The sequence below is a fragment of the Nguyenibacter vanlangensis genome, from assembly GCF_038719015.1.
Taxonomy (GTDB): domain Bacteria; phylum Pseudomonadota; class Alphaproteobacteria; order Acetobacterales; family Acetobacteraceae; genus Gluconacetobacter; species Gluconacetobacter vanlangensis.
Window position 1 is genome coordinate 1,059,391 of the sequence record NZ_CP152276.1, and the last position, 461,373, is coordinate 1,520,763.

The window sequence follows — 461,373 nt, forward strand, 5'->3', positions numbered from 1 at the left end:
TCGATATTTTCCGTAGCTGGTCAATGAAGTTCGCGCGACCGGAGGAAACGCAGTCGTTTGATGCACTCGCCAGGACCGCACAAAACTCGATCGACACCAACGGCAGCGACTTCGAGACCCATCTGGCCGAGCTCCGCTCGCGTAATCTCTCCATACTCTGGAGGTCTGACGATTTCATCGTTGACCGCTTCCACTGGATCTCGCAAAGCCCGGAGCAATTCGTCGACCAGGACCGCTATGCGTCGCTCGTCATCCAAGGTCGAAGTGCCCTCGCAAAGCCCGATCTACCCAAGCTCCGCGATATCCTCACCACGCTTGACCAACTCCGCTTTGCCCGGACCGGCGAGGAGGAGATCTTCGCGATGACGAACATCGTGGGGGCCTGATGGCCGCGTCGCCCTTCCCTCGCGGGCTGGCCTTGTCCGGCGGGGACGTTCGTCGGGTCGGGCGGACATTGACCGCGCAGCACAATGCCTACTGGCTTCACGCCCTCACGCCGGAAGGGCGGGTCCTTATCATGACGCCCGACTTCCATTCAGCACTCATCCACGCCGGCGTTGGCCTCGACGTCGCCGCGCTCCCGACCCTCTCCTTCGGCGGCACCGATTACCGCTATCTCGCCGTCTATGGCGAGATGGATGAGATTTCCCGCCTCGCCCGCCCGATGTCGAAAGAGGACGCGCTACCGTTCGCACGGGCACTCGCGGCGATGCCCGAGGGATATTCGGGTGCCGTATTCTGCCGCGATTATGCATGCATGCTATCCGTCGACGTCGATGGCGCGCCGCGACTGGACAAGGCGCTCGTCCTTGGCCGCTATCTCAGCGGCGGCATCGAGGTGTCCGCCGAGGACATCGTCGCCCTTGACCGAATTGTCACGCGCCTCGACGTGGACGACCTGGAAGAGATCACTGCCGTCGCCGGAGTCAAGATCAGGCAGGCGCTCGGCCGATCCGCCAGATGCGAGATCTCGCCCGCGCGCAAATCCGAAAGTTCACCTCCCCCCTTCGGCACATTTCGTCTACCAGGCAGGAATCAACTCGAAGCATTCTTCAACGATTACGTCATCGACGTCATCGCAAACGAGGCCCGCTATGCGGCGCTGGGGATCGGCTTCCCCGGCGGTATCATTCTCGAAGGCCCGACGGGCTGCGGCAAGACTTATGCCGTCGAGAAGCTCGTCGACCATCTCGGCTGGAAAAATTTCTCTATCGATGCCACAAGCATCGCCAGTCCCTACATTCACGAGACCTCGCGAAAGATCGCCGACATATTCGCCGAAGCGACGAAGGCGGCACCGGCCGTGATCGTGATCGACGAAATGGACGCCTTCCTCACGGACCGCGATGTGGGCAACGGCCATCACCGCATCGAGGAAGTCGCCGAATTCCTGCGGCGCATCCCCGGGGCCAGCGCCGCGCGCGTACTGGTTATCGGCATGACCAACAAAATCGATTTGATCGATCCCGCCATCCTTCGCCGCGGCCGTTTCGACCACGTGATCCGGGTCGATCACGCGACGCCGGAAGAGATTGAGGAGATGCTGGCCTCGCTTCTTAGAGACATACCACACGGTCTCGATGATTTCGCGCCTCTGTCACGAACGCTTGCCAGGCGCCCGCTTTCCGATGTCGCCCATATCATTCGCGAGGCCGGTCGCCTGGCGGCGCGTAAGCGTAAGGACAAGATCGGCGCCGACGACTTCGATGCCGCCCTGGCCCGAAGTCCCTCCCGCAGCCCTGACGACCAGCGAAAGATTGGTTTCAGATGAACGATTTCTGCAAGACGGCTGTCGGCTTTACCGGCCTCAGCACCTATCGGACGGACGTGGATGCCGCAATCGCCGAAGCCGACCGTGTGGTGACCGCCGACGGACCGATCCGTTATTCCGGCCCCGCTCTTGCGCCTGATCCGATCGAACCGGTTCATCACGATCGTGACGCCTTTTCTGGTGGCATCAGGAAGGCAGGAGGTTGGGTAATCGGCATAGGCATCATGGTTGCCATCAGGATCGGCCTCTCCGGAGGCTTGCACAGTTCGGGCACCAACACCCCCGACACCCACACCCCGCCACCTGCGGCTTCGACGTCGGACATAACAAGACCGGCCATCTACAGCAGTTCCACTCTCTCGATCGGCGAACTGCGCTACTGTCTCGCCGAGGGTATCCGTCTCGGGGGAGAACAATCGGAACTCAATGATATGCGCTCGACGGACGTGGCGCGTTACAACAGGAACGTCGACAGTTACAATGCGTTGGTCAGGGACTTCCAAAGCCGCTGCGCACATCGCTCTTTCTTCGTGAACGACAAGGAGATCACCGGGCCGCAAATCGAAGAGCAACGGTCGGCGCTGGTTAAGGAAGGCCGTGATCGTGTCCTCTGACATGACAAGGCAGGTCGTGCTCGACATGAACCCCTTTGCCGTGCTCGACGTCACCACACGTGATACCCGCGAACGCATATATGATGCGGTCGAAGATCGTTCCCTCATCGTCGATCTGGACTCTTGCAACGAAGCCCGTGCCATTCTTACCGCGCCACGGCGCCGGTTCGAAGCAGAGCTCGGCTGGTTTCCGGGAATCGCCCCCACGACCGCGAAACGCGCCCTGGGCGCACGTAACCTCGAAGACATAGAGGCCCTGTCGATCGGTGGTCTCGCTCTGGCGAATGCGCTAACCACATGCGCCGTACGGCGCCCGCCAGCGTCGCTCGACCAACTTGTGGCATTCCTGACCACCATATCCGCCGCAATCGACTCGGTCTCGCTGGAAACGACCCTCCGCGACGTGAACGAGGATCGCGAGATCGCGGGCTTCCCGCCGTTCACCTCGGCAGATACCGCTGAAGAGATGCTCCGCGACCGACGCCAGATCTGGCGGAGCGACGTCGTGTCGGTCCTTGCGCGAATGCCCACTCATCTCATGATCGAAGGACTTTATTTGGCTTCGGAAAGAATGGCGCAGGGGGGCAGCTTTCCTCAGTTCATGCACAGCCTCGTCGAAGATTACGGCCTTCGTGCCCAGCCGTTCCTTCAGAATGAGATGGCGGGCGCGATCCGGCTCATCGAGAAGGCGCAGATTATCGCTGGCAGCCACCCACGCGCTTTGTCCCCGCTCATCGACGCCCTCGCCGAATTGCTCACGACCTGGGAGAAGGTAACGAAGCCGATCCAGCTCACCATGACCCATCTGGGACGCATCGATCCGGATAGCGAACGCCTCGGCTACCTGATTCGTGATCTATCGATCGACCTATACAACCAGCACTGCCTCACTGACGAGGCACGCCGGCTATCCGTACTCCTCTCAAAGCGCTTTTCGTCCCTACCTGAACTGGCAGGCAGAATCGGTGAGGATCAGGATGCTCTTGACCGTCTCGCAAGAGAGGCAACAGAGCGCGAGGCGGAAATCGCCTACGCTGCCGACATTGGTATTTTCAGGAAATCGCGCCTTTCCATCAATTCACGCAGGCTGGAATGGAAGGGACAACATTATGACGTCAAACAGATCCGCAGCGCCAGATGGGGAGCAATCAAGAAATCGGTGAACGGCATTCCTGCAGGCACCGACTATCTCATTGCCTGGAGCGACGAAAACCGCACCGCGATCGTTAAATTCCGAAAGGGCATCATCTACGAAGCCTTCATCGAGCGCCTTCTGCGCGTTCTCGCCGAGCCGATGCTCTCCGCGATGACCCTCGGCTTGCAGAACGGCCGTGAGTTCCACTTCGGCGGAGCCGCGATCCGGGACAACAGCGTTACCCTGCCATGCACGAAGATATTTGGCAAAAAACGGACTGAATTCGGCTGGGGCGAGGTAACCGTCCGCAACGCTGATGGCTTCTTCATCATCGAAGGACCGCCCAGGTCGAAGGCCTCGGTGAGACTATCCTTCCGCAACGTGGCCAACGTCCATTTCCTCGAGATTCTCGTGCGCACGGCCTTCCAGAACGGCCGGACGCAACTGAGCACAGCGTTCGCCTAGTGTCCCGATTCCGAAATTCGCAGGCAAGCCTCTGTCCTGCTCACCCTTTCCGCTACTGCGCGGACGCGCTCCGCGTCATGGTCTGGCGGATCAACCCGTCCACCTCCCGCCCGGCCAGGCTCAGCGCCACCGCCTCGGCGATGCGGATCCCGTCGATCCCGGCCGACAGGATGCCGCCGGCATAGCCCGCCCCCTCGCCGGCCGGAAACAGTCCGGCGGTATTCACGCTCTGCCCGTCCGGCCCGCGCGGAATGCGCAACGGCGAGGATGTCCGCGTCTCCACGCCGGTCATCACCGCGTCCTCCATGGCGAACCCGTCCAGTTCCCGGCCGAACGCCGCCAGCGCCTCGCGCATCGCATCGACGGCGAACGCGGGCAGGCACAGCGCCAGGTCGGTCGGCGTCACGCCCGGGCGATAGGACGGCTCTACCGCGCCCAAGCGGGTCGACGGCCGGCCGGCCAGGAAATCGCCCACGCGCTGGGCCGGCGCGCGATAATCGCCGCCTCCGGCCAGATAGGCCTGCCGTTCCCAATGACGCTGGAAGGCAATGCCGGCCAGCGGTCCGTCCGGATAGTCGGCCTGCGGGGTCACTCCGACCACGATCCCGGCATTGGCATTGCGCTCGGCGCGGGAATACTGGCTCATGCCGTTGGTGACCACGCGCCCTTCCTCGGACGTCGCGGCGACCACCGTGCCGCCCGGACACATGCAGAAGGAATAGACCGCCCGCCCGTTCGACGCGTGATGCACCAGCCGGTAATCCGCCGCCCCCAGCAGCGTGTGCCCCGCCTGGGCGCCGAACCGCGCGGCGTCGATCACCGATTGCGGATGCTCGATGCGCACGCCGATCGAAAACGGCTTGGCCTCCATCGCCACGCCGCCGGCATGCAGCATCGCGAACGTATCGCGCGCGCTGTGGCCGATCGCCAGCACGACATGGCCGGTCTCCACCACGCCGCCATCCGCCAGCCGCACGCCCACGACCCGCCGCCCGTCCGGCCCGGCCTCCACCAGCACCTCCTCGACCCGCGTGCCGAAGCGGTATTCACCGCCCAGCGCCTCGATCTCGGCCCGGATATGCTCGACCATCGACACCAGGCGGAACGTGCCGATATGCGGCTTGGACAGGTACAGAATCTCCTCCGGCGCGCCGGCCCGGACGAATTCCGCCAGCACCTTGCGACCGTAATGGCGCGGATCGCTGACCTGGCTGTACAGCTTGCCGTCCGAAAACGTGCCCGCCCCGCCTTCGCCGAACTGGACATTGCTCTCGGGCGTCAGCACCGACCTGCGCCACAGCGCGAACGTGTCGACCGTACGCTCGCGCACGATCTTGCCGCGCTCCAGGATCAGCGGCCGCAGCCCCATCTGCGCCAGCACCAGCCCGGCCAGCAGCCCGCACGGCCCCGCGCCGATCACCACCGGGCGGCGATAACCGGCACCCGCCGCCAGCCGCGCCCCGTCATCCAGCACGAAGCGATAGGTCATGTCCGGCGCCGGCGCGACATGCCGCGCGCCGGCCAGCCGCGCCAGGACCGCCGCCTCGTCGCGCACCGCGCAATCCACGGTATAGACCAGGACGACCGCTCCCCGCCGCCGCGCGTCATAGCCGCGGCGGAACACCGCATGTTCCAGCAGGTCGCCCGGCACGACGCCCAGCCGCCGGACGATTTCCGCCTCCAGCGCCTCGGGCGGGTGGTCGAGCGGAAGCCTGATTTCGGTCAGTCGGATCATGAAACGGGGTCCTATCACGCACGCCGCCCCCGATGAAAGCACGGCGACGCAACACGGGACTCGCCCCGCGCTCGGCGCGTCTGATACAGAGACCGCCAAACCCGCCCTCGGAGTCGGACCTGGAATCGGGTCCGATGATTCAGGATTTCCATGGCCGAGCCGCACGACCACGCGCACCCGCATCACCATGGCCCCAGCCACGACCATGACCACGGGCATCACCATGGGCATCACGGCCATCACCACGGACATGCCCACGCTCCCGCCTCGTTCGGCACGGCCTTCGCCATCGGCATCGCGCTGAACCTGGCCTATGTCGCGGCCGAGGCCGGCTGGGGCGTCGCGTCCCACGCCCTGGCCCTGCTGGCCGATGCGGGGCATAATTTGTCCGACGTGCTGGCCCTGGCCGCCGCATGGCTGGCGCAGCGCCTGTCGCGCCAGGCCCCCAGCGCCGACTATACCTACGGCCTCCGCCGCTCCTCGATCCTGGCGGCGCTGGGCAACGCGGCGGCGCTGCTGCTGGTGACCGGCGGCATCGCGTGGGAATCGATCCTGCGCCTGGTCACGCCCGCGGCGGTGCCGGGCGGCACCATCATGGCGGTGGCCGGCGCCGGAATCCTGGTCAACGGCATCACCGCCCTGCTGTTCCTGCGCGGCGGCGACGACCTGAATATCCGCGGCGCATTCCTGCACATGGCCGCCGACGCGCTGATGTCGCTGGCCGTGGTGATCGCCGGGGCGATCATTCTCTATACCGGCTGGCTCCGGGTCGATCCGGTCATCAGCCTGGTGGTGTCGGCCACCATCGTCGCCGGCACCTGGTCCCTGCTGCGCGATTCGCTGGACATGGCGCTGGACCGCGTGCCGCGCGCCATCGACCGCGCGGGGGTCGAGGCCTATCTGCGCGCCCTGCCCGGCGTGACCGACCTGCACGACCTGCATATCTGGCCGATCAGCACCACGGACACGGCGCTCACCGTCCATCTGGTGCGCACGACCTGCCTCACCCATGCTCCGCCCGCCGACGACACGCTGCTCAGCGACGCGGCCGAGACGCTGCGCCTGCGCTTTCGCATCGGCCATACGACCTTCCAGATCGAAACCCAGTCCGACGCCGCCCGCTGCGTCCTGGCCGACCCGGCGACGATCTGATCCATGCCGCATATCAGCAAGAACGCCCTGGCCTGGACCAGCCTGGGCGTCAGCATCGCCGCCCTGGGGCTGAAATACGCCGCCTGGCGGGCCACCGGCTCGATCGCGCTCTATTCCGACGCGCTGGAGACGATCATCAACGTCGTCGCGGCCGTCGCCGGCCTGTGGGCCCTGCGCATCGCCAGCCGCCCGCCGGACGAAAACCACACCTACGGCCATTACAAGGCCGAATATCTCTCGGCGGTAGCCGAGGGCGTGCTGGTGCTGCTGACGGCGCTGGCCATCGGGCGCGAGGCCTGGATCGACTGGCTGCACCCCGCCCTGCCCCGCGCCCCCCTTGCCGGCATCGCGCTGAACGGCTCGGCGGGCCTGCTGAACCTGGCCTGGGCGCTGGTCCTGCTCCGCTCGGGCCGGGCCCGGCGCTCGCCCACCCTCGTCGCCGCCGGCCAGCACGTGATGTCCGACGTCTGGACCACGGTCGGACTGGTCTGCGGCTTCACCCTGATCCCGCTCACCGGCCTGACATGGCTGGACCCGGCGCTGGCCGCGCTGATCGCGCTGAACGTGCTGCGCGTCGGATGGATCATGATGCGCCGCTCGATCGCCGGCCTGATGGACGAAGCCCCCGACCCGGACACGCTGACGGTGATCCGCAACGTCATCGCCGCCAGCGGCCACGGCGCGATCGAAGCACACGATTTGCGCGCCAGGATCGTCGGCGCGATGGCCTTCGTCGAATTCCACCTGGTCGTCCCCGGCACCATGAGCGTCAACGCCGCGCATGAGATCTGCGACCGGATCGAGGCCGCGCTGCGCGCCCGGATCGGCCAGGCGCTGATCCACATTCACGTCGAACCGGACCGCAAGGCCAAGCGTTGCGGCATAACCATTCCGTAACCCACGTGCCCGGCACAACCCAGCATCCGGCAGGAAGCGGGCATGCCCCGCTCGTTCCAGTGGAATCGGCGGGGCAATCCGCGTAAAGGGGGCACATGTTGCCAAATCGTTTCCCCGTCCCGCCCCGGGCCGGGTCCTACCGCCCCAGGCAAGAGCGATGAAGACCGACCTGACCGAGCTGCGCATCCGCCACATGCGCCATCTGCGCCGCTCCGCGCGGGTCACCACGGCCCAGTGGCGGCGCAAGATCGTCTATTGGGCGGCCGCGATCCTGGTCGGCCTGGTGGCGGTGGGTTTCGCCGCCGCGGCGGATCAGGCCGCCGCCCTGCGGACCCGCATGATCGCCTGGGACCCGTGGATCATGCTGGCGATCACCCCGGCCGGCCTCGCGCTGTCCAGTTGGCTGACCCGCACCTGGTTCCGCGGCGCGCAGGGCTCGGGCATCCCCCAGACCATCGCGACCCTGCATCTCGATGATTTCGCCGTCGTCGACCGGCTGCTGTCGCTGCGCATCGCCTTCGGCAAGATTCTGCTGACCACGCTGGGCCTGCTGGCCGGCGCCTCGATCGGGCGCGAGGGCCCGACCGTGCAGGTCGGCGCCGCGATCATGCACGCGTTCGGACGCTGGCTGAACCTGTCGGCGGTGGGGATGCGGCGCGGGCTGATCCTGGCCGGCGGCGCCTCGGGCGTCTCGGCCGCCTTCAACACGCCGCTGGGCGGGATCGTCTTCGCGATCGAGGAACTCAGTCACTCCTTCGAACAGCGCACCAGCGGCACGATGCTCACCGGCGTCATCCTGTCCGGCGTCACCGCCATCGCGCTCATCGGCAACTACACCTATTTCGGCCATACCGACGTCGTGGTGCCGATCGGCATCAGTTGGATCGCCGTGCTCGCCTGCGGCATCCTGGGCGGCCTCAGCGGCGGCGCCTTCTCCGCCATCCTGATCCGCAGCGCCTCCGGCCTGCCCGGCCTGCTGGGCCGCTTCGTCACCCGCCAGCCCGTGGCCTTCGCGGCACTCTGCGGCCTGATCCTGGCGATCATGGGCCTGGCATCGGGCGGCATCACCTACGGCACCGGCTACGCCCAGGCGCGCGAGATCATCGCCGGCCAGACCCACTACCCGGCCTCGTTCTTCATCCTGAAATTCATCGCCACCATCGTGTCCTACTGCTCGGGCATCCCCGGCGGACTGTTCGCGCCGTCGCTGGCCATCGGGGCGGGGATCGGCGGCTGGGTGGCGCAATACCTGCCCCACACCACGCCGGGCGCGGTCGTGCTGCTGGGCACGGTGGCCTATTTCTCCGCCGTCGTGCAGGCTCCCCTGACCGCGACCGTCATCGTGATGGAGATGTGCGACAACCAGCAGGTCACCCTCGCCCTGCTGGCGACGTCGTTCCTGGCCTACGCGGTCTCGCGCATGGTCTGCGGCCACTCGCTCTACAGCGCCCTGGCCGAGAAATTCCTCGTGGTGGTGGAAAGCACCGCCGAACCGATCGCCGAGGCCACGACGCCGCCGCGCGTCCCCGCCGTCACCGGCCCGTAAGGGGGACAGGCTCCCTCACGGGCCCGCCCTTCACTTCGACGCCAGGTCCACGATCCCGATCTGCCCGTCTTCGGTGCCGAACCCCAGCGCGCTGCCGTCGGGGCTGAAGGCCAGGGCCGAGACCGCACCGCCCCCGCCGCCACGCACCGGCAGCACGCGCTGCGCCGCCGCATCCTCCAGCAGGATCGTGCCGTCGGCGAACCCGGCCGCCACGATCTCATGCACCGGATGGCATGCGACCCGCCGGCAGATCACCCCCGGCAGCCCCGCCAGTTCCGAGGGCGGCTTGCCCATCGGGCCACCCCCGAAGAACGGCCACATCACCACGCTGTCGGCCCCCCCGGTCACCAGCCACTTGCCAGTGCGCGAGAACGCCATGGACTGCACCTTCGCCGGATAGCCGCTCATGCGCATATTGTGCCCGTCCGACAGGCGCCAGCCATGCAGGTCGTTTTCCTGCATGGCCGTCACCAGCGCCTCGCCGCCCGGGTGGATGGCGATTCCGGTATGGCTTCCCTTCCAGTCCAGCCGCCGGGGCGTGTCGACCTTGGCATGCACGAACCACAGCGACGCGCCGTTGTAGTGCGACGCCGCGATCCGCTTGCCCTTGGCGTCGAAGACGATGCCGCTGACGGTCGAAGGATGCTCCAGCACCTTCAGCGTCCGCGTACCCGCCGCGTCGCGCAGTTCCACCTGCTTGCCCGCGGCAAAGGCGATCACCCCCGATTTGCCGTCCGACCAGCTTGCCACATGCTCGATCCAGCGCCGGCCGCGCGCCAGGTCCGTGACCGCCCCGTCCGCGCCGACCCGGCGCAACGCGCAATCGTCCCCGCCGGTCAGGAACCCGCCCGGTGCTGCATCGGGCGCCAGGGACAGGATCGCGCCGTCATGCACCGTCCGCACCTGCCAGGCCGCGGCATCGCCGAAATCCTCCCGCGCGGCCAGGACGACGTCGCCCTCGCCGGTCGCGAACGCGAAACGCCGGCTGTCACGCGACGCCGCGCAGGCCGTCACATGCCCGTCCACGCCGCGCACCGCCCCGCGCGTCTCCAGCAGCCCCGCCGGCACGCCCCGATCGGCCACCTTGCCGCTCATCGTATCGCTCATTGCGCGCGGCAGCTTTCAAAACCCCGGCGCAGGCGCGGGCGATTGAGGTTCCGGCCGATGAAGACCAGCCGCGATTCCCGCGCCTCCCCCTCCTTCCACGGCCCGATGAACCCGCCATCGGCCATCATGTGCACCGCCTGGAAGGCAAAGCGCCGGTCTTCGCCCGCATAATTCAGGATTCCCTTGGCCCGCAGGATATCCGCCCCCTGCTCCTGCAGCAGCGCCCCGATCCAGGCCTGGAACTTCGCCGCATCCAGCGGCTCCTCCACCGCATACGAGACCGAGGTCACGTTCTCCTCATGCGCATGGCTGGTATCCTCCAGGAAGCGCGGCGCATGCTCCAGCGCCCGCTGCAGGTCGAACCCGCCCTGGTCCAGCACGTCGGTCAGCGCCACGCCGCCCCGCTGCGCCCGATGCAGCCGCGCCACCGCGTTGATCGTGCGGATGCGCGCCTCGATCGCCGCCAGCCCCGCCTCGTCCACCAGATCGACCTTGTTGAGGATGATCACGTCGGCGAACGCGATCTGGTTCACCGCCTCGGGGCTCTCGTCGAGCGTCTGCAGAACGTTCGCGGCATCGACGACGGTGACCACCGCATCCAGCCGCGTCCTGCCCCGCACATCCTCGTCGACGAAGAATGTCTGCGCGACCGGCGCGGGATCGGCCAGCCCGGTGGTCTCGACGATGATGCCGTCGAACTTCACCCGCCGCTTCATCAGGCTGCCCAGGATGCGGATCAGGTCGCCCCGCACCGTGCAGCAGATGCAGCCGTTATTCATCTCGAACACTTCCTCGTCGGCATCCACCACAAGGTCGTTATCGACGCCCAGCTCCCCGAACTCGTTGATCACGACGGCATATTTCCGCCCATGCTCCGCGGTCAGGATATGGTTGAGCAACGTGGTCTTCCCGGCCCCCAGAAAGCCGGTCAGCACCGTCACGGGCACCAGGGCGTCGCGATTCGCCTGCTGGGTTTCAGACATGTCGTCTCCTGTCCATGCATCCATCGATGCCTGCATATAGGCCCGCCGGCGCGCCCGTCCCATCCCCCCGGCCCCGGAAAGTCGTATTTCAAAGTCGCCCCGACCCCACCCAGAAGGCGACCTCACCCCGACGGCACCGCCTCCTCCAGCACCCGCCGCCGCAACGCCTCCAGCCGCATCCGCGCCGCCGGCCGGTCGAATGCCTGCACCCGCGCCAGCCCGCGCGCCGAGAATTCCGCCCGTTCCTCCGGCGATCGCGCCAGCCTGCGGATCGCCGCCGCCAGCATCGCCGGCGGGTCCGGCTCCGCCTGCAGGGCCGCCTCGCCGACCACGTCCGGCAACCCGCCGCGCGGCGCGACGATCAGCGCCGCCCCGCCCGCCATCCCGTCCAGCGCCACCACCCCGAACGGCTCCGGCCACCGGCTGGGCACCACGAGGATGGCGGCCCGCGCCATCGCCTCGGCCACCCGGCGATGCGGCAGATAGCCCGCCAGTTCCACCCCGGCCGCCCGCGCGGCCGGCCGCAACGCCGCCAGGAACGGGGTCTCGGGCGAATCCGCCCCGAACCGGTCCGCCCCGATCATCACCGCCCGCCAGCCCGGCAGCTCCGGCAGCACCATCCCGCACGCGGCGACGAAGGAATCCGCCCCCTTGTCCGCCACCACCCGCCCGGCGAACAGGATCACCCGCTCGCGCGCCTCGGGCGGCAACGGCGCCGGCAGCGATGCCAGGTCGATGCAGTTGGCCGCCACCTCCACACGACCGGCCAGATCCGCCCCCCCGGGCACGTCCTCGGACACGCCATCCAGGAACCGCCCCCGCACCCAGTCGGACACCGCCACCACCCGCATGCGCCGCGCGATCGCCGCGCGCTGCCCCGGCGTGCGCGCGCCGCGCATCGCCGGCGGATCGTTATGCAGGAACAGGACCATCCTCATCCGGGGAAAGCACCGCGCCAGCGCCCAGGCGATATCCGGCCGGTTGTGGATTTCCAGCACCTCCGGCCGGATCTCGCGCACCAGCCGCGCCACCCCGGCGGCATAGCGCCCCGCGCCGCCCAGCGCCCCTCCACGCAACGCCCCGCCGATCGGCAGCCAGACGCGCGGCACCGCCCGGAACGCCACGTCCGCGAACGGATCGTCCACCGCCGCCCCGACCACCAGGTCCCCGGCACCGGCCAGGCGATGCACCAGCAGGCCGATCACCCCGCTGCACCCGGGCGCGAAACGCTCGCGCGGCGGCAGCACGGTCATCACCCTCGGCACGGCCATCAGGTCATCATACCACGGATTCGTAACGATCCAGCCGCCAGGCGTCCGGCTCGCGCGCCGCCTCGTCATACCAGCGCACCATCAGCGGATGGGTCCGCACCGACGCCGCATACCCCGCCACCACCGGCGACAGGATGACGTCATAGGACAGGAACCGCGCAATCACCGGCGCATACATCGCATCGGCGACCGTCAGTTCGTCCCCGAACAGGTACGCCCCCCCGGCGCTGAACGCCGCCCGGGTCTCCGACAGGATGGCCTCGATCCGCGCGACGTCGTCGCGCACCGCGTCGGACAGGCCGTCGGCCAGCCCCTGCGCCACCCGCCCCAGATTCATCGGCAGCGCCGCGCGCAGCGCCCCGAAACCGGCATGCATCTCGGCCGCGATGCTCCGCGCATGCGCCCGCGCCGCCCGCTCCCGGGGCCACAGGGACGGCGCGATCTCCGCGCAATATTCGCCGATCGCCAGGCTTTCCCAGACCCGCGCACCACAATGCTCCAGATAGGGCACCAGCCCGTTCGGCGACACCGCCCTGATCCCCGCCGTGCCCCCGCCGCCGGCGATCGGGATCAGCACCTCTTCCACGTCCAGCCCGGCCAGATGCACGACCAGCCAGCCGCGCAGCGACCAGGACGAATATCGCTTGGTGCCGATGACCAGCCTGCCATCCGCCATGCCCGTCTCCTCCCCGCTCCGGCGCCGCCGCCGGAGGTAAACGTAAACGCCGAATGAACGCTGCCGAACGAACGCTCAGGCCGCGCCGGGCGCGCGCCGGCGGATGAACCCGCCGCCCAGCACGCGGGTCCCGTCATACAGCACGCAGGCCTGGCCCGGCGCCGGCATCGCCGGCTCGTCCAGGACCACCGCGGCACCGTCCTCCGTCCGCCGCACGACCGCCGGCCGCGCCGCCTCGCGCGCGCGGATCTGCACCAGGCAGCGCAGATCGCCCGCAGGCGGGTCGATCAGCCAGTTCACGTCGCGCAGCGCCAGGTCGCGCACCGCGCTGCCCGCGCGCGGGCCGACCACCACCCGGCGCGAGGCGGGCTCGATGCCCACCACCATCTGGCGCGCCCCGTCGCGCATCGCGGCCTGGCCCAGCCGCCGGCTCTGCCCGACCGTAAAGCGGGTCACCCCCTCATGCCGGCCGACCACCTGCCCCGCCGCGTCCACGATCTCGCCCCCGCCCGCCATCTCGGGGCGCAGCGCCTCGACCAGGTCGGCATAGGACCCGTCGGGAACGAAGCACAGGTCCTGGCTGTCGGGCTTGGCCGCGACCGACAGGCCGAACCGCGCGGCCTCGGCGCGCACCGCATCCTTGTCCGGCATGTCGCCCAGCGGAAAGCGCAGGAACTCCAGTTGCCGCCGGGTGGTCGCGAACAGGAACCAGGACTGGTCGCGCCCGGCATCGACCGGGCGGTGCAGTTCCGGCCCGTCCGGCCCCTCGACGCGGCGGACATAATGCCCCGTCGCCATCGCCTCGGCCCCCAGGTCGCGCGCCATGCCCAGCAGGTCGGTAAACTTCACCCCCTGGTTGCAGGCCACGCACGGCACCGGCGTCTCGCCGCCGGCATAGGCATCGGCGAAGGTCTCGATCACGCTCTCGCGGAACCGGCTCTCGGCATCGATGACATAGTGGGGGATGCCCAACCGGTCGGCCACCCGGCGCGCATCGTGGATGTCGCGCCCGGCGCAGCACGCGCCCTTGCGCGCGCTCTGCCGCGAATCATAGAGCTGCAGCGTCGCGCCCACGACCTCGTGCCCTTCGGCGACCAGCCGTGCCGCAACCACGCTGCTGTCCACGCCGCCCGACATGGCGACCATGATCCGCATGGGCCGTCCCCCTTCCTTTCTTCCGTCAGGCCGTGCGCGGCAGGCGCACGACCAGCCCGTCCAGGGCCTCGGTCATCACGATCTGGCAGCCCAGGCGCGACGTCTTCTCCAGGCCGAAGGCCAGGTCCAGCATGTCTTCCTCGTCCTCGGTCGGCGCGGCCAGCTTCGCCGCCCAGTCCGGATCGACGACGACATGGCAGGTGGCGCAGGCCAGCGACCCCTCGCACGCGCCTTCCAGGTCCACGCCGTGCTTGTGGGCGATCTCGAGGACCGAAAGCCCGATCGGCGCGTCCACCTCCCGGCGCGTCCCGTCGCTGTCGATGAAAATCATATGCGGCATGTCTCTGTCCTGGCCGTGTCGTCGTGGGTGGCATGCGCGGCCGCTCCCGATCCCGCCGCGCGCGCATCCGCCACCGCCCGGCACAGGATCGCGGCCGCGCGATCCATATCGGCGGGTGAGGTATAGCGTCCCACCGCCAGACGCAAGCTCCGCGCCGCCTGCGCCGCGTCCAGCCCCATCGCCGTCAGCACATAGGACGGCGCCAGCTCGGCCGAGGAACAGGCCGACCCGGTCGACAGGCACAATTCCGGCGCATGGGCGATCACGTCCAGCGCCCGCACGTCCGCGAAGCGCAGGTTCAGGTTGGACGGCAGCCGGTGCGCCATCGACCCGTTGACCGTCACGCCCGGCTCCGCCGCCACCAGGCGGGCCAGGAACCGGTCGCGCAGCGCCGCCAGGCGCCGCCCCTCCTCCAGGCGCAGAGCGCGCGCCAGCCGGCAGGCTTCGCCGAACCCCACCAGCAGCGGCGCCGGCAGGGTGCCCGACCGCAGCCCGCGCTCCTGCCCGCCGCCGGAAAACAGCGGCGCCAGCCGCACCCGCGGCCGCCGGCGCACATACAGCGCCCCCACCCCCTTGGGTCCGTACAGCTTGTGCGCCGACACCGACGCCAGGTCCAGGTCCATCGCCCGGACATCCAGCGCGATCTTGCCCGCCGCCTGCGCCACGTCGCTGTGCAGCAGCGCCCCCGCCGCCCGCACGATCGGCGCCAGCGCCGCCAGGTCGTGCAGCACCCCGGTCTCGTTGTTCGCGGCCATGATGCTGACCAGCAGGGTCGGCACCGCCAGCGCGTCCCGCAGCGTCCCGGGGTCCAGCCGCCCGTCCGCCCCGACCGGCAGGATCACCGGCTCGAACCCCTCGTCCGCCAGGTCACGCACCGATTCCAGCACGCATTTATGCTCGGTCGCCACCGTGACGACCCGCCGCCGCGCATCCCCCCGCGCCGCCAGGAACCGCACCGCCCCCTTGATGGCGATGTTGTTGGCCTCGGTGGCGCCCGAGGTGAACACGACCTCCCGGCTGTCCGCGCCCAGCAGCGCCGCGACCGCGTCCCGCGCCGCCTCGACCGCGTCATGGGCACGGCGCCCCAGCACATGGTCGGCGCTGTGCGGATTGCCAAACGATTCGGCGAACCACGGCATCATCGCCGCCATCACCGCCGGATCGCAGGGCGTGGTGGCCTGGTAATCCAGATAGAGGGGCCCCATCGCCGCACCGCCGCTCATGCCCGCTTCATTCAGGCCCGCTTCATTCAGGCCCGCTTCATTCATGCCCGCGTCGCTCATCCCTGCTTCCTCTCCGCCACGATCCCCGCCGCCGCGCGCGGCGCCAGCCGCCCCGCCATCGCGGCATAGGCGGCGATGAACGCCGCGACATCCGCCTCCCGCACGTTCCAGGGCAGCGACACGCGGATGGCCTCCCCCGCCAGCGCGCCCAGCCCCATCGCCTCCAGCACGTGCGAGCGCGCCACCTTGCCCGACGAACAGGCCGACCCCGCCGACACCCCGAACCCGGCCAGGTCCAGCGCGATCAGTTGGGTCTGCGCCGCCCGCCCGGGCAGCGCCAGCGCCGTGGTGTTGGGCAGGCGCGGCGCCCCCGCCCCGCAGATTACCGCGCCCGCCTCCCGCGCCGCCGCGTCGATCGCATCGCGCAGCCCGGCCTGGCGCGCGGCTTCGTCCGCCAGCCCGGCCACCGCCTCGCCGGCCGCGACCGCCATCGCGGCGATCGCCGGCAGGGCCTGCGTGCCGCCGCGCCGCCCCAGCTCCTGGCCGCCGCCCGCGATCAGCGGCGGCAGCACCCGGGTCGCCTCCCCCGCCAGCAGCAGCGCGCCCGCCCCCTTCACCCCGCCGAATTTATGGCCGGACACCGCCAGGCTGTCGGCCCCCAGCGCGGCCAGGTCCACGGCGATCCGCCCCGCCGCCTGCACCGCGTCGACATGCAGCAGCGCCCCATGGGCCCGGCACAGGCGCGCCGCCTCGGCCACCGGCTGGATCGTGCCCACCTCGTTGTTCGCCAGCATCAGGCACACCAGCGGCGGCGCCCCGGCCCGCGCACGCGCGGCCAGCATCCGCTCCAGCACGTCCAGCCGCGCCACGCCCCGTTCATCGACCGGAATGACGGTCCCGGACCCCGGACTCGCCGAATCGTCCCCCCTCCCGTCGCTTCCCGTCCTGTCGCCTCCCGCCGCCGCCCGCACCGCGTCATGCTCGACGGCCGAGGCCAGGACCGGCCGGCCGGCACCCAACCCCGCGATCGCCAGGGCGTTCGCCTCGGTCCCGCCCGCGGTGAAGACGCAATTGTCGGCCCGCGCGCCGAACAGCCCGGCCAGACGCTCCCGCGCCGATTCGAGGACCGCCCGCGCCTCCCGCCCCGCCCGATGGACCGATGACGGGTTGCCCGCCAGGGCGGCCACGCGATTCAACTCGGCCAGCGCCGCCGGGCGCACCGGTTCCGACGCATTCGCATCGAAGTAGAAAAAATCACGCTCCATGGCCGACATCCTGCCCGCGACATTCTCCGAAACGGCCGCCCCGCCCTGCGTGCCGGGCCGCCATGTCGAATGTTAAAGACGATTTATCTGGTAATTGGCGATTCCGGATCGCTATATACAGTCCGAAACCGAACGGTCAGCCTACGGCGCAGCGTGCGGCCGGGCCGGGTGTTCGAGACATGTTTTCAGGGCCGGAGCGTCTCGCGCCCGACGGGCTTTCGTCGGACCGGGCTCAGGAAGGTCTGAAAAAGGGATACTGGACTATGACCATGCCGCGCAGGAAGTCAACCGGCCCTCTCGCCGATGTTCCGTCCGGCTTCCAATGACAACCCCCTGACGGAAACCGAGACGACGGAAACCGTGACGGACGACGTCGCGTCCCACGCCTGACGCCGCCGCCGCGCGGCGCGTCCTCCACCCCCAGCCACGATGCCGGTCCGGCCGCGACGGTTCCGGATCGCATGGTCCACGCGCCCTTCCGGCCCGGCGCGGACCACGCATGTTTTTCTTCGCCGTGCGGATGACGGGGCATCGCCATCCGCACGGCACTCACAGTAACGGTCCCGCCGCCATGCCCTGCGGCGCGGGACTCACATTGCGGGATTTGTATGCCAGAGGTCATGTTCGCCGGCCCCGACGGCCGCCTGGAAGGACGCTACCATCATTCGAGCGCGCCGAACGCGCCGCTCGCCCTCGTCCTCCATCCCCACCCGCTGCATGGCGGCACCATGAACAACCGCATCACCTATGCGATGTATCGTTCGTTCGAGAAGATGGGTTTCTCGGTCATGCGGTACAATTCGCGCGGGGTGGGCCGGTCACAAGGCCGCTATGACGGCGGCATCGGCGAGATTTCCGACGCCGCGGCGGCGCTCGACTGGATGCAGATGGTCAACCCGAACGCCGGCGGGCTGTGGATCGCCGGCTATTCCTTCGGCGCGTTCGTCGGCATGCAGCTCCTGATGCGCCGGCCGGAAATCACCGGCTGGATCAGCGTCGCCCCGCCCACCAACTATTACGATTTCGGCTTCCTGGCCCCCTGCCCCTGCGGCGGGCTCATGATCGCCGGCGATTCCGACGACATGGTGCCCGAGCCCGCGGTGCGCAAACTGGTCGACAAGCTGAACACCCAGAAGGGCGTTTCGGTCGATTACCGCATCTTCGCCGGGGCCGACCACATCTACGCCAACCACGCCGACCAGGTGGCCGAGGCGCTGGAAGACCACGTGACCACCATCATGTCGCGCACCAGCCTGGCGCTGGCCGCCGACTGACCCGCCGCGCCGGGGCGGCATCCCCGCTCCGGCGCATCTCCTGGTTCGTCCCCACTGGTTCATGCCCCCACTGGTTCGTGGCCTGCCGGTTCATGTCCCGCATCGGGCGTGCTACAGGGGCACCGGGCCCTCGCGGCCCGCAATTCCCCCGGCCCCGCCGGGTGCCCCCCGCCGGGCGCCCCCCACCGGGTGCCACGAACCAGAGTGACCCGATTATGCCCAACAGCGATTTCCTCCGGGAAGCCGAAGCGCGCGGCTTCATCTTCCAGTGCACGGACATGGAGGCCCTGGACGCCGCCATGCGCGCGGGACCGGTAACGGGCTATATCGGCTTCGACCCCACCGCCGACAGCCTGCATGTCGGCAGCCTGATCCAGATCATGATGCTGCGCCTGATGCAGAAGCACGGCCACCGGCCGGTGGCGCTGCTGGGCGGCGGCACGGCGCGGATCGGCGACCCCTCGTTCCGCGAGGAAGCGCGCCAGCTCATGACCGAACAGACGATCGCCGCCAACCTGCTGGGCATCGAGGGCTGCCTGCGCCAGTTCCTGCGCTTCGACGGCCCGGACGGCGCCATCCTGGCCAACAACGCCGACTGGCTGGACCGCCTGTCCTATATCGAGCTGCTGCGCGACGTGGGCGTGCATTTCTCGGTCAACCGCATGCTGTCCTTCGATTCCGTCCGCTCGCGCCTCGACCGCGAACAGGGGCTGACCTTCCTGGAATTCAACTATTCCATCCTGCAATCCTACGATTTCCGCCAACTGAACCGCACGTACGGCGTGACCCTGCAGATGGGCGGCTCGGACCAGTGGGGCAACATCGTCTCGGGCATCGACCTGGTGCGCCGCACCGAACAGAAGCAGGTCTTCGGCCTGACCACCCCGCTGCTGACCACCGCCTCGGGCGCCAAGATGGGCAAATCCGCCCGCGGCGCCGTCTGGCTGTCGGCGGCGCGCCTGCCGGTCTTCGAATATTGGCAGTTCTGGCGCAATGTCGAAGACGCCGATACCGGCCGCTTCCTGCGCCTGTTCACCGACCTGCCGCTCGACGAATGCGACCGCCTGGCCGCCCTGGGCGGCGCCGAGATCAACGAGGCGAAGAAGATCCTGGCGACCGAGGCCACCGCGCTGTGCCACGGCCGCGCCGCCGCCGAGGAAGCCGCCGAGACCGCCCGCCGCACCTTCGAGCAAGGCCAGGCCGCCGCCGCCCTGCCCGGCACGACGATCCCCGCCGCCCAGCTCGCGGCAGGCATCCCGGCCTTCCGCCTGTTCGCCGAGGCCGGCCTGGCCGCCAGCAACGGCGAGGCCAGGCGCCTGATCCGCGGCGGCGGCGCGCGCATCAACGACGCGACCGTGCAGGACGAAGGCCAGGTGGTCGGCACCGCCGACCTGACGGACGGCGCCATCAAACTGTCCTCCGGGCGCAAGCACCACATCCTGGTACGCCCCGCCTGAAAGCCTGCCCGGGACTGCACGCTGGCGGTGGTCCGACGCGCGTTTTCTGCGCTCCGATGCTCATGGCCATCAAGGCCACTCCGCTTCGGTGCTCGAAAACACACGCCGGGCGCGGCCCTGCGGGCCGCTCCCACGCACCAGCGCACAGTCCCGGACAGACTTTCGCCCGAACCTGCCAAACGGCGCCCGCCCGCCTCGCGGCGGCCGCCGTTCAGGACATCACCGCATCCATCTCCACCCATACCGCCCCGTCCCGCACCCGGCAGGCGAATCGCGGCACGCGGCAATCCGGGTTCGCCACCCCGTCCGGGCCGACATGGCGACCGGCCGCGTCGAACGCCCACAGATGGAACGGACAGACCAGGCGCCCGGCCTCGACATGCCCGGCCGACAGGCGCGCGTCGCGATGCGGGCACCGGTCGGCGAAGACGCGCGGCGCCCCGTCGGCCGCGATCCACACCACCAGCCCGCGATCGCCGGCCACCACCCGGCGCGGCCCATCCTGCACGTCCGCCACCGCGCACAGCCGGACGTCCTCCACGGTTCGGCCGCAATTCTCCGTCATATCCTCCGGCCCGACACGCCCCATCACCACTCCCCCACCATATCTCCACCCGACATGGTTCCCCCTGGCATAGTTCCCGTTGGCATGATTCCTCGGCGCCCATCGCCTGTTGCCTATCGCTCGCCAAGCCGCCACGCTAGTGTCCTGCCCGAGAAATTCTTATGAGAATTTCTCGGATCAGCAGGCCACTAAAATATTGATTCTAGTGTCCTTTCGATTCCAAAATTCGCTTGCGAATTTCGGAATCAGGACACTAGCGTCCCGATTCCTTCCCGGCGGCCGCGGCGGGCAAGATTGCGCCGTGCCGGGGTGATAACAGAACAGACAGGATGGCCGGCGTCATGACTTTCACATCCCCCCACGACAGGCTGCTCGACCGGCTGGGCGAGGTCGCCGTCCGGATCGGCCTGAACGTCGCCCCGGGCCAGCAGGTGGTGATCACCGCGCCGCTCGACGCCGTGCCCCTGGTGCGCCGGATCACCGAGCACGCCTATCGCGCCGGCGCCTCGCTGGTCACCCCGCTCTTCTCCGACGACGCGATGACGCTGGCGCGCTTCCATTACGCCCCCGACGCGGCGTTCGACGTCGCGGCGGGCTGGCTGCATGAGGGCATGGCCCGCGCCTATCGCGAAGGCGCCGCGCGGATGGCGATCACCGGCGCCAATCCCGTGCTGCTCAGCCAGGAAGACCCCGACCGCGTCGCCCGCGCGAACAAGGCCACCTCCCTGGCCGGCCGCCCGGCGATGGAACTGATCACCAGCTTCGCCACCAACTGGAACATCGTCGCCTGCGCCACCCCGGCCTGGGCCGCCCAGGTCTTCCCCGACGACGCGCCGGACCGCGCCCTGGCCCGGCTGTGGGATGCCATCTTCCTGGCCTCGCGCGTCACGGTGGACGATCCGGTGGCGGCCTGGGCCGAGCATAACGCGGCGCTGCACCGGCGCGCGGACTGGCTCAATGCGCGGCGCTTCGCGGGGCTGCATTTCACCGGCCCCGGCACCGACCTCACGGTCGGGCTGGCCGATGGCCATCTCTGGGCCGGCGGCTCCGAACCGGCGCAGAACGGCATCGTCTGCAACCCCAACATCCCGACCGAGGAAGTCTTCACCACCCCGCACGCGCTGCGGGTCGACGGCCATGTCCGCGCCACCAAGCCGCTCTTCCACCAGGGCACGCTGATCGACGGCATCGCCGTGCGGTTCGAAGGCGGCCGGATCGTCCAGGCCCAGGCCACCCAGGGCCTGGCGGTGCTGGAACGCATCCTGGCCACCGACGACGGCGCCCGCCGCCTCGGCGAGGTCGCGCTGGTGCCCCATTCCTCACCGATTTCGCAAAGCGGCGTGCTGTTCCGCAACACGCTGTTCGACGAAAACGCATCCAGCCACATCGCGCTCGGACAGGCTTATACCAAGTGCATGCTGGATACTGACGGCCAGACGCCGGAACAGCTCGCGGCCCGCGGCGCCAACAGCAGCTTCATCCATATCGACTGGATGATCGGCTCGGCCGAAATCGATGTGACCGCCATCACCCGCGATGGCGGACGCGAACCCCTGATGAAACACGGCGAATGGGTCAACACGCCATGAATAGACACGTACCGTTCCTCGCGGCCGCCCTGGCCGCCGCGATCCCCGCCGCCGCGATGGCCCAGATGGGAGGCCAGCAGATGGGGGGCCAGCAGACGGCTCCCCAGCAAATGCCGCCCCAGCCGACCGCCGCCCAGCAGGCCGCCTTCCAGCGCGACATGCAGGCGGCCGCGCGATACCCCCTGCCCGCCGACTTCCTGCCGCGCATGACCGACACGATCCGCGCGATCCAGGCCGCCGGCATCAACCCGCCGAACGCCCCCAACCTGTCGCTGGACGAGACGATCGCGCGCACCGCCGCCATCCCGGGCCTGCAGCCCATCCTGTCCGCGCACGGCTTCACCCCGCGCGACTTCGTGCTGGGCATCACCGCCTTCGGCCTGACCCAGGCCCTGATCCAGCAGCCCCCGCCACCCGAAGCCCACGCCCCCACCCCCAACCCGGCCAACGTCGCGCTGATCCGCAACAACCCCCAGCAGGCCCAGGCCCTGATGCAGGCCATGGGCGGCCCCGGCCAGCAGGGCGGCCAATAGAACCCGCGCGCCGGCCGGGTGCCCCCCAAGGATGGCACAACCCGGCCGGCACCATCCGGGCGCTGCCCGAACCCGGCAGGGACCGCGGGTCCCTGCACCCTGATTCGTTGAAATTTAAGCGGCGAAAATTTCAGCGGCCCGAATCAGCGGCCCAAGAAGCTCGGACGGGATGAGGCAATCAAAGGATCAGGACAGGCGCAGCAGACTCGCAACCAGGATGTCCTCATCCACATCCGGCCAATGGATCCCCTTGCCGCGCCCGATGAACCGCCAGCGAGACCTTTGCTCCGACGACGCATCGCGCAGACGCGGGAACCATTCGAGAGGGACGGAAAGCTCACGCCCATCCGCCATCACGACATGAAGAAGATCGCTGTCCGTCCAAACGTCCGTGGCGGTCGGATCAAACCTGGCTGCCGAAATGGGCATCCCATGCCTCCCTGAACATGTCCTTATGCGTGGCAACGAGCCCGCGCAGCTTGGTGAGTTCGTGTGACCTGAACCCATCATTCATTGCCAGGGCGACAGGTCCGAGCCAGTATTTCGCAACGTTTTCCCCCGCTTCGACATGGATATGCGGCGGTTCGTTGCCTTCCATGCTGTAGAAGAAGAACCGATAGCCATCAATCCGCAGGACCGTAGGCATTCAGGCTCGGCCTCCGTCCGACGAAATCCGCTCCGGCACCGATTCCTTTGCGGCAAGCAGGCCGCCTTCAACCAGCCACCGGATTGCTCGACTGCCATGTTTGACGCGATGGTCAAATTGGGAGTTCTCACTGCACTTCCAGGTTCCGGTCGGCAAGGAGACGATCTTTCAGACAATGAAATCAGATTAATCCAATAGATTTATATATAGCGCTTACGCCCCCCGGCGTCACGCATCCCGCGCCACGCCGTCCGAAGCCCGCTCCGCCGCCGGCGCCGTGTCCGCTCCCGTCGCCGTTCCAGCCAGCAGCGCCTCGACCGCCCCGGCGATCACCACCCGCTCGTCATAGCGCGCCAGCGCGCGCTGCCGCCCGGCCGCGCCCATCTGGCGGCGCAGCGCCGCGTCGCGGACCAGCCGGTTGAGCGACCGTCCCAGCGGCGCCGCCTCGCCCGGCGGCACCAGCAGGCCGGTACGCCCGTTCACCACCTGCTCGCGCGGGCCGCGAATATCGGTCGCCACCACCGGCAGGCCGCTCAGCATGGCCTCGATCACCGACATCGGCAGGCCCTCGAAATGGCTGGGCAGGGTAAAGATGTCCGCCGCCGCCAGCAGCGCCGGCACATCCCCCCGATAGCCCACGCAAAGCAGCCGGTCGCCCAGCACCTGCCGCGCCCGCGCGAACGCCGCGTCCAGCGCCGCCCCATGGTCCGACGCCAGGCGCTCGCCCACCACCCACAGCATGGCGCCCGGCACCTGCTCCATCGCCTCCAGCAATTCCGGATAGCCCTTGTGCCGCACCAGCCGCGACACGGCGATGATCACGACGGCATCCTCGGGCACGCCCAAGTCGGCACGGATCCGCGCCCGCGCCTCGGGATCGGGGCGGAAGCGGGCCGGATCGCGCCCGTTACCCACGGCCTCCGCCGCCGGATGGATATGCAGCCGCCGCGCGTCCTCGGCCTCCTGCCGCGACACGGTGAAATACCGGTGGGTGATCCGCCCGGCCAGCCATTCCAGCACCAGCGCCAGCCCGCGCCGCGCGACCGGCCCCGGCTGGTTGAACAGAAAGCCGTGGCAGGTATAGGCAATGCACGGCACGCCGCACAGCCGCGCGGCCAGCCGCGCCAGCAGGCCGCTGATCGGCATATGGGCATGGACGATGTCCGGCCGCTCGCGCCGGATCAGCCCGATCAGCGCCCCCAGCGCCCGCGCCTGCGCAACGGGCGAGAAGGACCGCGCCATCGGCACCATCTCGACGCGAAACCCCTCCCCGCGCACATCGGCCAGCAGCGGCCCATCCGCACAGACGCCCACCACCTCATGCCCCGCCGCACGCAACCCGCGCATCAGGGGCAGAAGGAAATGCCGCAACGAGAAATCGACGTTCGTGACTTCCAGAACCTTCATGCCACGGGGTCTTCATCACCCCCGGCCCAACGGCGCGCGCCTCCAGGCCCCGAAAACGCGCACCGGACCACCGCCGGCACACAACCCCGAACAGCAAGTCTCAGATCCCGCCCAGACACGCGGGCAGGCAAGCCAGAGTGCCGAGCAGCTTCACGGAAGGCGCATGTTTCCGGGAGCCGAGCGGCCCTGCCGGCCGTGGGCACCGAAGCGCAGGATACGCGTGCAGGACGATGCGCCGCCGGTTCGCAACCTCGGCTGGAGCCTCTCAGATCCTGTCCGGAAATGTGGGCTGGTGAGCGAGAGTGCCGCAGAGCGGCACGGAAGGCGTGCGTTTCCAAGCATCGGAGCGGAGCGGTCCCGCCGGCCGTGGGCACCGAAGCGCAGGATACGCGTGCAGGACGATGCGCCGCCAGTTCGCAACCTCGGCTGGAATCTCTCAGATCCTGTCCGAAAATGTGGGCTGGTGAGCGAGAGTGCCGCAGAGCGGCACGGCCGGCGTGCGTTTCCGAGCATCGGAGCGGAGCGGCCCTGCCGGCCGTGAGCACCGAAGCGCAGGATACGCGTGCAGGGCGATGCGTCGCCAGTTCGTAACCTCGGCTGGAACCTCTCAGATCCTGTCCGGAAATGTGGGCTGGTGAGCGAGAGTGCCGCAGAGCGGCACGGCCGGCGTGCGTTTCCGAGCATCGGAGCGGAGCGGCCTTGGGGCCGTGAGCACCGAAGCGCAGGAAACGCGCGTCGGATCGCCGCCAGCCCGCATTTCCGGACAGGATCTCAGGCATCGGCCCGCCCTAGCGCCCATCGCACGACCTGGCGGGTCCGCTCGCCGGATGCCGGCGCAGGGGGCAGCGCGGTCCGCGCGCCCTGCGTCGCCAGCCCCGCATCCCCGGACGCACCGCCCGCCGCCGCCGAGGCGGGGGCGGCATCCTTGCCTGCCCCGTCACCCATGGCGCCTCCGGGGGCACCTTCGGGCCCCGCGCCACCTTGCACGGCAGCACCCTGCCCGGCATCTCCCCGCCCGGCATCCGCCCGCCCGCTCTCTCCCGACACGCCGTCCTCGGCCGCACCGTCGCCGGGCCGAACCCGGACGACGATCTGCCGCGTCCACTCGGGCGTCCCCTCGGGGCAGTAGACGCTCTCCTCCACCCCCACCTCGCCGCCATCGGCGCGAAACCGCCAGGGCTGGCCGCCCACGTCCAGCACGACCATCTGGCCGTCCGCGTCCCATTCCACGCCGACCTGCGGATGCAGGTGGAAACGCAGCACGAAGGATTGCAGCCGCTCGCCCTCGACGATCTCCTCGCCGCGCAGGTCGGCGCCGCCATCGCCCAGATACAGCCGCCGCCGCCAGGACGCGCCGAAGGGCGCATGGTACCCGTCATGCGACAGGTCCAGCCAGTGGGCGCCGTCCTGGGCCATCTGCTCGGCCGTCACATGGGCCGGTCGGCGCCGGATGCCGCTCGGGCTGTCCGCAGTGCCCGGCCCGATGTCCGACGACGAACTCTCCTCCAGCACCAGCAGCGAATGCGCGGCGCTCTCGCGCAGCGCGCGGCGCCATTCGGGCGTCTCGCCCGTCCCGCAATTCACGATCACCCGCTGCCGCGCCACCGAGAATTCGAAGGACAGCGTGCCGGCATGCGCCTCGCCGTCGAATCCCGGCGCCGGCGGCAACCCCGCATCGACCAGCAGCAGCGACCGCCCGACCTGCAGGCGGATGAACCCGCCATCCGGCATCGCGCCGGCCACCACCCGGGTCCGCGTCGATTGCGACAGCACCATCTCGATCATCGCCACGCTGCCGGCATGGCTGCCGTTGAACAGCGCCAGCCTGCCGTCGCCATGACGCAACGCCCGCAGCACAGGGCTCATCCGGTCCAGCGCCAGGGCCAGCGAATCGGGCACGCCGATCTGCGCTGCCTGCAGCATCGCGCGCATTTCCGCCAGTTCGCGCAGCGCCAGAAGCTGGATCTCCGGGCTGCGCTGCACATGGCAGCCGTCCTGCGCCACCTGCCGCGACAATTCGCCGTCGATATAGCGCAGGAAACGCGCCAGGAAGCCGCTATGCTCCGGCATCGCGATCGCCGCCGCCAGCAGCCCCTTGAAGGCGGCCAGCGCGCGCCAGTCATGGCTCTCGGGCGGCACCAGAGCGGCCAGGGTCCGCCCCTCGGCCAGCAGCCGCTGCATCAGGCGCTGGCGGAAGGCGTCGTCGGCCGACGCGGCGAAGAAATCGTAATGGCCCAGCCACGACGCCAGCCGCGTGCCCGTCACCGCGCAATCACGCACCATCGGGTCGGTCGGCGGATGCGCCAGCCAGTCATTGACCAGCGTGCGGGCCTGCAGGCGCGCCGCATCGGTCCCGACCGCGCGCAGGTCGCGCAGCCAGGCAAACCCGTGCAGATAGCTGCGGAAGCGCTCGGGATAGGACCCGTCCTCCCACCGTCCGGGGCCGATCCGCCGCGTGACCCCGGCAAAGGACAGCATCCCCTTGACCAGTTGGCTGCCCGCCAGCGGATCGCCCGGCCACAGATCGCGGACGGCATGAACCGGCGCCGGGGGAACCCGTCCCAGCCCGGCGAGGGAAGGCAGGCGCGCCAGCGATAGACGCGCGTCCTGGCTCCAGCGACGCAGGACCATCAGGCCCCTTTCATCCCGCGATGTCCGGCCGCACCCATCGCGGCCGGCCGTCCGTCATCATTCATCCGGCGATCTTCACATCCGGCATTCTTCATCCGGCACCCGTCTCATCCGGCACCCGTCAGGGCACTCATTCGGCGCGGCGGCCCGCCGCGCGCAGGGCCGCGATCGCCCGCCCGTAATCCGGCTGGCCATAGACCGACGTCCCGGCCACCAGCATGTCCGCGCCCGCCGCGGTCGCCAGCGCGGCGGTCTCGACATCCACCCCCCCGTCAACGCCGATCCGGATATCCCGCCCCGTTTCGTCCGCCATCCGGCGCAGGGTGCGGATCTTGGGCAACTGGCTGGCCAGGAATTTCTGGCCGCCGAATCCGGGGTTGACCGTCATGACCAGGATGACGTCCACCAGGTCCAGCACCTCGGCCACCGCCTCGGGCGGCGTGGCCGGGCACAGCGCGATGCCGGGCTTCACCCCCAGCGCACGGATCTGCTGCAAGGTCCGGTGAGTATGCGGCCCGGCCTCGATATGGACATGGATATGGTCCGCCCCCGCCTTGGCGAACATCTCCAGATACGGATCGACCGGCGCCATCATCAGGTGCACGTCGAACACCAGGCTGGTCTGCGGGCGCAGCGCCTGGACCAGTTGCGCGCCGAAGGACAGGTTCGGCACGAAATGGCCGTCCATCACGTCCAGATGCAGCCAGTCCGCCCCGCCTCGTTCGACGGCGATGACCTCCTCGGCCATGCGGGAAAAATCAGCCGACAGGACGCTGGGCGCGACCAGGGGGGGGAATTGAGCAGCCATGGCGCAATGTAACAGGAAATCACCGGGCGCGCGCAAGCCGTCGCATGCGTCCGCGCCCCCTTCGCGGATCACGATCCGTCACGGACCACGACCGCCCCGCCCATGGCCGCCCAGGCCGGCACGGCTCGGCCCGCGTCTGCGGTCTCGCCGCGCGGCCTAAGCCCGGCGGAACCGCGCGGCGAAGAACCCGTCCATACCGCCCTGCTCCGCCCACATCCCCGGATGGGTGCGCAGCCAGCCCTCCGGCGTCAGCGCCTCGGGCAGGAAGGCCAGCTCCTCCGGGGTAAACGGATCGGGCCGCAATCCCATCGCCTCGGCCGCCCGCGCGCGCTGCGGCCCTTCCTCGGGCTGCAGCGAACAGACGGCATAGACCAGCCGCCCGCCCGGACGCAGCATGTCGCGCGCCGCCGCCAGCAGCCGGTCCTGCCCCTCGGTCAGAGCGGCCAGGTCGCGCGGCCGCTTGATCCACAGCACGTCGGGGTGGCGCCGCGCCGTCCCGGTGGCCGAACAGGGCGCGTCCAGCAACACGGCGTCCAGCGGCGATTCGGGCCGCCAGGCCGCCGCGTCCCCCAGCACGGTCGCGACCCGCCCCATTTCTCCTGCTCCCTGCTCTCCTACCCCCTGCCCGGCCAGCCCCAGCCGCTCCAGGTTCTCGCGCAGCCGCGCCATCCGCCCCGGTTCGCGCTCGATCGCCGTCACCGCCGCGCCGGCCAGCGCCAGTTGCGCGGTCTTGCCGCCCGGCGCCGCGCACAGATCGGCGATTCGCTCCCCCGGCCGCGCCGCCAGCAGCCGCGCGGGCAGCGCCGCCGCCGCGTCCTGTACCCAGAACGCCCCCTCGGCATAGCCGGGCAATTCGGCCACCCGCGTGCCGGCCGGCAGCCGCACGGTCCCACCGGGCAGCCCGACTCCGCCGGGCGGGGGTTCGGCGCCCGGCCGCAGGGTCAGGTCCAGCGGCGCCTCGCGCCCCAGCGCCTCGGCCACCGGGCGGGCCAGGTCGCCCCAAGCGCTCCACAGCCAGGGCGGCACGTCCAGCCGCGCCTGGTCCAGCCCGTCCAGGGCGGCCGGGCCGGCCTGCGACACCCGGCGCAGCACGGCATTGACCAGCCCGGCGAACGGCGCCAGCCCGCGCCGCCGCGCCAGCGACACCGACGTGCCCACCGCGGCATGGGCCGGCGTGTCCAGGAACAGGATCTGCGCCACCCCGATCAGCAGCACCACCCGCACCGGCAGGGGCGGCTCCTTCTTCAGGAAGGGCTCCAGCACCATGCCGGCCGTGCCCATGCGGCGCAGCACCGTCGCGGCCAGCCGGTGCGCGGCGGCGCGGTCGCGCGCATCCGCCCCCCGCGCCGCCGGCGACTGCTCCAGGCCGGTCTCCAGCATGCGCCGGTGCTCCAGCACCCCCAGGACGATGTCGAAGGCGATGTCCCGCGTGGGATCGGCTCCAGCCCCAGCGCCAGTCCCAGTTCCGGCACCAGCTCCGGACCCGGCACGGGCGCCCCGCCCTGCCCGCGCCCCCGCGTCCGCCCCGGCCGCTGCCCCTGCCACCGCCTTGCCGTTCCCGCGCGCTGCACCCTGCTTCATGATCCGTCCGGCCTGCCTGTCCCTGGTCCATCCCGCGACGCGCGGACCCGGCCGGCGCCATTCGCCGGTGCTGATCGCACGCCCGCCGCCGCGCCGCCAGCCCCCGCGCGGCATCCCCCGGGGCATGGCGGCGCATGGCCGGCCACGAATCCCGCCCCCGCACCCTTGACCGGCGGCCGCCCCGGCCCAACCGTAGCACCCATGACGCCATCGCCCCCTTCCGCCCCGCCGCCGCCCGCAGCCGATACCGGCAGCGGCATCCCCATCGATGCCGGCGCCATTGCGTCCAACCTGGCCGAAATCCGGGCGCGGATCGTCCGGGCCGCCCTCGGGGCCGGGCGCGATCCCGCCGCCGTCACCCTTGTCGCGGTCTCGAAATTCCATCCGCAGGCCGCCGTCCTGGCCGCCCTGCACGCGGGACAGATGGCGTTCGGCGAGAACCGCGTGCAGGAAGCCGCGGCGAAATTCCCGCCCCTGCGCGCCGGCTGGCCCGCCATGCGGCTCCACCTCATCGGCGGGCTGCAGACCAACAAGGCGCCGGATGCCGTGCGGATCGCCGACATGATCGAAAGCCTCGACCGGCCGGCCCTGGCCGACGCGCTGGCCCGCGCGGCCGACCGCGCCGGCCGGCTGCCCGACCTGCTGGTCCAGGTCAATACAGGGGACGAGGCCCAGAAATCCGGCGTGCCCCGCGCCCGGGCCGACCAGTTCATCGCCGATTGCCGCCGCCGGTTCGGCGACGCGGTGCGCGGCCTGATGTGCATCCCGCCCGCCGGCCACGACCCGGCCCCGCATTTCGCCTATCTCGCGGCGCTGGCGCGGGCCCACGGCCTCGCAACCCTGTCGATGGGCATGTCGGCGGATTTCGAGGCCGCGATCCGGGCCGGCGCCACGCATGTCCGGGTGGGCAGCGCGATCTTCGGCGCACGGCCGCCCGCGCCCGTCGCGCCAAATGGCGCGCCTGCTGACATGACCACGCCGAACGGCGCGCTCGTCGACATAACCGCGCCGAACGGCGCGCCCGCCGGCATGACCTCCCAGCTTGCCGCCCCCCAAGCATGACGCTATGCGATGAGCAGGCCCCACGATGCACCGCCCTTCATATCCGGCCCTGACCGCCCTCCAGACCGCCTTTCTTATCGCGGAGACGTCTCGACATGACGCCAGACCCGGGCGATAGCGCCGCCGGTTCCCAGCCACCCGCCGCGACGGTGGCCTTCGCCCCGGCGGTGGACGGCGCGGCCATGGCGGCTCCCGACGCGCCGCCGCGCATCACCGAATTCGGCGCCGACCAGCACGAGCACGTGGCCGGTCCGGTGGGGTTCGCGGCGCTGCTGGGCGTGCTGGGCGTGGTGTTCGGCGATATCGGCACCAGCCCGCTCTACGCCCTGCGCTCGACCATCCTGATCGTCTCGCGGCACCATATGATCGAACCGTGGGAAGTACTGGGCGTCGAAAGCCTGATCATCTGGTCGCTGTTCCTGATCGTCACCGTCAAATACGTGCTGCTGATCATGCGCGCCGACCATAATGGCGAGGGCGGCATCATCGCGCTGATGTCCCTGGCCCAGCGCGTCTCGGACAATACGCGGCTGAAACTGTTCCTTGGCATGGCCGGCATCGCCGGCGCCTGCCTGTTCTTCGGCGACGGGCTGATCACCCCCGCCATCTCGGTGCTCTCCGCCGTCGAGGGGCTCGAAGTCAGCTTCCCCGCCGCCAGCCGGCTGGTCATCCCGCTGGCCATCGTCGTGCTGATCGGCCTGTTCAGCGTGCAATCCTACGGCACCGGCCGGGTGGGGGCGATCTTCGGCCCGGTCATGCTGGTGTGGTTCAGCATGCTGGGCATCCTCGGCACGCTGGAAATCCTGCGCCATCCGGGCATCCTGTGGGCCATCTCGCCGGTCTATGCCGTGCGCTTCGTCGCCTTCCACGGCTGGCTGTCCTTCATCGCCCTGGGCGCGGTCGTGCTGTCCGTCACGGGGGCCGAGGCGCTCTATGCCGACATGGGCCATTTCGGCCGCGCGCCCATCCGCTATGCGTGGCTGTTCTGCGTGCTGCCCTGCCTGGCGCTCAACTATCTCGGCCAGGGCGCGCTGATCATCGCCAGCCCGGCGACGCTCAGCAATCCGTTCTTCCTGCTCGGCCCCGCCTGGGCGCAGATCCCGATGATCGTCCTGTCCACCCTGGCGACGGTGATCGCCAGCCAGGCCGGGATCTCGGGCGGCTTCTCCCTGTGCCGGCAGCTCATCCAGCTCGGCTACCTGCCGCGCATGCGCATCACCCACACCAACAAGATGGAAGAGGGGCAGATCTACCTGCCCGAATTCAACCGCTTCCTGATGGTCGGCGCGCTCACGCTGGTGGTGGCGTTCCGCAGTTCCGACGCCCTGGCCTCGGCCTACGGCATCGCGGTGACCGGCACCTTCATGTGTACCTGCGTGCTGGCCCTGGTGGCGTTCCGCCGCCTTTATCACTGGTCGCGCCTGGCCGCCACCTTCACCTTCGGCGGCTTCTTCGTCATGGACAGCGTGTTCTTCGCGTCCAACGCGCTCAAGATCCCGCAGGGCGGCTGGGTGCCGGTGCTGCTGGGCATCGTGCTGACCCTGATGATGACGACCTGGAAACGCGGCCGCAGCCTGATCATGAACCGGCAGAAGCTGGACAGCCTGCCGGTCAATTCCTTCCTGGCCCGCCTGCCCCAGTCGCGTACCATCCGCGTGCCCGGCACGGCGGTGTTCATGACCGCGACGCCCGAATTCGTGCCCACCTGCCTGCTGCACAACCTCAAGCACAACAAGGTGCTGCACGAGCACGTGCTGTTCGTCACCGTCCAGACGCTCGACCAGCCCGAGGCCGCGCGCGGCCACCGCGTGGCGCTGCAGCAGCTCGCGCCCGACATCTACCGGGTGATCCTGCGCTACGGCTTCATGGAAACCCCCAACCTCCCCCGCGCGCTCGAAGACCTCAAGACGAACGGCGTCGATTTCGACGCCATGCAGGCGTCCTATTTCACCAGCCGGGAATTGCTGGTCCGCTCCTCGGTGCCCAAGATGTCGCGCTGGCGGATGTCGCTGTTCCTGCTCATGGCGCGCAACGCCACCCCCGCCACCGAATTCTTCCGCATCCCGCCCGACCGGGTGGTGGAACTGGGCGTGCGGCTTGCCATCTGACGCCCCTGCCCCCGTCCCATCCGGGGGCGCCGAACCCCTGGCGCTCTACATCCACTGGCCGTTCTGCCTGGCCAAGTGCCCCTATTGCGACTTCAACAGCCATGTCCGCGACACCATCCCGCAGGCCCGCTTCGCCGCCGCCCTGCGCCGCGAACTGGCGCACGAGGCCGCGCGGCTGAACGCCGACGGGCCGCGCCGCCTGGGCTCGATCTTCTTCGGCGGTGGCACCCCCTCGCTGATGGACCCCGACACGGTGGCCGCCCTGATCGCCGACGCGCGCGCCCTCTTCCCGCCCCAGCCCGGCACCGATCCGGAAATCACGCTCGAAGCCAATCCCACCAGCGTCGAGGCCGGCCGCCTGCGCGCCTTCCGCGACGCCGGGGTCAACCGCGCCTCGCTGGGGGTGCAAAGCCTCGACGATACCGCCCTGCACCTGCTCGGGCGGCAGCATTCCTCGTCCCAGGCCGTCGCCGCGCTGGAACTGGCGCGCGGCCTGTTCGGACGCATCTCCTTCGACCTGATCTACGCGCGCCCCGGCCAGGCGCCGGCCGACTGGCGCGCCGAACTGGACCGCGCGCTCGGCCTGGCCGCCGACCATCTGTCGCTCTACCAGCTCACCATCGAACCCGGCACGCGCTTCGAGGCCCTGCACCGCCAGGGCCTGCTCGCCCTGCCGGACGAGGACACCGCCGCCGCCCTCTATCAGGACACCGCCCTCGTCGCCGCCCGGCACGGATTGCTGGCGTACGAAGTCTCCAACTATGCGCGCCCGGGTGCGGAAAGCCGCCATAACCTCACCTACTGGCGCTATGGCGACTATCTGGGCATCGGCCCCGGCGCCCATGGCCGCGTGACCCTGGACGGCGCGCTCCACGCCACAAGGCGCCACCGCGCCCCCGAACCCTGGGCCGAACGGGTCGAACGCAACGGCACCGGCCAGATGCAGGACGACGTCCTTTCTCCCCGCGACCGCGCCCGGGAAATGCTGCTGATGGGGCTGCGCCTGACCGAAGGCATCGCCCAGGACCGCTTCGCCCGCCGCACCGGCATGGCGCTGGCCCAGGCGCTCGACCCCGCGATCCTGGCCGCCGCGCGGGAAGAAGGCTATCTTTGCCTGGACGAAACGACGGACGGAACGGTGCTGCGCGCCACCGAATCGGGGCGCCTGCGACTCGAAGCCCTGCTGGGCGCGCTGGTGCTCTGATCTCCGCCCCACATAAGCAGGCCGGCCCGACAGGGCCACTCAAACAGGACCGCCAACAGGACCGCCGATGACCATCCCTTCCCTTCTCCGCAAGCGATTCTCCACCCTGGCCGGGGCCGGTCTCCTCGCCGGCGCTCTCCTCGCGGGCGCCGTTCCGGCCACCGCCGCCGCGCCCCAACTGGTCATCGAGGACAATGACTTCCTCGGCCCGGGCGGCTCCGACCAGCAATCGGTCATCCCCCTGCTGTTCAACCCGTCCGTCAGGGTGCTGGGCTTCACCGTCGTCACCGGCGACGGCTGGGAAAACCAGGAATCCGCCCATCTGCGCCGGTTCCTCGAAATCATCGGCCGGACCGACGTGCCGGTGGCCGACGGGGCGGTCTATCCGCTGATCAACAGCGTGCCGATGATGAAGCTGCGCGAACAGCAATTCGGCCTCATCCCCTGGAAGGGCGCCTGGGGCGGAATCGGCACGATCGACCACACCCCCGACACCCAGCCGCCCCTGCCGCCGCTCAAGGAAGGCGCGCCCGCCCTGCGCCCCAGCGACGAAAGCGCGGCCCTGTTCCTGATCCGCCAGGTCCATGCCCACCCGCACCAGGTGACCATCGTCGCCGCCGGGCCGCTGACCAACCTGGCGCTGGCCATCCGGATCGACCCCAGCTTCGCCGCCACGGCCAAGCAGTTGGTGTTCATGGGCGGCCTGCTCGATACCAGCATGAAATCGCTGACCGGCAACGTCGATTTCGCCTCGGACTTCAACATGATCTTCGACCCCGAGGCCGCGCACATCACCCTCACCGCGCCCTGGCCCGCCATCACCGTGGTCGGCAACGTGTCGAACGACCTGATGATGACCCGCGACTATCTCGCGCGCATCCGGCAGAAGAAGACGCCGATGACCGACTATATCGGCACCTATTACGACCCGCTGCCGATGTGGGACGAAATGGCCGCCGCGATCGCCGTCGATCCCAGCCTGGTCACCGGCGCGATCGACGCCTACATGGATATCGACATCGCCAAGGGGCCGCATTACGGCCACGCCTATGTGTGGCCCGACGCGACCGCGCCCAAGGAAATGGGCATCCGCAAGGTGCGAATCGTGCAATCGATCGATTCGAAACGCTTCCTGGACAATTTCCTCCACCAGGCCCAAAGCGACGTGCATCCGGCCCCGGCCCCGGCCCCGGCCCCGGCCCGGCACTAGGCCCGAAACGGCACGCGGCAATGCTCCACCTGGTCAAGCTGGCGGTCGGAATCGCCTCCATCGACGATCTGTCCCACCGCCAGCGCACGATGATGGACGACGCGGGCGACGGGCTGGACGGCACCCATGCCGACGGCAACCCGTGGCTGCGCACCCGCATGTTCCCCCGCCGCGCCGAGGAAATCCTCGGCGGCGGATCGCTCTATCGGGTGATCGGCGGCATGATCCTCTGCCGCCAGCGCATCGTCGCCATCCGCCCCGACCAGCGCGAGGACGGCGCCGCCTGCGCCCTGGTCGTCCTGGACCCGCTCATCGTGCCGGTCGCCCCCCGCCCGATGCGCCCGTTCCAGGGCTGGCGCTATCTCCGCCCGGCCGACGCCCCGCCCGACCTGGGCCATGGCGGCGGCGACACCGCCGCCCTGCCCGACACGCTGCGCCGCGACCTGGCCGGCCTCTGCCTCATATAGGAATATAAGACGGGCATAAGGCGGCATTCAGGGCAGCTTTTGCGCCACACACGGCAAGATTCGTCACAGTAAGCCGTAAAATCAACGCCCTGCCGCCCTCTCCGCGATTGCATCCCCGCGCACCGGCGCGCAGCATCCAGCCATGGTCCGCCCCGTGACGCCATCCGGTCCGCCCGCCCGGCCTGCCGCGCCCTCCGCGCGCGGGGGATCGCAATGGCTCGGATCATGGCGCGGATCGACGGGCCTCGTCCGGCTCTCGCTGTTCTGCGCCGTCGCCGCGCTCGCCGCCTGCGCCACCGCGCCCGGCTCGCGCTATTCCCGCTATTACGCCCGCAACGGCGCCTATCGCGCCCCCGGCCCGCCCCAGGACCCGTGGGGCCCCTATATCACCGAGGCCGCGACCCGCTTCGCGGTGCCGCAGGAGTGGGTCCGCGCGGTCATCCAGCAGGAATCGGGCGGCCACGAATATCTGGACGGCCAGCCGATCACCTCATCGGCCGGGGCGATGGGGCTGATGCAGTTGATGCCCCAGACCTATGCCGACATGCAGGACCAGAACGGACTGGGCCCCGACCCGTACGAACCGCATGACAATATCCTGGCCGGCACCGCCTATATCCGCCAGATGTACGACCGCTACGGCGCGCCCGGCTTCCTCGCCGCCTACAATGCCGGGCCGCAGCGGCTCGACGATTATCTGCAGACCGGCCGGCAGCTTCCCAACGAGACGGTGAACTACCTGGCCTCGGTCACGCCCAACCTGGGCAGCAGCGTCGCCCTCAGCGGCCCGCTGGCGGCCTACGGCGCCGACACCCAGCTCGTGTCGGCCACACCGACCCCGCTCCCCGTCGCCATGGCCGCCGCCAAGCAGCCGGCCGGGCCGCCCCTGCCGGTGGTCGTAACCCCCACGATCGCCAACCCCTCGGGCGGACAGCCGATCCAGTACGCGGCCTACGTGCCCCCCTCCCGCCCTGCATCCCGCCCCGCCGACTGCGCGCAGGATCCGAACGCCGCCTACGACCCCGACGCCCCCTGCCTGCCCACGGTCAACGGCCCACCCCAACCCCAATATCAATCCCAATATCAGCCCGGGCCCCTGCCCCCGCCCAGCCCGACACCCCAGCCGGCCGTCGCCGCTGCGCCGCCGGCGCGCACGGCGGCGCCCATCGTCCCGGCGGTCATCCGCATGCCCTCCTATCGCGGCGCCGGCCTGTCCGACGGCGTGAATTACGGCCAATGGGCGATCCAGGTCGGCGCCTTCGGGTCCGAGGGCCAGGCCCGCTTCGCCAACACCATGGCGCGCCAGGCCGCCTTCAACGCGCTGAACGGCGCGCGCAGCGTGGTGCAGCCGATTCCCTCCTTCAACGGCCATCCCGTCTACCGCGCCCGCCTCGCCGGCCTGGCGCGCGCCAGCGCCGCCTCGGCCTGCGCCACCCTGCGCACCCAGGGCCTGGACTGCATGATCGTCCGCCCCGGAAGCTGATCTATTCCGAAGCTGATCTATTCCGCCGCCTCGGCCCCGTCGCCCAACGCCGCAGGCACACGCAGCTCCGGCAGATGGATCGTCGCCTGGCGCACCAGGTTGGCGGAATGCCCGCCCAGCGACACCGCGTAATCGCCGGCCGGCACCACCCATTCCAGCCCGCCGGGATTCCATTGGCCCAGCAGATGCGCGTCGATCCCCAGCGACAGGTGCGCCTGCTGCCCCGGCGCCAGTTGCACGCTCCGCCAGCCGATCAGCCGCTTCGGCGCGTCCCCCACCCCCGCCGGCAGGTCCAGATAGATCTGCGGCACGTCGCGCCCCGCGCCGCTGCCGTCATTGGCGACGTCGAACGACACCACCAGCCGCGTGCCGTCCCGCGTCACCCGCAACCCGCCATAGGAAAACTGCGCCCGCAGCGACAGGCCGTAGCCGAAGGGGAACAACGGCGCGACATGCGCCCGGTCGAACGCCTTGTAGCACGATATCGTGAGCTGCGCCGGGGTCTGCCCCCCGGTGAAGGTCGCCGGCAGGCGACCGGCGAAATCGCGCGCGCCGGTCAGCAGCGCGGCCAGCGCGTCCTGCCCGCCGCCGCGCCAGGCCCAGGCCTGCACCACCCCGTCCACCAGGTCCAGCCACGGCATCGGCCGGTCCGGATCGTCGGACAGCAGCACCACCACCACATGGCCGCCCGCCTCCGCGATCGCCGAGATCAGCCGGTCATCCCCCGCCGCGCCCCCCGCTCCATCGGACAGGATCACCACCCGCTCGGCCTGCGCCACATCCTTCGGCAGATGCGCCGCATCCGGCGAATCGGCCGCCAGCCGCACCCCGATTCCCGCCTGGCCGATCGCGGCCGCCAGCGCCCGGGCCGCATCATGCGTGTTCCCGGCCCCCACGATCACCAGCGGATGCGCCGCGGTGCCGCCCAGCGGCAGCACGCCGTTCTCGTTCTGCAACAGCACGGCGCCCTCTCCCACCTCCTCGTCCAGCAACGGATCGCGCGGCGTCCGCGCGCCCCGTCCGGACGCAATGAAGGGCGGCGGCCGCTCGATCACCCCGGCCTGGTCCAGCGGCAGCAGGATATGGTCGGCCATCCGGTCCAGGCGCGCCGCCTGCACCGCGCCCGCGCCCACCGCCCGGCGCAACGGACCGCCATAGGGATTGGCGGCGCCCTCCGGCGCACCCACCAGATCGATCCCCTCGGCCAGCACCGCCCGCGCCGCCAGATCCTGCCCCGCCTGACCAGGCACCGCCGGCCCCGCACCCCGCCCGCCGGTCAGCGCGGCGACCAGGCCGCCGAATCGCCACCCATCGCGAATCGCATGGAAATCCAGCCCACCGCACCCCGGCTCGCCGACGCCGGGCGACCGGCAGAGGATTCCCGCCCCCCGGGCCCGGGCCACCGCCAGATACAGGCCCAGCATCCGGTCCGCCGACATCCGGCCAACCTGGCCCCCTCCAGGGGCCGCCCCCGCCGCCACGTCCTGCCCGCCGAACAGCGGCACGACATGCCCGGCCAGCAGCCCGCTCGCGACCGCCCCCATCATCCATCCGCTCAGCAGCGGGTCCTCGCCGTCCCGCGCCAGCCCGGCCGAAACCGGCCCCACGCCCTCCAGCGGCACCAGCGCATGGCCCGCCGCGCGGGCCGCGCGGGCATGGGCCAGCCCCACCCGCCGCGCCAGGCCGGTATCCCAGCCGGCCATCAGCGCCAGCGGCGACGGCAGGTCCCGCCCGTCCGGCACCGCCATCCGCAGGGCCGGCAGGCCGACGCGCGGCACGCCCGGCAGGGTGACGATGTCCGTCTCCCCATCCGGCGCCCGCCCGACCACGGCCTGCACCAGCGCCAGCTTCTCCGCCGGGGTCAGCCGCGCGGCCAGCGCCGCGACGCGCGACGGGCGATCGATCTCCCGGGCAGTCTCCTGGCCACTCCCCTGGGCACCCTCCTGGGCAACATCGCGGCCCGCACCCCAGGCCGCCGTGACCGCCAGCCCCGTCACCAATCCCGCCGCCGTCGCCCACCGCCCGATCCAACCCATCCTCGCTCCCCCGGCCGCACCGCCCCGGCCGCACACCCCGTCCGCTGTGGCGGAAACGTCGCGAAACGCCGCCGTTCGATCGGGCATCCGATAATCGCTCTTTTCAAGCCATGCGGAACCGGGAAGAAGCAATGGCGCATCGCCGTCGCGCGATTGCGATCAAACCCGGACCACACGCCGTGCCCCTGCCCCTGCTCGCCCTCGCGCTCGCCTCCTTCGGAATCGGCACGACCGAATTCGTCATCATGGGCCTGCTGCCCCAGTTGGCCACCACGCTGGACGTGTCGATTCCCGCCGCCGGCCAGCTTGTATCGGGCTATGCGCTGGGGGTGACGGTCGGCGCGCCGATCGTCGCCATCGCCACCGCGCCGCTGCGCCGCAAGACCGCCCTGCTGGTCCTGATGGCCTTGTTCATCGCCGGCAATTTCTGCTGCGCGATCGCGCCCAACTACGCGCTGCTGATGGCCGCGCGGGTGCTCACCGCCTTCTGCCACGGCGCCTTCTTCGGCACCGCCGCCGTCGTCGCGGCCGACCTGGTCCCGCGTGAGCGACGCGCCCAGGCCCTGTCGCTGGTCTTCGCCGGGCTGACCCTGGCCAACGTGTTCGGCGTCCCTTTCGGCACCGCGCTGGGCCAATGGGCGGGCTGGCGCGCCACCTTCTGGGCCGTCTGCGCGATCGGCGTCGTCGCGCTCGCGGCCATCGCCGCCCTGGTGCATGACGGCCGCGACTACGTGCCGCCGCGCATCCTGACCGAATTGCGGGTGCTCCGCCGCTTCCAGGTCCAGCTCACCATGCTGGTCTCGACCGTCTGCTCGGCCAGCCTGTTCAGCGTGTTCACCTACATCGCCCCGCTGCTGCAAACCCGCGCCGGATTGTCGCCGCACATGGTCACCGTGGCGCTGCTGCTGTTCGGGGCGGGCATCACCATCGGCAACCTGGCCGGCGGCCGCCTGGCGGACTGGAAATTGCTGCCGTCGGTCATCATGACCCTGGTCGCGTCGATCGCGGTGCTCCTGGCCTTCATCCCGGCCAGCCGGTTCCCCGCCGCGTCCATGATGACCCTCTTCCTGTGGGGGATCATCGTCTTCGCGCTGGTGCCCCCCCTGCAATACCGCGTGGTGCAGCAGGCCGCCGAGGCCCCGAACATGGCCTCCACCCTCAATCAGGGCGCGTTCAACCTGGGGAATGCGGCCGGCGCGTGGATCGGCGGCCTGGTCGTGCCCACCGCCTGGTCCTATGGCGGCCTGCCGGTCGTCGGCGCGGTCCTGGCGCTGGCCGCCCTGCTACTGACGGTCTGGGCGCATCTCGGCGAACGGCGCGCCGCCTGAAGCGGGGAAATCAAACAGAAAAAATCCCTGAATTGCGCGAAAATCAACGGGCGGCTTGGCGGGGCTGGCGGGCCGGGATATGAAGACGGCATCGAAAAACGGGACCAGGGCCATCATGACCGTCCGACTGCCATCCGCCGCCGCCTTCCATCTCGTCGCGACGCGGGGCCGCCCGCTGCTGGCGTTGGCGCTGGCTCCGCTCCTGGCCCTCGCCGCCTGCTCCTCGTCGCATCGTGACACCGGCGGCCTGGCCGCGCCGCGCAACCACCTGCTCAGCGAAGACCGCTCGGCCGGCGGCGGCGACGACCAGATCGGCAGCAGCGGCGTCAACGCCTATCTGTGGCGCGGCGCGATCGACACGCTGTCCTTCATGCCCTTCTCCTCGGCCGACGCCGTGGGCGGCGTGATCCTGACCGACTGGTACACCCCGCCGGCCACCCAGAACGAACGCTTCAAGATCACCGCCTATATCCTGTCGCGCAACCTGCGCTCGGACGCGATCCGCATCTCGGTGTTCCGCCAGGTCTTCGCCGACGGCCAATGGACCGACACGCCCGTCGCGCCCAACGTCGTCTCCGACATCACCTCCAGGATCCTGACGCGCGCGCGCCAGCTCCGCGCCGACGGCGGCAAGTAAGCCGCCCGTCCCGTTCGACCATAAGCCTCGACTATAAGATAAGGGGCCGCTCCGCCCCCGGACCACAGACATGACCGAGAATACGCCCGCCTCCTACGATTTCCGCACGGCCGAGCCGCGATGGCAAGCGGAATGGGACCGAGCGGGCGCCTTCGACGTCCCCGACGTCCCCCCCGCCGACCGCCCGAAATATTACGTGCTCGAGATGTTCCCCTACCCGTCGGGGCAGCTCCACATGGGCCATGTCCGCAACTACACGCTGGGCGACGTCGTGGCGCGCTACAAGCGCGCCCGCGGCTATTCCGTGCTCCATCCCATGGGGTGGGACGCGTTCGGCCTGCCGGCGGAAAACGCGGCGCGCGAACGCGGCGTCCATCCCCAGACCTGGACGCTGGACAATATCGCCGCGATGCGCGGCACGCTGAAGCGGCTCGGCTTCTCCTTCAACTGGGACCGCGAGATCGCCACCTGCCTGCCCGACTATTACGGCAAGCAGCAGAAGCTGTTCCTGGACATGCTGCGCGCCGGCCTGGTCGAACGCCGCGAAAGCTGGGTCAACTGGGACCCGGTGGACCATACCGTGCTGGCGAACGAACAGGTGGTCGACGGCCGCGGCTGGCGCTCGGGCGCGCTGATCGAAAAGAAGCAATTGTCGCAGTGGTTCCTGCGCATCACCAAATTCGCGCCCGAACTGCTCGACGGCCTGTCTCACCTGCCCCGCTGGCCCGAGCGCGTGCGCGCCATGCAGGAACGCTGGATCGGCCGCTCGGTCGGCGCACGGGTCCGATTCGCGCTGCACGCCCCCCCGCCGGGCTTCGATACCGACCTGGATTCGGTCGAAATCTTCACCACCCGTCCCGACACGCTGTTCGGCATGTCCTTCCTGGCGGTCGCGGCCGACCATCCCCTGGCCGCCAAGGTGGCGCAGACCAATCCCGACGCCGCCGCCTTCATCGCCGAATGCCGCCGCCTGGGCACGTCCGAGGAAGCGATCGAAACCGCCGAGAAGCGCGGCTTCGACACCGGGCTGCGCGTCGCGCACCCCTTCATGCCCGATCGCAGCTTCCCGGTCTGGATCGCCAATTTCGTGCTGATGGAATACGGCACCGGCGCAATCTTCGGCTGCCCCTCCGGCGACCAGCGCGATCTCGATTTCGCCAATAAATACAATTTGTTAGTTACACCGGTCATCCTTCCGCCGGGCGCTGAAAACACAACTTTCTCCATAACGGACAAAGCCTGGGACGGCGACGGCACCCTCATCAATTCCGGCTTCCTCGACGGCCTCGACAGCACCACCGCCAAAGCCGAAGCCATCGCCCGCCTCGAAGCCATGGGCATCGGCCGCGGCGTGGTCAATTGGCGCCTGCGCGACTGGGGCATCTCCCGCCAGCGCTACTGGGGCTGCCCGATTCCCGTCATCCACTGCCCCGCCTGCGGCGCGGTCCCGGTCCCCGACGCGCACCTGCCCGTCGTCCTGCCGGAAGACGTCACGTTCGACCGCCCCGGCAACCCGCTGGACCATCACCCGACCTGGAAACACGTCGCCTGCCCGAACTGCGGCGCCGACGCGACGCGCGAGACGGACACGTTCGATACGTTCGTCGACAGTTCGTGGTATTTCGCGCGCTTCACCGCCCCGCACGCCGCAACCCCCACGGTGCGTGGCGCCGCCGATGGCTGGCTGCCGGTCGATCAATATATCGGCGGCATCGAGCACGCGATCCTGCACCTGCTCTACGCCCGCTTCTTCACCCGCGCGATGCATGAAACCGGCCATGTCGGCCTGAACGAGCCGTTCAACGGACTGTTCACCCAGGGCATGGTGAACCACGAAAGCTATCGCGACGCCGACGGCCAATGGCTGTATCCGGACGAGGTCGAACGCACCGCCGACGGCGCAAAACGCCGCGACACCGGCGCACCCGTCACGATCGGCCGCGTCGAGAAAATGTCCAAATCCAAGCGCAACACGGTGGCGCCGGTCGCCATCATCGAACGCTTCGGCGCCGACACCGCGCGCTGGTTCGTCCTGTCCGACAGCCCGCCGGACCGCGACATGGAATGGACCGAGGCCGGCGTGTCAGGGGCCGCACGCTTCCTGCAGCGTCTGTACCGCACCGTCCGCCAGGTTGCCGAAACGGTCCCGGCGGCGAACGCCGTCATTCCCCCCTCGGCGGCAGCCGACGCATTGCGCCGCACCACCCACCGCACCATCGCCGCGGTAACCGAGGCGCTGGAAGGCTTTGCGATCAATGTCGCGGTGGCGCGCCTGCACGAGCTGACATCGGCTCTGGCCGATTCCGAACGCGCCGCGCAAGACGAAGGCATGGACCATGCCCGCCGGGAAGCCGCATGCGCGCTCTGCCTATTGACCGCGCCTATGGTCCCCCATCAGGCGGAAGAGATGCTGGCCCTGCTGGAACCCGGACTAGCACCCGCGGTCAACCGCGCCTGGCCGATCGCCGAGCCTGAATTGCTGGTGGCACGCCAGGTCACGATCGCGGTACAGATCATGGGCAAGTTACGCGGAACCGTGGACGCCGCGCCGGACGCCCCAGCCGATGACGTCATCGCGCTGGCCGAGAGCGAACCCAACGTCGCACGGCTTCTGGAAGGCAAGCGTATCGTCAAGCGTATCCATGTGCCGAACCGGATCATCAATTTCGTAGTCGCGGGCTGACCGAATGAATGGCTCCTTCCGCCTCCGCCCATCCTCCCCTTGCCGTGCAGCCCGCACGGGGGTTGTGGCTGCGGCCCTTCTCGGACTGGGCGGATGCGGGTTCCAGCCGCTTTACGGATCATCCGACACCCATCCGATGGCCGGAGGCACCATTCCTCAGAAGCTGCAGCAAGTTTATGTCGCCAGTATCCCCGAACGGTACGGGCAGGAATTACGGCTGTTCCTGCAGCAGGACATGGCCGGTGCGGAGGCAGAGAATCCCAGTCTCTACACGCTTCGCGTCAGTTCCTACGTGATGAACGAGGCCATCGACATCCACCAGGACAATACGTCCGGCCGTACGCGGGCTACCGCCCATGCACACTGGGCACTCTACACGGTCGCCCCCAGCCCAGTGCTGCTGACGCAAGGCGATGCCCAGACGGTAGACGGCGAGAACGAGACGTTCGAACAATATTTCGCCCAAAACCTGAACCAGGCGACCCTGGGGCGGCGTGTTGCCAATACGATCGCCGATCGCATTACCCAACAGGTGGCGATCTGGTTCCGCACCCACGCCCAGCCGGCGCAGCGCGTAGCGGCGCCACGCCCGGTCTATATCGATCCGACGGTCATGCCGAATTCGAACAATGACTTCCCCGCGCAATCGGTAGGCGAGGACGGCATGCCCGCAGTCGCTATCGGCCGTTCTCAGCCCAACCCATCCGGCGCATCAGACGCCGAACCGCAAAACGGGACGATCAACAGCCAGTGAAGATCGACGCCCGCTCGGTCGCACGTATCCTGCGTGAACCTGGTGCATTGCGTGCTATCCTGCTGCACGGCGACGACACCGGCCTGATCCGCGAACGCGCCCGCCAAGCAGCGACGGCTATTGCGCCACAGTTGGACGACCCGTTCCGTGTCGTTATTCTAGACCGCGATGCGCCAGAAAGGCTTGAAGAGGAAGTCTTCGCCCTGTCTCTGACCGGCGGCCGCCGCGTCATCTGGATTCGCGAAGGCGGCGATTCCCTAGCCAACCCACTGAAAACCAGCCTGTCCCAGTCGTCGGAGACGCTAGTCGTCATAGAAGCCCCCGGCCTGGCTGCACGCTCACGTCTGCGCAGCCTGATCGAAGCCCATGCGCAATGTGCCGCGATCGGCTGCTATCCCGAGGAAGGACGCGCACTGGAAGCGTCAATCCGCCAGATGCTGGTCGAGGAAGATATCCGCATCAATCCCGACGCGCTTGCATGGTTTGCCAGTCAATTGGGCCCCGACCGCGCCGCCACACGGGGAGAGGTCGAGAAGTTGGTGCTCTATGCCGGCCGAGGCGGTCAGCTTTCACTGGACGATGTTCGGGCCTGCATCGGTGACGCAGCGGGAGTCTCACTTGAGGACGCAGCCTTCGCCGCCACTGTGGGCGATCGGGCCGGCGCCGATCTAGCGATCGAGCGTGCATTGGCCGAGGGAACGAGTCCGATTGCGATTGCACGTGCTTTACTATCGCACCTGCACCGGCTGCGCCGCGCCCGCATTGCCATGGATGGCGGTCAAAGCCGCGCGGACGCCATGCGCGCTCTGCGTCCTCCCGTCTTTTTCAAGCGCACCGACGCGTTTGGCCAGGCCCTATCATTGTGGACTACCGACCGGCTGATGGAGGCCGCCATGCAAACCCAGGCCCTTGAGCGAGACTGCAAGCAAACCGGCGCACCGGATCTGACTCTCTGTCGCCGCCATATCGCCCGTCTGGCGTCGACCGCCAGGCTGCCGCGCCGCGGACGCTAATGCTTCCTACGGTCGCACGACGCTTGCCCTCACCTCATCGATCGGCTACAAAAAACCAAGTGTGTCCGCGTAGCTCAGCAGGATAGAGCACAGGATTCCTGGTTCAAATTGGGCGTCATGACGGGAAACCCCATGACGGATCCGCTCAAATTCGGGGAACGCTCTGACCGTGCGTCGTGCCAATCCCGAGCCAAGCCCGGCTTTGCCGGGACGGTGTAGAGACTGGACGGGCGGCGCCTGTCGGCCTTTGGGCCTATGGCGAAGGGACAGTCCAGACCACGAACGCCATCACCGATGGCGGCGGTGAAAGCCGAAGTGGGATGAATCCTGGGGCCGTGGGTTCGAATCCCGCCGCGGACACCACACTTTCTTCAAAGTGTTCTGCTGTTATTTGCTTTTTGATGCCGGCATCGCGCCTTAGTGTTACCGTTTCTCGGCGCAAAAAAGCCGGTGATCGAGGCGTTTCTCCGTGGACACACAGGACGGAAGCTGTTTTGGTCAAATCAAGTGTGACGACGGCAACGCCTCTGAGGTATTTATGGCGGTGAGTTGGAGAGTTGGCTGACGCCATGAACATTCAAAAAAAAAACAACGTCTGCTCGCCGGTCCGACTGTTTGACAATCCCTGGCTCGAACGACTGACTTTCATTTCGTTTACGACTTTCCTGGCCGTATGGTTGCCGATCGTGTTGACGGTCTGCATCGGCGCAATATGGCATGCACGCTCCATGTCGTCGTTTATCGCGCTCGGCCTTCTCGGGCTGATGACATGGTTTTTGTTCGAATATTGCGTGCATCGTTTTCTTTTTCATTTCAAAGCCAGAACTCCAAAAGGAAAAACGTTCATATTCCTAGTGCATGGCAACCACCACGCCCAACCGAACCACCCATTGCGAAGCCTGATGCCCTTCGGCGCCTCGCTTCCCCTGGCCGTGGTCCTTGGAGCGCTGGTCGTCGGAGTTGCCGGTCTGGAACACGGGCTCGATTTCCTGTCAGGTTTCCTGGCGGGCTATGTCTGTTATGACGTAACGCACTACGCGTGCCATCATTTCAAGGCTCAGAACAAGATCTTCATGATGATCAAGCGTCATCATTTGCTTCATCATTATCAAGACCCAGACATGAATCACGCGATTTCTCTGCCCATTCTGGATAAGATATTCCTCACGCTTCATAAAAATAAATAGAAACTACGACGCAACGCCATAAGCCCACACATTGATGACCACGCACGTCGACCCCGATTGTCTCATATGGCTCGACGGACGCAATTATGGCCGAAAAGGCGGAACCGGTGTTGCGACATACGCCACGGCGCTTGCCGACGCTCTTGTCGCGATGAACATGCCCCCGTCCATCCTGCTGGAACAGGAAGAACCTGCCCGCTCTTCCGGGCGTACGACGCCCCTGCCCCTTCTGCGGGCACTCCACGCACGACCGACCGTGCGGCGCCTCGGTCCCACGTCGCTGCTCAGCCGTGATCTATATCGAAGCGCCCATGTCCATTTCGGATTGCGCCGCCGTTTCATGCCACTGCGCACGCCACATCCACCGCGAATGATCCATTGGACCTATCCCCTTCCTCTGCATTTGGAGGGGACCCTGAACATAACCACCATCCACGACCTGATCCCTCTCACTCATCCGCACCTGACCGGCATCGACTCCAAGCGCTTCCGGCGGCTGATCAACGAAGCCGTCATACGGGCGGATGCGATCATTACGGTTTCGGAAACCGTCAGGCGGCAAATCATCGAACGGCTGGGCACCCCTCCCGACAAGATCACAAATCTGTCCCAGCCCGTGGAATTTTCGACAGATCAATTGACCGAAATCGCCGGGGTCCCCCCGATCGCCGCGGACGGGGCGTTCATCTTTGTCGGACGCATTGAGGCGCGCAAGAATATCGACCGCCTGCTGAAGGCACATGCTCGGTCGAGAACACGCACGCCACTCATCCTGATCGGGCCCGATGGGGATGACGCTCCGGACCTGTCATCCCGTGCTCCGACAAGCACCGTCATTCGTATTCCATGGATCGACCGGATCGGTCTGCTGCGCACGCTCATGGGGGCCAAGGCTCTTCTGTTCCCGTCCCTTGCGGAGGGCTTCGGCCTTCCTATCCTCGAAGCGATGGCGCTTGGCACGCCCGTCATGACGTCGCGGGGCGGAGCAACGGAGGAAATCGGAGGCGATGCCGCGCTGCTGGTCGATCCGTATGATATCGATGCCATGGCGGACGCAATCGCGCGGCTGGATACGCCCACGAAAGACGGCGACCTGCCGCGGTCCCTGATCGTCAAGGGACATGCACGCCGCAGAGCGTTCTCTCGAGAGAATTTCCGCAACGCGCTCGGCACATTTTATCGGCAAATCGGCTTCGATCGCGATGCAGGCCAATGAATTATTGATCAAACATGAGCCGTTTCGTCAGGCCATTCTACCCATCACCAAATCCAAGATCAGACGATGCAGTTCCGCCGGGGTCAGCGCCTGTTCGCAAGGCTGCGCGCGGCGGCAATCCCCTCCGGAGCGCAGGACGACATACGGGGTGCCGCGCTCTTCGCCCGGAGAGAGCATTCCCCGGATAGACGGCCGGTGATCCCCAAAGAAAACCAGCAGATAGCTGCGCCCCGTCTTGTCCAATGCCGTCCGCAGTTCGTCCAGCATCCGGTCGCTGTTCGCAAGATGGCCAAGATAGGACGCCAGCGATTCACGCGCGCTGCGTCCCGGCCACGGTCCATGATTTTCCATCGTGACGGCATAGAAGAAAGACGGTTCCGTGGCCGTCTCAACAAGATGGCTGAGGTAAGCCGCCACCGCCCGATCCTCGGGATAGGGCATGGCCGGGGACGCCACGTGGGGAAACGCCTCTCGGCCGGCGACCTGAGAAAAGCCGATCCACGGCATGAGCCGGTCGCGGCGATAGAACGAGAGCGCGTGAGGGTGCACGAAAAACGTCCGATAGCCCGCTCTGCCCAATCTATAAGGGAGAGCATATGTACGATCCCGCACTGCCGTCAGAAACGGATCATAACGGCGGAAACCCAATTCTTCTTCCGACCGCCCGAACAGCAATCCATATTCGGTTCGCATCGTATAGGCGCCGAAGCCGCTGACCAGGAGGTCCCCCTGGAAATCCGCATCGCGCCGTGCCCGCTCAAGCCCCGGTAACCGCATCGCCCGATCGACCGCCGGGATCGGCAACCTGGTTGGATCCGCAAAGGATTCACACTGGACGACCACCACGATCTCTGTCGATGGTCGCTGCCCATGGTCCGCATCGCCGTGTTTCCGGTCACCGAGCGGCGGCATGTCGGCCTGCCCCAGCCAGCGTCGCCAATAAAGAAACAGTGTCGCCGGCAATCCCATGCGCACGATATCGGCCCTGAGATCAGGGATCGGCGCAAGCTTCTCCTCGGGGATCAGGGCCAGCGCGACCACGGAGAGCAGGAAGACCGCCAGCCCCTCCAGATGCGGCCGAAGCGCAAGGTTGACGGCACGGACCAACAGTGCCGCGCCGACCGGCAGGGCCAGCAGAAAACCCAGCTTTAAATAGCCGGGCAGAGCGAAGACGTAGAATTGGGGCGCCTTCAGCAGGTTCAATCCCGCGACGATATCGGAGAAGACCACGGGCTCGCCCAACAGCGCAACCTTGATCCTTGAACCGACCCGAACCGCGACGAGCAGCAGAATGCTGACGGCGCTTCCGACCGAGGATGCCCCCGTTACCGCAAGTCCGGCCGACCAGAATACCGCGCAGATCAGGCAATCGATGATCAGCCGCCAAACCAAGAAGCGTCCCGCCCTCATGCGGGTCCCGAACAGCTCCACGAAACAGAATACGACGGCGGTACAAAAAAAAGCCAATGCCATCAGATCATATCCACGAAGTCGACGTAACGAAATTCTTGCATTTTTATTTTTCTGCGATGACTGCCATACATAAAATTGTCCTATAATAATTCCGGTCGCAGGTCGACTGACGGGCCGGGGCTTGCATTCGTGGCGGCTTGGGCCGATCCTGATTCGAATATGACCCGCACGGCGCAAAGCGAAAAACGATGATCCCCCTTCCGTCCGGGGCGAACATGGCGTTGTCAGTCCTCTATCCGCGCGAAGGCTTTCTCCGTGCGCCGCCTTTCACGGCGAACGTGCCTCCGCTCTCAGTGCCCTGTCACACGGGCCCCGAAGCCGATTCGGTCGGCGTCGTGCCGCCGGAGCTTGCCACGACGATCTGCCAGGCCCGGATCGGCGGCAGTTTCTGGGCCCCTCGCCCTTCATTCGGCCGCCCGATCATCCTGGCACTGTGTTCCCACGTCTCAGCGCAAGCCGCAGAACCGTTCGTAAGCGGCCTTATGCGCCGCTTCCCGGCGCAGGCACTCCTGCTGGTGACCGCGGCGGCCAACTATGGCGCGCGCCGTCTTGCGCGACGGACCGGCATCGCCGAAATCCTGCTACCCGCCGACCCGCACGGCCTTCTGGATCACGCGGAAGAAATCCATCAACTGGGTCCGGGGGATATCGCCCTCCTCGGCGCGCTGCGCGGGCTGCCCACCCGCTGGTATGCACGCCCCCAGGATACGGACGGGCATGTCCTGACCGGCCAAGACATCCGAACGGGCCTTGCCCAAGCCTATCGCTATGTCGACCCCTTCACCGGCACGCCGGCAACTCTGGCGGCGACGATCGATCTTCTGCTGCTTTGGAAAGATATTCTGACCCAGAATCGGAAGATCGCCCTGTGCGGCGGCATGTCGCTATGGAAACGCCGGCGGATGGCCCGCTTCTTTTCGTCCGCGCCCGGGCATCCGCCATTCGGCAACCATGTTTCCTCCGCCGTCAGGGCGTCTCTCGCCCATGGTAGCACGCAAGCGATCGCGGCCTGGGCCACGCGTATTCCACATCGGCTGGAAACCACGATCCGCCGCGAGAAAGTGCCCCTTTGGCGCGTCGAGGACGGGTTTATCCGTTCGGTGGGGTTGGGCAGCGATCTCAGAACGCCCGCTTCAATCATCCTGGATAAGAGCGGCATCTATTACGACCCGCGTCAGCCCAGCGATCTCGAGCATATCCTGGCCACCACACGGTTCGACGATCGGATCCGGCAGCGCGCGCGAACGATCATCGACCGCCTGGTTCGGGACGGAATATCGAAATACGAGCGTAGCGCGGGTGACGATTCTCGCCCCGATTGGCCGGCGCAAACTGGCCGCACGGTGATTCTGGTGCCGGGCCAGGTCGCCGACGATCTGTCGGTCCGCTGCGGCGGCGGCGAGATCCAGGGGAACCTAGCGCTGCTTCAAGCCGTTCGGGAACGCAGTCCCGCCGCATTCGTCATTTACCGACCGCATCCGGATGTCGATGCCGGACATAGGGAGGGACGACTGGACGACTCCGTCATTCGCCGATATGCCGACTATGTCAGCCGCGGGGGAGCGATCACCGCGACCATGAGTCATGTCGATGAAGTCCATACGCTGACGTCGCTTGCCGGTTTCGAAGCCCTGCTGCGCGGGATCAGGGTTGTCACCTATGGCGTTCCCTTCTATTCCGGCTGGGGGCTGACGATCGACGAGGGGATGATTCCCACCCGGCGGGATAGGACGCTGACAATCGAGGAACTCGCTGCGGGCACCCTGTTGATCTACCCGCGCTATCTGGACCCGGTGACGGAACTGCCGTGCCCCTTGGAGACGTTGCTTTCTCGTCTCGGTGACGAAAAATTGTGGAGGCCGACCCTGCTGATGCGCGTACGCCGGTTGCAGGGACGCATGAAAACGCTGATTGCCGCGGGCCGACGGCACCAAGCATATAAAAATCAAGGATCGGAACGGCCGGCATGATGATATCGCGATCGACATCCGGCAAAGGCACGCCACGCCGCTTTCTGCTGCTTCAGGGCCTGATGGGGCCGCTGTTCCGCCGGATCGGCATTGCTCTGCGGGCAGCGGGACACGAAGTCTATAAAATAAATTTCAATGGCGGGGACAAGCTGTTCTGGCGCCTCGGCGGCGATATCGATTATCGCGGCGACCTCAGCCGCTGGCCAGATTTCGTGGCGCAGGCCATCCACCGCCACAACATTACCGACGTGCTGTTGTTCGGCGATTGCCGTCCCCTGCACCGCGCGGCCATCGCCGTCTGCAGCAGGCTGCATATTCCCGCCCATGTCTTTGAAGAAGGATATATCCGCCCGGACTGGGTTACCCTGGAACTCGGGGGAGTGAACGGGCATTCCACCCTGCCGCGCGACCCCGACTGGTATCGCACGCAGGCAGCCTTCCTGCCGCCGGCCCCCGTCAACAATCCGGTGCCGTCATCCTTCCGCCGCCGCGCATCCGAGGCGGTTGCCTATAACGCGGCCGATATTCTGTCCCGCTGGTATTTCCGTCACTGGAACGACTATCGTCCCTGGCATCCCTGGCGCGAGGGAATCAGTTGGCTGCGCCGCCTGTGCCGGCGTGACGCCGCCCAGGCCCGCACGGCCGAAACGATCGCGGAAATCGATCGTTCGGGACGGCCCCATATGTTGTTTCCGCTTCAGTTGGACGCGGATGCGCAGGTGCGCCTGCATTCGCCGTTTCGCAACATGGAAGAGGCTATCCGAGAGGTCATCGGCAGCTTCGCGGCGCATGCGCCGGCGGGTCTGTGGCTGCTGGTCAAGGAGCATCCGCTGGATAACGGGATGCGCGACTGGCGTGCGCTGGTAACCGACCTCGCGGCCCGTGCCGAGGTTGGCGACCGGGTGCGCTATCTCGAAACGGGCGACATCGCGCTGCTGGTCCGGCCGGCCAAGGGCGTGGTCACGATCAACAGCACGACCGGCACCCTGGCTCTGGCGTCGAACGTTCCCGTCATCACCCTTGGCGAAGCGGTCTATGACATACGCGGCGTGACCCATCAGGGCAGTCTGGCAGAATTCTGGAACAATCCTGAACAGCCGGACGCGGCGACCTTCGCCGCGTTCTGCCGCGTTCTGATCGATCGATGCCTGATAGCCGGCGGATTCTTCTCGGAAAAGGCGTTGTCCACCGTGGTCGCGGGCGCCGTCGAGCGGATCGAGCGGGCCGCATACCGCACGCGCGCCGAAGGCCTCCCCAGCGCCGTCCCGCTGGAATCGGAAACGGCCCGCATCGAACGCGTCGTCATTCGCGGCGCCGGCTGAGCGCGTACCGGATCGTTGCACGCCATGCTTCCCATCTTTCTGGATGTCTCGCGCCTCCTGTCCCGCGCCGGGGCGTCCGTTCCTACGGGCATCGACCGGGTCGAAATCGAGTACGCCACCTTTCTGCTGTACGCCTATCCGCAGCAGACGCATTTCGTCGCCTATCACCCCATCGCCGGCCTCTCCCATCTTCCATTCCAGCGTACCGCTTCATTCGTGCGGGACCTGGCGAATATCTGGCAGCATGGCGCGTCCCAGGCCGCTTCCATGATCTGGCGGGCCCGCCGCCTGCTGCATCGCGCGCCGCTGGAGCGGCGGCCGGGGCCGGCCGGCGGGGTCTATCTTTTACTGTCTCACCATCATTTGATACAGACCGGCGCCATCGAACGGTTCATCGCCCGGTCCGGACTGCGTTTCGTGCCGATGGTCCACGACCTGATCCCGATAGAATTTCCCGAATACGCGCGGCCCCGCGAACCGGCGCGCCACACAAGGCGCATCCGCACGGTCGCGCGCCTGGCCGACGGCGTCATCGTTCCGTCGGCCTATGTCCGGGACGGGCTGCGGCCCTTCATGACGGAACAAGGCAACGACCGGCCGATCGAGATCATCCCTCATGGCTTGCATATCCATGTCGCCGCACAACCGGCCGCCGCCACGGCGTCTCGAGACGATCCGCCTTATTTCGTCTGTCTCGGGACCATCGAGCCCAGGAAAAACCATCTTCTGCTGCTCAATATCTGGCGCCGCCTTGCCGAGACGCATGGAACGCGCGCGCCGAAACTGATCCTGATCGGCAAGCGCGGCTGGGAAAACGAAAATATCATCGACATGCTGGAACGCTGCCCCGCCCTGCAGAATCTGGTTGAAGAGCACGGTTCGGCGTCGGACCGCGACGTCGCAACATATCTTTCGCGCGCGCGCGCGCTCCTTCTCCCGTCCTTTACCGAGGGGTACGGTCTTCCGCTCGTCGAGGCCCTGGCACTGGGCGTGCCGTGCATCTGCTCGGACGTCCCCGTGTTCCGTGAAGTCGCCGGCGACAGCGCGACCTATATCGATCCTATCGACGGACCAGGCTGGCAGGCCGAGATCGAACGCAGGAGTTTCGAACGTCCTGCCCTCGGATCGTCCCCTCCTCCGCCCGAACGCATCAGCCGCAACTGGCATGATCAAGCGGCCCGGGGCGTCGCCTTCGCCCTCGACATCGCCGCGGGGCAGAGCGATCACCACGCCCGCGTCGCACTATCTCCTACGCGATTTCCCCCGCTTGTACGGGTTGCTGACCCGGTTTAACTTTGCGAAATTGATATGTGATGGTTAGCACCCCTATTCGCGTCGGTATCGACGGCTTCAACCTGGCCCTGCCGCGCGGCACGGGTGTCGCGACCTATGCCCGCACGCTCAGCCGCTGCCTCACGGGTATGGGGCATAAGGTCGATGTTCTGTACGGCATGAACATCACGCACCGTATGTCGACCGACTTGCGAGAGGTCATCTTCTTCGACTCGCTGGGCCAGGAGGTCCCGACCAGGCGCACCAAGCTTTTCTCGTCCCGGTGGTGGCGGGAACGCCGGGGCGATCTGGCCGGCTATGACGCCGTGCCGATTCCGCTTTCCGGTCGGGTCGACGCGCGCGGCTTTACTGCGCGCATGCCGGCCCATGACCGCCTGCTTAACGTTCCCGAATTGTTCCACAGGGCTGCGCTACATTACCGGTACGCGCGCCGCTTCACGACGGTACGAATACCGGATCCACCGGCCATCATGCATTGGACCTATCCGCTGCCCATTCGCGTCACGGGCGCGCTCAATATCTACACGATGCATGATCTAGTTCCCTTGCGCCTGCCCCATACGACTCTCGACAACAAGAGCTATTACTTCCGGCTCATTAAAGATCTCTGTATCCAGGCGGACGGCATCTGCACCGTATCGGAGGCATCCAAATCCGATATTATCGATTTCTTCCCGCAGGCCGCGCCGAAAATTCACAATACCTACCAATCGATCGCCCCGGGCCATGAGATCCTCGAAAAGGCCGAAACCGAGATCGCCCGGGAAATTCACGGTGCGTTCGGCCTGGAGATGGACTCCTATTTCCTCTTCTTCGGTTCGTTCGAGCCGAAGAAAAATATCGGCCGTGTCATCGAAGGCTTCCTTGAATCCAAAAGCAGCCGCCGCCTGGTTCTGGTCGGGGCCATGGCATGGAAATCCGAGCAGGAACTGCGCTTTCTGGAACGCGGCATCCAGTTGGGCCGTATCGTCAAGATCGACTATCTGCCCGAAAGCCTGCTGGGCGCGCTGATCCGCGGCGCGCGGGCCGTCCTGTTTCCCTCCCTCAGCGAGGGATTCGGCCTGCCCGTCCTGGAAGCGATGGCTTTCGGCACGGCGGTCCTGACCTCGCGCGAAGGGGCGCCGCGCGAAGTCGCAGGCGAGGACGCGCTTCTGGTCGATCCGTACGATACGGCTGCCATAACCGACGGAATCGACCGGCTGGATCGCAACGATGCGCTGTGCACCAGGCTGGCGGCAGCCGGACCAAGCCGCGCAGCCCTATACGATATGGACCACTATGCGCGCCGGCTGGGAACGATGTATGACACCGTCCTGAAGGCGGCCAAGCGGTGACTTTCCTCCCTGGAACCGAGCGGTTAGAAACAAACGCGATGAAACCCGATCGCCCCCCCGCCAAGGCCGTACGGCTGGCCACGTTGACCTGCGCCCTTGCCCTGCTGACCGGCTGCAGCGCCATGCCGTCCAGCGGCCCGGTCGAATCCGACATCCTGAGCGATGCGAAATCGCCGGCGACCAATACGCTGGGCTATCGCATCGTCAACGTGACGCCATCGGTGATCGACGCGCTGGCCACGGACCAGCCCCCGCCGCTGAACACGCTGATCGAAACCGCCACGGCGGCGGACGCGGCCGAACGTATCGGTCCTGGGGATACGTTGCAGGTCTCGATCTTCGAACTGGGTAGCAGCCTGTTCGGCGGCGTAGGCGGAGGCACCGGTTCGGGGGCCGCCACGCAGAGCACCGGCAGCCAGTCCATGGGCAGCGTCGGGCCCCTGCCCGCCGTCAGCGCCGACAATCTGCCGCCGATCGTCGTTGACGCCACCGGTACCGTCGACATTCCATATGTCGGCCGTCTGCAAGCCGCGGGCCGCACGCCCGCGCAACTGGCCACAGCGATCCGGGGCGGGTTGCATGGCCTGTCGCAGAACCCGCAGGTCCTGGTCCGCATCGCGAATGATATCGCAAACCAAGTAGTCGTGGGTGGGGAAGTCCGCAAACCCGGTCGCCAGGAATTGACCCTGGCCCACGAACATCTGCTGGACATGATCGCCATCGCGGGCGGCGAAGCCCGCCTGCCGCAGGATCTGCAGGTTTACCTGACCCGCCACGAACGGACAGGCTCTGTCGCCCTGACGGCGCTGGAAAACGACCCGCAACAGAATGTGGCCCTGGTGCCCGGCGATCGCATTCAGGTCACGTATCAGCCGAAGACCTATTCGGTATTCGGTGCGACATCGAAGGTTTCGGTCGTCCCCTTCCCAATTTCGCAGCTTAGCCTGGCCGAAGCGGTCGCGGGAACGGGCGGTCCATCGGACGATCGCGCGGACCCGAACGCCGTGTTCCTGTTCCGGTATGAAAAGCCGGAAGTCGCCACACGCCTGGGCCTGCCCGTGCGCCCGGGCGCGGCGGTCGCCCCTGTGCTCTACCAACTGGATATGATGAGGCCGACAAGCTATTTCATCGCCCAGCATTTCGCGATGCACGACAAGGACCTGATCTTTATCGCCAACGCGAAACTCAATAAGTTCTACAAATTCTTCAATCTTTTAAGCACACTGATCAGCCCCACAATGGCAGCAGCGTATCTTGCAAAATGAGAGGGGCAAACGCCTAAGCTCAAGTCTCATTACAGCAACTACAGATAGCGACTGCGACGAGACCAATAGTCGAGACGAAGATAGAGGTATATCATCGGGGCAGGAAAACCGTTGCCGGGTTAACCCCGGCAACGGTGTCGGAGCGGATCCATGATACGCGTCATCGGGCGTGCGTCCAGTGAGCGCCGAGTGTGGGCGCTGGGCATTATAGAGCGCTACTCTGCAAGACCCATAATACCGATGAGCGGGAGGTTCTCTACCCCTGGCACCCTTGGTTTGGGCGTCGGGTGTGCGTCGAGGAGATGATTGCGCGGGGCGGCCAAGTCCTTTCCCGCTGTCGCCTGTCTGACACGAGAGGGGTCAGGCTCCTTGAATTGCCGGCGTGGATGCTTGATCGCGCGGCTTGCGCTGGGATGCGGCCGGCCCCGGATCCGACCGTGTCCCTGGGGGCGCTTTATGATCTGCGATCGTTCTGACGGGCTTTTTGTCGTCGTACCCATCTGAAACCGTCGCAGGCTTCTCTTCTGACCGGAATCGGAGAGAGGACCATGCGACATGACGGACGACAGCGCTCCCGTGTGGGGACCATATCGGCGCAGCCGGATCTGTTCGGCGGCAAGGAGGTCGAACCGCCCTGTCCGAACCTGATCTGGAAGGACCTTCCCCAGCAGGCGCGGAACGATCTGCAGTCGATGATGGCCCGTCTGATCCTCGATCACGTGCGCGGTCGCGGACCCAGCGCCGTGCAGGAGGCCCGCGATGACTCGTGACAAGATCAGCCCACGTCATCTGGAACGCAGGGCAATCCTGTATGTGCGGCAATCATCTGTCAGGCGAAGTGAGAAAGTGATACCAACGGTTATAGACACAGACTTGTGTGAGCCCATTTTCTGAGTCCGATGGATCGGATGGTTTCCGGGAGGGCGGCGAGATTGTTCCAGGCGGAACAGGCGGCGTCGATGATGTGCTCGACGCCGTCGAAGACGGTGTTGGACAGCCAGTTGGCGCGAAGGAACTGCCAGATATTCTCGACCGGGTTCAGTTCGGGAGCGCGGGACGGCAGGAAGATCAGGCTGATATTGCGGGGCAGCTTCAGCTTGTCGATGGTATGCCATCCTGCGCGATCGAGCAGCACGACAGCGTGGGCACCGCGGGCGACGCAGCGTGAGATTTCCTCGATATGCAGTTGCATGCCGGCCGTGCCGATGAACGGTAGCGCCAAGCCGGCGGCTTTGCCGCGCGCCGGGCAGATCGCCCCGAACAACCAGGCATTCTCGTAGCGCTGGTCGGCCGGCTGGCGTGGCCGCGTGCCGCGCCGGGCCCATTGTCGGACGATCCCGTTCTTCTGGCCGATCCGGGCCTCGTCCTGGAACCAGATCTCGATCGGCTTGCCCTTAGGCAGATGGCCGATATGGGCGTTCAGGATGCGGGGGAAGTTTTTTTAAACGCCTCCATGACGCCAGCGTCCTGACCCGGATGGCGTGGCCGGGCGCTGACATGGGAAAAACCAAGCCGTTTCAGCAGAGTGGACACGTGCCGCTCGTGGTAGACGACGCCGAAGCGCTCCTCGATCACGCGTTGCAGATCGACCCGGCGCCAGCGCACCACGCCATCGCGCTGCCGATCCGGGCCCGCCTCGACCAGGGCCTTCAATTCGGCCTGCTGTGCCCCGTTCAATCGGCAGGCTGGCCCCGCGTGCTGATGATCGCGCAGGCCATCGGGTCCTTCGGCATTGAAGCGATGAACCCAGTCTCGCAATGTCTGGCGATCCATGCCGCCTACGCGGGCCGCATCCGTCCGGCTGGACCCGTCACGGATCGCCGCCAGGGCCAGAAGCCGGCGCGCAGCGTTCGCCTGCTGGCTGCGCGCCGCAAGTCGCCTCAGATCAGAGGCCGAATAGTCATCTCGTAGCTTTACCGCCGCCGTCATCAGCCAGATCCTCCCGCATCAAGAGAATCAGAGCCGGCGCCGTTCGTCACTTCACACACGAGTCAGTGGCTACGTCCTTTGGTATTACTGCTTCGGCAAAACCCCGATGCAGACCTTCCTTGACGCAGCACACAACGCCCGCGAAAAAGACATCGGACGCCACGACAAAAATCACATGATCGCGTAGCATCCAGACCGGCCATTCCAAGCCGTACGTCAGATCAAGTGCAAACTTCTACAACTACAGCGTGCAGTTCGTCACCGCCGCGACATTGGTCGCCATGCTGGCCAAGGCGCATGCGGACGGCGCGCTGGACAAGCAACTGGCGCTCCTGTCGCGACCGAAGCTGCTGATCATCGACGAACTGGGCTATCTGCCGTTCGAAGCCAACGCCGCGCATCTGTTTTTCCAGCTCGTCTCAAGGCGCTACGAGCGCGGCTCGATCCTGCTGACCTCCAATCGCTCGGTCGGAGAATGGGGCGAGGTCTTCGGCGACCCGGTGGTGGCCACCGCCATCCTGGACCGCCTGCTGCACCATTCCACCGTGATCACCATCCGCGGCGACAGCTACCAGAGGTGGCCCCATTCGTTCGGACAGATTGTGAGGTAAAATAAGCTATTGCCCGTTGTTGCTATGCTGCCAATTTCTCGCTGTTGCTGACCGACACCGTTGCCGGGGTTAACCCCGGCAACGGTGTCGGAGCGGATCCATGATACGCCTCATCGGGCGTGCATCCAGTGAGCGCCGAGTGTGGGCGCTGGGCATTATAATGACCAATCCATTTCGCCAGGCCGGCCCGGAGTTCCGAGCCGGTCTCGAAAGCGTGGAGATACACGCATTCATATTTCAATGACCGCCAGAGCCGTTCGATGAAGACGTTGTCCATCCAGCGGCCGCGCCCGTCCATGCTGATGCGGATCTGCCGCTCCTGCAGCACTTCAGTGAAGCGCGGCGTGGTGAATTGGCTGCCCTGATCCGTGTTGAAAATCTCCGGCTTTCCGTAGCGGGCCAACGCCTCCTTCAGGGCCTCAACGCAGAAGTCCGCATCCATGGTATTGGACAGGCGCCAGGCCAGAACCTTGCGCGTCGTCCAGTCCATGATCGCCGTCAGATACAGAAAACCCCGGCGCATCGGAATGTAGGTGATATCCGAACACCAGACCTGATTGGGTCGGTCGATCGTCAGGTCCCGTAGGAGATAGGGATACGTGCGATGCTCCGGGTGGGGCACCGTCGTGCGCGGTTTCTGGTAGATCGCAACCAGCCCCATCCGGGCCATCAGCCGTCCGATCCGCTTGCGACCCACCTCATGGCCCAAACGACGAACGTGCCGCGCCATCTGCCGGGTGCCATAATACGGCGTTTCCATGAACTGCTCGTCGATCAGCCGCATCAGCATCAGGTTGAACGCGCTTTCTGGCGCAGACTGATAATACACGCCCGATCGATTGAGCCTCAGAAGGGCACATTGCCGGACGACCGACAGGCGAGGAAGCTGCGGGTCGATCATTTCCCGCCTCTGGTCACGCCCAAGCGAACAGAGGCATCCCGCAAAAATCCCGTTCCACCAAAAGCTGGCCGATCTTCGCATGAAGCTTTTCGACCTCGGCTGCACTCGTCGCAGGCTCCGCAACGGCCTTGCCCGAAAAGGTCGCGGCCATGCCCTCGATCGCCTGGCGCTTCCACTGGGCGATCATCGTCTGATGCACACCGTGCTTCGACGCCAGTTCCCCCAGCGTCTGCTCGCCACGGATCGCCTCAAGAGCCACCCGCGACTTGAACTCGCCCGAATACCGTTTCCTCGTAACCTTGCCCATCAGTCCCTGTCCCTATCCAGGTCCGGGATAGCCTATCATCCTGTCCGATTTTCCGGGGCCACCTCTACCGTCTGCGGGAGAAACGACGCTCCGGCCTTCTGCAGAAGGCCGGAGCGTCCATCAGAGAAGCCGAGACAACCACTTCATGACGGGGTCAGTTCCTCGCTTCGCCAAAGGGGTCAGTTCTTCAATTCGTTTGACACTTATCAAGCGACAGGTCCGCCACGATCCGCTTCAGCTTGGCGTTTTCCTCTTCAAGCACCCGCAGCCGCTTCATCTCGGACGGCATCAGACCCGCATATTTCTTCCGCCAATTGTAGAACGTCGCATCCGAAATACCCGCCTTGCGGCAGACCTCGGCGACCGACGCTCCCCCTTCGGCCTGCTTCAGAACAAACGCGATCTGCGCCTCGGTGAACTTCGATGCCTTCATGGAACTCTCCTCATCCCGAGCACGGGATCATAAGTGGAAAATTCCAACTCGAGCTGGTCCAATTTTCGGGGAGCACGTCACTGAGGCTGCGCCGCAGCGAGAGCATTCCCTGCGCGAGTTGTTCAATGCCCTGCGCTACGTGATCCGTTATGGCATTGCCTGGCGTGCCATGCCGAACGACTTCCCGCCGTGGTCGGCGGTGTATCAACAATCGCAGCGCTGGCTGGCGTCGGGCTGTTTCGAGACCCTGGCACAGGATCTGCGAGCCTTGCTGCGCCTCGCGTCCGGACGGGCGGAAGAACCCACGGCCGCGATCATTGATAGCCGCACGCTGCGCTTCACGCCGGAAAGCGGCACCCGTGCCGGTTATGACGGCGCCAAGCGCAAGCGTGGCTCGAAGGTGCATATGGCGGTGGACACGCTCGGGCACCTGCTCGCTCTTCATGTCACGCCGGCCGATGTTGGCGATCGCGCCGCCGTGGCACGTCTCGCCGCCGACATCCAGGACGCGACCGGCGACAACGTCACACTCGCCTATGTCGATCAGGGCTATACCGGCGAAGTCACGGCCGACGCCGCTGCCGCCGCCGCCGAAGGCATTGCCCTGCATGTGGTCAAACTGCCAGAAGCCAAGCGCGGCTTTGACCTGCTGCCGCGGCGCTGGGTCGTGGAGCGATCCTTTGCCTGGGCGGAACTGGCCAAGGTTCCGTCGGCGCAGCCGATGGAATGCCAGTGGAGGGCACGCGCTGTCGCAGGCTGGTCAAGGACTACGAAAGATACGCGACCACTCTCGCAGGCTTCCACGTCATCGCATTCGTCGGATACATGTTCAAACATGCCGCACAGATGATCCAATGTGCATAACACCCTCTAGGGTCTGTGGGGATTTGGGATTCCTATTTTAGCGGAGATGTGATTCACCCTCTGGATGGATCGCTTAGTACTGACCGATGCCCAATGGGCGAAGATAGAACCGCATTGCCTGGGTAAGCTGTCTGATCCCGGACGCAGTGGCCGCGACAACCGGCTATTCATTGAGGCGGTTCTTTGGATTGTCCGAACAGGCAGCCCATGGCGGGACCTTCCTGCCACATTCGGCAACTGGAATACGGCATTCCGCCGGTTTCGTGATTGGCGCGAAGCCGATGTTTTCAAGCGGATTTTTGATGCCTTGTCGGGAGACCCCGACATGGAATACGCCATGGTTGATGCCACTATCGTCAAGGTCCACCGGCACGGCCAAGGCGCAAAAGGGGGACTCAGAGCCAGGCCATTGGTCGTTCCAAAGGCGGGATAACGACCAAGATCCTGGCCCTGACCGATGCCTTGGGCAACCTTGTTCGCTTCAAACTGCTACCGGGGAACCGCTACGACACGATCGGCGTCGCCCCTTTGATCGATGGCATCAACTTCGAAGCCCTGCTGGGCGACAAGGCCTTTGATGCCAACTGGATCATCGAAGAACTCGACCAGCGAGGCGCGAAAGTCGTCATCTCACAACGGTCACAGCGCAAGAACCCGCGCGCCATTGACGAAGAGATATACAAATGGCGTCACCTGATCGAGAACTTCTTCTGCAAACTCAAGGAGTTCAAGCGCATCGCCATGCGAGCCTGCAAAACCGACCGGAGCTTCGAGGCGATGATATATCTCGCCGCAGGTGTCATCAACTCACGCTAAATCCCCACAGACCCTAGCTTCCAAAACAGTACGGAAATACTAATCATACTTGTATTGAGAGGTTTTTCGAACCGCTCAATTGCCGAATCGCACTTGTGTCATCGACTGGACGCAGAAGGCGGAACGGAAGAGTAGCATCATACCATATGGGATTCACCGTCGGATCATGGTGAAAAATTTCCCTACCCCAGCGCTCATACATGACCTCCCGCTCTGACAAATCCCGCGCTGCCTTTTCGGGTTCCAAATAGTCAAACCCGCGAGATTTCGATTCGTAATGCATCAGGACGAGTTCGGGATCCCACCGTATAATCAAGCCCGCACGACGCAGCTTAAGACAGAGATCCACATCGCTGTAGCTGATGGCGAGGCCAGAGGCGTCGAAGCCACCGACCTCCGAGAAGGATGCTTTGCGTATGGCAAAAAAAGCCCCGGTTACGGCGCCAACCTGTCGCTGCATTTGCCAGCGGCCCATTTGCGCACCGCTTGCCGCTGGTAAGAAAAGCCCGTCATGTATGACGGACTCATTCCATCCGAAAAGAATACCGCCGTGCTGGATGGTTTCGTCCGGATAAAGCAGCTTCGCACCGACAGCACCAATCTCTGGCGCAGCGAGATGAGCACGAAGTTTATCATCCCACGCCGCCGACAACATTTCCATATCGTCATTGGCGAAGACGATGAGGCCATCTCGGCATTCCTCCGCCGCGCTGTTGTTGAGATGCGACCAATTAAACGGTGCAGGCTGCGGGCGGACTGTCACGTGGCTTTCCATGGCGAGATCAGCAAGAATCGCTTTATCTTCTTCTCTATCGGTTCCGTTATCGACGACAAAGCAATGCAGTAGATCGGGTGCGGCGGCGTGTGCGACAAGACTGTGCACCATACGTTTACAATCGCCAGCATTGTTACGGGTACAGAGAATGACGGTGAGCGGCACACGTGTGGGCGGCAAAGGCCAGGCAAGCCGCAGATGCATTTCCGCGCTCAAAGAAAAAGTCTTCCGAGCTTTCGCAGGAGTGAACTCGGCAGCAGCCTCTGCTGGATGGATCACGCGGCAGATCAACCCTTCGCGGCTAACTGCCCGTTCCACTGCTGCGTAGTGCGCATCTAGCCTGTCGACACGATCCTCGTCTTCCATCAGGTCGACAAGCGCAAAAGGAAGATGCGCGACATCGCCGACAGCCAAAAGCAGGGCCGAACGACGGCCGGCCAGCGTGGCCTGTTCATCTACTTGGGAAGAGAGAGAAGTGTTGAGGGTAGATGCCACTAGCAGTGTATCGCCCCAAATGTTACGCTGCAAAAGAACGTCGGAATCAAACGCCCAGCGCGCTATGAGTGTAGGATCGGAAGCAAGCTGCCCCCGTGAGTTCAGGCTTGTGGCCCGGATGCTGGCATCGCAGCTTATGAGCGCCGACGGCGTCAGGCGAGCCGCATGGATAAACCATTCAGTCGCACGCTTGTGCGGTACTGCGCCCCTAGCAAGCAGAGCCAGCCAGCCGCCCGCGCTCTCGCTCGCACGTCGTTCTGCCGAGGTTTCCGTTTCACCTTCCTGGATCTGCATCCAGCGCACGCGCGAATCGGCTACAGTAATCCGTTTAATCGCGGCGCTGCCTGCGTCCGACCGCCCGAAAAATACAGCCCGCCACCGGCCATCGCTCTGACAGCGTAGCGCGTTAAGCTGACCATGCAACCGTTCGAGCGGTACATCATCCACCGAGAAGACAAACGTCACGCCATGCGCAGAAATAGCAGGGTGACAAACGGGTGGAACGTCGAATAGCTTTCTGAATAGGCTGTATTTCCCTTCGGGTACAGCAACCCATGTTGCTATATTAGGCAGCCTGTGTTCCAGCGCGTCCAGTTTTGTCCGCAGCGACGCGAGATCGGTCGTTAGGGCAAAAACCGCTTCCACGCCACCATGCCGCACAAAGGCATCATTCTGCTCTCTCTGTACTGAGCCTATGCCCGTGTGCACCAGCTCGTTAAGAGCCCCTTCACATCCGGGGTCAAGCGCCAACGCCTTGCGATAGCAAACAAGCGCCGCCGGCCTTCGCCCCATCAACTTGAGCGCATGGCCGAGTTGCAGGTGAATGTCCGCATCATCCGGACTGGTGCACAAGGCCTTGCGGTAGGCGTCTTCCGCGTCGGCAAGCAAACCGCCATCCTTGTACATATTGCCCGATTGGACAATAAGATCGATTCGCCAGGGAGCCAGTGCGGCCGCTTGCTCATAGGCTTCGGCAGCCAAAAGAAAATCATGGGCGTCACGCAGCCGGTTCGCCTCTCCCGTCAGGCGGAGAACTTCTTTCGCAACGGTCTTGTTTTTTTTTGCAGCGGAAAGACGGACGGACTGGTGCACCTTCACAATCTTCCCGCCTTTTCCGAAAAACCACCCCATCGATTGCCCGCGCCTTTTCTCTTATCTCGTCGTCCGTTCAAGCGTTGGAAATGATCCTGTCCACCGTGGGCACCAACGTCTGGCGCCAGTTGGGCAGCCGGACACCAAAAACACAAGCGAGCTTGGCGCAATCCAGCCGCGAATCCCGTGGACGCTTGGCAGGGGTAGGCCAATCTTCCGTGCGGATCGATTCGATTTCCGACATTGGCTGGCCAGTAGCGCCGCCACCTTCAACGCCGCCACGGCCAGTCCATGCCAAGTCGTCTCGCCCTGGGCCGTCGCGTGATAAATCCCCGCATAGTCAGGCTGCCAGCCTGTTTGCTCGATTCGCACAAGAATGGCGAGAATGGCCTTGGCTAGGTCGTCGGAACTGGTGGGGTTGCCGATCTGGTCGCCCACCACACGCAGACAAGGGCTCTTCGCACCTGCCGCGATCATGGTGTGGACAAAATTCTTGCCATGCGCCGAATAGACCCAAGCGGTCCGCAAAATGACGGATTTCGTGTTGGCAGCAAGAACCGCAGCCTCGCCCGCCGCCTTGGTCGCACCATAAACCGTTTGCGGAGAAATGGCGTCCGCCTCCGCATAAGGTGCGCCCTTATCTCCCGAAAAAACGTAATCGGTCGAAATGTGAATCAATGGAATCTCGGCTTCGGCGCGGGCAGTGGCCAGAAGGGTCGGCCCAGTTTCATTGGCACGTCGCGCAGCCTCACTTTCGCTTTCAGCCAGATCAACGGCCGTCCACGCCGCCGCGTTCACAATAGCGCGCGGCCCGAAGCGCTTAATGGAAGCCGCAATCGTTTCCGTCCGGTCGAAATCGAATTCCGGGCGCCCGACTCGCGTGATCCCGTCGCCGCCAAATACCGAAAGCGAGACGGCTAGTTGACCATTTCCTCCCGTGACCAGAACTCCGTCTGTGCTCGCCGCGGCGTTCATAGATGGAACCATCCCTTGGCCATGATAAAGTCAGGCGCAATTTTATCCTTATCCGATAGAATGGCCTCTTCCGGGGATATCGGCCAATCTATCTTCAGATGAGGACAGTTCCAGATTACGGCGCGCTCCGATGCTTTATCATAGACGCTGGTGCATTTATACTGGACTTCGGCGTTATCGGTCAGAGTGACGAAACCATGCAGGAATCCCGGCGGTAGCCAGAGTTGCGACCAGTTCTCCTCCGAAAGCTCCACCGCCACCCAGCGGCCATAGGTCGGCGAGCCTTCGCGCGCATCCACCGCGACATCCCAGATGGCACCCTTACTACACCTCACCAGCTTGCCCTGTTCATAAGGGGCAAGCTGGCAATGCAGTCCGCGCACAACGCCTTTCTGCCGTGATAAGCTCTGGTTGTCCTGCACGAAGGGCGTTTCTATCCCCGCTTCGGCCACCTGGTACAGATTGTAGGTTTCGGAAAAGAAGCCACGGTTATCTCCAAAACGGGGCGGAGTGATCAGGATTACGTCCGGTATGGCAAGGCGTTCGACCTTCATGTTCCCTTTGTCCTCAAGCTGCCTGGCTGGTCGGAATACGATACTCCACGAGATCGAGCAGCATACGGCCCAGTTCGGTCTTACCAACGCGCCGAGCGAGATCGCGCAGATGATCCGCGTCAATATAGCCCATGCGGAAAGCAGCTTCCTCGGGAGAGCCGACCAGCATGCCCTGGCGGGACTGGATAGTCTGAACGAACAGACCCGCCTGCATCAAGCTGTCCGGCATCCCGGCATCCAGCCAAGCACAGCCGCGGCCTAGTCGTTCCACATGCAGCGTTCCATCTTCCAGATACATCCGGTTCAGATCGGTGATTTCAAGCTCCCCACGCGGGCTGGGTTTGACCTGCCGGGCAAACTCCACCACCCGCCGGTCGTAGAAATAGAGCCCTGTGACCGCCAAGTTGGACGTCGGTTTTTCCGGCTTTTCAACGATATCTAGCGCGCGACCGCCGTCGTTGAACGTCACCACCCCGTAGCGCTGCGGGTCACACACCGGATAGGCGAAGACCGTTGCCCCCTTATCCCGCCGGGCCGCCGTGCGAAGCATGACATTCAAATGATCGGCGAAGATCAGGTTATCGCCCAGCGCCAGGGCGGAGGGCGCTCCGTCCAGCCAGTCTTCCGCGATTAGGAAAGCCTGGGCCAACCCATCGGGCGAGGGCTGCACCCTATAAATGAAGCGCACGCCAAACTGCGTGCCATCACCCAGCAGCCGTTCGAATTGGGTCTTGTCGTGCGGTGTGGTGATGATCAGGATATCTCGGATGCCCGCCAACATCAGCGTGGACAGAGGATAGCAGATCATCGGCTTGTCATAGACCGGCAAAAGCTGCTTGGAACACGCCAACGTCATGGGATGCAGTCGCGTTCCCGAACCGCCGGCGAGGATAATGCCCTTCATAGGCGTCGAGAAATTTTCAGACATCAAGCTTTTGTCCCCAATCTTTGACCCGTGTACCGTCGGACCCGAATTTCTTCCCACCAAGCACGATTGTCGAGATACCACTGGATTGTCTTTCGAAGTCCGGCTTCGAAATCGTGCCGTGCGGTCCAGCCCAGCGCCTGTTCGGCATAAGAGGGGTCGATCTCATAGCGAAAGTCATGGCCCGGTCGGTCGGCAACAAAGCGGATCAATCGTTCACGCGACCCCGCCGGATCGGGGCGCAACGTATCCAGTAGAGCACAGATGGATTTGACCACCTGGAGATTGGTGCGTGGCTGACGGGCGCCAATCGCGTATGTCTCGCCCGGCTTACCGTGTTCCACGGCACGAACGAGCGCCTCCGCATGGTCTTCCACGAAAAGCCAGTCCCGTACATTCTCGCCCGTTCCGTAAACCGGAAGCTCCTTGCCCTCAATGGCGTTGATAGTGACGAGCGGGATCAGCTTTTCAGGAAAATGCCAGATACCGTAATTGTTCGTGGTGTTCGTGATAAAGGTCGGCAGGCCATAGGTATGATGCCAGGCGCGCACCAAATGGTCGGATGCGGCCTTGGAGGCGGAATAAGGGCTCCTGGGATCGTAGGGCGTGGTTTCCGTGAAGGGCGAATCCGATGGGTCGAGATGACCGAACACTTCATCGGTGGAGATATGATGGAAGCGGAAGGCTGCCTGACGTGGCGCGGCCAAGCCATTCCAGTAGGCGAGCGCGGCGTCAAGCAGGGAATAGGTACCCACGACATTCGTCTGCACAAATGCGCCGGGACCGTCGATCGAGCGGTCCACATGACTTTCTGCCGCAAGATGCATGACCGCATCGGGCTGGAAGTCTACGAACAAACTGCGTAGGGTGGCGTTGTCGACGATATCGACCCTGACATGTCGATAGCGGCTGTTGTGCGCGACTTCGGCAACCGTAGCGTCCGACGCCGCATATGTCATATAATCAATATTTAGCACGCTGTGCCAAGTATGACGAATGAGGTGACGTACAACGGCTGAACCGATGAACCCACAACCACCCGTTAATAAAATCCTCATACATTATACTCCCAGGCATCGCAGCCCTCACAAGTAGCGACATATTACAGTTCTAAACCACAAGGACGAGCACGAGCTCAAAAAAGCATGACGCAAAATCAAAAAAAATAAAAATAGAAAACAGCACCGCCAAATCGCAAACGTCCCCAAAAGCACACAAATCCTATAAATTCTCAACATAATCGTAAACAGAACAACCATTAAAATAGGCGCAAAGAAATGATAGAGAAAAATGCTCGAAAAATAAATACCTCATTCCTGTTAATCGTCGCAATTATATCAATCTTTAAAAAATCGACTGCAACGCCTCTTAATCACTTAACAATGATTGATGGGGCATTTTTTGGCGGCCTATCCGTTACGGGTGCTGGCGAGGTGCCGTTTGTCCCAAAAGGATCGCCAATTCCCGGTAGCGTTGGCTCTATCGTACGTCATATTACTCTCGGCAAACGAGGAGTACAAAATTTTGGCGACAATTCAGAATGCCTAAATACCAGCGTAAGCGCGGCAGCAGGCGGGAATGTTTGCCAGTACGTCTGGGTGGAAAGCACGGCCGCTGCCGGCCAGAATTGGGCCCAGAGTCTGGGGCTGACACTCGATCCCGGTTATGGTCAGTACACCAGCGTTGTCTCAGAACTCGATATCAACAACCTTGCCGGAGACCGGGAGGAATTCGGTCCCCGCGGGAATAACGTAGGTATATTGCTCAACGGCCTAAAATACATGAACACGGCAGGAATGAGTATCCAAACTGGAAACATGACCAAAGGCGTAACAGGTTCTAATGGACGGCTCCCGATCTGGTTTCATGGTATTCATATCGGCGTGAACGCAACACTCAATGATGATTTCGAGAGCCAGTCAAACGCAGTGTACGGTGTCCGTATGCACGGAGCACATGCTTTTGCCGTACATCTTGCCGACGATAATTCCAGCGAGGGAGCAATAGCCCTCGGCAGTCTCGGGCCAGCACAAGGGATCGTCGCCCGCAATCAAAACAGATATTATCCCGTGCTCTATATGAGCACCGACGGACATATCCATGTTGGGAATATTACGCAAGCAATTGTCATCTCCGATGGAAATATCAACCCGGTGACGGACAATACCTATTCGCTCGGCACTGCCACACGAACTTGGCACAATATTCACGTTCGCAGCATCAACAATGTGCCAATGGTAAAGGCTGGCAAGCCGTCTATAGGGGCAGCCTGTACGCCTGGTGCGCAACAGTTTGACAGCAACAAGTTCTACATGTGCCTAACGGACAACCGGTGGCACACAATGGCGATGGCAACCGATTAAGAAAAGGGCTGGAAAACGGATCCTACCTTCCTTCGGCATGATACTTTGTTTTTCAGCCCAATAATAATTTATGCAGATTCTTGTTCGTTAATAAACTTTTTTATGTTTGAACGAAATACGTCTGGAGTGAAATACTTATTATAAACCATTTTTCCTTTAGAAGAGATTTCGGCCCACTTAGAACGATTTTTGATTACCTTGACCAGAACATCCCTAATTCCCTCGGGGGAAAGAGGACTAACAATAAATCCAGAAACCCCATCTTCTATGTAATGGGACGTTCCAACTGTGTCAGCGCAGATCAGTATCTTACCCAGCGAAAGCGCCTCCATGGACACCAACGGCAAAGGATCATCCCGAGAAGGTACTAGAACAATATCCGAAGAACTCAAGAAATCCTGAACGTCTTCATGGCTTAAATGATCAAATAAAGTAATATTACTGTAGTTTTTTGATATTTTTTCGATCTTACTTCTGAAGTGCCTATCATTCGTACGCCCGGCAAACTTCAACTTGACGACAGCCTTGTATTCTTCAGGAAGGCATGCATAAGCAGCAATCGCCAGATCCTGGCCTTTTCTTGGTTCGTATGTACCTACAACAGAAATCACAACCTCGAAACTGTTCAAACGCAATTGGCTTTTTTTTGGCTCAGCGCACCCTGGTAAGATATAAGGCACAACACCGGTCAATTGCGTCAGCTTTCGTGCAGTCAGAGGACCTGCAGCTAACAGTCCGCTTGCACTTTGCAGGCTTCCGACAAACTCGGGCTTTGTCTCAGCGAAATGACGGATGAGGTCACTTTCATGCGAATACAAATAGACCTTTGTCAAGCCTTTCAGCTTTTTAGGAATTTCCCACGTGACGATCGTATTGCACAGAACGAAGTCAAAGTTCTTCGCCAAATTGATAAAGCTATCATGTGCCTCGATACAAAGTGGATCAATGATAATATCGATACTGGCGTCTTGCAAAGGCTTGCGAAAAACACCGTCCGAAGGAGACAATACCAAGACATAATGCCCTTCTCTGGTGAGCGTTTGAGCAATGTCATACAAAACCTTCGGTGCACCACTTCCTGTCAAGTCATGAGACACTAAGAGAATATCTTTCCCCTTATACGTTTTGTTTTTTTTGTTCGAAAGAAACAGACTAATCGGCGACGGTGAGTCAATATAAAGAATATCTCTCATAGAGGGAGGAAAAAACGGATCGTATGAAATATATTTCCACCATCTTTTTAGAAGAAATATATCTGACTTGTCTTTTTTGTGTTTTCGTTCTTTTTTCGCACCAATAGACAGATGCCCAAAATGCGTGAGTTCCGTATAGGGTGTGTAGACACAGCTGAGGCCGAGTTCGCGAACTTTGAAGCAAATATCGACATCAGAATGCGATATAGGCGTATTGACCGCGTCGAAGCCACCGATTCTTTGAAAAACATCTTTCCCGATCATCAAGCACGCACCGCAGATAAGAGAAACGTCTCTCAGGCATTGCGCAAACCCGAAATGTGCTGGTGTGAAGTTGAGAAATGTATGAAACGCCGTTCCGACAAACCCGCGAACACCAGTCACCATTCCCGCGTGCTGAATAGCACCGTTTTCATAAAGAAGTTTCGGCCCCACAATGCCGACCCCAGGTTCGTTTATGGCCTCAAGCATGACGTCAAGCCACTCGGGATCTGTGATCCTGACATCATCATTGTAAAAAATAAAATACTCTCCCGACGCCACATCTGCGCCTACATTGCATTTTTCGGAGAAATTGTATGCTTTGTTGTATTCAAGGTACAAAATATCAATACCACTAATACGACTCTCGCATACTTTCTTGCAGTCGCTGTTGCAAACGACAATAATCTCATATTTTTCGTATGTTGTCAGAAATGCGATAGAAGATATAGATTCTTCTATGTATTTGGGATTATCTGACGGTATTATAATCGATATTAGTGACGTTGACCGAATCTTACTCTTCACCATCCTATTCGAAAAGCGAAGGCCAATAGCCCTACCAGGAATGCCTCGTCTATCATAACTGTCCTGGAGAGCCGAGATATTTGTCAATCTTGCTAACGGCTTACCACCAATAGCTGCAGAGCCTTGAATCATACGCCATCCATACAGGCATTCCGGTATATGGCAAACGACCGGAGAAAAGTCACTGATCCGCAAAGCAAGATCATAGTCCTGTGAGAAATCAAATTTTGATCGAAAACCTCCCACCTTTTCAACAAGGCTTTTTCTATACGCCGACAGGTGACCTGTATACATTATGGCCTTAAGAAGAGAAGGACTCCAGTCCGGTTTAGTGAAAAGTTCGTCAGCTACGTTATTTTCGTCGATTTTGCATTCATCCGTGTAGATCCAATCTACCGCCTCATTTTCTCGAATGGCCACAACAATTTTCTCTATAGCACGCTGAGCCAGAAGATCATCATGGTCAAGGAGTGCAATATATGATCCGGTGGCCATGCGTAGGGCAGTGTTAGTCGCTTCTGCTATCCCTCTATTTTTGTCGTGAAAGCAGAATTTCACTCTCGAATCATAAAATCCGTAATAATCTATTATGGATTTCAATTCATCGCTACATGAAAAGTCGTCAACTATACACAGCTCAATATTGCCGTATGTTTGTGACAATACCGATACGATGGCCCTTTCCACGTATACAGGCGGCCCTTTGTAAACAGGAAGAAGAATGGAGATTTTTATTTTATCAGAAACACTCCCAACATCGCTTTCCTTGACAATGAAAGATTCACAGCATTCCATCTGCCTCCTTCTATACGCATCAAGTATTTCTCCTCGCGCGTAGACTTCTTTCGCCTGCACAATTTGTTCACTCGGGATCAAACCCAAACCATAAACCGTAATCTCGTTTGAAATTTTATCCGGCCTCTTTCCACACAAGCCGGACATCGTTGCATATACTTCCCACGCATCGGAAAAAGAGGAAAAGAAAGTATTTGTCTTCCAGAGCTGGTAATTTTTATCCACCTTGGGATTATTTCTTCCTCTCCTTATTTTTGCAGAAATAGAAAGAGTCTGCACAGAAGATTCTTTTACTTTCTTTTCCAGAAGCTCTATGGGAGCAGAAATCCGGATGCTTGGATCCTGAGGAATCCAATGTGGGCGAGGTTTGTCTAAATTAGACTGATCGATAATTGCCCATTCGGATACACTATTTGGAATACATTGCATCAATTCCTGATAAGCGTTCTGGTTGGAAAGTTCATTCGATTTTAAATAATTGGAAAACATACTCATTTTGTTGTTAGAAAGCTTACTCAGATGCCCAATCTGCAAATAAATATCCGAATCATCCCCTTTTATAGAAAGGGCCTTTCTGTAATAAGTAAGTGCCTCGCTATAATTTCCAATATCTTTCAAACAGTTCCCTATCTGAACCATTATGTCGTATCGATCTTCATTATTTTTCAGATGTATTTTATACAATTCAGCAGCTTCTTCGAACTTTCCTTCGTCTCTTAGAGCATCTGCATTACTTAAATTTGATCGAGGTTTGTCATTAGTTGCTTTCAATATATTTTCTTTTATATGTCTCATTTTCTTAGTTACATTTTGAAAAGCCATTTACCACCCCCAACTCACTCGAAATTATCCAAAACGTCATCGGAATAATGTTTTTTTTAACACTTGACCCGTACAATTGCAATACGTGATTTTTGAATAAAATTCAGAAAGATAATAGGATTTTTCGAATCTCGGGGGAAGCGCCCCCCGAAAATGGGACCGGGCCTTAAGTTGGAAATACCTGTCTCTGTCATATGATGGAGCGATGATGACGAAGAAGACGAGACGGAAGCTGGACGGGGCGTTGAAGGCGCAGATTGCGCTGAAGGCGATCCGTGAGGACGTGACGGTGACGGACCTTGCACAGCGCCATGAGGTTAGCTACAGAGCCTTGATTGAAGGCCATTTTTCCGACCAGATCAGAACGCCCGAATGGATCGTGGATGCCATCTCATGGATGGTCGGGAATGCAACTCACCAGCGTGACCTGTCTGAGAAATTCTTATAAGAATTTCTCAGAGCCCATCCAAGATCATCTTGAATCATTGGAATCATTTGTGATTTTCTGTTGGCGACCCCGATTCGCAGGAGTTGCTGATGTGGACCGTCGAGAACCGCGCCCGGTATGACCGGAGCCAGCTTCGCTATCCGAGCGATCCGACGGCTGATCCCGGCTGACCGGCGTGGCGGCAACAAGCGGACAGAGAACGTGCGGAAGTCATGAACGGGCTTATGTATGTTCTTGGGACGGGTTGCCAATGGCGCGCAATACCAAAGACCTCCCGCCGCGCAGCACGGTGAACTCCTATTTCTGCCGCTGGCAGCATGACGGCACGCTCGATCGTCTGCACCACGCGCTTTACGTCCTGTGTTGCGAAGACGTGGCGCGCCAGGCCAGTCCGACAGCGGCAATCATCGACAGCCAGAGCGTCAAGGGCACTGAAAAAGGGGGCGGCGGATCGATCCGCCCGGTTTTGACGCCGGCGAGAGGATCAAGGGCAAGAAGCGGCATGTCCTCGTCGATACGCGGGGCCTGCTGATGGGGGCGATTGTTCACGCGGCCGACATCCAGGACCGCGATGGCGGCGTCGTGCTGATGGCGACCCTGTTCGGCCTGTATCCGTTCCTTCTGAAACTCTATGCCGATGCCGGCTATCAAGGAGAAAAGTTCCAGAAAGGACTGGCCAAGGTCTGCCGCTCCGTGCACGTCGAGATCGTGCGGCGCGGCGACGCCGGCAAATTCATAGCCCTGCCCAAGCGATGGATTGTGGAGCGCACCATCACCTGGTTGAACCGCTGCCGACGCCTAAGCAAGGACTGGGAGTGCCTCAATCATAATGCGCTCGCTTTCCTCCGATGGGCGTCAGTTCGCTTGATGGTCAGAAAACTCTGTAATCGCAGATAATGATCTTCGGACAGATTCTCAGATCCGCAGTCCAATAAAATATTGATTCTATTGCCTATTTGATTCAAAAACTCGCTTGCAAATTTTGGAATCAGGACACTAGAGCCATGTCCGTTCACACTGGTTCACGGATATGGCGCCCGCCATCGCCTGCGACAAATCGAAGCGCACCTCACCTCTCTCGATGCCGCTATTACCGCCGTGATCGCCGCCGATCCGGTGCTGACGCGACGGCTCGCCATTCTCACCAGCATCCCCGGCTTGGGTGAAATCACCGCCCAGGCTCTGATTGCCGATATGCCCGAACTGGGCACTATGGACGAACGTCAGGCCGCCGCCCTGGCCGGTCTGGCACCCATTACACGACAGTCGGGGAAATGGCAGGGCAAGAGCTTCATCCAGGGCGGACGTTCCCATCTGCGACAGGCCCTCTACATGCCCGCGCTCGTCGCCATGCGCTTCAATCCCGATCTCAAATCCCGCTATGACGTCCTCGTCACTCGCGGAAAACACGCCAAGATCGCCATCACAGCTATCATGCGCAGGCTCGTCGTCATCGCAAACGCCCTGCTCCGCGATGATCGAACTTGGACCCCAAAAGTCGCTTGATCACAACGGATACTCTAACAATCCTCATAACGCGTAACTGCTTCAGCGACACTTTCGTACATAGTCAAATGACGATCATGCAACAAAGCACCCATATTACAATGCTCTCTAATAAAACCCATATCATGGGATACAATAATCAGCGATCGGTCAGATCGCTTTCCAAACAACTCGTCCTGACATCGCTGCAGAAAACGTGCGTCCCCCACCATGATGACTTCGTCGATCAGATAACAATCGAATTCGATAACAATCGAAAGTGCAAAGGCCAGACGTGCACGCATACCAGAAGAATAGGTCTTGACCGGTTCTGCCAATTGTTTTCCCAACTGGGCGAAGTCGTCGACATAGGCACGGGTTTTTGGGTAATCTAGACCATAAATACGGCAGATAAACCGCAGATTATCCAGTCCCGATAGACTTCCTTGGAACGCACCACCGAACGCCAGGGGCCACGATACGCTCATTGTCCGTTCAACATGACCCGACGTCGCAATCTCAACACCGCCGATAATCTTGATCAGCGTTGACTTTCCAGCGCCGTTGCGCCCCACAATACCAAGCTTACACCCTTTTTCGATCGTAAAATTGACCCGGTCTAACACATGGCGCACGCCGCGATGAACCGGAAACGCCTTGCTGATATCCACACATCGAACCATCGGGTGGGCGATATCCGACATATCATTGAACCACTATATGACGACGCGCGCGTAAGGTCAGTGACAAACCAATCAAAAAAAGAACAAATGTAATCCAGCTGTCATAAAAGATGTCATAATGTGCATGTGCACTATCGCCGAACTGACCGGCTCGAATCATTTCTATATTATCGACACTCGGCGACAGCAAAATCGCGTTCTGCCACCGGGGCGGCAACCAATCGACCATCATGAAGGCGCCAGAAAAAGGAAGAGAAAGATAGGATAGAATACCAATGCTTTTTTCGACCAATTCCGACACCTCACTCAAGGCCGCCACAAGCAATGCCGTTGCAACACAGAATAAACAATGAAATCCTAGCCCAAGATATAACATTCCATAATCTTTGGGCGGTTCGATATACCCCAGCAACCACGCCCCGAGGAAAACCAAAAAACCCGCACCCAGTGCGCCCGTGATCTCCAAAATTGTACGGGCCAGTATGATATCGAGTGGCGTTACCTGCCTGTGGAACAACAAACTGCCATTCGACTGAAACGCAAAAACCGCCCGGGCAAGGGAATGTCGCCACATCGTCAGCGGCACATAGCCCGTTAGCACTATAGCCGTGGTCGGCAGATTATGTTCATGCGAATCCCGTATCGCCGTCCAGACAATTGAAACGCCCGCACAGAACAAGATCGGCTCCCCAATAACCCATAAGAAACCGATATTCTCTCGCCCATAGCGTGTGTTCATCTCGCGAAACAGTAGGGCGCCGATCACCCGACACTGAAGCATGAACAACCCGAAGAGCGAAAGCGGCCGGCCATTATGCAAGGGCGAAGCCGAAACCTGATGGCGTACCGACATCAAGTAATCTGGTGCTCGCGCGCGCCGCTGATCAGCAGCAGGCCCATCGCATACACCCCCAACCCTGTCGCAAACACGATGAGTATATTCGCGATTGAATGAGGATATTCCGGGTAGTCCGGCAGATCCGGCTTCGCGATCTCGTCAAGATATAATTGCTGGCGATCGGCTTGCGCCCTGGCGGTTTGCAGGCTGACAGTCGCCGCCGTCAGTTCGCGTTCCGCGATCTCACGCTGGACCATCAGTTCGTCATAGGCCGTGATCTTCGGCACCAGAGACGTATCGGGGCCGGTAATGCCCTTGTTGGCCCGAGCGATCTCGGCCTCCAACGCCTCGACCCGATGTTGATACACCGGCAATAGTGGGCTGTTCGGTGCCGTTTTGGTAACCTGCGCGATCTGCAGCTTGGCCGCCAACAGCATGGCCTTGAGCTGATCGATGTCCTGCAACATGGGGACCGACTGCTTCAGCGGGTCCAGCAGCCCTTCCTTGTTGCGATAGGCCGCAAATGCCAGTTCGATATGTTGAATCTTGTCTTCCGCCTCGGTCACCTCTTTCTGGGATGACGCGATCATGTTCCGGCGTTGCCGCTCGTTCATCTCATTCACCAGGCGCTCGCCGGCGTCGATCAGCGCGCGGCCGATCCGCTGGGAATCCTGGGCTAAAAAGGTACGGACCGCAAGGTTCGAGATACCGGTTTCGGTGTCGAGTTCGGCAATCACATGGCCCTGATAATATTTAAAAAAATGTTCGAACGTCCTGCCTCGGTAAAACACCGGGAAACGGGCAAGGAAATCTGCATCCGAATGGTCGAAGACCGCCCGAAGGTTCTGCGTCTCGATCAATTTGCGCGCCGCGTCGCGCGACATCATATAGGTCTGGACGGCGTACGTGTCTTCGTTGCCGCCTCCGCCGCCTGACCCCATCTGCTGAAGCAGACTGCCGAACATGCTCGGCGTCTGCATGCCCGGCCCCCGGACCACAAAATAGGCATGGGACACATATTGGGGGGACGCGACAAAGGCGTAATAAATAGCCGCCAGGAACGTGGGCAACACGACCAGCAGATTGAGCCCGGGGCGCTTGCATACCCAGTCGATCAGTTTGCCGACCGACGATGCCTGGGGTATCGCGCGTTGCGGTACCGCCTCACGCGCTGCAATATTGGCTTTGACCATACCCGCGTTCATGCCCCAAGCCCTTCCGAAACGCAAATCATGCCCCTAGCGTAGCCTGAGAAAAACGGACGCGGCCAGATCTTCCCTCACGTCATCCATCCACCCCAGTCTCTATCTTCAGTATAAGATGAGTGCGCGGATGTGTCCAAATTATGAGAAGATGTGATCGTATATCCCCTCTCACACAATCGGATACGCTTCGTTGTCTGCCTGCTCCCTACCGCGACAAATCGATCTCCACCGTATCATCTCCCGCGTGCAGCCGCCTGATCTCATCGCACGCCGCAATCCAGTAGCGGGCCTTGGCAGCGTCCCCATCCACGCGCGCTTCGTCCAGGTGCGTTTGGGCTATAGCCAACGCGGCCTCGCCATAGCGTGCATACAACTCGGTCGCGGTTGCTTCAGGACGAGAATTCACGCGTTCCTCCCGCTCATTACGGATCATCGGTCATTCAAATCTGGGATCGCCTAGCATCCAGGCAAGAGGGGTTCCCTCCCCCTGATCCAGCATGTCATTAAGGAATCCCCTTGCTGCAGGACATCTCCATGATCGACGCGCTGCACCATGTCGCCATTATCTGCTCGGATTACGGCCGATCCAAGGATTTCTATACGCGGATCCTCGGACTGCCGATGATCCGCGAAACCTACCGCGCCGCGCGCAAGTCATGGAAATGCGATCTGGCTGTCGGCACGGCACAGATCGAACTGTTTTCCTTCCCCAATCCGCCCCCGCGTCCCTCGCGGCCCGAAGCACAGGGTCTGCGTCACCTGGCCTTTACGGTGCGCGACCTGCGCGCCGTCGTCCGCCGGTTGGAGGAAGCCGGAATCGAGGTCGAGGCGATTCGTACCGATGCCCTGACCGGTCGCGATTTTACTTTCTTCGCCGACCCCGATGACTTGCCGCTGGAACTCTATGAACTCGCCCCCGGCACCTAGCTAGGCTGGTGTCGCCGCCAGGCCGACCCGGCGGCTGCGGAACAGGCCCGCGGCGATCTGTCGGGCCTCTTGCAGCGAGGACATGATCTGCCCGTTCAGCGGGCGCAGCCATTCATGGATGGCACGGAACACGCGTGCGCCGCCGCGGCGGGACTGAATGACGACCCCGACGAAGACGCCGTCGATCTCGACGATTTCGGATTTGAACATAGCCGAATTCCCTCGTGCTGAAGCACGCGATCAAGGGCCCGGAAGCGTGCCCTGTCCCGTCGGCCGGGCCGGCGGAGACACCGGCTGCTATGCACACTCTCCCGCGTCGAGACAATAACAGGACGGCGAAGACTTGATGACATCCCCATGACAGGGCCCGCCGGATTCACCCGCTCCAAAACGTGCGATGGCGGCGGAATTTACGCCAGCGCAGGTGCGCGTCCCGATGAACGGCGATCTGATGGCCACATAAAAAACCCGTGACCGCCCCCAGCATGTGCTGCAGCCGCGCATCATCCTCCGCCCCTTCGCCGAGTCGCGCCAGCAGATAGCGCGTGGTCAGCACGTCGCTGTCCATTCCCAGGACGTCCTGCAATGCCGACAGCTTCTTGATGAAATCCTTCGTCTGGTCCGAATCCGCATACAGCCCGCGGAAGAACTCGGCGGTATAGCGCAGCTTCTTCAGGGCCACGCGCAGCCGGTGCCTGTCCTGGGGCGGCAGCAAGGCGAAGTCCCGTCCGGCACGCAATGCCTTGCGGTGCAGCCGCTCGAGATGACGCGCGGAAAAATCGATCGCCGGTTCCTGCAGCGAATCCTGCGCCATGGCCGCCAGGGGCGTGACCCACAGCTCGCCCTCGACCATCTGGTCCAGGATGGTCTGGAGTTGCGCAGCGTCCTGCCCCGTCAAAGCCTGCCGCGCCTGGGCATAGGCCGACCGGCGCATCGGTTCGGCGCGCGGCGCCAGCGTTTTCGTCGCATCCAGGTCCATCAGCCCAAGCGGCTGGAGGCTGGGCAGCGTCGTCATCAGGAAGACGTCCCAGTTGCGGGCGTCGCCCACCGCCTTCGCCAGGACCTTGGCATGGGCCGAGGCGCCCTCGAGCACCACGTTGGGATTGTCGCGCTGCAGCAGGCGGGTCAGGACGCGGAATCGCCGCAAGGCGACGCGCACCTGGTGCACGCCTTCGGCATTGCGGCCGTCGATCGCGGCTGGGATGTTCGCCGCCAGATGGTCGCGGAGGATCGTGACGATCCGTCCGGCCGCGACGCGGATCGTGTCGTCATGCGCGAGCAGGATTGGCGCGCTGCGGTGGCTTTCGGGCAGGCTCATGACGATGCCTCACTTCATCCGGCGCGATGACGGTGTATGGAATCGCAAAGCGCGGGATACGCGAGAAAGTTGGGATTTCATGGAGTCCAGGGCGATGGCCATCGAGCCTGTTGCCTTGCCGGGTCGGAGATAGTGGGATATTTTGTTTGGTTTCGCATGACGAAAGGCTTATTTCCCGATGGTCGAGACGCTGCAGCAGTTCGCCAGCGACAATTATGCCGGCATCTGTCCCGAGGCGCTGCGCGCGATGGAGGATGCCAATCGCGGGTCGGCCCAGGCCTATGGCGACGATCCGTGGACCCAGCGCGCGGCCGAGGCGTTCCGTGCGGCTTTCCAGGCCGATTGCGAGCTTTTTTTCGTCTTCAACGGCACGGCCGCCAATTCGCTGGCGCTGGCGTCGCTATGCCAGTCCTATGAAAGCATCATTGCCGCCGATATCGCCCATGTGGAAACCGACGAATGCGGCGCGCCGGAATTCTTTTCCAACGGCGCCAAGATCCTGGTCGCGCGGACCGAGAACGGAAAATTGACCCCGGCGGCGATTCGCGGCTTCGCGCTGGGCCGGACCGATATCCATTTCCCCCGCCCGCGGGCCGTGACCATCACCCAGCCGACCGAGACCGGGCAGGTCTACAGCCTGGAGGAGATCCGCGCCATCGCCGCGGCCTGCCGCGAACTGGGGCTGAAGCTGCACATGGACGGCGCGCGCTTTGCCAACGCGGTCGACAGCCTGGGCTGCACCCCCGCCGAGATGACCTGGCGCGCCGGCGTCGACGTGCTGAGCTTCGGCGGCACCAAGAACGGCATGGCGGTCGGGGAGGCGGTGATCTTCTTCGATCGCGGGCTGGCCGAAGGGTTCGATTACCGCTGCAAGCAGGCCGGGCAACTGGCCTCGAAGATGCGTTTCCTGTCCGCGCCCTGGGCGGTGATGCTCGAAACCGGCGCCTGGCTGGCGCATGCCGCCCACGCCAACCGCAGCGCCCGGCATTTCGCCGGCCAGGTTGCCGGGCTGCCCGGCATCGAGATCCTGTTTCCGGTCGAGGCCAATGCGGTGTTCCTGAAAATGCCGGCGGAGGTGACCGCCGGCCTGCGGGCGCGGGGCTGGAGCTTCTATACCTTCATCGGCGACAGCGCGCGGTTCATGTTCGCCTGGGATGCCGATCGCGGCCGCATCGACACGCTGGCGGCCGATCTGCGGGCATTGGCCCAGGATGCCGCCGGCTAGATCGTCACCCGTCCCTCGATGGCGGTGACGACGGTGCCTCCGACCCAGATTTCGCCCGCGTCGCTGGTGATGGCGATGCGTCCCCGGCGCCCCAGCACCGTTCCCTGCCGCGCGACATAGGACGGGGGCGCCAGGCCCGCGCCGATCATCCACATGGCCAGGCTGGCGTTCAGGCTGCCGGTGACGGGGTCCTCGACCCCGTCCGGACCGCCGGTGAAGGCCCGTACCTCGAACAGCGCGTCGTCGCGGTCGGGGGCGGTGTCGAACGGCGCGACCAGCCCGACCTTGAGGTCGCCCAGTGCCGCGTAATCGGGCCGCACCGACAGCAATTCCGCGCGGCTGCGCAGCATGACGGCGACCCAGCCCGGGCCGTTATCGGCCCAGTTCGAAGCCCGGATGGAATCGGGCGGCAGGTGCAGCCCCCGCGCGATCGCCGCCAGCACATCGGCCTCGACCGCGCCGGCCCGGCGCAGGGGCGGGGCGGCGAAGGCCAGCATCGCGTCCTGCCGCCGAACGGGCACCAGTCCCGCCGGACATTCCTGCACGACCTGCCTGCCGCGCGGCACGCCGCCCTGCTGCAGCCACACATGGCAGGTGCCCAAGGTGGGATGGCCGGCGAAGGGCAGTTCCTGCTGCGGCGTGAAGATCCGGACGCGGTAATCCGCGTCGGGATGGGTGGGCCTGAGCAGGAAGGTCGTCTCGCTGAGATTCGTCCAGTTCGCGAATGCGGCCATCTGCGCGTCCGTGAGCCCGTCGGCCCCGGTCACGACGGCCAGCGGATTGCCGCCGAACGGGCGGGTGGCGAAGACATCGACCTGATGAAAAGCAAATTCAGCCATATTTTGATTTCCGATCCTCAACCGCCCGTTCGGGCATCCCACGCCGCGCCGTCTTCGGTCCATGCCCGCTCCAGCAGGGGGGAATGGACCTGCGCGACGGCCCGCGCCAGGCTCGCCCGCCGGCAGTCCGACCGTTCCACCGCCGCCCGGATATCTTCCAGGCTTGCCGTTTCATCGCCGCAGGCTTGGAGCGCGGCGTGCTCCAGCACGCGCAGGAAGCGCCGCGCGCGCGGCAGGTCGCCGATATCCGCGGCGCGGTACGGAACACGCACCGCCGTGGGCGCGGTCTCATCCTCCTGCCCATGAGCCGGCCGGCCATGAAGCGCCATCAGGACCATGAGCCCCAGAACGATGATCATCCCGATGCTGGCGGCCTCGACCTGCACGCCGATACGCCCGGCGAACGCCCCGTCGCGACGGGATTCAACACGGTTTTTCCGCACCATGAACATCATTGATCACCCTCCAAGGCGAAGAGTCCTTTTCTGGCGGCAGATTGTACTATTACAATTTGCGCGAACTCTTCATGAGCGTAATTTTTCCTTGATACATTTCTTCGTCAATATCTATATTGTCATAGTTCAATTTGCGGATCGAGACCGGCAATGACGCGATGGCGCCCCGAGATTCCTTCCGATGCCACGCCGCTCTATCTGCGGCTGGCCGATGCGATGGAGCGTGATATCGGCGCCGGCACGCTGCCGGCCGGCATGCGGCTGCCGCCGCAGCGCGACCTGGCCCACCAGTTGGGGCTGAGCATCGGGACCGTCACCAGGGCCTATGCCGAGGCCGAGCGGCGCGGCCTGCTGGACGCGCATGTCGGGCGCGGCTCGTTCGTGCGCGGCAGCCTGCCGGACCTGACGGCGCCGTCGGTCCTGTTCCAAGCGGCCCATCCGGCGGCCGATCCGGAGACGGTGATCGACCTGCGCTGCAATACGCCGCCCGCCATCGCATTGTCACGGTCGGTGGAGCTGGCCGTTACGCGTCTGGCCGCGACGGCACAGCTTGAGCCGTCGGTACAATATATCCAGGGGACCGGGCTGCGCCCGGTGCGCGAGGCCGGCGCGGCCTGGCTGGCACGGCGGCATGGGCTGGCGTGCGATCCGGGCGATCTGATCCAGTGCAATGGCGGCCAGCATGCGATCGGGCTGGTCCTGTCGTCACTGTGCCGGCCGGGCGATACCGTGCTGTGCGAATCCTCGACCTTTCACGGCGCCAAGGTCGCGGCCGAGCATCTGGGCCTGACCCTGCGCGGGGTGACGATGGACCAGGAGGGGCTGGACCCCGCCGCGCTGGACCGGGCGCTGGCCGAAACGCGGGCCCGGCTGCTGTTCACCCTGCCGACCCTGCACAACCCCACGACGCGCAGCATGAGCCTTGCGCGGCGCGAGGCGATCGTACGGATCGCCCGCCGGCATGACGTCACGATCTTCGAGGATGACGCCTATTGCGCCTATGCCGACCCCGCGGAGCGGCCGCCGCCGATCGCCGCCCTGGCGCCCGAGCGCACCCTCTATCTGGCCAGCATTTCCAAGGGCGTCTGCCCGGGGCTGCGCCTGGCCTTCGTCGCCCTGCCGCCCGCGATGCCGCGCGAGCGGCTGATGCGGGGCATTCGCGCCTTCGGCTATTGCCCGCCGGCGCTGGGGGGATTGATTTTCGCCCATTGGGTGGCGGAGGGCACCGCCGACGCCGTGGCCGACGCGGTGCAGGCCGAAGCCGCCCATCGGCTGGAAATGGCCCGGCGGATCCTGGGCTGCGCGATGGACCAGCCCGGCGCCAGGCACGCCCCCCATATCTGGCTGCCGCTTGCGCCGTTGCAGGCCGAGCGCGTCATGGGCCGCGCGGCCCGGGCGGGGGTCGAGCTGACGCCGCCCGAGGCGTCGATCGTCTCGCGCGACGCGGCGTCGGGCCTGCGCGTGTGCCTGGGCGCCGCCGGAGACCGCGCCACGCTGGAGCGCGCCCTGACCATTCTGCACGGGGTGATCCGGGAGAGCGATTCGGTCCGGACCGACAGCGTCGTTTGAAAGCATCACCGGGAGCACGGAACGCGCCGCCCGTCACGGGCCGGGATCGCGGGGCCAGAGCTGGATCGCGCCCGGGTCGATCCTGACGCGGCAGGCGTCGCCCGTGACGCCGTCGGAGGGGTCCGTCGGAATGTCCAATATCGCCGCGCCCAACCGCAGGCGCATCGGATGCTGCCCGTCGCGCAGCGCGCCGCGCCGCAGGATCGCGGCCGGATAGTCGCCGTCGGGCGCCAGGCGGACCTGATGAGGCCGGACCGCCCAGCGCATTGCGGTCCCTGCCGCCGGGGCGTCGCCGGCGATGCACAGCGCCACCCCGCCGCCGATATCCATTCGGCCGCATGGCAGCATGAGTCCGTCGTGAATCTGGTCGGCCCCCAGCAGCCGCGCCGCGATCTCGCTGCCCGGACGGGTGAAGACCGATGCGACCGGGCCGGCGCGGACGATGCGGCCGCCATCGAGCAGGATGACCTCCTCCGCCATCTCCATCGCTTCGGCCGGGTCATGGGTCACCAGGATGGTCATGGCGCGCATGGGCCCGAGCACGCGCAGGACGTCGCGGCGCAGCCGGGCGCGCAGCGGCGCGTCGAGCGCCGAGAACGGTTCGTCCAGCAGCACCAGATCCACCTCGCGCCGGGATAGGGCGCGGGCCAGGGCCACGCGCTGCCGCTGTCCGGGAGACAGTTGATGCGGGTAGCGGGCCGACAATTCATCCAGCCCCATCAGCTTCATCCATGCCGCCGCCCGGTCGGGCGTGCTGTCGGCAGCGAACGAAACCTGCCGCGCCACCGTCAGGTGCGCCGGCAGGGCGTAGCCCTGGGGGACGAAGGCGATGCGCCGGCGCTGGGGCGGCACGTGGCCGAGATCGTCGTCATCGAGGCGGATTGTAGGGCGGATCGTGGCATCGGCCGCGTCGTCCAGGCCCGCGATCAGGCGGAGGGTCATCGACTTGCCGCTGCCCGACGCGCCGAGGATCGCCACCCGCCGCGCCCGGATGCGGCATGCCAGGCGAAGATGGAAACCGCCTGCCCTGTGGTCGAGCGCGAGGGACAGGGTCCGTGGCGGGGCGTCGCTGTCCGCCGTCTCGACCAGGGGGGCCGGCGTGCCGCCCGGCAGCGGAGCGTCCGCCCGGCGGGGGCGTGTCAGCGCCTGCCCCGCTGCCAGGATCGTCGCGGCCAGGAGCAGGGTCGGCGCCAGGATCGGCAGCATCGCCGGCAATCCGCTTTCGCCGAACGCGACATAGGTGAAGACCGGAAGGGAATAGGGGTGATAGGCCACCATGACCGTCGCCCCGAATTCGCCGAACGCGCGCAGCCATGCCAGGAGCAACCCGGCCAGGATCGCCCGCCAGGCCAGCGGCAGGCTGACGCGCCACAATACCGCGCCCGGGCCGTGCCCCAATGTCGCCGCCACGTCCTCGATCGCCGGATCGACGGCCGAGAAGGCCGAACGGGCCGCGACGATGGCGAAGGGGGCGGCGACGAACGCCTGGGCCACGACGATGCCGGCGAAGCTGTCGCCGAGCCCCAGCGCGCCGAGCGGGCCGCCATATCCCAGCAGGAACAGCAGCAGGATGCCGCTGGCGAGCGGCGGGAGCGCCAGCGGCAATTGCACGACGCCCCCCAGCACGGCCAGCCACCGGTTGCGGCCCCGCGCCAGCAGATAGCCCAGCGGGATGCCCAGCAATGCCACCGCCACCGTCGCCACCGACGCGCTGGCCAGCGACACCGCCGCCGCCCGGAGCAGCGCCGCGCGGTCCACGCCGTGCCAATCCGCGCCCCCCATGCGCGCCAGGCCGGCCGCGAACGGCGCCAGCAGGGAGGCGACCAGGACGAAGGAGAGGATGCGGACGGCGACGGGCATGCGCCCCATGGACACGATCCGATCCGTCAGGCGGGGCGCAGCAGCGAGCGCAGGGCGGGTGGAACAGCGGCGGGATCGCCCATGACGGTGGGTGCGTCGCGGAGGCCGGGCACCTGCAGGCCGTATTGCGCCAGGACCGCCCTGCCCCGCGCGCCCAGCAGGAACGCCACCAGCCGTTCCGCGCCGTCCGGGTTCGGCGCATCGCGCAGGATGGTCACCGTATAGCGGGCCGAAAGGGCCAGGGCGGGCGGCAGGGTCATGGCCGGGATGTGCAGCGCCGCGGTTTCGGTCGCGTAGAAGAAGCCCACATCGATCTGCCCGGACTGCAGCCGCCCGACCAGGTTTTCCTCGGGCCGGACCTGGCGGTCGCCATCGCCGGCGTGAAGGATCCGGTCGGCGAGGCCGGGCTGGCGATAATATGTTTCGGCCTGATGCAGCAGCTTGACGGTCAGCGCGCCCTTGGGGTCCAGCAGGGGGTCGGTGCGGCCGATCCGGACGCCGGGCCGCTGCAGGGCCAGGTACCAGGGGTCGCTTTGCAGCGCGGCCGCGAACCGGCCGCGCGGGTCATAGCCGAGCACCAGCGGGGATTGGGCGAACAGCGCGTACCAGCGCACATGATCGCCATGTGCCGCGCCCAGCCGCAGATTCAGGGCGGGATCGGCACTGATATAGATATCGGCGCGCCGGAGGCCGGCCGCGATCTGGTTGGCCAGCGCCCCCGATCCGCCGGCATAGCCGCGAAAGACGTCCGTGCCCGTCGCGTCGAAGGCCGGCCCGATGCCGCGTTCCATCGCGGTCAGCAGCGATCCGGCATAGAGCACGTCGACGGTGCGGCCGCCGCGCGCCCGGGCGGCCCAAGGCAGCAGGCCGGCCGCCATTACGAACACGCGCCGTCGCATCCCGCCCCCGCCCTTCACGCTATATGGCCCTTCGCTCTATATAGCCGAATATAGACTAAGGCCGGGTTTCGCGGCCGTGCAAGTGGCGGGACTCATGAAGGTGGCGTGGCGCCGGGCAGGTGCCACCCGTAATGCAGGGCCAGGAGGCGCAGCCCGAAGCAGGTCGCGGCACCGGCGCAGGCGACCGGCCTGCCCGGCAGCGCCAGCCGATGCCCCGCCACGACGACGAGCGCGCCGGCCAGCGCGGCGGTGGCGTAGATGTCGGACACCAGGACCATCGGGACGCGATTGACCAGGATGTCGCGCATCACGCCGCCGCCGATGGCGGTCACCATCCCCAGCAGGGCCGCCCCCAGCGGCACCAGGCCGCGCGACAGCGCCTTCTCGGCACCGGTGACGGCGAACAGCGACAATCCCGCCGCGTCCAGGACCGCGAGCGGGTACCAGGCCGGTACCGGACGCAGGACATGCCGCGCGGCGAACAGCGCCAGGCCGGTCAGGCATGCCAGGGCGGGATAGCGCCAGTCGCGGACGGCGCTGGGCGGGGTGTCGCCGATCAGCACGTCGCGGATGATGCCGCCGCCCAGCGCCACGACGCATGCCACGACCACGACGCCGAACACGTCCAGCCCGCGACCGATCGCCGCCATCGCGCCCTCGGCGGCGAAGACCATGGTGCCCGCGAGGTCGCCGGCCAGGACGATCCGGTCCATCCGCATGCGCGCCGTTCCGGCCGGCCTGCGCTGCGATGGGTGCCGACCTGCGGTCCCCCGGTCTGTGGTCCCCTGGTCTCCACTCCCCCGGTCTCCAGTCATTGTGACCTGGTCCCTCTTTTCGTGCCGGGCCCGGCTTCCCAGCCTATCATCACACCAGGAACAGGAGAGTCCCGATGACGAACGCACCGGCAGACATCGCCACCGACCTGATCGCCCGTTACGGCGCGCAGGCCGCGGCGCATGCGACCGACCGCATGGAGGAAGCCCGCGCGCAGAACGAGATCGACGACGTGCAATGGTGGACCGCCGTCCTGAGCGCCATCGAGAAGCGGCGGCCGCCGTCCGGGAAGGCATGACGGGGGCCGCGCGGACACGGCCCCCGGCCGCCGTCAGTGCCGGGGCGCCAGGATTCCGGCCAGCAGGTCGGGTGTGCCGGGCAGGCGTTCGAGATGCGGGTAGCGCAGGCCGCCATGATAGGAGACCGCGATCGTCACGTAGCGGTCGCCTTCCTTGAGCAGCAGCGCGATCGGCGCCGCGTGCGGGTCCCGCGCTTCGGTGATCGCGTCCTTGAGCACCGCCGGATCGTAGGCTTCGCCATTCACCGCGACCAGTTGGGCGTCGCGCGTCACCCCCGCCTGCCAGGCCGGGCTGCCCCATTCGACATTGGACAGCGTGCCGCCCTTGCCGACGACGAAGCCGACCGAATAGCTGAAATCGGCGACGTGGCGCAGCGCCTCATACGAGGTCATGAAATCGTTCGGCCGGTCGGTATAGGCCAGGCGATAGCCGGCGCGCGTGAAGCCGTCCAGCGGGGCATGGGTCGAGGTCCGGTCCAGGCGCCGGCGCAGGAACGACGCCCAGTCGTAGGGCTGGATATCGTTCAGCGCCTGCACCAGGTCGGCGAAACCGTAGGTGCTGGTGACGAAGCTGCCGTCATGCGTGCCGAAGAAATGCCGGGCGAAATCGTCCAGCGAACGCTTGCCGCCCGAAAGCTGGCGGATCAGCGTATCGGCATCCAGCCAGACGAGCTGGCCTTCGGAATAATAATCCTCGCTGCGCTGCCAACTGCGCCATGAGAGCGGCGCGCGCCGGGCGATGACGGGATCGTTGGTGGTGTCCTGCAGCGGCCGCCATGTGCGCCCCCGCCGGGTGTCGTACAGCGCCGCGACCTCGGCCAGCGCGTCGATCACCTGGGCCTGGGTCATCAGGCCCGCGCGGGCGGCCAGGACATAGCCCCAATACTGGGTCTGTCCTTCATAGACCCAGAGGCCGGACCCGCGCTGCGGCGTGTTGAAATTGGGCGCCCACAGGTCGGCCGGGCGGCGATACTTGCCGTTCCAGGAATGGGTGTATTCGTGCGCCAGCAGGTCGCGCGCCGCGAAGGTCTTGTCCCAGTCGGTGAAATAGCCGCGCGGGCCGCTGTTCTCGCTGGAGCGATGATGTTCGAGGCCGATCCCGCCCAGTTCGTCGGTCAGGGCCAGCAGGAAATCGTAATGGTCGTAATGGTGCGACCCGTAGAGCAGGCCGGCCTGCGCGACCAGCGCGCGATGCGCGCCGATCTGGGCGTCGGTCGCCGCCAGTTCGGCCGGCTTGTCCGCGACCAGGTTGAGCGTGACCGGCACCGCCGCGCCGGGGGCAAGGTCGATGCGCCGGAAATAGCGGCCGGCGAAGAGCGGCGAGTCGACCAGCGTATTGTACGGCACCGGGTCGAAGGCCACCGTGTCGCCCTGCGCCCCGTGCGCGCGCAATGCCGTGCCGTACTGCCACCCGTGCGGCAGGCGCAGGTCGGCCTGCACGTCGATGCGGCGGGTGAAATACCCCGCCGGGTAGAGCGACACCGCGTTCCACTGCACGTTCAGCATGGCGGGCGTCATGACGACGCGCCCTTCCGCCGGCGAGACGGGCGACAGAAGCTGGAACGAGACGTCGAGTTCGTGCGTGCCTTTCGGCACCGGCACGTGGAAGGCGCTGACCGTGACGCTGTCGCGCACCCAGTCGACCGGGACGCCGCCCGCCTTGACCACCAGGCCGCCGAACTGATCGAGCGTGCCGGTCGGGGAATGATCGCCCGGCACCCACATCGGATAGAGCAGGGTCAGGTCACCGCCCGACGCCGCCAGGGAAGCGGGGACCGGCACGGTTTCGTGCACCGACAGGATATGCCGCGCCAGGTCGGTGGCATCGACCGCAAGGCGGATCGTGCCGCCGAAGGCGACGTCGCGCGGCGGAGGAACGGAATCCGGCAACGGCAGCATCTGGGGCAGCATCTGGGGCGGCGTCTGCGGCAGGGGCTGAGGTTGGGGCTGGGGCTGGGGCTGGCTCGCCGCGTGAGCGGGAGCCGCCAGCGCCGCGCCGAGCAGCGCGGCCAGGAGCGAGGGGGACAACGGGCGCAAGAGGCACATCTCTCGAAATGCAAGGCGGTTGGAAAAAGCGGCCGGGCCGGCCGCCGCGGTCGTCGTCCGGCATGGCACGAAATTCGCCGCCCTGCCACTTGCGCCGGCCCCCGCCTGCAGCGCGCCGGCAGGGACGCCACGGACCGCGCTGGCGAACCCTTGTGAAGTTTTCATGACAAGCGTTGTCCTGCCCATTTGGGTCGTCAAATTATTAAATTATGACAATCTTCCGACAAGGCATGGTGAAACATTTTGCAATTTTTTCAGGAACCCAGTATTGACGGCCTCGGTGCCGGGGCAGCCCTGCTTCCTTGTCTTTCCGCCTTACGCGGTCTCCGGCCGTTTTTCTTCGCAATAGATGCATTATTTCGATGTGTTGTATTTTTGCGGAAGTTTTTCCAATGTCGTGTCGTCATTTACGGGCATGCAGACATTCCGTGCGGATGGCAACGCCGCCACATACGCGGCGAAGCCGGGAAAACCCGGCGGCGGCCGGCGCGCGCGGCGCGGGCTGCCCCCATGGACATTCGACATGATCGCCGCTACTGCCGTCGCGCGACGCGGGGGTCTGCGGCGGCCGGGACATGACCGGTTCCCGGGACATGCCGCCTAGCACCTCGTCACGCACCCTTTTTGTGCCTGCCGACCGGGGCGTCGGAGCATGGAGCCAGCCAGACGGACCAGCACAGACCCTGGCCCACACCCCACCATCCGGCAGGCCCGCCAGAATCCCCGCGCAGAACGGCGGAGGGACTGCCAGGACAGCCCGCACCCGACCATCCTTATTCCTTCCCCCGGATCCTGCGTCAGCCCATGAAACAGTCCCGACTTATGACGATGCCCGCCCCGGACCGGCGGCGCGCGCCGGCTTTTCCCCTGGCCGCCGTCCTGGCCGCCGTGCTGGCGACGGCGGTCCCGCCGGCAGCGCGTGCCGACGCAACGGTGCGCGACGACCATGGCACGCTGACCGTGCCCGCCAATTCGCCGATCGCCGGGCGATTGACCGTCCAGCCGGTCACGCTGTCCACCCCGTCGCGCGCCATTCCCATTCCCGGTGCGATCATGGCCGAGCCGTCGCGTTCGCTGGCCATCCTGCCGCCGCTGACCGGGCGTATCGTCAGCCTGGCGATCGCGCCGGGCGACAGCGTCACGCGCGGCCAGGTGCTGGCGGAAATCGTGTCGGGCGACATGGCCCAGGCCACCGCCGACGCGTTGAAGGCGCGCGCGGCGCTGGACCAGGCGCATCGGGCGCTGGACCGCGCGCTGGGCGTCGCAAGGGCCGGCGGGGCCGCCGTGCGGGACGTGGAGGCGGCGCGCAGCGCCTATCTGCAGGCCGCGGCGGAAGAAGAGCGCGCCGACGCGCGGCTGGCGGCCCTGGGCGGCCAGGGCGCGACCGGCGGCAGGATGGTTCTGCGGGCGCCGGTCGACGGCATCGTCTCGGCGGTCAACAGCGCGGCCGGCGCCTATATCTCGGACGTCACGGCCGCGATCATGACCATTGCCGACATCCGGCAGGTCTGGGCCACCGCCAGCATTCCGGAAAACCAGGTGCCGCTGGTCCAGGTCGGCCAGCAGGCCGACATTGCCGTGCCCGCGCTGCCGAACCAGGTGCGCCACGGCGTGATCGCCGCGATCGAGCCGGTCATGCATGCCGACACGCGCACCCTGCAGGCGCGCATCGTGCTGGCCAACGACGACGGCGCGCTGAAGCCCAACATGTTCGCGACGGTGACCGTCCAGGCCCCGCAGCCCGCGCGCATCATGGTGCCGCAATCGGCGCTGCTGATGAACAACGACCAGGTGACCGTATTCGTCGAAACCGCGCCCCACACCTATGTCCGCCGGATCGTCGACATCGTCTATGACGACGGCGCGCTGTGCGAGGTGACCTCCGGCCTTGCGGCCGGCGAGCGGATCGTGACCCAGGGCGCGGTGCTGCTGAACGATGATTAATGATTTCATCGCGCTCTGCCTGCGGCAGCGGCGCATCGTCTTCGCGGTCATGATCGTGCTGGTCGCGCTGGGCAGCCTGGCGTGGCAGATGATCCCGGTGGAAGCCTATCCCGACCTGGGCGCCGTGAACGTGCAGATCACCACCCAGGTGCCGGGTCTGGCGGCCGAGGAAATCGAGCAGCAGATCACCATTCCGCTGGAGCGCCAACTGGCCAACACGCCCGGCCTGGTCGACAGCCGGTCGAGTTCGACCTTCGGCCTGTCGCTGATCACGCTGATCTTCCGCGACGGGACGGATGTCTATTTCGCCCGCCAGCGCGTGACGGAACAGATGACCCAGGCGCCCCTGCCGCCGGGCATCACCCCGTCCCTGGGGCCGGTGACGGGGCCGGCGGGCGAGATCTATCGCTATACGCTGGAATCCGACCGCAAGAACCTGATGCAGTTGTCCGATATCCAGAAATGGATCGTCATTCCGGCGCTGATGCAGATTCCGGGGGTGGCCGCCATCAATAATTTCGGCGGCTTTACCAAGGAATACCAGATCGTCCTGGATCCGGCGGCGCTGTTTCGCTACGGCGTCGGGGTCAATGACGTCATCAGCGCCCTGCAGGCGAACAACGCCAACGCCGGCGGCGGGCGCATCACCCGTGGCGAGCAATCCTATATCGTGCGCGGCGTGGGGATGGTGCACACGCTGGACGAGATGGGCGCCATCGCCGTCACCCAGCGCAACGGCGTGCCGATCCTGATCCGCGACCTGGGCCAGTTGCAGCTTGGCCACCAGGTGCGCGAGGGCGTCCTGGGCAAGAACGGCAATTCGGACACGATCGAGGGCATCGTCACGATGCTCAGCGGCCAGAACCCGTCGCTGGTGCTGCGGGACCTGCATGCCGCCGTCAGGCAGTTGCAGGCGCAGCTTGCCCCGATGGGCGTGCGCATCGTGCCCTATATCGACCGCGACAACCTGGTGCAGACCACGATCGACAAGGTCACCCATACGGTGATCGAAGGCGTGGGCCTGGTCTTCATCATCCTGGTGCTGTTCCTGGGCAGTCCGCGCAGCGCCATCGTCGCCGCCGTGACCATTCCGCTGGCGCTGGCCACGCTGTTCGTGCTGATGCACATGCTGGGCATGCCCGCCAACCTGTTCTCGCTCGGCGCGATCGATTTCGGCGTGATCGTGGATGGCGCCATCGTGGTGACGGAGGCGATCCTGCGCATCCGCGAGGAGCATCCGGACCATGTGATGGACGAGGACGACATCCTGGCCGTCACCAAGCATGTCGGCAAGGCGATCTTCTTCGCGACGCTGATCATCATCGTCGCGTACGGGCCGCTGTTCGCCTTCCAGGGGTCCGAGGGGCGGCTGTTCCGCCCGATGGCCTTCACCGTCAGCTTCGCGCTGCTGGGCGCGCTGATCTGCTCGGTCGCGCTGACCCCTGCCCTGGCCTATCTGGCCATGCGCAAGCCGCACCGGCTGTTCCACAACGCGCCGCTGGAGGCGCTGCATCACGGCTATCGCCGCCTGCTGACGCATATCGTGGACCGGCCATGGACGGCCTATCTGGGCGGGCTGGCGGCCTTTGTCCTGGTCGGCTGGCTGGGCGCGCACACCGGCCGCGAGTTCCTGCCCGACATCGACGAGGGCGCGCTGTGGCTGCAGGTCCAGCTTCCGTCGGGCCTGTCGCTGGACAAGGCCAGCGCCATGGCGGACGAGGTCCGGGCTGCGATCCGGTCCTTTCCCGAGGCCAGCTATGTCGTCACCCAGATGGGGCGCAACGATTCCGGCACCGATCCGTGGACGCCGTCGCATATCGAGGCGCCGGTCGGCCTGACGCCCTATGCCACCTGGCCGCACGGCGAAACCCGGGTGCAGTTCATCCGGCGCCTGCATGACCGCCTGGCCCGGATTCCCGGCGTCAGCTTCGGGATCAGCCAGCCGATCGCCGACAACATGAACGACCTGGTGGGCGGCGCGCACAGCCCGCTGGTGCTGCGCGTCTATGGCAACGATTTCAAGGAACTGCGCCGGATCGGCACCCAGATCGTCGGGATCATGCGCCAGGTTCCGGGCACGGTCGACGCCTCGATCTTCCAGGAGCCCGAAATCCCGCAACTGAACATCACGGTCGACCGGGAAGCGGCCGCGCGCTATGGCGTCTCGGGCACCGACATCATGAACGTCGTGCAGAACATGATCGGCGATGCGGCGATCGGCCAGGTCTATGTCGCCGACCGGATGTACGCCATGACGGCCCACATGCAGCGGCGGCTGAACAACAACCTGCCGGCGATCGCGCAGATTCCGCTGACCGGGCTGAACGGCGCGCGGATCCCGCTGGGGCTGGTCGCCCATATCTCGCTGGAGACGGGCGAGGCCAATATCGCCCATGAGATGAATCACCGGCAGATCACCATCCGCCTGGATAACGGCCAGCGTCCGCTGTCGCAGTATCTGGCGGACGCGCAGGCCCGCATCGGCGCGCAGGTCCATTTCGACGCCGCGCAATACCGGCTGGAATGGGCCGGCACCTTCCAGCAGGAGCAGCGCGCCCAGGCGCGCCTGACGGTGGCGCTGGCGATCATGTTCGCGGTCATGCTGGTGCTGCTGTTCGGGCAGTTCGGGCGCATCCGCCAGGCCGTGCTGGTGCTGGCGGTGGTCCCGATGGCCACGCTGGGCGGGCTGATCGCGCTGGATCTGCGAGGCGAGACGCTGAACATCGCCACCGCCGTGGGCTTCATCGCCCTGTTCGGCGTCGCCGTGCAGAACGGCATCATCATGGTCTCGGCGATCAACCGGCTGCGCGGCGACGGCATGAAATTGCGCGACGCGGTGATCGAGGGGGCCAGCGAACGGTTCCGTCCGGTGCTGATGACCGCGACCGTCGCCAGCATGGGCATGCTGCCCGCGGCCCTGGCCACCGGCATCGGCACCGACGTGCAGCGCGGGCTGGCGACCGTCGTGGTCGGCGGGCTGGGCATTGCCACGCTGCTGACGCTGTTCATTTTGCCCACTTATTATTGCGAGATGGAAGAATGGTGCGCCCGCCGCGACGCCCGCAAGGGACGCCCGACATGATCGCCCGCGCGCGACGCCCGTGGCGCCGGGCCCTGTGCCGTGCGGCCCTGCTGAGCACCGTACTGAGCACCGTACTGGGCGCCACGCTGGATCTGGGCGGCTGCGCGGTCGGGCCGGATTTCCGGCATCCGGCCGCGCCGGCCACCCGTTTCGCGCAGGGCGGACAGCCGGCCGGCACCGTGGGCACGGCCGATCCGGCCGGCGCGGTCCAGACATTCCACCCCGGAGCGGACATTCCGGCCCAATGGTGGATGCTGTTCCATTCGCCGGCGCTGGACCGGCTGATCCGCCATGCGCTGGCCAACAGCCCGACGCTGGACGCGGCCCGCCACGCCCTGCGCGTAGCCGACGAAAACCGCAAGGCGCAGATGGGGCCGCTGTACCCCAGCATCTCGGTGATGTACAACCCGGCGCGCTTCAAGACCTCGCGCACCTACTCGGCGGTGCCGGCCAACAATAGCTGGCTGTATACGGTGCATACCGCGCAGCTCAATATCGCCTATCAGCCCGATATCTGGGGCGGGGTCCGGCGCGGCATCGAGGTCACGACCGCGCAGCGCGATTCCGCGCGCTATCAGTTGGAGGCGACCTATCTGACGCTGACGGGCAACCTGGTGCAGGCCGTGATCGCCTATGCCGCGCTGCGGGCGCAGATCGACACGGTGCAGAGCCTGATCGCGAGCCAGCAGCGGATCCTCGATTCCAGCGTGCGCCAGCAGGCGCTGGGCCAGTTGGCGGATGCCGACATCGCCCAGCAGCGCGCGCAACTGGCGCAGGACCAGGCGATGCTGCCCCCGCTGCAACAGCAACTGGCGCAGCAGCATGACCAGATCGCGGCCCTGGCCGGCGACATGCCGGACGACCCGACGCCCGATTTCACCCTGGACGGGCTGACGCTGCCGCGGGACCTGCCGGTCAGCCTGCCGGCGCGCCTGATCGACCAGCGGCCGGACATCAAGGTGGCCGAGGCGGACTGGCATGCCGCGTGCGCGCAGATCGGCGTCGCCATCGCCAACCGGCTGCCGAATATCCAGTTGAACGCGCAGCCCGGCTTTGCCGCCGCGTCGGTGGGGCAGATGTTCGCCCCCGGCTATGGCCAGTGGATGATCGCCGGCACGCTGACCCAGCCGTTGTTCCAGGGGTTCCAGTTGCTGCACCAGGAGCGCGCGGCCCGCGCGGCCTATGACCAGGCCGCTGCGCAATATCGCGCCGCCGTGGTGTCCGCCGTGCAGGACGTGACCGACAGCCTGGTTGCCGTCAGGACCGACGCGTCCACGCTGGTCGCCGACGCCGATGCCGAGCGCGCGGCGGCGCGCAGCCTGGACATCACCCGGTCCCGGCTGGGGCTGGGCGACGCCAGCCAGGTCGCGCTGCTGGCGGCCGAGCAGGCCGAATTGCAGGCCCGGCTGACGCTGGTGCAGGCCCGCGCCGCCCGTCTGTCAGATACGGCCGGCCTGTTCCATGCGCTGGGCGGCGGCTGGTGGAACCGGGCCGGGGCGGACGGCGCGCCACAGGGTTAAGGGTCTGGTGTCTGTCGCGTTGGAGAAACCTCTGCTGCGCGCCGTCCGGGTGGGGTTCCACGTCCTTTGGATGCGGCGTGGCGTAGTTCATGCATCATGTGCGAATCGAATCTTGAATGACATGCAGTCATTGACTAATTTGTTGTCAGTGACTGATGGAGATATCCATGGCCGTCATGACTATCCGCAATTTTGACGACGGTCTCAAGAAACGGCTCCGCATCAGAGCGGCCATGCATGGTCGGTCCATGGAAGAGGAGGCGCGCGATATTTTGCGTACCGTCCTCTCCACCGAAAACCCGGCACCGTCGGACCTCGGCCGGGCTATTCGTCAACGTTTCGCCAAGCTGGGCGGGGTTGATCTGCCGGCCCTGCCGCGCGAGGCGATCCGGGACGTGGATTTCGGTGTGTGATCGTCCTCGACACCAACGTTATCTCGGAGCTTATGAAGCCCGAGCCTGACAAGCGCGTGTTGGGCTGGGTATCCAGTCTGCCGATGTCCGGCTTGTTCATCACCACGGTGACTCAGGCCGAGATCCTCTACGGGCTTGCGTTGCTGCCACACGGACGGCGACGCGACGGGCTGATCGGGGCGGCCCGTGCCATGTTCGATGAGGATTTTTCCGGCCGGATTCTGCCGTTCGACGGCGACGCCGCCCATGCTTATGCCGACATAGCCTCTGAACGGCGACGGGCTGGGGAGCCCATCAGCCAATTCGATGCTCAGATCGCCGCGGTGACCCGCTCCCGGGGCGCCGCTTTGGCGACACGAAACATCCGCGATTTCATCGAATGTGGGATCACACTCGTAAACCCGTGGAATGAAGGGTGAACCGAAACCGACCGTGAGGGACGAAGGTACATCTTCGCCGTCCGAAAGATACGCTGGAACCGCCCCTGTCACCGTTGTTTTGGGTGCCATTGTTTGGGTCGCCATCGTTTAGGCGGGATTCGCGCGCGTTGCGTTCAGCAGATCAGGGCGGTGCCGACTGCGCGGCAGGCGCCCTGGGGGGTGCCCTGCCCGTTCCGGATGGTCCAGGTGCCGGGGCCGGTCGGCTGGGCGTGGTAGGTGCCGCGCATGGCCTGGCCCTGGCGGGCGATGTCGGCGTTGAGCCATTGCTCTTCGGGCGTCTGCGGCATGGACGGGCCTGGCGGTGCCGCCTGGCGCTGCTGCTGCAGGATGGTCAGCCGTGCCCGGTCGCGATCGATCGCTTCCTGCGCGCGTTGGCGGGCGGCGAACTGGCGCTGCTGGATTTCGGTCTGCAATTGCATGCGCAATTGCTCTCGCGCGGCGGGGTTGGGGGGACAGGCGCCCGGGTTCGCCCCGCAGCCGAACTGCGCCCGGGCGGGCGGCGCGCCGAGCGCCGCCAGCAGGATCACGGCCCATAGCGCGCGGCGGCGGCCGATGCCTGTCGGGGCGCCGGTCATGGGACCGGTCAGGGCGCGCCGGGCGCGAAGCTGTTGGCCAGCCATTGCCGCATCAGGCTGTAGGCGCGTCGTGCCGCCGCCGGGTCGTAGCGGCACATGCCCGTGGGGGAAGTTGCCTCGGTCTCGGTGAAGCAATGGACGGCGTGGCCGATCACGACGAACTGCCAGGGTGCGGGGGCCTGGCGCATTTCGTCCATGAAGCCGGCGAAATCGGGGGCGGTCGTGGCGTCGTCCGCCCCGTTCATCGCCAGCACGGCGGCATGAATGGCGCGTGCCCGCGCCGGATCGTCGGTCGTCAGATTGCCGTGGAACGACACGACGGCCCTGACGTCCGCCCCGCTGCGCGCCAGGTCCAGCACCGCGGTGCCGCCGAAGCAGAATCCGATGGCCGCCAGCCGTGCCAAATCGATCGGCGCCGACCCGGCCTGCGCCTTGAGCACCGCCAGCGCGTGGCCGATCCGCCGCCGCATCAGGGCGCGGTCGGCCATCAGCGGCCGGATGGCGGCCATGGATTGCGCGTCGTCCCTGGGCCGGATCGCCGCGCCGTACATGTCGGTCAGCAGAATGACGTAATCCTGGCCGGCGATCATGCGCGCCTTGTCGATGGCGATCGCATTCACGCCATGCCAGTTGGGCACCATCACCAGGCCGGGCCGAAGCGTGCGCACCGCGTCGTCATAGACCAGGACGCTGTCGAAGCGCGTGCCGTCCAGCACCCAACTGACGGGACGGGCGACCATATGGGCCTGCGCGATGGCCGGCAGCAGGCAGGCCAGCACGGCCAGCGCGCAGGCCCGGCCGAGCAGGCTCATGCTCCGCTTCGTCACCGCCCGCCTCCCTGGCGCGCGACCGCGTCGACCAGGCGGTCGACGACGGACGGATCGGCGAGGGTGGACAGATCGCCCAGCCCGTCCAGCTCATGCCCCGCGATCTTGCGCAGCAACCGGCGCACGATCTTGCCGGAGCGGGTCTTGGGCAGGTCCGGCACGAGATAGATCGTCTCGGGCGCCGCGTAGCGGCCGACGACCCGGACGATGGCCTGCGTGGCATGTCCGGCCAGGCCGTCCGCCGTCCCGTCGCGCGGCACGGCGAAGACGACCAGTCCCTGCCCCTTGAGATCATGCGCGATTCCAACCGCCGCGCATTCGGCGAAGCGATGGTCGGTCGCCACCGCGTCCTCGATCTCGGCGGAGCCGATCCGGTGGCCGGAGACATTGATGACGTCGTCGACCCGGCCGGTGATCCAGTAATATCCGTCCGAGTCGCGCCGCGCCCCGTCGCCCGAAAAATAATAGCCCGGCGCGAAGCTGAAATAGGTCTGGCGAAAGCGCGCATGGTCGCCCCAGATCGTTCGCGCCTGCCCCGGCCAGGATTGGGCCATGCACAGGCATCCCTCGCCCTCGCCCGCGATCACGGCGCCCTTGTCCGTCAGCAGCACGCTGTGCACCCCCGGCAGCGGCAGCGTGGCCGAACCCGGCTTCTGCGGCACCGAAGCGGGGAGCGGCGCGATCATGATGCCGCCGGTTTCGGTCTGCCACCAGGTATCGACGACGGGACAACGCCCCTGCCCGACGACGTCATGGAACCACAGCCAGGCGTCCGGACTGATCGGTTCGCCGACGCTGCCGAGCAGGCGCAGGCTGGACAGGTCGTGCCGCGCCACGACATCGTCGCCTTCGCGCATCAGGGCCCGGATCGCCGTCGGCGCGGTATAGAAGGTCGTGACCCGGTGACGGGCGATCACCTGCCACCACCGCCCCGGCGCGGGATGGGAGGGCAGCCCCTCGAACAGCAGGATTGTGCCGCCATTGGCCAGCGGCCCGTACACCACGTAACTGTGGCCGGTGATCCATGCGACGTCGGCCGTGCACCAGAACACGTCGTCCGGCCGATGATCGAAGACCAGGTCATGCGTGAAGGCGGCCCAGACCATGTAGCCACCGGTCGCATGGACCATCCCCTTCGGCTTGCCGGTGCTGCCCGAGGTATAGAGCACGAAGAGCGGGTCCTCGGCGGACATCGTTTCGGCCGGACAATCCGCCGCGGCCTGCGCCAGCAGCGGCGCGAGGGCGTAATCGCGCCCGGGCTGCATCACGATTTCGGCGCCCGTCACCCGCAGCACCAGCAGGGCGCGCACAGCGTGCGCATCGGTGCGCGCCAGGGCCTCGTCCATCATCGCCTTGAGGGGAACGCGTTTGGCGCCGCGCCGCGCCTCGTCCGCGGTGATCGCCACGATCGCGCCGCTGTCGGCCAGCCGGTCGGCCAGGGCCTCGGCCGAGAAGCCGCCGAACAGCACGACATGCACGGCGCCGACCCGCGCGCAGGCCAGCATCGCCACCACGCTGTCGGCCACCAGCGGCAGATGCACCGCCACCCGATCGCCACGCCCCACACCCAGGGTGCGCAGGACGTTGGCCATGCGGCAGACCCGTTCATGCAGGGCCGCATAGGTCAGGCGTTCGGACTGTCCGTCCTGGCCTTCCCAGATCAACGCGACCTGGTCGGGCCGTGTGGCCAGGTGGCGGTCCAGGCATGAGATGCTGGCATTCAGCGTTCCGTCGGCGAACCAGCGGATCGCGACGTCCCCCGTGAAGTCCGATGCCGAGGCGATCGTGGGTGGGGACGCCCAGGCGATCCGCCCGGCCTGTTCGAGCCAGAATTGTTCGGGGCGTGCCGAGGCCGCCTGCTCCATCAGGCGCCGCCGGTCGGCATCGACGGCCGCCTGGGCGGCGAAGGCGGGAGGTGCGTGAAAAATCTCGTCTTGCATCGCGATGTCGTTCCCCGCCTGTCCTGCCCGATGGGGGCTCCTCTAACGAAGCCTCTCATAATCCACTCTATATGAATCCACTCTATATGACGCGCCGGGCCGGTGCGACGAGATATAGCCGGGCGCGGAAAAAAAGCCCCGGCGGAAGACCGCCGGGGCTGCTGGAGGGCGCGACAGGGCCGAGGAACAGGCCCAGGATAAAGGGACTCGGGAAAAGGGATTACAGGCCGACCGGCACCGAAAGCGACAGGAAGATGCCGCGCCCGGCCTGGGTGTTGAACAGCGGCGTCTTGTCCGCCGCATAGCCGAAGAAATAGACGATCTTGTGGCTGTTCAGCAGGTTGGAGACGTTCATCCGCACCTTGACCGGGGGAACCCAGCCATTGGTCTTGGGGAACGTATAGGCCAGGGAGAAATCGAGCTGCGAGAACGGGTCCATGCCCTGCCGCTGGTTGGTGTCGCCGTAGCGGCTGCCGACCCATTTTTCGATCAGCGACGCGTAGACGCCGTCATGTTCGTAGATCAGGCCGCCGGCCATCGTCGCTTCCGGCGCGTTGGCGACCCACTGGTCGGTCTTCTTGAGCTTGGCCTGGTTGATGCTGCCGTTGGCGAACAGGGTGAAGCCGCGCCCCAGGAAGATCGAGCCCTCGGCCTCGGCGCCGTAATAGTTCACGCCGCCCTGGTTGAAATATTCGGTGTTCTGGCCGATCGTCCGGCTGGCCACCAGATTGTCGAAATCGATATAATAGACGTCGCCGGACAGGGTGAAACGGCGGCTCTGCCAGGCGGTGCCGATCTGGTAGTTCATGGTGTTTTCGGGGCTGACCTGGTTTTTCGACGGATCGCCGACATAGAAATAGGCCAGGTCAGGCGCCAGGAAACCCCGCGCGACCTGCAGGTAGGCGGACCAGTTCGGGCTTGCCATGTAATGCACGTTGATCGACGGCATCGGGGCCGAATAGCTCTGGCTGTAGTTCAGCGGGGCGCCGGTCTTCTGGTTGACCGGTGCCTCGATGTCGCGGTTCAGGATATTGTATTTGAACCCGGGGTTGATCGTCAGGTTCGGCAGGGCGTGGATCGCCAACTGAAGATAGGGCTGCATGCTGAGATTCTGGTCGTGCATGAAACGATCCAGCGCCGCGGGCTCGCCGTTCGCCTTGATGGTCGGCGGATTCAGCGCGCCGCCCTGCGTCCAGTCGACTTCATATTGCTGGCGGCCGTTGCTTTGATGCTCGATCCACAGGCCCAGATGGGCATTGACGATGCCGAACCCGCGCGAGAGGTCGAACGTGTCGCCCCAGGCGCGGTAGTCGTTATGCATCCGCTGGCCCGGGATGTCGTCGCCCGCCGGGCTGTAATAGGTCTTGGAATAGGCGAGCGTGCTGGACAGGTTGCCGTTCACGTCGCCGGCATTGTCCCCGTGATGGACGTAGGCGTAGGTATAGACCTTGTTGTTCAGAAGCCAGCCGGCGCCCAGGTCGAAATTCAGGCCGATATATTCCATATCGGTCTGGATATGGTCGACATTGATGTTCTGGTAATTCTGCGCGTGCGGATTGTTCGACAGGCCGTAATTCGGGCCGTATGTCGCGATCTCCTTCAGCGACACGCCGGGCGGCACGTCCTGCACGATGCGGTTGTGCATCGCCATGACGGTCAGGGTCGTGGACCGGCCGACCGGCTGCACCCACTTGCCCATGAAATTGGCGCGGTGCTGGTCGGCGTAGGTCAGGTAGCCATTGCTGTCCAGCGCCTCCATGTCGACGAAGAAGGCGCCGCCGTTCAGGGATTTCAGGCGGCCGCTGTCGAATTCGCCGCCGTAATTGTTGGTGCTCCACGACCCCACGCTGCCGTAGGCCTCGGCCGTCGCGCGGTCCAGCGGATTCTTGGTCGTGACGCTGATGGTGCCGCCGAACGTGGCGTAGCCGATGGTCGAGGCGTCGCCCGGCCCGCGATCCACGCTCATGTCGCCCAGGTCGTGCGCCATGAAATAGTTGGTGGAGTGATGCGTGAAATTGTTGGTGTCGGCAAACGGGATGCCGTCCAGCAGGACGTTGTACTGGCCGTCCTGGAAGCCGCGGATCGACAGGCCCTGGCTTTCGGAGAGGCCGGGGCCGTTGGTCGAAATCGCGGTCACGCTGGGCGAGATCGCCGCGATCGTATCGTAGTTGGCGCTGGGCGGCGCGTTGTTCTGGATGAAATGCTGGCTGATGACCGAGGTCGGCTGGAAGGCGGCGAGCGGGGCCTTGCTCGGCGCCTGGTAGGCGGCGGAATTGACCAGTTGATGCCCGATCGATTCGATCTGTTCGGGCCGTTGTCCGGCCTGGATGGCGGTGCGCCGCGCCTGGCTCTTCTGCCGTGCGGCCGATTCCGCCTGCGCGGGCTGGACCTGGCCGTCATCCTGCCCCGCCCGGGCGGCGAGCGCCGTGGCGGCGTTGAAGATCATGCCGGCGCAGATCAGCGACGTCGACGCCAGACCGCATGCGCGGCGGCCGATCGTACGGCTTGCCGCGCGGTGACCGGAAACAACAAGACGATTCATGAAAACCCTCGACAATTCATGTCGGTCGCATCAGCCAAGTGGTAGCGATCACGACAGTCGAGGGGTCTCTTATCACGGGTCTGTGTGGAGACCCGTGAAGTTGTCATTCCAATTATGTGAAGAAATTATGTATTTTTTGGCGATTTTTTAAGAGAAAAATAATGGAATTGTTGTATTTCCATCACAGATGCTGCGCGCCGGCAATAGATGCGTCACGAGAGCGATTTGTAGCATAAACAACGAAGCCCGGCGCCCTGTCGGGGGCGCGCCATGCCGGATCCGTGGATGGTTCAGAGACGCAGATGGTCGAGGCGCAGCCGGCCCCTTGGATCGCTGAGCCGTGCGGCGGTCAGGATCGACGACAGGGTGGCGCCGATCATGTTGCCGCAGACGATCAGGCTCATCAGCACGATCTGGTATTTCGACGCGTCCAGCGGGTTCATGCCCGCCAGGATCTGGCCGGTCATGATTCCGGGCAGGGTGATGATCCCGGCGGCGGCCATCTGGTTCAGGGTCGGGATCAGCGCCGTGCGGATCGCCTGGCGGATCAGGCTGTTCATCGCCTCGGCCCGGGTGGCGCCCAGGATGATGCGCGCCTCGATCGCCATGCGTTCGCGCCCCACGGACGACAGCAGCGTGTTCATCGCGAGGCTGGTGGCGTTCATCACGTTGCCAAGGAGCAGGCCGGTCATGGGGATGGCGGTCCGGGCGGCGTACCAGGGATGGGGCTGCAGCGCCGTGAGCAGGCCGACCAGCACCACGATGCCGGTGCCGATCACCGTGCTGGCGCCGCCGATGCCGAAATGCCAGGCCGGGGCCAGGCGCACCGCCTGGCGCGACCCGACCTCGTAGGACGCGGCGGCGAACATGACGAGCAGGACCGACAGGGTCAGCCATACCGAGGCGCGTCCGAAGACGAACAGCAGCACGCTGCCCGTCAGGATCAGTTGCGCCGCCATGCGCACCGCCGCGATCGTCAGCGTGCGCTGGATACCCAGCGACAGGACGATCGACAGGATCGCGCACAGCGCGATCAGGCCGCCCGCCAGCAGCAGGTCGCCGGTCGTCAGCAGAATGGGGGTCACGCGGCGCGCGCTCCGGAGAAGCGCCCCTGTTCCATGTGATGCCGGCGGTCGGCCATGCGGTCGGCCTGCGCGGGATCGTGCGAAACCAGGATGATGACGGCACCCTTGTCCTTCTCGGCGCGCAGCAGGGATTCGACCTTGGCGGTCGTGGCCTCGTCGAGGGCCGAGCAGGGTTCGTCGAGCAACAGGACCTGCGGCTGCAGGCGCAGGCCGCGCACCAGCGCCAGGCGCTGGCGCTCGCCGGTCGACAGGCGGTGTACCGGGTCCCGCAGCAGGCCGTCGCGCAGGCCGGTCCGGGCCATCAGCGCCCGCGTCGCGGCGTCGTCGGGCATGTGGTCGAGGACGGAGTCGGACCACCATCCGGGCTCGGCCGGCAGGTACTGCACCTGCCGCCGCCAGCGATGCGCCGGCATTGCCGCGCAGGACCGGCCGTCCAGCATCGCGTCGCCCCCGTGCGGATCGAGATCGGCGATCATGCGCAGCAGCACCGACTTGCCGGTGCCGGACATGCCGGTAATGACCAGGCATTCGCCGCGCGGCACGTCGAAATTGAACGGTCCGGCAAAAGGGCTGCCGAGACCGCGCACGGACAGGCCGTGGGAGAGTGCGGAAGGAGACGGGTCGGGCACGCTGCTGCAACCATTCCGATGTTCGGGGGGAAGAGAACGGCGAAGACGGGGGCTTGAATGGATGGCGTCAGGATTCCGGGTAGACGAAAAGATGCCTGGCGTCGAATTCCAGCGAGGCGTGCGCGGGTGGAATCTCGTGGTCGAGGCTATGCACCGACCAGCCCAGATGCGGCAGGCGTCACAGGGTCCGCCATCGTCGGGCCTCGCATGTGGCATATGCTACAGAATGAAGTTCTTATGAACCATGGCCATGCCGCGGAGCAGGTCTGGTATGTTTTCTAAATTGCATTTTAGTGCGGGGGATTATCTTGGAACGGGATCCGATCGTTGAGAGCCTGCATCCCGATTCGGGCCTGTCCGCGACCGCCCGCCGCATCGCGCAGTTCATTCATGCCAATCGCGCGCTGACCCTGGCCAGTTCGGCCGCCGACCTGGCGCAACGCCTGGATACGTCGGATGCCACGATCATCCGTTCGATCCAGGCCATGGGTTTCGAGAGCCTGGCGGAGATGCGCCAGACGCTGGTCGCCAGCCTGAGCCCGGCGAGCAACCCGGCCACGGCGCTGACCCGGACGATCCGGGATATCGGTTCGGACCTTCCCGACGCCATCGGCGCGATCCTGGGCACCCATGTCGAGATGATCGCGGCCTTGCAGAATCCGGCGGCGCAGGAGCGCATCGTCAACGCGGTGCGCTGCCTCTATCCTGCCCGGCGGGTGGCGATTTTCGGGATCGGTCCCTCGACCGGTCTGGCCGATTACCTGTGCCGGGTGCTGAACCGAAACGGCCGCAGCAGCTTCGTCATCGGCACGACCGGGCGGGCCTTTGCCGATGACCTGGTCAGCCTGCGTGAGGGAGACGGGCTGGTGGTCATGGCCTATGGCACGCTCTACCGGGAAATCGCGGTCCTGTTTCAGGAAGCGTCGCGCCTGGGCCTGCCGACCGTTCTGGTGACCGACCGCATTCAAGCGGAGAATGTGCCCCCGGGCACGGCGATCGTTTCGGCCATGCGGGGCAGAGAGGAACATATCGCCCTGCATTCCGCCACCGTCGCGATCCTGGAGAGCATTGCGTTCGGCCTGTCGGTTGCCGATCGCGAGCAGACCGTCGACGCGCTCGACCGGCTGAACCGGTTCCGCAGCCGGATCGAATATTTTTAGAGCATTTCCACTGAACCAATGTTCAGTGGAAATGCTCTAAGTTATTATTTTATCGGGCGCCTTCACCCGTTCAAGCGAGTCCGTTTGAACGGGATCTGCTCTGGAATGGCGGAGTATTTTCCCCTGACGCCCGACCATACCCAGGGCCCTGGTGCGCCCGGGATATGGTCATTCAGGATCGAGGCCGTTCGGAACTGGCCGTTCAGGACTCGCCGGATGGCCGGCCGGCGCCCGGCGCGCCCAATGGCACGGTTTCGAAACACAAGGAATCCGCGACCGGCGGATAGCCGCGGGACGAGACGGACTGGCCCTGATGCTGGACCGAAGGCGAGCGATCAGGCTTTACGCTTTCATCTGGCTGCATGGCTGGATCCTCCCGAGAGAACATCGGTGTCAACCCGAGTCAGCTACGGAAGTTCCATCGATCGTTACGATTCTTTTTCTTTTATTGCGCGCGACCGGCCTGGGCATCGTGCCCGCAAGGTGGCGGAGCGCGGCGAACCATGTCCCGGCCCATGTCCCGGCCAATGTTCCAGCCCCTTGTTCCGACCTGGGGGCCATCAATGTTTGTTCATTTCTGGAACACGGCGTCATGAGACCCCGGGCGTGTCCAGCACCCCCGGGGACGAGCGGTCAGTGGGCGCGAACGGCCGTGACTTCGATTTCAGCCAGCCATCCGGGATTGGCCAGGTGGGCCACTTCGAAGGCGGATCGCGTCGGCAGCTTGGGCTGCTGCGCCGTTCCGAAGAATTCGGTATAAGCTTTCATCATCCCGGGGAAGTCGATCTTGCCCAGCTTGGGATCGGCGACCATGTAGATATGCATCTGCACGACGTCGCCCATCGTCAGCTTCAGCTTCGCCAGTTCGGCCTGAATCCGGGTCAGGGCGCCGCGCACTTGCGTCTCGGTATCGCCATAGGCCGCCAGCGTCATCGGCTTCGCGGTCTTGTCGATCGCGGGCGCGCCGATGCCGCTGAGATAGATCGTGCTGGCGCCCGGCGGCACCTCGATCGCCGTGGCGATCGGAAAATGGCTGGCCGGATCGGTATGGCGCACCACGTCCGCCGCCCGGGCCGCCGAAGCCGTGCCGCACGCCAGGGCGGCCGCCAGGGCCAGCCCTGCAAACTTGTTCATCGTCATCTGAATCAATCCTGTTCGGGGGTAATGACCGGGCGCTGGGACGCGACGTCGGCCGGCTTGACCATATCGGTGTAGTGATTGCCGAAATTGGTGCGGACGTAGTTCACGACGTCGGCCACCTGCCTGTCGTTCAGCAGCCCGGAAAACCACGGCATGCCGCCGAAGCCGTTGAGCACGACATAGACGGGGTAGTCGCCGCTGGCGAGCTTGGGATTCCCGGCCAGGGCGGGGAACCGCGCGCCCGACCCCATGGCGCCCTTGCCGTCAGGCATATGGCAGCCCTGGCACACATGCTGGTAGACCGCCGCGCCGTTATTCAGGGGCTGCATCTTCCCCACGACGGCGCTGGCGCTGTCGGCGCGGGCCTGGGTGGCGAGACATGTCGCGGCCGCGAGACCGGCCATGAGGAAAAAGGTGGAACGCATCAGGCAGCTCCCAGCGCACGTTCGTGCAGGCGGGTAATGGCATCCAGCGACGACAGGATCGCACCTTCCTGCCAGCAGCCGATATACGAGGCGTGCTCGCCCGCCAGCACGATGCGGTTGTCCATCGCGCACAGCGTCTTGTAATGGGTCTTGCGCGATTGCTCGGACCACATGGAACAGCATCCCAGCGTCCAGGGCATGCGGCTCCAGGCCAGGGCGACGCCGCCGCGGAATTCCTTGCGGTAGTTGGGATGGATCACCTGTCCCTGCGCCAGGCCGTGCTCGATCCGCTCGGCCGGGCTCATGCCCGCGAAATCATAGGCCGCCGGGCCGAACATGTAGCCGCCGAGCAGGACCGCCGGTCCCTTGGAGAAATAGCCGTGGCTCGGGTACGAGATCTGGCTGATCGGCTGGTCGGTGAAGCTGATGCCGCCGTAGATCTGATCGTCTTCCTCCCAGAACCGGCGGTTGAATTCCAGCCCCAGCTTGACCGACGACGCATAGGGAACCGCCGCGATCGCGGCCTTGAGCGGGCCGCTGACCTGCACGTCGAGCTGCGAGAGCACCGACAGCGGGATGGTGCAGACGCAGTAATCCGCCTGGGCCTGACGTACGGCGCCGCCATGCGCCATATCGTTATAGGTCACCGTCACGCCGCGATCGTTCTGATGGATCGACGACACCTTGCAGTTCAGCGTGATCAGGTCATGCACCTGGCGGGTAAATGCCTTGCCGATCTGGTCCATGCCGCCGACGGGCTGGAACATGGTCGTCTGCATGTCCAGCCGCTCATGAAAGGCCATCCACTGCCACAGGCCGGAGCGCATGACGTCGTCGCGCGCGAACAGGTCCGAGGGAATCGGCGCGCCGTTGACGCCGCCGCCCTGGGACTTGGCAAAGCCGCGGCGCAGGGAACTGATCGCGCCCTTGCGGTATGATCCGTCGGGCTCCAGCCCGCCCCAGCCGCGCAGCGCCGCCGCGACATGGGCGCGTTCGTCGCCGGACATCACGTCGTCCAGCTTGTGCTGGTCGATCGCCTTGGACAGCAATTCGGCGGTGAAGCCCGTGAAGTCGGACGCATAGTCGCGATAGCGCACCGGCTTGCCGCCGAAGACCTGCGAGGAATGCAGCCAGGAATTGTGGTTCAGCTCGATGAACGGTTCCAGGTCGACGCCGAACGCCTTGCAGTAATGCAGCAGCCCCTGATGATGATAAGGGATGCGCCACGGGCCGGGATTGATGTAGTTGCCCGACGCGAACTGCACCTTCTGGGTTGCGCCGCCCAGCTCGGTCAGCGTGTCGCCGCCGCGGAGCGAGATGTTGCGGCCGCCGCTGCGGCTCTGGAATTCCAGGACCTGGACCTGATAGCCGGCCTTGCGCAGCTCATAGGCCGCGAGCATTCCGGCCAGACCGGCGCCCAGCACCAGCACCTTCGTGCCGTGCTTCGCCCCGCTCAGGGCCGGGGGGCCGGAAAAATCGGTGCCCGCCGCGTGTCCCAGGCTGGTCATGGCCTGGTAGAGGGCGGCGCTTCCCCCCAAGATCCCGATTCGGGTCAGCATCTGGCGGCGCGTGGCCGCCGGACGCCGAAAAGCATTTGTCATCAAGCTTCCCCAGAAAGACATCACAGAAACATGATCGGGCCCGACGAACGAAGCCGCGCCACGGGGGAGCATAGTTACAGGTTTCCATTGCGCTTGGGCAATCGTCGGATTTTCCCATCGTAACGGTTTTTCTCCGGCCCATGTCGGGAGGGGGCCCGTCTTGAGCGAAAAAGCGGGCCGGGAAACCGCGATTCGGTCCGATCGCCCCGTATCGCACGGCGTATTGCACTGTTACCGATCCGCAACAGGCGGGCGGAAATATCTCGCTTGCGAATGAATCTGGCGCGATCAGGTCGCCCGGCTGCCGGGGGCCTCGTCACTGGTAATATAATGTTGCAACGAGGTTATCCTGGCCGCCGCCTCGTCGAGGCGGAACTTGACCAGGTCTCCGATACTGACCAGGCCGACGATTGCGCCGCCCTCGAGCACCGGGACATGCCGGGTGCGGCAATCGGTCATGCGACGTGCCACGATGGCGATATCGTCGTCCAACGCCGCGACCGGCACGTTGCGCATCATGACGTCGCGGGCCAGAAGGTGGCCGAAATCGGCCTCCTGCCGTGTCAGAACGGTCACCAGCGTCCGTTCCGACACCAGCCCCTGCAGGGTGCCGGCCCGGTCCGTCACCGGGACGCCGCCGATATGCCGCGTACTGAGCAGGCGGGCGATCTCGTCCACCGGGGTCTCTTCCGGCACGGTCTCGACGTGATGGCCCTTGCGATCCAGCACCTGCAGAACGGACGTGGTCATTTCTGCGCCTCCTTCCCGCGCCGGGTGACAGGCCCGTCAGATTGGGCGTGCGGCCTAGCGGGGAAAGGGGGCCGGCGCGGGAGAGGCGCCAAGCGCATACAGAAAAGCGTGAGGCCGTGCGGTCATGCCGGCCACCAGGCCGCCGCTCCATCGCACCAGAGGTCCGGGCAGCAGGCCCAGCAGGATCACCACGACGGCCAGCAGCGCCGCCGGACCGGGGGACGACGGCGCCCCTTCCCTGCCGGTCGCGGCCGCGTCGGCGGGGGTGGGCGCCATCATCGTCCGCGCGACATTCAGGTAGTAGTAGAGCCCGATCACGCTTCCGACGATCACGGCCGCCGACAGGACGATGCGATCGGCCGACATCGCAGCCGTCAGGATATAGGCCTTGGCGAAGAAGCCGGCGACCGGGGGGATGCCCGCCAGCGACAGCAGCATGACCGACAGGAGGCAGGCGACGGCGGGGCGGCGTTGGAACATGCCGCGCCAGGCGTCCAGTTCGGCCTCGCCGCCGGCCATGCCGAGCGCGGCGAAGGCGCCCAGCGTGGCCGCAGAATAGACCGCCAGGTAGAAGGCCGCGCTGCCCGCCCCGAGGGTGTCGGCCGCCAGCAGCGGCACCAGCAGGTAGCCGATATGGGCGATGGACGAGCCGGCCAGCAGCCGTTTCAGATTCGTCTGGCGCAGCGCCAGGAGGTTGCCGCCCAGCATGCTGAGCACCGCCAGGGTCGACAGTTCGGGAGACAATGCCCCCATCCCGCCCGCGACATAATGGACCAGGGCGACGAACAGCGCGATCTTCGACAGGACCGCGACGAATGCCGCGACGGGCACGGCGGCGCCTTCGACCACGTCCGCCAGCCAGAGATGGAACGGCACGACCGACAATTTGAAGAACAGGCCGGTCAGGACCATGATCGCCGCCGCCGCGCCCAGCATGCCGCCAGGGCCAGCCGGGGCGGCGAATGTCAGCTTGCCCCCCAGCAGATAGGACAGCGCCAGCCCGAAAAGCAGGATTGCGGACGAAACGGCCGACAGGATGAGATATTTCATCGCGGCCTCGGCGGCCTCGGGCCGGGTCGCGCGGTAGGCCACCAGGCCGGGGAGCGACAGGCTGAGCGTTTCCAGCCCCAGGAAGAGCGCGATCGCGTGGGCGCTGGCGGCCACCGTGACCGCGCCGAGCGTGCCGAGCAGCAACAGCATGTGGCCTTCGGCCCCGCCGGCGCCGTCCAGGCGGCGCCATGCCATGGCCAGTACGGTGCCGGCCGCCAGCAGGATCAGCCCGCTTCCGTAGGTGAACCAGCCATCCGCCACGAACAGCACGGCGTCGTTCCCCGCCTGTCCGGCGCCGGCGATGGAGGAATGCGCCGCCAGGGCGATCAGCGCCAGCGCCAGCGTGACCGCGGCGACGATCGCACTGCCGGCGCGCAGCCACGCCAGGCAGGGCAGCATGACCAGGATCCCGGTCCCCAGTACCAGCAACGGCAGGGGAATGGGGGGAAAGAGGCTCATGACGCATGCGCCGCCGGCGCGACCGGGCGCGCGGTATCGGCCACGGGTTGCGGATACAGGCCCAGCGCGATCAGCAGGATGATCGCCCCGCCGAGCACCGCCATGTCCCGTGGCCCGAAATCGTCGATCCGGCGGGCCTCCTGCGTGGCCAGCGGCCCCATGAAGGCGCGCCCCAGCATCGTCAGGCCGTAGAGTGCCGAAAGGACCAGTCCGGCCGCCGCCAGGCCGGCCAGGAGAGGGCTGACCCGCCAGGTCGCCAGCAGCACCAGGAATTCGCCCACGAAATTGCCCAGCCCCGGCAGGCCCAGGGAGGCGACGGTAAAGACCAGCCCCATCGCCGAAAGCTGGGGGATGACGGCCCACAGCCCGCCCATGCTGCGCAGGTCGCGCGTATGGAGCCGGTCCTGCAGCGCGCCGGCGATGGCGAACAGGGCGCCGGTGCTCAGTCCGTGGGCCAGCATTTGTACCACCGCGCCTTGCAGGCCCAATGCCGAGCCGGAGAACAGGCCCAGCAGGACGAAGCCCATGTGGCTGACGCTGCTATAGGCGATCAGCCGTTTCATGTCGTCCTGGGCCAGCGCCAGCACCGCGCCGTACAGGATGCCCGCAACCCCGAGTGCCATGGCGACGGGCGCCAGTTGCGCCGAGGCGGCCGGGAACAGCAGCAGCACGAAGCGGATCAGGCCGTAGCCGCCGGTCTTGAGCAGCACGCCCGCCAGCAGGACGCTGCCGGCCGTCGGGGCCTGGGTATGGGTGTCGGGCAGCCAGACATGCAGCGGCACCACCGGCAGCTTGACCGCGAACGCCGCGAAGAAGCCCAGCGCCAGCAGCAGGCTCAGCCGCGGCGGCAGCGCGGTGCCCGCGAGCGCGAAATAATCGAAGGTGAGGACGCCGCTCTGCCGGAAATGGGCAATAACCAGCCCGAGGATGGACAGCAGCATCAGCAATCCGCTGCCCTGGGTGAACAGGAAGAACTTGATCGCCGCGCGGGCCCGGTCTTCGTGCCCCCAGAGGGTGACCAGGATGTAGAGCGGCACCAGCATCAGTTCCCAGAAGAAGAAGAACAGGAACAGGTCGGTGGCGATGAAGACCCCGTTCACCCCGGCGATGGCGAGCAGCAGGAGCAGGTGGAACAGTCCCGCCTTGTCGCGGACGTCCCGCGCCGCCGTCACCACGCAGGGATAGGTCAGCACCGCGGTCAGCCACAGCAGGGTCAGCCCCAGCCCGTCCAGGTCGCAGCGCAGGGCGATGCCCAGCGCCGGCACCCAGGGGAGGGACAGGTGCAGCAGCCACGGACCCTGTGTCCGCAGGCCGCTCCAGGTGATGACGGCCAGCAGCGCGGTCAGCAGGATGATCGTGCCGATGCTGACGAACCAGGCCGCGCGCGGCGCCGTGCCCCGCCGGTCGGCCAGCCAGGCGAGCAGGCCGCCGGCGAGCGGCAGCACCACCAGGGCGGCCAAGGCGATCATGGGCGCACCGCCAGGCACAGGGCCGCGATGGTCGCGGCGGCCACCCAGCCGGCGTAGCGCCGGACCTGGCCGTCCTGCATCCGGCCGAGTGCCCTGCCGCCCCAGGTCGCGGCGCCGGCCAGGATGGTGGGCAGGAGATCGCAGACGTCGTGGCGCAGCGATCGCGTCAGGGCCTGGAACGGGGCGACCAGCAGGGCGGCGTAGGACGCATCGAAGCCCCAGCCGTCGCGGGCGAAGCGGGCGACCGGCGTGGCGGAGGGGTGCGGGAGGGCGGCGGGGCGCCAGATGATCCAGGCGAGGGCGATTCCGGCGAGGGGCGCGAGGGAGCCGGCGAGCAGCAGGGGGATGGCGTGATGTTCGGCGGGCCAGCCGGGGACGGGCATGATCTTATGGGAAAAGATGTGTACCGGGGCGATGATGTCGGGCATTTCGATCATGCCGCCGACGATGGCGAGGAGGGAGAGGCAGGCCAGGGGGACGGCCATGGTCCAGCCGGTGCGGCCGGTGGCCCCGCCGTGGGGTTGACCCGCGAAGACTATGAAAACACAGCGAAAACCGTAGAGGCCGGTCAGGAATGCGCCGGCCAGGGCGCCGATCCAGAGCAGGGGGTCGCTGTCCCAGGCGGCCTGGAGGATGGCTTCCTTGCTGTAGAAGCCGGCCGAGAGCAGGGGCACGCCGGCCAGGGCGGCGGCGCCGGCGACGAAGGCGGCGCAGACCCAGGGCATGACCCGGGCGAGGCCGCCCATCTGGAAGATGTCCTGCCGGTGGTGCATGCGCAGGATGACCGCGCCCGCCGCCATGAACAGCAGGGCCTTGAAGAAGGCGTGGGTGACCAGGTGGAAGATCGCCGCCGACCATGCCCCGCAGCCCAGGGCCAGGAACATGTATCCGAGCTGGCTGATGGTCGAGTAGGCCAGCACCCGCTTGATGTCGGTCTGGGCCAGCGCGCTGCCGCCGGCCAGCAGCAGGGTCGCCAGCCCCACCCAGGCGGTGAGGTGCATCACCAGCGGCGCCGGCAGGAACAGTGCGTGCAGCCGGGCGATCAGGTAGACGCCGGCCGTGACCATGGTGGCGGCGTGAATCAGCGCCGAGACCGGCGTGGGGCCCGCCATGGCGTCGGGCAGCCAGACCTGGAAGGGGAGCTGCGCCGACTTGGCCACCGCGCCGCCCAGCAGCAGCAGGGCCGCCAGTTCGGCCTGGGGGCCCGCCAGGCCCTGGGCGCGGTCGAGCACCCGGGCGATGTCCAGGCTGCCGGTCCGCGTGGCCAGCAGCAGCAGGCCGGTCAGCATCAGCACGTCGCCGATCCGCGTGACGATGAACGCCTTGCGCGCCGCCGCGCCGTTTTCGGCCTGGCGGTACCAGAAGCCGATCAGCAGGTACGAGCACAGGCCCACGCCCTCCCACCCCACATAGAGGCAGAGCAGGTCGGCGGAGAGGACCAGCACCAGCATGGCGGCGACGAACAGGGTCATGCAGCCGAAGAACCGCGCCTGGTCGGGATCGTCGTGCATGTAGCCGCAGGCATAGAGCAGGATCAGGAACCCGACCCCGGTGACCACCAGCATCATCACCAGGGAGAGCGGATCGACGACGAAGGCGATATGCGCCGCGAACCCGTCCAGGCGCATCCATTGCCACAGCGTGACCCGGCGGACATGGTCCGGGGTCGCGAACAGCAGGCGCGCCGTGCCGAGCGCCAGCAGGAACGCAGCACCCACCGAGAGCGTGGCCAGCGCGCCGGCGGCGGCGGGGCGCATCCGGCCGGCCGAGAGGAACAGGATGGCGGCGGCCAGCAGCGGGCAGAGGACGATGGCGGGCGGCAGCAGGGCGATCGGCATGGCCCTATCCCTTCAGCCGGTTGCCGGTGTCGGCATCCAGGGTCGGGCGCCCCGCCGTGTGCAGCCGCAGCAGGATCGCCAGCCCCACCGCGGCCTCGGCGGCCGCCAGGGAGAGGATCATCAGGAACATCACCTGCCCGTCGGCCGCGTGCCAGCGCGCGCCGGCCGCGACGAAGGCCAGCGCCGCCGCGTTGAGCATGATTTCCACCGACATCAGCATGAACAGCAGGTTGCGCCGGACCAGCACGCCCAGCAGCCCCAGGGCGAGCAAGGTGCAGGCCAGCAGCAGCGCCATGTCGGGGGCGGCCATGTCATGCCTCCCCTTCGTCCTGGCGGCCGATATGGAAGGCGCTGACCAGGCCGGCGAGCAGCAGGAAGGAGGCAAGCTCCACGGTCAGCACATAGGGGCCGTAGAGCGCGAGCCCGACCTGGCGCGGCCCGATGACGGCCATCGGGCCCGCCGGCGCGCCGTCGGCGCCGAGCAGCGCGCGCAGCGTCGCCGCCAGCAGCAGCCCGGCCAGGATCGCCGGCCCCAGCCAGACATGCGGGGCGATCCAGTGCCGTTCGCGCCGGCGGTCGGCGCGGCCGAGATTGAGCATCATCACCACGAAGACGAACAGCACCATGATCGCGCCGGCATAGAGGATGACCTCGAGCACCGCCGCGAAGGGCGCGCCCAGGCGGACGAACACCCCCGCCAGCGCCAGCAGCAGCACGACCAGGTAGAGCAGCGCGTGCACCGCGACCGTGCGGGTGATGGTCATGAGCGACGCCAGGGCCGCAACCAGCGCCATCGCTGCCAGGGATATGTCCACCGGACCGGTCTTTCCTTTACCTATGGCATCAGGGCCTATGGCATCAGGGAATGCAGGTCGACCGGACGGGATTCGCGTTCGGCCAGGCCCTTGTCCTTGCCTGGAACGGCAACGCCGGACACGCGGTAGAAGTTGTAGCCGGGATATTTGCCGGGGCCGGAAATCAGCAGGTCGTCCTTTTCATAGACCAGGTTCGGGCGGACATATTCGCTCATCTCGAAATCGGGGGTGAGTTGGATGGCGTAGGTCGGGCAGGCTTCCTCGCAGAAGCCGCAGAAGATGCAGCGGGAGAAATTGATGCGGAAATGATCGGGATACCAGCGCCCGTCCTGTTCGGCCTTCTGCAGGCTGATGCAGTCCACCGGGCAGGCCACCGCGCATAATCCGCAGGCGACGCAGCGTTCCTGTCCGTCGGGGTCGCGCGAGAGGATGATCCGCCCGCGATAGCGCGGCGGCAGAGGCGGCTTGTTTTCCGGATAGCCGACCGTGACCCGGCGACGGCCGATATGCAGGAAGGTGAGCCACAGGGTGCGGAGCGTGTCGAACATCGGAGTTTCCCTAGCCGCCCGGCGCGCGCAGCAGCAGGACCGCGCCGGTCGCGACGATATTGAGCAGGGACAAAGGCAGCAGGATTTTCCAGCCCAGAGCCATCAACTGGTCGTAGCGCAGGCGCGGCAGGGCGGCGCGCAGCAGGACGAACAGCACCACCAGCGCCGCGACCTTGAGCGCGAACCACAGGCCGCCCGGCAGGAGCGGGCCCTGCCAGCCGCCCAGATAGAGCGTGGTGACGAGGGCCGAGACCAGCATGATGCCGGCATATTCGGCGAGGAAGAACATGCCGAACTTCATGCCCGAATATTCGGTGTGGAAGCCGGCGCCCAGTTCGTTCTCGCCTTCCGGCAGGTCGAAGGGCAGGCGGTGGGTCTCGGCGATGCCGGCCAGCATGAAGACCGCGCAGCCGAGGGCCTGGGGGATGACGAACCACAGGCCGGACTGCGCCAGCACGATGTCGCGGAGGCTGAAGGAGCGGGCCTGCATCACAACCCCCAGCAGGGAGAGGCCCATGAAGACTTCGTAGCTGATCATCTGCGCGGCCGCGCGCAGGCCGCCCAGCAGGGCGTATTTGCTGTTGGAGGCCCAGCCGGCCAGCACGACCGAGTAGACCCCCATGCCCATCGCGGCCAGCACGAACAGCAGCCCGACATTCAGCGCGGACGCGATGCTCCACCACGCGGTGACGGGAATGACCGCGAAGGACAGCAGCACCGTCATCATGCCGATGGCGGGCGCCAGCACGAACACCGCGCGGTCGGCGAAGGGGGGGATCCAGTCCTGCTTGAAGAGGATCTTGATCCCGTCGGCGACGGCCTGGAGCATGCCGCCCGGCCCCACGCGGTTGGGGCCGTAGCGGTCCTGCCACACGCCCAGCAGCCGGCGTTCGACCCAGGTGAGCGCCGTGGCCAGCCCGAGCAGGGCGGCCAGGGTGACGGCGATCATGAGCGGCATCGGGACCGTCATTGCCCCTGCCCTGCCGGCGCGACGTCCACCCAGACCGGCAGGGAGAAGGAACGGTCCAGGTCATGGGCGGGGTAGAGCGCGAGGCCGGCCGGGATGGCGGCGTCGCAGGTCACGGGCAGGCTGACCGGGCGGCCCATCAGGGTGATGGTGGCCCCCGTCATGGTTGTCTGGGTCGCGGTTGTTTCGGTCACGGTTGTTTCGGTGACGGTTGTCTCGGTGGCGGTTGCCTGGGTGGCGGTTGCCTGGGTGGCGGTTGTCTCGGTGGTGGGCCAGCCGGGGGCGATGCGCAGGGTGGGCGGTTCGATGCGGGCGGCGATCGGGGGGGACAGGGTGCTGAGTTCCTCGGTCCCGAAGAGGCGGGCCTGGGGGAGCAGCAGCACCTGGCCGGGCCGGGGCGTGAAGCGGGGCGGGATATCGCTATGCCAGGCGCGGGCCGGCGGGGTGCCGCCGGGTGGGGCGCTGGCGGGTGGGGCGCTGGCGGGTGGGGCGTCGAGCAGGCGCACGCCGCCGTCGCCGCCGCGCATCGGGCCGCCGATTTCCTGCTGGAAGCGGTTGAGGGACTGGACGGAGTTCCAGCCCGGCTGCTGGTAATAGGGGATGAGCGCGCCGGGCAGGTCGGGACCGTAGGCGCCCTCCATCGACGGGGCCAGGGGGCTGTCGGGGTTGGGGTGCGGCGGCTGGTCGCGCACGCTGATATTGGCGCGCATCGCCGTGCGGCCGTCGAAGCGGTCGGGTTCGGCGCGCACGCGCCGGCCGTCCAGCCGGTAGGCGGCGTCGGGCGCCGCCGCGCCGATGGCGGCCAGCCTGGGGATGGCGGCGGCGATGGCGGCGATGACGGAATCGAGGTCGGTCCAGCCCGGATCGCGCCCCAGCGCGCGCGCCAGGTCGCGCGCCCAGCGCCAGGCCGCCTGGATCGGCCGGTCGGGGGTGAGGACGGGCAGGAAACGCTGGGCGCGGCCTTCGCTGCCGACCAGGGTGCCGCCGCATTCGGAAAAGGCGGCGGCCGGGAGGACGATGTCGGCCCGTGCCGCCAGCGGGGTGGCCGTGTGGTCGATGACCACCAAATGCCGCACCCCGGACAGAAGATGGTCGAGCGCGGCCGGGCCGAGCTGGCGCGTCAGGTCGTTTTCCATCACCACCAGCGTGCCGATGCCTCCTGAGCGGATCATGCCGGCCACGGCTTCGAGGCTGGTGCCGCCCAGCAGGGCCAGGCCCATCGTGTTGCAGGCGGGCTGCACCAGGCTGAGCGCCGGGTCGCGCCCCGGTCCCTCCCCCGTCCCCTGCCCCGTTCCCTGGCCCGCCAGCGCGGCGGCGATGTTGGCGGCGGCGTGCGGCAGCGCGGCCAGGCCGTACTGGGTGCCGGCGACGACCAGCGGCCGGGCCGCCGCGGCCAGGGCGCGGGCGATGCGCTCGGCGCAGGCGGATTCGGCCTCGGTCAGGTCGGCGGGCTCGGGGGATGCCGGGTCGATGCGGTGGGCGATGGCGAAGCCCATCCGGGCGAGGTCGTCGGGCGCGGCGCGCCAGCATTCCTGCGCGATGTCGTCGAGCCCGGTCGCGTCGGAGGCCAGGACGAAGAAGGGGGCGCGCAGGCCGGTGCCCATCATCCGCGCCGCCGCGTCCATCCAGCGGGGCACGCCGGCGGCGGCGGCCGCCTGATAGCCGGGCAGGCGCGCGGTCTGGCGCAGCGCCAGCGCCAGGCGCGGCGCGGTGGCCGAGACGTCTTCGCCCAGCACCAGGACGGCGTCGGCCTGTTCCATCTCGTGCAGGGTGGGGTTGCGGGCGGGGCTGGCCTGGAGCAGCGCCGGCAGCAGCATGGCCAGGTCGTGGCGCGGCCCGTTGAGGCCGGTGGAGAAACCGGCCGCGCCCGCCAGCGCGCGCAGGGCGAAATTGGCTTCGAGCGAGGCGCGTTCGGAGCCGATGCCGATGATCGGGCCGTCGGCCGCCAGCGCGGCGAAGCGGTCGAGCGCCTGGCGCACCGGCACCACCGTCTGCTGCCCGTCGACCCGGCAGGTCGGCACGGCCAGGCGGGTCGGCGCGGAGGCGAAGCCGTGCCCGAAGCGCCCGCGATCGCACAGGAAATAGCGGTTGACCGCCGCGTGGTAGCGATTCATCACCCGCCGCACCGTGCCCTGGCGGGCATTGACGATGATGTTGCAGCCGACCGCGCAATGGGTGCAGACCGACGGCGCGCCGTCCATGTTCCATTTGCGGGCATAGACCCGGGTGAAGGGTTTGTCGGTGAAGACGCCGGTCGGGCAGATTTCGACCAGGTTGCCGGCGAAGCCGCTTTCGAGCGCGCCGTCGGCCTGGCGGCCGAAATAGACGTCGTTATGCATGCCGAAGGCCGCGAGGTCGGTGCCGCCGGCATAGTCGCGATAGAAGCGCACGCAGCGATAGCAGGCGATGCAGCGATTCATCTCGTGCCGGACGAAGGGCCCCAGGTCCTGGTTGCGGTGGGTGCGCTTGTCGAAGCGGTAGCGCCGGACGGCGTGGCCGGTCATGACCGTCATGTCCTGGAGGTGGCATTCGCCGCCCTCGGCGCAGACCGGGCAGTCATGGGGATGGTTGGTCATCAGCCATTCGATGATGCCGGCGCGGAACTGCCGGGCCTCGTCATCGGCGATCGACAGGATGGCGCCGTCGGTCACGGCCGTCATGCAGGCCATGACGATGCGGCCGCGCCGGTCGTCGGGGCCGGCATATTGGCGCACCGCGCATTGCCGGCACGCCCCCACCGAGCCCAGGTCGGGGTGCCAGCAGAAATAGGGCAGGTCGAACCCGTTTTCGAGGCATGCCTGCAGCAGGTTTTCGTCCGTGCGGGCGGGATAGGGACGCCCATCGATGTGGATGGTAGCCATGGCCTGCCCCCCTATGCCGCCATGCGGCGCGGGCAGCCATGCTGCCGCAGATGGTCGAGGAATTCGTCGCGGAACAGGTCGAGCCCGCTGGCCAGCGGCGCCATCGCGCCCGGGGCGTGGGGGCAGAAGGTGCGGCCCGGCGGGCCGATCAACCGGACATGGTCGGCCAGAAGGTCGAGGTCGCGGGGTTGTCCCGTGCCCTCCTCGATCGCGGCGAGCAGCCGTTCGACCCAGGGCAGGCCGTCGCGGCAGGGCGTGCACCAGCCGCAGGATTCCTGGGCGAAGAAATGTTCGAGATTGCGCAGCATGCCCACCGGGCAGGCGCGGTCGTCCAGCAGGATGGCCAGTCCGGTGCCGAGCCGGCTGCCGGCCTTTTCCACCGTGGCGTAATCGAGGGCGATGTCGAGCGATGCCGCGTCGAGGAAGGCGGTGGAGGCGCCGCCGGGCAGGAAGGCGCGCAGCCGGTAGCCGTCGCGCATGCCGCCGGCGCAGTCCTCGACCACCTGGCGCAGGGGCACGCCCATCGGCAGTTCCCATGCCCCCGGGCGGCGCACCCGGCCGCTGACGCCGAACAATTTGGTGCCGCCATCGGGGCTGCCCGGGGCCAGGTCGCGGAACCAGGCGGCGCCGTTGGCCAGGATATGCGGCACGTTGCACAGGGTTTCGACATTATTGACCATGCTGGGCGCGCCCCACAGCCCGCCCACCTGCGGGAAGGGCGGCTTGCTGCGCGGCTGGGCGCGGTAGCCTTCGAGCGCGGTGAGCAAAGCCGTTTCCTCGCCGCAGATATAGCGGCCGGCGCTGGCATGGACGTGGATGTCGAAATCGAAGCCCGAGCCGAGGATGTCGCGCCCCAGCCAGCCGGTCTGCCGGGCCTGGGCGATCGCGCGTTCGAGCCGGTCGAACGCCAGGTGATATTCGCCGCGCAGGAAGATCACGCCCTCGGACGCCTGGATGGCGTAGCCGGCGATCAGCATGCCCTCGACGAGCTGCATGGGGTTGCCTTCGAGCAGCAGCCGGTCCTTGAAGGTGCCGGGTTCCATTTCGTCGGCGTTGGCCACCAGGTATTTGCGGCGCGCGCGGGCCGGCTGCCTGGGCACGAAGCTCCATTTCTGGCCGGTGCCGAAGCCGGCGCCGCCGCGCCCGCGCAGGCGGGAATCGGTGACTTCGGTGATCACCGCGTCGGGCGTGAGGTCGCGCAGGGCGCGCCGGGCGCCGCGCCAGCCGCCGGCCAGGCCGTAGGCGGCGCAGTCCGGCGGGCCGCCGGGGCCGATCATCGCCGTCAGGGGGCGCTGGGCCATGTCGCGTTCGGCGGTGGTCATGGTTCCCTGCCCTGTTCCGTGCCGCGTTCCGTGCCCTGTTCCCTGGCCTGTTCCTTGGCCCGCACGCCGTCCGCGATCGCGTCGATCCGGGATTCGTCGAGGTCGCCGTGCAGGGTGCGGTCGACCAGCAGGGCCGGGGCGTGGTCGCAATGGCCGAGGCAGACGATGGGCAGCAGGGTGGCCGCGCCGTCCGGCGTCATCTGGCCCGGCTGGATGCCCAGCCGGTCGCACAGCCGGGCGCGCAGCGCGTCGGCGCCCATCAGCCAGCAGGAGACGCTGTCGCACATCATGATGACGTGCCGGCCGACCGGGCGGCGGAAGATCAGGTTGAAATAGGTCGCCACCCCGTCGAGTTCGGCCGCCGATACGCCGATGAGGCGCGCCAGTTCGACCAGATGGGCGTCGCTGACCCAGCCGAAGCGCGCCTGCACGGCGGCGAGCGCGCCGACCGTGACGCCGTGCGGGTGGTCGGTCGCCGCCATCATCGCCGCGATTTCGTCGCGCAGGTCGGGCGGCAGATCGGGCGGCAGATCGGGCGGTAGATCGGGCGGGAGGGCGGGGTCAGCGGTCGACATCGGCCATCACGAAATCGATGCTGCCGATGATCGCGATCAGATCGGCGATCATGGCGCCGCGGCTGATCAGCGGGATCATCTGCAGATGGGCGAAGGAGGGGGTGCGGATGCGCGTGCGGTAGGACATGGTGCCGCCGTCGCTGAGCAGGTGATAGGCGTTGAGCCCCTTGGTGGCCTCGACGCTGGCCTGGGCCTCGCCGGGCGGGATGACCGGGCCCCAACTGACATTGAGGAAATGATGGATCAGGGTTTCGATGTCGTGCATCGTCCGCGCCCTGGCCGGCGGGGTGGTCAGCGGGTGGTCGGATTTGTACGGCCCCGCCGGCATCTGGTCGACGCATTGGCGGATGATGCGCAGGCTCTGGCGGATTTCCTCGATATGCACGCGGACGCGGTCGTAGCAATCGCCGTTCGACGCGGTGGGGATGTCGAATTCGAGCTGGTCGTAGCAGGCATAGGGGGCCTGGCGCCGCAGGTCCCATTCCAGGCCGCAGGCGCGCAGGCCGGGGCCGGTGACGCCCCAGGACACGGCCTCGGCCACGTCGTAGGCGCCGACGCCGACGGTGCGGGCGCGGAAGATCGGATTGCGCATCACCAGTTTTTCGTATTCGTCCAGCCGGGGCGGCAGATAGGCGAGGAAGTCGCGGATCAGCCCGTCCCAGCCGCGCGGCAGGTCCATCGCCACCCCGCCGATGCGGAAGAAGGCGGGGTGCATGCGGAAGCCGCAGATGGCCTCGATGATCTCGAACACCCGCTCGCGGTCGCTGAACATGTAGAAGACCGGCGAGAGCTGGCCGACATCCTGCGACATGGTGCCGTAGAACACCAGGTGGCTGGCGATGCGGAACAGTTCGGCCAGCATGACGCGCATCATCTGCGCCCGTGGGGGGACATCGATGCCGGCCAGCCGTTCGACCGCCATGACGTAGGGGAAGTTGTTCATGACCCCGCCCAGGTAGTCGACCCGGTCGGTATAGGGGATGAAGCCGTGCCAGGTCTGGCGTTCGGCCATCTTCTCGGCCCCGCGATGGTGGAAGCCGATATCGGGCACCGCGTCGACGATGCGTTCACCCGCGAGTTGCAGCACGATGCGGAAGACGCCGTGCACGCTGGGATGGTTGGGGCCGAGATTGAGGAACATGAAATCGGTGTTGTCGGCATGGCGGGCCATGCCCCAGGCGCCGGGATCGAAGCGCAGGGCCTGCTGTTCGGCCATTTCGTGCTCTTCGGTCAGGCTGTAGGGCGGCATTTCCGTCGCGCGGGCATAATGGTCCTTGCGCAGCGGGTGGCCGGTCCAGGTGGGCGGGGTGAGGATGCGGCGCAGGAAGGGATGGCCGTCGAAGGCGATGCCGAACAGGTCCCAGACCTCGCGTTCGTACCAGTTGGCGTTGGGCCACAGATCGGCGATCGACGGGGCCGACGGCGCGCCTTGGGACAGCGCGCCCTGGGACAGCGGCACCTTGAGGCGCAGCGCGTCGCCCGCGCCGGCGAAGGCCATGAAATGATAGACCAGGGTGAAATCGGCATCGGGCAGGCCGGCGCGATGGGTGCGCTGGCGCTCGTCGATCGCCGTGAGGTCGAACAGCATGCGCAGCGCGGTGGGATGGCGCAGCAATGCTGCGATCGCGCGCAGGTCCTGGGGGGCGATCCAGAGCGTGGGGATGCCGTCGCGCGTCGTTTCGGCCAGGCGCGGCATGTGCGGCGGCAGGTCGGAGAGTTGCGCGAGCATGGTGACGGAATCGGCCGGTGCGGTGCGCTGTTCGAGGTCGGCGACGCCCATCGGACCGTTTCCCCGTCAGATCGTGTCGGGGCTGCGCAGGGTCTGCGCGGCGCGGCGTTCGGCGCGTTTGGCGTCGCGCAGGCTGGGCGGGGTGACGCGTTCCACCCCCTGCGGGCCGACCATCCAACTGAGCGGCCGGCGCTGGGTGCCGATCGATTGCTGCAGCAGCATCAATCCTTCGAGCAGGGCGTCGGGGCGGGGTGGGCAGCCGGGGACGTAGACATCGACCGGCAGGAAGCTGTCGACCCCCTGTACCACGCTGTAGATATCGTACATCCCGCCCGAATTGGCGCAGGAGCCCATGGAGATGACCCAGCGGGGTTCGAGCATCTGGTCGTAGAGATATTTGACGATAGGCGCCATCTTCACGAACACCGTGCCCGAGATGACGATCAGGTCGGCCTCGCGCGGGGTGGCGCGCAGGACCTCGGACCCGAAGCGGGCGATGTCGTATTTGCTGGTGAAGGCGGTGGCCATTTCGACATAGCAGCAGGACAGGCCGAAATTGAACGGCCAGACTGAGTGGGCCTGCCCCCAGGAGACGAAATCCTGCAGGCGGCCCATGACCAGGTTGCGCCGCACGGTTTCGGTCATGGTTGGGTTGGGCATGTCGGGGCCGGGCGGGGCGGGGTTGGACGGCGGGGCGTCGCCCGGCCGGGTGAGGGACCAGCGCATCAGACGGCCCCCGTGCCTGCCGCCGGCCCCGCATGGCGCGGCGCGATGCGGCGGGGTTTGGGGCCCCAGTCCAGCCCGCCCCAGCGCCACAGATAGGCCAGGGCGCCGAACAGGAAGAGGATGAAGACAAGCACGGCGCAATAGCCGCGCCAGCCGGCCGCCACCGAGACCGGCGCCCAGGCGAACAGGAAGACCGATTCCACGTCGAAGATGACGAAGACCATCGCGACCAGGTAATAATGGATGGGCACGCGCAGATGGGCCGAGCCCACCGGCAGCATGCCGGATTCGAACGGCACGTCCATCGACCGCCCGCGCGCCGCCCCGACCCGGCGCATGCCTGTCGCGGCGCCGAGCGCCAGCATGGCGGACAGCAGGATCACGATGGCGATCGTGTAGGACAGAAGCGGATGCTGCGTGCAGAATTCCGACATGGCCAGCACCGTTGGGGTTGACGTGACCAGGAAATGACGGACGTTCGACGGGTCAGACGTGAGATCGGACGTGGGGGGTGAACGTGGCCTGTCGCGGGCGGTTCATTAAAATCCTTTGTTTTTTCGCCGGATCACGCGTCCGTGTCGGTGGTAGCGGGGATGCTGTCGGGCAGCGTGCGAGACGGCCGGCGGTGCGTGGGGGCGAGATGTGCTGCCGGCGTCTGGTGCCGGCGCCGGGAGAACAGCGGCCTTCGTTCGTTATGGGAGACCGTGGAAGACCGGCATTTTTCCGGGACGGGCGCATCCCCTGCCCCGCTGTCGTGGCCTGGCGGATGGGCGCGGAAACATGGCCGCGTTAACATGGCCGCGCGTTGCGGTCTTGGGTCCGCGCACGATGTCGTGCGCACGGCATGCGCGTAAAGGAGCCGGATCATGGCCAACCTGACGGACCCCGGATTGCCTGTGATCGGAGCATACCCACGCTCGACGGTGGGCGCGTGGGGTTCGGGGTGACGGAGGACCTGGCGTCACGGGCACCTATAGGCGCGAACGTGCTGCATGTTTTAGTCCAGAGATATCGGCTCAAACGCGCGTCTTGCTCATGCACGATCGTGGCTGTGGCTATGGTCTACAATCGAATGATCTGCTTTCCGAAGTTGGCGCCCGCCAGAAGATCGATGAGGGCACACGGTGCCATGTCGAGGCCATCAACGATGTCTTCGCGGTATATCAGACGACCGGAGGCGACCTCAGGAGTGACGAGCCGAAGAAAATCATCAAAATATTTCCTGATTACGCACTATTTTCAGCCAGGGATTTATGGTACAAAGCGAGAACATTTGTTGTTTTCGAGAGGCTTGATCGATGGCTCGCAACAAGGTCCAGTTTCAGAAAGGGCTAAGCGAAGCCCAATTTGACGAACTTTACGGAAGCGAAGAGAAGTGCCGAGCGGTGATCTTTGGCTGGCGTTGGCCATCTGGTTTTGAATGCCCGGCCTGCGGCGGGCGTGAGCACAGCGTCATTCAGAGCCGTGGGCAGTATCAATGCAGCGCCTGTCGGAAGCAGACGTCGCTGATCGCCGGAACGATCTTCGCGGCAACCAAGGTGCCGTTACGGACCTGGTTTCGTGCCCTGTACCATCTGACCCAGAGCAAAGGCGGCATCTCCAGCATCGAACTGGGGCGCAGGCTCGGCGTGACGCAGACCACGGCCTGGAAGATCAAGCATAAACTCGCGCAGGTAATGATGGAGCGCGAGGCCGGCAAGCGACTGAAGGGACGGATCGAACTGGACGACGCCTATCTCGGCGGAGAACGCGGCGGCGGCAAGCGCGGGCGAGGATCAGCGGGCAAGACGCCGATCGTGGCCGCTGTTGAAACCACACCGCAAGGCAAGCCAATCCGCCTGAAACTCCGCCGGGTGGCCGGGTTCAGTAGGGCCGAGATCGCAAAGATGGCAAAAAACAGCTTCGACCCCGCCAGCAGCGTGGTCAGTGACGGTCTACGCTGTTTCGCCGCCGTCACCGAAGCAGGGTGCGTCCATCATCCCATCCTGACCGGTTCGGGACCAAAGGCAGGCCGCAACCCTGCTTTCAAATGGGTCAATACCGCTCTCGCCAACATCAAGAATGCCATGACCGGTACTTACCGTGCTATCCGTGACAAGCATGCGCCGCGCTATCTCGCCGAGTTCGTTTATCGCTTCAATCGCCGCTTCGACCTCGCCTCCATGATCCCTCGCCTCGGATACGCCGCCGTCAGAACCCCGCCCATGCCCTATCGCCTGCTCAAATTGGCTGAAATTAGTGCGTAATCAGGAAATATTTTGCACGAAAATCAAAATTTACGAATCCGCGAATGGTTAGGCTTCGTGCCAGAGCCGCTGCAAGGATCGCGTCATCGCTTACGGAATTGCCATTTTGATTACTTCCGCCGTCATACCCCGAAACGAGACCGCATACGGGGACACGTGCATGACGATTGAGAAGAGGAAACACGGCGTTCCATACTATCCCACCAACATTTTCGAAATAGACGTCGATGCCCCTGGGACAGGCATCTCGCAGTCTGATGGAAAAATCCGAATCATGACGGTCGATGACATGATCGGCTTTGAGGACGGTCCGGAGCCAATCACACTTCGCCGCGCCGCCTGCGATCGCCGTCACATGGGCACCAGCGTTGCGAGCGAATTGCACAACCGCCGAACCGACGGGACCAGCCGCTGCCGCGACGACAACGGTCTCACCTGCTGCCGGCGGCGCGAGAACCATCATACCAAGCCAGGCTGAGAAGCCCGGCGCCCCGAGGATACCGAGTGATGTGGTCGGAGCGACTATATCCGGGTCGAGGCGACGGCATTCGTTGGCCGGCAGAGTCGCTACAGTTCGCCATCCCGCATGACACAGAACAAGATCTCCCGCCTCAAATCGGGCATCGGCACTTTCGATGACATCCCCGACCGCCTCTCCAGGCAGAGCCTGCCCCAGCGCCAGTGGGGCGGCAAACCCGAGATCGCCATCCATCAGCCCACGCATGTAGGGGTCGATCGATAAATACCGCACTCGAATACGTAACATCCCTGCGGCCATTGGCTCGGCACTGACGTGACGGACATCAAAACAGTCAAGAGTAAGGCGCCCGGCCGGACGCCGCGCCAGGACGATTTCCTGATCGAGTGACGGTTTCATGGCGTGGACCTGTCGAGAGACGGGGAAAAGCGGTGCATATCGTCGCGGACATTGGGGATCAGCGTCGTTGTGCTGGCTGTCGCGAGGGCGACAATCAGGACGGCGGTTGTCAGCCCCGCGGCGGATGCGAGAAAGCCGATCAAGGCAGGTCCGGTAAGAACCCCCACATAGCCAAGCGTGGCGACCGCCGCGATGGCGAGGTTTGACGGCATGGCCTGCGAACTGCCTGCGGCCCTGAACAGAATAGGAACGACGTTCGAAGCCCCCGCACCCACGAGTGCCAGCCCAGCAAACGCCGTGAGGGGAAAGCGGACCGCCACGACGATCGACAGGCCGCCGGCCGTCAGCAGTAACCCGCCACGCAATATGGCAGACTGGCCGAACCTTTTGACGAGCGCGTCTCCAAACAGGCGCCCGGCGACCATGAAGCACGCGAATGTCGTGTAGCCGGCGCCCGCGCGAGCGATGGGCACATGCGCGAGCGAGGTCAGAATGATGCCACTCCAGTCCAGCATCATGCCCTCCACGAGATAGATCATGCAGGCGACACATCCGAGCCGGATGATTGAACCATGCGGCAGCGCGAAGGCCGGCCCGTCTTCGCCCCCATGCGAGAGAAAACGACGAACGAAAACGAGCAAGATCAACGCGATGACCGCATCGGCGGCCAGGCATGCCTGAAGCGGGGCGACGTGGTGGGACAGCAACCATGTCATGCCACCTGACCCGGCGATACCACCGACACTGAAAAGAGCAAGAATGCCGGACATCACAGGACGTGCGCAGGCCCGTTCGACCAGAGAGGCCTGAACATTCATCGCGACCCCGTTTGCTCCAATGGCGCCGCCGAACAACAGAAGGGTGATCGCGAGCGCGATGCGTCCGGTGCAGACCGACAGCAGAGGCAGCGTGAGGCAGAAGATCAGGTCGGCCACACAGAGGACCAGGCGGCACCCCACGCGGCTCGTCAGAGGTCCTGCGAGAGGCATGGAAATCAGCGAGCCAATGCCGATGCAAAGCAGAAACAAACCCAGTTCGCCGGAAGCAAGGTGAAGGCGAGACTGGGCGAATGGCACCAATGGGGCCCACGACGATAGACCAAAGCCGCCCAGAAAGAAGGCCGCCCGGGCAGCATTGAGTGACAGCGCATCCGAGGTCGCGGTGCGTGGATCGGAAAACTCCGTATGCATCATCTGTCGCTCCACTTGGCTGCCGGCTAGGACCATATCCATTCGCACTGGTTCACGGATATGGCTCTAGCTCGTTGTTTCAACGAACATCTTTACCCGACCGGGTGAGTCCATCCGGTCGGATGATGCTCTAGGCTTGCGGTGTCTTACGGAGTAAACTCAACTGTATGGTTCTGCACTTGTGGGTGCATATTTGCCTCCTGCGTGTAGGGAGTCAAGGCATTCGCGAGGCGGAGCCGCCGGAGACGGGGCACGACTATGTGGACGGCGGAAGGAAGGGAATGGACGTGAGCGCAGCCAAAGAGATGTCGGTGTTCGAGCGAATTTCGACACCTCAGGTTACGATGTCGAACGCGGACATCATCCTTTCCGCAGCAACCCGCGTCTTCCTGAATCATGGATATGGCGGCGCCAGAATGGACCTGGTGGCCAAAGAGGCGGGCCTCGCCAGAAGAACCGTCTACAACCAGTTTCCAGACGGAAAAGAGGCGCTATTCCGAGCTGTCGTGCAACGTATGTGGTCCGCGTTCGAAACCATGAATATTGCCAGCGACGAGGCGGCGCTGAGTGATCCCGCCGTGGGCTTGCGTCGGATCGGCTATGCGACAGCCGAATTCTGGCGTTCACCCCTGGCAATTCGTTTTCTTCGAATGGTCATTGGCGAAGGTATGCGCTTTCCCGATCTGACGCAGAGCTTCTTTGAATTCGGAAAAACGCCGTCGATGGAGGCGACCCGCGACTATCTCTCCGAACTCAGCCGCCGCGGTCTTTTGATTGTAGAAAATCCGGAACTGGCAACGCGTCAATTTATCGGCCTGATCGATGAGCCTCTTTTGTGGGTACGTGTCGTGGGCAAAGACGAGAGCCACTCGGACAAGGAACGGCGTGATGTCGTCGAACAGGCCGTCAGCATATTTCTTGGTTACTATTCGGTCGAAAAAAAGAATCGGGCAAAAAAATAGGTCTCTTACCTCCGTCGAGACATCCGGACGGGTCCTGCAGCGGATTCGTTATATGACCGAAGCGGCATCTGCCAAACCGACAAGGCGCCGGATCATGGCCGGCCTGACGGACCCCGGGTTGCCTGTGATCGGCGCATGCCCACGCTCGACGGTGGGCGCGTAGGGTTCGGACGAGGCAGAATTGATAGTTTATGTGGTTGGTTTATTTAACTTTTGCGTACAAGAGGCAGTCTCGGGGCTGGCTGCTGATATTGGGATGAATAATCCATCGCCGCAGCACGCCTTCGCGGAGCAGCCCTGCTTTCTCCATGACGCGTGCCGACCCGATATTATCCACGTCGCAAACGCCGCTGATCCTGAAGCAGGTGTCCTGTGCCAGGAGTGCGTTTACCGCTTCTGTCAGGACTTCCGTCATAATGCCCTGCCGCCACCATCGACGTGCCAAAACATAACCGAATTCAATATGATAAGGCTTTACGTGACGCAGGCCGAAAAGGCCGCGAAAGCCTCCGGCCTGATCGCAAATCGCATAGGTGCGTGCCAGATCAGGAGATGTGGCGAGGCAGCCATCAACAAATTTTTCGGTTTCGGTTAAATCCTTATGCGGAGTCCACATCGTATACCGAGAGACTTCGGGGTCCTGCGCATAGCCGTGAAATATTTCTTCCGCATCTCCCCTGGAGATCGGGCGCAGCGCATGCCTTGCTGTATGAAGGCTCTCGGGCAACATGGAGATAGTATGATTGATGGGCGATCGGCCGCCAAGCAATGAGTTATCAATTCCAGCGCGGCTTTCGCCGCTTAGGCTCCAACGCAGTGTCTCAATAACCGAGGCCGGTACAGGGGCTAGAGTCGTATCCGTTCACACTGGTTCACGGATACGGCTCTAGATCATTGTTTTGGCGAGCATCTTTATCCGATCAGATGATTCCATCTGATCGGATGATGCTCTAGCAGGCTGTCGGGTTGGGTGCTGCGGCAGTGAGGCTGGAGGAGTTGACGGCGTTTACGCAGCCGTCAACCGCGCGATTCTTCGGCAATTATATGCGAGGGCGACGAGGGTCCATTCGGTTGCGGCGTTGGCGAGACCGCGGAGGTGGAAGCGGGTGAAGCCCATAGCGCTCTTGATGATGCCGAAGACCGGTTCGACGGTCTGCTTGCGTAAGGCGTAGAGGGCTTTTTCCGGGTCCTGTTGCAGTCTGGCCTTCATTTTCAGGCGCCATGGCTCGGTGATCCGGCGCGGTTCTTTGGGGGGTGGCTCTGGCCGGAAGTCATAGGGGCGCCGATCGACGGGACGCCCGATGGCGACCAGAGGGTCCACACCCCTGGCCTGCAACGCCTCGACGGCTTTGCGGCTGGCAAAGCCCGTATCGGCGAGGACGGTTCGTGGCAGGCCGATCCGCTCTTCCATACCCAGGATCGTATCGGCGAAGCTGGGCGCGTCTGCCGTAGTCGCGACAACCCTATGTTCCAGGATCAACTGGCTGCCCTCGGCACAGACCACGGCCTGGGCGTTATAGGCTTGCCGGTATTCATGCGCGTCGGAACGGCGCATCAGCTTGCTGTCCGGATCGGTCAGATTGATCTGCCGGTCAGGGGGCGGTTCGTCGTCCGGCTCTTTCGGCGGGCGGCCGCATCGTCCCTGCTTCGCATCAAAGGCCGCCTTCTTGCGTTCGTATTCGGGCCGGGCGGCCTCGGCCCGCTCGCGGGCTTCCGCTTCCAGCCGCGCACAGGCTTCATCCAGCTTGGCCTTCAGGGTCTCCCGGCGGGCCAGTTCGTCCGGCAGGGCCTGGTTGTCCGTGTCGGTCGCATCCGCCGCCTCGGCCCGCTCCATCAGGCCGGCAATATCGGTGGCCAGCATCTCGCGCAGTTCTTTCGCGCGATCATAGCGAATGGAACGGTATTTCGAGGCGTTGGCATCGATCTTCGTGCCGTCGATCGACACCGTGCCAAGCCGCACCAGCCCCATCTCGCGTGCCAACTCCAGCACGTGCAGGAACGCCGCCTCGATCGCCGCGCGGTTGCCGCGCCGGAACGTCGCGATCGTGTCGTGGTCAGGATGCAGGTTCGCCGCGACAAAGCGCATGCCGATGTCGCGATGCGTCGCCCGTTCGATCCGACGCGATGAGAATACGCCGTTCGCATAGGCGTAAATCAGCAGCCCCAGCATCAGGCGCGGATGATACTGCGCCTTGCCGCCCGTCCGCCGAGGTACTGAGAACGCCCCCAGCGGCACCCGCTCCACCGCCGCCACAATAAAATGCGCCACATCGTCCGCCGGCAGCCACGATTTCAGATCCGGCGGCAGAAGATACGGCTGCGATCGGTCAAACGGGATGAACCTGCTCATCCTCAATGCTTACCCCAGATCACCGAAAGCAGGTACCCCCCAACCCGACAGCCTGCTAGCACCCACTGCTTTCCAGTCCATCGACGGGCTCTTCACGTTTCGGGTGCCGAAACGCTCGTCGCTCTATCGTGCGAAATGCGGCGTCAAATGCTTCGACGTGAATTTGGCCCCCCATGCGAACCGGAGCAGCGGGCCAAAACTGTTGGCCGCCGACGGTCCCACAAAATAGAGGCCGGGCACCGACGATTCGAAGAATCGTGTCAGCCGGGGCGTATTCTGTATCTCGGAGATCCGGGCGCGGATTGTCTCGTCCAGGAAGTCCAGGCGATTGATATCGACCCTGTAGCCGGTTCCCGCGACAACATGGTCCGCAACCATCTCCTCTTCGCCGCCATCAGACTTGACGAAGGTGACGGCGACCTTCTCCCCCCGCACCAGCGCATGCTTCAGGGCGAGGTTGATCCGGATAGGCACCTTGCCTTCCACCAGCGTGCGGCTGACCCATCCGGCGGCAGGTCCCAGATGCCCGCGCGTGACGCGCAGGCGGAAAGGCTCCGGCATCCGGTGAAAGACCGTCGGGAGATCCGACGCCATGCGGGACCGCCACCCAAGGCCAAGTCCCGAGCGCGGCTTGAGAAGCCTCGCATAGGCCAACTCTAGCCCACGCTTGTGATCCGGCGGGTGGTTGAACCAGATCTTGGGGCGCCGGGTCACGATCTCCACGTCGGCGCCTGCTTGATGCAGCAGCCCCGCCGAGTCCACGGCCGACGAGCCGCCACCGAGGACCAGGATCTTGCGTCCGGCGGGATCCTTCATCCCTCGCGATTCAGACGTGTGGGAAACGAATTGCGGCGGCAGTCCCCGAAGCTCCGGCGGGAGATAGGCGTAATGCGTTATTCCGACGGCGATGACAACGCGCCGCGCCCGGATGATTTCGCCGTCATCCAGGCGAAGGAGGAAGCCCCCCTGGCTTGCCGTGATCCTGGCGACGTGCCGCGTGTCCAGATCCGGCAGCAGCCGCTGCTGAAACTCCCGCCCGTACGCATGGAATACTTCAACCGGGATGGGCACACCCACATCCGCATAGGCATGACCGTGGCGCCTGCAGAAGTCCCGAAGACGATTCAGCCTGAGCGGATCGAATATATCGGAGGCAAAACCCTCGGACTTGAGATGCATGCCGCTCGGCATATGGCTTCGCCAGACCGCCATCGGTGAGCCAAAGATCTGGAAGTCTACGCCGCGAACCGATAGGTGGGCTGCAAGCGACAATCCATACGGGCCGGCCCCCACTATAACGAAGTCTGTCCACTTAACCATTATGTCGATCATCCCCAATCCGGTCGCGTTCACGGCGGAGCCGTTCGCTTGACAACGAGATGTCGGCGACCAGTGCGAGACGAAATGTCCATGACGCTCTCCGCCAGGAGTCGCTTCAGCTTCGTATTCTCTCGTATTTTCTCTTTCCAGAGTCTTGAGCCGCCGCGCTTCCGATACCTCCATCCCGCTGTGTTTCGATCGCCACGTGCAGGAGGCCGCGTCGCTGATCCCGTGCTTGCGGCACAGATCCGCAACCGTGGCATCCGCCCTGCGCCCTTCTAAACCCGGCGGCCGTCATGTTACAAATGTTTTCCACGACCCCCTGCTTACGTTACAAATGTTGTCACGATCCCCTGCTTACGCAAAGCGCCTTTCATAACGAACGCTTCGGACCATTCTTCGGAGGCTTGCACCAGCGGAAATGGCTGAATTCAGGGTCCTTATAGTTACCACAACCTGGTGGCCGTCGACGGCCTATCTCGCCATGGCATTCGGACGCGCCGGGGCGGCCGTATATAGTCTCAGTCCGGCCGGCAATCCGCTTCGCAGGCTCAAATTCGTAAGAGGGAGCCTGACTTATTCCGCATGGGACCCGCTTGGATCACTGGTGGCGTCCATAGGATCTTTCGAGCCGTTTCTGCTTGTACCAATGGATGACCGCGCCATAGGCCATATCCATTCGCTCCATGCAAAATCGCGGTCATTTGATGTTGCTACCGGTCAAAAGATACGTGATGTGATCGAACGGTCACTTGGCTCGCCCCTTGGCTATGGCATAAGCGGGACCCGTTATCCTTTCCTGGAAGCCATGCGAAGCAGGGGCGTCTTCACGCCTTCGGGAGCGGAGCTGCTCTCGGTGCGCGATGTGCGGAATTGGTGCGCGACGCAGGCACCTCCCTGGGTCATCAAGGCCGAAGAGAGCTGGGGCGGCTCGGGGGTTCTTATCGCTGATACCGTCGCCGAGGCCGAAGAAGCTTATCGGGAATTGTCCGCCCCGCTCGCCTTTCACAAGGCACTCCGCCTCCTGCTTGTCGACCGCGATCCCTTCACGCTTGCGCGATTTCTTCGGCGGAAGACGCGCAACGTCATGGCGCAAACGCATATTCGCGGAATCCAGGTGACATGCATGGCTGCGGCCTGGCAAGGGCGGCTGTGCGGGGTCGTTACGGCCGAGGTTCTTTCAACGCAAGGCCGCGTGGGAGCGTCCACGTTCCTGCGGTTGATCGGCAATCCGCAAATCGAGGCCGCCGCTTCCATAGCTGCGGAGCATCTGGGCCTGTCCGGGTTCTTCGGGCTCGATTTCATCATGGAAGACGGCACGGGGCGCTGTTTGCTGATCGAGATGAACCCGCGGTCGACGCAACTGGGTCATATCCGGGCGCATGGCGCCGACCTCGCGACGCGGCTGTGCGCTGCCGCCGGCCTGGATGTGCTTGCACCCGACAATCGCCCGGACCATTCTGAGAGGATTGCGTTCTTCCCGCAATGCCTCCGCTTCACCGGGAGCGACGTGGACAAGTGGGAGCTTGCGGCCGAGGACATTCCGTGGAGCGAACCCGATCTTGTCGAGGAGCTGCTTCGTCTTCCCTGGACCAGGCGCGGCATCCTGGCGCGGCTTGAATCGCTCGTGCGTCAGAACGACGCATTCGGCTCGGCGATTGATCCGCAGAGCATCCGCGAGATTCGCGCGGAGCTGGAGCGTCGCCGCCCGCGGGCAACCTCTCCGGAGCGGCCGGATTCGACGGTGCCGGGACGCGTGGCTGTCGACGTCAATCGGTAGGCGCGTCGCATGGCCCCCGCGCGGCCGGGAGCCGGATGGGCGCAGCGGGCTGGCCAGGGCGAACGCCGGTGCGTCCAGCCGCTTTAGAACCCCGCGCGGCAGGGGGATGTTGGCCCGTTCCACGCGGTCATCCAGCATGGCCGGGTCAATGGTCACGAACCCCACCGCCCATCCGGCATATTCGGGAAGCCTGCGGACCGTATCCAGCGTGCGCGGAGACGGGACCGCGTCGCCTGCGTCCAGCGTGGCGTCGATCCAGCCCGCCGCCGCATCCGCCGCGTTCGCCAGGGCTTCATCCAGTGTGTCGCCCGCCGAGACGCAGCCGGGCAGATCGGGAAACACGACACCGAACGCCGTGGTCCCTGCCCCCTCTTCGATCATCACCGGGTAGCGCATCATCGTCTCTCCTGCAGGCGCGCCTGCTTGCGGATCGCGGCCACGAGGCCGCCGCCCAGGCCTTTCTTCGGATGCGGCACGACCACGATGCCCGGACGATCGGGATGACGGAACACGTGATGCGATCCCCGCACACGGTCCAGCGCCCAGCCTGCCCTTTCCGGACCGAAAAAACTACTGAAATCCCGCAATTCCCCTTGACTTGAATGCGGGATTTCCGTATATTCTAATCCATGGAATACAGCTTTGGCCCCGAAAAAGATGCCATCAACAAGGAGCGGCACGGCCTCTCCCTCGCGTTCGGTGCGCAGATTTTCGAGGATGAGAAGCACCTGATCCTGCCAACGATTCGCCATGAAGATGGCGAGGACCGTTACAAGATCATCGGAATGGTTGGCGAGAAGCTGTTTACCGCGGTCTTTGTTTGGCGGGACGATATTCCCCGCTTCATTTCCGTAAGAAGGAGCAATAACGGTGAAGAAAAATCCTATCGTTCTCCCCTCTGATCCGGGCGATCCGGAAGACGGGGCCGTTACCCAAGAGGGCATGGAGCGTGGCCAGCGCGCCCGTCTGATCCGCATGACGCGAACCGGCCTGGGTCTGACGCAGGCCGAATTTGCCGAGCGCTTCCATGTGCCGGTGGGAACCCTGCGCGATTGGGAGCAAGCCCGCGCCACCCCTCCCGACTTCGCCATCGCCTATGTGCGGGTGATCAGGCAGTTTCCCGATATCGTCGCGAAGGCGGTGGCCTGATCCCAATCGGGTGGCTTGCGGCTTCCGCTGTCCCGGCTCAGGCAGTTCGGGTGTGAGTCGGGCCAAGGTTCACCCGGAGGAGTGGGAATTGTGCGTGCTGCCTGATCGGGAAGCCGGAGACCTTGCGTTTCATGCCGCATGGGCTGCGCCGGCCCGGCCTATGCGGGGTGAAAATTCCTGTTTTTCTTGCATAATGCAGCCTATCCATGAAGACTTACTTATGTTCGCCGCGCCAAGAGGGGATTAAAGCAGGAGGATAAAAATTTGTATTTAGACGCAATTGCGGCGCTGCTGATGGTGGTTTTTGCCTTCGTGGCAGATCAGGGCAGCCGATCATTTCGGAAACTCAAAGATTCGTCACCCCATAAGAAGGTGAAAATTTATAGGGTTTGGCTTGCAACTTCGATCCTGTGTTTTGGCGTTCTTGGCATTCTGATCATTTATTTCATGGGACTGACGCAGGATCGTAATTTCCATGGTGGGATCTACTCGATTTACCGTCCTTACGATGTTGCTTTTGCCATCCTGAAGCAAAGTGTCAATATCGACCAAGCGCAGTTGCTACCCCTTGGTTTCGGCTTCTGCATGGGACTTGTTATATTATTATTTGTCTCCAGGACGCGGAAAGGAAAGAAATTCTATGCGACGGAAGCTGTCTCTACACTTCGGCCACGCGACGCTACTGAATCCGTCTATGTGATAGCGCTTATTATCAATGCCGCCATCTCTGAAGAGATTATGTTCCGAGGGGCTTTCCCGTCTTTGTTATTCAATATCACTCATAATGCGATGTTCGCCATTATTGCCTCGGCCATCGTCTTTGGCTGCATGCACTGGTATCAGGGGGCACGCGGTGTATTATCGACCTTCTGCCTGGCCGTCATATTTAGTCTTATCCTTGGTGCCGGATTCAGCCTCTATCTGGTCATTGCTCTGCATTTTGTGCTCAATATGATGGCGCTGTTTGTGTTTCCAAAACGATCTCTGGCTGAACCTGGGTGACGAGCGGATGAGACGGTGACGTATCGTGGCGGGCGCGCGAAGCCTGCGCAGATGCAATGCCGGTTTTTCGACGGCTGAACCGGCTATGACGCTCCGATCTCCGGCCAGCGCGCTGTATGCGCGAGACCGTGACCCGTCCGATTTAAATTTCACTTGAATTCATGGGTCTTCGTGGCGTGAATGACGGGAGAACGGAACGCGTCCCGAGGTCGTGAATGTTACGTGGCACCCTTTGGTTCTGGATGTTTGGTGGTGAACCCTGGTTTAGAATCAGGGTCGGCAACGGTATATCGAGGCCGTTGAACCTGAAAGGGTGGCTCTTTACCGTAACGTCGATTTCCGCCGTCATCCTTCTTTCGCTGGTTTTTCCCGAGCCTTATAATCATTTTGTCTTTATGGGCGGGTTGGGCGTGGTGTTCGGGCTTATGTATCTGAAGTCCGGCGTTCCGTAGTCCTTGCAGGTCAGGCTTTCAAAAGAGGTCATGCATGACATCCTGGCGGCGCGGCGCCGCGCCTGACGCAACCCTGGGATCATCGTGATGCAGCAGCTTGCCAAACCTGTCCGTGTCGGCCTGATCGGCTATGGTTTTGCCGGCAGGACTTTTCATGCGCCGTTGATCGGTGCCGTGGAGGGGCTGTCGCTGGATGCGGTCGTTTCGCGCCATCCCGATGCCGTGCGTGCCGATCTGCCGGGGGTTGGCGTCCGTCCGACGGCCGAGGCGCTGCTGGCCGATGAGGCGATCGACCTTGTCGTGATCGCCACGCCGAACGAAACCCATGCCCCGCTGGCGCGTGCCGCGCTGCGGGCCGGCAAGCATGTGGTCGTCGACAAGCCGTTCGCGCTCGATCTCGGCGAAGCGCGGGCGCTGGTCGACCTGGCCGGCCGCACGGAGCGCCTGTTGTGCGTGTTCCACAACAGGCGCTGGGACAGCGATTTTCTGAGCGTGCGCGCGGCGATCGCGGACGGCGTGATCGGCCGGGTGACGCATTTCGAATCCAGGATCGACCGGTTTCGCCCGCAGGTCCGCGATCGCTGGCGCGAGCGCGACGTGCCGGGCGGCGGCATCTGGTTCGATCTCGGTCCGCATCTGATCGACCAGGCGCTGCTGCTGTTCGGCCTGCCCGACCGGGTCGTCGCCTCGCTGGCGCGCCAGCGCGACGGAGCGCTGACGGATGACTGGGCGCATGTCGTGCTGCTGTACGGCGAGCGGAGGGTGATCCTGCATGCCGGGATGCTGGTCGCCGGCGGTTCGGCCCGGTTCGTCGTGCATGGCACGGGGGGAAGCCTGGTGAAGCAGGCGGCCGACCGGCAGGAAGCGCAGTTGCTGGCCGGGATGCGGCCGGGCGATGCCGGGTGGGGCGAGGATGCCGATCCGCTGGTCGTGTATGCCGGCGACGGCACGGCGCGACACCTGCCGGCCCATGCCGGCGACCAGCGACGGATCTATGCCGAGATCGCGGGGGCGCTGGGCGGCGCGGGCGCCAATCCGGTGCGCCCGGTGGAGGCCCTGGCGGTGATGGCCGTGCTGGACGCGGCGGTGGTGTCGGCCCGGGACGGGATCGCGGCCGAACTGTCCCTGACGAACGCCGAGCGCGGCCAATGGGGGACAGGGGCGGCCGAATCCTGGTGTGAATAGGGACCGGTCCGCCTGAATAGGGTCCGCCCAAAGCCTGCCCGGAAACGTGGGCTGGTGAGCGAGAGTGCCGCGCAGCGGCACGGCCGGCGTGGGTTTGCGAGCATCGCAGCGCAGCGGCCTTGTGGGCCGTGAGCAGCGAAGCGCAGCAAACCCGCGTCGGATCGCCGCCAGCGCGCGTTTACGGGCAGGCTTGGATGGGGGGGTGGGTGTCTGGGGGCATGGGACTGACATAAGGCTGGCGGCGCAGCCGGTCCGCGTGGTCGCGTTTGGCGCGGTCCAGCAGGGCGGGGTCGGAGAGGATGTCGGTGGCGGTGGCGGCCATGACCTTGGCGACGTGGACCATGCCCTTGTGCGCGACGGAGGATTTGCCCTGGGCGGTCATCTGCCAGGAATGCAGGGTGGTGCCGATGGCGCAGGTGGCGCCCAGCGCCTGGACGGTGGGCACCACCCAACTGACGTCGCCGACATCGGTCGAGCCCAGCAGGATCGGGCCGGCCGGCGACGGATAGGGCAGGATGGCGTCGCAGAGCGGGCGGTCGGTGTCCGCCGGCAGGCCGACCTGGCGCAGGGCGGCGGCGATGTCCTCGGGGTTGAAGGTGGCCTGCATGTCGCGCGCGAAGGCGCGGTCGGCTTCGTCGAAGGGCGGCGGGCCGAGGCGTTCGAGATTGGCCTGCATGGCGGCTTCGAGCGGAGGATTGCCCAGCAGGTTGGCCATGCCGCTGACGACCTGGCAGGTCACGGTGGTTTCGGTCATCAGCGCCGCGCCCTCGGCGACGCGGCGCACGCGCTGGGCCAGGGCCAGCATGTCGTCCAGTTCGGCCGCGCGGACGGTGTAGCGGATCACGGTCCGGGACTGCACGACGTTGGGCGCGGCCCCGCCGGCATCCTGATAGGCGTAGTGGATGCGCGAGCTGGGCAGCATATGTTCGCGCAGGTAATTGACCCCGATATTCATCAGTTCGGCCGCGTCCAGCGCCGAGCGGCCGAGATGCGGCGCGGCGGCGGCGTGGGCGGCGCGGCCGGTGAAGGTGAAATCGAGGCGGATATTCGCCAGCGCGGCGGGCGGGAAGACCGTGGCGAAGGCGTAGGGGTGCCAGGAGATCGCGGCATCGACGTCGTCGAACACGCCCGCGCGGACCATGAAGCCCTTGCCGGCGCCGCCTTCCTCGGCCGGGCAGCCGTAATAGCGCACGCGCCCGGGCGTGCCGGTGGCGGCCAGCCAGTCCTTGACGGCGGTCGCCGCCAGCAGGGAGGCCGAGCCGAGCAGGTTATGCCCGCAGGCATGGCCGTTGCCGTCGCCGGGGACGGGCTGGTGCCGGGTCAGGCCGGCTTCCTGGCTGAGGCCCGGCAGGGCGTCATATTCGCCGAGGAAGGCGATGACCGGGCCGCCCTCGCCGGCCTCACCCATCACGGCGGTCGGCAGGCCGCCGACGGCGGGCGTGACGCGGAACCCCTCGGCCCGCAAGGCATCGGCGTGCAGCGCGACCGAGCGGAATTCGGTGAAATTCAGTTCCGGCACCGCCCAGACCGCGTCGCTGAGCGCGATCAGCGGTGCCTTGCGGGCCTCGACGAGGTCCCAGACCGGTGCAGCATTGCGCATGTTTCCCCCTGTCGGTCGCGATCAGCGCGGCAGCATAGACCAGGAATCGCGGGCAGGTCACGTTTGCGTTGGCGCGGGGCCCTTGGCCTTCGGGCGCCTGCCGTTCAGCGGGAGGGCGCCGCGGCCATCGACCCTGGGCCGCCATTGACGGAATTGGGCTGCGTGGCGGATAGTCCGCCACCGGCGTGGTGGTGTCCGCCGCCATGTCCGCCCCCCCACCGGCCCGTCGGAGCGTTCAGACCCCCCATGCGTCCATTGCTTGCGTGCGCCCTTCTGACCGGGCTGTTCCTGGTTCCGCCTGCCGCGCGGGCCGACGATGCCGCATTGCGCCGCGCGGTCGCCGATCCGGCCCGCACGCCGAAATTCGTGGCGCGCGATGCCGTGCGCCATCCGGTGGAGGAACTGGAATTCTTCGGCATCACGCCGCGTTCCACGGTCGTGGAAATCTGGCCCGGCGGTGGATACTGGACCGAGATCCTGGCGCCCTATCTGCATGACCGGGGCGTTTATTACGTTGCGATGGGCGCCGGCGACGGCACGCACGTGGAAAGCGCGTTCTCGCGCTTTCCACAGGCCGAGCAGGAGCGGTTCGACGCCGATCCGGCCCGTTTCGGCCGGATCCGGCGGACCGTGCTGTCGCAGGGGCATGACGATATCGCCCCGGCCGGCAGCGTGGACATGGTGCTGACATTCCGCAACCTGCATAACTGGATGAAGCAGGGCGACGCGGAAGAGATGATCGCGGCGGTACACAAGGCATTGAAACCGGGTGGAATTTTCTGTGTCGAGGACCATCGCGCCCGGCCCGACGCGCCGCAGGACCCGCGCGCGCTGAGCGGATACGTGCGGCAGGATTATGCGATCGCGCTGATCGAGAAGGCGGGCTTCGCGCTTGTCTCGCATTCCGAGATCGATGCCAACCCGAAGGACACGACCCATTGGGCGAAGGGCGTCTGGACGCTGCCGCCGACGCTGGCCCTGGGCGAGCAGGACCGCGCGCGGTACCAGGCGATCGGCGAGGCGGACAATTTCGTGCTGAGATTCCGCAAGGTCCCGTGAGGCGGCGGACGCGCCGCGTCGTGTGACGCCGTTCGGGCCGCCGGTAAAACGCGCGCGGCGGGAACGGCCCGGCCGGCCTGATACCCATAAGGCCTGGCACCCATATGGCGGGGGCTATCATGCCGCCGGGAAGGGGAGCAGCCATGCCGTATGCGTCCGTCGAGGCGTTGCCGGATTCGGTCCGCGCGCATCTGCCGCGCCATGCGCAGGAAATCTATCGCGCCGCGTTCAATCGCGCCTGGTCCGATTATGCCGACCGGGGGGCATTGCGCGAGGAGATTGCCCACAAGGTGGCCTGGGCGGCGGTCAAGCATCGCTATCGCAAGGACGAGGATCGCTGGGTCGAACGGTAGGGAGAATCGGGCCTTTCCGGGCGATCAGGACGACCAGTTTTCCTGAAAATCGCCGTACAGGGTCAGGCCTCCATCGACGAACAGGGTCTGGCCGGTGATGTAGGCCGCCTGCGCCGAGGCCAGGAAAAGGATGGCGTCCGCGATCTCGTCCGGTTCGCCCGGGCGGTGCATCGGGATATGGCGCGATACGGCCGCGCGCTGCGCCGGGTCGTCGGTCCATGCCGCGTTCATGGGCGTCACGATGGCGCCGGGGGCCACCGCGTTGATGCGAATGCCCCGGGCGGCATATTCCAGCGCCAGCGTCCGCACGATATTCGTCACCGCCCCCTTGCTGGCGGAATAGCCCAGATAGCCGGGCTTGGGTATCGTCTGGTGGACCGAACCGACGACGACGATCGTGCCGGCCGTGCCGGCCCTGGTCCAGTGGGCCAGGGCTTCACGCGCGTAAAGCACGACGCCGCCGACATTCACCGCCATAACGTCGTTGAAATCCTGCAGCCGGAGCGCGTGCGACGGCGAGGGGATCTGGAATCCGGCATTGCATACCAGGACGTCGATCGTGCCCATCGCCGCGATCATGTCGCGCATCGTGGCGCTGACATTCCGTTCATCCGCGACATTGCCCGGAAAGGCCAGGTGGGGGCCAGCGGCGACCGGGGGCAGCGCGTTCATGGTGCGCAGGGCCGTGTCGGGATGCAGGTCGTTGACCGCGACGCGCGCGCCTGCCTCGGCAAAGCGGCGGGCGGTGGTCGCGCCGATCCCCTGCCCCGCGCCCGTCACCAATATCGCGCGCCCTTCGAACCGGCCATTGCCGCACCGATCGTCGCCGGACATGGGTCCTCCATCATACGCACGTCATATGCAAGCCGACCGCAGGTGAACGCGGCCGGCCGGGCGCGGTTCGTCGAAACCTGTCATGTTTCCCCCGTCATGTTCCGCTGTCACGTTTCCCGGGGCCCCTTCACGATGCCCTCATGTCCAGATTAAGGAATTCTTCAGACTTCGGGGCCATTATACTTGGCCGATTTTTCTGACGGCCTGCCGATCGTGTGCGCTGGTGGAATTTTTGGACGGATCATGTGGCGGCCGTTCCGGAAGATCCCTGTTTTGTCTTGAAAATCCGGAACCCGCAGAGGAATACGGGGTTAAAGCCGGCGGGTTTGCCGAGAAGGGGATGGCAATGCGCGGGTTTCGTCCTGCCTGTATCATGCCGGTCGTGCGGGCGCTGACGGTCGGGGCGTCCATCATCTGGGCGGCCGGCCTGTCATGGATGACGCGCCCGGCCGATGCGGCGGCCTCTCCGATACGGCTCTGTGGCGAAATGCCGGTCTTCAACGACGAATTCAACGACCTGCGCCTCGGGGCGTGGAAGCTGAACGGCGCCCGGTGGATCGCGCATACGCCGTGGGGCGGCGATTTCGGCGATGCGCGCTTTACCGATCCGGGCCCGGGATCGGCCTTTTCGGTCCATGACGGTATCCTGTCGATCGCGGCGCGCAAGGATGCGGCGGGGCACTGGTCGTCGGGCATGCTGGCGTCGGCGGATGCGGACCATAACGGCTTCATGACGATGTACGGGTATTTCGAAACCCGCATGAAGCTGCCGCCCGGCCCGGGAACATGGGTCGGCAGTTGGCTGAACGAGGACGTGCCGACGGGCTGGATGCTGCCGACGGTGGAAATCGATACGATCGAGTATTACGGCCAGTTTCCCGACAAGTTCCACACCACGATCCATGTCTGGCACGGGCATTCGGCCGGGCGGGACAAGGGGGCGGCGATCCTCAGCACCGTGCCGGCCAATTCGCTGGTCGATGCGTTCCATACCTATGGCACGCTGGTGACGCCGCAATGGGTGGTGTTCTACCTGGACCGCAAGGAAATCTGGCGCAGTCCGACGCCGCCGGAGCATAAGCGGCCCTTCATGTTCCTGATCAACCTGGCGCTGGGGTCGGGCTGGCCGATCGACAAGACCCTGAACCCGGCGGTGATGCAGATCGACTACGCCCGGGTATACCGGCCCACCGACCCGCAGGCGTTCGCGCGCTGCCTGGTGGAGCATTCCGCCCATTCCTGATGGGCTTTTCCTGATTTCGTTTTTTTTATCCTGTTAGCTGGTTAGCCGGCCAAGAGTTCGAGGTGACGTTTTGACACGATCCGATCTGTTTCGAAAACAAAACAAAAAGCGAGGAGATCATGTCGCGGATAATGGGAGTGATCGAGGCGATCCCGGCGCTGTACAAGCGTCCCAAAGACGGGATGGCCTATAATCCGCAGATTGACGGGTTGCGCTGTCTGGCGATCCTGTCCGTCCTGGTGTGGCATGGCGGCCTGCGCATCGTGCGCCATGGCGAGCTGCTCGATCCTGGGGGAGGAAGGCTGGAGCGGCTCTATGCCGTGCTGCCGCATGGCGAGATCGGGGTGGTCCTGTTCTTCATGATCAGCGGGCTGATCATTGCCCGGCCGTTCCTGGGCGATCCGTCGCGGCCCGTGGCGCCGGGCAAGTTCTATTATCGCCGCTTCCACAGGCTCTATCCGCCCTATCTGATCGCGCTGGGGCTGTGCAGCATACCGGTCTTCCTCGACGTCCTGCACCACAACCATACCTGGCGGATCACCCCGACCGAGAGTTTCGTGGCCAGCATGGCCTATGTCCACGGCGTGGTGTGGAACGCGCCGTCAATGTTCATCCCGCCGCTATGGTCTCTGGAGGTCGAGGTCCAGTTCTATCTGCTGTTTCCGATGCTGATCGTGATCTACCGGAAGATGGGCGCGTCACGGATCGCATCGACGCTTGCCGTGCTGGCCCTGTATGTCGTGACGCTGGGCTATATCCACGGGCTGTATGGGTTCGACGGACGATTCCGCTTCGGGCTGGTGACCCACCTGCCCTATTTCATCATGGGGATCATCGTCGCGGACCTGGCCGAGCGCCATGGCGCGACGGCGCGGCGGCGCGCCGGAGAGTGCGACCTGCTGCTGTGCGCCGGTCTCGTGCTGTTCCTGCTGGCCGGGCTGGCGCTGACCCGGGTCAATGCCGAGGCACGGCCGCCGGTACTGTACAGCGCGTTGCAGGCCCTGTCGATGCTGTCCTGCCTCTGCGTCATGGTCGGGGCGATGTATGGGCGGCGCGGCGGGGCGCTGTTCGGCAATGCGTGGATCTGCCTGACCGGGACCATGTGCTATTCGATCTATCTGGTGCATGTGCCGCTGATGGAGGCCATCGAGACCGTGGTGCTGCACAGGCTGCCCGCGACCTCGCCCGTGCTGTTGGGGATGACGGACGCCGCAGTGCTGCTGCCCAGCGTCTGGCTGGCCGGGCTGGGGTTCTATATCTTTGTCGAACGGCCCTTCATGAATCGGCAGGCGCGGCCCGTGCCGTCCGCCTCTCTGGTCACGGAGGCGGCGCTGGCCGCGGGTACGGCCCTGACGGACGGCGCGCAGGCCGTCGTCGGATCGGCGACGCAGCCGTCATCCGCGCCCGGATCGTGACGTCATCCGGCCGTGAATTTCGCCAGGATCCGGTTGGCGGCGCGGCCCTCCGGCATCCTTGCCTTGCCGGGCGTCCGGAAGCGGCCGACCTGGCCGGTCAGTTTTTCGGCCTCGCCCGTCAGGCGGCGGGAGGCCGCGCGGAATTGTTCGGCGACCGCGGCGTTTTTCTGCGTCGTCTGGTCCATGGCGCCGACCGCGATATTGATTTCCGCCAGGCTGGCCGATTGTTCCGTGGCCGCCACCAAGATGCCGTTCAGGCCGTCGCTGATCCGGGCGATGAAGCCGGAAATGTCGTGCAGGGCCTTCTCGGTGTCGCCGACGCGCCTTGAGCCGGCCTGCACGTCCTGGGTGGTCTTCCTGACCAGCGCGTTGATGTCCCTGGCCGCCTGGGCGCAGCGCAGCGCCAGGGCCCGGACCTCGCCCGCGACGACGGCGAAGCCCTTGCCCGCGTCGCCGGCCCTGGCGGCCTCGACCCCGGCATTGAGCGCCAGGATATTGGTCTGGAACGCGATGCCGTCGATGGCTTCGACGATGGAGACGATCTGTTTCGCGCTGTCCTCGATCCGCCGCATGGCCTCCTTGGTCTGATGCATGATCTCGGAGGAGGCGGTCGCGGAGTCGCGCGCCTGCAGGCCGATTTTCTGCGCGTCGCCGATCTGCCGGGCCGAGCTGCCGACGCTTTCCGTGATCTCGTTGACGGCGGCGGCAGTTTCCTCGAGCGATGCGGCCTGCTGCTCGGTGCGGCGGGCGAGGTTTTCCGCCCCGGCAGCGACATCCGCGGTGCCCTGGCCGATGCCCCGGCCGGACTCGGCGATTTCGGACAGGGCATCGGCGAGCCGGCGGATCGACATGTTGAAATTCCGCCGGAGCGGCTCGAACTCGGAGGACAGACCGTCATTCAGTTGAAACGACAGATCGCCGCCGGCGAGCCTGTCCAGCCCGGCCCCCATCGCCGTGATGGCCGCGTCGATATTCCGGATCCTGACGATTTCTTCTTCCCGGGTCTTCTTTTCGAGCCGTTCGTGCCGGCGCCGGGCTTCGGCCGCTTCGGCCTCGACATGCCGGGCCTTGAGGAGCGAGGCGCGGAAGCCGTCCAGCGCGCGGGCGACCAGGCCGATTTCATCGTGCCGTCCGGTTCCCGAAACGGCCGCGTCATAGTCGCCCCGGCCGAGTTCGGCCACCGATGCGAGCAGGCCGCGGAACGGTGTCTTGATCAGTCGTCCCGAAATGAGCGCGATGACGGCGATCGAGACCATCATGAGGACGGCGCCCGAGACCACGAGGGCCACGACATTGTCGCGCACCGGGGCGGTCAGGGCGGTTTCGGGGATGTCGACGACGAGGGTCCAGACGGTATCGAAGCCGGGGATTACGAAAGGGACCAGGACCCTGTCCTGCGTGCCGTCGTGAAAGCCTCGGATGATCCGGGCCTTGCGGGACGACAGGGCCTGCGACACGTCGCCCCTGCCCTCGTCCCGGTAGGGTTTCATCAGCTTTGCGCGGTCCGGATTGGCGATCCAGGTCATCTTGTCGGACAGGAGCGAGAGGGTCCTGCTGCCGATGACGTCGGAATTCCCCAGCAGCGTCACGATCCAGTCGAGCGGGGTATCGATGCCGGTGACGCCGATTTTCCGGCCGTCGAAGACCAGGGGATAGGCGAACGACACCATTTCGATGCCGCTGCCCTCGTCGACATAGGGGTCGGTCAGGACGCCGGTGCCCGCCGCCATCGGAAGCGTGAACCAGGCCTGGCCGTAATGCTCCTCGAGTGCATTGAAATCGATCGTGCCGTCGGGCTTGCGCATGAAATAGGGGTTGAGGATCCCGTGCGCGTTGCTGCCGGGCGCATGGGGATCCTTGCGGCCGTCGAAGCCGGAGGGGATTTCCTCCATCCAGACGCCGTAGATGTTCGGGAAACGGGCCTCGGTTTCGCCGAGCAGGCTGACAATTTCGGCCCGGCTGCCGGTCCCGGCCTTGTGCGCGGCCTCGATCGCGCCGGCATTGTCGCGTGCGACGGTGTTTTGCTCGGATAGTCGCTGGGCGATCCGATCGGCCAGGATCTGGCTTTGGGAGACGGCTTCGGCCAGCACGGTCTTCTCGACCTGGGACTTCATCATCCCTGCCGATATCGTGACGGCCAGGGCCTGGATGATGATAAAGGAGAGGCCGCACATCAGGACGATGCGTGCGGACAAACTGTTCCAGAGCCGATGATCTGAATGACCGGACATCAAAGGCCGTATCCTTTCCATTCTCGCGAACGTCCGTGCGGGGGCAACAGTATTATGCCTCTTCCGTTTCGTTGCCAATGAGATACGATGCCGGGTGATGGAAGACGAAATGACACGCAATTCGTGTCATGACGCTGTTCCCCATTTCGGCCGCGCGTGCGGCCAGGATCATGAAAATCTTTCATAACGAAGGACGGCGGGGGATTTTCAGCGCGGTGGCCGGTGGCTACAGCACCGGATGGTGGCCGTCCGTCATGAGGCGGCCGAGCAGGAAAGGCCCGTGACATGTCCGCCATTACCCGTTTGCAGCCCGAGACGCGCCTGACGGGCGCCGTGATCCATAACGGGCTGGTCTATCTGGCCGGCCAGGTTGCCGACGATGCGACGCTGGATGCCGAAGGGCAGACGGCCGACATTCTGGGCCAGGTCGATGCGCTGCTGGCCGAGGCCGGCACGGACAAGAGCCGGCTGATCAGCGTGCAGATCTTTCTGGCCGACATGAACGACATGGCCGGCATGAACCGGGCCTGGGACGCGTGGCTGGACCAGGCGAACAAGCCGGCGCGCGCCACCGTGGAGGCGCGGCTGGCCGACCCGCTCTGGCGGGTGGAGCTGACCGGCATCGCCGCCCTACCCTGAGAGTCCGTCCGGGACTGCGCGCTGGCGGCGGTCCGACGCGCGTTTCCTGTGCTCCGATGCTCGCGGCCATCAAGGCCGCTCCGCTTCGGTGCTCGGAAACACACGCCGGGCGCGGCCTTCCAGGCCGCTCCCGCTCACCAGCACACAGTCCCGAACGGACTCTGACGGGCTTTGAAGGGGGGGACGCGCGCTGGCGGCGGGGTCAGCCGACGCGCGTTTCCTGTGCTCCGATGCTCGCGGCCATCAAGGCCGCTCCGCTTCGGTGCTCGGAAACACACGCCGGGCGCGGCCTTCCAGGCCGCTCCCGCTCACCAGCACACAGTCCCGAACGGACTCTGACGGGCTTTGAAGGGGGGGGGCGCGCGCTGGCGGCGGGGTCCGGCGCGGGAATCAGCCGACGCGCTGTACCCAGCCGTGCGGGTCGGGTGCCTTGCCGCGCTGGATGCCGATCAGGGCGGTGCGCAGGGTTTCGGTCACCGGATCGGCGCCGTTGCCGCTGCCGATCACGATTTCGCCCCGGCGGCCGCGCAGCCGCCCGATCGGGGTGACCACGGCGGCGGTGCCGCAGGCGAAGACTTCCTTGAGCCGGCCGGCGGCGGCGTCCTGGTAGCATTGGTCGATGCTGTACGCGTCCTCACGCACCGTGAGGCCGCGGTCGCGCGCCAGGGTGAGGATGGTGTCGCGGGTGATGCCGGGCAGGATGGTCCCCAGCGGCGGCGTGACCAGCGTGCTGTCGTCCATGACGAAGAAGATGTTCATTCCGCCCATCTCTTCGATCCAGCGATGCTCGGCGGCGTCGAGGAACAGGACCTGGTCGCAGCCATGCGCCTTGGCCTCGCGCTGGGCCAGCAGGCTGGCCGCGTAATTGCCGCCGCATTTGGCGGCCCCCGTTCCGCCCGGGGCGGCGCGGGTATAATCCTCGGACACCCAGACGGTCACGGCGCCGGCGCTGAAATAGGCGCCGACGGGCGAGGCGATGACGATGAACAGATATTCCGACGAGGGCTTGACGCCCAGGAACGCCTCGGAGGCGATCATGAACGGGCGCAGGTACAGGCTGGCGTTCTCGCCCTCGGGGATCCAGTCGCGATCGGTGCGCACCAGTTCGCGCACCGCCTGGAGGAACAGCGCGTCGGGCACCGGCGCCATCGCCATGCGTTCGGCCGATTCGCGGAAGCGGCGCGCGTTGGCGTCGGGGCGGAACATCACCACCGCGCCGTCGGCCGCGCGATAGGCCTTCATGCCCTCGAAGATTTCCTGGGCGTAGTGCAGCACGGCGGCGGCAGGGTCGAGGGAGATGGGCGCCCGGGCCTCGATGGTCGGGTTGTGCCAGCCCTGCCCTTCCTTGTAGCGGACGACCGCCATGTGATCGGTGAAGACGCGGCCGAAGCCCGGATCGGCCAGCAATTCCGCGCGGCGCGCGGCCGGGGTCGGCGCGGCATGCGGCAGATGCGTGAAGCGAAACTGATCGGCGCTGTCCATGGTCCTGCTCTCTTACCACCGGGACGGGGCGCGGCGGGGCCTGTCCCGCCGCGTGGCCCCGACCTTTACATCACGTGCCGGGCCGGCACGGTTCCGACCGGCCAGACTGCGCAGATCGCGCGCGGCGTCAAGCCCAGGCCGCGTCCTGGCGCGTCATGCCGGAGGGCTGTATTCGCGCATCATGCCGACGGGCTGTACTCACGCATCGTGAAGAAGCGCGTGTCCAGGTAGGCTTCGAGCGCCTCGGTCCCGCCTTCGGACCCGTAGCCCGAATCGCCGATGCCGCCGAAGGGGACCTCGGGCAGGGCCAGGCCGAGATGATTGACCGTCAGCATGCCGGCGCGGATTTCGTCGCGCAGGCGGGCGGCGGTGCGGCCCGAGCCGGTGAAGGCGTAGGCGGCGAGGCCGTAGGGGAGACGATTCGCCTCGGCTACCGCCTGGTCCAGCGTGTCGAAGGGCGACATCAGCGCCACGGGGCCGAACGGTTCCTCGTTCATGATGCGCATGTCGGCGGTGAGGTTGGTCAGCACCGTCGGCGCGAAGAAATAGCCCGCGTTGCCGACGCGCTGGCCGCCGGTCACGATTTCGGCGCCTCGGGCGGTGGCGTCGCCGATCAGGGTTTCCATCGCCTCCACACGGCGGACATTGGCCAGCGGGCCCATCGTGGTGTCGGGACGCAATCCGTCGCCGACCTTGCGCGCCTGGGCCTGGGCGGCGAAGCGTTCGACGAAGCGGCCGAATGCCGGCCGTTCGACCAGGAAGCGCGTGGGGGAGACGCAGACCTGGCCGGCATTGCGGAATTTCGCCGCCGCCAGCGTGTCGGCCGCCTGGTCGATATCGGCGTCGGCGGAGATGATCGCGGGCCCGTGGCCGCCCAGTTCCATCGTCGCGCGCTTCATGTGCGTGCCGGCCAGGGCCGCCAGCATCTTGCCCACGGCGGTCGAGCCGGTGAACGTGACCTTGCGGATCGCCGGGTGGGCGATCAGGGTCTCGGAAATTTCGGACGGGGTGCCGTAGAGCAGGCCGATCACCCCGGGGGGCACGCCGGCATCGGCGAAGGCGCGGATCAGCGCCGCCGGCGAGGCGGGGGTTTCCTCGGCCGCCTTGACGATGATCGAGCAGCCGGTGGCCAGCGCGGCGCCGACCTTGCGCACCACCTGGTTGACCGGGAAGTTCCACGGCGAGAAGGCCGCCACCGGACCGACCGGGGTGCGGATCACCGCCTGGGTGACGCCTGTGGCGCGGGCCGGGACCAGGCGGCCATAAGCGCGACGTCCTTCCTCGGCCAGCCAGTCGATCGTGTCGGCAGCGGCCAGCAATTCGGTCCGGGCCTCGGCCACCGGCTTGCCCTGTTCCATCGTCATGATCGGGGCGATGGCCTCGGCCCGCTCGCGCAGCAGGGTCGCGGCCCGGCGCATGATCGTGTAGCGGTCGAAGACGGACATACGGCTCCAGACCGCGAAGCCGCGTTCGGCGGCGGCGGCGGCGGCGGCGAGTTCCGGCTGGCCGGCATGGGCGACGCGGCCGATCACCTGTTCGGTCGCCGGGTTCAGCACGTCGATGAAGCGGTCGTCGGCCGCCGGGGCCCATCGCCCGTCGATGAACAGCAGCGTGTCGGGATAATGGGGCATGGCGGGGCGACTCCGAAGTGCCGGGACGATCGGCCCGGCGGGGGGCCGGGTGCAATTCCGCCCGACCCTGCCCGAAGCGGCCGCGCGGGTCAAAGCCCGTGCGTGTCCGATGCATATCCCCCGATGCATATCCCCCAATGCATATCCGATGCACCGCGCGCGCGGTTGCCGCGTTCTTCCGGATCGGGTGGGATGATGCCGGGGGCGGGAACAGGGACGGAGGCGGATGATGTTCAGGGCCATCGTGATCGACAAGGACGCGAACGGGTACCATGCGGGCCTGCGCGCGCTGGAGCCGGTGCGCCTGCCGGACGGCGACGTGACGGTGCGGGTGGAATATTCGTCGCTGAACTATAAGGACGCGCTGGCGATCACCGGGCGCGCGCCCGTCGTGCGGAATTTTCCCATGGTGCCGGGCATCGACCTGGCCGGCGTCGTGACCGAATCCGACCATCCGGATTACCGCCCGGGCGACCGGGTCGTGCTGAACGGCTATGGCATCGGCGAAAGCCATTGGGGCGGGCTGTCGCAACTGGCGCGCGTGCGGGGCGACTGGCTGGTCCCCCTGCCCCGGGCGTTCAGCACCCGGCAGGCCATGGCGATCGGCACCGCGGGCTATACCGCCATGCTGTGCGTGCTGGCGCTGGAGCGCCAGGGGCTGACGCCGGGGTCGGGCGACGTGGTGGTGACGGGGGCGTCGGGCGGGGTCGGCGGGGTTGCCGTGGCGCTGCTGACCCGGCTGGGCTATCGCGTCGTCGCGGTAACGGGGCGGCCGGAGGAGGATGCCTATCTGCGCGGCCTGGGCGCGCGCGACATCCTGGACCGCGCCAGCCTGTCGCATCCCTGCCGGCCGCTGGAGAAGGCGCGCTGGGCCGGGGCGGTGGACGTGGCCGGCGGCCAGGTGCTGGCGAGCATCTGCGCGGGGATGCAATATCGCGGCGTGGTCACGGCCTGCGGGCTGGCGGGGGGCATGGCCTTTCCGACCACGGTCGCGCCCTTCATCCTGCGCGGCGTCACCCTGGTGGGGATCGACAGCGTGATGTGTCCGCGCCCCGACCGTATCGCGGCCTGGCGGCGCCTGGCGCAGGACCTGGACCCGGCCGAGCTGGAGACCATGACGCAGGACATCGCGCTGTCCGACGCGATCCCGGCCGCGACGGACCTGCTGGAAGGGCGGATCCGCGGCCGGGTCGTCGTCTCGCTGTAGGCGGGACGCCGTAAGCGAGGCGCTGTGGGGAGGGCGGCGCGGTTTACTCCGCCTGGTGGCTCGGCCCGGGACGGCCGGCGGCGCGGTCGGGCGCGATCGGGGCGGGGCCCGTTGCGCCGCGCTGCATTTCGCGGGGCGTGACGCCGTAGAATTTGCGGAACATGCGGTTGAAGGTGCGGATGTCGCTGACCCCGCAGCGTGCGGCGACGCTGGCCACCGTCATGCCCGGCACCTCGATGAGCAATTGCCGGGCCCGCTGCAGGCGCGCCCGGCGGATCGTATCGGCCACCGCGCCGTCATGGTCGGCGAAGGCGCGATAGATGGTGGCGCGCGAACAGCCCAGCACGCGGGCGATATGCATCACGTCCAGATGCGGCATGGCGATGTTCTGGTCGATGTAGCGCAGGGTCGATTGCCGCAGCATGTCCAGGCGCGGCCTGGTTTCAGCCGCGCCGTCCGTGCTGGGGATCTGTCCCAATATGGTCAGGATCAGGTCGAACAGGGAATGCAGCACGGCCGATTGCTCGCTGACCGACATGCGCCCCGACTGGCGGGCCAGCAGCAGCATCTGTCCGCGCAGGAGCGGCGCCAGGCGGCTGCCGTTCAGGGCCTGGGCCATCGCTTGCGACGAGGGCCATTCGTGGCCCAGCACCGCGGTGGGCCGCTCGGTGCTCATCGTCACGCTGACGGCCTTGTGGTCGGTCCAGCGGAACCGCACGACCTCGCGCCGGTCATAGACGAAGAAATTGCCCGCCTGGGTCACCGTCTCGGTGCCGTCGATGTGGATGTCGCGGCGTTCGCCCTTGAGGATCAGGCCGAAGGAGATATCGCCGTCGCGCGACACGCCGGGCCGCGCGCGCCCCGCGCAGGCCGTGGCGCGATAGGCGAAGAAGGCGCCACCCGGATCGAAGATGCTGCGGGAGCGGGCCGAGAACGTGTCCGCCCCGGCGCCGGTCCGGACCGCGCCCAGGTTGCTGCCCTGATTGCTGCCCTGGGGGTTGCTGCCTTGGGCTTCATCCACCACGTCGCGGCCGAGGAAGGCGTAATTGCTCCAGAACGCCAGGCGGTCGGCGGGCGGATGGAACGCCGTGCTGACATCCAGCCTGACCGTCTCTTTGGGAAAGCCGAAATCAGGCTGCCATTTCCCGCGATCCGGCCGCCATGACCACGTATGCTGATTCCAGTTCCACGACAGGTCAGCGTGACCCTTCCCTGAAAATATCATCTGTTTGCCTTAAATTCGTTCCACGTAACGCTTGATACGAAATGACTGTCTGAATCCGCGGCAAAAACTGCCGGGTAATATCGTTCTTTGAAAAATCAACACATTTCCGGCACAATTAAGGCGAAATAAACGATTTCATATCCCTGCTTCAGAAACGAAGTCAATCATCAATATTTTCTACGAAACGGGAACTTCCGAGATATTCTGAAGTTCCCGGAACCTTTGCGTTTTATCTCAAAATATCCGGATTGTTCATGGTTAGAATATTTTTAACTATAGAAAATCAGTATCTTTGCTTTGTGCAAACGGAACGGATCGTCCGGGATCGTCCGCGCGCGCCGCGGCTCAGGCGGGCTGGATCAGGTCGGGATGCGGACGGCAGAGCAGCGGCCCCACCGCGATATGGGAAATCCGTTCCACCTGCTGTTCCACGGCCGCATGATGGCCGTGGAACACGGCGACGACGCACAGGACGACCGCCAGGACGCCCAGAGTCGGCCCGGCCGTGAACCGTGGCGGCGACCCCGCCAGGCGATAGAGGAACGCCGTCGCCATCGTGCCCAGGATGCCGGCCACCAGGACCTCGGCCACCGTGTGGCAGCCGCAGGCGATGCGTGATACGCCCAGCAGGCCCGCGATGCCGGCGGTGGCCAGCATCAGGACCGACCGCCGGATGTCCAGCAGGCCCAGCAATCCCCCATAGACGACGGTGCCGGCCATGGTGTGGCCGCTGGGGCTGTAGAGCACGCGGTGCGCGCCCGGCCCGCAGGCCTCGAACCCCAGTTTCAGGACCAGGATCAGGGCCGAGCCGCCGCCCGTCACGAGGCACCAGGCCAGCGCGAAGCGCCAGCGCCGCAGCAGAAGCAGGGTCAGGAGCACCGCGACCTGGAGGGGAATGATGACGTCCTGGTCGGCGAAATCGGTTATGAAATGCATCATTCTGAGACAGTCACGATCGAGGCCGTCATTTCGACATGTTGGGTGCCTGCGGCACCGCGATCACCGGCGTGCGGCGCGGCGCGCGTGCCAGCCGGCGGCCCAGGGCGATGGATGGTTCCTCGATCCAGCGATAGCTGAGCGCGGCCACGGCCAGGGCCAGGGGGATGACGAGCCCGAGAATGGCCGGCAGCGGCAGATAGGCGTGGAGCGCGTGGACCGCCGCCATCAGCACGACCATGTGCGTCAGATACAGGCTGTAGGAGACGGTGCCCAGCCATTGCAGCGGCCTGGCCGCCAGAACGCGCCGGCAGATATCGCTGTACAGGGCCATGAAGATGATCGCGGCCGCCGCGCCGCCCACCATGACCTGCCAGAACATGAGGGAGACCAGGCCGGCGAGTACCTGCGGCCTGACGAACGGCACGGACGGCAGCGCCGCGGTCAGCCATAATGCGGCCCGATGAGCCAGCGCGAAGCCAAGGATTGCGAACAGGGCCGCGGCGCAGCGCCGCGCGACCGACATGGACTGGTACAGGCTGTGCAGCATCTCGCGCTTTTCATACAACATGATGCCGGCGGCGAAGACGGGGAGATAGGCCAGCGTGCCGCAGATGCTGCTGCTGAAGGATTGCGGCATGGTCTCGCCGCGCTGGCTGAGGATCAGGCAGGCCGGGAGATAGAGCGCCGCCACCACGGCGAGGCCGGCGGCCCGATGGCGGGTCACGGCGAAATACAGCAGCGGAAAGATGAGGGAAATCCGCATTTCGACGACCAGGGACCACATGGGCGGGTCGAGACTTTGCAGCGGCGGCGTGCCGACCATCGCCAGATGGCCGAGCAGAAGCATCGCCGACGGGAATTCGGACCATTGCTCGGCATTGAACCAGACACTGACGTCGGGGAGCGACGTGGGCTGGACAATCCGCCAGGCCAGGGCGGACAGCATGATGACGACGGCGAAGGGGATGTAGATGCGGCAGATCCGCCGGATCACGAAGCGCCCGTACCCGCCGAAGCGTCCGCCCGAGAGCGACAGCGCGAGGACATAGCCGCTGAGGACGAAGAACAGGAGGACGCAGGCCGGCCCCAGCACGAGCAGATGCAGCGGCGTGTAATGCAGCAGGAAGCCGGGACGGAGATAGCGGGGAAGTGAGGCGGGCTGGTCGGCGCTCTGCCAACTGGCCGGCATCGTCAGCGAGCAATGGTAGATGAGCACGATGAAGGCCGCCACGCCGCGAACGGAGTCGAGTTGCACGCTGCGTCGAACGTCGGGGCGTCGAATGTCGGGGCGCTGTATGTCGGGCTTTCCTGCCATCGTCTTGATACCTCGTGCCAATTTCGTAACGCCGGCTCATGCCCTCTTGATGTCGATGCCGTAGCGGCGGAAGGCGACGGCGCCGCCCAGGCCGGGCTCCATTTCCGGCTGCGGCGTCCGCGCGCCCTGCATCGCGAAGGCCCGCGCGTCCGCGGCGCCGATCCGGGCCCTGAAGACCGTGATCCGCGCGGTTGCCGCGATCACCATGGCCATCAGCAGGTAGAAATCCGCCGTGCCGATGGTCGGGCCGGAGAACAGGGCGGCGATCATGCGGCCGCTCAATGCCGGCAGGCAGCCGTCGATCACCAGCCGCTCGGGGCATGGCGGCACCACGCGGCGCGCCGCCATGGCGCCGCGCAGCAGGCACCAGTCGAAGACCAGCAGGCCGACCACGCCCACCACGCCCACGGTCGAGAGCAGGCTGGGCACCAGGCTGGAGGCCCGCACGCTGCCCCATCCGGCGCCGAGGCCGTAGGTCTGCGCGGCCACCGTCAGCGCGTCGGTGTCGGCCATGGAGCGTTCCTTGTAGGATTGGGAATCGCCCTTGTTCTCGGTCGACTCGATGACGATCTGCGCCGCGGGGACGACGTTGGGTGCCACCGCGGCGACGATCAGCACGCCGAAGCAGGCAACGGCGGTGCCGATGATGGCCAGCCGCACGACCCGCCCCGCCAGGCGCAGCGATCCCGTCGCCATCGCGGCCAGGGGCAGCAGGCACAGCCCCACCGCCACGGTGGCGAAGCCCGTGGTGGAGGTGGTGAAGAGCAGCCCAACGGCGGAGGCGGGCAGCAGCAGCCGCGCCATCGGCAGCCGGTAGCCCTGCAGCACCACCCAGGTCGTCGAATACAATATGCCCGACAGGAAGCTGGCGCAGGCCGCGGGTTCGGAAAACGAGGCGTTGATGCGCGGCACCGGTCCGGCCATCTGGCCGCTGAGGATCGACCAGCCGGGATTGGAGTAGAGCACGTCGTCCGGAAAGGGGACGCCGGCCAGGCGGTGCGCCATCTGCCAGACGCAGAGCCCGAACACCACCCAGCCGGTCCACAGATAGGCGCGATAGAGCCGGTCGATCCGGATGTCGGGGCGGGTCAGGTAGCCCGCCGCCAGAACCATCAGCGCGACGTCGAGCACCAGGTACAGGTCCTGGCTGATATTGCCGAAATTGGGCGCGAGCAGCACCTGCGCGGCCACGCCGTCATTCTTCTGCGGCCAGACCCAGACCCTGTCCATGAACAGGCGCGGCATGACCAGCGAGCCCACCACGGCCCATGCGGTCGTCAGCACGAACGGCATGTACAAGGCGCGCGCGGCCGTGTCGCCGGGATAGCGCACCCCCAGCAGGCGCTGCATCCCCGCATAGGTCATGAAGGCGAGCGCCGGCACCAGCGCCGGCTGCACCCCCAGCCCGCCGAAGACCACCGCGGCCCCCGCGGGAAAGGCGCCCGCCAGCAGGAGAAGCGCGAGGAGGCCGGCCGGCCGCCTGAGCAGGAGGAGGCAGAGCGGCATCAACACCAGACCGATGACAGGGACAGACACGACAATCGCCCTCCGGGACAGCCATCAACACGCCGACGCGCCAAGCGCGCGGTCAGGAATAAGCGGCGTCATACGGCGCGGGTTGCACGGGATTCGCCATGTCGGACATCGATCGGCCGACCAGCGCGCGGAAGGCGTCGCGAAACGATTCCTCGGAAAAGCGCAGGGCATTGGCCCGGCAGAGTTCCGGCGTCATCAACGGTTCCAGGGCCACGAAGCGCGCGACGGCATCGGCGATGGAGTCCGGCGTCTGCCGGTCGAACAGCAGGCCGGTGGGGCCGCCCGGGTCGTCGGCGCCGCGCACGATGTCGAGCGCGCCGCCGCGGCCGAAGGCGATCACCGGCGTTCCGCAGGCCTGGGCCTCGACCGTCGCGATGCCGAAATCCTCCTCGGCCGCGAAGACGCAGGCGCGCGCGGACTGCATCTGCTGCAGCAATTCCTCACGCGGGAGCTTGCCGCGCAGGACGATGTTCGCGGCCCCCTGCGCGAGGGCCGATACGGCATCCCATTCCGGCCCGTCGCCCACCACCACCAGCTTGTGCTGCGGCATGAGCCGGAAAGCCTGGATCACGAGATCGACCCGCTTGTAGGGCACCAGGCGCGACACGACCACGAAGGAGTCGCGCGGGCCGTCCTTGGGCTGGAAGCGCGCGACGTCGACCGGCGGGTAGATGACCAGGGCGTCGCGCCGGTAGACCTTGCGGATCCGGCGCTGGATATAGCTGGAATTGGCGACGAACACGTCGACGCCGGCGGCCGAGCGCACGTCCCAGTTGCGCAGCCGGTGCAGCAGCCAGCGCGCGAAGAGGCCCTTGGGGCCGCGATCCAGGCCGGTCTGCCGGAGATATTGCGCCTGCATGTCCCAGGCGTAGCGCAGCGGGGAATGGACATAGGAGATATGGAGCTGGTCCGGGCCGGTGATCACCCCCTTGGCCACCGCGTGATTGCTGGAAATGACCAGGTCGAACCCCGACAGATCGAGCTGTTCGACCGCGAGCGGCATCAGGCCGATATAATTCCTGAACCGCTTGCGGGCGAAGGGCAGGCGCTGGATGAACGTGGTCGTGACCTTGCGGCCCTGCAGCATGCCGCGTTCGCCAGGCGGCAGGAAATCGACCACGGCGAACAGTTCGGCCTGCGGAAAGAGCAGCAGCAATTGCTGGACGACGCGCTCGGAGCCCGCGACCGTGTCCAGCCATTCATGGACGATCGCGACCTTCGGCGCAGGGTACGGCACGGATGCGACGGATGGTTCAGGCTGCACGACGGTCATAATATCCTCCAGCACCCGAGGCGGGCCGCGCCGGCGACGGAACCGGCGACGGAATCTGAAATGGCGTCATTGAAAATATCGTTATAAAAAAACGTCAAAAAAATAGCGCAATCAGGCCGTCATCAGAAATGGCGTTCGAAAATCTTGATGACGTCGCCCGGCTTTACGTAATCCTGCGGCGAGATGCGGCCGACCACGGTATGGTCGCCGACCTGGCGCACCACGTAGGCGCGCCCCTGTACCGCGCGATAGGTGAACCCGCCCGCGGCCGCGACGGCCGTCAGCATGGTCATGAAGGGCTGGTACGGGTACTGGCCGGGCCGCGCGACCTCGCCCAGGATCGAGACCATGCGGTAGGACGTGATCTCGACCGACACGTTGGGGTTGCGCACCATCTGGGCCTTTTCCAGCGCGGCGCCGACTTCCTTGGCGAATTCCGACGTCGTCAGCCCCTGGGCCTGGAGGGGGCCGGCCAGGGGGAAGGCCACCTTGCCGTTGCTGTCGACCCTGAAATCCGAGGTGAGCTGGTCATGCCCGTAGGTGATGACACGGATTTCGTCGTCCACGCCCATGCGGTACTGGTTCGGGTCGTAGGACGGAACCGGCGTCAGGTCCGACCCGGGCGCGCAACTGCTCAGCATGACCGCCAATCCGAGAAGGACGATCGGACCGGCGGACCGGCTGCGGTTGAAACTGGTCGTCAGCATTCCTTGTATGCTCCCGTATCTTGGACCCCGTGCCCGCGGGTCCGATCATTGTCCATATGCATCTACGCACCATGCATCCACGCACCGCCGCCGGAGGCCCGTTCCGACCGAAAAACGACCTGGTGTCCCCGTCCCGAAATACGCATGCGGATTTCGGGGCGGGGGCACTAGAGCGCGAAACTGAGACCGATCATGAAATTATGATCGGACACGACGGCGTAGTCGGAAGAGTTCTGGCTGGTGAAGTTATAGTTGAACGTCATGGAGACATGACGGTTCAGCAACCATTGCGCGCCGGCGCCGGCATCGAAGATGAGCTGCTGCGACTGGATCGTCCGCAGGATCGTATTGTCCAGCGCCTCGGGCGTGCGGGCATAATCCGCCCGCTGGATGCCCCCGTGCGCCGTCAGCACCAGGTTACGGTTGTAATAATGCCGCACCGTGAGTTCGGCGGTGGTGTAGGTGAATCCAACCACGTTTTCGTAGCCGCCATCCTCGATCCCGTTGCGGACGGCCAGGGACAGCATCGTCAGCCGCGTCGGGTTCCAGCCCAGTTCGAGTTCGGCGATCGGCGAGTTGATCGTGCCGTAGAAGCCGGAGTGATAGAGGCGCGTCTGATAGCCGACCAGCGCCCGGGCCCGGAATGGTCCGGTCAGGCCGAAATCCAGGCCCGTCATGGCGATCAGGCCGCTGGAATCGCGCGACGGCAGTCCGGCGACCATATTGTTGACGTAATGGATTTCGGTGCCCTGGAGCACCACCAGGACCTGCCGTTCGGGCGTCAGCTCGTACCGGGCGGTCACGCCCTCATTGACCATGACGCGGTTGCGGTAGCTCTGGTCCGTGAAGAGGTTGCCGTTGTTGGTCGGCTGGCCGAAATCGTAAAATCCGATCTGGGCCTGCGGGATGAAGCTGAAGCGGCCGTGGGTGAGCAGCGTGTAGCTGAGCCCCGCATTGTCGAATTCATACTGAATCGGCACGCTGAAGAGCTGGGCGCCGAGATCCATCGGGGTCTGGACCAGGGAGAGATGCGTGTAGGTGAAGCCGAGCTGGTCATGGCCGAAATTATGGACGCCGCCCAGCGTCGCCGTCCAGTTCGTCCGGTTCTGGATCGATTGGGACGGGAAACGGTAATCGGCGACGTTCATCTCGGCATGGAGCTGGTCGTTCGTCCATTGCGCGACGGCCGCGAGGTCGCCGCTGGACATGATGACCGGGCTGCCCTTGCCATTGAGCAGGCGATCGACGTTGTTGTCATAGCCGAAGGATTCGGCCGCGGTGGCATCGATACGGACCGGGCCGTACACCACGCCCAGCGGCGCGTATCGTTCGAGCGCCTGGACCTGGGCCGGTTCGGTTTCGATGGTTCCCAGACCGGCGCCGAGGGGCGGGAGGTACGTGTCCAGGACCTGCGCAGACGCGACGTCCGGCAGAAGCAGGGGGGCGATGACAATCAAACCCAAACCGAAAGTTAAGGGTGTGCGCACCGGAGACCTTACTTATAAGAGTATGACGGGAATATTTCGGATAAAGCGAGTTCGTTAAAATAATCTTCCTGATCATTGTCAACAGCTATCTTGATACGGCGTATTGCTTTTTCGCCAGACAATTCCCGCCTTCCGCGCTTGGCCGAGGCTTCACATATTGGTGACACGATCGGGCCGCGCTGTGGAATGTTTTTTTGCACTTTTTTTCTCATGAAAACGGGAACTCTGATACATTTCCTGCGTAACGCCCGTGATCGACCGGGTGTCGATTGGTTTTTCCACACATTTTACGCCATATTTCCGCCAATCATTTCCTCTATATTGACTTCTTATTCCATTTTTCTCTATTCGCATCGTATATTTTCATTGACAGGGTGGGCCCGGCGCATGTCGGCATGGACATTCAGTATCGATATCGGACCGCCGACCACGCCCGGCGCCCCGGAATGCGGCCATGCGCCGTCGGCGCGCGCGGGTGGCCCTGCGGACTATTTGTCGCGGGAGGATGGAACCCGGTGCCCGTTCATTCGTCGAGAGCGCAGGCGATAAGGACGGCGGATGCCGCGTGACCTTCGTCGTCATGATTCGGGCGGCGTCATGATCCGGGCCTTCGTCTCGATTTGGGCCGGTGACACGCAGGTACATGGCGCGCAGGCCACCGGGTTTTCGGTCCTGTTTTTGTAATGAAACGAATTTTCGGTTTGAGCGGCGCACTGCCGACACCCATTTCAGCCTGACGCGAGGATCGCGCCATGAACCAGTTGCAACTGCCCCCCCTCAATGGTCCGCTGCATGGCGGTGCGCTCGGCGGGATGCCGTCGGGCGCCACCGAAGCGCAGCCGTCTGCGGCGCGGATCTTCAGCATGATCGGTCGCCATCGCCTGGCGGTGGCGCTGGTCACGCTGGGCCTTGGCGCCCCCGCCATCACCGGTATCGCGCTGCTGAAACCGTACTATACGGCGACGACGATGCTGATGATCGGCACGCGCGGTTCGTCGTTCCGCGACCTGCAGGCCACGGTCTCGGCGCCCGACATCGACACGATCGCGGTCAATACGCAGGTCGACGTCCTGCGCAGCCCGGCGATCGCGCGGACCGTGGTGGACCGTCTGGACCTGCTGCACGATCCGGAATTCACCAGCCTGCTCGATACCGTTCCCCTTAAGCAACGGATCATGGACGAGATCTATACGCTGCTGGGCAGTCCGCCCAAGGCGATGCCGCCCCTGACGCCGGAGCAGCGCGCGCAGGCCCTGGCGCTGATCCTGGCCGGCAAGGTGACCATCCTGAACGATGGCCGCTCTTACATGATCAAGATCACGGCGAAGACGGGCAATCCGGTGACGAGTGCGCGGATCGCCAATGCATATGCGGATTCGTATCTCGATTTCCGCCGGCACCTGAAGGTTGCCGCGACCTGGCAGGCGAATGCGCTGCTGGACGAGCAGATCGTCCCCCTGCGCGAGCGCCTGCGCAAGGCGGAACAGGCGGTCGAGCAGTTCCGCGAACGCAACGGGCTGATCACCGCGCGGCTGGATCACCAGCCCGGCACCGCCGAGGCCGAGGCGCCGACCGTCGCCGACGAGCAATTGCAGCGCATGAACCAGGAACTGGTCACCGCGCAGGCCGACCTGGAGATGAAGCGGGCACGCTATTCGGAAGTGCAGAACGCGATTCGCACCGGGACGGTGGGCAGCCTGCCCGACGTGGTGTCCGCGCCGCTGATCCAGCAATTGCAGGGCCAGGAGGCGCAGTTGAGCAGCCGCGTGTCCAGCCTGAGCCAGACCGCGCTGGGGGCCAACCCCGACCTGCAGGCGGCCGAGGCGGGCGCGGCGCAGGTACGGCGCGAGATCGGCGCGGTGACGGGGCGCATCGCCGCCAGCGTGACGAAGGACCTGAGCGGGGCGGAGGCGCGCGTGGCGGCGCTGTCCCGCGCCGTGGCCAACCTGCAGCGCCAGGTCAGCAGCGAAAACCAGGCGGACGTCACCCTGCAGCAATTGGAGAGCGAGGCCAATGCGGCGCGCGTCGTCTACCAGGATTATCTGGGCCGGTTCGCCCAGACCTCGACGCAGGCGCAATTGCAGGAACCGGAAGCGGAACTGATTTCGCGCGCCGCGGTGCCGCTGGGCGTTTCCGGGCCGCCGCGCACGCAGTACGGGGCGATCGCGGTGGTCTTCTCGGTGCTGGCCGGCATCGGGAGCGCCCTGCTGATCGATCGCGCCCGTGGCGGAATCCGCAGCACGTCGCAGCTCGATTCGGTTCCGGGCCTGTTCACGCTGGGCATGGTGCCGACCTTCAGCGGCGCCCTGGCGCAGCATTATCGTTCCGTCCCGACATCGTCGATCTATGTCGAGACGGTCGAGGCCATTCGCAGCATCCTGAGCTTCGGGCATAGCCGTTTCCGTGCCAAGGTGGTGCTGGTGACGTCGGCCAGGCCCGGCGAGGGCAAGACGACCTTTGCCGTCTCGCTGGCCGCCAATGCGGGCCGGGCCATGCAGCGCGCGCTGGTCATCGACTGCGACACGCGCAATCCGTCGGCCGCCGCCATCGTGAGCCGGACGGACCGGACGGATCGGACCGCCAACAGCCGCCTGCCGGCCCATATCGGCAAGGACGGCCTGCTGCGCGAAGTCCTGCCGGGGGTCGATATCCTGACGGTCCGGCCGGCCTCGGGCCGCAACAACGCGATGGTGTCGCCGCTGGAACTCAACCGGATCCTGGCGCAGTTTTCCGGGCATTACGACATGATCGTGGTCGATACGCCGCCGGTGCTGGCATTCCCCGACGCCCCCGTCCTGGCGCAGCAGACCGACGGCGTGGTGATGGTGGTCAAATGGGGGCTGACCGACCAGGGCGAGGTGAACGAGGCGATGCGGATCCTGCATGCCTATGACGCGCGCGTGCTGGGCGGCGTGCTGACGCAGGTCGTGCCGCGCGACCTGGATGTCGCGGAGCGGCGGCAAATGGCAACCTATCGTCAATATTATCTTGCTACGTCATGATGAAACCCGATCGCCACGGACATCATCCGGCCACGGACCAAGGACATATTTGCCCCGAAACGATCACAGGGCCTGCCGGAAACGGTGAGCGGGCGGGCACTCCCCTGCCCCCGCATCATCATCCACGGCACGCCGAACAGGTTACCGAACAGGTTCTTGTCCCATGCAGTCTGCGTTTGTTTTCCACGATTCCGTTCCCCGCCGCATCGGATGCAGCGGGCGCGAGGCCGCCAGAGAAATCGCTGGAGAAATCGCCGGGGAAATCACCGGAGTCCGCGTCGATAATTTCCATATCGATCCGGCAGCGATCCTGATCCATCAGGCGGAAGAGGCGGTCTGACATGGCATGGCGTTTCAAGACCGGCGTCCGTAGCCTGACGATGGCGGTGCTGTGCGGCCTGATTGCCGTGGTTCCGGGCGCGTTCGCCCAGGACATCCCCCCCGCGGACATGCCCCCTGCCGGCGCGCCGGACGAGCAGGCCGCCCCGACGGCCGTGCTGTGGTGCAGCGTCGCCGACGGCGCGAACCAGCGGCTGCTGGTCAGTAGCGTGACCACGCTGACCAATCCGTCCTATATCACGATCAACACCTATAGCGGCCGGTTCGGCCGCACGGTCAATGCGCGCTATGGGCTGCATCTGGGCCTGGAAGGCAATTATTGCCACCGGGCGGGCACCGTGACCGCCGCCTCGGCGGCGCGGGCCGCGCTGGTCGCGCGCATGGCGGCGCAGAATATGCGGATTGTCAGCGTGGGTATCTTTTGAGTCACTGGAGAAGGACCGCGACATGCCGGTGAACAATACCCCGCGACCGATCCGCGCGTTCGTGCAGCTTTCCCACGGCTATGGCGCCGCGACGTGGCACGATCGCTGGAAACAGGGCCGCATCCTGGGCCTGAATGAAGAATATGCCTATGGCTATCTGCGCGGTTCGACGCCCGGCTTCGTCATCACCCAGTCCGAGGACGCGCGGGAGGGGCTGATCGGGCGGGCGGTCCGCTATGCGGCGCGGCTGATCCTGGGATTCGATTTCGTCCATGTGTGGCGCAACCGCCGGTCCATTTTCGAGAGCGACGTGGTCTGGACCCATACCGAATCGCAATCGATGGCGGTCCAGTTGCTGCTGCGGCTGTATCCGGGGCGGCGCAGGCCCGGGACGATCGGGCAGAGCGTCTGGCTGATCGACCGGTGGGGGCGCGAATCCTGGAAAAACCGCCTGGTCTTCCGCTGGCTGTTGTCGGGCGTGGACATCCTGACCTTTCTGTCGCCCTGCAATGCGGCGGATGCGGCCAAGCTGTTTCCGGGCAAGCGCGTGGAACTGGTCGAATTCGGCATCAGGGCCGACGAGATGGTCACCCGGCCGGCGGCGCCCGCCCACGAGCCGGTCAATGTGCTGTCGCTGGGCAATGACCGCCATCGGGACTGGGATACGTTGCTGAAGGCGACGGCCGATATGCCGTGCCGGCTGACGATCGGCACCACCGATCCGGCGGCGCGGCGGAAGATCGCCGCCTGGCCGCATGCCCGGCTGGCGACCCTGTCCAACAATACCGAATTGTTCGCGCTGTACGACCAGGCGGACGTGGTCGTCGTGCCGGTGGGGCCCAATCGGCACGCGTCGGGCATTACCGCGATCGAGGAGGCGGTGGCGCGCGGCGTCGCGGTGATTACGACCGATGCCGGCGGGTTGCGCCATTATTTCGCCGACGACGCCGTCTGCTATGTGCCGGTCGGCGACGCGGCCGCCATGGGCCGCGCCATCCAGGAACTGGCAGCCGATGCGGACCGGCGCGCCGCCATGCTGGCCCGGGCCCAGGCGCGCATGCGCGACTGCCTGAATTCGCGCGCCTATGTCGCCCGGCACGTCGCGCTGTCGTACGAGATCCTGCCCGCGCCGGCGCGCAGCGCCGCCCCCTTCCCCGCCGCGGTCGCGCGTGGACCGCAGCACCCCGCACATCCCGAAGCCGGAGCCATATGATGAAGAATTCCGCGGCCGTCGTGGTCGGCATCATCAGCAGCGGGCGCCCCGCCATCCTGCCCGAGACGATCGCGGAACTGCGCAGGCAGACCTATCCGTTCCAGCGCATCATCATCTGCACCCCGCGCCCGTCCGACGCGGCGCAGGTCGCGGAGGCCGAGGACATCGTGCGGCTGATCGGCCCGACGGGCGCGCCCCACCAGCGCAACGTGGTGCTGGACCATGCCCGCGATGCGGACATCGTCGTGTTCTTCGACGACGATTTCCTGCCCGATCCCGATTACCTGCGGCGTTGCGTCGAGGCGTTCCAGTCCGATCCGGCGATCGTCGCGGCGACCGGGCGCGTGCTGGCGGACGGCGCGAAGGGGCCGGGGCTGACGGTCGCGGACGGGCGGGCGATCCTGGCCGACCCGGCGATCAACGACAATCCGGCGATGCCCCCCGTCGAGGCGGCCTGGAGCAGCTATGGCTGCAACATGGCCTATCGGATGTCGGTGATCACCGAGCACGACATGCGTTTCGACGAGCGGCTGCCGCTTTATGCCTGGTACGAGGACATCGATTTTTCGCGGCGGATGGGCGCGTATGGCCGGCTGGTGCGGGTGAACGGCGCGAAGGGCGTGCATCTGGGCACGAAGAAGGGACGCACCCCCGGCCGGCACCTGGGATATTCGCAGGTCGCGAACCCGATCTATCTGTCGCGCAAGGGCAGTTTTCCCTGGGATCATTCGCTGCGCAGCATAGGCCGCAATATCGCGATGAACATGCTGCGCAGCCTGCGGCCGGAGCCCTATATCGACCGGAGGGGCCGGCTGATCGGCAACGGGATGGCGCTGCTGGACTGGATGCGCGGCCGCGTCGCCCCCGAACGAATCCTGACCTTCTGATCGTGACCTTTTGCGCGATTTGCGACCTGTTGCAGCCGGATACACCACCATGCGCTTTTCCCTTGTCGTCGCCACCGTCGGACGCTCCGCGGAAGTCCGCGCGCTGCTGCTGTCGCTGCAGCGCCAGGCCGTGCAGTCGTTCGAGGTCATTATCGTGGACCAGAACGCCGATGACCGGCTGGAGCCGATCGTCGCCGAGTTTTCGGCGACGATGACGATCCTGCACATGCGCACGTCATTGCGGTTGTGCAACAGGGCGCGCAACCTGGGCGCGCGGCACGCCACGGGCGAGATCGTCACCTTTCCCGATGACGATTGCGAATATACCCAGGACGTGCTGGAGCAGGCGGACCGGTTTTTCCGCACGCATCCCGGCCATGGCTTCCTGACGGGGACCGTGCTGCTGCCGGATGGCAGCTTCGGCCGGTCGGGGCGCTGGCTGAAGCAGGACAGCGCGGTCGATACGCAGACCGTGTGGACGTCGCTGATCGAATTCAACCTGTTCGTCCGGCGCGAGGTCTTTGAGGAACTGGGCGGATTCGACGAGATGATCGGGCCGGGCACCCGTTTCGGGTCCAGCGAGGGGCAGGACCTGGCGCTGCGCATGCTGGCGCGGAACGTGCCGGGATACTATCTGTACCATCTGCGGATCATGCATCCGGACAAGCCTGTGTCGCTGAACATCGCGCGCGCGTTCAGCTATGGCCTGGGGGCCGGCCGGGTGATGCGCAAGAATCGCTGCGACATGCGGACCGTATCGCAATTCCTGATCCGGCCGGCCGGCGGTTTTGTGGTCAATCTGGTCCGGTTGGACATGCCGATCGCCCGTTATTATTTCCTGACATTCCTCGGCCGCCTGGCCGGTTACCGGGCGCAGGTCGCGAAGGCGGCCTGAGTCCACGCCCCCGGGGTCCATGCCCCTGGGGTCCATGCCCCCGGGGGGCGCCCCCGAGCGGCGCCGGCGCCGCCGGGTTTTCGCCATGTCCACGCGCGGCAAGCAGGCCGCCAGAAACCGGATTGAACGTTGATGGCCACCGCGAAACCAGCCTCTGCCCTGTTGCGCATGCCCACCTGGCACATCGTGTCCAACAGCGGCTGGAACATCCTGGGACGGGTCGGTCCGATCGGGGTCGCGCTGCTGGTGACGCCCCGGCTGATCACGCATCTGGGCCTGGCGCGCTGGGGGGTGATGACGATCGCGCTGACCCTGGTCGGCACGTTCGGGATCTTCGATTTCGGCCTGGGACGGGCGCTGACGCGGGCGGTCGCCGAGCGCGTGACCGAGGGGCGGCACCAGGAAAGCGCCGACCTGACCATGACCGGCATCCTGACGCTGAGCGTGCTGGGGATCATCGGCGGGCTGGTTGCCGCGCTGGGCGTGGTGGCCTGGGTGCAGCACGGCCTGAAGATCCCGGATTCGCTGCGGCCCGAGACGACGTGGGCGATGTGGGTGCTGTGCGCCACCGCGCCGCTGGTCATGGCGAACGCGGCCATGTGGGGGGTCATTTCCGCCTATCAGGCGTTCCGCGCGGCCAACCTGATCAATATCCCCATCTCGATCGGGTATTATGTCGCGCCGCTGCTGATCCTGCTGGTCTGGAACAGCCTGGTCGGCGTGATGATCACCCTGGCGCTGTGCCGCGTCGCGATGACGATCGCCTATGCCTGGCTGTGCCTGCGGGTAATGCCGCAACTGCGTACCGCCAGGCCCGCCATCAGCCTGCTGCGGCCGCTGTTTCGGATCGGCGGGTGGATGACGGTGTCCAACCTGATGTTTCCGATCCTGTCCTATATGGATCGGTTCATGATCGCGTCGGTCATTTCCAGCGCCGCCACCAGCTATTACACCACGCCGTTCGACGTGGTCGCGCGCCTGTCGCTGATTACCAATGCGGTGACGGGCACGGCCTTTCCGGCCATGGCGTCGCTGTGGCGGCACGACAGCGCCGGGACCATTCAGCTCTATCGTACCAGCGTGCTGACGGTGGCGGCGCTGCTGTTTCCGTTCTGCCTGGTCAGCGCGCTGTTCGGCCGCGAGATCCTGGCGATGTGGGTCGGGGGCGATTTTCCGCAACACAGCACGATGATCATGAAATTTCTGAGCATCGGGGTGTTCTTCTTCGGCGTCGACGGCGTGGCGGCGGGGTTTCTGGACGGGATCGGCCGGCCGGATTTCAACGCCGTCCTGTCCGTCATCGAATTCGCCGTCTATGCGCCGCTGCTGCTGCTGCTGCTGCATCTGTTCGGGGTGGACGGGGCCGCCATCGCCTGGGCCGGCCGCAGCCTGCTGGATTGCGTCATCCGCATCCGCCTGGGCATTCGCTTCTATCCGCCGCTGGCCGACGCCGTGCGCCATATCCTGCCGATGAGCGCCGTGGCGCTGGTGACGCTGGGCGCCGCGATTTTCCAGGATGGGATCGTCATCACGGGCGTGTCGTTCGTGCTGTCGTCGATCCTGTTCTATGCGATCCTGTGGACGCGCGGCCTGAGCGCCGCTGAGCGCGCATCCGCCCTGTCGCTGCTGAAGCGGGCGGGCATGTCGCGCAGCAGGCCGGCCTGACGCATGACCAGGGCGCCGCCCTGGACCCGGCAGGGCCTGAGGCCCTGCACCTCAATCATTTGATAACGAATGGGTTTCCAAAGGGCGACTGCCCTTTGGTGGGTCAAGGGCAACGCCCTTGTCGGGCAGATCCCATGCATCAGTCGTGCGGCCAGTCGGTATTACGTTCCCCTTCTTACGTTCCTTTGGCCGGCGACCCCACGAGAGCGTCATCCCGGCCGGCGTGATTTGCGCGGAACCATGCCGGGCCGCCCGCTTTTGTTACAACGCCGCATTGACGGTCCAAGGCGTGGTGCGGATTGCCGATTATCGTTGAAGCCTCGAGTATCGTTAAAACTTCCGGGAAACATCTGGGCGACGAGGAGCGCATGAAGCGGCTGACCCTGTTTGTCAAAGGCAATGTCGATATCCATGATTCGCTGCATTCCTGCCGCATCGGCGGCGTGGTGCAGTGGAACGGCATGAACGATATCCTGCGCGGCGCCTATCCGGACGTGACGGCACGCATCCGCCACGAGACGCTGACGCGGTCCGACGCGCTGCTGGCCGCGACCGGAGAGGTGCCGGCCCTGTTCGGCGCGCGCGACCTGCAATTGGGAAATTATCCGCTGCGCAGCCAGTTCAGCACCGCCGTGTTCACCACGCCGGCGGACGCCGTGTTTCTGTCCATCCTGCCGGACGTGGCCACGCCGCTGGTGCGGCACCGGCGCGAGGACGTGCTGTTCTATCCCGCCGACGAGGCGGAGTGGCGCGACGACGACCGGGCGTGGCTGCGGTCCGAATTCGCGCCCGCGGGCTATCTGAGCGTGGCGCAGTCCATGGCCAATCTGGCGGCGATCGTCGAGCGGATCCGTCGGGAACGGGACGTGCCGGTGCTGGTCTATAACCTGTCGCCGGTCATTCCGGGCGACCGGGTCCATTGCCATATGGGGCTGGACGAGACCTTTGCGACAAGAATAAGGCGATTCAACCTCGGGCTGATCGAACTTTCGCACGAGATCGGCATTTCAATCATTGACGTTGATACCGTCATTGCCCGCAACGGGGCGGACAGGCTGAAGATCGACAATTTCCACCTGCGGCCCGAAGGACATCGGTACGTCGCGGAGGAGGTCGTTCGGGTGCTGGAGGATCTGGGCGTTCTGGAGAGCTAGAGCCCCCGTCCGTGCGTCCGGCGGGTCGATACGGGATCGATTTCAGAGATAGATTTTTCATTGTTCCTTTTTACGCCAAATAAAAAAAGTCTCCGGTCTGAGCATGATCTTTGCCGGGAGAAGGATTTGAGATGAAAGCCACAGTCGTTATCCGCTCGCGCAATGAGGCGGACCGTCTGCGCCTGACGCTGGCGTCGCTGTCCTGCCAGACCGAGGCCGCGCAAATCGTCGTCGTCGATGACGGATCGACGGACCATACCGCCCCCGTGGTCGCCGAGGCCGCGCGCACGGGCGACGTGGTCGCGATCCGGCACGAGACCGCGCTGGGCCGGTCCGCGGCGGCCAATGCCGGGGCGCGGCAGGCCGACGGCGACGTGCTGATCTTCCTGGACGGCGACACGCTGGCCGGCCCCGACCTGGTGGCCGATCACATGGCGCGCCACCGCGCCAGTCCCGGCCTGGTGGTCCGGGGCGAAACCTATCACATCCGCTGCACCCGTCCCTTCCTGGACCCCGAGGCGGGGACGCCCCGGCGCGGCGAGGAGGAGCGGGTCGCACGGATGTCCGCCGAGGAACGGGCGCGGTCGGTGGTGACGCGGGAGCAGATCCGCCACGATTTCGCCGCGGTCGCCCGGCGGGGGCAGCCTGGGGTCTATCCGGGCTATGGACCGCGCAAACTGTTCGAGCTGGAGATGGCGGCGCTGCGGGACGATGCGGATTGCGGCGTCCTGTGGGCCGCGGCGTCGGGGTCCAACCAGTCGGTCGGGCGGGCGGCCTTTCTGGAATCCGGCGGGTTCCATCCCGACCTGACGATCAACGAACATCGCGAATTGTCGCTGCGCCTGTGCCAGGCGGGCCTGCGGATGGCGGCCTCGGCGGCGCGCACCTATCACCTGATCCACCGGAGCGGCTGGCGCGACCCGCTGGACGACAAGGATTGGGAAGGGATCTTCTATGCCGCGCATCCGCGCGCGGACGTGGCCCTGCTGCCGCTGCTGTGGCAGAGCCTGAGCGACGAGAAGGCGCTGGCCGAGCCGTTGCGCATCTCGTCCCTGGCGCAACTGGCGGCGATTGCCGCGGATTATCCGAGCCTGCCGCGGCCGGAAGCCGTGCGTGCGGCCTATATGGCGGCGCCGAGGCCGTCCTTTGCCCGCAAGCCCGTCCATCCGTAAGCCCGCCCCGCCGTCCACAAGCCCCGCCGTCCACAACAATTCCCTCCGTCCACACACATCGAGTCGGAGTTCCTCTCATGAAAAAGATAGAGGCCGTCTTCTTCGGCGACGCGCATGAGCGGCAGGTGATCGCCCGTGCGGCGTCGCTGCTGTCCGACGCGCTGGAAAGCCAGGGCGCGAGCCTGTCGCACATGATGGTGCATGATTTCGACAGCGCCGTGAACGCGGCCCCCGGAACGATCCGGGTGATGTCGCTGGCGCCGGCGCTGCGCGCGCTGGATACGCCATGGCCGGAGGTGGAGCGGGACCTGCTGGCCCGGTACGAGGCGTTGTGCGCCGCGGGCGATCCGGTCCTGGTGCCGACCCTGTTCCGCCATGTCGAGCGCAGCGGCCAGCCGGACGGTGCGCGCATCCTGCTGCGCATCCGGCGGCTGGACCTGCTGGCCGCGGAATTGTCGCGGCTGTACGGCGCCTTCGTCGTCGATGTGGACCGGGTGTTCGCCGATACCGGCGCCATGCGGCTGAAGACCGATTACCGCGCCGAGGGCGACGCCGCGACCGAACTGGCCGGCTATACCCTGGCGCTGGGCATTACGGACAACGCGCTGGATGCCGCCCTGCCCTTCGAGGTGCAGGAGCGCGTCAAGGCGCGGATCGTCGCCCAGGCGCCCGCCAGCCGGCCCGTGCCGGAAATCACGCCGCGGGAATTGATGGTCATGGGCAAGGGGCGGCGCCGGCAGGTCGTGTCCACGATCACCGACGCGGTGCAGGACAACCATGTGGGCTGGCTGCTCCGCCAGGTCGTGAAGGGCCAGATCCCGCCCGGGCAGGCGATCGAGAAGCTGGTACATGCCGTGCGGCGGCGGGGCGTGCAGGAGAGTTTCAGCATCGTTACGGCCGGCTTGTTCAAGATGATCCGTGCGACGCCGCAATGAGCAGGATCGACCCCATCCAGGCCCTGCGGGCCATGCTGGCGATCCGCGCGTTCGAAGACGCGCTGGCGCAGCGGAAGAATCACGGGTTCCAATTGCTGTCGACGGGCGAGGAGGCGGTTGCCGTCGGGCTGACGTCGGCGCTGGGGCCGGCGGACCAGTTGCTGACCGGCGGGCGGTCCATCGGGCCGGCCCTGGCGCGCGGCGTGCCCGCCGGGGCGCTGATGGCCGAATTGCTGGGCAAGGTGGACGGCATGAATCGCGGCCGGGCCGGGCGCGGCCACATGTCGGCGCCGGATTACGGCTTTTTCGGCGCGCATGCCGTGGTCGGCGGGAATATCAGCGTCGCGGCCGGGGTGGCGCTGGCCAAGCAGATGGACCGCGACGGCGGCATCGTCGCCATCATGTTCGGCGACGGGGCGTGCGGCGCCGGGGCGCTGCATGAGACGATGAATTTCGCCGCGCTGTGGACATTGCCGATCCTGTTCGTGTGCAACAACAACCAATTGTCGGTTTCCACCGCGCGCGAGGCGAGCATGGCGCCGGCGGCGCTGTCGGACCTCGGCGTCGCGTTCGGGATGTGGACGCGCACGATCGACGGGCTGGATGTCGCGCATGTGGCGGAGGTGGCCGCCGAGGCGGTCGGGCATGTGCGCGCGGGCCGCGGCCCGGCATTCCTGGAATGCCAGTCCATCCGCCTGCGGTCGCATTCCACCACGGCGCGGGAGACGCGCAGCCGGGCCGAACTGGCCGAATTGCGCGCCCGCTGTCCGATCCAGCGCCTTGCGGCGTCGCTGATCGAGGCCGGGCTGCTGGATGCGGCGCAATTCGCCACGCTGCAACTGGAGGCGACGGCAGCGGCCGCGCAGGCCATGGCCCATGCCGAGGCGTCCCCTTATCCGAGCGCCCAGGAGGTGCTGCAGCATGTTGTATGACCAGAAGCCCGTCACGGCGCGGATGTTCTTCCGCGAGGCGATCAAGCGCGCCATGCACGAGGAGATGGCCCGCGATCCGCGCATCTTCATCATGGGGCAGGATGTCGGCGCCTTCGGCGGGTCGTATCGCGAGTTCGACGGGCTGTTCGCGCTGTTCGGGCCCGAGCGGGTGCGCGACACGCCGGTGGCCGAGGCCGCGACGATCGGCATCGCGGCCGGGGCCGCCGCCGCCGGCTATCGCCCCGTCGTCAGCATCACCTATATGGATTTCCTGATGCTGGGCTTCGACGCGCTGATCAATTACGGGGCGAAACTGCGCTATAAGAGCGCGGGGGGGCTGAATGCCCCGCTGGTGGTCAAGACCACCGCCGGCGCCGCGGGCCAGGGGGTCGCGCATTCGCAATGCATCGAAGCCTGGCTGATGAGCGTGCCCGGGTTGCGGGTCGTCGCGGCCTCGACGCCCGAGGATGCCTATGGCCTGATGAAGACGGCACTGCGATGCGACGGGCCGGTGGTCTATATCGACCATAAGCGGCTGTTTCCCATTCCGGGCGACGTGCCGGTGAGCGAGACCGCCATTCCGTTCGGCGTGGCGTGCGTGCGCCGCGCGGGCACCGACCTGACCCTGGTCAGCCACGGCTACATGATGCGTCCCGCACTGGAAGCGGCCGAGATCGTCGCCGCGGAGGGCATAAGCTGCGAGGTGATCGATTTGCGCAGCCTGGCGCCGATGGACGTCGACACCCTGGCGGCGTCGGTCGCGCGCACCGGCCGGCTGCTGACCCTGGAGGAGGGGCAGACCGTATGCGGGGTCGGCACCGAAGTGGCCTATCGGACATTCGAGCGGACGGGCCCCATGCCGTGGATCCGGCTGGGCGCCCTGCCCGCCCCGGTTTCATCCAATCCGGTGCTGGAAGCCGCCTGCATTCCGGATGCGGGCCGCGTGGCCGATGCCATGCGGGCGCTGTCGGCCCGCTAGAGCCATGTCCGTTCACCTCTGGTTCACGGATATTGTCTAGTGCGTTTTTGGCGAGCATCTCTGTCCGACCGGATGCGCCCATTCGATCGGATGATGCTCTGGTCCAGTGTCCTGCCTTTGAAATTCATCATGCGAATTTCAAGGGCAGGACACCAAATTGTTGATTTGACTATTTTCCTGCATAACAATTCTATTACTTTCAAGAAACAGACGAAGGTGCAGAAAGCATGTTTTACCAGTTGACCGTTCCCGCCGCCGTGGCCGGTGTCGAAGAAATTCGCGTCCTGGAATGGCATGGCGACACCGGCAGCGCGTTTGCGCCGGGCGACCTGATCGTGGAGCTGGAGACCCACAAGGCCGTCGTGGAGGTCCGCGCGGGACAGGCCGGAATCCTGCGGGAGATCACGGCGGAGCCGGGCGCGTGGATGCAGATCGGCGTGCGTCTGGCGCTGTTCAGCGACGGTGCGGACGAAGCCGTGCCCGACGGGGCCATCGCATCGGACATTCCCGTCGAGTTCGAAATCACCTGAGCATATCTGGACATGATCCGATCGGCCGGAAGCGGCCGATCGGACAGGCGTTTATCGGATAGGCGTTTAAACGAAAAGCCGGAACAGGCCGGTCAGGGCACCAGTTCCGGCGTCGCCGCGCCGTGGCGCATGGCCAGGACGTTGGTAATTTCCTGACGCAGGGCGACCTGCATCGGACCGCTTTGATGAATGCCGTCGGGCAGGTGCAGGGCGCCGCCCAACTGCGCCCCCAGCGCGTCCACGTCGATGATCGCCATGTCGCGCGATGCCGCGACGTCGTGCAGCATCAGATTCTGTTCCTTGGCCGCGATGCTGGAGAGCGTGTCGCTCATGGGCGCATCGAAGCCGGCATAGGACGAGATGTCTTCGTACCCCGCGGTGGACATGCGGTTCAGGACCATGATCCGGCCCCCCGTGGTGCGGGCCAGCGTGTCGATGAGGCTTTCGTAATCGCGGCGGATGGTGTCGGTCGACCGCCTGACGGGTTCGAAGGCGCTGGACAGCCAGGCGCGGATGGCCGGACCGGCGGCCGCCTGGTGGTGGCGCATGATATGCACATGATAGCCGAGGGTGCGGTGCCGCAGGATGGCCTGCGGCTCGGCGCTGAGCGACAGCAGGATGTCCTCGGGCGGGCCCAGCCGCTTCGTGCCGCTGCCGGTGATGATGCCGTAACCGTCCTTGAGCGGCGTGTTGCGCAGGACCGAGAGCAGGGCGCCGGCGAATATCCAGTCGTCGGACGTGGGGGCCGACGCCGCGCTGCCGAGGGCGCGGCGCAGGTCGTCGGCCAGGGCATCGAACTGGGCCGGGGTGCGCGCGAGCTGGTCGAGCAGCACGGGCGCGCAGGGTGCCACCGGATGATCGGGGATGAAGACCGCCTGCAGCGGATCCCTGGTCGATTCGAACATTTCCAGGAAGGCGCAATGATCGCCGAGTATGACCCCCGTGGCGTCGCACAGCCCCATGCTGAGCAGGGTGGTGGGTTTTTCCCCGTCATCGCACCACCAGCCGCGGCTGCGGCCGTACCAGCCGGGCAGCAGGCCCGAATGCACGTCGGCCAGGGCCGTCATGCGCCGGCCGGTCACCACCATCAGCCGCAGGCGGCCGGCATCGGGCTCGTCCGCGAGCTGGGCGGGGTCGTCCGGATCGATATGGGCCACGACGGTATCCGGCTTCCAGCTTTCGACGGCGCGGACGCTGAGATAGCCGCCGCGCGCCATTTCCGGCCGGACGGTCAGGCGCCCCCCGACGCGGGGCGCGAACACCACCTGCAATTCCGTCTCGTCGGCCAGGGCGGGCGGGCCGGAGACCCGGACGCCGGTCGGTTCCAGGCTGATGTTGCAATAGCCGATCGGTTCGTCGGCGCGGCAATACTGGCCGCTTTCGCGCAGCCAGCGCACGCCCGAGCGCACGATGGCGTAGCCGTCGGCCTTGAGCGGGCCGAAACGCAGATCGAGTGTGCTCATGGCCGGCCTGCCGCGTTCATGCCGTCATGGCGGAGGATGCCGGCGACGGTGCAGCGGACCTGGCGCGCCACGTCCTGGTCGAGCGGCTCTTCCGGATCGGTGCTGAAGAGGGCGATCCGGTCGGAGGAGGCGCTGTACTGGCCCGGGCCGACATCGAGCTGCCGGAGATAGACGGGTTCGCGCAGCACCAGCCGGTAATAGGAGACCGGCGGGCATTCCTGGGCGAAGGCGCTGCTGAGATCGACGCTGAGATCCAGCAGCTTGCCGCCCATGCGGAGGGAGTCGCCCGCGCCCGCGTACACGCATTCGACAGTCGCGCCGGACATCTGTGGCACGATGACCGGAAGTCTGAATTCATAAATCATTTCGGTTTCCCATTAAAATGCGTTTAAAATCAATTACCGAATTCAGATAAACCGCTCCTCTTGCATCACGCCTCATTCGGAAAAAAACGAGCGCGTCGGGGACGCGGTTGCATCGGGGAGAGTGCATTCCGTTGCGTGAATCACCTGATTACTTTTTTTTGATGTAATGATACGCGTCGTCGTTTGGTTTGCAGGAACAGGATGCCGGCGCGCGGGCGGCGCATGCAGAACGTCAACCGGCCCCGCAGGGCTACGGTTCATCAATAAAAAAATCTTTATTGTTCGTAAAGAATCCTTCCGCCGGCACCATTCGCCGGCACGAGGCGCCATGTTTAATATCCGATGGAAGATTTACCTGAGGGATCAGCCTGTCGAAGATGTGCTTTAAAAAAAGAGCCGGAACATTAAAAAAAACTGGACAGGTCGAGATAAAACCTCAAAATAATCAAATAAAAACATGTGGTTGTGTTAAACAAAACATCATTTAGCGAGAATCGGAAGCACGGCCCGAGCGGCCTGCGCGTGACGGGTGCGTCGCCGGGTTCAACGGGTGATGGGCAAAGAGGCGGCTACCGCGGAATCGCGAAGCAGAATCGCGAAAAGGAAAGGTCATGAGACGTAGCATCGAACTCGACTCCTTGCGTGGCGTCGCGGCGCTGATCGTCCTGCTGTATCATTCGTGGGCCACGTTTCCGGACGCGGTGCACGCTGTTCCGCCGCTGCGAACGGCGGCGCTGTTTTTCAGCCCGGCCTTTCTGCTTCGTGACACGCCGCTGCACCTGATGGTGTCGGGACCGGGTTGCGTGGCGCTGTTTTTCGTCCTGAGCGGCTTCGTGCTGTCCATCTCGCTGTCGAAATTCCAGAAAGGGTCCTATGGCCGGTATATCACGCGCCGGTTCTGCCGGATCTACCTGCCCTTCGCCGCCGCCGTGCTGATCTCGGCGATCGCGTACGGCTTCGTCCTGCCGCATCCGGTGCCGGAGGCCGTGGCCAGTTACTGGTTCTCTCACGATCAATGGTCGGAGAAGCCGACATGGGGGCTGATCCTGCAGCATCTGCTGATGGTGGGTACGCCGCGGGCCAACACGCTCGACCCGCCGATGTGGTCCCTGGTGGCGGAAATGCGGGTCTCGCTGGTCTTTCCCTTGCTGTACCTGCTGATTTCCAGGTACCGCGTCATGGGCATGGCCGCCGTCATGCTGGCCTATTTCGCGGCGAGCGGCGTCATGACCGCGATCGGCGAGGGCGAACCGAAATCCTTCGTCGCCAGCCTGTGCTTCACGATCGAATACCTGCCGCTGTTCGCGCTGGGCATCCTGCTTTACGAAACACGCGATACGCTCAGATCCATTTACGACCGCGTGCCGGCCGCCGTCCGGTGGGCCGTCCTGCTGCCGTGCGTGCTGTTGCTGGGTGTTCCGCATGTCGGGCCGGAGACGACCTTGACGATGGGCACGAAACTGTTCTGGCTCATCTCGGTGGGCGCGGGGTCGGCGGCGGCCATGCTGATCGCGCTGCACAGCCGCGCCGCGTCGCGCATATTGTGCCTGAAGCCGCTGCAATGGCTGGGGCACATCTCATACAGTCTCTATCTGTTTCATATGCTGGTCCTGATGGCCATGGTGCATCTGTTCCGTGAGAGTCTGCCGCTGACGACGATCCTGGCCTGTGTCATTCCGCTGAGCCTGCTGGCCGCCGGCCTGTCCTATCTGCTGATCGAGCGGCCGGCCATGACGCTGGGCTATTGGCTGACGCGGCGCCCGGTGGCGAAGGCGGCGCGGGACTGGCAGCAGGTGGGCACCGGGGAGACGGTCGGCGTTTCGCAGTGAGGCTGGGGAGAGGTTGAGGCACGGCAGACTGGGGCCCGTTAGACTGGGACACGGTGACTGGGGGCACGGGCCGGAGCCATAGGCTTTCTTGCGCGGATATGGCTCCGGATATGCGCCGGGACAGGGCATTACGCCACGGCGACGTGGTCCCTGTAGACCGACAGTCCGTCCTGGTCGATCATGTCGATCTCGACGCCGCCGCCCTGGGTGGTTTGCAGGATGCGCCAGACGGGCGGGATGGTGATGCCGACCGCGCCGGTGAAGGCGAGCGGCAGGCATTGGGTGATCATCCGCGCGTCGATCCGCGCGAAGAAATGGTCGCGCCAGGCGGGGTCCTGCCCGCCTTTCGAGAGGTCCCAGCTCATGAAATCGAAGGACGCCCAGCCCTGGCCGTCGAGCCAGATCTCGGCCCAGTAATGCAGGGTCGGCGAGCGGCGATAGAGGAAATAGCCGCTGACCAGCCGGGCGGGAATGCCGCGCGCGCGGCACAGGCCGACGAGCAGCGCCGCGCCGAGCTGGCAATCGCAGCAGCGGACGTCCAGCACCCAGTCGAGCGGGGCGTCGGCCGGGATCTGGTCGTAATGGACCGGGCCCGACAGGAACTGGTCGATCATATAGTCCCAGAACGCCTTGACCGCGACCGGCGGCGGCGCGTCGCCCGCCAGGTGCCGGGCCAGCGCCGCGACGGGATCGGTCAGCCTGATCAGCCCCTCGCCGGGGCGCAGATAGAGTTCGGGATCCGGCAACGCGGCGTCGGCGGCGCGCGGCCGGAAGCGGATCCGCGCGCCGATATCGATTTCGGCCGCGTCCGATGGCGGCACCTGGACCTCGAGCCGGCCGTCACGCAGGGAATGGGTGGCGCCGTCGGGCACCAGCGGGTCGAGTGCCAGGATCTCGCACCGGTCCTGCAGCGGCAGGGACAGCCTGAGCCGCCGGGTCCGGCCGGTCGGCGGCGTGTGGCGCAGGTTGAAGGTACGGTGCAGGGTGACGGTGATGTCGGGTCCGGGTTCCTCGGCAAGCGCGCCGACCAGCCGGCGGCTGGTGGTAACGTAGTGATCGTCCCAGAACGGGTCGTGCCCGTGCCAGCCGGCCGATTTCAGGTGGTGCACGACCTCGACCGGATCGAACAGGCGGCGGCCCGCGTCGTCGCGGCGCACGCCCAGGCCCGATGCCGCCCAGCGATCGAGCGCCTGCCGCGCCGTGGCCCGTGCCGCGTCCCGGTCGTCGGCGAAGGCCGCGCCCAGCAGCACCAGCGCGTCCAGGACGCGATCTTCATCGACCGTCCTGTACCGGTCCTCGAAACGCAGGCGGGTTTGCATGCCTTGTCTCCAACGGGCCCCGGCGGCGGGGCGTTGCCTGGTGTCCGTGCCGGACCAGGGGATGCAACGGCCGAAATCCGGGCGGGTTCGCCGAGGTGGTTCGCCCAGGCAATTCGCAGGATGGGGCGCGGGCTCAGGTCCTGGTCGGGAGCGCGGCGCCGGCGGATGATGCGGGCAGGATGGGGTGGACCGGGCGTGCCGCCAGCACGCGGCTGCCGCCCCACAGGATGGCCGCGTTGGCGATGAGGCCGACCAAGCCGGGATTGATCCCGCCGAGATCGGCGCCGCCCATATAGAGCCCGACCGCCAGGCCGTCGCCCGCCACCAGGCCGGCGATCAGCGCGGCCGGGCTGATGGCGCGGGCGCGCAGGATGGCGAAAATTCCGGGCGCGGCCTGGGTGACCCCGAAATAATACATGGTGTTCAGCTTGACCATGACGCCCGAGGCATGGGCCGCGCTGACGATCGAGAACAGCAGATAGAGCGCGATCACCAGTTGCGCCCCGTAGCGCTGCTGCCGGTCGGACAGGCCGTGCAGGAGGTTATGCGAGACCAGCGGGCCGATCGCCAGGCACATCCCGGCGAGGACGACCAGCGCCGAGAGCGCGCAGGCCGCCGCCACCAGCCCCTGGAGCCAGGCCGGCAGCAGGGCGTGCGAGACCGCCATGAAGGCGTCGTTGGGCGTGGACAGCGCCATGCCCGACCGGCGCGCATAGTCGGCGACCAGATAGAGGAACGGGAACATCAGCATGTAGAGCGGCATGACGACCTGGTTGCGCCGGACGATGCGCCGCGAACGGCCGGTGAAGAGGAAGGCCACCGTCTGCGGCGCGACGCAGAAGCCGATCGCCTGCAACAGGATCGTGGACATGGCGAAGGCTTCGTCACGCGCGCCGGGGCGGATGCGGGCGATGTCGCCGGCCGCCGCGCCCCCCTGGAGCGTTACCTCCTGGAGCGGGACCTTGGGCAGGTGGCCCGAGGCCAGGAGTGCCGCCAGGCCCACCGCCAGCACCGCGACGATCATCATCACGTCCTTGAGGATCGAGACATAGGCCGGGGCGCGGATGCCCGACAGCGCGACCCAGAAGAAGGCGATGATCGCCGCCAGCGTGGTGAGCGCGATGGCCGGCACGTGCCAGCCGAACCCCTGCAGGACGGAGAGCAGGCCGATGAACTGGATGTCGCCGAACGGCAGCAGGAACAGGATCGCGTTCAGGGTCATCGCGACCTCGACGGCGCGGCTGCCGACATGGTGGCGGAACAGGTCGGCGATGGTCAGCGCGTTGTAGGTGCGCCCCGCCTGCCAGATCCAGGGATTGAGGAAATAGCCGACCGGGAAGGCCAGGACGATATAGCCGAGGAACCAGATGACGAAGGCGGTGCCGTGGCTGAAGGTTCCGGCGGGAAAGCCGAGCACGCTGCCGATGCTGTAGGTCTCGCCCACCGAGAGGAAGAACAGCAGGAGCCCGCCGAACTGCCCCGATGCGACGAAGAAATCCCGCGCGCCCTGGTGATGATGGCCGCGCCGGGAGAAGAGCGCGAGACAGACCGAGAGCAGGATCACGAGGCCGAAGGTCAGGGTTGCCATGCGGGGGCGTGTCTCCTGGAAAAGCGGGACCCGGTCCCGTGGCGTGCCGTCAGTCCCGGTCGTCGATGTACCGGTCGTGGAGCAGCCAGACCAGCGCCATGCAGATCGTTGTAAGAACGAACCAACCATAGAGCCAGAACGTGACCACCGGGAAGCCCAGGATGGTGCCGGGGATCCGGTCCAGCAGCGGCAGGGCCAGGTCGACGGCGCAGAATGGAATTCCGAGCCCGATCGCGAGCCGCCAGCGTGGTGCAGCGGATGACGGGGGGTGGGTCATGGCGTGTCGTCCCCTTGTGGCGCCGAATCGGTGGCGGCGAACGGAGGCGGGTGCGTTGCCGCGAATCGCGATAATGTCTGCGATGAGCGCATCTGTCCGACCCTGTCCCCCAGTTTCTCCCACAGAATTGTCCCCATTTCTGTGGATAAATCCAGTTCGGCATGGAACCGGGGCGGGCTTCGATTCGCGCCCCGCGCTTCAGGTCCCGCGTTTCAGGTCCCTCGTTTCAGATATCGTACCAGTCGCGATACCATTCGACGAAGGCGTCGACGCCGGATTGCAGCGTCGTGGCGGGGCGAAAGCCCGTCAGGTGCTCCAGCATGGCGCAGTCGGCCCAGGTCGTGGGCACGTCGCCCGGCTGCATGGGCAGGTTGTTGCACAGGGCCGCGCGGCCGGTCGCCCGTTCGATGGCGCGGATGAAGTCGCGCAGCCCGACGGGCTGGCCGTTGCCGACATTCACCACCCGATAGGGCGCGACGGGGCTGGCGCCGCGCGCCGGCGCCGCGTCGCCATTGCCCGGCGGCCGCGGCAGCAGCCGGACCAGGGCCTCGACGATGTCGTCGATATAGGTGAAGTCGCGCGCCATGTCGCCGCCGTTATAGACGTCGATCGGCAGGCCCCCGAGGATGTTGCGGGTGAAGCGGAACAGCGCCATGTCCGGCCGCCCCCAGGGGCCGTAGACGGTGAAGAAGCGGCAGGCCGTCATCGGCAGGTCGTGGAGATGGGCGTAGGAGTGCCCGATATCCTCGCATGCTTTCTTGGTGGCGGCGTACAGGCTGAGCGGATGGTTGCAGGGCTGGTCCTCGGTGAAGGGGCAATCGGTGCCGGCGCCGTAGACCGATGAGGTCGAGGCCAGGATGACATGCCGCACCGGCAGGGCCTTGACCGCGTTCAGCAGGTTATGGGTGCCCACGACGTTGGCGCTGACATAGGCGGACGGGTTGTCCAGGCTGTAGCGCACCCCGGCCTGGGCGGCGAGATGGACGACGATGTCGGGCCGGGCCGCGCGGCATGCCGCATCCAGCCGGGCGTGATCTTCCAGCATGAATTCGTGGGCGGAAAATTCCGGATGGGCGGCGAGCCGGGCGTGGCGTGCGCGCTTCAGCGCCACGTCGTAATAGGGGGTCATGCCGTCGATGCCGGTGACCGCATGCCCGTCCGCCAGCAGGCGGCGTGCCAGGTGATAGCCGATGAAGCCCGCCGAGCCGGTCATGAGAATGTGCAACAAATCCCCCCTGCCGCCCGTCGCGGCCATCCGGCATCAGCCCGTAACCGGCGCCCCATACAGACCGCCCCATTACAGACCGGAGACGGCGATGAGAAGCCCCGCCGCGCGGGCGTGCGTCCCTGCCCGGTTCGGCGCGCGCGTTTACGATTGAGCGCGCGGCAAACTTTACTTGCGCGATCCGCTATCGGATGGCCGGCAAGGCGGGCCTATGATACCCGGCATTCGGGTTCGAGCCACCCGGGCACCTTCGGACGAGGAAAGCAGGAGCATGGACGCCACACGCTGGTTCATCGACAGCGAAACCGGATATCTGGAGGATGTCCTGCTGTGCCCGCCGACCTATTATAGCTGGATCCCCAGCAACGATATCGCGATCCTGAGCCTGGAGGACGGCCGCGGGGCCGACGCCGGCGCGGTGCAGGCGCAGTTCGGCGAACTGGTGGACGCGCTGCGCGGCGCGGACGTGGCGTGCCACTTCCTGACGCCGCAGCCCGGCCTGCCCTATCAGGTCTATACCCGCGACAGTTCGCAGACCACGCCGTTCGGCACCGTCGCCACCAACATGTACCGCGCGGAACGCAAGGGCGAGACGGCGGCGATCGAGGCGTTTTACGGCCCCGGGGGGATCTGGCGGACCGCCACGCGCGGGCATCTCGAGGGCGGCGACATCCATGTCATCAGCCCGGGCCTGCTGGCCGTGGGCGTGACCACCACCCGGACCGACCGGGCCGGCGCCGAGGAATTCACCGGCTGGTTCGACGCGGCGGGATGGCAGACGCGGATGATCCGGTTTTCGGATCATTTCCTGCATCTGGACGTGGTGTTTTCCATGGTCGCCGAGAAGCTGGCGCTGGTCGCCCCCGATGCGCTGGCCGATGCGGACCTGGACTGGTTCCGCGCGCAGGGCATCCGGCTGCTGCCGGTGAGCTACAAGGAGGCGATGCGCGACATGGCGTGCAACGTGCTGGCCTTGGGCGACGGGCGGGTGGTCAGCCCGCGCCATTCCACCCGGGTGAATGCGATGCTGCGCGCCGAGGGGCTGGTCGTCCTGGACCCGGAACTGGACCAGTTCTCGCAGGGGGGCGGCAGCGTCCATTGCATGACGATGCCGCTGCGGCGCCGGTCGCTGGCCGCCTGAAGGGCGGATGGCGCGCCCGTCCGCGAGGGGCGGGTCAGCCGCTTTCGCGGTCGGGGTGGCTTTCCACTTCGCGCAGCAGGTGGATATAGCGGCCGGTATCGAAGCGGGGCTTGACGAACATGCGCCGCACCGCGCGGATCCCGTTGGCGGTGAAATAGGCGCGTGGCGGCAAATCTCCCTCGACGACGCGCAGCAGGCCGCGGGCGACCAGGTCGCGGATCGAGGCCGGGATGCGCGGCTGGCCGCGGCGGGTGCCGCTTTTCCACACCGGCAGAATGATGCCGTCGGACAGCGACGGGTTATGTCCGGAATCGGTACCGAAGGACCAGCGGATGAACCGCTCCTCGGACCGGGTAAGTCCTGTATCACCCATAATGACTGGCTCGCGTTCTTGTTTTCTTAATTTTTTTCGCGTCAATCGGGCCGGGTGGCGGCCCAATCCTTACTTTACAGGACGGACCGTCGTCGGTTGCAAGTCATTCCGCACCGTCCGTCATCATTTCTTTGCGGATGTGAAGGCCGAGCCATGCGGAAATCGGTTGCGGCCGGGCTTGTGCCGTCCCCGTCCGGCGCGCGACGATCCCGCCCGGCCCATGAGCGGCCAGCGGGAGGAACCTGCCATGAAGATCAATGCCTATCTGTTCGGCTTCAACGGCAAGTGCCGTGAGGCGTTCACCTTTTACGCGGCCGCGCTGGGCGGCGAGATCACCCGGATGATCACCTTCGCCGACACGCCGATGGCCGAGACCATGCCGGCCGAAGCGCGCGACGCGATCTGCCATGCCGCGCTGGCGGTCGGCGAGCAGGTGCAGATGGGGTCGGATGGCATGCCGGGCAAGGACGTCGCCCCGGCCGGGTTCTCGATATCGGTCAGCGCCGACACGACGGAGGAGGCCGAGCGGATCTTCACCGCCCTGTCCGACGGGGCGACGGTGACGATGCCGCTGCAGAAGACGTTCTGGGCGCCGATCTTCGGCACGCTGACCGACCGGTATGGCGTGGCCTGGATGGTCGGGTGCGAGTCGTAACCCGCATGGGGGCCCGTGACCGTCCGGGGCGGGGCGTGTATGGTCCCTGCCCCCTTCGCCCCGCACGGATGTCCGATCATGCATGTCGTTTCCGCCCCGCCCGCCGGCCGCCTGAGCTGGCGCGACGTCCGCACCCTGGCCCTGGCGGCCCTGGGCGGGGCGCTGGAATTCTATGATTTCGTGATCTTCGCCTATTTCGCGAAGATCATCGCCCAGCATTTCTTCCCCGCCGCCCAGCCCGATTGGCTGCGGCAGACCGAAACGTTCGGCCTGTTCGGCGCCGGCTATCTGGCCCGGCCGCTGGGCGGGGTGGTGATGGCGCATTTCGGCGACCGGCACGGGCGCAAGAAGATGTTCGCCTTCAGCGTGCTGCTGATGGCCGCGCCGACCCTGCTGATGGGCCTGCTGCCGGGTTTCGGCACGCTGGGCCTGGCCGCGCCGCTGGCGCTGCTGCTGCTGCGCATGGCCCAGGGGGCGGCGATCGGCGGCGAGGCGCCGGGGGGCTGGGTGTTCGTCGCCGAACATGCCGGGGCGGGACGGACCGGGCTGGCCTGCGGCCTGCTGACCGGCGGGCTGACGGCGGGGATGCTGATCGGGTCGCTGGTGGCGCTGGGGCTGCATATGGCGCTGGCGCCGGCCGCCATCGCCGCCTGGGGCTGGCGCCTGCCCTTCATCCTGGGTGGGGTGTTCGGCCTGATCGCGATGATGCTGCGCCGCTGGTTGGAGGAGACGCCGGTCTTCGCCGAGATGCATGCGCGCGGCGCGCTGGCGCGGCAGACGCCGCTGGTCGTCGTGCTGCGCACCTGCCGGCGCGCCGTCATCCTGTCGGTGGTGGGGACCTGGGCGCTGACGGCGGCGATCGTGGTGCTGCTGCTGATGATGCCGTCGCTGCTGCAGAGCCTGCATGGATTTTCCGCCGCCAGCACCATGGATGCCAGCCTGGTCGCGACCCTGTCGATCACGCTGGCCGCCGTGGCGATCGGGGCGGCGACCGACCGCTGGGGCCTGCGCCCGGTCATCGTGCCGGTGGTCGGGCTGCTGATCGCGGGGGCGTGGGGGGTGTACTGCGTGGCGCCCGCGCATCCGGCCGGCTTTCTGCCGCTGGCCGCGCTGGCGGGAATCGGCGCCGGCTATGTCAGCCTGGTGCCGATCGCCATGGTGCGGGCCTTTCCGGCCGCGGTGCGGTTTTCGGGCCTGTCCTTCTCGTACAACGTGTCCTACGCCGTGTTCGGCGGGCTGACGCCGGCCTGTGTTTCGGCCCTGGTGGTGCATGACGCGCGCGCGCCGGCGCTGTATGTCGTGCTGGCCGCGCTGGCCGGCGGGGCCGCGCTGTGGGCCATGCCGGGAGAGGCGCGCCAGGCCGGACGCAACATGCTGATGTGGCGGCAGAAAGCCGGCTGACGCAATCGGTCGTGGACGGACGGCGCGCGGCTGTGGTTAAGAACGGCATGAACGCTGAATCGACCGACCCGATCGCCCGCCGGATCCGCCAGGGAAGCGGCCAGGCGCCGCCCGACCTGGTGATACGCGACGTGCGCCTGTTCGACCTGGTGACCGGAGCGCTGCTGCCGACCGACATCGCCATCTGCGGCGACACGATCGTGGGCACGCTGGACCGCTATGACGGCCCCGCCGTGATCGAGGGGCGCGGGCGGGTCGTGGTGCCCGGCTTCATCGACACGCACCTGCATATCGAATCCTCGCTGGTCACGCCGTTCGAGTTCGAGCGCTGCGTGCTGCCGCACGGGGTGACGACCGCCATCTGCGACCCGCACGAGATGGCCAATGTGCTGGGTGCCGCGGCGCTGCGCTATTTCCTGGAGGCCGCGACGCGCATGGTCATGGATTTGCGCGTCAACCTGTCGAGCTGCGTGCCGTCATCGGCGGTCGAGACGTCGGGCGCGGTGCTGGGCGCCGATGCGCTGGCCCCGTTCATGGACCATCCGAAGGTGATCGGCCTGGCGGAATTCATGAACATGCCGGGGGTGCTGAATTGCGAGGCGGACTGCCTGGACAAGCTGCGCGCCTTTGCCGGGCGGCATATCGACGGGCATGCGCCGCTGATGGGCGGCAAGGCGCTGAACGGCTATCTGTCCGCCGGCATTTCGACCGACCACGAGGCGACGCGTGCCGAGGAGGCCCTGGAGAAGATCCGCAAGGGCATGACGATCCTGATCCGAGAGGGATCGGTGTGCAAGGACCTGGCGGCGCTGGCGCCGCTGCTGACCGTCGAGACCTCGCCGTTCCTGGCGTTCTGCACCGACGACCGCAATCCGCTGGAGATCGCGCATGAAGGGCATATTGATTTCCTGATCCGCAGCGCCATCGCCCGGGGCGTGGCGCCGCTGGCGGCCTATCGCGCCGCCAGCCTGACGGCGGCGCGGGCCTTCGGCCTGACGGATCGCGGCCTGCTGGCGCCGGGCAAGCGGGCGGACATCGTGTTTCTGGACGATCTGGAGGGCTGCCGCGTGTCGGAGGTGCTGGCCGGCGGCCGGCCCGTCGGGCCGGCGCTGGCGGGGCGGCGGACGATCGAGCCGCCCGGATACGGCAGCGTGCGGTTGCAGCGCCCCGTGACGGCGGAGGATTTCGTCGTGCCGGGCGCCGGCGCGGGACGGCCGGTGATGGGCATCGTGCCGGGCCAGATCATCACCGAATTCCTGACCATGGACCTGCCGGAGCGGGACGGCCAGGTGACGGCCGATCCGGCGCGGGACGTGGCCAAGGTGGCCGTGGTGGCGCGGCATGGGCTGAACGGCAATATCGGCCGGGGATTCGTGCGCGGGTTCGGGTTGCGGCGGGGGGCCCTGGCGTCGTCGGTCGGGCATGACGCGCATAATCTGTGCGTGGTCGGCACGGATGACGCGGACATGGCCGTCGCGATCAATCGCCTGGCCGCGATCGGCGGCGGGTTCGTCGTCGTCGTGGACGGCGCGGTCCAGGCGGAGCTGCAATTGCCGATCGCCGGGCTGATGAGCGATGCGCCGTTCGAGACGGTGCGCGCCGGGCTGGAAGCGTTGCGGGGCGCCACCCGCGCGATCGGGGTGACGCTGGAGGAGCCGTTCCTGCAACTGGCCTTTCTGCCGCTGCCGGTCGTGCCGCACCTGAAGATCACCGACCATGGGCTGGTCGATGTCCGGCGCATGGCGGTGATCGGGTAGCATGCCCGGCCGCCGCGAGAACGTTTAGAGCGCCAGGGTCAGCGCACCGGGGTTCAGCGGGCGGTGGCCATGGCGCGCGATGCGGACGAGGCCGGCGCGGGGCGCGGCCGGGGGGAGAGAAGGCGGAACATCGGGCCGGTCAGGGTGGTCGAGATGACCGCCAGCACCATCAGCGAGGCGAAGGCGAATTCGGAGATCATGCCCTGGCCGTGCAGGATGGTCGCGGCGACGATTTCCATCAGCCCCTTGCATTGCAGCAGCGCGCCGATGCCGAGCGCCTGGCGGCGGCTGAGCCCCGCCGCCGGCGGGAACAGATAGACGGCGCCGATCTTGGTCACGATGGAAATCGCCACCAGCGAGAGCGACGCGACGACCGACGGCCAGGTCAGGGCGTCGCCGTCGATATGCAGTCCGCTATGGCCGAAGAACATCGGGGCCAGCCAGATCAGCGAGAACGTGCCGACCCGTTCGACCGGCAGGCGGCGCACCCAGCTTGGCGGCATGATCGCCCCGGCGAAATAGGCGCCGATCAGTTCGTGCAGGCCCAGTTGCATGCTGGCCCAGGAGCCTGCGGCCAGATAGAGCGGCACCGCCAGCCAGATCAGCCACAAGGGCGGGTGCGCCAGGTTGCGGGTGGCCCAGCGCCCGGCCAGCGCCAGGCCGGCCAGCAGGGCGATCGCGACGAATTCCAGCCCGGTCCAGCCATGCAGGGCGGCCGCTCCCCGGGCAGCGAATTGCAGCGCGGCCAGGCCGATCCACAGCGCCGCGTCGTCCACCACCGCCAGCTTGAGCGCCAACTGGCCCAGCGGACGCTGGGCGGGGTGCAGTTCGCGGACGATGCCGATCAGGACCGGGAGGGCGCTGACGGCGATGCACAGCCCGATCGACATGGCGCCGACCCAGCCATTGCCGCGCGGCGCCTGCCAGCCATGCAGCGGCAGGAAGAATTGATGGACCAGCACGGCGCCCACCAGGAACGGCCCGCCCAGCGCGACCGCCGCCCCGCCCAGCAGGCGGCCGATCGAGGGTTGCGGCACGGCGATGCCCGCATGGTCCTCGCCGGGGTGCTGCCACATCTCGAGCCCGGCGGTGAAGGCCAGAACCAGCACGGCCACCCAGCCGATATCGTTGCCGTAGACCGACGGGATGCCCAGCCGCCCGACGGGGGCATGCAGCACCGCCAGGCAGATGCCGAGCAATATCGGCAGCACCGCGATTGGCACGGTTCTTTGCGTCAGGCGCCACAACAGCCACGGTGCAAGAACAAAAATCCCCGCATCAAGAATAAGCGCCGAAATGTTCGACATGATACACCCTTTATCGCTTATCGTGACGGTTCATCATATTGTAAAAAATCATACATGCAATTTTTTAAAAAATCACGTCGTCGATTCCATCGGCGGACTGCCGGAAGAACGGGAAGATGATGCATTTTGTATTTGATATTACTCTGTTTCGTACGTGATGGCCCGCGACGCCGCAGGCCGCCGCCCATTCCCCGGACCACCGCATTCCCGCCTTCCTGCGGCCGGAAATATGCTAGAGGTTGGACATTCCGCCTCGGCGGATCTGTATCAATCCGGGTGCGGCGTGCGGCAGGATTTCAGCGACATCTTGGCCCTGGCGATCGAGGGCAGCGGCACCGGCGTCTGGGACCGCGACGTGGTGACGGGCGCGATCCGCTATTGCGACGGGTGGGTCGGTCTTCTGGGCTATCGCAGGGAGGAGATTTCGGACCGGATCGAGGATGCCTATGCCCGCGTGCATCCGGACGACCTGGCCTATGTCCAGGCGACGATGCGCGACCATTTCGCCGGGCTGACCCCGTCCTATGAGGTCGAGCATCGGCTGCGGTGCAGGGACGGCAGCTATAAATGGGTGCTGAGCCGCGGCCGGGTCATCAGCCGGGACGGCGACGGCCGGGCGTTGCGGATGGTGGGGACCACGACCGACATCACCGCCATGCGCGTCCTGGCCGAGCGGCTGCGGGCGAGCATGGCCCTGTTGTCCAGCCTGACGGACCAGGTGCCGGGCCTGGTGTTCCAGTGCCGGCGGGCGCCGGACGGCACGGCCTGCGTCCCCTATGCCAGCGCGCGGATCACCGAGATCTATGAACTGACGCCCCAGCAGGTGGCGGAGAGCAGCCAGCCGGTGCATGCGCGCATCCATCCGGACGACCTGGACCTCTATCGCGCCACGCTGGCCGAAGCCGCCGAGCGGCTGACCCCGTGGCAATGCGTCTTTCGCGTGCTGCTGCCGCGCCAGGGGCTGCGCTGGCGGCAGGTGGATGCCCGGGCGACCCGGCTGCCCGACGGGGGCACGCTGTGGCACGGGCTGGTCGTCGACGTGACCGAGCGCAAGCGCGTCGAGCAGGAACTGCACGACCTGGCGCGGGTCGACCACCTGACCTGCCTGCCGAACCGCCGGGCCTTTACCGAGCGGATGGAGCGCGCCTGGCACGCGCTGGTCCGCGGCCGTGCCGGCGACGTTGCGGTGCTGATGCTGGATATCGACCATTTCAAATCGATCAACGACCGGCATGGCCATACGGCGGGCGATGCGGTGCTGCGACGCGTCGCCGCGACCATGCTGGCCGAACTGCGCCCCGGCGACCATGCCGGCCGCCTGGGCGGCGAGGAATTCGCGGTCGTGCTGCCCGACACCGGCCTGGCCCAGGCCCGCCAGGTCGCCGAGCGCCTGCGGCGCGCGCTGGCGGAGTGCCGGATCCCGGTGGCGGACGGCACGATGCGCCTGACCGTCAGCATCGGCCTGTCGGACATGCGGGCGACCGACTGCCGTTACGACGATGCCCTGGCGCGCGCCGACATGGCGCTGTACGCCGCCAAGGAGGCCGGACGCAACAGGACCGGCGTTTCCGGCGAGCCGGTCGGATGACGCGTGCTTGACCGAATCCGTCTTGATCTACTGGGCGTAGGCGAGGCGGCCGGCGTCGCTTTCCGTCGCGCGGTCGCTTTCCGGCCCGCGCAGGCGGGCCGCGTCGCGGGCGGGCGGGATGCCGAACATGCGCCGATATTCCCGGCTGAACTGCGACGGGCTGTCATAGCCCACGACGAACCCGACGCCGGCGGCGTCCTGCCCGTCGGCGAGCAGCATGTGCCTGGCCGCCTGCAGCCGGATCCGGGTGCGGAACTGCAGCGGGCTCATCATCGTCACCGCCTTGAAATGCCGGTGGAAGGACGAGGGGCTCATGCCCGTTTCGGCGGCCAGGTCGCCGATGCTGAACGGTTCGGCGTAATGGTCGCGGATCCAGGCGATGGCGCGGCTGACCTGCGAGAGGCGGCTGTCGGCGCGGGCGGCCTGGCGCAGGGTGGCGCCCTGTTCGCCCTGGAGCAGGCGGTAGAGGATCTCGCGCTCGATCAGCGGGGCGAGGACGGGGATGTCGTCCGGGCGGTCCAGCAGCCCGACCAGCCGCGCCACCGGATCGAGCAGCGCATCGGTCACCGTGCTGACCGCCAGGCCGGGCATCGTGCCCGGATCCCGCAGGGCGTCGGGACTGTCCAGCAGCAGGGCGGCGATGCGCGTGGGGTCCAGCGCCAGGGTGAGCGCCAGGTAGGGGCGGTCGGCGCTGGCCTGGGTGACGCCGCCGGTGATCGGCAGTTCGACCGTCGTGATCAGGTAATGCCGCGCGTCATAGGCGAAGAGCCGCTGGCCCAGCACCACCTGCTTGCTGCCTTGCGCGATCAGGCAGAACGTGGGCTGATGCACGGATTGCACCGGCATGGTCGGCGCGTCCGCCCGCATCAGGCTGAGCCCCGGCACGGCGGTTTCGGTCCGGCTGTTCAGGCAATGCGCGGTAATGCGCCGGCGCAGATACTCGATCGATGGCCGCATGCGGATCCTCCCGGCCCCGAGATGTGGCGGCTGGCGGACGGTCTGGCAAGAGCGCCCGCGCCGTGAGGCGCCCGGCAGGATCGTGCAAGCAGGATCGTGCAAGAACGTGACAGCATTCCCCATTCCGGCGGGACTGGCCCGAATGACATGATGCGCGCGGCATCTCGGCATCGGGGAGATAAGCATGCGCTATAATCCGCTGGGGCGAACCGGGCTGTTCGTTTCCGAATTATGCCTGGGCACCATGACGTTCGGCGGCGACCAGGGAATGTGGGGCCGGATCGGCGACCTGAGCCAGGCGCAGGCGGACGCGATGGTGGGGTCGGCGATCGAGGCGGGGATCAATTTCATCGACACGGCGAATGTCTATTCGGCCGGCTTGTCGGAACGGATCACCGGCCAGGCGCTGCGCAATGTCGGCGTGCCGCGCGAGGAGATCGTGCTGGCGACCAAGGTCTATGGCCGGATCGGCACGGGACCGAACGGAGTGGGCGCGTCGCGGTCGCACATCCTGGACCAGGCGCGCGCCAGCCTGAAACGCCTGCAGACCGACCATATCGACCTGTACCAACTGCACGGCTTCGACCCGGCCACGCCGATCGAGGAGACGCTGGAAGCGATGGACGTGCTGGTCCGGGCAGGCGACGTCCGGTATGTCGGCGTGTCGAACTGGGCGGCGTGGCACATCGCCCGGGCGCTGGGGATCGCCGAACGGCGCAACCTGGCGCCGATCCGCTCGCTGCAGGCCTATTACACCCTCGCCGGGCGTGACCTGGAGCGCGAGATCGTGCCGATGCTGGCCGCCGAGCAGGTCGGGCTGCTGGTCTGGAGCCCGCTGGCCGGCGGGTTGCTGTCGGGCAAATATGACCGGGACGGCAATGCCCTGTCGGGCGAGGGACGGCGGGCCGGCTTCGATTTCCCGCCGGTGGACCGGCCGCGCGCCTTTGCGGTGATCGATGCGATGCGGCCCATCGCCGCGCGGCTGGAATGCAGCGTCGCCCAGGTGGCGATCGCGTGGCTGCTGCACCAGAAGGTGGTGACGAGCGTGATCATCGGCGCCCGCACGGAAGCGCAACTGGCGGACAATATCGGCGCGGCGGCGGTGACGCTGGACGCGGCGGATCTGCGGAGCCTGGATGCGGTCAGCGCGCTGCCGGCCGAATATCCGGGCTGGATGCTGGAGCGGCAGGGGGCCTATCGACAGGGTGACGGCCCCCCTGCCCGGTCCTGAAAGCCCGCATGGACGTCATGGACATCATGGACGTCCGTTCATTTCCATCAGACACTCTCAATCAACAGACGAGGACCGTTCCGATGTTCGCATGTACCGGCTATGCCGCCACTGCCGCCGATGCGCGCCTGGCGCCGTTTTCCTTCACCCGCCGCGACGTCAGGCCCGATGACGTGCAAATCGAGATCCTGTATTGCGGGGTCTGTCATTCGGACCTGCATCAGGCGCGCAACGAGTGGCACAATACGGTCTATCCCTGCGTGCCGGGCCACGAGATCGTCGGCCGGGTGGTCGAGACGGGCGGCAACGTCACCCGCTTTCGCGCCGGCGACCTGGTGGGGGTGGGCTGCCTGGTCGATTCCTGCCGCGAATGCCGGAATTGCCGCGACGGGCTGGAACAATATTGCGAGGTCGGGTTTGTCGGCACCTATAACGGCCGCGACCGGCAGGATGGCAGCATCACCTATGGCGGCTATTCGTCGGCCGTCGTCGTCGACCAGTCCTTCGTGCTGAAGGTGCCCGGGAACCTGGATCCGGCGGCGGTGGCGCCGCTGCTGTGCGCGGGGATTACCACCTATTCACCGCTGCGCCACTGGAAGGTGGGGCCCGGGCAGCGCGTGGGCATCGTCGGGCTGGGCGGGCTGGGCCATATGGGGGTGAAGTTCGCCCGGGCCTTCGGCGCCGAGGTCGTGCTGTTCACCACCTCGGCCAGCAAGGTCGAGGACGGGCTGCGCCTGGGGGCGCACGAGGTCGTGCTGTCGCGCGATGCCGACGCCATGGCGCGCGAGGCGGGACGGTTCGATTTCATCCTGGATGCCGTGGCGGCGGATCACGACATCAATGCCTATCTGAACCTGCTGAAGCGCGACGGCACGCTGGTGCAGGTGGGCGCGCCGGAAGAGAAGCTGCCGATCGCGGCCTTCAGCCTGATCCTGAAGCGGCGCAGTTTCGCGGGCTCGCTGATCGGCGGCATTCCCGAGACGCAGGAGATGCTGGATTTCTGCGGCACGCACGGAATCACCGCCGATATCGAGATGATCCGCATGGATGAGATCGAGGATGCCTATGCGCGGATGCTGCGCTCGGACGTGAAATATCGCTTCGTCATCGACATGGCGACATTGCAGCCCACGGCCGGCTGATCGGGCGGACGCGATCCGCCGCCCCGGCGCGGATCGCGACGCGCGACGCGCCCGTTACCGGGCGGGGAAGGACGGTCATCCGGCGCCGCGCCGCCGGATGATCCCCCCTGCCCCGCCCTGACCTGTCCTGACCTGTCCTGACCTGTCCTGACCTGTCCTGTCCCGCCGGGTGAATACGCAAAAATCCGTTATCCGCGCCGTTTCGTTGCGGAGCGCATTCACGCGATGAGCGTGGATCCGCCTTGTCGCGGGCCGCGCCGGCATGGGCCGGGAGCCGAAAAAGCGAGGCGGCATCGCGGGACGACGACAAAAAAACATGGAGACGGCCCGCCGGCCATCGTTACGGTTCTGTCCAAATCCGGACATGGTGGGATATGCGCGCATGCCGTCAAGCATAAGGCGAGACCGCAAGGTCATAATGTCCCTTCAATACCTCCGTGCGCTTGCGGCCGTGGGGGTCGTGCTGTTTCACCAGTTCCAGAGCGTATCGCCGATCTTTACCGTAGGGAGATACGGGGTCGGCCTGTTCTTCGTCATCAGCGGTATCATCATGGTGTCGCTGACCGAAGGACGATCGATCAGGCCGTTGAATTTTTTCGTCGACCGCCTGACGCGCGTGGCGCCGATGTATTGGCTTGCCACGTTCGTCACGTCGGCCCTGGCCGCCGTCGGGATCTATATGCCGTCCACCTATTCCCACGGGGTGGTGCATCTTATCCTGTCGTGCCTGTTCATTCCGGCGCTTAACGAACATGGCGCCATGATGCCGACGCTATTTATCGGCTGGACGCTGAATTACGAGATGTTTTTCTATCTCGTCTTCGGCATCCTGCTGGCGGTCCGCGGCAGTTACCGGCTGATCCTGCTGTCGGCCATCTTTCTGGCATTGGCGTCATTTGGGGCGTCATTTGGGGCGATGCTGCCGCAGGGCGTCGATGCCGTTCGTTTCTATACCAGCCCCTATCTGCTGGAATTTCTGGCCGGGTGCTGTCTCGGATCGATATTCGGGATCAGCCTGACGAAATTCCGGCCCTGGCCGGCGCTTGGCCTGGGTGTCGCGATCTATCGGTTTGTCGAAGTTCCCCTTACGAAGAGGATCCGCAAGGCGATCGATTCCTGGCAGGGCATGGCGGAGTCCTCGCGCAAGGCAGCGGCAACCGCGCGGGTATGAAAGCCGTTTGGGGGTAGAGAATCATTCGGCCCCGGATATGTATCGGTGATGCATCGGGGTGCCCGGAAGCCCGTCCGGAAAGCGCAGGTGAGACGAAGTGTGAAAAATGCTTGTCTTGTGAGACGTTTTATTGCAAACCTTTGTGGGATGTTAATATAATGTCTCATACGATCCGAGTGGACAAGCAGAGGCAAGACGCGTCCGTGTCGACGTGACTGGTCCCGATCACCCGCTGTTCGGGTGCAACGATTGAAGGCCTGGCCGGCTTGGATGTCATCGCGTCAGCGTATTTCAGGCATGGCCGCTTCTTTTTCAAATGGTGAATGGCGGCATGGAGTTTACGAAAGAGAATACGCGGCTCTCCCCGGCACTTCCCTCCGTTGCGCTCTCGGTACCAGGTCTGGCATTGGGTGCGCCTGTCGAACAATTGAGGGCGCGTTATCTCGCGGCCCGTCCGTTTCCGCACCTGGTCATCGACCAGTTATTTCCCGCGGAGTGGCTGCACGCCATATTGGAAGAATATCGCACATGCGATGACCTGACATGGAAATCCTATGATACGGCGCTGCAGAAGAAGAAGGGTACGGCCCCCGATTCCGACCTGCCGCCCGTCATGCGGGCTTATTTCGACTTTCTGCAATCGGCTCCGTTTCTGCGGCTGCTGAGCGAGGTGACGGGCATTGCGAATCTTCTGCCCGATCCCAGCCTGTATGGCGGCGGGCTGCATGTCGTCTCGGGGGGCGGGCATTTCGACCTGCATGTCGATTTTCAGAAACATCCCACGACGGGGTTATGCAATCGGCTGGTCGTGATTACGTACCTGAACGAGGGATGGGAAGCCGCCTATGGCGGGAATCTGGAATTATGGAGCATGAAGCCCTCGGTTCGCCAGGTCGAGATCGTGCCCTGTTTCGGACGGACGGTCCTGATGAGCCAGTCCGCGATCGCGGCGCACGGGCACCCGAGTCCGATCAGGGCCGGCATGGAACGCAAATCGGTCATCGCGTATTTCTACACCGGCGGCAAGTCAGGCGGCGCGCTGGCCCGATCGTCCAGAAGCACGACGGTTTATGTGCGGCGCCCCGGCCGGACATTGAGCGCACGCCTGCAGGTGCTGCTGCATGACGCGCTGCCGTCGCCGGGTGTGCGCGCCCTGCAGAAAATCCGCCATGTGGTGCGCAATCGGTGGAAATCCGCCATGGCCAGGCAATCGCAATAACCGGCAGGTTGCCGAAATACCGGTTCCGGGTCAGGCCCCGTTCAAACTGAACCGTTTGAACGGGGGGAGTGACCGGCCGTCCCGCGGTTTCTTTTTCGGGGCTCTGCCCCGAACCCCGCCAAAGGCGGTGCCTTTGGAAACCAGTCATTTATCAATGGGGTGGGGCGAGGTCGTCCTTTATCCGTTCGATGCCGCAGCGACCCGGAGGCGCGGGAATTTCCCCAACATGCCGCCGAATCGCTGGGCAAGCTGGTCGAAGACATCGCGGCAGAGCAGGAAAAGAAGAACCGGATAGAGGCAGCACCCCACGCCCCCGATCACGATGATCCGCGACAGGTCGTAGGCGCGGATGACCGGCAGAAAGGATGCGAGATAGCCGCCGCCTATGGCCACCGCCGACAGGACGAACGGCATGATGTAGAGTTCCAGCACCCGTGGGACGGCGACGCCGCAGCGCCGCAGGATCAACAGCGAGCAGAGCGGCGGATAGGTGAAATAATACAGCCCCACCGCGATGGCGACGCCGAAGGCGCTGTCGGCCAGACCGCCGACGATCGCCATGCCGAAGAAGAGCGGGAGCGAAATGGCGGCGAACATCAGGCCCAGGCGGAATTCGCGCCGGGCGCTGAGCAGCGATCCGGTGATCCACGACACGGCGTCGAAGGGCAGGCCCATGCTGAGGATCTGGATATAGGGCACGGCGGCACTCCATCTGGTGCCGAACAGGAAATGCAGCCCGGGCCCCGCGAGCGCGGCCTGAAGGAAGCAGAACGGCACCACGATATAGGCGAGCAGGCGGCAGGCCTTCAGCGCGGCGTCGGTCTGGCGGGCGGGATCGCCGCGCAACTGGGCGAATGCCGGCAGGAGGACATTGATGAAATTTCCGGCCAGCATGCGGACCGGCTGCGCGGAGAAGCGAAAGGCGAAGAAATACAGCCCCACCACCGAATGCGACGCGATCAGCCCGAGAACGATATAATCGCCCTGATTGACGATTTCGATGATCGTGCGGGTTGCGAATACGGTCGTGCTGCTGCCGAGGATATAGCGCACCTGCACCTTGCGGAAGGTGCGGGCGATGCGTGGCGGCGCCTTCCACCAGAACAGACCGGCCTTGATGACCGCGAGGACCGGGATCGGGATTGCGAAACTGTAGGCGCCGCATCCCAGCCAGGCCAGAAAGATCGTTCCGAGTTGGAGGGCGAAGATTTCGAACGTGTTATAGGCGGCGAGGAAGCGGAAATTCATGTCCGCGCGGATCCGCACCGACGGAACGGTCGCCAGCGTCTTGATCGGCGTCGCGATCGCCAGCGCCGAGATCAGCCCGACCAGTTCGGGCGAATGGTACCAGGCGGCGGCGAACGGGGCGGCGACCAGCATGCCCACCATCCCCAGCGTTCCCAGCGACAGGCAGATCCAGAATGCCGGCGCGGACCACAGGGTCATGACCTTCTGACGCTGCAGCAGGACGTCGTCGACGCCGAAACTGACCAGGGCGTTCGCGATGCCGAAGACCGTGTAGGCCAGGCCGATCACGCCGAAATCGGCGGGGGTCAGCAGCCAGGCGAGCGCCAATTGCGAGACGAAGCCGATGCCCCGCGCCGCGAGGCTTTGAATCATCAGCCATAAGACGCCGCTGGTTGCGGCCCGGCCCAACCCGCCGGCCCGGATCGTCCGCCCGTGCTCCTGCCCCGCCATTGCCGTGCCTCCCCCTTCATGCGCGCTTGCGCGATATGTCTGTCCGTCAGGCCGGCTGAGCGCGGCCCGCCGCTTTCTTGACCCGGTCGCGCAATGAATCGGGCAGCGCCAGCCGGAAGGAGATCCGTCCGAGCAATGCCGGATAGCGCCCGGGCGAAACCAGTTTCAGCGCATCCGCGACGCGGCCGCGGATGGCCAGCCGGGTTGCCGTTCCCAGCAGGTGATCGGCGATTTCCGCCCGGTTTTCCGCCGGAAGACCCGCTGCCGCCGCGCGCAGGGCGTCGCGGATGAAAAGACAATCCGCGGCCTCGAGCTCATAGGGGCGGTAGAAGGCCAGCGTCACCAGCTTCATGCCCATTGCCAGGGCCAGCCAGGTGCTCTCGTGATCCGTCAGCGCCGGAGCGGCCGCCCTGTGGAAATCCTGGAGCGAGACGGCCGAGGCGTATCGGTGGGCGTCGGCGATGATGCCGTCGAGATCGGGCTGCCCCGCGCGGCGGCGGCGCGCCGAAAGCGCCGCGATCTGCGACCAGAAGGCCAGAGACCGTCCGTTGCGGATCGAGGCGCTGGAAATGCTGGCGGCGTGGACGCGGTAATTCCCGAAATTTTCGTCGATATTGCGCAGGGTCCCGATTTCGGACAGACGCCAGTAGAGGTCGCTGTCCTCGGCGACGACCAGCGGACGATAGCCGCCGACCCGATCGAAGGCGGCGCGCCGGATCAGCAGAAAAGGCGCGGGCAGGTAGGGTTCGCGCGCCGGGACCCAGGCCGGGTCGGCCCGATCCACCCGCGCCAGGCGCACGCGCCCCCCCGTCGGCCGCCCCTGGGCGTCCATATGGCCGCCCGAGCCCGACAGCGCCACGCAGTCCGGCTGTTCCGCCATGTGGCGGAGCTGGCGTTCGAGCCGGTCGGGGGCGGCCATGTCGTCCGCGTCGAGCCGGGCGAGGAAAGGCGCCGAACAGGCCGCCATGCCGCGCGTCAACGCGGCGACGATCCCGCCATTCGGCTGGGTGAGGACGACGACCCGCGGATCCTCGGCCGCCAGTTCCGCCAGAATGCGGCCCGTTCCGTCGCGCGAACCGTCATCGACCACCACGATCCGGATATCGGAGCGCGTCTGGTTGCGCAGGCTGTCGACCGCCTGGCGGATGGTGGCCTCGGCATTGTAGGCGGGCATCAGGATATCGACGATCGGTTCGGACATGATTTTGCCCCCCAGATTTTAGCCTCAAGAGTTTGGGCCCATGATTTCGAGTCCAGGATTTCGGGCCCGGTGTCCGCTACCGTATCGTCCGGTCCTGGCCCTGCGGCAGGTAGGCGTCGAGCACCGTCATCTGGGGGCGATCCTGCCCGGTCTTGGTCGGCTCCAGCGTGTACATGTACTCCCCCCACAAGGGGCCGGCCGCCCAATAGGTCCAGCCCAGCCATACGGAGCGGTTGTCGCGCAGATAGGCGGCGATCCGGTCGAGGTCCTGCAGGCACTGATCGTTCCGTCCGACCCCGAACTCGCCGAGGAATCCCTTGTGGTGCGTGGCCTTGAGCCAATCGGTGAAGGAGGCCAGGCGGCCGACCGCCTGATCGGCGGGGATGCAGTCCGGACTGCGGCCCGAACTGTCCTGGTCGAAATATTCATGGACCTCGAAGAGCATGTTGTGCGCGGGATCGCGCAGCCTTTCGGCGACCGGCCCGAACAGGCCGGCGAAGCCATGCGCGGCGTCCCAATTGACGGACGATACCAGGACGGGATTCCGGGCGCCCGATTGCCGGGCGCCCAGGATCGCCTGCTGGGCGATGTCCCCCCAATCCTGCGCCGAACTCTGCTGCGGTTCATTCATCAGGCCGAACCAGACATAGGGCCGGTCGCGGAACGCGGCGCCCAGGCGGGTCCATAAATCCCGGAAATCGGCGGCGGATACGCTGTCGCCGCCGATCAGCGTGCCCCGGTAGCGGCCATAATCATGGATATCGAGAATGACCGTCCCGCCGACCGCGTGCACCTGGCTTATGAAATTATCGATCCGCCCCAGATAGGCGGCGTCCAGGGGCGTGCGCAATGCGGGTTGCAGCCGTTCCCACAGCACCGACAGGCGGAAGATGTTCATGCCCTTGTCGTGGAAATAGGTGATCTCGGCCGGTTTCGGGAAAAGATAGTCATACCCGTAGCGGCCGGGAATCTTGTTGGACGAATAGGCCGCCCCGGCCAGATTGACCCCCCTGTAATCCTGGGCCCGGGCGGAAGCCGGCATTTCGGCGATAACCAGGGTTGGGACCAGGGTTGGGACCAGGGTTGGGACCAGTGTCGAGGCCAGGGTAGGGGCCAGGGTAAGGGCCAGGGCGGCGGAACGCGTCAACATGCCAAGAAACATCGGTATTTTCCCCGCAATGGATCAGATCGCGGCGCCCGGCAGGGGACCGGCGCGGCCGGCCCATGCCATTTTCGGGGCGGGGCGCCATGTTTTTGCCGGCCGGATCGTCTCGGTCACGCCGTAGAGGAACCACAGGAGTGCCGCGGTCTTGATCGTGAACACCGAGGCGCCGATGCAGAGCGACGTGGCGAAATAGACCGAGATCATGGATTTCATGATCGCGCCCTCATGCGTGAGGGGCCGGCGGAAGGAGAATAATCCGAGATAGAACAAAGTCAGGATGGCGCCGAGATTGTTCAGCACATAGGCATAGCCCGTGTCGGCCGTATAGACCTGGGACGGCGCCAGCGCGAACCATTGCCCGACATTCCAGTAATCCAGCAATCGCCCCGAGAAGACCAGGCGCCCGGAAAAATCGTCGTTGATGATCGCGGGCAGCACGCCGGGCAGTTCGTGCATCGAGCCGACCAATGTCAGCGCCGTCGCGACGAGGATCGGCAGGATGAAGGACACCATGGGCATCTTGCAGAACGGGCTGAGGCGGAGCAGGAGCATGGCGGCGCAGCATCCCGACGCGAAGCGGGAATCGGCCAGGATGAAGCACAGCACCGAAAGCCCGTAGAGCGCCACATAGCGGCGTCCCGGCTGGTTGCGCGACACGCTGAGGCACCAGGCGAACACGATGGCGGAGAAATTCCCCAGCGAATCCGGTTCGAGAAAAATCGAGGACACGCGATGCGAGCCGAATATCGACTGAAAGAACGTCCGGCTGGCGGCGGCGCCGCGATTGCCGCTGAGGAAGAGATTGGTGTTGCTGTAGTTCACCGTATCGCTGGCGATGACGCCTTTCTGCACGTAGTAATCCCATATATTGAACATCTGGGAATAAAGGCCGGTCAGAACCAGTTCCATGAACCCGACCAGCAGGACCAGGACCATGATGATCCAGATCGTGGACCGGGCCGTGCGTTCGGTCGCCATGCGGCCCAGGCCGTAGAAGATGTACATGATGCCGACATCATGGACGATCTTGAAGCTGATGGCCGGGTTCACGAGCTTGGCCCCGAGCAGGAAACCGACCGTGACCGCGATGATCCAGAACGCCGGACGATCGATCCGGTTGCGGATCATATAGAAGCCCGTCCCCATGATCATGATTTCGACCAGGGCGATCAGAGGATTTCCGACATGCACCCAGTGGCGGGTGGAAATGAAGCAAAGCGCGAGATTGAACGACGCCCCGGCGATGACGAGGTATTTTCCGCCCTTGCGAAGGTCGGCCGGGGATGCGGCCCGTTCGGCCACCGCGAGAGACATGCTCATCCTTCCAGTTCACGGGCCAGTTCAGGGGCCGTCGGAAGCGCGGGGTTCAGCCTGGCATTCTCCCACGCGGGTCGCGGATCGGACGACAGGCGGCGCGCCAGGGACCGCCCGAGATTATGCAGCGGCAATTCGACCCAGCGATATGTCACGCTGGAAACGGCCAGCGTGACGGCGATCGTCAGGACCGCCAGCATCGCCTGCGTCAGATCGGGCGCGGCGAGCAGAAGCCGCGTGCCCATGCGATGTTGGAAAAAATCAAACAATGCCAGCAAAATAGGCAAATGCAGCAAATAGACACTGTATGAGAGTTCGCCCACCCATACCATGCGCCGATGGGTGAGCACGGCGAAGGACCGGCCCGAGGCGTACAGATCGCGGACGATCACGAACGCCGCCAGCGATTCGATGATATTATAGACCTGTTCCGGCACGGCGTGCCCGCCGAGCGCCAGCCGGTCATAGAGCAGGATCACCGTCGCGGCGGCCGGGATTGCCGGCGATGCCGCCCACGCCACGGACGGGAGCAGGGGGATCAGGGCGCCGATCGCAAAGGACAGGCCGAAATTCAGGCCGATTTCCGAGGGCATCGGCACCAGCGCCAGTACGAAGAACCCGGCCAGCGCCCAAGGACGGACGCGCGCATGACGCATCAGCACCAGAATGAGCGGGAAAACGACCGAAAAGATCAGTTCCACCCGAAGGGACCACATCGGCCCGTTATAGCGCGTATACGCGCCGAGCAGCGCCAGGGCGACATGGGACGGGGACACCGGCGCCCCCAGATTGCGTGCGAGCCAATCCACGAAGACGCCGACATTCATGCTGTCGCGCACATAGACCGTCACGGCGATGGAAAAGGCGACGGAAACCCACAGGAGGGGAAAGATGCGGAACACGCGCTTCAGATAGAAGCCGAGAACGGTGTCGCGATCGAATCGGCGGACGCGACGGAGGGACAGCGACAAGACGCAGCCGCTCAATACGAAGAAAAGCAGGACGGCCGCCTGCGCATTGAAGGCGTACGTCACCAGGTCATGAATGAGGCGCCCCCCCGGCGTCCGCGGCACCGGATCGTAACGGATGACCTGGATGACGTGCCCCGCCAGGACGACCAGGCAGGCGACCCCGCGCAGCGACGTCAGTTGCTGCAAATAGGCTTTTTCGGAACGCGCCTCGAACAGATGGTCCGACATTCATCGTCTCTCCGCCAGAAGAAACCCCCCGGCACAGGCCGGGATCAGACAGACATAAATACAAAACATATCGCGACACTATCGCCCGACGGCGCATGAAGTTCGCCGGCCAGCCCGACCAACGGGTGTGAAAAACGTTTTAAAGGCTGGAATGCCGCACGCAGCCGCTGACATGGCGTGACTACGTATTTTTGTATCACCTACCCCTTCCCGCCCGCGCATTGCAAGCTCAAGGTTCCGTGATGCGATATCTTTTTTTCCAACAGGCGAAATAGTTTCTTGATTCCGGAGTGCGGATGGTCAACAAATTGCCTTATTCAGGGTGCAAGTGCAGATACGCTTTGTTAACTCGCTGAGTTTAAACGTTCCTGAGTTTCATATAAGCGTCACTCCAAGATGTCCGGCCGTCCGCCGCCGTGTGAGACGGTTTGCCTGAATCGATTACGTCCAGACACAATTACGTCCTGACCTTTCATTGCAATCTTTCCTGCGTTCTTTGCAACGAAGTAGAGGCGGAATGTTCGTATGACCGTTTCACTGGTTATATCGGTGCATGACTATCGCTCTCGCCGGAAGGCGAGCGTGCATTTCATTACCGCCGAAATGGCGAAACGGGGAAAGACGCGTTTCTTCTCGGTCGGGCTGAGCCGGCTGTCGGAGCACAGGGGCGACACGCGGGCCGACCTGGCCCCGCGGGCCAACCGCGTGGAATATGTCGACGGCGTGGAATGTTTCTTGTGGAGAACGAGCTGGCATCCGTTCAACATGCGGCGGCCGGCCCTGGCGCCCGTGGAAGAATCGCTGTTCTGGCTTTATCGGCGGCTGATTCCGCGCATTCCCAGGCAATGGCTGCGCGAAGCGGACACGGTCTTCATCGAGTCCGGCATGGCGCCGGTTTTCATCGAGGATGTGCGGAAGCTGAACCCTGCGGCGCGCATCATCTATCTGGCGTCGGACGACCTGGATGTCATCGATGCGGCCGGGACGATCAAGCGGCGGTTCCGCGCCAATTTCGACAGCATCGATACCGTTCGCCTGCCGTCGCGCCTTTTGCAGGACGGCATGCCGCATAATCGGACATCATACTTCATTCCGCACGGGATCGACCGTACGATCGCCCAGAGCGACTATCCGACGCCGTATGGGAACCGGCGAAGCTGCGTCTCGGTCGGGTCCATGCTGTTCGATGCGAGTTTCTTCACGATCGCGTCCTCGCTGTTCCCGGACATCGATTTTCACGTCATCGGCGCGGGCAAGGCCGCGAACGGGCTGTCGGCCGCCAACATCATCGTGCATGAGGAGATGCCGTTCGCGCAGACCCTGCCCTATGTCCAGCATGCGGCCTTTGGCGTGGCACCGTATCTGGACCGGCAGACGCCGCGGTATCTGATCGATACATCCTTGAAATTGCGCCAGTTCGGCATGTTCGGGATACCGGCGGTGTGCCCCGAATTCGCCCTGGGGGATCAGCCGGGGCGCTATGGCTACCGTCCCGGCGTACCGGAGACGATCCGCGACGCCATAGACAAGGCACTGGCGCATCGCGCGCCGATACGGCCGCACATGCTGGGCTGGGACGAGGTCGTGGACCGGATCATCACGCCGAAAGCCTATGCGGACACCAGTCTTTGACGCCAACGCAGCCCGCCAGGGGCAAGTCGACGGGGCCAGTCGACGGGAGGAGGAACGGATGCTTCAGCAGGTCGGCGACCAGGATTGCCCGACGGTGGGGATCTATCGCACCGAAATTCTGCCCTTGTCCGAGACCTTCGTACGGGACCAGTCCCTGGCGCTGACGCGCTGGAAGCCCGTCATGATCGGTGAAAGGCTGATCGACAAGCTGCCTCTGGAGGGATTGCCGGCCCGCGCCCGCTATCGGGGGCCCGCCACCCTGCCCCAGCGGGCGCGCAGCATGCTGGCCCGCAGCCTGAACCGTGCGCCGCCGGGCCTGGCGCGGATCGCGCAGCATGTGCGGCCGGCCCTGATCCATGCGCATTTCGGCTTTGACGGGGTCGAGATCTGGCACCTGGCGCGTCGCCTGTCGATTCCGCTGCTGGTCACGCTGCACGGGTCGGACATCACGACCGACATGGCGTGGTTCGCCGCCGGCCGATCCGGGCGACGATGGAAAAACTATCCGAGCCGCCTGCGGCGTCTGGCCGCCAGTCCCGACGTGACGTTCGTTGCCGTATCGGGACATATCCGCGACGCGGCGATCGCGGTCGGACTGCCGGCGGAGCGGATCCATGTCCGCCATATCGGCATCAATCCCGACCGTTTCATTCCGGGCCCGGTCTCTCCGGGCGCGCGGCCGCCGATCATCCTGTTTCTGGGCCGGCTGGTGGAAAAGAAGGGATGCCGGTTTCTGATCGACGCCTTTCACCAGGTGCGCGCGGCCTTGCCCGAGGCGCGGCTGATCGTCGCGGGAGACGGCCCCGAGCGGGCCCTTCTGGAAGAGCGGGCGGCGCTGATCGGCAATGTGACCTTTACCGGCGCGGTGCCGCGCGAGCGCGTCATAGCGCTGATGGGCGAGGCGCGGGTCTTTTGCCTGCCGAGCGTCACGGCGCGCAGCGGGGACGCCGAAGGGCTGCCGCTGGTGCTGCTGGAGGCCCAGGCCAGCGGCGTGCCGGTGGTGACGTCGGCCCGAGGCGGCGTCACGGAGGGGATCGCGGACGGGGAAACGGGCTTCGCCTTCGCCGAGGGCGACGTCGCGACGCTGCGGGACCGGCTGCTGGACGTTCTGACGGACGACGCGCTGGCGGACCGGATGGGTGCGGCCGGACGGCGCTTCGTGCAGAAGAATCACGATATCCGCATATGCACCAACGCATTGGAGGATCTGTACGACCGCCTGGCCCGGGTGCACGCATGACCGACAGCTTCAGCGTTTCCGTCATCATCCCCGTCTATAACGCCGTGTCCTTCGTCGAGCGGGCGATCGGGTCGGTCCTGGAGCAGAGTCTGCCGGCCGTGGAGATCCTGGTCGTCGATGATTGCTCGACCGATGCGACGGCCCAGGTCGTGGCGACGCTGGCGCAGCGTCATCCGTCCATCCGCCCGATGCGGGCGGCGGTGAACGGCGGACCGGCCGCCGCGCGCAACCTGGGCATCGCGCAGGCCACGGGGGACTGGATCGCGATCCTGGACGCGGACGACGCCTATGCGCCCGACCGGCTGGAGGCGATGGCGCGCATGGCGGCCGCCGACCCGGACAGCGATATCCTGGCGGATGACCTGCTCTATTACGACGCGGGCGCCGGGATGGTGACCGGGCGGGCCATCGGCGCCGCGCACATGCAGGACCGGACGGTCACGCCGGCCGATTATCTTGCGCATAACCTGGCCGACGGGCGCGGCGCCGACTGGGGATTGCTGAAGCCGGTCATCCGGCGCGCGTTCCTGATGAAGACGGGGCTGCGCTATCCGGTCGGGCAGCGTCATGGGGAGGATTTCACCTTCATGATGCATCTTCTGCTGGAGGGGGCGCGGTTCAGGATCCTGGATACGGCGCATTACCTCTACACGCAGCGGGAGGGCGCCGTCAGCCGGCGGGAATCGACCATGACGCGGACGACGATCGCCTATGCCGCGCTGGCGCAGTCGGCGCTGGAACTGACGAGTCATCCCGCGATCAAGGCGCAGCCCGGCCTTGACGCGCTGTTGCGCAGGCGTGCCGAAGGATTGCTGCGGCTCGACGATGCGCATTTCTTTTCACAGGCCATCCGCAAGGGCGCCCTGGCCGCGCTTCTTACGAGGGCCCTGCATCGCCCTTCTTTCGTTCCGCGCGTGGGGCGGCAGATCGGACGGGCGATGCAGCGCCGGGTGGCGCGGCGGCGCTCGGCGTGAGCGGAATGAAATTGCCGGCCCATGCGGGACCACATGCGGGCCCGCACCACAAAGCTGAGGAGTGAACCATGCAGATTGCGATGATCGGTGGCGGTTATGTCGGGCTGGTGTCCGGCGCCTGCTTCGCCGAGTTCGGCACGAACGTGACCATCGTCGAGGCCGATCCGGGACGGCTGAATGCGCTGCGCGAGGGGCGCATCCCGATCTATGAGCCCGGGCTGGACAAGCTGGTGGCCGACAATGTGGCGGCCGGGCGCCTGACCTTCAGCGAGGATATCGAGACGGGCATACAGGGGGCCGAGGCGATCTTCATCGCCGTGGGCACGCCGACCCGGCGCGGCGACGGCCATGCCGACCTGCGCTATGTCTTCGCCGCGGCGGAACAGATCGCCAAGAGCATGAAGAATTACGCCGTGGTGGTGACGAAATCGACCGTGCCGGTCGGCACCGGGCGCCAGGTCGCCGAGCTGATCCGCCGCGTGCGGCCGGACCTGGATTTCGACGTGGCGTCGAATCCGGAATTCCTGCGGGAGGGCAACGCGATCGGGGATTTCATGCGGCCGGATCGCGTCATCATCGGCACCGACACGACCAAGCCCGGAGGGTCGGAGCGGGCGATGGAGATCATGCGCAGGCTGTACCGGCCGCTTTACCTGATCGAGGCGCCGATCCTGTTCACGGGCCTGGAAACCGCGGAACTGGCCAAATACGCCGCGAATTCCTTTCTGGCGATGAAGGTCACGTTCATCAACGAGATCGCCGATCTGTGCGAAAAGGTCGGAGCCGAGGTCCACGACATTGCCCGGGGAATCGGGCTGGACAACCGTATCGGCCGGAAATTCCTGCATCCGGGCCCGGGCTTCGGCGGATCGTGCTTTCCCAAGGATACGCTGGCGCTGGTCCATATCGCCCGCGACGCGGATTCTCCGATGCGCCTGATCGAGACGACCGTCAGCATCAACGATGCGCGCAAGGCCAGGATGGCGGAGCGGATTATCGCGGCCTGCGGCGGATCGGTGTCCAACCTGACGATCGGTGTCCTGGGGCTGACATTCAAGCCCGAGACCGACGACATGCGCGAGGCCTCGTCCATTCCCATCCTGCACCGGCTGAGCGAGGCGGGGGCCAAGCTGCGCGCGTTCGATCCGGCGGGCATGGATAGCGCGCGCCCCCTCTTGCCGGATGGCGTGCAATATTGCCGCGACGCACTGGATGCGGCCGCCCAGGCCGATGCGCTGGTGGTGCTGACGGAATGGAACGAGTTCAGGGCCCTATCGCCCAGCCGGCTGAGCGAACTGATGCGGGGCAAGGTTGTCGTCGATCTGCGCAATATCTGGGATCCGAAAACCATGCGCGAGCACGGCTTTCAATACGAATCGATCGGTCGTCCCTGACGCCGGGATGCGGCGGTGCCACGGATATGTGTCTGCGCCGCCCTTTCGGACCATGCGCGATCGGGCGGCTGTTTCGGTCCGGAACATGAGGAACATGTCACAAATAGACTCGACAAGATCGTGTCCAAATCTTTAATCTGGGAGATGGCGATTTCGTTTCTCATGTCTCGGGATATGGTCTCCGTCATGATGGGTGGCGGAGATTTCGCGAGCCGCGTCGCGTCATGCAGGGCGGCCTTCGGGTTACGGAGACGGGTCGGTTTCCGGATTTTTCCAGAGAGAAGACCGGCTGGGACTAAATTCGATCGACCCGAACGAAAGAATTGAACCGATCCGGAAAGATCACGTTTCATAATTGCGTGTTTTCATTGGATGTTCACGGACTTTGATAAAAAATCCTTTATCGGATTCCATGATTCGCAGTTGGAACCGTCGGAGACGCATGTGTATCCGTTGGAGGTCTTCACATGAGTGAGTCCTATAGCTCGTTGCAGAGCACGATCGACTTTCCGGATGACCCGCTCCGGCAGGTTCAGTCCGTAACGAAACCGGCGGAATCCGGCGTCTATCCTTATTATCATCCTGTGCTGAGCGGGATGATAACCAGCATAGACGGCCTGACCGTGATGGGCGCGACGCTTCTGACGGCCTATGCCGGCCCGGAGGTCGTCCACCAGCATTGGGTCATGTCCCAGTCCGTCGCGAACCTGATGTCGGTCCTGGGTTTTCTGATGGCGCCGAAGAAGCGGTCGCTGATTTACGTGCCGACATTGCTGCAGGCTTCGGCCCAACTGCGCTATCTGGCGCCGCCGCTGCTGATCGGCGCGCTGCTGCATGCGGTGGTGCTGTCCATGCTGCGCCACCCGATCGCCCCGTCCGCGGAACTGGCCGCGGTGTGGCTGTTCTGCTCGGCGCTCGCCCTGGGCGCGGTTCGCGGGACGGAGATCGCCCTGCTGGGAAGCAGCGCGATCTCGGGACAATTGGCGCGGAACGTCGCGATCGTCGGCAGCGACGAGACGGCGATCAAGTTCGCCGCGCGCATCGCCGGGGAGGCCGGCCCGACCTATCGGATGATCGGCGTATTCGACGACCACGACACGGCGCTGAACCCGAATGCCGTGGACGGCACCCTGGAAGATCTGATCGTGCGCAGCCGGGAGACGCCGCTGCATGCCATCATCCTGGCCATCCCCTCGCACTATGACCCGCACGACCATGTCGCCGAAATCAGTTGGCGGCTGAGAAGCGTGCTGTCCGACGTCTATGTGCTGCCGAACGTGGTGCACGGCATCGACGTGGTGCTGCCGATCGAGCAACTGGGTCCCTTCGCCCTGCTGGTGCTGCAGCGCCGTCCGCTGTCGGACTGGCAGGCCGTCAAGAAGACGATGCTGGACATGGTCCTGGGCGCGATCGCGCTGGTGATCCTGGCGCCGGTGCTGGCGATCGTCGCGATCGCGATCAAGGCGACGTCTCCGGGTCCGGTCTTCTTCAAGCAGCCGCGCCTGGGTTTCAACAACCGCACCTTCATGGTGTATAAATTCCGCAGCATGTATACCAACATGTCGGACATGATGGCCGCCAGGCAGACGTCGCGGGACGACCCCCGCGTGACGCCGGTCGGGCGGTGGCTGCGCAAGCTGAGCATCGACGAACTGCCGCAATTGCTGAACGTCCTGCGGGGGGAAATGTCGCTGGTCGGCCCGCGCCCGCATGCGCCGCACACGCGTGCGGGCGGCATGCTGCTGGACGATGCGCTGGCGGAATATGTCATCCGGCATCAGGTGAAGCCGGGCATTACCGGCTGGGCGCAGGTCAACGGCGCGCGCGGCGAGCTGGTGACGATCGACGATCTGCGCCGCCGCGTCACGTACGATTTGGAATATATCCAGAAATGGTCGCTGCGCTTCGACATCAAGATCATGGCGCTGACCGTGCTTCGAGAGGTTTTCAGCCGACATGCCTTCTGAAGCTCTTTCCCCGGATATGGAAGTCCCGGATTCGATGAGCCCGGATTCGGCGGGCCCGGCCGCCTTCGCGCCCTCGCCTGCCCGCGATGCGGTGCCGTTCGACGCGCTGGACATCATGGGATTGCGCCTGATGGACATACCGCGCCAGGACCTGGCGGAACTGGTGGTCCGGGCGGCGCGCGCGCATGCCAAGATGCTGGTGGTGAACGCGAACGCGCATTGCATGGTCCTGTCGCAACATGAACACTGGCTGCGCGCACTGTTCGCGGAGGCGGACGTCACCTTCTGCGACGGGGCCGGGGTGCAGCTTGCCTCGCTATTCCTGACCGGACGGCGGCTGCATCGCACGACGCCGCCGGAATGGATCGGGCCGGTGCTGGAACAACTGGGCGGGGATGCGTCCCTGTTCTGGCTGGGCGGCGAGCAGGCGGTCGCCGAGGAGGCGGCGCGGGCCTATGAACAACGCTATGGCGTGCGGACCGCCGGGGTGCATCATGGTTTTTTCGACGCGCGCGCGGGTTCGGCGGATTCGGAGGCGATCATCCGGCAGATCAACGAGACGCGGCCCAACCTGCTGCTGGTGAACATGGGCATGCCGCGCCAGGAACGCTGGCTGCACGACCATTGGCACCGCATCGCGCCGACGATCGCGATCACGGCCGGGGCGCTGGTCGATCATGCCGCGGGGCGCGTCCACCGGCCGCCGCGCTGGGTCGCGAACATGGGCCTTGAATGGGCGGTCCGGCTGTCGCGGGAGCCGCGCCGCCTGTGGCGCCGCTATCTGATCGGCCTTCCCGTCTTTGGATTTCACGTTCTTCGCTGGAAATTCGCCCCCGAACGGAGCAGATCGCAATGAACAACAGGACCGATGCCTGGCCGAACGGACTTTCGGTCCCGGATATGGCTGATTTCAGCATGGCCGAGCATATGCCGGCGGCGCCCCAGAGAGACGGACGGGCGGTCATCCTGCACGGATTGCAGCTTGTGCGGCGCTATCGCCGGCTGTTCCTGGCCGTGGGCGTCGGCACGTTCGTCGTGGGGAGCGGCGTGACGATGATGCTCAAACGCTCCTATATGGCCACCGCGACGGTCGTCGTCTCATCGACCAGCGTCGATCCGGTCAATCTTCAGAATGCCCAGCCCGCCGACCGGCTGCAGGATGACGAACTGGCCACGCAAGCCGGGCTGCTGCAATCGCGCGACGTCGCCGCGGCGGTGCTGCGGGCCCTGCCGCCGCCGCCGGCGCCGGCGGGATTCAACCTGCGCGCCGCGTTGTGCGCCCATGTCCATCTGCTGTGCCCCAAGGCCGCCGCCAGCAATCCCGAGGCGGAGCGGCAGGCGAAGATCGACCGTCTGCTGGCGTCGGTGACCGTGGAGCCCGAGCCGCATTCGCGCATCATCAATATCAGCATCAAGGACAATGACGGGCAGCGCGCCGCCGACCTGGCCAACAGCTTCGTGACGCAGTACCAGCTTCAGGCCCTGGACCGCCAGCGCGGCGACATCAACCGCACGGCGGCCTGGATCGATGCGCGCACGGCGCAATTGCGCGAACGCTGGCTGGAGGCCTCGACCAAGGCCAGCAGCTTCAACGCCGCGCATCATCTGTCCAATACGGGCAACGGGTCGGATACCGGCCCGCTGATCGATCGGCAGATGTCCGAGACCGCGGTCAGCCTGACCCAGGCGCAGAGCCGCCTGGCGGCCGCCGAGGCGCGGGCGGACGCGTTGTCCCGGGCGAGCGCCCAGGGGGAGGGCCGCGCGCTGGTCGAGCTGACGCAGCAGCCGATCCTGGTCGCGACGGCGAATACGCTGTCGCAACTGGAAGCGAGCCGCATGCAGAAGGCGGAGGCCCTGGGGCCGCATCATCCCGACCTGGCCGGCCTGGACATGCAGATCGCCGCGACCCGCGCCAGCCTGGCGAGCGAATTGCGGGCCGCCCTGTCGTCGATCAACGAGGAGGTCGTCTCGGCCCGGGCGGAGGTCGCGCAACTGACGCAGGATCTGGATCAGTTGCGCCAGCAGGCCAGCGTTCAGAGTTCGCCGCAGGCCGAGTACCTGATGCTGGAGCAGGAGGCGCAGAGCGCGCGCGAGGTCTATGAGGCGTTTCTGGGACGGTCGAAGGAGATGGTCGATCGGGTGGCGCTGCTGCAGCCGCCCGTCAGCTTCGTTTCGCATGCCTCGCCGCCCGATGCGCCGACCTTTCCCAATCGCAAGAAACTGCTGATGGGCGTCGTGGTCCTGTCGCTGGTCGCCGCCGGGGCCGCGGTCTTCCTGCGCGACCTGCTGTCGCCGGGCTTCGGCGAGATCGAGCAGTTGCGCGCCCTGATCGGCCTGCCGCTTCTGACGGCCATTCCCAGGATCGCGGCACGCGACAAGCATGCGGTGCGCCGGCATGTGCTGGACGCGCCGTTTTCCACCGCCAGCGAAGCGGTACGCAGCCTGCTTGCGCAATTGTCGCTGTCCGCCGTCCAGACCGGGCGCGGGCGGGTCATCGCCGTGACGTCGGCCGCGGGCGGGGAAGGAAAGACGTCGCTGACCTATTGGCTGTCGGCCCTGGCCCGGACCGGCGGCCAGCCGGTGCTGGTCATCGACGGCGATCACCGCCAGAGCACCGGGCGCCGCGCCGACGTGCCGGCGCAGCGCGGCCTGACGGAACTGCTGACCGGAACGGCCTCGATTTCGGATGTCGTCCAGCGGGACGGAGAGACGGGGGTGGATTTCATCTCGGCCGGCGCGCCCGGCATGTTTGCGTTCGATCCGGCGGAGATCGCGCGGCTGCGCGAGCTTTTGAAGACGATCAGCCAGTCCTACAGCCTGATCATCATCGACAGCCCGCCCCTGCAATGCATGCCGGACGGGCTGGTTTACGGCGCCGTCGCGGACCAGACCGTGTTCGTATGCCGGTGGCTGGAGACGTCGCGCGCCGCCGTGACGTCGTCGATCGAACGGCTTAAATCCTATGGCGCGAATGTCACGGGCGTCGTCGTGTCGATGGCGGAGGAATCGGCCGGCGCCTTTCCGGGGGCGCCCTATAGCGGCCAGCCGCGACGCCTTGCATTACCGTATCAGTCCTGAGGATCGTCCCATTGAAGACCATCCATATCGTACGGCAGTTCAGCCCCTCGGTCGGGGGCCTTGAGGACTCGGTCCTGAATCTCTGCAGGGTGCAGCGCGACAATCTGGGCATCGACGCGCGGGTCGTGACGCTGAACCGCGTGTTCGGCGATCCGGCGGTCCTGCCGCCCACGGATGTCGTGCAGGGGGTGCCGGTGCGGCGGATCGGCTGGTCCGGGTCGACGCGCTATCCGATCGCGCCCCAGATCCTGTCGCATCTTGACGGGGCGGATATCGTCCATGTTCACGCCATCGATTTTTTCTTCGACTACCTGGCGGCGACGCGCTGGCTGCATGGGCGGACGCTGGTCGCGTCGACGCATGGCGGGTTCTTTCATACGAAGGCGCTGCGGCAGGTCAAGGCGCTCTGGTTCCAGACCCTGACCCGTGCGTCGCTGCATGCCTATAAGCGCATCGTCGCCTGCAGCGTGAGCGATGCGCAGATGTTCGCCCCGATCGCGGGGAAGCGGCTGCTGACCATCGAGAACGGGATCGACCAGCGGAAATTCCGCGCCGCGTCGTCCGCCGCGCCGACGCGCACGATGATCAGTTTCGGCCGCTTCGCGCGGCACAAGCAGATCGACCTGCTTTTTCCTCTTCTCGCGCGGCTGCGCGCGCAAGGGGAGGATTGGCGCCTGATCGTGGCGGGGCGCCCCGCCGACCAGACGGAGGCCGATCTGGCCGAGGCCGCGCGGGCGTCGGGGGTCGCTGAGGCCACGCGCTTCGTGATCGCGCCGTCCGACGACATGTTGCGGAGCCTTTTCGGAGAAGCCAGTTATTATTGCTGCCTTTCGCAGCATGAAGGATTCGGCCTGGCGGCGGTCGAGGCCCTGTCGGCGGGGCTGATTCCCGTGCTGAGCGATATCGTGCCCTTTCGACGCCTGGTCGAGCAGACGCAGGTGGGGATCGTGCGCCAGGCGCAGGACCTGGACGGGCTGGCGCGGGACATGCGCGACCTGCATCGGCAGGGCGAGGCGCACGTGTCCGCCGCCAGGGCCCGTGCGATCGCGGAATCGTCCCGTTATGACTGGGACGATGTGGCGCGCCGCTATGCCGAGCTGTACAGGTCGGTCCTGCCGGACGGCAGCGCCGCGGTGCCCCAGCCCCTTGCAATGGACGCGGCCCGGGGAGGCACGCTGACCTGATGGCGGCGGAACATGCCGGGCGCATCCGGCATCACCTGGCGACTCTGGCGGCGCTTACGGTCGCGGCCTGGAGTGTGCCGGCTCATGCGCAGTTGATTTCGCAATATTTTCCGTCCGACCTGCCGGGCTATTCGTCTCCGGACCAGGCGGATTCCGTCGTCATGCGTCAATTGCTGAGCAACCGGCCCGCCGGCATTCCGGTCGGCAGCTTCATCCTGCGCCCTTCGGCCGCGGTGGCGGGCGGGTACAACACCAACACGCTGGCGGCGCCGCATACCGCGAGCCCGGAATTCGAATTCGACGGCGGGCTGAAGCTGAATTCCAATTGGACGCGCAACGCGCTGGGGGTTTTCGCATCCGTCAGCGACAGGCGCTTTCCGTCGATTCCATTCGCCGATTACACGAACTGGAGCGCGGGGACCGGCGGGTCGGTGGCCCTGGGCAACGACACGCTGGCGCTTGGCTATACCCATTATCAACTGCATCTGTCGTCGATGGATCTGGGCAATTTCGGCGTGTCGCGTCCGGTGCCCTATGACGCCAACGACGTCCGGCTGACCTATACGAAGCTGTTCGGCCGTTTCAGCCTGATTCCGGCGGCGATCTATGAGGATTACACGTTCGGCAGCGCCTTGGGCGGGGGGATCGATACCAGTTATGCCAGCCTCAGCCACCGCCTGGAGACGGGTTCGCTGACGTCGCGCTTCGAACTGTCGACCGGCAATGCGGCGGTGATGATCCTTCGCGGCTCGACCGCGCAATTCACCAACGGGGGCGAGGGGAACGACTATGCCGACGGGGCGGGATTCCTGGGGCTGGACCTGAATGCGGATTCGGTCATCCGCTATCGCCTGCTGGCGGGGGGCGAGACGCGCCATTTCACCCACGGCCCGGCGCCCGCGGTCACCACCCCGACCTTCGAGATCGACACGATCTGGACGCCGCGGCGGCGGGATACGATCAGCATCTATTTCTATCGGCGCATCCTGGACCCGGCCTCGCCCTTTGCGCGGAACCAGACCGTGACCGACGGGCGCGTGCAATGGGACCACGAACTGCGCCGCACGGTCGTCCTGCGCGGCTATGCGGAAGGCGGGATGAGCCAGACCGGGCGCACGGTCGCCGGCACCGCGTCGCGCACGCAGACCCTGTTCAAATTCGGCGTGTCGGCGAACTGGGTGATCAACCGCTATGTCACCGCATCGCTGTCCTATAGCCATGTGAACGATTTTTCCCATGGCGGCCTGCCCCCCGACCCGCTCTTCCCGACGCGGAAGTCGACCTTCGCCAGCAATTATGTCTCACTCGGGTTCAGTTTCGCCGAATGACGCCCACCGCAAGACCGGAGGACCTTGATGACTGCTTATTTTCCGCGCCGCATGCCTGCGCCTGTTCGCATTGTCTGCCTGGCGGCGCTGGCGGCGCTGGCCGGCTGCGCCCCCGGGAGCAGCCTGCCGCCGATGCCGCCGCCGGCCAATGTGGCCTACCGGCTGGGGGCGGGCGATCAATTGCGGGTGCTGACCTATAACGATCTGCAACTGACCAACAGTTTTACCGTCGGCGACAACGGGCGGATCGCCTTTCCGCTGATCGGGTCGATCCAGGCGTCCGGCCTGACGACGCATGAGCTTGAGAGTGCCATCACCTCCCGCCTGGTGGCGGAGGGCGTTCTGAACCATCCCAGCGTGTCCGTCGAGGTCACGCAGTACCGGCCGATCTTCGTCCTGGGCGAAGTCGCCCATCCGGGGCAATACCCCTATATGCCGGGCATGACGACGTTGAGCGCGGTGGCGTTGGCGGGTGGCTATACCTATCGCGCGATCACCGATTATGCCGGCGCGGTCCGCTCCGGCCCGGACGGCCAGGCCGCCGAAGGACGGGTGAAGCGCAATTCCCTGCTGCAGCCCGGCGATGTCATAACCGTCTATGAGCGATATTTCTGAATTCCGGTGCGGCGGGCGCGTCGGCGGCGGTGGCCGGGGCGGGCGGGGAATCGTCCTCCATCACGGACAGGTCGGGCACGGCGCGGGCGCTGCGCACGCCCCAGGCGCAGAACAGCAGCGAGATCGCCGCCACCGCCGCCAGGTCCCAGCCGTAGGGAATCCAGCCCCGCCCGCCGAACTGCCGGCTGCCGGCATAGGACAGGGCGGCGATGGACGGCAGGTAGGCCATGAACCACGCGGCATGGCGGATGGCGGCGCGGTGGCGTGCCCAGCCATCGTCGCGGCGGAACCAGGCATAGACCGGCAGCAGCATCACCATCAGCAGGATGATGTCGCCGCTGAGCGGCCAGCGGGCCCAGTAGAGCAGCAGCGAGGAGAACATGAAGGCCAGCGCGCCCACCACGCGCATGGCCGGCACGCGGACCGGGCGCGGCCGTTCGGGCAGGGTGCGCCGCAGCGCCAGGGCGGCGATCGGCAGCATCATGTAGGAGATGATGGTGCAGACCGAGATCACCGACGCCAGGATGCCCCAGCCGCGAAAGAAGAACAGGAACACGAACGCCACGGCGAGATTGAACCACAGCGCCGGGCGCGGCACGCCTGAAGAGGGATCGATCCGGCCCAGCAGGGCGGGCATGGTGCCGTTGCGCTGCATCCCCAGGGTCATGCGGGTGCTGCTGGCCAGGTGGGTGGCGCCGGCGCCGCTGGGGGCGAGGAAGGCGTCGAAATAGAGCAGCATCGCCAGCCAGTTGAGGTTGAAGGCGATGGCCAGTTGGGCGAAGGGCGACGAGAAGGACAGCGCCGCCCAGCCCCCTGCCCCGGGCCGCACCGCGCCCAGGAAGGCGCATTGCAGCAGCAGGTAGATCACGGTCGCCAGCCCGACCGCGCCCAGCACGGCGATCGGGATGCTGCGCCCGGGGTTGCGGGCCTCGCCGGCCAGGTTGAGCGGGCTTTGGAACCCGTTGAAGGCGAAGACGATGCCCGAGGTGGACACCGCCGTCAGGATGCCCGACAGGCCGTAGGGCATGAAGCCGCCCAAGGACGCGCCCGGGGGCGTGCCCGAGGGGTCGGCGCCCACCAGGTTGCCGGGGTGGAAGGCGCTGGCGAACAGGGCCAGGGCGGCGCCGGCCGGCACCACCAGCTTGAACACCGTGATCATGGCGTTGAAGCGGGCGAAGAAGCGCACGCCCCAGAAATTGAGCTGGAAATAGACCACCACCAGCAGGGCGGCCACGATCAGGCCGGGGGGTGTCAGGGTGCCGGCCTGGTAGAGGTGATGGGCCCAGGGGAAGGACCAGGAACTCATGTATTGTACCGAGGCCTCGGCTTCGACCGGGACGACGCTGACGATCGACAGCCAGTTGGCGCCGGCCGCCATGAAGCCGACCAGGGGGCCGTGGGTGAGGTTGGCATAGCGCACCATGCCGCCCGCCACCGGGAACATGCCGCCCAGTTCGGTGGCGACGGCGGCGATGACCAGCGCGATGAAGGCCCCCAGCAGCCAGGCCAGGGTGGCCGCCGGACCGGCGGTCGAGGCCGCGCGTTCCGCCCCGAACAGCCATCCCGACCCGATCATGGCGCTGAGCCCGGTGAACATCAATTGCCAGGGGCCGAGCGCGCGATTGAGGTGGGATGACACGTTGGGGGTTCTCCGGCGGCTGGATGCGAGTCGCGACTGTTTCATCCAGCCAACCCGGTCTCGCGCCCCGGCGCAAGGCGCGGGGTGCTTCAGGCGGCGCGCATCCGGCGCGCCGCGTCCACCATGGCGGCTATGGCGGTGCGGACCTCGGGCCATTTGCGGGTCTTGAGCCCGCAATCGGGGTTGACCCAGAGCCGGTCGGGGTCGATCCGGCCGGCGGCGGCGCGCAGCAGGTCGAGCATCTCGCCGGCGGCGGGGGCGCGGGGCGAGTGGATGTCGTAGACGCCCGGACCGATTTCCGCCGGGTAGCGGCGCCCGGTGAAAGCGTCAAGCAGGTCCATCCTGGAGCGTGCGGTCTCGATCGAGATGACGTCGGCGTCCATCGCGGCGATGGCGTCGATGATGTCGTTGAATTCCGAGTAGCACATGTGGGTGTGGATCTGGGTCGCGTCGGCCACGCCCGAGGCGGCGATGCCGAAGCAGGCCACCGCCCAGTCCAGGTAAGCCTGCCAGTCGGCGCGGCGCAGGGGCAGGCCCTCGCGCAGTGCGGCCTCGTCGATCTGGATGATGGCGGCGCCGGCCGCTTCGAGGTCCGTGACCTCGTCGCGGATGGCGAGGGCGATCTGGCGGCAGGTCCGTTCACGCGGCTGGTCGTCGCGGACGAAGGACCAGTTGAGGATGGTGACCGGGCCGGTCAGCATGCCCTTCATCGGCCGGTCGGTCAGGGACTGGGCATAGCGCCACCAGGCGACCGTCATCGGTTCGGGGCGCCGGACGTCGCCGTAGATGATCGGCGGGCGGACATAGCGCGAGCCGTAGGACTGGACCCAGGCATGGCGGGTGAAGGCGAAGCCCGACAGGCGTTCGCCGAAATATTGCACCATGTCGTTGCGTTCGAATTCGCCGTGGACCAGCACGTCGAGCCCGGCTTCTTCCTGCCATTGCACGGCGCGGACGATTTCGGCGCGCAGGAACGAATCATAGGCCGCGTCCGACAGGGTGCCGCGGGCATGGGCGGCGCGGGCCTGGCGCACGTCGCCGGTCTGGGGGAAGGAGCCGATGGTGGTGGTGGGAAAGGCGGGCAGGCCGAGCCGGGCGCGCTGCGCCGCCTGGCGGACGGCGAAGGGCGAGGCGCGGCGGGCCTGGGCGGGGTCGATCGCCGCCATCCGCTGCTGGACCGACGGGTCGTGGATGCGCGGCGAGGTGCCGCGCGACGCGGCGGCCGCCGATGCCGCGTCCAGTTCGGCCCGCACCGCGGCCGGTCCGTCATTCAGCGCCCGGGCCAGGGTGGCGAGTTCGGTGATCTTCTGCACCGCGAAGGCCAGCCAGGAGCGGATTTCGCCGTCCAGCGCGGTTTCGCGGTCGAGGTCCAGCGGGGTGTGCAGCAGGGAGCAGGAGGGGGCGAGCTGGATGGTCCGCCCGGTGCGCACGGCCGGGGCGATGCGGTCCAGCAGCGCCTGGAGGTCGGCGCGCCAGACATTGCGGCCGTCGATGACGCCCAGGGACAGGACCAGGTCGGGGCGCGCCGCCGCCAGGACGGGGCCGAGCTGGTCCGGTGCGCGCACCAGGTCGATATGCAGCCCGTCGACCGGCAGGGCGAGCGCGGTGTCGAGATTGTCGCCCAGCGCGCCGAAATAGGTCGCCAGCATCAGGCGCACCCCGGCGCCGGCCGCGAGCTGCGCATAGGCGCGGCCATAGGCGGCGCGGGCCGCGTCGGTCAGGTCGGTGACCAGGCAGGGTTCGTCGATCTGCACCCAGCCGGCGCCGGCATCGGCCAGGGCGCGCAGGATGGCGACATAGACCGGCAGCAGGCGCGGCAGCAGCGACAGCGGGTCGAAGGCGCCGCCGCGGGCCTTGCCCAGCAGCAGGTAGCTGATCGGCCCCAGCAGGACGGGGCGGGTTTCGATGCCGAGCGCGCGGGCCTGGAGATACTCATCCACCGGCTTGGCCGAGGACAGGCGGAAGACCTGATCGGCGGAGAATTCCGGCACCAGGTAGTGATAGTTGGTGTCGAACCATTTGGTCATTTCCGCGGCGGGCAGGCCCCCGGCGGTATCGGTACCGGAGGCATCGGCGCTGGCGGCATCGGCGTGGCCGTGCGCGCAGCCTGCCGCCGCGTCGCCCCGGGTGCCGCGGGCCATGGCGAAATAGGTCGCGCTGTCGACCGGGCCGCCGGACCAGCCATAGCGGGACGGGATGGCCCCGACCATGACCGACATGTCCAGCACATGGTCGTACAGCGAGAAATCATTGGACGGGATGATGTCGGCGCCGCGATCGCGCTGCCAGATCCAGTTGTCCGCGCGCAGGCGTGCGGCCGCGGCCTGGAGTGCGGCCTCGTCGCCGTTTCCGGCCCAGTGTTCTTCCAGCGCCTGTTTCAGTTCTCGCCTGGGGCCGATGCGGGGAAAGCCCAGTGTGGCGACGGTGACGGTCATGACAGCCTCGACAGTTGGGGCGGGCCGGCGGACAGGCGCGCGAGGCCGGCCGCGCCGGCAGGTCGCCGGCGCGGTGGGGCGCGACCCGTCCGGACACCCCGCCGGAGGATTTCTTCGGCCATGGCAGGTCTCCTGGCTTGCGGGTCACAGCAGCCGGTCCTGCCTTCCCGGGGTCTCTCTCGGTAGAGATTCCCAGTGGCGCGGATGGACCGGTGCTCGCCGCCTACAGTTGCGGGGGCAGCGCCGGATTCGCACCGGCTTCCCTCTTCGCCGCGACGCCGGAAGACTGGGTGCGGAACCATGGCGGTCGGATTAGGACAGGAATGGAAAAAATGAGTCAATAGGAATTGCACATATAAGGATATCGTTATATGTGACGTTCATGAGCCGATCGCTTGTCATTTTCCAGGCCCTGGCCGATCCGACGCGGCTGCGGATCCTGGCGTTGCTGCGCACGATGGAACTGTCCGTCGGCGAGATCGCGCAGGTGCTGGGGCAGAGCCAGCCGCGCGTGTCGCGCCATGTGAAGATCCTGGTGGCGGCCGGGCTGGCGGAGCGTCGCAAGGAAGGGAGCTGGGTGTTCCTGACGCTGGGGACGGAGGAGGATTTCGGGCCGCTGCTGGCCGCCATGGACCGGTGGGACCGGCATGACGACGCCGAGCGCGCGGCGGACATCGCCCGGCTGAAGGCGGTGCGTACGGTGCGGGCGATGGCGGCGGAGGATTATTTCGAGACCCATGCGGCGAACTGGGACGCGATCCGCTCGCTGCATGTCGCGGAGGGCGATGTCGAGGCCGCGATCCTGCGCGTTCTGGCGCCGGAGCCGATCGGGCGGCTGGTGGATATCGGCACCGGGACGGGGCGGATGCTGGAATTGCTGGCCCCCCGGGCGGACAGCGCGGTCGGGTTCGACCGCAGCCCGGCGATGCTGCGCCTGGCGCGGACCAAACTGGCCCAGGTGGGGCTGACCCAGGCGGCGTTGGCCCAGGCGGCGTTGGAAAATGCGGAATTGCGGCAGGGCGACATGTATGCGCTGCCGCTGGCGGCCGGTGCCGCGGACGTGGCGGTGATGCACCAGGTGCTGCATTACGCGCAGCACCCGGCCGCCGCGATCGCCGAGGCGGCGCGGCTGCTGGCGCCGGGCGGGCGGCTGCTGGTCGTGGATTTCGCCCCGCATGAGCGCGAGGATTTGCGCGAGCGCGATGCGCATGTGCGACTGGGATTTTCCGACGCGCACATGGCCGAATGGTTCGCCGCCGCCGGGTTGCGCGCCGAAGAGCCGGTGCGCCTGGATGGCGAGCTGACCGTCAAGCTGTGGCTGGGCCGCCGCGCGGCCGACGGCCGCTGAGCGCTCGCCGCCTGCTTCTTTCGTTTCCTGATCCTTTATTTCCCGATGATGATTGCCGAGGAGCCGGCCCGCATGTCTTTTCTTTCCCTTCCCGGCCTTTCCCTTCCCGGCCTATCCCAGCCTGGACACGCCGCCGGCCCGTTTCCGTGGCTTGCCCCGGCCGAGGCGCCGGACGCGGAGATCGGGGTGTCGTTCGAATTCTTTCCGCCCAAGACCGAGAAGATGGCGGACGGGCTGCGCCAGGCGGTGGCCGGCCTGGCGCCGCTGGGGCCGCGCTTCGTGTCCGTGACCTATGGCGCGGGCGGGTCGACGCGCGACCGGACGCTGGCGGTGCTGCGCGAGATGGTGCGCGACCATGCCGTGCCGGTGGCGGGCCACCTGACCTGCGTCGGGGCGTCGCGCGCCGAGGTGGACGCGGTGGCGCGGGACTATTGGCAGGCGGGGGTGCGGCATATCGTCGCGCTGCGCGGCGATGCGGCCGAGCCTGGCGGGCGGTTCGTGCCGCATCCGGAGGGATATGAGAACGCGGCGGCGCTGGTCGCAGGCCTGCGGCGGGTGGCGCCGTTCGAGATTTCGGTCGCGGCCTATCCGGAGACCCATCCCGAGGCGCGGAGCCCGCAGGCGGACCTGGACAACCTGAAGGCCAAGATCGATGCCGGGGCGTGCCGGGCGATCACGCAATTCTTCTTCGAGGCCGAGAGTTTCCTGCGGTTTCGCGACCGCGCGGCGGCGGCGGGGATCGATGCGGAGATCGTGCCGGGGATCCTGCCGGTGGGGAACGTGGCGCAGGCCTATCGCTTTGCCGAGATGTGCGGCGCGCGCGTGCCCGACTGGATGCGGCGCCTGTTCGATGGGCTGGACGCGCAGCCGGGGGCGCGGGCGATGGTCACCACGGCGGTTGCCGCCGCGCTGTGCGCCCAGTTGCGCGCGGCGGGCGTGTCGCAATTTCATTTCTATACGCTGAACCGGGCGGACGCGTCGCTGGCGCTGTGCCGGCTGCTGGGACGGCGCGGCGGGGAATCATGACGATGCAGGAACCGGTGCGTGGGCAATACGTTTGATTATATGCTTGTTCATGCACCCTTTTGCGGAAGGTCTTTCGATATGTCGGCCGCTTTCTCCCTGCGCCGTCCCTGCCTGCTTGCCGTCCTGGGTTTGAGCCTGCTGCCGCTGGCCGCGTGCAGTTCCTTCAGCGGCGATGGCGACGATCATCCGCCCCGTGCGCATAATGTGATCGTCGTGCCGCGCGGCACCGACGTGGTGTGTCCGGACGGCACCCAGCCGCCCTGCCCCTGAATGAATCGCCTGAACGGATCGCGCGCGTTCATCGCGCGCCGTCCGACGGCGGGGGTGGAAGCGGGCAGAGCCGGCGGGCGGCCTGCCGGCCCTTGCGCATGACCTGTCCGGCGAAGATCGCCCGGCCGTCGGGTATGGGCAGCCCGGCCTGCCGCAGGGCCTGCTCCACCCATCCGTTGCAGGTGTGGAACAGGGTGTAGCGGCTGCGCGCCGCGTAGAAGAGGCTTTCGGGCAGGTGCCCGACCGCCACCAGGCGCGGCCGTTCCTCTCGCCCCGTAGTTTCCTGCCCCAACGTCCCCTGGCCCAACGTCCCCTGGCCCGATGTTCCTTGGCCCGATGTTCCTTGCCCCATTGTTCCTTGCCCCATTGTTCTTTGCCCTGGCACCAGATCATCGCCGATGAAGGCGGAGAGGCGCGCCATCCCGGCGGGCGGGAGCGGCAGGGTGACGACGGTGCCGGGGGCATAGGCCTGCGGCGGCGCGACGGTCAGGGCGAAGACCTGGATGACGGCCGGGCCGGGGAACGGGCCGATCAGATATTCTTCCGGGCTGGACGTCGGGGCGGTGAAGAATGTCTTCTTGCCGTAGCCGAACAGGACGGTGCGCGCGCCGGGGAAGACCTGGCGGAAATAGGCCAGCGGTCCCGTGAGGTCGGCCGCCGGGATGCCGATTTCGGTGTGCCAGCCCCGGTCGACCAGGTAGAGCGGCAGCGTGTCGGGCGGCAGGGGGTCGCAGGAGGGCGCCGGCCCCGGCGCCGCCGCGCAGCCGGCCAGGAGCGCCAGCAGGCAGAGCCGTGCCGGGGCGCGGGCCGGGCGTGCTTGCCGGATAGGCGTCCATCGTGAAAATACCCGCATGATGCCTGCCCCGTCCGAACCGATCGCCCGAGGATCATATGCCATCGTTTCGCGCGCGTCCCGTGCCGCCAGGGTAGGCGCGTGACGGGTGGGCGCGTGACGCGCCGCGCCGTGTCCTCGACCGACGTCGCGCGGCTGGCCGGGGTGTCGCAATCGGCGGTGTCGCGGACGTTTTCCGCCGCCGGCGGCGTGTCGGCGCCGACGCGCGCGAGGGTGCTGGAAGCGGCGGCGGCGCTGGGATACCGGCCCAACCGGATTCCGGCCATCATGCAGTCCGGCCGGTCGCACATGGTCGGGGTGGTGGTGGGCGGGCTGGATAATCCGTTCTATGCCGCCGTGCTGGACCATTTCGCGGTGGCCCTGCGGGCGCTGGGGTTGCAGGTGCTGCTGGTGCGGGTGGACGATGCGCTGGCGCTGGACGGCGCGCTGGAGCAACTGGCGGGCTATCGGGTCGATGCGGCGGTCACCGCGCTGGCGGTCGGCAGCCGCGCGGCGGCCGAGGCGCTGTCGGCGCTGCGCGTTCCGACCGTCTGTTTCAATTCGCGCCTGACGGGGCCGTGGATTTCCACCGTACGGTCGAACAATCGTGCCGCCGGGCGGCAGGCGGCCGCCCTGCTGGCCGCGCGGGGCGTGCGGGCGGCCGGGTGGCTGGCGGGGCCCCGCGAGAGCGCCGCCGCGCGCGAGCGCGGGCGCGGGTTCGCGGAGGGGGTGGCGGCGCGGGGCCTGGCGCCGCCGGTCGCGATCGCGGGCGATGACAGCCATGCCGGCGGGTATGACGCCATGCGGCGGCTGCTGCGGGCCCGACAGCCGCCGGAGGGGCTGTTCTGCGGCAATGACCTGATGGCGTGCGGGGCGATCGACGCGCTGCGCGATGCGGGGTTGTCGGTGCCGGGCGACGTGCTGGTGATCGGCTATGACAATATTCCGCAGGCGGGGTGGCGGGCCTATGACCTGACGTCGTTCGACCAGCAGGTGGAACGGATGGCCGGCGCCGCGCTGGAGATGCTGACGGCGGCGCTGGCCGATCCGTCGAACGCGGCCATGGGGCGAACCCGCGCGGTGGCCGCGCGGCTGGTGGAGCGCGGCAGCACCGGTGCGGCGGCCGGAGATGCGGGCAGCGATGATGCGGGCGGCGATGATGCGGGCGGCGGGGATGCGGGCGCCACCGGGGACGACGCGGGCGCGGACCGGGCGGGAAAGGCGCGGCGGGCGCAGGAGGTGGGTGACAGGCCTGCATAGCTATGCAACCCTGTCGGGCCGAACACGCCGCGGGCCGCCCCGGAAGGCGGACCCCAGACGAGAGCATGTCGAGGAGGCCCCAATGACGTCCCATAATTTTCTTGCCGCGCTGACCGGATCCTTTTCCACCCCGTGCGCGGACAATCCGACCGTCGCGATGATCGAGGCGGCGTATCGCCATCACGGGATGAATGCCCGCTATATCAATTGCGACGTGAAGCCCGAGGGGCTGGCGGATGCCGTGCGGGGCGCCAAGGCCATGGGGTGGGCCGGGTTCAACTGTTCGATCCCGCACAAGGTCGCGATCCTGTCGCACCTGGACCGGCTGGCGGAATCGGCGGCGATCATCGGCGCGGTGAATTGCGTGGTCATCCGTGACGGCGCGCTGATCGGCGAGAATACGGACGGCAAGGGGTTCCTGACCTCGCTGACGCAGGTCATGGATCCGGCGGGGAAGACGGTCTGCCTGCTGGGGGCGGGCGGCGCGGCGCGAGCCATTGCCGTGGAACTGGCGCTGGCCGGGGCGCGGCACCTGACGATCGTCAACCGCGATGCGCGGCGGGGGCAGGACATCGCGGCGCTGATCACCGAATCGACGCCGGCCGACGCGCGTTTCGTGGCGTGGGACGGGGCGTTCGCGGTGCCCGAGGACACGCAGATCCTGATCAACGCCACGTCGGTGGGGCTGGGCGACGCGGAGGCGATGCCTGCGATCGATTGCGACAGCCTGCGTCCGGGCCTGGTGGTGGCCGACGTGATCCCCAACCCGCCGAAGACCGCGCTGCTGCGCGCGGCGGAGAAGCGGGGCTGCGTGACGCTGGACGGGCTGGGCATGCTGGTCAACCAGGGGGTGATCAGCGTGCGGCTGTGGTTCGGCACCTCGCCGGAGCCGTCGGTGATGGCGCGCACGCTGGAGGATATTTTCGGCGTCAGGTAGTCCCCTCCCCCACGGGTCACGCCACGGGCCGGGCCCTCGCTTGGGCGTTGACAGGGGGGCGCCGGGTCTGCTGCCCTCGGTCCGCTGCTCCGGAGTCTATTGCCTGGGGTCTGCTGCCTTCGGGTCTGCTGCCCTGGGGTCTGCTGTCCTGGGGTCTGCTACCCTGGGGCCGGCGCCCGCGGGGACGGTCCGGGGCGAGTCGCCGACAGGGAGGGAATGCGGCATGGATTATGTGCGACTGGGCCGGACGGGCCTGCAGGTTTCGCGTATCTGCCTGGGCTGCATGACCTATGGCGTGCCGGAGCGCGGACGGCACCCCTGGACGCTGGACGAGGATCGCAGCCGGCCGCTGATCCGTCAGGCGCTGGAGGCCGGGATCAATTTCCTGGACACGGCCAACAGCTATTCCGACGGCACGTCGGAGGAGATCGTCGGGCGGGCGATCCGCGATTTCGCGCGGCGCGACGAGATCGTGCTGGCCACCAAGGTGTTCTTTCCGACGCGGTCCGGGCCGAACGGGTCGGGCCTGTCGCGGCGGGCGATCCTGACGGAGATCGACAACAGCCTGCGCCGGCTGGGGACGGATCATGTCGACCTCTACCAGATCCATCGCTGGGACCCGCATACCCCGATCGAGGAGACGATGGAGGCGCTGCACGACGTGGTGAAGGCGGGCAAGGCGCGCTATATCGGCGCGTCGTCGATGTATGCGTGGCAGTTCGCCAAGGCGGTCTATACCGCGCGGCAGCATGGCTGGACCGAGTTCGTCAGCATGCAGGACCATCTGAACCTGCTGAACCGCGAGGAAGAGCGGGAGATGCTGCCCTTCTGCCGGGACCAGGGGATCGGCGTGCTGCCGTGGAGCCCTCTGGCGCGGGGGCTGCTGGCCCGCGACTGGCGCGAGAGTACGACGCGGCAGGAGAGCGACGACATGACCCGGGCGCTGTATTCGGGCACCGTGGCGGCGGATCGCGCGGTGATCGACGCGGTGGGGCGCATCGCGGCCGAGCGGGGCATTGCGCGCGCGCAGGTGGCGATGGCGTGGGTGTTGCAGCAGCCGGGCGTGACGGCGCCAATCGTCGGCGCGTCGAAGCCGGGGCATCTGGACGATGCGCTGGGTGCGCTGTCGGTGACGCTGGAGGCGCACGAGATCGAGGCGCTGGAAGTGCCGTACGTGCCGCATCCGGTCGTTGGGTTCTGAGCCGCCGCCCGGGACCGAGTGCCGGCGGCGGTTCGATGCGCGTTTGCCGTGCGCCGATGCTGATGGCCGTCATGGCCGCTTCGCTTCGGTGCGGGGACACTCACGTTGGACGGGCCCTGACGGGTTTCCGCTGACCGGCCCGCAGTTTCGGGCCGGCGCCGCGGCGGAGCCGGCTCGTGGCCGGGGCCGGGGCCGGGGCCGGGGCCGCAATTGACCGGGGGCGTGCCGGTCCGCCAACATGGGGCGAGGAAGGGGTTCCATGACGCTGAACATCGCTTTGCAGGTCGGCGATCCGGCCCCGTGGTTCGTCGAAGCCAGTTCGGACCGGCAGGGGCCGTATCATTTCGACAAGGCGGCGGGGCGTTATGCGCTGCTGTTCTTTTTCGGGTCGTCCATGCGGCCGGAGGTGCGGGAAAGCCTGGCTGTCGTGGAGCGGCACAAGGCGATGCTGGACCAGGCCAATCTGCTGTTTTTCGGGATCAGTTCCGATCCGGAGGACGCGGCGCGCCTGACGGCCGATCCGGCGGCGCCGGGGCTGCATTATATTTACGACGGCGCGGGCAAGGTCGGGCCGCTGTATGGATTTCGTCCCGAAGGGCCGCCCGCCTGGCTGCTGGTGGACCCGATGCTGCGGGTGATCGCGGTGTTCGGCCATCAGCCGGGGGTGGCGCAGGGCATTTTCGAATTGCTGGCGCGCATTCCGCCCGCCGCCGCGCGGGCCCAGGCCGAGGCGACGCCCGTGCTGATGCTGAGCGACGTGTTCGAGCCGGCATTCTGTGCGCATCTGATCGACCATTACGGGCGGGTCGGCGGCGCATTGTCCGGGGTGTTTACCGAATATGATGCCGGGCAGTCGGTGCGGGCGATGGATATGCGCTTCAAGCGCCGGCGGGATTGCCGGATCGAGCAGCCGGAGCTGGTGGCGCAGATCGAGCAGCGGATTTCGCGCCGTATCGTGCCGGAGATCCGGAAAATCTTTCAGTTCCACGCGACATATCTGGAGCGGATTTTGGTGGCCTGTTACGACGCGGCCGAACAGGGGCGGTTCGGCGCGCATCGCGACAATACGCTGGCGGCGGTCGCGCATCGGCGCTTTGCCATCTCGATCAATTTGAATGACGGATTTAGCGGCGGGGGCGTCAGTTTTCCGGAATTCGGCCCCCGCGCCTTCTCGCCGCCGGCCGGCGGGGCGGTGGTGTTTTCCTGCGGGCTGATGCATCGGGTGGAGACGGTGACGGCGGGGCGGCGCTTTGCCTGCCTGACCTTTGCCTATGACGAGGCGGCGGCCGAGATCCGCCGGGCGCATTGGAAGGACAGGCGTGGGGCGGATGGGGGGTGAGGGTTTTCTTGTTTTTTTGAAGAATTCTGTTTTTGGGAGTTGTGGGAACGCGCGCGATTCGTAATGTCGGATCTCGCTCTCATTGCAGACTATCCGGTGATTGTTTGTCATTTCTCGAAGCGGACACCTCCAGAAAGCGCCGCATAACGGGTCGATCCATCCACCCGTTATGAAAAAAAATTCGAGCGCAAGAAGCGGGAGGCATTTCCCCGTGCCAACAGCTAACTCGTGACGGCAAGGAGATCGTCATGAAGATACACGCCATCGTTTTGATTATTTCGTCACTCGCCTGCACCAATGCTTCGGCTGCGACACAGCATCAAGGATGGACGCCAGACGCCATACCGTGGCAAGTAACAGCACCCGATGGAACGCGATATGCCCAGCTAGAAGGTAAAAGCGACAAAGGGCGGGCGCCCTTTTCCTATGCGTTTTCGATTCCCGCCGGTGTCTGGGATGCTCCTCATAGCCACAGTGCAACGGCTCGCGTCTTTGTCGCAAAAGGGATCTTGCGAATTGGGTATGGCAGCAGCTTCGATCATTCCAGAGCAAGATCCTATCCGGCAGGAAGTTACGTCATTGTTCCCGCTGGGGTCGTGCATTTCGATGGCTCCGATACGGACACCATCATCATCGGTACGGCGACTGGGCCTTGGACAACGACCTACGTCGATCGGTCGTCACCCACGTCAGCAGGACCGTAATATACAAAGGAACCGACCGCCGGTGCGGCAAGCCAGCATACGATGTCCGTCTGTGCGGCCGGCGTCGCCGCCGGATTGGGCGTGGTCTATGTGGGTGTGGTCCATGAGCGCCTGTTCGAGGGCGTGATCCGGGTCAGCGGCGGGCCGACGAGCGGGCCGAGGGCATCGCCGAGCATTGCCGTTGCCCGTTCGGGCCGCCGTACCGAGTTGACGTCCAGGTGCAATTGGCGGCCCTTGAGTTGCAGGGTCCCCAGCACGGTGGCCCGCCCCGTCATCCATGGAACTGATCAAGGTCACCACCGGCCCCGGCACGGCCTGGGTTGCGGAACCTTTGCCGGGTGGCGCGATGGGGAGCGGCTGGCGCGTTCGTGACCCAATTCCAGAATGTGCTGCTCTCGGAGCGCAGGCCGGCGATGGCATCCAGCCGGGCCGCCACCGTCTTCTGGGTGACGCCCTTGGCGAGGGGGAAACGGATGTCGTACAAGCGCGATCTCATCCCCATCACTGTTGAACAGGGTTGGGGGCATGGCCGGGGCGGCCATTCGTTCCATGGCGCAGGCCAGCCAACTGCGGGAGAAGAGCGGGGTGACCATCCGCAATTGGTCGGTGTCGAGCTTGGGAAACGGCGCCTTGCCGCATTTTCTTTGCAGATACAAGTCCATGCGTTTCCCGATAGTGGACGCCAGGTTTTACGGCACCATCCCCATCGCCCGACCCCACGGCATTGGCGGCTGATGCATCGCGTAGATGGTCCGCGGCGCGATATGTGCCCGCGCAACCGCCTTTGCCACTTCATGCATCAGTTCGGGATCATACAATGAATTGTCCGGGTTCAGCACCAGCGTGTCGCTTGCGTAGAGCAGTTTCGCGTCAGGCCAATAGACCATGTATTGCCGCTCGGTCGATGGCCCGCGGATCGGGATCAGCATGATCGGATTGTGAGGGCTGGGAATCGCAAGCGCCCGATCCACCATGTGCCATTGGGGTGGCCTGGGATGCCGGGCAAGGTCGTCGGGGAGCAGCGTATGGGGAGCGGCGACCAACCGGTCCAGCAGCGGTCGGTTCAGATCGAGCTGATAGATCGGAATACCCCGTGCCACTACTTCCCGCAGTCCTGCGACATGTGGCCAGGAATCCGTCGTCGAGATCACGGCCTTGATTGGCTTGCCCGGCACGAGGTGCGCGGCGGCATCCAGCGCTTGTGCCGTATAGGACGCGGAAATCGGCGCTTCGAGCAGAATCAGGCCGTCATCCTGTTCGATCACGCTGACATTCCATGCCCCCTGGAACAGCCAGACCCCGGGAACGATCGTTTGCGCCTGTGGTGGAAACGGCCGGTCCCATCCCGGCGACCGCAGGCTTTTGGCCGCCGCCGCTGAATCGACGGGGAAGGGGTCGCTTGCCAGAGCCGGATCGAATCGCACGTCCAGATATTGCTCGTGAGCGATCTCCAAACCGTTGCGCTGATCGACCCGGCTCGCCGGGAAAAGTACGCCGCCGACGTCCTGCCAACTGTCGAGATAGATGCGCTGATTTACGTCGCCCCAGACGTTCCAGAAATCCTCGAACGTCCGGGTCCGCTCGATCGCGTCGGGCAGATGGTTTCGGGCATTCAGGACGAGACGAACCGGCTGCCCGCGATCCGTGAATGTCACCACCGTATGCGGTGCCGCGTGCAGCCATTCGGGCGCGGCATAGCGCAGATCGGGCGCCTTTGCCGCGGCCTGCAGCACCATCATGGGTTCGTCATGCAGGATATCGTCAGCCTGTTCACGGGTTTGCCTGGCGGCCGGCCTGTCACCGCTTGGCATTTTCACGACCGCGCCGGCTACCGACACCACGACATGGGTTTTGTCGATATTTTCGTCCGGTGCGGTCGAGGGAAAAACGGACTCATGCACGCGATCGACGGCGCCATGCTGATAATCGACGATCCGGGTCTCCCGACCATATTCGATCTGGAACGGCGCCTGGCGATAGGATTGTTCCGCTTCCTCACGATGGCCGATGATCGCATATCGTGCCGTTCGCACGCCGGCCAGGCGACTCGCGCCACCCATGGCTTCGAGCGCGATGCCAATGCATGCATGGGGCGTGAGGCCGGCGCAGCCGGGTGCTCCATGCGCTGAAATGGCGGGCGCTCCATCGGGCGGCGGCGCGGCGGCACAGGGGAAAATCGGCACGGTCGCGCAGGTAATTGCCAGGAAAATCCGGTTCGCAGGGGCCATAAAATGCCGTCTCAACAAGGGTTGTCAATCTGCATCAGGCATATCACAGCAACGACCATACGAGAGTTGTCGCGCATTACCTCTCGGTAATTTCATTATGATTTATGTTTCGGCGCGGACAGTTCATGGTTACCGTCTCTGCCAGAACGTTACGGCGGCGACGGCATCGCGTCAACGCTCACCAAGGAGACAGGCAACGTCCATGGCACGCCCTTCCTTGTCGGCACGATGGGGCATCGGACTGGCTCTTCTCGCCGGCATGACGCAGACTGTGCGCGCCGGGGAGATTTCTCCGGTTTCCCCCGCCGGGTTCGGTGTCTTTCAGCCGTTCTCCAGCGACCCGGGCTTTACTCTGAACGCCGCATTCACGCCGGACGGCCACACCGTCTACTTCTCCAAAAGCCAGCCGACCTGGGATGGCTTGACCATCTTCGCGGCGACGCAACAGCACGGCATATGGTCCGCCCCGCAAGTCGCGCCGTTCTCCGGCGTGGACAAGGACACCGACCCGGCCGTGTCCCCTGACGGCGCGTCGGTCGTGTTCGCCTCGATCCGTCCCGCCACCGGAGCGGTCTATCGCTTGTATCGCTACGATTTCAAGGCCGACCTGACCACGCCGGCCCTGCCCGAGCCAGCTTTGGCGACCGACAATGACCTTTACCCGAGCTTCACCCGGACCGGCGTCGTGTATTTCATGAAGATGGGCGCAACCGGAACGGCGATCTATCGCGCTGCACCGGCTGGTCATGGGTTTGCGGTACCGTCGCCCATCGTCATCCCTGGCGCGGATAAGACGACCCATGACATGGATCCGACCATCGCGCCGGACGAGAGCTTCATCGTCTTCGCCAGCAACCGTGCGGGCACGCTGGGCGCGAAGGATCTGTTCATCGCGTTCCGAACCACAACCGGCTGGTGTACGCCGTTGCATTTTGATGCCCCGATCAACAGCACCGGCAACGAGGTCGCGACCGGTCTGTCGCCGGATGGGCAGACATTGTATTTCTCCAGCGCCCGCTCGAGTGTCACGACACCGCGCGCGAAACCGGCCGATACCGCGGCTTTCCGCGTGGAACAGGCCGATTATGCCAACGGGCTCCTGCGGCCTTATAAGGTGTCGATCGGCGCGTTCGTTGCCGTCCATCGACCGCATGACGGCACCTGCCCGGCAGCACGGTGAGCCTGTCTCACTACGCCGCATGGAGGACGTACACTGTTTTTCCGTGAGCGTTCGACAGCGGACATCGCAATTTCCGAGCGGCTGTAGTATCGGGTGCCGGCTTACGGGAAATCGGCTAATGCGACGCTCTGCACTTTACCGAAAAGTAGCAGCGCTATGATGAATATCGTTACGATAGCTGCGCCCAGCCACAATGTTCCGCCCGTGCCAAAGATCAAGGCCATCGGACCTGCCAGGACATACCCCAGGGGCATCAGGCAAAACGAACCCAGGGCGTCATAGGCGGACATACGGGAAAGCATCTCAGGCGGGATCGCGCGCTGAAGCGTGCTCTCCCAGACGACGTTGACATTTGCCATCTCGATCCCACCGAGGAAAAAGCAAAGCCCTTGCGCCCAGAACGGCCACGAACCGGCCAGGCATGCCGGGGTCAGCGGATAGAGCAGTAGCCACAACAGGACTGCACGGACGGGCTGCTTTGGCCGAAGGCGCAAAGCCATCAAGCCGCCAATCGTGGCACCGGTTCCCATCGCTGAAAGAAGAAAACCCCAATGTGGAGCACCGTGCACTCGGCGAGAAAAAAGCGACGCACCAAGGATTTCCGTGGGGGCCCACGATAGGGTCTGCATCACGGCAAACAGACAAACCATCATCCACAGCCAGGGCATGCCGGCGAACGCCGTCCACCCTTCGCGCAAAGCAGTCAGCATGCCCGGTTCATTCTCTTCGGCCGGCAATCCTTTTTCTGGCGTCAGTGCCGACAGCAAGCCCGCACTGGCCAGATAGCTGAGCGCATCCAGCGCAACCGCCCATCCTGCGCCGATACTGGCAACACATAACCCTCCGATGGCCGGACCCAAAAGCCCCGCAAAAGAAACTTCCATCATAATCAACGAGTTGGCGCTCGGCAACAGCGCAGCAGGCACGATCTGGGTCAGCAGTCGATTGCGGCCGGGTGCATCCAATGCATTACTGAGGCCGAGGAGTGCAGAAAGCGGAACAACTGCAACATACGACAGGGAAGATTTAAACAACAACGCGGCAAGCGCAGTCTGCGCCAAAGCCCGTGTTAGATCGGCAACCACCATGATACGACGCGGTGGATGCCGATCGGCAAGGACTCCTCCGAACAGCAACAGCAACGCCATTGGAAGAATTTCGGCAGAGAGCACCGCGCTCACACCCCCTGCCCCGGCCCCCTTGGCGAACAGGGCGAAAGATAATGCTACCGGGACCAGAGCACTCCCCATATTGGATAGGAACGTAGCGGTGAGGAATACTACGAAATTACCGTTGCCAAGAACGCCGAGGCTTTCTCGATAATTACGTTTCAGCGTCATCTTGCAAGTAGAATGTACCGGAGAGCAAGGGTCAAGACGGCTCTCGGTCGAAGCGGCGCGCCAGCACGCAGGTTGCTTCCGTGGACCGCGCGATTTCGGCCCGGACAGAAGGGGTCGTCCGGGCTTGCGGGTGGATCTGGTGCATCAGCAATCACTCCGAGCGTCAACGTCAAACCAGCGGGCGGTAACAGCCCACACGACACCATCCTGATGACGTCTTACAACCTGACAGTTACTGCCCCTTTTCCTACGTACCTCCGATGCGGCGCGTTTCCTCGGCATTGACCGCGATGGCAATTGTTGATAGAGTCGCCTTCCCAAGTATCAATAATGTAACGGAAGTATCCGCACTGCTGGTTTCAATATGACAACAGTGGGAGGTGCCTTATTTCAAGATACATGCGAAAATTAACTATAATGGCTTTACATTGTTTAATCATCGAATGTCTCCATTTGACGTTTGTAGATCTTAAAATCTGCTCGCATGTAGGTGGAGATGGCATTGCGATGATCGTTTGTGTCTGTATGGAGCCATATGCGACGAGGCCCATATGACCAAACCGCGCGTAGTGCTCGGTCTAGGAGATATCGGCCAAGTCCGCGTCCTTGCATGGCAGGGACAACTCCAAAATGAACGAGTTCGATGTCAGGTGTGCCCACGCCTTCAAATTCACACAGACCCACTGCCTCGGTATTCCATCTAAGTACATAAATATGGCTGGAGGTGGCATTGAGAAACTGAACCAACTCGTCATGGGACATACGTAAGCGGTGATCCCATTGCACGTAATCACCGATCGCACGATACAGCAGAAGATAGGCTTCGGCGCGCGGAACTTCTCTCGTAATAGACGTCTCGAGATCCGGTATATGAAGAGGCTCGCCTCGTGGTGGTTCGGTCATTTGAAGATAAGTGACAAGTAGATCGACCATAAACGTGCCTCGTCTGAAGTCAGCGTATCATATATTTGCGTCGTCAAGCGGACATACCGTTTTCCCCCGCATCCCGGACATTACGGGCGGGAGGGAATCGCTGGGATGGGCGCGGCGAACTGGTCGATATGGTTTGCCAGAACTTTCTCCGATCGTCGTGCATCGCTATCCCGCCTTGCCGCTGCGTTGATGGGGCATCGAAGCCATAGTCCTGGCAGCATGTCCACCCGGGGGCCTTTTTTCTTCAGAAAGCGACACGTCTCCCCTCCCCGCCTCCGGTCAGGTCGGCAGGGCAGAGCTATTTGCGGAATGTGGTAAGGCCCAGTTCCTGCCACATCCAGCCGAAATCGTAGCCGGCCATGTCGCCGGCGGCGTGGCCGTGGGCGGATGCGTTTTCCAGATATTTGAGCCATTCCACCGTTTTCCGGCGGCCGGCGGCCGTGCGGACGGCTTGTCTGGGGGACTGGTTATCCAGGGCGGGAAGCGGCTGGTCCAGGGTTTGGCGGTAGTGTCGATCCATCCATTCGCGGACAATCCGTTCCTTCTCGCCTGGCGGGAGGGACAGGGCGTCTTCCGGTCTGGCGGCGCCGCCGCCGGATTGGGTGTGGTCCCTATGGGTGTGGTCCATGAGCGCCTGTTCGGGGGGTGTGATCCGGGTGAGCGGCGGGCCGACGAGCGGGCCGAGCGCGTGGCCAAGCATTGCCGTTGCCCGTTCGGCCCGCCGTGCCGAGTTGACGTCCAGGTGCAGTTGGCGGCCCTTGAGTTGCAGGGTCCCCAGCACGGTGGCCCCGTCATCCATGGAACTGATCAAGGTCAGTGCCCGCCCCGGCGCGGCCAGGGTTGCAGGACCTGGGCCGGGTGGGACGATGGGGGGAGCGGTTGGCGCGTTCGTGACCCAATTCCAGAATGTGCGGCTCTCGGAGCGCAGGCCGGCGATGGTATCCAGCCGGGCCGCGACTGTCTTCTGGGTGACGCCCTTGGCGAGGGGGAAACGGATGTCATGCAGCGCGATCTCATCCCCGTCGCTGTTGAACAGGGTTGGGGGCCTGGTCGGGGCGGCCATTCGTTCCATGGCGCAGGCCAGCCAACTGATGGAGAAGAGCGGGGCGATCGTCCGCAATTGGTCGGTGTCGAGCTTGGGAAACGGCGCCTTGCCGCGTTTTCTTTGCAGTGCCTTGTACAGGGCCCGGGAAAGATGATCGCAGGTTTCGGCGGAGCAGGCGAGCAGACCGCCGGCGAAGACGTGTCTGCCGTCGCTGGGCACGATCCGGGCGGCCAGCCTGTCCCATTGCCTGACCATCCGGGTTGCCGTGCCCTCATGAACCAGCACCGGTTCGGACTCCCGCAGCAGATCGCGGGCGACCAGGCTTTGTCCAGGCTTGATGTCGGAGACTTCGTAGAGGCTCATGACAGAAGACCGCATGGCCCGCATATAGGCGCTTTTGCGCGGTCCCTCCTTCCAGCCGCGACGTTTCAGGTAGGTTTCGACCAGATTTTCGCCGTCCCAGTCCCGGGTCAGGGCATCCTCGAACGCGCAACCCCACAGGGTCATCGTCACATCCTGTCCGAGGATGTCATGAAGGTCGGAAAATGCCAGGTCGGCTTCGTGCAGGACCGGGCCGACATGCTCGGCAAGAATGTCGTCGAAACGCGGTTGCCACGGGTCCTGCGCGAGAGAGCGGATCAAGCCGGAAAGAGGATGCGTGGATGCCATAGCGTGGTCCCTGCTGCGATCGAGGGCGTGCAGCCTATCAAGCTTCGGGTGCCGTTCAAAACCGCCGTGACATAACCGCCCTGGGCGGTCTCCGCGCGTTTGCCCCGCAGGTCCGCCGGGCGGGGGGAGTGTTGCCGTTTGGTGTGAACATTTCGGGATGAAGAATAGAAATCAGCGCTATAAATTAAAAATAAATTCAAAGCGTTGCTGGATTTTCGATGAAAAACAGGATCGAAAACAGGCTTCTGATCACGGGAAAGATGGTCGATCATTCGTTTTTTTTAATCATGCGCGCGTTATAGGCGCGATTTCACTTGCATTCGGGGCGGGGCCATGCGCATGGTGGCGGCGGTGGATGCTCCTGTGGGGGGTTGGCGCGCGTTGTGTCAGCTTCAGCCCATTGGAAGTTACGATTATGTACGTGTTCTGTACGTGACCACCATGTTAAAAAGGAGCCTCGTTATGACGACAGGCACCGTAAAATGGTTCAATGCAACCAAGGGTTTCGGTTTTATTCAGCCCGGTGACGGGACTGCGGACGTGTTCGTTCATGTTTCCGCCGTCGAGCGCGCGGGGCTCGCCACCTTGAGCGAGGGGCAGCAGATTTCTTATGAAATCGAAGCCGGACGCAACGGCAAGAAGTCCGCTGTGAGCCTCAAGGTCGCATAAGCCGCCTGGCATGCAGCGATGCATCTGGAAAAGCCGCCTGAAAGGGCGGCTTTTTTGCGTTCTGTGTGATGGGTCCGGCATGTTTCCGCGCTTCGTGACGGTGCGCGGATGTTGGAAAGTATGCGTGAAAAAAGGGTAGGAGGCTGTCCCCTACCCTTTCGTCGTTTCGGCGTGGCCGTCGGGCCGGGCCGGTGGGGTCAGAAGCCGGCGGTGACGGTGAACATGGCGGCGAAGTTGGGGGCGATCAGATAGGTCGGCGCGCCGGCCGAGTCGATCAGGTTGCCGTAGACGCCCGTCACCGGGTTGGTGTTGTTCGACAGGCTCTGGACCGACGAGCGGTAGTGCCAACTGGCCAGGTTATACATGTTCAACTGGATCTGCGGGTGTTTCAGGCGCCAGACATTGGGCAGGCGATAGCCCAGGGTCATGTCGATCTGGCCGTGCGCGGGCAGCGATTCCTGATCCATGAAATCGGAATATTGCTTGTCGATCCAGCGATACATGAAATTGCCGAAGAACGTGCTGTCGTCGTAGCTGAGCGCGGCGCTGGTGGTGAATTCCGGCGCCTGCGGCGCGCGCTTGCCCGTGGTGGGCAGGTAGTCGACCACGCCGTTCTCGGCCACCGCCGGCAGGTTGTTGTCGGTGCGGGCATAGAGATATTCGGCCGAGACGTACGGGCTGATATGGTGCCACGGGCGCAGGCCGAATTCGATGTCGGCGCCGCGCACGGTCTGGCCGCCGGCATTAACCCCGACGCCGCCGAACGAACTGCCGTTGATGACGACGCTGGTGGTGATGTTGCGGTTGGTGAAATTATAGTTGAACAGGCTGACCGTCAGGTTGAAGAGCCCGTAATGGCGATAGCCCAGTTCCTCGGAAATCGCGAATTCGGGCTTGATCGACCCGCCGATGCCCGGGCTGTTGCCCGGGATGCCCGAGAAATAGGACGAGGCCAGCGGCATGCGGAAATTGGCCGCGGCGTCGAAATAGACCTGGTTATGGTCGTCGATCTTGTAGCTGGCGGCCACGCGCGGCAGCGGCGCCGTGTAGTTCACGCCGACATTGTAGGGCTGCGCGTTGTCGTAATTATTGGTACCCTGGCGATTCATCATGACATATTTGAAGCCGGCCTCAACCTTGAGCCGGTCGTCGAGCCAGGACGAGGAATCGCTGACATAGAGCCCGGTCGACTGGGTGATCAGGTGATAGTTCAGGAACAGGTTGAATTCATACCCGTTCTGGAACTTCAAGCCGTAGGAGCCCCAGGTGTTCGGCGGGTCGCCGTTCGGGCCGAGCTGACTGATATTGGTCCATTCCGCGTCGTCGTAATAATCGTGGAAGGCGCCGAGGGTCAGCTTGTTGTGGTGGTCGAGCTGATATTCGAGATGCGCGTTGATGCCGGGGTGGAATTCCTTGATCATGTAATAGCCCTCGCCATGGAAGGAGGGCGTGCCGGCATCGTTGTAGGCCAGGCCGGGGTAAGGCAGGACCAGGTTTTCGTTCTGTCCGGTCGAGGGGTTGTAATTGTTGATCGGCATGTCCCACTGGCCCATGCCGCCGCCGCCGCTGCCCCAGTAGAAATAGGGCTCGACCAGCAGGGAAAGTTTCCGGGTCAGGGTGAAATGCATCGGCGCGACCAGGATCATGTTGCGCCAGTCGCCGACCTCGGTCACCCAGTAGCTGCCGGCGGCGGTGGACTGGAACGGGTACGGGCTGTAATTGTAACTGTCGCCGTATTGCTTCCATTGCTGCGCGGTGACGGGCGCGTAGTTGGGCTGGTTGTTTTCGTTATAGGTCTCGACGAACGAGATCGAATTGCCCTCGCCCCATTCCTTGACGAACTTGGAATCCACGTGGCGCCGCATGCCGCGCCCGGGACCGCGCCAGGTGCCGTAGGTGGCGTTGGAATAGGAGACGAAGCCCCGCACGCCGGTATTGAGGATGTCGCCGGTATTGATGCGGATGAAGCCGCGATTGGTCTTGTGCGAGCCGTAGGAATAATCCATCAGGCCGCCGAAGGTGTGCGACGGGTCGATCGTCGTGACGTTCATCTGGCCGCCCGTGGCGTTGACCAGCGGGGCGTTGACGTCCGACGTGCCCTGGGAGAGCTGCACTTCCTCGTAATTCTCGGTGTCGCCCCATTCCGAGGTGTACGGGTCATAGGTCGCGATGTCGGCGACCGGCGCGCCCTCGAACAGATAGCCGATTTCCGACTGATTCATGCCGCGGACATTGATCGAGGTCTGGTCCGACAGGCCGAACGGATCGGACGAGCCGATATTGGTGCCGGGGGCGAACTGGATCATCTGCGCCGCCGAAGTGGCGGGGGCCAGCTTGGCGATGAAGTCGCGGCTGACGGTGGTGACGGCCTTGGCCTCGGTCTCGACGCTCATCATGCCGCCGCCGGGGGCCAGGCCGGTCACGCCGTTGGCGCTGGCCACGGGGTTATGGCTGGTGACGACGATATCTTCGGCCTTGGGCGCCGGCGCGGCCGCGGCGACATGGCGTGCCGCGGGGGTTGAAGCGGCGACGGGGGCGCCGGCGGGGGCGGCGACGGGCGCGGCCGTCTTCCTGACCGGCCCGGCCGGCGCATGGCGGTGACGCGGATGGTGCTGCGTGACCGGCGCCGCGGTCTGCGCCTGCGCGCCGGCCGCGAGAATGCTGCTGGACAAGGCCGTGCTGGCGACCAGCAGCCCGAAGATAAATCGTGACGACAACGTAACCCCCGTCTCCGTTGAAAATGAAAATACGGCGCCTTTCCACCCCCGGAACGGGCGCCGATATCCGCTGGAATTCCTGATTCCATAACGGATTCGTAATATATATCGCGCGCGGCCCGGTTGCCAGTGCAAAGTCACCCCGGCATGAGGTACAGACCGATTCGACACATGGAATGCGGCCGGAATACCACATCCCCGCCCGGCAGGTAACAGGGGCCGGGCGACGGTCAGGATTCGGCCGCCCGCCCTGCCCCGTTCGGCGCCCCATCCAGTGCCCCGGCCAGCGCCTCGAAACTGCGCATCTTGCCGGGATTGAGCAGGCCGGCCGGGTCGAATCGCCGCTTGTCGGCGGCGAGATCCGGCGAGAGGCCGCGATGGGCGCCGCCGTCCTCGATCGTGTAGACATGCGGGTTGGCCACCGAGATTCCGGCCGCGTCGTGCGCGGCCATGATCTTGTCCAGGCGGGCCGAATCGGTGAAGCGGATCACCGGCAGGCCGGCGCAGGACATGCCGCCCTCCATGGGCAGGAATTCCAGGTGGGTCAGCAATTCGTCGGGGAACTGCGCCGCGAGCGCCGCGACCCGGGCCAGTGCGTCGGCGGGCGGAAAGCCGGTCTGCAGATAGGTGTAGGACCGGTCCTTCTTGAGCACCTGCAGGGTGGTGTGGTTCCAGGTCAGTTCGTAGAGCGGGACGTGCCCGGGATCGTCCTCGGCCTCGGCCGTGTTGCACGAATAACACAGTTCGCCATGTTCCCGCGCGATCAGGGCGCGGGTGGGTTCGATGGCGGCGGGCGCCATCATCAGGATGACCAGGGCCCGGCCGGCGGGCACCCGGTTGCGCAGCGGGGCGAAATAGGGCAACAGGCGGCAATCCATGACCGAGACCAGCTTCTTTTGCAGGCCGGTCTGGGTGGCGAGCAGGTGGGCGAAGCGTGCCGCCTGCGTCAGGTCGGGGAAGGCGACCGCCATGTCGCACCAATCGACGGCGGGTTCGACCGGCAGTTCCAGTTCGGTCACGAAACCGGTGGTGCCGTAGGCGTGGTTCACGATTCTGGTGTCGGGGCCGCGCAGTTCCACGGCGCGGGGTTCGTCCTCCATCGTCACCACGCGGGTCGCCAGCAGATTGCCCGGCGCGCGCAGCCCGCCCCACGTGACCGAGCCGATCCCGCCCGATCCGCCGCAGACGAAGCCGCCGATCGTCGCCGTGCGCTTGGTCGAGGGGAACATGCGCAATTCGCGCCCCTGGGCGCGCAGCGCGCGATCCAGCGCCAGCATGTTGGTGCCGGCGCGCACGCGCGCCACGTCGCCACGCAGCCAGACGAGCCCGTCCAGCCCGGTCATGTCGACGATCGCGCCGCCGCGCAGGGGCACGGCCTGGCCGTAATTGCCGGTGCCGCCGCCGCGCGCGGTCAGGAAGATGCCGCTCTGCCGCGCCGCGCGGGCGATGGCCAGCAGGTCGTGCTCGGTGCGCGGGGTGACGACGCAATCGGCCTGGAGCCCGTCGAGCTGTTCGCGCAGGATGGGGCTGTACCAATAGAAATCGCGGCTTTTGCGCCGGATCGTCGCGGGATCGGTGCTGGCCGGCACGTCGCCGACCAGCGCGAGGAATCGGTCCGTCGCCTGGTTCATCGCGCTATGGTTCATCGCGCCATGGTTCATCGCTAGATCCCCAGATCGTCGCTGGGCGGGCGGATGCGGTCGAGCGGATAGCGCGCGATTTCGGCCAGCAATTCCAGGAATCCCGCCACCTGGCGTTCGGCGATCAGGCGGCCCTTTTCCGCCGTGGCGTTCGCCGCGTTTCCGGCCGCGCCGGAGGGGTGCAGATCCTGGGTGTGCCAGCCGAAGCCGACCCTGCCCTCGGCCTCGAGCCAGTGGAAATCCTTTGCCATTTCCTGCGGCCAGGGCACGAAATTTCCGGCGCGCGCCATGTCCACCAGGTCGGGGCGCAGATGGAGCATCAGCGAGGTTTCGACATCGCCGCCATGGATGCCGAAGCGCAGTTCGTCGGCGTCGAACAGGCCGTCGGGCACGCCGAAGCGGCCCCAGCCGACGGTGACGACGAACATCCGGTGCGTCCGCCGCAATTCGCGCGCGACGATGTCGAGGATCTGCGGCTGGCCGCCATGGGAGTTCAGCAGCACCAGGCGGCGCACGCCGGCGCGGGCCACGCTGGCGCCCAGGTCGAGCAGCACCGATGTCAGGGTCTGCGCCGACAGGGTCAGGGTGCCGGGATAGGCGATATGTTCGTCGCTCTTGCCGACCGCCTGCATGGGCAGGGCGGTGACGGGCAGGTCGTCCGGCGCGCGCGCCAGCGCCAGGTCGAGCAGCCCGCGATTGATGCAGGCATCGACATAGACCGGCAGATGCGGCCCGTGCTGTTCGATGGCCGCCACCGGCAGGATCGCCACCGTGTGCGGCGACAGCGCGCGGAATTCGCGCGATTTCATATCCTGCCAGAGGCGGCGCGGCATCATGTCCGGCATGCGGTCAAACCCTTCCGTGATTCCTGCCCCGTTTTCGCGCGCGTCATGGCGCGGCGCGGGGAGCGACGAGCTGCAGATAGGCCCATAGGGCGGCGATTCCGTCGTCGCCGATGAGATCGGGGGGAAAGCCCGCCATGGCCTGGGCGGGCCAGTGCCGGACCGCGCGCGGGTCGCGGACCAGGGCATGGAAGCCGGCCTGGGTCAGGTAGGCGGTGACGTTCATCGGTTGGCCCAGGTCGGGGCCCTTGGTGCCCCGGCCGATGCCGTCCAGCCGGTGGCAGGGCAGGCAGTCGACCGCGAAGAGCGCGCGGCCGCGCGCCGCCTGCGTGCCGGCGGGCGCCGCCGGCAGCGGGTCGGGGTCGCCCTGCCCGATCGCCACCAGTTGCTCGACCCAGTCCTCACGCGGGATGGCGGCGGCATCGGCGCCGGTCCAGACCAGCGCGAACGGCCCCAGATCGGCCAGGCTGTTGCCGGGCCAGGGTCCTTCGGCGATCGCGATCCAGGCGGTGACGCCGCGGCGGCGCGCGGCGCGCAGGGCGGCACAGGGGACGCCGGCCACGAACCTGTCGCGCGCGGTGAAGATGAGGGCCTGCCCGCCGCACGGCGCGACATGCGACAGGGGGATGGCGGCCACCCCGGCGCCCAGCTTCACGGTAGTGCGCGACAGGTCCAGCCGGACGAGATCGGCGCGGTGCAGCAGGGCGGCGGCCGGCAGGCGGCGCACCGAGGCGCCGTCGGTGACGGTGAGGTCGGCCCCCCGTCCGCCGGCCGGGCACAGGAGCAGCCACGCCGCCATGGCCGCCGCCATCGGGGCCGTGATCCGGGCAGTGATCGGGGCCGTGATCGGGGCCGTCGGCGCCGGGGCGCGCCGTGCCATGCCTGCCGCCATGCCTAGAGGTCCAGCACCAGGCAGGCGCCGCGCGCCCGCGAGCAGCAGGCCATGATATGCGTGCCCCGGGCCTTGTCGGCTTCGGACAGGAACAGGTCGCGATGGTCGGGCTCGCCCTCCAGCACGCGGGTGACGCAGGTGCCGCACAGGCCCTGTTCGCACGAGACCGGGATGCTGATCCCCGCCGCGCCCAGCGCCTGGGCGATGCTGCGGTCGGCGGGGATTTCGACCGTCACGTTGCTGCGTTCGGCGCGCACCATGAACGGACGGCCCTGGATATCGACGTCGGCGGTGAAGCGTTCAGCATGCACGCGGTCGCCGTCCCAGCCCAGCGCGCGCGCGGCGGCGGCCACCGCGTCCTGCAGGCCCAGCGGGCCGCAGACCTGGACATGCGCGCCCTCGGGCGCGGCGGCCAGCACGCCGGGCACGTCGAGGCGTCCGCCCTCGGCCGCCAGGTGGGGCGTGACGTGGGCGGCATAGGGGGCGGCCAGGGCCTCGTCGAGGAAGGGGGCGGTCCGGCGGGAATGGGCGCAGACATGCAGCGCGAAGGGACGGCCGGCGCGGTGCAGCTCCAGCGCCATGGGCAGGAGCGGCGTGATGCCGATGCCGCCGGCGATCAGCACCACGAAGGGGGCGTCGGCCAGGGGGAAATGATTGCGCGGCAGCCCCACCCGGACCTGCCGGCCGGGACGGAAGGCGCCATGCACCGTGGCCGAGCCGCCGCGGGACGCGGCCTCGAGCAGCACGGCGATGCGCCAGGCGGCGCGGTCTTGCGGGTCGGAACACAGCGAGTAGTGCCGCACCAGGCCGGGGGCGACATGCAGCGCGACATGCGCGCCCGGCGCGAAGGGCGGCAGTTCGGCGCCGTCGGCCGGGCGCAGGCGCAGCGACAGCACGCGTTCGGCCTGGTTGCGCACGTCGTCGACGATCATGGGGATCGTGTCCTCGCGATCGGGGCCCGGCATGGCGGGCGGCGTTGCCGAGGGCGGCGGAGGGCGGGTGATTTCGTCCTCGCCATGGCGGCGCAGCAGGTCGAGCAGGCGGCGGCGCATGATCAGGCCGGGGCGGTCGGAGGGCATGTGGCTTTCGACCTGGCGGGTGATGTCCAGGGTCGCGTCGCAATCGGTGGCTTCGAGGATCTCGCGGTCCTCGTCGGTGATCTTGCGGTCCCAGGCGATCAGGCGTTCGGCGGGGCAGTCTTCCTCGCGGTCGTTGCGGTAGAGGAGCTGGACGAGCTGGATCCGGTCGTCCTCGATCGGGGTGGCGCAATTGATGATGATGTGGCGGATGCCGCTGGGATACGCCATGTCCATCCGGCGGCAGAACGGCATGTACCAGTGGTTGTGCATGGTGCGCGTGGTGGTGGGCGACGGATCGCCGGTGATCGCCACCGCGTCGGGCGGGTTGAGGATGTCGACCACCGTGGTGGCGTAGAAGCCGTAATCGGTCTCGGCGATGTCGTAGAATTTGGGCCTGGGCTGGGTGATGTCGCCGAACGTGCCGCGATGCACGTAGGAAAAATGCGCGTTGTCGAAGGAGTTTTCCATCAGCCGCAGCGGCGCGGTCCGCCAGGTGTCGTAGAACTGGAAGATGCGGCGGAAGGCGGGGTCGCGGTCCTCGGGGATGTCGAAGATGTCCGCGATGGGATCGTCCAGCGCCACCCAGGCATAGCCGTAGCGCGCCTGGCAGCGGAAGGACTGCACCCGGCAGGCGGGCAGCGGCGCGTCGCGGCCCAATTGAGGGATTTCGGTCAGGCGGCCCTGCCCGTCATAGCGCCAGCCGTGATAGCCGCAGACGATCTCGCCATGCGCGCACCAGCCCTTGGAGAGTTTCGCGGTGCGGTGGCAGCAGCGGTCGCGCAGCGCGCGGGGCGCGCCGCCGGCATCGAGGAACAGGACCAGGTCCTCGCCCATCAGGCGGAAGGGCCTGGGGCCGGCGGCCAGGTGATGCACCGGCATGACCGCGTACCAGAAGCGGCGCAGCACCGCCTGTTTGGTGGTCAGCATACCAGGTCCTCCTGCCGGGCGATGCGGGTGACGACGGCGCGGGCATGGTGCAGCAGCGCCGGCAGGTCCAGGCCGGGAATCGCGCCGTCCACCACCACGGGACGGCCGGCCGACAGGACGTGCCGCACGCTGCCGGCCCCCGAGGCCACCGGGGCGATCAGCGGGTCGAACAGGCCGGCATGGCGCGGCTGGTCCAGCCCGTGGACGACCAGGTCGGCGACCTGGCCCTCGGCCACCGTGCCGAGGTCGGGCAGGCCGAGCACCCGCGCGCCCCCGGCGGTGGACCAGCGCAACACGTCCTCGCACCGGATGGCGGCGGCGCCGTGGGCGGCGCGGTGGACCATCCAGGCGCAATGCATTTCGGCCGCCATGTCGCAGGCCTCGTTGGAGGCGGCGCCGTCGACGGCCAGCGACACGCGGCCGCCCAGCCGGTCCAGGTCCGGCGCCGGGGCGATGCCCGAGCCGAGGCGGCAATTGCTTTGCGGGCAATGCGCCATGCCGGTGCCGGTTTCCGCCAGGATGGCGATTTCGCTGTGATCGAGATGGACCAGGTGGGCGAACCACACGTCGGGCCCGGTCCAGCCATGTTCGGCGACGAACTGGACGGGGCGCATATTGTGGGTTTCGCGGCAATAGCGGACGTAATTGCCGGTTTCGGACAGGTGGCTGTGCAGGCCGATCCCCATCGCGCGCGCGGCATGGGCCAGTTCGCGCAGCTCGTCGGGGGTGACGCCCCAGGTCGGGGTGTTGGGGGCGATTACGATGCGCCGGCGGCTGTCGGGCGACGGATCGTGGTAGCGCGACACCAGGTCGCCGACCCGCCGCAGCATGACATCGAGCGGTTCGGTGGGCGTGGGCAGGATGTCGTCGGTGTCGAAGGCGCGGGTGCGGGTGGTGCCGCCGCGCGCCAGCACCAGGCGCAGCCCCAGCCGGTCGGCGGTTTCGAACAGCACGGCGGCCGGGTCGTAGCGGTAGCTGTCGGCGAACAGATAGTGATGATCGGCGACGGTGGTGCAGCCGGACAGCAGCAATTCGGCCATGCCGACCAGGGCGGCGGTCTGGAGCGCGTCCTCGTCCAGGCGGTTCCAGTAGCTGGTGGGGACCAGGCGCAGCCAGGTTTCGAGCGGCGCGTCGATCGCGCTGGGCACGCCCTTGAGCATGCTCTGGAACAGATGGTGGTGGGTCGAGACCAGGCCCGGCGTGACGACGCCGCCGCGCGCGTCCAGCACCCGGTCGCCCGGCAGGGCCGGGATGTCGCCGATCTGCGCGATGCGGCCGTCGCGGATGCGCAGGTCTCCGGTGCGGCGTTCGGCCGCCCCGCGCAGGCCGGTCAGGATGCCGCGCGCATTGCGGACGACCAGGTCGTGCGTGGGGGCGTGCGCCGTCATAGCGGCATGACTTTGGCGCGCGCGACATAGCGGGTGGTGAAGGCGGCGCGCCAGTCGGCGGCAGCCGGCAGCAGCGCGTTGCCGACCATGAAATCGCGGGTGGCCTGCCAGCGGGCCTCGGTCATCGCGCCGATGCCCAGCCGCGCCGCGTCGCCGCCGTCCACGGCGCGGGTGGCGGCGAGCCCGCGCACGCCGAAGGCGAGCTGTCCGTCGGTCATGCGGGGATTGTCCTTCTTGATCAGGGCGTTGCCGATTTCCGGCGCGCGCAGATAGTCGCGCCATCCCGCGAGGGAGGCCGCCACGAAATCCGCCGTCAGCGAATCGTTCGCCGCCGCGAAGGCGCGCGTGGTCAGCAGCGGGGTGCCGTAGGGCGGATAGCCGATGGCGGCGAAGGGGAAGAAGCGGACGGGGACGCCGTGCAGCGCGGCCTGGTACGGTTCGGAGGAGGCATAGGCCTGCACCGCCATCGCCGGGTCGTGGAAGAAGGGCTGGAGATTGAAGGTATAGGCGCCGAGCTGGGCGTCGCTGAACCCATAGCGGGCGCGCAGCCAGGGCCAGAAGGTGGCATGGGCGGTGCCGGCGATCAGGATCGGGTGGCCGCGCAGCATGGCCAGGGCGGTGACGGATTCATGCGTCATCAGCCCCTGCTGGTCGTGCTGGAAGGAGGCCGCGACCGTGAGCAGCGGCATGCCGGCGGCGATGCCGCGCAGGGTCTGGAAATCGTACCCGGTGGCGAAGTCGGCCTGGCCGGCCAGCAGAAGCTGCATGGCGTTGACCTGCGGGCCGCCCATGGCGATGCGCACGTCCAGCCCGCGATCGGCGTAATAGCCGCGGGCCAGGGCCTGGTAGAAGCCGCCGACCTCGGCCTGCGCGAACCAGGAGAGCACCAGCCGGACCGGCGTGCCCGCCCGCGCGCGCCGCGCCGCCGGCGCGGCGGCCCCGGCGATGGTCACGGCGGCGGAGAGGGCGGCGCGGCGGGTGAGCGTCATGAACGGGGCATCGATCGTGGGTGTCGCGTGCGTGTCGGGCCATTGGAGGGGGACATGAGATCGTGTTCCCCGGCCATTTTGAAGCATCAAATAACGTGCCGGGTGCTGCTTTTTTGCGCGCGCGGAACGTCCTGGCCGGCATGGCCCGAACCGGGCTTGACCGGCGGGCGCGGGCGGCATGCTATGACGGAAACGCAATGACTGTTCCGAGGGCCGGCAATGCAGGATGGTTCGTTCATGCCTGATTCGTTCACCCTGGCCTCGCGCCTGGCCAAGCTGGCGATGGTCGCGTCGCTGGCGGCGTTCGGGCTGCTGGTCGCCTTCAACAACCTGACCGATTACCGGTCGAACTTCCTGTTCGTGCGGCACGTGCTGAGCATGGACACGACCTTTCCGGGCACTGCGCTGACCTGGCGCGCGATTCACGCGCGCTGGGCGTGGCATGGGTTCTATCTGCTGATCATCCTGGGGGAAGCGGCGACCGGGATGCTGTTCCTGATGGCGGCGGGGGCGATGCTGCGCGCGCTGCGGGCGGACCGCGCGGCATTCCGCCGGGCGGCGCGGCTGGTGCCGCTGGGCACCGCGCTGGGGTTTCTGATCTGGTTCTTCGGCTTTTCGGTCGTGGGGGCGGAATGGTTCGCGATGTGGCAGTCCCGTGACTGGAACGGCCAGCAGCCGGCCTTTCGCTTCTTCCTGACGATGCTGGGGGTGTGCATCTATGTCAGCCTGCCCGAGGACGGGTGACGGGTCACAAGGTCCGTTCGATGACGGCGCCGATCTTCTCGGCCATCAGGCTGACCAGCGGATTGACGTGGTTGAGGCGGGCGATCACGCTGAGGGTCTGCGGCCAGGTGCCGGCATGGCGCAGGGGGACGAGGGCGAGTTCGCCGCGCTCGCGTTCCTCGATGATGTCGAAGGGGGTCAGGAAGGTGATGGAATCCCCGGCGCGGGCCAGGCGGCGCAGGACCTCGACGGAGTTGCTTTCGACCCGCGCGACCAGGGAGGCGCCGCTGCGCGCGCACAGCGCGTCGAGATGCGGGCGGATCGAGGTCGTGGGGTCGGCCACCACCAGCGGATAAGCCAGGCAATCGGCGATCGACAGGCTTTCGCGCCGCGCCAGGGGGTGGTCGGCGCGCATGACGGCGCCGAGATGGGCGGTCCGGGCCACCAGGACGGTCGATCCGGCCTCTCGCGGGAGGTCGAAGCCCACGCCCAGGTCGGCCTCGCCGTCGCGCACGGCGGCCAGCAGTTCGGTGCGGCCATGGACCCGCAGGGCGACGCGCACATTGGCGTGCGAGACCTGAAAATCGGCCAGCACCTGGGGCATGATGTTGGCGGCCGGGCCGCTCATGACCGCCAGCACGATCTCGCCGCGATGCAGGCCCTTCATTTCCTCGATCAGGGCGCGGGTGCGGTCCATGTCCTTGAGCGTCTGGCGGACATGGGCGATCATCAGTTCGCCCGCCGCGGTCAGGACCAGCTTGCGCGGCAGGCGCTGGAACAATTTGGTCCCGAGCTGGCGCTCCAGCTCGATGATCTGGCGGTTGATCGCCGAGGAGGCGACGTTGAGGCGCTCGCCGGCCTTGCGGATCGAGCCCAGCCGCGCCACGACGTCCAGATAGACCAGCATCCGCCCGTGCAGCATGCGCTGCGTCCCCCTTTTCACTTGCCCGCAACTGGTGGGGCGCCGGGGCGCCGCGGTCAAGATCCGTGCTGCCTTTCAGGCAGCGCCGCGCGCGTGAAATGTCTCTTTCCATTCCCGGAACGGGGACGTTACGCTGCCCGTCCGTTGCAATCATGAGACGGTGCCTGATGCCTGACCGCGCCATCGGACGACGCGCCGCCCTGCTGGGCATGACGATGACGGGCGCGGGTGCCCGCGCCCTGGGTGCCCATGCCTCGGGTGCCCATGCCTCGGATGCCCATGCCTCGGATACCAGCGCGCCCGGGCGCCTGACGCTGGTGACCAACTGGTATGCCCAGCCCGAGCTGGGCGGGTTCTATCAGGCGCAGGAAAGCGGCCTGTATCGCGCGGCCGGGCTGGATGTGACGATCCGGTCGGGCGGGCCGCAGGTCAATGCCATGCAGTTGCTGCTGGCCGGCGCGTGCGACGTGATCGTGGGCCAGCCGGACGCGGCCATGGTGGCGGCGCTGCGCGGCATTCCGGTGGTGACGATCGGCGCCTGTTTCCAGAAATGCATGACCGGGTTCCTGACCCATCCGGATATCGGCGGCCTGTCGGACCTGAAGGGGCATCCGCTGCTGATCAGCACCGAGGGGCGGTCGACCTATTGGCCGTGGCTGAAGCGGACCTATGGTTTCACGGACGCGCAGGCGGGGGTCTATACCTACAACCTGCAGCCGTTCGTCCATGATCCGGCGCTGGCGATCCAGTCCTTTCTGTCCTCGGAGCCCTATGCGGTGCGGCAGATGGGGGTGGCGTTCAAATATTTCCTGTTCGCGGATGCGGGTTATCCGACCTATACCAACGCGCTGCTGGTCTCGCGCCGGACATTGGAGACGCGGGCGGATGCGTTGCGGCGGTTTCTGGCCGCCAGCGCGCGGGGCTGGCTGGATTACCTGTATCATGACCCCGCCGCCGGCGATGCCGCCATATTGCGCGACAATCCGGCCAATACGACCGACCACATGGCCTGGTCGCGCCGGACGCTGCGCGAGGTCCATGCGATGGGCGCCCCGGGGCAGATGCTGCTGGGCATGAGTGCCGCGCGGTGGGCGCGGATCCACGAGGTGGTGGCGCTGTCCGGAGGGGCGGCCGGCGGGGCGGCCGATGGGGCGGCGTGGCGCGATGCCTATACGACGGCGCTGTCGGACGCGCTGACCGACACGGTGCCGGCGTGAACGCGATGCCGGGCCCCGGGCCGCATGCGGGAGATGTCGCGACGCCGGTGGTCAGCCTGCGCGGGGTGGAGAAGGTCTTTGCCAACGGGGTGCGGGGGCTGGCGCCGCTGGACCTGGAGATCCGTCCCGGCGAGCTGGTCAGCCTGATCGGGCCGTCGGGCTGCGGCAAGAGCACGCTGCTGAAGCTGGTGGCCAACCTGCATGCGCCCACGGACGGGCAGGTCGCGTGGTGGGGCGGGGATTTCCGCACGGTGGGAACGGACGGACGGCGGCTGGCCTTCGTCTTCCAGGACCCGACATTGATGCCCTGGGCCAATGTGGCGGCCAACGTGCGCCTGCCGCTGGACCTGGACGGCGTGCCGCGCGCGGCGGCCGAGCGGCGCGTGCCGCCGGCGCTGGAGCAGGTGGGGCTGGCCCATGCGGCCGCGCGCTTTCCGGCGCAATTGTCGGGCGGGATGCGCATGCGGGTGTCGATCGCCCGCGCGCTGGTCACGAATCCCGACCTGCTGCTGATGGACGAGCCGTTCGGCGCGCTGGACGAATGCACGCGCAACCGGCTGGACGAGGACATGGCGGGGCTGTGCGCGCAGCAGGGGCTGACGACGCTGTTCGTCACCCATTCGCTGTACGAGGCGGCGTTCCTGTCGTCGCGGGTGATCGTGATGGCGGCCAATCCGGGCCGGGTCTTCGCCGAATATGCCATCGAACCCGGGATCGCGCGGGACGGCGCGTTTCGGCTGAGCGCGCGCTTCGCCACCATCTGCCGCGATCTGACGGCGCTGCTGGCCGAGGCATCCGCGTCCAGCCGGCTGGACGAGGAGTCCTGACGATGGGGGAAACGACGAGGGCGCGCCTCGCCGCGGTCGCGGCGCCGACGCTGGTGGGGGTGGCCGTCCTGCTGGCGTGGCAGGCGGGATGCCGGCTGTGGCACATCCCGCCCTATCTGATGCCCGCGCCCGGCGATATCGGCGCGGCGCTGGTGCAGAACGGATGGGCGCTGCTGCATGCGCTGCGCAGCACGCTGCTGGTCACCATGATCGCGCTGGGCCTGTCGGCGGTCCTGGGGGTGCTGGTGGCGTTTCTGCTGGTGCAGAGCCGGATGATCGAGCGCAGCCTGATGCCGTACGTGATCGTCATGCAGGTCACGCCGATCGTGGCGGTGGCGCCGCTGATCATCATCCTGGTCAAGACGACGCTGCCGGCGCTGGTCATCTGCGCCACCCTGATCGCGATCTTTCCGATCATTTCGAACACGCTGCAGGGGCTGCGCAGCGTGGACCCGGGGCTGGCGGCGTTCTTTCGGATGCACAAGGCCACGCGGGTCCAGACCTTGCTGCGGCTGCAGGTCCCCAGCGCGGTGCCGATGTTCATGGCGGGGTTGCGGATTTCCAGCGGCCTGGCGCTGGTGGGGGCGGTGGTGGCCGAGTTCGTCGCCGGCACGGGCGGCAACAGCGCCGGACTGGCCTACGAAATCCTGCAATCGGGCTTTCAGATGGACATTCCCCGCATGTTCGCCGCCCTGGCCCTGATCACGCTGGCCGGGCTGGTGCTGTACGGAGTGATGGCGGGGTTGCAGCAATGGGTGCTGCGGCGCTGGCACGAGCATGGCTGAGACGAACATGGTTGAGACCGCCCTGCGCGAAGCCCGCCATGTTTGAGATGTCCGGATCGCGCCACGTGCTGCGCCGCGCCCGGATTCCGGCGGCGCTGACGCCCTGGCGCGCCCCCGGCGGCGGGGGCGGCGAGTGGGTGGAATGCGACATCGTGATCGCGGACGGCCGGATCGCGGCGCTGGAGCGCCTGCCGCCCGAGAGCGGGATGCCCGAGACGGACCTGGCGGGCGGGATGGTCTGGCCGGCTTTCGCCGATATCCATACCCATCTGGACAAGGCCTTTATCTGGGACCGCGCGCCCAATCCGGACGGCACGTTCGCCGGCGCCGTCCAGGCGGTGACCGCGGACCGCGAGCGGCACTGGACGGAGCAGGACGTGCGCCGGCGGATGGAATTCGCGCTGGCCAGCGCCCATACGCACGGCACGCGGGCGATCCGCACCCATCTGGACATCGCGGGCGCGCATGGGCGAAGGGTATGGCCGCTGATCCGTGCGCTGCAGGCTGAATGGGCCGGACGGGTGGCGTTGCAGGCCGTGGCCCTGGTGATGCCCGAAGCCTATGACGGGGCGCAGGGAGCAGAGATCGCCCGCGCCGCCGCCGGCACGCCGGGCGGGATGCTGGGCGCGGTGCTGATGGGGCACAATACCGGCGAGGCCGTGCTGGACCGGCTGTTCGGGCTGGCGCGGGACCATGGGCTGGACCTGGACCTGCACGTGGATGAGAACGGCGAGGCCGGGGAGACGGCGCTGGAGCAGGTCGCCGCCGCTTCGGCGCGGCACCGGTTCGCCGGGCGGGTGGTGTGCGGCCATTGCTGCAGCCTGTCGGTGCAGCAGGCGGCGCGCGCCCGCGACATCGCCGCGCGGGTCGCCGATGCCGGGATCGGCGTCGTCAGCCTGCCGCAATGCAACCTGTATCTGCAGGACCGCGCGGCGGGCGCCACGCCGCGCTGGCGCGGGATCACGCTGGTGCATGAGCTGGCCGACGCTGGCGCGGATGTGATGTTCGCGTCGGACAATGTGCGCGATCCGTTCCATGCCTATGGCGATTTCGACATGATGACGGTGTTCGGCGCGGCGGTGCGGATCGCGCATCTGGACCATCCGTTCGGCGCGTGGCCCGCCGCGGTGACCGGCACGCCGATGCGGCGGATGGGCCTGGGGGACGGCATGATCCGCCCGGGGGCGCCGGCCGACCTGGTGCTGTTCGAGGCGCGGACGATGAACGAATTGCTGAGCCGGCCGGACCGGCGCGCGGTGGTGCGGGGCGGCCGGGCGATCGCCGAGCGGCCGCCATCCTATCGGGAGCTGGCGTGATGACCCCCCTGCCCGTCCGGCCGAAGCGGACCGAAGCGATGGCGACGCGGGACGGCACGCGCCTGGTCGCCGATATCTGGCAGCCCGAGGGGCCGGGCCCCTGGCCGGTGCTGATGATGCGCCAGGCCTATGGGCGGCGGATCGGCACGTCGCTGTGCTATGCGCCGCCGGAATGGTACGCGGCGCGCGGCTATATCGTCGTGATGCAGGATGTGCGCGGGCGGGGCGAGTCCGGCGGCGGGTTCGCGCTGTTCGAACATGAGGCCGCGGACGGGGCCGACAGCGTCGCCTGGGCCGCCGCCCTGCCCGGGAGCAACGGGCGGGTGGGGATGTTCGGCTTCTCGTTCCAGGGCAGCAACCAGCTTCTGGCCGCGGGCGAGCCCTGTCCGGCGCTGAAGGCCATCGCCCCGGCCATGATCGGCTGGGACATCAGGCGCGACTGGGCGTATGAGAACGGGGCGTTCGCGCTGCGCGCCAATATCGGCTGGGCGACGCAGCTTGCGGCCGAGACCGCGCGGCTGGCGGGCGACCGCGAGGCCCAGGCCCGGCTGTATGCGGCCAGCCGGACCGCGTCCTTCGCCGATGCGATGCCGGCCTGGCCGGAGCATGACGCGCTGTTGCAGCGTTACAGCCATTATGCCGTGTGGCGCGACACACCGCTGGACGATCCGTACTGGGACGCGATCTCGCCCGCCGCGCGGCGGGCGCGGATCGTGGCCAACGGGCCGGCGACGCTGCTGATCGGCGGTTGGTACGACAGCCACCTGCCGGGCACGCTGGCCGCGTTCCGCGCGCTGGCGCCGCATCTGCCGGCGCGGCTGATCGTCGGGCCGTGGGCGCATTTTCCCTGGGACCGGCGGGTCGGGGCGCTGGATTTCGGCGAGGATGCCATTACCGATATCGACCAGCAGCAGATCGCCTGGTTCGATCGCTGGCTGAAGGACGCTCCAGGGGATGGACCGGGGGATGGACCGGGGGATGGGCCGGCCGTGCGGCTGTTCGACATGGGCGCGCGGTGCTGGCGCGATTTCGCGGCCTGGCCGGAAGGCGATGCGGCACCGGGCGCGACGCCGGAACAGGCGCGGCTGGGGCTGGACGGATCGGGACGGGCGGCCATCGACATGCGCGACGGGCGCCTGCTGGAGGCGGGCGCCGGCGCGCCGGGATGGGAATCGCTGACCCTGGATCCCTGGCGGCCGGCGGCGCCCTGTGGCGGCAGCTTCGGCTGGCCGCCCGGGCCGGTGGACCGGGCGGGGGCGGATGCGCGGGCGGATACGCTGACCTTTACCGGCGCGCCGGCCACGGAGCGCATGCTGATCGCGGGCGATGTGCGGCTGAGCGCGCGGATCGAGAGCGCGCATGCGTCGTTCGACCTGCATGCCGTGCTGTCGCGCGTGGCGGCGGACGGGCGCAGCTTTCCGCTGGCCGAGGGCTATGCCACGCTGGAGCCCGGGGCGGTTTCGGTGCCGATGCGCGCGACCTGCTGCACCCTGCAACCCGGCGAGCGGCTGCGGCTGTCGCTGGCGCTGGCCTGTTTTCCGTCCTTTCCGGTCAATCCCGGCACCGGCCGGCCGCCGTGGGAGGCCGGGATCTTCGACCACCAGGTCGTCACCGTGCGGCTGCGGCGCGACAAATCGATCCTGCATGTGCCGCTGCGCGCGGCGGAGGAACAGGCATGAGCTTTCTCAAGCGGTCGATCGGCCAGATCGAGGCCTTTCGCATATCGCCGGCCGACAGCAATTATTTCGCGATCCTGTTCGACGCGCGGGCCGGGGGGACGCGATCGGTCGCCGTCGTCGAGATCTTTGCCGTCGGCGGGCGCACGCCGCCCAACACGCATCGCGCGGCGGACGAGATGTTCGTCGTGCTGAGCGGGGAAGGACGGGCGATCTGCGACGGGCAGAGTACCACCCTGCGCAAGGGCGACGCGCTGCTGGTGCGGCCCGGTGCGGAGCATGTCGTCGAGAATACCGGGACGTCGAAGCTCTATACGCTGACGGTCATGATTCCGGATGAGGAATTCGGCGCGCTGATCCGCAGTGGCGAGCGGGTCGCGCTGGACGAGGAGGACCTGCGGGTGTTGTGCGGATGAAGCAGATCGGATCGTCCTCGGCCAATCGGTGGCGGGTTTCGCGCGACGCGGTCAGCCTGCTGCGGCCGCCGCGGCCGGCGCGGCCCGTCACGATCGACGCCCTGCCGCAGCAGGTGACGCTGGACCTGGCCCGCACGGCGATGATCGTCATCGACATGCAGAACGATTTCTGCCACCCCGATGGCTGGCTGGCCAGCATCGGCGTGGATATCGCCCCGGCACGGACGCCGATCGCGCCGCTGGCGGCGATTTTGCCGGTGCTGCGCGGCCGGGACGTGCCGGTGATCTGGGTCAATTGGGGCAACCGGCCCGACCGGCTGAATCTGAGCCCGTCTCTGCTGCATGTCTATGACCCGGACGGCGAGGGAGTGGGCCTGGGCGGCCGCCTGCCCGGCCAGGCGGGCGGCGTGCTGGAACTGGGGAGCTGGAACGCCGCCATCGTCGATGAGCTGGCGCCCGAGACGGGTGACATCCATGTCGCCAAATACCGGATGAGCGGGTTCTGGGACACGCCGCTGGACGCCATCCTGCGCAATCTGCGGGTCGATACGCTGCTGTTCGGCGGGGTCAACCTGGACCAGTGCGTGATGACGACGCTGCAGGATGCCGGCTGCCTGGGTTATGACTGCATCCTGCTGGAGGATTGCGCGGCCACGACCTCGCCCGGCTTCTGCACCGACGCCACGCTGTACAATGTCCGCCAGTGCTTCGGCTTTACGGCCGTGGGCGGCGTTCTGCGGGCGGCGCTGGGCGAGATTCCGGAGACAACCGCGCCATCGCCGTGACCGCGCGGAACGGCATGAGGAGGATGGCAAAGGCTTGCCATGACACTTTGTTTGTTGCACTCTGGCATCGTTACGCAATCGCGGGCCAGGGGAAAACATGTCCAGCGGGATCGACCCCGGCGCGACGACGCGCCAGATCGCCATGCCCGGCGACGGTCCGGGCTTTCTTGAAAACCTGGCCTACGGGGCGGGTGATCTTTCTTCCAACCTGTTGTGGGGTATTTCGGGATCTTTCCTGATGTACTACTACACGGACGTCTACCGGCTGCCCGTGGGCGCCGTTGCGACATTGCTGCTGGCGGTGCGCGTGCTGGACGCACTGGTCGATCCGCTGGTGGGCTATGCGATCGACGCGTCCCATGGACGACTGGTCCGCCCGCTGATCCGCTGGCTGGCAATTCCGTTCGGAGGCGTGGCCTTTCTTGCCTTTCTGCCCCTGCCCGGCAGTGATGCGGTGAAACTGGGCTGGGCGGCGGCGACCTATCTGGTCTTTGGCTGGGTCTATGCCGGGATCAACACGTCCTATGGCGCCCTGGGCAATATGACGGCGACGACGCCGCAGGACCGGGTGGTTCAGGGGGCATTCCGGATGATCGGCTGCCAGAGCGGGCAATTGCTGATCGCGGTCCTGACCATACCGCTGGTACACCGGCTGGGCCATGGCGACACGCCGAACGCCGAACTGGCGGGATTTCCACGTTATATGGCGCTGGTGGGGGCTGTCGGGGCCGGCCTGTGGCTGCTGACCTGCCGCCTCTGCCGGATCCGGATCCCGCCGCCGCCCGCACCGCGTTCGCCGGGCACGATCCTGGCGGCGCTGATCCGCAATCGTCCGTGGGTCGTCTGCAACCTGGGCAATGCCCTGAATTTCACCAATATCTGCGCCTATGCGTCGTTTGCCATCTATTACGCGCGCGACGTCCTGCATCGCGGTACGGCATTTGGCGGCACCTTGCTGGGCATCACCACCGTCACGGGCATCGTGGGCGCGATGCTGACATCGCCGGTGGCGGCGCGATACGGCCGCAAACGCACGCTGATCCTGTCGCTGGGCGTCGAGGCCTGCGCCCTGTGCGTCGTGGCGAGCCGTCCGGGAAGCCTGCCGGTCGCATTGACCGGCCTGGCAGTCGCAGGACTGGCGTCGGGGCTGCGCTCGCCCTTCTATTTTTCCATGATCTCGGACGCCATCGATTACGGGACAGCGCGAACCGGGGTGCGCTGCGCCGGAATGGCCTATGCGATCAACAGCATGGTCACCAAAATCGCCTTTGCCGCCACAGGCACGCTGCTGGCGTTGTTTCTGGCCTGGGGGCAGTACGATCCGGCACGGCATACGCAATCGGCGGCGCTGGGGTGGTGGGTGAATGCGGGGTATGTCTTGCTGCCTGCCCTGTCATCAAGCCTGGCGATCGCCGTGATGCTGTTCTATCCCCCGGACCGCGCAATCGAGATAGCCCGCCATTGATGACGGGGTTGGAATGGGCCGGTCAGGCCGATTCTCGTTCGGCCAGCATCGTGCCGAGCGCCACGAGTTGCGGCGGCGTGGCCTGGTGCTGCTGGCAGCGGTCGATCAGCAGGCGGGTCGCCAGCCGGCCGATTTCGGCCGATGGCTGGATGAGGGTCGTGAGCGTGGGCGTGGAATATTCGCCCTGTTCCAGCCCGTCATAACCACTGACCGCGACATCCTGGGGAATCCGCAGCCCGGCCTTGAGCGCCCCCCGGATGAAGCCGAGGGCCAGGGCGTCGCTGCAGCAGATCACCGCGGTGGGACGATTTTCGAGGGACAGGAAATGCGGCACCGCCTTTAGGCCGGATTCCATGTCGAAGGCCCCGCCCGGCAACAGGTCGCAGGCATCGGCCATTCCCTCTTCGGCCAGGCGCTGCATGACGCCTTCGAAGCGCAGCTTTTCATGCGTGGTGTCCACCAGCCCGCTGAGAAAGGCGAAATGGCGATGGCCCTTGCGCAGCAGATAGTCGGTGAGGCCGTAGAACCCGGCCTGCTCGAGCGCCACCACGCTGGAGATCCCGCCCGCGACCATGTCGTGCATCACCGAGACGACCGGAATATGCGCCGGCGGCCGGATGCGGCGCACCGTGCGCGCGCTGCGCGCCGGAGCGAGCATCAATACGCCGTCCACCATGCCGTTCAGCGCCAGATCCATCAGTTCCTCAACCGCGAGTTCCGCATATTCGACGCGCTTGATGATGACGCCGTATCCCCGTTGCGCGGCCTCGTCGAAGACGCCCCGCAGGGCTTCGGTCAGGACGGGTGAAATGGGTTGGCCCGGAAAGTTGGACAGAACGACCATAAACATATCCGCCCGGCCGCGACTGAGGCTGCGGGCGGCTAGATTGGTCGCATAGCCCAGTTGCTCGGCCGCGCGCCGAACCAGCTTGCGTGTCTCGGCGCTGACCCGTTCGGGCTTCGACAATGCCCGGCTGACGGTCGAGATGTTCAAGCCGGTGCGTGCGGCGAGATCAGCCAGGGTGATCTTGCCCCCGGTGGTCGCCGCGTCTGCCGGGCGGAACACGGTGCTCATGACTCCGCTCCCTTCTCAACGGACTGTTTTCCTTTCCCCTCTCTGTCACGGGACGGAAGGGGCGTCAAAGTCGCAGCCCCGGAAGGATATCGATTGCCGTCGCAAAATCATTCATTCAGGCCTCTTGAAACGGAGCGCGTGGGAATATTCTCAATATAACATATTGTTATAATTCATTATATTTTTCAAACGACAGATTCCGCATCCAGAAATGAAGAATCCATTTCCTAACATATTCGGAATGATATATGAATTTATGGCAATCGATTGCCAAAACCTTGTCCCACTCCCCCGCATCCAAGGAATTCCCCATGCGCCCTACCCAATGTCTGCGCGACCAGGCGATCCATCGGCCCACATCGGCCATGCGCCCCCGGACGCGTCCGACCTGTCGAACCATGCTGCTGCTTGGCATTTCCTTGCTGGCTGCATGTCCGGATCGCGAGGTCCACGCGGCCACCGACGCCACGAAGGGCCGCCCCAAGTCCCATGCCGGCGCGACGCATCGCAAGACGACCGCAGGAGCGACACCCGGATCGCCGGCCGCCACGATGACTCGGCAGGCAGGAGCGCCCGGCGGCGGGATCGAGCAGATTACCGTCACGTCACAGAAACGCGTGTCCACGGCGCAAAAGACGCCGATTTCCATGAGCGTATGGACCGGCAAGGCACTACAGAGCTATGGGATCAACTCGATCAGCGGGTTGTCCGCTATAGCGCCGGATGTCAATCTCCTGGAGACCGGAGGGGAGGCCGTGATCACCATCCGCGGCATTTCCAGCCATGACACCAGCGAGGTCGGCGACCCCGCGGTGGCGATTTCGACCGATGGCGTCTATACGAATCGCGGCTACTCGTTCAATTCGACATTCTATGACCTGGACCGTGTCGAGGTAGAGCGCGGCCCCCAGGGAACCTTGAGCGGACGCAATGCCGTCGGCGGGGCAATCAATGTCATTACCGCCAAACCGACCATGGAACGCGCGGCGAGCGCGAAGCTGGAATTCGGGAATTATGATGCCGTCAGTTCCTGGGCCATGATCAATCAGCCGATCAGCGACAAGGTCCAGGTGCGCCTGGCCTTCAATTCCGGCTACCATGACGGGTACCGCGACCTTGGCGCATCGGGCCGCGGCGACGGCGCCAATTCGATTTCGGGCCGGGCGACGGTCGCGTTCCAGCCGTTCAGCCATTTCAAGGGACTGTTGACCTATCAGGGCACGCATATGGGCGGGGCGGGACAGGCTGTCTATAACGTGCCATACCAGTTCGACGCTGGCGGGAACCTGATCCACGACATGCCGGTCCTGCCCGAAGGCAATCCATCGCATCTTGCCATTCCGACGACACCCCGGCAGAACATGTCCGAGCAGGCGGTGCGCTGGAATTTCGACTATGAACTGCCCTATGTCACCCTGACCTATCTTGGGGGTTATGATTCCATCCATTTCGTCGCGGTCAACGATAACAGCTCGGATGTTTCGTATTCGCACCAGATCGAATCCTTTAACGCCCATGAGAATCCCAAGACACAGAACCAGGAATTCCGCATCTCGTCCGACAGCCACTACCGGTTCTTCTGGACGACGGGTTTCTACTATTTCCGTGAGGATAACGACCTGCAGAGCTTCGATTCGATCCCGCTGCCCCAGAACCCTGCCGCGCGCCCCCTGATCTTCAACTATACGACACTGGCCCGGTCGATGGCCTGGTATGCACATGGCACGTTCAAGATCCTGCCGACGCTGCGCCTGACGGGCGGCATCCGCTATAACTGGGACCACAAGGTCCGGGCGGGGAATATCATGTTCCCCGCCAATCGGGCCAGCTATCCCTATGAATACGTCACCATACCGAATTACGGCCAGGGATCGTGGGACCAGCCGACCTGGCATGCCGGGATCGAATACGACATCACGCCGCGCAACATGGCCTATTTCAAGGTCGATACCGGCTACAAGCCGGGCGGCTTTACGGACCTGAACCAGTACAATCCCGAAAACGTCCGGGCCTATGAACTGGGTCTGAAGAACCGGTTCTGGCATAACCATGTGCAGTTCAACATTTCGGGATTCTATGAGAATTACACAGGCCAGCAAGTGGCGCAGATCATCAAGAACTATGGCGGCGGGGGGCAGATCATCGACAATGCGGGATCGAGCACCATTTACGGCGTGGATCCGAATCTGATCCTGTCGGTGCCACGGATCGGGCAGTTCGACGTGGATTTCGAGTGGCTGCATGCGCGCTTCGACAATTTCGACGTCGCGGTGGACAATCCTCTGGCGAACGGGTCCTCAACCACGGTCATGCAGCAATTCGCCGGCAATACGCTGCCGCAGGCCCCTGCCCTGTCGATCGGTGCCGGATTCAGCCGGTACTGGACGGTACCGACCGGGCGAGTCCGCACGGACATCCGGACCAAATTCCAGAGCAGCAGCTATTTCTACTTTACCAATTCCGCCGATACAAAGCAGAAGAGCTATACGAACACGACGGCGTTTGCGGAATATGTTCCGGACCGGGGCCACTGGCGCGCGCAGGTCTTCATCCGCAACATCGAGAATGCACGGATTTTCGTGAACGCCGCCGAAAACGGCTATGCCGACGCCTACAGCTATTCCTTCGCGCCGCCGCGCACCTTCGGCGGGTCGGTTTCCGTCGATTTCTGAAGAGGACCTGATCGTGGACCATGCCGATCCGGGCAACCGGCCGCCCATGCCATTCAGCCCCGACAAGGACTATGACGTGCTGGTCGTCGGTTCGGGCGCGGCCGGAAGCTTTGCCGCGAAGGAACTGACAGAACGCGGGCTGAGCGTCGTACTGCTGGAAGCAGGCCCGGAGATCACCACGGCGCATTTTCCGCCCATGGGCGAAACGGCGCCGCGAAAGGACATCAATATATGGGAACGGGCCAGGGCGACGCTGAAGGGACAGTCGGTCCAGGCGCGCGCCGCTTTTTTTAGCGAACAATTCGCATCCTTCTTCGTCAATGACAGGATGAATCCCTATACGACGCCGCGCGACGCCCCCTTTCTGTGGATTCGCGGCCGCCAGAGCGGCGGCCGGCTGCACAGTTTCGGGCGCGTCCTGCTGCGCTGGACAGACGACGATTTCAAAGGGGCGAGCCGGACCGGCGTGGGCGAGGATTGGCCGCTATCCTATGCCGACCTGGAGCCTTATTATGATTTTGTCGAGACTTATCTCGGCGTTTACGGCAATGCAGACCAGGTGCCGAACCTGCCTGACGGAAAGTTCGCGGCCCCGGCCGCCCTGACCCCGGCGGAAGAGGCGTTCAGGCATCGGCTGGAGCACGACTGGCCGGGCTGGCGCGCGACGTCATGGCGGTACGTGGCGCCGGATATCCTGCGGGTGCCGAAGCCGCTGCGCGCGGCGCTGGCGACCGGCCGCCTGGCACTGCGAGCCGATGCGATCGTCCGCCGAGTGATGACCGATCCGGTCTCGGGCCTGGCGACGGGGGCGGTTTTCACGGATCGGCTGACCCGCCAGGACGTCGTCGTGCGTGCCGGCGCCGTGATGCTGTGCGCCTCGCCGATCGAGAGCATCCGGCTGCTGCTGAATTCGGCCTGCGCGCGCCATCCACAGGGTGTCGGCAATGCCTCGGGGATACTGGGCCGGTATTTCATGGACCAGCTTCCGTGCCTGGCCTTCGGCGCCTATCCGGCGGCGCGCGGCTGGGTACTGGACCGCTCGGCGCCCGCCGATCCGTTCTATGCTCCGTCGGGCGGACTCTATATCCCGCGGGCGGAGGAACGCACCGGCGCCGCCCGGCCTTTTTCCGGAGGCTTCACATATCAGGGGACGATCGGCCGTTCGCAAGTCGCGGACGACGTGGCCAGCCGCCTGTCCTTCTTCGGTTTCGGGCAGATGCAGCCCTATGCGGATAATCGCGTGACGCTGGATGTGCGCCGCAAGGACGCCTGGGGCATTCCGGTGCCACATATTCGCTGCGTACCGCATGCCAACGAGATCGCATTGCTGCAGGCGCAGGAGGACACGATGCTGGAGATGATCCGGGCGATGGGCGGCGAGACGGAATTCATCGGCTCGCCCCTGGGGTTGCGGGAATTCGGGCGCGGCGCGTTTCCCGATGCCGATCCGCTCAGCCGGTTCATGTTCCGCCGGTGGTTCGGCCGTACGATGTGCATGGGGGCAGCCATCCATGAAAGCGGCGGCGCCCGCATGGGCACCGCCCCCGGGCGTTCCGTGCTGAACGCCCATAACCAGTGCTGGGACGTGCCGAATCTGTATGTAACGGACGCCAGCGCGTTTCCGACCGGGGGCAGCGTGGGCACCACCTTGACCGTCATGGCGCTGACCGTCCGCGCCTGTGCCCATCTGGCCGACGGCCATCCCTTCCGCGCGCAGCGCGCTTGATCCACGCAGGAGCATCCAGCCATGGCATTCGGTGTCGACCTGGTGACATTCTACCATCCGTCGTTCTGGGGTGTTTCGGATTATGCCCAGATCGCCGCACTGGCAGGCCGGGACCTGCCGGCCTTTTGGAACAAGCTTTTCGATGCAGTCCGCGACTCGGGGGTACGCGGTGTGGAGACAACCTTTTCCCCGTTTCACTGGCGCGACGCGGTCGCCGCGTTCGGTTCGGCCGAGGCGGTCGCGACGGCGCTGACGGCGCGCGGATTGACCCTGGCCAGCGGCTTCCTGGTCGATCTGGATCGCGAGGCCGACCTGGCATCGGCGGCTGCCCAGGCACGCATTCTGGCCGAGGCGCGCGACTATGCCCGGTTTATCCGTGCGTGCGGCGGCGGCGTGATGGTCGTCGGCATGCCCTGCCGCCGCACCTTCCTGTTGGAACCGGTCAGGGTCGTGGACCTGGCCATGGCGGCGCCCCTGGCGGATTTCATCAATCGCCTGGGCATCGAGACCGCACGCGAAGGCGTACGGCTGGCGCTGCATACCGAAGCGCACAGCGTGTTCTGCGCGCCGCGCGACATAGACCTGTTCATGCTGCTAACCGATCCGCGCTATGTCCATTTCTGCCCCGATTCCGCACATATCGCCCTGGAGGGCGGCGATCCGGTTGCCGTCGCGGCGCGGCATCAGGAGCGGATCTGCATCGCGCACTGGAAGGACGCGACGGCCGGCATGCCGATCGATACCGTGATTAACGCCGGTATTCATGATCGCCACAAACCGTTTTTCTGCCCGATGGGAGAGGGTATAGTCGCCTGGGATCGCTGGGCCGACCTGATCCGGGCGCGCGGTGACGCGATGTGGTCGATCCTGGAACTGGACGCAGCGCCCGATCCGGTCGCGGCGATCCGTGCCGGCCACGCTTATGCCGGTTCACTGACCTGCTAACCCGCGCCGTTGCGCGGGGTCCGGCGCGTGGTGACGGATATCATGCCGATTTGTTTGACAGCATGATCGTTATTGATCGTTTTAACATATTTTTTGCTTGCGAACGATTTCTTTCCCAGGGCATGTCGTCTGCCGGCATGATAGGCGGGCCGGTGCGGCCGCGATGGGAGGGATGGCATGAAGATCATGGTGCGGGCGGATGACGGGCAGGTCGCGTCGGTCGCGGCGCGGCTGATCGCCGAGCAGGTCAAGGCGCGGCCCGGCAGCGTGCTGGGGCTGGCCACCGGGCGGACGATGGAGCGGGTCTATGCCGAGCTGGTCGCCATCGCGCGGGCCGAGGCGATCGATTTTTCCCGCTGCCGCAGCTTCAACCTGGATGAATATGTGGGCCTGCCGGCCGGCAGCGTGCATTCCTATCGCGCCTATATGGAGGCGCATCTGTTCCGCCACATCGATATCCGGCCGGAGAACACCATGCTGCCGGACGGAATGGCCGCCGACCTGGAGAGCGAGGCGGCGCGGTACGACGCGGCGATCCGGGAGGCCGGCGGGATCGACCTGCAACTGGCCGGGATCGGCGAGACCGGCCATATCGGCTTCAACGAGCCGCTGTCGCCGCTGGCGTCGCGCACGCGGGCGATCACCCTGGCGCCGGGCACGCGGCGGCAGAATGCCGGCCTGTTCGGCGGCGACGTCGATGCCGTGCCCCGCCGCGCGCTGACCATGGGGGTGGGGGTGATCCTGGAAGCGCGGCAGGTGGTGCTGGTGGCGACCGGCGCGGCCAAGGCCGCCATCCTGGCCCGGGCGGTCGAGGGGCCGGTCACGTCGATGATCAGCGCCAGCGCCCTGCAATTCCATGCCAACTGCCTGGTGATCGCCGACGAACCGGCCGCCGCCCAACTGCAGCACCGCGATTACTACGACAGCATGGTCGCGACCGATCCGGAATTCGCGCCCTTTCGCTGAGCGGCGCGGCCGTCAGTCCTGCCGGGCGTCGAAGGTGCGCTGCGCGACCTCGATCGTATCGGTGTGGGCCAGTGCCCAGTCGCCCAGCGCCTGCACCGGCGCGCGCAGGGAATGACCCAGTTCGGTCAAGTTATATTCCACGCGCGGCGGGATGGTCGGGTAGATGGTGCGCGTCACCAGACCGTCGCGTTCGAGCCCGCGCAGGGTCAGGGTGAGCATACGCTGGGAAATTCCGCCGACCATGCGCCGGATTTCGTTGAAGCGCCGCGGCCCGCCGCCCAGCATCATGACGATCAGGACGCTCCATTTGTCGCCCACCCGGGCCAGCACGCGGCTGACCTTGCGGCAATCGCCGCCCATCGGGTCGTGGAGCGGCGCCGCGTCCGGGGATGCCGCGTCCGGGGATGGGGGTGGGGTAGTCACATCGCTGTTCCCGCGTATCAAAAATGTGCCTCCTTGCGCGTCCGACGGACAGTAGCAAACATAGCCCCGGTTACAAACCTATACCGGAACATGCCGAGGAGATATCATGACGAACCTGCTTCATCTCGATGCGAGCATCCTGCCGGCGGACAGTTCGGTCAGCCGTACGATCTCGGCCGCCGTGGTGGCGCGGCTGTCGGGGCTGAACCCCGCGCTGAAAATCGTGCGGCGCGACCTGGTCGCCGATCCGCTGGCCCATATGACGCTGGCCAGCCTGCCGCCCGCCCATCCGGCGTCCGTTCCCGGCGGTGAGGCCGCGCGTGCCGCCAGCGCCGCGGTGCTGGAGGAATTCCTGGCGGCGGACATCGTGGTGATCGGCGCGCCGATGTATAATTTCACCATTCCGACCCAGTTGAAGGCGTGGATCGACCGGATCCTGGTGCCGGGGCAGACCTTTCGCTACGGGCCGGACGGGGTGGCCGGGCTGGCCGCCGGCAAGCGGGTGATCGCCGTTCTGTCGCATGGCGGTTTCTACGGCGAGGACACGCCCTATGCCGCGGCGGAACATACCGGCAGCTATCTGCGTGCCGTGCTGGGCTTTATCGGCATCGCCGCCCCCGAATTCATCCTGGCCGAGGGGATCGCCCGGGGCGAGGCGCAGCGGGCCGCATCGCTGGAAGCCGCGCACGGGGCGGTCGCGGCGCTGACGCTGTAAGCGCCGGCCGCGGGCGTCATAGCGCACGACGGAAGGCCGTCGGCGTCACGCCAATCTGCTTGCGAAAACGCGTGGCAAAGGCTGAGGGCGTTTCATAACCCACCGCCAGCGCCACGTCGGTGATGGACAATTCCGGGCCAGCGAGCAACTGGCACGCACGTTCGATCCGTAGCGTGACAAGCCATTCGTGTGGTGTTCTGCCCGTCGCCTGCCGAAACGCGGTGCAGAAATGAAACCGGCTGAGGCCCACCAGACCGGCGAGACGATCGAGGCCGATCGACTCGTCGAGGTGCGCGCGCATGTAATCCGTGACCTTGCGCACCTGCCAGTCGGCCAGGCCACGGCGGTCGACCGCGGGTTCGAGGGCCTTGAACGAGGAATGCCCCCGCATAAGCTGGGTACACAGCAAATCGGTGGCCTGCTCCACGAACAGCCGCGCCGAGGGATCGGCTGCCGCGGCTTCGCGGCCCAGCATCTCCATCACGCGGGCCGCCACAGGATCGTCGAAACTCACTCGAGCCAGCAATTCTACCGATTTTCCACCAGCCAGTTGGTCGGCACAATCCTGCAATCGCGCGCGGGTCAGGAAAACGTGACTGACATTGATCGGCCCAGCGATGTCCCATCGCCCGTCATGTCCCTCGGGGATGATGGTGATCGTGCCCGCCCGTGTCGCTCCCGCCAGGCGCTGCTGCCCGACGCGCCACACGATGTCCTGCGGATCACCGTAGTACGTGATGACGACATGACCTTCCATGCCGGGCAGACGGTCGTGCAAGGCCCCATGGCCCCACCGGCCGGTCAACCGGGTTTCCCCCCGCAACGCATCACCCATTATCGGCGGTGCCCGGTCGAGGATGCGGGCCAGTTCCTCCGGTGCCTTTCCGAACCGCATCGCGGCATCCGTCATGTCACGCATTCCCCGCCGGCGATCCCGACCGGCGATCACCATGTTGACGGGGTCTTAGCGTGAAACGGCATCACACACCATCTGTCCGGACCGGCAGGCCATGCCTGGCAGATCGGTTCGGCGTGACGACGAACGGTCAGGCGACGGCAAAATCGGTGGACACGGATACCGACCGCCATTCGGCCAGGATGGCCGCATCGGAGACATGCTTGGCCTCGATCGCCGCGACGGTATCGCTGCCGAGCGGCAGGCGAACCGGCGGATTCGGCGCATCGGCGAATGCGACCAGCACCCTGGCAAGCTTGTCGGGATCGCCCGGCTGGCCATGATTGAGGCTGGCCGCGTGCGTGCGCACCGCACCTGCCGTATCGTTATAATCGTCGATCCGGGACGGGCTGACCGACAGCGAGGACGAGTCAAGGAAATCGGTCCGGAAATAGCCGGGCTCGACGACAGTCACGTGGATACCCAGCGGCGTCAGTTCATGATGAAGCGCCTCCGAAAGTCCTTCGACCGCGAATTTGGTCGAGGAATAGACGCCGAAGCCGGGCCCGGCACGATAGCCGCCAATCGACGAAATATTCAGAATGCGACCGGAGCGCCGCGCACGCATGGACGGCAACACCGCCCGCGTGACCGCCAGCAGACCGAAGACATTGATGCGGTAGAGACGCTCCACTTCTTCCGCACCGGCTTCCTCCACCGCGCCCAGCAGCCCGAAGCCGGCATTATTGACCAGCACGTCGATTTGGCCGAAGCGCTCGATCGCAGCGGCCACGGCCGCGCGCACCTGTGCCTCGTGCGTTACGTCCACGGGCAGGGCCAGCAGATTGGCGCGATCGCCCAGCTTTTCCGTGCCCAACTTTTCTGTGCCCAACTTTTCTGTGCCCAACTTTTCTGTGATCGACATAGCGTTGCGCGCCGTGGCGACGACATTGTCGCCCTGCGCCAGCGCCAGGGCCGCGATCCGCGCGCCAAAACCGCGTGAGGCGCCGGTGATGAACCATGTTTTCATAGCAAGTCTCCATTATCTGTCGGTTTCGACAAATACAGGAGATAGCCTCGACGCCTTCTGGCCGCTTTCGTGCGATTGCGGCGATTGTCGCGATCTTGCGATGCCGGTCTGGCGATCATCGGCCGGGGCACTATATTTTTTCAGGAGCCACCATGAACGGGTACTGGGCGTCTCTCTGCGGCGGCATGCTGATCGGCTTGTCGGCCGCGGCGTTCCTGCTTCTGGATGGCAGGATAGCAGGGATCAGCGGCATTGTCGGGCGATTGCTGCTGGGGCAGGACCGTAGTCTCAACGGTGCGTTCGTTCTGGGACTTCTGCTCGGGCCCGTGGCCTATCTGGGAGCATTTGGCGACTGGCCCGTCGTCAGAATCGCGGTTCCCTTACCGCTGGTCATTCTGGCCGGGTTCCTCGTCGGGTTTGGGACACGCATGGGTTCGGGCTGCACGAGCGGGCATGGCGTCATGGGACTCGCACGTCTGTCGCCGCGCTCGATGGCTGCGGTCGCTACCTTCATGGCGACCGGCATCCTGACCGTAACGCTCATGAGGATTGCCGGATTATGAACAACCGAGCCGCCCGGGTCGCCTTGGCATTGATATGCGGGGCCGTATTTGGCTTCGGCCTGTCGTTGTCAGGCATGATGAACCCGATCCGCGTCAGGGGGTTTCTGGATATCTTTGGCGCCTGGGATCCGAGCTTGGCGTTTGTCATGGCCGGTGCGGTCGGGGTTGCGACGGTCGGTGTCCGCATCATGCGGCATCTGTCCCGCCCCGTTCTGGACACGGAATTCCACCTGCCGGCCGCAAGGCGGATTGACGGTCGCCTGATCGGAGGGACGGCCCTGTTCGGGATCGGTTGGGGAATGGCGGGCTTCTGTCCCGGACCGGCTCTCGCCTCTCTCCCGCTCGGCCTGCCGGCCGTGGCCGCCTTTGTTGTGACCATGGCGCTCGGCATGACCGTGCATGATCGCCTTGTCGTCCGATCCAAGTGAACGAGGGGATCGCCCGGAGGTGGCGCAGCGGGCCGCGTCGCTGGAAGCCGCGCAGGGGGCGGTCGCGGCGCTGACGCTGTAAGCGCCGGCCGCGGGCGGCCGGACCGTGGGTATGAATGATTGCCCGACGCAGGCCGCTCTGCTAGTTGAACGGCGTCGGAAAAGGCAGCCTTGGTTTGGTAAGCCCAAGGTCTTTCGGTAACGAAAGCTCTGGTCTTTGGCCTCGTGCTTGAGATCCCCGCGACGGACGTCGGCCACCATGCAGGTGGTCATATGTTCGTCGGTGCGGGTCTCGACAACGGGAAACGCTCCGGTCGAACATCGACAATGGAGCTGTTTCCTATGCAGGCCCCTCACCCGAATACTGCGCTTGTCACCGGAGCAAGTCGCCCTCATCTCGATGTGCGGGCCGCCACGCCGGGCCCCGATGGCACATCGGGCGGTTTCTTTCGGGATGGCGAGCCGTTGCTGGAGGCGGCGCTGTGACCCGGCCGCTTCTCGTCATCTTCGCCGCGATCGCCCTCGATGCGATGGGCATCGGCCTGATCTTTCCGATTCTTCCGCGTCTGATCGAGGACGTGACGCACGCCCGGGACGTGGCATCGACCATCGGAATCCTCACGGCACTCTATGCGGCCATGCAGTTTGTCTTCGCGCCCGTGCTCGGCGCGCTGAGCGACCGGCTCGGCCGGCGCCCCGTCCTGCTGATCTCGCTCGGCGGCGCGGCGCTCGACTATGTGCTGATGGCGCTTGCGCCATCGCTGGCGCTGCTGGTGATCGGGCGGGCTGTCGCCGGATTGACCAGCGCCAACATCCCGGTCGCGACCGCCTACATCACCGACATTTCCCCGGAAGAGACCCGGGCAAGGCGGTTCGGCATTTTCAATGCCATGTTCGCATCGGGTTCGTCCTTGGTCCGGTATCAGGCGGCGTCCTTGGCGATTATTGGCTCCGACTGCCCTTCTTCGCCGCCGCCAAGCTGAACGCCGCCAACCTGCTGCTCGCTTGGTTCGTTCTTCCGGAATCGCGCACGCCAGGGCACCAGACGATCGACCGCGCGGCGCTCAACCCGCTGCGGCCGCTACGCTGGGCGCTTTCGATGCGGTCCCTGTTGCCCGTTATCGCGATCTTCTTCGTATTGAGCGCGACGGGCGAGGTCTATGGCGTCTGCTGGGCGCTGTGGGGTCATGACGTGTTCGGATGGAATGGGCTCTGGATCGGTCTTTCGCTCGGGACCTTCGGCGTGTGCCAATCGCTGGCGCAGGCCATCCTGCCCGGCCCGGCCGTGCGGCTGCTGGGCGAGCGCGGAACGGTCTTGACGGGGATCGCGGGGGCGTGTGTGGCACTGACCGTGATGGCCTTCACCACGCGCCCCTGGATCGTGTTCGCGATCATGCCGGTGGTCGCCCTTGCCGGGATCGGCACGCCGGCGTTGCAGGCGCTGGCCACCCGCCTGGTCGATGATGAGCGACAGGGCCGGTTCCAGGGGGTGTTGGCATCCGCCATGAGCCTGGCGTCCATCGTCGGGCCGCTGCTCTTTTCGACAATCTATTTCGCCGTTCGCGATCACTGGCCGGGTGCCATCTGGCTGTCGGCTCTGGCGGTCAATGCAATGGCCGTACCCCTGGTGATAGGTCTGCGGTTTCAGTCAGCGGCCTTCGCCGACGCGCGGCAATGACGTCGTGACGCAAGCCGGCCGCAAACCTTGATGGGAATCGTGTGACTTGATGGGAGTCAGCGTTGCAACTTCAATGAAGTAGCCCCCTTTTGCTCTGAAATAGAATGTCCAGGCACCGTGGAAATCTCGCGGGGCCTGGACTGCCCACCCGTCAGCAATCAGGCGGGCGTGGACGTTATCAACAGCCTCTCGGGAATCCTGGATGAAGCCGATATGCAGAATATCCAGCTCTCTGGGATATTCGAAGCCATCGAGCTTGCTATCGAAATGGTTGACGATCAGTACGAGGCCGTCATCGTCCTGCATCACCGCCATCTTTTCTCCGCGGACGACCAGGGTTCGTAGACCGAAATAGCGCGCGAACATGGCCCGATCGGCCGATACGTCGTGGCTATAAAGATTGACGTGATTGAGTTTCATAATCGTGCCTTTCCGCCGTATGTGAAACGGACATGGATCGGCAGCGGAGACGTGTAGCCACCCACAACCGACCACACGCGAAGGAGAAAACCCTCACGGTGTCCGGCCATGGCCAAGAGCGGGCTTTCCCGCTCAAGCGTGACTGTCTCGCAGACGTGACTGTCTCGCAGAGACCGCAGGTTATCACCATACCTGCATCGCTGTCTTTTTAGGCAATCATGACTTTGCTGGCAGCGGGGGCACCTGGTCAAGCTTCATCTCATGCATGTCCGCTTCCGGGACAAGCGGCCCTTTTCCACGGCGAGGGCACGGCCCGTGATGACGATTTCGAACCCGTAATATAATGCCGGTCCGCGCGAAACGCGGGGCGGGCCCGGCCGTTATGACGATACTGCGTGCGTGACGCGGAGTATCGGCCATGCCCCATGCCAGTCCCCTGATCACCATCCTGGTCATCGGCCTGACGCTGGCCTTTCTGCTGGGGGTGGCGGCCGGCCGGCTGGGGATTTCGGTGCTGGTCGGGTATCTGCTGGCCGGGGTGGCGGTGGGGCCGCTGGTGCCGGATGCCGATCATGGCGTGGCCCTGCAACTGGCTGATATCGGCGTGATCCTGCTGATGTTCGGGGTGGGGCTGCATTTTTCCGTCAGGGACCTGATGGCGGTGCGGGCGATCGCGCTGCCCGGCACGCTGGCGCAGGTCGTGCTGTCGGGCGCGCTGGGCATGGCCCTGGCGCTGCTGCTGGGCTGGAGCGGGCGGGCGGCCCTGGTGTTCGGCCTGGCGCTGAGCGTGGCCAGTACCGTGGTGCTGACGCGCGCGCTGGACGAGCAGCGCCTGACCGATACGCGGCGCGGGCATCTGGCGATGGGCTGGCTGGTGATCCAGGACCTGGTGACCGTGCTGGCGCTGGTGCTGCTGCCGGCGGTGGCGCCGCTGTTGCGGGACGGCGCAAGCCATGCGCCGCACTGGCCCCTGCTGGCGGGCACCCTGGCGGTGACGCTGGGCAAGGTCGCGGCCTTTGTCGGGCTGATGCTGGTGGTGGGGCGGCGCGTCATTCCCGCCGCCCTGCATGCGGTGGCGCGGATGGGGTCGCGCGAATTGTTCCGCCTGGCGCTGCTGGCGGTGGCGCTGGGCGTGGCCTATGTGGCGTCGGAACTGTTCGGCGTGTCGCTGGCGCTGGGGGCGTTCGTGGCGGGAATGGTGCTGAGCGAATCCGAACTGAGCCAGCATGCCGCCGAGGAGACGCTGCCGCTGCGCGACGCGTTCGCGGTTTTGTTCTTCATCTCGGTCGGGATGCTGTTCGAGCCGGCGACCGTGGCGCGGCATCCGGCCGGGCTGGCCGGGGCGCTGCTGGCCGTGTTCGTCGGCACGCCGATGATCGTCTTTTCCGTCCTGCTGCTGCTGCGCCAGGGGATGCAGACCGCCCTGACCATGGCGGCCGGCCTGTCGCAGATCGGCGAATTTTCGTTCATCCTGGCGACGCTGGGCGTCGATCTGGGCCTGCTGGATGCCCCGGCGCGCAGCCTGATCCTGGCGGTGTCGATCCTGACGATCCTGCTGAACCCGCTGGCCTTTCTGATCGCCGGGCGGCTGTCGCCCTGGGCGGCGCGCCATGACGCGCGGCGTGCCGCGCCGCCCGGGGCGGCAGGCGCGGGCGGTCCCGTCCGGCAGGGCCATGCGGTGGTCGTCGGCTATGGCCGGGTCGGCGCGCTGGTGGTGGAGGGATTGCTGCGCCAGGGCTGGCCGCTGGTGGTCGTCGAAACCGGGGACGCGCTGGTCCGGCCGCTGCGCGAGCGCGGGATCGAGGTCGTGGTGGGCAATGCCGCCGATCCGTCGGTGCTGGCCGAAGCCCATGTCCAGACCGCGCGGCTGCTGGTGGTGGCCATTCCCGAACCGTTCGAGGCCGGGCAGGCCGTGGAGCAGGCCCGTGCCGTCAATCCGGCCATCACCATCATCGCGCGGGCGCATTTCGATAGCGCGGTCATCCATCTGCGGCAGTTGGGCGCGGATATCGTGATCATGGGCGAGCGCGAGATCGCCCGCGCCATGCTGGATGATGCGGCGCATGGCGCACCGCGAGGGAGCGCCCCCGGAGGAGGAGGAGTGGCGGCCAGGATGGCCGAGCACGCCCTGCCCCATCGCCCGCGCCCGTCCGGCCCGGCCGCGCCGAACGGGCGCAGAACCGAGCGGCACCAAGCCTGACGCGGGTCCGGGGAGCCGCCCACGGTGGAAGCGGCGCCGGCACCGATGCGGCAATCCATGGATGCACCCCATGGATGCACCCCATGGATGTATCGAGAGTCATGTCCGTGAAATCCGGACGATATTTCTTTATTATGCGGAAAATAATAAAAATTCAACCCTTGAACGAGAAAAAATAATTAGTATGTATATATTAAAGATACCGCATGGAAATTCCGACATTTTCGCGGAAATTGATCTATTTTTGCAAAAGAGGATGGATATTTTTGTCTGTTTTAAAAAACTATACTGAAATTACACCTTCCGCCATTCGTGTCGACGGTCAATTGCGCATGGTCATTTTCGATTGCGACGGTGTCCTTGTGGATGGAGAGCGTATGTCCACGGCGCTGATGGCCCAGGAGGCGCGGAAATATGGCTGGGCCATTACGGATGCCGAGGCGCACAGGATCTTCACCGGCGGCGAACTCGCGAAGATCAGGGACATGATCGCCCGGGAGTCCGGAGAGGATCTTCCGGAAGAGTGGGATATGATGATGCAGGATCGCATTGTCAGGATGATGAGGACCGATGCGGAAACCGTCGACGGCGCGGAGGACATGCTGAAGTCGGTCACCGACCTTGGCCTGCCGATCCGGGTCGGGTCGAATTCCTCGATCGCCGAGATGGATGCCAAGTTCCAGAGCACGGGCCTGAACAGGATTCTGGAAAAGGACCGGATTCATTCCGGCCGCGATCTCGACATGCCCAAGCCGCGGCCGGATATTTATCTCCATGCCGCCGGGGAGGAGGGCATTCCTCCGGAAAATTGCATCGTTCTGGAGGATTCCGATCCTGGTGTGGAAGCGGCCCGTCGCGCGGGGATGGCATGCGTCCTGCTGCGCGACCGGGACGAGCCCTCGGCGGAATGGCCCGGCCTGGTGCGGATTTCCCATCTGTCGGAGTTTGCGCCGCTTCTGGCGCATATCATGGAAAGCCAGAAGGCAGCCTGATTCTTCCGTCCTCGGTCCACATCCGCCGCATGGGCCCGGGACGTTAAAATGCCCAGGACGTTAAAACGCGAAAAGGGTCGCCGTCGCGTCGGCCAGGCTGTTCAGGCCCATTCGGCCGGTCCAGGCCAGATGGGCCAGCCAGCATGCGGCGGCAAGGCAGGCGGCGATCCCTGCCCGGTCCATCCAGCGGATGGGAGAAAGGACGGCCGTCCGCCGGCCGGTCCAAGCCGGCGGACGCACGGCCGCCGCGCGCGCCGGGAGGCAGTGTGCCCGGGGGCAATGTTCGGTCATGACGCCGCCCGATCCGCGCGGCTGCCGTGGAATTGCCGGGCCACAAGATGCGTCAGCGCGGTCAGGTCCGGCCGGATTTCGTTATGCAGCGCCCGCACGCTGTCATGCGCGGCGTAGAAACGCCGGGCGCCGGGTCCGTCCAGCAGGATGGCCGCGCCGAGAAAGATTCCGTCGATTTCGATGATCGTGGAATTGAGCATGATGATCCACCCTGGGGGAGCTGTACCGGGATGTCCGGCGCCAGGAGGCACCGTAGTCAGGACGTGGCGTCTGGCCCGCCATGCTGGCCGCAGCGCCGCGCGCTACATCGTTGCCAGGTCCACATTCGCGTCATCATCATGGCCTTTACGGTCGCAATCGTGCATGGCCGGGCGCACGTGTCCCATACCCCGATCAATCGGGGGACAATGCGCATCATACGAGCGGATTTCATAAGGTCAATCATAAATAACTTAGAAAATATGTTATTTTGCGCCGCAAACGATAATTATCACATATAATATTGTTTTTATTGGGTTTTTTGAATTTTCGCGCGGATTTTCGATGCTGTCCGGCGTGGCTTGTCGGGATCTCCCACGTTATATTCACTATAAAAATTCGTATTTATCGTGGATGGATTTTTACGCGCGCCGCGCCCATCCTGGCGGGATGACCGCAGAAGGATGGACCATGACCCGCACCCTTTGGCTTCGGACACTTGCCGCGACCTGCCTGACGGGGTGGGCTTGCGTGTCCGGGGCGACCCCGCCAGCCCATGCCGCGGGGGCCAGCGCCGCCGGCAACCCGTTTCTGACGGCCAGCACGCTGCCGTTTCAGGCCCCGCGTTTCGACCTGATCCATGACGGCGACTACCGGCCGGCCTTCGAGCAGGGCATGGCGCAGCAACTGGCGGAGATCCGGGCCATTGCGGACAATCCCGCGCCCCCGACCTTCGACAACACGATCGTGGCGATGGAGCGGTCGGGCCGGGTGCTGGACCGGGTGTCGGAGACGTTCGACGGGGTGTACCAGGCCAATACCGACCCGGCCCTGGATGCGGTGCAGACCGCCGTTTCGCCCGAACTGGCGCAGCACCAGGATGCGATCTATCTGAACCCTGCCCTGTTCGCCCGGGTGCGCACGCTGTACGAGGCGCGGGCCGGGCTGCATCTGACAGGCGAGCAGATGCAGTTGCTGACGGTCTATTACCAGCAATTCATCCATGCCGGGGCGCAGCTTTCGGACCCGGACAAGGCGGCGTTGCGGCAGTTGAATACGCGCCTGTCGCAGTTGGAGACCGATTTCCAGCAGACATTGCTGGCGGCGACCAAGCAGGGGGCGCTGGTCGTGCCGCACGCGGCGGCGCTGGCCGGGCTGGACCCGGCGGCGCTGCAGCAGGCGGCGCTGAGCGGGCATGAGCGCGGGCTGGCCGGGCAATGGGTGCTGCCGCTGCAGAACACGACGCAGCAGCCGGACCTGTCGGCCCTGACCGATCGCGACACGCGCCAGGCGCTGTTCACCAGGAGCTGGACGCGCGCCGAGCGCGGCGATACGGGCGACACGCGGGCCGCGATCGCGGAACTGGCGCAGTTGCGCGCGCGCAAGGCGGCGCTGCTGGGCTATCCGGATTATGCGTCCTATGTCCTGTATGACCAGATGGCCCGCACGCCCCAGGCGGTGCAGCATTTCATCGCGCAACTGGTGCCCGCGACGCTGGCGGAGCAGAAGCGCGAGGTCGCGGACATCGCCGCCGCCATCAGTCAGGACGGGCAACATTTCCAGCCGCGTCCGTGGGACTGGGCCCATTATGCCGAGCAGGTGCGCAAGGCGCGGTACGACCTGGACGCGGCCCAGGTCCGGCCCTATTTCGAGCTGGACCGGGTGCTGCGCGACGGCGTGTTCTTTGCCGCCAACCGGCTGTACGGCATCAGCTTCAAGGAACGCAGGGACATCCCGGTCTATAACCCCGACGTGCGGGTGTTCGAGGTGACGGACAGGGACGGGTCGCCGCTGGCGCTGGTCTATTTCGATTATTTCAAGCGCGACAATAAGAATGGCGGCGCCTGGATGTCGAACTTCGTCGGGCAGTCGCATCTGCTGGGAACGAAGCCGGTGATCTACAACGTCGCCAATTTCGCCAAGCCCGCGCCGGGCCAGCCGGCGCTGATCAGTTTCGAGGACGTGACCACGATGTTCCACGAATTCGGTCACGCGCTGCACGGCATGTTTGCCGACCAGGTCTATCCCACCCTGTCGGGCACCGCGGTGGCGCGCGATTTCGTGGAATTTCCATCGCAGTTCAACGAACATTGGGCGCTGGACCCGGTCGTGTTCGCCCATTACGCGCGGCACTACCAGACCGGTGCCGCGATGCCGCAGGCCCTGGTGGACAAGATCAAGAAGGCCGCGCGCTTCGACCAGGGTTATGCGCTGGGCGAACTGATCGCCGCGGCGAAGCTGGACATGGACTGGCACATGCTGCCGGCGCGCGCGCCGCGCCAGGATGTCGACCGGTTCGAGGCGGCATCGCTGGCGCGTTCGGGCCTGGATACGCGCGACGTGCCGCCGCGCTATCGGTCCAGCTATTTCCTGCATATCTGGTCGAACGGCTATGCCGCCGGCTATTATGCCTATCTGTGGACCGAGATGCTGGACGATGCCGCCTATTCCTGGTTCCGCGCCCATGGCGGGCTGACCCGCGCGAACGGGCAGCGTTTCCGCGACATGATCCTGTCGCGCGGCCATACGATGGATTACGGCCCGATGTTCCGCGCCTTCTACGGACGGGACCCGGACATCGTGCCGATGCTGCGCCATCGCGGCCTGGTTCCGGGCGAGGAATGATGGCGGCGCCCCCCGCCCCCGTTCGGGCCCCTGACCCTGCCCAAGACCCTGCCCAAGTCCGGGGCCCCGCCCACGGCCATGCCTATACCGCCCTGCTGCGGGCCGTGAATGTCGGGGGGAGCGGCGCGCTGCCGATGGCCGAGCTGGCGGCGATCTGCCGCCAGGCCCGGCTGGACGCTGTACGGACCTATATCGCCAGCGGCAACGTGGTCTTTCACTCGGCGCAGCCGCGGGCGGCGATCCGCGCCGCGCTGGAAGGAAGGCTGGCGGAGCGGATGGGCGCGCCCATGCCCGTCATGCTGCGCGATGCCGCCGAAATGCGGCGGATCGTCGCGCGCAACCCCTTCGCCGGCCGGCCGGGGAATCGGGTCGGCGTCCATTTCCTGGACCGTCCCGTGACGGAAGCGATGCTGGCCGAATGCCCCGGCAAGGCCGGAGACGAGGAGATATCGCCGGGGGAATGCGAATTCTACGTTCATTACGGCCATGGCATGGGGCGCACGAAGCTGCGCTTTCCCGCCGTCGGCGCCTGCACCGTGCGCAACATGAACACGGTGGAGACACTGGCGGACATGCTGGAATCCTGACCGCCGCGAACGGGTCGGCGGGCGGTGCGCCAAGGCGCGCCGCCCGCCTGCCGCGAGGCCCCGTTTCGGATACGCGTCAGAACTTCGCGTTGAGGCCGAACAGGTAGGACGAGCCGTAATATTGCAGCTCGACCATGTTCTTCGAACTGCTGCCCTGGGTGGCGTTCTGCATCGTGTTGGTGATGTTCCGCCCCTGGAAATAGAGCTGAAAATTCCGGGTGATGGCGTAGCGCGCGCCGACGTCGAAATTCAGGTAGGGCTGCACAAAGCTGTCCTGGTTGGGGACCGAGCCCAGCCCCGTCATGGTCAGGCCCTGATAGTTGCCGTCGAACTGCAGGGTCAGCGGGCCGTGGATGTAGAAGACCTCGAAATTATAGATATGCGAGGCGGTGTTGGGCAGCGTTTCGAACACGCCGTTGCGGCTGCGGCCGCGCGAGTCGACGAAGGTCATGTTGCCGCCGATGCCGAAGCCCTTCCAGAAGCCGGGCAGGACGGTGAATTGCTGACGGTAGTTCAGTTCGAACCCGCGGGCCGAGGCGAACGGGATGTTGGCGTAGGTCGAGACCGTGGCCAGGCCGGGGATGCCGGGATAGCCCGAGACGTAATTCGTGTAGTTGACGACGTAGTTCTTGAATTCCTTGTCGAAGGCGCCGGCCGACAGGATGCCGCCCTTGGGCAGGTAATATTCGAGGTCGACGTCGAAATTAGTGCCCGTCGTCGGCTTGAGGTTCGGGTTGCCCTGGCTGATCGAGGCGTTCTGGTAATTGATCGTCTGCGAGGCGGTGACGGCGTTGAAGCCGGGACGGCCGATGGCCGTCGACCAGTTGGCGCGGGCGATCAGGTTGTCGGTAAAATTGTAGCGCAACTGGATGCTGGGGAACAGATTGGCATATTCCTGGCCCACGGCGCGCGGTGCGAGCTGGGTCTTGCCGTTGACGACCGAGGTGGCGATGCCGCGATAGACGCCGTCGGTCTTCTCGTAGCGCACGCCGGCCAGGACGCCGAAACGCCGCCAGGTGGCCTGGTACTGCAGGTAGAGGTTATAGATGTTCTCGTTGTCGTCGATGAAGGATTGCCGCGTGGTGATGGCGTCGGCCGCCACGTTTTCCTTGAGGCCCGGATAGGGGTTGCTGAGGATCTGGCGGACATATTGGGTGCCCGGCGGGGTGCCCAGATTATACATGCCGTTGAAGAGGGTGTAGGTCTGGTTGCCCGCCCACGCGCCGGCATTGGCAGACGGCACGCCGCCATAGGTATATTGCGGGTCGTTGTGGGTGACATGTTCCATGCGCAGGCCGCCGCCGAAGCTGAGCAGGCCCTTGACGTCGAGGACATCCAGCCTGGTCGACGCGCCGACATGGCCGGCCCACTCGCCGTCGAAATCGTTCTGGTGCGCGTTGGACAGGCTGGAGAGCGTGTAGCTGTTATAGTTCGCCAGGTTGGTCATCGCGGATGCGGTCGGACGCAGCGCGTTGGTGATGTTGTTGTAATAGACGGGGACCGTGTTGGCGTTGTTGAACGAGGCGCTGTAGGAATAGGGCGTGTAGAGGAAATTGCTGGCCCACGCGCCCCAGTAATCGAGCTTGAAGCGGCCGACGTCGCTGAGGCCGCCGAACTTGTAGACGCGTTCCTCGTTATGGACCCACACGTCGTTCATGCTGAGGCTGGTCGACGAGTTGGACGTATAGGCGCCGGGCAGCGTGGGGTCCATCGTGATCGTCTTGCCGGGCTTGAAGGTCAGGTCATACTTGATGACCGGGGCCTCGATGCCGGAATCGAACATCTTCAGATAGACCTTGGTATGTTTGTCGACATCCCAGCCCAGTGTGCCGCCGTAGCCCCAGCGGACCTTGTGGCCCGAATACATGAGCTGGTCGGCCTGCTTGACGGGAATGCCCTGCCCCGGGGTCCCGGCCCATTTCTGCTGCAGATCGTCCAGCATCAGCCAGTCCGACAGGGCGGTGGCGAAGAAGCTGACGCTGAAGGGCTTGTTGCCGCCGCCGTGCTTGTCGAACGGGTTGCTGTCGAAGCCGAAGCGCATGCCGCCCGCGATCGTGCCGTCGAAGAGGCGCGTGGGGTGCGGGTCGCGGATGCCGCCGGCGGCCGAGATGTTCAGGAACGGCTGGTCGTTCGGCCCGATATCGCGCGAGAGGATGTTGAGCTGGCCGCCCAGGGCGAACGCGTCCTGGTCGGGACGGTTGGTCTTGATCAGTTCCAGGCCGCCGGCCAGCGGGGCGGGAATCGCGTCCAGCGGCACCGCGCGGCCGCTGCCGTTGATCGAGCCGGCGGGCAGGATGACGTCCTCGAACGTGACGCCGTTCAGGTTGGGGTCGAGGCCGCGGATCTGGATCGAGCGGGATTCGCCGCTCTTGTTGATGACGGAGGCGCCGGGCAGGCGGCGCGCCGCGTCACCCAGCACGTAGTTGGGGACCTTCTCGATTTCGGATTGCGGCATCACGTTGATGAGGTTGGGCGCGTTCATCTGCAGCACGCGCGCCTGCTCGATCGATCCGATGCCGCTGGCCTGCGCGCTGCTGCGCGCGCCCACGACTTCCAGATTTTCCGGGACCGAGGCATGCTCGGCCTTCTTCTTGTGCCTGGGGCGCGGCGCGGCTTGCGCGACCTGGGCACCGGGCGTGGCCGTCGCCGCGTCGCCCCTGGCATGGGCTGCATGCTTGCCGTGATGGCGCGGCTTATGCTGGTGCCGGCCGGGGGCGGGCTGCAGGTCCTGCGCGTGCAGGAGCGGCGCGCCGATCGGGGCAAGGGCGGTGGCGAGACACAGAACGGCACGACGGTAAACAGGCGTGAAGGCGCGCGTGCGCATTTACGTCAACTCCATACGAGAGATAAAATGAGGCCGTATTACTTTATTTCGCCTGATTTTTATTTCGGGCGCCGTATCTTGTTTTGCGACGCACCGACCGACTTCGCAGGATCGGGAGGCGGCCTGAACGTCATGTCTTCAGGACCACACTGTCACGCCGGACAGGCAGGCCGAACACGGCAAGCGAACACAGGCGAGCGGGGCGATTTCACCCCGGGGCGGCAGGCAGGCGTCAGGCGACATGGCAGTCCTTCCGTGCTCCGCGCCCCTCCACGCAACATGCGTTATTTGGGTCACAGATACGTGACAGTCATGTAATCCCGACACACCGGCTTGTGCGTGAAAATTCGGCAGCAGATGTATGGCGGTTTTTTTACATCCTTGACGGCGTTTTAGGTTTTTGGGAACCGGGGCGCGCACGCCGCCGCCGCGCATGGGGGAATATGCGAAATTTCAATAAAATAGCCCGATTGCGGCGGCAAACGATGTTGCGCGACGCCAGCTCACGCCGCCGCCAGTCGGCAGGTCATGGCGCGGGGCGGCGCGGGGGATTCCGGTCCTGATGACTGTGACCATTATGCATCAGCAGTGTAGAAACATGTCAATCATCCCCTATGCGGGAACTTTTCCTATTGATTAGCCATAATCAATGCGTGTGCTGCTTTTCATACGTCATTGGCCGTGCGTCCATTGAGACGATCGATGGCCGGATTATCGCGATGCATGTTGTGGTCACTAAAACGTGCGGAGATATTTGGAAGGCCCCTCCGCCAATAGCGAAACCAGTTCCTTGATCGGGGGTTATTTTTGTCGTAAGCGTAGAGTGTAAGAACAAATCTTACGTCTTCTATAAGCAAGAAAAATATGATGAAGACAATTTTTCCCGGTTCCGGGCCGGAGGGCCGATCAGGATTCCGGCCAGCGTCCGAAAAATCCGTCCTTCGCGGATGTCCGCCTCGAAGACGCGGAGCGGGCTCCGCCGTTCGTTCCGATGGGGTAGCGTATCGACCCTGACCTTCGTCGTGCAAAACCCGGCGCGCCGGCCGGCACGTCCAGTCCGGACGGCGTGCTTTAACAAAAAGAACAAAAACAACGATGAAAAAGCAAATTTCCCCGGCCGAGACTTTTATGGCCCGTGCGGTGTCGCGCGGCACCTTGCTTGGCGCCTGCACCGGCATTGCGCTGTGCGTCGCCGGCGGCGCGGTCGCGCAGACCTCCCTCAACCCCAGCATCCGGGTCGCGACGCCGTTGAACCAGACCCCGTTCGCCCCCGGATCGTCGGTGCCGCCCCTGCCGCAGCCCGAGGCGCTGTGGCCCGACCCGTTCGGGTGGAATACGTGGCTGCGCGACCGCGGCGTTGCCATCCTGCTGGACAATACCAACGAATTTACGGGCAATATCGGATCGGTCACCCCCGGGTACGGGCTGCGCATGGGCAGTTCCAACGCCGGCCAGTACGGGCTGGAAAACGATATCGACTGGGAGAAGCTGGCGGGCTGGACCGGGTTTTCCACCCATGCCGTGGCCGTCGGCCGCTACGGCATTCCGGCCAGCCGCATGTTCGGCGACAACATGGACCCGAGTTCGGAAATCTATGGCGGCGGCGGCAACGTGTTCTTCCACTTCGTCTATGGCTATGGCGAGGAGACGCTGTGGAAGGGCCGGTTCGACGTGGCGGCCGGGCGCATACCGTTCCTGAACGATTTTTCGTCCAACCCGCTCTACTGCAATTTCATGAACAATGCCTTCTGCGGCAACCCCAAGGCGTCTTCGGACAATACCGCGCATTCGTCCTATCCCGATTCGAACTGGGCGCTGCGGCTGCGGTTCCGGCCGACGACGACGACCTATATCCAGACCGGCGTCTATTTCGACCAGGCCGGCATCTATGGCGTGCAGCAATATCGCACCGGCCTGAAATTCAACGGCGCCGACATCAACGGCGAGACGGTGCCGGTCGAAATCGGCTGGGAGCCGACTTTCGGCCACGGGACGCTGCCGGGCCACTACAAGATCGGCTATGCGCGGGACACCGTGGACCACAAGGATGTCTATTACGACGGTTTCGGCAATGCCTGGGCGCTGACGGGCCTGCCGCCGCGCCAGGACCATGGCGCGAATGCGGCGTGGTTCCTGGTCGACCAGATGCTGCATCATTTCAAGGGAGGTGCCTCGGATGCCGGCGTGACCTTCCTGGGCGGCTTCTACTACAATACCGAGAAGATCTCGATGCGTTCGGAACAGTACGAGGCGGGCTTCCTGGCGCGGGGATTCTGGGCCGCGCGGCCGCATGATGCGATCGGCGTCAATTTCTCCTATATCCGTGTCTCGCCGCTGGCGTCGAAGACCCAGACGCTGCAGCTTCTGGAAGGCGTGGCCCCCGGATCGCTGCTGAACGGGGCCTATGGCCCGCAGAGCTATGGCATGAACCTGGAAGCCAATTACCAGATCCATGTCTATCGGGGCATCACCTTCGCCCCGGATTTCCAGTATTACTTCAACCCCGGCGGCCAGCGCGTGCTGCACGACACCGCGATGCTGGGCTTCAAGAGCCATATCGAACTGTTCTGAACGATCTTTCCCTGGCGTTTCGACCCGATCGATCGGGGGGCCGGTTTCCGGCCCCCCTTTTTTCGTCAGGGGGCCGTCCGATCCGCCGTCAGGGCGGCGGCCGCGTAGAGCCGGGCGGCGCTGCGCAATTCCGCCAAGAGCGGCGCGCCGGTCCGCCGCTCTTCCTCCGCCAGGACGGGAACCGCCTTGAGGAATTGCAGCATCATCGTCGCCACCGCCGCCCCGCGCCCGGGCGGCAAAGCGGGGGCGATCCGGTGCAGCAGCGCGCCGATCCGTCCGCGCATCATGTCCCGCAGCGTCGCGCGCTGGTAGGGGCCGTCCCGGCGCGCATCGATCAGGATCACGGCCGCCGCCCGCTCGTCCCGCAAATCGAACGCCATGTCGAGCAGGGCGTCGGCGAAGGCGGCGGGCCCCAGCGTCGCCGGGCGCGTGGCGATGTCGTCCAGCCTGGCCTGCAGACAGGCCAGGTAATGGCCCAGCAGGGCGTCGGCCAGGCTCTCCTTGGTCGGGAAGAAGCGGTAGAGAGACCCGATGGCGGTGTCCGAGCGCGCCGCGATTTCGGTCATCGTCGCGCCGTCGAAGCCCTTTTCGAAAAACAGGTCGGATGCCGCCGCCAGGATCGCCGCTACGCGCTGGCGCCCGCGCTGGCGCTTGGGCGCGACGGGCGCGGCCGGAGCCGGAGCTGGAGCCGGAACTGGGGCCGGCCCCGACCTGGGGGCCGATCCAGGGGCATGCGCGGTGGGAGTTGATTTTTGCGAAGACATCCTCAATTATCCGTTTTGCGAGGAATTCCTCGCCTATCATATTCTGCTCAACCTGCCATGGACATACGCCAATGACCGTACTCGATCCGCGTCATACCGCCCTTGTTCTGATCGATCTACAGAACGGCATCGTCGGCATGGAGCTGGCCCCGCGCACCGGGCCGGCGGTGCTGGAGACCGGACGGCGCCTGGCCGAAACATTCCGCGCCGCCGGGGCGCCGGTGGTTCTGGTCCGTGTTTCGTTTTCCGCCGATGGGGGCGACCTGCCGCCGACCAACGTGGACGCGCCGACCCGGATACCGCCGGGGGGCTTTCCGCCGGGATGGGACCAACTGGCCGAAGGGCTGGAGCAGCCGGGGGACATCGTCGTCACCAAACGCCAATGGGGCGCGTTCCACGGCACCGAGCTGGACCTGCAATTGCGCCGGCGCGGCGTCAGGACCATCGTTCTGGCCGGAATCTCGACCAATATCGGGGTCGAATCTACGCTGCGCCATGCCTGGGAACTGGGGTACGACGTCATCGTGGCGCAAGACGGGTGCAGTGCCGGGACCGCCGAGCAGCACGATTTCGCGCTGCGCCACATCTTTCCGCGCCTGTCGCGCGTGACCGATGCCGCGTCCATCACGCTGGCCCCCGTCTGACCCCAGTTTCCCGATCCTGCTCCGGGCTGTCCGCCATGACGCATCGTCCGCCGTTCTTCCCTGGTTCATACGCCGCTGGGCCGGCATGGATGCAGTGGACAATGCTGGGCGCGCTGACGGTGGCGGTGGTTTGTTTGCTGATGATGCTGCATCTGCCCGCGGCGCTGCTGATGGGGGCCATCGGCGCGGGGATCCTGCAGGCGCTGCTGGAGGGGTCGGTCCGCGTCGCCCCCCTGCCCTTCGCCCTGGCCCAGGGGATCGTGGGCTGCATGATCGGGCGCGGCCTGCGGCCGTCGATCCTGCATGAGGTGGCGCGGAACTGGCCGCTGTTCCTGGGCGGCGTCCTGTTCGCCATCGTGGCCGGCATCGTGCTGGGCTGGATGCTGATGCGCCTGCGGGTGCTGCCGGGCACGACCGCCCTGTGGGGGATCTCGCCCGGGGCGGCCACCGCCATGGTCCTGATGGCCGACGCGTTCGGCGCGGACAGCCGGCTGGTCGCCTTCATGCAATATATGCGCGTGCTGTGCGTCGCGCTGACGGCGTCGATCGTGGCGCGATGGTGGGGGGTGGATATGGGACACCGCCCGCCCGTGATCTGGTTTCCGCCGCTGCCGGTCCCGCAATTCGCCGCAACGCTGGGCCTGATCGGCGGCGGCGTGGTCCTGGCGCGCCGGCTGGCGGTGCCGGCCGGGGCGCTGCTGCTGCCGCTGGTCCTGGGGGTGGCGGCACAGGATGGCGGGGGGCTTGCGATCATCCTGCCGCCCTGGCTGCTGGCGGTGGCCTATGTGCTGGTGGGATGGAGCATAGGGCTGCGGTTCACGCGTCCGATCCTGCGCCATGCGGCGCGCGCGGCCCCCCGGGTCCTGGCCGCGATCGCGGCTTTGATCGTGCTGTGCGGGGGCATGGGATGGGTGCTGGCGCGACTGGCGGGGATCGATCCTCTGACGGCCTATCTGGCCACGTCGCCCGGCGGCGCGGACTCGGTGGCCATCATCGCGGCGTCCAGCCCTGTCGACCTGGCATTCGTCATGGCGATGCAACTGGTGCGTTTCGTCGTCGTGGTGGCGGTCACCCCCGCGCTGACCCGTTTCCTGGCGCGGCGCGCGGCGGCCTGACGGGGGCGCGTTCCCATTCCGGAAAAAAAGGGGAGCGGAACGGAGAGTCTCAGCGATTATCCGGCCAGTATTCGAGCGAATCGCCCTCGCGCCCGACGAAGGTGAAGGTGCGCGGCGCCCCCTGGGCGTCGGTCGCCATGTCCGACAGCACGCCGAACTTGCCGCTATCGGGATATTCGGCGATTTCCGGACTGATCCTGGTGCTGACAGCCAGGTAACGCAGTTCCTCGGTGCCGGTATTGATGATCTGATGCGCGGTGGCCGGGCCGCCCGGCGGGCAAGCGATGACGTCGTTCGGCCTGACCGGATAGCGCGCGTCACCGATGCGGATTTCGCCGTGGCCCGACAGGATCAGGAACATTTCCTCATTCGCCTGGTGGCTGTGGAAGGGAAAGGCGCGCTTGCCAGGCGGCACGGCGGTCACGTTGTAGCCGAGCTTGCGCGCGCCCAGCCGGGCCGAAATCATGCCCATCCGGGCATCGAACAAGGCGGCTTCGGGGCCCTGGGGCGCGAATTTCGCGGGACGGGGCCGCAATTCGACATCGGCGAGGTTGACGATGGGTCCTGTCATGATCTGTCCCTTCGGAATGGCGCCCCCGCGCGGACACCCTGTCGCGACAATGCGGGCTTCCGGCCTTTGAAAACGGAAGTTGGGGGGAATGCCGGCCAATATGAAATAAAATTTACAGCAGATCGCCGTCGCGTGTTCCGCGAATCGCACCGGCCCTCTATGATGAGGTTAGACAATTTTCACGCCTGGCTGCTACCGTTGCGCCGTCGATAACTATTGGGACACGCTCCTCCATGAGCAAGGCTTTTATCGCCGCCGTTCTTCAGGATTCTCTTTCCTGCACGGGCGTTGCCGCCGGCAAGGCGGCCGACGACCTGATCCACGCCATCGTGGAGACGCTGAAGGACGAAGGCGGCTTTACCCTGCCGTCCTTTGGGACCTTCACGGTGCACAAGACCAAGGCGCGCAAGGCACTGAACCCCCGCACGGGCGAACCCGTGAAGGTCAAGGCCGGCAAGACCGTCCGGTTCAAGGCCAGTCCCAACCTGAAAAAGACCGTCTGACGGCCGGTCGCGCCAGGTAGCTGGGCCAGGTAGCTGGGCACTGGCACTTTTTGAGCCCAGGCACTTTTTGGGCGATATGTGCCTGCCCGGGCGCCCGGCGGAAGACGGTCCAGCGGAAGGATGACGGATCATGGCTGGTTCCGGCCCGCGCGTTGCCATCCGTTATTGCACCGCCTGCAACTGGCTGCTGCGCGCGGCCTGGATGGCGCAGGAGATCCTTGCGACGTTCGGCGACGCGATCGGCGAGGTGGCGCTGGTTCCGGATACCGGCGGGCGGTTCGAGATCACGGTGGGCGACACGGTGATCTGGGAGCGCAAGCGGGATGGCGGCTTTCCCGGTCCCAAAGCATTGAAGCAACGGGTGCGGGACGTCATCGCCCCCGAGCATGATCTGGGGCATGTCGATCGCTGAGGGCACTGAGCGATCCCGGGCGCTGAACGGTCCCACGGCGGCTTGTCCCGACCTAGTGTCCTGCCCGAGAAATTCTTATGAGAATTTCTCGGACCAGCAGGCCACTAAAATATTGATTCTAGTGTCCTTTCGATTCCAAAATTCGCTTGCGAATTTCGGAATCAGGACACTAGGGAAGCGGGCATGACGGAGCGGGCATGATACGGGCCGCCGTCCGCGATCGCCGCACTCGGCGCGGCGCGTCCTCATACCCCGGAGGCTGTCATCCATGAATACTCTTTCCGCCGCGCGCATCACGCCGGACGATCTGTTGTCCGGCATTGCCGGCGTCCTGGCCGGCGAGCATGACCTGGTGGCGAATTGCGCGAACGTCGCGGCCCTGATCTTCGAGGCGCTGCCGCGCGTCAATTGGGCCGGCTTCTATCTGCTGCGCGGGGATGAGCTGGTGCTGGGGCCGTTTCAGGGTCGCGTCGCCTGCACCCGCATCGCGCTGGGCGCGGGGGTCTGCGGCACGGCGGCGGCGCGGCGCAAGACGGTCGTCGTGCCGGACGTGCATGCGTTTCCCGGCCATATCGCCTGCGACGCGGCGTCGGAATCGGAAATCGTCATTCCCGTGCTGTCCGGCGACAGGTTGATCGGGGTCCTGGACATCGACAGCCCGGTCAAGGATCGTTTCACCCCGCAGGACCGACACATGCTGGAAGAGGCGGTGGCGCTGCTGGTGCGTGCCCTGCCCGCCCCGCCATCCGCCCCGTCGTCCGCCCCTCTGCCGGCGTGACCCCCGGTCCGCTTGATTTGAGCGGCGGCCGATGACGCTGGAGCAGTTGCGGATCTTCGTCGCGGTGGCCGAGCGCCAGCACGTGACGGCGGCGGCGCGGGCGCTGAACCTGGCGCAATCGGCTGTCAGCCATGCCGTCGCGGTGCTGGAGGCCGAATTCGGGGCCCGACTGTTCGACCGGGTCGGGCGCCGCATCGAATTGACCGGGACGGGCCGGCTGTTCCTGGACGAAGCGCGCGCGGTGCTGAACCGTGCCGAGGCGGCGCGCCTGCTGATGGCCGATCTGGGCGCGCTGCGGCGCGGCGTGCTGCCGATCCATGCCAGCCAGACGATCGCGGGCTATTGGCTGCCCGCCCGCCTGGTGGCGTTCCATGCCCGTTACCCGTCGATCGACATCCGGCTGTCGATCGGCAACACCGCCCAGGTGGCGCGGGCCGTGCGCGACGGCGACGCCGCGCTGGGCTTTGTCGAAGGCGCGATCGAGGACGAGAGCCTGACGAGCCGCGTCGTCGCGCGCGACCAACTGGTCCTGGTCGTCCCGCCCGGGCATCCGTGGAGCGAAACCCCGCCCCGCACGGCGTCGGACCTGGCAGCGGGCACCTGGGTGCTGCGCGAGGCCGGATCGGGCACGCGCTCGGAATTCGCGTCCTTCCTGCTGGGGATGGGCCTGGCGCCGGAGGCGCTGGATATCGGGCTGGAACTGCCGTCGAACGAGGCGGTGCGGGCCGCTGCCGAGGCCGGCGCGGGGGCCGCCGTGCTGTCGGCCTCGGTCGTCGCGGCCAGCCTGGAGGCGGGATTGCTGCGGCAGGTGCCCTTTGCCCTGCCCGAGCGGCGTTTCCTGATGATCCGCCACCGGGCCCGCGATCCCGGCCGCAGCGCCGCGTCCTTCGCCGCGATGCTGGACCCGGCGGGCACGGAGGCGGGCTGATCCGCGGGGGTCGGCTCTTAGACCGACGTCAGGACGTGGACCACCAGATAGAGGAACAGCGCGCCCCCCAGCAGGAGCAGCAGGCCCACCAGCACCAGGTCGCCCCGGCCGTGCTGCCCCGCCTGGAGGTCCGGCGAGTCGATCAGGGCCCGGTTGCGGCGATAGCGCAGCGTCGCCACCACCATCATGACGCCGCCCAGCACCAGGAGAAGCAGGCCGATCAGGTCGCCGAACAACTGGCGACGGACCGAGATGGCATGTCCGCCCAGGGACGCGGCCGCGACCTGCAGGAACAGGTCAAACCGTTCGACCAAAAAGCCGAAGGCCATGACGGCCAGCGCGGTGCGGATCCAGGCCAGGAAGGTCCGTTCGTTGGCCGCGTGATCGGTGAAATGCGCCAGCATCGTGCCATGCCCCCTGTGGACCGCGAGGAAAAGAGTCTTCCTATTTTCAAGACGTAAGGACAAGATAGGTTCGGCAGCCGTCGCGCCGCGACCCTATGCATCGCCACCCGAGTCGGTTAGGCTGGCCGTCCGAAGAAGACTCTTCTTTTTCTGAAGAAAAAGAAGCAAAAAGACTTTTATTGTTTTTGGATTCATTTGATCCGAATTATCGCAGCCTGAAAATTCAAGAATTTTTTGGCTCTGTATTTCAAAAAAAACAAGAAGCCACGCGCCGAGGCACGGCATGCCTCGGGGCCTGCTCCGGACGATGAGCCCGGCCCTGCGGCATGCGTGGCGTGATGGTTGAAGCCGGCACGGCTTGTGCCGATTTCGGGATTGAATGGACATATTTTGTCCATTCGAAGGACATATTTGGTTTGTTTCGTCTCATTTATGCAGAGAAACGGGAAATGGGAGGAAGTGTCGATGGTCGGCCTGTTTTCCCGCCATGCGGGCGATCCGGCATCGGCCGGGCAGGCCAGGGGCCAGCCCGGGGATCCGCAACTGGCGGCGATCCTGGGCTTCGACTGGGCGGCGACGCCGGCGGGCGCCGTCGAGACCTGGCCGGACTGCCTGCGCTATGCGATCCGGCTGGCCGTCGCGTCGTCCTCGCCCATGGCGGTGCTGATCGGGCGGCAGGGGCTGCTGGTTCCGAACCGGGTCATGTGCGACATCGTCGGCCCGGATTACGCGGACGCGCTGGGCAGGCCAACGGCGAGCGTGTTTCCCCAGGCCGCCGATTTCTATCGCGAGGCGGTGGCGCGCACCTTCCTGGGCCAGCCATCCCATTTCCAGGACGTGCGGATGCGCATGCATCAGGACGGGGCGCTGGTCTCGCGCTGGTTCGACATCGATTTCACCCCGATCTTCGACCAGGACGGCGCCGTGCGGGGGGCGTTGCTGTCGGGTGGAGAGACCACCGAGCGGGTGCGGACGCGGCTGGACCTGCAGCACGCGAAGCACCGGCTGGACCTGGCGCTGCAGGCCGGCGGGCTGGTCGGCACGTGGGAGGTCGATTTCAACACCGAAATCGTCATCACCGACGAACGTTTCGCACTGCTGCACGGGGTGGACCCGGCCGTCGCGGCCCGGGGCGCCGATCGTGCGCTCTTTATGGCCGGGATCCATCCCGATGACCGCGAACGGGTCGTAAGCACGCTGAGCCGGGCCAGGGAGCGCGGGGAAAATTATCGCTGCGAGCATCGGGTGATCGGCGGCGGCCGGACCCGATGGGTGGTGACGTCGGCCCGGATGCTACCGGGCCCGGACGGCAGGCCGGCGCGCTGTTCGGGCGTCGCGGTCGACGTGACGCAGCAGGTCGAGACGTCGATGGCGCTGGCCGCCAGCGAACGGCAGTTCCGGACCTATACCGACACGTTGCCGCATATCGTCTTCGGCTGGGACGCAGACGGCAGGAACGATTACTGCAACCGGCGCTGGCAGGATTTCACCGGCCATGCGAATGCGCCGGGCGAACCCTGCCCGTGGCAGGATTTCCTGCATACCGACGATCGCGACCGCGTCACGGCCGCCTGGCGCGACGCGGTCGCGACCGGTCAGCGGATGGATGTCCAGGGCCGGCTGCGCCATCATTCGGGCGAATATCGCTGGGGGCAGGTGATCGCCCTGCCGATCGCCGGCGAGGCGGGCGCAGCACCGCGCTGGATCGGCACGATGACCGACATTCACGAGGCCAAGTGCCTGGAAACCGAGCGCGCCCTGGTGGAGCGGGAACTGGATCACCGGATCAAGAACCTGTTCGCCATCGTCTATGCCCTGATCAACCTGACGCTGGAGGATGGCCAGGACGCGGACGCGTTTGCCGAAAAGCTGCGCGCGCGGCTGCGCGCGCTGGCGCATACGCATGATTTCATCAGGGCGCGGACGGGCAACGAAACCGCCCAGCAGGCCGGATATTCGCTGCAGGAATTGCTGCGCCGCATCCTGTCCCCGTACGGGGAGACGGCCCCTGCCGGGCGGCTGACGATCGACGGAGACGATGCCGCGATCGACGCCCGGACAGCGACGCCGCTGGCCCTGATCTTCCATGAACTGGCCACCAATGCCGCGAAACACGGCGCATTGGGCAGGCCGCCGGGCCGGCTGGCCATCACGTGCCGGCGGTCGGACGCGCGGATCGGCATCCTCTGGCACGAATGGGACGAACTGGCGCCGCCGACACCCGCCGATCCGGCCACCGGCCAGGCCGCCGAGCCGGGTTTCGGCTCGCGCCTGCTGACGATGGTGATCGAGCGGCAATTGCGCGGCAGCTTTCGGCGGGAGCGGATGGAACGCGGTATCGCGATCCGGATCGACCTGCCGCTGGCCAGCCTGCGCGCCGCGACGGGCGCGCAGGGCGACGAGTGATCCGGGGTTACGCGGGTCCCGTGCGGTTGTTCAGGCGACCAGGTCGAGGAACACCACGTTCGACGCGCCGCCTTCGACCATCGTCCGGATCGCGGCGTTGAAGCGCCTGCCATGGTCCATGCCGATATGCGCCTCGAACGCCGCCTGGTCGCGATAGGTCTCCTCGACATGGAAGGCGGCCGGGTCGGACGCGAGGCGATAGACGACGAAGCGCAGGCATCCGGGTTCGGCCCGCACGTCGCGCGCCAGGTCGCGCAGCATGGCGGCCAGGGTTTCCTCGTGCCCGGGCAGCGCGCGCATCGTGGCGTATAATGTCTTTTCCTGTCCTGTCTGTTCCATGGGCGTCTCTCTGTTCGATCGATGATTTCGCGGGCGGCCGTCGGCGGCCGGGCCCCCGGGACAGTAGCAGCGCCCCCGAAAACCGCCAGCCGCCCCGCCGCCGCGCGCGACGGGGCGGGCCACACGATTTCGTCACGGAGGCCGTTGGCCTGGACTTGAGCGGTCGATGATGCCTAAAACCGCCGCGCCGGCCGGTGCGGCCGGCATTGTTCCGCGCGTCGTTCCGTTCATGCGTGCATGCGCCCAACAGAGATGGCGCGGCCGGGAGACCGTTCATGTTCGACCTGCCTGCCTTTCTGCATACGGCGGTCGCGCTGTCGGTTTCGTTCGTCCTGGGGGCCGTCATCGGCCTGGAGCGGCAATATCGCCAGCGCACCGCCGGGCTGCGCACCAACACGCTGGTGGCGGTGGGGGCCGCCGCGTTCGTCGATCTGGGCGTGCGGCTGTCGGGCCCCGACGGGTCGGTACGGGTGATCGCCTATGTCGTGTCGGGCATCGGGTTTCTGGGCGCGGGCGTCATCATGAAGGATGGCGGCCAGGTGCGGGGGCTGAACACGGCGGCGACCTTGTGGTCCACCGCGGCGGTGGGGGCGTTTTCCGGCGCCGGGCTGCCGGGCGAGGCGATCCTGGTCGCGCTGTTCGTGCTGGCGGGCAATACGCTGCTGCGCCCGCTGGTGGAATTCGTCGATCGCCGCCCGCTGAATCCGGATACGACCGAGGCCCTGTACCGGATGCACGTGATCTGCCGGCCCGAGCATGTCTCGGCCGCGCGCGACCTGCTGGCGGACGAGCTGGAGCACCATCATTACCCGATCCGCGACATCGAGACCCTGTCCGAGAGCGACGAGCATGTGGAACTGGCCGCCCTGCTGGTGCCGACCTCGGCCGATCCGCAGGAGCTGGACATGATCAGCGACCATATCGCCCGCAGCCCCGACGTGATCAGCGCGACCTGGAGCGTCAGCACCACCAACTGAACGGGGTGCGCCCCGGAATCCGCCCCGGAATCCGCTTCGGGATTTGTATTCAGGGTATGTGGCGGAAGCAGGCGGGGTCGTGGTCGTCGACCATGCCGACGGCCTGCATCCAGGCATGGACGATCACCGGCCCGACGAATTTGAACCCCCTTGCCTTGAGCGCCCGGGACATGGCCTGCGACAGCGGTGATTGTGCCAGGATTTCACCGGTACGGTTGCGGACCGGCGCATCCGGCACCATGCCCCAGGCGAAGGCCGCGAAATCCTCGCCCCGGTCGCGCATAGCCAGATAGGCGCGCGCATTGCCGATCGTCGCCACGATCTTGGCGCGGGCGCGGATGATGCCGGAATCGCCCATCAGGCGTTCGACGTCCGCGCCGTCGAAACGGGCGACGATGTCCGGATCGAAACCGCGAAAGGCACGGCGGAAGCCGTCGCGCCGGCGCAGGACGGTCAGCCAGGACAATCCGGCCTGGAAGCCTTCGAGCATCAGCATTTCCCACAGGGCGCGGCTGTCATGGACCGGCATGCCCCATTCCTGGTCGTGATAGAGGCGCAGCAGCGGATCGGTCCGGGCCCAGGAGCAACGAGGTGGTTCGGCCGGCATGTCGCTGTCTCGGTCCGTCATTCCCGTTGCCTCCATTTCCTGTCGACCGAGCAGGTCGCGCGCAGAGTTCGTCAACCGGCAGGTTGCACGCAGAGTTCGTCGACCGGCAGGTTGCACGTAGAGTTCGTCGACCGCAGGTCGCACGCAGAGTTCATTGTCCAAGCAGGCCGGGACTGGCAAGAGTGATCGTCATGGAATACCGCCCTCGCCTCGCCGTCGATATGGACGAAGTCATCGCCGACGCCTTTAGCGCGCAATGGAACTGGTATCGGACCCGGCACGGCTATGATTGGACGGCCGACATGCTGCACGGCAGGCATTTCGCCGACCTGGCCGATCCCGCGCATGTGGTGATGATGGAAGACCTGCTGCATCAGGGCGAATTTTTCCGCACGCTGGACGTCATGCCCGGCGCCAGGGACGCGCTGCGGCATCTGGGCGCCCGTTTCGACGTGTTCATCACCACGGCGGCGATGGAATATCCGGCGTCGTGCGCCGCCAAGTTCGCGTGGCTGCGGGAGCATTTTCCCTTCATTTCGCCGCTGAACATCGTGTTCTGCGGCGACAAGAGCATCCTGGCCGCGGATTTCCTGGTCGATGACAATGTCCGGCATTTCCGCCGCTTCAAGGGCCAGGGCGTCTTGTTCGACGCACCGCACAACAGGACCGTCGACTGGACACCGCGCGTCCGGGGCTGGGACGAGGCCGTCACGTTTCTCGAACGGCAGGGCGAAAGGCTTATCCCACCAGGTTGATCGGGTTGCCTTCCGCGAAGGCCCGGATATTGGCGATCGTCGTCTCGACGATCCGGCGGAAGGCTTCTTGGGTGTTGTAGGCGTTGTGGGGGGTCACGATGACGTTGGGCATGCTGGCCAGGGCGCGCGCGGCCAGGGCCGCGCGCAGTTGCGCGGCCGACGGGGCCTGGTCCGGGGCGAAGAATTTGTCGGGATGGCGCAGCAGGGTCTCGTCGGGCAGCACGTCGAGCCCCGCCGCCGCCAGGTGGCCGCATTCCAGCGCGCCGACCAGGGCGGCGTGATCGACGACCTGCCCCCGCGCGGTGTTGATCAGCACCGCGCCGCGTTTCATCCGGGCCAGTTCGGCAGCGCCGATCATGCCGTCGGTCTGCGGGGTGGCGGGGACGTGAAGGCTGATGATGTCGGCTTCGGCCAGCAGGGCGTTGAACGTGACATAACGGATGTCGGGCCGGCCCTGCAGGTCCGGTGACGGCATGGCGTCATAGGCCAGCACGGTCATGCCGAACCCCGATGCCATCTCGATGGCCCGGCGGCCGATATGGCCGGTCCCGACCACGCCGAACGCCTTGCCGCGCAATTCGAACCCCCGGTCCGGGCAGAAGGTGAAATCGCCGCGCCGCGTGGCCTCGGCGCAGGGCACGGTCCGGCGCGACAAGGCGAGCAGCAGGCCGAACGCATGTTCCGCCACCGTGCTGTCGCCGTAGGCCGGCACGTTGGACACCAGGATGCCGCGGGCACGGCAATAGGCGAGATCGACATTGTCGAAGCCGGTCGCGCGGACCGCGATGAAGCGCAGCCTGGGCAGGCGGGACAGGGTGGCGGCGCTGAAATCGCAGCCGGCGAAGCCGCTGACGATGTCGGCGTCTTCATGGGCGTCCACATTGCCGGCATCGAGCGGCGCCGTGACCGACAGAACGGCCAGGTCGCCGCCGAGCGCGGAAAACGCCGCTTCGTCCGCCGCTTCGCCGGCCGAAAACAGGACGATCTTCATGAAGCCTCCACCCGGGCCGAGGCGGCCCTGTCACGGAGCGGGTCGATAGTCCCGTTGCCCGGGGGTGTCCTTGATCTCGATCTAATGGCCCGGTTTTTTCGGCCCGGCCGGGCGGTGTTTCAGAGCCCGGCGCGCATGGCCGCCAGCGTGGAGTCGTGCGTGCGTTCGAAGCGGAGCGGCGTCGCGGTGACGTGGAAGGCGGCGACGCCGGCCGCTTCGCTGCCGGCGTCATCCGCGAGGCGCGCGCGGGTCAGCGTCAGCCAGTGGTACGGCAGGCCCCTGGGGTCGGTCCCGGTGACGACGTCCACGCCGTCCATCAATCCCAGGCCCTGGCTGGTCAGGAGCATCTTCCGCGCCTCGGACGGCGGGCAGGCCGGGAAATTGACGTTGAGGCAGGCCTCGGCCGCCCAGTCCATGGCGGCCAGTTGCCGGATGACCCCCGGGGCCAGGGTGCGCGCCGTGTCCCACGGCACGTCCTGCCCCGCCACGAAGACCTGGCTGAGCGCGATGGAGGGAATGCCCAACAGCATGCCGGTCATGGCCGCGCCCACCGTGCCGGAAAACACGGTCTCGACACCGAGATTGCCGCCGCGATTGACGCCCGAAAGGATCATGTCAGGGCGCCGTCCGGCCATCAGATGGCGCACGCCCATGACGACGCAATCGCCCGGCGTGCCGGGCACGGCGAAGCGGCGCGTCCCGGATGCCGCGCCGTGCGCCTCGCCTTGGGGGCTGACGCGCAGCGGGTCGTGCAGGCTGATGGAATGGGACGTGCCGCTCTGGTCATGCCGGGGCGCGACCACCCAGATTTCGGGCGCCAGTTGGGCCGCGACCTGTTCCAGCACCCGCAGACCCGGCGCGTCGATTCCGTCATCGTTCGTCAGCAGGATGCGTTCGCAGATGAAGTCGCGTGAGGTGGTCATGCTGCCCTCCAGGCCGGTGAAGCCGCCATTGCGCCGATCAGACCCCGAGACGCCGGCGGCGGGAAATCGCAAACGCGCGATTTGTTATTGAACCGATCGGATTAATAATGTAGCCAGACGCCATGCCCAGACCGATCGATCCCGCGCTGCGCCCGCGCCTGCTGGACAAGATCATCGACTATGTCCGGCGGAACGGGGTGGCCGAATTCTCGCTGCGTCCGCTGGCGGCGTCCATCGGCACCAGCCACCGCACGATCCTGTATCATTTCGAATCGCGCGAGCAGTTGCTGTGCACGGTCTTCGACACGCTGCGCGAGACGGGACGCCGGGAGATGGATGAATGCCTGGCACGAGCGGCCGGGCCGCCGCGCGCCGTGTTCCGCGCGCTGTGGCTGTGGCTGGCCCGGCCGGAGATGCGACCGACGCTGTGCCTGTTTTACGAGATGTACGGCATTGCCACCCGCGATCCGGCCCGTTTCGGCGATTATCCGCGCCGGGTCGCGCAATTCTGGCTGGACGGCATCGGCCGGCGGCTGCGTGACGAGGGGATCGCGCCCGCGCGGGCCGACCTGCTGGCCGGGATGATCGTCGCCATGTTTCGCGGCGCGACGCTGGAACTGGCCGCGACCGGCGACGCGCCGCGCCTGACCCGGACGATCGAGGCGTTTCTGGATTTGTTGCCGTTCGGGGAGGCCGCGCCATGAGCCGGGCGGCGGAACGGTTGGACGGGCTGGACGCGACGCGCGGCGCCATCATGCTGCTGATGGCGCTGGACCATGTCGGGGCGCTGGTGGTCCGGCGCCATTCGGTGGAATTCTGGGGCGGGGCCTGGACGCGTTATGCCGATACGGGACGCAATGTCACGCAACTGATCCTGCGCCTGGCCAGCGATTTGTGCGCGCCCGGATTCTTCTTCTGGATGGGGGCCGGGGCCGCGCTGCTGGCGCAGCGCCGTCCGGACTGGGGGACAGCGCAGTTCCGGCGCCACTGGCTGGCGCGCGGGGTGCTGTTGCTGGCGGTCAGCCAGATGATCGAGGTGCCGGCCTGGATCGTGGGCATTGCCGGCGACGGGACGGGCCAGCCGCCCCCCGCCTGGCCCGGGCATGGCGCGCCGGTCCGTCTGGCCTGGACCGTCCTGTCCTGCCTGGGCGGCTGCATGCTGGTACTGGGGGCGCTTCATCCCCTGTTGCGGCGGCCGGGCGCCGCGTACTTGCTGGCCCTGCCCTGCCTGGCGGCCACGCCGCTGTTTCTGCCGCCGCCGGATGCCGCCATGCGGGCGGAGAGCATCGCGGCACGGCTGCTGCTGGTCCCCGGCCAGACCGGGGGCGTATATGTCGAATATCCGCTGCTGCCCTGGCTGGCGTTCGTGCTTCTGGGCTTTGCTGCGGGGCGCCGGCTGGCCGTCGCCCCGGCGCGGGCCATACGGGCCGCATTGATCGCCGGGATGGCCTGCATCGGGGTTGCGCTGGCGCTGCGCTGGAGCGGCATCGGGTCGATCCGTCCGCCGCGCGACGCGTCGTGGCGGGAGTTCGTCAACCTGATCAAATATCCGCCGTCCCTGGTCTATATCCTGTCGATGCTTGGCGGAAATTTGTGTCTGTTTCACCTGTTTTCCCGACTGTCGGCGAGGCGGGATGCCGTTCTGCCGCGTGTGCTGCGCGTGTTCGGCCGGGCGCCGCTGGTCTTCTATGTCGTGCATCTGTGGCTGTTTGCGGTGATCGGGGCGCTGTTTTTCCGCCATGGCACGCATTACGCCGTGGGTCTGGGCGTCTGGCTGGCGGCACTGCCGGTGCTGTACCGGATCTGCGCCCGGTTCGGCGCGTGGCGGCGCGCGGCGCCTGCCGCATCCTGGCTGCAACTGGTCTGACCCCTGTCGGACGGCCCGTCAGAAGGCCCATCAGAAGGATCATCGTGATGACGCCGCGCCATCTCTATCTTGCCCTGTGCATCGTGGGCCTGGTCCTGCCTTATGCGGCCTTCGTGCCGTGGCTGGGCGCGCATGGCCTGGCGCCGGCCCTGTTCGTCCGCGACATGGCGGCCAATCCGATCAGCCGGTTCTTCGTGCGCGACGTTGTGGTGTCCGCCGTCGCGTTTCTGCTGTTCGCGCGGCTGGAGGCCCGGCGGCTGGGAATGCGCGGGTGGTGGATCGTGCTGCCGGCCACGCTGGGGGTGGGCGTGTCGCTGGGGCTGCCGCTGTTTCTGTATCTGCGCCAGCGGATTCTGGACCGGCGGGTTCTGGACCGGCATGTGCTTGAATCGCGCGCCTGACCGGCGAACGCGCCTGGGGGAGTGGCGTTCCGGCCCTGGGAGGGTGAGCGATGTCGGAGAATGCGCCGCGTTCGGGCTGGCATGCCGTTCCGCGCGGGGTCTGGACGCTGGGGATCGTGTCGATGCTGATGGATGTCTCGTCCGAGATGATCCATGCGCTGTTGCCCGTCTATATGCTGAACGTCCTGGGCCTGTCCGGGCTGACGATCGGGCTGATCGAAGGGGCCGGCGAGGCGACGGCGTCGCTGACCCGGATCGCCTCGGGCGTGTTGAGCGACCGGCTGGGACGGCGCAAGCTGCCGGCCGCGATCGGCTATGGGCTGGCCGCGTGCAGCAAGCCGATCTTTCCGCTGGCCGGATCGGCCGGGTGGCTGGCAATGGCGCGCTGCATCGACCGGGTCGGCAAGGGGATTCGCGGCGCGCCGCGTGACGCGATGATCGCCGATATCGCCCCGCCGGCGGTGCGCGGCGCCAGTTTCGGGCTGCGGCAATCGCTGGACACGGTGGGCGCCTTTCTGGGGCCGGCGCTGGCGATCGGGCTGATGTGGGCGACGGCGGACCGGTTCCGCACGGTCTTCTGGTGCGCGGTCGTGCCGGCGTTCCTGTCGCTTGGCGTGATGATCGTAGGGGTGCGGGAGGTGGCGCGCCCTGCCCTGCCGCGCGTCGCGCCTGCCGGTGATGGCAAGGGCCGGTTGATCTGGCGCGAACTGCGCGGCCTGGAGCGCCCCTATTGGCGGGTGGTGATGATCGCGGCGCTGTTTACGCTGGCCCAGTTCAGCGACGCCTTTCTGGTGCTGCGCGCGCGCAGCACGGGACTGGGGCCCGCGCTGGTGCCGCTGGTCCTGGTCGTGATGAACGTCGTGTATGCGCTGGCGGCCTATCCGGCCGGAATCCTGTCGGACCGAGTCCGGCGGCCGACGGTCCTGGCCGTCGGGCTGGGGCTGCTGATCGCCGCCGATCTGTGGCTGGCCCTGTCGCGCACGCTGGCCGGTGCCGCGCTGGGCGTCGCGCTGTGGGGCCTGCATCTGGGCTTTACCGAGGGCGTGATGACCGCGCTGGTCGCCGATACCGCGCCGCCCGAGCGGCGCGGCACGGCCTTCGGCCTGTTCGACATGGTGACGGGGCTGGCCTTGCTGGGTGCCAGCCTGATGGCGGGTGCCCTGTGGGACCGGACGGGATTTCGCGGCACCTTCATCGCCGGGGCGCTGGTCGCGGCGCTGACGCTGCTTGGCCTGCTGATGACGGGCCCCCTGATGACGGGCCCTTTGGCGCGGGATCGGCGGATATCGTGACGGAAACGGAGCTGCCGTGGCAGGTTACGGGATTATTATTCCACATCGGGGAGAATCCGGTCTAAAGCCTGAAAACCCTTTGGCGGATGATGGAAATTCCGAATGGCGTCGTACAGGCTGGGCATGATGGCGGGGATCCTGCTGTGGGGCGGGCTGGGGATGGCTCCCGCGCGGGCCGCGCCGTTGAGCGACATGGTCGGCACGCTGAATCGGGCCGGCGCGCACTTCGCCCTGCGGGCCGCGATGGACAGCGCCACCCGCCTGCATGCGCCCTGCGCCATCGCGATCGTCGATCGCGGGGGCAGCCTGATGGCGTTCGACCGTTTCGACCATGTGCGGCCCGGCAGTCCGGACCTGGCGCTGGGCAAGGCGCGCACCGCTGCGTTGCTGCAACGCCCGTCGGAGGAAACCGAGGAGAATACCGACAACGGACGCGTGGCCTTCGTGACCGCAGGCTTCATGGTATTGCGCGGCGGTGTGCCGCTGAAGGTCGGCGAAGAGGTCGTCGGCGCGATCGGGGTGGCGGGGATGAAGAAGGAGAACGACGTGCGGATCGCGACCGAGGCGGCCGAGGCGTTCGCCAAGGAAGCCGCGGCGCATTAGGGCAGGTCCCGTTCAACCTGGCTCAGGCGGCTTCTTCCCGGTCGAAGGATTCGATGATGGATTGCTGGATGTTTTCGAGGTCGGCCAGGGTGGTGGCGATGGCGGCGTTCATTTCGTGCAATGTCCTGATGCGCTTCTGGATTTCCTTCAGCAGGGCGACCTTCTGCACCCGGTGCTGCGGATCGGCGTCGTAGAGGTCCAGCAGGTCCTTGATCTGTTTCAGGGTGAAGCCGAGCTGCTTGCCGCGGACCACCAGCTTGGCGCGCGCGCGGTCGCGCATCGAATAAATGCGCCGGGTTCCGGCCCTGGCCGGGGCGATCAGGCCCTTGTCTTCGTAAAAGCGCAGCGAGCGGGGCGTGATGCCGAGTTCCCGGCACAATTCGGCCAGCGAGAAGCAGCGTTGCCTGTCCATGGCCTCCACGGGGGCCCCCATGGGATCGGTCATGTCGCCCCCTGTCCAATGTCGTTGCCGTTCAATTCATCGTTCAAATCGTCATGCGATTCCGAACGTTAGACCAATTCATCCTATGATGGAAACGGCGGATCCTTCCTGGCCGTTCGTCTTGTGGATCAGAAGGCGGTTTCGGGCATGGCCATCATCGATGCCTTGCCGGACCTGATCTTGAGATAGCAGGCGGTGGCATCGGGCAGGATGCGATCGAAGAAGAATTCGGCCGAGATGCGCTTGGCCGCGTAGAAAGTCTGGTCCGGCCCGGCCGCGCCGTGCCGCGCGATGGCGATCCGGGCCGCGCGGGCCCAGAGATAGGCCAGCGCGACCAGCCCCGTCAGCCGCAGATAGTCGCCGGCGGCCGCCCCGGCTTCCTCGGGGTCGGCCAGGCCCCGGGTCGCGATGTGGCGGGTGGCCAGTTGCAGGGTGCCGAAGGCGCGCTCGAGCCCGGCCGCGAATTTTTCCATGTCCGGATCGGCCCTGATATTTTCGATGAAATCCGCGATCGGATGGAACAGGCCGCGCAGGCTGCGCCCGGCATGGGCGGGCAGTTTGCGGCCGACCAGGTCCAGGGCCTGGATCCCGTTCGTGCCCTCATAGATCTGGGTGATGCGGGCGTCGCGCGCATATTGTTCGATCCCGTGGTCGCGGATATAGCCGTGGCCGCCATGGACCTGCATCGCCAGATTGGCGGATTCGACCGCGAAATCGGTGAACATGGCCTTGACCACCGGGGTCATCAGCGCCACGAAATCCTCGGCGTCGCGGCGGGCGCGGGCGTCCGCCGCGTGTTCGGCGGCGTCGAGCCGGTTGGCGACCCAGACGCCCAGCGCGCGGCAACCCTCGGCATGGACGCGCATCGTCATCAGCATGCGCCGCACGTCGGGATGCACGATGATCGGGTCGGCGGGCAGGTCCGGCCGCCGGGGGCCCGGCAGCGCGCGGCCCTGGAGCCGGTCGCGGGCGTAGCGGACGGCGCTTTGATAGGCGGCTTCGATCAGGCCCAGCCCCTGGATACCCACGCCGAGCCGTTCGCTGTTCATCATGGTGAACATGCCGTGCATGCCCTTGTGCGGCGCGCCGACGAGCCAGCCCTGGGCATCGTCGAAGCTGAGCTGGCAGGTGGCCGAGCCCTTGATGCCCATCTTGTGCTCGAGCGCCGTGCAGGTGACGCCGTTGCGCGCGCCGACACCGCCATCGGGGCCGCTATCGGTGCCGGGGAGGTATTTCGGCACCAGGAACAGGCTGACCCCCTTGATGCCCGGCGGCGCGCCGGGCAGCCGGGCGAGGACCATGTGGACGATGTTTTCCGTCAGATCGTGCTCGCCGGCCGAGACGAAGATCTTCGATCCGGTCAGGCGGTAGCTGCCGTCGCCGGCCGGCACCGCGCGGGTGCGCAGCAGGCCGAGATCGGTGCCGCAATGGGCCTCGGTCAGGCACATCGTGCCGGCCCAGATGCCCTGGGTCAGCTTGGGCAGGTAGAGCGCGCGAAGCGCGTCGGACGCGAATCTGTCAATCGCAATCGTGGCCCCCGCCGTGAGGCCGGGATAGAGCGAGAAGGACAGATTGGCGGCGCAGATCATTTCGGACACCAGCATGCCCACCGTTTGGGGCAGGCCCTGGCCGCCATAGGCCGGGTCGCCGGTGACCGCATTCCAGCCGCCGGCGCGAAAAGCGGCATAGGCCGCGCGAAAGCCGGGCGGGGTGCGCACCACCCCGTTTTCCAGCGTGCAGCCATGGGCGTCGCCGGGGGCGTTGAGCGGCAGCAGCACTTCGGTGGCGAGCTTGCCGGCCGCTTCCAGGATGGTGGCGATGGCGTCGGCATCCAGGTCGGAGAAGGCCGGAAGCGCCGTCAGGGCCGCGACATCATGCAGTTCGGTCAGGGCGAAGCGCATGTCGCGCAGGGGGGCGGCATAGGTCTGCATGGTCCGTGCCCTTTGGTCAGTTCCTGAGCGGTTTGCCGGTTTCCAGCATGTGTTCGATCCGGTCGAGCGTGGGCGTGGCGCGGATCAGGCCGAGGAAGGCGTCGCGTTCGAGGTCCAGCAAGGCGGTCTCGGACAGGGTTTCGGCCGGGTCGTGGGCGCCGCCGGTCAGAACGCGCGCCAGCGCCGCCGAGACCGTGACGTCGTGGGGCGTGGCCGCGCCCTGGCGGCGCAGCGCCGCGACCGCCATCGCGAAGCCGAGCTGCCCGGACGGGCCGGCCAGGTGAAATTCGGGCGGCGCCGGGGGGACGTAGTCCTGGACCAGGGCCAGCGCGCGGGCCTTGGCGTCGGCCAGGAGCCGGTCGCGGTTCATGGTGATCCGGTCGCCCGGGCGCAGGATATGCATCGCCCTGGCATCGGCGGCCGAAGTCGAGACGCGGGCGGTGCCGACCATTTCGAACACCCCGCGGGCGGCGGGGACCGGCCCGCGGGGCGTGAGGGGGTCACGGGCCAGCCGGTCCAGCATCTGGCCGCAGCCGCCCCAGCCCGGCACCAGCCCCACCCCGCATTCGACCAGCCCGGCATAGAGTTCCGCATGGGCCTGGATCGCATCGCAATGCAGCAGGATTTCGCAGCCACCGCCCAGCGCCAGGCCGGCCGGGCCGGCGACGACGGGGAACGGGGCGTATTTCAGCTTCTGGAAAACGGCCTGGCCCGCGCGGATGAGTTTTTCGATCTGATCCCACGCGGCGATGTTGGCGGCGAACAGGGCCAGGCCCAGATCGGCGCCCGCCGAGAAATTCGGCGCGTCGGAATACAGCACCAGGCCGCGGAACGTTTCCCCGACGCTGTCCAGCGCCCGGTCGAGGGTGGCGATCACGCCGTCATCGAAGACATTCATCTTGGTGGTGATTTCGAAACACGCGATGCCGTCGCCGATGTCCCACAGGCTGGCCGAACCGGTGCGGAACACCGGGCGGGTACGGCGGCGGAGATCGTCCAGCAGCAGCACGCCCTCGGGCCGGACCAGGGGGTGGTACTGCCCGTCGAGGCCGAAGACGCGGCGCCCGTCCGCGGTGTCGCGATAGAAGCCGCCGGAGCCGACCCGTTCGACCAGAGCGGGCACGGGGATGGCCTCGCGGCGCAGCAAGGCCGCGAAGGCGGGGGCGCCGATCCGGTCGATCAGCGCGAAAGGACCCTGGGCCCAGCCGAAGCCCCGTTCCATGGCCAGGTCGACGGCCGCGACGTCGTCGCAGATTTCGGGCACCAGGCCGGCGGCATAGGCCAGGGTTTCGCCCATGACGCGGCGGGCGAACGCGCCCAGCCGGTCCGGCGCGGCCAGCAGGGCGGCGGGATCGGCGCGCAGGGCGGCGGGCAGCGTGACCCGTTCGGACGGGGCATAGGCGCCGGTGCGGAGATTAATCGATTGCTTGACCGGCGCGGCCCGGCTTCCGCCGGTCCGGTCCAGCCGGTAGAAGCCGCCCTTGCCCTTGCGGCCGGTATAGCCGCCGGCGACCATGGTTTCGATCAGTGCCACAGGCGCCAGTTCGGTGACGAACCGGTCGGCGGGCGGCAGGCGGGCCCGCATGCTGCGGTCGACCTGCGGCATCAGATCCAGCCCGACCAGGTCGGACAGGCCGAAGATCCCGGTCTTGGGAATGCCGAACGGCGCCGAGAGGACGGCATCGGCTTCCTCGACCGTCAGGCCAAGGGCGATCGCCGCCTGGATGCCGCATTGCACCCAGAAGGCGCCGATCCGGTTGGCGATGAAGCCCGGGCGGTCCTTGGCCATGACCACCGTCTTGCCCAGCACGCGATCCGCGAAGCCGGCGATGCGCGCGACGTGCGCGGGGTCGGTCCGCGGCCCATGGACGAGTTCCATCAGGCGCATATGGCGCGGCGGGTTGAAGAAATGGGTGATGAGGACATCGCGCTGGATATGTTCGGGCAGGTCCTGAAGCAGCGCGTCCAGCGGGATGGTCGAGGTATTCGAGCTGACCGGCGTGCCGGGGCGGCGTTCGGCGTCCAGGCGGCGATACAGGTTGCGCTTGGCCGCCGGGTCCTCGACGATCGCCTCGATGATCCAGTCGCAGGTTTCGATTGCGGCCAGGTCGTCCTCGATATTGCCGGTCGCGACCAGCCGGGCGGCGCCGGGCGACATGAAGGGCGGGGGATCGGATGCGCGCATCCGTTCGACCGCGCCGCGCGCCAGCGCGTCGCGGTCCGGACCCGCCACGCGGTCCAGCAGCAGGACCGGTACGCCGCCATTGGCCACCTGCGCGGCGATCCCCGACCCCATCACCCCCGCGCCGACGACGCAGACGCGGCGGATCGCGGTTTTGCCGTTCGGCGGGGCGCCGGTGGGTGCGTCGTGCCGCATCACGCCCGCTCCAGCACCGTGGCGATGCCCTGGCCGCCGCCGATACATTGGGTGGCCAGCCCGTAGCGGCCACCGGTGCGCGCCAGCAGGGACGCGGCCTTGCCCACGATCCGCGCGCCGGTGGCGCCCAGCGGATGGCCCAGCGCGATGGCGCCGCCGTCGATATTGACCGTTTCCTCCCGCAGGCCGAGGTCGCGGATGCAGGCCAGGGACTGGCTGGCGAACGCCTCGTTCAGTTCCACCACGTCCAGGGCCTCGACGCCGATGCCGGCGCGCCGCAACGCCTTGCGCGTGGCCTGGACCGGGCCGATGCCCATGATTTCGGGCGCGCAGCCGGACACGGCCAGGGCGACGACGCGCGCCAGCACCCGCAGGCCGTGCGCGTCGGCATAATCCCGGGTGCAGACCAGCACGGCGGCGGCGCCGTCGGTCAGGGGCGAGGACGTGCCGGCCGTCACGCTGCCCTGGGCGTCGAAGGCCGGCTTCAGCGCCGCCAGCCCTTCGGCCGTGCTGTCGGGGCGCGGGCAGCCGTCATCGGCCACGACCTCGCCCTTGGGCGTGGTGACGGGGATGATCTCGTCGGCCAGATGCCCCGCCTCGATCGCGGCGCGGGCGCGGGCCTGGCTGCGCAGGGCGAAAGCCTCCTGCTCGGCGCGGGAGATTTCGTATTTACGGGCCAGGGTTTCGGCCGTCGTTCCCATGTCGGCATAGGCGCCGGGATAAAGCCTGGCGAGCGCCGGATTGGGCAGCGGATTGAAGCCGCCGATGGGCACGCGGCTCATGCTCTCGACCCCGCCGCAGAGGAAGAGATCGCCCGCGCCCGCCAGGATGGCGCCGGCCGCCATGTGGATCGCCGACATGGATGAGCCACAGAACCGGTTGATCGTCGCGCCCGCCACCGACAGGGGCAGGCCGGCCAGCAGGGCGGCGAGGCGGCCAAGATTCAACCCCTGCTCGCCCTCGGGCATGGCGCAGCCGACCAGGGCGTCCTCGATGTCGGCCGCGTCGATGCCACTCCGTTCGACCAGCCCGCGAAAGACCTGCGCCAGCAGGTCGTCCGGCCGCATCCCGGCCAGCGCGCCCCGGCGGGCGGGGTGGAAGGGCGAGCGCGCGAACCCGGCGACAACGACATTCTTCATCGGCCGGACCTCCATCGCGATCGGAGCGGATCGACGCGATTTTGCGCAATATTTTGACGCTTACGTCATGTGGAACGCCATCACCCGCGAACAATGCGCGGCCTGCTTCCCTGTCTCGTAACTTTTTCTTGTGTCCTGAAAAAGCTTCCATACAATAATTCTTGATCTCCATGCCCCCGTGGGGTCCTCCCTTGTGATGCACTGCCACCCGCGCCAACTGATGTGACGTAATCGTCACTTGGTAAGGCCAGGGTGCCCCCCGCCTGCCGATGCGCTTCCGGGACGCGTCGCGGGTGGGAAAGGAAAAAACAAACATGACGATGAAACCGCCGAAAGCCGGCACATTTCTGCTCGCCCCCGCCTTGACTGCCCTGCGTCCCGTCATCCTGTCGCCCATCGCCTTGTCCATGCTGGCGCCCGGGGCGCATGCGGCGGGGCTGGCGCTGCGGGACGGCGATGCGACATCGACCGCCAATGCCTATGTCGGCGGCGTCAGCCGCGCCGGCGACGCCGCGACGGTCAGCCTGAATCCGGCCGGCCTGTCGCTGCTGCCGTCCAGCGAATTCTATGGCAATGTCTTCTATATCGACCCAACCGCGCGTTTTTCGGGCCGGAACCGGGGGGCGGACGGCCGGCCGACCCCGGGTTCGACCGGCGGCGGCAATATCGACCCCAGCGGCAGCGGCGGGTCATTCGGCGCATGGAAGGTCACGGACCGGCTGGCGATCGGGCTCGGCGTGACCGTGCCCTATGGGGTGCGGATGAATTATCCCACCGACTGGGTGGGCCGTTACCAGAGCCTGGTGACGCATGTCAGCGACTATGACCTGACGCTGGCCGCGTCCTATCGCCTGACGCCGAAATTGTCGATCGGGCTGGGCCCGCGCATGGATTTCCTGACCGGGCGCTTTACCAGGGCCCTGAACCTGGCGTCGGTGAACCTGGCGTCGGTGAACCTGGCGTCGGGGCCGATCCCGGGCAACAGCGTGGCCGATATCAGCGGCAACGGCTTTGCCTTCGGCTATGTCGCGGGCATGCTCTATATGCCGGATTCCCGCACGCGGATCGGCGTTGCCTATCATTCGCGCATGGGGATTGCGCTGTCGGGCCGCACGCAACTGGCCGCGGCGCCCGTCCTGGCGCAGATCCCCTTCGTGCGCGCGGCATTCGCCGAAGCGGGCGGGCATGTTTCCGGCCAGATCACCCTGCCCGACAGCGTCGATTTCGGCGTGACCCGCGCCGTGACCGACCGGCTGTCGGTCAGCCTGCAGGGGGAATGGACGCATTGGTCGCTACTGTCCGAACTGAATTTCACCACCGACCATCCGGGCGGAGCATCGACGTCCTTTGCCGTCAACTGGCGCGACACCTGGTTCGGCGGCATTGCCGGAACCTATCGCCTGACCCCGGCCGTGACCCTGCGCGGCGGCTTCAGCTACGACCAGTCCGCCAGCGCCGACGCGGCGACGCGGATCACGCAGGCGCCGGACAGCGACCGCTATACCCTGTCGGGCGGCGTGGAGTACACGCCGCTGCCGCGCCTGTCGCTGGAACTGTCCTATGCCCATCTGTTCACGCCGGCGGCGCCGATCGACGCAACGTCGGCCCCGGAAGCCGGCACGCTGACCGGAACCTATCACGACAGCGCCAATGTCGTCGCCCTGGGCAGCCATCTGAGGTTCTGAGACACGACTTTAAAGACAAATACAGGAGGTTTTCCAAAAGTACGAAGACAAGCTGCGCTTCGACTTATGTTCTGGAAAGGTCTCGGCCATGCAGAACGATCCCGTCCCCGCCGAACAGGACATGACGGTGTGGGACATCCTGGAGCGGTCCGCCCGGCGCGCCCCGGACGCGCCGGCGATCGATTTCCTGGGTGCGCGCCTGACCTATCGCGCAGTGTGGCGGCAGGCGGAGCGCGCGGCGGCGGGATTGCTGGACCAGGGCGTGCGCAAGGGCGACCGGGTGGCGCTGTGCCTGCCCAACACGCCTTATTCCGTCATCATGTTTTTCGCGATCCTGCGGATCGGTGCCGTCGTGGTCAATGTCAATCCGCTTTATGCCGATGACGAGATGCGCCGGATCTTCGCCAATTCGGGCGCACGGATGGTGGTCACCGCCGATGTCAGGATGATCTTCGACCATGTGCGGCACGGCGCCGGGGATACGGGGGTGGAGAAGATCGTCATCTGCCCGATCGACCAGGCGCTGCCGAAGCTGAAGGCCGCGTTGTACCGCGTCGCGAAGCGGCACGACATCGTGCCGCGCTGTGCCGGGCCGCGCCATGTCTATTACGGGACGCTGATCGAATCCCGCACGGTATTGCCCCGGGTGCCGATCGATCCGGCGCGGGACGTCGCGGTGCTGCAATATACCGGAGGCACCACCGGCCTGCCCAAGGGGGCGATGCTGTCGCACCGCAACATCGTGGCCAACGCGATCCAGATCGACCATCATCTGGGCGGGCAACTGCCCACGCCGCAGCGTTTCCTGGGCGTGCTGCCGCTGTTTCACGTCTTTGCGCTGCAGGCGGTCATGATGCTGCCGATCCTGCGGGGCGAGGCGATCTATCTGCAGCCGCGCTTCGATGCCGGGGCGGTGCTGAAATGCCTGCGCCGCGCGCGGATTACCGCCCTGCCCGCGGTGCCGAGCATCCTGACCGCGCTGCTGAAGGAAAACACCGTCCGGCGCGAGGATTTCGCCAGCCTGCGCCTGGTCTGCTCGGGCGGGGCGCCGCTGCCGCCGGCGCTGCGCGCGCGGTTCGAGCATTTTACCGGCAGCTCCGTGATCGAGGGGTACGGGCTGAGCGAGACGTCGCCCGTGCTGACCCTGACGCCGATCGGCGCGCCGCGCGACGGTTCGTGCGGCACGGTCCTGGAGGGCACCACGTTGCAGATCCGCGACCCGGAGGACAGCAGCAGAGTCCTGCCGCAAGGCATGGCGGGCGAGGTCTGCGTGCGCGGACCGCAGGTCATGCTGGGCTATTGGCCCAGCGAGGAGACGGCCGATCCGCTGACCGAGGATGGGTTTTTGCGCACCGGCGACGTCGGATACCTGGATCGGGACGGGTACCTGTTCCTGGTCGACCGGCTGAAGGACATGATCATCTGTGGCGGCTACAAGATCTATCCGCGCACGGTCGAGGACGCGCTGTATCTGCATCCGGCGGTGTCGGAGGTCATCGTGATCGGCGTTCCGGACGCCTATTGGGGACAGGTGCCGGTGGCCTACGTGGCGCTGAAGCCGGGGGCGCAGGTCGATGAAGGGGCATTGCTTGCGCATCTGGAACGCCATCTGTCGAAGATCGAGCGCCCGCGGGAGATCCTGTTCCGCCCCACGCTGCCCAGGACGATGATCGGCAAATTGTCGAAGAAGGACCTGATCCGCCAGGAAGGGCTGGAAGCGAGCCTGTCGGCGTCGCGCGGCCCGGCCTGAGAGCCCGCCATGCCTGCTGCCCGATGCATGGCGAACAAAGAAAGAACGGCGATCCGGGCCGTCCGGCCATCGGCATCATGACGACTGGCCCGATCATCCGCCGCAGCTTCACCACGGTTTCGGTGTTATCCTCTTCCGACGCTCCCTTGCCGTTCGTCTTCCCTGCGAATCGGCCTGCGCCTGAGGCTCCTGCTCCAACCGTTCTGCGTACAGCATGATCTTAGCTGCGGCTCCGGCGGTTGTCACACTCGTTCTTATGCCCTCACCATGACCAGTGATCTCTTTGACCGCACAGGGTGGCAGACTTGGTCGGCCTGCGCCATAATAGCTATATGTGATTTCCATCGCCACAACATGAGGTCCTGTCATGCACCAGTTCTGAATACGCAACCCGGATGATTCTTGTATCAATATTAAGTATTAATTTGGAAAAATGAGCAAAAAACGAAATAACTCTCTAGCCTCTGTCAACGACATCATTGAAATGAAGGGCGATCACCCTGCATCTCCGCTTACCGTGTCTCGTCCCGAACTCATGGTGAATGGTTCGGATCGCATTTTTCGTGAGATGTTACATCGTTTTCTGGCATTTTCGGCCCTTATTCAGTCGAACAGAGATCAACTGGGGCGTCATATCGGCCTCAGCGGCACGCAATACACGGCTCTGATCTCGATCGCCCATATGGAAAGCGACGCGATAGGGATAGCCCAACTGGCTGAACATCTGAACCTCAGCGGTGCCTTCGTGACGATAGCCGTCAACAAGCTCGCAGCCGCTGGACTGGTCAAAAAGCTGCCAAACAAAAACGACCGGCGACGCGTGATCCTTTCAGTGACCCCAAAGGCCAGGGACCTACTCGCGCAACTTGCCGAGGTACAGGTCCCGGTCAATGATACGATATTCCGAAGCCTCTCCCGCGATCAGATGATGGAACTTACACGAGTAATGGCCCAGTTGATCTCTGGAGCACAGGCTTCGTTAATGCTCATGGATTTTTTGAACGAGTGAGCCGTCGCGGTCGATCGATCAAGGCGCGAACGAAGCATTCCCGCCCACTTCAAGTCAGATAACGAGCGCATGCTCGATCCCGGCCGCAATATGCAACAACGCCTGGTCGTCTCCATGGCGCCCCATGAGCGTCAGCCCTACGGGTGCTTCTCCCGGAGTGTGGCATGGAATGCTGACGGCACACCGGTCGAGGAAATTTACGACCGTCGGATTGCGCAGCAGCAGCATATTGATCGCCGCGTAGTGACCATCGTCAGTCAATTCGTCCTGACGGGGAGCCACAATCGGAACTGTCGGCATAATGACGGCATCATAGCAGTCCAGGCAATCCGCAGCACGCCGCATAATACGCTGCCGGCTCTCATGAAGAGCTATGTAATCGATGGCGCTCTGTTCCTGCCCACGCAGTATGCGACGCAGGACGAAGGGATCATAGTCGGCACGCCGTGTTTGCAGGAGTGGTGCATGCCAGGCCAACGATTCGGGAGCCGGAAATCCCCCCTTGCTATTGGCCACCGGAATATCACTCAACGCAGGGCAGCTTACGTCGATGAGAGATGCTCCGCGAACCGCAAGACGGCTCAGACAAGCCTCCCATGTACGCCCGACCGTCTCGTCCATATCATTCAAGACATAGTTAGTCAGCACACCCAGTCTCAGCTGCGCTCCTCCCATACCTGCCGGCGCATCCCGCAGGCTTGCGCCGCCCCCGGCCATCAGGCTGTCGGCCGCCCAACAACAGGCCACGCTGCGAGCAATGCTTCCAATCGAATCGAGCGTTGATGAGAGCGGGACCGTCCCGGCCCGAGGGACACGCGATGCCGTGGGCTTAAAACCGACCAGGCCCGTCAGCGCCGCCGGAATACGGCAGGATCCTCCCGTATCGCTGCCAATACCAACCAACGCCATTCCATCAGTAACCGATATGGCAGCTCCGGACGAAGACCCACCCGGCACCCGGCTCTCCGTACGCCGCCACGGATTGGCCGGGGTCCCGTAATGCGGGTTGATACCGACGCCGGAGAACGCGAATTCCGTCATCGTCGTCCGGCCAACGGAGATCATGCCGGCCGAGTTCAGCCGCGCGATCGCGGGCGCGTCGCCGATGGCAGGGGCGCTGTCCTCCAGCACGCGCGAACCTGCGCGCGTGACGACACCGGCCTCGTCGAACAGATCCTTGACGGACATCGGTAAGCCGGCAAATGCGGACGGAGCCCGCCCATCCTTCCGCAGGGCATCCATGTGATCGGCCCGCAGGCGCGCCGCATGCGCATGCACCGCCATGAACGTCCGCGCGCCTTCACCATCGGGGTCGGCAATTCGGGCCAGCGCGTCCTCGACCAAGTCGCGGCTGGTTGTACGCCCTTCCGCGAGATCGCGCGCCGCAGACAGAAGGGTATGTCGGGGTATTTGCGTCACGACGCGATGATCCTCTCTCTCCAGATCTTCAATTCCCGCCTATAATCGGTCCTACGCAACATTTATTGCGTCACCGGCCATCGCTTGCGTGCGGGAAAACCGCAAGCAATATGTTCTGATCCTGTCTTACAAACGTAGAAACTCTTATGCATGCGAGCGGCACGAGGCGATAAGATCCACTATCCCCAACGACGACCCACCGACTGAAGATTCAATTGCGCAACACGAAGGCCGCCTCGAAGCCCCCCCCCGGCGTAACGCGATCAGTCGCGCCCCGCCTCGATAAATGCGCGTGCGGTCCGCTTGGGATGCGTGAGGAGAACCTCATGACTGCCACGGATGCCTGTCAAGCGGAAGACTCCCAACCTGTTTGAGAGACGCGGGTGACGTCCCCATTCTCCTTGAGAAAGGTCATTGTCTTCTGATGGTGCCAGAAAACTGAATTTTTGAGGCACATTTTCCCAACCGGCCATATCCGCCCTATCGGTAAACGTACGCCACGGCTGGGGTCTAAGTGCGGCGTAGATTTCCCTTGCATGCTCGATGGTTCCATCACCAAAGAAGCCGTCGCGCCATACAGAAAATGGCAGAACGATCGAACCGTCGCCCCGCTCCGACGCGTTCAGTTCAAGAGCGTTCCGCAGATATGGTGGAATTTCGTCCACAAGCGCTTGACCATGCTTCGGAACGAATGCCGCGAAATAGACGAGCCTGCGAAGACGCTCAGGCATTTCAATTGCAATACGCGAAATGAGATAGCCTCCCCAGCTATGGCCGACCAGCACATAATCCTTGAGGTCCGTCTCGCGGATATACCTGATAATCGGAGCAGCGGCACCGCGTAAATCGACATCCGGCCTGTCTCCAACGCCCAAGCCGCCTGCTGTCGGCGTATGCACTTCGTGGCCAGCAGCTTCAAGGGCATCGCGGACCGGCTTCCATAACTCTCCATAATGCCAAGCACCATGAACAAGAACGAATCTCATCAGACCCACTCCATCTGCGTTTGCTTAGGTCAATGCCCCGATGCCGCCCTAGCGATAAAAGAGCGCCTTATGGACCCACCGAGCAGGTAAAAGTCGGTTTCGTACCATGAGCCGCAAGATGCGCGGGGTAAGGGCACCAAAAGCGATCCCCGACCTCCCCATCAAGGGTTGAGACATCAATGACATCCGGGGCGACTCCAGCCTCGGTCCATTTCTCCAGGATCGGAAGAATTGCGTAATTGATGCCAAATCCATCATTCGCATTCCCGCCAGGCACAGGAGGATGGAGACCGGAGGCGCCACTACGTCCATGCCCCAATCCGGGCGCCAGAAAAAAACGATACCAGCTCTTTATGTTGTCGAAACCTCCGAAGGCATCCGAAACGCGTTCATAATAATTGACCGACCCCCCGACGGGAATCTGATTGTCGGCAAGACCATGCCAATGAATAATCTTGCCGCCTGCTTTATGGAACTCTCTCAGATCGACGCTATCTGTGCCGTTCATCGAACCGAATTGCTGCAACGAGCGGATAAAAACACTGACGAAAGACCTATCTCCCGTGTAATCCAATTGCTTCCAGCCATCACGGACAAGAGTTGAGCCGTTCTTCAGCGACTTGTCCGCAAGTGCCGGATCGTCGGCCGCGATCGCCAACCAATGCGCGCCGATAGTGAATGGCGTCACACCCGCCGGTCCGACTCCATAGGTCAACGGCGAGTTGAACAAGATCGCACCACGATTATATCCATACCAGAGGTGACCGAGGCGCAGCGACGGCTCGAATCCATTCGCAGAACCGGGAGAGATGGGCTTTCCGTCGATCGTCGGTCCATACCAGATCTTGTTGACGGCCACCGCCTCTTTCTGAGTCAGGCAGGAGTCACTGTGAGCCGCCGCTTCCGGGCAAAGAAGCTTTGTATCGCTCGTGGGATCATAGTGGCACGACGCCAAATCGCTGATGAAGCCGTCATGCTTTCCCGCAACAAGAGTATCGCATGCTGCAATCGCACGTCGCGTCACCAGATCGAGTTTTCCCGGCGATATCGGATGACCGAGATCGCGCTGCATTACGACCTGGGGCCACATGATGGACGGCACGAAACTCGGCCAGTTTATTGCCGGATAGGCGCTGATGATACCATTGTAATCACGAGGATATCGTTGCGCCAGCATGAGACCCTCGCGACCACCGGTCGAGCCTCCGCTCCAATAGGAGAATTTCGGCTCGCGTCCATAGAAGCTGCGCGAGATGTCGCGGGCGGTCAGGACCATCATATGGAGGTTTCGATACGCCCAATCCTCGAGAAGCGGCCAGTTCAGCTTGCCATTGGGGCGAAACGCAAAACTTCCATCAGCCCCGCCGCCAACCGAATGGCCGTCGTCCGAATCGACAGTCAAGAAGCCGTCTTCCCCGGCACGGAGCGCCGAAATGCCGAGCGCACTCAGCTCGCCTGTATCCTGCACGCTGGGAATGCCGGCATAACCGCCTTCACCAACGCCCAAATATCGCGCGTTCCAATTATCGGGCGCCGGGACCCATACTTCCAGCCCTATGCCCCTGGAGGTAGACGGTTGATTCGGCCCATTATCCGCCCCAGGACCGACCATGACCTTCAGCAGGCACATGGGGCGGTTCACAGAGACGTCGAAACTGGCAGTCGCAGACGCATTTTCCTGAGCCGGCCGGACCTTGATGGGCGCGTTCCGGTTACCAAAATACGCCTTGGTCACGGTGTACGCATTGCCGTTCGCATTGTGGTTCCCCACAAAGGATAAACACATGCCCGCGAATGAGGGCGTTGCCGCACCTGCCGTCGAGCCCGTCACGAGGGAGACACCAGCCAATCCCAGGAAGATGACAGCGTTCGATAGAAACCTGATCATACTTACCATCCAATATAGTTCAGAGATCAAAAAGAGGACGATATTGTACCCGTAATATTGAATCGCGGATATAAATAATAGGTCGCGCCACCGGACGATGCAATCGCGTTTCCATAGACTCCAAGTGTCTCGCGAGCGTTATTGACGACGCTTGCGACGCCCGTGCGGAGAAACGCGCCGGTGAGATTATTCGCATTCAGCCTGAACACGGGGTTTTTGAAGAATCCGACCCCCTTGAAACGCACACCGATTCCAAGTGAATTCGTGAAGTAATCGGGCATTTTTTCATCGTTCATGAACGACGCCCATTGAGAACTTGTGTAGTGAAGGCCAAAATCACCGAAGAACATCCCACGATCGTAGTTAATTCCGAAATTCGCTGTGTAGTGAGGAGCCTGAACCCTCACCACCCATCAGTTTTTATGGAGTCTGGATTGACGTGCTGAATCTGGCTGTGATTCAAGGATTCTGCCCTTGTGAGGAGCGGATTTGGCATGACCCCGGCTATTGTGGAAATGGCGGCTGGCATTGCGGCGGATTTGCAGCGTCGGTTGCCTGGACAGCGCAAGACCCAGCGTGACAAACTCGCGCTGCTTGTCGCCACCATGCTGGACGTTCGCAGCGCCAATCTGATGGTGTTGGCGGCTTCGTTGCCGCGCGCGGCAGAACGAGCGGACATGCGTTACCAGTGGATCGCTCGGTTCATCGACAACCCCCTCGTGGTCTGTGATGAAGTCATGGAACCGTTTGCGCGCGAGGTGCTCACCAAGGCCGCCGAAGACGGGCGTGTGGTGCTGATCATGGACCAGACCAAGGCCAATGACCGCCATCAGATCCTGATGCTCTCGCTGCGTTTTGGCGAGCGCGCGTTGCCGCTGGCCTGGCGGGTCGAGGCGACGGAAGGGGCGATCGGGTTCGCTGTTCAGAAGGACCTGCTCCAAGCGGTTGCCGGCTGGCTGCCTTCCCAGGCCGAGATTTGCCTGATGGCGGATCGGTTCTACGGCACGCCGGATCTGATCGCGTTCGCCATCGCCCGAGGCTGGGGTTATCGGCTGCGCGTGAGGTCCAATCTGCGGGTCGCCGCGGGCGGCCACAAAACCTCCCTGGCCGAACATGTCACTGACAAGCGTCCCTATCTGACCGACGTCGCGCTCACCCATCGGCGTATTGTCACCAATATCGGCATCATCAACGCGCCCGGCCATGCCGAGCCGTGGATCATTGCGATGTCCGACACCCCCAGCTACCTGACAACACTGGATTACAGCGCACGATGGGGCATCGAGCCCATGTTCTCCGACTTCAAATCGCGCGGCTTCGGTCTCGAACACAGTCAGTTGCGTTCCCCCGAACGTCTCGGCCGGTTGGTGCTGGTGATGAGTATCGCTTTGTATTTCGCCGTCTCCACCGGCCTGTGCGACGCACAAACCAATCCATCAGCGGACGAAAAAAAAGCCCCAGACGTCAACCCGCGAACATGAGCCGCAGCAGGCTCTCCTGGTTCACGCGCGGCGTCCGGCGCATTGTCAGGCTCCTCCAGTTCCGCAAACCAATGCCGCCATTATGGGCATCCGGATGAAACTGATGGGTGGTGAGGCCTGAACCGCCTCTTTTCCCTTCGTGCGCAGATAATCCGTTCGACCGTTTTCCGCGGTCGTCTGAAGATTAGTGTCCTCTGTCGCGTGTAAATATTCGAAAGACACATACGGAGTGAAACCATATGTCCGTCGCCAGGACACCATTACGTCCACGCCGCGAGAGGTTTGATTGCCTGCGTTGAGGGTCTCCGCAACTGCAGTGCCATTCAGACTGACGTTGGTGGAAAGAAGGCGGTTAGTGATCGCATAATTAAATAACTCTACACTTGCGTACAGGTATTTACCGCTATGCCTGAATCCAAGCTCTTCGGAAATGACGTATTCCGGCTTCAGATTCGATTGCGAACCGACATAATGGCCCGTCGAGGCATCATAATACGTCGCAAGGCTCCCGGGATCCGGCAAACGGAAGTTTCCGGATCCATTAATGTAGATCTGGTTTTCGCTGTCCAGCTTATACGACATCAAAAGTTGCGGAAGCGGCGATGTCACGCTCTGGGTAGTCATTGTCCCGTTCGACACTTGCGCGTTGCTCAGAATCTCATGGACGACCTTCACGCCTCCTTCGATATCCAGCCGATCATTCAATCCCGTCCATTTTCCCTGAACGAAGCCGGCATTGATGATGCTGGACGCATGGTTGACGTCGAACGTGTAACGATATGCCCCGCTTCCATCCCGAACGTAAAGCAGACGCCCGACATTGTCAGGCTTTGCGACCTCTCCATCGGTATTCAGAGCGGATTCCACCCAGTGTACGTTATCGTGATACTGCTCATACCAGTATCCGGCGTTGATGTTCAGTTTCTTTCCGAGATGCCAGGTCGTCTCCGCCACGACACCCCCTTTGGGACCACTATTGTTCCAAGTGGCGGCGCCAGGAATCGCCGAGGTCAGCAAGGATCCGCTCTCGCCGACGCTCAAGGGTACCACCTTCCCGCCGACTGTCGCCGTGGGTCCGATGAGCGCGCCGCCCCCCGGATTCCAGTGGCCGCTCTGATACGCAAGATAGGGCTTTATATCAATATCCAGAAACGACGCCATCTTAAGATGGGTCGGCATATCCGCCTGAAGCTGGTTATATCGATATTGATTTGTTGCGAAGTAAAGATTTGGATCCTGAGGATTGTAGGTCGATACCAGATGATAGCTGTCGGTCAGCAGGAGGTTATTCTTGTCTTCATGAAACTGAGCGGCCGTGGGAAACCTAAGCACCGCGACCGGGCTCTGATAATTCCAGGATACCAACGGGCGTACGAATGACGACTGCCCAATGGGAGCATATGCGCCAAAATCCATATGGATACGATTTCCTGTCCCGGCTCCCTGCCAGTTACGGGCATGCGCATGCGACATGGAGTAAAAGGCTTTGATCCCCGAATTGCCGATTTCGCCAGATTCGAGACGAATATATTCGCGACTCAGATTATTTGTTCCGTAGGAGAAGTCCGTGAATCCTCCGCGCTTCGACGACGGCATTATGGGAGATTGCTCGAGACCGCCGATGGCAGCGCTCGTGATCGGCAATGCCAAGTCGACCGGCCCCGGTGTGTATTGGACGCTCTCTGTATCCTCGGTCTCGAAATTCTGGGTGGCATGTCCTGCGCCGGAGTTCGGCGCAACCCCGTCGACCGTGATGGCCATATCGGAGTCTGTAAGGCCTCGACTGATCAATTGGCCGCCGATCATCCCGGACGAGTCCGTCGTCGATGCGTTGATGCTTGGCTGATACTTGATGAGGTCAACCGCCGTCGAGGCGCCGCTCTGTCTCGAAATATAGTCCCTGGACACGCCTTCGATATTTTTTGGGGCGCTCGTAATGAGAATGGCCCCACCACCTTTTACGGCGTGTACTGAACCAGACACCTGCAATTCTTCCGGACGAGACCCCTGCCGCCCCGACAAAGGATGGCTGGCCGCCTTTGGACCTGCCGTGAACCTTTGATCAGACTTTTTCGCGTGCTCCGCTGCAGCCATATCGCAGTGAAAAGCGATTAGAGCCGTTGAGGAAACCAAAAAGAAACGACCGAGATATCGATAGCTCCACATCATTTCTACCCCATCCACGCATTATATTCAAAATTACCCGAAATAAGTATTTTACGCCGTCGAGCGTCGCCGAAGTGCCGAAACGCTCCAAAGAGACAGTCATAAGCCACGCGTCACTTGAACGTCGTAACAAGCACCATGCGTCCGCCAACGGGAGAGACGTGCGAGGCCGGTCGTCGCTTAGTCATAGAAAGAAAGATGGTCGGCCGCATAGATCGCTCACATACCTTTCATTGAAAGCTATTCCGTCTCGATTTGGATATCGGATCGTTCCGTATGTCAATCTAAATTTTATAGCGAGGGCGGCGCAATTCCTCATTAATTTTGCGTCTTGAGCGGAAGGATCCCAGCTCCACAAAGCGCTTCCGGGCTCAAAAAGAAACCTTGACACAACGATATTACCTTTCTTACAAAGCTATTAGAACGTTAGAGTATGGTGCTTCCATGGATGCTAGAGAGCTTAGAAGAGCGTTCGGGCAGTTTGCGACCGGCGTTACACTTATCGTCGGCACCAGCGGTTCCGGCGAGCGAGCTGCTCTCACAGCAACATCGTTCAATACGGTGTCGCTCGACCCACCTCTTGTTATCTTTAGTGTCAAGAAAAGCACCCATCCAGGGAGGGTTTTTTCCGAGAGCGATAGCTTTCTGATCAATGTTCTTGGAGACACTCACCAATCCCTCTCGGACCTCTTCGGGCGGCCGGCGCCAATTTCCCAACGGGAAGCAATGCTTGATGCCATGACGCGCAACGGTTCAATCGGCGTAGCGGATGCTCTCGCCGTTCTTCGATGCGAACGGTTTCTTGTTCAGGATATTGGAGAGCATTTTCTATTTGTAGCTCGAGTCGTTGACGTACAAACGAGAGAGGGGTGTCAACCTCTTCTTTTTTTCTCGAGTATGTATCATGGAATAAGAAGTATAAACGAACAATAATTTGCTATTTATATTAACTTTGCATTTTTTATGCAAGCTCTCGCTCTTATGAGTCCGCGATGAAAGGATATCGATGAAAACCGGCGAGCAACATAGGGAGAGTCTGCGCGATGGCCGCGCAGTCTATATAAACGGCGGACGCGTGCCCGATGTTACGGTTCATCCGGCATTTCGACGCTCAATAGATACAGTTTGTGCGCTTTATGATATCGCATCGGACGAGCAGAACCGCGATCTAATGACGTGCAAAAACGAAGCCGGAGTGACCATCAATCGGATCTGGCAACTGCCTCATACCCATTCGGACCTTGTCAAGCGACGAGAAGCCCTTGAATTCTGGAGCATGCAGCATGCGGGCTTTTTCGGCCGCTCTCCAGATCACGTAGCGTCGTGTATTTCCGGCCTCTATATGGGGCGGGATATTTTTGAGGCGGCTGATCCGGCACGCGCCGCGGCGCTCGTGGATTATTATCGCTATGCCAGTGAAAGTGATCTCTTTCTGACATACGTGATTATTAACCCGCAGGGAGACGTCCGGAATCCGGGCGATCCGCCCTCTACACGACGAATCGCGGCATCGGTTGTGGACCAAGGGCCATCAGGCATCGTCATCGACGGTGCGAAGATGCTCGCTAGCGGGGGCGTCATGGCAAACGAGGTCTTCGTAACCTGTATCCAGCCTTTGGCGCCCGGTGATGAGGCTTTGGCGTTTTCTGCTGTTCTTCCAATGAATACGCCCGGATTGCGCATTCTATCCCGAAAGTCCTACGAAGAGGGCGCGTCGTCCGTTTTTGACAATCCGATGGCTAGCCGCTTTGACGAAAACGATGCCATTCTGGTTTTTGAGAATGTCACTGTCCCCTGGGAGCGGGTCTTCGTCCATAATGACCGAGATCTATGCGCGAAACAGTTTTTCGCGACTCCGGCCCATGTTTACCAGAACTATCAGGCGATGATCCGGCTCAAGACGAAGTTGACCTTTCTCGTCGGGATTGCACGCAAAATCGCACAGGTTAACGGAACAGAGCGTTTTCCCTCGGTTCGAGAGACGCTGGGACAACTTGCCGCGGACGTAGGAATGCTGGATGCCATGGTGGCCGGGATGGAAGCAAAAGGCACGTCCTATGGTTCTTATTTCATTCCAGATCATCACAGCTTGTACTCTGCCCAGACAATTACCCAGAAACTTTATCCCCGGTTCATTGAGCAATTGCGCGATCTCGCCGGCGGAGGCGTCATCATGCTTCCTTCTTCATCTAAGGATATGGAAAATCCCGAGATGATGGAGTGGATTCGCAAAACGCAGGCTTCGCCGGTTCTTGATGCAGCCGATCGTGTCAAGTTCTTCAAATTGGCGTGGGACTGCATCGGATCAGAATTCGCTTCGCGCCATACGCAGTACGAAATGTTCTACGCGGGCGCAAGCTTCGTTCCCAAAAACCACTCCTTTCGAACGTTCGATTGGGATCGTTCGACCACTCTCGTCGATCAGATGCTGTCGTCTTACTGATCATTATTTCAATACACAGGGATATACATCATGGCGGTTACGAAAGAACATAAAGAATTCCATACGCTTGATATGAGCGAAGGCTGGGTTCAACCTCCGGCATACAAGGAAAACGTACAGGAGAAGATCCTTTCTGGCAGTCTTGATGAGGTCGCAAAGAAGGGTAGCCGTACGCGGCTTCTACGTTTTGCGCCCGGCGAATACACGAAGAAGCCCTTCGTTCATGATTATTGGGAGGAGGTCTATCTCCTCTCAGGCGATCTGACAGTAGGCAACGATGAGAACGGCAACGGTGGAATACCATTCCTGCCTAACACCTATGCCTGTCGGCCGCCAGGCGCTGTCCATGGACCTTTCAAATCTGAAGGCGGCTGTCTTCTGCTCGAAATTCATTATTACGATCCAGCCTGAAGGGAAAATTACGCCAGATGTTGAAATTTTCCCGAATCCGTGACAGTCGGTCCGATGTGATCTGGACTGAAATCGATCAACTTGTCGTTGCTGGCTGGGCCGGTCGTGACTCTGCGGCCATTGAGCATCACATTCAAGAACTTGAGGCGATTGGGGTTCCTCGCCCGTCATCCGTGCCAGTGTATTACAGGGTGGGCAGTACGCTACTCTGTCAAAGCGAGCATGTTGACGTTCTGGGAACCGATACGTCGGGTGAAGTTGAACCGTTGCTCGTCGCGCTGGCCGACGGGCTATGGATCGGGCTGGCGTCCGATCATACGGACCGCAAAGCTGAGACGATAGGGATCGCTCTGTCGAAGCAGCTCTGTATCAAGCCGGTAGCGCGGGAATTGTGGCACTGGGATGATGTCAAGTCACATTGGGACGAAGTCATTCTCCGCGCGTGGATCGAAGAAGATGGGCAGCAGGTCCTCTATCAGGAAGGGAATGTGTCCCTGCTGAGAACGCCCACGGACTTACTATCGGAATTGTCCAATACGACGCGCTTCATACCTGGCTCGGCAATGCTGTGCGGTACCGTGCCTGTTCATGGCGGGATCCGACCTTCGGCGTTCTTTGCGATGGAACTGGACGACCCGGTTCTCGGCCGCACAATCTCTCATTCCTACAGGGTTAATCAACTCCCAGTCGTTTCCTGACGCTGATTCTTGGTGGAATTATTTGCATAAGGAGAACTTTTAACGGCGTCTTCTTTCGCTAGAATTTGGAATCATTCGTGATTCTGCGTTGGCGGCCCCGCTTCAGAGCGTTGCTGACGTGAACCGTCGAGAGCCGCGCCCGGTATGGCCGGAGCCAGCTTTGCTGTCAGAGCGACCTGACGGAGGAAGACTGGTCTCTGATCGAGCCGCTGATCCCGGCTGCACGGCGCGGCGGCAACAAGCGGACGTGCGCGTTTCCAAACGGGGCGGCGGCGCGTATAAGGGGGCGTCGAGCATCGCACCATGAGGGTAGAGCGTGAGTTCCGGGATATATTCCGTTCTCGTTACATATAATCCTGATCTTTCGCGCCTTCGCCAGGTGGTCGCGGCGCTGGTCCCGCAGGTCGGGCGGGTCGTCATCGTGGATAACGGATCGCGCGGCGCCGCCGAGATCGGTGCCCTGGCGTCGGAGCATGGTCTGCGCTTCCTGCCTTTGCCGGAGAACCGGGGCATTGCCTTTGCCCAGAATGCCGGCATCGCGCAGGCCGAGGCGGACGAGGCGCAGTTCGTGCTGCTGATGGACCAGGACACCGTGCTGCAGGACGGGGCGATCGCCAACCTGGTCGCACTCTATCGGTCGCTGGAGGCCGGCGGGGTGCGGGTGGGCTCGGTCGGCAATGCCTATCGCGACGGGCACGACCAGAAGCTGAACACGATCTGGCGGGCCGAAGGGCGGCGGCTGGCCCGGCGCCTGCCCGAACCGGGCCGCGAGAGCCATGCCGAGGTCGATACCCTGATCGCGTCGGGCTCGCTTATCCCCCTGTCGGTCCTGCGGGAGGTCGGCGCGATGGACGCCGACCTGTTCATCGACCTGGTGGACCTGGAATGGTGCTTTCGTGCCACGGCGCACGGATATCGTCATTTCATGAGCCTGCGGAACATCATGGACCATACGATCGGGTCGGGGCGGCTCAACCTGGGATTCCGCACGGTCACGCTGCATGCCCCGATCCGGAATTACTACCTTGTCCGGAACTCGGCCGTCCTTGCGGCGCGGGACTACATCAAGCCCGCCTGGCGGCGCTTCTTCGCGCGGCAGCTCTTCTTCTACATCCTGGTCTACGGCACCGTGGCGGACCGCAACCTGATCCGCCTGCGCCTGATGCTGCGCGGCCTGTGGGACGGGGTGCGCAAGCGGGGCGGCGCCTGTCCGATTTCCGCGTAAGCGGCTCAACGGGCCGCGATGCGCCCCAGGACCGGGTGATCGCGCCAGGCGCCGGACGCCAGATAGGTGAGCAAGGGCCCGGCCATATCCGCCGCGTCCGACCCGCCGCGCGGCTCGGGCCGCTGGGCGAAGGCGTGCGCGAACTGCGCCATCCCCTGGTGCAGCGGCGCCAGCCCGGGACTGTCGGACGCGCCGAGCAGCGCGTCGATCACGTGCCGGTGCCGGCCGGCGTGCCGCAACAGGCGTGACGGTACGGTGCGGCGATCCAGCATGGCCGTCATCTGCCCGCCCGGGCGCCTGGCCGAGCCCCTGTTCGGGCCGTCGGGCAGGCAGAAATAATAGCCCGAGACGTCGAGCCTCATCAGGTCCTGCACCGCCCAGGCCAGGGCCTGCTGCAGCGCGCCGCCGGGCCGGATATCGACCAGCGCCACCCGGTCGTCCGGGCCCAGCCCGATCCCCTGGAGCGTCCGCAGCAGCGCGCGGCGGTTCCGGCGGCACGTCTTGAGGATTTCCCTTTGCCATGCACAGAGAAATCCGACCAGCCGCCCTTGGCCGGCTGCTGCGACCGGCGCGTCCAGCCCCAGATCCCGCATGACGGATTCCGCCGGCTGGGGGATGCCCAGGCGCCCGAGTGCAGACAAGGGCGCGGATAAGGGCCCGATCCGGGGCCCGACCTGGGGCAACGCGGCGCCGCACAGGGCGAGCAGACTGGGGAGGGAGCGGATGAAATTCCGCTCGTCGATGCCGGCCAGCACGAGCTGCGCCGGGGGGCCGATCCAATGGAGATCCGGCGTGCCGATTTGCGTGTGGCGGCCTTTGAGGCCGGGGGAGGCGATCAGGACATGCGCGATGCCGTCCTGGATCCGCCGCCGCTCCACCCAGTTCAGGAACCCGGCCAGCGCCGGGCCGCCGATCGAAAATCCGATCTGCCGGAGGCTGTCCGCCTCCCCTGCCCCGTCCGGCGCGGGCGGGCATGTGGTTGGTCCGGTCATCGTCCCGCCTACGCCACGATCGCGAAAGGCGCGCCGTGCTGGCGCAGATTGGGATTGTACCAGGGATCATGCATCAGAAAACCGGGATGCCGCCGATAGAGGCGATGCCGTTCCCGATCGAGGCGCGCGCGGCGTTCGGCGCTGGCGGCATCCTGCCCGCGCGAGAGGGATTCGTGGTGCAGATAGATCGCGGCGGGACAGGACACATTGTACAATCCCTGTTCCAGCAAGCGGAAACAAAGATCGATATCGTTATAGGCGACCGGGAAATCTTCGTCGAATCCCTGCACGGCGTCGAATTTCGGCCGTTCGATCATCAGGCAGGCGCCGGTGACCGCCGACCAGTTATAATCGGCGATGTTGCGCAGGACGTAACCGGGATCATCGGCGGCGTGGCGCAGGAATGCATGGCCGGGCCCGTCATCGAGATTGACGACGCCGACATGCTGGACCTGCATCAGTGCGGGATAGAGCAGCTTGGCCCCGACCGCGCCGATATGCGGCAACTGGGCGTATCCCGCCATCCGATCGAGCGCGTCGGCCGTGTGCAATTCGGTATCGTCGTTCAGGAACAGCAGGATGTCGCCACGCGCCTGCCGCGCGCCGATATTGTTGAGTTCCGAAAAATTGAACGGCGCGTCGTGACGGATGACGCGGATATCGGTCCGTTCGTCAAGGCCGGACAGGATGTTCAGCGTTTCGGGATCGGCCGACCCGTTATCGAGAATGACGATTTCGACATGGCGCCAGGACGCGCGCGCCAGGGATGCGATGCAGCGCGCGAGGACCGGGCCGTTGTCGCGCGTGGGGATGACGATCGAAATCAGCGGCGTGCCGCGCACGGCGTATCGGACCCGATCGTGGCAGGGGGCCTGGGCGATCGGTTCGATCATGGCCGCCAGGCCGCGGCGGCGGAACGCGTCCTGGCGGGTTTTGCGGCCGGCGTTGCGGCATGGAGGCCGGTCGGGCGGATGCCGGTCATGGAACAATATCTGGGAAACATGGCCGATATGCCGGGTCTGTTCGGTCACGCGAAGCGCCAGGTCCCAATGTTCGGCCCCTTCATGTTCCTCGCGCAGCGGCCCGGTGCGATGCAGCAGGCTGCGGCGGATGCAACTGACCCGGCCGGTATAAGGCAGGCTGAGCAGCGTGTCCGGCGACCAGTCCGGTTTGAAAAATGGCTGCGTGTAACCGCCGTCCGGGTCGATCCTGTCTTCATCGGCATACAGGAACTCCGCGTCGCCGGCGGCGATGCGGGTCGCGAAGGCGTAGAGACAATCCGGCGTCAGCTCCTGGTCGGGGTCGAGGAGCACGACGAAATCGCCCTCCGCCCGGCGGATCGCCGCGTTGATCGCCGCGATCCGGCCGCCGGCCGGCACATGCAGGGTCGTGATCTGCGGATGCGCGGTCGGGGGCATGGTTTCGGCGGGTCCGGCCAGGATCAGCGTCCAATGGGGAAACCATTGCGCCGTGACCGATGCGATCATCCCTGCCGTCGCCTCGGGCGCCCCCCAGCCGGCCGGCGCGACGACGGAAAAGGAAATCCCGGCCAGCGCCGCCAGGCGTTCGGCGAAGTCGGGCGGCCGGGCACGGGGCACGTAGACATAGCCGGCCGGCGCGGCCTGCAACACATAATGACCGCCCTGTGCAGGATGGCAGGATGCGGGGTGGCGGGCCAGGTGGCGCAGGGGGGCGATTCGACGGACGGCCCGATCGGCCAGCACCTCGTCCAGCCGGCGGCGCATGGCCGCGAGACGGGCCCCGGTCAGCCGGGGTGTCGCGATCCAATAGGCGAGACGCAGGCCGTGCCGCGCCAGGGCGCGCCCGGGAGCCGGCAGTGAAGCCGGTATCCTTTCCGCCAGATGCCGTGCCCGTTGCAGCAGGCGATGACGAAGGGAGACGGCGATCCGTTCGGTCCGTGCGGTCGGTTTCGCCCCCAGCATGTCGCCCCCCGCGCGCAGGATTCGGACCATGCTTTAGGCAGGATGGCGGGCGGGCGTCAAATTCCGCCCCCGGTCGCCCCCAAGCGAGTAGGAGGGCGGCGCGGAAGGCTGCGTTTCAGAACCGGAACACGAAATTGGACTGGTAATAGGTTCCGTCGGACGCGCCGGCCGCCTTCAGCCCGTTCGACGTGACGAAGCGGGCGACATATTGCGTCCAGTTCAGATGGCGGTTCAACTGCAGCGAAAGCGCCGCCTGCGGCACCACCCCGATGAAGCCGCCATTATAGGGCCGGGGGAAAGTATAGCGCGCCGACGAGGTGAAGATCGGCGCGTTGGCGTCCTCGCGCCACATGAAGGGGGCCTTGAGCTGGAAGCTGACATAATCGCGCGGCGTGATTCGCAGCACCGGCGAGAGGCTGACCAGATTGGAGGGCGCGATATAGGTCGTGGTGTCCAGATAGTTGGTCTGTGGGCTGTAGGGGGCGATGTAGGTCCCGACCGTGCCCCTGGTCGGGGCGGCGTCGCCGCCTGAATAGATGTCGGCCTGCACGCCCATGAACGGATGCAGCGGCGACGGCGTGTGGCGATAGCCGATGATGGAATTCACCGCGAACGCGCTGACGTCGCGGGCGCGGTTGGTGGTGGCGTAGTTGAACGTGCCCCCCTGCCACACGCCGCCGACCGAGAATTCGAAGGAGGGCGCCGAGCCGTGCCAGCGGAAGCCGAAATTATTGCGCGTGGTGGCACCGGATGCGGATTTGGTCGCCGTCGGGATCGCGGCGGCGCTGCCGGCCAGCTTGTAGCCGATATAGAACAGGTCCAGGAAGCTCTGCATCCGTTCGCGGCCGACCGCGATCGGGCCCGGCGCCCAGGTCGTGTTGAAACCGTAAAGCCGGTTCTGGTAATTTTCGGTATCGCGGAACATGGACGTGTAGGAATCGTTCGTCTGCACGAAATCATAGGCGTCGATGCGGATGCGCGGCCAGAAGGCGTAGGTCCGGAACCCGTTCCATGAGAGGGGCACCGAAGGTGTCTCGCGCGCATAGAGGATATAGGATGGCGCATCGAGGAATTGCTGGCGCCCGAAGATGAACCCGGCATGCGCCCCGGCGACGCGCCCCGTCAGTTCCAGGAATGCCTGCTGCACGTCCAGGCGCTTGCGATAGGTCGTATTGTAGCCATAGGCGGACCAGCCGGCGGAATCGGCGTTGATCAACTGCGTGAACAGCCGCACATGCTCGCCGAGATGCAGATCGGCGCCATAGAGGTTGCGGATGGACATCCGACCGGAATCATTGGGGCTGCGGGTGCCGAGATTCGGGCGCTGTTCGAACCAGTTGCGCACCCGGGTTTCGCCCGAGAAGGTGAGCCAGATGGTGCCCGAGCGGTTGAGGGGAATGAATTTCAACGCGTCGAACGGGTCGTCATGCAGGTGGGGGTTGCGCAGATATTGCCAGTTTTCGGCGGCCGGATTGACGCCGTAGCGCCCGATCGGGCCGAAGCCCGCGGATTCGCCGTTGCCGGCATTGAACACGCCCCACGGCCCATGGGTCGAGGTCGGGGCGGCGAGCTGCGCCGGGGTGAGGCGACGGGGCTGGCCGACCGGGCCGGCATGGGGAAAGGTCTGGATGGGCGGGCGCGACACGGGGCCGGTGGCCTGCTTGCCGTCATGCTGAATCGCGACCGGCGCGGTTGTCCGGGCCGTATCAGCGGCAGGTGCCCGGGCCGGAATGCACATGCAGAGCAGGATCGTGGCCGAAGGAAAGAGAGCTGGATGAATGCGTTGGATATGCGCCACGGTCGGTACGATGCTCGGATAGATTGTCGATAACGATCGTAGAGCACCGTTGTTGATTCAAATCAACACGCATTATCGTTGTTTATTAATTCACTATATTACTATGTTAAATATGCGGCATGGCCGGTTCGCGGATGTGCCCGCGACATGAGCAAAACGTAATATTTTGGGACCACAATGTCATCGCATATTCATTTTGACATCATATTATTGCGTCCTGTAGGCTGAGAAACGCAACAAGCGATCCCGTCAGCGGCGGCGGGACGAAAGCGGCCGGGAAGGCCGGGACGACACGGGGTGGATCAACGGCGATCCGCCGGCCCATGGGGCGATGATGTCGCGGATGGCGCGCGTCATCTGGGATCGTATTGTGGACAAGGGATTCCTCAAGGCCGGCCATGCGCCGACCCTGCTTGCCGCGTTCCTGTATTTCGACGTCTCGTTCATGGTGTGGGTGCTGCTGGGCCCGCTGGGCATCGCCATTTCCCATGACCTGCACCTGAATGCCGGGCAGAAAGGGCTGCTGGTGGCCACGCCGGTGCTGGCCGGCGCGGCTTTCCGGGTCGTGGCCGGCGGGCTGGTCGACCTGTTCGGCCCGCGCCGGGTCGCCATCGGCGCCCAGCTTCTGGTGATTGCCGGTCTGGCCCTGGCCTGGCTGCTGGCGCCGCACAGCTATGCCGCGATGTTTGGCATCGCCCTGGTGTTGGGGGTGGCCGGGGCGTCATTCGCCATCGCGCTGCCCCTGGCCTCGGCCTGGTATCCGCCGCGCTACCAGGGGACGGCGCTGGGCATTGCCGGGGCCGGGAATTCGGGCACGGCGCTGGCGTCGCTGTTCGCGCCGGGACTGGCGATTCTGGTCGGTTGGGTGAACGTGATCGGACTGGCCACGCTGCCGTTGACCGGGGTGCTGGCGGCCTTCCTGCTGCTGGCGCGCGAACCTGCGCAGCGGCCGGTTTCGCCCGGGATATCCGGTTGGTGGCCGGTGCTGCGGTCGGCGGATTGCTGGTGCCTGATGTTCTTCTACAGCGTCACCTTCGGCGGGTTCGTCGGGCTGGCCTCGTTCCTGACCATCTATTTCAACGACCAGTACGCGCTGCCGCCTGCCGTCGCGGGCACCTGCACGGCCCTGGTCGTCTTTGTCGGGTCGTTCGTGCGGCCGCTGGGCGGGGCGCTGGCCGACCGGATCGGCGGCATGCGGGCGCTGACGCTGATCTATGCCGCGGCGGGGCTGGTGTTCGGGGCCATCGGGACGGGATTGCCGTCGATCTACCTGGCGTTTCCCGCCTTTTTCCTGGGCATGATCGCGCTGGGGCTGGGCAATGGCGCGGTGTTCCAACTGGTGCCGGCGCGCTTTCCGCACAAGGTCGGCGTGCTGACCGGGCTGGTGGGGATGAGCGGCGGGTTCGGCGGGTTCTATCTGGCATCGTCGCTGGGCGCGGCGCGGCAGGCGACCGGTTCCTATGGTCCGGGCTTTCTGGCCTTCGCCGCCATTGCCGGCGCGGCCCTGGCCTGCGTGCTGGCCTGCAAGCGCCGCTGGTCGCCCACGTCCGCCATGGCGGACGCGGGCGAGCGCACGACCGCCGCGATCTGACCCCCCGGCCTGTCGGCTGTTCCTTTCCTCTCATTGGCTGTGATCGACCCGAGGCGGGTCGTCGCGCCGACGCGCCATGGCGCTGAAAGACCTGGTTCATGACGGATATCCGTCCGCCCTGCATCGTACGAAACCTCCCCGCCCTGGTTCTCCCCACCTTGGCCGCCCGCGCTGTGGGTGGCGTGCGCGGCGGCCTGTTGGCCGGGATGGTGCTGACTCAGTCCGCCCAGGCCCAATCTTCCGGAAAACAGTCTGTCGGAATACAGTCCGCCGGGACGCAGTCTGGCCGGGTGCAGCCTGGCCGGGTGGCCGTCCGGCCGGCCCTCCTGCCCCGTCGGCATGCGACGGATTGGGGGGTGTTCAATGCCGGCAATGGCGCGGCGGCGGGGTTCGGCACCGTGGCGGGCTATGGCCAGGTCCGCTGGGCCGAGGACTGGCGCGACCTAGCCGGGGCGCCGCCCGCGCAGCGCCGCCGGGACTGGTTCAACCGGCTGAAATACATCCCGCTGACCGACAAGGGCGATATCTGGCTGACGCTGAGCGGCGAGGAACGGCTGCGCTATGTCTTCGAGAACCGGCCTCTGATCGGCATGGCGGGCAAGACCGACGCCAGCCGCGTGCTGCTGCGCAGCCAATATGGCGCCGACCTGCATCTGGGCGCGCATGTCCGGGCCTATGCCGAATTCCTGTACGGCGCGGCGGGGGGATCGAACTCATACGGCTACCAGACCGGGACGCAGCGCGAGCGGCCGGACCTGCAGCAGGGTATCCTGGAGGTGACGGGTACGGTGCTGGGGGCCCGCGCCGGGGTGATCGGCGGGCGGCAGGTGTTCCTGGACGCGCCGGTTTCGATGCAGTCGGCGCGCGACCTGACCAATGTCCAGCAGACCTGGGACGGGTTTCGCGGCTATGCGGTCTGGTCGCGTTTCCGCCTCGATTTGTTCGATTTCATGCAGACCGACAAGCTGCCGGTCGGCGCGTTTTCGGACGGCACGAACTATAATGCGCGGATGTACGGCGCCTATGGCGCGACCGCGCTGCCGGGCTTTACCCTGCTGGGCCGCAAGAGCCAGGTTTTCGCCGATCTGTTCTTCATCGGCTATCTGTACGGGGGCGCGCCTGCCGCCATTCCCACCGCCACGCCGGGCGGGGCCGAAGCGGGTTCGACGCGGCGCGACAATGTCGGGCTGCGCCTGTGGGGCAATGCCGGCCCGGTCAAGCTGGATTTGACCGGCGTGTTCCAGGGGGGCCAATTTAGGCCGGCGAAGAATGCGGGGCCGACCCGGCCGGTGCGGGCCTATGCGGTCAACGGGTCGGTGCTGTACAGCCGTCCGGACCTGCCGGCCAGGCCGGCGCTGGGGGTGCAGGCCGATCTGTTTTCCGGCGGTTCGTATCGCAGCCGGGACGGTGCCGTGGGCACGTTCGCCACGCCCTATTTCCCGCTGCCCTATTACAATGACGTCACCCTGTCTCTGACATCGCAGAATCTGGTCGGCGTCGGACCCGTTTCCGATCTATCCTTGAGCAGGACAGTGCATTTCAGGCTGCATGTTCCGCTGTTCTGGCGCGCCAGCACGCAGGACGCGGTTTATGGCACGGGGCGGATCTATGGCTGGCGGAACAATTTGTCCGGCGGCTTCATCGGCGCCATCCCGCAGGCGCAACTGGCGTGGCGTTTCGCGCCGCACTGGACATGGACCCACGACATCGCGGGCTTCGCGGCATCGCAGGGCATGCACAGGGCCGGGGCGCGGGACGGCGCGTTCTATATGCAGACGATGGATTTCACATTCTGATCGGGATGGGCCGGGAGCAGAGAATCATGAGCAGACAAAACAACATCATCGTCATCGGCAACGGCATGGTCGGGCATTATTGCGCCGAGCAGCTTGTGACCCAGGGATTGCACGAGACGCATCGGATCCACGTCTTCGGCGCCGAACTGCACCATGCCTATGACCGGGTGCACCTGACCGACTACATGACCGGGCAGGACGCGCTGGCGCTGCGGCTGCACGAGGAGGATTTCCACGACGCGCATGGCATGACGCTGCATCTGGGGGCGATGGTCAACCGCATCGACCGCGCGGCCAGGACCATCGAGACCGATGGCGGCAGCTTTGCCTATGAATCGCTGATTATCGCGACGGGATCGACGCCTTTCGTGCCGCCGGTGCCCGGCAACAGCGGTACCGCCGGCCTGGTCTATCGCACGCTGGACGATCTGGACATGATCCGCGCCGCGGCGCAGGGGGCGCGCCACGGCGTGGTCATCGGCGGCGGGCTGCTGGGGCTGGAAGCGGCCAACGCGGTCAAGGCGCTGGGGCTGGAGGTCTGCGTGGTGGAATTCGCCCCGCGGCTGATGCCGGTGCAACTGGACGACGAGGGCGGCCGCGCCCTGCGCCGGCGGATCGAATCGCTGGGGATCGAAGTGCGGACCGCCCATGTGACCAGCGAGATCGCGGCCGGTGAAACCCTTCGCCATCGTCTGAACTTTTCCGACGGGACATGGCTGGAAACCGACCTGGTGGTGTTTTCCGCCGGGATCCGCCCGCAGGACCGGCTGGCGCGGGAGTGCGGGCTGGCGATCGGCAGCCGGGGCGGCATCGCCGTCGACGACCAGTGCCGTACCTCGGACCCGCATATCTTCGCGGTGGGCGAATGTGCGGCCTGGCGGGACCGGGTCTTCGGGCTGGTAGCCCCCGGCTATACGATGGCGCGCACCGCCGCCGCCGTGCTGGCCGGCGAGGACGCGGCCTTTACCGGCGCGGACATGTCCACCAAGCTGAAGCTGCTGGGCGTCGATGTCGGGTCGATCGGCGACGCGCACGGGGCCGAAGAGGGATCGAGCAGCTATCGCTTTATCGGCGAGGCCGAGGGATCGTATCGCCGGCTGGTACTGTCGGCCGACGGCACGCGGGTGACCGGCGCGGTGCTGGTGGGCGACAATTCCTATTACGATACGATCTTGCACTATGTGCAGAACGCCATCAGGCCGCCGGCCGATCCCGCCGCGCTGATCCTGCCGCGCGGCGAGGGCGCGCCGCTGCTGGGCGCGGACGCCCTGCCCGACGGCGCGACGATCTGTTCGTGCCATAACGTGACCAAGGGCGCGATCTGCAACGCCATCGACCAGGGCTGCGGCGATCTGGGCACGCTGAAGCAGGCCACCAGGGCCAGCACCGGCTGCGGCGGCTGCGCGGCATTGCTGAAGAGCGTGTTCGAGGGCGCGCTGACCGCGCGGGGGATCACCGTCGATCGCAGCCTGTGCGAGCATTTTTCCCATACCAGGCAGGAGCTTTATTCGCTGGTGCGGGTGCAGGGCATCCGCACCTTCGAGGACCTGATGGCGCGCCACGGCAATGGCGGGCTGGGCTGCGACATCTGCAAGCCGGCGGTGGGGTCGATCCTGTCGTCGGCGTGGAACAAGCCGATCACCGATCCGGCCCATATCCCGTTGCAGGACACGAACGACACGTTCATGGCCAACATGCAGAAGAACGGCACCTATTCGGTGGTACCGCGCATCGCGGGCGGCGAGATCACGCCCGAGCGGCTGATCGTTCTGGGCGAGGTCGCAAAAAAATACGGCCTGTACACCAAGATTACCGGCGGGCAGCGGATCGACCTGTTCGGCGCGCAGTTGCATCAATTGCCGGATATCTGGGGCGAATTGCTGGATGCGGGGTTCGAGACCGGCCATGCCTACGGAAAATCGACCCGCACCGTGAAATCCTGTGTCGGCAGCACGTGGTGTCGCTATGGCGTGCAGGACAGCGTGGGCAAGGCGCTGGACCTGGAAAACCGCTACAAGGGCCTGCGGTCGCCGCACAAGCTGAAATTCGCGGTCTCGGGCTGCACCCGCGAATGCGCCGAGGCGCAGAGCAAGGATGTCGGCGTGATCGCCACCGAAAATGGCTGGAACCTGTATGTGTGCGGCAATGGCGGGATGCGCCCGCGCCATGCCGAGCTGTTCGCCACGGACCTGGATTCCGAGACGCTGGTGAAATATATCGACCGGTTCCTGATGTTCTATATCCGCACCGCCGACCGGCTGCAGCGCACGTCGGTGTGGCGGGAGAACCTGGATGGCGGGCTGGATTTTCTGAAGGACGTCGTCATCCATGACAGTTTGGGCCTCTGCGCCGAGCTGGAGCAGCAGATGCAGGCGGTGGTGGACAATTATCACTGCGAATGGCGCGACGTGCTGAGCGACCGGGAAAAGCTGAAGCGCTTCCGCACCTTCGTCAATGATGCCCGCCCGGACCCGAATGTCCGCACCGTGCCGGAGCGCGACCAGGTCAAGCCGGCCGACAACCTGCCGCGGGCGGCGACCGGCGCCGGACCGGCGGCGTGGACCGCGCTGTGCGCCGAGGGCGACCTGGTGGCGCGCTCGGGCGTCGTCGCCTGGCATGACGGGGCGCAGGTCGCGCTGTTCTACCTGCCGGCCGAGGGCGGCGTGGCGGCCCGGGTCTATGCCGTGGACAATCATGACCCGTTCTCGGGCGCCAATGTCATCGGGCGCGGGATCGTGGGCGACCTGAAGGGGCAGATCGTGGTGGCGTCGCCGCTGTACAAGCAGCATTTCCGCCTGGTCGACGGGGTGTGCCTGGAGGATGCGTCGCAGCGCCTGCGGACCTGGGATGCCCGCCTGGCGGACGGCAAGGTGGAAATCCGCGCCCGCGTGCCTGAGACGGCGCCGGACCTGATCCCGGCCTGAGCATGGCGCGGCAGGAGATCCGCACGACCTGTCCCTATTGCGGCGTCGGCTGCGGCGTCGTGATGGAGGTGGAGGATGGCCGCATCGCCCGGGTGCGCGGCGATACGGCGCATCCGGCCAATGGCGGACGTCTGTGCACCAAGGGCAGTTCCTGCGACAGGCCGATCGCGGCGCCGTCGCGGCTGGATGGGGCGCGACGGCGCGCCGCGCGCGGCGGGCCCGCCCTGCCCGTCGCCACCGAGGCGGCGATCGCCGAGACCGCGTCGCGCCTGCGGCGGATCCTGGATGCGCACGGGCCGGATGCGATCGCACTGTACGTCTCGGGCCAGATGTCGCTGGAGGCGCAATATCTGGCCAACAAGCTGGCCAAGGGGTACATCCGCACCCGGCACATCGAATCCAATTCGCGCCTGTGCATGGCCGCCGCCGGCGCGGGCTACAAATCGTCGCTGGGCGCCGATGCGCCGCCCGGCAGCTATGAGGATTTCGACTGCACCGACCTGTTCTTCGTCATCGGCGCGAACATGGCGGATTGCCATCCGATCCTGTTCCTGCGGCTGCTGGACCGCAAGCGGGCGGGGGCGCGGCTGATCGTGGTCGATCCGCGCCGGACGGCGACCGCCGACAAGGCCGACCTGTTCCTGCAGATTCGGCCCGGGACGGACCTGGCGCTGCTGAACGGGCTGCTGCACCTGCTGGTCCGCGAGGGTGCGGTCGATCCGGCCTTCATCGAAGCCGCGACGCGGGGGTGGGAGGCGATGGCCGATTTCCTGGCGCCCTATACGCCCGAACATGTTGCGGCGGTGACCGGCCTGGCGCAGGCCGACATCGAGACCGCCGCGCGCTGGATCGCCGAGGCCGGCGCGTGGCTGAGCCTGTGGACGATGGGGCTGAACCAGAGCGTCGCGGGCACCTGGCACACCAACGCGGTGTGCAACCTGCACCTGGCGACCGGCGCGATCTGCCGCCCCGGCGCCGGGCCGTTTTCGCTGACCGGGCAGCCCAACGCGATGGGCGGGCGGGAAATGGGCTATATGGGGCCTGGCCTGCCGGGGCAGCGTTCGGCGCTGGTGGCGGCCGACCGGGCCTTTGCCGAGGCGCGATGGGGCCTGCCGGCCGGCACGATCCGCGAGGCCGGCGGCGATGGCGCGATCGCGATGTTCGACGCCATGGCGCGCGGCGCGATCCGTGCCTGCTGGATCATCTGCACCAACCCGGTCGCCACGGTGGCGAACCGGGCCCGGGTCGTCGCCGCCCTGCGGGCCGCCGAGCTGGTGATCGTGCAGGATGCCTATGACGACAGCGAGACCGGGGCCCATGCCGACATCCTGCTGCCCGGCGCGCTGTGGGCCGAGGCGGACGGCGTGCAGGTCAATTCCGACCGCACCCTGACCCTGGCGCGGCAGGCGGTTGCCCCGCCCGGCGAGGCGCTGGCCGACTGGGACATCATCGCCCGCGTGGCGCGCGCCATGGGGTTTGCCGAGGGGTTCGACTTCGCCTCGGCCGCCGACGTGTTCGCCGAGGCCAGCGGGTTCGCCAATCCGGCCACCGGCTACGACATTTCAGGCATCAGCCATGCGCGGCTGCGCGCGGGGCCGGTGCAATGGCCCTGCCCGCCCGGCGACCAGGCCGCACGGCATCCGATCCGCTATGTGCCGCAAGCGGGCGGGCTGCCGGTCTTTCCGATGCCGGACGGGCGGGCGGTCTTCCACCCCCGGCCCCATATGCCGTCGGGCGACTGGCCGGATGCGAATTTTCCGTTCGTGCTCAATAGCGGCCGGTTGCAGCACCAATGGCACACGCTGACCAAGACCGGGCGGGTCGAGGGGCTGAACCGGCTGAATCCCGGGCCGTTCGTCGAAATCGCGCCCACGGACGCGGCGCGGCTGGAGATTGTCGAGGGCGACCAGGTGGAAATCCGCTCGCGCCGGGGGCGCGCCGTGCTGCCGGCCCGGCTGTCGGACCGGGTGGCGCCCGGCACCTGCTTCGCCCCATTCCACTGGAACGACCGGTTCGGCGCCGAACTGGCGGTCAATGCGCTGACGCCGGACGCGGTCGATCCGATATCGCTGCAGCCCGGATACAAGATCTGCGCCGTCATGCTGGCCCGCGCCGCCCGGCCGGCCGCCCCATCCCCGGCGGAGCCGGCCGCGACGATATCAGCCCCCGCACAGGACGAGATCGACATGACCCTGCCCCGCCTGGCGGCCCATCTGGGCCTGGCCGAGACGGACGCGCCCGCCCTGTCCGCCGAGGCGCGTGCCTGGCTGGGCGGGTTTCTGGAAGGGCTGCGCCTGACGCCGCCGGCCGGCGACGTTCCGGTCGTCCCGGCCGGCGCGCCGCTGGCGGCCGCGCAGCGCGCGCGGGTGAACGGGCTGCTGGCCGGCCTGTATTCCCGCGCCCGGGACCATGCGGCGGCCGCGCCGGACGCGGGCAGACCCCGCCTGTCGCTGTGGTGGGCGTCGCAGACCGGACGGGCGGAGGCGCTGGCGCAGGAGATCGCGCTGTGGCTGCGCGAGGCCGGATACGAGGTCGCGGCGGCGTGCCTGGACCAGTGCGGGGCCGATGCGCTGGCCGAGGGCGCGGCGATCTTCGTGGTGTCGACGTTCGGCGACGGCGATCCGCCCGATTGCGCGACCGCGTTCTGGGACGGGCTGCGGGCCCGCACCGCCTTGCTGCCGGGCCTGTCGCATGCGGTGCTGGCGCTGGGGGATTCGTCCTATGCCAGTTTCTGCGGCTTCGGCCGGGCGCTGGACCGGCGGCTGAGCGAGCTGGGCAGCACCGCGCTGCTGGAGCGGACGGATTGCGAGCCGGACTACGCCGACGTGGTCGATGCCTGGCGGCATCAGGTCCTGGCCCGGCTGGGCCGGGATGCCGCCCCGCCGGCCGCGGAGCGTGCGCCGGCCGTGGCGGTCCGGGCCGATGCGCCCGCCGGGATCGGGCGCGACCGGCCGGCCATCGCCCGGCTGTGCCAGAATCGCAGGCTGGGGGGCGTGGATGCCGGGAAGGATACGCGCCTGATCGGACTGGATCTGTCCGGCACGGGCTTGACGTACCAGCCGGGCGATGCGCTGGGCGTCTGGCCCTGCAATGACGCGGCGATCGTGGCCTGCGTGCTGGCGGCGCTGCGCCTGCGGGCGGACGAGACGATCGTGCTGCGCGGCCACGGCACGGTGGGGCTGGCCGACGCGCTGCGCCGGCACCTGGACCTGTCGCGTCCGCTGCCGGCCATGCTGGCGCGCCTGGGGCGGGAGGACGGCGGTTTCCTGCCCGACCTGCTGGCCGGGACGACGCTGGAGGTGACGCCGCAGGATGTGCCGGGGCTGTTCCGGCGGATGCAGCCGCGGCTTTATTCCATCGCCTCGTCCCCGCTGGTCAGTCCGGATGTCGTGCAGTTGACGATGGGGGTCAGTCGCGACCCGTATCCCGGGGTCTGCTCGACCTGGCTGGCCGGGCTGGAGGCGGGCGGCGCGGTGCCGGTGTTCATCCAGGCGACGTCGCATTTCCGCCTGCCGGACGATGCGGCGCCGATCGTCATGATCGGCCCCGGCACCGGGATCGCGCCGTTCCGCGGCTTTCTGCACGAGCGTGCGGCGCGCGGCGCCGCCGGACGCAACTGGCTGTTCTTCGGCGAGCGCCATGCGGAGAGCGGGTTCTATTACCGCGAGGAACTGGAGGCGTTCCTGGACCAGGGCTGCCTGACCCGGCTGGATACCGCGTTTTCGCGCGACCAGCCCGAGCGGATCTATGTCCAGGACCGGATGGAGGAGGCCGGCGCGGAATTATGGGCGTGGATTCGCGACGGCGCCATTTTGTATGTCTGCGGCGACGCGGCGCGCATGGCGCGGGACGTCGACAGCGCGCTGCGGCGGATCATCGCCCGCCATGGCGGCATGCCGGCGGCGGGCGCCGACGATTACCTGGCCAGGCTTGCGCGGGCGGGCCGCTATCTGCGAGACGTGTATTGACGGACGATGCGCGATCGGAACAAGCGGTACGATGAAGATCCTGCTGGCCGATGAGAATTCACGACGGGCGAATGCCCTGTCGGACATTCTGCGCGCGGATCCGTCGCTGGACGTCGTGCGCCTGGCCGCCGGCACGTCGCTGATCGACGCGGTGCGCGCCCATGCGCCCGACATCGTGCTGGTCGACATGTCGCGCGCCGACCGCGACGCGCTGGACAGCGTACGGGCGCTGTCGGATTCCGGGCTGGAGCGCCCCATCGCCCTGTTCGTGGACGAGGACGACGTGCGCCTGATGGAGGATGCGTTCGAGGCCGGGATCTGTTCCTATAACGTGCTGGACACGCCGCCGCGCGACGTCAAGCCGCTGCTGCGCGCGGCGATCGCGCTTTACAGCCGGTTCCGCCAGACGCAGAACGAACTGCATGCCGTGCGCAAGACATTGTCGGAGCGCGAGACGATCGACCGCGCCAAGAAGGTCTTCATGCAGGCCGAACGGTGCGGCGAGGCCGAGGCCTATCGCTGGCTGCGGCGGCGGGCGATGCGGCAATCCCGCAAGATCGCCGACATCGCGGCGGAGTATCTTCGCGCCCGGCGCGAGCCTTCCGAGGACGACCTGACATGACCCAGACCATCCGTATCGGGTTGCTGCGCCTGGCCGACAGCGCGCCGGTCCTGGTCGCGCGGAATGCCGGGCTGTTCGCGCGGCACGGGATCGACGCCGAGATCGTGGTGGCGCCGTCCTGGGCCAATATCGCCGACGGGCTGGCCTGGAACGGGCTGGATGCCGCGCTGATCTTTCCGCCGCTGGCGATCATGACCGCGCTGGGGCAGCGGGGGCGGGATATCGGGCTGCGCCTGGCGCTGCCGGTCAGCCGCGGCGGCAACATGGTCGTGCTGCGCGGCGCGGCGCGGCCGGATCTGATGTGGACGCCGGGTCCGGCGGGGCGGCGGGCGTTCGAGACCTGGCGCGCGGGCATCGGCCGCCGCCCGAAACTGGCGGTGGTGCATATCTATTCGACGCACCTGCTGATCCTGACCCGGTTCCTGAAGGCGATCGGCGTTTCGGCCGAGGACGACACCGAGATCGTGGTCATGCCGCCCGACCGCATCACCGACGCGCTGCGGGACGGCGCCATCGACGGGTTCTGCGCCGGGCCGCCCTGGGGGGAGGATGCCTGCCTGCAAGGGTTGGGCTTTGCCGTGGCCGGGTCGGAATCGGTCTGTCCGGGCCATATCGAGAAATCCTTCGCCCTGACCGATCGCTGGGCGGCGCCGCATGCCCAGGCGGTGCCGGGGCTGCTGGGGGCGCTGCGGGCGGCGATCGGGCTGTGCATGGACCCGGCCCGCGGCGACGCGATCGCGGCACAATTGGCCGCCCCGCTGGCGGAGGGGGGACTGGCCCTGCCGCTGCGCGCGACGCGGGCCGTCATGCCCGGCCGGCCGGGGACCGATCGCATGGTGTTCGGCGACGGCGCGGCGGATCGGATCGGATCGGGACGGATCGGGCTGGACTGGATCGGGTTGGACTGGATTCTGGCCGATATGCGGGCGCATGGATGGCTGGACGAGGCCGACATCGCACGCCTCGACATGTTGGGCCGGCGGGAGAACGCGGTGACGTAATCCCCGGATCGGCCCCCGCGTCAGGCGGGCTGCGCGACGTCCGGCAGGGCCCAGTCGATCGGCGCCAGCCCGTTGCGGGCCAGGAAGGCGTTGGCCTGGGAAAAATGGCGACAGCCGAAGAAGCCGCTATGCGCCGACAGGGGCGACGGGTGCCGGGCCTTCAGCACCAGGTGCCGCGACTGATCGACGAAGGCGGCCTTTTTCTGGGCGTAGGCGCCCCACAGCATGAAGACGACCGGCGCGGGGCCGTCATTGACGCGGGCGATCACCGCGTCGGTGAAGCGTTCCCAGCCCCTGCCCTGGTGCGAGGCGGCGCTGGCGCGTTCGACGGTCAGCACGCTGTTCAGCAACAGCACCCCCTGCTTCGCCCAGGATTCGAGATAGCCGTGGCGGGCGGGGGGAATCCCCAGGTCGCTGTGGATTTCCTTGTAGATATTGACCAGCGAGGGCGGGATGCGGATGTCGGGCCGCACGCTGAAGCACAGGCCGTGGGCCTGGCCGTCACCATGGTACGGGTCCTGGCCCAGGATGACGACCCGGACCGCGTCCGGCGGGGTCAGGTCCAGCGCGCGGAAATATTCCGAGCCCCTGGGGAAGATCACCTTGCCGCGGCTCTTCTCCGCCAGCAGGAAATCCTTCAGCGCCCGCATGTACGGCGCATCGAATTCCGATGCCAGCGCCGCCTTCCAGCTTTCGTCCAGTTTGACCGTCATAGAACAGCGGCCCCCGGCGGGAGCCTGGTTTCCCTTGTCGTTTTCGAAGTTCGATCAGCATGTTCGTGCATGAACCGCCCGCCATTCAGCGACGCCGCGCGGAAAAGATCAAGCCGCAATCCGTCCCGCCGGCGGTCCGCCGGCCGGCCGCCTGCTCGAGCATTTCCACTGAACACCGGTTCAGTGGAAATGCTCTATGTTGTTATTTTGTCGAGCATCTTCACGGGATCTGCTCTCGTCAGTTGCCGGGGCAGTATCTCCAACCCCATAAAAACGGGCCGGGACTGCCCAGATAGGGGCCGGAGAGGCCCGTGACGCAATTCGCCAGGCGCCGCGCCACGTCGTCCTGATGGTCTTCGATCAGCCTGGAGCGCGCCTGGTTGGTCGCGGCCAGCAGCATGGCGCTTGCGTCGCCGTCGCTGATCCGCCCGGCGTCGCGCAGCAGGCCGGCCTTCTGCCGGGCGCTTGTCAGATAGGCGACCGCGGCCGGGTCGAGGCCGGTGGCCGTTCCGAAGGCGGTGTCCGCCTTATTTTCGCATCCGGCCAATTGCGCGTAATGGCCGATCGCGGGCGGGTACTGGGCCGCGCAGCGGGCATATCGGTCCTGGACCAGCCGCACCTGTTGCTTCTGAGCGTCGGTCATGTCGAGCGGCGGCGTCAGCGGCGTACCGCTGCATCCCGCAAGGAGAAGGGCCACCAGGACAAGTCCGCATGGTTTCATGAGCGCGTTTTCCTTCTCTTGCGACCTGCCGTTGCGACACGGAAATCGGACCAGACAATTTATTTATTACAAAATATGTCCAGAGAAGGAGAAAGCGAACATTTCCTCGTCCAATGGCGGGAAAGTGAACAGGCCGGCATGGGGGCCGCGTCCCGGCGCTGTGCGCGGGACGCGGCCTGCGGCCTTACGATTCCGGCAGCTTGAACAGGTCGCGGTGGATGGCCGGCTGGCAGCGCAGATACTGGCTGGCCGCCGTGACGTGGCCGCCCAGATGCGCCGCCGCGTGCCAGGGCCAGCGCGGGTCGTACAGAACGGTGCGCGCCAGGGCGATCATGTCGGCCTCGCCGTTGGCGACGATCGCCTCGGCCTGCTCGTAGCCGGTGATCAGGCCGACCGCCACGACGGGCATCTTCGTTTCGGCCTTGACGGCGCGGGCCAGCGGCACCTGATAGCCCGGATGCACCGGGATGCGCTGCAGCGGGCTGAGGCCGCCGCTGGAGACATGGATGGCGCTGCACCCCCGGGATTCGAGTGCCCGAGCCAGCGCGATGGTCTGTTCGATGTCCCAACCGCCCTCGACCCAGTCGGTGCCGGAGACGCGTACCGTCACCGGCCCGCCGGTGAAGGAATCCCGCACCGCGTCGAAGACCTCCAGCGGGAAGCGGAGCCGGTTTTCCAGGCTGCCGCCATAGGAATCGTCGCGGCGATTGACCAGCGGGGAAAGGAACTGATGCAGCAGGTAGCCGTGCGCGGCATGGATCTGCACCGCGTCGATGCCCAGCGCCGCGGCGCGCTTCGCCGCTGCCGCGAAGGCGTCGCGCACCCGCCGCATGCCGTCGCGGTCCAGCGCCATGGGGGCGTTGTCGCCGTCGGTATAGGGCACGGCGGATGGCGCCACGGTCTGCCAGCTTTGCGGGGTGCCGGGCGGGATGTGCCGCCCGCCCTTCCACGGAATTTCGGTCGATGCCTTGCGCCCGGCATGGGCAAGCTGAATCGCGACCGGCATGCCGGACCATTGGCGGACCCCCGCCAGCGTGCGGCGCATTGCGGCCTCGGTCGCATCGTCCCACAGCCCGACATCGGCATAGGTGATCCGCCCTTCGGGCAGGACCGCCGTCGCCTCGATCGTCAGCAGGCCGGCGCCCGACTGGGCCAGGCCGCCCAGATGGATCAGATGCCAGTCGTTCATGCGGCCGTCAGTGGCCGAATATTGACACATCGGCGCGATGACGATCCGGTTGGGCAGGGTCAGCCCGTCGATCGTCACCGGTTCGAATAATTTGGGAGTCGGCATGAGAATTCTCCAATCCAGATATACGGTTGGGGGAAACGATGCGTCAGGCCAGCGGAAAGCCCAGCGCGTGCAGGGCCTGGCGCAGCCGGTCGCGGCCGCTGAGCGCCTCGGGCCCGCGCATGCGGTGAACGGCCCCGTGTGACCAGGGCCGCGCCCCCCGCGCCCGCGCGCTGTCCGAACCGGTGAAGATCGCGTCATAGGCCGCGATGATGTCCGCTTCCGCGCCGCTGTCGTAGCGTTCGCGATGAAGGACGGCGGCCTGCGGCAGGCGCGGCTTGACCGGCGGCAGTTCGGCGGGCTCGGGGTAGCCCACGCACATGCCGAACAGCACCATGGCGGCGGGCGGCAGGCCCAGCAATTCGGCCACCGCCTCGGGGTGGTTGCGCATGCCGCCGATATAGACCAGGCCCAGCCCGTTTCTCTCGAACGAAACGGCCGCGTTCTGGGCCGCCAGGCTGACATCCACCGCGCCCAGGACGAAGCCTTCGAGATAATCCAGCCCGCCGGTGGGCACGCCCTGCGCCCGGCCGAGCCGGCGCAGGCGCGACAGGTCCAGCACCCAGGCCAGAAACAGCGGCGCCTGCGCGACATGCGCCTGCCCGCCCGCCAGTTCGGCCAGGCGCGCCCGGGTGCCCGCGTCGCGAACGGCGATCACGCTCCATAATTGCAGGTTCGAGGAGGTCGAGGCCGACTGCGCCGCCGCGACGGCGCCTTCCAGCAGCCGGTCATCGACCGCCTGGTCGCGATAGGCGCGCACCGAGCGGTGCGCCAGCATCTGGCGCAGCGGCGCGTCCAGCGCGGCGAGCCCCTCGGCGGGGCCAAGGTCGGTGCCGTAGCGCGCGCGCCAGGCGGCGGCCGTTTCGGCGGCTGTTTCGGCGACCGTTTCGGTTGAAGATGACGGGTGATCCATCATGCGGCCAGAGTTCCCTTGAATGCGACGATTGATCCCTCGGCGATCTTGGCGTCAGTCATGTTACGAAACCGCCGCATTGTTCGCCCGGGGTTCAGCGCCCAGGTTCAGCAGCCTTTGCGTCGTCGTCATCGCGTCGTCGAACGGGCGGCGGTCGCGGGTGAACTTGGCCAGCAGCGTGGCACCAAGCCAGAGCTGGTAGAGGGACATGGCCAGCACGGCCCCCGGATCGGCGGTCCCCGGATCGGCGCCCTTCCGCTCGGCAAGCACCAGCGAGCCGTCCCGCCGCCCGTCATCGATGCAGCGTGCCAGGCGGTCGACGATCCGCCCGGTGCCGTCCTGCAGGATGGCCCGCATGCCCTCGGACAGGTCGCAGACTTCGGCCCCCAGCTTGACCGCCAGGCACTGGCTGAAGATGTCGCCGCTGACATAGCCCTCGCGCCAGCCCTGCCAATAGGACATCAGCCGGTCGGCGGCCGGCGCGCCGGGCGTGCCCAGCACGACGTCCAGCCGCGCGAGGTATTGGGTGAAATAGCGCTCCAGCAGCGCCTCGCCGAATGCCTCCTTGGACGCGAAATAATGATAGAACGATCCCTTGGGGACCTGGGCGGCACCCAGGATCTCGTTCAGGCCGACAGCGGAAAATCCCCGCCCGCCGATGATCGGACGGGCCGTGTCCAGGATGCGCTGCCGCGTGTCGCCATGGGCCGGGTTGTGGACCTGGCCACGGGTCGGGCCAAGGGCTGGAGGGGCGTTCATGCCCCGATCCATAGCGCGGATTAGACCGGTCGTCTAGACGGCCGTCGCGGTTCACCGACCGTACGCTCCAATGCGTGGAGCCGATCGACCGTTTCCGCCGGAACGCCAGTCTGTTGCCGCTCTCGACGGGCGTTCGCCCGTCTGGTCCAGATCCAGACGCACCGTCCGGGCGAGAACGTCAGCAGAAATGGCCTCCATCAATTCCAAGGTGGCCCGTCGTTCAGAATGCAAAGGAAGCATCACCAAAAAGTGTAGCCACCATAAAAACGCAAAGATAGCGCGTAAGGTGCGCAATTTTCATCACGAATGACTGCTCGCCCCTGCAATAAAAACATTTTATTCTTGACAGAAACGTATGCACATTTTCTACAATTCCCCTTGATAGGAATGAAACAACCCCCTGAAGCAACGCCCGATACGATGTCTGGAGGGTTAATGCGTGCAGTAACGCGCACTCTTGCACGACAAAAGTTATATACGGCGATCAACATCGCGGGGCTCGCGTTGGGTATCTCCGTATTCGTGACGATGAGCCTCATCGTACGATACGAGTTTGGTTATGACGCCTACCTCCCCAATACGGACTCGATCTATCGCGCGGACACCGTATGGCGTTTGCCCGGCAGCGCGCCCGAGGAGTGGCCGGTTGCGAGCTTCTTCGCTACATCATTCCTTAAACAGGATTTTGCAGGAATCAGCGATACGCTGCGTGTCTGGCCGAGAACGACAGCGATTCGGATCCGGAATGGAGCGAGCCGCGAACCTCTGACACAAGCCGACGCTCATTTCTTCTCGTTTTTTCATCTCGCGGTTGTCAGCGGCAACGAGACGCAGGCGCTAACGCGACCCGACTGGATTGCGATTCCCGCCAGCCTGGCTCTGAAGTATTTTGGGACCACGCAGGCGGTCGGAAAAACAATGACGCTTTTGGATGACGGGCGGACGCATATCGTCTCGCTCGTCTATGCCGACCCACCTGCCAACACGAGCTTTTCCTTCGGCATCATAGAGTTGGTTCCGCCTGATTTCATCAGACGCCAAATGTCCACGCCTGAGTCCGGGCTTACCTACTGGGGATCGACGCCGGGTACACTCTGGGTGCGGATTCCTAACGAACGGGATGTCGATACCATCGAGACCGGGATTGCCCGCTACGTGACGCGTCATCCCTCTGCGCCGAGCGTTGCGCAAGCGCGCGCCTACTGGGGCGATAGCGGGCTGCATCTCGTTGGACTGCGCGAACTCCATTTTCACGACGCAGCGATCGGCTGGGGCGGCATGCATCGGCAGCTTGTCGTCATCCTCGGACTGGTGGGTTTGTCTGCCCTGGCGACGGCGGCTGTCAACTACGTCAATATGGCCACCGCCCGTGCCGGGATTCGCGCTCGCGAGGTCGCGATGCGCAAGGTACTGGGTGGCACACGTCGGAATTTGGTTGCTCAGTTCCTTTCCGAAGCCATCTGCCTTGTCGCATCCGCTGCCTTCATTGGTCTCTCCCTGGTCGAATTGTCCCTCCGTTCAATCAATGCCCTTGGTGGCTGGCACGTCACATTGGCGCCTTCCTTTACGTTACCATTGTTGGTGATCATCACATTGGGCGTAGGAACGTTGGCTGGTCTTTACCCGGCATTTGTCCTGTCATCGTTCCGTCCTGCGGTTGTGCTGGCAACCAGCCGGATGCCGGCCGGCGGACGGATGGCATCAATGTTGCGCAACGTCCTGGTGACAAGTCAATTTACGTTCGCCATCGCCTTGGCGGTCTGCACCCTGGTCATGAAGGAGCAGGCGTATTTCGTGCAACATCTTGCGCGCGGCATTCGAACAGACGGGATAATAATTCTGGATGCAGATGGTGCTGCAGGTCGCGAGAGTGCGATTTTGCAGCGGCTTCGTGCAGTGCCTGGCGTTCTTATGGTAGAACGCTCCAATCTCTACCCGCATCACCTCCAGAGTGGCGGCGTGTTTATCCGGGAGGTTACCGGGGCGACCCGTTCGGAACTTGCCGTGGGGCATGTGTCGTCCGGTTTCCTCGATTTATATGGTCTCCAGCTTGTTGCCGGACGGTGGTTCGATCCGGCCCGTTCAGATGACTTCGAAGACCCCGCCTCTTCTTCCGACAGGCGAAGCGACGTTCCATTCGTCCAGGGCGTGGTTATCAGTGCGCTGGCGGCGCAACGATTAGGCTTTCCACGGATCGAGGATGCTTATGGACAGATTATCAGGGAGGCTTCCGATCCGACGCCCTTGAGGATTATCGGAATCGTCCGCGATGTTCGACTATCGGGCCCGCATGATTCACTTCGGCCCGTGATCTTCTACGGCATCCGTGCGACTGGCCATACGACTGCGGACGTCGCGTGGCAGGTCCGATATTCCGGCGTGAATGAAGGGCTGGAGATGGCGCGCCTTCGTGCCGCGTGGGAAGATATTCTTCCCGATACGCCCATACAGGCGCAGAGCGTGCCGGACATCTTAAGTGCAGACTACCGAACGGATCGCAATCACAGCCTGTTGTTTGGAATAGGGTCGGCTATCGCCATTGGTATTGCCTGTCTTGGTCTTTACGGTCTGTCTATTTTTCATGTCTCTCACCGGATGCACGAAATCGGCATTCGCAAGGTTCTCGGAGCCCGCACGCGCGATATCCTGTTTCTGCTCTCAACACAATTCATTCGCCCGATCATCATCGCCAACTTGATCGCATGGCCCCTTGCGTGGGGGATCATGCGGCACTGGCTGGATACGTTCGACCAGCGCATCACGCTTACGCCGGTACCGTTTGTCCTTGTGACCGCCGCAGCAACGCTGATTGCCGCCCTTACTATTGCTGTACAGACGTGGCGGGCCGCAAGGAAGCCGCCTGGCGCCACATTACGTCAAATTTGAATGGGAATATAGAATTGGCCCTACGCGATCGAGACTGATTGTGCTGCCTCCAAAGGCTGATCCAGAACCCGCTCCGCTCGATCCCGGCGATGCCGTTATTATGTTTGCGGGCCGGGGAAACGGTTACACTTCTTACTTTTGGTTTTCATCCTTCAGGTATTTAATGCACGAAACGGATAGACTCCTGATAGAAGACATTTCCCCTGCTCATGCAGGGGAAATGTTCAATGGCTTACAAGATTCTCGCGCGTATAAATTTATACCGGATGATCCGCCCAGGCATTTCACCGCCCTGAGAGAACGTTACAGAAAATTATCTGCCAACAAAATATCGCCGGATGGCCGTGAAGAATGGTTGAATTGGGTCCTACGCTTGAAGGACGGAGGATCGCTTATTGGATTCATCCAGGCGACTATAAATGTTGGTGATAGGGAATCGTTGGTCGCCTATCAGCTATTTCCTGCCTTTTGGGGAAAAGGATACGCTCAGGAATCCTTGGAATGGTTGGTACAAGAACTGTTTCACAACCGTAGCGTGAACGTTTTGGTTGCACTGATTGATACGCGCAACACGAATTCCATTCGGCTTGTGGAAAAAATAGGCTTTACTATGGAAAAAATCACAAAAGATTCCGATTACTTCAAAGGGCGCACAAGTGATGAATTCCGGTTTATTTTGCGTCGAGAAAAATTCAGTCTGTAGGTAGGGGCCCGATGTAATGCCGCGCCAACCGATATAACGCCCGGCGCCGAACTTGTGAATCATTGAGCGCTTTGCCAGACGGATACGGAGCGGGCGTATGTTTCGCTTTATCGAACGTTCGTCTCCACCCTCTATGGCCGGCATCGTATTGTCTAAATTCGCAAATGCGTCTCTTATTCGCCCATGGCGAGTGATCGGACATGGCCCTGGCGCGTGGCGCCTTTTTTGCTGCTGGGTGGCTGCGCGGTGCGTGGCGCGCCCGCCTTTCCTCTGGTCGGGGCTTATTTCCCGGACTGGATGCTGTGCGCCATGATCGGGATCGGCTCGTCGCTGCTGTTGCGCGCGCTGTTCCTGCCCGTCGGTATCGACGCGGTCCTCGGTTTCAGGCTGTTCACCTATGTCGCGCTGGGGGTCGTGTCCGGCCTGGTTGCCTGGCTGGCCTGGTTCGGACCGTAAGAGACGAGGATGCGGGAGATCCGGATGCCGGGCAGGAAGCCCCTGGGTGTGGCGATCGCCGTGCTGTGCGTCGCGGTGGCGGTCGGGCTGGGCGTGCATGTCGCGCGCGAGGACAGTGCCCACCCGTCCTCGGACAACGGCACGATCGACGCCGAGCTGGTCCATGTGGCCAGCACCGTTGGCGGGCGGCTGGTCGCGTTGCCGGTGCGCGTCAACCAGGCGGTGCGCAAGGGCGATCTGCTCTATCGCCTGGACCCCGAGCCCTATGAGCTGGCCGTGCGCCAGGCCGAGGCCAATCTGGCGCTGGCCGAGGCCGAGGTGGAGAACCAGCGCCGGCTGGTCGCGGTGAAAACGGCCACCGCCGAGCAGGCGCGGGACCAGGTGGTGCGCGCCCAGGCCGACCGCGACCTGGCGTCCCGCACCGTCGCGCGATTGGGGCCGCTGGCCGGCCATGCCTATATCCCCCGGCAGCAATATGACCAGGCGCTTGTGACGCTGCACGATTCCGAAATCACGCTGGCGCAGGCACGCCAGCAGCAGCAGGCGGCCCAGGTGGCGATCGGCGACCTGAACAGCACGCTGGCCGCCGCCGCCGCCAGCCGGGCGGCGCTGGACCATGCGCGCTATGAACTGCGCCAGACGGTGGTGGTGGCACCGGCCGACGGCTATGTGACCAGCCTGCGCGTCCGGCCCGGGGAGATTCTGGCGCCGTCGCAGGTGCTGTTCACCCTGATCCTGAACGATGCGTGGTATGCGACCGCCAATATCCGCGAGGTCGACATGGCGTCGATCCGCCCGGGCGATTGCGCCACGGTCTATTCGATGATCGACCGCCACGCGGCCATGCGCGGCCACGTGGATTCGATCGGCTGGGGCGTGCTGTCGGCGGATTCGGCCGGCGCGCCATCCGCGCCGCCGCTGGTGCCGCGCGAAATGGACTGGGTGCATGTCGCCCAGCGCTTTCCGGTGCGGGTGAGGCTGGATCTGAAGCCGAATGGGGCCGACCTGAACCTGCTGCGCCTGGGGGCGACCGCCACAGTCGAGATCCGGCATGGCGCCGCCTGCCCCTGATCCCGACCCTGATCTCGACCATGATCCCGCCCCTGGCCTCGGCGACGGGCCCGATCGGGGGCGGATGACGCCGGCGCGGGTCTGGTCGCTGGTCCGCGACCCGGTTCCGGGGCGGCTGGGCTATGCCGTGCGCATGGCGGCCGCCTGCACGGTCACGGTGCTGCTGGGGGAAATCTGGCAGGTGCCGGACCTGGCGGTGGCGGCGCTGGTCACGATGGCGCTGTGGCAGAAGGACCGGGTGAGCAACCTGATCGTCGCCGTGGTGGTCAACCTGATCATGCTGGTCGTGCTGGCGCTGATCTATGCGACGATGCGGCTGACGCTGGATCATCCGGCCGGGATCGTCGCCGGTGTCGCGGTGCTGAGCTTCGGCTTCTTCTTCCTTGGGTCGGCCAGCAAGCTGAAGCCCGTTTCCTACGTGCTGGGCCTGATGACCGTCTATGGGCTGATTTCCATCGACCAGTTGCCGGTGGGCGAAATCATCACGCGGGCGCTGCTCTATACTGACCTGTTCATCGCCCTGCCGGGCCTGGTGATGGTCGTGCTGGGGCTGCTGATCTGCCCGTCGCCCAAGACGGTGCTGACCGATGCCATTGCGGCGCGCCTGCGCATGGCGGCCGCCTTGCTGCGGCCCGGTGCCCAGCCCGGTGCCCAGCCCGGTGCGCGATCCGATGCCGCGACGCGCGAACGCGCGCGCGACATGCTGCGCGAGGGCGCGCGCGGCATGATGGGCAGTCTGGGCATGGCGGCGAAGGAGCGGATCTGGTCCCGGACCGACCTGGCCTGCCTGAAGGCGGCGGCCAATGCGGCGGTCGGGGTGCTGGCACTGGCGTTGGCGGAGGCGGAAGCGGCGGCCCGCGCGGATACGGCCCCGGCGGCGCCGCAAACGCTGATCGCGACCATCGAGGAGATGGCCGCGATCTTCGGGCGCGGCCATTATCCGGTGGAGATCGCCCGGCCGCCGGTGCCGCCGGACATGCCTGTCCTGGCCCGGATGGCGGACCTGCTGGCGGTGTTCGCCACGCCCGCGCCAGAACCGGTGCCAGGACCGGGGCAAGAACCGGCTCCCGGAAGGGCACGCGAGACGAAGGGGGGCGGGTTCTTCCTGCCCGACGCCTTCGGCAATCCCGAGCATGTGCGCTATGCCGTCAAGGGCACCGCGTCGGTGATGGTCTGCTATTTCCTGTTCAAGATCCTGGACTGGCCGGGCATCCATACCTGCATCATGACCTGCTTCATCGTGGCGCAGCCGACGATGGGCGAGATGATCGCCAAGCTGCGCCTGCGCATCGGCGGGGCCGTGATCGGCGGCGCGCTGGGCATCGCGTCCATCATCGTGATGATGCCGCACCTGAACGACGTCGCGTCCTTCCTGGCGCTGGTCTTCGCGGGCGCGCTGGCGGCGGCATGGGTCAAGACCGGGGATGCCCGCATCGCCTATGCCGGGTTCCAGATCGGGCTGGCGTTCTTTCTGTCGGACATCAAGGGGTACGGCCCGACGACGGACATGACCACGGCGCGCGACCGGATCGTGGGCATCATGCTGGGCAATATCGTCAGCTATGTGGTGTTCACCGCCATCTGGCCGGCCAGCGCCCGTGACCGGATCGCCGGCGCGCTGGGCCGCGTGCGGCGCGCGCTGGCCGCCCAGCGGGAGGACGCCCCGATCCAGGCGCGGCTGGCGCACGCGGCCGAGGCGCAGGCGGCGATTTCGGCCGGCGAGCGCATGCTGGAATTCGCGGCCGCCGAACCGGCGCATGTCCGCGCCGCGACGGCGGCGATCGCGCGCTATCGCGGCGCCCTGGACGACGCGGCGGCGCTGAGCGGGGACATGCTGGCCGGCACGACGGACGCACGGGCCGACGCCCGCCTGGAGAGACTGGAGCGCATCGCCTCATGACCCGTCCGCTTCTTCCTGTTTTCCGTGGTGTTTTACGTGGTGTATTCCATGTTGTTTTCCGGGCGCTCGTTCTTCCCGGATTCATGGTCCTGCCGGCGGGGTGCGCCACCCAGGCGCTGCGATCGGCGCCGCAGCGACCCGACGCGCCCTGGCGGCCGGAGGTGGCGGCGAACGGCGAGATCCTGCCAGGCCGCGCGTCCGCGCACGGGCTGGCCCTGCCGCCCGGCTATGTCCTGCCGTCGAACCGGGCCATCCGCCTGCGCCCTGCCCCGGCGGACCTGCAGCCCGCGCATCGCTATGCGCTGGCCGAACTGATCGACATCGCGCAATCCAGCAATCCCGTCACGCGCCGGGCGTGGAACGCGGCACGCGACGCCGCCCTGGCCGTGGGGATCGCGCGCGCGACCTATCTGCCGCAACTGACGGTCAGCGTGGTCGGCGGATATAACGAGACGCAGGATGGCGGGGGCCTGCCCGGCATCAGCGGCGGCGGCGCGGCCGGGCAGGCCGCCAACGGCGTGCTGCGCACCGCGGGCGGCCTGGCGCCCAGGGGCAGCCAGGCCACGGGCAGCGGCGAGGTACAGGCGCTGGGCCTGGAATGGCTGCTGTTCGATTTCGGCAAGCGCGACGCGATCGTCGACGCCACCCGGCAGGACCAGGTCGCCAGCAACGTGCTGTTCACCGGGGCGCACCAGAAGCTGATCTATGACGTCGCGCTGGCCTTCTACACCCATGCGGCGGCCGATGCCCGGCTGGTGCTGGTGCGCCAGGCGCTGGACAATGCGAAGCAGGTCGAGGCCGCCGCCGAGGCCAGGCTGCGCCAGGGCCAGGGCACGGTGGTGGACACGTCCCAGGCCCGGCAGGCCACCGCCCAGGCGGCGCTGCGGCTGGTCCAGGCCGAAGGCGGGGCGGAGACGGCCTATCTGGACCTGCTGACCGCGATGGGGATCTCGCCCGCGACGCATCTGCAGACGCAGGACCCGGCGGGCCGGGCGCTGGAGCTGTCGGACATCCGCCTGAGCGACGACATGGTCCAGCGCGCCGTGGCCCGGCGGCCGGACGTGCTGGCGGCGTATGCGGCCGCCAAGGCGTCGCGCAGCCGGGTCGCCGCGGCGCGGGCCGAGTTCCTGCCGAAGATCTTCGTCACCGGCAATGTCGCCTATGCGACCGGCGCGCTGGCCCTGTCGTCGGTGCCCGGGGTGGGGGGCAACGCGCCGCCGACCCTGAACCTGTCCACCAATCATTTCAGCAGCCTGATCCTGGGCGGCATCGCGGTGCCGATCTTCGACGGCGGCATGCGGGCCGCCGCCCTGAAACAGGCCGGGGACCGGGCCGACAGCGCGGATGCGACGCTGCGCCAGACGCTGGACGAAGCCGCCAGGCAGGTCGTCGTCGCCCAGAACGGGCTGCGCACCGCGCTGCACGCCTATGACGCCGCGGGCCGGCTGCGGGATGCGGCGCAGACCAGTTTCGACGCGTCCCTGGCCGCCTATCGCAGCGGGGTGGGCGCGGTCACCCCGGCGATCATGGCGCAAAGCGGCCTGCTGGATGCCCGGCTGGGGCGCTCCGATGCCTATTACGGCGCGCTGATCGCCGCCGCCGGCCTGGCGTTCGCGACCGGCGCGCTGGGCGACGCGCCGGGCCGTGCGACGGCCAGCGCGATGGAGGCCGACGGGCCGTAGGCGCGGCCGTGCGCCGGCAACGTCACGGGCGGGCCGCCCCCGGGCCCCGAGCCGGTCGAGATGGAAACAGCCGCGAGGGGCGCATGCACCCCGTTGCGTTCCGGCGGAGATCTGCCTGAAGGCAGCCTTATCGGCCGCCTGCCCGACAATCCGCGCCGCGCCTTTTGTCACCGCCGACACATTATGGGGGCCCCGAAACAAGGCCGACATCACGGCGGGAATAGCCACTGGTAGTGTCCGCATCGCAACAACGGCCCCGTTGCCGGCACCAGGAGTCCCACGATGCGGCTTTCCCCACGTACCGCCTGCCAGACCACGATCATCGCCCTGCTGTCGCTGGGCGCGCTTGGCGGCTGCGCAAGTCGCGGCGAACAGGGTGGCGAGAACGACCCTTTCAGGCCGACCAACCGGACGATCTTCTCGGGCAACCTGTTCCTGGACCGGCATGCGCTGCGCCCCGTCGCGCGGGCCTATGCCGACGACGTGCCGCACGGGGTGCGCGGCGGCATTCACAATTTCCTGTCCAACCTCGATACGCCGGTCATCCTGATCAACGACCTGGCGCAGGGCAACCTGTCGCGCGGCTGGAACACCACCAAGCGGTTCGTCATCAACACCACCGTGGGCGGACTGGGCGTGTTCGAGGTCGCGGACGGTTGGGGCATGCCGTACCACAATGCCGATTTCGGGCAGACGCTCGGCGTCTGGGGCGTTTCTCCTGGCCCGGACGTCCAGTTGCCGCTCTTCGGCTTCTCGAACCTGCGCGATGCGGGCGGCCGTGTCGTCGACGCGTTCCTGAACCCGCTTTCGGTGGCGTCCGCCGGGACCAGCAATGCGGCGATCATGGCCCTGAACGTGACGAAATCCGGGCTGGGCATGGTCGACGGACGCGCCCGGATGCTGCCGGTCACCGACCAGGTCGAGCGGAATTCGCTGGATGAATATGCCACCCTGACCAGCCTGTACAGCCAGAACCGCACCGCGTTCGTCAAGGACGGCAAGGCGGGGTTCGTTCAGCCCGAGGCGGCGCGCATCATGGCGCGAAATGCCGCGATCGGGCAAACCGGCAATGGCGCGGACTGACCATGGACGCGCGCCCGGCATGATAGGGTGATCCGGACAGGATGAACCGGGCACGGGCATGCGACGCGCCCGCGGGAAGGCCAGGAGAGAATGAAAAGATGACGCTCGGCCATCGTCTCGACACGATTACGGGCCGGATCGCGATGACGATCGTCGTCGCGATCCTGGCGGCCATGACGCTCTATATGGTCATCGTCGACAATGTTCCCGACTGGTCGCGCCCGGCGCTGGTCGATACCGGCGTCCTGGATCAGGCGGCGACGGTGGTCCGCCTGATCGCCGCGATGCCCGACAGCCAGAAACCGGCGCTGGCCGCCGCCGCCGCGACCGCGTCCTATACGGTCGCCTGGAAGGCCGCCCCTTGCTCGCCCGGGCCGCTGCGGCGCGCGCCCGAGATCGAACGGAGGATGCGGCGCCTGGCGGGAGGCGACCTGGCGGCGGTCGGTTTCTACGTCGCGGAGCCTTCCGCCGCGTCGCCGGCCGCCGATGCGCGCTTCAACCGCGCGCCGTTCGGCATGGCGGTCACGCTGCGGAACGGGGCCTGCCTGATCTTCACGGTGCCCCATCGCGTCTGGGGCCTGTCCTGGTGGAAGCGCGACGCGCTGATGTCCGTCTTCGTCATCCTTGCGACCGTCTGCGTCTCGACGATCGCCAGCCGCACGCTGATCCGGCCGATCGAGGAATTCTCGCGGGCCGCGCGGCGCTTCGGCAGGGACACGTCCGCGCCGCCCATGGTCGAATACGGCCCGCGCGAATTGCGGCTGGCCATGCGGGCCTTCAACGCCATGCAGGACCGGATCTCGAAATTCGTCGCCGACAGGACGACCATGCTGGCCGCGATCTCGCACGATTTGCGGACACCGCTGACCCGTATCCGGCTGAGGGGGGAATTCATCGCGGACCGTGAACAGCAGAAACGATTATTTCAGGACGTGGCCGAGATGCAGGCCATGATCTCCTCGGCGCTCGTCCTGTTCCGGGACGACGTCACGGACGAACAGGGGACGTCCTTCGACCTGTCGGAGCTGGTCCGCGACGTGGTGGACGACGCCGTCGACCAGGGAAAGCCGGCCCTGTTTTCGGGGCCCGACCATGTCATTTTCCATGGCAGGCCCATGGCCCTGAAACGGGCGCTGGAAAATATCATCGGCAATGCCTGCATCTATGGCGCCTCGGCGGATGTGCGCCTGCACGAACGGGGGGATTGCCTGGCGATTTCCGTCGCGGATGACGGCCCCGGCATTCCCGAGGAATTCCTGGAGGCCGTCTTTACCCCGTTCTTTCGCCTGGAGCGATCGCGCAACCGCAGGACCGGGGGCACGGGTCTGGGCCTGACATCGTGCCGCGCCATCCTGCAGGCGCATGGGGGATCCATTTCCCTGAGCAACCGCGCGGACGGCGGATTGCTGGCGCAGATCATCCTGCCCCGGAACGCCGCCGCATGACGTGACCGGCCCCGAAGGCCCCGACGATCATCCGCGCCTGACGCTGGGGGTGAACATATACCCGCCGCTGCGGATCGTGCGGATGATCGTCGGGTTCTTGGGATCCGGTTCCAGCTTGCGGCGTAGCCTGCTGATCTGCGTGTCGATGCTGCGGTCATAGACGTCGTAGGCCACGCCATGCGCGAAATCGAGCAGGTGTTCGCGCCCCAGAACCTGCTGCGGACGCTCGGCGAAGGCCAGCAGCAGGTCGAACTCGCGCCCCGACAGGGGGACGAGCGTGTTTCGGGACGATCGGAGTTCCCGCCTGGCGATATCGAGTTTCCATCCGTCGAAATACAGGCTCGGCCTGACCGCGTCGCGGGCCGGCTCGGCCCTGATTTCGCCGCGGCGCAGCACGGCGCGGACCCGCGCCAGAAGTTCCCTGGGGTCGAACGGCTTGGTGATGTAGTCGTCCGCCCCCAGTTCCAGCCCGACGACGCGGTCGGTCGTCGTCACGGCCGCGGTCAGCATGATGACCGGTATGCCCGATGCCGTCCGCAGGCGCCGGCAAAGGTCGAGCCCGCCCTCTCCGGGCAGCATCAGATCCAGTATGACCAGGTCGATGTCCTCGGCATCCAGGATCTCGAACATGGCGCGGCCATCCCGGGCGACACGCGTGTGATGGCCGTACGAGCGGAAGAAATGATCGAGCAGAGACAGGATCTCTTCGTCATCATCCACGATCAGGAGTTTCAGCATGGCCGTCATTGCCCCACGGTAGCCGACCGAAGCCGCGATCCAATGTCAGTCGATGCCGTTTTTATGGCCCGGATGTCGCATTTTGTCCAAGCCGACACGCGTCCGGCGTTGCTGTCGATGGTCTGGACGACGGTTTGGGGCGGCGGTCTTGAATCGCGCCGCGCGCGGCGAACATTCAGCACATGCTGCGCATGCTGCACAGCCCATGAGACCGGAAGAGCGCGCCATGCGGCGGCCACGCAGACAGCAGGCACCAAAGGCGGGATCACGCTGGTCGGCGGACGTGACCCGGCACAGCGATGCCCTGGACCTGGAGCCGGCGATCTTCGCCAGCGACGATCCGCGCCGCATCGCCGAATCGCTGAAACATTCGGCGCAGGCCAGCACGCGCCGCAAGGCGGAGCCTTTCCGTTCGGCCATGTCCATGCTGGTCTTCTATATCAACCGCGCCGGGCGCAACCTGCCCGCCGCCCGCCGGGCGGTGCTGGAGCGGGCCAAGGCGGAGCTGCGCCGCGTCTTCGGCCGCCCGCTATGACCGCAGCCGCACGACATGCACCATGTCGGACAGGGCGGCGCCGGCATGCGTCCCCGGGGTCAGCAGGATGACGGCCCGGCGGGTGGCCTGGCCGCCCTGGCCGTCCCGGACGATGACATCGACGACGACGCTGCCCGGCCGGTTCTCGCTGGCCGACGGCGGGGGCACCGGCGGGCCGCCCGCCCTGCGCAGCGCCTGCCGCACCACGGGATCGGCCTGCCTGGCATCCGGGTCGTTGGGCTGCGTGACCGACAGATGCGGCCTGACGGCCTGCAGCAGGCCCGGCGTCATGCCCAGGACCAGCCCGACCTCGCCGACGCTCTGGAAGGGGCCGCCCGGCGGACGGTAGTTCAGCCCCGCGGCGAGGTAGCGCGCCTGCGACACGGCGCGGTCGGTCTGGGCGGTGCTGCGCCAGTCGACCATGTTCGCCGCGATCGACGCGGCCTGTTCCCTGGTCGCGCCGCATTCCTGCAGCAAGGCGGCCAGCAGCGGCCGCGGCGCGGAATTGGGATTGATCAGCCCGGCCTCGCTGCGTACCCGCAGCGTCGCCTCCATGCCGCCCACCCGCGTGACATAGGCGCGCCCGTCGGTGCTCCAGCGCGCGGCGGAATGGTCCATGACGTGGAAGACCGCGTCCCAGACCTCGCCGTCCGCCGCGTCCTGCAACTGTGCCGCGCTGCGCAGCGCGTAGACGCCGCGCAGCCCGGCGTCGGCCGTCGCGATGACGATGGACACCAGCAGCGACAGCCCGGCCAGGGTCCATAGCACGATCAGCAGGGCGAAGCCGCCCTGCCCCGCTGACGCGCCCCGGCGCGTCACCGATCGAGCCCGACCTTCTGGCGCAGGCGCTGCTGGGGATCGGCGCTGCCGGTCACATGCATGGGCGTCAGTTCGTCCGGCACGTTCGCGGCGTTGGGGTGGGTGTCGCGCAGGTCCTCCATCAGGCTGACCGCGTCGCGCTGGTCATGGATGACGTGCGGGGTGATCAGGATCAGCAATTCGGTGCGCTGGCGGCTGTTGTTCTGGGTCCCGGCCAGAAAGCCCAGGACCGGGATGTTCTTCAACCAGGGAATGCCGCTGTTGGCGCGGCTGGAATTCTCGGTGATCAGCCCGGCCAGGCCGACGGTCTGCCCGTCCTGCACGACGACCCGCGAACTGACCGACCGGTCGTTGAAGGTGGGATTGGCATTGCTGCTGGTCGTGGCCTGCACGGGCGAGGTGTTGCTGACCGAGCTGACTTCCTGCGCGATGTCCAGCGTGACCAGCCCGTCCTGGCTGACATGCGGCGTGACCTCCATAATCACGCCGGTCGGCTGGTAGGTGAACTGGTTGTAGATCGAGGTCCCGATGGTGCTGGATTGCGAGCCGATCTGCACCGGCACCAATTGCCCGACCTGCAGCCGTGCCGCGCGATTGTCCTGGACCATCAATTGCGGCGAGGACAGGACATGCACGGTGGTGACGTTCTGCAGCGCGTCGATCGCGAACGGCGCGCCGCCGCCGCTGGCCCCGCCGATGATGAAGCCCGGCAAGGTGTGGCTGAAGGCCGCCGTCGCCAGCGTGCCGGTGGTGATCGTCTGGCTGTTGTTGCTGAGCACGCCGTTGATGCCGCCGGACTTGAAGAAAAACTGCGTGCCGTATTGCAGCGCGTCGTTCAACTGGACTTCGGCGACCACGGCGTCGATCCGGACCTGCAGCGGCATGACGTCGATCCGCCGCAGCATCTGTTCGACATTGTCGCTTTCCTGGTCGGTCGCATAGACCAGCACGGCGTTGTGCTGGGCGTTGGAGAGGATCCGCATGCCCTGGGCATGGGATTCGCCGCCCGCCGAACTGTCCAGACCGCCCAGCAGGGGATTGTTGAGGGACGCCGCCTGCTGGCTCGCCCCACCCTGGCCCACACCGCCTTGGCCCACGCCACCTTGGGCCATGCCGGTATTGCCGCCCAATCCGCCGGCCATGCCCGTATTGCCCCCCAGGCCGCCGCCCCCGAGGCCACCGCCCGCGCCGCCCGTGGCGCCGCCCAGATTGCCCATGGCACTGGCCATCCCGCCGGTAAAGCCGGCCTGGCCCAGTTGCGACGCGGCACCCGGCGCCCCCCCGGGCGGCAGCGCCGTCACATTGTCCGGGGTGAAGGCCTGCTGCAGCGTGTAGGTGACGTCGTTCACGCTGGAATTCTGCACGTAGAAGATATGCCATGACCGGATCGTGGCGCGGCGGTTGCGTTCGATCAGCGCGAAAAGGCGCCGCGCATCGTCGACATAGCGTGTGTTGCGCGCAACGATCAGCACCGCGTTGACGCGGCTGAGCGGCAGGACCTGCACGATCTGCGCCAGCGCGCCGCCGCTGCCGTGCAGCGCGGTCTGCAAGGCTGTCGCCATGTCCTTGGCATTTCCGGATTCGACCGGAAGCAGGGCATAGGACTGGCTGCTGAGCCAATCCACGTCGAAGGCGCGAATCACCTCGACCAGCGCGTTGCGCGCCGCGGGATCGCCGCTGACGATCACCGCGTTGGCGCTGTCGACCGGCGTCACGCGCGCGCCGTTCTGCACGAAGGGTTGCAGCGCGCGGGCCAGGTTGGCGGCCCCGGCATAGCGCAGCGGAACCATGATATTGCCGCCCAGCGACGGGTTTTCGGTCATTCCGGCGGCACCGGACTGGGCCCCGGATTGGGGATTTCCGGCCTCGGCCTGGCTGGGGACGATGCGGTACAGCCCGTCGCTGTGCAGCAGCACGGCGTGGACCTGGGCCAGGATGATCTGCAAGGCCGGCAGCACCTGCGCCGCCGTCAGCGGCGAGGACGTATGCAGCGTCACCTGCCCGCGCACCGCCGGGTCGATCGAATAATTCACGTGCAGGATGTCCGTCAGGACCTGCGAGACGGCGTCGCGGACGTCGGTATCGGCGAAATTCAGCGAGATTCCGCCCACACCGCCCGCGATGCCCGAGGACGGAAGCGCGGGGACGGCATTGCGGCCATAGCTGTACTGCACCCGCCCGAGCTGATCGCCTGCCCCGATCCGCCCCTCGGCCGTATCGGGTGCCGGGCCGGAAAGCGGCAGCGCGCCCGACAGGGGCCTGACCCGTGCCGGTCCGCTGCTGCACCCCGCCACGGACAGGCAGAGGGCCAGGCCCGTCCAGACGGGGTGCGTGCGGCGGATCGTCGTCATGCCGTCGAGAGAACGGATCAGAATATTCATTGCATATGGCCTGGAAGCTGGTCGTCTGTCTGGTTGTCGGGCTGGCTGGCGGGCGACGCGCCGGAGGATGGGCCTGCTGGCCGGAGGTCGGCGCCGCGGTCTCGGTCGGGGCGCAGGGATTGCTCGCCCCCGGCACCCCGCACGCGCACCGCGCCGCCTTCGATCGCGACGACCCGCCATGGGCCGACCGTCGCGCCGATATCGGCCACCTGGCCGCGATCCTGCCCGGGAATCATGAAGATGGCATGACGCCGTCCGCCGCTGACGACGATGCCCGCCAGGCGCGGCGTGCCGGCGGCCGCGCCTTGTGCCGTGGCCGGACGCCGCGAGGGGCTGAACAGCGGGCGGGCCAGGACGGTCTGCCGCCACGCATCGATCCGGGCGGCATCCGGCAGGCCCTGCCCGCCGGGCGCGGGCGGGGATTGGGCGCGGGCCGGCGCCGAAGCGGCGCAGAGCATCATCGCAGCCAGCCGGAAGGCGCCGGTCCGCCACGGGGCCCGGCGGGCGGAGGGATATCCGGTACGGGTCATGGCGTTTCCTGCGGCGGCGTGCCGTCGGCGCGGCGAAAGGCGTAGACCACCATGTCGCATTCCATCGTCGCGGACGATGCGCCGTCATCCTCGGACTTGCGCAGATGCAGCCCGTCGATGACGATCGCCGGGGTGGCGTGTTCCAGCCTGGCGATGAACTGGACCAGGGTCGCGAACGGCGCGCTGACATCGACATGCAGGCCGATCCGCCGATAGCGGCCGGCCGCCGCCGCGGACACGTTTTCGGCGCTGGCGATATTGGCCCCCATCGCCGTGGCGGTCTGCTGCAGCATGTCCTGCAGGTTGGCGCTGGCGACGGCGTCGGTGGCGCCGCCGATCAACTGCGACGGTCCGGGAGACGCGGCGGCGGCGGCGCGCCGCAGGGCCGGCAGGGACGCGGCCAGGCGGTCCATGCGGCTGACGGTGGCGCGCTGGAGGTCCAGCGCCTGGGCACGGACGGCGTACCAGTCCCAGAGCGGGCCCAGCACCAGCAGCCAGGCCAGCATCAGCCCGATCGCCAGCATGCCCAGGGCGAGCAGCCGTCCCTCTCGCCCCTCGGGCAGGGTGCGCACCATTGTCCGCAGTGATTTCATCCTCTGGTCCATGATCTGCGTGACCTCGCATCCCGCCTCCGAAATCCACAGGACGAATTCCGGATGGCAATGGGACACCAAGCCATTGATTTAACTACCGCCCGACATCGGCGCGAATCGAAAACAGACTGGCATTCTGTCCCGACACGCGCGTCACCGGGGCGACGAAGGACGGATTGCGGAAGGCCGGGTCCCTGCTGAGCGCCTGGATCAGCCCGGTGGCCTCGGAGGACTGGCCGCTGATGATCAACTGGCCCTGGCGCAGGATCAGGTCGGTCAGGAAACTGTCGTCGGGCAGGACCTGCGTCGTGACCGCCAGGACCGCCAGCGGATCGCCCCATTGCCGGCGCGCCCCGGCGATGACGGTCACGCCCGCCTGGCGGTCTTCGACCTGCCGGCGCAGCAGGGCCGCCTGCTGGGCCGCGGGGCGCAGCGCCGCGATCCGTGCCGACAGCGCCGTCCGTTCGGCGGACTGGCGCCAGAACAGCGCCGCCACCAGCAGGGCCGGCAGAAGGGCGATGCCGGCGGCCGCGGCGACCCTGGCGTCCTTCAGTCCCGACGCGCGCCGGGCCTTCAGCGGAATCCGCACCGCGCGGGCCGCGTCTTCCAGCCGGTCGGGCTGGAGCCCGATCCGTTCGAGCATCTGCACGGCCGGGGCGACGGATGCCCGGGGCACGACCGACAGCATGATCCGCAACTGGTTCAGTTCGGGATCGCGACGGATGATGTCGTGGCTGTAGAGGATCGCGCCAGCGGGAAAAGGCGTCAGCCGGTCCATTTCATAGGCCAGCACGCTGTCCAGGCCGGATTCGGTCGCCGCGGGCAGGGTCACCTCGCGCTGCATCACCATGCCGGGGGGCAGTCGCAGGACCGTTTCGGCCGGCCGGTCCCGCCCTGCCAGGGCGGCCAGGGCCGCCCGGCAGGCGGCGCGCGCGTCGGCATCGCCGGTGTCGTCGGTGCCGTCGATGTCGCCGGTGTCGCCGGCATCGGACGGACCGTATGCGCCCAGCGGCGCGAGGCCGCCATTGCGGTCCAGGAACAGGGCCAGCGACGCGCCGTCCCAGGCCGCGACCAGGACCGGCCGCGACGACAGCCGCGCCAGGCGGGCCCGGCCCGGGACCAGGTCGCGGACCTGTCTCCACCACCAGGCGAACATGTCCCTGGCGACCGTTCCGCTTGCGGTCATCGGAGACGAATGCCGGGATGCGGCGGCATGGCGGGGGCGTCTATTGCGGCATCGGATCCAGCATCGGCGCGGCGACGATGTCCGGCCAATGACGGCGATCGCCGTCGGGAAAGCGGATGTGAATGCGCACCAATGCCGGCAGGCCGTTGCCGTACCATGTCTTTTCCCAGTTCCCGTTCGAAAGATAGTCGCAGTCTATGTCGGCAATGCCCGTCAGCAGAACCCGCTGCTGCTGCTGGGGCGTCGCGGATTCGATCACGTGGCGGTAGGGCTGCCATATAAACATCAGACGGTGCCGGCCATCGACCGACAAACGGATATCCGCCTGCATGTCCTGGCTGCCGTCCAGGGCCATCGGCAGCGTGCCGCGCAGCACCAGCCCATGGGGCCGGCCGACGAAAAGCGGCCCCTGCCGCCCGGCGCCGGGGTCGGCGTGCGCGACCAGGCCGCGCAGCAGGTGATCGACCGCGCCCAGTTCGGCCTGCGCCGCCAGCATGCCGCGCTGGCGGTCGAAGATCATCGTCGCGGCCTGGAACGCCCGCTGCAGCACCAGCAGCACCAGCGAGAACACGACCAGCGCGATCAGGATTTCCACCAGGGTGAAGCCGGCGGGGCCCTTGAAACGGTCTTTCACGGTCCGGGTCATGGTCCGGGCGCCCGTATGCCCAGCCGACGGGTGCGCAGCATCACCGACCGCTGCCCCGATTCGGTCGCCGGATCGGACCAGGATTCGGTGACCTGCACCTGGTACAGCACCAGGCCGGGCGCGGCGGAGGAGGACGTTGCCTGTTCGGGCGCGATCCGGACATGCCAGTGAAAATCGCTGCCGTCATCGCCGTCCTGTTCCAGCGGACCGATCTGCATGCCGTGGCCGACCGCCGCCAGGTGGGACTGGGCGCGGGAGACCGCCTCTTGCATACGGTTGGACAATTGTGTGGCCGCGATGCCGTCCAGCATCCCCCGATAGGCGACGCCGAGGGCCAGCATCGCGATGACGAAGGCGACCAGGACCTCGATCAAGGTGAAACCGTCCTGCCGGCCGGTGGGGCCCGTCGCGGTCATGGCCCCTCGACCGCGATGGCGCCGGTCAGCCAGTTCAGCCGCAGCGTGACCAGCCGCCCCCGTTCGACCAGCGCGGCCCCCCCGCCCGCGGCGCTGCCGTCGGGGTAGAAGACGAAGCGCCCCGCCCCCGGCCCGGTCGCGATCCCCACCCCGGTCGGCAGGGCATGGCGTGCCCCGTGCCAGAGCCCGTAATCCAGGCGGGCCGGGTCGATGGTGAAGACCAGCACGGTGCCCGAGCGTATCGCCTGCAACCGGGTCTGGCGCATGGAGGCCGCGACCTGCTGCCCTGCCCCGCGCAGGTCCAGCGTGACCGAGCGGAACGGCCCGCGCGCGACCACGATCGCCCCGATCAGCCCGAGAATCAGGACGACCACGAGCATCTCGATCAGGGTGAAGCCGTGCTGAACGCCCTTTCGGGCGCGGCTGTCGGGTGCCGGGCTATTTCGCAAGGTCGTTCAGGCTCAGCATGGCCAGCAGCAGGGAGGACACGATCCCGGCCACCAGCAGCCCCATGACGATGGTGATCGCGGGCACCAGCAGTGCCACCAGGCGCTGGGTGGCGACGCGTACCTGTTCCTCATGGATATCGGCGGCGCGCAGGGCCATCGGCCCGAGCTGCGCCGTTTCCTCGCCCAGGCGCAGCAGATGCACCATGCGCCGCGGAAAGACCGACGCGCCGTCCAGCGCGGCGGCCAGCCCGCGCCCCGACTTGGCGCTTTGCGTCGCCGCGTCGATCGCCGCGATCGCGGCCCGGTTGGCGATCGCCCCGCGCACGATCGCCAGCGATGCCAGGATCGGCACGCCGTTTTCCAGCAGAGTGCCCAGGATGCGGGCGAAGCGGGCGGCCAGGATTTCGCCGGCCAGCCCGCCCGCGACCGGCAGCGCCAGCAGCCAGCGATCCGCCCGCAGCCTGACGGACGGCCGGCGCAGCATGACCCGGCCCAGCGCGACCAACGCCAGCAGGACCGGCGGAACGGCAGGCCCGTAGCGGCCGAGCCAGTCGCCGGCCTGGATCATCAGTTGCGTCGAAGCCGGCAGGGTGGCCCCGTTCTGCGCGAAGAGGGGCGTGAATTGCGGCAGCACCTGGGTCAGCAGCAGATAGATCGATCCGGTCGCGGCCAGGGTCAGGATGGCGGGATAGATCATCGCCGATTGCACGGTCGCGGCCAGGGCGCGTTCCCGCTCCAGCAGCAGCGCCAGCCGTTCCATGGTCGGCGCCAGGTCGCCGCTGGCTTCGGCCGCGCGGACCATGCCGATATACAGGCGCGGAAAGCTGCCGGGATAGCGCCCCATCGCCACATGCAGCGCCCGGCCGTCGCGCACCATCGTGCGCACGCCGTCCAGCACGGCGCGCACCCGCGCCCGCGGCATGGTCTCCACCAGGAAGCGCAGGGCCCGGTCGATATCCTGCCCCGCGCCCAGCATGACCGCCAGTTCGCGCGTGATCGCCGCAAGTTCGGGGCGGCGCAGGTCCTTGCGCCGCAGCGCGCCGGCCCCGATCGCCCCCAGGATGGTGGTAGTCCCCAGGCCGGCCGACAGGGCGAAGCGCGCCGGCGCGCCGACCCGCATCGGAATATGGCCCTGGCGGCGCAGGGTGGCCAGGACCGCGTCCTCGGTCTCGGCCTCCAGCGTGCCGCGGACCAGGGCACCCTGCGCATCGACGGCGGTATAGCTGAATTCAGCCATGCGGCCGCGCCCCCATCAGGCGCCCGCCCGGACGCTGCGCGTCACTTCCTCGATCGTCGTCTCGCCCCGCAGGGCGGCGACCAGGCCGGCGGTGAACATCGGGACCATGCCGGCCTCGACCGCCGCCCGTTCGATCGCCAGATGGTCGCTGCGCGCGAAGATCAACTGTTCGATCGCCTCGTCCGGTTCCAGCAATTCGGCGATCGCCTGGCGGCCGCTATAGCCGGTATGGCGGCACCTGGCGCAGCCCACGGCATGGAACAGGGTGACGGGGGCGTCCTGGTCCGGCGCGCCCTGGATCACCCTGTCCTGGGTCAGCGCGTTTTGGGCCAGCGTGTGCAGGTCGAAGCGCTCCACCAGTTCGCGGGGCGGGGTATAGGGCGTCTTGCACGCATCGCACAGCCGCCGGACCAGCCGCTGCGCCAGCACGCCGCGCAGCACCGCCGTCAGCAGATAGTCCTCGACCCCCATGTCGCGCAGGCGGATGATCGCGGCCGACGCCGAGTTGGTATGCAGGGTGGACAGGACCAGATGCCCGGTCAGCGCGGCCTGCACGGCGATCTGCGCGGTTTCGATATCGCGGATTTCGCCCACCATGATCACGTCGGGGTCCTGGCGCAGGATCGAGCGCAGCAAGGTGGCGAAGGTCAGCCCGATCTGCGGCTTGACCTGCACCTGGTTGATGCCGGCCAACTGGTATTCGATCGGGTCCTCGATCGTCACGACCTTGCGCGTGACGCCGTTCAGGTCCGACAGGCCGGTATAGAGCGTCGTCGTCTTGCCCGAACCGGTCGGACCGGTCACCAGGACGATTCCGTTGGGCTGCGCCAGCAGGGTGCGCATGCGCGCGACGATATCGGCCGGCAGGCCCAGCGTGGCGTAGTCGAAGCGGACGCTGGACCGGTCCAGCACGCGCAGCACCACCGTTTCGCCGTACAGCGACGGGATGGTGGAGACGCGGAAATCGATTTCATGCCCGCGCACCGCCAGCTTGATCCGCCCGTCCTGCGGCAGGCGGCGTTCGGCGATGTCCAACCGGGCCATGATCTTGATGCGCGAGATGATCGCCGGGATCAACTGGGCCGGCGGGTTGTCGACCTCGTGCAGCACGCCGTCATAGCGATAACGCACGCGCAGCCGGTCCTCGAACGGCTCGATATGAATGTCCGAGGCCTGGGTTTCCACCGCGCGGCTGACGATCTGGTTGACCAGGCGGATCACCGGCGCCTCGGACGCCAGGTCCTTCAGCCGCTCGGCATCGTCTTCCAGCGGGGCGTCGTGATCCTCGGGCACGACCGTGTCGTCCTCGGCGCGGGGATAGAGCCGATCGAGCGCGGCCTCGAGTTCGATCGGCACGCCGACCAGGCAGGCCACGCGCAGGCCGGTGGCGGCCGCGACCGAAGCCGGCGTGAATCCATCCAGCGGATCGTGCAGCGCCAGCGACAGCACGCCGTCCCGCACCGCCAGAGGCACCGCATGGACGTCGCGCAGGAATCGCGCGCCCAGCCTGTCCGCCAGCACCGGTTCCTCGGGGTAGCGTTCGGGCGGCACCAAAGGAATGCCCAGCAATTCCGCGTAGCTCTGCGCCATTTCCCGTTCGGACACCAGGCCCAGTTGCAGCAGGATCCGGTCCAGCCGCCCGCCGCCCTGTTCGGCGGCGCGGCGCGCGCGCTCGATCGCGCGCGGATCGCAGCGGCCGCGTTCGACCAGCAACCCGGCCAGCGCCTCGACCGGCGCGGCGTCGGCGCCGTATGTCACGACGTTACTGTCCATGGATGTCCCAACCGTCCTTCGCGCTCATCCCCATGGCTGAAAGGCGGTCTGCCATAGCCAGGTTCCCCACATTGCCGCGGCCAGGCCCGGGCCGAAGGGAATCATCATGCCCCGGCCCGGCCTGCCGCGCGCGGCGATCATGGCGCCGCACAATGTCAGGAGTGCGGCCACGAACACGATCGACGGCAGCGCGGCCGGCCCCAGCCAGGCGCCGCCGGCCGCCAGCAATTTCGCATCGCCCAGCCCCAGCCCGTCCCGGCCCCGCAGCCGCCGATACCCCAGGGCGATCCCGGCGAAGGCGCCATAGCCCAGCAGAGCGGCGGCGCCGTGCGCCAGCAATGCCTGCGCCCCGCCGGCCGCGGCCAGCGCCAGCCCCGCCGCCGCCAGCGGCAGCGTCAGCCCATCCGGCAGGCGGAAGATTTTCAGGTCGATCGCCGCCAGGACCAGCAGCCACCATCCGAACAGGCAGCCGCGCCAGACCAGCGGTGCCGGGACCGGCGCCCCCGCCCCGCCCCGCCAGGCCGCGAGCAGGACGAGGGCGGCGACCGCCAGGGCCGCCAGTTCCATGGCCGGATGGTGCGGATCGATCGGTGCGCGACAGGTCCGGCACCGGCCCTTCTGCGCCAGGTAGCTGACCAGCGGCACCAGGTCCCGCGGCGCCAGCGCCGTCCTGCAGCACGGGCAGGCCGAACGCGCCAGCACCACCGGCTCGCCCCGGGGAAGGCGCCAGGCCAGCACGCCCAGGAACGACCCGACGAAGGGCGCCAGCAGCAGGGGAAGCCAGGGGGCGCACAACATCGGCGGATACGGCATCGGCGGACAGGTCAGGGGTTGCAGATCTGCGTCGCCGTGTTGGCGGTATTGCCGCTGGAGCCGGCCGAACAGAGGTCGTAATCATGGCCGGGCCGCTCGGACGGGTTGCGGTAGATATAGGGATGGTGCCAGGGGTCCAGCGGATCGCCCCCTTCCTTGACGTACGGGCCGTTCCAGTTGTCGGCCCCAGCCGGGCGGGCGACCAGCGCGTGCAGTCCGTCCTCGGAACTGGGATAATTGCCCATGTCCAGCCGGTACAGGTCCAGCACCTGGCCCAGGCGCTGGATCGATTCGCGCGCCACCGAATTCTTGGCGCCGCCCAACTGGCGCAGCGCGGCGGGCGCCACCAGGCCGATCAGCAGGCCGAGGATGGCGATCACGACCAGCAGTTCCAGCAGCGTGAACCCGTCGTCACGGCCGCGCGCCGGGCGTAAGCGGGATGTCGGGCCCGACAAGGAGAACTGCGCGGATTTCGGCATATTGAACCTGCTTTCCTGTGATATGGGACGAGGTGCGTGCATCAGGGCAGGCATCGAACAAAGGAAGGGCCCGGCCCCGTCATGGCAATCGCGTACCTCGGCTGCATGGCGCTCGCCGCTTCGATTTATCATCTGCCCCCGCGTGTCCTGCCATCGATCCAGGCCGTGGAAGGGGGGTGGAACGGCTTCGTGCATCACAACGCGAACGGCACGGATGACCTCGGCGTCATGCAGGTCAATACACGCTGGATCGATCCGATTGCAAGGTTCACCCATGTCGCGCCGCTGGTCGTCTATCGCAATCTTCTGGAGCAACCGTGCTATAATATCAGCGCGGCCGGGGCGATCATGCGCCTGTACCTGAACGAGACGCATGGCGACCTGATGCGCGCGGTCGGCGATTATCATTCCCATACCGCCCTGCTGAACCAATCCTATCAGGCGCTGGTACTGGCCTGGGCGCGGCGGTTGTTCCGCCCGGCGCGCCAACCCGTGACGCGCCGGCCGTAGAGGGCGCCCCTGTCACCGGGCCGGCGTCGCCACGCGTATCGCGCTGAATCGGGTGCTGCCGCCGTCGGAAAACAGCGAGACCCGGTCGCTGCCTGCCGAGGGGAAGATCAGGTCGGTCATGCGCAGCACGCCGCCATTGGCGAAGAGTTCGACCGAACTGCGATCGACCACCAGATGCAGCGACACCACCCCGCCCGGCGCGGCCAGATGGGCGATGTGGACCAGGCTGAATTTGGGGGAAAACCCGACATTGCCGGAATGGCCGCGATCGAGGGTGAGATTTCCCTTGGCGAAATCATAACTGATCACGGTGCCGGTCCTGCCGTCCGGCGTCTGCCGCACGACGATCCCGGCGCGTGCGGCGGCGCCCCGCCGCAAGGTCAGACGGATATCCATGACGTCGCCGCGGACGGGCGCGCGCCATGACTGTCCGCCGCCCACGACCCGGTCGCGATAGGTGGCGACACCCTGCCGGCGCACCCAGTCTTCATACGAGGGCGCGGGGGCCTGGACCAGCGCCGGCCGGCCCTCGACCGTCTTCAGCGCGAGTGCGACGGGCAGCGTCATCTGCCCGCGCCAGGGCGCGGTCGGCACCGCGTCGGCGTAATCCCAATTGTTCATCCAGCCGATCAGCAGGGGCGCGCCGGATCCCGTATTGGCGAAGCGGGTCGTCGCATAGTGATCGGCGCCGTGGTCCAGCCAGTCATAGGCGGCCGGATCCGACCCCGCCGGCGGCAGCGAATCCGGCGTGAAGGTCACGCCGTCGAACCGTCCCACGAAATATTGCACCCCCGATCCGCCGGCGATGCTCCAGGGATTGACGCTGACGATCATCACCCAGCGCTTGTCATGGGCATTGCCGTCGAGAGGAAGCGAGACCAGAACCGGCATTTCCCACAACATGCCGGGCTTGCGATAGCCGGACGGCTGAAAATCGCTGAGGAACGACCAGTGCAGCAGGTCGGTCGAACGATACAGCTTGACCACCTGGGCGTCGCCGACGACGGTGGCCATGATCCAGCATTTTCCGTCGGGATACCAGAAGACGGACGGGTCCCGAAACTGCCTGGAATCCGGATGCAATGTCAGGATCGGGTTATGGTCGTAGGGTCGCCAGCTTGCGCCGCGATCCAGGCTGTAGGACAGCGATTGCGCCTGCGTGCCGTCGGGGTGCGCGGGATTGTTGTAGAAAACCGACGTATGGAATGCGAGCAGCGGCGGCGCCGAGGCGCTGCCGAGGCCCGAGCGGTTCTGCCGGTCATAGATGACGGAACCGGAGAAGATATCCTCGTTCGGCGTGGCGGGGATGGCGATGGCGTCCTCATGCCAATGAACCAGGTCGGGGCTGGTCGCATGGCCCCAGGACGTATGGCCCCAGACCATGCCGGCCTGGTTGTACTGGTAGAAAAGATGATAGGTGCCATCAAGCAGGAACGGGCCGTTCGGGTCGTTCATCCAATGGGCGGCGGGTGAAAAATGCAGTGCCGGCCGCCATTGCGGCGTCTGCCCGTCCTGCGCCCCGCCCTGCGCCCGCGCGGCCATGGGCAACAGCGACAGCAGACATGCCGCCAGAATGCGGCCCCAGCGCGCATGGACGATGCACCGGCCGGCCGTTGATCCCAAGTTTTTCATCCTGCGTGACATACCCTATTCCATGAACCCGAAATCGAAAGACCAGCCTGCCCCAAAATTGCTTCGGGGGACAGGCCGGCCCATTCTTGCCGCGTTGGCCTGGTCGCTATTGAGCCGCGTTGACGAAGGATGTGACGCTGCCCGTCGTACCCTGGCTGACCTGCATGTTCTGGGTGATCAGGTCCTGGATGAAGCCGGCGATGTTGATGTCCGCCCGGTTGGCCGGAATGTCGCCATAGCCGCCCAGGCCGCCATTGCCGTAACGCAGATCGACCATCGACATATCGGACCGGATCCGCAGTCTCACCGTCGGCGACAGCGTGCCGCCACGGCGATCTTCGACTCTGTCGATGAAGGATTCGACCAGCCCGCCCGGCATCACGTAATGCGAGTAGGACTGGAACGCCCGCGGATTCTGCAGCGGGTTCGGAGCAAAAGCCGTGCCCGCCGGCGTGTTGAGGTCCGTCGGGTTGCCCATCACCAGGCCGCTGCCATAGTTCATCGGCTGGAAATCGCTGCGGATGCCGTTGCCGACGAAGCCGTACACGCCGTCCGGACCATCCACGCCCGGCGCATAGGTCGAACGATGGCTGATCGTGAAGATGTAGTATTTGTCTTTCCTGATATAGACCTGCGGGCGCTCGGTCTGGTCGTTGACGCAGTTGGCCGAAATCAGCGGCGGCAGGAACGTCCATTTGGACAGCGACGCGTCCTCGGCGACCGCCAGGCCGATCGTCGCCTTCTGGTAATAGGCACCGCTATCCAGGACCTGCTGCAGGGTCTCGGCGTTCGGATCCCCCGGACGATAGCCCAGGTCGGCGTCGGTGCAGTTCGGAACGCCGAGCTGGCCGGCGGTATTGCCCTCGAACACCATGTAGTTCACGCCGGGATGGTTCGGATCCTCGAAGGTGAACGGATCGCGGAAGTTATAAAACGGGTTCTGCGCCCCGTTCTGGTACAGCACTCCGTCGGGACGCAGCAGCGGCGTGTGCGTGGTAAAGCCGGTGAACCAGACATGGTTGAAATCGGCATGGATCTGGCCCAGGCTCTGGGTGATCACCGCCTGGGCGGGAGTGATGTCCTGCCCGGCCGCATTCCGGTTGAATGCCATGTCGGTATAGAACAGCGACACCTGGTTGCCGTTCGGGTCCAGCAGGCGCATCGACCCCGACCATTCCGCCGTGATCGTGTAGGTCGTGCCGGCGAAGACCTGTTCCTGCGCGCCTTCGGGGATGATGTGCCCGCCATAGATCCAGCCACCATTCGCCGGACGCTTGTCGGCCGGAATGCCGGCGCGGCGGTAGAAGAAACCGATCCGCGCATGAACGTGACGTTCGTCGAAAGAATAACCGGCATTCGGGTCGGCGGTCAGGCTGAAGATGACTTCCCAGCCGTTATAGCTGAACTGGTTGGCATGCTTGTCGATCAGCGTCCAGGTGTCCCACACCCAGACATCCGGGTTGATCAGCGGGAAATCCTCGGGGATATCCGGCATGACCAACTGCCCGGGCAGCGAGTTCTGGCCCGCCGCGACCGACGGATTGGAATGCGCCTTGATCTGCATCGCGTCGGCGCGCGTCCAGCGCGACGTGAAATCCGCATCGGGCGCATAGGCCTGCTGCGTGTGGATCGTCGGCAGCGGGAAGCCGGGCACACCCTGCGCAAACGCGGTCTGGGCCCCTATGGACGAGATGAAGGATCCAGCCAATGCCATTTTGAGCATCGGTCTTTTTTGGCGTTCGTTCGCCATTGCCATTCTCCTGAAGCAAGACACTCCTGTGGCTGCGGAAATATTCCGCAGCCCTGCAATCATCGAAAAATCGTTGATATATAGAGACTTGCCCTCGCTCACCGCCCCCTTGAGCGGCGCCGAGAAGATCACGAAGAATTTATATTTGTCAATTTCTGCCGAATGACAATCTGATGACAGAGCCTTTCCGGCATTTTATTTCAAATCAAAAACAATATAATGTACGCCTTGAGATCAATATGTTTAATTTTTACGACTTATTAATCACATTGCGAACGCGATAACGCGCCAGGATATTCTGGTTTTAAAAAAACTGGTTTTTAAATACGGAAAAAGCTGCGTCCAACACGGACGTGGCCATCCGGATACCCGGATATTCGAGCACGCGAAGAGCTTCTACCCGATCGCGTCTCGCGGCAAGGGAACGGCATGACGGACCGAATAGTTCCCGGACCCCGATAAATCAACAAGAGGACGCCAACGCGAGGCATGCGGGCGATTCGGCATTTGCACGTTCCTTGCCCGTGATGATGGGTGCGCTCTGTGCGGGCCAAGCGTGACCGGGGACGTGTGGAAGCGCGCCGCCTCTTCCATACCCGAGGCGAACGAGAGAGGCTGCGTGACCGGGGTCACGGCAATGACCGGAACAAGGGGGTGAGCGGAAAAATATGGAAACGAACAGTTTCATTCATTTTCGTTTTTGCGCGAACAGAAGGATGTTAACAAATTCCCATCGGCAACGGCCCCGAGCCGGCGCCTGATGAATTTGGCATGATCCGTCCAAGGAATTTTGAAATGTCCCGATATCTTCTGACGATTTCCGCCGCGACCGGGGTCCTTCTCACCGCTCTGGCCGGCAGCGCCTCGGCCCAGGTTCCGGCCAAGCCCGCCGATGTGCAGGCCGGCACCTATCAGGTCGAGTCCAGCCATACGCAGATCGGCTTCTCGCTGCTGCATTTCGGCTTTACCAATTATTCGGGCCTGTTTTCGGGCGTGTCGGGCAGTTTGACGCTCGATCCCAAGAACCCGGCGGGATCGGCGCTGAACGTCACCATCCCCATCGCCTCGGTCCAGACCACCAGCGACAAGCTGACCGGCGAACTGAAGGGCGCGCAGTGGTTCGACGCCACCCAGTTCCCGAACGCCACCTTTACCTCGACCAAGGTGACGGTGACCGGCAAGGGCCGTGCCGTGGTGACCGGCAACCTGACCATCCGCGGCATCACCAAGCCCGAGACGCTGAAAGTGCGCTTTATCGGCGCGGGCGTGAACCCGCTGGACAAGAAATACACGGTCGGGTTCGAAGCCACCGGCACGATCAACCGCAGCGATTTCGGCGTGAAGATGTACGTCCCCTATGTCGGCGACGCGGTAGATCTGCGCATCGCCGGCGCCTTCGAGCGTCAGGGCTGAGCCCGTCATGCCGGCCAGTTCCGACAAGGCCGGCACGGCCGGCCGCTATGATCCGGTTGCGATCACCCTGCATTGGGTGATCGCCGCCGGAATCCTGGCCCTGATCGGCATGGGCCTGGTCATGGACCACCTGAAACTGCCGCCGATGCAGGTCTTCAAGCTCTATCAACTGCATAAATCGATCGGCATCACCACCATGCTGGCGGTCGGCCTGCGCATCGTCTGGCGGGCGTTCCACACGCCCCCTGCCCTGCCGTCCGGCATGCCGGACGCCGAGCGCCGGGCCGCGCACGGGGTGCATTGGCTGCTCTATGGCCTGCAGGTGCTGCTGCCGGTCAGCGGCTGGGCGCTGGTCTCGGCCTCGGTCTTCAATATTCCGACCGTACTGTTCGGCGTCGTGCCCTGGCCGCATCTTCCGGTCCTGGCCACGCTGCACGACAAGGCGCCGGTCGAAGCCGCGCTGAAGACCCTGCATCACTGGAGTGCCTGGATCCTGACCGCGATCATCGCCCTGCATGCCGCCGCCGCGCTGCGCCATCATTTCGTCCTGAAGGACGACATCCTGCGGCAGATGCTGCCCGCCCGCCGCCGTGCCCCCCGTTCAAACCCCGTCTGACAGGCTTCGCTTCCATGCCCCATCCTGCGTCTTTCCCCATTCCTTCATCCGCGCGCATCGGGGGCGCGCTGCTGGGCGCGGCGCTGCTGCTGCCCGGCGCGCACGCCCTGGCCGCCGGCTGGACCATCGATCCGGCCCACAGCACGATCGCCTTTACCGGCACGCAGACCGGCGCCAGGTTCACCGGCCATTTCAAGACGTTCGGCGGCACGATCCAGTTCGATCCGGCCCATCCCGAAGCCGGGCACGCGCTGATTACGATCGACGTCGCCTCGGCCGCGACCGGCGACGCGCAGCGTGACGAGGCCATGCCGGGCGCCGATTGGTTCGATATCGCCAAATTCCCCAAGGCGACGTTCGAGGCCCGGAATTTCCAGTCCAAGGGCGGCAATGCCTATGTCGCCCAGGGCACGCTGACCATTCGTGGCGTCAGCCAGCCCGAGACCCTGCCCTTCACGCTGGATATCACCGGCGGCACCGCGCATGCCAAAGGCCATCTGGACCTGGTCCGCACGCCCTTCGGCGTGGGCCAGGGACCGTGGGCCAGCGGCCAATGGGTGGCGCTGGAGGTCGGCATCGACATCGACATCACCGCCCACGGCGCCTGAGCCGAGACATATCCGGGCATTCGCCCATTCTTCATCCCGTCATTGACGACGACACCGGCTATTACGACAGCGGCGCCGCGTGACCCATGGGTCGCGCGGCGCTTGGCGTTTCTGGGGCCGGAAATCCATGGCATTCGATCATGCATCTTTTGGAATCAATGCATTTCCGTCATTTCCATTTAAACGATGATCGCCGCGATCTATCTCTTTTCGTGTAGCAGGCCGATGCGGCCGGGAGGCATCACATGATAGACGTCAGATCATTCGACAGCCTGGGCGGAGCCGATCATGGCTGGCTGAAGGCGAAACATCATTTCTCCTTCGCGGAATATCGCGACCCCGAGCGCGTGCATTGGGGCAATCTGCGGGTCTGGAACGACGACACCATCGCGCCGGGCACGGGCTTCCCCGCCCATCCGCACCGCGACATGGAAATCATCACCTATGTCCGCAAGGGCGCGATCACCCACCAGGACAATCTGGGCAACAAGGGCCGTACCGAGGCCGGCGACGTGCAGGTGATGTCCGCCGGCACCGGCATCACGCACAGCGAATACAACCTGGAGCCGGGCGAGACCCAGATCTTCCAGATCTGGATCATCCCCACCGGGCACGGCAAGGCGCCAAGCTGGGGCGCGCGTCCGTTCCCCAGGGAGAACCGGGCCGGTCATTTCGTCACCCTGGCCTCGGGCTATGACAGCGATGCCGACGCGCTGCCGATCCGCACCGATGCCCGCGTTCTGGGCGCAACGCTGAAGGCCGGCCAGACCGCCGAGTATGTCCTGGGCACCGAGCGCTTCGCCTATCTGGTGCCCGCCACGGGCGCGGTCGAGATCGACGGCGTGCGGGTCAATGCCCGCGACGGCGCCGCAATCTCAAAAACCGACACCCTGCGCGTCACCGCCCTGGAGGACGCCGAAATCGTCCTGGTCGACGCCGCCTGACAAGCGGCACCCGCCCGCCGGTCGGCGGGCGGGTGCTCTGCCGCGTCGCGGCACTCCTGAAAGCAACTCTGGCGAAAGCAACTCTGGCAAAAGCAACTCTGGCCGCCGACGCGCTCTTATCGCTGGACGGCAGTCGGAGTCCGTTCGGCGACGGAGCAAGAACGCCATGATCAAGATCCTGGGCATATCGGGCAGCCTGCGGCGGGCGTCCTTCAACACCGCGCTGCTGCATGCCGCCCCGCCCCTGCTGCCCGAGGGCGCCAGCCTGGAATTCCATGCCGGGCTGCGCGACATCCCGCCCTATGACGAGGATGTTCGCCAGGCCGGGTTTCCCGCCGTGGTGGCGGAACTGCGGCAGAGCGTGCGCGACGCCGACGCCCTGCTGATCGCGACGCCGGAATATAACCGGTCCATCTCCGGCGTCCTGAAGAACGCGATCGACTGGGTGTCCCGCCCGCCGGACCAGCCCTTCAACGGCAAGGTGGTCGCCATCATGGGCGCCAGCCCCGGCGCCCTGGGGACCGGGCTGGCCCATTACCATTTACGCCAGGTGCTTTCGACCCTGGGGGCCTATGCGGTGCCGGGGGCGGAGATGCTGGTCGGCAACGCCGCGACCAAATTCGACGCCAGCGGCGCCCTGACCGACGATCCGACACGCGTGCACCTTCAGAAACTGCTGAACCAACTGGTGGTGCTGGCCGGCCGGCTGCGCTGACGCGGTCGGAGGCGGCGCGCGCAAAAGGCGCGGAACAGGGATCAGCGCGGCGCGGCGTAGACGGCCAGTTCATGCGCCAGATGGTCGCAGACCGCCCGGACGCGCCGCACCGGCTTGAGGTCCTGGTGCATCACCAGCCAGAGTTCCAGCGCCATCGCGAACTGCGCGGGCAGGACGGGCAGCAGGGACGGCGCGCGCCGGGCCAGGGGCTGCTGGCAGATGCCGATGCCCAGGCCCGCGCGGATCGCCGCCAGTTGCGCGACATGGTCATCGATCCGGATCGCGAAATCCTCCCGCGCCAGGCAGAGCCCCGCCTGGCGGATCATCGCGAGGTCGCCTTCCCGCCGGTCCGGCCCGATCAGCGCATGGCGGGCCAGGTCCCCGGTCCCGGCCGGCAGGCCGTGCCGCTCGGCATAGGACGGGGCGGCGAACAGGCCCAGCTTCACCGCGCCGATCCGGCGGGCCAGCAGGTCCCCCTGGCTGGGCCGGACCATCCGCACCGCGATATCCGCGTCACGCCGCAGCAGGTCCTGGTTGCGGTTGTCCAGGTGCAGTTCGATGACCAGTCGCGGATGACGAACGCGCAATGCGGCCAGCATCGCCGGCAATACCTCGGTCCCCATGGTCTCGCTGGCCGTGATCCGCACCACCCCGGAAACGGCCCCGGCGGGCGCCGAGGACGCCCGCATGAAGGCGGCGGCTTCCGACGCCATGGCTTCGGCGTGCCGGCCCAGCACCAGGGCGTCCTGGGTCGGGGTCAGCCCCGCCGGGGACCTGGTGAAGAGCACCGTCCCGATGCTGCGCTCCAGGGCTTCGAGCCGCCGGCGCACGGTGGGTTGGGCCACGCGCAGCGCCCGCGCGGCCGCCGACAGGCTGCCTTCGTGCAGGATGGCGAGGAAGACGCGCCGATTGTCCCAGTCGAACGGCTGGGGGCTCATGAATTGGGGCTCATAAATTTCATACTAGCCGATCGACGGATTCGGACAATTCCGTTTACCCCCGAGATCGGCTCGTCATGAGTCATGTCACAGGAGGACGACATGACCATACCCGGAACGGCCTTGATTATCGGCGCGCGCGGCGGCATCGGCCGCGCGGCCGCCGGCACATTGCTGCGCCATGGCTGGCGGGTCCGCGGCCTGGTCCGCGGCACGGCGCCGGGCGGCGCATCCCATCCGCCGCCGATCGAATGGGTCGTCGGCAACGCAATGGATTCCGCCGCCGTGATGGCGGCGGCGCGTGGGGCCGATGCCGTGATCCATGCCGTCAATCCGCCCGGCTACCGCCATTGGGACAGGCTGGTCATGCCGATGCTGGAAAACAGCATCGCCGCCGCGCAGGCCGCCGATGCGCGGCTGGTCCTGCCCGGCACCGTCTATAATTTCGGCCCCGACGCCGGCTGCGCACCCGATGAGGACGCGCCGCAGAACCCACTGACCCGCAAGGGCGGGATCCGGGTCGCCATGGAGCGCAGGCTGCATGACGCGGCGCGCGGCGGGCTGCGCGCGCTGATCGTCCGGACCGGCGATTTCTTCGGCCCCGGAGCGGGAAACAACTGGTTTTCCCAAGGACTTTTGGGCAACGGACGCCCGGTGCGGGCCTTGACCGACCCTGGACGGCCGGGGGTCGGGCATCAATGGGCCTATCTGCCCGACGTGGCCGAAACCATTGCCCGGCTTCTGGCGCGGGAGGAGGCGCTGGAGCGCATGGCGCGCTTTCACATGGCGGGCCATTGGGACCCGGACGGGCGGCACATGATCGCGGCCATCCGGCAGGCGCTGGGCGATCCGGATATGCGGGTGCGCCGCTTTCCGTGGTGGCTGGTCGGCCTGATCGCGCCCGCCGTGCCGTTCTGCCGCGAGTTGCACGAGATGCGTTATCTGTGGCGGACCGGGCTGCGGCTTGGCAATGCGCGGCTGCTCGGCCTGCTGGGGAGCGAGCCACATACGAGGCTGGACATTGCCGTCCACGCGACGTTGCAGGCCCTGGACGCCTTTCCCCAGGAGGCTCTTCCCCGGCACGCATAGGCGTAGGCGGCGGCGCGTTCCGGATGCCGATCACGAATCCACGAGCGCGATTGCAGCCATGCCGGACCGCACGCATGTCGAGACAGCGACTTGGAGCCGGTTTCTTCCGCTATCGGCCGGTATCGGCTGGCGGTATCGGCGGGACGCCGTCTCTGAAAAGTTCGTGAGAGAGCATCCGTGTGACCGGGCCCACCGCCCAGCCGCGCATGCTTGAGAGAAGGCTGCCTGTCATGCAAGTCAAGGACGTCATGACCTCGCCGGCGATCGGGATCGCGCCGACCGATGCCATTACCGATGCCATCCGGCTGATGCTGGAACACAGGGTCAGCGGGCTGCCGGTCATTACGCCGACCGGGGAACTGGTCGGTGTCGTGACCGAAGGCGACCTGATGCGCCGCAGCGAGCTGGACACCGAGGCCGCCGTTTCGTGGTTCGGGAACCTGTTCCGCACGCCCGGCCGGCAGGCATCGGATTACGTGCACAGCCATGGGCGCCGGGTCGGTGACATCATGTCGGAGCGGCCGGTTTCCATCTGGCCCGAGGCGCCGCTGCGCGATGCCGTCATGATGCTGGCCCTGCACAATGTCCGGCGGCTGCCGGTCGTGAAAGACGACCAGGTGGTCGGCATTATTTCCCGTTCCGACATTCTGCGCGCCTTGCTGCCCCTGGTTCCGCAGGACCATGCCGTCTCGGACGACCGGAACATCCGCGAGGCGATCCTGCGGGAACATCGCAGGGTCCTGCCCTGGAGCGCGCGCACGCTGATCGGCGTCGACGTCGCGAACGGCGTGGTGGAACTGACCGGCACGGTCACGGACGATCGCGTGCGCACCGCCGCCCGCGTGGCCGCGGAAAACGTCAAGGGAGTCGTATCCGTGGTCGACCATGTCGTCTACACCAACCCCTATGAAGGCGTGACGATCCCGCCGCCGCCGCTGCTTTAGGCCGGCGCGCGCCGGACAATCCCCAGGAAACCAACCGAGAGAGCACGGGATCGGCGCCGCCGGTCGCACGCGGCTTTGGACAGGAGCAGACGATGACCCGCAATATCGTGATCGTCATTGCGGACGGCGAGCATGCGCGCTTCGTGCGGCCCGCCGAGAACCATGCCCTGCATACCGTGGATTCCTTCGATTCCGTCGTCGCGCACCGCCAGACCTCCGACCTGGGCGACGATGCGCCCGGCGCCAGCTTCCATAGCGGGTCGAGCGCCCATCATGCGCTGAATCCGCGTCATGACCGGCACCATGTCGAAATGGAGAAATTCTCCCGCCTGGTGGCAAGCCATATCAACGACCATTACCAGGGCTGCGAGGGGATGGTGATCTTCGCCCCGTCACGCAACCTGTCGATCATCGTCGATCACCTGAAGCCGGACCTGAAGGGGCGACTGGTCGGCACCGACGACAAGGACCTGGTGAAAATCCCCGACCACGCGCTGATGACGCATGTGGCGCCTTTCCGGCTGAAGCTGGGCATATGATCCGCCCATCCCCCGTCCACCCATCACTGGCCGCATGAGGTGCGCCATGACGGTGTCGTCCGACACGCTTCGCTGGTTCGACGCGATCCGGCTTGAGGATCTGCCGCTGGTCGGCGGGAAGAATGCGTCGCTGGGCGAGTTGTACCAGGCGCTTTCGGCGCAGGGCATCCTGGTGCCCAACGGCTTCGTCCTGACGGCGCGCGCCTATGACGACGCGCTGCGGGACGCCGGCGCGTGGCCTGCCCTGCATGCGCTGCTGGACGGCCTGGACACGACCGACATCGCGCTGCTGGCGCAGCGCGCGGCCCAGGCGCGGCAGATCGTTTATGCCGCGACCGATAGTGCGCCGCTGCGCGAGGCCGTCGCCGGGGCCTATCGCCGGCTGGAGGCGCAATATGGCGCGGGCGTCCCGGTGGCGGTGCGCAGTTCGGCGACCGCCGAGGATCTGCCCGCCGCCAGTTTCGCCGGCCAGCACGATTCCTTTCTGAATATCGGCGGCGCGGAGGCCGTCTTCGACGCCTGCCGCCATTGTTTCGCGTCGCTGTTCACCGATCGGGCCATCGTCTATCGTGCCAATAACGGGTTCGATCATTTCAAAACGGGCCTGTCGGTCGGAGTCATGAAGCTGGTCCGCGCGGACCGCGCGGCCAGCGGCGTCGTCTTTACCCTGGATACCGAATCCGGCTTCCGCGACGTGGTGCTGATCACCGGGACCTGGGGACTGGGGGAGAATATCGTCCAGGGCACGATCGACCCGGACGAGTTCTATGTGCACAAGCCGAGTTTTCGCCAGGGACACCGCGCCGTGCTGCGCCACGTGCTGGGCGGAAAGCAACTGACGATGGGCCTGGCGCCGGATGAAGGGGGCACGGCCACTCGCAATGTGCCGACGCCGGAGGCGCTGCGGGCGCGCTACTGCCTGGAAGATGACGAGATCCTGCATCTGGCCGGGCAGGCGATGCTGATCGAGGCGCATTATTCCGAGCGTGCCGGCCATCCGGTGCCGATGGATATCGAGTGGGCCAAGGATGCGGACGACGGCCGGCTGTATATCGTCCAGGCCAGGCCGGAAACCGTGGCCGCGCGCAAGAATGTCGCGATGCTGGAGAGCTACGCGCTGAAGGGAAGCGGGCGCGTGCTGGCGCGCGGGCGGGCGGTGGGCGAGAAGATCGGCAGCGGCGTCGCCCGCATCGTGGCCAGCCGGGACGACCTGAAATTCTTCCGCCCCGGCGAGGTGCTGGTCGCGCCGTCGACCAATCCGGACTGGGAAGCCGTGATGAAGACGGCTTCGGCCATCGTCACCGACCATGGGGGCCGGACCTGCCATGCCGCGATCATCGCCCGCGAACTGGGCGTGCCCGCCGTGGTGGGCACCGACGCGGCGACCCGGGTGCTGCGCAGCGGGCAGGCCGTCACCGTGTCCTGCGCGGGCGGCGAGAGCGGCACGGTCTATGACGGCGCCATTCCCTTCGCGGTCAGCCGGGTCGATGCCGGCCTGCTGCCGCGCCCGCGCACGCCCGTCATGGTCAATCTGGGCAATCCGGACCTGGCGTTCCGCACCGCTCTTATGCCCTGTGCCGGGGTCGGGCTGGCGCGCATGGAATTCATCATCAGCGAGGCGATCGGCATCCATCCGATGGCGCTGGCGCACCCCGAGCGCCTGCCGCCCGAGGACCGCGCGCGGATCGCGGCGCGCACCGCCGCCAGCCCGTCGCCGGGCGACTATTTCGTGCGGACGCTGGCCGAGGGGGTCGGCACGATCGCCGCCGCCTTCTACCCCCGGCCGGTCATCGTGCGGCTGTCGGATTTCAAGACCAACGAATATGCGGCGCTGATCGGCGGGCAGGTGTTCGAGCCCACGGAGGCCAATCCGATGATCGGGTTTCGCGGCGCGGCACGCTATGCCCATCCGGCCTATGCCGACGGGTTCGCCCTGGAATGCGCGGCCCTGGCGCGGGTGCGCGGCGCAATGGGCCTGACCAACCTGATCGTCATGGTGCCGTTCTGCCGGCGGGTCGAGGAAGCCGAGCGCGTGCTGGCGGCGATGCGCGAACACGGGCTGGCGCGCGGCAGGGACGGGCTGAAGATCTACATGATGTGCGAGATCCCCAACAACGTCATCCAGATCGATTCCTTTGCCGCCGAATTCGACGGATTTTCGATCGGGTCGAACGATCTGACGCAATTGACGCTGGGGGTGGACCGGGATTCCGACCTGGTCGCGTTCGATTTCGACGAACGCGACCCCGGCATGCTGGAAATGCTGCGCCTGGCCGTGACCGGCGCCCGGCGCAATGGCCGCAAGATCGGAATCTGCGGCGAGGCGCCGGCCAATTATCCCGAGATCGCGCGCTATCTGGTGGCGATCGGCATCGACTCGCTGAGCGTCAATCCGTCGAGCCTGCTGCGCACCATGGAGATCGTCCGCCAGGCGGAGGAGAACGAGAGCCGCGCGGCGTAGAGCAGATCCCTGACCGATGGATGCCGGATATGTCCCAGATCATCGCGAGCCAGGTCATCGCGACCCAGGTCATCGCAACCCAGATCATCGCAACATTGACGCTGAATCCCGCCGTGGACGTGGCTTGCGTCGCCGCCGAAATCCGCCCCACGCACAAGATCCGCACCATGGACGAGCGGCTGGACCCCGGCGGGGGCGGCATCAATGTCGCGCGCGTCGTTCATGAACTGGGCGGCGAGGCCCTGGCCGTGATCATGACCGGCGGCGTCACCGGCCGGCTGGTCGAGGAGTTGCTCGACCAGGCGGAGGTGCCCTGGCAGGGGCTGCCGATCGGCGGCCGCACCCGGATCTGCCTGAACGTGCAGGAGCGCGCGACCCGGCTGGAATATCGCTTCGTGTCCGAAGGGCCGCTGATCGCGGAGGCGGAATGGCGCAACAGCCTGGACCTGCTGCACGGGATCGATGCCGGCTGGATCGTGGCCAGTGGCAGCCTGCCGCGCGGCGTGCCCGATGATTTCTATGCGCGTGTCGGCCGCATCGCCGCGGCGCATGGACGGCAATTCGCCATCGACACCTCGGGCCCGGCCCTGCACGCGGCGATCGGCCCCGACGTCGCGCTGCTGAAGCTGAGCCACGGCGAGCTGGAATCGCTGGTGGGCCATCCGGTCAGGGACGCCAACGGGATGGCGATGGAGATCGCGGAGCTGATGCGCCGGGGCGCGGCCCGCATGGTCGCCGTCAGCCTGGGGCAGGACGGGGCCATTCTGGGCCATGCCGACGGCATCGTGCGCCTGCCGGCACCGCCCGTGGAAACCTGCGGCACCGTCGGCGCCGGCGACAGTTTCATGGCCGGTCTGCTGGTCGGCCTGACGCGCGGCATGCCGGCCTGCGACGCGCTGGCGCTGGCCATCGCCGCCGGTTCGGCCAGCGTGGAGATCTACGGCACCGCCCGGGCCCGGCGCGACAAGGTGGAGGCCCTGTTCCGGCAGATCAGGGAAAAGGCATAGATCTTGGAGAGAATCGATGACGGATCGTCCTTCCCTGCCCTTACCGGCGCCCCGCCTGTTCGCGCTGGCCGGCACCGAGGCGCTGGGCCGGGACATCGCGCGGCATATGGGCATCGCGCTGGGCCGGCATGAGGAACGCGATTTCGAGGACGGCGAGCACAAGGCCCGGGTGCTGGAGAGCGTGTGCGGTGCCGAACTGTATGTGCTGCACAGCCTGCATGGGATGGGCGTGGGCAGCGCCAATGACCGGCTATGCCGGATGCTGTTCTTTATCGCCGCCTGCAAGGATGCCGGCGCCGCGCGCGTGACGGCGGTGACGCCCTATCTGTGCTATGCGCGCAAGGACCGGCGGACGAAACCGAACGACCCGGTCACGTCGCGCTATGTCGCGGCATTGTTCGAGGCCGCCGGCGCCGACCGGGTGATGGCGCTGGACGTGCATAACGAAGCCGCCTTTGAAAACGCGTTTCGCTGCCGGACCTTGGCCCTGACCGCGGCACCCTTGCAGGTTGCCGCGATCCTGGCCGTCACGGCCGATGAACGGCTGTGCGTCATATCGCCCGACCTGGGCGGGGGCAAGCGCGCCGAACGGCTGCGCGAGGCGCTGGAACGCGCGGCCGGCCGGCCCGTCGGCCACGCCTTCGCCGAAAAATACCGCAGCGCCGGGATCGTGTCGGGGGACCTGTTCGCCGGCGATGTCCGTGATGCGACTTGCATCATCGTCGACGACCTGGCCAGTACGGGGGGCACCCTGGTCCGGGCCGCCCGCGCCGCGCGCGAGAACGGGGCGCGGCGGGTCCTGGCCTGCGTCACCCACGGGCTTTTCGCCCGCGCGGCGGGGCCGGTCCTGGCCGATCCGGCCATCGAGCGGATCATGGCGACCGACACCATCGACCCGGTCCCCCTGCCCGGCGGACCGGCGCGGGACAAGCTGGAAATCGTGCCGACCGCCGCCCTGTTCGCCGAGGCCATCGGCCGGTTGCACCGCGGCGAATCGCTGGCCGACCTGCTGGTGCTGTAGGCCGGGCGGATACCGTCGAGACCCTGGCGCCGTTGAAAATCCTGACGATCGCCGCCATGTTTTCATAAACAATCGGAAGATCGATACAGGTGTCATGCCGTACTGGCCCATATCCCGTCGCGGCGCGCGGATATTGTCCTCCGCCCTTGCGGCCTGCTGCGTGCTGACGGCGCCTCTGCCGGGTCTGGCGAGCGGCGCCGCGCCGGCGCGGACCGAAATCGAGGTCAAAATCACCGATACCGGCTTTATCCCCGCGACCTTGACGATCGGGACCGGCGCCACGGTAACCTGGACCAACACCGGCGACACGGCGCACGAACTCGTCGCCACCGTCCAGGGAGTGCCCGAGCCGGAGATTTTCAGGTCACCGCCGCTGGATATCGGCGACAGGTTTTCCTTCCGGTTCGCCGCACCGGGCCGGTATCGCTATTTCTGCGCGTATCATCCGGAGATGACCGGAACGGTGACCGTGCGATAGGAAAGCTGCCCCCGTCGCCGCGGGTCAGGCGTTGCAGCCTCAACGCGTCGGACAGTGCCAGGCGCAGATAGGCACGCGCCTGGCGCGGCCATTTTTCCGGGGTACGCTGCCGGGCGTCGCGCAGATGCATGATGGCCAGCCGGGCCCGCAGCATGGCGCGATGGCTGCGATAGAACAGCAGCAGGGCATCCGTGCGGCGCCCCTGCATCACGGGCTTCAGGCGCCGCGCGATGCGCGCCCCGGCCCACGGCGCGCCCAGTCGCGCACATTCCAGTTGCAGGAAGGCGATTTCGTCGAGCGGATCGAGCGCCCGCAGGCGCGCGTCGAATTCCAGGCAGTCGATGATGGTGACATCCCGCGCCAGCCAGATATGTTCGGGCCGCAAATCGCCATGCGCGTCGACAATGCGTCCGGCCCGGATGCGCGCCAGGATCGCGCCGAAATGACGATGCAGGAACCGCGTCTGGATCCGGTCGATCCGCGCCACGATGCCCCAGGGCAGGTGCCAGGGCGGGGGAAAGCCCGGATCCAACAGCACATGCCGGTTATAGGCCAGGGCGAGGTCCCAGGTGCGCCGCAGGGCGGGCGCAGCCGACCGGACGGGAACGGACGCCGCGTGCGCGTAGAACCGCGCCAGCGCGGCCGACAGCCGGTCCAGGCTGGCGGATGGCAGCGCGCGGGCGCGCAGCGCGGCGTCGAGAAACCCCCGATCGTCGAGGCGCCGCATGACGACCAGCCAGTCGACGGCGCGCCCCGCCCCCCCGATGCCGAGACCCAGGGGCCCGGCGACCAGCGGGACGACCCCCAGATAGACGTCGGGCGCCAGGCGGCGATTCAGGCGATCTTCGGCCCGGCATGCCGCCGCGCGACGACCCGGCGTGGAAAAATCGAGATAGGGGAAGCGAACCGGCTTCTTGAGCTTGTAGACGCGTGATCCCGCCAGGAACACCCAGGACATATGCGTCTCGCGCATGATGACCGACCGGGGATGTCCGGGATAGTGCCGCGGATCGGACAGAAAGCGCACTTTTTGGTCCAGAGACACGGGAGGTTCCGGCGATACGTGCCGGAGCGCCGGCGGGTTATCGGCAGATTCCCCCTTGTCCCGGCGTGCGGACGATCTTCGGCGCACGCCCCGGTTTTTGATCCCTTTCGGCCGCGGCGGAACCGGATCCTGTCTTTTCTCCTGCACGCGTCGCTCGGTGATCGTCATGCGGTGATGGCTTTGGCGATGATGGCTTCGACGGCTTTTTGGCGGTCATGTCGTCCCTTCCCGAGGCGCTGCCCAGAGGATGGTTCGGAGAATGATCAGAAGATGGGCCGGAAAGGAATTTTCGGAAGGCGGGGCGGAACGCGTTCCGCCCCGTGCCTGCATCACGTTCGCGCGCCGTTGATTGAACCATGATCACGTACTCCCAGATGCAGGCCCGATTCAGATGCATGGAGAAGGAAGATGTTACGTCTGAAGCCGGTTCCCGCGGCGGCGATGGAACTGGTGGAGCGCCATGGCGATCAGGCCGCCGGCGTCGCGCGGACCAGGCGGGATGAGGCGATGGAGGCCGATGACGCGGAATTGACGGCCTATTGGAACGCGGTGCTGGAAGCGTCCGAATACCTGATCGAAGAGACCCCCAAACCCCTTTGCTGACGTGTGGAGCCACCCGACGGCATGATGCTGCGCACGGGATATTGGCGGTATGCGGGTCGGCCGGGCATCCTTCGCGCCGGCCCGCATGTGCTGGCGACCCTGCTGATGGTGGCGGCCGCGCTCTCCTGCACCGCGCCGTCCTGCATGGCGGAGACGATCGGCACCGGCGCCATTCCGATCCTGGTCTATCATCGCTTCGATCCCGTGCGGCGCGGCCCGACGACCGTCACCATTGCCGCATTCGAACGGCAACTGGACTGGCTTGCCGCGCATCGGTACCGCATCGTGCCGCTGCGGCAGGCCGTCGATATCCTGCAGGACATCGCAGCCTCCGACGGCCCCGTCGCCGCGATCACGGCCGATGACGGCCATGTATCGGTCTATACGCAGCTTTATCCGATCATCCTGCGCCGGCATGTTCCGGTGACCCTGTTCCTCTATCCCTCGGCCATTTCCCGGGCGTCCTATGCGCTGACCTGGGCGCAACTGGCCGAGATGCTGCGATCGGGCCTGGTGTCGGTGCAGTCCCATACCTATTGGCATCCGAATTTCCGCGTGGAACGCGCGCGCCTGGCGCCAGATGCCTATCGCACCTTCATCGCGGATCAACTGGCACGATCGAAATCGGTCCTAGCGCAGCATCTGGCGGTGCCGATCGACATGCTGGCCTGGCCGTTCGGCATCGCCGATCCCGAACTGTGCGCGGCGGCGCGGCGCGCCGGCTATCGCGCGGCCTTCGGCTATGGCGGCGGGGCCGCGCGTCCGGGCGTCGATCCGATGGATATTCCCCGTATCCCGATGTCGGATATCTCCATGCCAGGCGCCATCGCGGAGCATCCGCCTGCCGCCCGGCTGACCACCCGGCTGACCACAACGCCGGAGCGGGCGGCGCCATGAGCGACATGCGCCATTTCCGCCGGCCTGCCCTGGTCCTTGCCCTGGTTCTTGCCCCGGTCTTTGCCCCGGTCTTTGGCAGCCTGGCCTGGGGGTTGCCGCCGGCGCCGGGCGGCCGGGCGGCGGCCGTGACGCTGCATGTCGTCGATGCCGCGACCGGCCGCCCCGTCGCGGGCGCGCGCATCGTGCTGGGTGGCCAGGTGCCGGATGACCAGGTGCTGGAGACCGATGTTTCGGGGCGCGGCGTGATTGCTCGGACGGACGGGCGGGCCTTCATCCGCGCCCCCGGCTATCGCGCCGGCACGGCCGACATCGCCGCTCTGCCGCCCGATGGGACGATGGCTCTGACCCCCTTCGTGCCGAAGGCGCTGTATCTGTCCAGCTACGGCATCGGTTCGGCCGCGTTGCGGAACCGGGCGCTGGCGCTGATCGGGCAGTCCGGGCTGAACGCACTGGTCATCGACGTCAAGGGCGATCGCGGCCTGGTCCCCTATCCCAGCCGCATTCCCCTGGCGATCGCCGACGGGGCGCGCCGGATGACGACCATTCCCGACCTGGGTGCCCTGGTGCGCATGCTGCATGCCCGGAACCTGTATGCCATCGCGCGGATCGTCGTCTTCAAGGACCTGCCGCTGGCCTCGGCCCGGCCGGACCTTGCGGTGCGCCTGCCCGATGGCCGCCTGTTTCACGACCGGCAGGGCATGGCCTGGACCGATCCGTCCCAGCCCGCGGTGCGCCAGTACAACATCGCGGTCGCGATCGAGGCCGCGCAGGCCGGGTTTGACGAAATCCAATTCGATTACATCCGTTTTCCCGACGAGGCCGCGCGCAGCCGCTTTTTGGGCGCGGCCAGCCAGGCCGGCCGCGTCGCCGCCGTCACGGCGTTCCTGGCCGAGGCGCGCCGGCAGCTTCTGCCCTATAACGTCTATCTGGCCACCACGATTTTCGGCTATGTCGCGTGGAACCGGGACGATACCGGCATCGGGCAGCAACTGGAACGCATGGCGCCCCTGGTCGATTACCTGTCGCCCATGCTCTACCCGTCGGGCTTTACCTTCGGCATTCCCGGCGTCGGCGCGCCGACGCGCCATCCCTATGAGATCGTCTATCGCAGTCTGGAGATGGCACGGCGGCGCCTGGATATTTCGCCGAAACGCTTCCGCCCGTGGCTGCAGGCGTTTCGGGATTACGCATTCGACCGCATTCCGTTCGGACCGGACGAGATCGCAGCACAGATCCGGGCCGCGACCGATTTCGGGTCCGATGGATGGATGGTGTGGAATCCGCGCAATGTCTATGACGCGCTGCCCGCGAGCGCGTCCATGTCCGCGACCGCGCCCATGCCCGTCATCGCGGCGGGGCGTTAGTCCGACCCGGCGGCCGATCACCCCGGCCGGCATCGTCCAGAAACCCGAGGGACGAAACGGACGTTGTCCGGCCGGCCGCGGAACGCGGCCCAGCAGTGGAGGTGCGCATGCCGCCGATCCCGCCCCTGCCCGCCCTCCGGCGCTGATCCGGAATGGCCGGCCATGGCGCTGTTCAGCCCCGTCAGCAATCTTTACGCCCGGATCGGCGTGATTGCGGTCGCGCTGCTGCTGGCGGGCGGCGTGGGATGGTGGCTGGCATGGCCGCGCACGCATTATGCGCGCGGCGTGGGGTTCGATCGCGACCAGCCGGTGCCGTTCAGCCACCAGCATCACGTCGCAGGCCTGGGGATCGATTGCCGGTTCTGCCACAGCACGGTCGAGATCTCGTCGGACGCGGGGATGCCGCCCACCTATACCTGCATGACCTGCCATTCGCAGATCTGGACCAATGCCGCCCTGCTGGCGCCGGTGCGCCGCAGCCTGGCCGAAAACCACCCGATCGCCTGGCGGCGGATCACCGACCTGCCGGATTATGTCTATTTCAACCATGCGATCCACGTCGCCAAGGGCGTGGGCTGCGCGTCCTGCCATGGGGCGGTGGCCACCATGCCGCTGATGTACAAGCAATATAGCCTGACCATGGCGTTCTGCCTGGCATGTCATCGCAACCCCGGGCCGAACTTACGCCCCGCCGATGCGATCTTCGATACGGAATGGGTGCGCGGCCCGTCGACCCCGCCGCCGGCCGCGCTGATGGCGCGCTACGGGATCGGGGGGCGCAACCTGACCGAATGTTCGATCTGTCATCGCTAAATGTCCGGTCACGGAACAGCGAGGGCACGGAACAGCGAGGCCCGCATGGATGAGATTGCCGGCATGGACGCCGCACGCAGCGTTGCCGATGCCTGTCGCGGCCGCTGGCACAGGCTGCTGGACGGGCCGGCCGATCACAGGCTGGGACGGCGGCAAGTGATGCAGGCCGTGGCGGCATCACTGATGCTGGATGGGCTGGCGGGATGCGGCCAGGGCGAATCCCTGTTTCCTGCCGTGCGCGCGCCGGCGGGGATCGTGCCGGGGCGGCCGGACCATTATGCCAGCGCCCATGTGCTGGGCGGCGACGCGCTGGGCATCGTCGTGCGCCACACCACCGGCCGGCCGATCAAGATCGAGGGCAATCCGCATCACCCGGCCAGCCTGGGGGCCACCGACCCGTGGGCCCAGGCCAGCCTGCTGGATTTCTACGACCCGGACCGGGCGGCCGGCCTGCTGTACCGCGGCAGGCCGGCCGGCGCGGCGGCGCTGCGGGCCGAGCTGGCGGCGTTGCGCGACCGGCTGCAGGCGCGCCAGGGGGCGGGGCTGCGGCTGGTGACGGGACGCGTGACCTCGCCGACCCTGGGGCGGCTGATCGACCGGGCGGTCACCCGGTGGCCCGGGGCGCGGTGGCATCAATGGGAGCCGGCCTGGCGCGCGAATGCCGATGCGGGTGCGGTGCGCGCCTATGGCCGGCCGGTCGACCTGCTGCCCTATCCGGCCCGCGCCGACGTGATCCTGGCGCTGGACAGCGACCTGATCGGGTCGGCGCCGGGCCATGTCCGCCATGCGCGCGACCTGGCCGGACGGCGCAACCCGGCACGGACGGCGCGGATGAGCCGCCTGTACGCCATCGAGCCGACGCCGACCCTGATCGGCGCCGTCGCCGATCACCGTTTCCCCGCCGCGCCGGACGCGTTGCGGCGCCTGCTGGGCATGATCGGGGCGGCGATCCTGCAGGGCGCGGCCTTGCCGTCGGACGCGCCGCGCTGGCTGGCGCCGCTGATCCGCGACCTGCAGGCCCATCGGGGGGCGGCGCTGCTGCATGCCGGCCCTTCCCTGGCGCCCGAGGACCATGCGCTGGTCCTGGCGGTCAACGAGGCGCTGGGCGGACGGGGCCGTACCTTCGACCTGATCGACCCGACCGCCTATCGCAGCGTGGACATGGCGTCCGACATGGCCGAACTGCTGGACGACATGCAGGCCGGCCGGGTGGAGGCGCTGCTGGTCCTGGACAGCAACCCGGCCTTTACGCTGCCCGGCTTCGCCGACGCGATGGCGCGGGTGGACCTGACCGTCGCCCTGGCCCGCGCGCCGGACGAGACATCCGCCCTGGCGCGGTGGTCCGTGCCGCTGGCCCATGATTTCGAATGCTGGGGCGATGCGCGGGCCTTCGATGGCACCGCCACGATCATGCAGCCGCAGGCGCTGCCGCTGTTCGGCGCCGTCAGCGCGCCGGCCATCCTGGACGCGCTGGCGGAACCGGAGGGCGCTGGCTCTCCGGGGTCCTACGACGCCTGCCGCCTGACCTGGCGGGATCGGCTGGACGATGCGGCGTGGCGCGACGCGCTGGCGCTGGGGGTGGTGGGCGGGACGGCCCATGCCCCGCTGGATACGCCGCTGCGCCTGCCCTTGCGCGACCTGGCGCCGCCCCTGCCGCCCGTCCTGCCGCCTGCCGCCCCGGATGGGCCGCGCCTGGCCTGCCGCCCCGACCCGCATCTGTGGGACGGGCGGTTCGCCAATAATCCGTGGCTGCAGGAACTGCCCCGCCCGGCGACCAGGCTGGTCTGGGACAATCCGCTGCTGATCGCCCCCGCCACGGCGCGGGCGCTGGGCCTGGTGAACGGGGCGGAGGTCGAGATCGCGGCCGGCGGCCGGACCATGCGCCTGCCGGTCTGGATCGTGCCGGGCCAGGCGGCGGGAATCGTGGTCGCGCAGTTCGGCGCGGGCCGCCATGTGGTGGGGACGGTTGGGCGCCACGCCGGCTATGACACATATCCGTTGCGCCCGGCCGAGGGCGCCGCCGTCACGTTGCGCCCGACCGGCCGGCAGGTCGCGATCGCCAGCACCGATCATCACGACATCATGGATGCCGGCCCCGGAGACATCGCGCGCCAGGGCACGCTGGCCGAATTCCTGGCCCGTCCCGATTTCCTGAAAGGGGACGCCGTCGGTCCCGAACTGTACCGGCTGCCGCCCGGCGGGCAGACCGCCTGGGGGATGAGCATCGACCTGAATGCCTGCATCGGCTGCAATGCGTGCGTCGCCGCCTGCGGCGCGGAAAACAACGTGCCGGTGGTCGGCAAGGATGCCGTGCTGCATCAGCGCGAAATGCACTGGCTGCGCATCGATCATTATTTCGACGGGCCGGAGGACGCGCCCGACATCCGCCGGCAGCCGGTGCTGTGCATGCAGTGCGAGCAGGCGCCGTGCGAGGTCGTCTGCCCGTTCGGCGCGACCATGCACGATCAGGAGGGCCTGAACGTCATGGTCTATAATCGCTGCGCCGGCACGCGCTTCTGTTCCAATAACTGCCCTTATCGCGTGCGGCGCTTCAATTACGGCGCCTATGCCGCCGCGGAACCGCGCCCCGCGGAATCGCGCAATCCCGACGTGACCGTCCGCGCCCGGGGGGTGATGGAGAAATGCACCTTCTGCATCCAGCGGATCGCGCAGGCCCGGATCGCGCACGATATCGACGGCACCCCCGAGCAGGTCACCACCGCCTGCCAGGCCGCCTGCCCGACCCGGGCCTTCACCTTCGGCGACCTGAACGACCCGGCATCCGACGTGGCGCGGCGCAAGCGCAGCCCGCTGGATTACGTGCTGCTGCCCGAGCACAACACGCGGCCGCGGGTGACCTATGAGGCGCAAATCCGCAATCCCAACCCGGAGATCGGCACATGACCGGCACAGGCGAGGCGCCGCTGGTGGCCCCGGGCCAGACCGCGACCACGATGACCGACGCGGTCTGTGCCGTGCCGCTGGGCGGCGCGTCCTATCGCTGGTGGTGGGCGGCCTTCGTGCCCGCGCTGGCCCTGCTGGCGGGAATGGCGGTCGCGGTGGGGCGGCTGTTCTATCTGGGCATCCGGATCTGGGGGAACAACTGGCCCAATGTCTGGGGTTTCGACATTCTTTCCTATGTCTGGTGGATCGGGATCGCCAGCGGCGGCACGTTCATTTCGGCGTTCTTCTTTCTGGTGCGGGTGGAATGGCGCACCGCGATCAACCGCATCGCCGAGACGATGACCCTGTTCAGCGCGCTGTGCGCCGCGCTGTATCCGATCCTGCACCTGGGGCGGCCATGGTATTTCTACTGGCTGTTCCCGTATCCAAACACCATGGATCTGTGGCCGAATTTCAAAAGTCCGCTGATGTGGGACTTCATCGCCATCCTGACCTATGTCGTCGCGTCGGCGCTGTTCTGGCTGTTCGGGCTGCTGCCGGACCTGGCGACCTTGCGCGACCGGGCCGCGGAGCGGCGGACGCGGATCCTGTATGGCATCGCGGCGCTGGGCTTTCGCGGCGACGGCCGGCAATGGCGGCATTTCCGCGCCATCTATGCCGTGATGGCCGCGGTGATGGCGCCGCTGGTCTGTTCGGTCCACAGCGTGGTCGGGCTGGATTTCGCGGGCGGCGAGGCGGCGGGCTGGCATGCCAGCTTCTATCCGCCCTTCTTCGTCTTCGGGGCGGTGCTGTCGGGTTTTGCCGCCGTGCTGCTGCTGGTCATCCCGCTGCGGCGGATCTGGCGTTTCCACGCCTATATCACCGCGCGCCATATCGACGTGCTGTGCCGCCTGACCCTGACCGCCAGCCTGTGCGTCAGCTATGCCTATCTGGTCGAGATCTTTACGGTCTATTACGCGCAGGACGCGACCGAGCTGCGCATGTTCCACGAGCGTCTCTTCGGCTTCGATTCCGGCGTGTACTGGGCGACCATCGTGCTGAACTGCCTGCTGCCGCAGCTTTACTGGTGGCGCGCGGCGCGGCGGACGATCCCGACCGTGCTGGTCGTCTCGCTGGGCGCGGTGGTCGGGATGTGGCTGGAACGGTACGGCATCGTCATCCAGATCCCGCGCATCGGGCCGCTGCCGTCCTCGTGGGGCTATTACCACCCGACCCTGTGGGACTGGACCCTGTTCGCCGGCACGGTGGGGCTGTTCGCCACCGGCTTTCTGCTGACCATCCGCGTGGTGCCGGCGATTTCCATGTTCGAGATGCGCGCGCTGCTGCCCGCGCGGCGCGCCTGAGCGGGACAGGGCCCATGGCGCCAACACATCCTGTCCACCGTCATGTCCTGGGCGGCTTCGCCACCGCCGCGCAGCGCGATGCGGCCATGGCGCGGCTGGGCGCGCAGGGCTTTCCGCCCGCTTCGTCGTACGGCCCGACGGAGCCGGACGCCGGGATGGGCGCCGGGATGGGGAGCGGGTCGCGGTTGCCGGTCGTCATGCTGCTGGGCGGGATGGTCGGCGCGCTGGGCGCGTTCGGCCTGCAATCCTATGCCACGGTGGCGGCGTATCCGCTGGATATCGGCGGGCGGCCGCATTTCTTCTGGCCGGCCTATATTCCCTTCGCGCTGGAGGCCGGCTTCATGGGCGCCATGCTGAGCGGTTTCGCGAGCTATCTGGTCGCCGCACGGCTGTTGCGGCTGTATGACCCGGTCGACGAAAACCCGTCCTTCCGCCGGGCGATGATCGATCACTGGTTCGTCGCGGTCGCGGCCCCCGACGACGCGGCGGGCGCGCGGATCGCCGACCTGCTGGGCGCGGAGGGCGCGTCGAGCATCGAGGAATACGCGGCCGATGCGCAACAGGCCGGTATGCGAGAGGAGCGCCGGGAATGAGAGATCGGCGGCGCCTTCTGCTGGCCGTGCTCTGCCTGCTGCCCGCCGCCGGGTGCGACGACATGCGCCACCAGCGCAAGGTCCTGCCCTGGTCGGACGCGCGGGGCGACCCGCCGCCCGTGCCGCCGCATGTCGTGGCTTTCGAGAGCCGTCCAGAGGCGCCGCCGCTGAGCCTGGCGCTGTTGCAGCGCGGGCAGCAGCGCTATCGCATCTTCTGCGCCCCGTGCCATGGCGAGACCGGCGACGGGCGCGGCATGATCGTCCAGCGGGGCTTCGCCCCCACGCCCGACCTGGCGGACGCGCGCATCGTCCGGGCCCCGACGCAGCGCTATGTCACGGTCATCGCCCAAGGCACGGGCAACCAGGGGACGGGCAACCAGGGGATGGGCAAGATGTACGGCTTCGCGCAGCGCATCCCGCCGGCCGACCGCTGGGCGATCGCGGCCTATGTCCGCGCGCTGCAGGCCGCCCGCGCCACCCGGCTGGCCGATCTGTCGCCCGGGGAGCGGAGCCGGCTGCCATGATGATGATGACGCCGCCCCGCCGTCCGGACGCGTCGATCCTCGGGCCCGCATTGGCCTGCGCGGTGCTGGGCGGGAGCGGCGCGCTGCTGGGCTGGCTGCTGGATCCCGCCGATTTCGCCGGGGCGTGGCTGGGCGCGCTGCTGCTGTGGATCATGTGGTCGCTGGGCAGCATGGCGCTGCTGCTGACCCATGCCCTGACAGGCGGGCGCTGGGGGCATGCCCTGCGCCCCGCGCTGCGCGATGCGGTGGCGGCGCTGCCGCTGCTGCTGCCGCCGCTGCTGGTGCCGCTGCTGCTGAACCTGTCGCCGCTCTATCGCTGGGCGCGGCCCGAGGCAGGGGCGGAGGCGGGGGCGGCGCTGCGCAATGGCCTGTGGCTGAACGCGCCTTTCTTCTCGGCCCGGGTGGTGGCCTATGCCCTGTTGTGGAGCGTGCTGTCCGCGATGATCGTGCGGCGGCTGCGCGCGGGGGCGTCGGTGGCGTCCTTTGCCGGACCGATGCTGTTCGTGCTGGCGGTAAGCTTCACCCTGGCGATGTTCGACCTGGCCATGTCGCTGGAGGATTTCACGTCCGGCATCTATGGCATGCTGTGTGCCGCCGATGCCGCGATCCTGGCGCTGTCGGTCGCGACCGCCAGTTCGCCCGAGCGGATTGGCGGCGCGGTGCGGGACGATCTGGGCCGGCTGCTGCTGGCGCTGACGGTCCTGTGGGCCTATCTGGCCTTCTGCCAGTTGCTGGTCGTCTGGCAATCGAACCTGGCCAGCGATGCCGGGTGGTATCTGCGCCGGCTGACGCCCTTCTGGACCGGGATGGGCGTGGCCCTGGCGGTGCTGCGCTTCGCGGTGCCGTTCTTCGTGCTGATCTGGCCCGCGGCGCGGCGCCGGGCGCGCGTGCTGCGGGGCATCTGCGTCCTGACCGCGGCCACCACCGTGCTGCATGTCTGGTGGCTGGTCCTGCCCGCGCTGGGGCGGCGGCCGGACGGGCTGGATGCGGCATGCCTGCTGGCCTTCGGCGGGGTGACGGCGCTGGCGTGGCTGTATTACCGGCCGCCGGCGCACCCGACCCGCGCGGGAGGCGGCGCATGAGCCGCTATGGCGAACATGACCTGCCGCCCGCGCGGCGCGAGGAGGCGGATATTTCCTTCCGCGCGGCGGCGCTGGGCCTGGGCGCCACGCTGCTGACGCTGGCGGGGCTGGCGGGGGCGTGCATCCTGCTGTTCGGGCCGGCGATGCGCGACCAGGCCACGATGCTGCCGCTGCCCGTCCTGCCCGCGCCGCGCCTGCAGGCCCGGCCGGACATGGACATGGCGCGGGACCGGCAGCGGGACCTGGCGGCGCTGAACGGGCTGTACTGGGTCGATCGCGGCGCGGGGCTGGTGCATCAGCCGATCGACGCGGCGATGGCGCGGCTGGCGCGGCAGGGGATCGGCGACTGGCCGGCCCCGCCGCCCGGCGGCCGCTAGGCGGGCGGCATGATCGCCGCCACCCGCACCGCCGCCGAGACCGACTGGCTGCTGCTGGCGCTGGTCGTGGTCAGCGCTTTGGTGCTGGTGCTGGTCTTCGGCCTGATGGTGTATTTCGGCTGGCGGTTCCGGGCCGGCAACCCGATGCGGCGCAGGCCGTTGCCGACCCGGACGTTCGGGCTGGAAGTCGGCTGGACGGCGGCGACCATGCTGGCCTTCTTCGTGCTGGATGTGTGGGCGGCGGACCTGTATCTGCGCCAGATGCACGCGCCGGAGGGCGCGATGAAGATCGCGGTCACCGCCAAGCAATGGATGTGGAAGGCCGAGCAGCCGAACGGCGTGCGCGAGATCAACCTGGTGCATCTGCCGGTGGATCGCGACATCGAGATCGTCATGACGTCCGAGGACGTGATCCATGATTTCTCGGTGCCGGCCTTTCGCATCAAGCGCGACGTGCTGCCCGGCCGCTATACGATGATCTGGTTCCATACCACCCGCACCGGGCGGTTTCGCCTGTATTGCGACCAATATTGCGGATTGGACCATGCGCTGATGGTCGGCCACGTGATCGTCATGCCGGCCGCCGCCTATCGGGACTGGCTGGATCATCCCGGCGGCGACGCGGCATCTCCGGCTGAAGGAGCGGCCCCATGAACGTCCTGCCATCCCACGCGCCCGGCGGGAATTACCTGACCGACGGGCTGACCCTGCGCTCGTGGCTGCTGACGACCGACCATAAGCGCATCGGCCTGCTGTATATGGGCACGATCCTGCTGTTCTTCCTGCTGGGGGGCGCGGCAGCGGCGCTGATCCGCTTCAACCTGCTGTCGCCGGCGGGGCTGCTGGGGTCGCGGGCGGCCTATGACCGGCTGTTCACCATGCACGGCATCATCATGGTCTGGTTCTTCCTGGTGCCGGCGGCGCCGGCCGTGCTGGGAAATTTCGTGCTGCCGCTGATGGTCGGCGCGCGCGACCTGGCCTTTCCGCGCCTGAACCTGGCGAGCTGGTATCTGTTCCTGGCCGGCGGGGCCTGCGTGCTGACCGCGTTCTTTCGCGGCGGGCTGGATACCGGCTGGACCTTCTATGCCCCGTTTTCGACCGGTTATGCGCACGGCATGGTGGCGCTGGCGGCGCTGGGCATCATCCTGGCGGGCTATTCCTCGATCGCCGGGGGGCTGAATTTCATCATCACCATCCACCGGCTGCGCGCGCCGGGCCTGACCTGGTACCGGCTGCCGATCTTCTGCTGGTCGCTCTATGCCACCAGCATGCTGAACGTGCTGGCGACGCCGGTGCTGACGATGGTCCTGATGATGATGGCGGCCGAGCGGATCTGGGGGGTGGGATTCTTCGGCCCGGTCATGGGCGGTGATCCGCTGCTGTTCCAGCACCTGTTCTGGTTCTATTCGCACCCGGCGGTCTATATCATGATCATGCCGGGCTTCGGCATCGTCAGCGAGGTCATTCCGGCCTTCGCCTCGCGCCCGCTGTTCGGATACAAGTTCGTCGCCTGGGCCAGCATCGCCATCGGCGTCATCAGCTTCTTCGTCTGGGGCCACCATATGTTCGTGGCCGGCGTCTCGACCTTTTCGAACACCGTGTTCTCGCTGCTGTCCTATGGCGTCGCGGTGCCGTCGGCGATCAAGGTGTTCAACTGGATCGGCACGCTGGAGCGCGGCTATGTCCGCCTCGACGCGCCGATGCTCTATGCGCTGGGTTTCGTGGGGCTGTTCACCACCGGGGGATTGTCCGGGCTGTTCCTGGCCGGGCTGGGGGCGGACGTCTATCTGCACGATACCTATTTCGTCATCGCGCATTTTCACTTCATCATGGTCGGCGGCATGGTCACCGCCTTCTTCGCCGGGCTGCATTTCTGGTGGCCCAAGATGACCGGGCGGCTCTATTCGGCCTTCTGGTCCCGCTGTGCCGCGATCCTGCTGTTCGCCGGCTTCAACGTCACCTTCATGCCGCAATATATCCTGGGCTATCTGGGCATGCCGCGGCGCTATGCGTCCTATGACCCGCAATTCACCGCGCTGAACGTCATGTCCACCGGGGGCGCGCTGATCCTGGCGGCGGCCTATGTCCTGCCGCTGGTCTATCTGGGCGCGTCGCTGCTGCGCGGCGCGCGCGCGCCGGCCAATCCGTGGGGGGCGACCGGGCTGGAATGGCAGGCCGCCTCTCCGCCGCCCACCGAGAATTTCGCCGTCATTCCGGTGGTCACCGGACCGCCCTATGCCTATCCCCGCCGGGAAGAGGACATGCCGCCATGACGATCCAGGACCGGGTGGAATTCCAGTTTCGCGACATGCGCGAGCAAGCCGCGACCGCGATTGCCGGCATGTGGCTGTTCCTGGCGACCGAGGGCTTGTTCTTCGGCGGGCTGTTCCTGGCCTGGCTGACCTATCGGGTGCGTTTCCCGGCCGGTTTCGCCCAGGCGGCGCGGCAGACCGACCTTGCGATCGGCACGATCAACACGATGGTGCTGATGACCTCCAGCGCGCTGTTCGCCTGCGGCCTGCCGGCGGTCCGGCTAGGCCACAGGCGGCGCCTGATCCTGCTCTGCCTGGCGACCGGGCTGCTGGGACTGGTCTTCATGGGGCTGAAACTTTACGAATGGCGCCTGGATCTTGCGCGGCACCTGCTGCCCGGCGCGATCGCCCGCGACCCGGCGACGCCGCCGGGCGCCGCCCTGTTCTGGATGTTCTACTGGCTGGGAACGGTCCTGCACATGGCGCATCTGGCGATCGGGCTGGGGCTGATCGCGTGGATCGGCCGGCTGGCCGCGCGCGGCCGGGTCCATCCGGGATATTACACCCCGGTCGAAGCGGTGGGGCTCTATTGGAGTTTCGTCGACCTGCTGTGGATGATTCTGTTTTCGCTGATCTATCTGGGTGCGTCGTGAAGCCGCCCGCCCGCCATCCCTACCTGCCCTATGGCCTGACCTGGCTGGCGCTGGCCGGGCTGCTGGCGGCGCAGCTTCTGGTCACGCGCGTGCTGGGGCGGCCGGACTGGGCGCCGCTGTTCGGCCTGGCCATGGCGGCGCTGGTTGCCCTGTTCTTCATGAATCTGCGCAATGGCTCGGCGTTGTCGCGCATCTTCGCGATCGCCTGCGTGGTGTGGCTGACGGTCATGCTGGGGCTGGGGATCATCGATCCGCTGACGCGCACCGCCGTCATGCCCCCCTGACGTCCGGCCCGGGCTCGCGCAGCAGGCGGTCCAGGTCGGCGGCGATGCATGCGGCCGGATCGTTGCCGTCATGCTCGGTGGAAATCAGCAGGCGTGCCCGCGACGCACGGTCGAAGACATAGAGGGCCTCGCTGTGCGTCACGCGATAGGGAGGGCCCGGGGTGACGTCGTAGGCCAGGCGATAGCGCGCGGCCAGGCGGGCCAGAGCGTCGTCCGAGCCGCGCAGCCCGACGAAGGACGGGCCGAACTGCGCGACATAGGATCCGAGGCGCGCATCGGTATCGCGCAGCGGATCGACCGTGACGAACAGCACCCGTACAGCCCCCGCCGCCGCCCCCAGGCGCGCGAGGGCCGATGCCGCATAGTTCATGGTCATGGGGCAGAGATCGGGACAGAGCGTATAGCCCAGATAGAGCATGCAGATCGTGCCGCGGAAATCGGCCTGCGTCACCGCCCGGCCCTGCGGCGCGCGATGCAGGGCGAAGGCCAGGTCGGGCGAGATGCCGCGCACGTCCATGCCGTACCAGGGAGCCTGGCGCCGGCAGGCGGCGAGCGCGACGCCGCCCAGCATCGCCAGCGCCGCGCGGCGCGTGACGGGCGGACGCCCGAGCGGGCCGGTCATGCGGCCCCCCGGACGGTCGCGGCGGGCGTATCGTCGCGCCATAGCCGGCCGAACAGGATCAGGGCGGCGAGCGCGCTCATCATCCCGCCGCCATAGCAGACGATCGAACCGCCGATCTGCTGGTCCAGCCCGGCATCGATGCCGGGGACCAGCCGGCCGCATATGTCGTAATAGGGATAGATATCGCGCCCGGCGAAGGCGATCGCCGCCCCGGCGGCGATCTGCGGCAACTGCACCGCCGTCACCAGGAACAGGCGCGCCGGCTGGGAAAGGATGCCACCCCCTCCCCCCGGGCGCGGATCGAGGATCAGGAACCAGAACAGCAGGCCGTCGATCACCATGCCGGCATTCATGACCGCGAACAGGGTCGGGTCCAGCATCGCCCGGACATGCACGGGCGGGATCAGCCACAGCCAGACCAGTCCGAAAAACAGCAGGCAGGCCGGCACGGGATGCTGCACCCACCGCATGACCGCCCATATCGCCGGCCGGCCGAGGGCGGCCCGCAGCCGGCGCGGCGCCCCGTGACGGAGTACCGGCCCCGGGTCGGACAGCGCGATCAGGAACGGCCCCAGATGATGCATCGCCAGATGCTGCACCCGGTTGAAGGTGAAGAGATGCTGCGCGGCATAGAGGAAATGGGTCTGCAGCACCGCATAGATCGCCCCCACCCCCAGCAGGAAGAAGACGGGCGCCCGTCCCGGCCCGATCCCCGATATCATCCCCCGGCGGCGCAGGCGCCGCCAGCCGCGGCAATAGAGCCACAGCGCCAGCATGCAGCCGCCATAGACGGGCCAGGAAAAAACGCTGGGCATCCACCAGGGCAGATGGGCGGGCCAGCGATCGCACAGCACGTCCATCGCGCCGCCGGCCAGCACGATCGCGGCCGGCACGACGCATTCCCCAGCCCGAGCCCGAGCCCTGGCCCAAGCCCTGGCCCAAGCCCTGGCCCAAGCCCTGGCCATGTCCCGCCATGCCGCACCAGACACGGCATTCCTCCTTTGCCGGCACCACCCTGTCCGCCGACCGTAACCGCGCGGATGCGGGCGGGTTCCGGCGGTATCTTCACCCCTGTTTTTCATCCCCGCCGTCTTTTTCACGTCGCGGTGACCATGGCTTCCATCCACGGAAGCGCGGGCGCACATTAGGCCCGCCAGCCGGCCCAGCCCTGGCATCATCCCGAGCGGGGGGCGATCCTGGCCCCGTCCGCGAAACGATGCGAGACGTGTCATGGGACTTTTCACAAAAGACGTGCATTCGATGAATGATCTCTTCACGCATCAGTTGAAGGATATCTTCTATGCCGAAAAGCGAATCCTCGGCGCCCTGCCGAAGATGATCGACAAGGCATCGTCCCCCGAGCTCAAGGAGGGATTGCGGTCGCATCTCGAGGAAACGAAAGGCCATGTCGTCCGCCTGGAACAGGTGTTCCAGATGCGCGGAATCACGCCCGCCACCGTGAAATGCCCGGCGATCGACGGCATTATCGAGGAAGCCGAGGACGTGTCGGGCGATGTGGACAATGCGCAGGTGATGGACGCCGCCATCGCCGCATCGGCCCAGGCGGTGGAACATTACGAAATCACCCGCTATGGCACGCTGATCGCCTGGGCGAAGGAGCTGGGCCATCCGGAATGCGCGGACATCCTGGGCATGACCCTGAGCGAGGAATACGCCGCCGACGACAAATTGACGAAACTGGCCGAGGAGCGGCTGAACAAACAGGCGGCGTAACGCCCGGACGGGCCACCGGCCGCCCGGCGCGGCTGGTGGCGGGAGCCGCGTACGGAGGCGCGTAATGGCGATATCTGCATGACGGCGCGGGCCAATTGGCGCGGCACGCTGCGGATCGGCGAACTGGATTGCCCGGTCGCGCTCTATACGGCCGTATCCACCGCCGAGCGCGTGGCGTTTCACATCATCAACCGCGCCACCGGCCACCGGGTTCGCCGGCACTATGTCGACGAGGCCACCGGCGAGCCGGTGGAGCGGGACGACCAGGTCAAGGGTTATGAGACCGAGCCGGGCGAATACGTGATCCTGGATGCGGACGACATCGCCGAGGCGGTGCCGGACAGTGACAAGATCCTGTCGGTGACTGCGTTCGTGCGCAGCGACGAGATCGATGACCTGTACATGGATCGTTCCTATTACCTGGCGGCGGGCACGGCGGACGCGCGCGCGCGCCATGCCCTGGTCCGCGATGCCATGCGCGCCAGGCACGTGGGGGCGCTGGCGCGGACGGTGCTGTTCCGCCGCGTCCGCACCCTGTTGATCCAGCCGGAGGGCGACGGGCTGATCGCGACCGTCCTGAACACCAGGGACGAAATCCATCCGGCGCAGGAGGCGTTTGCCGACCTGCCCGACCTGGCGCTGGACGACGACATGATCGCGCTGGCGCAGCAGATCATCCGAAGCAAATCGGGTCATTTCGACCCCACGCAATTCACCGACCGGTACGAGGCCGCGCTGGGCGACCTGATCCGGGCGAAGCTGGCCGGCCGGGTGCCCCGGGCACCGCCGCGGCGTCCGGCCGGCCAGGTGATCGACCTGATGGCGGCGCTGCGGGCCAGCGCGCAGTCCGCGCCCCCTGCCCGCCCCGCGTCCGGCCACGCCAGGCGCGGAAAGCCGCAGCGTCGCAAGGCCGGATGAACCATGGGCCTGGCATCCTATCGCCAGAAGCGCGATTTCCGCGTGACGCCGGAACCCGCCGGCGATGCCGCCCCGGCGGGCGGGCACATGTTCGTGGTCCAGAAACATGCGGCGCGGCGCCTGCATTACGATTTTCGCCTGGAGATGGACGGCGTGCTGAAAAGCTGGGCCGTCACGCGGGGGCCCAGCCTGGTCGCCGGCACGCGGCGGCTGGCCGTCCATGTCGAGGACCATCCGCTGGATTATGGCGGGTTCGAGGGCGTGATCCCGCGGGGCCAATATGGCGGCGGTACCGTGGAAATGTGGGACCGGGGGACATGGACCCCGCTGCATGACCCCGCGGCGGGCCTGGCGAAGGGCCACCTGGATTTCGAACTGCATGGCGAAAAGCTTCGCGGGCGCTGGCATCTGGTGCGCATGCGCCCGCGCAAGCCGGAGCGGCGCGAGAACTGGCTGCTGATCAAGGGCGAAGACGATGCGGCCAGGGCGGCGAGCGATCCGGATATCCTGGAAGAACAGCCGGATTCGATCGCCACCGGACGGTCGATCGCCCAGATCGCAGCCGGCCAGAGCGCGGCCCGCCAGGGCACGGCCGATACCGTTACGGCCGATGACGCGGCGGCGCCCGGCGCGCCGGGCGGCCTGCCGGGGGCGCGGGCCGGAACGCTGCCCGATTTCGTCGCGCCGGCCCTGGCCAGCCTGGCCCGCATCGCGCCCCGGGGTCCGCAATGGCTGCATGAGATCAAGTTCGACGGCTATCGCCTGCTGGCCCGGATCGATGGCGGGCATGTCCGGCTGCTGACCCGGACCGGGCTGGATTGGAGCGATCGCTTCGGCCCGCGACTGGCCGCCGCCCTGGCCGCCTTGCCGGTCCGGCATGCGCTGATCGACGGCGAACTGGTGGTGGAGCGGCCGGACGGCGCGTCCGATTTCTCGGCGCTGCAGGCCGATCTGAGCGCCGGGCGGACCGATCGCTTCGCGTTCTATGCCTTCGACCTGCTGTATCTCGACGGGTACGACCTGCAGGCGGCGCCGCTGGACGCGCGCAAGGGGCTGCTGCATCGGCTGGTATCCGCCGAGACCGGCGTGCTGCGCTTCAGCGCCCATTTCGGCGCGGCGGGGGACGCGGTGCTGCGCCAGGCCTGCCGGCTGGGGCTGGAGGGCGTCGTCTCCAAGCTGCGGAATGCGCCCTATCGGCCCGGGCGGAGCCGGGACTGGATGAAGACCAAATGCCGGGCGCGGCAGGAATTCGTGATCGGCGGCTACATGCCCTCGCGCAGCGCGCCGCGGGCGATCGGTTCGCTGGTGCTGGGGGTCCACGATGCCCATGACCGAAGCCGGCTGGTGCATGTGGGGCGGGCCGGCACCGGCTTTACCGCCGACATGGCGCGGGACCTGTTTCGCCGCCTGGCGCCGCTGACCATTCCGCGCAGCCCGTTCGCCACGCCGCTGACCGCCGTGGAGCGGCGCGATATCCGCTATCTGCGCCCCGAACTGGTGGCCGAAATCGCCTTTCAGGGCTGGACGGCCGACGGGCATGTGCGCCAGGCGTCGTTTCGCGGCCTGCGCGAGGACAAGCCGGCCGCCGACATCATCCGGGAGGAGACGCCCCTTGCGTCGACAGGACGCGCCATGGACCTGACCCATCCCGACCGGCCCTATTGGCCCGATGCCGGCATCACCAAGCAGGATCTGGCCGCGTATTACGCGGCGATCTGGCCGCATATCGCGCCCTTCATCACCGATCGGCCGCTGGCGCTGCTGCGTTGCCCGACCGGGATCGGAGGGGCGCGGTTCTTTCAGAAACATCCGTGGCAGGGCGCCGGCAAGCCTGTCGTTGCGCTGCACGATCCCCGGGCGGCGGCGGGGGAACGGCTCATCGGCATTCGCGACCTGGACGGGCTGATCGCGCTGGTACAGGCCGCAAGTCTGGAAATCCATCCCTGGGGGGCCACGAGCCGGGATTGGGAGCATCCCGACCTGATCGTCATGGACCTGGACCCCGGCGAAGGCGTGCCCTGGCCGGCGGTCGTCGCGGCGGCCCGCGAGGTCCGGGCGCGCCTGGAACGGGCGGGGCTGGCGGCGTTCGCCAAGCTGTCGGGCGGCAAGGGGCTGCATGTCGTCAGTCCGCTGGCGCCGCGGGCGGACTGGGACATGGTCAAGGCCTTCGCCCGCGGCCTGGCGCAGGACATGGCGGCGGACAGTCCGGGCGCATACGTCGCCACCCTCAGCAAGGCACGCCGCCATGGGCGGATTCTGATCGATTACCTCCGCAACCAGCGCGGCGCGACCGCCGTCGCCCCCTATTCCACCCGCGCCCGGCCTGGTGCGCCGGTCGCCACCCCGGTGGCGTGGGACGAGCTGGGCCCGGACATCGGCCCGGCCCATTTCACCCTGGGCACCATCGCCGCGCGGCTGGCGGCGCCGGCGGCGGACCCATGGGCGGCGTTCCACGCCGCCGCCCGGCCGCTGGAGGCGGCGCGGCGAACGACAGGCGGGCGGGCAGGAGGCGGGCGGGCAGGAGGTGGGCGGGCGTGAACGCCCGTGGGCGGTCAGGACCGTTTGCGCCGCTTTCCTTTTCCGCTTTCGTCCCCGCCGGTTTCCTCCAGGCTGGCCCGCAGTGCGTCCATGATGCTGACGACCTGGCCGCCGGGTGCGGGCGCCGCGCCGGCTTTCGCCCGCCTGCGGCCGCGATGCCTGGCCGCGATCATCTCCAGCAGTTTCTCGCGCACCGGGTCGTCCAGCATGTCCGGGTCCCAAGGGCGGCTCTGCCGGTCGATCAGTTTCTGCAGCAGGCCCATTTCCGCGCGCCCGTATCCGTCCTCGGCGGGGGCGAAATAATCGGCGGCGTCCCGGACCTCGTTCCCGTAATGCAGCGTCCACAGGACCATCCCCCGGTCCCTGGGTTCCAGCAGGACGGCGCGTTCGCGCCGGTACAGGACCAGGCGGGAGATCCCGACCATGTTGCCGGCCGCCATGGCCGCCCGGATGACCGCGAAGGCTTCCGCCCCGACCGGATCGTTGGGCAGCAGGAAATGCGGCGTGTCGTACCAGACCAGGCCGACCTGCCCGGCCGGCACGAACTGCGTGACGTCGATCGTATGGGTGCTGTCCAGCGCGACCGCGTCCAGTTCGGCGTCCTCGAGCAGGACGTAGGATTCCTCGTCGCGCGGATAGCCCAGCACCTGGTCGTCATCGGCCACCGGCCGGCCGTCCAGGGCATCGACATAGCGGCTGAGCACCCGGTGGCCGGTCCGGCGATTGAGCGTGTGGAAATGCAGCGCGCCGCTGTCGCGCCGCACCGGCATCATCGCCACCGGGCAGGTGACCAGGGACAGTTTGAGATAGCCGGACCAGAATGCGCGTGCCGCCATGGTGCCCCCCTGGCATGCCCCCCCGCCTGCCTCCCCCCGCCTGCCCCTTCGCCGACAGGCTGCGAACGCCGGCGCCGCGCCCGGGTTGCCCGGTGGCGGGGTTGCCGCGCGCCGGAGCAACCGAATCCGGATCTTGCGCGTCATCAGCGGTCGGGATGAAAACGCAGCACGCCATCCGCGTCAGGCGGATCTACGACCCGCCCGCCCCCGATGACGGGGCGCGCATCCTGGTGGACCGGCTGTGGCCGCGGGGGATCAGCAAGGCCCACGCCGGCCTGGCGCTGTGGCTGAAGGAGGTCGCGCCGTCGGCCGAACTGCGCGCGTGGTTCGGGCATGATCCGGCGAAATGGGCGGCGTTCGCGCGGCGCTATCGCGCGGAACTGGACGCCAACCCGGCCGCCGTCGCGGAATTGATGCGGCAGGTCGCGGCGGGCCCGGTCACGCTGCTTTATGCCGCCCATGATCCCGCGCATAACCAGGCAATCGTGCTGGCCGCGTATCTGGCCGCATATCTGAAACGGGCGCGAGGCGGCTGACGGTCAGGGCAGTCCGGTGGCGAAACACGTCCGCACCGACGCCAGGCGCGCGACGCCCATCGACAGGCGCCGTATTCCGGCCTCGACCAGCAGCCGCGCCGTGCGGGGATCGCCCGCGGCCTCGCCGCAGACCGAGACCGGCCGGCCCGCCGCCTGGGCCACCACATGCGCGCACAGGTCCAGCACCGCCGGATGCGCCGCGTCGGCGAAGGCGGCCAGCGCCTGCTGCCCGCGTTCGGCCGCCATGACATATTGCGTCAGGTCGTTGGTGCCGATCGAAAAGAAATCGCAGCCTTCCACCAGGTCGCGCACCCGCAGCGCGGCGGCCGGGACCTCGATCATCGCGCCGACCGGCGGGACGGCGATCGCGAGCGCGCGGCAGGTTTCGGCCACCAGGGCGCGGGCGGCGCGCATTTCGTCGGCGACGGTGACCATCGGCATCATGATGCGCAGGTCCATGCCGGCCCCGGCCCGCAGGATCGCGCGCAGATGGGCGCGGAAGAAATCCGGACGGCGCAGCAGCGCCCGCAGGCCACGCACGCCCAGCGCCGGATTGTCCTCATGCGCCAGGGCCAGGAAGGGCATGGGCTTGTCCGCCCCGGCATCCAGGACGCGCAGCACGACCGGGCGGCCGGCCAGCGGTGCCAGCAGGGCGGCGATCCGGTCCTGCTGTTCGGCCTCGGACGGCGCGTCGGGCCGGTCGAGGAACAGGAATTCGGTGCGCACCAGGCCCGCGCCCGCCACCCCGGCGGCGGCGGCCGCCATGCTGTCGCGCACGCTGCCGATATTGGCCCAGAATTCCAGCATCGTGCCGTCGCGCAGGGGCAGGCTGGCGGGGCCGTCGGACAGCACGCCCGCGACGCGCTGCGCGAAACGCGCGGCGGTCGCGGCATCGGGGTCGGCCACGATCTCGCCCGTCGCGCCGTCGAAGGCGACGGTGCGGGGCGTGCCGTCCAGCATCACGCCGGCCAGGGCGGGAATGCCGGCGCCGCGCAGCAGGATCGCGGCGTGGCTGGTCGCGCCGCCCTGCCGGTCCAGCACGCCGATGACCGAGGCCGGCAGCGACGCGGCCTCGGCCGCCGACAGCGCATCGACCAGCAGGATGCAGGGCGTGTCGGGGATGGCCGGACCCGGCCGCGCGCTTTCGGGCACCAGGTGCCACAGCACCGCGCGTCCGATTTCCGCCACGTCCTGCCCCCTGGCGCGCAGATAGGGCGCGCTGAGCGCGTCATAGCGGGCCTGGGCCGCCGTCACCGCGCGCCACCAGGCCGCGGCCTCGTTCAGCCCGTCCTGCCGGATCGCCAGGAAAGCGGGGTCGGTCAGTGCCGGGTCGCGCAGCAGCGCGGCCTGCGCCACCATGATGGGCGCCCCGGCGCCGAGTTGCGCGAAGGCGGCGTCGATCGCCGCCTGCAGGCGCTGCCGCGCCGCATCGCGGTCCTGGGCCGGGTGGTCGGGAATGGCCGGCATCGCGCGGCGGACGACATGCAGCGGCCCGGTCACCCGGCCGGGCGAGACCGGAATCGCCCCGGCGGGCGCGGATGAAGGGACCCCTTCGGCGGCCGGCGCGGAAAGCGGCGCCTGGGCGGGCTCCTGGACCGACTCCTTGGCGGGCGCCTGGGCCAGCACGGCCGCCAGGGCCGCCGCCGCGCCGTCGGCCTGCGGGCCCGCGGCCTCGATCACGCAGGTCGCGCCGCCCGTGGCGTCCAGGGTCAGCAGCGCCGTCAGGCTGTCGCCCCGGGCGCTGCGCCCGTTCACCGTCAGGCGGATATCCGCATCATAGCGCGCCGCCGTCGCGACGATGGATGCCGCCGGGCGCAAATGGAGGCCGGCTGGGTCGGCGATGACGACCTGGCGGCGCGCCGTGGCGGCAATGGGCGGCGGCGCCTCCTGGGGCGGCCCGATATCGGCATGTTTCGCACCCAGCGCGTTCGCGGCCTCGGCCAGGATCCGCGCCACCGGCAGGTCGGCGCCGGCCGCCGTCGCGGCCGCCAGCGCGCCTTCGACGAACGGGGCGGGCGAGAGGTACAATTTGGCGCGCAGCGCGTCCGGCACCATGTCGCGCGCCATGTCGGCGCTCAGCAGGGCGCTGCCGATATCCATCAGCACGACGATGGCGCGGCAGGTTTCAGGCAGGGCCTCGATCGCGGCGACGATGGCCAGCGGGTCGGTGCCCAGCTCGCGCCCGTCCGGGCCGGCGCCGGCGGCGCGCGCGACGGCGACGCGCGCGCCGGTCATCTGCCGGACCAGCGTTTCGGTCGCCTCGGCCAGGGCCGCGCTGTGCGACACCAGCAGCAGGGCGACCGGCGCCGTGGGCGGGGCCGCCATGTCCGCCGCGATCATGCCGGGACCATCATGTCAGGCCGCCGTTTCGGCCAGCATGGACAGCAGCAGCGCCGAGGACGCGGCGCCCGGATCCATGTGGCCGGCCGAGCGTTCGCCCAGATAGCTGGCCCGCCCCTTGCGGGCGACCATCGGGATCGTCGCGTCCGCGCCCTTGCGCGCGGCATCGGCGGCCCTGGCCAGGGCCTTGCGCACGCTGTCGGTCCCCGACAGGGCCGCCGCCGCCGGGATCAGGGCATCCAGCATGGTCTTGTCGCCGGCCGCCGCCTTGCCGCGCGCTGCGACACCCGCCACGCCGGCGGACAGCAGCGCATGCCAGGCGGCCGCATCCAGCACCGGGACGCCCCTGGCCGCCTTGCCCATGTCCAGGAACAGCGTGCCGTAGAGCGGCCCCGAGGCGCCGCCGACCGAGCCGATCAGGGTCATGCCGACCAGCCGGAACAGCGAGGCCGCGTCGGCCGGCGGGTCGCGCAGCTTCTCGGCGACGGCGCGGAAGCCACGCGCCATGTTCGCCCCATGATCGCCGTCGCCGATCGCCGCGTCCAGTGCCGAGAGCACGTCGCGCCGTTCCTCGATGGCCTGCGCCGCGCGGCGCAGCCAGTCGCACAAAAAGGCGACGTCATCCGCCTGCTGCGCCTGCATCGGATCACGCCCCCCAGCGCAGTGCCGGCGTCAGGCAGGGCGCGTCCCAATGGCGCAGCATGTCCTCGGTCAGGCGCAGCAGGGTGATCGACGTGCCGGCCATCTCCAGGCTGGTGATGTACGAGCCGACCAGCGAGCGGACGATCTGCAGCCCGTGCGCGGCGGCGATGCGGTGCGCGGCGCGATAGACGATATAGAGTTCGATCAGCGGCGTGCCGCCCAGCCCGTTGACGAACAGCAGGACCGGGTCGTTGCGGCGGAACGGCAGGTCGGCGAGAATGGGCGCCATCAGCATCTCGGCGATGCGGTCGGCGCTTTCCAGCGGGATGCGCCTGCGGCCGGGCTCGCCATGGATGCCGATGCCGAATTCGATCTCGTTCCCGGCCAGCTCGAAGCTGGGCCGCCCGGATTGCGGCACGGTGCAGGGCGTCAGCGCGGCGCCCATCGAGCGGACATTGGCGTTGACCTCGCGGCACAGGCGGACCAGCGACGGCAGGTCGGCGCCGGCCTCGGCCGCGCCGCCGCAGATCTTCTCGGCCAGCACCGTGCCGCCGACGCCACGCCGCCCGGCGGTATAAAGAGAGTCCGTGACCGCCACATCGTCGTCGATGAGGACGGATTCGACCGGAATCCCGTCCTCTTTCGCCAGTTCGGCCGCCATTTCGAAATTCATGACGTCGCCGGTATAGTTCTTGACGATATGCAGCGCGCCCAGCGGGCCGGTCACCGCCCGGGTCGCCGCCAGGATCTGGTCCGGGGTCGGGCTGGTGAACACCGCGCCGGGACAGGCCGCGTCCAGCATGCCCAGCCCGACAAAGCCGCCATGCATCGGTTCATGCCCCGAGCCGCCGCCCGAGACCAGCGCCGTCTTGCCCGGCACCGGCGCATCGGCCCGGATGATGAAGTCGGGGTCCAGATTCACCTTCAGCAGATCCGGATAGGCCGCCGCCATGCCCTGGAGGGCCTCGGTCACCACCTGTTCGGGGGCATTGATCAGCTTCTTCATGCCGGTTCTCCGAAGCGCCGTCTCCGGCCTTCAGCGCTTCTTCTTCGGGGCCCCTTCTTCAGGGCTTCGTTCGGCGGCCCCGTTTTTCGCGGGCTCGGGCGCCCATATTGGTAAACCATGCGACCGCGCCCGGGTTTCCGCCGATTACGACACGGTGAGCGGGGCCGGCTGCCGATCGAGAGCGTTGTCGCGCAGGAAGGCCTGCAGGCGCGGCGCCATGAAGTCCAGAAACAGCCTGATGCGATAGGGCATGTGCGGGCCGCCCAGCGACAGGGCATGGATGTCCTCGGTCTCGCCCTGTCCGGCGTCGGCCAGGATTTCGACCAGGCGGCCGGCGCGGATATCGGCGCAGACATCAAAATCGGCCAGCCGCGCCAGGCCGACTCCGGCCAGCGCCATGCGATGCACGCTGGGGCCGTTATTGGCCAGCAGCGTGCCGCCGACGCTGCGGTCCACGATCCGCCCGTCCTGGCGCAGCGGCCAGACCGGCGCCGCGCGGCGGAAATTGAAGCCCAGGCAATTATGCCCGTCGAGATCGGCGACCGTCCGGGGCGTGCCGTGCCGGGCCAGGTAGAGGGGCGAGGCGACGATCACGCGCCGGGCGCTGCCCAGCCGGCGCGCCACCAGGCCGGAATCCGCCAGCGGACCGACGCGGAACGCGATGTCCGTGCGGTCCAGGTACAGGTCCGCGATGTCGTCGGACAGCGAGAGGTCGATGACGATGTTGGGGTAGGCCTGCCAGAACGCGGGCAGCAGGGGCTCGATCCCGAGCGTGCCGAACGCCACCGAGGCGTTGATCCGCACCGTCCCGCCCGCATGGCGCGCGCCCTGGGCCAGTTCGCCCTCGATCGCGTCCAGTTCGGCCAGCAGGGTGGCGCTGCGTTCGTAATAGAGCCGTCCCTCGTCGGTCAGGGACAGGCGCCGGGTCGAGCGTTCGACCAGGCGCACGCCCAGCCGTGCCTCGATCCGCGCGACCAGCTTGCTGATCGTCGACGGCGTCATGCGCATCTGCCGCGCCGCCTCGGAAAAGCTGCCGGCGGCGACCACGCGGGCGAATGCCATCATCTCGCCGGCTCGATTATCCATGCCCGTTATCCATGCCCATCCCTTCTATATCCGTCCCTTCTGTGAAATCCGATCACAGATCATGTGCGACACGGACGGATTATCAAGGGGCCGCCCGCCGGACAGAGTGGCGGAAGAGCGATCCCAAGCAGGAGAACACCATGAAGATTTTCGTGACCGGTGCCAGCGGCTATATCGGCGGTTCGGTGGCGGCCGTGCTGGCCGGCCGGGGCCATGAGGTGCGCGGCCTGGTCCGCGCCCCGGCCAAGGCGGATGCCGTGCGGGCCCACGGGATCATCCCGGTGATCGGCACGCTGGACGACGCGGCGCTGCTGACGGCCGAGGCGCGGGCCGCCGATGCCGTCATCAATGCCGCCGACAGCGACCACCAGGGCGCGGTCGAGGCCCTGCTGGCCGGTTCGGGCGGCGGCAAGCCCTTCATCCATACCAGCGGGACCAGCCTGGTGGGCGACGAGGCGATGGGCGAGCCGTCCGACAGGATCTTTACCGAGGACACGCCGGTCACGCCCGAGCCCGACAAGGAACACCGGGTGGCGCTGAACAGGCTGATCCTGGATGCGGCGCCCGAAATCCGCACGATCGTGCTGTGCAACAGCCTGATCTACGGCAACACGCTGGGCGCGCCGGCGCAAAGCGTGCAGATTCCGCCGCTGGTGGCCCAGGCGCGGGAAAGCGGCATTCCGCGCTATATCGGGCGGGGCCTGAATATCTGGTCGAACGTGCATATCGCCGACATGACGGACCTGTACCTGCTGGCGCTGGAAAAGGCGCCGGCCGGCAGTTTCTATTATGTCGAGAACGGCGAGGAATCCTTCGGCGCGCTGGTGGGGGCCATCGGCCGGGCGCTGGGGCTGGGGCCGGCGCAATCCTGGCCGGCGGCGGATGCCGTCGCCCGGTGGGGGCGCGAACTGGCGGTGTTCGCGCTGGGGTCGAACAGCCGCGTGCGCGCCGGCAAGGCGCGACGCGACCTGGGCTGGGCGCCGACGCGCGGCTCCGTCATCGACTGGGTGGAACGGGACATGAAACGGGACATGGAACGCGGCTGACGCGCTTGTGACACAGGGCGGCGGCAGCGCGGCTGCCGCCGCCTGTCGTTTCCGGCCCGATATGGGGGGCCGATATGGGGGGCCGATATGGGGGAAGATGTGGGGCAAGACGTGGCGGAATAAGTGCGATTACAGCATCATCCCGTCCATTGACCGGCCTTTCCCCGCATGGCATGGCCGAATCATGCATGCTATTCTTTCCGTTCTTCTGCCGATCTTCGGCCTGATCCTGATCGGCTTCGTCGCGGCGCGGCAGAACTGGCTGGGCCAGGGGGCGACGGACATCCTGAACCGGTTCGTGATCCGGCTGGCGCTGCCGGCCGAATTGTTCCTCAGCACGGCGCAGGTCACGCGGGCGCAGATCGACCATCCGGGCTTTGCCGTCGCCTTCACGCTGGCGACGCTGGCGACCTTCGCCCTGGGCTGGATGTTCGACTGGTTTCGCCCGGCCGACCGCATGCACCGGCTGTCCGGCGCGGCGATCGAGGGGCTGACGGCGGGCTATGCCAATACCGCCTTCATGGGGCTGCCGCTGTGCCTGGGCCTGTTCGGGCCGTCCGCCCTGCCCGCGGTGGTGATTGCGACCCTGGTGACGGTCTGCGGCCTGTTCGCCGTCGCCATCGCGCTGGTCGAGCTGGAGGAACTGGCCGGGCGCAGCACGCTGCAATTGCTGGCGCGGGTGGGCCTGGCGCTGCTGCGCAACCCGCTGGTGTTCTCGCCGCTGGCCGGGGCGGCGGTCAATCTGTCCGGCCTGGGCCTGCCGGCGGCAGCGCAACAACTGGCCAGCCTGCTTGGGGCGGCGACCAGCCCGTGCGCGCTGGTCACGATCGGGCTCTTCCTGGCGGAGACCAGCGGAAGAAGCGCGCCCCTCGGCGCGGTGGCGCGGGTGGTCGGGCTGAAGATGCTGGTCCAGCCCGCGCTGACGGCGCTGCTGGTGTTCGGCGTGTTTCGCATCGACCCGGCCTGGGCGAACCAGGCCCTGGTCCTCAGCGCCCTGCCCACCGGCACCGGCCCCTTCATGCTCGCCCGCCTGTACCAGCGCGAAGCCGACGTCGCCAGCCGCGCCATCCTGACCTCGACGTTGCTTTCGGTGGTTTCGATTTCGGCGATCATGGCATGGATCGCGGCGCATTGAGGGCGACGGCCTAAGGATCGCTTGCGCAGAAGAAACCGGCTTCGTACCATGCCGCCATGATCCATTCTCCGACGATCATGTGGTTCCGGGAGGATTTCCGCATCTCGGACAATTTGGCGCTTCATGAAGCGGAAAGGCGCGGCCAGCCGGTTTTATGCATCGCTGTTCTTGACGACGACCGCCTGCCCGGCGCTGCGGCGCGATGGTGGCTGCACGGCGCGATCCGGTCGCTTGACGAAAGCCTCCATAAAAAAGGAGGCGCGCTTCACGTGTTTCGCGGTCCGACCCTGAAAGTCCTTGCGGCCATCGTCCAGGCGACGGGTGCCGGCGCCGTGTTCTGGAATCGCCGCTACGATCCCCAAGGGCGAAAGACGGACACCGCCGTGGAGACCATGCTGAACGCAAAGGGAATCACGGTCCGGAGCTTTTCCGGGGCACTTTTGCATGAACCTTGGACCGTCCGCACACGTTCCTGTCAGCCCTATAAAATCTTTACAGCATTCTGGCGCGCCGCCCGCGCGCTTCCTCCCGCGATTTTCCTTCATCCGGCGCCCGAAAAACTCGTCTTCGCGCGCCTTTCCCCAGCACTCGACCACCTGACCGTAAAGGACATGCGGTACGGATTGCGCCCCGCGCATCCGGACTGGGCGGCCGGGCTGCACGAAACATGGACACCTGGCGAAGAGAGTGCCCGGGACCGGCTCGCCGCCTTCCTGCAATACGACCTGGCACGCTATGCTGCCGAGCGGGATTTCCCTGCAAAGGACAGGACATCCCGGCTCTCGCCCTTTCTGAGGTTCGGCCATCTCAGCCCCGGCCGGATATGGGATGCGGCGATGCGCGGCGCTTATGCCGAAAAGTTTCTGACCGAGCTGGGATGGAGAGAGTTCGCATGGTCGGTCCTGTACTCCACGCCGGATATAGCGACGCGAAATTTACGGCCGGAATTCGACGCGATGCCGTGGCGCGACAGTCCCGGCGAATTGGCGGCATGGCAGCAAGGCCGGACAGGATATCCCCTGGTTGATGCCGGGATGCGTGAATTATGGCATACCGGCTGGATGCATAACCGGGTCCGGATGGTCGTCGCCTCCTTTCTGGTCAAGCACCTGCTTATCGACTGGCGAGAGGGAGAGCGATGGTTCGCGGACACGCTGGTCGATCACGACCCGGCCAGCAACCCGATGAACTGGCAGTGGAGTGCCGGAACGGGCGTGGACGCTGCGCCTTATTTCCGAATTATGAACCCGCTTCTCCAGTCCCGGACTTTCGATCCTGGCGGGGACTATATTCGCCGCTGGGTTCCCGAACTTGCCCATCTTCCTGCCGACGCCATCCATGCGCCCTGGATCTCCGGCCGCCCCGACAACTATCCTGCCCCCATCGTCGATCATCGCATGGCACGTGAACGTGCCCTTAAAGCCTGGAAGACGATTTGACATCGGATGCCACCGGACGATGACGGAGCCGTAGGCCCTTCCGGCCCACGGCCTCCGCTTAAACCCGATGCCAGCGCGGCAGACGACAGGACACCGTCCGCGCATGCTCCCGCACGGCTTTTGGCAATGCGACAGTCAGTTGCTGTTCGAGGGAGTCCACCGACAGGGCAAGAATGTCCGCCATATGCATGCGGTCCGTCGCGGGCAGCAATGTCCGTACTACCGCCACCGTCGTTGCGTCCGGGTGTGGCGATGTTCTCCAGCGGGCGACCCGGTCGTAAATCCCGTGGTCAGCAGCCCGACGCATCAAGGCTGCATATCCCCGATCCTGCTCGCCATCGCCCAGATAGTCGGCCAGCAGAACAGACAGGTCAGCGTTGATCTGAAATGCCGGGGGCATCGTGCTCCCGTTCTGGGTATAGGCATGAAGGGTCACGACACACTCCTCAGACCGGCTCGTGAGAAGAGACCGCGCCTTGCGATCTCGCCGCGCTGCGGTTCAATGGTGCATGCAGTGCACGCGGTGCTGCGCGGGATAGCCGCGACGTCGCGACCGCGCTGTCATCCGGCCTCTGCCGGGCGTCGTCCGAAGCCAGAGCCTGCGCGTCCAGGGGACTGACGGTCAGACCGGAAATGGTGGTGGCGACGTCCACATGCGCGGCACCGAACAGATGCATCAGAGCGTTCCGGGCCGTGTAGACCCCCTTCACCGCCACCGCATTCCGCCCTGCCAGCAAGGAAGGGTCGACCAGGACCGGACACCCGGTCTGCCGGGCCAATGTCTGAACGGCCCGCGGTAACGACATGGACGCGATGTCGATGGGCTGAGTCTCCACCTCGCACGAGAGTGCATCATGCAGAGACTGAGCATGTGCCGGCGCAACGGTTCCGAACAGCAGCATCAGGACGAGGCTGGTCGCGAAGCGTGATCCTTTCTCTTCGCTGAGACGCCGGGCCTGCTTGCATACCAGTTCATTCCGGCCTGCGTTTTCACCTTGATACAGCCGTATTGACCGCATCACCCCCGATGACCGGTGCGTAGAGGAACGACGACGCCAATATTGTTGAAACGCCGTCAGGTTGAGAAAATGGATAAGGCTCGACATCTCCTTGCTCTCGCTGTTTCGATACATGGCGCTCAAACGCGGGGTCTCTCAGTGAAAGACCCCGCAACCGAAGGCCGCCGCCTCGTTCCACCATGCGTCCCGACCAGGACGACAAGTCCGGTCGAGAGGGACGCTTCCGATCCGGGACGCGCTCCGTGCCTTATGCTGCCACCGGCACCGGCGGTGCCGCTTTTGCATGCAAAGGCAGACGGAATGCGAGATCCGAGGCCAGAGGGTCACATCCGGCAGGCACGACCGCTCCGGTCTCGATCAGGCGTTCCAGCGTGGCGCGGAGTCTGATCCCGGGTATGCCCGTATGCGCCGCCAGGGACGTCAGGGTAACGCCTCTTCCGTCATGGCCGAGGCGCCGAAGCACCAGGAGGATACGCTCTGCCAGCGGGTCGTCGCCAAAGAAAGGACGCGTTACCATGACGCGCCTCCTTCCAGTCGATTGCGCCATCTCCGGGCGGTCATACGCAGGGAGCGGCGATAGCGAAAATAGAGTCCTTTCAGCTTCGACATCCACATCCTCCAATCAAAGCAACATGGATCCCAGTTTTCCGATCACACAACCGATGCCAGACCCGGTGGCGTCTGGCGGAGAGAAGATTGGAAGAGATTTTTGCGTCGTCAAGAGGGCACGAGGTGTAGATTTCTCCCTATGCATCGATTCGTCTTGGCTGGAGACGGGGAGATGAATTTTCCTCAAAAATTTACAATTATATTTCTGATTTTTTTTGAATATTTATTTATGATAGAACAATAATTACTGAAATATTTCTACAAATTCGATATCTTATCCTCTACGCTGCTACGGCGACCCGACAGTGCCGGGCCGCGCAGACTGCCCACGAATTCTTGCGCCGTGTCGATCAGCCCGGCTCGGCCCGGACGCACCTTCGGCGATCATGGCGTGGATCGCGGGGAGGTTGGGGACGTGTCGGGGATGCCGGCAAGGATTGATGTCCGGCATGGACGAGGCGTGAGCCGCCCTCTTGCTGTTCAGCGTTCAAGAGCGGTGCTTGCCAGATCGACGATCTGACGTTGGACCAGCGGAGTGAGGCCATCTTCCAGAAACCAAACCGCAGAAAGGGCGCTCCAGGCGCGTATCCAACGCAGCAGCCGAATGGGATCAAGGCCTGCCAGAGTAGAAACAAGTTGAACCCTGCACACAAAATGCGATGAGGCAGTAACGTGGCGACCATCTGGCTCAGCGAGATCAGGATTCAGAAAGAGAGCCGCAAAGTCAGCCGCTCGTTCACCGCGGAGCCCTTTCGGATCAATCGCCAACCACCCTTTCGGTCCAAAATCAAGAATATTCCCGTGATGTAAATCACCATGCAAAATAGTGTGGTCAGCTTGCTCAGCAAGAAGATTCCGGGCCTCATGCGCACAGTCTGTTAGCCAGGTTTCAGCCGTAGCATCAAAGCGGAGTAAATCGTCAAACCAGTCTTCCAAGGGAAGTATATCCGGCGTACATGGCGCCTTGTGTGAATGCAGTTGTGCTGCCACTACACAAATTACTCGTGTTGCGTCGTCATCATCGCCGGCCAGAGATAGTTGAGCAAGCGAGCCTGGCCCCATAGCGCGTTCCAGCAATATCGCATTTCGATCGTGATTGATGACGGGCGCAGCACCACTACCATCCCACCAGGCCATAAGTGCGTTGCCTCTGCATTCATCTGTGTCGGCTGAGATTTTCAAGATAGCCTGTGTTCCGGCGTGAACAACCGGAAACAGATATGAGGTCGCCGTCACCGCCGGTCTCCCATCTTCTGTCAAACCCCACTCGGACAAATAACGGGCGGTTTTGACGGCGACGTCTTCGGGAATTTTCGTCATTTTTCGCAGGACTGCTCCTTGCGTTCATGTCTGCTACCGGGACTGGAATCGGATATGGCTATCGGCCGCCATGAGGCGATAATCGTCACACATCGAACACGCGCACAGCTTTTGAAGGGTTCTCGCGATAATGAGACAGCCTGGTCTCAAGAGACCCCATGTGAATCTCAAGTTTATGTCCGTCCGGATCGAGGAAATATATCGAGTCTCCCTCGCTTTTATTGTCCTTCCAGATGATGGATTCAATCATGAGCCGTTCGCTTATAAGAGCGTATTCCGCCTCGGAAACGGTAAAGGCGATATGGGTATAATCCTGGCGCGGGGATGATGGAACATTATCGTCACGGGATAAACAAAGCCAGATCGACCCAGCTTCAAGATACGCGCCATCGGCCCAGAGGGCTCGTACCGTGCAACCAAGAACGTCGCGATAGAAGGTCAGAGACCGCTCCACTTCAGCCACCGCTAGGGTGATATGGCTCAACCCGGTTATGCCCATCGCCGACCTCGCTATCGTCTTGATGTCCGCTCTTGCTCGTCGTTTTCTTTCAAGAAACCATAAACTCGTCTCAAGTGAGGGCATATGCCGGCATGGAACCCGGGCGCATCCCGCCCATGCCGGCGACCCCGCTACTGCCCGTAGCGCACGACGCCCAGATCCTCGTGCGGGATCTCGGGCATGCGGCCGGAGAGCAGGTCGGCCAGGACCCGGGCCGAGCCGCAGGCCATGGTCCAGCCCAGGGTACCGTGGCCGGTATTGAGGAACAAATTGTCGATGCCGGTGCGGCCGATGATCGGGGTGCCGTCGGGGGTCATGGGGCGCAGGCCGGTCCAGAAGGTGGCGCCGGCGATGTCGCCGCCGCCGGGAAACAAATCGGTGACCGAGTGGGCCAGGGTGGCGCGGCGCGGCGCGCGCAGGCTGGTGCTGAAGCCCGCCAGTTCGGCGGTGCCGCCGATGCGGATCCGCTGGCCGAGGCGGGTGATGGCGATCTTGAAGGTTTCGTCCATGATGGTCGAGACCGGGGCGCGGGCCTCGTTCACGATCCTGGCCGTCAGCGAATAGCCCTTGACCGGATAGATCGGCAGGTCGATCCCCAGCTTGCGCACCAGCGCGGGCGAGTAGCTGCCCAGCGCCAGCACATAGGCGTCGGCCGTGAGCGTGCCGCGATCGGTGACGACGCCCGAAATCCGGCCGCCCTCCTCGCGCAGTGCCCGGATGGTGGTGCCGTAGCGGAAATCGACCCCGGCCTGCGCCGCCATCGCCGCCAGGCGCTGGGTGAACAGGAAGGCGTCGCCCGTCTCGTCCCCCGGCAGGCGCAGGCCGCCCACGAATTTATGCGCCGTGTCGACCAGCCCGGGCTCGGCCCGGACGCAGCCCGCCGCGTCCAGGACCTCGTACGGCACGCCGTATCGTTGCAGCACCCGAATGTCGCCGGCCGCGGCGTCGAGCTGCTTTTGCGTGCGGAAGATCTGCAGCGTGCCCTGTTGCCGGTCGTCATAGGTGATGCCGGTATCGGCCCGCAGGTCGCGCATGACGTCGCGCGAATATTCCGCCAGCCGCACCATCCGGCCCTTGTTGCGGGCATAGGCGGCGGTCGTGCAATTTTCCAGCATCTGTACCAGCCAGGTCCACAGATGCGGGTCCGGCATCGGCCAGAAGACGAAGGGCCGATAGGACATCATCAGCCATTTCAGGGCCTTCAGCGGCACGCCCGGCCCGGCCCACGGCGCGGAATAGCCCGGCGAGACCTGGCCGGCATTGGCGAAGCTGGTTTCCATCCCGGCTTCGGGCTGGCGGTCGATGACCGTGACCTCATGCCCCGCCTGGGCCAGGTACCAGGCGGAGGTGACGCCGACCACGCCGCTGCCGAGAACGATGATTTTCATGCGTGACGATGCTTTCGGAAAGGAAGGGAGCCGAAGGGCGTTCAGGCCGCGATATAGTCGCGATGATAGCGATGGCCCAGCGCGGTGAGGATTTCGTACCCGATCGTGCCGGCGGCTTCGGCCACCGCATCGACGCCACGGCGCGGGCCGATCAGATCGACCGTCATGTCCGGCGACAGGCGGGAATCCGGCACGTCCGAGATGTCGAGGGCAAGCGAATCCATCGAAATGCGTCCGACCACCGGCAGGCGGATATCATCCAGCCACGCGCAGCCCCGCGACGCGCCCTGGCGCGCGAAGCCGTCGGCATAGCCGGTGGCGATGGTGGCGATCCGGCGTGGCGCGGCCGCACGATAGGTCAGCCCGTAGCCGACGCCGTCGCCCGGCGCGATGTCGCGGATCTGCATCACATGGGCGCGCAGCCGCACGACCGGATGCAGCGGGTTGGGCGCGGCGGCGGTGGGGGCCACGCCGTACAGCGCCGCCCCCGGGCGCACCAGGTCGAAATGATATCCCTCTCCCAGGAAGATCCCCGACGAGGCGGCGAGGCTGAGCGGCGCCCGGGGCAGCATGGAGGCCAGATGGCGAAACTGCGCGCGCTGCGCGGCGCTGGCCGGATTGGCCGGGTCGTCCGCGCAGGCCAGGTGGCTGATGACCAGGTCCGTGTCGATGCCGGCGAGCAGCGACCGGTCGGCGGCGATGGCGCGCACGTCGTGCGGCGACAGGCCGAAGCGCGACATGCCGCTATCGACCTGCAACGCGGCCGCGAGCCGCCGTCCATGGCGGCCGGCGGCCTGCCGCCATGAGGCCAGTTGTTCCATGCTGTTCAGGACCGGACGCAGATCGTGCCGGACGCAATCATCCACCGCACCCGGGCGCGGGCCGTGCAGGATGGTGATCCGCACATCCGGCGAGACATACCGGCGCAGGGCGATGCCTTCATCGACATGGGCGACGAAGAAATCCCGCGCGCCGGCCGCCTCCAGCACCGGCGCCACCCGGGCGGCCCCCAGCCCATAGGCATCGGCCTTGACCACCGGGGCGCACACCGCCCCCGCCGCCCGTTCGCCGAGCAGCCGATAATTGGCGGCGATCGCCGCAAGGTCGATCGTCAGCGTGGCCCCGGCCCGATCGGCCGGCCAGGCACCTGGAGCAAGGGACATCGTCATGAGGCAGGAGCTTATACCGGATCGTAATGAAATATCCTGCCGATTGTTGGCATTATTCGTCGAAATATGACACATTAACGCATTATTCTACGAAATTTGGCGGAAAATTTCATCATGATCGTCGATCGCGTCACCGAAGCCATCCTGCGCCTGCTGCAGCATGACGGGCGAATCAGCAACGCCGACCTCGCCCAGCGGGTCGGGCTGTCGCCCTCGGCATGCCTGCGGCGGGTCAGGATGCTGGAGGAACAGGGGGTCATTCGTGGCTATCGCGCGATCATCGACGAGCGGTCGGCCCACAGCATGACCACCGTGATCGTGCAGATCACGCTGGAACGGCTGACCGATGACGCGCTGCGCCGGTTCGAGGCCCGGGTGCGGGATTGCGCGGATGTGCGCGAGTGCTACCTGATGACCGGGGACGCGGATTACCTGGTGCGGGTCGAGGCCCGCGACCTGGCCGATTATGAGCGGATCCACAAGGAAGAACTGTCGCGCCTGCCGGGGGTGGTGCGGATCCAGAGCAATTTCGCCATCCGGCCGGTGGTGCAGCGGTGAAGATAGCCTAGTGTCCTGATTCCGAAATTCGCAAGCGAATTTCGGAATCGAAAGGACACTAGAATCAATATTTTAGTGGCCTGCTGGTCCGAGAAATTCTCATAAGAATTTCTCGGGCAGGACACTAGAGCATTTCCACTGAACACCGGTTCAGCGGAAATGCTCTATGTTGTTATTTTATCGAGCATCTTCACCCGTTCAAACGATTCCGTTTGAACGGGATCTGCCCTAACAATCGTCGGGGCCGCGCAGCACCCAGGCGCCACGCCGGCGCAGCACCAGCCGGTAATAGAGCGCCGAGGCCACGCAGATCGCGCCGGTGGCGGCCAGGCTGGGCCGGCCGATCACCGGGTCGAGCCAGTTGGTATAGACGATGGACAGCATGGCCAGCAGCGCGACGGCCGGCAGGAGGGGAAAGAGCGGCATCCGGTAATGGCCGTGGTCCGTGGTGCCGTTATGGCGGCCCATGATGACCGCGACGCAGAGCAGTCCGGCGATCAGGACGAGGGTGGAACTGGTGATGACCAGCAGCGCGGTCTCGGGCACCAGGCAGGCCAGGCCCGCGATGACCCCGCAGACCAGGGTCGCCACCCAGGGCGAATGGAACCTGCGGTGGGTGCGCGTCAGCGCGCCGGACAGGCCGGCGGGCCAGATGCGGTCGCGCCCGGTGCTGTAGGCGATGCGTGCCGCCAGCAGCATCATTGCGATCAGCGCGTTGAAGATGGCCAGCGCGATGCCCAGGCTGACCATCGTGGCCAGGATCGGCCCGCCGCGCGCCGCGATGAAATCGCCCAGCATGTTGCGCGCGCCCAGCAGCGCCCGCAGGTCTGGCGCCCCCATCAGGATGGCGATCACCGGAACCAGTTCCGACGCGATGGCGATGGCGAAGGCCCACATCACGGCCCGGGCGATATGGCGCCCGGCATCGTGGGTTTCCTCGCCGAAATATACGGCCGCGCCATAGCCGTTATAGGCGAAGAGAGCGACCGAGGTCGCCATGCCGATCATGGCGGGCGAGGCCGGCACCAGGCCGGTGCCGCCCGGCATCGCCGGGTGCAGCAGCAGGCCGGTGAGCGGCCGGGCGACATGCAGGAAACCCAGCGCGACCAGGACCAGCAGGGCAAGGATTTCAACGACCAGGAACAGGCCGGTGAGCACCGCGTTGGTCCGGATATTGAGGATACCGACCAGGGTGACGATTGCGATGGTGACCAGGGCGGTGGGCACCGGCGGCAGGCCGGGCAGCAGCACGCCAAGATACGTGGACAGGCCCAGCGCCATCACCGCCGGGATCAGGCAATTGCCGATCAGGCTGGCCCCCATGACCAGGAAACCCCAGAACGGCCCGACGACCCGGCCGACGATGGCGTATTCCCCGCCGCTGAGCGGATAGGCGGAGGCCAGTTCGGCGAAGACGAAAGCCAGGCACCAGGCGATGGCCGCCCCCGCCGCCATGCTGAGCAGCGCCCCCGACCCGGCCGTGGCCAGGACGCCCGGCACGATGATGAATACCGACGAGGCCGGCGAGATCGCGGACAGGGCGATCAGCAGCGCCCCCGGCAGGCGCATGCTGCGGCGCAGGCCGCCGGGTGCCGGGTGTCCGGGGGCCGAGTGTCCGGGGGCCGGATGACCGGCGGGTACGGCCTGCGGCGACCCGGTATCGAAGGGCGGGCGATCCAGCGTCTCGGCGTCCGGCATCAAGCATGCTCCTTGCGCGTATCGTGCCTGTTCGTCTTTCGTCTTCGTCTTTCGTCCGGCGGGTCCTACCGGGCACCCGGAACCAGCGCCCGCAGGCGCGCGGGGTCGATGGCGTGTACGACGCGGCCGGCCTTGCCGGTCATGGTCTCGGCCCCCAGCATGGCGTTGAGGATGGCTTCGTCCACCGCTTCGACCGTCGCCAGGAACAGGGCGTCCATGTCGTCATTGCTGACGGCCTCGAGACGCAGGCGCGGCGGCTCGGGCAGTGCGCCCTGGTCGTTGGCGGTGGAGAAGGCCAGGAAGATATCGCCCGAATTGTTGCCCGAGGGCGTGCCCCCGCGCCCCATGCCGATCGCGATGCGCCGGGCGATGCGCTGCAACTGCACGGGCAGCAGGGGGGCGTCGGTCGCGACGATGGCGATGAGCGAACCGCGCTCGGAGGGAAACAGCGTGTGTTCCGGCATGGCGGGACCGACCGGCGCCCCGCAGACGGTCAGCCAGGGGCGGCGGCCGTGATTGGCCTGCACCAGCGCGCCCAGCGTGTAGGTGCCGATCCGCGTCGACACCAGGCGCGACGCGGTGCCGCTGCCGCCCTTGAATTCATAGGCGATCATGCCGGTGCCGCCGCCGACATTGCCCTCGGCCACCGGGCCGCCGGAGGCGCCGTCGATCGCGGCCAGCACGTGGTCTTCGGTCACGTGCTGGCCGGCGATGTCGTTCAGCCAGCCGTCGAATGTCTCGCCCACCACCGGCAGCGGCCAGAAACTCTCGCCCACCATGTCGGGGAAGCGCCGCGCCAGCCAGCGCACGATGGCATGGTGCGCGATGCCCAGCGAACAGGTGTTGGTGACGGCGATCGGCCCGGTCAGGCAGCCGGCTTCGCGGATCCAGTGGCAGCCGGTCAATTCGCCATTGCCGTTCATGGAAAACGCGCCGGCCCAGACCGGGTGCAGCAGGTCGGGCTTCGGCCGGGGCAGCAGGACAGTCACGCCGGTGCGGATCGCCGCGCCGTTCGGCGCCTCGCCGATCAGGGTCGTGTGCCCGACCGTGACGCCGGGAATGTCGGTGATCGCGTTCAGCGGTCCGGGCGTGCCCGGCATCGGCAGGCCGAGCGCACGGGCGCGCGGGCGCCCGCCGGGCGTGGATTGTCGCCGCATACGATACTCCGCTTGTCCCAGCCCGCGCCGTGAGCCGGCGCGCATGGTGCGATCATGCCGGGATCGTTCCGATTCCGCCATCCCCCATGCGGGGCGCCGGTGCTATTCCACCAGCATGTCGGGCCGGAACAGGGCTGATTTGTCGATCACCCGCCCGGCCAGCATGAACACTCCCCTGCCCGTGTAATGCAGGGTTTCGGGGTGGGCCGGAACGGGCCGGACATGGGCCTTCACGACCTCGAAAATGAAGAAATTATAGCGCTCCACCAGGGCATCGTCATGGAGCACGCATTCGAAGCCGGCATGGCATTCGTCGATCAGCGGGGCGGCGACATGCGTGGCGGCTTTCGCGGTCAATCCGAAATGCGTGAACTTGTCGGCCGCCGCGCCGGATATGTTGCCGATCCCCACGACCTGATCGACCATTGATGCCGTCGGCAGGTTGATCACGCACTCCCGGCTCTGGCGGATCATCTCGAAACTCTGATTGCCGTTCCAGATCATGCAGCCGACCAGCGAAGGCGCGAATTCCAGGACCGTGTGCCAGCCCAGGGTCATGATGTTGCGCCGCCCCTGCCAGGACGACGAAACCAGCACGATCGGCCCCGGCTCCAGATAGCGGCGCACCTGCGCGACGGGGAAATCCTTGCGGGCCGTTTCCTGCCCGGCATGGGGCTTCGCCATGACGCCCTCCGTTCGGATCGGGCCGGCGGCGCGATGCACGCGGCCCGCAGGGGGACATAACCGCTGTCGCGAATCCCGGTTCGCCGCCACCGCCGCGCAGCCCGTTCAACCGATGGCGAGGACCAAGCCAACCGCCCGTGGAAACGTTTCCACAGGATGACGAGACGTGGGAGGAGAAGCCCGATGCCGATGACACTCGAAGGATCCTGCCAGTGCGGGGCGATCACGTTCTCGGTCCAGAGTCAGGCGCCGGTTCCCTATCAGCGCTGCTATTGCTCGATCTGCCGCAAGACGGCGGGTACGGGCGGCTATGCCGTCAACCTGTCCGGCATGGCCGCCACACTGCACGTGCATGATCCGGCCCACCAGAAGCGCATCGTCCATGCGGTGATGGGGCGCCGGGGCCGGCATGTCGAACATAGCAGCGCCGAGCGCCATTTCTGCGGGCGCTGCGGCACAGCGCTGTGGCTGTATGATGCCGAATGGCCGGACCTGGTCCATCCGGCGGCAGGAGCCATCGACACCGAACTGCCGGAACCGCCCGCGCGGGTGCATATCATGCTGGGGTCCAAGGCCGGCTGGGTACAGCCCGATATCCGGCCGGGCGACGGTGCCTTCGACGGATATCCCGAGCAGTCGCTGGAGGAATGGCACCGTGCGCATGGGCTGTGGCACGCATGACGGCCGCGTCGCCTCTGGCGGGATCACGGCCGATCAAGCGTCGCCTGTTCCAGGCCGGCCCGCAGGGCGTCGATTTCGTCCTTGAGCCGCATGAGCTGCTCCGGCGTCCGGCCCGTGGCCCGAAGGATACCGGCTGGAACCGACGCGGCACGGGCCTGCAAGGCCGCCCCCTGCTCGGTCAGCGTCACCCGCACCTGCCGCTCGTCGCGCGCATCGCGGGTCCGGCGCAGCAGGCGGGCGGCCTCCAGCCGCTTGAGCAGCGGCGTCAATGTACTGCTCTCCAGCGCCAGCTTCTCGCCGATCTGCCCCACCGGCAACCCGTCCTGCTGCCACAGCACCGTCATGACCAGATATTGCGGATAGGTCAGGCCGAGCGCATCCAGCAGTGGCTTGTAGACGCGATTGAACGCGTGGCTGGTGGCATAGAGCGAGAAGCACAGGAAATGATCCAGCGTCGGTGCGGCGGTCGGAATGGCGTCGGGCATGGCGGGCCTCCTTCGAACCGCGCAAGATAAATCGTGCGCGACCTTATCGACAGCGCACTGTCCGCATGGCAGCCATACGAATTATTATATAGCCAACGATCAAATCGTGCGCGATTTATTGGTCATCGAAGGCGGCGTCGATGGAACCGGCCACGGGCGCCGCGCCTTCGCCACCCATTGCAGGAAGGATCAAGACCATGTCCGTAAATGTCCTCTACCGTACCTCGGCCCGTGCTACCGGGGGTCGCGACGGCCGTTCCGCCACGCTGGACGGCGCGCTGGACGTCAAGCTGACCACGCCGAAGGAGCTGGGCGGTCCCGGCGGCGAAGGCAACAACCCCGAACAATTATTCGCCGCCGGCTATGCCGCGTGTTTCCTGGGCGCGATGAAGTTCGTGGCGTCGCAGGGCGGCAGCGCCAAGGTGCCGGCCGACACGACCGTGACGTCCACGGTCGGCATCGGGCCGCGCGCCGAAGGCGGGTTCGGGCTGGAGATCGCACTGGCCATCGCCCTGCCGGGCGTCGAGCGTGCCGCGGCCGAGGATCTGGTCGCCAAGGCGCATCAGGTCTGCCCCTATTCGAATGCCACGCGCGGCAATATCGACGTGAAGCTGTCCGTCGTCTGACCGTGCCCGATCGGCCGGCCATCGCATTGGCCGGCCGGTGTTCCCGCGCCTTCGGGATTCGGGCGCAGGTTCGGGGCCGGTCAGAGCAGAAAGGCCAGGGCCTGGGCGCAGGGGCGTGAGATTTTCAGCGTGAACAGGTCGTCGGCCCTTGACCGCCCGAGGGTCACGGCCGCCACTTGCTTACCGGTTTCCACTGCCCGCCGCACGAAGCGATAGCCGGACGGGACCATCAGCGACGACCCCACGACCAGCACCCCGTCGGCCCGTTCCAGGTGCGCCATCGCCCGGGCCTTACGCGCCCCGGGAATATCCTCGCCGAAAAAGACGATGTCGGGCTTGAGAAGGCCACCGCACTGCAGGCAGTCCGGCACCGCGAAGCCCGAAAAATCCTGCGCGTCGAGATCGGCATCGCCATCGGGCGCGCTGTCCGCATCGAACCGCGACCAGGCCGGGTTCAACTGCTCCAGCCGGTCCTGCATCTCCAGGCGGGTCGTCCGATGCCCGCAGACGGTGCAGCAGACCCGCGCGAGCCGGCCATGCAGTTCGATCACCCCCAAACTGCCGGCCGCCTGGTGCAGCCCGTCGACATTCTGGGTCACGACATGCTCGGTCCTGCCCATCGCCTCGAGCCGCGCGAGCGCGCGATGCGCGTCGTTCGGCCGGGCGCGCAGCAGATGCCGCCAGCCGACCAGGCTGCGCGCCCAATAACGCCGGCGAGCGGCATCGCTGCCCATGAAGGCCTGCCAGGTGATCGGACTGGCGCGTTTCCAATCGCCATTGAGATCGCGATAATCCTGGATTCCAGATGCCGTGCTGCATCCCGCTCCGGTCAGGACCAGAAGCCGCCGATGGCGATGCACGAAATGCCGCAGCGCGTCTTGCTGCTGCACATCCTTTCCTGCCGTCGTCGCATACCCCTGTCCGGTTCCCGCGCCCATCTCACCCCCTGTCCACCGTCCACGCGTTTCGGATGGGCTGGCTGGATCTTGTCAGAAATCCTCCCCTCCGTGCGGTCAAATCCGGCGGCGCGCCCCGCCCTTTTTCATGGTGCCGCGCCGCTTCCCGCCAATTCCTGTTCCCGGGCCGCACGACGATGTTTACACTGTCCGCATGAAGGATGATGTGGCGAAGCCCGCCGTCAGGCGCCAGACCTACCACCATGGCGACCTGCGCGCCGCTTTGATCGAGGCGGGGCTGCGCCTGCTGGCCGATCGCGCCGTGGATGCGCTTTCTCTGCGCGAGGTCGCGCGGGCCGTCGGCGTCAGCGCGACCGCCGTCTATCGTCACTTTCCCGACAAGGACGCCCTGCTGCGCACATTGGCCGGTGAAGGGCTGAACCGCCTGGCCCGGGCGCAGCGCGCGGCGTCCGACGCGGCGGGCGGCGGCAGCGCGGGCTTTGCCGCCACAGGACGCGCCTATGTCCGTTTCGCGCTGGCCAATCCCGCACTGTTCAGGCTGATTTTTGCCTCACCGTGCCAGGACGGAGTTGCCGGCGGAGCACCCGAGCCCGAAGCCCTGGCCCTGCTGCGGGCGAACGCCGCAGCATCCATCGGGAACGACCAGGACAGTGACGCGGCCCGGATCGCATCCATCCGAGCCTGGTCGCTGGTCCACGGCCTGGCCATGCTGATGCTCGATGGCCAGGTGCCGGTGGATGACGCGCTGATCGAGGCCGTCATCGATCGCGGGCCCCGCCCCATGCCATGACCGGCGTCGTACCATGACACGCGGGCATCCGGCAGGATCACGGACGCGCGCGCGGAGATCTATCGCCGGTTGACGACATGACGGCCCGGTCCGCATCCGCCAGCGTGTCGCGGACCACGGGCAACAAAGCCCTTTTCCTTGCAATAGAGTTCCGGTTCCGGCTGCGCGGCGGCCGCCGGGATCATGGCGTCGACTGCAAAAAACCTGCCGAGTACCGGCTCACGCAAGCAGGCGCGATCAGCATGGAATTGTCCGGAAGGTAAAAAACCCCGGCCAAACCACGTGATTCACGGATACGGATGAAGCCGTCACCATGCGACAAGCGTCGCCTGACTCGCCGCGCGTTTATAATTTCATTGTAACGACTCTTAGTTCGTCAAATCCAGGCTACATGGACGATTCAGCCCCAAAACGTAACGCCGCAAGCTCCGCCATTCCCGGTTCCAGAAAAGAACCGAAATATCCCAAGGAAACAGAAATGATATTAGATAATATTCCAAAATCCGTTGGAAATTATAAAAAAATAGAACACCAGAACATATTGGAATTCTATTTTTATATAAAAAACTATATCAATCCATGACTCGGTCATGGATTGTTTGAAACGAAAAAACCTAAAGCAGAGACATTATGTCCATATCTCGTCTCTCTTTCAAGAAAAATCGTTATCAATTAAATTTTAAAAGTCTTCCGCCGAATCTTCGTGGACTTCGTTTGTGTGTCGTCAACAAACTCTATCGTTCTGAAGCACCTTCTGGGTATTCGGAACCGCCTGATCACGTCACCTCGTTCAAAACCGGAGGTCGCTGTGGAAGAACAAATGACTATCAACAATTCCCTCAATCTGTTGGGGGCTATTGGAACGGGCCTTACGCCTCTCGAAGGAACCGTGGTTGTCAACTATGCCGACAACACCGTAACGGGATCGCTGAATCTGCAAGCTGCGGGATTACTCAGCGCTCAGACCTACGATAACCTTACCTTAACCCAATCCGGCAGCAATTATACGATTTCCGGAACGAACGGCCTGACCAGCGTCGCCGTCACCTATACCGGACAGGCACCGACTTCTTCCACATCCACCGTTACCTTGCTCAGCACCGGCATCGCCGCGGCTTCAGGCACGGGCAGCGTGACATCGTCGGTCGTTTGCTTTGCTTCCGGAACGCTGATCCGGACTCCGGATGGCGACGTGGCGATCGAGACGCTTTCACCGGGCGATCGGGTGATCACGGCGTCGGGCGTCGAGCGCTCGATCAAATGGATGGGACATGCGACCATCGATTGCCGCAGGCACGCCAAGCCCAGCCAGGTCAAACCGATCAGAATCTCGGCCGGCGCATTTGCTCCGGGACTTCCGTCGCAAGATCTCTGGGTGTCGCCCGGTCACAGCGTGTGCGTTCCGGTCCTCGACGAAGTGCTGGTGCCGGCGGATCTGCTGGTAAACGGCTCGACGGTCCAGCAGATCAACTGCCAGGAAATTACGTACTGGCACCTCGAACTGGACAGCCACGATATCATCCTGGCGAACGGCCTGCCGGCCGAGAGCTATCTCGACGTGGACAATCGCTCCTTCTTCCTGACCGGAGAAGGCCTGCTCGATCCCGACAGGTCGGCATCCGATCTCAGTAACTATTGCCGCCCGTTCACTATCGACGAATTGATCATCAAGGCGATCAGGGCGCGCCTGCGTACCCGTGCCCAGGCCCTGGGTTGGCGCTTGACCGATTTTCAGCTCAATGAAGTGCTGATCATCGCCGATGGCGATGTCTATCATCCTACGGTTCATGGGCAAACGCTGCGCTACGTGCTGCCGGCTTCGATCAAGAACGCGACGCTGGTCAGCCCGACGAACGCGGCGGCCTTCGTTACGGACAGTATGGACCGGCGCGAACTCGGTATCGCCATTCGGTCCGTCACCATCGATGACGGGATCGGTGCCTGCCGCACGGTATCGGCCGACGATGACGTGCTGAGCCTTGGGGCTTATGGCGCAGAGGGCCCGGCCGATGCACGTTTCCGCTGGACCTCCAACCGCCTGCCCCTGCCCTCATCTCTCTGGAACGACTGCAAGGGTCATTTCTTCATCCGCTTCGACCTCGGTCATAGCGGCCTGCCGCGCTGGAATGCGCCGGAAGCAGGAGAACCCACGCAGGGCAAAGACCCACAGTTTCATGCCGCCAAGCTGAATCGCGCCGCATAGATTTGATAATGAGGAGGGAGTGCAAACCCCCTCCTCACCTTCCATCAGGCGGCCCGGAAACCAGCCAACCCATGAAAGACCAGCCTGCCCATAGGGCAGGCTGGCTTGGCTTATCGTTATTGCTTCGCGTTCAGGAAGGAATGGATCTGGCCATTGACATTCGGCCCGACCGGCGTGTTCTGGCTGGCCAGGTCCTGGATGAAGCCGGCGATGTTGACGTCCGCCCGGTTGGCCGGAATGTCGCCATAGCCGCCCAGGCCGCCATTGCCGTAACGCAGATCGACCGCCGACGCGTCGGACTTGATCTGCACCTTCACCGTCGGCGACAGCGTGCCGCCACGGCGGTTTTCAACCGTGTCGATAAAGGATTCGACCAGCCCGCCCGGCATCACGTAGTGCGAGTAGGACTGGAACGCCCGCGGATTCTGCTGCGGGTTGGCGTCGTAATCCGTGCCCGCCGCCGTGTTGAGGTCCGTCGGGTTGCCCAGCACCAGGCCACTGCCATAGTTCATCGGCTGGAAGTCGCTGCGGATGCCGTTGCCGACGAAGCCGTACACACCGTCCGGACCATCCACGCCCGCCGCATAGGTCGTGCGGTGGCTGATCGTGAAGATGTAGTATTTACCGTCCTTGATATACATCTGCGGACGTTCGGTCTGGTCGTTGACGCAGTTGGCCTCGACCAGTGGCGTGAGGAACTTCCACTTCGACAGCGACGCGTCCTCGGCAACCGCCAGGCCGATCGCTGCCTTCTGGTAATAGGCGCCGCTATCCAGCACCTGCTGCAGGGTCTCGGCATGCGGATCGTTCGGGCGATAGCCCAGGTCCGTCGCGGTGCAGTTCGGGATACCGCGCTGGCCGGGGGTGTTGCCCTCGAACACCATGTAGTTCACGCCAGGATGGTTCGGATCCTCGAAGGTGAACGGATCACGGAAATTATAGTACGGGTTCTGCGCCCCGTTCTGGTACAGCACCCCGTCGGGACGCAGCAGCGGCGTGTGCGTGGTAAAGCCGGTGAACCAGACATGGTTGAAGTCGGCATGGATCTGGCCCAGGCTCTGGGTGATCACCGCCTGGGCGGGGGTGATGTCCTGCCCGGCCGCATTCCGGTTGAATGCCATGTCGGTATAGAACAGCGACACCTGGTTGCTGTTCGGGTCCAGCAGGCGCATCGACCCCGACCATTCCGCCGTGATCGTGTAGGTCGTGCCGGCGAAGACCTGTTCCTGCGCGCCTTCGGGGATGATGTGCCCGCCATAGATCCAGCCGCCATTCGCCGGGCGCTTGTCGGCCGGAATGCCGGCGCGGCGGTAGAAGAAGCCGATCCGCGCATGGGTGTGGCGGTCATCGAAGCCATAGCCGGCATTCTTGTCGGCGGTCAGGCAGAAGATGACTTCCCAGCCGTTATAGCTGAACTGGTTGGCATGCTTGTCGATCAGCGTCCAGGTGTCCCACACCCAGACATCCGGATTGATCGTCGGGAAATCCGCCGGAATATCCGGCATGATCAACTGCCCGGGCAGCGAGTTCTGGCCCGCCGCGACCGACGGGTTGGAATGCGCCTTGATCTGCATCGCGTCGGCGCGCGTCCAGTGCGCGGTAAAGTCCGCATCGGGCGCATAGGCCTGCTGCGTGTGGATCGTCGGCAGCGGGAAGCCGGGCACGCCCGTCAGCGACGTTCCGGGGAACAGCCGGGCGGCATGCGGCATCATGCCGACATGCGGCGCGACGCGCACTGCTTCGCGCTGTTCGTCGGGCGTCACGTCGCGCGCCAGCGCGGCATGCGCCGTCGTGGTGAGAGCCAGCGTCCCGACCAGGGCCATTTTCAGGGTGAGATTCCGTCGGCGTACGTTCGCCATTTCATCCTCCATACGGGAAAGAGACAAGCAACCTAAAGGGAGGGTCCGATTGCATGAGCGAAGCCTGAGCAGCGCGCGCGAATAGACTCCCCGAACGCTTTCAGGCTGCGGCCACGTAACCGTGAGAATGCTCGGAATGAAACGATAGACTTCAATAATAACCGCCACAAATGTGGCGAAAAACCGTAATAACACTTACATCAGGAATAACAACATTCGCGTATGTTTTTATTTACTAAACCGCGAATATATGAATAGTCCCTACCCTCCTCGCACGTTTAACCTCTAAAATTCCTCCGCAGCGCACCACCAACTGATGTGAAGCCTGCGGGACAGTAAGATCATGAAACGGCGATATCGACAACCGCCGATTTCGACAAAAAGGAATTTTTTTTCATCCAAGCATTTCAGACATAAAATTGTCATATTTTCGAGACACGAACATCAATTCTACTCGATATTTCTTTATTTTCCGGAAATGTATTTAACAATTTACCTGTTGATTTTGTTAAGTTATTTACTTGTTTCTACAAAAAATTTTGTGGATACACTCTCAATACCCGCGACAGTGCCCGCGACAATGCGATGACGTCATCTTTGACCCCGCCCATCCCCATCACGCGATCGCGCAGCCCATGCCGGGTGAAAAGTCTCTATGATCGCCGCGGCGCGGCAGGACAAGCAGGGCGACGGTGACATGCCTACCGGCAATCGGGGAATCGCAATATTATGCGCGGGGCTGATGATCGGCCCTTTCGGATGCGCCGGCCCGACCGGGCCGATCTTCGGCGATTGGTATGGCTATCAGCCCCTGCCCGGACCGCAGGCGCAACTGGCCGTCGAGCTTGTCCTGCATGGACCACCCACGGCACGGCTCGGCGCATTTCGCATGCACGTCCAGACGATGTGGATGGTCGCCAATCCGCAGAATCAGTCGGACTACCCGACCGGTACCTGGACGATGCAGCCTGTGACGATCGATGGCCGGACCTATCGGCGGATCGACCTGTCCGGCCTGGATACCGCGATGCACCACGCGACGCTGATCGCCCATTACATCGAACTGCCGAACGGCACACTGGTCCCCGCCACTGCCGACGGCAAGCCTGATCTCAGCCCGGGCGGCCTTGCCTTCCGCCTGGTGCCGCGCCCGCGCGGCAGTTTCGGCTATGGCCGCGTCTGAGCACGCCGGGCCGCCGTCACGCCGCCATGGTCAGGCGCCATGGATGGGCGTGGGGCTTCTGTCGCCCCGATAGACGCGTCCGAACCGGTTTTCGAGAAAGGCCGCCAGCGCGATGTCCTCTTGCCGGACCACGCCGCGTTCCGGCAGGTGACCGTCCTTCAACAGGTCCAGCACCGCGCAGATCGCGCCGGCTGTCGTGATCTGGATCGCGGTACGCGGCCGGCCATGCACGATGTCGCCATGGATGCGGCGGACGAAGCTTTCCTGCATCAGCCGTCCGTCGCGCCGGCCGGAAACCGTAACGAAGATCAAAACGACGTCCTGCCGGGTCGCCGGAATGGCATATTCCAGAATATCCTTTAACAAATCGCGTCGTTCCGCAAGGCGCAGGTCCCGCAGCAGCATCTTCATCGCCTGCGCGTGGCCGGGATAGCGAATGGTACGGTAATTCAGTTCCCGCACCGCGCCGGCATAGGTTTCACACAGCGAGCCGAGCCCCCCCGAGGTATTGAAGGCTTCGTAGGTCACGCCATCCACCCCCAGCGTTTCCAGCCCCTCCAACGCCGGAACCATGCGGCGTTCGCCCGCCACGATGGCCTCGCACGGTTCGATATATTCGTTGATGACGCCGTCCGTGCTCCAGGTCAGGTTATAGCCGAGGGCATTGGAGGGAAATTCCGGCAACGCGCCGACACGCAGATGGATCGTGTCCAGGGCGTCGAACCGCCGGGCGATGTCATGGGCGACGATGGAGACGAAGCCGGGCGCCAGGCCGCATTGCGGCACGAAGGCGGTGCGCGCGCCGGCCGCATGGTCGCGTACTGCGCGGGTGCTGGCCACGTCCTCGGTCAGGTCCAGATAATGGAGCCCGGCCTCGGCCGCGGCGCGCGCGATCGTCGTGGTCAGATGATAGGGGGCCGCGGACAGCACGGCATAATGCCCATCCATCAGCGGGCGGAGCATGCCGGGCTCCGCGATGTCGGCCTGCAGCTTTCGGACCGAATCCGCAACGTCGGCGCGATGCAGGCCGGCCTGGTCCCGATCAACCAGGCTGACGGCATAATCGCCGGTGGCGTCAAGGAAATCCGCGATCGTCGCACCGATCTTGCCGGCGCCGACAACGAGTATCTTCTTCATCCGATCCGCTCCCGCCATATGGAATCACGACATCGAACGAAGGAACGATATCGAAAACAACTGGCCGTGTGACGCGTCGCGCGGGCTTTTTTTCGGCAGAATGTCGGATAAGATCGGCATTATGCACATGGACGCCACGGACAAAGCCCTGCTCGCCCTGCTTCAGGACAATGCGCGGATATCGACCGCAGCGCTGGCCCGCCGCACGGGCCTGTCACGCACGACGGTGCAAAGCCGCATCGAACGGATGGAACAGACGGGACTGATTGCCGGCTATACGGTCGTGACGGCGCCCGAGGCCGAGGATGCGGTGCGCGCGCACGTGATGGTCACCCTCGCCCCGCGCCATGCCGCGTCGGTGGAAGCCGCGCTGCGGCACATCGGGGAAGTGCGCGAGCTGCATGCCGTCAGCGGCACGGTGGACATGATCGCGATCGTCGGCGCGGCCTCGACCGAAATCATCAATCGCGTCATCGACCGGATCGGATTGCTGGACGGTGTCGAGCGCACGATTTCGGCGATCATCCTGTCCACCCGGTTCCGGCGCCGCGGCACGCACGGCCGCTGAACACGCGCCCGGGCATGCGCAGACCGTCTGGAGGCGGTCTGCCATACGGGCGGCAGGCTCGCGATAGAAGGACGGGGGTTTTGCGTCGTCGGCGCGATACCCCCCAACCGAGCGCACGCTCCCGGACCTCAGGCGCAACTCTCCGGCTCATGATGTTCATGATAGCTCCTACTTACAGGTAGGAGCCCCCGGAAAACGGGACGCTTCACGTCCAGATCCGGGAACCGGCCGCATGACGATGAAAGGGGCGCAGGGACGGAATCGATTGCAAAAAACACAATTAAATGTTGCCAAAATAACAATTTAAAATCGCAAAAAAATATGCGTGTTATTAAGAAAGGTACCCATCTGTATTGCACGAAGATTATCGCAAATACCAAACTCACTTCGCAAAATGACGTTTTTTTTGCGAAATATTGATCCGCGGCACTTTAGGCGTGGTCACGCCCCGAACGTGGAGTAAATAAAATGGCGAATGGCAAGACAGTTATGGTTGTCGGAGCTGCCGGAGATATATGCTCTGAAGTCTGCCGTCGACTGGAGAGTGACGGTTACAAATTAATATTGATCGACCGCGATGAGGTTCGGCTCAACAGGTTGCTCAACACCCTCGACAGTGACCGTGTCACGCCGGTAATCGCTGATGCAGGTGCAACAGAGCCCGCAGACGGAGGCATAGCCGACGCGGTTGACCAACACCGGCCGGAGGTGCTCATAAACGGTGTCGGCGGCGACACCAAAGTATTAAGGATCGAAGACCTTACGGCAAGCTATGTTGCCGAAAAGATAAATGAAAACCTGATAACGACGTTCAACGTAACCAAGCTCTGCGTGCCCCACATGAAAGCCAAACGTTATGGACGCATCGTCAACTTTGCGTCCGCCGGCGGGCGTACATACAGCCATTTCAATAACGCGGCGTATGTCGCTGCAAAAGCCGCGGTCATCGGGTTTACCAAACAAATAGCATATGAACTCGCTCCCTTCGATATTGTTGCGAACGTCGTTGCACACGGGCCGATGCTGACGAGCCGCATTGAATCCGCGTGGGAGCGGCGCCCCGAAGAGCAGAGGAAGGACGTGCTGAATAGAATCCCTCTCCGACGGATGGGCACTCTCGATGAAGCCGTCGGAAGCGTAATGTATTTGGCATCTCCTTCCGCGGGTTTCACAACAGGAAGTGTGATGGACATCAATGGCGGTCTTTACATGTAAACTGGCCCAAGGAGATAGGTGATGATTACATTTATTGTAAAATACATATATAACGTTACCAGATCTGCGCGAGAACAGGTTATGGCGTCGCATCGAGAAAATCTGGAACAACAAGCGCAGTCGGGCGCCTTGATTTGTGCGGCGCGCGTCGAAGGCGAAGAGGCGGGTGTTCTGATATACAAGGCCGAAGATCGCGAGAAACTGGAAAACATACTACAAAAAGAGCCCTATAAGAAAAATGGATTTATAGAAAAGACCGAGATATCGGTTTTGAATCCAACAATAGGGCTCCTCTAACGATCGCAACACCTCAAAAAACGTGAAGACTGGCCATCAGAATATAAAATATTCCAATATCGAATGACGAAGATCCAACTCCTGGGAGACCAAAACCATGGCTATCACCGACTGGTCGCTCAATTGGTTCGATCGCAGGTCAAGTTTCATCGAAGAGTGCAACGCTGCGCGCAACGCGCTTATCGATGATCTAGCCGATGGGGCTGCCACGCAGCAGCGCGTATTGGACGATATATATCGCATTTGCGGCCCATCGCAATCATGGCAACAATCGGGGTATAGCGACGCCATCCGGCGTGGCGCAACTTTCCGGGAAATTGTACCAATTCGGACATACGCGGATTTTGAACCGCTCATTGACAGCGAAGTGCACACCAAGGGTGGCGTTCTGTCGACCAGTCCTGTCCGTCGCTGGTTAAAAACAAGTGGCACGACCGGAAAGCCCAAGCGTATCCCCTATACGGACCACTGGATGACGGCTTATCGCGTGCCCGCGATGAAGGCGATGTGGGGCACGTTTCTGCTGAATTGTCCGGAACTTCTTGCCCATCCGTATGCGACGTTCGACACCCAGACAGTCCGCGAAGTCCCCGGCGATCACATCTTTGGCGTGCCTTATCAGGGGATCAGTAACCGCAACCCGCCACTCGGCGCCTCAGATTGGACGCCACCCTGGTACGAAGCCCCTTGGTATATCCCCTCTCTCCCCAGCGACCATTTAACCAAAATGTATTACCGGCTACGATGGCTCGTCACGAAAGATGTCCGGTTTTTGACTGCAATAAACCCAAGCACCATCTTGTCCATACTCGATAGTCTCAAACTGTTCGCATCAGTTCTGGTCAAGGAGATAGCGGACGGATCCGTGGCCGGGATAAACATGGTTGCGCCGGATCCGGAAGCGGCTCGGCGGCTGGAGAAAATTCTCGGACGATCCACTTATTCATTGAATGATGTCTGGCCCAACTTGATACATTACAGCACATGGGCGTCGGCCGCCGCGAGGCTCTACGATGCGCAAATGCTCCATGCCTTGCCCTGCGCCAAGCGACTTCCCTTCATGAGCTGCGGAACGGAAGGGGTCGTGACAATACCGCTGGACGGTTCTCAATTGGGTCAACCATTGGCGGTCGACCAAGCCTGGTTCGAGTTCATCCCCGCTGAGGATGAACCGAACGAGTATTTAAGCGGCAGGAGAAGAACCGACACCCTCTTGTATGACGAACTGGACGTCGGAAAAGAGTACCACGTTATAATGTCTCAGTTGAACGGTTTGACGCGACTCTACACCGGAGATATATTTTCTGTCGAAAAAATAGAGGCCGGAGTGCCGCATATTTACTTCACCCGTAGACACGGTGTTTATCATTCATTCACGGGCGAAAAATTGACCGAGGCTGAAGTCGTTTCTGCAATTGAACGCGGCCTCGCGCAGTTCGGAGCACCTCTCGGATTATTTCTCTGTGGCGCGCGATGGGGATCTCCGCCAGGTTATTCAATTGCGATCGAGCTGCATCTGCCCCGGAAACTTGATGTTACGGAAATCGCCACGGCGATTGATCTCCATCTGCAGCACATCAGCATCGAGTATGCGTCGAAGCGGGAGAGCGGTCGCCTGGACGGCATACAGGTCGCATTGATTCAACATCAGGCGATCGCGAAATACGTCGAATCAAAACGGAATCCAGGCAATACCACTCAATACAAATATAAGCCGTTCCATAAGGACACGTCCTTTCTCGATGAACTCGTCCGAGATAACAACATTATCCAGGGGGAGATGCACGGTGTCAGCGTCACGTAAAATCGAACAACTTCATAGCGACGGTGCGGATTTGGCGTTGCACTCTTGGATGCCGCGTAACCCGCGCGCCGCGGTCTTCTACCTCCATGGCCTTCAAAGCCACGCTGGATGGTCATGGCAATTTGGGGAGTATCTCGGGCGTCGCGGCGTCGCCTTGTTCGTTTTGGATCGGCGTGGGAGTGGTCTGAGCGGGGGCGTCCGCGGGGACTATGCATCATTGGACTCCCTGGCCTATGATTATCATGTCGCGTACAACCATATGCTGGCGCTACTTGAAGATAAGCAAAATGTAACGCTCTTTGGTCACTGCCTCGGAGGATCGCTGCTCGGTGGTCTTCTGGCTAAAGGAGGCGTATTCGCGAATTATCGCTCGTTTGTTTTTTGCTCCACGTGGCTGGGTCGTCTTCACGCCGTGCTTTCGCCTGAGGAGAGATCAATAATCGCCGGAGAGAGAAGCACCGAGCTTGTAGACGTAGACTTGAAGGCGCATGACTTTACGGATGTCAAGAAATATCTTGACTTTATTTCCTCCGATCCGCTCTCAATAAAATGCATTACCGCTCGAAGCAGAGCGTTGTTTCTGGAAATAGAACAGATTTATCTCGAGAGGGGGATAGATTCAGGCGCTGCATCAGCACATTATATTATAAGTTCAACCGATCCCATTGTGAACCATCAAGCATCCTTCGAGGTATTTAACGCGATCACTCGAAATGCCGGATTTCTAACAGTTATACCGACAAATAAACACTATATTCCATTCACTGATGCAAGGGAGGTATTGTTTAAACGAACGGAATCAATTGCGCTAGAGCATCATCCGACCGGATGGGCTCATCCGGTCGGATAAAGATGCTCGTTAAAACAAAGAGCTAAGAGCCATATCCGTGAACCTGTGAGAATGGATATGGCTTTAGAGCATGTCGGTTGAACACCGGTTCCGTGAAAATACCCTAAGTTATTATTCTGTCGAGCATCTTCACCCGTTCAAACGACTCCGTTTGAACGGGATCTTCTCCAGCCGAGGGGACATCGGGATGAGAACGCGTTTTTTCCACGTAACGCTCCCCTTAAAGCGGCCGTTTGCTCACATGGCACATAAGCGGACCACATCCGACAGCGTTGTCCTTATGATTGAACACCAAGGCGTTACAGGAATCGGTGAATGTGCGCCGCGGAAATATGTCACCGGAGAGACGGCCGAGCAGGTGATATGGTCGGTGAACTCCGCTCTTAAGAGTCGCGGCGTCGCGGAGGCACTCGAAGCAAGTCCCATCGAGTTTCTTTCCGGAATGCTAAACGGTGACAAGCGCTTTAGTGACATCGCATCGCTGCCCAACAACGCGCGATGCCTGTTGGAAATGGCGCTGCTCGATTGGCTCTGCCATGCAAGATCGATCGCATTATGTGACGTCATAGCTGCGTCATTTGAGTCCGGCTTGATGCCGAGCAAGGAAATCACGCGTGTTCTCGATGGCCATCGGAATCTGGATGATTTTCTCAGTTCGGACGGTCCGTTTCACTGCATAAAGGTAAAGGCTACGATAAATAGCCAATCGGATATCGAGACCGTTGAGAAATTGCGTGAAAGCATAGGGCCAAACCGCGATATAATAGTCGATGCCAATATGGGCTGGACAGACGAGAATGCCCGGTCGTCGATGGCCAAACTTGGACGAGCCGGAGCTACGCTGTTTGAGGAGCCTCTTCCCGCACGACGATACCTGGATTTGGCCGATCTCAGGGCCACAACGAATCAGCCAATTATGCTGGACGAGTCCCTGTGCACACTTCAGGACGGAGAGGAGGCAATTGCGCGATCGAGCGTTGACGCCTTCAACATCAGAATTTCCAAGAATGGCGGGATATCGGGCGCGCTTGGCCTGATACGCCTGGCTCAATCGTCGGGTATCCGTTGGCAACTGGGCGTTCAAGTCGCCGAGGTCGGGCCGCTGGTTGCGGCCGAACGGCATTTAGCGTGTACGGTCGGGGGCTATTTGACTGTCGAGGCGGGAATTGGTGACGAGATATTTGACGAATTTGTCGTGGATCCTTATCCCACGCCCGATCGAAAAAATAATACAATAATACTTCCACCAGGCGACGGGCTTGGCGTTCAACTATCTTCAAATATAAATAAGTACAATACAGCACTTACCTGAAGACGTTCGTTTTGTCTGGCGTATTTGATTTGTCATTGGTCGATTGCGATATTGGATCCGAGGTTGCCATGTATACCTTGTCAAGGTGCGATGTGCAGAGCCGTGTGTTGACTTTTCTCGGCAACGGGCGAACGAACAGGGCGCTCACTGCTGTGCGCGACGATCCAGCAGATCTCATACAATCTTCCATCGCGGGAAATACGGAGCGGCTCGCCGTCTCGATTTTGCAAGGGGCATCAGTTGAAAACCGACGTCCAAAGGGATTTTTTCACTGGCGGGCGCCTTTCGAGATGCACGCTCAGAACCGTGTTATAGTCGGAGGCTTCGGCAAAACGCACGGATCGCGCCATGCGGACGTCTCTGCTGCCGACGCGCCTGCGTGGTTCTTCAAAGGGACCGACGCTCAGCTGCTTCTGAATGGCGAGGCAATAAAAGGCGTGGGGCGCGCTGCCCAGATTTGTGAGGAAGCAGAAATTATACTGGTCTACAGTACTGACGGCTCAGGTGTTGCACAGTACGTTGGCTTTATGTTTGGAAACGATGTTACTGACATTGTTACTGCCCGCGGCCAGCCCTCCAAGCTTGGACGCGCAAAGCTTTATCCGACGCCCGTTCACCCCGAATTGTTTCTCGGCCCGCCGCCGGCGCGTGTGACTGGGCGAGTCTCATGTTATCGCGACGGGCAATTGATGGGCGATTTCCACGTTGAAACTGGAACGGATGAGCTTGTCTGGCCGGTCGAGGAACTTATTATGGGACTCCTGTCCAATGCACCGATGGCAGTCCCTGGGACTATACACATGATATTCATGGGGTGTCCCATGAATAGCTACGATAAGGGTATCCCGCTGGCGCCGAAAGATGAAGTCGTGATCGAATTTCCGGATTACGATGTGCGGATAAGTAATACCCTGGAGGCCTGAGGGGGGTCGGCCCGCTACGGGACGCCGGAGATTTTCAACACGGATCAGGGCAGCGCTTTCCAGACCGGGGCAACCTCTGGGTCAGGCGGACTCCAAGCGGTTTGTGATGCCAATTCATGCAAAGCATCATGAGGAGCAGCGTTCTTCTCCAGGTGCAAAGTTTTTCTCGCACGTCGACTCGGGTGGGCTTAAGCTCATCGTCCTGAAACGTTGGGGCGCGTCACCGTAAATGCATCCAAAAGATTTATCTTTGCTGGCATGTCTCGACGTTCTCTTATCCGAGGGCAGCGTAGCGGGAGCAGCTTCGCGCATGAATCTCAGTACTCCGGCCATGAGTCGAATCCTCGGGAGGATTCGGTCATTGACGGGAGATCCGATTCTTGTGCGGGCCGGCCGGGGCATGGTGCCCACACCGCGAGCAGAAGAAATTCGTGAGCAGGTGAGCGCGCTCGTGGAGAACGCTCGGCAGATATTGCAAGGCTCGAGCCAATTCTCACCGCACCTTCTCAAACGTACCTTCACGCTTCGCGCAACCGACGGCTTTGTATCATCATTCGGCTCTCATTTGATTGATTCTCTCTCCAAATGTGCTCCTCACGTCAGCCTGCGATTTGCCCCACAAGGGGACGAAGACGTTGCGGGGCTTCGAGAGGGGGCGGTCGATCTTGACATCGCCTCAATAAATATCAGTGGTCCCGAAATTATAACCCAGTCCCTGTTTTCCGACCGCTTTGTCGGGGTGGTAAAGAAATCCCACCCTCTTGCCTCCGGTAAGGTTACGGTCGAACGATTCTGTAATTATCCTCAGATCTCCGCGTCACGCCGAGGACGCAAGCAGGGGCCGTTGGACTTGGCGCTCCAAAATCTCGGCCAGTCGCGCACGGTCGCCGTGGTCGTATCCGGCTTCGCGGATGCGGTGTTCCTAGCCGACCAGGCGGGCCTGGTCGCGGTTGTGCCGGAGTTGCTTACACGTAGCGTGCGTCATGGATTGATGACGTTCCAGTTGCCGGTGGAGACGCCACCGGTCACGGTGTCCCTGGCGTGGCATCCCAAATTTCAATTTGATCCTGCGCATAGCTGGTTGAGGACGATTGTAAAGGCAATCTGCTCTTCTGACGACTCGTCAGATACATAGTTGCATTTCTATCAACGATACATTTCAATAATTGCAGTTTCCGCATCTTCTTTGTCTGGCGCATTATCATCCAGCTTCAGGGCCAGCTTCAGGGAAGGAAGAAGGGAATGGCGACGGCATCCACAGACATGGCTCCTGCCTCCGGTCGAGAAGCAACGCGGCGGCTGCTTCCCTTCACGGTTCTGGTTGCTCTCGGTTACCTCACGGTGGGATTGCCCCTAGCTGTTGTACCGATCTATGTACATAGTACGCTCGGTTTTGGTCCGGTTGCCGTTGGCTGGGTGATAGCAATGCAATCGATCGGGACATTACTGACTCGCCACTTTGCAGGTGTTGTTTCCGACACGCGTGGTTCGAAACTCGCGGTTATTTCTGGCGCTGCCACATGTTCTTTTGCAGCAGTGTTATATAGTCTGAGCACTCCGTCGCTTTTCGGGAGGACTGGTGGGCTAGGGATCCTATTATTAGCCCGGTTGATTCTCGGGTTGGGAGAAAGTCTGCTGATCACCGGCGCGTTAGCGTGGTGCATAGGGGCAGTAGGAAGCCGGTATACCGGGCGCGCGATGGTTTGGGTCGGCATAGCAATGTTCGGTTCGATCGGAGCCGGCGCGCCTGCCGGCGTTGGCCTGCTCCGAGCAGGCGGTTTTACCTTTCTTGCTCTGGTAGCGGCTCTCCTCCCGATTCTTGCGTGCCTGATTGCGGCAAGGAAGCCCGGCATACCTCCGCATCACGGCCGGCGCATGGGGTTCCTGAAGGTTGTCGGCCTCATCTGGCCATTTGGGGTAAGCTTGGCGCTGAGTACTTTCGGGTTCGGCACGCTCTTCGCGTTTCTTGGCCTCTATTACGCGTCTCACAATTGGTCCGGTGCGTCATGGGCGCTCTCGGGATTTGGCCTCGCATATACGGTCACCCGCCTCATATTCGGTGGCCTGCCCGACCAAATGGGGGGAATCAGGGTCGCGTCGGTCACTATCCCTCTCCAGGCACTCGGATTGATTATTTTAGCGGCGGCACCGGTGGCTGAAGTGGCTTTGATCGGCGCTGCCATTCTTGGAGGGGGGTACTCACTGACATTTCCGGCGCTGGGAGTCGAAGCCGTCAAACATGTTCCTCCGCAAAGCCGGGGCGCTGCAATGGGTGCTTACGTGGCGTTCGTCGATATAGGGCTTGGTCTAACTGGGCCAATTTCCGGAGCCATTGTCAGCCATGCGGGTTATCCAGCGGTCTTTGTGGCGGGAGCCCTCGCATCGGGGGGGGCGTTCGTCGCAATGATGTTGACGAGTAACCTCTTCGTTAGGCCCACCGTAGATTAAGTGTTTGGTTTCAGGAACTCGACGTCATACCCCTCCCTGCGGCGTACGAAACGTGGCATGATCCTGAAGGGTCAGCAGGCGTCCTGCGACACGGTACCGAAGACCCCGCGCAGCAGGGCCTCCATTTCAGAAACATCATGTTCGATGAAATCCGGAAGCGTGTCGCGCGCCACCTGCCTGAGATGGTCGGAGAATTCGGCGAGAACCGGCGCCAGCGGCGTGGCGCTGCGTGAAATGACGCCGAAATGGAACGGAATCTGCACGTCGAGCGGCCGCACGACGGCACCGTCCACCGGCATCCCATAGGCCGTGACCGGATCGATCACCGCCACCCCCATGCCGGCGCGCGCGGCGGCGACGGCCGAGACGCTGGCATTGGTGTCGATGGCGGAAAACGGCGCGAGGCCGGCCGCGCGAAAGGCCGCATCGATCCGGGGACGCAGCCGGAAGGGGTTGGACGTGGCGATCAGCGGCCGGTCCTGCAGGTCGATCAGACGGATCCGCCGGCGCCGGACAAGGGGATCGGAATCGGACACCACCGCCACGCAGGCGGCCGAACCGATCCAGTGCACGTCCACCCCCGGATGGTCGAGCGGCAGCGACGAGATGCCGAGTTCCGCCGTGCCGGAACTGACGGCCTGGACGACGTTTTCGGCCATCATCGTGTGGAGGAAAATCTTGCGCGGCAGGCGGCCCGGCGGGATGCGCGCCAGGGCGAAGGGCGCGATGGTCGCGGTGAAGGCCGGGATCGACGCGATTTCGAACGGCTGCGGCTCGCCGAAGGCGATGGCGTCCGCGCGCTCCTTGATATGGCGCAGGCCGCTGAGGAAACGCTCGACCTCGGAATGGAACAGCACGCCCTGGCTGGTGGGCGCGATGCGCGGGCCGTTCCGCGACAGCAGCAGGAAACCGATATTGTTTTCCAGGTCCTGAATCGCGCGGCTGATCGTCGGCTGTGACCGGTTGAGGACGCGCGCCGCGGCGGTGATGCTGCCGGCCGACATCACGGCCGCGAACGCATCGAGTTGCTTGATGTCGAGATCATCCAAATTCATGCCGCGCATCATAGCAGGCCCGATGATCGTTGCAAACCAAGGATGCCTTACAAGGATCATAATGGCATTGTCATTCGTAATACGCATGATAAGGTGACCACGGCCGGGACGCCGGAACCGGAACCGGCCAAGTCGCGTCATTTCGATATGAGAAAAAAATGCCACCACCGGACGTCAATTTCTTCGCGGATAGAATTGCCGCGACCCGATCGCCGGCGATGCGGGACATGTTCGCCGCACGGGCGGAGATCATGCGCCTGTGCGACGCCAGCGCCGCCGCGGTCCTGACCCCCATGGAACCCGGCCGGATCGGCCGGGCCGAACGTTTTGCCCTGGCATCGCGGATCTCGCGCTGGAATGGTGATGCCGCCCTGGCGGACCGCTACGGCCGGCAGTTGGACGAGATGTCGGCCTGTCCGGTGCTGCGGGCGCTGGGCCTGGGCGAGATGCCCGAACTGGACGCGCGGCAGGCCGCGATCGTGACCTATGTCGATATCGTCACCAAGGATCCCGTCAAGGCGGGGCGGGCCGAAATTGCGGCGATGCAGTCGGCCGGCCTGACGGATGCGGACGTGGTCCGGCTGGCCGAACTGGTGGCGTTCGTCAATTTCCAGGCCCGCGTCATGGCCGGCCTGACGCTGATCGAGGAGCATGCGGCATGAAGCCGGCAACGGAATTTACGGTCGAGCCCCTGGAATGGGAGCCCTACATCACGCCGGTCAACCTGGACGAGGCGACCGACGCGCAGCGCGACGCGCTGAAAATCACGCCGTCGAACAAGAAAATCTCGAATTATGTCCTGACCCTGGCGCTGGATCCCGAAAGCCTGGCGCACCGAACCCCGCTCTTCAACGCCATCATGTACGGCCCGGCGGGCCTGCCGCGTTCAGAGCGGGAACTGGGCGCGGTCGCGGCCTCGATCGTCAATCATTGCATCTATTGCGCGTCCACCCATGCCGCGCGCTACAACCAACTGACATCCCGGCCCGAAATCATGCAGGAAATCTTCAGCGCCGGCACCCAGGCCGCGCTGGACGAGCATTCCCAGGGTCTTTTCGATTTCGCGGTCCATTTGTCCCGGACGCCCCCCGCCCTGTCGCGCGACGACGTGTCGGTCCTGGAATGTTTGGGCCTCACAGCGCTGCAGATGTTCGACCTGGTGCTGTCGGCGGCGATTTTCGGCTGGGCCAACCGGCTGATGCACCCGCTGGGCCAGGCGATGAAGGCGCAATAGCGCCGGCCCGGCACCGCATTGCCGGGTGGGGCCCTACCAACGCGTCAGAGGCGGCAGGACCAGCCGCGCGGCCAGCGCCGTCACGCCGCCGCCGAGAAGATACCAGACGGCGACATAGAGCGGGTCGTCGAAAGGACAGGCCAGCATGAAGACCAGCGCCCCCCAGGCGGCGGCGGCCATCCCGGCGGCGGCGGCGCTGCCGCGCCGGTCGGTCGGGGCGCCGCGCCGCATCAACAACCCGAACGCCGCGACCGCCGGCAGCGACAGCAGCACGATCTTCGTCGCGCAAATGATGCCATGCACCGGGTCCAGCCGCTGCCCGAGCGACGCCCCCCCTGCCCGCGCCGCATCGACCAGCCAACCGGCCGCCAGGGTGGCCAGCACCAGCATGACGGCCGCCCGCACGCCACGACGCGGCGAACGGATCGGGCTGAGGGACAGGATGGCCGCCCCGCCGCCGACCAGCGCGATCAGCGCCAGGCTGATCGCCTTCCACCAGAAGCTCGGCAGCGCCATGGCCGCCGACAGATCGGGCCGCATCGTGCCCATTCCGGCGAAACCCGCCATTTCGACCGCGCCCAGCAGCAGCAGCAGCGCGGCGTCGCGCAGGGGGGTACGCCGGCGCACCGGGCGCAGATCGGCGCTGAGCCGGTCGATCAGCGGATCAATCGACATCGTCACCTCGCTTGACCAGATCGCTCAGACGTCCCAGCCCCCGATGGATATTGACCTTGACCAGCGACACGGTCTGGCCCGTCCGCCGCGACGTTTCCTCGACGCTGAATCCCTGCAGCTTCACCAGCCGGATCGCATCCGCCTGGGCCGGCTTCAGCGTCGCCAGCAGGCGCTCCAGCGCATGGGCGGCCGTCACCGCGTTCCCGTGATCGGGAATGGCGATGTCCTCGCACAAGGGTATCTCGGTCTTCTGCATGGCGCGCAGCCTGTCGATCCATTTATAGCGGGCGATGGCCGCCAGCCAGGGCGCGAACGGCTTGGCCGGGTCATAGGTATGGCGCTTCTCGTGAACCGCCAGCAGCGTATCCTGGACCGCGTCATCGACCATCGACACCGGCAGCCGCCGGGAGAAATAGCGCTTCAGCCAGACGGCGATTTCGGCCAGCGCGCGGCGATAGGCCTGCGCGTCGCCGCGCTGCGCCGCCGCCATCAGCATGCTCCAATCGGCGTCCGTCACATCATCTCCCGCCATGTCCCCCGCCCCGCGGCGCGCGCCCATCCTATCCCGGCGCACGCTGGCAGAGAACAGGGGGGTCGCAAAACAGCGGCATGAACAGCGGCACAAACAGCGTCTTCAGCACCGCAAGGCACGGGGCGTGGCCGGGATGACGGCGCAGCGACGGTCCTTTGATCTTGTCGTCCATGATCGCCCTCGTTCTCATGCGAACGTCTCTCACGCGGGCGTGAAGGTCAGCGCCGCGCCGTTCATGCAGTAGCGCAGGCCGGTCGGCGCCGGACCGTCGTCGAATACATGGCCCAGATGGCCGCCGCAGGTCGCGCAATGGATTTCGGTCCGCTGCATGCCATGGCTGTCGTCGCGTGCCTCCTGCACCGCATGGACAAGAACCGCCAGAAGCTGGGCCAGCCGGTGCCGCTGTCGAATTTGGTCGCGGCATCGAAATTCGCCGTGCCGCACCCCGCGCAATGGAACCGGCCGGGCCGGTGCTCGTTCAGCAGCGGACTGGAGAAGGGTGGCTCGGTGCCACCCGCGCGCAGGATCGCATATTGCGCGGGCGTCAGCAGGCGGCGCCATTCGACGTCGCTGTGCATGACCGGATAGCGCATATCGGCGCGCGCGAGACGGGGCATGGCCCCGAATGCGAGAAGAACCGTGCTCCGCAGCAGGAAATCGCGTCGGGATGTCATCGTGGCCTCCAGCGCCCATGGCGTCGGTGGCATGTTCGGTACCCATGCCCCGCCGGTTACAGGCGACGCGCGAAATCCCGCCCGCGACATGCCGTCCAAAAATTTTTCCCAAAAATTCCGCCGGACCGTAACCCGCGCCCCTGCCCCCGCGAAGATCCGCCTGTCCGAAGGGAGAAGACCATGAAACCCGACCGCAGGCGCACACACACGCGGATCGTCCGGCTGACGCATTGGGTCGCGACGGCGGCGATGCTGTGCATGATCGGCAGCGGCTGGCAGATCTATAACGCCTCGCCGATCCTGCCCTTCACCTTCCCGCCCTGGGCGACGCTGGGCGGATGGCTGGCCGGCGGGATCGCCTGGCATTTCGCGGCCATGTGGGTGCTGATGGCCGCCGGCCTGGTCTATCTGGCCCATGGTTTCGCATCGGGTCATTTCCGGCGGGATATCCGGCCCCAGGGTGTGCGGCGCACCGCGCAGGATTTCGCCCTGGCCCTGCGGCTGCGGCTGCATCACCGGGCCGGCGCGTACAACGCCGTGCAGCGCCTGTTCTATACCGGGGTGCTGGTGGTGGCGGTTCTGGCCGTTCTGAGCGGGCTTGCGATCTGGAAACCCGTGCAGCTCGGCTGGCTGAGCTGGCTGCTGGGCGGGTACGACATCGCGCGACGCATCCATTTCACGATGATGGCGCTGATCGTCGCCTTTCTGATCGTGCATCTGACGCTGGTGGCGATCGTGCCGTCGACCCTGGTCGGCATGATCACCGGCGGCCGCCGCATACCCGATTCCGACAGGACACAGCCCAGGATACAGCCATGAACCGCCCGATCATCGACCGCGCGGCGATCGCCCCGGACCTGCGGCGCATCGAGCGCCGTCTGATGCTGAAACACGCGCTGTCGCTGGGCGGGCTGGCCATGCTGTCGGGCTGCGTGCTGGACGACAATGCCGGCATCGAGCGCGCGCTGGCCACGGCGCTGCGTTTTACCGACCGGATGCAGGCCCTGCTGTTCAGCCGCGCCCGCCTGGCCCGGACATTTCCGCACAGCGCCCTGACCACGCCCTTTCCGTTCAATGCCTATTATGGCATCGACGCAGTCCGCACCGTCGATGCGGGGCAATGGCGGCTGGAACTGTCCGGGCTGATCGCCGACCGGCGCCCCTGGTCGCTGTCGCAGTTCCGGGCCCTGCCGCAGGAAAGCCAGATCACCCGCCATATCTGCGTCGAGGGCTGGAGCGCGATCGGTGCCTGGTCCGGGGTGCCGCTTGCGACCTTCCTGCGGCACGTGGGCGCGGATCTGCGGGCGAAATACGTGATGTTCCGCTGTTTCGACGATTATTCCACCAGCATCGACATGGCGACCGCGCTGCATCCCCAGACCATCATGGCGCTGGATTACGACGGCCGATCCCTGCCCCCCGCCTATGGCGCGCCGATGAAGATCCGCATTCCCACCAAGCTGGGCTACAAGAATCCGAAATATGTCGCGGCCCTCGAGGTGACGAACAAGTTTCCCGGCGGCTATTGGGAAGACCAGGGTTACGACTGGTTCGGCGGATCGTGAAAGAATCGCGCCCCATCCGTAATCCGCGCCGTCGGGAAAGCGAAGAACGGGACGCAGGAACACGTGCCGCGCGTTTCGATCGCAAGTTCAGGAGACAGGCAATGTTCACACGCTCATTTTCCACCCTGTTCTGCACCGCGCTGCTGGTGGGCGGCTCCGCCATGGCGCAGGAGACCATGCAACCCCCGGCGGGACAGACGCCGCAAGGCCAGATGCAACAGAGCCCGATGACGCACGAGATGCACCCCGGTGCCATGGCGCCGAACGCGATGGCGCCAGACGCGATGGGCCACATGAAGATGAAGAAGCCCCCCATGCAGACGAAACCGGGGCAGCCGAAACCCGGGCAGATGAAACCCACGCAGACGAAACCCGGCGCGATGGAGAAATCCCCGATGAGCCCCAATGCGATGCCGCATGGCGGGATGGCGCCCGACCAGACGACGGGACCGCACTGAACCCGCCCGGCCCCGCCGTCGTCACGCGCGGGCAGCGGGCCGCAGGAACTGGCCGCCTGACGGGGCGGCCAGTATCCTGTTTTCGCACATCGGGCATTTTCCGCGCAGCACGACCATAACCGGCCAGCCGGTCATGCGGCGCCCTTGCCCCGCACCATCGGCCCCCGGCAGGACCGACGGAGCCGCGGCATCGTTCGTCCTGATCGTTTGTCTTTGCAAATGACATACCATGCGCATACCATTCCCCGCGAAAGCCGATGCGTGCGGACGCACGAAGAGAGTGCGTGAGGAATACGAAAAATACCGGGAGACATGACGGACATGATGGCGGAATCGTCGCGGCGCCCGCGCAAGACCGGGCGGAGCAGGGCAAAGACGGCCAGCTCCATCGCCAGGAGCCTGACCGACGCCACGTACGAACACGTGCTGGACCTGATCCTGAGCCGCAGGCTGCCCGGCAACACGATCATCCAGGAACGGCGCATGGCCGAGGAACTGGGCGTCTCGCGGACCCCGATGCGCGAGGCCCTGGGGCGGCTTGAAGGCGAAGGGCTGATCGTGCGGCACGGTCCCCGCACGCTGGCGGTCCGCCTGGTCTCGCTGGAGGAATTCCTGCAAAGCCTCGACCTGCGCCTGCTGATCGAACCCCATGCCGCGAGCGTCTCGGCCCTGCACATCCCCGATGACCGCCTGGCCGAATTGCGCCGCTCCTTGCGGAGCATCGATCCGAGGCAGGGCCACCCGCCGGCCATGCACTGGGTCTTCGACGACAATCTTCACGGGGCGGTCGGGGAATATTGCAAGAATGACCTGACCGCGAACACGCTGCTCGCCATGCGGCGCCTGACCAAGATGTTCGAACGCCAGCATCTGCCGGAGCGCACTGCACCGGGCTGGAAGGAGCATGACGAGATCCTCTCGGCGCTGGAGACACGGGACGGCGCGCGCGCGCGCCGGGCGATGGCCGAACATCTGAAGACCGCGCGCAGGAACGTGCTGGAAATAATCCTGGGCGGCGCACGCCTCTAATGTCCTGCCCGGGACATTCTCATGAGAATTCCCCGGGCAGGACACAAGGGCGGCCAATCGCGACCGCAGCCAGGTCGTCGATCCCCATACGGTCGTTCTATCTTCACCCGTCCGTCGCCCGGCTTTCCGCAGGGCACGTCGGTGATCGGCGGGCGTCGTGGCGTGAACACCATGGGGAGACAACATGATGATAGCGATCAGGGCCATGGCCTGCGCGGTCCTGGGAAGCCTTTGCATGTCCGGCGCGGCGCTGGCGGCCGAACTGGTCATCCGCAATGACGGGCCCGCATCGGCGTCCTGCCATTTTCAGGCCCCCGCGACATCGCCGGTCGCCATGCCGGACCGTGCCGTCGCGGCAGGCGCGACCATCCATGTCCTGCCGCCGCCGGGCAGCCTGATCGACAGCGTGCGCTGCGGCGGCCTGACGGCGCGCGCCATGCGGATCGGCCCGGCCGGGCCGAACGGCTTCCTGCGCCTGAACGGCCGCCAGACGCGCGTGCTCAATGTCGCGCTCTATCCTTTTATTCCCAGCCTGCCGAACGGCAATTTCGACCGGCTGATCCGGCATGTCGTCGCGCGCTACCAGGCGGAGAACCAGGACGTTCTGCTGCATGTCGTGATGAGCGAAAGCGTCGATATCTATGACCCTGAAACCCTGGCCGGCCTGTTGTCCGCCGGCGGTTACGACGTGGTCGAACTCGACACGCTCTATCTCGGTTTTCTGGCGGGCAAGGGACTTCTGGCCCCGATGCGCGTGACCGGGGACGCGCCGCTGCCGGCAGGCCGGGCGGCGGCGACCCATGATCACGTTCTCTATGGCATACCAAGCTGGCTCTGCCTGGATTTCGCCTATGCCGACAACCCTGCCCTGGCTTCGGCGCGAAACCTGTCGGATTTCGTAAAAATCCTGTCTCGGCACGGAAGAAAATCGCGCGGCCTGTCCGCCGATTTCTCGGGCACTACCCGTCTGCCGTCCCTGTATATCGATGCCTACGCACAGCGTTACGGCACCGCCAGGCTGTCGGACGCAATGAGAATGCCCCCGGACGACGCGGTGATCGACGCGCTGGCCACCCTGGTCCGCGCCTGTGACGAGGGCCCCCGCAATGTCTGCGCCGACGGAACGCTGACCCGCGCGCCCGATGGAGAGATCGAACGTGCGTTCGCGACCGGCCGCAGCATGGCCGATATCGGCTTTTCGGAGCAGAGCTTCTATATCGCGCTTTATGCTCCCAAACGCGCTGCGCGACCGACGATGATCCCCGTGCCATGGGGGCCCCACCCCGCGCCGCTGCTCTATAGCGATGCTTTCGTGACCAGCAGGGCCAGTTGCGGCAGCGGACGCTGTGCCGAGGATGGCGCGCGCTTCACGGCCCTGATGACCGGCATCGCGATGAAGAATTATATCGCATTTTCGGGCGACCTGCCGGCAGGGGCGCCGCCACGGCATCTGCTGGTCGCGACCCGGCCGTTCTGGCAACAGCCGCGCGTGCGGCGCGACCCCATCTATCGCCAGGCCGCCGACGCGGTGGCGCAGGGCACGGCCTTTCCCAACGCGCTGACCCAGGCCACGCGCGACCGCATGGCGCGAGAGGTCTGTCTTGCGCTGAAGGCCCGGGTTCCGGTCTATGATTGCGGCGACACGCGCGGCCCGATGTAGGACGCGCCTTGGGTTTCATGACGAAAACCGCCCTCCGCCTCCTCCGAAAGATCACATGAACATCTTCAGCGTCAATAATATCCTGGTCCATATCCCGATCGGCCGCGCCGGGTATGACCTGTCCTGGGTCGAAGCGATCGGCACCGCGTTCTGCCTGCCCTGCATCTGGCTGGCCAGCCGGGAACGGGTCGAGAATTATGCCTTCGGACTGGTCAACGTCACCTGCTTCGCCGTCATCTTCTTCCAGATCCAGCTTTATGCCAGCCTGCTGCTGCAGATCTTCTTCTTCGCCGCGAACCTGTACGGCTGGTATGCGTGGACCCGTCCGCGCGAGAATGCGGCGGCCGCGCCGGCCGTGCTCTGGCTGGCGCCGGCGCGGCTGGCGCTTTGCGCCTGCGCCTGCGCCGTGGCCATCGCGCTGTTGAGCGTCAGCATCGACACGCTCTTCGGCGCGATCACCCGGGCCGCGGTGGCGCTGGGCGCGCCGCGGCCGGCGCGCCTCGCCCCCGATCCGTTCCCGGTCTGGGATTCCACGGTGCTGATCCTGCAGGTCGCGGCGATGATCCTGATGACGCGAAAATACGTCGAAAGCTGGATCCTGTGGAGTACGACCTATGCGCTGGGCGTGCTGCTTTACTATGCGCAGGGTGTCATGGTCATGGCGCTTGAAAACATCGTCCTGACCGCCATTTCGGTTTCCGGCACGCGCGAATGGATTCTGGCGGCGCGCGGGCCGCGCCGCACATGAACGGATCGTGCTAATCTTCTTTTCATGAAAACGGGTGCCGGACGATCCATGATCGCGGGAGAGAACGCATGTCAACCAACAGGGTAATGCGCGCCGTGCGGCTGGAGGCGCCGGGCCGCCCCTTCACGCTGCGCGCGGTCGCCGTGCCGGAACCCGGTCCCGGCATGGTGCGTCTGCGCATCGGCGCCTGCGGTATCTGCCGCACGGAACTGCATCTGCGCGACGGCGGCCTGGATCTGGGATGCCGGGATTTCACGGTCGGCCACGAAATCGCAGGCATCATAGACGCGCTGGGCGACGGCGTGGACCCGCGCCGCCTGGGCGAGAAAGCCGTCGTCTATTACTATCAGGGATGCGGAACCTGCCACCATTGCCGGATGGGCGAGACGCATCTCTGTCCCGCGCCGCTGGCGCAGCCCGGATTTACGAGCGATGGCGGCTATGCGGAGTATATCGCCGTCCCGGCGACGCATGCGGTTCCGCTGCCGGGCGACGCCGACCTGGCCGAGGCGGCACCGCTGGGCTGTGCCGGCTCGACCGCGGTCCATGCCTGCCGCATGGCCGGTATCGTGCCGGGCGAATGGATCGTCGTGAACGGCGCGGGCGGGGTGGGGCTGGCCGTGGTGCAGGTCGCGCGTGCGGCGGGGGCACGGGTCGTCTCTGTGGGCCGGGGCGCGGAACGGCTGGCGCTTGCCCGCGAGATGGGGGCCGAGGCGGTGATCGACGCGGCGCATGAGGATGTCGGCGCCCGCATCCGCGCGGTGACCGGAGAGGGGGCGGACGTGGTGTTCGAACTCGTCGGCACCGAGGCCACGATGCGCATCGCCACGGCCGCATTGCGGCGCAAGGGACGATTGGTGCTGATCGGCTATACGGCCGACAGCTATACCGTCCATCCCGTCGAATTGATCGTGCGGGAACTGAAGATCATGGGATCGGTCGGTGCGACGCTGCAGGATCTGCATGATGCGGTCACGCTGTTTTCGCGCGGCCTGCTGCGCATGCCCGTCGCCCGGCGCCTGGCGCTGGAGGAATTCGCCACCGGCCTGGCACTGACCGAGAAAGGCGGGATCAGCGGCCGCATCGTGCTGATGCCGCAGATCGCGCCCTGACGGGCGATTTTCTTCATCCATCCGTGGAAAGCGTAACGGACTTCCACGCCTCGATTTCCTGCTTCAGACGTTCGATCCTGTCCGACACGAGGGCGAGCGCATCGCTGCCAAGCAGAAGTTGCGGCGGAGGGGTATCGGTTTCGATCAGACCCAGAACGGCTGCCGCGAGCTTACCGGGATCGCCCGGCTGCCTGCCGCTTCTGGCCTGCCGCGCCTCTCTGATCGGATCGAACAGCGCGTCATAGTCCGGGATCGATCGCTTCGTCCTGACCATCGAGCGTCCGGCCCAATCCGTTCGGAAGGAGCCGGGACAAAGCGCCGTCACATGGACCCCGAACGGGGCCATTTCCGCGCGCATGACCTCGGAAATACCCTGAAGGGCGAATTTGCTTCCGCAGTAATAGCCGATGCCGGGCATGGTAATCATGCCGCCCATCGAGGTCACGTTGACGATGAATCCGCGACGCCTTGCGCGAAAACGCGGCAGGAAGGCCTTTGCGACGGCAACCGCACCGAAGACATTGACGTCGAACTGGCGCCGCATCTCCTCAAGTGACGATTCTTCGAGAATTCCCTCGTGACCATAGCCGGCATTGTTGATCAGAACATCGACCGGGCCATGGTCCTCCTCGGCTTGTCGGACGATATCGGCGATCCGGTCGAATTCCGTCACGTCGCAGAGGACGGACCGTACCGCCGGCAGGCGTTCCGCAAGGGCAACCCGTGACCGTTCCGATCGGACGGTGCCGATGACCTTATGCCCCTGGCGGCTCGCAGCCGACGCGATCGCGAAGCCGAAGCCGGAATTCGCGCCGGTGATGAAGAAGGTTTTCGGTGACATGCTGGGCGTTCTCCTGTTGATCGCGCGAAGCTATTGACCGATAATATGCGAACAGGCGGAAATCGATCGTGAAAACTCTGAATGTCTTGCCCAATCCTATGAATTCCGAGCAGGGTCCGGTGAAGCGCCGCGAACTCGTGGAACTGGCGGACCGTCTGGCACCCCGCCAGGGATACAACCCGACGCCGCTGCCCGGCGTCCGCATCCTCCGGACCGAGACGATGCTTCACGACGTTCCCGTGCTCTACAAGCCGGGCGCGGTATTCGTGTTGCAGGGCCGCAAGCGGGGCCTTCTCGAAGGCGAGATCTATCTCTACGACGAGGAGCATTATCTGGCAGTGTCGGTGCCGGTCCCGTTCCGAATGGAATCCGTAGCCAGCCCGGAACGGCCGCTGCTCGCCGTCTATGTCGATTTCGACATGAAAATGGCCGCCGGGATCGTCGCGCAGATGGGCGCTCCGGAAACGTCCGGCAAGGTGAAAAGCCTCCTCTCGAGCAGAATGGATCCCGCTATCGAGGATGCCGTGCTGCGGCTGCTGAATGCCTTGGATAATCCCGTCGAGCTTGCGGTTCTCGGCGCGTGCATCCTGCGCGCGTTGCATTACCGGGTGCTGGTCGGCCCGCAAGGCGGCGCGATGATCGCAGGTTTGCAACAGCGCGGGCCATCGGGGAAAATCCTGGAAAGCATCGCCCGCCTGCGCGAACGCTACGCCTCCGGAATTTCGGTCGCCTCGCTGGCCGGCGAAGCCGGCATGAGCATTCCGTCCTATCACACGCACTTCAAGGCGCTGACAGGCAGCACGCCGATACAATATGTGAAGGCGATGCGGCTGCATGAGGCACGACTGATGATCGCGCGCGGGGACAAGACGATCGCGGACGTCGCGGCGTCGGTCGGCTACGCCAGCCCCGCCCAGTTCAGCCGCGATTTCAAGCGGCACTTCCGGCGCACGGCGTCCGAGGAAGCCGAATGGGTGCGCCGACATCTCGGCACCCTCACCTGATCGCCCCTTTTTCGGGCTTGACGCACTACCTACTAGAAGGTAGGAACGCGATATGGCGAATTCATCCACGACTTCGGACGATATCCTGACCTGCGCACGGTCCCTGATCGTCGCAGGTGGTTATAACGGTTTCAGCTACGCCGATATCGCGGAAGTGGTTGGCATCCGCAAGGCGAGCATTCATCACCATTTCCCCAGCAAGGCCGATCTGGTGCGGACATTGGTCGCGCGTTATCGGGAAGACGCCAAAGCCGCGCTGGCGGATCTCGCCCTCCAGGTCAGCGATCCGCTCGAACAATTGCGGCGCTATGTCGGGTATTGGGAAGCCTGTATCGCGGATGCAACCGCTCCGTTCTGCGTGTGCGCGCTGCTGGCAAGCCAACTCCCCGTCTTGCCCGAGGAGATTGCCTTGGAAGTCCGCGCGCATTTCCGCGCATTGTCGAACTGGCTGGCAACCGTGATGGAGAGCGGTGCGCGCACCGGGGAAATCCGGCTGACGCGTTCGCCGCATGTCGAGGCGGACGCGTTCATGGCCACCGTTCATGGCGCGATGCTTTCGGCACGCGCCTATGGCGATCCGAAAATTTTCGGTGTCGTAATCGGCGCTCATATGGAGCGGATGATCGCACCGCCCGACCGTGATATGAAGAAGAGACCGAGAGAATTTCTGTCCTGAGCGGGACAGAAAACGATCTCCGTAACAATTATACCTTGACTGGAAAAGCTTACCTTTCATACCTACCTACTAGTAGGTATATATCGGTTCTGCAAGATGGAGACTGACATGTTTGGAATCACCCCCGTTGGCTGGATACACACGCTCGGAAGTCTGCCCGCCATTCCATTGGCCGGGTATATGTTCGTCCGTCACGGGCGGATCGTCCCGCGATCGGCGCCTGGGGTTGCCTACCTCGTGGCGATGCTGACAGGCGCGGTGACGGCATTCCTCGTGGCCAAGCAGCCGGTGAGCTACGGCTTCGGCGCCGTGACGATCCTGCTTCTTCTTGCCGGGTACGGCGTCGGCCACATGCCGATTTTCGGTCGTTCAGGCCGATATCTTGAAGCGATCTTTCTCACCATGACGGTATTTCTGCTGATGCTGCCCGCCGCAACCGAAACCTTGCGCCGCGTTCCCGACGGCCACCCCCTGGTGACCGACCCGCACGCGCCGCTTCTTGTCGGCACGCAATCTGGCCTGCTCATCTGCCTCGTTATTGGTTTGACGGTCCAAATCATCTCTTTGCGCAGACAGGCCAGGGATGTCGCCCACGCAAACCATGAAGCCGTTATCGCGGAATGACATCCGTATTTCCACGTCCCCGTCTGGGGGACGAAAAACTTAAAAGATAAACCGCGCCGGAATTTCCGGAGACCTCAACTCTCAGGAGAGTGGGGTTATGGATGCCTGCCGCATCGCCGCGGGTGCCAGGGCGGACATCCCGCCCCGCGTTCCCTTGACGGTCCCCTTATCGCGGCCGCCAGACGAGGTGGCCGCGATAAGCCTCGCTCATGTAACGCCGCATCATCCGATGGCTGGTAAAGACCGAGCCGCATTTCGACACCGCGCCGGCCATCACCCGGGCCCATCCACCGCGGTCCTTGTAGAACAGCGGCAGGATCACCTGCTGCAGCTTGTCCAGCAGGGCGGCGCCATGCGCCTCGGCCGGCATGTCCGGCGTGCCGATCGCCCAGCCCGTCACGCCTTCCATGCAGCCTTCGATCCACCAGCCGTCCAGGACGCTGAGGCTGGGCACGCCGTTGAGGGCCGCCTTCATGCCGCTGGTCCCCGATGCCTCCATGGGCGGCAGTGGCGTATT

General features: G+C 65.9%; 409 protein-coding genes, 11 pseudogenes and 1 riboswitch (2 of these 421 cut by a window edge). Of the genes and pseudogenes, 231 read left to right on the top strand and 189 right to left on the bottom strand.

All coding sequences use genetic code 11. The features are described 5' to 3' along the window. The 4 genes in view from AAC691_RS04850 to AAC691_RS04865 are tightly spaced (each overlapping or abutting the next) and all read left to right on the top strand, a layout consistent with a single transcriptional unit that may run on beyond the window. Positions 1–386, top strand: the final stretch of a protein-coding gene (locus AAC691_RS04850; RefSeq protein WP_342629136.1) for an Hsp70 family protein. The gene continues 2,092 nt to the left of window position 1, outside the view; 386 of the gene's 2,478 nt are visible here — the last part of the coding sequence; the start codon falls outside the window, past its left edge; it ends in the stop codon at positions 384–386. Next, positions 386–1,771 carry an ATP-binding protein gene (locus tag AAC691_RS04855; RefSeq protein ID WP_342629137.1) on the top strand — a complete coding sequence of 462 codons (1,386 nt, stop codon included), beginning with the start codon at positions 386–388 and terminating at the stop codon, positions 1,769–1,771. Before AAC691_RS04850 ends, AAC691_RS04855 begins: the two co-directional genes overlap by 1 nt. Beyond that, positions 1,768–2,385 carry a hypothetical protein gene (locus AAC691_RS04860; RefSeq protein ID WP_342629138.1) on the top strand — a complete coding sequence of 206 codons (618 nt, stop codon included), beginning with the start codon at positions 1,768–1,770 and terminating at the stop codon, positions 2,383–2,385. Before AAC691_RS04855 ends, AAC691_RS04860 begins: the two co-directional genes overlap by 4 nt. Continuing rightward, entirely contained in the window at positions 2,369–3,985 is a 1,617-nt protein-coding gene (locus AAC691_RS04865; RefSeq protein ID WP_342629139.1) for a hypothetical protein, read from the top strand. The genes AAC691_RS04860 and AAC691_RS04865 overlap by 17 nt, the downstream gene beginning before the upstream one ends. Positions 3,986–4,037: 52 nt before the next feature. On the opposite strand, the gene AAC691_RS04870 is transcribed toward AAC691_RS04865, so the two are convergent. Then, positions 4,038–5,720 (bottom strand): NAD(P)/FAD-dependent oxidoreductase, encoded by a 1,683-nt coding sequence (locus AAC691_RS04870; RefSeq protein WP_342629140.1) that lies wholly within the window; start codon positions 5,718–5,720, stop codon positions 4,038–4,040. Positions 5,721–5,870: 150 nt separating this feature from the next. On the opposite strand from AAC691_RS04870, the gene AAC691_RS04875 reads away from it, so the two are divergent. The 3 genes from AAC691_RS04875 to AAC691_RS04885 all read left to right on the top strand — a co-directional run bounded on the left by AAC691_RS04875 (position 5,871) and on the right by AAC691_RS04885 (position 9,315). Further along, positions 5,871–6,872 (top strand): cation diffusion facilitator family transporter, encoded by a 1,002-nt coding sequence (locus tag AAC691_RS04875; RefSeq protein WP_342629141.1) that lies wholly within the window; start codon positions 5,871–5,873, stop codon positions 6,870–6,872. A gap of 3 nt (positions 6,873–6,875) precedes the next feature. Next, the gene (locus tag AAC691_RS04880; RefSeq protein WP_323991409.1) at positions 6,876–7,769 is read left to right on the top strand and encodes a cation diffusion facilitator family transporter; all 894 of its coding nucleotides are present in this window, start codon (positions 6,876–6,878) and stop codon (positions 7,767–7,769) included. Between the two features lie 157 nt (positions 7,770–7,926). Next, positions 7,927–9,315: a chloride channel protein gene (locus AAC691_RS04885; protein WP_408906057.1), complete on the top strand. Its 1,389-nt coding sequence runs from the start codon at positions 7,927–7,929 to the stop codon at positions 9,313–9,315. 30 nt (positions 9,316–9,345) lie between these two features. Here the strand turns inward: AAC691_RS04885 and AAC691_RS04890 are convergent, their stop codons facing one another. The 8 genes from AAC691_RS04890 to AAC691_RS04925 all read right to left on the bottom strand — a co-directional run bounded on the left by AAC691_RS04890 (position 9,346) and on the right by AAC691_RS04925 (position 17,344). Beyond that, positions 9,346–10,410 (bottom strand): WD40 repeat domain-containing protein, encoded by a 1,065-nt coding sequence (locus tag AAC691_RS04890; protein WP_408906058.1) that lies wholly within the window; start codon positions 10,408–10,410, stop codon positions 9,346–9,348. Between the two features lie 8 nt (positions 10,411–10,418). After that, positions 10,419–11,405, bottom strand: a complete 987-nt coding sequence (locus tag AAC691_RS04895) for a GTP-binding protein (protein WP_342629143.1) — start codon at positions 11,403–11,405, stop codon at positions 10,419–10,421. A 122-nt stretch (positions 11,406–11,527) separates the two neighbouring features. After that, a complete protein-coding gene (locus AAC691_RS04900) occupies positions 11,528–12,676 on the bottom strand; it encodes a glycosyltransferase family 4 protein (protein ID WP_342629144.1) in 1,149 nt (382 codons plus the stop codon). Between the two features lie 7 nt (positions 12,677–12,683). After that, on the bottom strand, positions 12,684–13,352 hold the full coding sequence (locus AAC691_RS04905; protein WP_342629145.1) for a glutathione S-transferase: 669 nt from the start codon (positions 13,350–13,352) through the stop codon (positions 12,684–12,686). Between the two features lie 75 nt (positions 13,353–13,427). Beyond that, positions 13,428–14,507, bottom strand: a complete 1,080-nt coding sequence (mnmA, locus tag AAC691_RS04910) for a tRNA 2-thiouridine(34) synthase MnmA (protein WP_342629146.1) — start codon at positions 14,505–14,507, stop codon at positions 13,428–13,430. 25 nt (positions 14,508–14,532) lie between these two features. Further along, the gene (locus tag AAC691_RS04915; protein ID WP_176641461.1) at positions 14,533–14,847 is read right to left on the bottom strand and encodes a ferredoxin family 2Fe-2S iron-sulfur cluster binding protein; all 315 of its coding nucleotides are present in this window, start codon (positions 14,845–14,847) and stop codon (positions 14,533–14,535) included. Then, positions 14,835–16,052 (bottom strand): aminotransferase class V-fold PLP-dependent enzyme, encoded by a 1,218-nt coding sequence (locus tag AAC691_RS04920; protein WP_342630152.1) that lies wholly within the window; start codon positions 16,050–16,052, stop codon positions 14,835–14,837. The genes AAC691_RS04915 and AAC691_RS04920 overlap by 13 nt, the downstream gene beginning before the upstream one ends. 74 nt (positions 16,053–16,126) lie before the next feature. Beyond that, a complete protein-coding gene (locus AAC691_RS04925; protein WP_408906059.1) occupies positions 16,127–17,344 on the bottom strand; it encodes a cysteine desulfurase family protein in 1,218 nt (405 codons plus the stop codon). 599 nt (positions 17,345–17,943) lie between these two features. Between AAC691_RS04925 and AAC691_RS04930 the strand changes: the two genes are divergently transcribed. After that, complete coding sequence (locus AAC691_RS04930; RefSeq protein WP_323991418.1) at positions 17,944–18,609, top strand: alpha/beta hydrolase; 666 nt, start codon at positions 17,944–17,946, stop codon at positions 18,607–18,609. A gap of 215 nt (positions 18,610–18,824) precedes the next feature. Beyond that, positions 18,825–20,066: a tyrosine--tRNA ligase gene (gene tyrS / locus AAC691_RS04935; RefSeq protein ID WP_342629148.1), complete on the top strand. Its 1,242-nt coding sequence runs from the start codon at positions 18,825–18,827 to the stop codon at positions 20,064–20,066. Positions 20,067–20,277: 211 nt separating this feature from the next. Here tyrS and AAC691_RS04940 read toward each other — a convergent pair whose 3' ends face one another. Further along, on the bottom strand, positions 20,278–20,631 hold the full coding sequence (locus tag AAC691_RS04940) for a Rieske 2Fe-2S domain-containing protein (RefSeq protein ID WP_342629149.1): 354 nt from the start codon (positions 20,629–20,631) through the stop codon (positions 20,278–20,280). Between the two features lie 341 nt (positions 20,632–20,972). On the opposite strand from AAC691_RS04940, the gene AAC691_RS04945 reads away from it, so the two are divergent. Both AAC691_RS04945 and AAC691_RS04950 read left to right on the top strand, forming a co-directional pair. Beyond that, the gene (locus AAC691_RS04945; protein WP_342629150.1) at positions 20,973–22,220 is read left to right on the top strand and encodes an aminopeptidase; all 1,248 of its coding nucleotides are present in this window, start codon (positions 20,973–20,975) and stop codon (positions 22,218–22,220) included. Beyond that, positions 22,217–22,753 carry a hypothetical protein gene (locus AAC691_RS04950; RefSeq protein WP_342629151.1) on the top strand — a complete coding sequence of 179 codons (537 nt, stop codon included), beginning with the start codon at positions 22,217–22,219 and terminating at the stop codon, positions 22,751–22,753. The genes AAC691_RS04945 and AAC691_RS04950 overlap by 4 nt, the downstream gene beginning before the upstream one ends. Before the next feature lie 186 nt (positions 22,754–22,939). Here AAC691_RS04950 and AAC691_RS04955 read toward each other — a convergent pair whose 3' ends face one another. The 6 genes from AAC691_RS04955 to AAC691_RS04980 all read right to left on the bottom strand — a co-directional run bounded on the left by AAC691_RS04955 (position 22,940) and on the right by AAC691_RS04980 (position 29,952). Further along, on the bottom strand, positions 22,940–23,182 hold the full coding sequence (locus AAC691_RS04955; RefSeq protein ID WP_342629152.1) for a DUF2442 domain-containing protein: 243 nt from the start codon (positions 23,180–23,182) through the stop codon (positions 22,940–22,942). Then, positions 23,157–23,399, bottom strand: coding sequence for a DUF4160 domain-containing protein (locus AAC691_RS04960; protein WP_342629153.1), 243 nt, complete (start codon positions 23,397–23,399; stop codon positions 23,157–23,159). Before AAC691_RS04960 ends, AAC691_RS04955 begins: the two co-directional genes overlap by 26 nt. 228 nt (positions 23,400–23,627) lie before the next feature. Next, the gene (locus tag AAC691_RS04965; RefSeq protein WP_342629154.1) at positions 23,628–24,806 is read right to left on the bottom strand and encodes a glycosyltransferase family 4 protein; all 1,179 of its coding nucleotides are present in this window, start codon (positions 24,804–24,806) and stop codon (positions 23,628–23,630) included. A 771-nt stretch (positions 24,807–25,577) separates the two neighbouring features. Continuing rightward, entirely contained in the window at positions 25,578–27,437 is a 1,860-nt protein-coding gene (locus tag AAC691_RS04970; protein ID WP_342629155.1) for a heparinase II/III family protein, read from the bottom strand. Between the two features lie 130 nt (positions 27,438–27,567). Next, the gene (rpe, locus tag AAC691_RS04975) at positions 27,568–28,245 is read right to left on the bottom strand and encodes a ribulose-phosphate 3-epimerase (RefSeq protein WP_342629156.1); all 678 of its coding nucleotides are present in this window, start codon (positions 28,243–28,245) and stop codon (positions 27,568–27,570) included. 156 nt (positions 28,246–28,401) lie between these two features. Beyond that, positions 28,402–29,952, bottom strand: coding sequence for a transcription antitermination factor NusB (locus tag AAC691_RS04980; RefSeq protein ID WP_342629157.1), 1,551 nt, complete (start codon positions 29,950–29,952; stop codon positions 28,402–28,404). A gap of 75 nt (positions 29,953–30,027) precedes the next feature. Here AAC691_RS04980 and AAC691_RS04985 point away from each other — a divergent pair, with 75 nt between their 5' ends. From AAC691_RS04985 to AAC691_RS05010, 6 genes are all read left to right on the top strand, one after another. Beyond that, positions 30,028–30,888 (top strand): YggS family pyridoxal phosphate-dependent enzyme, encoded by an 861-nt coding sequence (locus tag AAC691_RS04985; protein ID WP_342629158.1) that lies wholly within the window; start codon positions 30,028–30,030, stop codon positions 30,886–30,888. 95 nt (positions 30,889–30,983) lie between these two features. Next, positions 30,984–32,996 (top strand): potassium transporter Kup, encoded by a 2,013-nt coding sequence (locus tag AAC691_RS04990; RefSeq protein ID WP_342629159.1) that lies wholly within the window; start codon positions 30,984–30,986, stop codon positions 32,994–32,996. Then, complete coding sequence (gene hemW / locus AAC691_RS04995) at positions 32,986–34,200, top strand: radical SAM family heme chaperone HemW (protein WP_342629160.1); 1,215 nt, start codon at positions 32,986–32,988, stop codon at positions 34,198–34,200. Before AAC691_RS04990 ends, hemW begins: the two co-directional genes overlap by 11 nt. A 67-nt stretch (positions 34,201–34,267) precedes the next feature. Next, entirely contained in the window at positions 34,268–35,410 is a 1,143-nt protein-coding gene (locus tag AAC691_RS05000; protein ID WP_342629161.1) for a nucleoside hydrolase, read from the top strand. 20 nt (positions 35,411–35,430) lie between these two features. Next, positions 35,431–35,877, top strand: coding sequence for a DUF1489 domain-containing protein (locus tag AAC691_RS05005; RefSeq protein ID WP_342629162.1), 447 nt, complete (start codon positions 35,431–35,433; stop codon positions 35,875–35,877). 142 nt (positions 35,878–36,019) lie between these two features. After that, positions 36,020–37,360: a lytic transglycosylase domain-containing protein gene (locus AAC691_RS05010; protein WP_342629163.1), complete on the top strand. Its 1,341-nt coding sequence runs from the start codon at positions 36,020–36,022 to the stop codon at positions 37,358–37,360. 17 nt (positions 37,361–37,377) lie between these two features. Here AAC691_RS05010 and AAC691_RS05015 read toward each other — a convergent pair whose 3' ends face one another. After that, positions 37,378–39,483 carry a glycoside hydrolase family 3 C-terminal domain-containing protein gene (locus tag AAC691_RS05015; protein WP_342629164.1) on the bottom strand — a complete coding sequence of 702 codons (2,106 nt, stop codon included), beginning with the start codon at positions 39,481–39,483 and terminating at the stop codon, positions 37,378–37,380. A 44-nt stretch (positions 39,484–39,527) separates the two neighbouring features. Here AAC691_RS05015 and AAC691_RS05020 point away from each other — a divergent pair, with 44 nt between their 5' ends. The 7 genes from AAC691_RS05020 (at position 39,528) to AAC691_RS05050 (ending at position 48,214) form a co-directional block, all read left to right on the top strand. Then, positions 39,528–40,724 carry an MFS transporter gene (locus AAC691_RS05020; protein ID WP_342629165.1) on the top strand — a complete coding sequence of 399 codons (1,197 nt, stop codon included), beginning with the start codon at positions 39,528–39,530 and terminating at the stop codon, positions 40,722–40,724. A gap of 115 nt (positions 40,725–40,839) precedes the next feature. Then, a complete protein-coding gene (locus AAC691_RS05025; protein ID WP_323991436.1) occupies positions 40,840–41,361 on the top strand; it encodes a DUF3576 domain-containing protein in 522 nt (173 codons plus the stop codon). 70 nt (positions 41,362–41,431) lie between these two features. Further along, positions 41,432–44,044 (top strand): leucine--tRNA ligase, encoded by a 2,613-nt coding sequence (leuS, locus tag AAC691_RS05030; protein WP_342629166.1) that lies wholly within the window; start codon positions 41,432–41,434, stop codon positions 44,042–44,044. Positions 44,045–44,180: 136 nt separating this feature from the next. After that, positions 44,181–44,798, top strand: a complete 618-nt coding sequence (locus tag AAC691_RS05035) for a hypothetical protein (RefSeq protein WP_246285278.1) — start codon at positions 44,181–44,183, stop codon at positions 44,796–44,798. Then, a complete protein-coding gene (holA, locus tag AAC691_RS05040) occupies positions 44,795–45,811 on the top strand; it encodes a DNA polymerase III subunit delta (RefSeq protein ID WP_342629167.1) in 1,017 nt (338 codons plus the stop codon). Before AAC691_RS05035 ends, holA begins: the two co-directional genes overlap by 4 nt. A gap of 557 nt (positions 45,812–46,368) precedes the next feature. Continuing rightward, entirely contained in the window at positions 46,369–46,998 is a 630-nt protein-coding gene (locus tag AAC691_RS05045) for a sterol desaturase family protein (protein WP_323991440.1), read from the top strand. A gap of 34 nt (positions 46,999–47,032) precedes the next feature. Next, positions 47,033–48,214: a glycosyltransferase family 1 protein gene (locus tag AAC691_RS05050; protein WP_342629168.1), complete on the top strand. Its 1,182-nt coding sequence runs from the start codon at positions 47,033–47,035 to the stop codon at positions 48,212–48,214. A gap of 27 nt (positions 48,215–48,241) precedes the next feature. Here the strand turns inward: AAC691_RS05050 and AAC691_RS05055 are convergent, their stop codons facing one another. Then, complete coding sequence (locus AAC691_RS05055; protein WP_342629169.1) at positions 48,242–49,864, bottom strand: LTA synthase family protein; 1,623 nt, start codon at positions 49,862–49,864, stop codon at positions 48,242–48,244. A 38-nt stretch (positions 49,865–49,902) separates the two neighbouring features. On the opposite strand from AAC691_RS05055, the gene AAC691_RS05060 reads away from it, so the two are divergent. The 6 genes from AAC691_RS05060 to AAC691_RS05085 all read left to right on the top strand — a co-directional run bounded on the left by AAC691_RS05060 (position 49,903) and on the right by AAC691_RS05085 (position 57,641). Then, on the top strand, positions 49,903–51,657 hold the full coding sequence (locus tag AAC691_RS05060; RefSeq protein WP_342629170.1) for a beta-3-deoxy-D-manno-oct-2-ulosonic acid transferase: 1,755 nt from the start codon (positions 49,903–49,905) through the stop codon (positions 51,655–51,657). Next, positions 51,654–52,979, top strand: coding sequence for a capsular biosynthesis protein (locus AAC691_RS05065; protein WP_342629171.1), 1,326 nt, complete (start codon positions 51,654–51,656; stop codon positions 52,977–52,979). The genes AAC691_RS05060 and AAC691_RS05065 overlap by 4 nt, the downstream gene beginning before the upstream one ends. Before the next feature lie 24 nt (positions 52,980–53,003). Further along, positions 53,004–54,272, top strand: a complete 1,269-nt coding sequence (locus AAC691_RS05070; RefSeq protein WP_342629172.1) for a glycosyltransferase family 1 protein — start codon at positions 53,004–53,006, stop codon at positions 54,270–54,272. Positions 54,273–54,292: 20 nt separating this feature from the next. Beyond that, positions 54,293–55,606 (top strand): glycosyltransferase family 1 protein, encoded by a 1,314-nt coding sequence (locus AAC691_RS05075; protein WP_342629173.1) that lies wholly within the window; start codon positions 54,293–54,295, stop codon positions 55,604–55,606. A gap of 38 nt (positions 55,607–55,644) precedes the next feature. Further along, complete coding sequence (locus AAC691_RS05080) at positions 55,645–56,871, top strand: polysaccharide biosynthesis/export family protein (protein ID WP_342629174.1); 1,227 nt, start codon at positions 55,645–55,647, stop codon at positions 56,869–56,871. Between the two features lie 548 nt (positions 56,872–57,419). Beyond that, a complete protein-coding gene (locus tag AAC691_RS05085; protein WP_342629175.1) occupies positions 57,420–57,641 on the top strand; it encodes a hypothetical protein in 222 nt (73 codons plus the stop codon). Between the two features lie 89 nt (positions 57,642–57,730). Here the strand turns inward: AAC691_RS05085 and AAC691_RS05090 are convergent. Continuing rightward, positions 57,731–58,800, bottom strand: a protein-coding gene (locus AAC691_RS05090; RefSeq protein ID WP_342629176.1) for an IS630 family transposase whose coding sequence is annotated in 2 segments (ribosomal slippage) — positions 57,731–58,314 and positions 58,314–58,800 — 1,071 coding nt in all. Because the reading frame shifts where the segments join, the coding sequence is not laid out codon by codon here. Between the two features lie 239 nt (positions 58,801–59,039). Between AAC691_RS05090 and AAC691_RS05095 the strand changes: the two are divergent. Then, positions 59,040–59,411, top strand: a pseudogene (locus tag AAC691_RS05095) (ATP-binding protein); the annotation flags it as partial. A gap of 22 nt (positions 59,412–59,433) precedes the next feature. On the opposite strand, the gene AAC691_RS05100 reads toward AAC691_RS05095, so the two are convergent. Together AAC691_RS05100 and AAC691_RS05105 are read right to left on the bottom strand one after the other, a co-directional pair. Next, a protein-coding gene (locus AAC691_RS05100; RefSeq protein WP_342629177.1) for an IS3 family transposase occupies positions 59,434–60,619 on the bottom strand; the annotation gives its coding sequence in 2 pieces (ribosomal slippage) (positions 59,434–60,358 and positions 60,357–60,619; 1,188 coding nt in all). 202 nt (positions 60,620–60,821) lie between these two features. Continuing rightward, positions 60,822–61,052 (bottom strand): annotated as a pseudogene (locus tag AAC691_RS05105) (transposase); the annotation flags it as partial. An 82-nt stretch (positions 61,053–61,134) separates the two neighbouring features. Between AAC691_RS05105 and AAC691_RS05110 the strand changes: the two are divergent. Then, positions 61,135–61,916: pseudogene (locus tag AAC691_RS05110) on the top strand (IS5 family transposase); the annotation flags it as partial. A 64-nt stretch (positions 61,917–61,980) separates the two neighbouring features. Next, positions 61,981–62,732: pseudogene (locus tag AAC691_RS05115) on the top strand (IS5 family transposase). Between the two features lie 43 nt (positions 62,733–62,775). On the opposite strand, the gene AAC691_RS05120 reads toward AAC691_RS05115, so the two are convergent. The 5 genes and pseudogenes from AAC691_RS05120 to rfbB all read right to left on the bottom strand — a co-directional run bounded on the left by AAC691_RS05120 (position 62,776) and on the right by rfbB (position 68,606). Further along, on the bottom strand, positions 62,776–65,133 hold the full coding sequence (locus AAC691_RS05120) for a tetratricopeptide repeat protein (RefSeq protein ID WP_342629178.1): 2,358 nt from the start codon (positions 65,131–65,133) through the stop codon (positions 62,776–62,778). 37 nt (positions 65,134–65,170) lie between these two features. After that, positions 65,171–66,069, bottom strand: a pseudogene (gene rfbD, locus AAC691_RS05125) (dTDP-4-dehydrorhamnose reductase). Then, the gene (rfbC, locus tag AAC691_RS05130; protein ID WP_342629179.1) at positions 66,066–66,623 is read right to left on the bottom strand and encodes a dTDP-4-dehydrorhamnose 3,5-epimerase; all 558 of its coding nucleotides are present in this window, start codon (positions 66,621–66,623) and stop codon (positions 66,066–66,068) included. Before rfbC ends, rfbD begins: the two are co-directional and overlap by 4 nt. Positions 66,624–66,636: 13 nt before the next feature. Then, on the bottom strand, positions 66,637–67,551 hold the full coding sequence (gene rfbA, locus AAC691_RS05135) for a glucose-1-phosphate thymidylyltransferase RfbA (protein ID WP_342629180.1): 915 nt from the start codon (positions 67,549–67,551) through the stop codon (positions 66,637–66,639). After that, positions 67,551–68,606 (bottom strand): dTDP-glucose 4,6-dehydratase, encoded by a 1,056-nt coding sequence (rfbB, locus tag AAC691_RS05140; RefSeq protein WP_342629181.1) that lies wholly within the window; start codon positions 68,604–68,606, stop codon positions 67,551–67,553. Before rfbB ends, rfbA begins: the two co-directional genes overlap by 1 nt. A gap of 219 nt (positions 68,607–68,825) precedes the next feature. On the opposite strand from rfbB, the gene AAC691_RS05145 reads away from it, so the two are divergent. After that, the gene (locus AAC691_RS05145) at positions 68,826–69,911 is read left to right on the top strand and encodes a hypothetical protein (protein ID WP_342629182.1); all 1,086 of its coding nucleotides are present in this window, start codon (positions 68,826–68,828) and stop codon (positions 69,909–69,911) included. Between the two features lie 68 nt (positions 69,912–69,979). Here AAC691_RS05145 and AAC691_RS05150 read toward each other — a convergent pair whose 3' ends face one another. Next, entirely contained in the window at positions 69,980–73,510 is a 3,531-nt protein-coding gene (locus AAC691_RS05150) for a glycosyltransferase (RefSeq protein WP_342629183.1), read from the bottom strand. 205 nt (positions 73,511–73,715) lie between these two features. Between AAC691_RS05150 and AAC691_RS05155 the strand changes: the two genes are divergently transcribed. The 3 genes and pseudogenes from AAC691_RS05155 (at position 73,716) to AAC691_RS05165 (ending at position 75,464) form a co-directional block, all read left to right on the top strand. Beyond that, complete coding sequence (locus AAC691_RS05155; RefSeq protein ID WP_342629184.1) at positions 73,716–73,958, top strand: hypothetical protein; 243 nt, start codon at positions 73,716–73,718, stop codon at positions 73,956–73,958. Positions 73,959–74,047: 89 nt separating this feature from the next. Next, positions 74,048–74,855, top strand: a pseudogene (locus AAC691_RS05160) (IS5 family transposase). Between the two features lie 201 nt (positions 74,856–75,056). Continuing rightward, entirely contained in the window at positions 75,057–75,464 is a 408-nt protein-coding gene (locus AAC691_RS05165; protein WP_342629185.1) for a transposase, read from the top strand. Between the two features lie 14 nt (positions 75,465–75,478). Here AAC691_RS05165 and AAC691_RS05170 read toward each other — a convergent pair whose 3' ends face one another. From AAC691_RS05170 to AAC691_RS05185, 4 genes are all read right to left on the bottom strand, one after another. Beyond that, positions 75,479–76,126, bottom strand: a complete 648-nt coding sequence (locus AAC691_RS05170; RefSeq protein ID WP_342630153.1) for an ABC transporter ATP-binding protein — start codon at positions 76,124–76,126, stop codon at positions 75,479–75,481. A 22-nt stretch (positions 76,127–76,148) separates the two neighbouring features. After that, positions 76,149–76,979: an ABC transporter permease gene (locus AAC691_RS05175; protein WP_342629186.1), complete on the bottom strand. Its 831-nt coding sequence runs from the start codon at positions 76,977–76,979 to the stop codon at positions 76,149–76,151. Continuing rightward, on the bottom strand, positions 76,979–78,169 hold the full coding sequence (locus AAC691_RS05180; RefSeq protein ID WP_342629187.1) for a capsule biosynthesis protein: 1,191 nt from the start codon (positions 78,167–78,169) through the stop codon (positions 76,979–76,981). The genes AAC691_RS05175 and AAC691_RS05180 overlap by 1 nt, the downstream gene beginning before the upstream one ends. 205 nt (positions 78,170–78,374) lie before the next feature. Then, complete coding sequence (locus AAC691_RS05185; RefSeq protein WP_342629188.1) at positions 78,375–78,602, bottom strand: hypothetical protein; 228 nt, start codon at positions 78,600–78,602, stop codon at positions 78,375–78,377. A gap of 83 nt (positions 78,603–78,685) precedes the next feature. Here AAC691_RS05185 and AAC691_RS05190 point away from each other — a divergent pair, with 83 nt between their 5' ends. Beyond that, positions 78,686–79,096 carry a VOC family protein gene (locus AAC691_RS05190; RefSeq protein ID WP_342629189.1) on the top strand — a complete coding sequence of 137 codons (411 nt, stop codon included), beginning with the start codon at positions 78,686–78,688 and terminating at the stop codon, positions 79,094–79,096. Here AAC691_RS05190 and AAC691_RS05195 read toward each other — a convergent pair whose 3' ends face one another. Together AAC691_RS05195 and AAC691_RS05200 are read right to left on the bottom strand one after the other, a co-directional pair. Then, positions 79,097–79,306, bottom strand: coding sequence for a hypothetical protein (locus AAC691_RS05195; protein WP_342629190.1), 210 nt, complete (start codon positions 79,304–79,306; stop codon positions 79,097–79,099). It abuts the gene before it with no gap. Between the two features lie 166 nt (positions 79,307–79,472). Further along, on the bottom strand, positions 79,473–80,414 hold the full coding sequence (locus AAC691_RS05200) for a CHAD domain-containing protein (protein WP_342629191.1): 942 nt from the start codon (positions 80,412–80,414) through the stop codon (positions 79,473–79,475). Positions 80,415–80,592: 178 nt separating this feature from the next. Here AAC691_RS05200 and AAC691_RS05205 point away from each other — a divergent pair, with 178 nt between their 5' ends. Next, positions 80,593–81,639 (top strand): low specificity L-threonine aldolase, encoded by a 1,047-nt coding sequence (locus AAC691_RS05205; protein ID WP_342629192.1) that lies wholly within the window; start codon positions 80,593–80,595, stop codon positions 81,637–81,639. Here AAC691_RS05205 and AAC691_RS05210 read toward each other — a convergent pair. Both AAC691_RS05210 and AAC691_RS05215 read right to left on the bottom strand, forming a co-directional pair. After that, complete coding sequence (locus AAC691_RS05210) at positions 81,636–82,478, bottom strand: PhzF family phenazine biosynthesis protein (protein WP_342629193.1); 843 nt, start codon at positions 82,476–82,478, stop codon at positions 81,636–81,638. The genes AAC691_RS05205 and AAC691_RS05210 overlap by 4 nt on opposite strands. Positions 82,479–82,495: 17 nt before the next feature. Continuing rightward, positions 82,496–82,924 (bottom strand): UrcA family protein, encoded by a 429-nt coding sequence (locus tag AAC691_RS05215; RefSeq protein WP_342629194.1) that lies wholly within the window; start codon positions 82,922–82,924, stop codon positions 82,496–82,498. Between the two features lie 159 nt (positions 82,925–83,083). On the opposite strand from AAC691_RS05215, the gene AAC691_RS05220 reads away from it, so the two are divergent. Further along, a complete protein-coding gene (locus tag AAC691_RS05220; protein ID WP_342629195.1) occupies positions 83,084–84,502 on the top strand; it encodes a PLP-dependent aminotransferase family protein in 1,419 nt (472 codons plus the stop codon). A 33-nt stretch (positions 84,503–84,535) separates the two neighbouring features. Here AAC691_RS05220 and AAC691_RS05225 read toward each other — a convergent pair whose 3' ends face one another. The 3 genes from AAC691_RS05225 to AAC691_RS05235 form a co-directional block, all read right to left on the bottom strand. Continuing rightward, complete coding sequence (locus tag AAC691_RS05225) at positions 84,536–86,371, bottom strand: ATP-binding cassette domain-containing protein (RefSeq protein WP_342629196.1); 1,836 nt, start codon at positions 86,369–86,371, stop codon at positions 84,536–84,538. 17 nt (positions 86,372–86,388) lie between these two features. Further along, positions 86,389–87,240, bottom strand: a complete 852-nt coding sequence (locus AAC691_RS05230; protein WP_342630154.1) for an extracellular solute-binding protein — start codon at positions 87,238–87,240, stop codon at positions 86,389–86,391. A 113-nt stretch (positions 87,241–87,353) separates the two neighbouring features. Beyond that, entirely contained in the window at positions 87,354–87,980 is a 627-nt protein-coding gene (locus tag AAC691_RS05235) for a trimeric intracellular cation channel family protein (protein ID WP_342629197.1), read from the bottom strand. Positions 87,981–88,150: 170 nt separating this feature from the next. Between AAC691_RS05235 and AAC691_RS05240 the strand changes: the two genes are divergently transcribed. Beyond that, complete coding sequence (locus AAC691_RS05240; protein WP_176640557.1) at positions 88,151–88,333, top strand: hypothetical protein; 183 nt, start codon at positions 88,151–88,153, stop codon at positions 88,331–88,333. 33 nt (positions 88,334–88,366) lie between these two features. On the opposite strand, the gene AAC691_RS05245 is transcribed toward AAC691_RS05240, so the two are convergent. Next, complete coding sequence (locus tag AAC691_RS05245; RefSeq protein ID WP_408906096.1) at positions 88,367–90,379, bottom strand: M61 family metallopeptidase; 2,013 nt, start codon at positions 90,377–90,379, stop codon at positions 88,367–88,369. A gap of 822 nt (positions 90,380–91,201) precedes the next feature. Here AAC691_RS05245 and AAC691_RS05250 point away from each other — a divergent pair. The 5 genes from AAC691_RS05250 (at position 91,202) to AAC691_RS05270 (ending at position 97,757) form a co-directional block, all read left to right on the top strand. Then, the gene (locus AAC691_RS05250) at positions 91,202–92,323 is read left to right on the top strand and encodes an efflux RND transporter periplasmic adaptor subunit (protein ID WP_342629198.1); all 1,122 of its coding nucleotides are present in this window, start codon (positions 91,202–91,204) and stop codon (positions 92,321–92,323) included. Beyond that, positions 92,316–95,405 carry a CusA/CzcA family heavy metal efflux RND transporter gene (locus AAC691_RS05255; protein ID WP_342629199.1) on the top strand — a complete coding sequence of 1,030 codons (3,090 nt, stop codon included), beginning with the start codon at positions 92,316–92,318 and terminating at the stop codon, positions 95,403–95,405. Before AAC691_RS05250 ends, AAC691_RS05255 begins: the two co-directional genes overlap by 8 nt. After that, a complete protein-coding gene (locus AAC691_RS05260; RefSeq protein ID WP_342629200.1) occupies positions 95,402–96,925 on the top strand; it encodes an efflux transporter outer membrane subunit in 1,524 nt (507 codons plus the stop codon). The genes AAC691_RS05255 and AAC691_RS05260 overlap by 4 nt, the downstream gene beginning before the upstream one ends. A 167-nt stretch (positions 96,926–97,092) precedes the next feature. Continuing rightward, positions 97,093–97,338 carry a FitA-like ribbon-helix-helix domain-containing protein gene (locus tag AAC691_RS05265; protein ID WP_342629201.1) on the top strand — a complete coding sequence of 82 codons (246 nt, stop codon included), beginning with the start codon at positions 97,093–97,095 and terminating at the stop codon, positions 97,336–97,338. Then, positions 97,335–97,757 carry a type II toxin-antitoxin system VapC family toxin gene (locus AAC691_RS05270; RefSeq protein ID WP_342629202.1) on the top strand — a complete coding sequence of 141 codons (423 nt, stop codon included), beginning with the start codon at positions 97,335–97,337 and terminating at the stop codon, positions 97,755–97,757. Before AAC691_RS05265 ends, AAC691_RS05270 begins: the two co-directional genes overlap by 4 nt. Positions 97,758–97,891: 134 nt before the next feature. On the opposite strand, the gene AAC691_RS05275 is transcribed toward AAC691_RS05270, so the two are convergent. The 6 genes from AAC691_RS05275 to AAC691_RS05300 all read right to left on the bottom strand — a co-directional run bounded on the left by AAC691_RS05275 (position 97,892) and on the right by AAC691_RS05300 (position 105,376). Next, a complete protein-coding gene (locus tag AAC691_RS05275; RefSeq protein WP_342629203.1) occupies positions 97,892–98,398 on the bottom strand; it encodes a hypothetical protein in 507 nt (168 codons plus the stop codon). Beyond that, positions 98,362–99,180 carry a dienelactone hydrolase family protein gene (locus AAC691_RS05280; RefSeq protein WP_342629204.1) on the bottom strand — a complete coding sequence of 273 codons (819 nt, stop codon included), beginning with the start codon at positions 99,178–99,180 and terminating at the stop codon, positions 98,362–98,364. The genes AAC691_RS05275 and AAC691_RS05280 overlap by 37 nt, the downstream gene beginning before the upstream one ends. Further along, entirely contained in the window at positions 99,177–101,120 is a 1,944-nt protein-coding gene (gene acs, locus AAC691_RS05285; protein WP_342629205.1) for an acetate--CoA ligase, read from the bottom strand. Before acs ends, AAC691_RS05280 begins: the two co-directional genes overlap by 4 nt. 220 nt (positions 101,121–101,340) lie before the next feature. Then, complete coding sequence (locus AAC691_RS05290) at positions 101,341–103,662, bottom strand: TonB-dependent receptor domain-containing protein (protein ID WP_342629206.1); 2,322 nt, start codon at positions 103,660–103,662, stop codon at positions 101,341–101,343. Between the two features lie 290 nt (positions 103,663–103,952). Next, complete coding sequence (locus tag AAC691_RS05295; protein ID WP_342629207.1) at positions 103,953–104,747, bottom strand: ABC transporter permease; 795 nt, start codon at positions 104,745–104,747, stop codon at positions 103,953–103,955. Next, complete coding sequence (locus tag AAC691_RS05300; protein WP_408906060.1) at positions 104,744–105,376, bottom strand: ATP-binding cassette domain-containing protein; 633 nt, start codon at positions 105,374–105,376, stop codon at positions 104,744–104,746. Before AAC691_RS05300 ends, AAC691_RS05295 begins: the two co-directional genes overlap by 4 nt. A 308-nt stretch (positions 105,377–105,684) precedes the next feature. Here AAC691_RS05300 and AAC691_RS05305 point away from each other — a divergent pair, with 308 nt between their 5' ends. After that, positions 105,685–106,536 carry a MurR/RpiR family transcriptional regulator gene (locus AAC691_RS05305; protein WP_342629208.1) on the top strand — a complete coding sequence of 284 codons (852 nt, stop codon included), beginning with the start codon at positions 105,685–105,687 and terminating at the stop codon, positions 106,534–106,536. Positions 106,537–107,169: 633 nt separating this feature from the next. Here the strand turns inward: AAC691_RS05305 and AAC691_RS05310 are convergent. From AAC691_RS05310 to AAC691_RS05390, 17 genes are all read right to left on the bottom strand, one after another. Then, the gene (locus AAC691_RS05310) at positions 107,170–107,676 is read right to left on the bottom strand and encodes a RidA family protein (protein WP_176639885.1); all 507 of its coding nucleotides are present in this window, start codon (positions 107,674–107,676) and stop codon (positions 107,170–107,172) included. 5 nt (positions 107,677–107,681) lie between these two features. After that, entirely contained in the window at positions 107,682–108,101 is a 420-nt protein-coding gene (locus AAC691_RS05315) for a cytochrome c (RefSeq protein WP_342629209.1), read from the bottom strand. Continuing rightward, on the bottom strand, positions 108,101–109,702 hold the full coding sequence (locus tag AAC691_RS05320; protein WP_176639887.1) for a flavin monoamine oxidase family protein: 1,602 nt from the start codon (positions 109,700–109,702) through the stop codon (positions 108,101–108,103). The genes AAC691_RS05315 and AAC691_RS05320 overlap by 1 nt, the downstream gene beginning before the upstream one ends. 288 nt (positions 109,703–109,990) lie before the next feature. Beyond that, complete coding sequence (locus AAC691_RS05325; RefSeq protein WP_176639888.1) at positions 109,991–110,452, bottom strand: CBS domain-containing protein; 462 nt, start codon at positions 110,450–110,452, stop codon at positions 109,991–109,993. Positions 110,453–110,506: 54 nt separating this feature from the next. Further along, on the bottom strand, positions 110,507–111,961 hold the full coding sequence (locus tag AAC691_RS05330; protein ID WP_342629210.1) for an NADH-quinone oxidoreductase subunit N: 1,455 nt from the start codon (positions 111,959–111,961) through the stop codon (positions 110,507–110,509). Then, entirely contained in the window at positions 111,958–113,430 is a 1,473-nt protein-coding gene (locus AAC691_RS05335; protein WP_342629211.1) for an NADH-quinone oxidoreductase subunit M, read from the bottom strand. Before AAC691_RS05335 ends, AAC691_RS05330 begins: the two co-directional genes overlap by 4 nt. Beyond that, a complete protein-coding gene (nuoL, locus tag AAC691_RS05340; protein WP_342629212.1) occupies positions 113,427–115,268 on the bottom strand; it encodes an NADH-quinone oxidoreductase subunit L in 1,842 nt (613 codons plus the stop codon). Before nuoL ends, AAC691_RS05335 begins: the two co-directional genes overlap by 4 nt. 4 nt (positions 115,269–115,272) lie before the next feature. Then, positions 115,273–115,578, bottom strand: coding sequence for an NADH-quinone oxidoreductase subunit NuoK (nuoK, locus tag AAC691_RS05345; protein ID WP_342629213.1), 306 nt, complete (start codon positions 115,576–115,578; stop codon positions 115,273–115,275). Position 115,579: 1 nt separating this feature from the next. Continuing rightward, complete coding sequence (nuoJ, locus tag AAC691_RS05350) at positions 115,580–116,062, bottom strand: NADH-quinone oxidoreductase subunit J (protein ID WP_342630156.1); 483 nt, start codon at positions 116,060–116,062, stop codon at positions 115,580–115,582. Between the two features lie 56 nt (positions 116,063–116,118). Then, positions 116,119–116,631 (bottom strand): NADH-quinone oxidoreductase subunit NuoI, encoded by a 513-nt coding sequence (gene nuoI / locus AAC691_RS05355; protein ID WP_342629214.1) that lies wholly within the window; start codon positions 116,629–116,631, stop codon positions 116,119–116,121. Positions 116,632–116,641: 10 nt separating this feature from the next. Beyond that, positions 116,642–117,601: an NADH-quinone oxidoreductase subunit NuoH gene (nuoH, locus tag AAC691_RS05360; protein WP_342629215.1), complete on the bottom strand. Its 960-nt coding sequence runs from the start codon at positions 117,599–117,601 to the stop codon at positions 116,642–116,644. Continuing rightward, on the bottom strand, positions 117,598–120,459 hold the full coding sequence (gene nuoG / locus AAC691_RS05365) for an NADH-quinone oxidoreductase subunit NuoG (RefSeq protein ID WP_342629216.1): 2,862 nt from the start codon (positions 120,457–120,459) through the stop codon (positions 117,598–117,600). Before nuoG ends, nuoH begins: the two co-directional genes overlap by 4 nt. An 11-nt stretch (positions 120,460–120,470) precedes the next feature. Then, the gene (locus tag AAC691_RS05370; protein ID WP_408906097.1) at positions 120,471–121,760 is read right to left on the bottom strand and encodes an NADH-quinone oxidoreductase subunit F; all 1,290 of its coding nucleotides are present in this window, start codon (positions 121,758–121,760) and stop codon (positions 120,471–120,473) included. A gap of 17 nt (positions 121,761–121,777) precedes the next feature. Beyond that, positions 121,778–122,356 carry an NADH-quinone oxidoreductase subunit NuoE gene (gene nuoE / locus AAC691_RS05375; RefSeq protein WP_342629218.1) on the bottom strand — a complete coding sequence of 193 codons (579 nt, stop codon included), beginning with the start codon at positions 122,354–122,356 and terminating at the stop codon, positions 121,778–121,780. After that, positions 122,343–124,136: an NADH-quinone oxidoreductase subunit C/D gene (gene nuoC, locus AAC691_RS05380; RefSeq protein ID WP_408906061.1), complete on the bottom strand. Its 1,794-nt coding sequence runs from the start codon at positions 124,134–124,136 to the stop codon at positions 122,343–122,345. Before nuoC ends, nuoE begins: the two co-directional genes overlap by 14 nt. Before the next feature lie 15 nt (positions 124,137–124,151). Then, positions 124,152–124,811 (bottom strand): NADH-quinone oxidoreductase subunit B, encoded by a 660-nt coding sequence (locus tag AAC691_RS05385; protein WP_176640756.1) that lies wholly within the window; start codon positions 124,809–124,811, stop codon positions 124,152–124,154. Then, positions 124,811–125,245 (bottom strand): NADH-quinone oxidoreductase subunit A, encoded by a 435-nt coding sequence (locus tag AAC691_RS05390; protein WP_342629219.1) that lies wholly within the window; start codon positions 125,243–125,245, stop codon positions 124,811–124,813. The genes AAC691_RS05385 and AAC691_RS05390 overlap by 1 nt, the downstream gene beginning before the upstream one ends. 864 nt (positions 125,246–126,109) lie before the next feature. On the opposite strand from AAC691_RS05390, the gene AAC691_RS05395 reads away from it, so the two are divergent. After that, complete coding sequence (locus AAC691_RS05395; RefSeq protein ID WP_342627419.1) at positions 126,110–127,057, top strand: IS1595 family transposase; 948 nt, start codon at positions 126,110–126,112, stop codon at positions 127,055–127,057. Here AAC691_RS05395 and AAC691_RS05400 read toward each other — a convergent pair. Together AAC691_RS05400 and AAC691_RS05405 are read right to left on the bottom strand one after the other, a co-directional pair. Next, complete coding sequence (locus tag AAC691_RS05400; protein ID WP_342629220.1) at positions 127,047–127,934, bottom strand: NADP-dependent oxidoreductase; 888 nt, start codon at positions 127,932–127,934, stop codon at positions 127,047–127,049. The two genes, AAC691_RS05395 and AAC691_RS05400, sit on opposite strands and share 11 nt — an antisense overlap. After that, a complete protein-coding gene (locus tag AAC691_RS05405) occupies positions 127,931–129,127 on the bottom strand; it encodes an MFS transporter (RefSeq protein ID WP_342629221.1) in 1,197 nt (398 codons plus the stop codon). The genes AAC691_RS05400 and AAC691_RS05405 overlap by 4 nt, the downstream gene beginning before the upstream one ends. 284 nt (positions 129,128–129,411) lie before the next feature. Here AAC691_RS05405 and AAC691_RS05410 point away from each other — a divergent pair, with 284 nt between their 5' ends. Continuing rightward, a complete protein-coding gene (locus AAC691_RS05410) occupies positions 129,412–130,086 on the top strand; it encodes a TetR/AcrR family transcriptional regulator (RefSeq protein ID WP_342629222.1) in 675 nt (224 codons plus the stop codon). A 202-nt stretch (positions 130,087–130,288) separates the two neighbouring features. Here AAC691_RS05410 and AAC691_RS05415 read toward each other — a convergent pair whose 3' ends face one another. The 4 genes and pseudogenes from AAC691_RS05415 to AAC691_RS05430 all read right to left on the bottom strand — a co-directional run. Continuing rightward, positions 130,289–130,816, bottom strand: coding sequence for a GNAT family N-acetyltransferase (locus AAC691_RS05415; protein WP_342629223.1), 528 nt, complete (start codon positions 130,814–130,816; stop codon positions 130,289–130,291). 276 nt (positions 130,817–131,092) lie between these two features. Further along, positions 131,093–132,436 (bottom strand): IS1182 family transposase, encoded by a 1,344-nt coding sequence (locus AAC691_RS05420; protein WP_342627943.1) that lies wholly within the window; start codon positions 132,434–132,436, stop codon positions 131,093–131,095. A 123-nt stretch (positions 132,437–132,559) separates the two neighbouring features. Beyond that, a complete protein-coding gene (locus AAC691_RS05425; RefSeq protein ID WP_342629224.1) occupies positions 132,560–133,768 on the bottom strand; it encodes an NAD(P)-binding domain-containing protein in 1,209 nt (402 codons plus the stop codon). A gap of 65 nt (positions 133,769–133,833) precedes the next feature. Further along, positions 133,834–134,038: pseudogene (locus AAC691_RS05430) on the bottom strand (transposase); the annotation flags it as partial. A 367-nt stretch (positions 134,039–134,405) separates the two neighbouring features. Between AAC691_RS05430 and AAC691_RS05435 the strand changes: the two are divergent. Then, positions 134,406–135,536, top strand: coding sequence for an ATP-grasp domain-containing protein (locus tag AAC691_RS05435; RefSeq protein ID WP_342629225.1), 1,131 nt, complete (start codon positions 134,406–134,408; stop codon positions 135,534–135,536). A gap of 75 nt (positions 135,537–135,611) precedes the next feature. On the opposite strand, the pseudogene AAC691_RS05440 reads toward AAC691_RS05435, so the two are convergent. Next, positions 135,612–135,935, bottom strand: a pseudogene (locus AAC691_RS05440) (type II toxin-antitoxin system HicB family antitoxin); the annotation flags it as partial. Next, a complete protein-coding gene (locus AAC691_RS22270) occupies positions 135,932–136,264 on the bottom strand; it encodes a type II toxin-antitoxin system HicA family toxin (protein WP_408906062.1) in 333 nt (110 codons plus the stop codon). The pseudogene AAC691_RS05440 and the gene AAC691_RS22270, both read right to left, overlap by 4 nt. Between AAC691_RS22270 and AAC691_RS05450 the strand changes: the two genes are divergently transcribed. The 5 genes from AAC691_RS05450 (at position 136,166) to AAC691_RS05470 (ending at position 139,324) form a co-directional block, all read left to right on the top strand. Next, positions 136,166–136,438, top strand: a complete 273-nt coding sequence (locus AAC691_RS05450; RefSeq protein WP_342629227.1) for a BrnT family toxin — start codon at positions 136,166–136,168, stop codon at positions 136,436–136,438. The two genes, AAC691_RS22270 and AAC691_RS05450, sit on opposite strands and share 99 nt — an antisense overlap. Next, entirely contained in the window at positions 136,407–136,685 is a 279-nt protein-coding gene (locus tag AAC691_RS05455; RefSeq protein ID WP_342629228.1) for a helix-turn-helix domain-containing protein, read from the top strand. Before AAC691_RS05450 ends, AAC691_RS05455 begins: the two co-directional genes overlap by 32 nt. A gap of 264 nt (positions 136,686–136,949) precedes the next feature. Continuing rightward, positions 136,950–137,687: a CPBP family intramembrane glutamic endopeptidase gene (locus AAC691_RS05460; RefSeq protein WP_342629229.1), complete on the top strand. Its 738-nt coding sequence runs from the start codon at positions 136,950–136,952 to the stop codon at positions 137,685–137,687. A gap of 215 nt (positions 137,688–137,902) precedes the next feature. Continuing rightward, the gene (locus AAC691_RS05465; RefSeq protein WP_176640877.1) at positions 137,903–138,139 is read left to right on the top strand and encodes a hypothetical protein; all 237 of its coding nucleotides are present in this window, start codon (positions 137,903–137,905) and stop codon (positions 138,137–138,139) included. A gap of 87 nt (positions 138,140–138,226) precedes the next feature. Next, the gene (locus tag AAC691_RS05470; RefSeq protein WP_342629230.1) at positions 138,227–139,324 is read left to right on the top strand and encodes an oxidoreductase; all 1,098 of its coding nucleotides are present in this window, start codon (positions 138,227–138,229) and stop codon (positions 139,322–139,324) included. Between the two features lie 178 nt (positions 139,325–139,502). Here AAC691_RS05470 and AAC691_RS05475 read toward each other — a convergent pair whose 3' ends face one another. Next, the gene (locus AAC691_RS05475; RefSeq protein WP_342629231.1) at positions 139,503–140,924 is read right to left on the bottom strand and encodes a M20 family metallopeptidase; all 1,422 of its coding nucleotides are present in this window, start codon (positions 140,922–140,924) and stop codon (positions 139,503–139,505) included. A 246-nt stretch (positions 140,925–141,170) separates the two neighbouring features. Here AAC691_RS05475 and AAC691_RS05480 point away from each other — a divergent pair, with 246 nt between their 5' ends. Both AAC691_RS05480 and AAC691_RS05485 read left to right on the top strand, forming a co-directional pair. Next, positions 141,171–141,983, top strand: a complete 813-nt coding sequence (locus AAC691_RS05480; protein ID WP_342629232.1) for a methyltransferase — start codon at positions 141,171–141,173, stop codon at positions 141,981–141,983. Between the two features lie 143 nt (positions 141,984–142,126). After that, complete coding sequence (locus tag AAC691_RS05485) at positions 142,127–142,336, top strand: ChaB family protein (RefSeq protein WP_342629233.1); 210 nt, start codon at positions 142,127–142,129, stop codon at positions 142,334–142,336. A 24-nt stretch (positions 142,337–142,360) separates the two neighbouring features. Here the strand turns inward: AAC691_RS05485 and AAC691_RS05490 are convergent, their stop codons facing one another. Further along, positions 142,361–143,170, bottom strand: a complete 810-nt coding sequence (locus AAC691_RS05490; RefSeq protein ID WP_342629234.1) for a glucose 1-dehydrogenase — start codon at positions 143,168–143,170, stop codon at positions 142,361–142,363. 346 nt (positions 143,171–143,516) lie between these two features. Between AAC691_RS05490 and AAC691_RS05495 the strand changes: the two genes are divergently transcribed. Next, positions 143,517–144,413 (top strand): glycoside hydrolase family 16 protein, encoded by an 897-nt coding sequence (locus AAC691_RS05495; protein WP_342629235.1) that lies wholly within the window; start codon positions 143,517–143,519, stop codon positions 144,411–144,413. Between the two features lie 119 nt (positions 144,414–144,532). Further along, positions 144,533–145,828, top strand: coding sequence for an acyltransferase (locus AAC691_RS05500; RefSeq protein ID WP_342629236.1), 1,296 nt, complete (start codon positions 144,533–144,535; stop codon positions 145,826–145,828). A gap of 2 nt (positions 145,829–145,830) precedes the next feature. Here the strand turns inward: AAC691_RS05500 and AAC691_RS05505 are convergent, their stop codons facing one another. Then, on the bottom strand, positions 145,831–148,059 hold the full coding sequence (locus AAC691_RS05505) for a methyl-accepting chemotaxis protein (RefSeq protein WP_342629237.1): 2,229 nt from the start codon (positions 148,057–148,059) through the stop codon (positions 145,831–145,833). Positions 148,060–148,344: 285 nt separating this feature from the next. Here AAC691_RS05505 and AAC691_RS05510 point away from each other — a divergent pair, with 285 nt between their 5' ends. Next, positions 148,345–148,698 carry a RidA family protein gene (locus AAC691_RS05510; protein WP_342629238.1) on the top strand — a complete coding sequence of 118 codons (354 nt, stop codon included), beginning with the start codon at positions 148,345–148,347 and terminating at the stop codon, positions 148,696–148,698. A gap of 390 nt (positions 148,699–149,088) precedes the next feature. On the opposite strand, the gene AAC691_RS05515 is transcribed toward AAC691_RS05510, so the two are convergent. Continuing rightward, on the bottom strand, positions 149,089–150,180 hold the full coding sequence (locus AAC691_RS05515; RefSeq protein WP_342629239.1) for a branched-chain amino acid aminotransferase: 1,092 nt from the start codon (positions 150,178–150,180) through the stop codon (positions 149,089–149,091). A gap of 179 nt (positions 150,181–150,359) precedes the next feature. After that, positions 150,360–151,811 carry an NAD-dependent succinate-semialdehyde dehydrogenase gene (locus AAC691_RS05520; RefSeq protein WP_342629240.1) on the bottom strand — a complete coding sequence of 484 codons (1,452 nt, stop codon included), beginning with the start codon at positions 151,809–151,811 and terminating at the stop codon, positions 150,360–150,362. A gap of 229 nt (positions 151,812–152,040) precedes the next feature. Here AAC691_RS05520 and AAC691_RS05525 point away from each other — a divergent pair, with 229 nt between their 5' ends. Beyond that, complete coding sequence (locus AAC691_RS05525) at positions 152,041–153,018, top strand: MDR family oxidoreductase (RefSeq protein ID WP_342630158.1); 978 nt, start codon at positions 152,041–152,043, stop codon at positions 153,016–153,018. A gap of 43 nt (positions 153,019–153,061) precedes the next feature. Here AAC691_RS05525 and AAC691_RS05530 read toward each other — a convergent pair whose 3' ends face one another. The 7 genes from AAC691_RS05530 to AAC691_RS05560 form a co-directional block, all read right to left on the bottom strand. Next, a complete protein-coding gene (locus AAC691_RS05530) occupies positions 153,062–154,243 on the bottom strand; it encodes a helix-turn-helix transcriptional regulator (RefSeq protein WP_342629241.1) in 1,182 nt (393 codons plus the stop codon). A gap of 345 nt (positions 154,244–154,588) precedes the next feature. Beyond that, entirely contained in the window at positions 154,589–155,182 is a 594-nt protein-coding gene (locus tag AAC691_RS05535) for a phosphatase PAP2 family protein (protein ID WP_176640613.1), read from the bottom strand. Between the two features lie 25 nt (positions 155,183–155,207). Then, entirely contained in the window at positions 155,208–156,497 is a 1,290-nt protein-coding gene (locus AAC691_RS05540) for an acyltransferase (protein ID WP_342629242.1), read from the bottom strand. Positions 156,498–156,533: 36 nt separating this feature from the next. Beyond that, complete coding sequence (locus AAC691_RS05545) at positions 156,534–158,033, bottom strand: hypothetical protein (RefSeq protein ID WP_342629243.1); 1,500 nt, start codon at positions 158,031–158,033, stop codon at positions 156,534–156,536. A gap of 52 nt (positions 158,034–158,085) precedes the next feature. After that, a complete protein-coding gene (locus AAC691_RS05550; RefSeq protein WP_342629244.1) occupies positions 158,086–159,306 on the bottom strand; it encodes a glycosyltransferase in 1,221 nt (406 codons plus the stop codon). Between the two features lie 122 nt (positions 159,307–159,428). Continuing rightward, positions 159,429–160,013 carry a polysaccharide biosynthesis/export family protein gene (locus AAC691_RS05555; RefSeq protein ID WP_176640188.1) on the bottom strand — a complete coding sequence of 195 codons (585 nt, stop codon included), beginning with the start codon at positions 160,011–160,013 and terminating at the stop codon, positions 159,429–159,431. A gap of 167 nt (positions 160,014–160,180) precedes the next feature. Further along, on the bottom strand, positions 160,181–161,476 hold the full coding sequence (locus AAC691_RS05560) for an outer membrane beta-barrel protein (protein ID WP_218064308.1): 1,296 nt from the start codon (positions 161,474–161,476) through the stop codon (positions 160,181–160,183). Between the two features lie 776 nt (positions 161,477–162,252). Here AAC691_RS05560 and AAC691_RS05565 point away from each other — a divergent pair. The 13 genes from AAC691_RS05565 (at position 162,253) to AAC691_RS05625 (ending at position 175,628) form a co-directional block, all read left to right on the top strand. After that, a complete protein-coding gene (locus AAC691_RS05565; protein WP_342629245.1) occupies positions 162,253–164,502 on the top strand; it encodes a polysaccharide biosynthesis tyrosine autokinase in 2,250 nt (749 codons plus the stop codon). 163 nt (positions 164,503–164,665) lie between these two features. Further along, complete coding sequence (locus AAC691_RS05570; RefSeq protein WP_342629246.1) at positions 164,666–164,842, top strand: hypothetical protein; 177 nt, start codon at positions 164,666–164,668, stop codon at positions 164,840–164,842. A gap of 1 nt (position 164,843) precedes the next feature. Further along, entirely contained in the window at positions 164,844–165,266 is a 423-nt protein-coding gene (locus AAC691_RS05575; protein WP_342629247.1) for a hypothetical protein, read from the top strand. Between the two features lie 22 nt (positions 165,267–165,288). Further along, positions 165,289–166,479, top strand: a complete 1,191-nt coding sequence (locus tag AAC691_RS05580) for a glycosyltransferase (protein ID WP_323991517.1) — start codon at positions 165,289–165,291, stop codon at positions 166,477–166,479. Beyond that, positions 166,476–167,366, top strand: coding sequence for a glycosyltransferase (locus AAC691_RS05585; protein WP_342629248.1), 891 nt, complete (start codon positions 166,476–166,478; stop codon positions 167,364–167,366). The genes AAC691_RS05580 and AAC691_RS05585 overlap by 4 nt, the downstream gene beginning before the upstream one ends. Before the next feature lie 49 nt (positions 167,367–167,415). After that, the gene (locus AAC691_RS05590) at positions 167,416–168,261 is read left to right on the top strand and encodes a glycosyltransferase family A protein (protein ID WP_342629249.1); all 846 of its coding nucleotides are present in this window, start codon (positions 167,416–167,418) and stop codon (positions 168,259–168,261) included. 132 nt (positions 168,262–168,393) lie between these two features. Further along, positions 168,394–169,926 carry a flippase gene (locus tag AAC691_RS05595; protein ID WP_342629250.1) on the top strand — a complete coding sequence of 511 codons (1,533 nt, stop codon included), beginning with the start codon at positions 168,394–168,396 and terminating at the stop codon, positions 169,924–169,926. 368 nt (positions 169,927–170,294) lie between these two features. Continuing rightward, positions 170,295–171,080, top strand: a complete 786-nt coding sequence (locus AAC691_RS05600) for an SGNH/GDSL hydrolase family protein (protein WP_342629251.1) — start codon at positions 170,295–170,297, stop codon at positions 171,078–171,080. A gap of 131 nt (positions 171,081–171,211) precedes the next feature. Next, a complete protein-coding gene (locus AAC691_RS05605) occupies positions 171,212–172,252 on the top strand; it encodes a glycosyltransferase family 2 protein (protein WP_342629252.1) in 1,041 nt (346 codons plus the stop codon). Between the two features lie 77 nt (positions 172,253–172,329). Further along, on the top strand, positions 172,330–173,187 hold the full coding sequence (locus tag AAC691_RS05610; protein WP_176639859.1) for an SGNH/GDSL hydrolase family protein: 858 nt from the start codon (positions 172,330–172,332) through the stop codon (positions 173,185–173,187). Beyond that, complete coding sequence (locus tag AAC691_RS05615) at positions 173,184–174,119, top strand: thiamine pyrophosphate-dependent dehydrogenase E1 component subunit alpha (RefSeq protein WP_342629253.1); 936 nt, start codon at positions 173,184–173,186, stop codon at positions 174,117–174,119. Before AAC691_RS05610 ends, AAC691_RS05615 begins: the two co-directional genes overlap by 4 nt. Beyond that, complete coding sequence (locus AAC691_RS05620) at positions 174,109–175,098, top strand: transketolase C-terminal domain-containing protein (protein WP_342629254.1); 990 nt, start codon at positions 174,109–174,111, stop codon at positions 175,096–175,098. The genes AAC691_RS05615 and AAC691_RS05620 overlap by 11 nt, the downstream gene beginning before the upstream one ends. A 239-nt stretch (positions 175,099–175,337) precedes the next feature. Further along, positions 175,338–175,628 (top strand): lipoyl domain-containing protein, encoded by a 291-nt coding sequence (locus tag AAC691_RS05625; RefSeq protein ID WP_246285564.1) that lies wholly within the window; start codon positions 175,338–175,340, stop codon positions 175,626–175,628. 92 nt (positions 175,629–175,720) lie between these two features. On the opposite strand, the gene AAC691_RS05630 is transcribed toward AAC691_RS05625, so the two are convergent. Together AAC691_RS05630 and AAC691_RS05635 are read right to left on the bottom strand one after the other, a co-directional pair. After that, positions 175,721–177,091 (bottom strand): hypothetical protein, encoded by a 1,371-nt coding sequence (locus AAC691_RS05630; RefSeq protein WP_342629255.1) that lies wholly within the window; start codon positions 177,089–177,091, stop codon positions 175,721–175,723. Then, positions 177,088–177,456, bottom strand: coding sequence for a hypothetical protein (locus AAC691_RS05635; RefSeq protein WP_176639963.1), 369 nt, complete (start codon positions 177,454–177,456; stop codon positions 177,088–177,090). The genes AAC691_RS05630 and AAC691_RS05635 overlap by 4 nt, the downstream gene beginning before the upstream one ends. Positions 177,457–178,067: 611 nt before the next feature. Here AAC691_RS05635 and AAC691_RS05640 point away from each other — a divergent pair. Then, the gene (locus tag AAC691_RS05640; protein ID WP_342629256.1) at positions 178,068–179,285 is read left to right on the top strand and encodes an acyltransferase; all 1,218 of its coding nucleotides are present in this window, start codon (positions 178,068–178,070) and stop codon (positions 179,283–179,285) included. Between the two features lie 128 nt (positions 179,286–179,413). Here AAC691_RS05640 and AAC691_RS05645 read toward each other — a convergent pair whose 3' ends face one another. The 4 genes from AAC691_RS05645 to AAC691_RS05660 form a co-directional block, all read right to left on the bottom strand. Continuing rightward, positions 179,414–180,604, bottom strand: coding sequence for a transglutaminase-like domain-containing protein (locus AAC691_RS05645; RefSeq protein ID WP_342629257.1), 1,191 nt, complete (start codon positions 180,602–180,604; stop codon positions 179,414–179,416). 133 nt (positions 180,605–180,737) lie between these two features. After that, entirely contained in the window at positions 180,738–182,192 is a 1,455-nt protein-coding gene (locus AAC691_RS05650; protein WP_342629258.1) for a sodium:solute symporter family transporter, read from the bottom strand. 49 nt (positions 182,193–182,241) lie between these two features. Next, the gene (locus tag AAC691_RS05655) at positions 182,242–182,469 is read right to left on the bottom strand and encodes a DUF3311 domain-containing protein (RefSeq protein ID WP_342629259.1); all 228 of its coding nucleotides are present in this window, start codon (positions 182,467–182,469) and stop codon (positions 182,242–182,244) included. Between the two features lie 226 nt (positions 182,470–182,695). After that, the gene (locus tag AAC691_RS05660) at positions 182,696–183,694 is read right to left on the bottom strand and encodes an NAD-dependent epimerase/dehydratase family protein (protein WP_342629260.1); all 999 of its coding nucleotides are present in this window, start codon (positions 183,692–183,694) and stop codon (positions 182,696–182,698) included. Between the two features lie 271 nt (positions 183,695–183,965). Between AAC691_RS05660 and AAC691_RS05665 the strand changes: the two genes are divergently transcribed. Beyond that, on the top strand, positions 183,966–184,835 hold the full coding sequence (locus tag AAC691_RS05665; RefSeq protein ID WP_342629261.1) for an arginine deiminase family protein: 870 nt from the start codon (positions 183,966–183,968) through the stop codon (positions 184,833–184,835). Positions 184,836–184,869: 34 nt separating this feature from the next. Here the strand turns inward: AAC691_RS05665 and AAC691_RS05670 are convergent, their stop codons facing one another. After that, positions 184,870–185,208: a hypothetical protein gene (locus tag AAC691_RS05670; protein ID WP_176640788.1), complete on the bottom strand. Its 339-nt coding sequence runs from the start codon at positions 185,206–185,208 to the stop codon at positions 184,870–184,872. A gap of 247 nt (positions 185,209–185,455) precedes the next feature. Between AAC691_RS05670 and AAC691_RS05675 the strand changes: the two genes are divergently transcribed. The 3 genes from AAC691_RS05675 to ade all read left to right on the top strand — a co-directional run bounded on the left by AAC691_RS05675 (position 185,456) and on the right by ade (position 189,021). Then, positions 185,456–185,863 (top strand): VOC family protein, encoded by a 408-nt coding sequence (locus tag AAC691_RS05675; protein ID WP_342629262.1) that lies wholly within the window; start codon positions 185,456–185,458, stop codon positions 185,861–185,863. Positions 185,864–185,941: 78 nt separating this feature from the next. Beyond that, entirely contained in the window at positions 185,942–187,264 is a 1,323-nt protein-coding gene (locus AAC691_RS05680; protein ID WP_342629263.1) for an MFS transporter, read from the top strand. Between the two features lie 47 nt (positions 187,265–187,311). Beyond that, the gene (ade, locus tag AAC691_RS05685) at positions 187,312–189,021 is read left to right on the top strand and encodes an adenine deaminase (RefSeq protein WP_342629264.1); all 1,710 of its coding nucleotides are present in this window, start codon (positions 187,312–187,314) and stop codon (positions 189,019–189,021) included. Positions 189,022–189,074: 53 nt separating this feature from the next. Here the strand turns inward: ade and AAC691_RS05690 are convergent, their stop codons facing one another. After that, positions 189,075–190,328 carry a cation:proton antiporter gene (locus AAC691_RS05690; RefSeq protein WP_342629265.1) on the bottom strand — a complete coding sequence of 418 codons (1,254 nt, stop codon included), beginning with the start codon at positions 190,326–190,328 and terminating at the stop codon, positions 189,075–189,077. Between the two features lie 229 nt (positions 190,329–190,557). Between AAC691_RS05690 and AAC691_RS05695 the strand changes: the two genes are divergently transcribed. Then, the gene (locus AAC691_RS05695; RefSeq protein WP_342629266.1) at positions 190,558–191,916 is read left to right on the top strand and encodes a diguanylate cyclase; all 1,359 of its coding nucleotides are present in this window, start codon (positions 190,558–190,560) and stop codon (positions 191,914–191,916) included. Positions 191,917–191,943: 27 nt separating this feature from the next. Here AAC691_RS05695 and AAC691_RS05700 read toward each other — a convergent pair whose 3' ends face one another. Further along, positions 191,944–192,873 carry an AraC family transcriptional regulator gene (locus AAC691_RS05700; RefSeq protein ID WP_342629267.1) on the bottom strand — a complete coding sequence of 310 codons (930 nt, stop codon included), beginning with the start codon at positions 192,871–192,873 and terminating at the stop codon, positions 191,944–191,946. A 184-nt stretch (positions 192,874–193,057) separates the two neighbouring features. Between AAC691_RS05700 and AAC691_RS05705 the strand changes: the two genes are divergently transcribed. From AAC691_RS05705 to AAC691_RS05720, 4 genes are all read left to right on the top strand, one after another. Continuing rightward, complete coding sequence (locus tag AAC691_RS05705) at positions 193,058–194,104, top strand: aldo/keto reductase (protein ID WP_323991536.1); 1,047 nt, start codon at positions 193,058–193,060, stop codon at positions 194,102–194,104. 83 nt (positions 194,105–194,187) lie between these two features. Continuing rightward, positions 194,188–195,246, top strand: coding sequence for an NAD(P)-dependent alcohol dehydrogenase (locus AAC691_RS05710; RefSeq protein WP_342629268.1), 1,059 nt, complete (start codon positions 194,188–194,190; stop codon positions 195,244–195,246). Positions 195,247–195,664: 418 nt separating this feature from the next. Further along, positions 195,665–196,417: an acyltransferase gene (locus AAC691_RS05715; RefSeq protein WP_342629269.1), complete on the top strand. Its 753-nt coding sequence runs from the start codon at positions 195,665–195,667 to the stop codon at positions 196,415–196,417. A 331-nt stretch (positions 196,418–196,748) separates the two neighbouring features. Further along, positions 196,749–197,636, top strand: a complete 888-nt coding sequence (locus AAC691_RS05720; RefSeq protein WP_342629270.1) for a 2OG-Fe(II) oxygenase — start codon at positions 196,749–196,751, stop codon at positions 197,634–197,636. A 177-nt stretch (positions 197,637–197,813) separates the two neighbouring features. Here AAC691_RS05720 and AAC691_RS05725 read toward each other — a convergent pair whose 3' ends face one another. From AAC691_RS05725 to AAC691_RS05745, 5 genes are all read right to left on the bottom strand, one after another. Continuing rightward, positions 197,814–199,334 (bottom strand): lipopolysaccharide biosynthesis protein, encoded by a 1,521-nt coding sequence (locus tag AAC691_RS05725; protein ID WP_342629271.1) that lies wholly within the window; start codon positions 199,332–199,334, stop codon positions 197,814–197,816. Positions 199,335–199,380: 46 nt separating this feature from the next. Then, a complete protein-coding gene (locus AAC691_RS05730; RefSeq protein ID WP_342629272.1) occupies positions 199,381–200,535 on the bottom strand; it encodes a glycosyltransferase family A protein in 1,155 nt (384 codons plus the stop codon). 76 nt (positions 200,536–200,611) lie between these two features. After that, the gene (locus AAC691_RS05735; RefSeq protein WP_342629273.1) at positions 200,612–201,685 is read right to left on the bottom strand and encodes a glycoside hydrolase family 5 protein; all 1,074 of its coding nucleotides are present in this window, start codon (positions 201,683–201,685) and stop codon (positions 200,612–200,614) included. A 33-nt stretch (positions 201,686–201,718) separates the two neighbouring features. Further along, complete coding sequence (locus AAC691_RS05740) at positions 201,719–203,020, bottom strand: polysaccharide polymerase (RefSeq protein ID WP_342629274.1); 1,302 nt, start codon at positions 203,018–203,020, stop codon at positions 201,719–201,721. Beyond that, positions 203,017–204,213, bottom strand: coding sequence for an acyltransferase (locus AAC691_RS05745; RefSeq protein WP_342629275.1), 1,197 nt, complete (start codon positions 204,211–204,213; stop codon positions 203,017–203,019). The genes AAC691_RS05740 and AAC691_RS05745 overlap by 4 nt, the downstream gene beginning before the upstream one ends. A 525-nt stretch (positions 204,214–204,738) precedes the next feature. Here AAC691_RS05745 and AAC691_RS05750 point away from each other — a divergent pair. The 10 genes from AAC691_RS05750 to AAC691_RS05795 all read left to right on the top strand — a co-directional run bounded on the left by AAC691_RS05750 (position 204,739) and on the right by AAC691_RS05795 (position 217,625). Beyond that, positions 204,739–205,845, top strand: a complete 1,107-nt coding sequence (locus tag AAC691_RS05750) for a polysaccharide biosynthesis protein GumK (protein WP_342629276.1) — start codon at positions 204,739–204,741, stop codon at positions 205,843–205,845. Positions 205,846–205,903: 58 nt separating this feature from the next. Next, positions 205,904–207,085, top strand: a complete 1,182-nt coding sequence (locus tag AAC691_RS05755) for a glycosyltransferase (RefSeq protein WP_342629277.1) — start codon at positions 205,904–205,906, stop codon at positions 207,083–207,085. Continuing rightward, positions 207,082–208,059 (top strand): glycosyltransferase, encoded by a 978-nt coding sequence (locus tag AAC691_RS05760; protein ID WP_342629278.1) that lies wholly within the window; start codon positions 207,082–207,084, stop codon positions 208,057–208,059. The genes AAC691_RS05755 and AAC691_RS05760 overlap by 4 nt, the downstream gene beginning before the upstream one ends. Positions 208,060–208,127: 68 nt before the next feature. Next, the gene (locus AAC691_RS05765; RefSeq protein ID WP_323991549.1) at positions 208,128–209,453 is read left to right on the top strand and encodes a UDP-glucose/GDP-mannose dehydrogenase family protein; all 1,326 of its coding nucleotides are present in this window, start codon (positions 208,128–208,130) and stop codon (positions 209,451–209,453) included. Positions 209,454–209,920: 467 nt separating this feature from the next. Beyond that, positions 209,921–211,420, top strand: a complete 1,500-nt coding sequence (locus AAC691_RS05770) for an exopolysaccharide biosynthesis polyprenyl glycosylphosphotransferase (RefSeq protein WP_323991550.1) — start codon at positions 209,921–209,923, stop codon at positions 211,418–211,420. 34 nt (positions 211,421–211,454) lie between these two features. Beyond that, the gene (locus tag AAC691_RS05775; RefSeq protein WP_323991551.1) at positions 211,455–212,276 is read left to right on the top strand and encodes a WecB/TagA/CpsF family glycosyltransferase; all 822 of its coding nucleotides are present in this window, start codon (positions 211,455–211,457) and stop codon (positions 212,274–212,276) included. Continuing rightward, entirely contained in the window at positions 212,273–214,498 is a 2,226-nt protein-coding gene (locus tag AAC691_RS05780; RefSeq protein WP_323991552.1) for a polysaccharide biosynthesis tyrosine autokinase, read from the top strand. The genes AAC691_RS05775 and AAC691_RS05780 overlap by 4 nt, the downstream gene beginning before the upstream one ends. Before the next feature lie 11 nt (positions 214,499–214,509). After that, positions 214,510–215,682, top strand: a complete 1,173-nt coding sequence (locus AAC691_RS05785; protein WP_323991553.1) for a glycosyltransferase family 4 protein — start codon at positions 214,510–214,512, stop codon at positions 215,680–215,682. Beyond that, positions 215,682–217,010, top strand: a complete 1,329-nt coding sequence (locus AAC691_RS05790; RefSeq protein ID WP_176640340.1) for an outer membrane beta-barrel protein — start codon at positions 215,682–215,684, stop codon at positions 217,008–217,010. The genes AAC691_RS05785 and AAC691_RS05790 overlap by 1 nt, the downstream gene beginning before the upstream one ends. Positions 217,011–217,037: 27 nt before the next feature. Further along, a complete protein-coding gene (locus tag AAC691_RS05795; RefSeq protein WP_323991554.1) occupies positions 217,038–217,625 on the top strand; it encodes a polysaccharide biosynthesis/export family protein in 588 nt (195 codons plus the stop codon). Here the strand turns inward: AAC691_RS05795 and AAC691_RS05800 are convergent. Together AAC691_RS05800 and metE are read right to left on the bottom strand one after the other, a co-directional pair. Beyond that, complete coding sequence (locus AAC691_RS05800; RefSeq protein ID WP_323991555.1) at positions 217,597–219,264, bottom strand: APC family permease; 1,668 nt, start codon at positions 219,262–219,264, stop codon at positions 217,597–217,599. The two genes, AAC691_RS05795 and AAC691_RS05800, sit on opposite strands and share 29 nt — an antisense overlap. Positions 219,265–219,353: 89 nt before the next feature. Beyond that, positions 219,354–221,699 carry a 5-methyltetrahydropteroyltriglutamate--homocysteine S-methyltransferase gene (metE, locus tag AAC691_RS05805; RefSeq protein WP_342629279.1) on the bottom strand — a complete coding sequence of 782 codons (2,346 nt, stop codon included), beginning with the start codon at positions 221,697–221,699 and terminating at the stop codon, positions 219,354–219,356. A gap of 104 nt (positions 221,700–221,803) precedes the next feature. Then, a riboswitch (cobalamin riboswitch) is annotated at positions 221,804–222,017 on the bottom strand. A 64-nt stretch (positions 222,018–222,081) separates the two neighbouring features. On the opposite strand from metE, the gene AAC691_RS05810 reads away from it, so the two are divergent. The 3 genes from AAC691_RS05810 to AAC691_RS05820 all read left to right on the top strand — a co-directional run bounded on the left by AAC691_RS05810 (position 222,082) and on the right by AAC691_RS05820 (position 224,343). Further along, positions 222,082–223,047, top strand: coding sequence for a metalloregulator ArsR/SmtB family transcription factor (locus tag AAC691_RS05810; RefSeq protein ID WP_342629280.1), 966 nt, complete (start codon positions 222,082–222,084; stop codon positions 223,045–223,047). Positions 223,048–223,119: 72 nt separating this feature from the next. Continuing rightward, on the top strand, positions 223,120–224,073 hold the full coding sequence (gene metF, locus AAC691_RS05815) for a methylenetetrahydrofolate reductase [NAD(P)H] (RefSeq protein ID WP_342629281.1): 954 nt from the start codon (positions 223,120–223,122) through the stop codon (positions 224,071–224,073). Positions 224,074–224,151: 78 nt separating this feature from the next. Next, a complete protein-coding gene (locus tag AAC691_RS05820) occupies positions 224,152–224,343 on the top strand; it encodes a hypothetical protein (RefSeq protein WP_246285783.1) in 192 nt (63 codons plus the stop codon). Between the two features lie 28 nt (positions 224,344–224,371). Here the strand turns inward: AAC691_RS05820 and AAC691_RS05825 are convergent, their stop codons facing one another. After that, complete coding sequence (locus AAC691_RS05825; protein ID WP_342629282.1) at positions 224,372–225,241, bottom strand: DUF2459 domain-containing protein; 870 nt, start codon at positions 225,239–225,241, stop codon at positions 224,372–224,374. A gap of 36 nt (positions 225,242–225,277) precedes the next feature. On the opposite strand from AAC691_RS05825, the gene AAC691_RS05830 reads away from it, so the two are divergent. From AAC691_RS05830 to AAC691_RS05850, 5 genes are all read left to right on the top strand, one after another. Next, positions 225,278–226,435 carry a LacI family DNA-binding transcriptional regulator gene (locus AAC691_RS05830; RefSeq protein WP_342629283.1) on the top strand — a complete coding sequence of 386 codons (1,158 nt, stop codon included), beginning with the start codon at positions 225,278–225,280 and terminating at the stop codon, positions 226,433–226,435. A gap of 82 nt (positions 226,436–226,517) precedes the next feature. Then, positions 226,518–227,372, top strand: a complete 855-nt coding sequence (aroE, locus tag AAC691_RS05835) for a shikimate dehydrogenase (protein ID WP_342629284.1) — start codon at positions 226,518–226,520, stop codon at positions 227,370–227,372. Between the two features lie 223 nt (positions 227,373–227,595). After that, positions 227,596–228,573, top strand: coding sequence for an aldo/keto reductase (locus AAC691_RS05840; protein ID WP_342629285.1), 978 nt, complete (start codon positions 227,596–227,598; stop codon positions 228,571–228,573). 259 nt (positions 228,574–228,832) lie between these two features. Then, positions 228,833–229,912 (top strand): 2OG-Fe(II) oxygenase, encoded by a 1,080-nt coding sequence (locus tag AAC691_RS05845; protein WP_342629286.1) that lies wholly within the window; start codon positions 228,833–228,835, stop codon positions 229,910–229,912. Between the two features lie 248 nt (positions 229,913–230,160). Next, positions 230,161–230,616 carry a cupin domain-containing protein gene (locus AAC691_RS05850; protein WP_342629287.1) on the top strand — a complete coding sequence of 152 codons (456 nt, stop codon included), beginning with the start codon at positions 230,161–230,163 and terminating at the stop codon, positions 230,614–230,616. 271 nt (positions 230,617–230,887) lie between these two features. Here AAC691_RS05850 and AAC691_RS05855 read toward each other — a convergent pair whose 3' ends face one another. Both AAC691_RS05855 and AAC691_RS05860 read right to left on the bottom strand, forming a co-directional pair. Further along, on the bottom strand, positions 230,888–231,100 hold the full coding sequence (locus AAC691_RS05855) for a hypothetical protein (protein ID WP_342629288.1): 213 nt from the start codon (positions 231,098–231,100) through the stop codon (positions 230,888–230,890). A 205-nt stretch (positions 231,101–231,305) separates the two neighbouring features. Then, positions 231,306–232,355: a hypothetical protein gene (locus AAC691_RS05860; RefSeq protein WP_342629289.1), complete on the bottom strand. Its 1,050-nt coding sequence runs from the start codon at positions 232,353–232,355 to the stop codon at positions 231,306–231,308. 9 nt (positions 232,356–232,364) lie between these two features. Here AAC691_RS05860 and AAC691_RS05865 point away from each other — a divergent pair, with 9 nt between their 5' ends. Together AAC691_RS05865 and AAC691_RS05870 are read left to right on the top strand one after the other, a co-directional pair. After that, complete coding sequence (locus AAC691_RS05865; RefSeq protein WP_342629290.1) at positions 232,365–232,745, top strand: hypothetical protein; 381 nt, start codon at positions 232,365–232,367, stop codon at positions 232,743–232,745. 370 nt (positions 232,746–233,115) lie between these two features. After that, positions 233,116–234,024: a hypothetical protein gene (locus AAC691_RS05870; protein WP_342629291.1), complete on the top strand. Its 909-nt coding sequence runs from the start codon at positions 233,116–233,118 to the stop codon at positions 234,022–234,024. Between the two features lie 101 nt (positions 234,025–234,125). Here AAC691_RS05870 and AAC691_RS05875 read toward each other — a convergent pair whose 3' ends face one another. The 4 genes from AAC691_RS05875 to AAC691_RS05890 all read right to left on the bottom strand — a co-directional run bounded on the left by AAC691_RS05875 (position 234,126) and on the right by AAC691_RS05890 (position 238,283). Next, positions 234,126–235,364 (bottom strand): MFS transporter, encoded by a 1,239-nt coding sequence (locus tag AAC691_RS05875; RefSeq protein ID WP_342629292.1) that lies wholly within the window; start codon positions 235,362–235,364, stop codon positions 234,126–234,128. A gap of 432 nt (positions 235,365–235,796) precedes the next feature. After that, the gene (locus tag AAC691_RS05880) at positions 235,797–236,297 is read right to left on the bottom strand and encodes a GNAT family N-acetyltransferase (protein ID WP_342629293.1); all 501 of its coding nucleotides are present in this window, start codon (positions 236,295–236,297) and stop codon (positions 235,797–235,799) included. Positions 236,298–236,595: 298 nt separating this feature from the next. Then, complete coding sequence (locus tag AAC691_RS05885; protein WP_342629294.1) at positions 236,596–238,011, bottom strand: hypothetical protein; 1,416 nt, start codon at positions 238,009–238,011, stop codon at positions 236,596–236,598. Continuing rightward, complete coding sequence (locus tag AAC691_RS05890; RefSeq protein WP_342629295.1) at positions 237,981–238,283, bottom strand: hypothetical protein; 303 nt, start codon at positions 238,281–238,283, stop codon at positions 237,981–237,983. Before AAC691_RS05890 ends, AAC691_RS05885 begins: the two co-directional genes overlap by 31 nt. A 190-nt stretch (positions 238,284–238,473) precedes the next feature. Here AAC691_RS05890 and AAC691_RS05895 point away from each other — a divergent pair, with 190 nt between their 5' ends. Continuing rightward, the gene (locus tag AAC691_RS05895; protein ID WP_176638897.1) at positions 238,474–238,680 is read left to right on the top strand and encodes a cold-shock protein; all 207 of its coding nucleotides are present in this window, start codon (positions 238,474–238,476) and stop codon (positions 238,678–238,680) included. Between the two features lie 197 nt (positions 238,681–238,877). Here AAC691_RS05895 and AAC691_RS05900 read toward each other — a convergent pair whose 3' ends face one another. The 7 genes from AAC691_RS05900 to AAC691_RS05930 all read right to left on the bottom strand — a co-directional run bounded on the left by AAC691_RS05900 (position 238,878) and on the right by AAC691_RS05930 (position 249,154). Further along, positions 238,878–241,397: a TonB-dependent receptor domain-containing protein gene (locus AAC691_RS05900; protein ID WP_342629296.1), complete on the bottom strand. Its 2,520-nt coding sequence runs from the start codon at positions 241,395–241,397 to the stop codon at positions 238,878–238,880. A gap of 230 nt (positions 241,398–241,627) precedes the next feature. Next, complete coding sequence (locus tag AAC691_RS05905) at positions 241,628–243,058, bottom strand: FAD-binding oxidoreductase (RefSeq protein ID WP_342629297.1); 1,431 nt, start codon at positions 243,056–243,058, stop codon at positions 241,628–241,630. A 2-nt stretch (positions 243,059–243,060) separates the two neighbouring features. After that, positions 243,061–243,882 (bottom strand): creatininase family protein, encoded by an 822-nt coding sequence (locus AAC691_RS05910; protein WP_342629298.1) that lies wholly within the window; start codon positions 243,880–243,882, stop codon positions 243,061–243,063. Positions 243,883–243,925: 43 nt separating this feature from the next. Next, positions 243,926–244,759: a cytochrome c gene (locus AAC691_RS05915; RefSeq protein WP_342629299.1), complete on the bottom strand. Its 834-nt coding sequence runs from the start codon at positions 244,757–244,759 to the stop codon at positions 243,926–243,928. Positions 244,760–244,773: 14 nt separating this feature from the next. Further along, a complete protein-coding gene (locus AAC691_RS05920) occupies positions 244,774–246,777 on the bottom strand; it encodes a Rieske 2Fe-2S domain-containing protein (protein ID WP_342629300.1) in 2,004 nt (667 codons plus the stop codon). Next, positions 246,771–248,165, bottom strand: a complete 1,395-nt coding sequence (locus AAC691_RS05925) for an amidohydrolase family protein (protein WP_342629301.1) — start codon at positions 248,163–248,165, stop codon at positions 246,771–246,773. Before AAC691_RS05925 ends, AAC691_RS05920 begins: the two co-directional genes overlap by 7 nt. Continuing rightward, positions 248,162–249,154 carry an ABC transporter substrate-binding protein gene (locus AAC691_RS05930; protein ID WP_342629302.1) on the bottom strand — a complete coding sequence of 331 codons (993 nt, stop codon included), beginning with the start codon at positions 249,152–249,154 and terminating at the stop codon, positions 248,162–248,164. The genes AAC691_RS05925 and AAC691_RS05930 overlap by 4 nt, the downstream gene beginning before the upstream one ends. Positions 249,155–249,391: 237 nt before the next feature. Here AAC691_RS05930 and AAC691_RS05935 point away from each other — a divergent pair, with 237 nt between their 5' ends. Then, positions 249,392–249,898, top strand: coding sequence for a DUF2165 domain-containing protein (locus AAC691_RS05935; RefSeq protein WP_342629303.1), 507 nt, complete (start codon positions 249,392–249,394; stop codon positions 249,896–249,898). A 4-nt stretch (positions 249,899–249,902) separates the two neighbouring features. Here AAC691_RS05935 and AAC691_RS05940 read toward each other — a convergent pair whose 3' ends face one another. Then, positions 249,903–250,799, bottom strand: a complete 897-nt coding sequence (locus AAC691_RS05940) for a LysR family transcriptional regulator (RefSeq protein WP_176640707.1) — start codon at positions 250,797–250,799, stop codon at positions 249,903–249,905. Positions 250,800–250,966: 167 nt separating this feature from the next. Here AAC691_RS05940 and AAC691_RS05945 point away from each other — a divergent pair, with 167 nt between their 5' ends. The 8 genes from AAC691_RS05945 (at position 250,967) to AAC691_RS05980 (ending at position 259,286) form a co-directional block, all read left to right on the top strand. Continuing rightward, on the top strand, positions 250,967–252,016 hold the full coding sequence (locus AAC691_RS05945) for an ABC transporter substrate-binding protein (protein ID WP_342629304.1): 1,050 nt from the start codon (positions 250,967–250,969) through the stop codon (positions 252,014–252,016). 5 nt (positions 252,017–252,021) lie between these two features. Beyond that, entirely contained in the window at positions 252,022–252,843 is an 822-nt protein-coding gene (locus tag AAC691_RS05950) for an ABC transporter ATP-binding protein (RefSeq protein ID WP_342630159.1), read from the top strand. Positions 252,844–252,845: 2 nt separating this feature from the next. Beyond that, positions 252,846–253,628 carry an ABC transporter permease gene (locus tag AAC691_RS05955; protein ID WP_342629305.1) on the top strand — a complete coding sequence of 261 codons (783 nt, stop codon included), beginning with the start codon at positions 252,846–252,848 and terminating at the stop codon, positions 253,626–253,628. A 38-nt stretch (positions 253,629–253,666) separates the two neighbouring features. After that, positions 253,667–254,944, top strand: a complete 1,278-nt coding sequence (locus tag AAC691_RS05960) for a cytosine deaminase (protein ID WP_342629306.1) — start codon at positions 253,667–253,669, stop codon at positions 254,942–254,944. Continuing rightward, a complete protein-coding gene (locus AAC691_RS05965; protein ID WP_342629307.1) occupies positions 254,944–256,623 on the top strand; it encodes a CocE/NonD family hydrolase in 1,680 nt (559 codons plus the stop codon). Before AAC691_RS05960 ends, AAC691_RS05965 begins: the two co-directional genes overlap by 1 nt. Next, the gene (locus AAC691_RS05970) at positions 256,620–257,036 is read left to right on the top strand and encodes a cupin domain-containing protein (RefSeq protein WP_342629308.1); all 417 of its coding nucleotides are present in this window, start codon (positions 256,620–256,622) and stop codon (positions 257,034–257,036) included. Before AAC691_RS05965 ends, AAC691_RS05970 begins: the two co-directional genes overlap by 4 nt. Beyond that, the gene (locus tag AAC691_RS05975; protein WP_342629309.1) at positions 257,033–257,821 is read left to right on the top strand and encodes an isochorismatase family cysteine hydrolase; all 789 of its coding nucleotides are present in this window, start codon (positions 257,033–257,035) and stop codon (positions 257,819–257,821) included. The genes AAC691_RS05970 and AAC691_RS05975 overlap by 4 nt, the downstream gene beginning before the upstream one ends. Before the next feature lie 97 nt (positions 257,822–257,918). Then, positions 257,919–259,286: a glycoside-pentoside-hexuronide (GPH):cation symporter gene (locus tag AAC691_RS05980; RefSeq protein WP_342629310.1), complete on the top strand. Its 1,368-nt coding sequence runs from the start codon at positions 257,919–257,921 to the stop codon at positions 259,284–259,286. A gap of 22 nt (positions 259,287–259,308) precedes the next feature. Here the strand turns inward: AAC691_RS05980 and AAC691_RS05985 are convergent, their stop codons facing one another. After that, positions 259,309–260,361, bottom strand: a complete 1,053-nt coding sequence (locus AAC691_RS05985) for a LacI family DNA-binding transcriptional regulator (RefSeq protein WP_342629311.1) — start codon at positions 260,359–260,361, stop codon at positions 259,309–259,311. 311 nt (positions 260,362–260,672) lie between these two features. On the opposite strand from AAC691_RS05985, the gene AAC691_RS05990 reads away from it, so the two are divergent. From AAC691_RS05990 to nagB, 4 genes are all read left to right on the top strand, one after another. After that, a complete protein-coding gene (locus tag AAC691_RS05990) occupies positions 260,673–263,033 on the top strand; it encodes a TonB-dependent receptor (protein ID WP_342629312.1) in 2,361 nt (786 codons plus the stop codon). Between the two features lie 13 nt (positions 263,034–263,046). Further along, a complete protein-coding gene (locus AAC691_RS05995; protein WP_342629313.1) occupies positions 263,047–264,759 on the top strand; it encodes a GMC family oxidoreductase in 1,713 nt (570 codons plus the stop codon). 21 nt (positions 264,760–264,780) lie between these two features. Then, positions 264,781–265,704: a sugar phosphate isomerase/epimerase gene (locus tag AAC691_RS06000; RefSeq protein ID WP_342629314.1), complete on the top strand. Its 924-nt coding sequence runs from the start codon at positions 264,781–264,783 to the stop codon at positions 265,702–265,704. Between the two features lie 177 nt (positions 265,705–265,881). Beyond that, the gene (gene nagB / locus AAC691_RS06005; protein WP_323991589.1) at positions 265,882–266,670 is read left to right on the top strand and encodes a glucosamine-6-phosphate deaminase; all 789 of its coding nucleotides are present in this window, start codon (positions 265,882–265,884) and stop codon (positions 266,668–266,670) included. Positions 266,671–266,682: 12 nt separating this feature from the next. Here nagB and AAC691_RS06010 read toward each other — a convergent pair whose 3' ends face one another. Beyond that, positions 266,683–267,030, bottom strand: a complete 348-nt coding sequence (locus AAC691_RS06010) for a helix-turn-helix domain-containing protein (protein ID WP_176639803.1) — start codon at positions 267,028–267,030, stop codon at positions 266,683–266,685. A gap of 169 nt (positions 267,031–267,199) precedes the next feature. Between AAC691_RS06010 and AAC691_RS06015 the strand changes: the two genes are divergently transcribed. Beyond that, positions 267,200–267,808 carry an NAD(P)H-dependent oxidoreductase gene (locus tag AAC691_RS06015; RefSeq protein WP_342629315.1) on the top strand — a complete coding sequence of 203 codons (609 nt, stop codon included), beginning with the start codon at positions 267,200–267,202 and terminating at the stop codon, positions 267,806–267,808. 16 nt (positions 267,809–267,824) lie between these two features. On the opposite strand, the gene AAC691_RS06020 is transcribed toward AAC691_RS06015, so the two are convergent. Together AAC691_RS06020 and AAC691_RS06025 are read right to left on the bottom strand one after the other, a co-directional pair. Then, positions 267,825–268,718 (bottom strand): helix-turn-helix domain-containing protein, encoded by an 894-nt coding sequence (locus AAC691_RS06020; protein ID WP_176639799.1) that lies wholly within the window; start codon positions 268,716–268,718, stop codon positions 267,825–267,827. Between the two features lie 136 nt (positions 268,719–268,854). Continuing rightward, positions 268,855–269,733, bottom strand: coding sequence for an oxidoreductase (locus tag AAC691_RS06025; protein WP_342629316.1), 879 nt, complete (start codon positions 269,731–269,733; stop codon positions 268,855–268,857). 134 nt (positions 269,734–269,867) lie between these two features. On the opposite strand from AAC691_RS06025, the gene AAC691_RS06030 reads away from it, so the two are divergent. The 3 genes and pseudogenes from AAC691_RS06030 (at position 269,868) to AAC691_RS06040 (ending at position 272,402) form a co-directional block, all read left to right on the top strand. Next, positions 269,868–270,296 carry a YeeE/YedE family protein gene (locus AAC691_RS06030; RefSeq protein ID WP_408906098.1) on the top strand — a complete coding sequence of 143 codons (429 nt, stop codon included), beginning with the start codon at positions 269,868–269,870 and terminating at the stop codon, positions 270,294–270,296. A gap of 77 nt (positions 270,297–270,373) precedes the next feature. Then, positions 270,374–270,724 carry a DUF6691 family protein gene (locus tag AAC691_RS06035; protein WP_408906099.1) on the top strand — a complete coding sequence of 117 codons (351 nt, stop codon included), beginning with the start codon at positions 270,374–270,376 and terminating at the stop codon, positions 270,722–270,724. A gap of 530 nt (positions 270,725–271,254) precedes the next feature. Continuing rightward, positions 271,255–272,402, top strand: a pseudogene (locus AAC691_RS06040) (TCR/Tet family MFS transporter). Here AAC691_RS06040 and AAC691_RS06045 read toward each other — a convergent pair. Then, on the bottom strand, positions 272,373–272,822 hold the full coding sequence (locus tag AAC691_RS06045; protein WP_342629318.1) for a VOC family protein: 450 nt from the start codon (positions 272,820–272,822) through the stop codon (positions 272,373–272,375). The pseudogene AAC691_RS06040 and the gene AAC691_RS06045 overlap by 30 nt on opposite strands. A 418-nt stretch (positions 272,823–273,240) precedes the next feature. Between AAC691_RS06045 and AAC691_RS06050 the strand changes: the two genes are divergently transcribed. After that, the gene (locus AAC691_RS06050) at positions 273,241–275,022 is read left to right on the top strand and encodes a cation:proton antiporter (RefSeq protein ID WP_342629319.1); all 1,782 of its coding nucleotides are present in this window, start codon (positions 273,241–273,243) and stop codon (positions 275,020–275,022) included. A gap of 332 nt (positions 275,023–275,354) precedes the next feature. Continuing rightward, complete coding sequence (locus AAC691_RS06055) at positions 275,355–276,014, top strand: HAD family phosphatase (RefSeq protein ID WP_342630160.1); 660 nt, start codon at positions 275,355–275,357, stop codon at positions 276,012–276,014. A gap of 60 nt (positions 276,015–276,074) precedes the next feature. Here the strand turns inward: AAC691_RS06055 and AAC691_RS06060 are convergent, their stop codons facing one another. Further along, complete coding sequence (locus AAC691_RS06060; protein ID WP_342629320.1) at positions 276,075–276,305, bottom strand: hypothetical protein; 231 nt, start codon at positions 276,303–276,305, stop codon at positions 276,075–276,077. Continuing rightward, positions 276,302–276,505: a hypothetical protein gene (locus tag AAC691_RS06065; protein WP_342629321.1), complete on the bottom strand. Its 204-nt coding sequence runs from the start codon at positions 276,503–276,505 to the stop codon at positions 276,302–276,304. The genes AAC691_RS06060 and AAC691_RS06065 overlap by 4 nt, the downstream gene beginning before the upstream one ends. Positions 276,506–276,974: 469 nt before the next feature. Here AAC691_RS06065 and AAC691_RS06070 point away from each other — a divergent pair, with 469 nt between their 5' ends. Then, positions 276,975–279,128 (top strand): M3 family metallopeptidase, encoded by a 2,154-nt coding sequence (locus tag AAC691_RS06070; RefSeq protein ID WP_342629322.1) that lies wholly within the window; start codon positions 276,975–276,977, stop codon positions 279,126–279,128. Next, a complete protein-coding gene (locus AAC691_RS06075) occupies positions 279,125–279,715 on the top strand; it encodes a DUF1697 domain-containing protein (RefSeq protein ID WP_342629323.1) in 591 nt (196 codons plus the stop codon). The genes AAC691_RS06070 and AAC691_RS06075 overlap by 4 nt, the downstream gene beginning before the upstream one ends. A gap of 76 nt (positions 279,716–279,791) precedes the next feature. On the opposite strand, the gene AAC691_RS06080 is transcribed toward AAC691_RS06075, so the two are convergent. Continuing rightward, positions 279,792–282,539 (bottom strand): TonB-dependent receptor, encoded by a 2,748-nt coding sequence (locus AAC691_RS06080; RefSeq protein ID WP_342629324.1) that lies wholly within the window; start codon positions 282,537–282,539, stop codon positions 279,792–279,794. A gap of 1,095 nt (positions 282,540–283,634) precedes the next feature. Here AAC691_RS06080 and AAC691_RS06085 point away from each other — a divergent pair. Beyond that, positions 283,635–285,110 (top strand): carbohydrate porin, encoded by a 1,476-nt coding sequence (locus tag AAC691_RS06085; protein ID WP_342629325.1) that lies wholly within the window; start codon positions 283,635–283,637, stop codon positions 285,108–285,110. Between the two features lie 65 nt (positions 285,111–285,175). Here the strand turns inward: AAC691_RS06085 and AAC691_RS06090 are convergent, their stop codons facing one another. Further along, the gene (locus AAC691_RS06090; protein WP_342629326.1) at positions 285,176–285,874 is read right to left on the bottom strand and encodes a helix-turn-helix domain-containing protein; all 699 of its coding nucleotides are present in this window, start codon (positions 285,872–285,874) and stop codon (positions 285,176–285,178) included. Positions 285,875–285,945: 71 nt separating this feature from the next. Here AAC691_RS06090 and AAC691_RS06095 point away from each other — a divergent pair, with 71 nt between their 5' ends. Then, positions 285,946–286,518 carry a hydrolase gene (locus AAC691_RS06095; RefSeq protein ID WP_342629327.1) on the top strand — a complete coding sequence of 191 codons (573 nt, stop codon included), beginning with the start codon at positions 285,946–285,948 and terminating at the stop codon, positions 286,516–286,518. Positions 286,519–286,619: 101 nt separating this feature from the next. Then, positions 286,620–287,633, top strand: coding sequence for an AbrB family transcriptional regulator (locus AAC691_RS06100; protein WP_342629328.1), 1,014 nt, complete (start codon positions 286,620–286,622; stop codon positions 287,631–287,633). A gap of 49 nt (positions 287,634–287,682) precedes the next feature. On the opposite strand, the gene AAC691_RS06105 is transcribed toward AAC691_RS06100, so the two are convergent. Next, positions 287,683–288,204, bottom strand: coding sequence for a cupin domain-containing protein (locus AAC691_RS06105; protein WP_342629329.1), 522 nt, complete (start codon positions 288,202–288,204; stop codon positions 287,683–287,685). Positions 288,205–288,437: 233 nt separating this feature from the next. Here AAC691_RS06105 and AAC691_RS06110 point away from each other — a divergent pair, with 233 nt between their 5' ends. The 4 genes from AAC691_RS06110 (at position 288,438) to AAC691_RS06125 (ending at position 290,825) form a co-directional block, all read left to right on the top strand. Next, on the top strand, positions 288,438–288,707 hold the full coding sequence (locus tag AAC691_RS06110; protein ID WP_176640831.1) for an HU family DNA-binding protein: 270 nt from the start codon (positions 288,438–288,440) through the stop codon (positions 288,705–288,707). A gap of 130 nt (positions 288,708–288,837) precedes the next feature. Then, positions 288,838–289,119 (top strand): SelT/SelW/SelH family protein, encoded by a 282-nt coding sequence (locus tag AAC691_RS06115; protein ID WP_342629330.1) that lies wholly within the window; start codon positions 288,838–288,840, stop codon positions 289,117–289,119. A 268-nt stretch (positions 289,120–289,387) separates the two neighbouring features. After that, positions 289,388–289,897: a GAF domain-containing protein gene (locus AAC691_RS06120; protein ID WP_342629331.1), complete on the top strand. Its 510-nt coding sequence runs from the start codon at positions 289,388–289,390 to the stop codon at positions 289,895–289,897. 31 nt (positions 289,898–289,928) lie between these two features. After that, positions 289,929–290,825, top strand: coding sequence for a LysR substrate-binding domain-containing protein (locus AAC691_RS06125; RefSeq protein WP_342629332.1), 897 nt, complete (start codon positions 289,929–289,931; stop codon positions 290,823–290,825). Positions 290,826–290,842: 17 nt separating this feature from the next. Here the strand turns inward: AAC691_RS06125 and AAC691_RS06130 are convergent, their stop codons facing one another. After that, entirely contained in the window at positions 290,843–291,229 is a 387-nt protein-coding gene (locus AAC691_RS06130) for a DUF202 domain-containing protein (RefSeq protein ID WP_342629333.1), read from the bottom strand. A gap of 95 nt (positions 291,230–291,324) precedes the next feature. Here AAC691_RS06130 and AAC691_RS06135 point away from each other — a divergent pair, with 95 nt between their 5' ends. Continuing rightward, a complete protein-coding gene (locus AAC691_RS06135) occupies positions 291,325–291,540 on the top strand; it encodes a hypothetical protein (RefSeq protein ID WP_342629334.1) in 216 nt (71 codons plus the stop codon). Between the two features lie 154 nt (positions 291,541–291,694). Further along, entirely contained in the window at positions 291,695–293,635 is a 1,941-nt protein-coding gene (locus AAC691_RS06140; protein ID WP_342629335.1) for a PAS domain-containing protein, read from the top strand. Positions 293,636–293,665: 30 nt separating this feature from the next. Here AAC691_RS06140 and AAC691_RS06145 read toward each other — a convergent pair whose 3' ends face one another. Then, a complete protein-coding gene (locus tag AAC691_RS06145) occupies positions 293,666–293,974 on the bottom strand; it encodes a putative quinol monooxygenase (RefSeq protein ID WP_342629336.1) in 309 nt (102 codons plus the stop codon). 275 nt (positions 293,975–294,249) lie between these two features. Between AAC691_RS06145 and AAC691_RS06150 the strand changes: the two genes are divergently transcribed. Continuing rightward, positions 294,250–294,951 carry an MgtC/SapB family protein gene (locus AAC691_RS06150; protein ID WP_323991622.1) on the top strand — a complete coding sequence of 234 codons (702 nt, stop codon included), beginning with the start codon at positions 294,250–294,252 and terminating at the stop codon, positions 294,949–294,951. Between the two features lie 49 nt (positions 294,952–295,000). On the opposite strand, the gene AAC691_RS06155 is transcribed toward AAC691_RS06150, so the two are convergent. Beyond that, positions 295,001–295,579 carry a DNA-3-methyladenine glycosylase I gene (locus AAC691_RS06155; RefSeq protein ID WP_342629337.1) on the bottom strand — a complete coding sequence of 193 codons (579 nt, stop codon included), beginning with the start codon at positions 295,577–295,579 and terminating at the stop codon, positions 295,001–295,003. A gap of 170 nt (positions 295,580–295,749) precedes the next feature. Here AAC691_RS06155 and AAC691_RS06160 point away from each other — a divergent pair, with 170 nt between their 5' ends. Beyond that, positions 295,750–296,313, top strand: coding sequence for a 5' nucleotidase, NT5C type (locus AAC691_RS06160; RefSeq protein WP_342629338.1), 564 nt, complete (start codon positions 295,750–295,752; stop codon positions 296,311–296,313). Here the strand turns inward: AAC691_RS06160 and AAC691_RS06165 are convergent. Further along, a complete protein-coding gene (locus tag AAC691_RS06165) occupies positions 296,297–297,304 on the bottom strand; it encodes an NAD(P)-dependent oxidoreductase (protein ID WP_342629339.1) in 1,008 nt (335 codons plus the stop codon). The genes AAC691_RS06160 and AAC691_RS06165 overlap by 17 nt on opposite strands. A 119-nt stretch (positions 297,305–297,423) precedes the next feature. Then, positions 297,424–298,227 carry a 5'/3'-nucleotidase SurE gene (surE, locus tag AAC691_RS06170; RefSeq protein WP_342629340.1) on the bottom strand — a complete coding sequence of 268 codons (804 nt, stop codon included), beginning with the start codon at positions 298,225–298,227 and terminating at the stop codon, positions 297,424–297,426. Between the two features lie 122 nt (positions 298,228–298,349). Between surE and AAC691_RS06175 the strand changes: the two genes are divergently transcribed. The 5 genes from AAC691_RS06175 (at position 298,350) to AAC691_RS06195 (ending at position 302,390) form a co-directional block, all read left to right on the top strand. Beyond that, positions 298,350–298,931: a TetR family transcriptional regulator gene (locus AAC691_RS06175; RefSeq protein ID WP_342629341.1), complete on the top strand. Its 582-nt coding sequence runs from the start codon at positions 298,350–298,352 to the stop codon at positions 298,929–298,931. Next, positions 298,928–300,094 (top strand): heparan-alpha-glucosaminide N-acetyltransferase domain-containing protein, encoded by a 1,167-nt coding sequence (locus AAC691_RS06180; RefSeq protein WP_342629342.1) that lies wholly within the window; start codon positions 298,928–298,930, stop codon positions 300,092–300,094. The genes AAC691_RS06175 and AAC691_RS06180 overlap by 4 nt, the downstream gene beginning before the upstream one ends. 47 nt (positions 300,095–300,141) lie before the next feature. Further along, positions 300,142–300,495: a DUF2834 domain-containing protein gene (locus AAC691_RS06185; RefSeq protein WP_323991629.1), complete on the top strand. Its 354-nt coding sequence runs from the start codon at positions 300,142–300,144 to the stop codon at positions 300,493–300,495. A gap of 50 nt (positions 300,496–300,545) precedes the next feature. Then, positions 300,546–301,787 carry an MFS transporter gene (locus AAC691_RS06190; RefSeq protein ID WP_342629343.1) on the top strand — a complete coding sequence of 414 codons (1,242 nt, stop codon included), beginning with the start codon at positions 300,546–300,548 and terminating at the stop codon, positions 301,785–301,787. A 102-nt stretch (positions 301,788–301,889) separates the two neighbouring features. Next, positions 301,890–302,390, top strand: coding sequence for a heme-binding protein (locus AAC691_RS06195; RefSeq protein ID WP_342629344.1), 501 nt, complete (start codon positions 301,890–301,892; stop codon positions 302,388–302,390). A 22-nt stretch (positions 302,391–302,412) separates the two neighbouring features. Here the strand turns inward: AAC691_RS06195 and AAC691_RS06200 are convergent, their stop codons facing one another. The 4 genes from AAC691_RS06200 to AAC691_RS06215 all read right to left on the bottom strand — a co-directional run bounded on the left by AAC691_RS06200 (position 302,413) and on the right by AAC691_RS06215 (position 308,279). Beyond that, positions 302,413–302,835 carry a MerR family DNA-binding transcriptional regulator gene (locus AAC691_RS06200; protein WP_342629345.1) on the bottom strand — a complete coding sequence of 141 codons (423 nt, stop codon included), beginning with the start codon at positions 302,833–302,835 and terminating at the stop codon, positions 302,413–302,415. Positions 302,836–302,960: 125 nt separating this feature from the next. Continuing rightward, a complete protein-coding gene (locus AAC691_RS06205) occupies positions 302,961–304,763 on the bottom strand; it encodes an acyl-CoA dehydrogenase C-terminal domain-containing protein (protein WP_342629346.1) in 1,803 nt (600 codons plus the stop codon). Positions 304,764–304,779: 16 nt separating this feature from the next. Next, complete coding sequence (locus tag AAC691_RS06210; protein WP_342629347.1) at positions 304,780–307,140, bottom strand: 3-hydroxyacyl-CoA dehydrogenase/enoyl-CoA hydratase family protein; 2,361 nt, start codon at positions 307,138–307,140, stop codon at positions 304,780–304,782. Then, positions 307,140–308,279 carry a thiolase family protein gene (locus AAC691_RS06215; RefSeq protein ID WP_342629348.1) on the bottom strand — a complete coding sequence of 380 codons (1,140 nt, stop codon included), beginning with the start codon at positions 308,277–308,279 and terminating at the stop codon, positions 307,140–307,142. The genes AAC691_RS06210 and AAC691_RS06215 overlap by 1 nt, the downstream gene beginning before the upstream one ends. Before the next feature lie 314 nt (positions 308,280–308,593). On the opposite strand from AAC691_RS06215, the gene AAC691_RS06220 reads away from it, so the two are divergent. The 3 genes from AAC691_RS06220 (at position 308,594) to AAC691_RS06230 (ending at position 312,723) form a co-directional block, all read left to right on the top strand. Next, positions 308,594–309,964 carry an outer membrane protein transport protein gene (locus tag AAC691_RS06220; RefSeq protein WP_342629349.1) on the top strand — a complete coding sequence of 457 codons (1,371 nt, stop codon included), beginning with the start codon at positions 308,594–308,596 and terminating at the stop codon, positions 309,962–309,964. 88 nt (positions 309,965–310,052) lie between these two features. Then, positions 310,053–311,714, top strand: a complete 1,662-nt coding sequence (locus AAC691_RS06225) for a long-chain fatty acid--CoA ligase (RefSeq protein WP_342629350.1) — start codon at positions 310,053–310,055, stop codon at positions 311,712–311,714. Positions 311,715–312,147: 433 nt separating this feature from the next. Then, the gene (locus AAC691_RS06230; protein WP_176639454.1) at positions 312,148–312,723 is read left to right on the top strand and encodes a MarR family winged helix-turn-helix transcriptional regulator; all 576 of its coding nucleotides are present in this window, start codon (positions 312,148–312,150) and stop codon (positions 312,721–312,723) included. Between the two features lie 54 nt (positions 312,724–312,777). Here the strand turns inward: AAC691_RS06230 and AAC691_RS06235 are convergent, their stop codons facing one another. The 4 genes from AAC691_RS06235 to AAC691_RS06250 all read right to left on the bottom strand — a co-directional run bounded on the left by AAC691_RS06235 (position 312,778) and on the right by AAC691_RS06250 (position 317,312). Beyond that, a complete protein-coding gene (locus AAC691_RS06235) occupies positions 312,778–314,133 on the bottom strand; it encodes an amidase (RefSeq protein ID WP_342630161.1) in 1,356 nt (451 codons plus the stop codon). A 272-nt stretch (positions 314,134–314,405) separates the two neighbouring features. Further along, entirely contained in the window at positions 314,406–315,128 is a 723-nt protein-coding gene (locus AAC691_RS06240; protein WP_342629351.1) for an alpha/beta fold hydrolase, read from the bottom strand. Positions 315,129–315,195: 67 nt separating this feature from the next. Continuing rightward, positions 315,196–317,016, bottom strand: coding sequence for a tannase/feruloyl esterase family alpha/beta hydrolase (locus tag AAC691_RS06245; protein WP_342629352.1), 1,821 nt, complete (start codon positions 317,014–317,016; stop codon positions 315,196–315,198). Positions 317,017–317,042: 26 nt separating this feature from the next. Further along, positions 317,043–317,312, bottom strand: coding sequence for a hypothetical protein (locus tag AAC691_RS06250; RefSeq protein ID WP_342629353.1), 270 nt, complete (start codon positions 317,310–317,312; stop codon positions 317,043–317,045). Between the two features lie 198 nt (positions 317,313–317,510). Here AAC691_RS06250 and AAC691_RS06255 point away from each other — a divergent pair, with 198 nt between their 5' ends. Continuing rightward, positions 317,511–318,497, top strand: coding sequence for a transposase (locus tag AAC691_RS06255; RefSeq protein WP_342627340.1), 987 nt, complete (start codon positions 317,511–317,513; stop codon positions 318,495–318,497). Positions 318,498–318,542: 45 nt separating this feature from the next. Here AAC691_RS06255 and AAC691_RS06260 read toward each other — a convergent pair whose 3' ends face one another. After that, entirely contained in the window at positions 318,543–320,666 is a 2,124-nt protein-coding gene (locus AAC691_RS06260) for a TonB-dependent receptor domain-containing protein (protein ID WP_342629354.1), read from the bottom strand. Positions 320,667–321,107: 441 nt separating this feature from the next. Between AAC691_RS06260 and AAC691_RS22275 the strand changes: the two genes are divergently transcribed. From AAC691_RS22275 to AAC691_RS06285, 6 genes and pseudogenes are all read left to right on the top strand, one after another. Continuing rightward, positions 321,108–321,596: a flavin reductase family protein gene (locus AAC691_RS22275; RefSeq protein ID WP_176639356.1), complete on the top strand. Its 489-nt coding sequence runs from the start codon at positions 321,108–321,110 to the stop codon at positions 321,594–321,596. Between the two features lie 73 nt (positions 321,597–321,669). Then, positions 321,670–323,106 carry a 4-hydroxyphenylacetate 3-hydroxylase N-terminal domain-containing protein gene (locus tag AAC691_RS06265; protein ID WP_342629355.1) on the top strand — a complete coding sequence of 479 codons (1,437 nt, stop codon included), beginning with the start codon at positions 321,670–321,672 and terminating at the stop codon, positions 323,104–323,106. Between the two features lie 30 nt (positions 323,107–323,136). Then, on the top strand, positions 323,137–323,517 hold the full coding sequence (locus AAC691_RS06270; protein ID WP_176639358.1) for a cupin domain-containing protein: 381 nt from the start codon (positions 323,137–323,139) through the stop codon (positions 323,515–323,517). A gap of 17 nt (positions 323,518–323,534) precedes the next feature. After that, positions 323,535–324,215 carry a DUF2848 domain-containing protein gene (locus AAC691_RS06275; protein ID WP_342629356.1) on the top strand — a complete coding sequence of 227 codons (681 nt, stop codon included), beginning with the start codon at positions 323,535–323,537 and terminating at the stop codon, positions 324,213–324,215. 122 nt (positions 324,216–324,337) lie between these two features. Beyond that, positions 324,338–324,463 (top strand): annotated as a pseudogene (locus tag AAC691_RS06280) (transposase); the annotation flags it as partial. A 68-nt stretch (positions 324,464–324,531) separates the two neighbouring features. Then, entirely contained in the window at positions 324,532–325,440 is a 909-nt protein-coding gene (locus AAC691_RS06285) for a glycosyltransferase family 2 protein (RefSeq protein WP_342629357.1), read from the top strand. A 5-nt stretch (positions 325,441–325,445) separates the two neighbouring features. Here the strand turns inward: AAC691_RS06285 and AAC691_RS06290 are convergent, their stop codons facing one another. The 3 genes from AAC691_RS06290 to AAC691_RS06300 form a co-directional block, all read right to left on the bottom strand. Then, the gene (locus AAC691_RS06290; RefSeq protein WP_342629358.1) at positions 325,446–326,432 is read right to left on the bottom strand and encodes a hypothetical protein; all 987 of its coding nucleotides are present in this window, start codon (positions 326,430–326,432) and stop codon (positions 325,446–325,448) included. Positions 326,433–326,440: 8 nt separating this feature from the next. Further along, a complete protein-coding gene (locus tag AAC691_RS06295) occupies positions 326,441–328,405 on the bottom strand; it encodes a glycosyltransferase family 2 protein (protein ID WP_342629359.1) in 1,965 nt (654 codons plus the stop codon). An 85-nt stretch (positions 328,406–328,490) separates the two neighbouring features. Beyond that, positions 328,491–330,113, bottom strand: a complete 1,623-nt coding sequence (locus tag AAC691_RS06300) for an alginate export family protein (protein WP_342629360.1) — start codon at positions 330,111–330,113, stop codon at positions 328,491–328,493. 403 nt (positions 330,114–330,516) lie between these two features. On the opposite strand from AAC691_RS06300, the gene AAC691_RS06305 reads away from it, so the two are divergent. From AAC691_RS06305 to AAC691_RS06330, 6 genes are all read left to right on the top strand, one after another. Beyond that, the gene (locus tag AAC691_RS06305; protein ID WP_342629361.1) at positions 330,517–331,764 is read left to right on the top strand and encodes an MFS transporter; all 1,248 of its coding nucleotides are present in this window, start codon (positions 330,517–330,519) and stop codon (positions 331,762–331,764) included. A 98-nt stretch (positions 331,765–331,862) separates the two neighbouring features. Next, positions 331,863–333,560: an alginate export family protein gene (locus AAC691_RS06310; RefSeq protein WP_342629362.1), complete on the top strand. Its 1,698-nt coding sequence runs from the start codon at positions 331,863–331,865 to the stop codon at positions 333,558–333,560. Between the two features lie 26 nt (positions 333,561–333,586). Next, positions 333,587–336,484, top strand: a complete 2,898-nt coding sequence (gene nirB / locus AAC691_RS06315) for a nitrite reductase large subunit NirB (RefSeq protein ID WP_342629363.1) — start codon at positions 333,587–333,589, stop codon at positions 336,482–336,484. Between the two features lie 2 nt (positions 336,485–336,486). Further along, positions 336,487–340,452 carry a bifunctional nitrate reductase/sulfite reductase flavoprotein subunit alpha gene (locus AAC691_RS06320; protein WP_342629364.1) on the top strand — a complete coding sequence of 1,322 codons (3,966 nt, stop codon included), beginning with the start codon at positions 336,487–336,489 and terminating at the stop codon, positions 340,450–340,452. A 31-nt stretch (positions 340,453–340,483) separates the two neighbouring features. Next, positions 340,484–341,074, top strand: coding sequence for an ANTAR domain-containing protein (locus AAC691_RS06325; protein ID WP_342629365.1), 591 nt, complete (start codon positions 340,484–340,486; stop codon positions 341,072–341,074). Further along, a complete protein-coding gene (locus AAC691_RS06330; protein ID WP_342629366.1) occupies positions 341,071–342,075 on the top strand; it encodes an ABC transporter substrate-binding protein in 1,005 nt (334 codons plus the stop codon). Before AAC691_RS06325 ends, AAC691_RS06330 begins: the two co-directional genes overlap by 4 nt. Positions 342,076–342,095: 20 nt before the next feature. On the opposite strand, the gene ung is transcribed toward AAC691_RS06330, so the two are convergent. From ung to AAC691_RS06355, 5 genes are all read right to left on the bottom strand, one after another. Next, positions 342,096–342,788 (bottom strand): uracil-DNA glycosylase, encoded by a 693-nt coding sequence (gene ung / locus AAC691_RS06335; RefSeq protein WP_342629367.1) that lies wholly within the window; start codon positions 342,786–342,788, stop codon positions 342,096–342,098. A gap of 238 nt (positions 342,789–343,026) precedes the next feature. Further along, on the bottom strand, positions 343,027–343,509 hold the full coding sequence (locus AAC691_RS06340) for a hypothetical protein (protein ID WP_342629368.1): 483 nt from the start codon (positions 343,507–343,509) through the stop codon (positions 343,027–343,029). A 184-nt stretch (positions 343,510–343,693) separates the two neighbouring features. After that, positions 343,694–344,803, bottom strand: coding sequence for an NADH:flavin oxidoreductase/NADH oxidase (locus AAC691_RS06345; protein WP_342629369.1), 1,110 nt, complete (start codon positions 344,801–344,803; stop codon positions 343,694–343,696). A gap of 43 nt (positions 344,804–344,846) precedes the next feature. Further along, positions 344,847–345,716 (bottom strand): NADPH-dependent oxidoreductase, encoded by an 870-nt coding sequence (locus tag AAC691_RS06350; RefSeq protein WP_342629370.1) that lies wholly within the window; start codon positions 345,714–345,716, stop codon positions 344,847–344,849. Positions 345,717–345,776: 60 nt separating this feature from the next. Next, entirely contained in the window at positions 345,777–346,472 is a 696-nt protein-coding gene (locus AAC691_RS06355) for a TetR/AcrR family transcriptional regulator (protein ID WP_342629371.1), read from the bottom strand. A gap of 435 nt (positions 346,473–346,907) precedes the next feature. Between AAC691_RS06355 and AAC691_RS06360 the strand changes: the two genes are divergently transcribed. The 8 genes from AAC691_RS06360 to AAC691_RS06395 all read left to right on the top strand — a co-directional run bounded on the left by AAC691_RS06360 (position 346,908) and on the right by AAC691_RS06395 (position 357,698). Beyond that, entirely contained in the window at positions 346,908–349,358 is a 2,451-nt protein-coding gene (locus AAC691_RS06360) for an FtsX-like permease family protein (RefSeq protein ID WP_342629372.1), read from the top strand. A gap of 40 nt (positions 349,359–349,398) precedes the next feature. After that, positions 349,399–350,061, top strand: a complete 663-nt coding sequence (locus AAC691_RS06365) for a GNAT family N-acetyltransferase (RefSeq protein WP_342629373.1) — start codon at positions 349,399–349,401, stop codon at positions 350,059–350,061. 213 nt (positions 350,062–350,274) lie between these two features. Then, the gene (locus AAC691_RS06370) at positions 350,275–350,517 is read left to right on the top strand and encodes a YtcA family lipoprotein (protein ID WP_342629374.1); all 243 of its coding nucleotides are present in this window, start codon (positions 350,275–350,277) and stop codon (positions 350,515–350,517) included. Between the two features lie 24 nt (positions 350,518–350,541). Further along, positions 350,542–351,588: a multidrug transporter subunit MdtN gene (gene mdtN / locus AAC691_RS06375; protein ID WP_408906063.1), complete on the top strand. Its 1,047-nt coding sequence runs from the start codon at positions 350,542–350,544 to the stop codon at positions 351,586–351,588. After that, on the top strand, positions 351,569–353,488 hold the full coding sequence (locus AAC691_RS06380) for an FUSC family protein (protein ID WP_342629376.1): 1,920 nt from the start codon (positions 351,569–351,571) through the stop codon (positions 353,486–353,488). Before mdtN ends, AAC691_RS06380 begins: the two co-directional genes overlap by 20 nt. A gap of 83 nt (positions 353,489–353,571) precedes the next feature. After that, on the top strand, positions 353,572–355,170 hold the full coding sequence (locus AAC691_RS06385) for a TolC family protein (protein ID WP_342629377.1): 1,599 nt from the start codon (positions 353,572–353,574) through the stop codon (positions 355,168–355,170). 282 nt (positions 355,171–355,452) lie between these two features. Continuing rightward, positions 355,453–356,253, top strand: a complete 801-nt coding sequence (locus AAC691_RS06390) for a VacJ family lipoprotein (protein WP_342629378.1) — start codon at positions 355,453–355,455, stop codon at positions 356,251–356,253. Between the two features lie 98 nt (positions 356,254–356,351). Further along, complete coding sequence (locus AAC691_RS06395; protein ID WP_342629379.1) at positions 356,352–357,698, top strand: ATP-binding protein; 1,347 nt, start codon at positions 356,352–356,354, stop codon at positions 357,696–357,698. Between the two features lie 27 nt (positions 357,699–357,725). Here the strand turns inward: AAC691_RS06395 and AAC691_RS06400 are convergent, their stop codons facing one another. Next, entirely contained in the window at positions 357,726–358,445 is a 720-nt protein-coding gene (locus tag AAC691_RS06400) for a response regulator (protein WP_218064391.1), read from the bottom strand. A gap of 217 nt (positions 358,446–358,662) precedes the next feature. On the opposite strand from AAC691_RS06400, the gene AAC691_RS06405 reads away from it, so the two are divergent. After that, the gene (locus AAC691_RS06405) at positions 358,663–358,971 is read left to right on the top strand and encodes a DUF3175 domain-containing protein (RefSeq protein WP_342629380.1); all 309 of its coding nucleotides are present in this window, start codon (positions 358,663–358,665) and stop codon (positions 358,969–358,971) included. Here AAC691_RS06405 and AAC691_RS06410 read toward each other — a convergent pair. The 12 genes from AAC691_RS06410 to gspG form a co-directional block, all read right to left on the bottom strand. Then, positions 358,966–359,790 carry a type II secretion system protein GspK gene (locus AAC691_RS06410; RefSeq protein WP_342629381.1) on the bottom strand — a complete coding sequence of 275 codons (825 nt, stop codon included), beginning with the start codon at positions 359,788–359,790 and terminating at the stop codon, positions 358,966–358,968. The two genes, AAC691_RS06405 and AAC691_RS06410, sit on opposite strands and share 6 nt — an antisense overlap. Further along, a complete protein-coding gene (gene gspD / locus AAC691_RS06415) occupies positions 359,787–362,171 on the bottom strand; it encodes a type II secretion system secretin GspD (protein WP_342629382.1) in 2,385 nt (794 codons plus the stop codon). The genes AAC691_RS06410 and gspD overlap by 4 nt, the downstream gene beginning before the upstream one ends. After that, positions 362,168–362,701 carry a hypothetical protein gene (locus AAC691_RS06420; protein WP_342629383.1) on the bottom strand — a complete coding sequence of 178 codons (534 nt, stop codon included), beginning with the start codon at positions 362,699–362,701 and terminating at the stop codon, positions 362,168–362,170. Before AAC691_RS06420 ends, gspD begins: the two co-directional genes overlap by 4 nt. After that, positions 362,698–363,294 (bottom strand): type II secretion system protein GspM, encoded by a 597-nt coding sequence (gene gspM / locus AAC691_RS06425; RefSeq protein WP_323991664.1) that lies wholly within the window; start codon positions 363,292–363,294, stop codon positions 362,698–362,700. Before gspM ends, AAC691_RS06420 begins: the two co-directional genes overlap by 4 nt. A 94-nt stretch (positions 363,295–363,388) precedes the next feature. After that, positions 363,389–364,480, bottom strand: a complete 1,092-nt coding sequence (locus tag AAC691_RS06430; RefSeq protein WP_342629384.1) for a PilN domain-containing protein — start codon at positions 364,478–364,480, stop codon at positions 363,389–363,391. Between the two features lie 40 nt (positions 364,481–364,520). Next, entirely contained in the window at positions 364,521–365,126 is a 606-nt protein-coding gene (locus AAC691_RS06435) for a prepilin-type N-terminal cleavage/methylation domain-containing protein (protein ID WP_342629385.1), read from the bottom strand. Further along, a complete protein-coding gene (locus tag AAC691_RS06440) occupies positions 365,123–365,542 on the bottom strand; it encodes a prepilin-type N-terminal cleavage/methylation domain-containing protein (RefSeq protein ID WP_342629386.1) in 420 nt (139 codons plus the stop codon). The genes AAC691_RS06435 and AAC691_RS06440 overlap by 4 nt, the downstream gene beginning before the upstream one ends. Further along, positions 365,539–365,991, bottom strand: coding sequence for a prepilin-type N-terminal cleavage/methylation domain-containing protein (locus AAC691_RS06445; protein ID WP_342629387.1), 453 nt, complete (start codon positions 365,989–365,991; stop codon positions 365,539–365,541). The genes AAC691_RS06440 and AAC691_RS06445 overlap by 4 nt, the downstream gene beginning before the upstream one ends. Beyond that, complete coding sequence (locus AAC691_RS06450) at positions 365,981–367,228, bottom strand: type II secretion system F family protein (protein WP_342629388.1); 1,248 nt, start codon at positions 367,226–367,228, stop codon at positions 365,981–365,983. The genes AAC691_RS06445 and AAC691_RS06450 overlap by 11 nt, the downstream gene beginning before the upstream one ends. A 15-nt stretch (positions 367,229–367,243) precedes the next feature. Next, complete coding sequence (locus tag AAC691_RS06455) at positions 367,244–369,001, bottom strand: GspE/PulE family protein (RefSeq protein ID WP_342629389.1); 1,758 nt, start codon at positions 368,999–369,001, stop codon at positions 367,244–367,246. Between the two features lie 24 nt (positions 369,002–369,025). Beyond that, positions 369,026–369,814, bottom strand: a complete 789-nt coding sequence (locus AAC691_RS06460) for an A24 family peptidase (protein WP_342629390.1) — start codon at positions 369,812–369,814, stop codon at positions 369,026–369,028. An 11-nt stretch (positions 369,815–369,825) separates the two neighbouring features. Continuing rightward, positions 369,826–370,293: a type II secretion system major pseudopilin GspG gene (gene gspG / locus AAC691_RS06465; protein ID WP_323991673.1), complete on the bottom strand. Its 468-nt coding sequence runs from the start codon at positions 370,291–370,293 to the stop codon at positions 369,826–369,828. A gap of 81 nt (positions 370,294–370,374) precedes the next feature. Between gspG and AAC691_RS06470 the strand changes: the two genes are divergently transcribed. Continuing rightward, complete coding sequence (locus tag AAC691_RS06470; protein ID WP_323991674.1) at positions 370,375–370,803, top strand: lytic transglycosylase domain-containing protein; 429 nt, start codon at positions 370,375–370,377, stop codon at positions 370,801–370,803. Between the two features lie 12 nt (positions 370,804–370,815). On the opposite strand, the gene AAC691_RS06475 is transcribed toward AAC691_RS06470, so the two are convergent. Together AAC691_RS06475 and AAC691_RS06480 are read right to left on the bottom strand one after the other, a co-directional pair. Beyond that, entirely contained in the window at positions 370,816–372,426 is a 1,611-nt protein-coding gene (locus tag AAC691_RS06475; RefSeq protein WP_342629391.1) for a glycoside hydrolase family 32 protein, read from the bottom strand. Positions 372,427–372,541: 115 nt separating this feature from the next. Beyond that, positions 372,542–374,185 carry a glycoside hydrolase family 68 protein gene (locus tag AAC691_RS06480; protein ID WP_342629392.1) on the bottom strand — a complete coding sequence of 548 codons (1,644 nt, stop codon included), beginning with the start codon at positions 374,183–374,185 and terminating at the stop codon, positions 372,542–372,544. Here AAC691_RS06480 and AAC691_RS06485 point away from each other — a divergent pair. The 6 genes from AAC691_RS06485 (at position 374,118) to AAC691_RS06510 (ending at position 378,481) form a co-directional block, all read left to right on the top strand. Further along, positions 374,118–374,351: a hypothetical protein gene (locus AAC691_RS06485; RefSeq protein WP_323993832.1), complete on the top strand. Its 234-nt coding sequence runs from the start codon at positions 374,118–374,120 to the stop codon at positions 374,349–374,351. The two genes, AAC691_RS06480 and AAC691_RS06485, sit on opposite strands and share 68 nt — an antisense overlap. Positions 374,352–374,980: 629 nt before the next feature. Then, on the top strand, positions 374,981–375,598 hold the full coding sequence (locus AAC691_RS06490; protein ID WP_176639304.1) for a YceI family protein: 618 nt from the start codon (positions 374,981–374,983) through the stop codon (positions 375,596–375,598). Between the two features lie 7 nt (positions 375,599–375,605). Next, complete coding sequence (locus tag AAC691_RS06495) at positions 375,606–376,214, top strand: cytochrome b (RefSeq protein WP_342629393.1); 609 nt, start codon at positions 375,606–375,608, stop codon at positions 376,212–376,214. Between the two features lie 14 nt (positions 376,215–376,228). Next, positions 376,229–376,822: a YceI family protein gene (locus tag AAC691_RS06500; RefSeq protein ID WP_342629394.1), complete on the top strand. Its 594-nt coding sequence runs from the start codon at positions 376,229–376,231 to the stop codon at positions 376,820–376,822. A gap of 245 nt (positions 376,823–377,067) precedes the next feature. Next, entirely contained in the window at positions 377,068–377,766 is a 699-nt protein-coding gene (locus AAC691_RS06505) for a pirin family protein (RefSeq protein ID WP_176639009.1), read from the top strand. A gap of 166 nt (positions 377,767–377,932) precedes the next feature. Beyond that, a complete protein-coding gene (locus tag AAC691_RS06510) occupies positions 377,933–378,481 on the top strand; it encodes an NADPH-dependent FMN reductase (RefSeq protein WP_176639301.1) in 549 nt (182 codons plus the stop codon). Positions 378,482–378,522: 41 nt separating this feature from the next. On the opposite strand, the gene AAC691_RS06515 is transcribed toward AAC691_RS06510, so the two are convergent. Beyond that, positions 378,523–379,419, bottom strand: coding sequence for a LysR family transcriptional regulator (locus AAC691_RS06515; RefSeq protein ID WP_342629395.1), 897 nt, complete (start codon positions 379,417–379,419; stop codon positions 378,523–378,525). 102 nt (positions 379,420–379,521) lie between these two features. Between AAC691_RS06515 and AAC691_RS06520 the strand changes: the two genes are divergently transcribed. From AAC691_RS06520 to AAC691_RS22280, 7 genes are all read left to right on the top strand, one after another. Continuing rightward, positions 379,522–380,508, top strand: coding sequence for an NAD-dependent epimerase/dehydratase family protein (locus AAC691_RS06520; protein WP_342629396.1), 987 nt, complete (start codon positions 379,522–379,524; stop codon positions 380,506–380,508). A gap of 230 nt (positions 380,509–380,738) precedes the next feature. Beyond that, positions 380,739–381,452, top strand: coding sequence for a CBS domain-containing protein (locus AAC691_RS06525; protein ID WP_342629397.1), 714 nt, complete (start codon positions 380,739–380,741; stop codon positions 381,450–381,452). Positions 381,453–381,544: 92 nt separating this feature from the next. Continuing rightward, on the top strand, positions 381,545–381,991 hold the full coding sequence (locus tag AAC691_RS06530) for a host attachment protein (protein WP_323991685.1): 447 nt from the start codon (positions 381,545–381,547) through the stop codon (positions 381,989–381,991). 46 nt (positions 381,992–382,037) lie between these two features. Beyond that, positions 382,038–384,452, top strand: coding sequence for a phosphoenolpyruvate synthase (gene ppsA, locus AAC691_RS06535; RefSeq protein WP_342629398.1), 2,415 nt, complete (start codon positions 382,038–382,040; stop codon positions 384,450–384,452). A 29-nt stretch (positions 384,453–384,481) separates the two neighbouring features. Continuing rightward, on the top strand, positions 384,482–385,459 hold the full coding sequence (locus AAC691_RS06540; RefSeq protein ID WP_342629399.1) for a 1-phosphofructokinase family hexose kinase: 978 nt from the start codon (positions 384,482–384,484) through the stop codon (positions 385,457–385,459). 16 nt (positions 385,460–385,475) lie between these two features. Next, positions 385,476–386,480: a ribose-phosphate pyrophosphokinase gene (locus tag AAC691_RS06545; protein WP_342629400.1), complete on the top strand. Its 1,005-nt coding sequence runs from the start codon at positions 385,476–385,478 to the stop codon at positions 386,478–386,480. Between the two features lie 94 nt (positions 386,481–386,574). Further along, positions 386,575–386,958 carry a cupredoxin domain-containing protein gene (locus AAC691_RS22280; RefSeq protein ID WP_408906064.1) on the top strand — a complete coding sequence of 128 codons (384 nt, stop codon included), beginning with the start codon at positions 386,575–386,577 and terminating at the stop codon, positions 386,956–386,958. On the opposite strand, the gene AAC691_RS06550 is transcribed toward AAC691_RS22280, so the two are convergent. Then, complete coding sequence (locus AAC691_RS06550; protein ID WP_342629401.1) at positions 386,840–388,003, bottom strand: hypothetical protein; 1,164 nt, start codon at positions 388,001–388,003, stop codon at positions 386,840–386,842. The two genes, AAC691_RS22280 and AAC691_RS06550, sit on opposite strands and share 119 nt — an antisense overlap. Positions 388,004–388,411: 408 nt before the next feature. Between AAC691_RS06550 and AAC691_RS06555 the strand changes: the two genes are divergently transcribed. The 14 genes from AAC691_RS06555 to AAC691_RS06620 all read left to right on the top strand — a co-directional run bounded on the left by AAC691_RS06555 (position 388,412) and on the right by AAC691_RS06620 (position 401,692). Next, positions 388,412–388,606: a hypothetical protein gene (locus AAC691_RS06555; RefSeq protein ID WP_176641171.1), complete on the top strand. Its 195-nt coding sequence runs from the start codon at positions 388,412–388,414 to the stop codon at positions 388,604–388,606. 21 nt (positions 388,607–388,627) lie between these two features. After that, the gene (locus tag AAC691_RS06560; RefSeq protein ID WP_342629402.1) at positions 388,628–389,503 is read left to right on the top strand and encodes a polysaccharide deacetylase family protein; all 876 of its coding nucleotides are present in this window, start codon (positions 388,628–388,630) and stop codon (positions 389,501–389,503) included. Beyond that, entirely contained in the window at positions 389,500–390,867 is a 1,368-nt protein-coding gene (locus tag AAC691_RS06565; RefSeq protein ID WP_342629403.1) for a putative glycoside hydrolase, read from the top strand. The genes AAC691_RS06560 and AAC691_RS06565 overlap by 4 nt, the downstream gene beginning before the upstream one ends. Before the next feature lie 162 nt (positions 390,868–391,029). Beyond that, entirely contained in the window at positions 391,030–391,680 is a 651-nt protein-coding gene (locus tag AAC691_RS06570) for a cytochrome c3 family protein (RefSeq protein ID WP_342629404.1), read from the top strand. 45 nt (positions 391,681–391,725) lie between these two features. Then, positions 391,726–394,584 carry a 4Fe-4S dicluster domain-containing protein gene (locus tag AAC691_RS06575; RefSeq protein WP_342629405.1) on the top strand — a complete coding sequence of 953 codons (2,859 nt, stop codon included), beginning with the start codon at positions 391,726–391,728 and terminating at the stop codon, positions 394,582–394,584. Next, entirely contained in the window at positions 394,581–395,927 is a 1,347-nt protein-coding gene (nrfD, locus tag AAC691_RS06580; protein ID WP_342629406.1) for an NrfD/PsrC family molybdoenzyme membrane anchor subunit, read from the top strand. The genes AAC691_RS06575 and nrfD overlap by 4 nt, the downstream gene beginning before the upstream one ends. A 14-nt stretch (positions 395,928–395,941) precedes the next feature. Further along, complete coding sequence (locus AAC691_RS06585) at positions 395,942–396,520, top strand: quinol:electron acceptor oxidoreductase subunit ActD (RefSeq protein WP_342629407.1); 579 nt, start codon at positions 395,942–395,944, stop codon at positions 396,518–396,520. Beyond that, positions 396,517–397,044, top strand: coding sequence for a cytochrome c (locus AAC691_RS06590; protein WP_342629408.1), 528 nt, complete (start codon positions 396,517–396,519; stop codon positions 397,042–397,044). The genes AAC691_RS06585 and AAC691_RS06590 overlap by 4 nt, the downstream gene beginning before the upstream one ends. After that, positions 397,041–398,126 carry a hypothetical protein gene (locus AAC691_RS06595; RefSeq protein WP_342629409.1) on the top strand — a complete coding sequence of 362 codons (1,086 nt, stop codon included), beginning with the start codon at positions 397,041–397,043 and terminating at the stop codon, positions 398,124–398,126. The genes AAC691_RS06590 and AAC691_RS06595 overlap by 4 nt, the downstream gene beginning before the upstream one ends. Continuing rightward, complete coding sequence (locus tag AAC691_RS06600) at positions 398,123–398,503, top strand: hypothetical protein (RefSeq protein ID WP_342629410.1); 381 nt, start codon at positions 398,123–398,125, stop codon at positions 398,501–398,503. Before AAC691_RS06595 ends, AAC691_RS06600 begins: the two co-directional genes overlap by 4 nt. A 9-nt stretch (positions 398,504–398,512) precedes the next feature. After that, positions 398,513–399,157, top strand: a complete 645-nt coding sequence (gene coxB, locus AAC691_RS06605) for a cytochrome c oxidase subunit II (protein ID WP_342629411.1) — start codon at positions 398,513–398,515, stop codon at positions 399,155–399,157. Continuing rightward, positions 399,154–400,776: a cbb3-type cytochrome c oxidase subunit I gene (locus tag AAC691_RS06610; RefSeq protein WP_342629412.1), complete on the top strand. Its 1,623-nt coding sequence runs from the start codon at positions 399,154–399,156 to the stop codon at positions 400,774–400,776. The genes coxB and AAC691_RS06610 overlap by 4 nt, the downstream gene beginning before the upstream one ends. Further along, entirely contained in the window at positions 400,773–401,408 is a 636-nt protein-coding gene (locus tag AAC691_RS06615; RefSeq protein ID WP_342629413.1) for a cytochrome c oxidase subunit 3, read from the top strand. Before AAC691_RS06610 ends, AAC691_RS06615 begins: the two co-directional genes overlap by 4 nt. Continuing rightward, positions 401,405–401,692 carry a hypothetical protein gene (locus AAC691_RS06620; RefSeq protein WP_342629414.1) on the top strand — a complete coding sequence of 96 codons (288 nt, stop codon included), beginning with the start codon at positions 401,405–401,407 and terminating at the stop codon, positions 401,690–401,692. The genes AAC691_RS06615 and AAC691_RS06620 overlap by 4 nt, the downstream gene beginning before the upstream one ends. Here AAC691_RS06620 and AAC691_RS06625 read toward each other — a convergent pair. Together AAC691_RS06625 and AAC691_RS06630 are read right to left on the bottom strand one after the other, a co-directional pair. Further along, positions 401,679–402,314 carry an SCO family protein gene (locus AAC691_RS06625; protein ID WP_342629415.1) on the bottom strand — a complete coding sequence of 212 codons (636 nt, stop codon included), beginning with the start codon at positions 402,312–402,314 and terminating at the stop codon, positions 401,679–401,681. The genes AAC691_RS06620 and AAC691_RS06625 overlap by 14 nt on opposite strands. Further along, positions 402,311–403,207, bottom strand: a complete 897-nt coding sequence (locus tag AAC691_RS06630; protein ID WP_342629416.1) for a cytochrome c oxidase assembly protein — start codon at positions 403,205–403,207, stop codon at positions 402,311–402,313. Before AAC691_RS06630 ends, AAC691_RS06625 begins: the two co-directional genes overlap by 4 nt. Positions 403,208–403,544: 337 nt before the next feature. Here AAC691_RS06630 and AAC691_RS06635 point away from each other — a divergent pair, with 337 nt between their 5' ends. The 3 genes from AAC691_RS06635 (at position 403,545) to ligD (ending at position 407,504) form a co-directional block, all read left to right on the top strand. Next, entirely contained in the window at positions 403,545–404,048 is a 504-nt protein-coding gene (locus tag AAC691_RS06635) for a ferritin-like domain-containing protein (RefSeq protein WP_342629417.1), read from the top strand. Positions 404,049–404,126: 78 nt separating this feature from the next. Next, positions 404,127–404,966 carry a Ku protein gene (locus AAC691_RS06640; protein ID WP_342629418.1) on the top strand — a complete coding sequence of 280 codons (840 nt, stop codon included), beginning with the start codon at positions 404,127–404,129 and terminating at the stop codon, positions 404,964–404,966. 3 nt (positions 404,967–404,969) lie between these two features. Then, entirely contained in the window at positions 404,970–407,504 is a 2,535-nt protein-coding gene (gene ligD, locus AAC691_RS06645) for a DNA ligase D (protein ID WP_342629419.1), read from the top strand. Positions 407,505–407,518: 14 nt separating this feature from the next. Here the strand turns inward: ligD and AAC691_RS06650 are convergent, their stop codons facing one another. Further along, complete coding sequence (locus tag AAC691_RS06650; RefSeq protein WP_342629420.1) at positions 407,519–408,340, bottom strand: Ku protein; 822 nt, start codon at positions 408,338–408,340, stop codon at positions 407,519–407,521. A 155-nt stretch (positions 408,341–408,495) separates the two neighbouring features. Between AAC691_RS06650 and AAC691_RS06655 the strand changes: the two genes are divergently transcribed. Continuing rightward, positions 408,496–408,876, top strand: coding sequence for a DUF488 domain-containing protein (locus tag AAC691_RS06655; RefSeq protein WP_342629421.1), 381 nt, complete (start codon positions 408,496–408,498; stop codon positions 408,874–408,876). 3 nt (positions 408,877–408,879) lie between these two features. Here the strand turns inward: AAC691_RS06655 and dhaM are convergent, their stop codons facing one another. The 4 genes from dhaM to AAC691_RS06675 all read right to left on the bottom strand — a co-directional run bounded on the left by dhaM (position 408,880) and on the right by AAC691_RS06675 (position 413,950). Next, complete coding sequence (dhaM, locus tag AAC691_RS06660) at positions 408,880–411,216, bottom strand: dihydroxyacetone kinase phosphoryl donor subunit DhaM (RefSeq protein ID WP_342629422.1); 2,337 nt, start codon at positions 411,214–411,216, stop codon at positions 408,880–408,882. A 15-nt stretch (positions 411,217–411,231) separates the two neighbouring features. Further along, positions 411,232–411,858 carry a dihydroxyacetone kinase subunit DhaL gene (gene dhaL / locus AAC691_RS06665; protein ID WP_342629423.1) on the bottom strand — a complete coding sequence of 209 codons (627 nt, stop codon included), beginning with the start codon at positions 411,856–411,858 and terminating at the stop codon, positions 411,232–411,234. Between the two features lie 4 nt (positions 411,859–411,862). Then, positions 411,863–412,864 (bottom strand): dihydroxyacetone kinase subunit DhaK, encoded by a 1,002-nt coding sequence (dhaK, locus tag AAC691_RS06670; protein ID WP_323991711.1) that lies wholly within the window; start codon positions 412,862–412,864, stop codon positions 411,863–411,865. Positions 412,865–413,008: 144 nt separating this feature from the next. Next, positions 413,009–413,950 (bottom strand): LysR family transcriptional regulator, encoded by a 942-nt coding sequence (locus tag AAC691_RS06675; protein ID WP_342629424.1) that lies wholly within the window; start codon positions 413,948–413,950, stop codon positions 413,009–413,011. 140 nt (positions 413,951–414,090) lie between these two features. Here AAC691_RS06675 and AAC691_RS06680 point away from each other — a divergent pair, with 140 nt between their 5' ends. From AAC691_RS06680 to AAC691_RS06690, 3 genes are all read left to right on the top strand, one after another. Beyond that, positions 414,091–414,996 (top strand): NAD-dependent epimerase/dehydratase family protein, encoded by a 906-nt coding sequence (locus AAC691_RS06680; protein WP_342629425.1) that lies wholly within the window; start codon positions 414,091–414,093, stop codon positions 414,994–414,996. A gap of 184 nt (positions 414,997–415,180) precedes the next feature. Further along, positions 415,181–416,131, top strand: coding sequence for an AEC family transporter (locus tag AAC691_RS06685; RefSeq protein ID WP_342629426.1), 951 nt, complete (start codon positions 415,181–415,183; stop codon positions 416,129–416,131). 77 nt (positions 416,132–416,208) lie between these two features. Continuing rightward, positions 416,209–417,570, top strand: coding sequence for a cryptochrome/photolyase family protein (locus AAC691_RS06690; protein WP_408906065.1), 1,362 nt, complete (start codon positions 416,209–416,211; stop codon positions 417,568–417,570). Positions 417,571–417,628: 58 nt separating this feature from the next. Here the strand turns inward: AAC691_RS06690 and AAC691_RS06695 are convergent, their stop codons facing one another. The 6 genes from AAC691_RS06695 to alr form a co-directional block, all read right to left on the bottom strand. After that, positions 417,629–418,006: a hypothetical protein gene (locus tag AAC691_RS06695; protein WP_342629428.1), complete on the bottom strand. Its 378-nt coding sequence runs from the start codon at positions 418,004–418,006 to the stop codon at positions 417,629–417,631. Positions 418,007–418,016: 10 nt separating this feature from the next. Continuing rightward, positions 418,017–418,676 carry a hypothetical protein gene (locus tag AAC691_RS06700; RefSeq protein WP_342629429.1) on the bottom strand — a complete coding sequence of 220 codons (660 nt, stop codon included), beginning with the start codon at positions 418,674–418,676 and terminating at the stop codon, positions 418,017–418,019. 1,002 nt (positions 418,677–419,678) lie between these two features. After that, entirely contained in the window at positions 419,679–420,518 is an 840-nt protein-coding gene (locus AAC691_RS06705) for an aminoglycoside phosphotransferase family protein (RefSeq protein ID WP_342629430.1), read from the bottom strand. Positions 420,519–420,603: 85 nt separating this feature from the next. Then, positions 420,604–421,017, bottom strand: a complete 414-nt coding sequence (locus tag AAC691_RS06710) for a VOC family protein (protein WP_342629431.1) — start codon at positions 421,015–421,017, stop codon at positions 420,604–420,606. Between the two features lie 131 nt (positions 421,018–421,148). Beyond that, positions 421,149–422,405: a D-amino acid dehydrogenase gene (locus tag AAC691_RS06715; RefSeq protein ID WP_323991719.1), complete on the bottom strand. Its 1,257-nt coding sequence runs from the start codon at positions 422,403–422,405 to the stop codon at positions 421,149–421,151. Between the two features lie 41 nt (positions 422,406–422,446). Next, positions 422,447–423,574 carry an alanine racemase gene (alr, locus tag AAC691_RS06720; RefSeq protein ID WP_342629432.1) on the bottom strand — a complete coding sequence of 376 codons (1,128 nt, stop codon included), beginning with the start codon at positions 423,572–423,574 and terminating at the stop codon, positions 422,447–422,449. Positions 423,575–423,688: 114 nt separating this feature from the next. On the opposite strand from alr, the gene AAC691_RS06725 reads away from it, so the two are divergent. Beyond that, positions 423,689–424,132 (top strand): Lrp/AsnC family transcriptional regulator, encoded by a 444-nt coding sequence (locus AAC691_RS06725; RefSeq protein WP_342629433.1) that lies wholly within the window; start codon positions 423,689–423,691, stop codon positions 424,130–424,132. 228 nt (positions 424,133–424,360) lie between these two features. Here AAC691_RS06725 and AAC691_RS06730 read toward each other — a convergent pair whose 3' ends face one another. From AAC691_RS06730 to AAC691_RS06740, 3 genes are all read right to left on the bottom strand, one after another. After that, positions 424,361–425,830 (bottom strand): APC family permease, encoded by a 1,470-nt coding sequence (locus tag AAC691_RS06730; protein ID WP_342629434.1) that lies wholly within the window; start codon positions 425,828–425,830, stop codon positions 424,361–424,363. A 65-nt stretch (positions 425,831–425,895) separates the two neighbouring features. Next, positions 425,896–426,987 carry a P1 family peptidase gene (locus tag AAC691_RS06735; protein ID WP_342629435.1) on the bottom strand — a complete coding sequence of 364 codons (1,092 nt, stop codon included), beginning with the start codon at positions 426,985–426,987 and terminating at the stop codon, positions 425,896–425,898. 102 nt (positions 426,988–427,089) lie between these two features. Next, on the bottom strand, positions 427,090–427,671 hold the full coding sequence (locus tag AAC691_RS06740) for a flavin reductase family protein (protein WP_342629436.1): 582 nt from the start codon (positions 427,669–427,671) through the stop codon (positions 427,090–427,092). Between the two features lie 183 nt (positions 427,672–427,854). Here AAC691_RS06740 and AAC691_RS06745 point away from each other — a divergent pair, with 183 nt between their 5' ends. Continuing rightward, a complete protein-coding gene (locus AAC691_RS06745) occupies positions 427,855–428,352 on the top strand; it encodes a GFA family protein (protein WP_342629437.1) in 498 nt (165 codons plus the stop codon). Positions 428,353–428,375: 23 nt separating this feature from the next. Here the strand turns inward: AAC691_RS06745 and AAC691_RS06750 are convergent, their stop codons facing one another. After that, entirely contained in the window at positions 428,376–428,837 is a 462-nt protein-coding gene (locus AAC691_RS06750; RefSeq protein ID WP_342629438.1) for a MarR family transcriptional regulator, read from the bottom strand. Between the two features lie 197 nt (positions 428,838–429,034). On the opposite strand from AAC691_RS06750, the gene AAC691_RS06755 reads away from it, so the two are divergent. After that, positions 429,035–429,463 (top strand): organic hydroperoxide resistance protein, encoded by a 429-nt coding sequence (locus AAC691_RS06755; RefSeq protein WP_176640493.1) that lies wholly within the window; start codon positions 429,035–429,037, stop codon positions 429,461–429,463. An 80-nt stretch (positions 429,464–429,543) separates the two neighbouring features. Here AAC691_RS06755 and AAC691_RS06760 read toward each other — a convergent pair whose 3' ends face one another. Beyond that, the gene (locus tag AAC691_RS06760; protein WP_342629439.1) at positions 429,544–430,353 is read right to left on the bottom strand and encodes an NAD-dependent protein deacetylase; all 810 of its coding nucleotides are present in this window, start codon (positions 430,351–430,353) and stop codon (positions 429,544–429,546) included. A gap of 232 nt (positions 430,354–430,585) precedes the next feature. Between AAC691_RS06760 and AAC691_RS06765 the strand changes: the two genes are divergently transcribed. The 3 genes from AAC691_RS06765 (at position 430,586) to AAC691_RS06775 (ending at position 433,373) form a co-directional block, all read left to right on the top strand. After that, positions 430,586–431,170: a TetR/AcrR family transcriptional regulator gene (locus AAC691_RS06765; RefSeq protein ID WP_342629440.1), complete on the top strand. Its 585-nt coding sequence runs from the start codon at positions 430,586–430,588 to the stop codon at positions 431,168–431,170. Positions 431,171–431,247: 77 nt separating this feature from the next. Then, entirely contained in the window at positions 431,248–431,433 is a 186-nt protein-coding gene (locus tag AAC691_RS06770) for a hypothetical protein (RefSeq protein WP_342629441.1), read from the top strand. A 557-nt stretch (positions 431,434–431,990) separates the two neighbouring features. Then, positions 431,991–433,373: a Hint domain-containing protein gene (locus tag AAC691_RS06775; RefSeq protein WP_342629442.1), complete on the top strand. Its 1,383-nt coding sequence runs from the start codon at positions 431,991–431,993 to the stop codon at positions 433,371–433,373. A gap of 116 nt (positions 433,374–433,489) precedes the next feature. Here AAC691_RS06775 and AAC691_RS06780 read toward each other — a convergent pair whose 3' ends face one another. Continuing rightward, positions 433,490–435,232 carry a glycoside hydrolase family 68 protein gene (locus tag AAC691_RS06780; RefSeq protein ID WP_176638925.1) on the bottom strand — a complete coding sequence of 581 codons (1,743 nt, stop codon included), beginning with the start codon at positions 435,230–435,232 and terminating at the stop codon, positions 433,490–433,492. Between the two features lie 655 nt (positions 435,233–435,887). Between AAC691_RS06780 and AAC691_RS06785 the strand changes: the two genes are divergently transcribed. Then, positions 435,888–436,415, top strand: coding sequence for a hypothetical protein (locus tag AAC691_RS06785; RefSeq protein WP_342629443.1), 528 nt, complete (start codon positions 435,888–435,890; stop codon positions 436,413–436,415). A 30-nt stretch (positions 436,416–436,445) separates the two neighbouring features. On the opposite strand, the gene AAC691_RS06790 is transcribed toward AAC691_RS06785, so the two are convergent. Continuing rightward, positions 436,446–437,552 carry a saccharopine dehydrogenase family protein gene (locus AAC691_RS06790; RefSeq protein ID WP_176638924.1) on the bottom strand — a complete coding sequence of 369 codons (1,107 nt, stop codon included), beginning with the start codon at positions 437,550–437,552 and terminating at the stop codon, positions 436,446–436,448. 127 nt (positions 437,553–437,679) lie between these two features. Here AAC691_RS06790 and AAC691_RS06795 point away from each other — a divergent pair, with 127 nt between their 5' ends. The 9 genes from AAC691_RS06795 to AAC691_RS06835 all read left to right on the top strand — a co-directional run bounded on the left by AAC691_RS06795 (position 437,680) and on the right by AAC691_RS06835 (position 446,969). Beyond that, positions 437,680–438,120 (top strand): Lrp/AsnC family transcriptional regulator, encoded by a 441-nt coding sequence (locus AAC691_RS06795; RefSeq protein ID WP_246285325.1) that lies wholly within the window; start codon positions 437,680–437,682, stop codon positions 438,118–438,120. A 468-nt stretch (positions 438,121–438,588) separates the two neighbouring features. Then, positions 438,589–439,335, top strand: coding sequence for an SDR family oxidoreductase (locus AAC691_RS06800; protein ID WP_342629444.1), 747 nt, complete (start codon positions 438,589–438,591; stop codon positions 439,333–439,335). Positions 439,336–439,356: 21 nt separating this feature from the next. Then, positions 439,357–439,632 carry a muconolactone Delta-isomerase family protein gene (locus tag AAC691_RS06805; RefSeq protein ID WP_342629445.1) on the top strand — a complete coding sequence of 92 codons (276 nt, stop codon included), beginning with the start codon at positions 439,357–439,359 and terminating at the stop codon, positions 439,630–439,632. Between the two features lie 97 nt (positions 439,633–439,729). After that, on the top strand, positions 439,730–441,436 hold the full coding sequence (locus AAC691_RS06810; RefSeq protein ID WP_342629446.1) for a GH3 auxin-responsive promoter family protein: 1,707 nt from the start codon (positions 439,730–439,732) through the stop codon (positions 441,434–441,436). Further along, a complete protein-coding gene (locus AAC691_RS06815) occupies positions 441,420–442,286 on the top strand; it encodes an alpha/beta fold hydrolase (protein WP_342629447.1) in 867 nt (288 codons plus the stop codon). Before AAC691_RS06810 ends, AAC691_RS06815 begins: the two co-directional genes overlap by 17 nt. A gap of 70 nt (positions 442,287–442,356) precedes the next feature. Further along, positions 442,357–443,598, top strand: a complete 1,242-nt coding sequence (locus tag AAC691_RS06820) for an enolase C-terminal domain-like protein (protein WP_342629448.1) — start codon at positions 442,357–442,359, stop codon at positions 443,596–443,598. Positions 443,599–443,609: 11 nt separating this feature from the next. Next, the gene (locus AAC691_RS06825) at positions 443,610–444,521 is read left to right on the top strand and encodes a hypothetical protein (RefSeq protein WP_342629449.1); all 912 of its coding nucleotides are present in this window, start codon (positions 443,610–443,612) and stop codon (positions 444,519–444,521) included. A gap of 229 nt (positions 444,522–444,750) precedes the next feature. After that, the gene (locus tag AAC691_RS06830) at positions 444,751–445,656 is read left to right on the top strand and encodes a LysR family transcriptional regulator (protein WP_342629450.1); all 906 of its coding nucleotides are present in this window, start codon (positions 444,751–444,753) and stop codon (positions 445,654–445,656) included. Positions 445,657–445,763: 107 nt separating this feature from the next. Then, positions 445,764–446,969, top strand: coding sequence for an MFS transporter (locus tag AAC691_RS06835; RefSeq protein ID WP_342629451.1), 1,206 nt, complete (start codon positions 445,764–445,766; stop codon positions 446,967–446,969). 71 nt (positions 446,970–447,040) lie between these two features. Here AAC691_RS06835 and AAC691_RS06840 read toward each other — a convergent pair whose 3' ends face one another. Continuing rightward, positions 447,041–448,024 (bottom strand): LysR family transcriptional regulator, encoded by a 984-nt coding sequence (locus tag AAC691_RS06840; protein ID WP_342629452.1) that lies wholly within the window; start codon positions 448,022–448,024, stop codon positions 447,041–447,043. A 158-nt stretch (positions 448,025–448,182) separates the two neighbouring features. Between AAC691_RS06840 and AAC691_RS06845 the strand changes: the two genes are divergently transcribed. Beyond that, on the top strand, positions 448,183–448,686 hold the full coding sequence (locus tag AAC691_RS06845) for a hypothetical protein (protein ID WP_342629453.1): 504 nt from the start codon (positions 448,183–448,185) through the stop codon (positions 448,684–448,686). Next, on the top strand, positions 448,683–449,258 hold the full coding sequence (locus tag AAC691_RS06850) for a peroxidase-related enzyme (protein ID WP_176638912.1): 576 nt from the start codon (positions 448,683–448,685) through the stop codon (positions 449,256–449,258). Before AAC691_RS06845 ends, AAC691_RS06850 begins: the two co-directional genes overlap by 4 nt. Before the next feature lie 33 nt (positions 449,259–449,291). On the opposite strand, the gene AAC691_RS06855 is transcribed toward AAC691_RS06850, so the two are convergent. The 4 genes and pseudogenes from AAC691_RS06855 to msrB all read right to left on the bottom strand — a co-directional run bounded on the left by AAC691_RS06855 (position 449,292) and on the right by msrB (position 451,139). After that, positions 449,292–449,933 (bottom strand): DUF1109 domain-containing protein, encoded by a 642-nt coding sequence (locus AAC691_RS06855; protein WP_342629454.1) that lies wholly within the window; start codon positions 449,931–449,933, stop codon positions 449,292–449,294. Then, positions 449,923–450,450 (bottom strand): sigma-70 family RNA polymerase sigma factor, encoded by a 528-nt coding sequence (locus AAC691_RS06860; protein ID WP_342629455.1) that lies wholly within the window; start codon positions 450,448–450,450, stop codon positions 449,923–449,925. The genes AAC691_RS06855 and AAC691_RS06860 overlap by 11 nt, the downstream gene beginning before the upstream one ends. Before the next feature lie 43 nt (positions 450,451–450,493). Next, positions 450,494–450,637, bottom strand: a complete 144-nt coding sequence (locus tag AAC691_RS06865; RefSeq protein WP_342629456.1) for a hypothetical protein — start codon at positions 450,635–450,637, stop codon at positions 450,494–450,496. A gap of 29 nt (positions 450,638–450,666) precedes the next feature. Further along, positions 450,667–451,139 (bottom strand): annotated as a pseudogene (gene msrB / locus AAC691_RS06870) (peptide-methionine (R)-S-oxide reductase MsrB). A gap of 180 nt (positions 451,140–451,319) precedes the next feature. On the opposite strand from msrB, the gene AAC691_RS06875 reads away from it, so the two are divergent. From AAC691_RS06875 to AAC691_RS06905, 7 genes are all read left to right on the top strand, one after another. Beyond that, entirely contained in the window at positions 451,320–451,958 is a 639-nt protein-coding gene (locus AAC691_RS06875; RefSeq protein ID WP_342629457.1) for a cytochrome b/b6 domain-containing protein, read from the top strand. Then, entirely contained in the window at positions 451,955–452,704 is a 750-nt protein-coding gene (locus tag AAC691_RS06880) for a molybdopterin-dependent oxidoreductase (protein ID WP_342629458.1), read from the top strand. The genes AAC691_RS06875 and AAC691_RS06880 overlap by 4 nt, the downstream gene beginning before the upstream one ends. Before the next feature lie 101 nt (positions 452,705–452,805). Then, on the top strand, positions 452,806–453,162 hold the full coding sequence (locus tag AAC691_RS06885; protein ID WP_342629459.1) for a hypothetical protein: 357 nt from the start codon (positions 452,806–452,808) through the stop codon (positions 453,160–453,162). Positions 453,163–453,474: 312 nt separating this feature from the next. Next, on the top strand, positions 453,475–454,191 hold the full coding sequence (locus AAC691_RS06890; protein ID WP_342629460.1) for a GntR family transcriptional regulator: 717 nt from the start codon (positions 453,475–453,477) through the stop codon (positions 454,189–454,191). Between the two features lie 184 nt (positions 454,192–454,375). Then, positions 454,376–455,851 carry a hypothetical protein gene (locus AAC691_RS06895; protein WP_342629461.1) on the top strand — a complete coding sequence of 492 codons (1,476 nt, stop codon included), beginning with the start codon at positions 454,376–454,378 and terminating at the stop codon, positions 455,849–455,851. 55 nt (positions 455,852–455,906) lie between these two features. Then, complete coding sequence (gene pnuC, locus AAC691_RS06900) at positions 455,907–456,599, top strand: nicotinamide riboside transporter PnuC (protein ID WP_342629462.1); 693 nt, start codon at positions 455,907–455,909, stop codon at positions 456,597–456,599. Positions 456,600–456,667: 68 nt separating this feature from the next. After that, positions 456,668–457,711: a zinc-binding dehydrogenase gene (locus AAC691_RS06905; protein WP_342629463.1), complete on the top strand. Its 1,044-nt coding sequence runs from the start codon at positions 456,668–456,670 to the stop codon at positions 457,709–457,711. 13 nt (positions 457,712–457,724) lie between these two features. Here the strand turns inward: AAC691_RS06905 and AAC691_RS06910 are convergent, their stop codons facing one another. Next, positions 457,725–458,498, bottom strand: coding sequence for an oxidoreductase (locus AAC691_RS06910; RefSeq protein WP_342630162.1), 774 nt, complete (start codon positions 458,496–458,498; stop codon positions 457,725–457,727). Between AAC691_RS06910 and AAC691_RS06915 the strand changes: the two genes are divergently transcribed. The 4 genes from AAC691_RS06915 (at position 458,461) to AAC691_RS06930 (ending at position 460,856) form a co-directional block, all read left to right on the top strand. Continuing rightward, entirely contained in the window at positions 458,461–458,589 is a 129-nt protein-coding gene (locus tag AAC691_RS06915) for a hypothetical protein (RefSeq protein WP_342630313.1), read from the top strand. The genes AAC691_RS06910 and AAC691_RS06915 overlap by 38 nt on opposite strands. 61 nt (positions 458,590–458,650) lie before the next feature. Then, positions 458,651–459,556: an AraC family transcriptional regulator gene (locus AAC691_RS06920; protein ID WP_342629464.1), complete on the top strand. Its 906-nt coding sequence runs from the start codon at positions 458,651–458,653 to the stop codon at positions 459,554–459,556. Between the two features lie 106 nt (positions 459,557–459,662). Then, positions 459,663–460,232, top strand: a complete 570-nt coding sequence (locus tag AAC691_RS06925) for a TetR/AcrR family transcriptional regulator (protein ID WP_408906100.1) — start codon at positions 459,663–459,665, stop codon at positions 460,230–460,232. Between the two features lie 108 nt (positions 460,233–460,340). Continuing rightward, positions 460,341–460,856, top strand: coding sequence for a hypothetical protein (locus AAC691_RS06930; protein WP_342629466.1), 516 nt, complete (start codon positions 460,341–460,343; stop codon positions 460,854–460,856). Between the two features lie 166 nt (positions 460,857–461,022). Here AAC691_RS06930 and glgP read toward each other — a convergent pair whose 3' ends face one another. Further along, on the bottom strand, positions 461,023–461,373 hold the 3' end of the coding sequence (glgP, locus tag AAC691_RS06935) for an alpha-glucan family phosphorylase (RefSeq protein ID WP_342629467.1). The gene runs 1,362 nt beyond the window's last position; only the last 351 of its 1,713 coding nucleotides appear in the window; the start codon falls outside the window, past its right edge; it ends in the stop codon at positions 461,023–461,025.

Bases quoted from the DNA above. Each gene is read 5' to 3' on its own strand.
- AAC691_RS05480 (WP_342629232.1), top strand. From the start codon at position 141,171: ATGCGTCCATTGCTTGCGTGCGCCCTTCTGACCGGGCTGTTCCTGGTT.
- AAC691_RS06700 (WP_342629429.1), bottom strand. From the start codon at position 418,676: ATGTCGAGCCTTATCCATTTTCTCAACCTGACGGCGTTTCAACAATAT.
- AAC691_RS05765 (WP_323991549.1), top strand. From the start codon at position 208,128: ATGCAGATTGCGATGATCGGTGGCGGTTATGTCGGGCTGGTGTCCGGC.
- AAC691_RS05605 (WP_342629252.1), top strand. From the start codon at position 171,212: ATGAAAGCCACAGTCGTTATCCGCTCGCGCAATGAGGCGGACCGTCTG.
- AAC691_RS04950 (WP_342629151.1), top strand. From the start codon at position 22,217: ATGAATAGACACGTACCGTTCCTCGCGGCCGCCCTGGCCGCCGCGATC.
- AAC691_RS06350 (WP_342629370.1), bottom strand. From the start codon at position 345,716: ATGATGGATCACCCGTCATCTTCAACCGAAACGGTCGCCGAAACAGCC.
- AAC691_RS05000 (WP_342629161.1), top strand. From the start codon at position 34,268: ATGACCATCCCTTCCCTTCTCCGCAAGCGATTCTCCACCCTGGCCGGG.
- pnuC (WP_342629462.1), top strand. From the start codon at position 455,907: ATGAACATCTTCAGCGTCAATAATATCCTGGTCCATATCCCGATCGGC.
- gspM (WP_323991664.1), bottom strand. From the start codon at position 363,294: ATGAAATCACTGCGGACAATGGTGCGCACCCTGCCCGAGGGGCGAGAG.
- AAC691_RS06430 (WP_342629384.1), bottom strand. From the start codon at position 364,480: ATGACCGCAAGCGGAACGGTCGCCAGGGACATGTTCGCCTGGTGGTGG.
- AAC691_RS05225 (WP_342629196.1), bottom strand. From the start codon at position 86,371: ATGGGGCGCATGCCCGTCGCCGTCCGCATCCTCTCCTTCGTCCTGGTC.
- AAC691_RS06095 (WP_342629327.1), top strand. From the start codon at position 285,946: ATGACCGTACTCGATCCGCGTCATACCGCCCTTGTTCTGATCGATCTA.
- AAC691_RS06195 (WP_342629344.1), top strand. From the start codon at position 301,890: ATGGCGTCGTACAGGCTGGGCATGATGGCGGGGATCCTGCTGTGGGGC.
- AAC691_RS06130 (WP_342629333.1), bottom strand. From the start codon at position 291,229: ATGCTGGCGCATTTCACCGATCACGCGGCCAACGAACGGACCTTCCTG.
- nuoH (WP_342629215.1), bottom strand. From the start codon at position 117,601: ATGACGGTCCCGATGCCGCTCATGATCGCCGTCACCCTGGCCGCCCTG.
- AAC691_RS05025 (WP_323991436.1), top strand. From the start codon at position 40,840: ATGACCGTCCGACTGCCATCCGCCGCCGCCTTCCATCTCGTCGCGACG.
- AAC691_RS05790 (WP_176640340.1), top strand. From the start codon at position 215,682: ATGGCGGCGGAACATGCCGGGCGCATCCGGCATCACCTGGCGACTCTG.
- AAC691_RS06210 (WP_342629347.1), bottom strand. From the start codon at position 307,140: ATGCGGCACGACGCACCCACCGGCGCCCCGCCGAACGGCAAAACCGCG.
- AAC691_RS05420 (WP_342627943.1), bottom strand. From the start codon at position 132,436: ATGAGCAGGTTCATCCCGTTTGACCGATCGCAGCCGTATCTTCTGCCG.
- AAC691_RS06310 (WP_342629362.1), top strand. From the start codon at position 331,863: ATGACGGATATCCGTCCGCCCTGCATCGTACGAAACCTCCCCGCCCTG.
- AAC691_RS06490 (WP_176639304.1), top strand. From the start codon at position 374,981: ATGTCCCGATATCTTCTGACGATTTCCGCCGCGACCGGGGTCCTTCTC.
- AAC691_RS06705 (WP_342629430.1), bottom strand. From the start codon at position 420,518: ATGACGAAAATTCCCGAAGACGTCGCCGTCAAAACCGCCCGTTATTTG.
- AAC691_RS06680 (WP_342629425.1), top strand. From the start codon at position 414,091: ATGAAGATTTTCGTGACCGGTGCCAGCGGCTATATCGGCGGTTCGGTG.
- AAC691_RS06740 (WP_342629436.1), bottom strand. From the start codon at position 427,671: ATGGCGAAGCCCCATGCCGGGCAGGAAACGGCCCGCAAGGATTTCCCC.
- AAC691_RS06650 (WP_342629420.1), bottom strand. From the start codon at position 408,340: ATGGCGGCACGCGCATTCTGGTCCGGCTATCTCAAACTGTCCCTGGTC.
- mnmA (WP_342629146.1), bottom strand. From the start codon at position 14,507: ATGCGGATCATGGTCGCCATGTCGGGCGGCGTGGACAGCAGCGTGGTT.
- AAC691_RS06270 (WP_176639358.1), top strand. From the start codon at position 323,137: ATGGCGGTTACGAAAGAACATAAAGAATTCCATACGCTTGATATGAGC.
- AAC691_RS06390 (WP_342629378.1), top strand. From the start codon at position 355,453: ATGCGGCTTTCCCCACGTACCGCCTGCCAGACCACGATCATCGCCCTG.
- AAC691_RS05170 (WP_342630153.1), bottom strand. From the start codon at position 76,126: ATGGTTCGATGTGTGGATATCAGCAAGGCGTTTCCGGTTCATCGCGGC.
- AAC691_RS05215 (WP_342629194.1), bottom strand. From the start codon at position 82,924: ATGGTGCGGAAAAACCGTGTTGAATCCCGTCGCGACGGGGCGTTCGCC.
- AAC691_RS22280 (WP_408906064.1), top strand. From the start codon at position 386,575: ATGCCGTACTGGCCCATATCCCGTCGCGGCGCGCGGATATTGTCCTCC.
- AAC691_RS06340 (WP_342629368.1), bottom strand. From the start codon at position 343,509: ATGAAACCATGCGGACTTGTCCTGGTGGCCCTTCTCCTTGCGGGATGC.
- AAC691_RS05960 (WP_342629306.1), top strand. From the start codon at position 253,667: ATGTTTGAGATGTCCGGATCGCGCCACGTGCTGCGCCGCGCCCGGATT.
- AAC691_RS06790 (WP_176638924.1), bottom strand. From the start codon at position 437,552: ATGAAGAAGATACTCGTTGTCGGCGCCGGCAAGATCGGTGCGACGATC.
- AAC691_RS06655 (WP_342629421.1), top strand. From the start codon at position 408,496: ATGAAAACGCAGCACGCCATCCGCGTCAGGCGGATCTACGACCCGCCC.
- AAC691_RS05450 (WP_342629227.1), top strand. From the start codon at position 136,166: ATGGAATACAGCTTTGGCCCCGAAAAAGATGCCATCAACAAGGAGCGG.
- AAC691_RS05675 (WP_342629262.1), top strand. From the start codon at position 185,456: ATGAAGATCAATGCCTATCTGTTCGGCTTCAACGGCAAGTGCCGTGAG.
- AAC691_RS06545 (WP_342629400.1), top strand. From the start codon at position 385,476: ATGACGGATCGTCCTTCCCTGCCCTTACCGGCGCCCCGCCTGTTCGCG.
- AAC691_RS04955 (WP_342629152.1), bottom strand. From the start codon at position 23,182: ATGCCCATTTCGGCAGCCAGGTTTGATCCGACCGCCACGGACGTTTGG.
- metF (WP_342629281.1), top strand. From the start codon at position 223,120: ATGTCTTTTCTTTCCCTTCCCGGCCTTTCCCTTCCCGGCCTATCCCAG.
- AAC691_RS05715 (WP_342629269.1), top strand. From the start codon at position 195,665: ATGTCCCTTCAATACCTCCGTGCGCTTGCGGCCGTGGGGGTCGTGCTG.
- AAC691_RS05315 (WP_342629209.1), bottom strand. From the start codon at position 108,101: ATGCGTTCCACCTTTTTCCTCATGGCCGGTCTCGCGGCCGCGACATGT.
- AAC691_RS06055 (WP_342630160.1), top strand. From the start codon at position 275,355: ATGGTCATTTTCGATTGCGACGGTGTCCTTGTGGATGGAGAGCGTATG.
- AAC691_RS05745 (WP_342629275.1), bottom strand. From the start codon at position 204,213: ATGTCGGACCATCTGTTCGAGGCGCGTTCCGAAAAAGCCTATTTGCAG.
- AAC691_RS05475 (WP_342629231.1), bottom strand. From the start codon at position 140,924: ATGCGCAATGCTGCACCGGTCTGGGACCTCGTCGAGGCCCGCAAGGCA.
- AAC691_RS06585 (WP_342629407.1), top strand. From the start codon at position 395,942: ATGGCGCCAACACATCCTGTCCACCGTCATGTCCTGGGCGGCTTCGCC.
- AAC691_RS05085 (WP_342629175.1), top strand. From the start codon at position 57,420: ATGCGACATGACGGACGACAGCGCTCCCGTGTGGGGACCATATCGGCG.
- AAC691_RS06185 (WP_323991629.1), top strand. From the start codon at position 300,142: ATGACGCCGCGCCATCTCTATCTTGCCCTGTGCATCGTGGGCCTGGTC.
- dhaK (WP_323991711.1), bottom strand. From the start codon at position 412,864: ATGAAGAAGCTGATCAATGCCCCCGAACAGGTGGTGACCGAGGCCCTC.
- AAC691_RS06075 (WP_342629323.1), top strand. From the start codon at position 279,125: ATGATGGCGGCGCCCCCCGCCCCCGTTCGGGCCCCTGACCCTGCCCAA.
- gspG (WP_323991673.1), bottom strand. From the start codon at position 370,293: ATGCCGAAATCCGCGCAGTTCTCCTTGTCGGGCCCGACATCCCGCTTA.
- AAC691_RS05220 (WP_342629195.1), top strand. From the start codon at position 83,084: ATGACGCGATGGCGCCCCGAGATTCCTTCCGATGCCACGCCGCTCTAT.
- AAC691_RS06305 (WP_342629361.1), top strand. From the start codon at position 330,517: ATGGCGCGCGTCATCTGGGATCGTATTGTGGACAAGGGATTCCTCAAG.
- AAC691_RS06590 (WP_342629408.1), top strand. From the start codon at position 396,517: ATGAGAGATCGGCGGCGCCTTCTGCTGGCCGTGCTCTGCCTGCTGCCC.
- AAC691_RS04985 (WP_342629158.1), top strand. From the start codon at position 30,028: ATGACGCCATCGCCCCCTTCCGCCCCGCCGCCGCCCGCAGCCGATACC.
- AAC691_RS05705 (WP_323991536.1), top strand. From the start codon at position 193,058: ATGCGCTATAATCCGCTGGGGCGAACCGGGCTGTTCGTTTCCGAATTA.
- AAC691_RS05965 (WP_342629307.1), top strand. From the start codon at position 254,944: ATGACCCCCCTGCCCGTCCGGCCGAAGCGGACCGAAGCGATGGCGACG.
- AAC691_RS06220 (WP_342629349.1), top strand. From the start codon at position 308,594: ATGACGATGAAACCGCCGAAAGCCGGCACATTTCTGCTCGCCCCCGCC.
- AAC691_RS05120 (WP_342629178.1), bottom strand. From the start codon at position 65,133: ATGGGGTGGTTTTTCGGAAAAGGCGGGAAGATTGTGAAGGTGCACCAG.
- AAC691_RS05645 (WP_342629257.1), bottom strand. From the start codon at position 180,604: ATGCAAACCCGCCTGCGTTTCGAGGACCGGTACAGGACGGTCGATGAA.
- AAC691_RS05620 (WP_342629254.1), top strand. From the start codon at position 174,109: ATGTTGTATGACCAGAAGCCCGTCACGGCGCGGATGTTCTTCCGCGAG.
- AAC691_RS05880 (WP_342629293.1), bottom strand. From the start codon at position 236,297: ATGGTCGATCTACTTGTCACTTATCTTCAAATGACCGAACCACCACGA.
- AAC691_RS05555 (WP_176640188.1), bottom strand. From the start codon at position 160,013: ATGCTGACGACCAGTTTCAACCGCAGCCGGTCCGCCGGTCCGATCGTC.
- AAC691_RS05525 (WP_342630158.1), top strand. From the start codon at position 152,041: ATGTTCAGGGCCATCGTGATCGACAAGGACGCGAACGGGTACCATGCG.
- dhaM (WP_342629422.1), bottom strand. From the start codon at position 411,216: ATGATCGCGGCGGACATGGCGGCCCCGCCCACGGCGCCGGTCGCCCTG.
- AAC691_RS05540 (WP_342629242.1), bottom strand. From the start codon at position 156,497: ATGGCAGGAAAGCCCGACATACAGCGCCCCGACATTCGACGCCCCGAC.
- AAC691_RS05950 (WP_342630159.1), top strand. From the start codon at position 252,022: ATGCCGGGCCCCGGGCCGCATGCGGGAGATGTCGCGACGCCGGTGGTC.
- AAC691_RS05265 (WP_342629201.1), top strand. From the start codon at position 97,093: ATGGCCGTCATGACTATCCGCAATTTTGACGACGGTCTCAAGAAACGG.
- AAC691_RS05780 (WP_323991552.1), top strand. From the start codon at position 212,273: ATGAACAACAGGACCGATGCCTGGCCGAACGGACTTTCGGTCCCGGAT.
- AAC691_RS06385 (WP_342629377.1), top strand. From the start codon at position 353,572: ATGGTCCTGCCGGCGGGGTGCGCCACCCAGGCGCTGCGATCGGCGCCG.
- nuoE (WP_342629218.1), bottom strand. From the start codon at position 122,356: ATGTCGACCGCTGACCCCGCCCTCCCGCCCGATCTACCGCCCGATCTG.
- AAC691_RS06840 (WP_342629452.1), bottom strand. From the start codon at position 448,024: ATGAATTTGGATGATCTCGACATCAAGCAACTCGATGCGTTCGCGGCC.
- AAC691_RS05425 (WP_342629224.1), bottom strand. From the start codon at position 133,768: ATGATCGACATAATGGTTAAGTGGACAGACTTCGTTATAGTGGGGGCC.
- AAC691_RS06635 (WP_342629417.1), top strand. From the start codon at position 403,545: ATGGGACTTTTCACAAAAGACGTGCATTCGATGAATGATCTCTTCACG.
- AAC691_RS06180 (WP_342629342.1), top strand. From the start codon at position 298,928: ATGAGCCGGGCGGCGGAACGGTTGGACGGGCTGGACGCGACGCGCGGC.
- AAC691_RS04965 (WP_342629154.1), bottom strand. From the start codon at position 24,806: ATGAAGGTTCTGGAAGTCACGAACGTCGATTTCTCGTTGCGGCATTTC.
- AAC691_RS04900 (WP_342629144.1), bottom strand. From the start codon at position 12,676: ATGGCCGTGCCGAGGGTGATGACCGTGCTGCCGCCGCGCGAGCGTTTC.
- AAC691_RS06000 (WP_342629314.1), top strand. From the start codon at position 264,781: ATGGCATTCGGTGTCGACCTGGTGACATTCTACCATCCGTCGTTCTGG.
- AAC691_RS06455 (WP_342629389.1), bottom strand. From the start codon at position 369,001: ATGGACAGTAACGTCGTGACATACGGCGCCGACGCCGCGCCGGTCGAG.
- AAC691_RS05640 (WP_342629256.1), top strand. From the start codon at position 178,068: ATGAGACGTAGCATCGAACTCGACTCCTTGCGTGGCGTCGCGGCGCTG.
- AAC691_RS04945 (WP_342629150.1), top strand. From the start codon at position 20,973: ATGACTTTCACATCCCCCCACGACAGGCTGCTCGACCGGCTGGGCGAG.
- AAC691_RS04860 (WP_342629138.1), top strand. From the start codon at position 1,768: ATGAACGATTTCTGCAAGACGGCTGTCGGCTTTACCGGCCTCAGCACC.
- AAC691_RS05580 (WP_323991517.1), top strand. From the start codon at position 165,289: ATGCCGGTGAACAATACCCCGCGACCGATCCGCGCGTTCGTGCAGCTT.
- AAC691_RS06380 (WP_342629376.1), top strand. From the start codon at position 351,569: ATGGCGCCGCCTGCCCCTGATCCCGACCCTGATCTCGACCATGATCCC.
- AAC691_RS06435 (WP_342629385.1), bottom strand. From the start codon at position 365,126: ATGACCCGGACCGTGAAAGACCGTTTCAAGGGCCCCGCCGGCTTCACC.
- AAC691_RS06505 (WP_176639009.1), top strand. From the start codon at position 377,068: ATGATAGACGTCAGATCATTCGACAGCCTGGGCGGAGCCGATCATGGC.
- AAC691_RS06275 (WP_342629356.1), top strand. From the start codon at position 323,535: ATGTTGAAATTTTCCCGAATCCGTGACAGTCGGTCCGATGTGATCTGG.
- AAC691_RS06050 (WP_342629319.1), top strand. From the start codon at position 273,241: ATGCCCCATGCCAGTCCCCTGATCACCATCCTGGTCATCGGCCTGACG.
- AAC691_RS06165 (WP_342629339.1), bottom strand. From the start codon at position 297,304: ATGAAGATCGTCCTGTTTTCGGCCGGCGAAGCGGCGGACGAAGCGGCG.
- AAC691_RS05850 (WP_342629287.1), top strand. From the start codon at position 230,161: ATGAAGATACACGCCATCGTTTTGATTATTTCGTCACTCGCCTGCACC.
- AAC691_RS05080 (WP_342629174.1), top strand. From the start codon at position 55,645: ATGAAACCCGATCGCCCCCCCGCCAAGGCCGTACGGCTGGCCACGTTG.
- AAC691_RS06420 (WP_342629383.1), bottom strand. From the start codon at position 362,701: ATGACCCGTACCGGATATCCCTCCGCCCGCCGGGCCCCGTGGCGGACC.
- AAC691_RS05885 (WP_342629294.1), bottom strand. From the start codon at position 238,011: ATGGCATCCACGCATCCTCTTTCCGGCTTGATCCGCTCTCTCGCGCAG.
- AAC691_RS05290 (WP_342629206.1), bottom strand. From the start codon at position 103,662: ATGAATCGTCTTGTTGTTTCCGGTCACCGCGCGGCAAGCCGTACGATC.
- AAC691_RS05690 (WP_342629265.1), bottom strand. From the start codon at position 190,328: ATGTCGAACATTTCGGCGCTTATTCTTGATGCGGGGATTTTTGTTCTT.
- AAC691_RS06250 (WP_342629353.1), bottom strand. From the start codon at position 317,312: ATGAACGATGAAAAAATGCCCGATTACTTCACGAATTCACTTGGAATC.
- AAC691_RS04875 (WP_342629141.1), top strand. From the start codon at position 5,871: ATGGCCGAGCCGCACGACCACGCGCACCCGCATCACCATGGCCCCAGC.
- AAC691_RS05825 (WP_342629282.1), bottom strand. From the start codon at position 225,241: ATGGCATATGATCCTCGGGCGATCGGTTCGGACGGGGCAGGCATCATG.
- AAC691_RS04970 (WP_342629155.1), bottom strand. From the start codon at position 27,437: ATGGTCCTGCGTCGCTGGAGCCAGGACGCGCGTCTATCGCTGGCGCGC.
- nuoK (WP_342629213.1), bottom strand. From the start codon at position 115,578: ATGGCCGCCCCCGACATGGCGCTGCTGCTGGCCTGCACCTTGCTCGCC.
- AAC691_RS06020 (WP_176639799.1), bottom strand. From the start codon at position 268,718: ATGACGGATGCCGCGATGCGGTTCGGAAAGGCACCGGAGGAACTGGCC.
- AAC691_RS05255 (WP_342629199.1), top strand. From the start codon at position 92,316: ATGATTAATGATTTCATCGCGCTCTGCCTGCGGCAGCGGCGCATCGTC.
- AAC691_RS06135 (WP_342629334.1), top strand. From the start codon at position 291,325: ATGCATCGCCACCCGAGTCGGTTAGGCTGGCCGTCCGAAGAAGACTCT.
- AAC691_RS05435 (WP_342629225.1), top strand. From the start codon at position 134,406: ATGGATGACCGCGCCATAGGCCATATCCATTCGCTCCATGCAAAATCG.
- AAC691_RS05470 (WP_342629230.1), top strand. From the start codon at position 138,227: ATGCAGCAGCTTGCCAAACCTGTCCGTGTCGGCCTGATCGGCTATGGT.
- AAC691_RS06355 (WP_342629371.1), bottom strand. From the start codon at position 346,472: ATGAACGCCCCTCCAGCCCTTGGCCCGACCCGTGGCCAGGTCCACAAC.
- ligD (WP_342629419.1), top strand. From the start codon at position 404,970: ATGGGCCTGGCATCCTATCGCCAGAAGCGCGATTTCCGCGTGACGCCG.
- AAC691_RS05490 (WP_342629234.1), bottom strand. From the start codon at position 143,170: ATGTCCGGCGACGATCGGTGCGGCAATGGCCGGTTCGAAGGGCGCGCG.
- AAC691_RS05670 (WP_176640788.1), bottom strand. From the start codon at position 185,208: ATGGGTGATACAGGACTTACCCGGTCCGAGGAGCGGTTCATCCGCTGG.
- nagB (WP_323991589.1), top strand. From the start codon at position 265,882: ATGAAGATCATGGTGCGGGCGGATGACGGGCAGGTCGCGTCGGTCGCG.
- AAC691_RS06155 (WP_342629337.1), bottom strand. From the start codon at position 295,579: ATGACGGACCGAGACAGCGACATGCCGGCCGAACCACCTCGTTGCTCC.
- AAC691_RS06625 (WP_342629415.1), bottom strand. From the start codon at position 402,314: ATGACCGGCCCGCTCGGGCGTCCGCCCGTCACGCGCCGCGCGGCGCTG.
- AAC691_RS06540 (WP_342629399.1), top strand. From the start codon at position 384,482: ATGTCCCAGATCATCGCGAGCCAGGTCATCGCGACCCAGGTCATCGCA.
- AAC691_RS05060 (WP_342629170.1), top strand. From the start codon at position 49,903: ATGGCGTTGTCAGTCCTCTATCCGCGCGAAGGCTTTCTCCGTGCGCCG.
- AAC691_RS06300 (WP_342629360.1), bottom strand. From the start codon at position 330,113: ATGTGCATTCCGGCCCGGGCACCTGCCGCTGATACGGCCCGGACAACC.
- AAC691_RS05050 (WP_342629168.1), top strand. From the start codon at position 47,033: ATGACCACGCACGTCGACCCCGATTGTCTCATATGGCTCGACGGACGC.
- AAC691_RS06360 (WP_342629372.1), top strand. From the start codon at position 346,908: ATGCGTGCAGTAACGCGCACTCTTGCACGACAAAAGTTATATACGGCG.
- AAC691_RS06565 (WP_342629403.1), top strand. From the start codon at position 389,500: ATGAGCGACATGCGCCATTTCCGCCGGCCTGCCCTGGTCCTTGCCCTG.
- AAC691_RS06735 (WP_342629435.1), bottom strand. From the start codon at position 426,987: ATGCGGCGACAATCCACGCCCGGCGGGCGCCCGCGCGCCCGTGCGCTC.
- AAC691_RS06460 (WP_342629390.1), bottom strand. From the start codon at position 369,814: ATGCCGTATCCGCCGATGTTGTGCGCCCCCTGGCTTCCCCTGCTGCTG.
- AAC691_RS05890 (WP_342629295.1), bottom strand. From the start codon at position 238,283: ATGATCGACCATCTTTCCCGTGATCAGAAGCCTGTTTTCGATCCTGTT.
- rfbB (WP_342629181.1), bottom strand. From the start codon at position 68,606: ATGAGGATTTTATTAACGGGTGGTTGTGGGTTCATCGGTTCAGCCGTT.
- AAC691_RS04885 (WP_408906057.1), top strand. From the start codon at position 7,927: ATGAAGACCGACCTGACCGAGCTGCGCATCCGCCACATGCGCCATCTG.
- AAC691_RS05610 (WP_176639859.1), top strand. From the start codon at position 172,330: ATGAAAAAGATAGAGGCCGTCTTCTTCGGCGACGCGCATGAGCGGCAG.
- AAC691_RS05755 (WP_342629277.1), top strand. From the start codon at position 205,904: ATGCTTCAGCAGGTCGGCGACCAGGATTGCCCGACGGTGGGGATCTAT.
- AAC691_RS05970 (WP_342629308.1), top strand. From the start codon at position 256,620: ATGAGCTTTCTCAAGCGGTCGATCGGCCAGATCGAGGCCTTTCGCATA.
- AAC691_RS05910 (WP_342629298.1), bottom strand. From the start codon at position 243,882: ATGCCGGACATGATGCCGCGCCGCCTCTGGCAGGATATGAAATCGCGC.
- AAC691_RS06895 (WP_342629461.1), top strand. From the start codon at position 454,376: ATGATGATAGCGATCAGGGCCATGGCCTGCGCGGTCCTGGGAAGCCTT.
- AAC691_RS05865 (WP_342629290.1), top strand. From the start codon at position 232,365: ATGCAGGATATCGTCAGCCTGTTCACGGGTTTGCCTGGCGGCCGGCCT.
- AAC691_RS06685 (WP_342629426.1), top strand. From the start codon at position 415,181: ATGCATGCTATTCTTTCCGTTCTTCTGCCGATCTTCGGCCTGATCCTG.
- AAC691_RS06190 (WP_342629343.1), top strand. From the start codon at position 300,546: ATGTCGGAGAATGCGCCGCGTTCGGGCTGGCATGCCGTTCCGCGCGGG.
- AAC691_RS06520 (WP_342629396.1), top strand. From the start codon at position 379,522: ATGACCATACCCGGAACGGCCTTGATTATCGGCGCGCGCGGCGGCATC.
- AAC691_RS06325 (WP_342629365.1), top strand. From the start codon at position 340,484: ATGAAGATCCTGCTGGCCGATGAGAATTCACGACGGGCGAATGCCCTG.
- AAC691_RS06845 (WP_342629453.1), top strand. From the start codon at position 448,183: ATGCCACCACCGGACGTCAATTTCTTCGCGGATAGAATTGCCGCGACC.
- AAC691_RS05245 (WP_408906096.1), bottom strand. From the start codon at position 90,379: ATGTGCCTCTTGCGCCCGTTGTCCCCCTCGCTCCTGGCCGCGCTGCTC.
- AAC691_RS06100 (WP_342629328.1), top strand. From the start codon at position 286,620: ATGCTGGGCGCGCTGACGGTGGCGGTGGTTTGTTTGCTGATGATGCTG.
- AAC691_RS05550 (WP_342629244.1), bottom strand. From the start codon at position 159,306: ATGACCGTCGTGCAGCCTGAACCATCCGTCGCATCCGTGCCGTACCCT.
- AAC691_RS06140 (WP_342629335.1), top strand. From the start codon at position 291,695: ATGGTCGGCCTGTTTTCCCGCCATGCGGGCGATCCGGCATCGGCCGGG.
- acs (WP_342629205.1), bottom strand. From the start codon at position 101,120: ATGCAAGACGAGATTTTTCACGCACCTCCCGCCTTCGCCGCCCAGGCG.
- AAC691_RS05330 (WP_342629210.1), bottom strand. From the start codon at position 111,961: ATGAGCCTCTTTCCCCCCATTCCCCTGCCGTTGCTGGTACTGGGGACC.
- AAC691_RS05405 (WP_342629221.1), bottom strand. From the start codon at position 129,127: ATGATGCATACGGAGTTTTCCGATCCACGCACCGCGACCTCGGATGCG.
- AAC691_RS05230 (WP_342630154.1), bottom strand. From the start codon at position 87,240: ATGGCGGCCGGCCTGCTGCCTTGGGCCGCCCGGGCGCGCGGCGGCCGC.
- AAC691_RS05615 (WP_342629253.1), top strand. From the start codon at position 173,184: ATGAGCAGGATCGACCCCATCCAGGCCCTGCGGGCCATGCTGGCGATC.
- AAC691_RS06070 (WP_342629322.1), top strand. From the start codon at position 276,975: ATGACCCGCACCCTTTGGCTTCGGACACTTGCCGCGACCTGCCTGACG.
- AAC691_RS06805 (WP_342629445.1), top strand. From the start codon at position 439,357: ATGATTACATTTATTGTAAAATACATATATAACGTTACCAGATCTGCG.
- AAC691_RS06795 (WP_246285325.1), top strand. From the start codon at position 437,680: ATGGACGCCACGGACAAAGCCCTGCTCGCCCTGCTTCAGGACAATGCG.
- AAC691_RS04895 (WP_342629143.1), bottom strand. From the start codon at position 11,405: ATGTCTGAAACCCAGCAGGCGAATCGCGACGCCCTGGTGCCCGTGACG.
- AAC691_RS06150 (WP_323991622.1), top strand. From the start codon at position 294,250: ATGTTCGACCTGCCTGCCTTTCTGCATACGGCGGTCGCGCTGTCGGTT.
- AAC691_RS05515 (WP_342629239.1), bottom strand. From the start codon at position 150,180: ATGGACAGCGCCGATCAGTTTCGCTTCACGCATCTGCCGCATGCCGCG.
- AAC691_RS06885 (WP_342629459.1), top strand. From the start codon at position 452,806: ATGTTCACACGCTCATTTTCCACCCTGTTCTGCACCGCGCTGCTGGTG.
- AAC691_RS06555 (WP_176641171.1), top strand. From the start codon at position 388,412: ATGTTACGTCTGAAGCCGGTTCCCGCGGCGGCGATGGAACTGGTGGAG.
- AAC691_RS06920 (WP_342629464.1), top strand. From the start codon at position 458,651: ATGAATTCCGAGCAGGGTCCGGTGAAGCGCCGCGAACTCGTGGAACTG.
- AAC691_RS06515 (WP_342629395.1), bottom strand. From the start codon at position 379,419: ATGAGCCCCCAGCCGTTCGACTGGGACAATCGGCGCGTCTTCCTCGCC.
- AAC691_RS05860 (WP_342629289.1), bottom strand. From the start codon at position 232,355: ATGATGGTGCTGCAGGCCGCGGCAAAGGCGCCCGATCTGCGCTATGCC.
- AAC691_RS05655 (WP_342629259.1), bottom strand. From the start codon at position 182,469: ATGACCCACCCCCCGTCATCCGCTGCACCACGCTGGCGGCTCGCGATC.
- nrfD (WP_342629406.1), top strand. From the start codon at position 394,581: ATGACCGGCACAGGCGAGGCGCCGCTGGTGGCCCCGGGCCAGACCGCG.
- AAC691_RS06725 (WP_342629433.1), top strand. From the start codon at position 423,689: ATGATCGTCGATCGCGTCACCGAAGCCATCCTGCGCCTGCTGCAGCAT.
- AAC691_RS05710 (WP_342629268.1), top strand. From the start codon at position 194,188: ATGTTCGCATGTACCGGCTATGCCGCCACTGCCGCCGATGCGCGCCTG.
- rfbA (WP_342629180.1), bottom strand. From the start codon at position 67,551: ATGTCTGAAAATTTCTCGACGCCTATGAAGGGCATTATCCTCGCCGGC.
- AAC691_RS06890 (WP_342629460.1), top strand. From the start codon at position 453,475: ATGACGGACATGATGGCGGAATCGTCGCGGCGCCCGCGCAAGACCGGG.
- AAC691_RS05275 (WP_342629203.1), bottom strand. From the start codon at position 98,398: ATGGCTGGCCAACAGCTTCGCGCCCGGCGCGCCCTGACCGGTCCCATG.
- AAC691_RS06755 (WP_176640493.1), top strand. From the start codon at position 429,035: ATGTCCGTAAATGTCCTCTACCGTACCTCGGCCCGTGCTACCGGGGGT.
- AAC691_RS06115 (WP_342629330.1), top strand. From the start codon at position 288,838: ATGGCTGGTTCCGGCCCGCGCGTTGCCATCCGTTATTGCACCGCCTGC.
- AAC691_RS05210 (WP_342629193.1), bottom strand. From the start codon at position 82,478: ATGGCTGAATTTGCTTTTCATCAGGTCGATGTCTTCGCCACCCGCCCG.
- AAC691_RS04890 (WP_408906058.1), bottom strand. From the start codon at position 10,410: ATGAGCGGCAAGGTGGCCGATCGGGGCGTGCCGGCGGGGCTGCTGGAG.
- AAC691_RS05590 (WP_342629249.1), top strand. From the start codon at position 167,416: ATGCGCTTTTCCCTTGTCGTCGCCACCGTCGGACGCTCCGCGGAAGTC.
- AAC691_RS05680 (WP_342629263.1), top strand. From the start codon at position 185,942: ATGCATGTCGTTTCCGCCCCGCCCGCCGGCCGCCTGAGCTGGCGCGAC.
- AAC691_RS06595 (WP_342629409.1), top strand. From the start codon at position 397,041: ATGATGATGATGACGCCGCCCCGCCGTCCGGACGCGTCGATCCTCGGG.
- AAC691_RS06010 (WP_176639803.1), bottom strand. From the start codon at position 267,030: ATGGGCGGCGATTGCCGCAAGGTCAGCCGCGTGCTGGCCCGGGTGGGC.
- metE (WP_342629279.1), bottom strand. From the start codon at position 221,699: ATGACCGTCACCGTCGCCACACTGGGCTTTCCCCGCATCGGCCCCAGG.
- AAC691_RS05465 (WP_176640877.1), top strand. From the start codon at position 137,903: ATGTTACGTGGCACCCTTTGGTTCTGGATGTTTGGTGGTGAACCCTGG.
- AAC691_RS05905 (WP_342629297.1), bottom strand. From the start codon at position 243,058: ATGAACCATGGCGCGATGAACCATAGCGCGATGAACCAGGCGACGGAC.
- AAC691_RS06245 (WP_342629352.1), bottom strand. From the start codon at position 317,016: ATGATCAGGTTTCTATCGAACGCTGTCATCTTCCTGGGATTGGCTGGT.
- AAC691_RS06395 (WP_342629379.1), top strand. From the start codon at position 356,352: ATGACGCTCGGCCATCGTCTCGACACGATTACGGGCCGGATCGCGATG.
- AAC691_RS05595 (WP_342629250.1), top strand. From the start codon at position 168,394: ATGGCCACCGCGAAACCAGCCTCTGCCCTGTTGCGCATGCCCACCTGG.
- AAC691_RS06865 (WP_342629456.1), bottom strand. From the start codon at position 450,637: ATGGACGACAAGATCAAAGGACCGTCGCTGCGCCGTCATCCCGGCCAC.
- AAC691_RS06615 (WP_342629413.1), top strand. From the start codon at position 400,773: ATGACGATCCAGGACCGGGTGGAATTCCAGTTTCGCGACATGCGCGAG.
- AAC691_RS06120 (WP_342629331.1), top strand. From the start codon at position 289,388: ATGAATACTCTTTCCGCCGCGCGCATCACGCCGGACGATCTGTTGTCC.
- AAC691_RS05510 (WP_342629238.1), top strand. From the start codon at position 148,345: ATGTCCGCCATTACCCGTTTGCAGCCCGAGACGCGCCTGACGGGCGCC.
- AAC691_RS04880 (WP_323991409.1), top strand. From the start codon at position 6,876: ATGCCGCATATCAGCAAGAACGCCCTGGCCTGGACCAGCCTGGGCGTC.
- leuS (WP_342629166.1), top strand. From the start codon at position 41,432: ATGACCGAGAATACGCCCGCCTCCTACGATTTCCGCACGGCCGAGCCG.
- nirB (WP_342629363.1), top strand. From the start codon at position 333,587: ATGAGCAGACAAAACAACATCATCGTCATCGGCAACGGCATGGTCGGG.
- AAC691_RS06750 (WP_342629438.1), bottom strand. From the start codon at position 428,837: ATGCCCGACGCCATTCCGACCGCCGCACCGACGCTGGATCATTTCCTG.
- AAC691_RS06105 (WP_342629329.1), bottom strand. From the start codon at position 288,204: ATGACAGGACCCATCGTCAACCTCGCCGATGTCGAATTGCGGCCCCGT.
- coxB (WP_342629411.1), top strand. From the start codon at position 398,513: ATGATCGCCGCCACCCGCACCGCCGCCGAGACCGACTGGCTGCTGCTG.
- AAC691_RS05795 (WP_323991554.1), top strand. From the start codon at position 217,038: ATGACTGCTTATTTTCCGCGCCGCATGCCTGCGCCTGTTCGCATTGTC.
- AAC691_RS05310 (WP_176639885.1), bottom strand. From the start codon at position 107,676: ATGACGATGAACAAGTTTGCAGGGCTGGCCCTGGCGGCCGCCCTGGCG.
- AAC691_RS05500 (WP_342629236.1), top strand. From the start codon at position 144,533: ATGTCGCGGATAATGGGAGTGATCGAGGCGATCCCGGCGCTGTACAAG.
- AAC691_RS05075 (WP_342629173.1), top strand. From the start codon at position 54,293: ATGGTTAGCACCCCTATTCGCGTCGGTATCGACGGCTTCAACCTGGCC.
- AAC691_RS06915 (WP_342630313.1), top strand. From the start codon at position 458,461: ATGACCTTATGCCCCTGGCGGCTCGCAGCCGACGCGATCGCGAAGCCG.
- AAC691_RS05845 (WP_342629286.1), top strand. From the start codon at position 228,833: ATGACGCTGAACATCGCTTTGCAGGTCGGCGATCCGGCCCCGTGGTTC.
- AAC691_RS05945 (WP_342629304.1), top strand. From the start codon at position 250,967: ATGCCTGACCGCGCCATCGGACGACGCGCCGCCCTGCTGGGCATGACG.
- AAC691_RS06770 (WP_342629441.1), top strand. From the start codon at position 431,248: ATGACGGCCCGGTCCGCATCCGCCAGCGTGTCGCGGACCACGGGCAAC.
- AAC691_RS05005 (WP_342629162.1), top strand. From the start codon at position 35,431: ATGCTCCACCTGGTCAAGCTGGCGGTCGGAATCGCCTCCATCGACGAT.
- AAC691_RS04920 (WP_342630152.1), bottom strand. From the start codon at position 16,052: ATGGGGCCCCTCTATCTGGATTACCAGGCCACCACGCCCTGCGATCCG.
- AAC691_RS06495 (WP_342629393.1), top strand. From the start codon at position 375,606: ATGCCGGCCAGTTCCGACAAGGCCGGCACGGCCGGCCGCTATGATCCG.
- AAC691_RS06560 (WP_342629402.1), top strand. From the start codon at position 388,628: ATGATGCTGCGCACGGGATATTGGCGGTATGCGGGTCGGCCGGGCATC.
- AAC691_RS05750 (WP_342629276.1), top strand. From the start codon at position 204,739: ATGACCGTTTCACTGGTTATATCGGTGCATGACTATCGCTCTCGCCGG.
- AAC691_RS05840 (WP_342629285.1), top strand. From the start codon at position 227,596: ATGGATTATGTGCGACTGGGCCGGACGGGCCTGCAGGTTTCGCGTATC.
- AAC691_RS06510 (WP_176639301.1), top strand. From the start codon at position 377,933: ATGATCAAGATCCTGGGCATATCGGGCAGCCTGCGGCGGGCGTCCTTC.
- AAC691_RS06405 (WP_342629380.1), top strand. From the start codon at position 358,663: ATGCGGCGGCCACGCAGACAGCAGGCACCAAAGGCGGGATCACGCTGG.
- AAC691_RS06855 (WP_342629454.1), bottom strand. From the start codon at position 449,933: ATGTCGATTGATCCGCTGATCGACCGGCTCAGCGCCGATCTGCGCCCG.
- AAC691_RS05700 (WP_342629267.1), bottom strand. From the start codon at position 192,873: ATGCGGCCATCGATCGAGTATCTGCGCCGGCGCATTACCGCGCATTGC.
- AAC691_RS05875 (WP_342629292.1), bottom strand. From the start codon at position 235,364: ATGACGCTGAAACGTAATTATCGAGAAAGCCTCGGCGTTCTTGGCAAC.
- AAC691_RS05520 (WP_342629240.1), bottom strand. From the start codon at position 151,811: ATGCCCCATTATCCCGACACGCTGCTGTTCATCGACGGGCGATGGGCC.
- AAC691_RS05385 (WP_176640756.1), bottom strand. From the start codon at position 124,811: ATGCGCTGGTCCCTCACCCGGCCGGGCGACGCCCCGCCGTCCAACCCC.
- AAC691_RS06240 (WP_342629351.1), bottom strand. From the start codon at position 315,128: ATGAGATTCGTTCTTGTTCATGGTGCTTGGCATTATGGAGAGTTATGG.
- AAC691_RS06200 (WP_342629345.1), bottom strand. From the start codon at position 302,835: ATGACCGATCCCATGGGGGCCCCCGTGGAGGCCATGGACAGGCAACGC.
- AAC691_RS06440 (WP_342629386.1), bottom strand. From the start codon at position 365,542: ATGACCGCGACGGGCCCCACCGGCCGGCAGGACGGTTTCACCTTGATC.
- AAC691_RS05020 (WP_342629165.1), top strand. From the start codon at position 39,528: ATGGCGCATCGCCGTCGCGCGATTGCGATCAAACCCGGACCACACGCC.
- AAC691_RS05390 (WP_342629219.1), bottom strand. From the start codon at position 125,245: ATGTCGGAATTCTGCACGCAGCATCCGCTTCTGTCCTACACGATCGCC.
- AAC691_RS06785 (WP_342629443.1), top strand. From the start codon at position 435,888: ATGATCGCCGCGGCGCGGCAGGACAAGCAGGGCGACGGTGACATGCCT.
- AAC691_RS05735 (WP_342629273.1), bottom strand. From the start codon at position 201,685: ATGTTGACGCGTTCCGCCGCCCTGGCCCTTACCCTGGCCCCTACCCTG.
- AAC691_RS05235 (WP_342629197.1), bottom strand. From the start codon at position 87,980: ATGCGGATGGACCGGATCGTCCTGGCCGGCGACCTCGCGGGCACCATG.
- tyrS (WP_342629148.1), top strand. From the start codon at position 18,825: ATGCCCAACAGCGATTTCCTCCGGGAAGCCGAAGCGCGCGGCTTCATC.
- AAC691_RS04905 (WP_342629145.1), bottom strand. From the start codon at position 13,352: ATGGCGGATGGCAGGCTGGTCATCGGCACCAAGCGATATTCGTCCTGG.
- AAC691_RS05820 (WP_246285783.1), top strand. From the start codon at position 224,152: ATGTCGGCCGCTTTCTCCCTGCGCCGTCCCTGCCTGCTTGCCGTCCTG.
- AAC691_RS06265 (WP_342629355.1), top strand. From the start codon at position 321,670: ATGAAAACCGGCGAGCAACATAGGGAGAGTCTGCGCGATGGCCGCGCA.
- AAC691_RS04980 (WP_342629157.1), bottom strand. From the start codon at position 29,952: ATGCCCCGGGGGATGCCGCGCGGGGGCTGGCGGCGCGGCGGCGGGCGT.
- AAC691_RS06175 (WP_342629341.1), top strand. From the start codon at position 298,350: ATGCCCAGACCGATCGATCCCGCGCTGCGCCCGCGCCTGCTGGACAAG.
- AAC691_RS05415 (WP_342629223.1), bottom strand. From the start codon at position 130,816: ATGTTGCCCGAGAGCCTTCATACAGCAAGGCATGCGCTGCGCCCGATC.
- AAC691_RS06295 (WP_342629359.1), bottom strand. From the start codon at position 328,405: ATGGTCCGAATCCTGCGCGCGGGGGGCGACATGCTGGGGGCGAAACCG.
- AAC691_RS05730 (WP_342629272.1), bottom strand. From the start codon at position 200,535: ATGTCCGAACCGATCGTCGATATCCTGATGCCCGCCTACAATGCCGAG.
- AAC691_RS05720 (WP_342629270.1), top strand. From the start codon at position 196,749: ATGGAGTTTACGAAAGAGAATACGCGGCTCTCCCCGGCACTTCCCTCC.
- AAC691_RS05990 (WP_342629312.1), top strand. From the start codon at position 260,673: ATGCGCCCTACCCAATGTCTGCGCGACCAGGCGATCCATCGGCCCACA.
- AAC691_RS05250 (WP_342629198.1), top strand. From the start codon at position 91,202: ATGACGATGCCCGCCCCGGACCGGCGGCGCGCGCCGGCTTTTCCCCTG.
- AAC691_RS05145 (WP_342629182.1), top strand. From the start codon at position 68,826: ATGATAGAGAAAAATGCTCGAAAAATAAATACCTCATTCCTGTTAATC.
- dhaL (WP_342629423.1), bottom strand. From the start codon at position 411,858: ATGCAGGCGCAGCAGGCGGATGACGTCGCCTTTTTGTGCGACTGGCTG.
- AAC691_RS05155 (WP_342629184.1), top strand. From the start codon at position 73,716: ATGATGACGAAGAAGACGAGACGGAAGCTGGACGGGGCGTTGAAGGCG.
- AAC691_RS04855 (WP_342629137.1), top strand. From the start codon at position 386: ATGGCCGCGTCGCCCTTCCCTCGCGGGCTGGCCTTGTCCGGCGGGGAC.
- AAC691_RS05180 (WP_342629187.1), bottom strand. From the start codon at position 78,169: ATGAACGCGGGTATGGTCAAAGCCAATATTGCAGCGCGTGAGGCGGTA.
- AAC691_RS05335 (WP_342629211.1), bottom strand. From the start codon at position 113,430: ATGATCGCCTTGGCCGCCCTGGTGGTGCTGCCGCTCGCCGGCGGCCTG.
- AAC691_RS06260 (WP_342629354.1), bottom strand. From the start codon at position 320,666: ATGATGTGGAGCTATCGATATCTCGGTCGTTTCTTTTTGGTTTCCTCA.
- AAC691_RS05070 (WP_342629172.1), top strand. From the start codon at position 53,004: ATGCTTCCCATCTTTCTGGATGTCTCGCGCCTCCTGTCCCGCGCCGGG.
- rfbC (WP_342629179.1), bottom strand. From the start codon at position 66,623: ATGAAGGTCGAACGCCTTGCCATACCGGACGTAATCCTGATCACTCCG.
- AAC691_RS06110 (WP_176640831.1), top strand. From the start codon at position 288,438: ATGAGCAAGGCTTTTATCGCCGCCGTTCTTCAGGATTCTCTTTCCTGC.
- aroE (WP_342629284.1), top strand. From the start codon at position 226,518: ATGACGTCCCATAATTTTCTTGCCGCGCTGACCGGATCCTTTTCCACC.
- AAC691_RS05740 (WP_342629274.1), bottom strand. From the start codon at position 203,020: ATGAGCATGTCTCTCGCGGTGGCCGAACGGGCCGCATCCCCGGCCGAC.
- AAC691_RS06060 (WP_342629320.1), bottom strand. From the start codon at position 276,305: ATGACCGAACATTGCCCCCGGGCACACTGCCTCCCGGCGCGCGCGGCG.
- AAC691_RS05915 (WP_342629299.1), bottom strand. From the start codon at position 244,759: ATGGCACGGCGCGCCCCGGCGCCGACGGCCCCGATCACGGCCCCGATC.
- AAC691_RS05035 (WP_246285278.1), top strand. From the start codon at position 44,181: ATGGCCGGAGGCACCATTCCTCAGAAGCTGCAGCAAGTTTATGTCGCC.
- AAC691_RS05395 (WP_342627419.1), top strand. From the start codon at position 126,110: ATGGCTCGCAACAAGGTCCAGTTTCAGAAAGGGCTAAGCGAAGCCCAA.
- AAC691_RS05920 (WP_342629300.1), bottom strand. From the start codon at position 246,777: ATGCTGACCACCAAACAGGCGGTGCTGCGCCGCTTCTGGTACGCGGTC.
- AAC691_RS06065 (WP_342629321.1), bottom strand. From the start codon at position 276,505: ATGCTCAATTCCACGATCATCGAAATCGACGGAATCTTTCTCGGCGCG.
- AAC691_RS05495 (WP_342629235.1), top strand. From the start codon at position 143,517: ATGCGCGGGTTTCGTCCTGCCTGTATCATGCCGGTCGTGCGGGCGCTG.
- AAC691_RS05325 (WP_176639888.1), bottom strand. From the start codon at position 110,452: ATGACCACGTCCGTTCTGCAGGTGCTGGATCGCAAGGGCCATCACGTC.
- AAC691_RS06640 (WP_342629418.1), top strand. From the start codon at position 404,127: ATGACGGCGCGGGCCAATTGGCGCGGCACGCTGCGGATCGGCGAACTG.
- AAC691_RS04990 (WP_342629159.1), top strand. From the start codon at position 30,984: ATGACGCCAGACCCGGGCGATAGCGCCGCCGGTTCCCAGCCACCCGCC.
- AAC691_RS06145 (WP_342629336.1), bottom strand. From the start codon at position 293,974: ATGGAACAGACAGGACAGGAAAAGACATTATACGCCACGATGCGCGCG.
- AAC691_RS05930 (WP_342629302.1), bottom strand. From the start codon at position 249,154: ATGACGCTCACCCGCCGCGCCGCCCTCTCCGCCGCCGTGACCATCGCC.
- AAC691_RS05650 (WP_342629258.1), bottom strand. From the start codon at position 182,192: ATGGCAACCCTGACCTTCGGCCTCGTGATCCTGCTCTCGGTCTGTCTC.
- AAC691_RS05485 (WP_342629233.1), top strand. From the start codon at position 142,127: ATGCCGTATGCGTCCGTCGAGGCGTTGCCGGATTCGGTCCGCGCGCAT.
- ade (WP_342629264.1), top strand. From the start codon at position 187,312: ATGAACGCTGAATCGACCGACCCGATCGCCCGCCGGATCCGCCAGGGA.
- AAC691_RS05935 (WP_342629303.1), top strand. From the start codon at position 249,392: ATGCCTGATTCGTTCACCCTGGCCTCGCGCCTGGCCAAGCTGGCGATG.
- ung (WP_342629367.1), bottom strand. From the start codon at position 342,788: ATGACGGTCAAACTGGACGAAAGCTGGAAGGCGGCGCTGGCATCGGAA.
- AAC691_RS06530 (WP_323991685.1), top strand. From the start codon at position 381,545: ATGACCCGCAATATCGTGATCGTCATTGCGGACGGCGAGCATGCGCGC.
- AAC691_RS05530 (WP_342629241.1), bottom strand. From the start codon at position 154,243: ATGATATTTTCAGGGAAGGGTCACGCTGACCTGTCGTGGAACTGGAAT.
- AAC691_RS05260 (WP_342629200.1), top strand. From the start codon at position 95,402: ATGATCGCCCGCGCGCGACGCCCGTGGCGCCGGGCCCTGTGCCGTGCG.
- AAC691_RS06125 (WP_342629332.1), top strand. From the start codon at position 289,929: ATGACGCTGGAGCAGTTGCGGATCTTCGTCGCGGTGGCCGAGCGCCAG.
- AAC691_RS06710 (WP_342629431.1), bottom strand. From the start codon at position 421,017: ATGGGCATAACCGGGTTGAGCCATATCACCCTAGCGGTGGCTGAAGTG.
- AAC691_RS05695 (WP_342629266.1), top strand. From the start codon at position 190,558: ATGCTAGAGGTTGGACATTCCGCCTCGGCGGATCTGTATCAATCCGGG.
- AAC691_RS06215 (WP_342629348.1), bottom strand. From the start codon at position 308,279: ATGAAGAATGTCGTTGTCGCCGGGTTCGCGCGCTCGCCCTTCCACCCC.
- surE (WP_342629340.1), bottom strand. From the start codon at position 298,227: ATGACCACCTCACGCGACTTCATCTGCGAACGCATCCTGCTGACGAAC.
- nuoC (WP_408906061.1), bottom strand. From the start codon at position 124,136: ATGGGCGTCGCCGACCTCGAACAGCGCACCGCACCGGCCGATTCCGTC.
- AAC691_RS06485 (WP_323993832.1), top strand. From the start codon at position 374,118: ATGGACGAGATGAAGGATCCAGCCAATGCCATTTTGAGCATCGGTCTT.
- nuoJ (WP_342630156.1), bottom strand. From the start codon at position 116,062: ATGGCGCTGGTTGCGGCCCTGGCGTCGCTCATGACCATCACCCGCACG.
- AAC691_RS05810 (WP_342629280.1), top strand. From the start codon at position 222,082: ATGAGCCGATCGCTTGTCATTTTCCAGGCCCTGGCCGATCCGACGCGG.
- AAC691_RS06400 (WP_218064391.1), bottom strand. From the start codon at position 358,445: ATGACGGCCATGCTGAAACTCCTGATCGTGGATGATGACGAAGAGATC.
- AAC691_RS06575 (WP_342629405.1), top strand. From the start codon at position 391,726: ATGGATGAGATTGCCGGCATGGACGCCGCACGCAGCGTTGCCGATGCC.
- AAC691_RS05185 (WP_342629188.1), bottom strand. From the start codon at position 78,602: ATGATCCGTAATGAGCGGGAGGAACGCGTGAATTCTCGTCCTGAAGCA.
- ppsA (WP_342629398.1), top strand. From the start codon at position 382,038: ATGACGGTGTCGTCCGACACGCTTCGCTGGTTCGACGCGATCCGGCTT.
- AAC691_RS06015 (WP_342629315.1), top strand. From the start codon at position 267,200: ATGACGAACCTGCTTCATCTCGATGCGAGCATCCTGCCGGCGGACAGT.
- AAC691_RS04930 (WP_323991418.1), top strand. From the start codon at position 17,944: ATGCCAGAGGTCATGTTCGCCGGCCCCGACGGCCGCCTGGAAGGACGC.
- AAC691_RS04915 (WP_176641461.1), bottom strand. From the start codon at position 14,847: ATGCCGCATATGATTTTCATCGACAGCGACGGGACGCGCCGGGAGGTG.
- nuoG (WP_342629216.1), bottom strand. From the start codon at position 120,459: ATGGCTACCATCCACATCGATGGGCGTCCCTATCCCGCCCGCACGGAC.
- AAC691_RS05320 (WP_176639887.1), bottom strand. From the start codon at position 109,702: ATGACAAATGCTTTTCGGCGTCCGGCGGCCACGCGCCGCCAGATGCTG.
- AAC691_RS05585 (WP_342629248.1), top strand. From the start codon at position 166,476: ATGATGAAGAATTCCGCGGCCGTCGTGGTCGGCATCATCAGCAGCGGG.
- AAC691_RS05635 (WP_176639963.1), bottom strand. From the start codon at position 177,456: ATGATTTATGAATTCAGACTTCCGGTCATCGTGCCACAGATGTCCGGC.
- AAC691_RS05535 (WP_176640613.1), bottom strand. From the start codon at position 155,182: ATGATGCATTTCATAACCGATTTCGCCGACCAGGACGTCATCATTCCC.
- AAC691_RS05505 (WP_342629237.1), bottom strand. From the start codon at position 148,059: ATGTCCGGTCATTCAGATCATCGGCTCTGGAACAGTTTGTCCGCACGC.
- AAC691_RS06205 (WP_342629346.1), bottom strand. From the start codon at position 304,763: ATGCAGACCTATGCCGCCCCCCTGCGCGACATGCGCTTCGCCCTGACC.
- AAC691_RS05205 (WP_342629192.1), top strand. From the start codon at position 80,593: ATGGTCGAGACGCTGCAGCAGTTCGCCAGCGACAATTATGCCGGCATC.
- AAC691_RS05725 (WP_342629271.1), bottom strand. From the start codon at position 199,334: ATGGCGGGGCAGGAGCACGGGCGGACGATCCGGGCCGGCGGGTTGGGC.
- AAC691_RS06045 (WP_342629318.1), bottom strand. From the start codon at position 272,822: ATGAAACTCAATCACGTCAATCTTTATAGCCACGACGTATCGGCCGAT.
- AAC691_RS06330 (WP_342629366.1), top strand. From the start codon at position 341,071: ATGACCCAGACCATCCGTATCGGGTTGCTGCGCCTGGCCGACAGCGCG.
- AAC691_RS05015 (WP_342629164.1), bottom strand. From the start codon at position 39,483: ATGCCCGATCGAACGGCGGCGTTTCGCGACGTTTCCGCCACAGCGGAC.
- AAC691_RS05895 (WP_176638897.1), top strand. From the start codon at position 238,474: ATGACGACAGGCACCGTAAAATGGTTCAATGCAACCAAGGGTTTCGGT.
- AAC691_RS05065 (WP_342629171.1), top strand. From the start codon at position 51,654: ATGATGATATCGCGATCGACATCCGGCAAAGGCACGCCACGCCGCTTT.
- nuoI (WP_342629214.1), bottom strand. From the start codon at position 116,631: ATGTTCGACACGCTCCGCACCCTGTGGCTCACCTTCCTGCATATCGGC.
- AAC691_RS06800 (WP_342629444.1), top strand. From the start codon at position 438,589: ATGGCGAATGGCAAGACAGTTATGGTTGTCGGAGCTGCCGGAGATATA.
- AAC691_RS06255 (WP_342627340.1), top strand. From the start codon at position 317,511: ATGACCCCGGCTATTGTGGAAATGGCGGCTGGCATTGCGGCGGATTTG.
- AAC691_RS22275 (WP_176639356.1), top strand. From the start codon at position 321,108: ATGGATGCTAGAGAGCTTAGAAGAGCGTTCGGGCAGTTTGCGACCGGC.
- AAC691_RS06875 (WP_342629457.1), top strand. From the start codon at position 451,320: ATGAAACCCGACCGCAGGCGCACACACACGCGGATCGTCCGGCTGACG.
- AAC691_RS05925 (WP_342629301.1), bottom strand. From the start codon at position 248,165: ATGACGGCGCACGCCCCCACGCACGACCTGGTCGTCCGCAATGCGCGC.
- AAC691_RS05175 (WP_342629186.1), bottom strand. From the start codon at position 76,979: ATGTCGGTACGCCATCAGGTTTCGGCTTCGCCCTTGCATAATGGCCGG.
- AAC691_RS04960 (WP_342629153.1), bottom strand. From the start codon at position 23,399: ATGCCTACGGTCCTGCGGATTGATGGCTATCGGTTCTTCTTCTACAGC.
- rpe (WP_342629156.1), bottom strand. From the start codon at position 28,245: ATGGCTGCTCAATTCCCCCCCCTGGTCGCGCCCAGCGTCCTGTCGGCT.
- AAC691_RS06820 (WP_342629448.1), top strand. From the start codon at position 442,357: ATGTCGGTTGAACACCGGTTCCGTGAAAATACCCTAAGTTATTATTCT.
- AAC691_RS05400 (WP_342629220.1), bottom strand. From the start codon at position 127,934: ATGAAACCGTCACTCGATCAGGAAATCGTCCTGGCGCGGCGTCCGGCC.
- AAC691_RS06080 (WP_342629324.1), bottom strand. From the start codon at position 282,539: ATGCGCACGCGCGCCTTCACGCCTGTTTACCGTCGTGCCGTTCTGTGT.
- AAC691_RS06715 (WP_323991719.1), bottom strand. From the start codon at position 422,405: ATGAAAATCATCGTTCTCGGCAGCGGCGTGGTCGGCGTCACCTCCGCC.
- AAC691_RS06780 (WP_176638925.1), bottom strand. From the start codon at position 435,232: ATGGCGAACGTACGCCGACGGAATCTCACCCTGAAAATGGCCCTGGTC.
- AAC691_RS05985 (WP_342629311.1), bottom strand. From the start codon at position 260,361: ATGAGCACCGTGTTCCGCCCGGCAGACGCGGCGACCACCGGGGGCAAG.
- AAC691_RS06225 (WP_342629350.1), top strand. From the start codon at position 310,053: ATGCAGAACGATCCCGTCCCCGCCGAACAGGACATGACGGTGTGGGAC.
- AAC691_RS05955 (WP_342629305.1), top strand. From the start codon at position 252,846: ATGGGGGAAACGACGAGGGCGCGCCTCGCCGCGGTCGCGGCGCCGACG.
- AAC691_RS05150 (WP_342629183.1), bottom strand. From the start codon at position 73,510: ATGGCTTTTCAAAATGTAACTAAGAAAATGAGACATATAAAAGAAAAT.
- AAC691_RS05760 (WP_342629278.1), top strand. From the start codon at position 207,082: ATGACCGACAGCTTCAGCGTTTCCGTCATCATCCCCGTCTATAACGCC.
- nuoL (WP_342629212.1), bottom strand. From the start codon at position 115,268: ATGCCGATCGCCCTGCTGCCGCCCGCCATCGTCCTCTGCCCGCTGCTG.
- AAC691_RS06730 (WP_342629434.1), bottom strand. From the start codon at position 425,830: ATGCCGGACGCCGAGACGCTGGATCGCCCGCCCTTCGATACCGGGTCG.
- AAC691_RS06810 (WP_342629446.1), top strand. From the start codon at position 439,730: ATGGCTATCACCGACTGGTCGCTCAATTGGTTCGATCGCAGGTCAAGT.
- AAC691_RS05575 (WP_342629247.1), top strand. From the start codon at position 164,844: ATGGCATGGCGTTTCAAGACCGGCGTCCGTAGCCTGACGATGGCGGTG.
- AAC691_RS06450 (WP_342629388.1), bottom strand. From the start codon at position 367,228: ATGGCTGAATTCAGCTATACCGCCGTCGATGCGCAGGGTGCCCTGGTC.
- AAC691_RS06230 (WP_176639454.1), top strand. From the start codon at position 312,148: ATGAGCAAAAAACGAAATAACTCTCTAGCCTCTGTCAACGACATCATT.
- AAC691_RS06085 (WP_342629325.1), top strand. From the start codon at position 283,635: ATGAAAAAGCAAATTTCCCCGGCCGAGACTTTTATGGCCCGTGCGGTG.
- AAC691_RS06525 (WP_342629397.1), top strand. From the start codon at position 380,739: ATGCAAGTCAAGGACGTCATGACCTCGCCGGCGATCGGGATCGCGCCG.
- AAC691_RS06570 (WP_342629404.1), top strand. From the start codon at position 391,030: ATGGCGCTGTTCAGCCCCGTCAGCAATCTTTACGCCCGGATCGGCGTG.
- AAC691_RS05600 (WP_342629251.1), top strand. From the start codon at position 170,295: ATGAAGCGGCTGACCCTGTTTGTCAAAGGCAATGTCGATATCCATGAT.
- AAC691_RS05665 (WP_342629261.1), top strand. From the start codon at position 183,966: ATGGACGCCACACGCTGGTTCATCGACAGCGAAACCGGATATCTGGAG.
- AAC691_RS06745 (WP_342629437.1), top strand. From the start codon at position 427,855: ATGCCGATGACACTCGAAGGATCCTGCCAGTGCGGGGCGATCACGTTC.
- gspD (WP_342629382.1), bottom strand. From the start codon at position 362,171: ATGAATATTCTGATCCGTTCTCTCGACGGCATGACGACGATCCGCCGC.
- AAC691_RS06600 (WP_342629410.1), top strand. From the start codon at position 398,123: ATGAGCCGCTATGGCGAACATGACCTGCCGCCCGCGCGGCGCGAGGAG.
- AAC691_RS06905 (WP_342629463.1), top strand. From the start codon at position 456,668: ATGTCAACCAACAGGGTAATGCGCGCCGTGCGGCTGGAGGCGCCGGGC.
- AAC691_RS05240 (WP_176640557.1), top strand. From the start codon at position 88,151: ATGACGAACGCACCGGCAGACATCGCCACCGACCTGATCGCCCGTTAC.
- AAC691_RS06835 (WP_342629451.1), top strand. From the start codon at position 445,764: ATGGCGACGGCATCCACAGACATGGCTCCTGCCTCCGGTCGAGAAGCA.
- AAC691_RS06500 (WP_342629394.1), top strand. From the start codon at position 376,229: ATGCCCCATCCTGCGTCTTTCCCCATTCCTTCATCCGCGCGCATCGGG.
- AAC691_RS06470 (WP_323991674.1), top strand. From the start codon at position 370,375: ATGGCAATCGCGTACCTCGGCTGCATGGCGCTCGCCGCTTCGATTTAT.
- AAC691_RS05010 (WP_342629163.1), top strand. From the start codon at position 36,020: ATGGTCCGCCCCGTGACGCCATCCGGTCCGCCCGCCCGGCCTGCCGCG.
- AAC691_RS06090 (WP_342629326.1), bottom strand. From the start codon at position 285,874: ATGTCTTCGCAAAAATCAACTCCCACCGCGCATGCCCCTGGATCGGCC.
- AAC691_RS05370 (WP_408906097.1), bottom strand. From the start codon at position 121,760: ATGGCCCAGCGCCCCCTGACGGCGATGATCGGCCCCGGCGGCCCGCCG.
- AAC691_RS05770 (WP_323991550.1), top strand. From the start codon at position 209,921: ATGAGTGAGTCCTATAGCTCGTTGCAGAGCACGATCGACTTTCCGGAT.
- AAC691_RS05980 (WP_342629310.1), top strand. From the start codon at position 257,919: ATGTCCAGCGGGATCGACCCCGGCGCGACGACGCGCCAGATCGCCATG.
- AAC691_RS04870 (WP_342629140.1), bottom strand. From the start codon at position 5,720: ATGATCCGACTGACCGAAATCAGGCTTCCGCTCGACCACCCGCCCGAG.
- AAC691_RS06850 (WP_176638912.1), top strand. From the start codon at position 448,683: ATGAAGCCGGCAACGGAATTTACGGTCGAGCCCCTGGAATGGGAGCCC.
- AAC691_RS06830 (WP_342629450.1), top strand. From the start codon at position 444,751: ATGCATCCAAAAGATTTATCTTTGCTGGCATGTCTCGACGTTCTCTTA.
- AAC691_RS05200 (WP_342629191.1), bottom strand. From the start codon at position 80,414: ATGAGCCTGCCCGAAAGCCACCGCAGCGCGCCAATCCTGCTCGCGCAT.
- AAC691_RS06880 (WP_342629458.1), top strand. From the start codon at position 451,955: ATGAACCGCCCGATCATCGACCGCGCGGCGATCGCCCCGGACCTGCGG.
- AAC691_RS05975 (WP_342629309.1), top strand. From the start codon at position 257,033: ATGAAGCAGATCGGATCGTCCTCGGCCAATCGGTGGCGGGTTTCGCGC.
- AAC691_RS06690 (WP_408906065.1), top strand. From the start codon at position 416,209: ATGTGGTTCCGGGAGGATTTCCGCATCTCGGACAATTTGGCGCTTCAT.
- AAC691_RS06320 (WP_342629364.1), top strand. From the start codon at position 336,487: ATGGCGCGGCAGGAGATCCGCACGACCTGTCCCTATTGCGGCGTCGGC.
- AAC691_RS06290 (WP_342629358.1), bottom strand. From the start codon at position 326,432: ATGACCGGACCAACCACATGCCCGCCCGCGCCGGACGGGGCAGGGGAG.
- AAC691_RS06035 (WP_408906099.1), top strand. From the start codon at position 270,374: ATGAACCCGATCCGCGTCAGGGGGTTTCTGGATATCTTTGGCGCCTGG.
- AAC691_RS06160 (WP_342629338.1), top strand. From the start codon at position 295,750: ATGGAATACCGCCCTCGCCTCGCCGTCGATATGGACGAAGTCATCGCC.
- AAC691_RS05565 (WP_342629245.1), top strand. From the start codon at position 162,253: ATGAACCAGTTGCAACTGCCCCCCCTCAATGGTCCGCTGCATGGCGGT.
- AAC691_RS06930 (WP_342629466.1), top strand. From the start codon at position 460,341: ATGTTTGGAATCACCCCCGTTGGCTGGATACACACGCTCGGAAGTCTG.
- AAC691_RS06775 (WP_342629442.1), top strand. From the start codon at position 431,991: ATGACTATCAACAATTCCCTCAATCTGTTGGGGGCTATTGGAACGGGC.
- AAC691_RS06025 (WP_342629316.1), bottom strand. From the start codon at position 269,733: ATGAAAACATGGTTCATCACCGGCGCCTCACGCGGTTTTGGCGCGCGG.
- AAC691_RS05940 (WP_176640707.1), bottom strand. From the start codon at position 250,799: ATGCTGCACGGGCGGATGCTGGTCTATCTGGACGTCGTGGCGCGGCTG.
- AAC691_RS04940 (WP_342629149.1), bottom strand. From the start codon at position 20,631: ATGACGGAGAATTGCGGCCGAACCGTGGAGGACGTCCGGCTGTGCGCG.
- AAC691_RS06345 (WP_342629369.1), bottom strand. From the start codon at position 344,803: ATGCCGACTCCCAAATTATTCGAACCGGTGACGATCGACGGGCTGACC.
- AAC691_RS05630 (WP_342629255.1), bottom strand. From the start codon at position 177,091: ATGAGCACACTCGATCTGCGTTTCGGCCCGCTCAAGGCCGACGGCTAC.
- AAC691_RS06610 (WP_342629412.1), top strand. From the start codon at position 399,154: ATGAACGTCCTGCCATCCCACGCGCCCGGCGGGAATTACCTGACCGAC.
- AAC691_RS04925 (WP_408906059.1), bottom strand. From the start codon at position 17,344: ATGTCGGCCATGGAGCGTGATTTTTTCTACTTCGATGCGAATGCGTCG.
- alr (WP_342629432.1), bottom strand. From the start codon at position 423,574: ATGACGATGTCCCTTGCTCCAGGTGCCTGGCCGGCCGATCGGGCCGGG.
- mdtN (WP_408906063.1), top strand. From the start codon at position 350,542: ATGCCGGGCAGGAAGCCCCTGGGTGTGGCGATCGCCGTGCTGTGCGTC.
- AAC691_RS05775 (WP_323991551.1), top strand. From the start codon at position 211,455: ATGAGCCCGGATTCGGCGGGCCCGGCCGCCTTCGCGCCCTCGCCTGCC.
- AAC691_RS05195 (WP_342629190.1), bottom strand. From the start codon at position 79,306: ATGTTCAAATCCGAAATCGTCGAGATCGACGGCGTCTTCGTCGGGGTC.
- AAC691_RS06675 (WP_342629424.1), bottom strand. From the start codon at position 413,950: ATGGATAATCGAGCCGGCGAGATGATGGCATTCGCCCGCGTGGTCGCC.
- AAC691_RS06480 (WP_342629392.1), bottom strand. From the start codon at position 374,185: ATGGCGAACGAACGCCAAAAAAGACCGATGCTCAAAATGGCATTGGCT.
- AAC691_RS05570 (WP_342629246.1), top strand. From the start codon at position 164,666: ATGCAGTCTGCGTTTGTTTTCCACGATTCCGTTCCCCGCCGCATCGGA.